The sequence below is a fragment of the Neorhizobium sp. PAMB6716 genome, assembly GCF_058242805.1.
Window position 1 is genome coordinate 2,816,116 of sequence record NZ_CM177835.1, and the last position, 450,601, is coordinate 3,266,716.

Sequence of the window (450,601 nt, forward strand, 5' to 3'; positions counted from 1 at the left end):
GACGGGCATCGGCCGCAGCCGCATGATCTTTTCCAGAAACTCCAGCCCGTTCATATTGGGCATCTCGATGTCGAGCGTCACCACGTCGGGGTTGAGCTGCTTGATGGCAGCCCGCGCCTCATGTGCATCGCCGGCCTGGCCGATGACATTGACCTCCGGATCGGAGTTGAGGACAGCCGTGATGAGACCCCGCATGGTCGGCGAATCATCGACAACAAGAACGCGCGCCGGCATGCTCATGTGCTCCTCCCGGCGGTCTTGCCTGTGTAGCGGTAGGTGGTGATCCCGATATTGTCGAACAGGTTCTTGGCATCGCCCGTCACCCGCTCGGAATGGCCGATATAGAGATGGCCGCCGACCGGGAGCAGCGAGGAAAAGCGCGACCAGATTTTCGTCTGGGTCGGCTCGTCGAAATAGATGACGACGTTTCGGCAGAAGATCACGTCGAAATTGCCCTTGAACGGCCACTGCGCCATGAGGTTCAGCTCGTTATAGGTCACGAGCTTCTTGACCTTGTCATCGATCTGGAACTTGCGGCGCCCGTCGATCTGCACCTCTTTGAAATACTGCTTGCGCATCGCCGGCGACACGGTTTCCAGCGCGTTTTCGTCATAGGCACCGGCACGGGCAAGCGCCAGGATCTTCGGGTCGATGTCGGTTGCGAGGATACGGAAGTCATAGTCCACGGCGTTGGGCAGAAGCGACATGACGGTGAGCGCGATCGAATAGGGCTCCTGGCCGTCCGAGGAGGCAGCAGACCAGATGCGCACGCGTCCGCCGCTCTTGGCGCGCGCGATCAGCCCCGGCAGAACCTCGTCGCGCAGGTGTTCGAAATGGTGGTTTTCCCGGAAGAAGCGGGTGAAGTTCGTCGTCAGATGCGACAGCATCTCGCGACGGGGGGCGGCCCCTTCCGGCGACGAGACCAGCGCGCAATACTCGCGAAAGCCGCGAAGGCCCAGGTTGCGGATATGCTTGGACAGCCGCGAATAAACCAGCGAAGCCTTCGTATCGTTGAGATAGATGCCGGCGTCGCTGTAGATCATAGCGGCAATTTCGGTGAGGTCGCGGCGGGTCAGCGGATATTCCCCGCTGGCCAGGACCTCGTCCGGCGATTGCTTGCTATCGAGAATGCCGAGGGCCTTCATGCGACTTCGCTTTCGGTTTCTGGGAAGAGCGCATCCAGATCGATCAGGCAGATCATCCGCTTGTCGATGGACAGGATGCCTCTGGCATACTGTTTCTCAAGCTCGGATGAGACTTCCGGCACGGGCTGGATGTTCTCGTCAGTCACGGTCAGGATGTCGGACACGGCTTCAACCAGCAGCCCGACAACCCGTTTTTTGACCTGCGCCACGATAAAGACATGGCGCTGGGTCGGTTCTGCTTTGCGCATGCCAAGGCGTGCGGAAAGGTCGATGATGGGCAGAACGGCGCCGCGAAGGTTGATCACCCCCATGACGTAGGAGGGTGAGTGGGGAAGTGCCGTGGCTTTGGTCCAGCCGCGAATTTCCCGCACCGACATGATGTTGACGCAAAATTCCTGATCGCCGATGCGGAAAGCGATCAGCTCCCGGCTTCCTTGCGCAAGATTTTTCACGGCGTACGACATGCTTCAGAACCCGTCCGTTAACCCGTTGCCGCCAGAGACATGTCGGACTTCATGCCGCTGTCCTGGCGCAGCGACTGACCGCGCGAGGCGGCCACCACCGCGTCCACATCCAGGATGAGCGCGACACGCCCGTCGCCCAGAATGGTGGCGGCGGCAATGCCGGGAACATGGGTGTAATTGGCTTCGAGCGACTTGATGACGACCTGGCGCTGGCCCTGGATGGCATCCACCATCAGCGCGCGCTGGCCACCACCTTCCGATTCCACCAGAAGTGCCACACCTTCGACCGGATTGGCCTGCGTGCCGCGGAAATTGAGGATACGGCCGACATCGACAAGCGGGCAGAAGGAATTGCGGATCGAGATCAGCCGCTGGTTGGCACCGAAGGAATGGATGGCCGAGGCTTCCGGCTGCAGCGTCTCGACGATGGCGGTCAACGGCACGACAAGCGTCTGGCCGGCAACCGTCACCACCATGCCGTCGAGAACGGCAAGCGTCAGCGGTAGGCTCATGGTGAAGGTTGAGCCATGGCCCGGTCGCGAAGAGATCGAGATACGACCGCCGAGTGCCTGGATCGACCGCTTGACCACGTCCATGCCGACGCCGCGGCCGGAAATGTCGGAAATCTTGTCGGCGGTGGAGAAGCCCGGCATGAAGATGAGGTTGTCGATTTCCTCGTCCGTCAGGTTGGAATCGGCCGCGATCAGGTCGTTGTCGATGGCCTTCTGGCGCACACGTTCGCGGTTGATGCCGGCGCCGTCATCGGCAAGCTCGATGACGATACGGCCCGAACGATGTTTTGCGGTGAGCTTGACGGTGCCTTCCGGGTTCTTGCCGGACGCCTCGCGCTTTTCGGGGCTTTCGATGCCGTGGTCGACGGCATTACGGATCATGTGGGTCAGCGGCTCGGCCAGCTTGTCGATGACCGTCTTGTCCACTTCGGTGTTTTCACCTTCGGTGACGAGGCGGATCGACTTGCCAACCATGTCGGCCACTTCGCGAACGATACGCGACATGCGCTGGAAGACCGGCTTCACCGGCTGCGCGCGGATGGCCATGACCGAGTCCTGGATCTCGCGGGTGAGCTGTTGCAGCTCTTCCAGGCCCATGTTGATGGCCGACGTGCCGGTCGTGTCGTTTTCGATGACGCTCTGCGACAGCATGGCCTGGTTGATGACCAGCTCGCCGACAAGGTTGATCAGGCGGTCGACGCGGTCGAGATCGACGCGGATGGTCTGGCCGGCGCTGTTGGCAGCGTTTGCCGCATTGGCCGCGGCAGCAGCGGCGGCGGCCGACTGGCTTTCCTTCTTTTCGACGCGGGCAGCAGCCGCTGCAAGCTTCGTGACGTTGCTGGCAGTTTCAGCGGCGTGAACGGCATCGGCTGCGGCATGATCGTCGCCATTGTCCTGATCGTCATCGCCGGCATCATCGTCCAGCGCCGACAGGTCGAACGGCACCGGCACCATCGGCAGCTCTTCCGTCGCAACCTGGGCCACCTTGACGTCGAGGTCGCAATCCCATTCGGCAAATTCGAACACCGAGCGGACATCCTGCTCGTTCTTGTCCGTCTTTACGGAAATGGTCCAGGAGAAATAGGCCTCTTCCGGATCGAGTTTTTCGAACGCAGGCAGGGTAGACGTATCGCAGTTGATGCTCATTTCACCGACGCGCGACAGGTCGCGCAGCAGCAGGGCTGCTTCATTGCCCTTGGCGTAAAGCTCGCGGCGCGGCTTGAACTGCACCTCGAACGTGGTGGGCTCCATCAGCGTTTCTTCTTCGCCGCCGAACCCGTCGAAGGTAAACGGGATGGGCTGGAAGCCGCTGTCATCCGTGGGGGCGGCAGCGGGCGCCGGTGCGGCCTTGGCCGCGGCCGGTTTGGCGGTCGGCTTTGCCGGTTCGGCAGAGCTGCCACCGGAGGGCATCTCGCCACGGGCGAGCGCCTCCAGTTCCTTGACGAGGCCACGGCTTCTGCCCTCGTCGACACTGCCACCGTCACGCGATGCCGTCACGAGGTCGGCGAGCACGTCGGCCGACTTCAGCATCACCTTCAGGACATCCTGGTTGGGCTCCAGTTTGTTGGAGCGCACGCAATCGAGCGTTGTCTCGAAGACGTGGGCGAACGAAACCAGGTCATCAAGTCCGAATGCGCCTGCGCCCCCCTTGATCGAGTGGACCGCACGGAAAACGGCATTTACCGTTTCCGGGTCACGGTCGCCATCATTCAGCTTGAGAAGACCAGATTCCAGTTCAGCGAGTTGCTCTTCGCACTCCTGGAAGAAGATCTCTTTGATTTCGTTCATATCCATCGGAGAAATTCCCGGTTGGTTCAGGCGGTTACACGCTCGATCGCATCAATCAGCTTGACCGGATCGAAAGGCTTGACGATCCAGCCGGTCGCCCCGGCCTGGCGGGCGCGGTTCTTCTTTTCCGCGTCGCTTTCGGTGGTCAGCACGAGGATCGGAACGGCGCGGTAACGTTCGTTGCGGCGCACGCCTTCGATAAAGCCGAAGCCATCGAGACGCGGCATGTTGATATCGGTGACGATGACATCGGGATTGCAATCCTCGAGAACTTCGAGGCCTTCAACACCGTCTTCTGCCTGGATCGTTTCGAAGCCGGCATTGTTCAAGGTCACCAGAAGCATGTTCCGGATCGTCCTTGAATCATCCACTGTAAGTACTTTCTTCTTCACTGCCTGATCTCCTTCGCGAGCAGATTTTCTATATTGATGCCGATGAGCTGCATGGTCTTGCGGAACGCATCGGAAACTTTTTCGAAGACGAACGTCTTCTTGTCTTCCTCCCACGCGGCTGCGGCAGCCATCAGAACCTGCACGCACTGCACGCCCATCCGCTCGACGCCCGATGCATCAATCTGAACGTCGCTGCCGCGCATGTTGGTCAGTTGGCCATGCAGAACCGATGCCTCGTTGAGGTCCAGCACTGAAACCAGCTTCAGACTGCCCTTCACTGCCTTCTTGCCTGCCATTCCTTTGTTCCTCATCGTTGCCAGTCACACGCGCGTGGCTTCTGCCATCGCTTGGTAGTCAAGGTCCGGCCGGAGCCGGTTGGTCGTTACCGGCCAAAGCCGGCCATCTGCGCCGGCAGAAAAAGGGCGGCGGAGTGCATCATGTCGTCACCCCTGCCTTCCTCTTTGCCGTCGGTTTCATTGCCCGCGTCCTGCGGTCTTTCCGACCAGACCCTCTGGCCGGTTCTCACCTCGCGCTCGATGCGGAATTCCCGCACCGTGCGGCCAAGCTCCAGAATGACGGTCTGCAGGGCGTCGGCGCCCTCGCCGATCCGGGCTGCAAACTCAGCACCCGCGGCCACCCGCCCATCGAGCGCCAAAATTTCTCCGGCCACCCGCTGAAGGCCATCGGCCTGTTCGCCGGTTGCCCGCGCAATGCCGGCGATCGCCGCATTGATATCGGTGACCTGATGCACGATGCCGCCGATGGCATCCTGCGTACGGGACACCATCTTCACGCCCGCATCGACCTGCGATTTCGTGCCGGTCACCAGCTGCTTGATTTCGCGCGCCGCGTCCGCCGAACGCTGGGCAAGTGCGCGCACTTCCTGGGCAACGACCGCAAATCCGCGCCCCGAATCCCCGGCGCGCGCCGCCTCGATGCCGGCATTCAGAGCCAGAAGATTGGTCTGAAAGGCGATCTCGTCGATGACACCGATGATCTGGCCAATCTTTTCGGCGGACTGCTCGATATCGGACATGGCGGCAATCGCCCGGCCAACGACCGCGCCGCTTTCTTCTGCCGAACGGCGCGTTTCCGCCACGGCCTTTTCGGCTGCGGCCGTCTCGCCGGCGCTCAACCGCACCTGTTCGGCAAGACCCGCCACGTCGCGTGCAGCCGTGCCCAGATCCTCGCAGGTCTGGCGGGCGGCCGAGGCTGCCTGCTGGCCTTGCTCGGCAACCAATGTGGCAAGCGCTTCAGCCGTCCGAAGCTTTTCCGAAATGGTTGCGAAAGAGGCGGAGATGGCCTCCATTGCCTGGTCGAGCAGCGCCGACAGTTCGCCGTAGACGTCCGGCCGCTCGGCTGCCACCCGCACCGTCAGATCACGGTCTGCAAGGTGTGTGGCAAAGGGTCCGAACAGATTGTTGGCTTCCGCCTGATCCTTTTCGCGCTGCGCAACAAGCGCCCGCTGATGCTTGAGGCGCAGTTCGTTGATCCGCAGCGACACGGCGATCTCGACATCGACCATGACAAGACGGATCACAGCCTTGATGGCATCGGAAGCATCGCGTTCGCGCTTGCGGCCTGCCGGCAGCAGCGATTTCGAGGTCAGCTCTCCAATAAGACAGCCGACGAGATTTTCCAGCATTACCGCGTGACCGGCAATATGCCAGCGCGGATCAAGGCCCATACGGCCCTCCGCATCGGACAGAACCTTCACCCGTTCGGCGTAGAGCGCGTCAAACCGTGCATCCGTCAGCACACTCCAGTGCGAGGATTGCAGGTCGTGCAGGCGGCCCAGCTGCTGGTCGTTTTCAAAATGGCGCATGGCCTCCGGCGAGGATTGCAGGCGGTGGAAGAAGTCGCGCAATCCGTCCTTCAGGCAGGTTTCCAGCGTCGGACGAAACCGGCGCAGCAGGTCACAGGCATCTGCATCGAGGCCGGCGAATGAAAGCCGCTCGCGCAGGCCGCCGGCCTGTGCTTTTCGTGCTTGATCCGATGGCGTTTCGTGAGCCAAGGCCCGTCCCCATATGCGACCAGCCCCCTGAGTGGGACCGGCGTTAAACCCCTCGATCACGGCCGCAGGGGTTTCCCCTTGTCGGTCGCGCATGCCATTTCCGGTCGCGTGGACAGCGTATCCGGGTAAACACCCGTTCGCCGTGCCAGAGGCCGTCTGAACCCGCCCGGTTGACGATGACCGCAACGGCGCAAACCGGCGCAAGGACGCGCAATGGCTGCGGGAGCGGACAGGTCAAAGCCATGCGGCTTCCTGAAATTTTGTGGAGAGATACCGGGTTAAAACCGGTACGGCGTGGCGGCATCATGCCTGGAAGGGATCTACCGAAGTCATCCCATTGCGCCGTGTAGGACCATTTGTATGGTTAATTCCTTGCGCGAAAGTTAATGTCGGCCAACAAGCGTGAGGAATTCCTCATCTACGTGTTTTATTCGTCAACAGATGTCAAGTCGCAAGCCACGGGCAAGTCTAGCGGTAGACAATCGGTGTCACCTTGAACATGAAGTCTTATGAGGCGAGCAATGATTGTTCTACACTTGGGGGCCGCGTTGATTGCAGGCCTGATTTTCTTGAGCATGCTGATGACGGCGACAAGCGACCCTCACCGGTCAGCGACAGCCCTGCGCGTTCTCTGACAGCCGACAGGTCGACGACAGCCCGCGCGGCCAGGCTTGGCTCCAAAACGCCGAATACGCCCTCTCCGTGCCAGATCGGAGCATTGCCGGTGGAAGGATCGCAGCTCACCGGAAGGGCACGAACGGCCAACGCGTGGCAAACCGATGCTGCATCGGGCATTTCGACATTCCAGGTGTCCACATCTTCCTGTCGACAGGCTTATCATTCTGTTTTCGCCGCCGCGTTCCGAAAGGAAAAAAGCAAGGAAACTAGCGCCAGACAGAGATTTGCCACATCTTCCCTGCACAGGAAGCCGGCAAAGGCCCTATTTTTGTCCAAGTCGGAGCGAGAGGACTAGCGCGCCGTCGCATTGACGAATAACCGTCATGCACAACGGCTAGAAGCCTAGCCACCGCATCAGGTGCCCGATGACAAGTCCACATTCCCAGACCATTCAGACGGACAAGCCCCGTCACCCGATCATCATGCTGATCGCCCGTTTCCGCCTCTACCTCACCTCCGCAGCGATGCTGGCGGTCTGTTTCATGATGGCTGTCGCCGTCTACCGGCTGACCAATGAAGTGCGCTACGACGAAGTCGTGGCAGCCCTTCAGGATACCAGCTGGCAGGCGATCGGGCTTGCCATGGTCTTTACGGCGCTGAGTTTTGCTGCGTTGATCTACTACGATCTTAATGCACTCGACTATATCGGGCGCAAGCTGCCGGTGCTGCCGGTCGCGGTCACCGCCTTCAGCGCCTATGCCATCGGCAACACCGCAGGTTTTGGCGCGCTGAGCGGCGGCGCCATCCGCTTTCGTGCCTATACGCGCCTTGGCCTGTCGCCGGAAGACGTGGCCCGCGTCATCGCCTTCGTCACGTTCGCCTTCGGGCTTGGCCTTCTCGCCGTCAGCGCCATTGCAGCGCTTGTCACCGCGCCCCGGCTTGCCGACATCACCGGTATCGACCCGCTTTATCTGCGCACTGGCGCCGTGGTGGTGCTTGTCGTGCTGGCCGCTCTCCTGTTTGCCGGGCGCAACGGCCGCAAGATCGAGGTGATGCGCATTCGCCTGCGCCTGCCCGACACGCTGACCTCGTCGCGCCAGTTCCTCATCACCGCCTTCGATCTGGCCGTCTCGGCGTCGGCGCTTTACGTACTTTTGCCGGAAACGCATATCGGCTGGCCATCCTTCTTCGCCGTCTATGCCACAGCCGTCGGTCTCGGCGTGCTGAGCCACGTGCCGGCAGGCCTTGGCGTGTTCGAAGCCGTCATCCTCGGCGCGCTCGGCGGCACGGTCAGCCTCGACCAGCTACTCGGCAGCATCGTGCTTTACCGCATGGTCTACCACGTGCTGCCGCTCACAATCGCCATCATCAGCATCGTGGTGTCGGAAGCACGCGCGCTGGCCAAGCATCCGCTGGCGGGCGATATCGGCAATGTTGCCGTGCGTATCTCGCCACCGCTTCTGTCGGCCTTTGCCCTGATGCTCGGCGCCATGCTGATCTTTTCGAGCGTGACGCCGACGCCGGAAGGCGATCTGGATATCGTCTCCAGCTTCCTGCCGCTCTCGGTCGTGGAAAGCGCGCATTTTCTCTCAAGCCTTCTCGGCCTGGCGCTCGTTATCTCCTCGCGCGGCCTTGCCCAGCGGCTGGACGGTGCCTGGTGGGTGGCGCTCGTTTCGGCGAGCCTTGCCTTTGCCTTTGCCTTCATGCGGGCGCTGGCCCTTGGCGAAGCAACCTTCCTCGGCATCTTCGTCATCGCTCTTCTTTTGAACGCCGGCCGCTTCCGCCGCCCGGCCTCGTTGTTTGGCCAGGTGCTGAGCCTTCCCTGGGTGATGGCGATGCTGGTGATCCTTGCCGGTGCGACCACCATTCTTCTGTTCGTCTACCGCGATGTGGAATACAGCCGCCAGCTCTGGTGGCAGTTCGAATTTTCCGGCGAGGCACCGCGCGGCCTGCGCGCGCTTCTCGGCGTCAGCATCCTCTCCTTTGCCATCGCCGCCTTCAGCCTGCTGCGCCCGGCCTTCCACCACCCCGATCCGCTGACACCGGAGGAGCTGGAAAAGGCCGTTGGCATTCTGGAGGGCCAGGACAATGCCGATGCCAATCTGGTGCGCATGGGCGACAAGCGGGTGATGTTTTCCGATAGCGGCCGCAGTTTCCTGATGTACGGCATCCAGGGCCGCTCGTGGATTTCGCTTGCCGACCCCGTGGGAGACCCGGAGGAACGTGCCGAGATGATCTGGCGCTTTGTCGAACGGGCGCGCGGCGCCGGCGGTCGCGCAGTGCTTTACCAGGTTTCGCCCGATCTTCTGTCATTCTGCGCCGATGCCGGGCTTCGCGCCTTCAAGCTTGGCGAGATGGCGCTGGTCGATCTGGAAAATTTCGATCTCAAGGGAGGCAAGCTTGCCGGCCTTCGCCAGGCGCTGAACAAGGGCCGGCGCGACGGCATGGAATTTTCCGTGCTGGAGACGCATGAGGTGCCCGCCGCCATGGCAGAGCTGAAGGCGGTGTCGGATGGCTGGCTTGCCCACCATGAAACCCGCGAAAAAGGCTTTTCGCTCGGCGCTTTCGAGGAAAACTATGTCGCCTCTCTGCCCGTGGCCGTGCTGCGCAAGGACGGACATATCGTTGCCTTTGCAACGGTGTTCGTCACCGCAAACCGCAGCGAAGGCAGCGTCGATATCATGCGCTTTTCCCCGGATGCCCCAAGAGGCGCGATGGACTTCCTGTTCGTCAGCCTGATGGAGCACCTGAAAAATGCCGGATATACCAGCTTCAATCTTGGCATGGCGCCGCTTTCGGGCATGTCGAAGCGGGAAATGGCGCCGGTCTGGGATCGCATCGGAGGCACCTTGTACGAACACGGCGAACGGTTTTACAATTTCAAAGGCCTGCGCGCCTTCAAATCCAAATTCCACCCGCAATGGCAATCCCGTTACATGGCAGTGGCCGGCGGCACCGGCGTCGTGCTGGCCTTGATGGATGTGACGCTTCTGATCAGCGGCGGCATGCGCGGGGTGGTTGGCAAATGAGACATCTTCTTTTTTCCCTGTCGCTTGCGGCCATGCTTGCGGCAAGCCTACCGGCCGGAGCCCAGGCACAAGGTGCCGCCACCGGCACGCCAAGCTTCGATACGGGCATGATCCCATCGCCGCACATCATCAAGCCTGAGGGCGATGTGAAGGCCAATATCTTCCTGCTTTCCGATGCCGATGGCTGGAACGCCTCGGAGGAAACGCAGGCAAAGGCCCTTGCCGCCAAGGGCGCGCTGGTGGTCGGCATCGACCTGCCATCCTATCTTGCGTCGCTTGGCAAGGATGAAGACGACTGCATCTACATGATTTCCGACGTGGAATCGCTTGCCCAGCAGGTACAGCGCTCGTTTGGAAAGGGCGGCTACCGTTCGCCGATCATTGCCGGCATCGGTGCCGGCGGTGCTGTCGTTCTGGGCATGGTGGCCCAAAGCCCGCCCGCCACCATCGGCCAGGCGATTGCCGTGGACCCCGAGGCCGGCATTGCGCTACCGAAAGTGCTCTGCACGCCCGCCGACAAACGCACCGAAGGCGACCGCACCATCTATGGCCTGACCGATGGCGCACTGCCCTCCCCCGTCAGCATCTATCTCTCCAAGGCGGCAGACGCTGCCGGTCGCGCCCATGCCAAGGAATTGCAGGACGCCCATGACGACATCGACCTTGAAGGCACAGACGATGCGGCTGCCGACGCGCTGATGCAGGCGCTGTCTGACAGCATCGACGCGGCCGGCACCGACGACGAGCCGCTCGGCCTGCCGCTCACCATTCTCGACGCCAAGCCGAAACTCGACACGATGGCGATCATCTATTCGGGCGATGGCGGCTGGCGCGATATCGACAGCGATGTCGGGGCCGTGCTGCAGCAGGATGGCATTCCCGTGGTCGGCGTCGATGCGCTGCGTTATTTCTGGGCGGAAAAGACGCCGGAACAGACGGGCGCTGATCTCAGCCGCATCATCCGCGCCTATCGCAAGCAATGGAATGTCAGCCATGTGCTGCTGATCGGTTATTCCTTCGGCGCCGATATTTTGCCTGCCACCTTCAACAAACTGCCGGAAAACGACCGCGCCAAGGTGACCCAGATGAGCCTGCTGGCGCTGTCGCATGCGGCAAATTTCGAAATTTCCGTCTCCGGCTGGCTGGGCGGACAGGGCACAGGGGCCGGTGGCGATCCGACCAAACAGCTCGAGACCATCGACCCGAAGATTGTCCAGTGCATCTACGGCACCGAGGACGAGGACGATGCCTGCAAGAGCCTTGTCCCGCGCGGTGTCGAAACGCTCGGCATCGACGGAGGGCATCATTTTGACGAGGACTACGAAAAGCTGGCCAAGTACATTCTGGATGCCCTGAAGAAGCGGCTCGGCAAATAAGCCGCGTCTCGCCTCCTTGAAACCCATGCCCATGGCGGCCTTGCCAGGGTAGGCAATCATTGGCCCAACAGCGCTCTGCCGGGCTGAAAAGCGCGGGAGATGGCGTGGCGCGACAATTTCCGCTTGCCATCCCGTTCAAAATATCCTGTAGCCAATCACGTGGACGTGACCGTTCGGGAGCCGGCAGAATATGGCCCTGGCGCGAGCGCTGGACAGCGCCATCAGGCAAAAAGGATAGGTTCATTATGGAAATACTGACTGCTGCGGGCCTTGCCGCACTTTTTCAGGTCATTGCAATCGATCTGGTGCTGGCCGGTGACAATGCCATCGTCATCGGGCTTGCAGCGGCTGGCCTTCCCGTACACCAGCGCCAGAAGGCCATTCTCGTCGGCATCATCGCGGCCACCGTGCTGCGCATCGGCTTTGCCACGATCACCGCCTATCTGCTCGGCATTGTCGGCCTGCAATTGATCGGCGGCCTGCTGCTCGGCTGGGTCTGCTGGAAGATGTGGACCGAACTGCGCGCCGCCGATCACGAAGCGCAGAACGCCATGAGCGATGCCGACGCGGAAATGACGAAGGTGGACAAGACCTTCCTGCAGGCCGCAATACAGATCGTCATCGCCGACGTCTCGATGTCGCTCGACAACGTTCTGGCGGTTGCCGGCGCCGCACAGGACCACACGACGGTGCTGATCATCGGCCTCGTAATCTCCATTGCGCTGATGGGCCTTGCCGCAAACCTCGTCGCCCGCCTGCTGCACCGCTTCCGCTGGATCGCCTATCTGGGCCTTGCCGTCATCGTCTACGTCACCTTCAACATGGTCTATCACGGCCTTGTCGAAGTGCTTCCCTACGTGCAGCAGTGGCTCGCCTGAGCCGCTTTATCCAGAGACCCACGCTCTTTTCCTTAAAGGGCGTGGCATCCGTTCTTGCGCCACAGGGCAGCAAGCAGGCTCGGCATCATGATGCCGACAGGCAGGCCGGGATGGATACGGCATGACACAGAAAAGCATCGCGATCATCGGCGGCGGCCCGGCGGGGCTGATGGCGGCGGAAGTTCTTGCCGCCCGTGGCCATTCCGTTACCGTCTACGACGCGATGCCAAGTTTTGGGCGCAAGTTCCTGCTGGCCGGCAAATCCGGCCTCAACATCACCCATTCGGAAGAGTTTTCAAGCTTTGCCACCCGCTTCGGGGCCGCCAATGCCCGGCTGGCGCGTTCTCTTGAAGCCTTCACGCCCGACGACGTCAGGGCCTGGGCGGCGGGACTTGGCACCGAAACCTTCGTCGGCTCCTCCGGCCGCGTTTTTCCAACCGTCATGAAGGCCTCGCCGCTGTTGCGCGCCTGGCTGAGGCGGCTTGCCGAATCGGGAGTAAAACTCAACCCACGCCACCGCTTCCTGCGCTTTGAAGGCAGAGACCCGGTCTTTTCGACGCCGGACGGAGAACGTGTCATCACCGCCGACGCAACCCTTCTGGCGCTTGGCGGCGCAAGCTGGCCGCGTCTCGGTTCGAATGCCGGCTGGGTCGGGATGCTGCGCGAAAAAGGCGTCGAGATCGCCGACTTCCGCCCCGCCAACTGCGGTTTCGACGTGGCCTGGAGCGAGATCTTTTCCAGCCGCTTTGCCGGAGAGCCGGTGAAATCTGTCACCATGTCCTCGGATGCCGGCACGTTGCAGGGTGAATTCGTGGTGAGCCGGACGGGCGTCGAGGGCAGCCTCGTCTACGCCCATGCCAGCGCGCTGCGCGACAGCCTGGACCAGACGGGCGCTGCCTGCCTGACGCTGGACCTGACCCCCGGTCGCAGCCTTGAAAAACTGACCGCAGCCCTTGCCCGCCTGCCCGCCGGCACAAGCCTTTCCAACCGCCTGCGCAAGGCAGCAGGCCTTGACGGGGTTAAAGCAGCACTGCTGCGCGAATGCGCCCCTGCGCAGGATCTTGCCGATCCGCAAACCTGCGCCAAAACCATAAAAGCTCTGCCCGTGCCCCTCCTGCGCCCCCGCCCGATCGAGGAAGCCATCTCGTCTGCCGGCGGCATCACCTTCGAGGCGCTCGACGACAATTTCATGCTGACCGCCGTCCCCGGCGTCTTTGCCGCCGGAGAAATGCTCGACTGGGAAGCCCCCACCGGCGGTTACCTGCTCACCGCCTGCTTTGCGACCGGCCGCACGGCAGCCAACGGCATGGATGCCTGGCTGCGACGGTAAAGACGACATCGATTTGCAGGAAACATCGGCAGCTGGCTTCAGGCCGGAGACATGACCGAACCCGACCGCAAAGCTAAAACACCGACCAAAATTACATCGCCAAACGGGCTCCATCCAGACAGGACAACACCAACCTGTCCCATTGTGCGGAACACGTTGGTAACCAGATTTTTGAATGATTTTTATCTACAACTTTTATAATGGATTAGATTTGCCTCTCCGTATTACAGTTGAACGTAATGTATTCCTGTTGTGATCGGTACTTTCAAATTGCGTGAAAATTCTGGACTGAATGTCGATATGAATAGTCACGCGAATTACCTCGGTGTTCTCAGGCGTGTTTCGATATCCCAAGGCGAATATCTGGTGCTAGACGACCCCAATGCGGTGATCACCACCGTGCTCGGCTCTTGTGTTGCGGCCTGCATTCGCGATCCTAAACTGGGCATTGGCGGGATGAACCATTTTGTTCTGCCGGAACCCAATACGAAAAGTGGCGCGCCGGTGGGCGGTGATCGGGCGCGCTATGGGCTTCATCTCATGAAGGCGCTGATTGATGCTTTGCTTGAGAGAGGTGCGCATGCTCGTCGATTGGAAGCCAAAGTTTTTGGCGGTGCCAGTCCGTGTAATTCCTATTACAACGTCGGTGAGCGAAACTCTAACTTTGCGATGGCTTTCCTTGCTGAGAGGGGAATTCCAGTCTCTGAAGCACGCTTTGGAGGGCGTTCTGGCTGTAAGCTTGACTTTCACCCCGTGTCAGGACAGGCGAAATATACGCCCTTGAATTCTGCAAAAGCAGAAAGCCCAAAGATCATCGAACTTAAAAGAGTTGTGCCATTTTAAGGGTGCGTTCTTAAGACCCTCGCCCAATCAGGATCGTGTCCCGCTGGCATCGTAACGTTAAAGGGCTACGGCCAAAGCTGGCGCGCGCCGCTTCCTCTCACGCAGGCCCTTTAACGTTACGATGCCAGCCTCCAAGCGAAGCGGGGAAGCCCTCACGCCATCTCTGGGAGCGAGGATTCCATTCCTTGCGCGATCGGCGGCGCGGGAGACTTCGAGTGCGGGTGGGAAGCATTCAGTCGCCGCGCCACGATATCGTGGTTGAGCCACAGGACGGGACCGGAGGGTTCTGAAGATTCTCCAAAAATCAGCTGCCCCGTTGCCTTCACAACGAGACCGCTCAGGAGGTCGCTGATCATCACCTTGCTATTGCGATGCATCTGAGTGATCTCGTTGGACGTGCCGATGGTCAAATCGGCCTGTGCCTGGCTGTTTGCCATGGGCCATGCCGAAAAGTCATAGAACGGACGCATGACCTCGCTGGCCTGCATGTCTGTGATCTTCTGGAACACATCCTCCATGGTGAAGCCATCTGACAGAAGCTGCTGGCAGGCCTGCCACTGCTCGTCTGCCCATGGGCCACCATTTTCTTTCTTCAACGCAAGCAGCAGCGGTATCAGGGGCAGCTCGATACCCGTGAACACATCGGACGAATTGGTCCGGATTTCGGGGCAGTTATAGACAGTTGCCTTGATCCCTGTCGCCCAGGCGTCCTCAGCAATGCCTTCGAGCCGCATCTTCGCATAACCCTGGGTGTAGTTGGTGTAGGTCTGCCAACGATAGCGACCGTCAATGAGGACCGCCGATCCGTGGTAACCATAGGCCGTATATCGCACTTGACCGCCCGAAGCTTCGACGCGCTCGCGGATCGCCGCGCTGAAATCAATGAGATGGCGAAAGGTATTTGCGGAGACGTCGTCAAAATTCTGCAGGATGAGTTTGCCCAAGTCACTGTCGATCAAGGTCTGCGACGACATGTGGCGGGGTCCGGTCCCCTTGTAGATTCGATTGGCGACGACCAGGAATACCTTCGCCTTCGGGATGCCCCCGGCCATGGTGTGGGCAAAGAAGACATTGCGGCCAGCGGCAATCATTCCGTCAAGAACGGTCATGACTTCTGAAAGCGATTCCGTAAAACGCGCCGTGGCGATGTCGCGGCATTGCGCGACATAGTCCCAGTCGAGCTTGTCGTGTTCCCAGCTCTCAAGCGTCATCTTTGCCAGGAGGTCGGTCGGAGTTGGGCCGCCTTCGGGCGCATCGAGATCGAAACCCGCCATAAGAGGAATGTTGATGATCCTGCCGCCCAGCTGGGCCTCCGCCGAAGACAGTTCCTCTGCGTCGAGCGGCCGCAGCGCGTTGTTCTCGTCGCGCCGCCCGACAGTGATCCCCACAATCTCCATTCCTGCCCGCCTGGCTTCCTCGAGCAAGCCGGTGGCGTATCCGCGGCCGAACAATTCGCCGAAGAGTACGAACACATCGCCTTTACGGAACACTGTGTTTTCGGAGAGACGATTCAGTGCAACCGGATTTTCCATGCTGACAGCTCTTTGATTCGTGTGTCGTCGAGCAATGGCCCATACGAGCTTTCAAAGAGACATGACCGCACTGGCACAGAATGGGAACTCATTTTCCGTGACCATTCATTTTAAAGCGTGATGTCGGCCTCTGCTGTTCCTCCAATGCGGCGAAATCCCGAGGAAGTTGGAGATCGGCGCGCCGATACCGAAACACGGTCGCTGGAAACGCTCGTCCCGCGGATGCTTGCGAGGTTATTGGCGCTGTCTGAGGCTCAATATTGGCGCGTTGTTGCCGAAGCCACCTATTCGGCCGCGTTCCGGGCGTGACTGCTCGGACAGCAGACCGACAGTTTCCAGGAACGAACGCGGGGGGCAAGAGCGACCGGCTTGAAGGCGCAAAGCGGAAACGATTTCTGCAACAGGGCGGGCATACGCTTTTGCCCCGTCCGTTCGAGCACGGCCTTTTCCGTCTGGACACCCATATGACACCCGCAGGACGCAACCCCGCGTTATCATCTCTGATGTGCGGCCTCGCACTGTGACCCGCATGACGCCTGGTTGCCATGATCGCGGATCGGGAAGAGACGCGGCTACGTCATCAAGATACGGTCACGGGCTTAGACCTCAGCATGCTGGCCGTTGCAGGATCAGCGCGCCGGCAGAGGCGTGGCGGCAGGCCCTTCATGATGAGTTCGGCATCGGCGACGGCCATCGAGCCCAAGGCATAGAAGGCATCCCGCGTGCCACCTGTCCTGTGCGCCGAGAGCAGAATGCCGGAGGCTTTGCGGACGGGATCATCGGCAGCGACGGGTTCGTCCGGAAACACATCGGTTGCCACCTTGATGTGGCCGGAACCGGCAGCTTCGATCATCGCCGGGAAGTCGACGACGGCGGCGCGGCTCATCAGCAGGAAGGCCGCCCCCGGCTTCATCATGGCAAATTCGCGTCTCCCGATGAACCCCTGGTTCTCGCTGGTGACACTCGCAAAAACGAAGACCACCTGGCTTTCACGCAAGAGGTCCTCCAGCGTCGAGGGCTGGCAATCCAGGCGTTCGACAATCTCATCGGGAAGCCAGGGATCGAACACGCGGACCTTGTTCTTGAACGGGCGAATGAGTTCGCGAAACTCACGGCCGAGGTCGCCGAAGCCGATGATCCCGACCGGGGCCCCGGCAAAACGGAAGGTGTTTGCATTGCCTTCGAGGCCATACCGCTCGACGCCCTGGCGAAAGTCGCGATCCGCCGCGGTGATCCCCCGGGCAAGGTCCAGCGCCATGGCCAGAGACGCCTCCGCGACAGGGGAAGCGAAGGCCGACGCCGGCGTGATCACCCATATCCCGCGCTCGACGCAGGCCTGATAGTCGATGTTAGGCAGGAAATTCGATTCGACGTTGATGATGGCTTTTAGTCTCGGCGCCCTGTCCAGACGCACCCTCGGCATGTCCGTCTGGCCGAAAATGAGCACCGTCTCGGGAAGATACCGCTCGACCTCTTCTGCGGGCATCGGACGATCTTCCGACACGATCACCTCCCCCAGCGCCTCGAGCCGCGCCCTCACCGCCGGTTCCATGATCAGATCGAGTGTTCTGGGCAGTGGATCGACCAGAATGATGTTGCGGCTCATTGTTTCCTCCCTCGAGAATCGTAGCTTGGCAGAAGCTTAACGCGAAAAGCGTATCGCCGGGCAGGCTTCAGCTTCCTGGGCAGTGACGGTCATAAAAAGCCCTCGCCGCCCGCCGGGACTGAAGCCGGCTTGCCGTCCGCACCTTCCAGGCCGCCACCATTTTCAGGGTCTCGACGAGGCTAACGGCATACGCGCTCGCCTCATCCTGAGGGAACGCCCCCGCAGTGACCAGAAAACTGCCCTTCTTGAAGGTCAGAAACGCCCAATCGTCAGGGGATGATAGCGTAGCCGAACCGGCTGCCCTTGCCCGGCCTCTTGGGGCGGAGCAAGGACAGCGCGGGTCGAATGCTGTGAGAGCAGATCAGGCGGCCTTCGTCAGGTCTCCATGGGGATCCAGCACGTATTTGACCGCTGCCCCCTGGTCAAAGCTTTCATAGCCCTCAGCGGCGTCATCAAGTGAAATGATCTTTGCGTTGACGATGTCGGCGATCGGCAGCCGGTCGTGAAGGATGGCTTGCATGAGCTGACGATTGTATTTCAGCACGGGCGTCTGGCCGGTGTGGAAGGACTGGGCCTTCGCCCAGCCGAGACCCAGTCGAAGGGACAGACTGCCAACTTTGGCGGCGTCATCGACCGCACCGGGATCTTCCGTGACATAGAGGCCCGGAATACCGATCGAGCCCGCCGCACGGGTGATCTCCATCATCTGGTTCAGAACAATGGCCGGCTGCTCGCCACCCGAATGTCCGCGCGCTTCGAAACCGACGGCATCGATGGCGCTATCGACCTCATCGGTCCCGATGACCTCAGCGATCATGTCGCCCAGCCGGTCGCTCTTCGACAGATCGATCGGCTCAAAGCCGACCCTGGCGGCATGGGCAAGGCGATCCTTGTTGAAATCACCGATCATCACGACTGCCGCACCAAGAATGCGGGCTGACGCGGCGGCTGCGAGACCGACCGGACCGGCGCCTGCGACATAGACCGTCGATCCGACACCGACCCCCGCCTTCACCGCCCCGTGAAAACCCGTCGGCAGGATGTCGGACAACATCGTCAGATCGCGGATCTTCGAGAGCGCCCTGTCACGATCCGGAAATTTTAGCAGATTGAAATCGGCGTAGGGAACAGTGACGTAACGGGCCTGCCCGCCGATCCAGCCGCCCATGTCGACATAGCCGTAGGCACCGCCCGCGCGTGACGGATTGACGGTCAGGCAGACACCCGTATCCTGCGACTTGCAGCAGCGGCAGCGGCCACAGGCGACGTTGAACGGCACGGAGACGATGTCGCCGATCTCCAGCATTTCGACGTCGATACCTTTTTCGATGACCTCGCCGGTAATTTCATGGCCCAGCACGAGACCTGGCAAGGCTGTCGTGCGACCACGCACCATATGCTGGTCGGAGCCGCAAATATTGGTGGAAATGACCTTCAGGATCACGCCATGCTCGATGCGGCGACCGTTGGGTGCCTCAAGCTTGGGGTCGTCGATGTCTCTCACCTCGACCTTGCCCGGCCGCAAATACACTACACCTCTGTTCCTGCTCATTCCCATTCCTCCTCTGGGTTTTGATGAGAAGCTGCAACTTCTCGCCTGACGGCTCTTTGAACTCGGCAGTTCTTCCGTGTTCAAAATCTTTCCCTCCTCGGAAAGATCATGCCGAACAGACAATGCATCTTGGCCCCATCAGCAGATCATCAACATCACTGTTCGACTGCCGCGACTACGACATGCAGAGACGAAATGGCGACGAACGGCTATTTGCGAAGGGGCCGAACCGGTGCCTCGGCTGTCGCGACCACGCCTCCCATCAACTTTGTGGTACTCGCGGTTCGGGTTCATCCATGCCAGCGCACCGCAGCATGACAGCGTCCCGGCACCTTCCGGCTGCCGCCATCGCACGCTCCAACCGATGTTGAGGCCACGCGCAGGATGACCCCGGAGAGCTACCAGGGATTGTCCTGGCACTGGACGCTCGACGGTGTCGCTGATCCAACGCATGGCAAGAACCGACAGTGTCGGCTTAAACCTCTACAGTCTCACGGACATCGTCCAGGAGAAAATGCACAATCACATAACGCGTCGTATAGGGTCGACCGCTATCGGAGATGCTCTCGACGCTGCCACCGTCTGAGGGATGCCAATTCTGATAGTGGGGGTTGTTGGTAACCAGCGTGATGGCTTTGCCCGAAAACCGCCCATCAAGCTGATAGCGAGCCTCGGCAAGAGGCCAGATTTTCTCGAAATCCTGCTGGCTGATGCGCGCTTTCAAAGCCTTCCTGGATATCGCCTTTCCGGTTGACCCATTCTCGTCAACCATCGGCGGAATCTGAAGGTGAACCTCTTCTGCCTCATCCAACAGAAATGCATATTCGTCTGGCCACATGCGTCTCACGTATCGCTCCTCCCAAAGCTATCCGTCCTTCAACGCAGCGATTGTATCGCTTCTGCTGTAAGAGGCAATGCAGATACGAAACGAGCCATAAAACACCCCGCAGTTCTCCAAACCATCAACGAACCGGGCTGGCATTTCGAGAAAACTGGAAATCAATAGCCTCGTGGCACGGGCTGTCTCATAGCGAGAGTTTGGCGGGCTGCAAACTTTGAATCCGCCACCGGCAGTGTGGCCGAGGCGTGCCCCGAATGCTCGCTGTCACTTCATCAAACCACGTCTGTGAACAAACCATCGACATATCGGTCCGATGGAATGCAAGGGCTTCAACGATATCAATGTGATGGAATGGTGCTGCTAGAGAGATTTGAACTCTCGGCCTCTCCCTTACCAAGGGAGTGCTCTACCCCTGAGCTATAGCAGCATCTGCACCGTCAGTCGTGTCATCGGTGCGGTGAGCGGGCTATTGCCATAGCTTTGCGGGGAGTGCAAGCCGCAAATTCCACTTCGGCGACAAAAGCATTGAATTGCCTGTGGCTCTTTGGGTTTTTCAAGGTTTCGGTTATGGAGAGACCATGACCGCATCAGACGAATCGGAAAGACAGGATCTGCCGGCACGCCAGCCGAGCGAGGCGGAGCGGCGCAAGGCGCGCGCGGCGTTGAAGCTGCGTGAGAACCTTGCGCGGCGCAAGCAGCAGGCGCGGGCGCGCCGGGCCGGCGAAGAGGACGTGACGGAAGGCCTTCCGGCGGCAGGCGCGCATAAGACCGAGGATTGACCGGCGGCCAATCGCACGCCTGGCGTGTGCAATCGTTTCATTGAAGACCGCGCGGATTTCGTCTAAGGACGCAATCTTTCGCGCCACTATCAGGCTTTCGCGCCACTATCAGGAAAGGCGGGCTGAAACGCCCGTTGTCAGTCATATGGATCGCATCAGAATCACCGGTGGCAATGCGCTGCGTGGCATCATCCCCATCTCCGGCGCCAAAAATGCCGCCCTGCCCCTGATGATCGCGTCGCTTCTGACAAGCGATACGCTGACGCTGGAAAACGTGCCGCATCTCGCAGACGTCGAAAACCTGATGCGGATCCTCGGCAATCATGGCGTCGACATTGCCGTCAACGGCCGCCGCGAGCGCCAGGAAAACGATTACTCGCGCACGATCCATTTCACCTGCCGCACCATTGCCGAAACCACCGCCCCTTATGAGCTGGTGTCGAAGATGCGCGCCAGCTTCTGGGTCATCGGCCCGCTTCTGGCGCGCGAAGGCCGCGCTCGTGTGTCGCTGCCCGGCGGCTGCGCCATCGGCACGCGACCGGTCGACCTGTTTCTCGAAGCGCTCGCAGCCCTTGGTGCCGAAATCGAGATCGATGGTGGTTATGTCAACGCCACCGCCCCCAAGGGCGGCCTTGTCGGCGCGCGTTACCGCTTTCCAAAGGTGTCCGTCGGCGCAACCCACGTGATGCTGATGGCCGCAACGCTTGCCAATGGCACGACGGTGATCGAAAACGCCGCGCGCGAACCGGAAGTGGTGGATCTCGCCAATTGCCTGAACGCCATGGGCGCCAGAATTTCCGGCGCCGGCACAAAAACCATCACCATCGAGGGTGTCACCTCGCTCTCCGGCGCCCGCCACCGGGTTCTGCCGGACCGGATCGAAACCGGCACCTATGCCATGGCCGTTGCCATGACCGGCGGCGACGTGACGCTGGAAGGCACCGACGCCTCGCTTCTGGAAACGGCACTCGACACGCTGCGCCAGACCGGCGCCGAAATCACGGTGACGGAGACCGGCCTGCGCATCGTGCGCAATGGCGATCGCATCCTGCCCGTCGATGTGGTGACAGAACCTTTCCCGGGTTTTCCGACAGACCTGCAGGCGCAGTTCATGGCGCTGATGACGCGTTCCTCCGGCGTTTCCCACATCACCGAGACGATTTTCGAAAACCGCTTCATGCATGTGCAGGAACTCGCCCGCCTTGGCGCGCGCATCTCGCTGTCAGGCCAGATGGCCCGCGTTGAGGGCGTTTCGCGCCTCACCGGTGCGCCTGTCATGGCAACGGATCTGCGCGCCTCGGTATCGCTGGTGATTGCCGGCCTTGCCGCCGAAGGCGAGACCGTGGTCAACCGCGTCTACCATCTGGATCGCGGTTTCGAGCGGCTGGAAGAAAAGCTCACCCGCTGCGGCGCCATCGTAGAGCGCGTCAGCGAGTAACTGTCGCCTCTGCCTGTTGCTTATCGGCCCCTGCCATCCTATCTCCAGAACCTGACAGACAAGGCCGCAGCGCGTGCTGCGCGGCCAGGGAGATGGGATGGCAAAGATGACAGAGCTGAAGCTGCTGGCGCTGGATGACGAGGACCTGAAGATCGTGTCCGCCCATATGCAGGACAGCGTTTTCAAGGCAAGCGACATCGAGTGGAGCCAGAAGCGCGGACATTTTTCACTGGTGGTGAACCGGTTCGTCTGGGAAGTGGCCGCCCGCGGCGCAAAAGGTTTTGAACGGCGCCGGGCCGCCGTCACGTTCAAGCGGGTTTTGGCCGTGCGCGCTCTCGGCGTTGACCGGCATCATGAAGATCAGGTCTATTCGCTTCTGGCCCTGCGTTTCGACCAGAAGGGCGACGGGCCGGATGGCACGATCGAGCTGACGCTGGCCGGCGGCGCTGCCATCAGCCTTGATGTGGAATGCATCGAAGCGCAGCTGGCCGATACCGGCGGCGCCTGGGGAACCGAAAACCTGCCGAAGCACGATTGACGCGGACGCAGTCTTTCGGAACAGATGCCAAAGCGGATGCGGGGACGAGACGCGGGCGGCAAGGTAATAGTGAAGACGGGCTGCGGGCTTTTCCGCTGCCTGTCTGCAGTGTGAGGGGTTAAGTGGACGTGGCAATCTGGCTTGAGCAGGCATCTGCCGATTTCGAAGCGCGGTTTTCCGCCTTCCTGACGACGAAGCGCGAAGTCTCGGAAGATGTAAATGCCGTGGTGCGTGCAATCATCGAGGATGTGCGGGCGCATGGCGACGCAGCGCTGATCGATTATTCGAAGCGTTTTGACCGGGTCGATCTGGCAGAGGTTGGCCTGCGGGTGACGGACGCCGAAATCGAGGCAGCCCATGCCAAGGTGGATCCGGATGTGATCGCCGCTCTTCAGCTTGCCGCCGAACGCATCGAACGCCACCATGCCCGCCAGATGCCGAAGGACGACATCTACGAGGATGCCCTCGGCGTCGGCCTCGGCTCACGCTGGACGGCCATTGAGGCGGTTGGCCTTTACGTGCCGGGCGGCACGGCGAGCTATCCAAGTTCGGTGCTGATGAATGCCGTGCCGGCGCGCGTCGCCGGCGTCGAGCGTGTGGTGATGGTCTGCCCGGCCTCCGGCGGCGAGATCAACCCGGCCGTGCTGGTGGCCGCAAAAATCGCCGGCGTTTCGGAAATCTACCGCATCGGCGGCGCGCAGGCCGTGGCAGCGCTGGCCTGTGGAACCGAGACCATTGCCCCGGTCTACAAGATCGTCGGCCCCGGCAATGCCTATGTGGCCGCCGCCAAGCGTCATGTGTTCGGCACCGTCGGCATCGACATGATTGCCGGGCCTTCCGAAGTGCTTGTCATTGCCGATGGCGAAAACGATCCGGATTGGCTGGCCGCCGACCTTCTGGCGCAGGCCGAACATGATGCCGGCGCCCAGTCCATCCTCATCACCACCGACGCCTCATTGGCCAAGGCCGTGGAGATGGCCGTCGAGCGCCAGCTGAAAACCCTGTCGCGCGCAGAGACGGCCGCTGCCAGCTGGCGGGATTTTGGCGCCATCATTATGGTCAAGACCTTGGGCGACGCGCTGCCGCTGGCCAACCGCATTGCCGCCGAACATCTGGAACTGGCCGTGGCCGATCCGGATGCGCTTTTGCCCGGCATCCGCAATGCCGGCGCCATCTTCATCGGCCGCCATACGCCCGAAGTGATCGGCGATTATGTCGGCGGCTCCAACCATGTGCTGCCGACGGCGCGGTCTGCCCGTTTTTCCTCCGGCCTTTCGGTGCTGGATTTTGTCAAGCGCACCTCGATCCTGAGGCTCGGGCCTGATCAGTTGCGGGCACTCGGGCCGGCTGCCATCACCCTTGCCCATTCCGAAGGGCTCGATGCCCATGCCCGATCGGTCGCCATCCGGCTTAATCGAGAGGGATGAGCCATGGCCGAGCCCGATTTCCGGCTGTTCGACGTGGTGCTGGACGACAGCATCGGCCGGTCGACACCGGATGTCGAGCATGAGCGGGCGGTTGCGATCTTCGACCTGATCGAGGAAAACCGGTTTGAGCCGGTCGGCCACGCGGGCGGGCCCTACCGGCTCAACATTTCGCTGGTGGAACAGAAGCTCGTCTTCACCATCACCACGAAAAGCGATGAGGCGGTGGCGACCCACATCCTCTCGCTCACGCCCTTTCGTCGGATCATCAAGGATTACTTCATGATCTGCGAAAGCTATTACGAGGCGATCCGCACCTCCACACCCTCGCAGATCGAAGCCATCGACATGGGCCGGCGCGGCCTGCACAATGATGGTTCCGATACGCTGCGGGACCGCCTGAAGGGCAAGATTGACCTCGATTTCGATACCGCCCGCCGGCTGTTCACCCTTGTCTGCGTGCTCTACTGGCGGGGATGACATGGCTGAGCCCCCGGTCTTTGACACGCGGATTGCAAAGCCGGGCGCCGTCCTCTTCATGTGCGGCATGAACGCTATCCGCTCGCCGATGGCCGAGGTGATTGCAAAACGGCTGCTGCCACCCGATATCTATGTGCAATCGGCAGGTGTCAGGGCCGGCGAGCCGGATCCTTTCGTTGATGTGGTCCTGCGCGAAGTGGGCCTTTCTCTGCCGCGCCACCAGCCACGCCGGCTGGAGGAACTGGAAGACGATTTTTTCGATGTGATCGTGACGCTCTCTCCCGAAGCCCATCACCGGGCGCTGGAACAGACACGCGCGCAATCGGTGGAAGTGGTCTACTGGCCGACATTCGACCCGACTGTGGAAACCGGAACGCGCGACCAGGTGCTGGATGCCTATCGCGATGTGCGCGACGGCCTGTGGCGCCGCATCGAGGAGCGCTTCGTGCGTCCCAACGTGCAAGGGCTGCAAACCTTGTAAAGCGGGTGGTGTAAAACCGGCGGCCTGACACGTCCGGACAGCCAGAAGGCCTGCTGTTTCCATCCCGCAGCCGAAGTGCTAAAGCGGCGCCCAAGCAATGGCGAAACCTCACGCGGGCGCGCAACGACGGCTCACGACACCGCGCCGGAGATAAGCGCAGATGCTAGGTTCACAAACGGGCGGGGAACGTGTAGTTTCCGCGCAATTTTCAAGCTGCGGCCATTTTCCGGCCACATGCATCCCAAAAACAGGAAGACAAGCTCTAGATGGCTAAAGAAGAAGTCCTCGAATTCCCGGGCATCGTAACGGAACTGCTGCCCAATGCAACATTCCGCGTGAAGCTCGAAAACGAACACGAAATCATCGCCCACACCGCAGGCCGCATGCGCAAGAACCGTATCCGCGTTCTCGCCGGCGACAAGGTGCTTGTGGAAATGACCCCTTACGACCTGACCAAGGGCCGTATCACCTACCGCTTCAAATAAGCGTTTCGCCCGCACGGCGCGCCTTCGCAGGAAACCCCATGGTTCTGGACCAAAAGCTCATCCTGGCCTCCGGCTCGCCGCGACGCCTTGATCTTCTCAACCAGGTGGGGATCAAGCCGGCGCGCCTGATGCCGATGGATATCGACGAGACGCCGAAGAAATCCGAACATCCCCGGTCGCTGGCCCGCCGCCTGTCCACGGAAAAGGCGGAGGCCTCGCTTTCGGCGATCCGCGGCGACGTGGCCTGGAACCACAGCTATATTCTCTCTGCCGATACGGTTGTTGCCGTCGGGCGGCGCATCCTGCCGAAGACCGAATATATGGACGAGGCATCGTCTGCGCTCAACCTGCTCTCGGGCCGGGGGCACCATGTCTATACGGGCATTTGCCTCGTCACCCCCGGCGGCCAGTTCCGCCAGAAGGTGGTGGAAACGAAAGTGCGCTTCAAGCGGCTTTCAATGCGCGAGATCGAGGCCTATCTCGCCTCGGACCAGTGGCGTGGCAAGGCTGGCGCCTACGCCATCCAGGGCATTGCGGCAAGTTTTGTGCAAAAGCTTGTCGGTTCCTACACCAATGTCGTCGGGCTACCGCTCTACGAGACGACCCTGCTGCTGAACGGCGAAGGTTTCGACGTCGCAACGCATTGGGCAGAAGGCTAGAAAACAGACATGACATCCGAACCTATCCCCCCGGGCGCCAAGGTTGCGCCCTTGCGCAAGGCACGGCCGTGCCCGGAATGCGGCAAACAAAGCCACCGCGAGCACTACCCGTTCTGCTCGGATCGCTGCCGCACACTTGACCTTTCGCGCTGGCTGAACGGCTCTTACGCCATCCCTGTCAGCGAGGACGAAACCAAGGCCGAGCCTTTCGACGACTGACCGAAAAACCGCTGGCCAGCCTCTTTTCAGCCCCTGGGCCGCCCCTTGGCCGCCGGCTTTTTGCGAACCTTTACAGACACTTCGCAAAGTTTTTCACACAGCCGTCAAAAAAGTTCGAAACCGCGCTTGCCATGCCCGAACAAGATGTTATAACCCCGCTCGCTCCCGGGGAAATGCCCCGGCGGTTTCGAGAGAAACCGGCAGGCTTTCACAAAAAGCCGAGATGCCCGGATAGCTCAGTTGGTAGAGCAGCGGATTGAAAATCCGCGTGTCGGTGGTTCAAATCCGCCTCCGGGCACCACTTCTTCTTCACACCCTAAGTGTTTCGTTTTAAACGATTTTGCGGAAGCCGCAGGCACGATGTTCACACATCTGTCGCACAAATCGGCGAGTGTCTGGCGTTATCCTCAGTCCCTCCGGCCGCCGTTCCGGCGCTCGCTCATGCAAAGACATGCCATGTTTTCCCCCGACATTTCCCCTCGCCTTCCCGACAATGCCTCCGCACGCCTGACGCGTCTGGCCGAAGCGGCCCTTGAAGCGGGTGATCTTGCCCGCCGCTCCCTGAAACGGCGTTATGCCGATGAAATGGTGGCGAAAGCTGCGCGCGATTACCAGACCGAGATCGATGTGGCCGTTGAGGAACTCATCGTCAAGCGCATGCGTGAACACTTTCCTGATCATGCCATTACCGGCGAAGAGGCGGTGGGCAATCATGAGGCCGGCGAAGGCGCTCCGCGCATCTATATCGATCCCATCGATGGCACCACCAATTATGCCTGGGGCATTCCGCATTTCGGCATGACGATTGCCATTGTCGAGGACGGCATCCTCACCTGTGGCGTGGTGCTGGACACGATGCAGAACGAGTTGTTCTGTGCCGAACGCGGCATGGGCGCTTATCTCAACGGCGAACGGCTGTCGTGCCGTCCTGTGGCCGTGCCCGAGGATGCGCTGATTGGCGCCGGCCTGCCGATCCCCGGCCAGGTGAAGAGCACGGATGAAGAAACCTATCACGCGGCGCTGAGGCGCCTGATGGCAGAGACTTCGGGCGTGCGCCGTCTGGGCTCTGCCTCGCTGTCGCTGGCCTATGTCGCCTGCGGCCGGCTGGACGGCTTTTTCGAGGACGGCCTCTCGCTGCACGATTACGGCGCCTCCAAGCTTCTGATCGAGGAGGCCGGCGGGCGTGTGACAGGTTTTACCGGTGCTCCCATCGGCCCCCATGGCGATATCCTGGCCTCCAACGGCGCGCTGCATGCGTGGCTGATGGAAGGCTTTGCCGGGTAAATTGCGGCGATCCTGCAAAACGTTCAGCGCCCGCGCACCTCTGGAAAACGATGCGCGGGCGCTGTCATATCTCAAAGGTCATGACTGACGAGAAAGCGGGAAGCGGCCGGCCGCTCCCGTCGCGATACGATCAGACCGTTTCCACCGCACGGTCCGCTCGGCATGCAACCGGCGAGGCGGTCAAGCGGCCAGACGCGATCAGGCGATTGTCGCGGTAGACGCCATAAAGGGTCGGGGCAAGCCGTGCGCGCGAGCCCTTCTCGAAGCGCGACGCCGGGCTGGTCATTGCCTTCACGCGCACGCCACCTTCGCTTTCCAGGTCCACCATGATGTGGCTGCCGAAATCGGTGGAGCGCAGAACGGTCGCGCCCGCCTCGCCCTCTGCCTGCGCGAGGCCCAGATCTTCCGGGCGGATGGCAAGCACCGCCGGGCCATCGGCGACATCGAGCGCGATGGAGAGATCGCCGTGTCGGAACCGGCCGCCTTCCACGTTGGCGCGCAAAAAGTTCATGGAGCCGATGAAGCCTGCCACGAATTCCGTCTGCGGCTGGCGGTAGACGACATCAGGCGCATCCACCTGCTCGCACTGGCCGTTGCGCAGCACCACGATACGGTCTGCCATGGCCAGCGCCTCGTCCTGCCCGTGGGTGACGAACAGCGTTGTGATGCCAAGCCGTTGCTGGATCTCGCGCACCTCTTCGCGCAAGCGTTCGCGCAGGTGCTGGTCAAGGCTTGCAAAGGGCTCGTCGAGCAGCAGGATCTTTGGCTCCAGCACCAGCGAACGGGCAAGCGCCACACGCTGCTGCTGGCCGCCGGAGAGTTGAAAGGTCTGGCGGTTGCCATAACCGGCAAGACCGACCAGTTCCAGCGCCTCCTCCACCTTGCGGCGGATTTCAGCCCGCGGCAGGCGGCGTAGCTTGAGCCCGAAAGCGATGTTGTTGAAAACATTCATGTGGCTCCACAGCGCATGGCTCTGGAACATCATGCCGGTCGGGCGCCGCTCTGGCGGCAGCCGTGTCACGTCCTGTCCGTCGATGCGAAGTGTGCCTGAGGTCGGCTGTTCGAAGCCGCCGATCATGCGCAGGATGGTGGATTTCCCAGACCCCGACGGCCCGAGCAGGCAGACGAGTTCGCCGTCTTCTACATCCAGCGAAAAATCATCGACGGCGGCGGTCATGCCAAAGCTCTTGCGCAGGTGTTCGATGGTCAGTTTGGCCATTGTCGTTTCACTTTCCGTCTCGAAGGCGCGCTCAGGCGCCAAAACCCTTGGCGAAACCGCCATTGCTGACCACCCGGCGGGCAAACATCAGGGCGATGAAGGAGGGCACCCAGAGGATGACCGACAACACCGCGCCATACTGCACGACGATCTGGTTGTTGATGTAGCTGATCATCAGCACCGGCATGGTGCGGATCTGCGGCGCGCCGATCAGCCAGGCGCCCTCGGTTTCGTAAAACGTGGCGACGAAGGTCAAAAGCACGGCGGCAAAGATGGTGGGCCCCGCCTGCGGCAGGGTGATCGACCAGAACACGCGAAGCGGACTTGCCCCCACATCGCGTGCGGCCTCTTCCATGCGCCGGTCCACCGCCTGGAACGCCGCGACCGGGATCCAGATCATCAGCATCAGCGTGCTGACAAGCTGGATCAGCACCACACCCCAGAAGGTAGCGATGAGATCGAGCTTCAGGAAGATCGCGGCAATCGCCACCAGAAGGCCGAATTTCGGAAAGGCATGCGAGGCCAGAAACGACAGGAAAAAGATGTCGCGGCCCGGAAATTTCATCCGCGCAAAGGCATAGGCCGCCGGCAGGCAGATGATCGCCGAGAGCAGCGTGACCGTCGCCGACAGCCGGATGCTGATCCAAAGCGCATCCCAGACATCGGCGCGCACCAGGGTCTGCTGCCAGTAGCGCAGGCCGAACTGCTGGGGAATGACCGAAGGATAACGCCAGACCTCGGTAAAGGCCCAGGTGACAACGACCAGAAGCGGCACCGCAATGACGATGGTGAGGACAATGGCAAAAAACAGCCCGGTCCAGTCAAAACGGCTGGACCGGATGGCAAAGGCAGCGGAACGGCTGGTCATCGGCTGCGGCTCCCCTGGTTACGGGCGATCGACCAGACATAAAAGAGGCCGAAGAACAGGCAGATGCCGAAGGAGACGACGGCTTGCGTCTTGGCGTTCAGCGGGTCGGCGAGATCGTTGAAGGTGCGCATCATGAACGGACCCATCATTTCCGGCGACGCGGGGCCGAGCACATAAGGCAGCGTGAACGAGGAAAAGATGCCGAGCACGGTAAACGAGATGGTGACCAGCATGGAATTGCCCATGCGCGGCAGGATGATATGGACAAAAACGCGGATCGGCCCGGCCCCGACATCGCGGGCGGCCTCCACGGCGCTGGTCGAGATAGCGCCGAGACCAGCCGTCAACATCAGCACGGTCAGCGGAAGATTATCCCACACAAGCCCGATCACCGGTCCCCAGGGCGTGAGGTAGGGGCTCGGCAGTTTTGGCAGGCCGGCGGCGTTCAGCAGAAGGTCGACCGTTCCGTTCGGCCCGATGGTGCGGATCAGCGCATAAGAAAGGATGATCGAGGGCACGAACATCGGAAAGATCGCGAGCCCCTGCACATAGGCTGCAAAACGGCTGGTGGAAAAGCGCAGGTAGAGTGCTACCGGCAGGCCGCATACCAGAAGCAGCACGGCGCAGACGGCCGTGGTCCAGAGCGTCAGCGAAAGATTGGCAAGGCTGTAGCCATCGGAAAAGAAGAACCGGTAGGACGCGGTACTGAATGTTGCCCCCTCGGGTGTTTCGACAAGCAATGTCGAGACGATGGCGGCAAGGATCGGGTAGATGATCAGCCAACCGACGAGCAGGACAGGAATGGCAACGAGGAGAAGGCCGAAAAGCCCCCTCCCCCGTGCCGGCTGCGTTCCGCCATGGGCGGAGATCTGTGCCGTATCCGCCATGATCAGCCGCGGACGAGGCCCGTTGCGACATTGCGGTACCAGCCGTCATTGACCGCCGTGTTCCAGTCGCCGCCCGGGAAGGTCGGGATGGAATTGGGCACGACGTCCTTGTATTTTTCGCGAAGGTCGGCGGAGATATTGTCCCAAGTTACGCCCGGGAAGCCGCCGATTTCGGTGATGACCGCCGACTGCATTTCGCCAGACAGCAGGAAGTTTGCAAGCTTCAGGCCGGCATCCTTGTTGGCGCCGTTGGAAAAGATGGTCATGCGCGAAAAGTCGCCGCAGAGCGCCAGATCCGTCAGCTGCACGAGACCGGTGGTTTCCGGCAGCACGCCCTGCGAAATCGCCTGCAGAACCTGGTCGGACCAGACTGGAACCAGCGTGACGACACCCTGCGACAGAAGCTGGATGGACTGCGTGTTGCCAGAGGTATAGGCGCCCTTTTCGTAGAGCGACGGCGCCAGATCCTTGAGCAGCGCCCAGGCCGGCGTCAGCGATTTTTCGGCATAATCGGCGGAAAAATTGGCAAGGGTGAATTTCGACGGATCGCGGCCGTTCACTTCATGAATGGCACGGCGCACGAAATTGCCGCCGGAACCACCCTTGTCGGGACGGTTGTAGATGAACTGGCCGGGGTTCTTCTTGATCCAGGCAACCAGCTGTTCGAAGGTTTTCGGCGCATCCTTCGGGTCGAGCTTGGTCTTGTCGTAGGCGAGAAGAACCTGAGAGCCGCGATAGGGCAGACGCTGCGGGATATCCAGGGCGCGCGGATTGATCTTACCGAAATTCGGCACGTTTTCCGCCGAGAAGGTCACCCAGAGACCGGCATCGATGCCGCCGACGGGCAGACGTGCGTCAAAGCTTTCAAACACATCCGCCTGCGGGTCCGACTTCGACTTCAGGGCGGCCAGCGCGCGGTCAGCGATGGCGCGAAGGCCATTGTCGTCGCCGGCATCGATCACCTTCAGCTTGAGGCCCGGATTGGCCTTCTCGAAGGCCGGACGCACGGTGTTGTTCCAGAAATCGATGATATTGTTGTCGGAACCGCTGAACACATTGATCGTCGTGTCTGCGGCAAAAGCAATGGAATTGAGCGCAGGCAGAGCGGCAACGGCCGAGCCGGCCGCCAGGAAATCGCGTCTTTTCATGGGTCTGTCTCCGAAATGGGCGGCACGGCCCCCGCTGGGCCGGCGTCAAAGTCACGGGCGACACTAAGAATTGCAGATGACAGCTGGATGATCGTTCCATGACAGTTCGTTGTCATTGCACAGCTGTGCGAGCTTTTTTCGACCGGGGACGGCGTAACGCCACCTCGGCGTGTGCGCAGAAATTGTCTGCGGTCCTAAGATTTAATTAGTAAACAAGAATTATCCTCAAGGAATCGAGTGGCATCGATGGCATGGCATCAGAATGGCGGCGACATGATAGCGCGGCCTTTAGAGATTTGATCCCGAAGAGCCTGGAACGAGACACGCGGCATATGTTCGCACATCTCCAGTTCGGCGCATGGTCTAGCCCTTATTCTGTCAGGCAATCGATCGACGCTCCGCAACCACAGCTGGGAGACCTATCTCAATGAACGTGCAACAGACGACCAGTGACGAACTTCTCGAGATCATTGCCTTCCGGTTGCATGCGCAGGAATTTTGCGTGCGCACGACCTCGATCCGGGAAATCCGTGGCTGGGCTCCGGTCACGCCGCTGCCGCACGCACCTTACGAAGTCATCGGCGTGATGAACCTGCGCGGCACCGTGATCCCGATCGTCGATCTCGCCGTCAAGCTCGGCATGCAGAACACCGAAGTCAACGAGCGCAGCGCCATTGTTGTCACCGACATCAAGGGCATGACCGTCGGCATGCTGGTCGATCGCGTGTCCGACATCATGACCGTGCCGGCAAGCCGCCTGCAGCCGGTGCCGATGGCCGCCGGTTCCAGCGCCGCTTTTTCCGATGGCATCATCGCTCATGACAGCGGCATGATCTGCTTCCTCAACCTGGAACGCATGTTTGCCACTGATGACGCTGAAGACTGGGGCATGGTGGCGTAAGGCCTTTCAGGCTGGCACTCCCCCCGATCCTCCTCACCGTCGATCATACCAAAGGCGCCGGATTTCTCCGGCGCCTTTGTCGTTTGGTGAAAGCCTGCCTCAGAAACTTGCCGCAAGACGCCGCCGGATAACCTGCACGCCAGCTTTTCCGGGCGCGTCGAGCCCGCGTTCCCAGGCTATTGCTGTGGCAATGATGTGGTCGAGATCATCATGGACGGGTGTCCAGCCAAGGATTTCACGGGCAAGCGTGGAATCGGCAATAACAGCGCCCGCATCGCCGGGACGCCGCGGGCCGCAGTTGACCGCAAAATCGCAATCCTCCGCCCGCTTCACCGCAGACAGCACCTCCAGCACAGAATAACCCCGGCCATAACCGCAATTGGCCGTCAGCGACGTGCCGCCGGTGCGCAGATAGGCAAGCGCCTTCAGGTGCGCGGCCACGAGGTCGCTCACATGAATATAGTCTCGGATACCGGTTCCATCCGGCGTCGGGTAATCCGTACCGTAGACATCGACGGAGGCACGCCGGCCAAGCGCTGCCTCGCAGGCGATCTTGATCAGGTGCGTCGCGCCCTCGGTGGAAAGGCCGGTACGCCCCAGCGGATCGGCACCTGCGACGTTGAAGTAGCGCAGCGCCACGTAGCGGAACGGGTGGGCGGCGGCGGCATCGCGCAGCATCATCTCCGCCATCAGCTTCGACTGCCCATAGGGATTTTTCGGCTGCGTCGGGGCACTTTCCTTCACCGGCGCATCATCCGGCTGGTCGCCGTAAACGGCTGCCGTCGAGGAGAACACAAAATGCTCGATGCCGGCGGCAATGGCGGCAGCGGCAAGCTGGCCGGTCTTTGACGTGTTGTTGTCATAATATTCCAGCGGATGCTTGACCGATTGCGGCACGACGATGGAGCCGGCAAAATGCAGGATCGCATCGATGCGGTTTTCAGAAAAGATCCGCTCCAGCATGCCACGATCACCGACATCGCCGAGATAAAACCGCGCTTTATCCGGCACCGCCCAGCGAAAACCGGTGGAGAGACGGTCGAGAACGACCACTTCCTCCCCGGCATCCAGAAGGGCCAGCACCATATGGCTGCCGATATAACCCGCGCCGCCTGTCACGAGAACTGTCATGGTTCGATGCTCCTGCTTACACAACAGCGCGCATCGAACCATGACTGGGTTCAGCAAAACTTACCGAACATACGCCCAGGAAATCATTGTTTTCAATAGGGAAAACAGCGTGTTTTCGAAACCTCTAAAGTTTTAGCAATCGGCGGAGAGCCGTCACCTCAAAGCTTCAGGATGTAATCCGCCAGTCGGCCGGCGGCCTCTTCGACCTGTTTCGGATCCCGCAGGAAACAGGCGCGCAGAAAGGCGCCGCCACCCGGACCGAATGCTGTTCCCGGTGCCAGCCCCACCAGCGTCTTGTCGACGATATCGAAGGCGGCAGCACGCGGATCCTCGATGCCATCCACCTTCAGGAACGCATAGAGCGCGCCATCCGGCTTCAGCGTCTGCACGCGGTTGGTGGCAATCAGCGTATCGCAAAGGATATCGCGTGAGGTGCGCGCCCGCTCGATATTGGAGCGCAGGAAATCGTCGCCCTGATCGAGCGCTGCAATCGCGCCGCGCTGCATGAAGGGGGTAAGCCCCGAGCTGGAATACTGGATGAGGTTTTCCAGCACCTGGCCAATCGCCGGCGGTGCGACGATCCAGCCGACGCGCCAGCCGGTCATCGACCAGTTCTTGGAGAAGGAATTGGCGTAGATGATGAGGTCGTCAGGCGTCTGCACGTCCATGAAGGAAGGCGCACGCGCACCATTATAATAATAGAGCGCGTAGATCTCGTCGGCGATGATCCACAGGCCATGGCGGCGCGCCAGCGTAAGGACAGCCTTAAGATCTTCTTCGGTCGCGGTCCAGCCGGTGGGGTTCGACGGCGTGTTGATGAACAGCGCGCGTGTGCGCGGGGTAATCGCCGCCTCAAGCTTTGCGATATCCAGCGACCAGCCGCCACCGACGAAATCCACGGGCACGCTGACCGGCTTTGCGCCGGCAATGCCAACGGCTGCCACGATATTGGGCCAGCTGGGGGTGAGGTAGATGATTTCATCGCCCGGCGCCGTCAGCGCCTGCACACAGAGGTTGATCGCATGCATGCCGGAGCTTGTGGCAAAAAAATGCTCCATCGGCAGCGAGATGGAGAAATGCCGCTCATAATAGCGCGATAGCGCTTGGCGCAATTCCGGAAGGCCGCGCTGCCAGGTGTAGAAGGTTTCGCCGGCATCCAGCGCGTCTTTCGTCGCCTGATTGATGAAATCCGGGCTCGGAAGATCTCCCTCGCCGGCCCAAAGCGGAATGAGGCCCTTGCGACCACGGGCATAGTTAACCAGTTCGACAATGCCGCTCTGGGGGGCAGCAAGCGCACGGGCGCTCAAGGTTTCCATAGCTGTCATGCACAACGTCTCCATCTTTCAAAACGTCATAGCGCAGGCTCTTACCGAAATCCCATGAGTTTCGGTGAGAGCCTGATCGAATTTGGTGATGGATGACGCGTGCTTACCGCGGCGCCTTCAGGAGATCGCGGATTTCCGTCAGCAGCTGCACATCTGCCGGCGGCGGTGCAGGCGCTGCTTCCGGCGGCTTTTTCTCGTCATGGATGCGGATGCGGTTCACCGCCTTCACCATCATGAAGATGATCCAGGCGAGGATGAGGAAATTGAGCAGCACGGTGAGGAAGTTGCCATAGGCAAAGACGGCGCCCTGCTGCTTTGCCGCAGCCAGCGTATCGGCGGTGATCGCCGAATTGAGCGGAATGAAATAGTTGGAAAAATCGATGCCGCCGACGACGACGCTGACAATGGGCATCACCACGTCGTTCACCAGCGATGTGACGATGCCGGTAAAGGCGCCGCCGATAATGATGCCGACCGCAAGATCGATGACATTGCCCTTGGCTATGAAGGAACGGAATTCGGAAATCATCGACATGGCTGTCCTCTCGGTGATGCTTGCAAAGATTAAGGCAATATATCGCGCATCCGCCGGCTGGAAAGATGCAAAGGTGCGCCTGCCATCGCGATATCCCGTCTCTGGCCCTTATTGTACTTTTTGCCAACAGCCAGCTTCATTTCCAAGCCGCATGCTTTGGCGTAGATTGCAGGCGCCGGTAAAACCTGCCGGCACGCGTGGAGGGGTGCGGAGGGTTCATGCTGCCTGGCTGGGTGATATTGCTGTCGGCCTGCGCCTACATTCTGCTGCTGTTTGCCGTGGCAAGTTACGGAGACCGCAGGAGCCGGCGGCTTGGCGTGCCCAAACGCGGCCGCCCTGTCGTTTATGCCCTCAGCCTTGCCGTCTATTGCACCTCCTGGACCTATTTCGGCGGCGTCGGCCTTGCCTCGGAGCGCGGGCTGGAATTCACCGGCATCTATATCGGCCCCATCCTCGCCTTCACGCTCGGCATGCCGCTCATCCGGCGCATCGTGGAACTGGCGAAAGCCGAAAAACTAACCTCGGTTGCTGATTTTATCGCCGCCCGCTACGGCAAGAATTCCACCGTTGCCCTCATCGTCGCGATCATCTCGCTGGTCGGGGCCATTCCCTATATCGCGCTGCAACTGAAGGCGGTGTCGGACTCTGTCGCCACCATCGTTGATCCCGGCCAGTACGGCATCGGCAGCGGAAATCTCTATTTCCTCGATCTGGCGCTGATCGTCACCCTGCTGATGGCATGTTTTGCCGTGATGTTCGGCACGCGCCACACCGATGCGACAGAACATCAGGATGGATTGATCTTGGCGGTCGCCATGGAATCGGTGGTGAAGCTGGTTGCCTTCTGCACCATCGGGCTTTCGGTGATCTTCCTGATTTTCGACGGCCCGGCCGATCTCTGGGCGAAGGCGGCAGACAACGCGCTGGTCAATGCGGCGCTGACCTACCAGACGCCGCTGCCGCGCTGGCTGATGCTGATCGGCCTTTCCGGCTTCGCCATCCTGATGCTGCCGCGCCAGTTTCATGTGACGGTGGTGGAAAACCGCACGGCTGCCGAGCTGAAAATGGCCGGCTGGCTGCTACCGCTTTATCTCATCGCCATCAATATCTTCGTGCTGCCGGTCGCCGTCGGCGGGCTCATCGAGTTCGGCGGCGCTGGCAATGCCGATCTGTACGTGCTGCAACTGCCACTTTCCAAGGAAATGGCGTTTGTCACGCTGATCACATTCATCGGCGGTTTTTCGGCAGCCACCGCCATGGTCATCGTCGCCTCGGTGGCGCTGTCGATCATGATCTCGAACGACATCGTCATGCCGATCTTCCTGCGCCGCAAGCTGATGACCTCGGGCGGCCACCGGGCGGATTTTGCAAAACACCTGCTGCGCATTCGCCGCACCGCCATTTTCGGGGTGCTCATGCTGGGTTACGGTTATTACCGGACCGCCGATTCCGGTACCGGTCTCGCCTCGATCGGCCTTCTGGCCTTTGCCGCCATCGCGCAGATGGCGCCGGCGCTGTTTGGAGGTCTCTTCTGGCGGCGGGCCAATGCGCGCGGCGCCATCGTCGGCATGTGCCTTGGCTTCCTCGCCTGGGCCTATCTTCTGTTCGTGCCAAGCCTTGGCGGGCCGGACAATTCGGCGCTGGCGGCAACCGTGCTGGATTTTATCGTACCCGGCACGACGCTGTTTTCCGGGCCGGATGCCGATCCGCTGGTCAACGCCGTCCTGCTCAGCCTCATCCTCAACAGCGTCGCTTTTGTCATCGGCTCGCTGTCACGCAATCCGCGCCCGATGGAGCGCATCCAGGCCGGCATTTTCGTGAAGCGCCACCTGCGCTCGCAATTTGCCACGCGCGGCTGGAAAACCCGCGTCAGCGTCGGCGATCTGAAGGCCGCCATCGCGCGGTATCTCGGCGAGGAACGCATGCTGCGCTCCTTTGCCCATTATGAGCGCACCGCCGGCCGTCGCATTGCCGACAAGGAGGCCGCAGACATGGCCTTCATCCATTTTTCCGAACAGTTGCTCGGCAGCGCCATCGGCTCCTCCTCGGCCCGCCTCGTGCTGTCGCTGATCCTGCAGAAGGCGGAGGATACAAGCTCCGATACCGCCTGGCTGCTCGATCAGGCCAGCGAGGCGCTGCAATACAATCAGGACATGCTGCAGACGGCGCTCTCCCAGATGGACCAGGGCGTGGCGGTGTTCGACAGTTCCGACCGGCTGGCGATCTGGAACCGCCGCTTCCGCACGCTGCTCGATCTTCCCGAACAGGTGGGACAGGTCGGTTATCCGCTGAGCGACATCGTCGGCATCCTCACCGACCGCGCCGATATCTCGGCCGAGCACGGGGCAACGGTGATGGGGCGCATCAAGGCGCTGGATACGCCGTTCTCGCTGGTGCTGCGTGGCGGCGAACGCATTATCGAAGTGCGCTCCAACGCCATGCCGGATGATGGTATCGTCGCCACCTTCACCGACATGACCGACCGCGTGGCGGCAGCACAAGCATTGCGGCAGGCCAACGAAACGCTGGAACAGCGGGTGGAGGAACGCACCGCCGAACTGACACGCGTCAACCGGGAACTGGCGGAAGCGCGTGCATCCGCCGAGGAGGCAAACCTTGGCAAGACGCGGTTTTTTGCCGCTGCAGGCCACGACATTTTGCAGCCGCTGAATGCCGCACGCCTTTATTCCTCCTCGCTGGTCGAGCGGCTTGGTCAGTCGGAAAACAGCGCCATGGTGCGCAACATCGATTCGGCGCTGGAATCGGTGGAGAGCATTCTCGGTGCCGTCCTAGATATTTCGAGGCTCGATACGGGCGCCATGAAACCGCGCGTCACCTCCGTCTCGCTGGATGATCTGCTGCGGCGCATCGAGACTGACTTTGCGCCGATTGCCCGTGAAAAACGCCTGAAGTTCCGCGTCATGCGGACATCCCTCAACGTGCGCACAGACCCCAACCTGCTGCGCCGGCTGGTGCAGAACCTTGTCTCCAACGCCATCAAATATACGATCAGCGGCAAGGTGCTGGTGGGGGCACGCCGGCGCGGACGCGACGTGGTGATCGAAGTGGTGGATTCCGGCATCGGCATCCCCTCCTCCAAGTTCAAGACGGTGTTCAAGGAGTTTGCCCGGCTGGACGAGGGCGCGCGCACCGCAGCCGGCCTCGGCCTTGGCCTCTCCATTGTTGACCGCATTTCGCGCGTGCTCTCCCATCCGGTCGAGCTTGCTTCGACACCGGGGCGCGGCACGATTTTTAGGGTCAAGGTTCCCCGCGATCTTGCACGCCCGCGAGGCCTTGGCGTGAACGCAGGCGCCCAGCCGCTGCCGCAACCGCTCTCTGGCCTGAAGGTGCTGTGCATCGACAACGAGCCGAAAATCCTTGAAGGTATGGCGCTGCTGCTGTCTGGCTGGGGATGCACAGTCACGAGCGCCGGTTCGCTTGATGCCATCGACCACCTGCTGGAGAACCCGGGGGCAAGCCCGGACGTGGTGATTGCCGATTATCATCTGGATGACGGCACCGGGATCGAGGCGATCCTGAAGCTCAGAACGCGGATCGGCGGCGCTGTGCCCGGCCTGCTGCTGACTGCCGACCGCAGCCAGGATGTGCGGGCGGAGGCGGAAAAATACGGGCTCAGCCTGCAGCACAAACCGGTGAAGCCGGCGGCGCTGCGCGCCTATGTCACGCAGGCGGCGGCCATTCGCCGGGCCGCTGCCGAATAGGCATCCGCCGCAAGCTTGCCCCTCGCCTTACCATTCATTTCTGGTTAATGCCGTATTTGTGACAATCGCTTCGTTACAAGAAGTGTTGCGCTGCGGGAACCGCCCCGCTTAAACCGCGTTAAATGGCCAAACTTCCTGCCCGTAGAGGCATCACGGACCGACCGGCGCGAGCCTTCGGACGCTACGAGACGGAGACGCGACCGATGAAACGTTATGACCTCATTGACGGTATGCGGGGATATTTCCTCGTTTTCATGTTGATCAACCACCTGATCTTTGCAGGCGGCTACTGGCTGGTGAACATCAATCACAACCAGCTCGCCTTTGTGGAAGATGCGCAAGGTTTCGTTTTCCTGTCGGGCCTGCTGATTGGCATGGTCTATGTGCGCAAGATGGCGAAAAACGGCTATGCCGCGGGTCGCCAGGCGATCTATTCGCGCGCTTTCGAGCTGTATCGCTATGCCATGGGCATCGTGATCTGCGTGCTGGCAGCCCAGATGGTGCTGCCGGGCGCCTATTACATCTGGTACAACTGGCTGGGCTACACGACGTTTGATGATCCGTGGCGTCTGGCGGCCATTGCGAGTTTCGTCTTCCAGCCGACCTTCATGGATATCCTGCCGCAATACATCATCTACATGCTGTTTGCGCCGATCCTCGTGAAGCTCGTCATCGACGGCAAGTGGGCGCATGTCATGGCAGGCTCCCTGATCCTCTGGATGGCGGGACAGCTTGGCCTGCAGAAGATCGTTACTGATCCGATCAACAGCTTTTTCATGCGGCCGGACGACCAGGGTATTCGCGCTTCGTTCAACCTGCTCGGTTGGCAGATCGTGTTTTATTCCGGCCTGGTGCTGGGGGCGCTGACGTCGCTCAACCGCATCAACTGGGGTAAGATCTTTTCGCCTGAGAATACGTTCATTCCGACGATCTGCGTGCTCATCTGCGGTTTCTTCCTGCCGCTGCGCATCATGACCGCTCATGGCATGATGCCGGCTGAACTGGCGGGCAAGTTCGCCACGATGGAAATCCGCGCCGATTTTGGCCCGGTTTACCTCATCAACTTCGTCGCGGCCGCAACGCTTCTGACCTGGATGGTGATTGCCGGACCGAAACACAAGGCGCAATGGGTGCAGCGCATTGCAAACGGCATCATCTGGGTGCTCTCGCTCAAATTCCTGCAGCTGCTCGGTCGCCATTCGCTTTATGTCTATGTCTGGCATGTCGGCATCGTCTACGCGGTCTATTATTTCGATGGCCGCACGCCGGAGCTTTCGGAAGTGACGAAAACGATGATCGCCTTCAGCTGCATCGGCCTTCTCGCGATCCCTGCCCTGTGGCGCGAACGCGACAAGTGGCTGACGCTGGACGCCGGCGGTGCTTCCCCCCAGACGGCCAAGGCGAATACATCAAAGGTCGGACTTTCCCCCAAACCGGTCCTCGCCTCCAAAACGGCGCCCAAGACCGCCTGAGCAAAGAGGCCAGACACGTGATCAAGCGGCGGCACCGGCAACGGTGGCGCCGTTTTACTCTTGCGGGCAGTGGATAACCGAAGCGCGTTTGGCGGCGCCTATGACGATCAGGCCTGAACGTTCTGCGCGCGCATCTCGAAATGCACGACGAGCCCTGTCGGCTCATAGGACAGACGGCATTCGCCGCCGAGGCTTGCCGACATGCGGCGCACGAGATCGGTGCCAAATCCCTGGCTTGTCGGAAGGGCAACCGGCGGACCGTTCTGTTCGCGCCAGACGAGATCGATGAGGTCGCCAGCTTCAGCAGGATCCTGCCCCTCTGCCGAACGGCGGTGCCAAGACACGACGATCTGCCCGACATCCTGCGACAGTGCACCGTATTTCAACGCATTGGTGCCAAGCTCGTGGATGATGAGGCTGAGCGAGATGATGGTGGCGCCGTTGAGGTTGAGTCTTGACCCCTCGAATGCCAGCCTCTCACCTTCCGACAGACCGAGCGGTTCCAGCGCGGCAAGGATCGCCTCGCGGATATCGGCACTGCCGCCATGCAGCGAGCCGCGCAGCAGCGTGATGGAATGGCCCATGGCCTGCACCCGCTGGCGCAACTGGCTGCCCAGTTGCTGCGGGGTCGTGGCATGGCGCTGCGACAGGGCGATCAGGCCACTGGTGGTGGCCAGCAGGTTCTTCAGCCGGTGATCCACCTCTTCCGAGACAAGCTGCTGCAGCTGCAGGTTATAAGCGAGATCATCACGCACCCGCACCTGCGATCCGTAGGCGGCCAGCAGCAATTGCAGGAGGCCGAGATCGATGGCGATGACGAAGAAATAAAACGCCAGTGCCGTAATCGCCGGAACCGTCAGGGCAAAGGAGGCCACCGGCGGAATGAACCAGTACCAGGCGACGAGCCCGCAGATCATCGTGTTCATGAGGGCCGGATAGATGCCAAAGCAGAAACCGGTGAGGATCACGGCCGGGAAAAACGTCAGGTAAGGAAAACCGGGCGGCAGGTAATCATCCACGAGGAAACGTAAGGCAACGGCAATGACTGCGATAACCAGCGAGATCAGGTAGGCATAAACCTTCTCCCGCACAGTCGATTGCTGTGTGGTGGAGCGGAAGGCAGGCAGGCGCGACAGCAAGCTCACGACGCGATTGTCTCGCGCGGCAAGCCGGCTGAAAGCCAAGGCCGCCCGCGAGGGTGCCTCGCCCTTGCTTCCCATGAACATCCATCCCCCTTGCGGCCTTGCGCTTTGGCAATTCCGACTGTGTGCCCCACGCCGTATGCGACTGTTTCTTATGTAGAAATGCGACAGATACCACTATCGCAGGCGCCACCGAAACCGCAACAGGAAAACGTGAGCCTTCACGATGCATTTCCGCCTCTTCTCATAAGTGTGGCAGGATCGCTGCCCTCCCACCGGGGGATGCGTGACGTATTCCCGCAACCGGGCTAGTCTCGCGCCATTCACACCCCGTCGGAGACCATCATGTTACGCGGCATCGCGGCTCTTCTTCTTTTCCAGCTCCTTGGCGAAAGCCTTGTTTTCCTGACCAAACTGCCGGTTCCCGGACCTGTTGTCGGGCTGGTTCTGCTGTTTCTCGCCCTCCAGCTCGGCCGGCGCACGGGACGTGCGCCTTTTCCCCAGGTGGAAGGGGCAGCCGGTGCACTTCTGTCCAATCTGGGCCTGCTGTTCGTTCCGGCCGGTGTCGGCATCGTATCGCTCTGGGGCGTCCTGCAAGCGCAGCTTGGCCCAATTGCGGTGGTTCTGATCGCCTCGGCCGCCTTCACCCTTGCCGTCACCGTCTGGACCTTCATCGCCGCACGCCGGTTCTTCGATGGAAAGTGGGGAGCCTGATGCGCAGTCCCGTCGATCTCTGGGTCTACCTTTCCACCTCGCCGCTGATCTGGCTGACACTGACCGTCTGCACCTGGATTGCCGCCTCCGAACTGTCGGTGCGCCTGAAGCGCAATCCGCTGGTCAACCCGGTTCTCACCTCGGTCATCTTCCTGTCGGCGGTGATGACAGTGTTTCACATCCCTTACGAAAAATTCTTTGCCGGCGCGCAGTTCGTACATTTCCTGCTCGGACCCGCAACGGTTGCCATTGCCGTTCCGCTTTACCTGCAATGGGATGAGGTGAAGCGCGTTCTGGCACCGATCGGGGTGGCGCTTGCCGTGGGGTCCGTTGCCGCCGTGCTTTCCGTCGTGGTGCTTGGAACGCTGGTTGGCCTGCCGCGCGAGATGATGATTTCCTTCCTGCCGAAATCGGCAACGGCGGGCGTTGCCATGGCGATCTCCTCGTCGCTCGGCGGCAATCCTTCGCTGACGGCGGTGCTGGTGATCCTCACCGGCATTATCGGCGCCCTCATCGTCACGCCGCTGATGAACCGTATGGGCATCCGCGATTATGCCGCGCGCGGCTTTGCCGTCGGCCTCACATCGCACGGCATCGGCACGGCCCGCGCCTATGAAGTGGACCCTACAGCCGGCCTTTTTGCCGGTATCGCCATGGCACTCAATGCCATTGCCACCTCTCTGATCGTGCCCATCGCCGCGCGGCTGCTGCTGGGGGCATGAATTGTCCCGGCGGCGCACCGCAAATGGGTGCGCCGCCGGGCACCAAGCTTGTGTTCGAGGCGCCCCGGAACGATCCGCAGAACGCGGTTTCAGGGAGCCGGCTTCAGCGAGGAGATGATCGCCAGCAATTCGTCACCGTGCTTCTCCTGCTCGCCCTTGGTGCCCCAATAGGTGATCAGCAGCAGCTTGCCGGGCTTGGGCGACAGAACCGACAGACCAACATTCACCGGCCCATCCCTGTCAGTGCCCGTCCAGTCGAAATTGGACATGCTCATGCCGTTGATCATCTCCTCCGACTGCTTCTGCGACGACCCATCTATGGTGACACCGGCCTCCTTCAGAAAAGCCAGGGCATCATCGATCACCTTGTCGCTGGTCTTTTCATCGGCGATATCGATGGCGAGATAGATCGCGCTGTCATCCGAGGTTGCCTGGATGCCGCTTTCGGTTTCTTCCGGACCCCAGCTTTTGGGGATCGAGATGCTGGCAATAGGAGCATCGCTCGGAAATACCAGGGTTTTCATGGCAGCGAAGGACGCAGATGGAAACAGCATGGCTGCGAAAGCGGCAGCGACAATGATTTTCTTCACGGAACGTGATCCTTGTGAGAAGAGAGGCTGAGTGGAAAGAGAGGCCGGCGTGTCGGCACAGTCTGAAGCGCACCGGTTGCCCGCTGTACTACACGAAATTGCTCAGCCAGCCGTGAACAGGCTTGGTAACCGGAAGGACAATTTGGGGCGGCCAAGGAAAGGTGTGCCTGAAACGGCAAACAGGCCCCTTTCGGAGCCTGTCCACTAATCCAATAAAGTCCGATGCGGATCACGCCGCCTTCTGCGCCGCGCCATAGGGATCGAACCGCGTGTAGAACGTGTCGCCCTTGGCAGCCATGTCGAGAAGCAGCGGCGTCGGCTTGAAATGCTCGCCGTATTGCCCGGCCAGCGTTTCGCAGAGCGCCACAAACGTCTTCACGCCCATGCCATCGATGTAGGACAGCGTGCCACCGGTATAGGGCGCAAAGCCGAAGCCAAGGATGGAGCCGACATCGGCCTCACGCGGGTCCGTCACGATGCCCTCTTCCATGGTGCGGGCCGCTTCCAGCGCGATGGTGACGAGAAGGCGCTGTTTCAGCACATTCACATCGACCTCGGAGGCGGGCTTCTGGGGATAGAGATCCTTGAGGCCCGGCCAAAGAGACTTTTTCGCGGGCTTTGCCGGATAATCGTAGAAACCGCGTGTGTTCTTGCGGCCGCGACGATCGAGATCGTTCACGAGCTTATCGACCAGCGCCATATGCGCGGGCTTGACCGAGGCTTCACCGAGATCGGCAATCGAGGCCTTCATGATCTTCTGGGAGAGATCAACGGCCACCTCGTCATTGAGCGACAGAGGCCCGACCGGCATGCCCGCCATCTTGGCGGCATTTTCGATCATGGTGGCCGGCACGCCTTCGATCAGCATGTCATAGGCTTCGTTGATATAGCGGAAGACGCAGCGGTTGACGTAGAAGCCGCGGGTATCGTTGACAACGATGGGGGTCTTCTTGATCTGGGCGACGTAATCCAGCGCCACGGCCAGAGCCTCATCCCCGGTTTCCTCGCCCAGGATGACTTCCGTCAGCATCATCTTTTCGACCGGCGAGAAGAAATGCACGCCGATGAACTGTTTTGGACGTTTTGAATTCTTCGCAAGGCCGGTGATCGGAAGCGTCGAGGTGTTGGAGGCAAAGATCGCGCCTTCCGGCAGCACGGCCTCGACCTTTTCGATGACATCCTTCTTGACCTGACGGTCCTCAAAGACGGCTTCCACGACGAGCGAAACATCCGACAGGGTGGAATAATCGGCGGTGGGGGTGATGAGGGAGAGCAGCTTTTCGCCGTCTTCCTTGGTCATGCGGCCCTTACCGATCTGGTCTGCCACCAGCTTTTCCGAATGCGCCTTGCCCTTGGCGGCGGCCTCTTCATCCCGGTCGATCAACGAGACGGCAATGCCGGCGGCGGCCGTCACATAAGCGATGGAAGCGCCCATGAAGCCTGCGCCGACGACGCCGATTTTCGAAAGCTTCTTTTTCTCGATGCCGGCGGGGCGGCGAGCACCCTTGCCCAGTTCCTGCATGGAAATGAACAGCGAGCGGATCATCGAAAACGCTTCTGTCGTGCGCAGGATTTGTGTGAAATAACGCTGCTCGACCTTCAGTGCCGTATCGAAGGGCAGTTGCAGGCCTTCATAGACGCATTTGAGGATGGCAAGCGCGCCTGGATAATTGCCTGCGGTTTCGCGGCGGAGGATGGCGGGAGCGGCCGGCCAGAGCTGGGCAGCGGCCGGTGTCCAGATGCCACCGCCGGGGACTTTGAAACCTTTTTCGTCCCAAGGGGCGACGGGCTTCAGGCCGTCCTTGATCATCTGTTTGGCGGCAGCAACAAGTTGGTCGGGCTCGACCACCTGATGCACGAGGTTCATCGCCTTGGCGCGGGCGGGCGTCAGGGTCTGGCCCGTCGTCATCATCTGCAGGGCATCCTGCGTGTTGGCAAGGCGCGACACACGCTGCGTGCCGCCGGCGCCCGGAAAGATGCCGACCTTGACTTCCGGCAGCGCGAGCTTGACGGACTTGGCATTCGAGACCACACGGCCATGGCACGACAGCGACAGTTCCAGCGCGCCGCCCATGCACACGCCATTGATGGCGGCCACCCACGGCTTGCCATTCGTCTCGATCTTGCGCCACAGCCAGGTCATGCGACCGGCCTCCTCGAACAGCTTTTGCATGGCCGTATCGGGGTTTTTCGTCTGCTCTTCCTGAAGAAGCGTGAACATGCCGCGGATCATGGTGAGATCCGCACCGCCGGAAAAGGCGGACTTGCCCGAGGTGAAGACGACGCCCTTGACGGCCTCGTCCTTGACGGTGGCATCGACGATGGCATCGATTTCCTGCATCACCTCGACGGTGAAGACGTTCATCGACTTGTCCGGCATGTCCCAGGTGACGAGGGCAATGCCGTCTGCGTCGGTCTCAATGGTGAAATTCTTGTAGGTGCTCATGATGGGGTACCTCTTCCCTTAAAATTGTGCCGATGGGCGTATCGCCCCCTCACCCCGCCTCCGCTTCGCTCGGCGACCCTCTCCCCGAGGGGAGAGGCGATCCGCAAGCGCTGCGGCTCCTGCCCCCTTCTCCCCAGCGGGGAGAAGGTGCCGGCAGGCGGATGAGGGGGCCTCGCCATCAAACGCGTTCGATGACGGTGGCCGTGCCCATGCCCGCGCCGATGCAAAGGGTGACGAGCGCGGTATTGAGATCGCGGCGCTCCAGTTCGTCGAGCACGGTACCCAAAATCATCGCGCCGGTGGCACCGAGCGGATGGCCCATGGCAATCGCGCCGCCATTGACGTTCATCTTGTCGTGGGAGATGTCGAAGGCTTGGCAGTAGCGCAGGACGACGGCGGCAAAGGCCTCGTTGAGTTCGAAGAGGTCGATATCGGAGATCGACATGCCCGTGCGCTTCAACAGCTTTTCCGTGACATCGACCGGGCCGGTCAGCATCAGCGCCGGATCAGAGCCGATATTGGTGAAGGAGCGGATGCGGGCGCGCGGCTTCAGGCCCATGGACTGACCACCGGCTTTCGAGCCGACGAGAACGGCGGCGGCGCCATCGACGATACCAGAGGAATTGCCGGCATGGTGGACATAGGTGATGCGCTCGACTTCCGGATGCGCCTGCAGGCCGACGGCTTCGAAACCGCCCATTTCGCCCGGCATCTGGAAGGACGGATTGAGCGCTGCCAGCGACTGCATGTTCGTTTCGGGCCGCATATGCTCGTCGCGGTCGAGGATGGTCAGGCCGTTCTGGTCTTTGACGGGAATGACCGATTTGGAGAAATAACCGTTTGACCAGGCGTGTGCGGCGCGCTTCTGGCTTTCAACCGCATAGGCATCCACGTCATCGCGGGAGAAGCCATACTTTGTGGCGATGAGATCGGCGGAAACCCCCTGCGGCATGAAATAGCCGGGGAAATTCACCGAAGGGTCCATGTACCAGGAGCCGCCGGACATGCCCATGCCGACACGCGACATCGATTCCACACCGCCGGCGATGACGATATCATCCGAGCCCGCCATGACCTTGCCGGCGGCGAAATTGACGGCATCGAGACCCGACGCGCAGAAACGAGAAATCTGCATGCCCGGAGCCTTCACCGAATAGCCGGCCTCGAAGGCGGCAGCCTTGGGGATGACGGCGCCGGCATCCATGACCGGATCGACGCAGCCCATGATGATGTCATCGACGGTTGCCGTGTCGAGCCCGTTGCGGTCGCGGATGGCTTCCAGCGTTTTCGCAGCGAGACGGACGGAGGGCACCTCGTGCAGGGATCCATCCTTCTTGCCACGGCCGCGCGGCGTGCGCACGTGGTCGTAGATATAGACTTCGGTCATTGTGTCTCTCCCTTGGGCGCGCGGGGCGCCTGAAATTTTCCATCTCTCCCTTCTCCCCAGCGGGGAGAAGTGCCGAGCGCATGCGAGGCGATGAGGGGGCCATTGGCGCTTTCGCCTGCCGCCCCCTCATCCGGCCTTCGGCCACCTTCTCCCCGAGGGGAGAATGGACCATCAAAACGCTTCGGCGGCCAGTTCCATCAACGTGTCGCAGCCGGCTTCGATGCGGACCTTGCGAAGCGCCGTTTCCGGCATGATCTTGTCCATGTAGAAGCGTGCCGTGACAAGCTTCGTCTTGAGGAAATCATCCCGCTCGTCGCCTTCGGCCAGAAGATCCTGCGCGGATTTCGCCATCTTCGCCCACATGTAGCCGAGCATGACGAGGCCGAAGAGGTGCATGTAATCGGTAGAGCCGGCACCGGCATTGTCGGGCTTTGCCATGGCGTTCTGCATGAACCACATGGTGGAGGCCTGCAGGTCGTTGAGCCCCTTCTTCAGCGCCTTGGTATAGGGCGCCATGGCTTCGTTTTCGCGGTTTTCCTCGCAGAAATCGCCGATTTCCTTGAAGGCGGCCATGACGGCGCGGCCGCCGTTCAGCGCGAGCTTGCGGCCAACCAGATCGAGCGCCTGGATGCCGTTGGCGCCCTCATAGATCATGGCAATACGGGCATCACGGACATACTGGCTCATGCCCCATTCTTCGATATAGCCATGGCCGCCATAGACCTGCTGGGCCATCACCGCATGGTCAAACCCCTTGTCGGTCATCACGCCCTTCAGGATCGGGGTGGCAAGGCCGAGCAGATCATCGGCGGCCTGGCGTTCTGCGGCATCGGAGGAGCGGTGGGCGATATCGGATTTCAGCGCCGTCCACAACATGAAGGCGCGGCCGGCCTCGTTGAAGGATTTGATGGTCATCAGCGTGCGGCGGATATCCGGATGCACGATGATCGGATCGGCCGATTTTTCCGGCGCCTTGGGGCCTGACAGCGAGCGACCCTGAAGACGATCCTTGGCATAGGCGACGGCGTTCTGGTAGGCGATTTCGGAGATCGCAAGCCCCTGCAGGCCGACGCCGAGGCGGGCCTCGTTCATCATGACGAACATGGCGTTCAGACCCTTGTTCTCCGCGCCGATCAGGTAGCCGGTGGCGTCGTCATAGTTCATCACGCAGGTGGCATTGCCGTGAATGCCCATCTTGTGCTCGATGGCACCGCAGGCAACGCCGTTGCGCGCCCCGACCGAGCCGTCCTCATTGACCAGAAACTTCGGCACGATGAACAGCGAAATGCCCTTGGTGCCCGCCGGCGCACCCTCGATGCGGGCGAGAACCAGATGGACGATATTGTCCGTCATGTCGTGTTCGCCGGCGGAGATAAAAATCTTCTGGCCGGACAGCTTATAGGAGCCATCGCCCTGCGGCACCGCCTTGGTGCGCAAGAGGCCAAGATCCGTGCCGCAATGTGGTTCGGTGAGGTTCATGGTGCCCGACCACGTGCCCTCGATCATTTTCGGCAGATAGGTCTTTTTCTGCTCATCGCTGCCGTGGACGAGAATGGCGGCAATGGCGCCCTGCGTCAGGCCCGGATACATCATCAGCGACATGTTGGCGGCAGACGTATATTCGCCGACGGCGGCATGCAGCGTGTAGGGAAGGCCCTGCCCGCCAAACTCCTCCGGCACGGCAAGGCCGATCCAGCCGCCTTCGCAATAAGCATCATAAGCCTGCTTGAAACCTTTTGGCGTGGTCACCGAACCATCGTCGGCGCGCACGCAGCCTTCCTGATCGCCGGAGTAATTGAGCGGAAACAGCACCTCTTCGGACAGGCGTCCGGCTTCGGAGGTGATGGCCTCGATCATATCAGGCGTTGCATCGGCAAAGCCCGGCAGGTTGTTGTAACGCTCGATGCCGAGCACGTCTTTCAGGATAAACAGCGTATCGGTGACCGGGGCCTTGTAGACGGGCATTTTCGCGAACTCCTCCAAATCGGCGGCCGGATCAACCGGCATTCATGACCGTATAAAATATTGACGTGCGCGTAAACGTCAATGGAATAAATTGTCGCTCTGCGTCGATGAAATTGCCGTCATTGAAGCCGCAAATTGCGGCGTTTCCGGCACGCTGTGCAAACTTCGTTAAAACTTTGCTCTCTCTTAACACGGTATTAACTACGTTTCGCGAAATGATGGGGAACGCCGTGGCAGCAGTGCTTCGGTCATTGGGCAGGGACGGTGCCAGACGCGGAAAAGTTCAGCCATGGGACCACGTCCATGGTGCAACCGGCTGAAAGAGGCGCCGTCAGGCATGCCTTGACCAGTGGCTGGACGGATCCATCCGATGCAACGCGACGTGCGCAGCAAAACGAGTAGAAGATGAACGGATCACGCCTCAACACCAACGCCCGCGGAGAACGCTCTTCTCTCGATGCGCTGAACCGTACCATCGAGGGACTGGAAGCGCGCATCGAAGGCCTGCTGAAGGCATCGACCCCGCGCGAGGCGCAAAAGGCGGCACCTCTGCCATCTGAGCCGACCCCGCGAATGCCTGTGAGCGAACCGCCCGCCCGCCCGCACTCCGATGCGCTGGCCGAAATACGCGAGCGCCAGCGTATGCTGGATGCCGCCCGCGAACGCCGCACCGCCAGCGCCGATTTTGCGCCCCGTCTGCCCGCCCAGCCGGTCCGGGAAAGCGAAGGCCGTGACGAGGGGAGACCCGTCGAACCGCGCCGCCCAGCCCATGCCCCGAGCCCTGCTTCGGCCCTTGCCCGCGCCTTGGACACCCGCCCAAGCCCGCGCCCGGCCGCAGAAAGCAACAATACCGGCACCATTGCCCAGGCGCTGCATGATTTGCGGCGCGAGTTGCGCCAGGATATTTCCGAAAACATTGCCCGCGAAATGCAGGCGCTGCGCGATGACGTGCAGTCCATGCGCGGTTTTGCCGATGGCCGCGATCTCGGCGCGGACCTGCGCGACGAACTGGCGCGGCTGGCCGATGGCATCGACATGCTGTCCAGCCGCACGCCGTCTGCCGCCTCCGACCTGCGCGGCGAACTGGATGACCTTCGCGCGCTGATCGATGGCCTTGCCCGCCAGGACAGCCTGCACAGCATGGAAAACCGCTGGAGCGCCGTGGAAGAACGGCTGGAGGAATTTGACGCGAGCGGCATCCAGAAGGAACTGATCGCGCTCGCCTACCGCATCGATGGCGTGAAGGCCGAGCTTGGCACCATGGCCGACAGCCCGGCGATCCGCACGCTCGAAGACAAGGTGCTGATGCTGGCCGCCGTGGTGGAAGACCTTGCCCAGCGCCCGCTGGAGAGCGAACATGTGTCCGGCCAGTTTTCCCATATCGACTACCGGCTGGACGAGCTGAGCCGCGCCGTTGCCGCCAACAACACCCGCCCGCGCAACGAAGCGGCCGAACACGAGGCGCTGCGTCGCCTGGAGGAACGGCTGATCGGTCTTCACGACAAGATCGAAAGCCTTGCCCATGTGCAGGATGCCTACCGGCTGGAAGAACGGCTGGAGGAACTGGCCGAGTTCTTTGCCCGCGGGCCGCAGCAGAACATTGCCGGCTCGCTGGCCGATCTCACCGCCCGGATCGAGGCGCTGGCAAGCGAACACACAAGCGACGGCCTTGGCCGCCGGCTGGAGGATCTGACCCATCGGATCGACACTCTCGCCACCGCGCCGGTTGTCTCCGATATCGGGCTTGGGCGGCTGGAAATCCGGCTGGACGAGATTGCAGCCCGCCTGGAAGAGGCAAGTGCCGCGCCGCAGGGCGACAGCCTTTCGCTTCTTGGCCTCGAAAAACAGATCGCCCATCTTTCCAGCCTGATGAGCGAGCCGAGGCGCGAGGCAAGCCTTCCCGACGACTTTGACCAGCGCATGGCCGCCATCGAAGGTTATATGGCGACCAGCGACGAATATGTGCTGGAGGCCGCCCGACAGGCCGCCGAAACCGTGATCGAGGCCTATTCCCGCAACGGGCGCGGCACCGGCAGCGATGCGACACCCGATACCGCAACGCTTCTGGCGCTGGCCGAAGACCTGCGCCATCTTGAAGAACTCGCACGCGGCTCGGAAGAGCGCACGCAGCAGACATTCACTGGCCTGCACCGCACGCTGAACGAGATTGCTGAGCGGCTGGACAGCATGGAAGGCCGGATGGAAGGCCGGATGGGCGAGCGGCAGACGGCGCTGTTTGGCGGGGCGCCGCTTGCGCCCCCCCGGACGGACACCCAGACCGCCGTGCGCCCGCCGATGGCGCAGCAAAAAACAGGTCCTGCCCCGACGACACCCGAAGCGGGCGAGCCGCGCGGCATGCTGGCGCGTGCCAACGAGCAGTTGATGGCGCAAACGGCCGGCAGCCCTGCCGTGATGGAACCCGACGCCGACGAGAGCGACGCCACAAACGGGAAAGACACTGCCCGTGGCGGCCTTCTTTCCGGCCTTTCCAGGCGCTTTCGCAGATCCGGGCGCGCATCGGCCCAGAAGAACAAGCGCACGCGGGTAGACCCCACCCCTTCGCTCGATCCCGGCACAGCAGTTGCTTCCGACGAGGCCGACGAGAGCGGCGACAACGCCCTTCTGGAGCCGGGCTCGGGTACGCCTGATGTGCGCAAGATCCTTGAGCGGGTGCGCGCCACGCAAGCGGCTGCCGACGCTGCCCTGGCAGCTGAAGCCAGACAGGGCGAAAGCGCGCCTGATGGCACCGAAGGCGAGCGGATGGATTATATCGCCGCTGCCCGCCGGGCCGCAAAGGCTGCGGCGCTGGAAATGGGGCAGGCCCCTGCGGACACCGTTTCGAAGGGGAACGCAAACGGGATCACCGCGCCTTCCGGGGTTCGCGCCACCTTTGCGCGCCACCGCCGCCCCATCCTGATGGCGGTTGGCGCCGTGCTTCTGGCACTGATGGCCATGCCGCTGTTCAACACGCTGACACGCAGCGAAAAGGCGCCCGCCGCATCCATCACCACCGGCGAGGCAACCCGCCCAGCAGCGACGTCGGATGTCGCAGCCGTCGCTCCCCAGAAGCTTGTGGCGCCGGCTGTCTCCGAAACTGGAACGGCCGCAATACCCGCTGCGGCGCAGGTTGCCGCCCCGGCACCGCAAACATACGCAATACCAGGCGCTGGCCTTCAGGCGCCGGCCGAAGCATCCGCGAATGCCACGACACCGGCCGAGGTTGCCGCAGTGCAGCCGGCACCGCAGCCGGATGTGGTGAGGCAGTCCCTGCCCGTAGAAGCCGCAGCCCCGATGGACAGCACCGGTGCTGCCGAGATCGTCGTTCCCGCAGGTCTTGGCCCGCAGCCGCTGGCCGATGCCGCAGCAGAGGGCAATCCGCAGGCGCTGTTTGAGATCGGCGCACGCTTTACCGAGGGACAGGGCGTCGCAGCCGATCCGGCAGAGGCTGCCCGCTGGTATCGCCTTGCCGCCGACCGCGGTTCTGCGCCGGCGCAATACCGCCTTGGCAGCCTTTACGAGAAGGGAACCGGGGTCACCAAGGACCTTACCCGCGCCGTCAGCCTCTACGAACAGGCGGCGAATGCCGGCAATGCCGGCGCCATGCACAATCTGGCCGTGCTCTACGCCTCCGGCGCCACGGGAGGCGCCGATTACCGGGCGGCTGTCGAATGGTTCGGCCGCGCCGCCGATCTTGGCATTACCGACAGCCAGTTCAACCTCGCGATCCTGTTTGCACGCGGCAATGGCGCGGAACAGAACCTGGAAGAATCCTACAAGTGGTTTGCCATTGCCGCCAATGGCGGCGACCGCGATGCCGCCGCCAAACGCGATGAAGTGGCCAATGCGCTGAAGCCGGCGCAGCTGGAAAGCGCCAAGGCACGGCTTGCCAACTGGAAACAGCAGCCGCTGGACGCCAGGGCAAACGGCACCAACATTCCCGCCGACTGGTCAACCAGGGCAGATGCTGCCGCCGGCATCGACATGGGCAAGGCGATCCGCAACATTCAGGCGATCCTCAACCGCAACGGTTATGACGCCGGCCAGCCGGATGGGTTGATGGGCAAAAAGACGGTCACGGCCATTCGCGCCTTCCAGCGCAGCAACGGGCTTGCCGAAGACGGCAATATTTCCGAAGCGCTGGTGCGCAAGCTTCTGGAAAAGAACAAGGTGCAGGGAGCCTGAGACAAGGCCGAAACCGATCCGCCACAGCGGGCCGAAATCCTTGTTTTCCGCGGCTTTTCAATTGACTCGAAAAACGCGGCAGCGCATGACGGAAGCCTAGCACCGGTGCGTGACAGCGTCCGGTTAGACCGTCGATTTCATGCGCCGCACGGGTGGTCCCTCGCGAAGCCGCCCGCGACGGCGGAGCCATTTCTGCTTAAGGAACGCCCGTGACTGTGTATCTGCCCATCGCAGAGCTGTCGGTGAACATCTTCATCATTCTCGGCATGGGCGCAGCCGTCGGTTTTCTGTCCGGCATGTTCGGCGTCGGCGGCGGGTTTCTGATCACGCCGCTTCTGATTTTCTACAACATTCCCCCGGTGGTTGCCGTGGCAACCGGCGCAAACCAGGTCGTCGCCTCCTCCGTCTCCGGTGCCATCAGCCATTTCCGCCGCGGCACGCTGGATGTGAAACTCGGGAGCGTGCTGCTGATCGGGGGTCTGGCGGGAGCCACCGTCGGTGTGTGGATCTTTTCCTGGCTGCGGCGGCTCGGCCAGCTCGACCTGATCATTTCACTGCTCTACGTCGTGTTCCTCGGCACGATCGGCAGCCTGATGCTGGCGGAAAGCCTGCGCGCCATGCGCCGGGCCGCCCGCAACGAGGCGCTGCCGCTCAAACGTCCGGGCCATCACAACTGGGTCCATCGGCTGCCGCTCAAGATGCGCTTCAAGAAATCGAAGCTTTATCTCTCGGCCATTCCCGTTGTGGCGCTGGGCTTCGGCATCGGCATCCTCACCTCCGTCATGGGCGTCGGCGGCGGTTTCATCATGGTGCCGGCGATGATCTATCTCCTGCGCATCCCGACAAATGTCGTTGTGGGCACATCGCTGTTCCAGATCATTTTCGTCACCGCCTACACCACCATCGTGCAGGCCGCGACGAACTATTCCGTCGATATCGTGCTCGCTACGATCCTGATGGTGGCGGGCGTCATCGGCGCGCAGTACGGCGTGCGTGTCGGCCAGAAGCTGCGCGGCGAACAGCTGCGCGCGCTTCTCGGCCTGCTGGTGCTGGCCGTTGGCCTGCGGCTGGCGATCGATCTCGTGGTGACGCCGGCCGATATCTATTCGATCGCCGTCGGAGGCTTTGGCAACCGATGATCCGCGCGCTCCTGCTGCTGCTTCCCTTCCTTCTGCTTGCCGAGACGGCAAAGGCCCAGGTGCCGCTTGGCCAGGGGCCATCAGCCGTGCGCGAGGGGCTGGAAATCGGCACCTCCACAAGCGAAATCGCCATCACCTCGGATTTTCGCGGCGCAGATCTCACCGTGTTCGGGGCGCTCAACAATGCCGACGAACTGTTTCTCGCTATCGGCCAATATGATGTGGTGGTGACGCTGGAAGGCCCGGTGGATTATGCGACCGTGCGGCGCAAGCAGCGTGTGTTCGGCATATGGATGAACACCGATTCCATGACCTTCGAGCAGGTGCCGGAATCCTATTCCATCGCCAGCACGCGCCAGCTTGAGGATATCCAGACCGCGCCCTCGCTCAACCGCCTCGGCGTCGGCATCGATCACCTGACACTCTCGCCCACCGGCTTTGTGGGCAATGGCACCGAGATTACCGAGTTTCGCGAGGCCTACCGTCGCCTGAAGCTCTCAAACGGCCTTTACCAGCGCGATACGAGCGGCGTGCGTTTCGTCAGCCCCAGCCTGTTTCGCGCCACACTGCGGCTGCCGGCCAATGTGCCGGATGGCGTGCATGTGGTGCATGCCTATCTGTTCAAGAGCGGCGAGTTGATCCAGAGCCGCGACCTGCCCCTGCGGGTGGTGAAGACCGGTCTTGAGCAGACCATTACCGATGCGGCACACCAGCAGCCGCTGGCCTATGGCCTGTTCAGCGTCTTTGTGGCGCTCATCACCGGCTGGGGCGCCAGCATCATGTTCCGCAAGGATTGAGTGCGGAAACGCCGGGTGCCTGGCACCCGGCGTCCTGTTTTCGAGATAAAGACGCCAGCTTACATCGCCGGCAGCACGGCAATGTCGCGCACGGAGCGGTTTGCGCCGGTGATTTCGCCGGACTTGGTCGCCTTGCCGGTTTTAAGATCGACGGTGTGGACGACATTATCAGCCACAAGCCATGCGGTATTGGTCCCGTCAGCCGTCGTCTGGATATCGAAGGCATAGGTGGACGGCGTGGCGGCAAGGCCAAGCTTGCCGACGGCCTTCAGCGTGCCATCGTTCGGCTTGGTCTGCTGGATCAGCCCGCCGATAGTGGCATCGATATTGTACATGGCCGTCTTTTCCGGCTTGCCATGCGAATTGGTATAGGCGGCGGCAACGATGGCCGGCGTCTCGCCCTTGTGCATGTCGCCCTCCTCGAAGGCGAGGCTGCCATCGACGGTGACGGCACCGGTATCGGGGTGGACGCGGTGATTGGTCGTGCCGGTCATGAAACGCAGGCGGTCGGCAGCCGGGTTGAAATCGACGATGACAGGCGTTTCACCGATGGCAAGCGGCTTGTCCATGCGCGCAAGTTCCGTCGTGCGGCCGGTTTCGAGATCGATGGTGACGATGACGCCTTCCGGGGTGACACCAACCAGCGTGCCGTTGGAGGGGCGCAGATCAATGCCGACAAGGCTCTGGACGCCCTCGACTTCGAGCGTTTCGGTTACCTTGGGCGTCTGCGTATCAAACATCACCAGCGTCTTTTCACCGACGAGCCCGACGGCAGGCGCTGCGAAGACAGAGCCGGCGGAAGCGGCAAGCACGGTGGATGCGACAAGCAGGGTCTTGGTCAGTTTCATCATCGGTCTCCCGTTGTTAAATGGATGGTAGAGCACGCCCTGGCGGGGTTTTCCTGAACGCACTCTCCAACCCCTAGACACACGGGGACCGGCCCATGGATGCAGCGGCCAAAAATATTTTTTCAGTTTTTTCGCAGCGCTTGCATCCCGACAGGGCTTTCGTGCGTATTGGGAAGAGACAGCAAGAGATGGAGGACCAGGCCTTGGCGGCAGCGGAAATGGCAGCGGACGGGCTGGACCGGGAGCTTTTTGCTTGTGCGCGCGGCGATGCGCTGGCGCTGAAGCGCATTTTCGACCGCGAGGCCGGGCGCCTGACTGCCATTGCAGAGCGGATCGTCCGGCGACGGGACCTCGCCGAAGAGGTGGTGCAGGAGGCCTTCATCAACATCTGGACCAAGGCCCACCAGTATAGCCCCGACCGCGGTTCGGCGCGCGGCTGGATCCACGCCATCGTGCGCAACCGCGCGCTCAACCTGCTCCGCGACGGCAGCCGCGAGGATCTGGTCGATGCCGAGCGGCTGGATGCGATGCGGGAAGCCGACCAGATGGACGATGTGCTTTCCGCCTTTGCGGCGCTTGACCGCGACAGCCGGCTGCGCGCCTGCCTCGACACGCTGGAGGAGACCCGCCGCCGGGGCATTCTGATGGCCTATGTCGGCGGCTACAGCCATGGCGAGATTGCCGGACGCCTGCGCCTGCCGCTCGGCACCGCAAAAAGCTGGATCCGCCGCGGCCTTGCCGCCCTTCGGGAGTGCATGGCATGACCTTTGAAGATGTCCACGCCATCGCCGACGATTACATGCTGGGGCTGCTGGAACGGTCCGATGAACTGGCCGTGGAGGCCGAGATGGCGCGCAACGACGACCTCGCACGCGCCGTGGCCGCCGCCCGCGATCGTTTTCTGCCGCTCGACATGACGGCCACGCCCGTGCCCGTCAGCAGCACGCTCTGGCAGCGGATCGAAACCCGTCTGCAGGAGACGCCGGCAGGCGATACGTACAGCCGGATGAACCCGGATAGCCCGCCGCAAGCCTCACCTCTCGCGGCAAACGACAATGCCGCCACCCGCGCCGCCAGCCGTTGGCGCCGTGCAGCCTTTGGCGGGCTGGCCGCCAGCCTCCTCATGGCGGCGGGCCTTGCCTTCAGCCTCACCCGCACCGTGGAGCCTCTGGTGGTGGCTGTACTCGTCAACGAGGCCGGCGCCGTGCAGGCGGTGGTTGAGGATTTCGGCTCCGACCGCGCCGTGGTGCGACTGCTCGAGGATCTCAAGGTTCCGGCAGACCGCACGATGCAGGTCTGGACGCTTCCCTCGCGCGAGATGGGGCCGGTCTCGCTCGGCCTGCTTGATGATGGCCGCTCGACGCGACTTGCGCCGCCACCCCTGCCACGCCCGCAGGATGCGCAGCTGTATGAGATCACGCTGGAACCTGCCGGCGGCTCGCCGACCGGGCGTCCCACAGGGCCGATCCTTGCCAAGGGTTTTGCCAAGCTGCCACGCTGAGTCCGCACGAAAGCCGCTTCGCAACCGGCGCGTTCGCCGCATGCGTTACCATAAAGAGATGGCCACAGAGGAAGAGAGCGGACGGGCGCATTTCGGCCACAAATTTGTCGCGGCACGTTCATGTAACCTTATTACAGCGAACGCCGGGAGGACGCCGGATGGCGCCTCCCCTGCGCGACGCGGCCCGCCGCCAATCTTCCTCCCGGAGCCTCCATGGTCTGGAAATCTGCTCTTCGCCTTGCCCTTAGCTTTCCGCTTTGCCTTCCGCTTGCCCTGCCCGCTGCCGCCGCCGGCACGCAAGGGGCAGCGCTGACGCCGGACAAGTATATCGCCATCATGCGCCACGGCGTGCGCCCGCAAACCAGCAGCAAGGAATTGTTGCACTATTCCGCGAAAGCCTGGCCGGTCTGGGATGTGGCGGATGGCATGCTGACGGCGCATGGCGCAAAGGCTGCCGAAAAGCTGGCGGGCTGGGAAATGTCCATGCTGCGCGACAAGGGGCTTGTGGCGCAGAGCGGCTGCCCGGCACCCGGTGACGTGTTCGGCTGGGCAAATGGCTCGGTCCAACGCACCATCGATACGGGCAATGTGATCCTCTCCACCATGTTCCCCGGCTGCGGCCTTGCCGTGGGTTTCAACAAGACCGGTGACGTGGACGTGCTCTATGCCGCTTCCGATGCTAGCCTCGGCGCGATCGATCCCGAACAGGCAAAGACCGCCATTCTGGACGCGGCCGGCGGCAATTTCGATGCGATGAAGGCGAAGGCCGCACCGCTGATGAAGGAGCTTGATGGCATTCTCGGCTGCGAAACGAGTGCCTGCTCGATGGCGGATCGCCCCTGGACGATCGACATGAAGGAGGCCAAGGGCGAGAAACCCGCCAGCGTCTCCGTCAAGGGACCTCTTGCCGAAGCCGGCACGCTGGTTCAGGTGTTTCTGCTGCAATATGCCAACGGCTTTCCGGCAGATCAGGTGGCCTTCGGCAAGGCTTCGACATCCGCCGACATCATCCGCCTGTCAGAGCTTCGCCAGTGGAAATATGACGTGGGCAACCGAGTGCCCTATCTGGCGCGCCGCGATGCCTCCAATTTTCTGAACCAGATCCTGCTCGCAACGGCGGCCGGCACGACTGAGGCGACAGGCACCGAGGGCCCTCCGGACGCAAAGTTCCTGCTGTTCATGGGAAGCGACACGCAGCAGGCGGAAGTGGCGACCCTTCTCGGGCTGCACTGGCATATCCCACCCTATGTGGACGATGAAACACCGCCAACGGGCGCGCTGACTTTTGAGCGGCTGCATGATGCGACGGGCAAGGCCTATGTGCGCCTTGGTTTTGTTGCCCCGACACTCGACCAGATCCGCGAGGCTTCGACGCTTGACGCGAAAACGCCGCCGCTGCAGGCCATGGTCACGCTTCCCGGTTGCGAGAGCGAGCTGGTGGAAGGCGCCTGCCCGCTGGAGAGCTTTTTGAAGATCGCGCGTGCCACGCTCGACATGAGCGCGGTGGCAAATCAGGCCTACCAGTAGGGGTCAGCCGATCAGGCTGTCGAAACGGACCGAATAGATCCGGTCCCGGCCGAGAAGATGGGCAATGAGGGCGGCACGGTCGAACAGGCCGTGCATGGCCTTGTGCTTGAGGTCGATCCCGCCGGTGAGCACCCCGAAGGCGGGCATGACGAGGCGGTTGCCATCCGTGGCAAAACAGGGCCGGCGCACATATTTGCCGCGCCGGCCAACGGTTGCCGACGGATGCAGGTGGCCGGCGACCTCGCCCTTGCCGGCGACAAGGCTCGGTTCGTGGCGGAAGACGAGACCACCATAGACGAATTCGTCGGCACACTGGCCCGGCAGGTCGACCGTGCCATCCGGATCATGGTTGCCGTTGATCCAGATCCAGTCGCGCCCGCGCGCAAGGCCATTGATCGTGTCGCGAAACGGCTGCGGCATCAACTGCGAGCCCCGCCGATCATGAAAATTGTCGCCGAGTGAAATCACGATCTTCGGATCGTAGCGGGCGATGACGGCCGACAGGATGTTGAGCGTCGCCAGCGTATCGTAGGGCGGCAGCATCATGCCGCGCCGGGCAAAGGCTGCGCCTTTTTCCAGATGCAGATCAGAGACGACGAGCACGCCATGATCCGGCAGGTAAAGCCCGCCAAGGGGATCGCAGACGGCCACGACGCCATTGACGAGGATCTCGGCACCGGCTGCAAGGCTCGTGATGTCTGCGGCGGCAACCGCCAGTCTCTGGTTCATCATCGTCGTCTTCTGTGGCGAGCCCCGGTCCCGCCGTTCCCCGTCTCTGTTGACCCCGCCTAGCCCATGGCCTCGGCAATCAGATCCTCGGCAGCCTCTGCCAGCACCGCATCCTGCGCTTCGCCGGCGACCGGCTCGCGGCCTATTTCCAGCATGACTGGCACGGCAAGCGGCGACACCCGATCAAGCGGACGATGCACCACATGGTCCTTGATTCGCGCCAGCATAGCGCCAAGCCGTGCCAAATCCAAAAGCCCTGATGCCGCATCCCGCCGTGTGGCCTCCAGAAGCACATGGTCCGGCTCGTGGCTGCGCAGCACGTCATAGATGAGATCGGTGGAGACGGTGACCTGCCGGCCGGTCTTTTCCTTGCCGGGATGCCGCCGCTCGATGAGGCCGGAAATCACCGCGCAGTTTCGAAACGTGCGTTTCAGCAGAAAACTTTCATCCAGCCAGGCCTCCAGATCGTCGCCCAGCATGTCCTCGTCAAACAGGTCGGCAAGGCTCAAACGCCCCCGCGCAATCATCTCGCCGATGTCGTTGAGGCCCCAGATGGCGAGCGAATAATCGGTGGCAACGAAACCCAGCGGGCGGGCACCGGCGCGTTCCAGCCGGCGCGTCAACAGCATGCCGAGCGTCTGGTGCGCCAGCCGGCCTTCGAAGCAGTAGGCGATGAGAAAGAAGCGCTGGCCACGGGGAAAGGTTTCGACCAGCAGTTCGTCGCGCGCCGGCAGCATGGATTTTTCCCGCTGCAAGGCCAGCCAGTCGCGCACCTGATCGGGCAGCACATGCCAGCGGGCGGGATCGGCAAGCATGGCCCGCACCTGATCGGCCAAGTAAGTGGAGAGCGGAAACCGGCCGCCGGCGTAAGCGGGGATCTTTGGATCGAGCGAAAAGGCGTTGGAGACGAGGCATTCGTTTTCGCGGATCCCCTCAAACCGCAGCACCTTGCCGGAAAACAAGAACGTGTCGCCCTGCACCAGCTGCTCGAGGAAATATTCCTCGACCTTGCCGAGCGACATGCCACCGCGCCCGATCGCCCCTGCTTTCGCGCCGCGCTTGACGAGCCGCACATTGAGTTCCGCCGCTTCCACGATCGTGCCGAGGTTCATGCGGTATTGCTGGGCGATCTGCGGATTGGAGACGCGCCACCGCCCCTCCTTCGTCCTGCGGATCTTGGCATACCGTTCATAGGTGCGCAGCGCATAACCGCCGGTCGCGACGAAATCGACGATGCGCTCGAACATTTCCCAGGAGAGTTCGGCATAGGGCGAGGCGCTGGTGATCTCGCCGAAAAGCTCCAGCGGCTCAAAAGGTTCGGCGCTGGCCATGCCGAGCACATGCTGGGCCAGCACATCCAGCGCGCCCTCACCGACCGGGGGCGTATCCTGCGCGCCGAGATAATTGGCATCGAGCGCTGCCTGGCACTCCATCACCTCGAAACGGTTGGCGGGCACGAGGATCGCCTTCGACGGCTCGTCCATGCGGTGGTTGGAGCGGCCTATGCGCTGCGCAAGCCGCGAGGCGCCCTTGGGGGCACCGACATGGACGACCAGATCGACATCACCCCAATCGAGGCCCATGTCGAGCGTCGAGGTGGCAACGACGGCGCGCAGGCGGTTGGCGCTCATGGCGGCTTCCACCTTGCGCCGCTGCCCGGCATCGAGCGAGCCGTGATGGAGGGCGATCGGAAGGTTGTCCTCGTTGATCGTCCAGAGTTCCTGAAAGATCAGCTCGGCCTGAAAGCGCGTGTTGACGAAAATCAACGTCGTCTTGTGGCGGCGGATTTCCTCGTAGACCTCGGGGATGGCATAGGTCGCGACATGGCCGGACCAGGGGATGCGCTTTTCGCTTGAGAGGATCTTGATATCGGGTGCTGCACCGCCCGTGACATGCACGAGGCCGGCCGGCGGCGCTGGCGCATCGTTTGACCCGCCGTTTTGCGGCACCAGCCAGCGCTGCAGGTCCATGGGATCGGCAACGGTTGCCGACAGGCCGATGGTGGTGAGGCCGGGGGCAAGACGGCGCAGGCGCGCAAGGCCGAGCGACAGAAGATGGCCGCGCTTGGAGGTGACGAGCGAATGCAACTCGTCCAGCACAACATATTTCAAATCCTTGAAGAAACGTCCGGCATCCTTGTTGGCGATCAGCAGCGCCACCTGCTCCGGCGTTGTCAGGAGAATATCCGGCGGGTTGAGCTTTTGGCGCTGACGCTTGGATTGCGGCGTATCGCCGGTGCGGTTTTCCACCGAAACCGGCAGCCGCATCTCCTCGACCGGCTTCATCAGGTTGCGCTCGATATCGACGGCGAGCGCCTTCAAGGGCGAGATGTAGAGCGTGTGGACGCCGGTAAAGGCCGCACCCGGCGCAAGCTTGCCCCGCCGGGTGAGATCGGTGAGCGAGGGCAGGAAACCGGCGAGCGTCTTGCCCGCCCCGGTCGGCGCAATCAGCAGCATGTTCTCGCCGCCGCTTGCGCGCGCGAGAAGCTCCATCTGGTGGGCGCGCGGGCTCCAGCCCTTCAGCGCAAACCAGTCCGTGAACGGGCGCGGCAGGAGATCGACGGTCTGGCTCAAGGGTTCGGCAGGGCTGTTATCCACGAGGCCTAAGGTAATGTGTCGCGCGGGAATGAGAAGGGGCGTCCCAGCCTATCCCTCAATTCCCTCGGACGGGCTGCAAATGGCAATTTCTGTGCTTCCGGTGTCACGTGCCAAATGTGCGCTCCGCTCCGGTTCTCGAAATCACCATTTTCGCCGCGCCCGAGAGAATTCCGGAACAGGCTGTCACCGCACGATATAGCGATCCGTGCGGTGGTTGATCGCAAGCGTGAGGTTGAGTGTCAGCGCCGCAAGGATGGACAAAATAATCACCATCGGCGTGGCAACGAAAAAGGAGAGCGCCAGCACGACGCCATCGAGCCCCAGTTGCACGAAGCCGGCGCGCCAGCCGAAGCGGTCCTGCAGATAAAGCGCCAGGATGCCGAAGCCGCCGAGGCTTGCGCGGTGGCGAAAGAGGGCGAGCATGCCGGTGCCGATCAAAAGCCCGCCAAAGAGAGCGGCCACAAGCGGATGGATGTCCTCGATGTGGATCAGGCCGGGCAACACTTCTGTCAGCACCGAGGTGAGCGCCACGGCGGAAAAGGTTTTGAGCGTGAAGGCAAGACCAAGGCGCCGATAGGCGATCCAGTAGAACGGCAGGTTGATGAGGAAAAACACCACCCCGAAACTCAGCCCGCTGGAATAGCGCAACAGGAAGCCAAGGCCGGCCGTGCCGCCGATCAGCAGGTGCGCGGAGGAGAGCAGCGTGACGCCGAGCGCTGCCAGCATTGAACCGGCGGCGATGCCCTGAAAATCCTCGATGAGCGAATGGCGATCGGGGCTGGAGGCCCAGAGGCCGATCGGGGTCTTTTCGCTGCCTGTTTTTGCCATCAGCGCACCACGATATAACGATCAGAGCGATGGTTGATGGCGAGAAACAGGTTGAGGATGACGGCGCCGAGAATGGACCACATCACCACCTGCGGCTCCAGCACCAGAAAGGCTGCCGCCATGACGCCCGTATCGAAGGCAAGCTGGATGAGGCCGGCCTGGATGCCGAAACGCTCCTGGATATAGATGGCGAGAATGCCGACGCCGCCAAGACTTGCCCGGTGCCGATAAAGCGCCAGAAGCCCGTATCCCAGCAGCAGCCCGCCCATCAGCGCGCCCCAGAACGGGTGCAGGTAATCGATGACGAGGAAACGCCCCTCGATTTCGGTGATGACGGAGACAAGGCCGATGGCCAGAAAGGTCTTTGCCGAAAAGGCAAGGCCGAGACGGCGGAAGGAGAGGTAATAGAACGGCAGGTTGACGATGAAAAACAGCAGGCCGAAAGAGATGTGGAAGGCATAATGGATGAGGAAGGCGACACCTGCCGTGCCGCCGGTCAAAAGCCCGACGCGGTTCAGCAGGTAGAAGCCAAGGCCGGAGACCAGCGCGCCGGTGAGCAGACCCTGGCTATCCTCCAGCAGCGTATGCTGGGAGGGATCGGCGCTGTAGAAGCCGAGCGTTTTCTTCTGCGAAAGAACCGTTGCCTTCTTTTCCGACAAGACTGCTTTTCCCCTTTTTGATGGGGGCAATTGTGCACCGCAAAACCCGCCCCTTCAAGATGGTGCGGAGGGTCCCTGTCAAAAGGAAAGAAAGCGCGTGCTCAGGCGCAAAGCCGGGCAAGAAACAGAATGCCGAACACGGTTTTTCCGGCATCCATGCGAATGTCGGTCTTCATCAGGTCGAGAACCTCGAACCCCGTCTCGGCAAGACTGTCCCGCACATAGGCCTCATGATGGGCGTAGCGCAGCGATGGCTGCAGGCAAAAGCCCGGTTCGGCATCGCCGCCATCTTCGATGGTTTCAGCATCTTCGACGGAAAAGGCAAACAGCCCGTCCGGCTTCAAGAGGTCACGCGCAAGGGAGAACGGCGTGTCGAGGCTGCCGAGATACATCATGACATCGGCGGCCGAGACCAGATCGGCGCGGTGTGCTGGCAGATCGGCGGAGAACAGACCGGAGCTTTCCGCGGGTTCGGACAGATCAGCCTGACCAAGATGCTGGTACAGCCCCTTCTCTCCGGCTTTTGCCAGCATGTTGGCGGAGAGATCAAAACCTTCCAGACGGTCGCTTGCCGGCGCCACCTCAAGCCCGAACAGGCCGGTGCCGCAGCCGAGATCGACGGTCAGCGCAAAGGGTGCGTGCGGGCGCACGAGACGAAAAAGCTTTTGCGGCACGCTGTAGTTCAGTTTTTCGATCAGCGAGGCTTCGAACCGGTCGGCATAATCGTCAAACAGGCCTTCGACATAGGCCGAAGGCGGGCTCTCGGGCGTGGGAGCTGCGCCCAGCAGTGCAAGTTTCAGCGGCGCGCCAAAAATGCCGGGTTCGTCGAGGTCGGCGGCGCGGCGATAGGCATTAACCGCCTCAGACGTCAAACCCGCCTTCTCGAAGAATTCTCCCAGCTGAAACCAGCCGGCGGCCCAGACGGGGGCAAGCTCCAGCGCCTGCGCCATCAGGTCGGCGGCAGCACCGGCATCGCCAGAGTCCAGCAACATGCGGGCATAATCGGCGCGGCGATCGGCGATCACGTCGCCGGACGAGAATTGGATGGGGGTCATTGGTTTCGATGCGCAAGAGGATGCGCGCTTCTGGCTGAAGCCACAAAAAAATACAAGTTCTATCGCAGGACGAGACCGGGCTGCTTGCGACAGCCGGGCGGCGGACCTATGTCTCTCACCACGTAACCACAAAGGAAAAACGGCATGGCCGACCAGATGAGCAGGGTTCTCGGAGACAGTCCGGGCCGCACCATCGTCAAACTGATCGTCGTGTCGCTGATCGTCGGCTTTGTCATGGCCGTGTTCGACGTGCGCCCTTGGGATGTCTTTTACGGCATCCGCGATTTCGTCATCGATCTCTGGCATCGCGGTTTCAGTGCGCTGGGCGCCGTGGGTGATTACCTGATCCTCGGCGCCACCATCGTCATTCCCGCCTTCATCATCCTTCGTCTTTTAAGCTACAGGCGCTAATGTCCCGTTCGATAGACCTTCTGGCCCGCCGCGGGTTTCTGCTTGTCTCGGGCGGCGCTCTTGTGACGCTTGCCGGCTGCACGCTGACCCGCCCCGCCATTTCGATTGCCGGCGCCACCGATGATACGCGCGCAGCGCTGCCGCTCGTCAATGCGCTGCGCCAGAAACACGGCCTGTCCTCCCTCTCCGCCAGCAGGCCGACGGGGCAGGCTGCGGCCGAACAGGCAGTGCGCATGGCAAAGGCCGGCGAGATGAAGCACCTGATCGGTTTTGGTGACGATTTCGGCGACCGCATGAAACGCAACGGCGTGCCGCTGCCGGCGGCTGAAAACATCGCCAGCGGCCAGTCGAACGTCACCGATGCGGTGCAGGCCTGGATCGATTCCCCCAAACATCTCGTCAACATGCTCGGCAATTACCGCGCGGTCGGCGTAGCCGTTGCCCGCGCACCTGCGACATCGCGCACCTATTGGGCCATGGTGCTGTCGGCCTGACGCGGCTTGGTTCCAGGATTTTCGCAAGGACAGGATGACGTCAACGCAACCTTACCGCGTCATCTCGGGGGAGGTGGCGGAGGCGTGCCGATGCTGATGTCACGTGGTTTAGAAACGCGTTGCCTCGGCCACGGGATCGATCCACATCAGCAACCGGACCAGCAGCACGGCCAGAAGAAGGTCAACGATCACGGTGATCGGCCGGCTATTCTTCAAGATCATCAGGCACCTTGCGACAAACAGCGGAAGCGCCAGGCGCAACCGAAGATACACGAGAGATGCAACAATAACCCTAGCGTGCCACTTTACAAGGGGTAAGCGTTCCACTTTTCCAGATGGCGTGACTTCTCCTCGAAAATCGAGGTTGCGCCTATGCGTTGCATCTCCGCAGACAGTCCGCGCACGATCTCGGCGGCAAGACCGGGACCGCGATAGACCATGCAGGAATAGACCTGCACCAGATCCGCCCCGGCGCGGATCTTTTCGAGCGCCGTCTCTGCCGAGGACACGCCGCCAACGCCGATGATCGGCAGGTCGGGGCCGATGCGTTTGCGCATGCGGGCGAGCACCGCCGTGGAGCGGGCAAACAGCGGTTTTCCGGAAAGCCCTCCCGCCTCGCCGGCCTGGCGGACATCCTTCAATCCATCACGGGCAAGCGTGGTGTTGGACACGATCAACCCATCGAGCGCATGGGAGAGAACCTCGGCGGCGATATCGTCCATGCCCTCTTCGGTGAGATCCGGCGCGATCTTCAGGAAGACCGGAACCCGGCGCCCGGTGCGTACCGCCTCCTCATCGCGTGCCAGAAGCACCGCCGACAGCAGCGCCGACAGGCTTTCCCGCGCCTGCAGGTCGCGCAGGCCGGGCGTGTTGGGCGAGGAAATGTTGACGGTGAAATAGGAGGCGAGCGCGGCAAACCGGTGAATGCCGGCGACATAATCGGCGATGCGATCGACGCTATCCTTGTTGGCGCCGATATTAACGCCGACGATGCCGCGTGTCTTCAGGGCCGACAGCCGTGCATGGGCGGCCGCATGGCCTTCATTGTTGAAACCCAGCCGGTTGATGACGCCTTCATCCTCGACAAGGCGGAAAATGCGCGGGCGCGGATTGCCCTGTTGCGGCTTCGGCGTCAGCGTGCCGACCTCCGTGAAGCCAAAGCCGAGCCGCAGGATCGCCTCCGGCACTTCGGCATTTTTGTCGTAACCGGCTGCAAGCCCCACCGGATTTTGAAATTGCAGCCCGGCAACCGTCACCTTCAGGCGCTCGTCCGGCACGATCCGGCACGATGGCACAAGACCGGACTTCAGCGCGGCGATGGAAACGCCATGCGCGGTTTCCGGATCGAGCGTGAACAGCGCGTTGCGGGCAAGGTTAAAAAGCGACATCAGACAATCTCCGGGAACTGATGGGTACCATCGGCAAGAAGCGGCAGCGGCGTCTCAAAAAGCACGGCCGAGAGCGGCAGAGGGGCGTAAAGATGCGGAAACAGCGCACCGCCGCGCGAGGTTTCATAAACGAGGTCTGCGCCGAGACGCGCGCCATCCACCGCCACCAGAAGCAGGCCCTGCTGGCCGGCAAAATGGCGGGCTGCGGTCTCCTGAAGCTGTGATGCGGTGGAGAAATGAATGAAGCCATCGGCGAGATCGACGGCTGCCCCTTTGAAAACACCAGTTTCCCGTGCCGCCTGCCATAAAACATCCGGCACGATCTTATATATGATACCGCTCATCCTCGGCCCCTCTGCCAGTGGAGACGAGGCAGGCTTTGCCGCAAACCGCAACCATTGTCCATGCCGGCGAAGCGAGGGCGACGAGATCACGCCCGAGACGGGCCAGAAAAAGGCCGGCACGCGGACCAGGGAAACGGGAGCATGATATGCGGATAGGATTATTTACCTTGGCAACCCTCATCACGTTTGGCGCGGGTCCGGCACTCGCACAGGACGCCCAGGCGTCGCTGGCGGATACGGCGCGCTACCGGCTGGAAAAGACCGAAACCGGCTTCATCCGGCTTGACCAGAAGACGGGGGCCATCACATTCTGCCGCGAGACGGCGTCTGAATTGACCTGCCGCATGGCCGCCGACGAACGGGCCGCCTATGATCAGGAACTCGACATGCTCGCCAAACGGGTAACCGCCCTGGAAGCAAGATTGGACCGCCTCGCCTCGTCCGGCCCCCCTGCAAGCGAGGCGGAAATCGAACATTCGCTGTCGATCATGGAGCGCTTCATGCGGCGTTTCATGGGCCTGGTCGAAGAATTCCGCCATGACGGCGCACCCCAGCCTGACCGCAGCTGATGCCGGCGCCATCCCGGATCACAATGGTCCGGGTGCGATGGCAGCAGCGCGTAAATGTACCCGCTGAAACTTAGACTTGTTTCACCATGGCATGCGGTTTAAGAATGGCTCGGGACGGACGCAGACTATGCTCTTGGGAGGGGGCGTGGACATGCAACAGCTTAAAATCATCATTGCAGACGATCATCCACTGTTTCGCGGCGCTTTGCGCCAGGCGTTGCACGACATCGCCGACGGCTCCTCGATCACCGGTGCCCCGTCAATCATTGAGGCCGGCACGTTCGAGGCGGCGCGCGAGGCAACACAGGCCCATCCGGACGCCGACCTTCTGCTTCTCGATCTTTCCATGCCCGGTGTCAGCGGCTTTTCCGGCCTGATGTCACTGCGCAGCGACATGTGCAGCCTGCCGATCATCATCGTCTCAGCCAGCGACGACACCGCAACCATCCGGCGCGCGCTGGAGCTTGGCGCCTCCGGCTTCATCTCGAAATCCTCCGGTCTCGACGACATCCGCACCGCCATCCGCACCGTGCTGGACGGCGGCATCTGGGCCCCGGACGAGATGGCTGGACGCTGCGACCAGGACCCTGCCCTGGCCGAACTGGTGGAACGGCTGAGAACGCTGACACCGCAGCAGAACCGCGTTCTGTCCATGCTGGCCGAGGGGCTGTTGAACAAGCAGATCGCCTATGAGCTTGGCGTGTCCGAAGCCACGATCAAGGCCCATGTTTCCGCCATTCTCCTGAAGCTTAATGTCGACAGCCGCACGCAGGCGGTGATCAAGCTTGGCAAGGTCAACATGGCGATGGTGGCCTAAGAGGCTTCCGCTTCCTTCCTTCAAGCGGACGGTGGCGGCGCGACCAGGGCGCCGTGAGGATTTTATTCCTTTTCTTCTTTACTCGGGCACAGGCATTCATTAGAGATAGGCAGACAGGCGGCGTGAGTTTCACGCGGCTTCGACTGTTGTTTTGGATGCAGGCGTCGTTTCATTGCGCGAGCGGATCAGGTCCGGTGACTGCGCCGGCAGGTTTGACCTTGCGACGCTTGCCGCAGGAGGCGCCTGTTGAAGGCGCGGAGCAAGAACGGTGATGTTGTCGCACGATACGATCTGGAAGGCGATCGATACGCTGGCCGAGCGTCACCGGATGACCGCATCCGGCCTTGCCCGCCGCGCCGGCCTTGATCCGACCTCGTTTAACAAATCCAAGCGCCTTGGCCCCGATGGGCGGCTGCGCTGGCCCTCGACGGAATCGATTGCAAAGGTTCTCGAGGCAACCGGGGCTTCGATCGACCAGTTTTTAAGCTACCTGCCGGCGGAGATGGAGCATGGAAGCCTGCCGGAAGGCGCGTTCCCTCCCCAGCGCGGCGCCATTCCGCTTCTGGGCTTTGCCCAGGCCGGCGCCGGTGGCTTTTTCGATGATGGCGGTTTTCCAGCCGGCCAGGGCTGGGATGTGGTGGATTTTCCAACCGACCCGACACACAAGGCCGGCGTTTACGCGCTGGAGGTTCAGGGCGATTCCATGCTGCCGCTTTACCGCGATGGCGACCGGCTGATCGTCGAGCCCGGCGCACAGATCCGCCGCGGCGACAGGATCGTGCTGAAAACCCGCGAGGGTGAAGTGATGGCCAAGGTGCTGCTGCGCCAGAGCGCCCGCACCATCGAAATCAGTTCGCTGAACCCTGCCCATCCCAACCGCGTATTCGACATGGCCGAGGTGGAGTGGATTGCCCGCATCATCTGGGCAAGCCAGTGACGGGCGCCGGTCCGTATAAAGTCAATAAAACCCGTTGGGGAAATACCGCAGGTAAATCTCCTGCAGCCGTCCCTTGCGGGAAAGCTCAGCCAGCGCATAATCGAAAGCGGCCACCACCTGCGGCGTGTTGGGGCGTGCCATCAACATCAAACCCTCGCCGAGAAAGCGCTCGGACAGATAGGCGCCGCCAAACAGCGTGCAGCAGTTTTGCGAGGCCGGACTTCCCACCCAGAAGGGAAGCCGCAGCGCATCGGAAAACACCGCATCGAGTTTTGCCGTCTTCAACGCCTCCAGCATGGCCTCCTGGCTGTCGAAGGAAACGGCGCGGATTTTCGGGAAAAAGGCCTTCAACATTTTCTGATGGACCGTGCCCTCGACCACGCCGACCGGATGGTCACCCAGCGCTGCGGCATCCTCTCCGGTGAGCGCCACCGACCGGTTTTTCGCAAAACGCGCGGGTATCGTGATGTAGGGACGCGAGAAGGCAAATTTTTCCCGCAAGGCCGGCGTCACGGCGATGCCGGCAGCCACCGCCTCCCCATCTCCCGCCAGCAGCGCCGCCTCCAGATCGTCAAACGGCATGGCCTGGATCTGGCATTTCGCCTCTATGGCGAGTTCCGCACAAATTTCCCGGATGAGATCGACATGAAAACCGGAGAGCTTTCCCGTCTGGTCGACAAAACTGAAGGGCGGGAAGTCCACCGTCATCAGCACCCGCAGACGCGGCAGGGTTGAAAGATCCGGTTTCGCCAGCCGCTCGTTCGCATCAAACAGCACTGGCATGTCCGACGTCTGCGCCGATGCCCAAACGGGGACAAATACCGACAATAACATCAAAATCCGGAGAAACAGGCTCTTCTTTCCAAGAGACCCCTGAGATTTGATAGGTGAAACCATGGCGTGTGTGTCTATGATCCAAGTGGGGAAAAGTCGGCGAAGAACTCAGTCAACGGTGTATCAGCTTGACGGACATGGGGGAATATCCGCCCACGATGGCGGATCTACGGAATGTTGTCCTCACACATGGACAATGGCCGGCAATCTTTCGGGCGAAAACCGAGGTGGACATTCTGTCGGCGCTCGGTTTTGCGACATCGACCATTGCGCGGCTGGCCGAGAGGGCCAAGCACAACGGCACGACCGTCGAAAACGAGATGCTGTATGATGGCACGGTGGAGGAAAACACCTATTACCGCACGATTGCGGACTACTTCCACCTCGCTTTTCTCGACACCATCGATCCGGCCCACCTTGTCGACATGGCGAGCATGGACACGCAGCTGGTCTTTCCCTACCAGGTGCGACTGACCTATCCCAATCGCATGCCGCAGATCGCCATGGTGCCACGAGCGGAAAAACTGCCGGAGTTTGCAAGCCTTCTGACACGCCTGCCGGAACTTGCCAGCACTCTGGTGGTCACCACGCCGAGCGCGCTGCGCCGTGCCGTCTGGGAGGCAGGCTCGGCCCGGCGGGTGCGCAAGGCAGCCAGTGAGCTTTTCGAACTGCAGCCGGATCATTCGGCGCGCATCGTGGCGACGGGTCGCCAGGGACTGGTTGTCGGCACGTCCGTTACAGCCACCGTCTGCGCCTGCATCATGCAGCCACAACTCCTGCTGCCACTCGTGCATGCCACCGTGTCGCTTGCCTATCTTGCTTCGCTTTCGCTGCGCTTCGTTGCCCTGTTTCAACAGAAATACCGCAAACGACCGCCAAAACCCGCAGCCGTTCCCACAGGCCCGCCGCCGGACTATACGGTGATGGTGGCAATCTACCGCGAGGCCGGCATGGTGGGTCAGCTGGTTTCCAGCCTGGAGCGGCTGGAATGGCCCCGGTCGCGTCTTGATATCAAGCTGGTCTGCGAGGAAGACGACACAGACACCCTGGCAGCGCTTGCCGCCCTCCACCTGCCGGTTTATTTCGAGGTGGTCACCGTTCCCCCCTATCATCCGCGCACGAAACCGAAGGCGCTCGCCTATGCGCTTCCGGCAGCCAGAGGCGAGTTTCTGGCCATCTTCGACGCGGAAGACAGGCCCCATCCGCATCAGCTCATCGAGGCCTATGAACGCTTCCGCGCCAGCGGCCCGGAGCTTGCCTGCCTGCAGGCGCCGCTGATCATCGCCAATGTCGATGAAAGTTATGTCAGCACGCTGTTTGCGGTGGAATATGCAGCCCTGTTTCGCGGTCTCCTGCCCATGTTGTCCCGTTACCGCATGCCGCTGCCGCTCGGCGGCACGTCCAACCATTTCCGCACCGCCGTGCTGCGCAAGGTCGGCGGCTGGGACCCGTTCAACGTGACGGAGGATGCCGATCTCGGTCTGCGGCTCTACCGGCTCGGCTACCGGTCCGAAACGCTGCGCTGCCAGACGCTGGAGGATGCGCCGGTGTCACTGCCGATCTGGACCGGCCAGCGCATCCGCTGGTTCAAGGGCTGGCTGCAGACCTGGCTGGTGCTGACCCGCAACCCGATCCTGACCGGCCGGCAGATGGGGCTCAAAGCCACCATCGTCTTTCACCTGATGATCGGCGGCATGCTGCTGTCTGCCCTCCTGCACCCGCTGATCCTGCTGTTCATGGTGAACGCCGGGCTGACGCTGATCCACACGCCGCTGTCAGACATCCCCGGCACCGATCTTGTCCTGATGCTGCTCGACACATCAAACGTGCTCTGCAGCTACGTCACGTTTCTCGGTCTTGGCGTCGGCTCGATGATCGGCATTGAAAAGCTGAAGGTCGGCCATCGCTGGCTCGCCGTTCCGCTGCACTGGATGATGACCTCCTATGCCGCCTGGCGGGCGCTGAACGAGTTGCGCACCAACCCCTTTTTCTGGAAAAAGACGCCCCATCGGCCAACCCGCAAGCGGTGAGCCGGCCGAACACTCAGCGGTGGCGCCATACCTTGCGCTTGGCATTGAGCTTGCTCAGCCACGAGCGCTGGCGCGGTTCGTTGCGGCGCACGAAGATCGCGGCATAACCATACCGCGTCCGGCGTCGCGCTGCCTCCATGTCCTGCCCGAGAATGAAATTGAGGAAGGCGGCAAGTTCGTCGCGGCGACGTGCCGGATCATTGCCATCGGCAAACACCGGTTCGTTCAGCATGGCGACCATCCGATCCGGATCCTCCGCCAGCGCCATGACATGGGCGATGCAGCTGTCATCGTCTTCGAAATCATGCCGGTTGATGAAGGCGCGCGGATTGAAATCGAGAGCCACCTTCGGATTGCCCCAGTAAATGGGAATGCAGCGGGCGGCAAAGGCGTGAAAAAGTTTTTCGGTGGTGTAACCGGGGGTGCTCGAATTTTCAAAGGCCATGGAAAAATTGAACCCGCTCATTACCGACACCTTGGCGCTGACCGGATCGAGCCCCTTCACGTGATCGAAGCGATCATCGTTGCGCAGGTGCCGCCCGAGCGAGGTGACCGGACGCTGCGCTGACAGGCGATGAAAAAACCCGTCTCGCACCGGATCGGCCCGTCCGTTCGAATAGATGAAGGTGCAGAAGCCGCGCGCCTCAAGCAGAGTGGCATCCACCGGCGCCCGCCGGTGCGCCGCCTCGGCACGCTCAGGATCGCAGAAATACAGCGGATAACGCAGATGCCGGTCTTCGAGCACCAGATAATCGAAACCGATGGCATAATCGCAGATGTTGAAATCCGGGCGCACATTCTCGCCGGTAAAAAACACCCGCAAGCAATCATAAGTGCGATGAACGGTTCCGAAGCACGAATAAAACACGATATCCGGATTTTTCTCATCGAGAACGACACGGATGTCAGGCGAGATCACATCCATCAGGAACAGGCTCTGCGGATCGAACTCGGGCCAGAAGTCGGTGTACCAGATTTTGACTGTCTTCATGACCGCTCCCGTTGCGACCCTCCATCCGGGATATCGCTCGCGCGCGGTGATAATGCCTTTGTACGCCAGATGACAAGAGCCTCGTAACGGTCTTGCAAGACGCTTGCTGCCCGCAGAACGGAAATGGTATGGCCGCTGTGGCGCGGCAGGCAATGGTTGCTGCCGATTCTGGTGGTTGTGCTGCAGGATATACGGAGGTTTGCGTGCTGATCGGTTTCAACGGCGGAGAGCTTTGCGAGCGCGGCACATCGGTTGCGCTCTTCGACTACGCCGAAGGCAACGAGACCATTCTCGGCAACAGGAGCCTGATCTTCTATGACCGGGACGCCAAGGCCAATGTTGCCGAAGCCATCCGGAAATTCGAGGCCCGCTTCGAGGTCATCGCCTATTCCTCCGTTTCAGACCTGCATGAACGGCTTCGGTCGCACCGGGTGGATGCGTTCTACACGATCAAGAGCGGCGCCCGCGACGCAGTCGATTTTCCAGACATTCCAACCATGGTGCATGCCGTTTTCCCGACAAAACCATCAGAAATCCACGGCCATGCCTATGCCTATGTGTCGCCGTGGCTTGCGCGGTTGTGCCGGCGGCAGAAGGGCGCCGCCGTTCCCCATATCGTTCACCCGGCACGGACAGCCGACGATCTGCGCGCGATGCTCGGCATACCCTCAGATGCCGCCGTGTTTGGCTGTTACGGGGGACGGCAAAGCTTTGACATCGATTTCGTCAAAGCCAAGGTCATCCCGCATGTTCTCGCCAAATCGAAGAACACGTTTTTCATCTTCATGAACATCGAGCCGTTCCTGTCGGACCCGCGCGTGCACTTTCTGCCCGGCACGACGGATACGGATACCAAGGCACGGTTCATCCAGACAGCAGACGCCATGCTGCATGCGCGCAAGCGCGGCGAAACCTTTGGTCTGGCTTGCGCCGAATTCCACGCCGCAGGGCGCAAAATCATCACCTGCGGCCGCAGCCGCGAGCGCGCCCATATCGAGCACGCAGGCACGGACGCCCTTGTCTATAAAAACCGCTTCGACCTGGCCCGCATCCTGCTGACCTTCGACCGGTCGCTGCGGGCAGAGCCTGCGCACTTCCTGCAACGCCACACGCCGGCAGCCGTGATGGAGGATTTCAAGGCGCAACTGCTGGACCCTGCCCTTTTGCGGCAGGAGGCTCCACGCCCGACAGGCATCGAGGCCAAGATCGCCGACAAGATTTTCTACCTGAGACGAAAACGCTTTTTGCCACAGACTTGAGCGGCTGGGACGCGACGGGAGCGGGAGGAGGTTGGAGCGGGTGAAGGGAATCGAACCCTCGTATTCAGCTTGGGAAGCTGCTGCTCTACCATTGAGCTACACCCGCTTGAGCGCAAAAGCTCTAACATCAAGCTGCTTTGCCGTTCAAGTGGAAACCACGCGAAAAGCGCCAGCTGTCAGCTGCGAAAATGTTTCGACAGCTTCAGGCCCTGCGCCTGGTAATTGGAGCCGAGGCCGGAGCCGTAAAGGCCTTGCGGGCGCTCCAGCATGTGTTCGTAGACGAGACGGCCGACGATCTGGCCGTGTTCGAGGATGAAAGGCACCTCGTGGCTGCGCACTTCCAGAACCGCGCGGCTGCCGGAGCCGCCGGCTGGTGCGTGGCCGAAACCCGGATCGAAGAAGCCGGCGTAATGGACGCGAAATTCACCCACCAGCGGATCATAGGGCGTCATTTCGGCGGCATAAAGCGGCGGCACGTGAACGGCCTCGCGCGAGACGAGGATGTAGAATTCGTCGGGATCGAGGATCAGGTCGTCGCGGCCGCGGCTGTAAAGCGGCTCCCAGAAATCGAGCACATCATGGGCGCCCTTCTGGTCGACATCGATGACGGAGGTGTGGTGCTTGCCGCGATAACCAATGAGCCCGTCCGGACCGGTACCCTTGAGGTCGATGGAGAGCGCGATGCCGCCGCCCGAAACGTTCGGGGTTTCACTCGCCACCAGCGTTTCCGCCTCGTGCAATGCCAGAACTTCCGGTTCAGTCAGAAGCGCATGGCCGGTGCGGAAACGGATCTGCGACAGCCGCGAGCCGCGTCGCACGATAACGGGGAAGGTGCGCGGCGAGATTTCGAGATAAAGCGGGCCTGTGTAGCCGGCCGGGATCTTGTCGAATTCCTGGGCGCGATCGACCATCACGCGGGTAAAGATGTCGAGGCGGCCGGTCGAGCTTTTCGGATTGGAGGAGGCCGAGAGGTCAGCTGGGAGATCAAGGCTTTCCATCAGCGGCACGATGTAGACGCAGCCGGTTTCCAGCACGGCTCCGTTTTCGAGATCGATCTCGTGCAGCGTCAGGCGCTGCAGCTTGTCGGCCACCGTGTGGTTGGGGCCGGGCATGAAGCTTGCGCGCACGCGCAGCGCCTTTGCACCGAGACGCAGGTCGAGACTTGCCGGCTGGATCTGGTCACCATCCAGCGGCGCCTGGCTTTTCAGCCGGCCCGCCTCGAAAAGGGCGCCGATGGCGCTATCCGCCAGAATGCCTGATGTGCGTGTCATAAACCCTATCCTTCAATCGCAGGACAAAAGCAAAACCGGGGAATTGACGCAAGCGCCAGACGGGCGTAAGGCAGGTTTATCCCGTGGTGATTTGGCCGGTCGGCTTGCAGCCACGTTAAACAAGTGGCTAAAAAGACCGGGTGCGAAACCGGTCTGCATATGCGACCGGTTTTTTTGTTACGAGATGGTGACACGCATGAGCAAGACCTGGCGCCCCGCAACCCAACTGGTTCACGAAGGCACGCTGCGCTCGCAGTATGGCGAAACCTCCGAAGCGATCTATCTGACGCAAGGGTTCGTCTATGAGAATTCCGCCGCCGCCGAAGCCCGCTTCAAGGGCGAGACGGACGGCTTCATCTACGCCCGTTACGGCAGCCCCACCAACGACATGTTCGAAAAGCGCATGATTGCGCTCGAAGGCGCTGAAGATGCGCGCGCCACCGCATCCGGCATGGCAGCCGTTGCCGCAGCCATCCTCTGCCAGGTGAAGGCCGGTGATCATATCGTCGCTGCCCGCGCTCTGTTCGGCTCCTGCCGTTATGTGGTGGAAACGCTTGCCCCGAAATATGGCGTCGAATGCACGCTGATCGACGGGCGGGATCTCGCCAACTGGGAAGCGGCGATCCGCCCCAACACCAAGGTGATGTTCCTCGAAAGCCCGACCAACCCGACGCTGGAAGTGGTCGATATCGCCGGCGTGGCAAAGCTTGCCAACCAGATCGGTGCCAAGGTCGTGGTGGACAACGTGTTTGCGACCCCCCTCTTCCAGAAGCCGCTGGAACTGGGCGCGCATGTCGTCGTCTATTCCGCGACCAAGCATATCGACGGCCAGGGCCGGTGCCTCGGTGGCGTCATCCTCTCCGACAAGCAGTGGATCGACGAAAACCTGCACGATTATTTCCGCCATACGGGCCCGGCCATGTCGCCGTTTAATGCGTGGACGCTGCTGAAGGGGCTTGAGACCCTGCCGCTGCGCGTGCGCCAGCAGACGGAAAGTGCGGCCCGTATCGCCGATTTCCTCGCCGGCGAGCAGAAGGTGGCCAAGGTCATCTATCCCGGCCGCAAGGACCATCCGCAGGCCGATATCATCGCCAAGCAGATGACCGGCGGCTCGACGCTGATCTGCATCGAACTGAAGGGCGGCAAGGATGCAGCTTTTGCCCTGCAGGATGCGCTGGAGATCATCAAGATTTCCAACAATCTCGGCGATGCAAAAAGCCTGATCACCCATCCGGCGACCACGACGCACAAGAACCTGACGGACGAGGCCCGCGCCGAACTGGGCATTTCCGGCGGCACGTTGCGCCTCTCCTGCGGCATTGAAGACACCGATGACCTGGTGGACGATCTGACACGGGCTCTTGCCGCCGTATCGGCGTAAAAATCACCGGGACGTTTCGGTCAGGCGCAGTGGAACAGGGTTAATCGCCAGTTCGTGACTGTAAGGATGGGTGCATTTCTTGACCTTGCGCCCATCCTGTACGATATCCCTCATTGTATAGAGTAAAGGTATCGCGCATGTACCGGGCCCGGACGAAGGATATCGAAGTCGAGGTGGAACCCTATTATCTGGAGGAGCAATCCGATCCGGATGACAGCCGCTATGTCTGGGGTTATCGCATCGTCATCTCCAACCACTCCAACCTGACCGTGCGCCTCATCCATCGCTACTGGAACATCACCGACCAGAACGGGCTGGTGGACGAGGTCGAGGGCCCCGGCGTGGTCGGCGAACAGCCGCGCCTGAAGCCGGGCGACACTTACGAATATTCCTCCGGCTGCCCGCTCGACACGCCCTCCGGCGTGATGTTCGGCCACTACCAGATGGAAACCGACGAGGGCGAGATTTTCAACGTCGATATTCCCGCATTTTCGCTGGATAGCCCGGGGTTGATGCGGGTGCTGAACTGAGGCCATGCGGCCTCGTTTGGTTATAGGTGGCGACCAAACCGCTATTTGTCGTTTTGATGAGACAGGCACAGATTTCTCCGGTCCAGTGGTCTTTGGGAGGAGAACTGATGCGACAGATGATACCGCTGCTATGCAGCGCCGCGATGATTTTGGCCACCGGCGGTGGCGCAAATGCCCAGAACGCCAGTAGCTTCAGAGACCAACCACCCGGCACCCCTTGGGCACCTGCTGCGGTTTCCCCTCAAATGGGATGCGAAGCGCTGAGCCGGGCAAGTTTCGGCGAGATTACCCAGTTGATTGCGCGCCACGTCGCAGAAAACGGCGACGTGCCCGGGCATTGCCATGTGACCGGCTTCATCCGGCCCCAGATCGCCTTTGAGGTGACGCTTCCGGACAATTGGAACAAGCGGCTCTACATGTTCGGCAATGGCGGATATGCCGGCGAAGATCTGGCCGCCCCCTCGCGCGTGGCCACCCGCAACGCGGCTTTGGCGCGTGGCTTCATGACAGTCCAGCAGAATACCGGCCATGATGCCCGCACCTACCAACTCGGCGATTTTGCCGATGGCAATATGGATCTGCTGATCGATTACGCCTCACGGGCCGTGCATGTGACTGTGGCCGCAGCCAAGGAGATGGCAAGCCGCTTTTATGACAAGACGGCCGCCTATTCCTATTGGGATGGTTGCTCGACCGGAGGACGCCAGGGATTGATCGCAGCGCAGCGTTATCCGGCCGATTTCGACGGCATTATCGCGGGTGCACCGGTTCTGAACTTCACCGACACGCAGGTGTGGGGCGTCTGGAACGCCCGCGCCCTTCAAAAAGCACCCATTTCCCCGACACAGCTGCCGGTTCTTGCCAAGGCGGTGATGAACCAGTGCGACGGGCTGGATGGCGCATCCGACGGGCTGATCACCGATCCCCGTCAATGCAAGTTCGACCCGCGCAAAGACCTGCCGATCTGCGCGGCAGGAGAAGGTGGCGACCAGTGCTTCACCGAAGCGCAGGCACAGGCATTGCAAACCATTGCCGATGGCGTTCAGATCGGCGGCAAGACGGTGTTTCCAGGCGTTCCCTGGGGTGTCGAGGGACTGGACCCAAAAGGGGAAAGCGGCTGGAACCTGTGGATCGTGTCGCAAGACGGCCCCAGCCGGCAATTGGCCTATGGCGAAACCTTCCTCAAGAACATGGCAATGCTGCCAGCGTCCGGCAAGGACATCGACTGGAAGACCTTCGACTTCGACGCGAAGTATCCGCAGATCAAGGCCATTCGACAGATCCTTGATGCCACCGATCCGGACCTTTCGGCCTTTGCGACGCGTGGCGGACGCATGATCACCTATTTCGGATGGGCAGACCCTGCCCTCAACCCGATGATGGGGGTGAATTATTATGAGGCCGTGCGCAAGACGATGGGCGAGGAGAAGACCGAAGACTTCTATCGGCTTTTCATGGTCCCTGGCATGAACCATTGCCGGATGGGCTACGGAACGGATACCTTCGACGCGCTGACACCGCTGATGAACTGGGTGGAGCGCGGCACGCCGCCGAAACAGATCCTGGCAAGCCAGATGGAAGGGTCGAAAATCGTCCGGGAGCGGCCTCTGTGCCCTTATCCGCAAGCCGCGAAATACAATGGCAGCGGCGACCTCAACCAGGCGGAAAGCTTTGAATGCTCAAGCCCCTGAACAAGGCCGCCTTGATCACTCCCGTTCACGGCATCATCGTGAACGGGAACGGCACATCACCGTCCCGATCAGGCCGGCGTGAGTTCTGATGGATCGTAGCGATAGGTGGTCGAGCAGAATTCGCAGGTGACGGAAACCTCGCCCTCTTCGACGCTTGCGGTGATTTCCTCGGCGGTGAAGCCGGAGAGCACGCCCTTGATCTTGTCACGCGAACAGCTGCAGCGATCGAGAACCGCCTGCGGTTCGAAGATCCGCACGCCGCGTTCGTGGAAGAGACGGAACAGCAGCCGCTCGATGCCGACCACCGGATCGGTCAACTCGTCGGTGTCCACGGTCTGCACCAGCATGCTGGCTTCGGCCCAGGCATCGTCGGAGGCAAGGTGGTCGGTGTCGCGCTCGTCGCCATCGCCGCCGTGCAGGTCCTGCTGGCGCATGCGCTCGGGCGCCTGCGGCAGAAACTGCGCCAGAACGCCGCCGGCCCGCCAGTTGTGGCGGGGTTTGCCCGCCTCATCACGGTCGATCAGTTCGGCCACGCCGAGGCGCACCTTGGTCGGGATCTGTTCCGACTGGCGGAAATAGACCCCGGCGATTTCCTCGAGCGACGAACCGTCCAGCGGCACGATGCCCTGATAGGGATGCATGCCCTGGCCCTGGTCGATGGTGAAGGCGAGAAATCCCTCTCCCAGCAGTTCTGGCGGCGAAATGCGCCCAGCCTTCACCGCAGCCTCCAGCGCTTCCTCGTCAAAACGGGCATAGGCGCGCAGGCTTTCAGGGCTCGAAAAATCGGCAACCAGCAGATCGACGGGACCATCCCCCTTCGTCTGCACGGTAAAACGGCCGTCGAATTTCAGCGATGTGCCGATCAGCGCCGTGAGGACGATGGCTTCGGCGAGCAGCCGGGCAACCGGTGCCGGATAATCGTGACGACCGAGAATGGTGTTCAGAAGCGGCCCGAGCTGTACGGCGCGGCCGCGCACATCCAGTCCCTCGACCTGGAACGGGATAACGCGGTCATCGCCCGCCAGATTAAGTTCACTCACGTCCACTACAGCTTCTGCCATGACTTACTCCTTCGCGCCGGAGCACCCATTTCGCACATAAGGCGGCCGAGCGGAACCGCTGACCGGGCAAAGAGGCCGACGATGTATCTTGAAACGCCCGAACCGGCAGGGGTGCGGGCGCGATTGGAAAGCCGACAGATGGGGTGGCCCGACCGTCAAATCAAGCCGCTCGCCCAAAAGCGTCAGACGGCGCCAAAACACCAGGCCAGGATCGACTTCTGCGCATGCAGGCGGTTTTCCGCCTCATCGAACACGACGGACTGCGGACCGTCGATCACCTCGTCGGTCACCTCTTCGCCGCGATGCGCCGGCAGGCAGTGCATGAACAGTGCATCGGCATTGGCGCGCTGCATCAGCTGGCTGTTGACCTGGTATGGCTGGAAGACATTGTGGCCGCGCGCCTTGTGTTCCTGGTTCATCGAGATCCAGGTATCGGTCACCACCATGTCGGCGCCATCGACGGCACGTTCGGCATCATGGAACAGCTTGACGTCGCCGCCATTGTTGCGCGCCCAGTTGAGATATTTGTCGGAGGGTTCAGAACCCAGCGGCACGGCCATGTTCATCTGGTAGCCGAAACGGGCAGCGCCTTCCACGAAGGAATGCAGCACGTTATTGCCATCGCCTGTCCAGGCGAAGGTCTTGCCCGCCACCGGCCCGCGATGTTCCTCGAAGGTCAGGAGGTCGGCCATGATCTGGCAGGGATGCGTTTCGTCGGTGAGACCGTTGATCACAGGCACTGTCGCGTGCTCTGCAAGCTCCAGCAGGCGCGTGTGGTCGGTCGTGCGGATCATGATGGCATCGACATAACGCGACAGAACCTTGGCGGTATCGCCAATGGTTTCGGCACGCCCGAGCTGCATTTCCGTGCCCGACAAAAACAGCGTTTCGCCGCCCAGCTGGCGCATGCCGACATCAAACGAGACGCGGGTGCGCGTAGACGGCTTTTCAAAAATCATCGCCAGCATCTTGCCGGCCAGCGGCTTGTCCGCCGTGCCGGCCTTGGTGGCCTGCTTGCGGGTGCGGGCGTCATCGAGAATGGTGCGCAGCTCCCCGGACGAAACGGCCGAGAGATCGAGAAAATGCTTAGGTGATGCCATGGTCCAATCCATCGGGGCGCCGTCCGGCGGCCCTTGCGTTACGAAAGAGCCCGTCAGGCCGTTTTCTTCAACTGTTCGCGGCTGAGCTTTTCGGCCGCACGCTCGATGCGCGCAATGCCCTCACGGGCCTCTTCCGCCGTCACCACCAGCGGCGGCAGCAGACGAATAACGTTATCGCCGGCGGGAACGCCCAACAGATGTTCCTCGCGCATGGCCAGCGCCAGTTCGCCGGCGGGCACGCGGGCTTTCACGCCCAGCATCAGGCCTTCACCGCGGATTTCCTCGATCACATCGGGGAAACGGTCCTTGAGCGAGGCAAGGCCCTGGCGGAAAACCAGCGCCACGTCGCGCACATTGTCGAGGAAGCCATCGGCCAGCACCACGTCGAGCACGGCATTGCCGACAGCCATGGCGAGCGGATTGCCGCCATAGGTCGTGCCGTGAACGCCGGGCTTCATGCCGGAGGCGGCCTCGGCGGTGGCAAGGCAGGCGCCGAAGGGAAAACCGCCGCCGATGCCCTTGGCCACGGCCATGATATCGGGGGTAATGCCGGTTGCCTCATAGGCAAAAAATTTGCCGGTACGACCAACGCCGGACTGCACCTCGTCAAACATCAAAAGGATGCCGTTGTCGTCGCAGATCTGGCGCAGTTCACGCAGGAATTCCTTCGAGACCACACGGATGCCGCCCTCGCCCTGGATTGGCTCGATCAGCAGCGCTGCGGTGTTTTCGGTGATGGCCGCCTTCAGCGCGTCCATGTCGTCAAACGGCACCTGGTCGAAACCGGGCGCCTTGGGCCCAAAACCTTCCATGTATTTTTCCTGGCCGCCGGCAGCGATCGTCGCAATCGTGCGGCCATGGAAGGCGCCTTCGAAGGTGATGATGTGGAATTTTTCCGGGTGGCCCTTGGAATAATGGTAACGACGCGCCGTCTTGATAGCGCATTCCAGCGCTTCCGCACCGGAATTGGTGAAGAACACCTTGTCGGCAAAGGTCGCCTCGGTCAGGCGGCGGGCAAGCCGTTCCTGCTCGGGAATTTCATAGAGATTGGACAGGTGCCAGACCTTGTCGGCCTGGTCCTTCAGCGCCGCGACCAGATGCGGATTGGAATGGCCGCAGGAGGTCACGGCAACGCCTGCGCCGAAATCGAGATATCGCTCGCCCGTTTCCGTCACGAGCCAGACGCCCTCGCCGCGCACGAAACGCAGCGGAGCCCGTGCAAAGGTGTCGAAAAGTGCGGCTTCAGCCATGGCGACATCACTCCTTGGGCAACGATAATCCCTTGTGGCGGCACGGCCGCCGGAATTCAAACCAGAAACTAAAAATGCCGCCTTAAGCGGCGGCTGGCGCACTATCGGCATTTCAGGATCAACTGTCAACAAATCGCTTGAATTTCAGGGGATTTCCGCTGCGTGAGGCTGGCTTGCGCGAAGCTTTTGCGCTGTGACAAAAAAGACTCGCCTTAAAAGCAAGTTGGGGAAAACCCTGAAATCGATTCGCCGCGATTCCGCCGACTCTTGTCAGCGAGTCCCGGGGTCGATAGGTTAAAGATCAATTACTAGACTGCATGCGGCGGAACTAGTCACCAAGCACATATATATGGTATGTCCGGCAGGAAATCTTCCCGCCGGCAGGTGAGCGATTCTGTCCGCACAGCCCCTACGGCGGAGAGATGGCATGAACTGGACGGACGAGCGCGTCGAGAGACTAAAGCGGCTTTGGGCCGAAGGCCTGAGCGCAAGCCAGATCGCAACACAGCTGGGCGGCGTCAGCCGCAACGCCGTGATCGGCAAGGTACACCGTCTCAACCTGCCAGGCCGCGTCAAGGCCGGCGGCACGCAGGCAACGGCGCGCACCGCGCCCAAGCGCACCACCTCTGCTCCGCGCGCGCCGAACTTTGCGGCCCGCACCACGACCAATCCTGCCCGTACCACGCCCCATGCGGTTGGTGTTGCCGTGGTAGCGCCGGAAGTCGAGGCCGTACAGCCGACGGAATTCCGCGCCCCGAGCAATGTCGTGGTGCCGATGTCGCGTAAGCTTTCGCTGACGGACCTGACGGAACGCACCTGCAAGTGGCCGATGGGCGATCCCCTGAAGGACGACTTCCACTTCTGTGGTTCGGATTCTGCCGATACCTCGCCCTACTGCAAATATCACGCTCGCCTCGCCTACCAGCCGGTCAACGAGCGCCGCAAAGCTGCCAACATCTCGGCTGCCGCCCGCGCCTGAAATCGTCTTCGAGCGCTTGCCGCTCAGCAATCTGAAAACGGGCCTCGCGCCCGTTTTTTTGTGCCTGGAGACACTTTGAAAAAAGCCGACAGAAAGAACGCCCGAAGCACAAGCCGCCGGGCGTCAAAACCGTGTCTCATCAGAAGTGACGAACGCGCGTTAAGCTTCCATCGAATATCCGGCGCCGCGCACGGTGCGGATCACATCCTGCATGTTGGAAAAGTTGAGTGCCTTGCGCAGGCGCCCGACATGCACGTCGACGGTGCGTTCATCCACGTAGATATCATGGCCCCAGACGCCATCGAGCAGTTGCGAGCGCGAATAGACGCGGCCCGGCGAGGCCATCAGAAATTCCAGGAGGCGGAATTCCGTTGGCCCAAGCCGCACTTCACGGCTTTTGCGGTGAACGCGGTGTGTCTCGCGGTCCAGCTCGATATCGCCGCAGCGCAGAACGCTGGAGAGAACCTCCGGGCGGGCACGCCGCAGCATGGCCTTCACCCGTGCCATCAGTTCCGGCGTCGAGAACGGCTTGACGACGTAATCGTCGGCACCGGTGGCAAGGCCGCGCACCCTCTCGCTTTCCTCACCGCGTGCCGTCAGCATGATGATCGGCAGCCGTTCGGTTTCTGGACGCATGCGTAAGCGCCGGCAAAGCTCGATGCCCGATACGCCCGGCAGCATCCAGTCGAGGATCAACAGATCCGGCAACCGCTCCTGGAGGCGGATTTCCGCCTCGTCTCCGCGCAGGATCGTCTCGACCTCGTAGCCTTCGGCCTCGAGATTATAGCGCAGGAGGACGCTGAGAGCTTCCTCGTCCTCCACAACCGCAATTTTGGGCAGCATGGTTCAGGCACTCCGTCAGTATGGCCTTACTCGGCCACAGCACCAAGCGTGTTGGACGTATCGTCCTTGGGGCGCTCGCCTTCAGGCTGGGCACCTGTTGCGATGTAATAGATGGTCTCGGCGATGTTGGTGGCATGGTCACCGATGCGCTCGATGTTCTTGGCGCAGAACAGAAGATGCGTGCAGCTGGTGATGTTGCGCGGATCTTCCATCATGTAGGTCAACAGCTCGCGAAACAGCGAGGTGTACATCGCGTCGATTTCCTCGTCGCGCTGGCGGATGGCTTCGGCCTTCTGCACGGAACGGCTGGAAAACACGTCCAGCACTTCCTTCAGCTGCACCAGCGCAAGCTCCGACAGGTGTTCCAGGCCACGGGCAAGCTTGCGCGGCACGCCGGTGCCCTGCACGGCGATGACGCGCTTGGCGGTGTTCTTGCCAAGGTCGCCGACGCGCTCCAGATCGGCAGCGATCCTGAGCGTGCCGATGATTTCGCGCAGGTCCGCAGCCATCGGCTGGCGCTTGGCGATGGTGATGATCGCCTTTTCCTGGATCTCGCGCTCGGCGTGATCGAGGATCACGTCGTCGGAGATGACCTTCTGGGCAAGCGCGCCATCGGAATTGACCAGGGCGCGCACGGCATCGCCGCACATCTGCTCGGCAAGGCCGCCCATTTCGGAAATCCGGCGGTTCAGATATTTCAGGTCTTCGTCATAGGCCGAAAGGATGTGCGAAGGCATATTTGGCGTCCTCGGATAGGGGTGTCAGCGCAAGGGCATGGGTGTAACGGCAATCAGCCGAAGCGGCCCATGATGTAGTCCTGCGTACGCTGATCATCCGGGTTGGTGAACATCTTGTCCGTATCGTTCTCCTCGACCAGCTGGCCGAGATGGAACATGGCGGTGCGCTGCGACACGCGGGCCGCCTGCTGCATCGAGTGGGTGACGATGACGATGGTGTAATTGCTGCGAAGTTCGTGGATCAGCTCTTCCACCTTGGCCGTTGCGATCGGATCGAGCGCCGAGCAGGGCTCGTCCATCAGGATGACCTCAGGCGAAACGGCAATGGCGCGGGCAATGCAGAGGCGCTGCTGCTGGCCACCGGAGAGGCCGGTGCCGGATTCCTGCAGGCGGTCCTTTGCCTCGTTCCAAAGGCCCGCACGCTGCAGGCTTGCCTCGACGATCTGGTCCATATCCGCCTTGTTGCGGGCAAGACCGTGGATGCGCGGGCCGTAGGCGATGTTTTCGTAGATCGACTTCGGGAATGGGTTCGGCTTCTGGAACACCATGCCGACGCGGGCGCGCAGTTCCACCACGTCGATCGACGGATCGTAGATATCGTCGGCATCGAGCGTGATACGCCCGGTGACGCGGCAGCTTTCGATCGTATCGTTCATGCGGTTGAGGCAACGCAGGAAGGTGGACTTGCCGCAGCCCGAAGGGCCGATCAACGCCGTCACCGTGTTCTCGCGGACATTGAGATTTACGTCGAAGAGGGCCCGCTTCTCGCCGTAATAGACAGAAACGTCCTTGCCCACCATCTTGTAGGAAACGTCATTCATTTTCTGATCCAGAGCCTTTTCAACTGCTGCTTCCGACATCATGTTCATGGTCCGGGTCCTTCTACCAACGCCGTTCGAAGCGACGACGCAAGAGGATTGCGCCAACATTCATTGCGATCAGGAACAGGAGCAGGATGATGATTGCTCCCGAGGTGCGCTCCACGAAGGCGCGTTCCGCCTCGTTAGCCCACATGTAGATCTGCACCGGCAAGGCCGTCGACGGATCGAGCGGCGTGGTCGGGTAGTTGGCGACGAAGGCGACCATGCCGATCAAAAGAAGCGGCGCGGTTTCACCGAGCGCGTGTGCCAGACCGATGATGGTGCCCGTCAGGATGCCCGGCATCGCAAGCGGCAGAACGTGGTGGAAGATCGTCTGCATCTTGGAGGCGCCAAGCCCGAGCGCTGCTGCCCGAATGGACGGCGGCACAGCCTTCAGCGCCGCACGCGTGGCGATGATGATCGTCGGCAGTGTCATCAGGGTCAGCACCAGGCCGCCGATCAGCGAGGCCGAACGCGGCAGGCCCATGAAGTTGATGAACACCGCAAGACCGAGAAGGCCGTAAACAATCGAGGGAACGGCCGCCAGATTGTTGATGTTGACTTCGATGAGGTCCGTGAAGCGGTTCTTCGGCGCAAACTCTTCAAGATAGATGGACGCGGCAACGCCGATGGGCAGCGCCAGTACCAGCACGATCAGCATCATGTAGAACGAGCCGATCAGGGCGACACCAACACCGGCTGCTTCCGGACGGCTGGAGGCGCCGTTCACAAAGATGCCCGTGTTGAAATGCTTGGCAAGCGTGCCGGCCTCGGCCATCTGCTTCATCCAGCCAACCTGCTGGTCGGAGATCTTGCGGTTGCTCTCGGTCACGTCGAGATCGATCTGCCCCTTGAAGGCGGAGTCGAGATCGCCGGCTGCCAGAAGACGCACACTCTGCGTCGTCCCGATAATCGAGGGATTGGCAACCACGAGGTCACGCAGCTGGGCACGCACGCTGTCTGACAGCATCTGGCCCACTTCGCGCATCTTGGTGCGGTCGTTTTCGGCAACACCAAGCACTTTGGCGAGCGCATTGCGGGCCAGCACCGGATAGTTCGCCGTGAGGAGTTTCTGCGGATTGGTTGCCCGCTCATTGTTGGGATCGATCACCTGCTCGGAAAACTCGATCGGCACCGTGATCATCGTCTGCTGGAAAGCTGTATAGCCCTTGGAGACGACCGAGGTCAGCAGCATGAACAGGAAGATGAGGCCGAAGAGAATGGCGGCGATACCATAGGCGCGGAAACGACGTTCGGCGGCGTAACGACGCTTGATGCCGATGTCGCGGCGCACGCGGGGGCGTGCGGCGGCCGGAGTGGCCGAAGGCGTGACAACCTGGCTCATTCGTACTGCTCCCGGTATTTGCGCACGATGTAGAGCGCGTAGATGTTCAGGCAAAGCGTGATGGCAAACAGCGTGATACCCAGCGCAAAGGCAACCAGCGTCTGCGGCGAGGTGAATTCCAGATCGCCCGTCAACTGGTTGACGATCTTCACCGTCACCGTTGTCATCGGCTCGAAGGGATTGAGCTGCATGCGGGCGGCAACACCGGCGGCAAGCACCACGATCATGGTTTCGCCGATGGCGCGCGAGGCGGTCATCAGGATGGCGCCAACGATGCCCGGAAGGGCGGCCGGCAGGATGACGCGCTTGACCGTTTCGGATCGTGTGGCACCAAGACCGAGCGAACCATCGCGCATGGCACGCGGCACGGCGGTGATGATGTCATCCGACAGCGAGGACACATACGGGATCAGCATGATGCCCATGACGAAGCCGGCGGTCAGCACGCTCTGCGCCTGGATAAAGCTGGTATAGTTTCCGGTGGTCAGGCCTGCGATCTGCGCGGAGATATCGCGCAGGAAAGGTCCAACCGTCGTCAGCGCGAAAAAGCCGTAGACGATGGTGGGAATACCGGCGAGGACTTCGAGAAGCGGCTTCACGATGGCGCGCAGGCGCGGCGAGGCATATTCAGCCATGTAGATGGCCGAGAACAGGCCGACCGGCACGGCAAACAGCATGGCCACAAAGCCGATATAAAGCGTGCCGAGCAAGAGCGGAATGAGGCCGAACTGGCCTTCCGAGCCACCGGAACCGGCCGCTGCAAAACGCGGATCCCACACCGTTCCGAAGAAGAATTCCCAGGCCGGCACGGCATGGAAGAACTGCGTCGCTTCGGTGAGCATCGAGGCCACGATGCCGACAGTGGTGAGGATGGCAATGGAGGAGGCAACGATAAGGCTGCCCAAAATGACATGTTCGACGCGGTTACGCGCCCGGAAGCGTGGCTTGATCATCCGATAGGACACGAACCCGCCGATGAGCGCGATGATCGTGACGATGAAGGCGGTTGCCCAGCCATTCAGTGCGCGCAGACGGTTCAGGTCGACTGCGGCCTTGACCATATAAGGTTGCGGCTCGCCGGCGATGGCCACGCCGCGGCTGCCCATCAGCGCGCGAAGTTCATCCGGATTGCGCTCAGCCTGCGCCGTTTCTTCGGCAGACAGCGCATTCAGACCGCGCGCGATGCCCTCGATCATGCCGAAGTTGAGGCTCTGCGTCGCAGCCGATTCCGCCAGCGCATCCGCCGGAAAATCGTTGCGCACGACGTTATTGATGACCGCTGGCGAGACAATAAGCCAGATGGCAAGCACGAGGAGAGCCGGAAGGCCCGCCCAGACGGCGACGAACGAGCCGTAATAGCCCGGTCTTGAATGCATGTTCGACGACCGGCCACCGGAGAGTGCAAGCGCACGCCGCGTGCCGGCAATATAGCCCAGAATGGCTATCACCGCCGTCGTCAGAAGGAGCATTGATGTACTCATTAAATCCCCCAGCCACCGCCTGTTCGGCAGCATGTGCCATGCGCCGTTCGCCTTCATTCATTGAAGCAGACTAAATTTTGGTAAAAACAGGTGTTAGCAAACAGTCAGGTTTTCATCCGGCCAATGCCGGACGGCGCCATCAGGCAATTGCCGGCGGAAGGATCTTCCGCCGGCAAGCTTGGCAATTACATGGTCTTGCCAGCAGCAAAGGCCTTGCGAACAGCTTCGCGCTCTGCGTCCGGCGCAGCAACCAGGCCGTATTCGGCCAGCGGCGAGTCAGGGCCGACCATGGCGTCGGAGATGAAGAACTCGACGTATTCCTTAAGGCCCGGGATAACGCCCAGGTGTGCCTTCTTGACGTAGAAGAACAGCGGACGCGAGACCGGATACTTGCCGGAAGAGATGGTTTCCGTCGACGGAACAACGTCCTTGACGGTTGCAACCTTCAGCTTGTCCATGTTGTTTTCGTAGAAGGCCAGGCCAAACACGCCAAGGCCGGTCTTGTTGGCCGAGATGCGAGCGAGCGTTTCGGTGTAGTCGCCGTCGATGTCAACAGCAGCACCGTCCTTGCGGATGGCGACGCACTTGGCAGCAGCCTGCTTGGCATCGGTGATGGCAGCCTTGATGACTTCAGCAGCGCCGGATTCCTTGCAGCCTTCCGTCATGATCTTCTCTTCGAAGACTTCGCGGGTGCCGTGCTTGGAGCCGGGAATATAGGCAGCGATCGGGCCCTTCGGCAGCGTTGCGTTAACGTCCGACCAGTTCTTGTAGGGGTTGGCAACGAGCTTGCCATCGACGACGACTTCAGCGGCCAGCGCCTTGTAGAGGTCCTTCGGCTCGATCTTCATGTCGCCATTGCTGGAAGCGGCGGCAAAAACGATGCCGTCGTAACCGATGCGAACTTCCTGAACGTCAGTCACGCCAGCAGCCTTGCAGGCTTCCAGTTCGGACTTGTTGATCGGGCGCGAGGCATTGGCGATGTCGATGGTGGCTTCGCCGACGCCCTTGCAGAATTCCTTGAGGCCGGCGCCGGAACCGCCCGATTCAACGACCGGGGTCTTGAAGTTCGGGAAGGTCTCGCCGAAAGTTTCAGCAACGATCTTGGCATAAGGCAGAACGGTGGACGAGCCGGCAACCTGGATCTGGTCGCGTGCGGCAGCGGCGCCTGCAAATGCGACAGATGCCACCAGGGCAGCTGCGGAAAGCTTCAGGATGTTCATTGTGATCTCCCGTCATGGGCTTGTGTGAATTCTGGCTGCAACCGGCTTTTTAAGCGTGCCGGCCATCAAGCAGCCTTGTCTTAGCCGCCCGAGCCTCACCTTTTATGTCATTTCGGTGAAACATTTGTGACAAGTCAAGCCATTGAAAATACGTCGTTATTTTTCAGCTTAACGCGTCTGAACCGTTCTTTGTGTCAAAATCTCACGGTAAAGTCCGTTCCCTTGCCCAGCTCGGATTTAACGATCAGGCGCGCGCGGTGCCGCGTGAGGATATGTTTGACGATGGCAAGGCCGAGGCCCGTGCCCTTTTTCGACCGGCTGTCAGCCACGCTGACGCGGTAAAACCTTTCCGTCAGGCGCGGAACATGCTCGGCGGGAATACCCGCTCCCCGGTCGATGACGCTGAATTCCACCGGCTGTTGTGGCTCGCGGCGCAGGTGAACGTCGACGATCTTGCCCTCCTGGCCATATTTGCAGGCGTTCTCGATGAGGTTTTCGATGACCTGCACCAATTCGTCGCGGTCACCGGTGACCTCCACCTTGCCATCAGGCAGATGCATGCGGATCTCGACACCCAGTTCGTGGGCAAGCGGCACGAGGGAATCGCGCACGCTGCCAACGAGCGGCACCAGATCCACCATCTGATTGGGCGCGATATGCGCCTTGGATTCCAGACGCGACAGCGACAGAAGGTCATCCACCAACCGGCTCATGCGGGTTGCCTGATCGAGCATGATGGCCAAAAACCGCTCATGGGCGGCGAGATCGGATTTCGCCGGCCCCTGCAGCGTCTCGATGAAGCCGCGCAGCGACGCAAGCGGCGTGCGCAACTCGTGGCTGGCATTGGCCACAAAATCGGAGCGCATGCGGTCAATGCTGCGAAGCTCGGAAATATCCCGGAAGGACAGCGCGAAATAACGCTTGGCGAAACCGCTGCCGCCATCCTCGATGGGCGCCACCCGCAGGATATAGACCCGCTCGGACGGATGGCGTTCGGAATGTTCGATCTGGTTCGGCTCGCCGGTGGCAATCGTTTCGCGCACCATATCGAGTATGCCGGGTGTGCGAAGTCGCGCCGACAGGTGGGCACCGGGCGTCATGGCACCAAATGCCTTCGTCGCGGCCGGGTTCTGAAAGAGGACGTTGGCATCGGCACCCAGCACGATCACCGGCATGTCGAGCGCGCCATAGGCATCGGCGACATCCTCCAGGGGATCGCGCCGCAGGGGCGCAGGGGCCGGCGCCGGCATCGACGGTTCCTCGGCAATCGGAAGCGAAGGGCCAAGCAGCAGCGACAGCACGATCAGCAGCCAGCCGGCCGCGACGAAGACCGGATTGATCTCGGCACCAAGCGCCAGGGCTGCCAGCAGGCTTGCCGCCGTCACGACCAGCCAGCCGCGACGCAACTGTTCGACACGCCCTGCCCTTACCCCATGCGTCATGCATGCCTCTCCCCGCCAAGTTTCTGGTGCAACACCAGCCTGACGGATGGTGATAGCCTTCTCGCATGACAGATATACATCGCCACGTCCCGGCGTTTGACAAAATTGGAGCCTGTTTTGTTTTCTCAACAGGCAAAGCGGATTTTCCGCTGCAAAGCCTTACATAGAAGAAAGACGCAAAGGACGAGGAGACACAGATGGACGAGCAGGATGGCCTGGGCAAAATCGGCAGCCGCATTGCCGAGATTGAAATTGACGGAAAGAACCGCCGCTTCGACATCGATGATCCGCATCTGCCAAAGTGGATTTCCGAAAATGCGCTCGGCTCCGACAATTACCCCTACGACAAGAAATTGGACGACGACCGCTACCACGAAGAACTGGAAACCTTGCAGATCGAGCTGGTCAAAGCGCAGATCTGGCTGCAGAAAACCGGAAAGCGGGTGATGGCGCTGTTCGAGGGCCGCGATGCCGCCGGCAAGGGCGGCTCCATCTTTGCCATCCATGCCTGCCTCAATCCGCGCTCGGCCCGCGTGGTGGCGCTGACCAAACCGACCGAGACGGAAGCGGGGCAATGGTATTTCCAGCGCTACGTGACGCATTTCCCGACCAAGGGCGAACTCGTGCTGTTTGACCGCTCCTGGTACAACCGGGCCGTCGTGGAGCCGGTCATGGGCTTTTGCACACCCGCACAACACAAGCATTTCCTGAAGGTCACACCGGCCTTCGAGCAGTTGATCGTCGACGAAGGCATTCACTTCTTCAAGTTCTGGCTGAACATCGGGCGCGAAATGCAGATGAAACGGTTTCACGACCGGCGCCATGATCCGCGCAAGATCTGGAAACTGTCACCGATGGATATCGCGGCCCTGTCGAAATGGGACGATTACAGCGAAAAACGCGACCTGATGCTGGACAAGACCCACACCCAGGATGCGCCCTGGATCATCATTCGCGCCAACGACAAGCGCCGCGCCCGGCTGAACATCATCCGGCAAATCCTGACCACTCTCGATTACGACGGCCGCAACGACGAGGCTATCGGCGATATCGATTACAAGATCCTCGGTTTCGGCCGCAAGGCCTTCGACTGACAGCCTGATCCGGGATGAACCTTTGGCCCGGCCTCACTGGCCGGGCAGAACCCGTACCGAATACAGGAAGATCGGGGAACGGCCGCCGAGAATGTCGCTGTTGATGTAGATGCGACCCGGCTGGGTGGGGGCAAGTGTGCGATCGAAGGTGACGCGAAACAGCGTATCGGCGCGCTCCTGCGAGGCCGCAACCCGGTGGCGAGAGCAATTACCAAGGCTTGCGAAGCCGCAACGCACCGCCACCTGCACCGATCTGTCCGCTGCCGATTGCAGGGTCAGCGCGATGGTCGAGGTCTTGCCGGACAGTTCACGCAGAATATCGACGGGGACTTCGATGGCAACGTCGCCGCTCTCGTCGGCGGAAGCCGACGTGATACGCAGAGCCGGACCATCCGCCATGGCAACGGTTTCCACCGTGGCCGACGCGCCGGCCGAAACCGCCGCCTTGCGATCGGGACCATACACTTCCAGCCAGTCCGCGGAAAAACCGTGCTGCGGGTCGAAGCCGGCGGGGGTGCCGGCAGGCGTTCCGGAAAAGTCTTCCTCGCTCACGGTCGCCGGCGGATTGGGAACGCTCGTATCGCGCTGGGCTGCCGTCAGAAACAGGCCGGACGTCCAGGCCCACCAGCCGCCCATCACGATAAAGGTCAGCATGATCAGCCAGATGAACAGGCGCGAGATCAAACCGCGCCGGCGGCGCTTGCGCTTTTCGCCGGGGATACCGGGCGCGGCATCGCCGTTAGACAAACCGGATGCGGCATCCATATTGCCCTTCCGGCCGCGCGCCGGCTTCACCTTGGCCTGCCGGCCTTTACGCTCGGGCACGGGCGGCGGCGCAAGCCGATCATCACGGCGTTCGGCGCGCATGCCTCCGAGGTCGGCAAATCCGCTCTCTGACGAAGGTGCCGGCTCTGCTGCATGGCTCTCCGGTGCGCGCATGGCATTGTCCAGGCTCGGTTCGGATATCCGCGCATCCACAGTGGTGTCGCTTGCCGAGCGATCCTGCGGTGCCACAGTTGGCGCCATGACAGGATCGACGCGGCGGGGCCGCGAAGCGGCAGGCGCATCAGGCGAGACGGCGGAAATCTCCGGCGGGAACGATGGCTGGACAGGCGCACGAGACGCAGAGGCTGGGGACGCGGGCGATTGGGGAGTGGGCGCGGGCGAAACCGGCGGCTCCTGCGCGCGCGCATGCGGCGCCGACTGTGAAAGATCAGTTGCGCGCGCCCGCTCCTCGCCTTCGATTTCGCGGATTTTCAGTTCCAGACGCTGCCGTTCAGCCGCGATGACATCAGGATCAGTCACCGCCTGGCGCGTGAGGCCCGCTTCCAGAGCCTGCCGGGCCGTCTGATAAATACGGGCGCGAATGGTGGCGTCGCCGCGCTCGGAGCGCGACAGCGCGTTCCTGATTGCCGTTTCCAATCCACTCACTGCGTCGCCTTCACTTTCGCTGTCCGTCCTGCAGTCCGCCCGGTCGTGCCATGGGCTTAATCCATGCCCGGCAAACCGATGAGCGCCTGTGCTTTCGGTAAACGCTCAGAGGCAGAACTGCAAGTCCGGCGCTCTCGCCTTCCTTTGGCGCCAGAGAAGGCACTTCCAAGGCAGTTTGGCAAAAGAGATCCACAGGATGTGAAAATCCCCGCTTGAAATCTCTGCGCAATGCCTGTATCAGCCCCGTCACACCGCAAGCCCCACCGGGTTTTGCCGGCGCCGCTTTAGCTCAGGTGGTAGAGCACATCATTCGTAATGATGGGGTCGCAGGTTCGAGTCCTGCAAGCGGCACCATTTTTCTCTCCCTGCATGACACATTTGTTTTCGATTTGTTGAGGCTCGGCTATTGCCTGCCTTCTCGCTGCAGCCGTTCGTTTTTTCGGAAACAATTGCAGCGTCACGCGGTTGGAAATCCTGAAGGTCGGCAAAAACTGTCGGCCGAAGGAGGAAACATCATGATGAAAAGACTTTTGACCGTCGCCATCCTGTCTGTCGGCCTTGCAGGCTCAGCCTTTGCACAATCCGGCTCCGGTTCGGGCGGCTCCGGTTCTGGCGGCGCGGGTTCGGGCGGCGCGGGTGGGGCGGGCGCCTCGTCCGGGGCTGACGCAGGCAGCGGTTCTGGCGGCACGTCAGGCACGTCCGGTTCCACATCCGGCCAGACCGGCGGCAGCACGGATACCAATAATACGGCATCAGGTGCTGGCGGCACGGCGAGCCATAACTGCAGCCCGGACACGTCCACGCCCAATGCAAAGACGCAAGGGACGTCTGCCCAGACGGCACCCGTGCAGAATTGCTGATCAAGGCCGGCAGTGCCGATCGAGAACTGGCCCGGGAGCACGCTCCCGGGCATTGTTTTGTTCTGAAGATAGCCCATAAAAAAGCGGCCCCGCACTGAAATCCAGGGCGGGGCCGTTGTGTTATCGGTCATTCAGGGCACGATCTGCACCTTACATCCAGTAGGGCGGAACACCGTAATAGTCGTAGATCGTGCGGTCGTTCTCGCGGTAGAAGCGATCATCGTCGCGATCCTGATAACGCGGTGCGCCTGTGATCTGGTCCTTGGTCAAGTCGATACGATAGCCGTCAAGCTGCTCATCATACTGAAGCTTTTCCCAGGGGAGCGGGAAATAATCGTCGCCGATCCCGAGGAAGCCACCGAAGCTCAAAACGGCATAAGCAACCTTGCCGCCGCGCTTTTCGAGAAGCAGGCGCTCGACCGAGCCGATCCGCTTGCCATCCGCTCCATAAACACTTGTCCCTTCGACCTTGTCGCTCGCAATCAGCGCATAGCTGTCCTTCACGTAAGGATCCTGGCCGGCTCTCGGTTCTTGATGCAACATGGTTTGCCTCCTTGGTTGTTTCCTCTGAAAGACCAACGCCGGGCTGTATCGAATGTTCCGCTCCACAGGCGGTTTGCCATCGATACGTCCCGGCAAATGTCCTCAAAATGCGCAGCCGCAGTCCGTGCGGCATCAGGCCTGCTTTCTCTTTATCCGGCTCCACGGGATCAATTGACGTTTACGTCAAAGTTATTTAGCTTTGCCGCAAAGCCGGTGTAGGATGACCGGAAAAAGCATCAAGCGGTCACGCGGCTGGAGTGGAGGCCACGCGGGACTTGCCATTCGAGGAGGAACACACCGCCATGTCAGCCGTCACCCCCGCAGTTTCGGAGCCGAAAAAAATCTGGCTCGCATCCTATCCGCCCACTGTGCCAGCCGAACTTCCGCCACTTGCCCATCGCTCGCTGGGCCAGCTATTTGAGGAAAGCTGCACGCGGTATGCGGATCGCACCGCCTTTTCCAGCATGGGCAAGGCGATGACGTTTCGGACGCTCGAAGAGGAAAGCCGCAAGATCGGCATCTGGCTGCAGGGCCTTGGCCTCGTCAAGGGCGACCGCGTGGCGGTGATGATGCCGAACGTGCTGCAGAACCCGGTCGTGGTCTATGGCATTCTCAGGGCCGGCCTCGTGGTGGTCAACGTCAACCCGCTTTACACCCCGCGCGAGCTGGAGCATCAGCTGAACGATTCGGGCGCCCGCGCCATTTTTGTGCTCGAAAACTTTGCCCATACTGTGCAGCAGGTCGTGGCGAAGACCGATGTCAAACATGTGGTGGTGACGGCGCTTGGCGATATGCTCGGCCTCAAGGGCCATGTCGTCAATCTGGTCGTGCGGCGCGTCAAGAAGCTGGTGCCTGCCTGGTCCATGCCGATGGCAAAGAGTTTCCGGCAGGTTCTGTCAGCGGGTGCCCGAGGCACGCTGCGCCCCATCGAGGTGGCGCTGGATGACCTGGCTTTCCTGCAATATACCGGCGGCACGACGGGCGTTTCCAAGGGCGCGATGCTGACGCACCGCAACCTTCTCTCCAACAAGGACCAGATGGGATACTGGCTGGAAAGCGCCTTCCTGAAACGCCAGCGGCCGGACGTTCTGGTGTTTCTCTGCGCGCTGCCGCTTTACCATATCTTCGCGCTGACAGTGAATTCGCTGATGGGGATCGCGACCGGCAGCCATAATGTGCTGATCGCCAACCCGCGCGACCTGCCGGCGCTGGTGAAGGAAATCCAAAAACACAAGATCCACATCTTTCCCGGCCTCAACACGCTGTTCAACGCGCTTTTGAACAATGCCGACTTCCAGAAGCTCGATCATTCCGCGCTGACGCTGGTATTTGGCGGCGGCATGGCCGTTCAGCGCCCGGTTGCCGAGCGCTGGTTCGAAACGACGGGATGCCCGATCACGGAGGGGTACGGCCTTTCCGAAACAGCACCTGTTGCCACGGCAAACCGCGTCGATACGACCGAGTTTACCGGCACGATCGGCCTGCCCGTCTCCTCCACCGAGGTCAGCATCCGCGACGAGGACGGCCATTCTCTGACCCATGGCGAAGTCGGCGAGATCTGCATTCGCGGTCCGCAGGTGATGGCCGGTTACTGGAACCGGCCGGATGAAACCGCAAAGGCGATGACATCAGACGGCTATTTCCGCTCCGGCGACATGGGCTTCATGGACCAGCGCGGCTACGTCAAGATCGTCGATCGCAAGAAGGACATGATCCTTGTCTCCGGCTTCAATGTCTATCCCAACGAGGTGGAAGAGGTTGCCGCCATGCATCCGGGCGTTCTCGAATGCGCCGCCATTGGCATACCCGATGGCAATTCGGGCGAAGCGGTAAAGCTTTTTGTGGTGAAGAAGGATCTGTCACTCACGGAAGCGGCGCTCAAGGCGCATTGCGCCGAAAATCTCACCAATTACAAACGGCCGAGATCCATCGAGTTTCGCACCGAACTGCCGAAATCGCCGGTGGGCAAGATCCTGCGGCGCGAGCTGCGGCCGAAGTGACGCATTTTAAAAACCGTCACGAAAGAGCGCGTGCGGGATGGACGGCGAAGCAGCCGGCGTTTATGAGTAAGGCATGAACGCGGGCTATCCGGCCCGTCAGCCTCTGATTGACGGAACAGGATTTGACCAGGCTCCTCAACCTCACAGTCCGCACGCCTGTTTCGCCCCGCCTTAAGGGGGGCTCGCGGGCGATTGTCCTCCTTGCGCTTCTGTCGCTGGTGTCCGGCTGTGCCAGCCGCGCCGAGGGTGTTCTCGTCCCCACCACGCTTGAGGCCCGCGGCACGTCCAAGGTGGATGTGCTGGTTGCCACCACCCGCAAGGCATCCGATAATCCCGGCATCCTGTTTTCCGGCGAACGCGGCAAGGAACCCCAGGCCACGGAAATCGAGGTGTCGATCCCGCCGGAAAAAATGCGCAAGGTTGGCCAGGTGCAATGGCCAAAGCGCCTGCCGGCCGATCCGGCAAAGGAATTTGCAACGCTTGCCGTCAACGAGCTGACGATTCCGCAATCACGCCAATGGCTGAAGGCCCATATGCCGAAAAGTCGGCGTGTGCTGGTCTTCGTCCACGGTTTCAACAACCGCTATGAGGACGCCGTCTACCGTTTTGCCCAGATCGTGCATGACAGCGGCGCCGATGTGGCGCCCGTTCTTTTCACTTGGCCGTCGCGTGGCAGCATCTTTGCCTATAATTACGACAAGGAAAGCACCAATTATTCGCGCGATGCGCTGGAAACCATGCTGCGGCGGGTGTCCGAGGATCCGGGCGTTGGCGAAATTACGGTGATGGCCCATTCCATGGGTTCGTGGCTGACCATGGAGGCGCTGCGCCAGATGGCGATCCGCGACGGGCGGGTGTCACCAAAAATCCAGAATGTCATACTGGCCTCTCCTGATCTCGACGTCGACGTGTTCGGCCGCCAGTTGGACGAGATGGGCAAGAAACGGCCCAACATCACCTTGTTCGTGTCGCAGGACGACCGCGCGCTGCAACTGTCGCGGCGCATTTCCGGCAATGTCGATCGCCTCGGCCAGATCGACCCGCGCCAGGAACCCTATCGCTCGCAACTCGAAAAGGCCGGCATCACGGTGCTCGATCTGACGGCCCTCCAAGGCGGCGACCAGTTGAACCACGGAAAATTTGCCGAAAGTCCCTATGTGGTCAAACTTCTCGGCAACCGGCTGATCGCCGGCCAGACGGTCACCGATTCCTCCATCGGCCTTGGCGAAAGCATCGGGGCGCTTGCCGTCGGCACCGCGCAGACGGTGGGTGGCGCGGCAAGCGTTGCCGTCAGCGCCCCCATTGCCGTTTTCGATGCCCGCACGCGGCGCACCTATGTGGAACAGGTGGACCGTCTGGGCCAGACGATCGGCGGCACGGTGCAGACGGCTGTTGGTCAATAACAGCGATCTGCCGACATCCACCCCTCGCCAGCCTTGATTTGATCGGGAAACCAAATAGGTTCCGTCATCTATCATTGATGACCCAAGAGGAATGCCATGCAGGCGATCGTTGAACAGCTGAAGTCCACTGCCGCCGCCACGGAGGCGACGGATCTGCGTGCCGCATTTGCCGCCGACCCCTCCCGTTTCGACCGGTTCAGCGCACGCTTCGATGACCTGTTGATGGATTATTCGAAATGCGCCGTGAACGACAAGGTGATGGCGCTGCTCGAAACGCTGTTTGCCGAAGGCGGCGTGGCGGAAAAGCGCGCGGCCATGTTTGCCGGCGAAGCGATCAATTTTACTGAAAACCGTGCCGTACTGCACACCGCACTGCGCAACCGCTCCAACACACCGGTGCTGGTGGACGGCAAGGACGTGATGCCGGATGTGAACGCCGTGCTTGCCGCCATGGCCGCGTTCGCCTACGGCATCCGCTCCGGCGCGCTGAAGGGTGCCACCGGCAAGGCCATCACCGATGTGGTCAATATCGGCATCGGCGGCTCGGATCTCGGCCCGGTCATGGCAACGCTGGCGCTCGCTCCGTTCCATGACGGCCCGCGCGCGCATTTCGTCTCCAATGTCGACGGCGCCCATATTGCGGACACGCTGAAGCTGCTGGATGCCGAGACGAGCCTGTTCATCGTCGCCTCCAAGACCTTCACCACCATCGAGACCATGACCAACGCGGCGTCCGCGCGCGCCTTCATTGCCGATCAGCTGGGCGAAGAGGCCGTAAAACACCACTTCTGCGCCGTCTCCACCGCGCTCGACAAGGTGGCGGCCTTCGGCATCGACAGCGATCGCATTTTTGGCTTCTGGGATTGGGTTGGCGGACGTTATTCCATCTGGTCAGCCATCGGCCTGCCGCTGATGCTCGCCGTCGGCCCGGAGAATTTCGGAAAATTCCTCGATGGCGCCCATGCCATGGATACGCATTTCCGCGAGGCACCGGTGCGCGAAAACCTGCCGGCCCTGCTCGGGCTCATCGGTTATTACCATCGCAACGTGCTGGATTACCCCTCGCGCGCCATCCTGCCCTATGACCAGCGCTTGACGCGTTTCCCGGCCTATCTCCAGCAGCTCGACATGGAATCGAACGGCAAGGGCGTCACCATCGACGGCACCCCGGTCGAGGGCAATTCCGGCCCGGTCGTGTGGGGCGAACCCGGCACCAACGGACAGCATGCCTTCTACCAGCTGATCCATCAGGGCACGACCGTCATCCCGGCCGAGTTCATGATCGCCAAGACCGGCTTCGAGCCGAACCTTCGCCACCAGCACGAACTGCTGATCGCCAATTGCCTGGCCCAGTCGGCTGCCCTGATGAAGGGCCGCACGCTGGACGAGGCAAAGGCCCAGCTCGTAAAAGCCGGCATGGATGCCGCCAAGATCGATCACATCGCGCCGCACCGCGTCTTTACCGGCAACCGGCCCTCGATCACCTTCGTCTATGACCAGCTGACACCGTTTGCGCTGGGACGCCTGATTGCGCTTTACGAGCACCGGGTGTTTGTCGAAGGCGTGCTGTTCAAGATCAACTCGTTCGACCAGTGGGGTGTCGAGCTTGGCAAGGAACTGGCAACCGGCCTTCTGCCTGTTATCCAGGGCAAGGCCGCGGGCGAGGGACAGGACGGCTCGACCACCGGTCTGGTGAAGGCGCTGGTCGGCTGAGATTTTCAAGCGGGGCCAGCCCGGCTCCCGGAATGAAAAAGGGGTGGCAACGCGACGTTGCCACCCCTTTTTATGTCAGAGCCATTTTGCGTCAGAGCCCGAGGCTCGAACGGCTTTTAAAAAACGTCAGAGCCCGATTTCGTGGGCGTAGGGCGGGTTGGCGCCCGCGCGCGACACGGTGATGGCCGCGGCCCTGGCGCCCAGTGCCAGCGCATCCTTCACAGCCTGTTCGGAAAGGCTTGCGACCTTTTCCTTCGACAGCAGGTTCTGGCGTTTGAGCGAAGCAAGAATGCCGGCATCAAACGTGTCGCCGGCACCGACCGTATCCACGACCGTGACGCGCTCGGCTGGCACCACAACCTTGAAGCCGGCGGTATAGCCGATGGCGCCTTCAGCACCGCGGGTGATGACGACAAGCTTTGCGCCCTGCCCCAGCCAGTATTTGGCCAGCGTATCGTGATCGCCTTCCATGCCGAACCACTCAAGATCCTCATCGGAAAACTTGATGATGTCGGACATGGCGGCCATGCGGGCAACGCGGCCGTGATGTTTTTCGCGGTCCTTGATGAAGCCGGGGCGGATGTTGGGGTCAAACGAGATGACGCGTGTCTTGAATTCCCGCGCCATCAGCGTTTCGTAGGTTTCGCCGCAGGGTTCCGGAATGAGGCTGATCGCGCCGAAATGCATCGCCTCGATCTCGTCCCCAAGCTCCGGCAGGTCCTCGCGCGACAGCATCCGTCCGGCCGTGCCCTCATCGTAGAAGGCATAGGTGGCCTGGCCGTTCACCAGCTTGACGAAGGCAATGGTCGTCGGACGCGACGAGATGGCGCAGAAGCTTGCATCCACATGGCTTTTCTTCAGCGTCTCGCGCAGGATATCGCCCATCATGTCGTCGGACAGGCCGGTAAAGAAGCCGGTCGGCTGGCCGAGCCGGCCCAGAGCGATGGCGGTGTTGAAAATCGCGCCGCCTGCGTAAGGCGCAAAGCCGTTTTCGCCAAGCGTTGTTTCACGCGGCAACATGTCGATGAGAGCCTCACCGCAGCACAAGATCATTTGAATTCTCCTCGAAGGCGGACCGGGTCTTCAATCGATTAAATCAGGTTTGCGAAAAAGGCCAGCCTCACGCCTCGGGCAATTCGCTGACGCCACCATTGCGGGCCGACCAGGCAAGCGGCGCATCGAGGAAGCTTTCGACTTCCGACAGCGTCTCTGCATCGAACAGCTTTTGCGCCCGCGCCGCCGCCAGAACCTCGCGCCAGGTGGCGATGTGGTGCAGCGTGACGCGACCATTGGCGAAACGCGCCTCGGCCTGCGGGAAAAATCCGTAATAAAACAGCGCGATGGCATGATCGACGACACCGCCAGCCGCCCGCACCGCATCGATGAACTGGAACATGCTGCCGCCGACCGTCGTCAGGTCCTCGATCACGAGCACGCGGGCGCCTTCCGGCATATGACCCTCGATCTGGGCGGCGCGGCCATGGCCTTTCGGCTTCTTGCGCACGTAGATCATCGGCAGAGCCAGCCTGTCGGCGAGAAGAGCGGCAAAGGGAATACCTGCCGTCTCGCCACCGGCAATGCAATCGAACCGTTCAAAGCCCGCGTCGCGGGTCACGGTGGCGGCGGCAAAATCCATGATGGCGGAGCGGATGCGCGGATAAGACAGAAGCTTGCGGCAATCGATATAAACCGGGCTCGCCATGCCGGAGGCCAGCTTGTAGGGCTCCTGCGGGCGAAAATGCACCGCGCCGATTTCCCAGAGCATTTTCGCCATCAATTCGGCCATCACGCCGCGCTCGGGATACATCAAATGAACCATGCTCATCTCCACCGGTTTGCGTTGCGCGCAAATAGCAGCAACAGCGCCGACTGACCAGCGGGCGACACGGTTTATCCGGCGGCAGCGCGACAGAAAGATGCTTTTGCACCGGTAAGACGGCACCGGAAAAACCAGCGTCACGCGGTGGTCCGGGTCCCTTCATGGTCACGCTCGACGACCCGGTGCACGCGGTTGCGGCCATTGCGCTTGGCTTCGTAAAGGGCGGCGTCGGCGGCGTTCAGGATGCCGTCGAAATCCCGCCCTTCGGTGAAGCCATAGGCAATGCCGGCACTGACGGTGACGCGGAAGCGGGCATCTCCGGCGCTCAATTCGCGCTCGGCAAAATTGCGCCGGATGCGTTCGGCCAGCCATTCGGCATAACCGGGGGCGGCGCTACGAAGAACCGCGGCAAATTCCTCGCCGCCCAGCCTGGCCGCCGTGCTGAGACCCACGGCATCCTTCAGGTCTTCGGCAAGGCAACGGATCACCTCGTCCCCCACCGCATGGCCATACTGGTCGTTGACCGCCTTGAACCGGTCGATGTCGAAGACGATCACCGCCATCTCGTCGGTAAACAGGTCGCGCTGATGCAATTCAAACAGCGCGCGGCGGTTATAGAGCCCCGTCAGCGCATCGGTGATTGCCTCGCGACGGTGGCGGGCGGTGATGCGCGCCTGATGCACCATCAGCGACATGGCGCCGATACCGGTCATGCCGGCAATGCTGACGCCCGTATTGATCGCTTCGGAAAAATTGTCCGGCGCCTGCCCCATGACCCACTGGCCGTTTGCCGTAATCACCACGGCACACAAAACGAAGGACAGGCCCGTCAACGCATAGAGGACCGCCATGCCCACGAGCGCACCCGGCGCCTCCTGGCGTCCGCGCAGATATTCGAGGGCGGTGCCAAACAGCATGACCGCACAGGAGAGATTGAGCAGGACGAAACCGATGCCGTCATAACCGATGGCAATCGGCGACAGGGTGAGGACAAGCGAAAAGACGCTTGCAAAGACGGCACGCCGCACCGGTGATTGGTCCGTGCGGAACTGGAACGCTGCCGCATAGATAATGGCAAACCCCACCAGCATGGTGCCGAAGCTGATACCAAGAATAAAGTTTGACGGGTATTCGGTATAGTAGCTGTAGCAGAATATCGCGACGACCAGCCAGGCCAGCCCCACCACCCAGGTCAACAGAAAACCATCACCGCGCCGGCCAAACCATGTGGCAAACAAGGTGACCAGCAGGCAAAGCGTGGATACGCCCAACGAAATCAGTAACGTTCGGTAATCAAGCATCATGCCCGCCGGATTTCTAAGGCGAAGGTGTCTTAAAAGAAATTGACGCCGGTGGAGATTGTTCCGGCGGTAACTGCACTCAAACTACTAAAGCATGTATGTCGAAAGTGTTAAACGGTTTATGACCGGAAAATATAACCGGGCAACCAGCTGTCTCTGGCCTCGGGGACATGTCTTTATAAAAGCTGCAGCCCCAGTGTGGGGCGGCAGCCAGATCTTGGATCCAGATCCTGGATAGTGTCTCGGGACGGCCGAAACCTGGCCGGAACGCTAGACGACCTGCCAGTGCAGCGGGAACATCGGGTCGAACACCGTCACCGGTCCCGCCTCCGTATCGCGCTTTGCCGGATAGTCCACCGGCTCGTCCTGTTTTTCCAGCACCATGATCTCCTCGTTGGCGGCAAGGCCGTACCAGGCGGGGCCATTCAGCGAAGCGAAGGCCTCCAGCTTATCGAGCGCGTTTTCCTCTTCGAAGACATGGGCAAGGCAGCTCATGGTGTTGATCGAGGTGTAGATGCCGGCGCAGCCGCAGGCGCATTCCTTCAAGGGATCGACATGCGGGGCCGAATCCGTGCCGAGGAAAAAGCGGGCATCGCCCGAGGTTGCCGCCTTGCGCAGCGCCTGGCGATGATGTTCGCGCTTGGCAACCGGCAGGCAATAATAATGCGGGCGGATGCCGCCGACGAGCAGCGCATTGCGGTTGATGATCAGGTGATGGGTGGTGATCGAACCGGCCAGATTGCGGTCCGCGCCGAGAATGTAATCCACCCCGTCCTTCGTTGTCACATGTTCCATGGTGATGCGCAGGTCCGGCAGGCGGCGGCGGATCACATCCAGCTTCTCGTCGATGAACACCGCCTCGCGGTCAAAAATATCCACCTCCGGCGTTGTCACCTCGCCATGCACGCAGAGCGGCATGCCGATCTTGGCCATGCGCTCCAGTGTCGGCATCGCCTTGTCGAGGTCGCGAACGCCGCCGTGCGAATTGGTGGTGGCACCGGCCGGGTAAAGCTTGACGGCGGTGATGAGGCCGCTCTTCAACCCCTCCTCGACATCATCAGGGTCTGTGTGTTCCGTCAGATAGAGCGTCATCAGCGGCTGAAAACGATCCCCGGCCGGCAGTACATCCAGAATGCGTTGGCGATAGGCCTTGGCATCCGCGGTGGTCACGACGGGCGGCACCAGGTTCGGCATGATGATCGCGCGGGCAAAATGCCGGCTTGTGTCTCCGATCACGGCTGCCATCACCGCGCCGTCGCGCAGGTGAAGATGCCAGTCATCGGGGCGGCGAATGCGAATGCTGTTCATGGCGTGCTGTTCCGTGTGATCCGTCTTATCCCCGCCATAGCACCCGTTGGCAAAGGCCGACAACTGATCGGGCCTTGGTTTTTTTCATTGCTGACGCCGGAACGAAGGCCAGCGCTGATCATCAAGCCGTGATCGGCACAGATCGACGGAACCGGCTGTCAAGTCCTGCGTTCATTAATCAAATATAAAGTTTTGAACCGGAGAGAAGAATGAACGCCCGTTCTTCACAGATCAGGAATTTCGCAAGTGTGTGTGCCGGAACCGTCGTAGTTCTGGGAGCGCTGACTGTCGCGCCGAATGCCCGCGAGCCCGCACAGGTGGTTCTTGCCGCAGCCATGCAGGACCAGTGCGACCGCATGGCCGGAAGCCCCTACGACCAGAACCGCAACATGGCCTACGCTCCTGTCGGAATCGAAGAAATCGATACGCAGGCCGTGACTGCCTGCCGGATCGCCTTCGAATCCACCCATAATCCACGCTTCGCCTACCAACTCGGTCGCGCGCTGAACAAGACACAGGAAGCCGACCAGGCCATGACCGCCTATGAGACGGCAGTCAATGCGGACTATTCCGCCGCAAAGGTGAACTTCGGCATGCTGCTCGGCCGCCTTGGCGACACCACGCGCGAGTTCACGATGTATAGCGAGGCAGCGGCGGCCGGCAATGTGCTGGCCTCCTATAATCTCGGCGTTGCCTATCGTGACGGTCTCGGCACCGACAAGAACGGCACAGAAGCCCTCAACTGGTTCGAAAAGGCCGCTGCCGGCGGTGATGACACCGCAGCGTTCAACATCGGCGCGATGTATGACGAGGGCGATCTCGTGCCGGAAGACAACCAGCTGGCAATTGCCTGGTACGATATCGCCGCCAAGCGCGGCAATGCCGATGCCATGATCAATCTCGGCCTGATGTATCAGGTCGGCGAAGGCATTGCCGCCAATCCGCAGGCTGCCGCGGAAATGTATGCTGAGGCCGCCGCCACCGGCGATACGTTCGGTGCGCTGAAGCTGAAGGAAATGCAGGATGCGGGCGTCGTGCCGGCTCCGGCACCTAATGTTGCCTCCAATGACGCAGCGCCCAATAACGGCCTCGACATGCTGGTGCTGCAGGAAGGCGACGTGGAAATCCCCTCGTCGCTGCTGTCGATCTGAGGTTTAGCCGGGAATATCGCCGGCTGACGGCCCCCAGACATCGGTCATGGCAAAGCCCGATGCCAATGGATCGAATGGATCAAGCGCCACCGTCTGCTGACCGAAGGTAAATCCGCGCCCGCTGATGGTGGGGATAACCGCCGGGCGCCCTGCAATTTCAGTCACGCCCGACAAACCGACACGGAATTCCGAACCGATGATGGAGCGCGAGGTGAAAACCTCTCCTTCCTTCACCTTGCCGCGCGCATAAAGCGTTGCAAGGTTGGCCGAATTGCCGGTGCCGCAGGGCGAACGGTCGGCGCGTCCCGGCCACATGGTGGTGCAGGTGCGCACGGCTCCGTCAGGGTCGATATCGCGGAACATCACATAAGCGACGCCGGAAACGGCGGGGATTTCCGGGTGGACGACGGGGAATTTCTCGTTCACCGCAGCCTTCAACTCCATGCCGGCGGCAACCAGCGCTGCGGCATTGTGTTTTTCGATGGTAAGGCCGATCTGGCCCACATCCACCAGCGCATAAAACACGCCGCCATAGGCGAGATCGAGGCTGATTGCTCCCCATTTCGTCTCAAGCGACACATCCAGCGCGTGGACGAAGGACGGCACCATGGTGAGTTCGACGCGCTCGCAGCGACCATCGCGGCAGGTGGCGCGCGCCCGCACCAGACCAGCCGCGGTTTCCAGCACCACTGTCGTTTCCGGCTCGTGCATCTCCACCATGCCGCTTTCGAGAAGCGCCGTCGTCACGCAGATGGAGTTGGAGCCGGAACTGGCATGGGCCTGATCCGGCTGAAGAATGATGAAGGCCGCATCGGCTGAAGGGTCGCTGGGCGGCACCAGAAGGTTGACGGAGCCGATGGGGTTTCCGCGTGGCTCGAGACACAGGAAGCGCCGCAGCTCCTGCCCCTTCGGATCGCTGTTCAGCCAGGCAAGCTTGTCAGCCGTGGTCACACCGGGAATTTTCGGCACGCCGCCGATGGCCACCTTGCCGATTTCGCCTTCGGCATGGACATCCAGCAACTGCATCGTCCGTTTCCATCGCATGGTACTTGTCCTTCCTGCCTGACTGCTGCCGGCCTTCGTTTCGAAGCACGGCGGCGCGACCATAGGACCAGCCGGCCCGGCCCGGCAAGGCGGCGGATTTGCTTTTTCGCGCCCGATACCGCATCACCACACGAAGACCCATGCCATGGACATGCCAATGCTTGCTCTTTTCGAAAAGGCCGCCCTTGAGGCCGGCCGCGTCATTCTGGATATCTACGCGCGCGGCTGCGCGGTGGATACCAAGGCCGATGCGACCCCGGTGACGGAAGCCGATATCCGCGCCGAAGAGATCATCCTGTCGATCCTTGCCCCGGCGCTTCCCGATCTTCCGATCATTGCGGAAGAACAGGTGGCCGCCGGCATCGTGCCGGATATTTCAGGCGGCCGTTTCCTGCTGATCGATCCCTTGGATGGCACGCGCGAATTCATCAGCCGCAATGGCGAGTTCACCGTCAACATCGCGCTGATCGATAACGGCGTGCCGGTGGCAGGCATTGTTCATGCGCCAGTGCTCGGCACAGCCTATCTGGGCGGGCCGGATGGCGCTGTCAAACTGACGCTCGACGCCGACCAGCAGGTTATCTCGCGCCATGCCATCAGCGGGCGCGCGGTCGCCACGCCGCCGATTGCCATGGCCAGCCGGTCGCATCAGGATCCGGAAACCGCTGCCTGTCTGCAGCAGATGAATGTGTCGGAGTGTCGCCACATCGGCTCGTCGCTGAAATTCGGCCTGCTCGCCGAAGGACTTGCCGACGTCTATCCACGTTTTGGCCGCACCATGGAATGGGATACGGCTGCCGGCGATGCCGTGCTGCGGGCCGCCGGCGGCGCCACACTTCTCACCGACGGAACGCCGCTGCTCTATGGCAAGCGCCGGCGCCCAGACATGGCCGATTTCGCCAATCCCGCCTTTATTGCCTGGGGCAAACGCTGATCGTCAGACGGCCACCGAATGGCGCGCCTTGCCGGCGCCGAAATAACGGTCGAAGCGGGCCGCGATCGTGCGCACGAACAGCCGCCCTTGTGGCAGAACCTCGAAACGGTCGCCATCGAAACGGATGAAGCCGTCCGTGTCATCCGCCTCGATGCGTTCGGCATCTGCCCGAACGCTTTCGGCGGCGGCACCGTAACGCGCCCTGAGAGCAGAGACGGAAAACTCGTAAGCGCACATCAAGCCTTCGATGGCATCGCCGACCGCCCGGTCGATCGGGGAAAGCGCAAAGCCCTTGGCAATCGGCAGGCGCCCCTCGCGCACGGTGCGGATATAGTCGCCCGTCGCCACGATATTTTGCACATAACCGCCTTCGACCCGCCCGATGGAGGAGGCGCCAAAGCCGATCAGGCTCGGCGCGCGGTCGGTCGTATACCCTTGGAAATTGCGCTTCACCTCACCCCGGTCCAGCGCCTGCGCCAAGCTGTCGCCCGGTCGCGCAAAATGATCGATGCCGATGGCCAGATAACCGGCGGCACTCAACTGCTCGCCGATCAGCTGCAACATCTCCAGCCGCCCCTCGACACCGGCAAGCGCTGCCTCGTCGATCAGCGTCTGGTGTTTCTTCATCCACGGCACATGCGCATAACCAAAAATGGCAAAGCGGTCCGGCTGCATGGAGAGCGAGAGCGTCAGCGTTTCCTTGAGGCTCTCCTTGGTCTGGTGCGGCAGGCCGTAGACGACATCGAGATTGACGCCGCCAATGCCGAGTTCCCTCAGAAGGCTGACGACACGCTCCGTCTGGTGAAAGCTCTGCGGCCGGTTGATCGCTGCCTGCACCGCCGGATCGAAATCCTGCACGCCGACACTTGCCCGCGTCATGCCGAAATCCCGCCACGCGGCAAGCTTGACCGCATCCACGTAGCCCGGATCGATCTCGACGCTGATTTCTGCCGTCGGGTCGATGTCGAAATGTGCCTCCAGCACCTGGCGAAGCCGTGTCAAATCCGAGGGTGACAGGATGGTGGGCGAACCGCCGCCAAAGTGGATCGTGCCGACACTGCGCCGTTTCGGCAGGTGGGATGCAACAAGCGCGATTTCCGCCGCCAGCGCATCTACATAGGCGCCAACCGGATCATACCGCTTCACCTGTTTGGTGTGACAGCCGCAATACCAGCACAGCCGGTCGCAGAAGGGCACATGCAGGTAAAGCGACAGCGGCGCATCGCCGTCCTCTTTGCCAAGCCAGCGGGCATAGGCCTCGGACCCGACGCCCGGATGGAAATGCGGGGCGGTCGGATAGCTCGTGTAGCGCGGCACGGGGGCGGAATATCGGGCAAGAAGATCTGGCTGCATGGTCCCATCCTTTTGATCCTTTCCAGAATACAAAGGGAAAAAACGGGCCGCCTTGATCAAGGTCAAGCCGGATGGCGCAGCCGCGCCGGAGGAGTTATATCTGATAGGCCATGGACATAACCCGCCGCGATATCCACTCCCTCGACATCCCCGTGCTCTGCAAAAGCTGCGACGTGCGCCACAAGGGCATGTGCGGCGCGCTTGCCCCGGAAGAACTGCTGCAGCTTTCGCGCCAGACCCGGCAGATCGAACAGCCGGCCGGCACGGAACTTGTGGGCGAAAGCACCGATGTCGATGCCTATGACAATGTGATGAGCGGCGTGGTCAAACTGTCGAAAACGCTGGAGGATGGCCGCCAGCAGATCATCGGCCTGCAGTTTGCGCCGGATCTCGTTGGCCGCCTTTATGCCAGCGAAAGCCCGATGACGGCGGAGGCTGCCTCCGACATTACCATCTGCCGCGTTCCGAAGTTGACGCTGGAACGGCTGGTCGAGCGCAATCCGGTCTTGCGCAAACGATTGATGGACCAGGCCTTGCGCGAACTGGACGAGGCGCGTGACTGGATGGTGACGCTGGGGCGCAAGACGGCGGCAGAAAAGGTGGCAAGCCTTCTGCTTCTGATCGCAACCCATCTCGATCCGGATGCACGGGGAGAGACCCGCGTTTTCGACCTGCCGATGTCGCGCCTCGATATTGCCGATTACCTCGGCCTCACCATCGAAACCGTATCGCGGCAATTTTCGCGGCTGAAATCGGATGGCATCATCACCATCACCGCCAATCGTCATATCGAGATCGTCAATCTCGCCCGGCTGAAAAAACGCTGCGGCTGACGCGCTGTTTTCTGCATCTGGAAACGACGCCCGTTTCAGCGCCAGTATCTGACAAAGATCAAAAAACAGCCAAGCGCCTGCCTATTGGCCGGGCACGCCGCCGCATTTTTATTGATCGGACGGTAAATTTTTGACCATCTGATAAATTTTCTGGAGATCAAATTTCTAAGCCTTTGAATAAATAGAACATATTCATTCTGGCACGCGGATTGCTTTTCTGTTGTCATATCGAGGCCGGTCGTGCCTCGCGACAGAGGGAGCATGAACATGGAAATCGGTGTCTTCATTCCAATCGGCAATAACGGCTGGCTGCTGTCGGAAAACGCGCCGCAATACAAGCCGAGCTTCGAGTTGAACAAGGCGATCACGCTGAAGGCCGAAGAATACGGCTTCGACTTTGCGCTCTCGATGATCAAGCTGCGCGGCTTTGGCGGCAAGACGGAATTCTGGGACTATAATCTCGAAAGCTTCACGCTGATGGCGGGCCTTGCCGCCGTCACCTCCAAAATCAAGCTGTTCGGCACCGCCGCCACCCTCATCATGCCGCCGGCGATCGTGGCGCGCATGGCGACCACGATCGATTCCATCTCCGGCGGCCGTTTCGGCATCAACCTCGTCACCGGCTGGCAGCGCCCGGAATACAGCCAGATGGGCCTCTGGCCCGGCGACGACTATTTTTCCGACCGCTACGAATATTTGTCGGAATACGCGACCGTTCTGAAGGACCTTCTGACATCAGGCCAGTCGGACCTGAAGGGCAAGCATTTCCAGATGGACGATTGCCGCATGAAGCCGATCCCGGAAGGCGATGTGAAGCTGATCTGCGCCGGCTCGTCCAATGCCGGCATGGATTTTTCGGCGAAATATGCCGATTACAGCTTTTGCTTCGGTGTTGGCGTCAACACGCCAAAAGCCTTTGCGCCCACCAATGATCGCCTGCTGGCGGCAACCGCCAAGACCGGCCGCGAGGTGCGCTCCTTCGTGCTGACCATGGTTCTCGCCGAAGAAACCACGGAAGAGGCCTTTGCCAAGTGGGAACATTACAAGGCCGGCGCCGATGAGGAAGCCATCAAATGGCTGGGCTTGCAGAGTGCCGCCGACACCAAGTCCGGCTCCGACACCAATGTGCGCCACATGGCAAACCCCGTTTCTGCCGTCAACATCAACATGGGCACGCTGATCGGCTCCTATGCCGAAGTCGCCGCCATGCTGGACGAGATGAGCGAAGTGCCCGGCACCGGCGGCGTGATGCTGACGTTTGACGATTTTCTCGAAGGCATCGAAAAGTTTGGCAAATATGTGCAGCCGCTGATGAAAAGCCGTGCCCATGTGACCGAAATGCTGGAGGCCGCCGAATGAGCGACACAGTTGTTGCAGGTTATCAGCCGCGCCCGGAACGGACGAAAAGCGTCACGCTTCCCGCCCGCCCCGAGCCGATCACGCTGAAACCCTCGGAAACCGCCGTCGTCGTCGTTGACATGCAGAACGCCTATTCCACCGAAGGCGGTTATGTGGATCTCGCCGGTTTCGACATTGCCGGCGCCAAGGGCACTATCGCAAACATCAAGAAAACACTGGATGCGGCCCGCGAAGCGGGCGTGCTCGTCGTTTATTTCCAGAACGGCTGGGACAAGGATTATGTCGAGGCCGGTGGCCCGGGCTCGCCCAACTGGCACAAGTCGAATGCGTTGAAAACCATGCGCGCCCGGCCGGAACTGCAGGGCCAGCTTCTTGCCAAGGGCACCTGGGATTACGCGATCGTTGATGAGCTACAGCCGCAGCCGGGTGATATCCTGGTGCCGAAGACGCGGTATTCCGGCTTCTTCAACACCAATATGGACAGCGTGCTCAGAGCCCGCGGCATCCGCAATCTCGTCTTTGTCGGCATTGCCACGAATGTCTGCGTCGAAAGCTCGCTGCGCGATGCCTTCCACCTCGAATATTTCGGCGTGATGCTGGAGGATGCGACGCATCACCTCGGCCCTGAGTTCATCCAGCAGGCGACAGTCTACAATGTCGAAAAATTCTTCGGCTGGGTCTCAACCGTCAATGATTTCTGTGGCGCGATCGGTCAGGCAGCCCCTGCCGATGCCGCCGAATAATCCCTTTCATCACCTCAAGGAGTTCACGCATGCCGAAAACCATCGTCGTTCCCGAAGGCACATCCAAGCCGCTCGCCCCCTATTCGCCCGGCACGCTGGCCGATGGCATCCTCTACGTCTCGGGCACGCTGCCCTTCGACAAGAACAATGACGTCGTCCATGTCGGCGATGCAGCCGCCCAGACCCGCCACGTGCTGGAGACGATCAAATCCGTCATCGAAACCGCCGGCGGCACGATGCAGGACGTCACGATGAACCACATCTTCGTCACCGACTGGGCCAATTACCAGGCGGTGAACAAGGTTTATGCGGAATATTTTCCAAGCAACGAGCCGGCCCGCTACTGCGTGCAATGCGGCCTGGTGAAGCCGGATGCGCTGGTGGAAATCGCAACGGTGGCGCATATCGGGAAAAAGTGAGCGGGCGTTAAACCCTACCGCATCCGCCTGCCGGCACAGTCTCCCCGCAAACGGGAGGGCCATCGCATTTGAAATAAGACCCTCTCTGCCCTGCCGGGCATCTCCGCCCACAGGGGGAGATACTGCGCAGCAAGCGCCCGGTTCCTGCACCAGGCGGTGCGACCGGGTTAAGCACTCCCCCTCGTGGGGAGGGTTTGGGAGGGGACTTGTCTCATAGGCGATTGCCCTGCCGTACGCGGGCAGAGGGACAGAATGCAACCACTCCACACCCGAGGCTCTCCCCTCTCCCCGCGGGGAGAGGGCCAGGGTGAGGGGCAAGCCAGAGCAAAAAACACATGCATTACGACATCCACGGCAACACCGCTCCCGATGCCCCGACCATCCTCCTCTCCTCCGGGCTTGGCGGCTCCGGCGCCTATTGGGCACCGCAGATCGAGGCGCTGGGCGAACATTTTCGTCTCGTGACCTATGACCACCGCGGCTGCGGCCGCACCGGCGGCGAGGTGCCTGAGGAGGGCGGTATTTCCGCCATGGCTGACGACGTGCTGGAGATTGTCGATACGCTGAAGCTGACAAAATTCCACGTCATCGGCCATGCGCTGGGCGGCCTGATCGGCCTCGACATTGCGCTCCGCCGCCCCGAACTGATCGAAAAGCTCGTGCTGATCAATGCCTGGAGCAAGGCCGACCCGCATTCCGGCCGCTGCTTCGATATCCGCCTGGAACTGTTGGAAAAATCCGGCGTGGAAGCTTTTGTGAAGGCGCAACCGCTGTTTCTTTATCCCGCCTGGTGGATGAGCGCGAACGCGGCCCGTCTTGCCGACGACGACAAACACGGCGTGTCCCATTTCCAGGGCAGAACCAATGTTATCAGGCGAATTGCAGCGCTGCGCGCCTTCGACGTGGATGCGCGGCTTGGCGAAATCACCGCACCGACGCTGGTGATGGCGACGCGCGACGACCTTCTGGTGCCCTATACGCGTTCAGAGCGGCTGGCCGAAGGATTGCCAAACGCCACCCTGTCACTCAGCGACAGCGGCGCCCACGCCATGAACATCGTTTTCCCGGATGCGTTCAACCGCACGGTCATCGATTTCCTGAAGACAGACCATGTGGGCTCGACCGCCTAGCCCCCAGACAAGATTTTGTTGGCGGGCGGATGAACCCCTGCCCGAAAAACATCGTAGACTGCCACGCACACGCCCTCTGGAGATCCGCATGCCCCCTGCTCAAGCGCCGACCCTTGCCGCCCCCGAAGAGACCGCAGGCGAGGACCGTCGTCTCGCCTTCCGCAACGCCATGGCTCGCCTTGCCGCTGCCGTCACGATCGTGACGACCGATGGCCCCGGCGGCCGCGCCGGCTTTGCCGCCACGGCCGTCTGCAGCGTCTCCGACAACCCACCGACGCTGATCGTCTGCCTCAACCGCGGCTCGTCTGCCTATCCGGCCGTCTCGGCCAACCAGGTCGTCTGCGTCAACGTGCTGTCAGCCGATCACATCGAACTCAGCCGCCTCTTCGGCGGAAAGACGCCCGTCGACGAACGTTTTGCCGCAGCCAACTGGTCCACCAGCCCGACCGGTTGCCCGCGTCTGGAAGGCGCACTTGCCTCCTTTGACTGCCGCATCCGCTCGGTGGCCGACGGCAACACCCACGACGTGCTGTTCTGCGAGGTGGAAGACATCCATTCCCAGACAGAAGGCCAGGCGCTTGTCTATTTCGACCGGGGATACAAGATCGTCTGAACGGCTAAACGCCAGCTTGCACTTTTTCATTTTGCATCCAGACTATCGTCACATGCATACCAGATGTGACGATGGGAAGCTTTATGAACGCAGTCGATTTCTTTCAGGAAGTGTGCCGCCCCAATATCGCCCTCGCCATCAATGACGACGGCGACTACAGACACGCCGTTAATGCGATATTGGGCCTCGATGCTGCTGTTGGACTTCTATTTGTTCAACTTGAGGACGAAAAACACCCTTATCTGGATGAGGTAAAATGCGAGAACACCAGCCGCGGCGGCTTACAAGACAGCGATCTAAAGAATCACTTGGCCCAGATCTCACAAGAATTTCGCGTTGCACGAGACGCAGCATACGCCCTCAAGCATGGTCGCTTGACCTCAAGGGCACGTCTCGTCAGATCGGCTCGTGATGTTTCCCTTCATGAACTCGTTTGCGGCACCTTCAGTTGTGGTGACGCGCTTGGTAGCTCTGCTGTATTCATACAGATTAGCGGCGAGGAGTTGGAAAGGGCTTGGATCATTATTCGTCGGGCGGAGATGTTTATTGAAGCCTTGCTAGGCGAATTATGCTTGATGCCGTTGGCATGCGCCGTTCCGAGCTATCATGCGATCTTTACCGCGGAATCGTCTCAGCAGCTAAAAGCCGGCTGAACGGTGCCTTTCCGGCGCCGTTCCAACTTATCTCTTAAAGAAAGTCAACGGCGGCACGCCTCGCAAGCGGACACGCTTACATCGCCTTGCAGGCGAGCAGCGACTTGAATGGTATGATATTTTCCAGCTCGACCGCAATGCGCGCACCGAAACAGTAAAGCAATAGCCAGCGATGCATGTGCATTCAACTCTGACTGTTATTGCTGTCCATCTATTTTTTATATAGCGAAAAGAGTGGCGCACCCGAAGTGGGGGAGAGCGCCAAACCAAAACCCATTGACCCCAAAATTAGATCAACGCTTTCAGGGCGTTAGACATCCGATCCGATTAAACCTCAGAGGGCGCGTGGACCTCTTGTGGCCCTATTGTGGACCGCGCTGGTGAGCGTAAGCGGACGCATGACGCTTGGCAAGGTTCTGGCTATAGTCCAGCATCAACATCGTATTGATTGGGTGATGCGAGGGATAAAATCCATGCGCTTTGTGGCTAACTTTGAGGTCGCCTCGGACGTGTCGGTTGTGGCCGACGGTCAGGTGTTGAAAATCTCCGACCCACGCGAGGCGTTCAAAGCCCTGATCAGGAACATTCCTCGCTCGGAGTTCACCACGCCGTTCTTGCTTGCAGTTCATGTCTACTTCGATGCGGAGGCATTGGATGAGGCGACTGATACGGCAGACGACCACCTAGCGACCTGCCTAAACATGCTCGCATTCACGACAGGCTCTGCATTTCGAAAGCACCGGATCAGGCAGATCGTCAATGCAGAACCGTCGAAAGGCGGAATGAGAGATGTGCGCATGTGGGGCGATAGGATTGAATACGATGATCCGCAGCCGTTCCTGGATAATGATCACGCACATACGATAGAACGTCTGCTCGAATTTGACATTCCGCCCGCCATCAGGCGCGCCCTGCGATGGTATCGAAGAGGAATAGACGCCTCAGCGCCCGACGACCAATTCACCTACTTCTGGTTTGCGCTGGAGATCGTGGCTGAATTCCAGAAGCCCGCTGCGAAGGTAAATGACAAATGCCCGCACTGTCAGTCTGCCCTCTATTGCGAAAAGTGCGAAACCCATCCGCAGCATAGGCCCTACGCCAAACAAGCTATCCGCGCCTTGCTTATGGATGCGGATGAGGGGTGCGATGATGCAACGGTGGCGCTACTCGACAAAACCCGCAACAGCCTCATGCATGGAGCTACGCTGAAAGAAATAGAAGGTTCGCTACCTGATCCCCATGAAAGCGTGATCGACACTCTAGGGCGACTGCTGTGGAAGGCCCTAGCCAAACAGTTCCCCAGAGAAATGTTTGATGGTTCCTTGGTGATGGGGATGCCGTCTACGTATGTGCATTACAAGGCCACAGCCGTAGCCCACATCCAAACTGTTGTCCCGGTTGACGCCGACGGCCATTTCGACCTCAATTTCACAGGAATGGTTATGGCGATGAAGCCTTTTGGTCCCCCGCAAAGTGCTTTGCCATCTGCGGTGAGAATGACGAGTGAGCAACTGGACCAACTCACAAGTCTTAGCTACCAAAAGGGCGATCAACAGGAAATGCTGGAACGTGTTCGGCAAAATGTAAGGGAACAAGGTGGCCAAATCTACGCGCTGGTCATTTCCACTGACATGGCAACGATCCGCAAGGCCTTGGAGAGACGTGAGGTGGGCGAATGGCAGGATTTGTTCCGCCAGTTCATCGATACCGCGCAGGTTGTTTGCTGACCGTGTCAGGTAGCCTAGCGGCCCCGTAGTTTTGCGAGGTACGTTACGCACGGCCGTTTGCGGCTCTGACGCAGGGTTTCCTGCCCAGCCTCTTGACCCATTATCCGCCAATTGAGATCGGGGCAGAAAGCCAAATGCTACATGCTACAGAGGACGAGAAGGCTGATATCGTCCGTTACTTTCTTTCGCAATCGTCGGCAGATGCCCGTGTTGACTTCCTCCAGAAGGTCTATGCTGAAACGGTGATGGGCCATCGGCACGATGTCTGGGATTTGCACACAAGCGACGGTCGGTGGTGGGTCATCACCAATCCAACCAACCTCTACTCTCAAGACCAATTCCCGAACATGGACTTGGCCGTCACTTTCCACATGGGGTTGTGCCTCCGTATCCCACGTACGCAGCAACAGCGCATCGAAAGCCGCCGAGTGCTGCCCTTTGGGGAAGTGTTCAACAAGTTACGCGAGGCGAACGATGCGCTCCATCAGGCGCAGAATGTGTCGGACTATCAGGCCATCGGTGTGCGAAGCCGAGAAGCCCTTCTTGCTTACGTCGCCGCAGCACAAGACGCCTCAGAGTGGCCCATAGAGCAGCCGCCAAAGCGAGCAGACTTTCGGGGATGGAATGATGTGATCTGCGACACAATCCTCTCTGGAGGCTCCCAGAAGGACCGCAGACACCTATTCAAGTCTCTCCTCAGCGACGCATGGGTGTTCGCCAATTGGTTGACACACGCACACTCAGCGACATGGCACGACGCAGAAGCCGCTCTGTCGACCGTCGAGCATGGCCTTGGCTTAGCGACCTCTTTAGTCCTGCGACACATCCGTATGGTCCCCGAAGAATGCCCAGAATGTGGCTCGCCACACCTGTCTCCACAGGAAGGCTACAACGAGGAGCTTCCAGAGGTGGTTTGGGAGCGTCCCACCTGCGAGGACTGCGGGTGGACAGGCAAGCCCGTTCCAGTGGGTGAGCTTGATGCCGACGACGAGCTATTCCGCAGGGAGGGCGGGTCTGATAGCGACGAGTGCATTGTGATGGGGGTTCCCTTACGCGATCTCAAGAAGCCAAGCACCTAGCCCATGTTTAGTGCGGTACGGGTATCAGGATAAATTGAGCCACCTAAAAATTGCCGAAATTTCCGAGGCACCCAAACTAGACATTTCTGGAGGCGCTTGTCCCCCCATGCGGTCGCCGCCCTATTGCCTCACAGATGCGGTTCGCATTCCTGGCAAACGCTCTTCCCGCCAGAAGCGATGCCACCTCTCGTCTCAAAAACTATACATTGTGAGAATGTCTCTTGACGCGTCTCTTATCATGTCTCATATCTCAAGGATGGAAACGTCTTAGAGGATTTGAGACATGACACTCATCGCCTACATTCGCGTCTCGTCGGTAGGGCAGAGCCTTGAGGTCCAGCGCGACAAGATGTTAGCGGCTGGCATCACCCCCGACCATATCTTTGAGGAGAAGCGGTCTGGCGTAGACAGCAATCGTCCCGCCCTCAAGGAGGCTCTAAGGTTTGCCCGCAAGGGCGATACCTTCGTCATCACCAAAATTGACCGGCTGGCTCGTTCTGCCACCGACCTCCTGTCAATCGTGAAAGAGCTTGAGGGCAAGGGTGTGGGGCTGATGGTGCTGGATCAAAGCATCGATACAAGCAGTCCGGCTGGTAGGGCCATGCTCCAGATGCTTGCAGTCTTTGCTGAGTTCGAGACAGCCATTCGGTCGGAGCGTCAGATGGACGGCATCGCCAAGGCGAAGGACAACGGGACGAAGTTCGGCAGAAAGGCGCAAGCCACGCCTGACGTCATTTCAGACATTCGGCGGATGCGAGACGAGGGATTGCTGATCAGGGAAATCATGGCGAAGGTGGGCATGAGTAAGGCGAGTGTCTATCGGGCGCTCGGCACCACGACCGGCGAAGACGTAACTGAGGAGGTATAACGATGGACGCCATTGTTGTTGTCGGCAGTTGGCTGGTGATCGGCGCTTTGGCCGTGGGCGGCATCTGGTCTGTCCTGAATAGTCTGTTCGGCCGGTAGGGTGCGACAATTTGGCATGTCGTCGCCTTCGGGTGACTGCCTTGGCACAAAATGCGCATCCGGCTCCGACCCCATCTGCCCCCAATCGTCACCCCCGAGTGACCACCACGAACGGCCACCTTCGGGTGTCCTTATCCCTTGTTGTGCCGGTTGTTTTCCTGGCTATTAAGGGGGCCTCGTTTCTCAACAGGGGCTTCCAATGCAAACCAGCAGACAGCAGAAATCCGCCACCCCGCTCGACTACAGCATGTCGGACATGACCATCGCCGCAGAGTTCATCATGTCGGCCATGCGGGCGGCAGTGAATGGGCATCCGGTAGCGAGCGCCGACGTGGTGCGACCGCTGAAATGGGCACGGTCCAAGATCGATGAAGTCTTGGCACAAGCAGAAGCCGCAGCCTCAGCCGCCGCCGTCGTTCCTCTCGCCAGCCGGGAGGCGTAACATGGCACGGCAAAGAGGTAACAAGTGGCAAGCCGACGTCACCCTTGAGGACGGCAATCGCTTCCGGCCCACGTTCCCGACCGAGGAACATGCAGTCAAATGGGAGGTAGCGGCCCGTGACGCGATAGAAATGGGGAAACCTCTCCCGCCTGTCAGCATTCACATCAGCGGCTCCAAGACCCGCGATCTCTCCCTCCTCGGACCATGCTTCGACTTCGTGAAGCGCACCGTCTGGTCCTCTCAGGCCCGTGGAGGTGTCGCCCAAATCCGCAACGGGCAAACCGCCGTGGACCATTGGGGGCGCAATAAGCCCCTGAACGAGATCACTTCGGCGGATATCGCAGACTGGAAGTCGGACCTCGCTGACGAGGGGCTTTCACCTTCCTACGTGAACAAGAAGATCGCCGCCCTCTCCAAAATCCTCAAGACGGCGCACGACGCCGGGGCCATCGACAAGATGCCCTCGATCAAGTGGAACGCTGTCGAGAAGACCCGCTTCCGGTTCTTGGATGAGCAGGAGGAGCGCGTCTTGCTGGCCTACTGGTCGGCGCAGAACGATCAGGACAACTTTGACCTGACCATCGCCCTCATCGACACCGGGGCGCGTTGCTTCGCGGAAATGATGACGGTTGCATGGGAGGACTTCGGCCCTCAGTTCTCGACCGTGACCTTCTGGAAGACGAAGACCAAGAGGCCCCGCACGGTCCCCCTGACGAAGCGCGTGAGGGAGATGCTCACCCGCCGCCAAAGGCTGGAAGCTCGGGGCAACAAGGGACCGTTCACGAGCCAGAACGAACACAAAATGCGGTCATGATGGGACACAATGCGGGCGGTCTTGGACTTCCATGACGTCACCCCGCACGTCCTCCGGCATACCTGCTGCACCCGTCTGGTTCTGGCTGGTGTCGATATCAAGCGCGTCATGGAGTGGATGGGCCATTCGGCCATCGTCACCACCATGCGCTATATGCAGATGAAGCCTAGGGGGCTGGAGGATATCCTTCACGTTCTGGAGGGGACACCTCAGAAGCCCAAGCGGAAGCTTTCCTCGCGTTTGCGGGAGTAGCTTGTAGCCTCCAACAGGACCGCAGGGAGGGCCGTGAGGGGCTTCTGTCTGTCTGTGAGGGCGATCCCGAAGGTGTAGGTGTTCCTGGTGCCTGAGGCCCCCCTAGGTGCCGGAGCTGGAGGGTTGATTTACTTCGGACCTCCGTCCTCCGTCGTCGGTATTCCCTTCCGCCTAGCTGCCCCCTAAGGACGGCTCTGTGTCCTTCCCAATCAATTACCCCACACACTAGGATGCGCCCCCCTGTGCATATACCTATTAGTATAGGAAGGTTCATAGCGACCACCTACACGGTCCCTCCCGTCGCTGTATTGGTTCCCGCAATAGCGACGACGAAGGACGGAGGTCCGAAGGAACAGGAAGGCCATATGGCTATCTGTGTCCATCACCGGGGGCATCTGTTTCCACCCCGAACTCGCCACACCTGACCCCAGACAGCTTGCCGGAAAGCGCGCCGCAAATCGGGAGAAGTCGAAGAATGGCCGGTGTCCACGATCATTGAGTGCCCAAGTTCCAACAAACACCTGAAACCGCCCGCGACCAAAGCAGGGCAGACTGTTCCTTGAGAAGGGAGTGAACCGAGTTGAAAGAAGCAAGAGACAACGCGCCTTACGTCCGAGTTTGGCGTATCGAGGACAAGCACGGCAGGGGGGCGGGTGTGACTGGCTTTGCCAAGCTCCACTTCCTCGCACATGTTCGGGCTATTCAGAAGTTTGATGAGCCGGAACCGCGACCGGGAACCCCGCATGTCAGCCATGTCGCCGGGGCGGACGGTTTGAGCGACCACGTTGCGGAGCATGACAGGTTCGGCTGCACTGACCTGCAAACGCTACGCCGTTGGTTCCCGTCTACCGCAGGATGCCAAGCCATAGACAAGGCGGGGGGCTTGCTCGTCGCATATGAGGCCCCTGCGGATCGGGTTAAGGTGTCGGATGTTCGCGCATATTTCGACCACCGTCATGCGACGAAAGTGGAGGTGTTGCCGGTCACCACATTGAATGAGTTTTCGGTGTTAACGTGAGGGGCTGGCAAGCCGTTGCGCTTAGCGTCATCAGCAAGCTCGCCAATGCCCTACCCGCCTTCAAATCGCGCTACGCTTTCAGCGCCGCCTTCACTGCCTGTTCCGCCACCTCAAGTCTCGCGTCTGGGCCACCATACCGCTCGTTCATTGCGCCATCGGAATGGCCTAACACCAGATTGCGGACGAACTCGTCCACCCTAGCCCGAAGCATTCGGTCTTCCATCGTATGCCTAAGCGAGTGGACAACGAGTTTCGGCTCCTTAGTTACCTCACGCACATGCTTCATCAGCGCGTTTGACGCGAAAGTGGCGTCCTGCTTGCCCTTGCCCTTACCGCCCTTCGTTGTGATGACCCCGGCGTACTGGACGAATAAATAAGGATTACCCCCGGCGGCTTTCACGGCTTCTCGGGCGGCACTCAGAGCCTTCCCGATCAGAGGCACCCGGCGGATGGACCCTCTATTCTTGAGCCTCCTATGGGGATGGAAGATCAGGTTGAGATAGGGAATAGGCCCCCCTAGCTTCACGTCGTCGACCATCAGCCCAGTAACTTCCGACAATCGGCATCCGGTCCCCTCTATGATGGACCAAATGCGCGACAGATCGGCCCCAGCGTGACCGGCAATGCGGTCATTCAAGGCGTTGACCATGTCCTCTGGGAACGGCATTCGCTCATCTTGAGCCGCCTCCTCGATCTTGATCGCGAGCCCATTGAAGGGATTGACCGCCGCGCGCATATCATTCTCGCGGAGGCCGAGGTTTATCATCGATCTGATGTCCGCGATGTATCGCTTGACGGTATTCGGGGCCATGCGAAGATCCCGATGCATGTAGTCCCGGACTTCTCTGGCTTCCTTGCGAGTAAGGCGATCTAGCGGCCTTCCGGCATCAACCGAATGGCTGAGAAGCTCCATAGCCCGATCAAGGCGGAGAGTTCGCCGCCCTTCGTTTGTAGTGCCTTTGATCTTTTCCTTGAAGTAGAGCCGCTTCGCGTCCTCAACGGTCGGAGTAGGTCGGGAGAGCTTGCCGCCAGAAGCGAGGATACTCAGAGCCTGGCGCTCCACAACGTCAGTCGATCCAGACGCCTCAAAACCGTCCAACAGCAGATCAACGGCCTCTTCGTCAGCCCCCGTTAGTCTCCGTCCTCCGATGGAAGCGACCCACTCATTGGTAAGATCGGCGGCTTTCCGCTCGGCCAGTTCATGAGCCTCAAGAGCGGTAAGATTGGCCCTGTCGCGGGCGAGGTTCCTGAACTCCTCGATAAGTCGTTCATGAAAGGCATGGGTCTTGGGGTAAGTTCGCAGAGCTTCACGTTCGCTCTTGCCCAAGAACCTCTTGAACTCAATCTGTCCCGTTGAAGACGCCATGTCCTTGGGAACGCGCCTTCGATAGTGAAACGTACCCGCCTTGGTGACCTTAACGTACTTCAAGGTTAACCCCATAACTGACCTTCCGTGGACCCCGTGTGGACCCCGTTGTGGACCGGAATGATAGCCAAAGCCTTGAGGCCGTTGATAAATTTGGGATTATTAAGAAGGAATGGCGCACCCGAAGAGATTCGAACTCCTGACCCCCAGATTCGTAGTCTGGTGCTCTATCCAGCTGAGCTACGGGTGCTTGCCTCACCGACTGTCCGTCGGCGTTGGCGATCCTCTAAAGCGTCCTTGGGGGGATTGCAAGCGATTTTGCCGAGGCTGCTGTCATTTTGTTGAAACAACTTTTCAAGTCTTTGAAAAACATGGATAAATTTCATGCACGAACGCGGTAGGCGTCAAGAGCCACTGGGCGGTCGGGAATTTCGATGCGGAAAAGCGTGCCGGGGCCGGGCTTTTCCACGAGTGCAATCGTGCCGCCATGGGCGAGCACCAGTTCGCGGGCAATGGCAAGGCCAAGGCCGGTGCCGCCGGAACGGGCGGAGCCGCGGAAGGCCGCAAAGAGGTTTTCGCGCGCCTTGCGCGGCATGCCGGGGCCGTTGTCATCCACGGTGATGCTGACGACGCTGCCGACGCGCTGGGCGGTCAGCGACACCCGGTGCGGCTGGCCGTCCTCGGGGGGTGGTGCATGCATCAGCGCCTGTACGGCATTGCGGCAGAGATTGTGGATGACGCGAAACAGCTGCTCGCTGTCGGCGTCCACTTCCAGCATCTCATCGATCTGGTCGATGAACTCGATGCCGGCTTCCGGATCAAGCGCCAGGATCTCGCGCACGTCCTGGCAGAGCCCTGCCAAGCGCAGCAGCCGACGCCGTGGGGCGGCTTCCGAAGCCTGCCCATAGGCCAGCACTTCATTGGTATAGCCCACCGCCCGGTCGATGGTGCGCAGCAGCTTTGGCGCAAAGCTGCGCACCATCGGATCCTCGACATCCACCAGCCGGTCCGACATCAGCTGTGCCGAGGCCAGGATGTTGCGCATGTCGTGGTTGATCTTGGAGACGGCAAGGCCAAGGTCTGCGAGGTTCTTCTGCTGCTTCAGCGTGCGCTGCAACTGGCGCTGCATGGCCGCCAGATGGTGGCCGGCCACCTGCAGCTCTCCCTTGGCGCGCCCGGGCACGAACACCCGCTCGGGATCTTCCGGATGCTCGGAAAACACCTGCATGCCATGCGTGAGGCGCCGTATCGGGCCGATCATCATGCGGTTGATCGCGAGATAGATCAGAAACGCCGTCACCAGCGAAATCAGCAGCGAGATGACGAACATCAGCCGCGAGAAGCCGATCATCGCCTTGCGCAACGTGTCGTCGTTCATGACAAGTTCGATGATCATATCGGTATCGTTGATCGGACCGTAGACGCGCATGGCGCGCCCGCCACCGAAGATCAGCGTGTCGAGCGCGTTGGCCATGGCATGGAATGGCGTCTCATGGGCCAGATCCACCTGCACATCCACCTGCGGGGGAACATCGATGGCCGCGAGCAGGCGCGAAGTGCCGTCCTTGCGCAGCGCCAGAACTTTCGTGCCGGTCGCCAGCAGCGTATCGTCCTGCACTTCGCGCGGCAGCTCGGCCGGCTGCAACCCGTCGATGACAATGCCGGCGGCAGCGGCCGTATCCAGCCGGTCGCGCAGCCAGGTGGTGCGCATCACGGAAATCGAGGGGACAAAAATCAGCACTTCGGCAAACATGACGAAAATGACGGTCAGCCAGAGAAGACGTCCCGACAGGCCGCGAAAGCGCCGGGGCATCCGCTGAAGGGGTATGTCCGCACCCTCTGCCGGGGGCGATCCCAGTGGGGCGGAGCCCTCCGCCTCATTCGTCATGCGGATCTCCGTTCGTTCAAGCGGCTTTGCGACGCGCTCCCGCGCCGCTCGTCATGTGCCTTATCATAAAGATGCCCGAGGGTTTTTTCCAGCCCTCGGGCATTGGGGGCGGTTCAGGCCGTTGCACCGGGTGTCGAAAACCGGTGTCGCATCAGAACTCCTCCCAGTTTTCCCCGCGTGGCGCAGCTGCCGCCGCTGCCGGTGCCGCACCGATGGCGCGGGCAAGATTGCCCATCATCCGGCGCGCAGGCGATGCCTTGGGGGCGGCACGCTCGTCGGCCGCACGGATGGCCGCTGCACGGGCTGGCGCCGCGCGCACGGGAGCCGCCTCGGAGGCGCGGCGCGGTGCCTGCCCGCCGTCGCCGATGTTGAAATGCGACAGCAGCGAAAACAGGCCATCGGCTTGCTGAGACAGCCTGTGGGTCGCCGCAGAGGTTTCCTCCACCATGGCAGCGTTTCTCTGGGTCACCTGGTCCATCTGGTTGACGGCGGTGTTGACCTCGTGCAGGCCGGTTGCCTGCTCGCGGGCGGCCGTTGCGATCGAATGGATATGATCGTTGATGCCGAGAACCCGGCTTTCGATCTCATGCAGCGATTCGCCCGTCTTCTGGACAAGCTTGACGCCACCGGCCACTTCCTCGCCAGACTTGGTGATCAGCGCCTTGATGTCCTTGGCCGCATTGGCCGAGCGCTGGGCAAGCTCGCGCACTTCCTGGGCAACGACGGCAAAACCCTTGCCGGCCTCACCGGCGCGGGCCGCTTCCACACCGGCGTTGAGCGCCAGGAGGTTGGTCTGGAAGGCGATCTCGTCGATGACGTTGATGATCTGCGAAATCTCGCGCGAGGCCTGTTCGATACGGCCCATGGCGGCCACCGCATCGCGCACCACAATGGCAGATTGCGCAGCACTTTCCTTGGCTTCGCCCACCATGCTGCTGGCTTCCTGGGCACGTTCCGTGGAGGATTTGACGACTGCTGTGATCTCGTCGAGCGCTGCAGACGTTTCCTCGAGCGCTGCGGCCTGCTGTTCGGTGCGCTTCGACAGATCGTCAGCTGCGGTGCGTAGTTCGCCGGCATTGCCGTTGATGAGGCTTGCGGCCCCGCGGATTTCGCCCATCGTGTTGCGCAGATTGAGGATGGCTTCGTTGACATTGCGTTGCAGATCCGCAAATGCGCCGTGGAAGCTGCCATGCATGGTGTCGGTGAGATCGCCGGCGGCAAGCCGCTTGAGGATGTCGCCAGTCTGGGTCAGGCCGCCATCGACGGTCGCCAGCAGCTGGTCGACATTGTTGGCAAACCGGTCCAGTCCGGCATTGCCGAACTGCTTGTTGATGCGGGCCGTGAAATCGCCCTCGGCAGCGGCGGCAACCACGGCTGCCATGCGCGCCTGCAGATCGTCGGAACGGGCGCGCGACACGCCATCCTCGGCGTTCATGCGCTGCACCTCGACGCCGTTCTGCTTGAACACTTCGACGGTCGAGGCCATTTCGCCGATCTCGTCCTTCTGCCCGACACCCGGAACGGCGGTGGCATAATCGCCTGAGGCAATACGCTTCATCGCATCCGTCAACGCAAGGATGGGCGTGATCAGCGCGCGGCGGCTGATGAAAGCGGCAAGCCCGGTGCCGAGTGCCACGCCCGTCAGCGTCACGATGCTGATGAGCAGGAACAGGGTATCGCCAAACTGGTTGATGCCGGCGCTCACCTTGTCCAGTTCCGCGCGATCCTGGCCGACGATGGCGTCGATTTCCTGCTGAAAGGCCTTGCGGTTGTTGCGGTTGGCTTCGTTATTGCCTTGCTTGTTGGCAACCTCCGGCCCTTCCGTCTTGCCAAGCCGCACCGTCTCGGAGCGGAATGCCTTGAACTCTTCGGCTTTCTTTGCCATCGCTTCAAAGGCTGGCCGCTGCTCGGCCGATACCATCGGGCGCCATTTTTCGAGCAATGCGTCCATCTGGGTCAGGCTCTTCGTCAGGCCTTCGCCGAATTTGACCGTGTCTTCCGCCGTCTTGGCGGCATAGATCCCGCGCGCCTCCATCACCACGGCCGTCACCAGCCGGTTGAGGTTCTCGCCCTGATAGGCGCGGTCGGCGGCGGAATGGAAGGCATCGATGCGCCGACCATATTCCGAGATCGCAAACAGCGAAATGCCGCCGACGACCAAGGAGACCAGCGCCATCAACCCGACGAGCAGGTTAATCTTGCCTTTGATTTTCATGTCAAACCCTCGTGTACCAACACCAGATCTGCAAGGCTCCCCGCCCTTCTGGTATTCCAACATTCGCACAGGCGAATTAATGAATGCTTGAATTCGAGACCGTGAAATGACAGGCCCGGCGCGCAGGCAATGCGCGGGAAAAGCCCGGCGCCAATTGACTTTTGCGATGGCTTGCTCTTATAAGCCGCCCACGTCCGGCTTTCGCAGGCGCGCGTGAGCGTGTTCCTGTGCCGATACGTTATCCATCAACGCTCTTGTCCCCCAAGGGACAAACCCAAGAAGGGCCGCACACCGCGGTATTAAAAAATGAAGCGTACCTACCAACCGTCCAAGCTTGTTCGCAAGCGTCGTCACGGCTTTCGCGCCCGCATGGCAACCAAGGGCGGCCGCAAGGTTCTGTCCGCCCGTCGCGCACGCGGCCGTCAGAGCCTGTCGGCTTAAGGCCGGCATGCCCGGCGACTGTGCCGGAAATGACGATTGAAGACCAGAAGACGAAAACTGTCGGGCGGCTGAAAAGCCGGCCGCAGTTTCTTGCTGTCCGGGATGGCGAAAAACGCCGCGGGCGTCTCTTCCTCATGGAAGTGCTCGACCGCAAGGAACCGGACGCCGAGGCCCGTGTCGGTTTCACGGTGACCAAGAAACAGGGCAATGCCGTCGAACGCAATCGCATGCGACGCCGGCTGCGCGAAGCGGTCCGGTTGTCCGGCGGCTTTGCAATGAAAGACGGTCATGACTATGTCATTGTCGCCCGACGCGAGATGTTGAATGCATCCTTCGCCGATATCACGGCGGCGCTTTCCGAACGCCTGGGAAGCAGACCGAAACACAAGCGGTCCGAGGAGACCCGTTCCAGGAAAGCATGATGGAAAAGAACCGCAATTACTTCATCGCGATCGCGCTCTCGGTGCTGATCGTTCTTGCCTGGCAGTTCCTCTATATGAACCCGAGGATGCAAGCGCAGCAGCGCGCCGAAGAGGCGCGACGCGCGCAGGTTGAACAGCAGCAGGCTGCCAATCCGCAGGCAAATCCCACCGTTGGCGGCACGGCCACCGGCACGCTTCCCGGCTCCACCCAGGCGCCCGTCGGCGCGACGCGCGAACAGGCGCTTGCCCGTTCGCCGCGCGTGGCCATCGATACGCCCGCTCTTGCAGGCTCGATCAACCTTACCGGCGCCCGCTTCGATGACCTGAAGCTGCGCGAATACACCGAGACGGTTGATCCGGAGAGCCCGACCATCACGCTGCTCTCGCCGGCCGATACCAAGGACGGCTACTTCAACGAAATCGGCTATATCGCAGGCGACGCCTCCGGCACGGTGCCCGGCCCCAACACGGTCTGGACGCTGACCTCCGGCGACAAGCTGACGGTTGCGACCCCGGTGACGCTTTCCTTCACCAACGACAAGGGCGTGGTGTTCAACCGCACCATTTCCGTTGACGACCATTACATGCTGACGATCACCGACAGAATCGAAAACAAGACCGAGGCTGCCGTCAGCCTTGCAAGCTATGGCCGCGTGACGCGCTACAACAAGCCGGCAACACCCTCCGTCTACGTCATTCACGAAGGCTTCATCGGCGTTCTCGGTGCCGGCAATGGCGTGTCCGAACACAGCTACAGCAGCATCGAAAAGGAAGCCTCGGTCAATCCGAAGGCAGCCGGCGGCTGGCTTGGCATTACCGACAAATACTGGGCTTCGACCATCGTACCGCCCCAGCAAGTGCCGTATGAAGCGCGCTTCACGCACTTTACCGATGGCCAGCCACGTTACCAGGCCGACTACAAGACCGATGCGGTCACCATCCAGCCCGGCCAGTCGACGGAACTGAAGAACCTGATATTTGCCGGCGCCAAGGAAGTGCCGCTGGTCGATGGGTACGAGCAGAGCTATTCGATCCCGCGCTTCGACCTGCTGATCGACTGGGGATGGTTCTACTTCATCACCAAGCCGATGTTCAAACTGATGGACTTCTTCTTCCGCTATTTTGGCAATTTCGGCGTGGCAATTCTCTGCACCACGATCGTCGTGAAGGCACTGTTCTTCCCGCTCGCCAGCAAGCAATATGCCTCGATGGCCGCCATGAAGCGTGTCCAGCCGAAGATGGCCGAGCTGAAGGAAAAGCACGGCGACGACCGCATGGCGCTGCAGCAGTCGATGATGCAGCTCTACAAGGAAGAAAAGATCAACCCGATTGCCGGCTGCTGGCCGGTGGTTCTGCAGATCCCGATCTTCTTCTCGCTCTACAAGGTCATTTACGTCACCATCGAAATGCGCCACGCGCCGTTCTTCGGCTGGATCCAGGACCTTTCGGCTCCGGACCCGACGTCGCTGTTCAACCTCTTCGGCCTGTTGCCTTATGCCGTGCCGCACGCGCTGATGATTGGCGTCTGGCCGATTATCATGGGCATCACCATGTTCCTGCAGATGCGCATGAACCCGACGCCGCCGGACCCGACCCAGGCGATGATCTTCACCTGGATGCCGCTGGTGTTCACCTTCATGCTGTCGTCCTTCCCGGCCGGCCTTGTCATCTACTGGGCCTGGAACAACACGCTCTCGATCACCCAGCAGGCGCTGATCATGAAGCGTCACGGCGCCAAGGTCGAACTTGTCGACAACATCAGGGACCTGTTCAAGCGAAAACCGGCCGAAACAAAATAGCCGAAACCTTTCAAGACCCCGGCATTCCCGGGGTCTTGTCGTTTCGGGGCAGACGCCCTGACAACAGGGCCAATGCTTGACATTACCGGCCAAAAGCACGAAGCCGGACCCTCAAAACAGACAAATGGCGATAAACGACATGGCGACAGATCAGAAATTCGAGGAAAGGCCGCTTTTCGGCCACCCGTGGGTTTTCATCCGGGGCGTTCCGGCGATGAAATTCCTGCCGCCGGAAGGTCCGCTGGAAGTGGCCTTTGCCGGCCGCTCCAATGTCGGCAAATCCTCGCTGATCAATGCGCTCGTCGGCCAGAAGGGTCTGGCGCGCACGTCCAACACGCCAGGGCGCACGCAGGAGCTCAATTATTTCGTGCCCGACGGTTATTCCGGCGCCGGCAATGACCTGCCGCCGATGGCGCTGGTCGACATGCCCGGCTACGGTTATGCCAAGGCGCCGAAGGAAAACGTCGATGCCTGGACAAAGCTGGTCTTCGATTACCTGCGCGGTCGCGCGACGCTGAAGCGCGTTTATGTGCTGATCGACAGCCGCCATGGCATCAAGAAGAATGACGATGAAGTGCTCGACCTTCTCGACAAGGCCGCCGTTTCCTACCAGATCGTGCTGACCAAGACCGACAAGATCAAGCCGCCAGGTGTCATTAAGCTGCTTTCCGAAACACGCGAAAAGATCCGCAAGCACCCGGCAGCCTTTCCGGAAGTGCTGTCCACGTCGTCTGAAAAATTCGAGGGTCTGGATGAACTGCGCCAGGCCATCGGGCTGACGGTTGGAAAACCGGTCTGACGGGTTTCAGGGGACGACAAGGAACACCGCCAGACCGGCAGCGGCGCCGCGACCGTCAGTGATGACGGGGACTTCGGGCGCCGTTTGCCAGGGCCCTCACCCTGTGGTGAAGGCCAATCTTTTCATTACATCTTCGGCAGAAGCACGTGATCGACCACATGGATCACGCCGTTCGACTGCTTGACGTCGGCAATCGTCACATGGGCGACACCGCCGGCCTCGTCGGTGAGCGTGATCTTGCCCTTCGATTCCTTGGCCTTCAGCACGCAGCCACCGACCGTCTTCACGTCATGTTCGCCGCCATCGTCCTTGATCATCTTCTCGATGGTCTTCGACATGGCATCGGCGGCCACCACGTGGCAGGTGAGGATCTTGGTGAGCTGCGCCTTGTTTTCCGGCTTCAGCAGCGTATCGACCGTGCCCTTCGGCAGCTTTGCAAAGGCTTCGTTGGTGGGCGCAAACACCGTGAACGGCCCCTTGCCTTCCAGCGTCTCGACAAGGCCTGCTGCCTTCACGGCCGCCACAAGCGTCGTGTGGTCCTTCGAATTGACGGCATTTTCAACGATATTCTTGTTTTCATACATCGCGGCACCACCAACCTTGGGATTGGCGGCCTGGGTGGCGACGGCACTTGCGGACAGAAGGGCTAGGATTGCGACGCTGCGCATTGCGGTCTTCAACATGGGGTGATCCTCTTCCTGTACCTTGAGACGGCAGGGTGTTCACCCTTGGCCGCCGCTCCCAGTCATCGGGAACAAAGCCAAGGACGAGAGGCAAGACGAAAGAGTTTCAGGCGCGACGGAAAAAGATGACCTGCGCGGCGGACCATGCGTTCGGATTTCGCAACCGCCCGGCAAGACTTCCGTCCGGCCAGGCGGGCAAGGCCATCAGTGCATTTGTGCCCTGCCCTTCGCCAGCACCGGGCCGGTCGGCGCGCCGCTTGGCGAACCGCCATAAGGCTCAAGGCTGACGGCAAGTGTGACGCCGTCCTTCAGCTTCGGCCGAAGCGTTTCCGGGACGGACAGTTCACCCTCTCCCGATTGCGGCAGAATGCCGAGAGACACGGCCGGATCAGCACCATCGATCACCCAAAGCTCCAGTGAATGCTGATCTTCGGCGGCAGTGGCGACCGGCGTCAGCCGCAGGCGCCCGTTTGCGGCATCATAACGGGCCGCAAGGCTGACCGCATTGTTCTCACCGGAAAGCTCGGCAAGCGGACGAAGCGGCTGTGGCGTCACCGCCACCGGCTGGCGTGCGTTAAAGAACATCGTGCCGGCAAACAGGAAAAGCGAGGCAAGCGCCACAAACCGCCAGAGCGCCAGCGATCCCCAGAGTGCGGCAAGCATGCCACCCTGCTCCTGCCTGCGGCGGGCCGAAAGAACCCGGCGCTCCACCATCGGCAGGATGAAATCGGGCGGCGCAATCGCCTCGTATTCCTCGTTGAGCGGCGACAGGTTCTCCTCCCAGCGGGCAACGATGGCCGCAAAGGCACGGTCGCGGCGAATGCGTGCCTCAACGCGTGCGCGGTTTTCCGCAGACAGCACGCCCAGCACGTATTCTCCGGCAAGAACCTCATCGCGGGCGCGGTCGCCTTCGCTCTGGTCGGGATTGTTCATCGCTCCATGCACTCTCTCAACGACAATAGGCTTCGCCTGAGCCAGGTGCGCATGGTGTTCAGCGGAACCTCATGGCGCTTGGCCAATTCCTGGTAACTCAGGCCCTCGACATAGGCACTTTTCACGGCCTCGGCGCGATGAGGATCCAACTCTTGCATGCACCTGTCAATGCGCCTTCCTTCACCTTTCAGCACCGCGGAGGTTTCCGGGTCCGGGGCCCCATCGGGAAACTGCCGCTCCTCGTCATCAAGGCTGTCTGAGGGCGGGCGGCGGGCGCGCAGCACATCGATGGCGTGATTGCGCGCGATGGCACACAACCAGGGCATCGGTCCGACATTGGAGCCGGCAAATCGTGGGGCATTGCGCCAGATTTTCACATAAACCTCCTGCAGCGCATCCTGCGCATCTTCGCGATCTCTAAGGATACGAAGGCAGACGCCAAAAAGTTTTGGCGAGGTCTGATGATAAACCGCCCGGAAAGCGGCTCTATCCTGCAGCGCAATACGCGCCACCAGGTGAGAAAGCTCTTCGTCCTTGCTCTTCACGTGGTCGGTCTCCCCGTGCCGAAGCCTGTCTTTTTTGAGTTCATCGTGACAAGTACGCGGATTTGTTGGCGCCGGATTATTTCCTCTGTCAAAAACATGCGTTACAAGGCCGCACTGAGTTTCCCAGAGGTAATTCGATGTCCCCTTCCGAAAGTGAAATGCAGGCGCAGCTGCTCGCGCAGGCACTGCCCTTCATGCAGCGTTACGAGAACAAGACCATCGTCGTGAAATATGGCGGCCACGCCATGGGCGACGCGGCGCTTGGCAAGGCCTTTGCCGAGGATATCGCACTCCTGAAGCAGTCAGGCGTCAACCCGATCGTGGTCCATGGCGGCGGCCCGCAGATCGGCGCGATGCTGTCGAAGATGGGCATCGAATCGAAATTCGAAGGGGGCCTGCGCGTCACCGACGCCAAGACGGTCGAGATCGTCGAAATGGTGCTGGCCGGTTCCATCAACAAGGAAATCGTTGCCCTCATCAACCAGACCGGCGAATGGGCAATCGGCCTTTGCGGCAAGGACGGCAACATGGTGTTTGCCGAAAAGGCCCGTAAGACCGTCATCGATCCGGATTCCAACATCGAGCGCGTGCTGGATCTCGGCTTCGTCGGCGAAGTGGTGGAAGTCGATCGCACGCTGCTCGACCTCCTGGCGAAATCGGAAATGATCCCGGTCATCGCGCCCGTTGCCCCCGGCCGCGACGGCGCGACCTATAACATCAATGCCGATACCTTTGCCGGCGCGATCGCCGGTGCGCTGCGCGCCGACCGCCTGCTGTTCCTGACGGACGTTCCAGGCGTGCTCGACAAGGACAAGAACCTGATCAAGGAACTGTCGGTTGCACAGGCGCATGCGCTGATCAAGGACGGCACGATTTCCGGCGGCATGATCCCCAAGGTCGAGACCTGCATCGACGCGATCCGCGCCGGCGTGCAGGGCGTCGTTATCTTGAACGGCAAGACCTCCCATTCGGTGCTGCTCGAAATCTTCACCGAAGGTGGTGCCGGAACGCTGATCGTTCCCTGACCTCAGACGTCAGAAAAACAGAAGACCCAGGATGCCTGCAACGATGAGCAGGCATCCGAGAACCTCCAGGCGGTTGATCTTCTCGTGGAAGAGAAACACCGAGGCCATGAAGGTAAAGACCAGCTCGATCTGGCCAAGGGCGCGCACATAGGCCACCTGCTGCAGGGTCATGGCCGTGAACCAGCCGGCAGAGCCCACCACACCCGCAAGCCCCACCAGCGCCGACGTTCTCCACGAGCGGATGACCTTGCCGATTTCGCTTCGGTCGGTCGCCAGCATCCAGATGAGCATGAACAGCGTCTGGAACCCCGTGACGAAGGCCAGTGTGAAGCCCGCCTGCATCACCGCGTTCGGGCCATCGAGCGACAGCGACGCCGAGCGATAGGCAACCGCTGAAATCCCGAACACGCCGCCGGAGGCAATGCCGATCAGCGCCGTGCGGGTGGCAAGCGAGCGGAACAGTCCTGAAAAGGTGAGCGGCGAGCGCGCCACCGAAATCGTCATGACGCCGACAATGCCGATGAAGATCGCAACAACCGTGCCAAGGCTCAAGCGTTCGCCGAGAATAACGAGGCCGAAAAGGGCCGCCTGCATCGGTTCGGTTTTCGAATAGGCCGTGCCGACGGTGAAATTGCGCAGCGAAAACAGGTAGACCAGCATGATCGTCGCATAGATCTGCGCAAGTCCGCCGATGATCGCCCAGACGGCAAAACCAAGCGTTGGCTGCGGCAGGCGAAAGCCGCCGATGAAATGCAGCCCGACGACATAGAGCACCGCCACCGGAAAGCCGTAGCCGAAGCGCACGAAACTTGCGCCCCGCGTGCCGAGCGAGCCCTGCAGGTGTTTCTGCAAGGCCGAGCGCAGGTTCTGCAGGAAGGCGGCGGCAATGGTGATGGGGATCCAGAGTTCCATGATAACGGCGCTAGCACGCAGCTTCACCGTCGCCAAGGCCGGCAAAGGCTGCGGCGGTACGCCGTGCATTGCCGGCTTTCCTTTCGCCGCTGACAGGTGCATAAAGCCGCCATGCCACAGCTCAACGCCACGCCCGATCCCGCCGATTTCGCCCATGTCCGTGACTGGGTCTTTGATCTCGACAACACGCTTTATCCGCACCACGTCAATCTGTTTGCGCAGATCGACCGCAACATGACGGCCTTCGTGGCTGAACTGCTGCAGATGGAGCCGGAGGAGGCGCGGCGGCTCCAGAAGCAGTATTATCACGAGCATGGAACGACGCTGAAGGGCCTGATGACCCACCACGGCATCGACCCGAATGCGTTTCTGGAACGGGCGCACGCCATCGATTATTCGGCGCTGCTGCCGCATCCGGAACTGGGCGAAGCGATCAAGGCGCTGCCGGGGCGCAAGTTCATCTTCACCAATGGCACCGTTTCGCATGCGGAAGCGGCCGCCCGCGCGCTTGGCATCCTTGACCATTTCGACGACATATTCGACATCGTGGCGGCCGAATATGTGCCAAAGCCCGCCGGCGCCACCTATGACAAGTTCGCCAGCCTCAACCGGGTCGATACACGCCATGCGGCAATGTTCGAGGACCTGCCGCGCAATCTGGAAGCGCCCCGTGCGCTTGGCATGAAGACCGTGCTGATGGTGCCGCGCAATGTCGGCGATTTCATCATCGAGCGCTGGGAACAGGCCTCCGACGAGGACCCGAATGTCGATTACATGACCGACGATCTGGTCTCTTTCCTGGGCGCGATCCTCAACCGCTGATGCGGTAACATTACCAAAGCTTCATAGAGATTACCGATGTTTAAGTGGTGAAGGCCACCGCGCGTCCCTACCTTGGTGTCACGACAACAGGGAAAAGGAAGCACATCCATGACGGTCAAGAAATTCGCCCTCGCAGCCCTCGGCGCGACATTCATCGTCGGGGCGCTGGCGCCGGCAAGCTTTGCTGCTCCCGGCGGTCGCCCCGAGCATGGCCCCGGCCGCCCCGGCCCGCAGCGCGCCATGATGCAGGACATGATGTTCATCCGCCTGCTGAAGGATGCCGACACCAACAAGGACGGCAAGATCACCAAGGAAGAAGTCACCGCCTGGGGTGATGGCCTGTTTACGGCAGCCGACGCCAACAAGGATGGCGTGCTGACGCCGGGCGAAATGCGCAAGTTCCACGAGGCGCGCATGGAAGAGTGGCGTGAAAAGCGCCGCGCCGAGCGTGCCGCCAATCCCAAGGGCCCCGGCGCCGAGCCTGACGAAATGGCCGATGACGAAGGTGGCCCGCCGCCGCCGCCGGAAGCCGGTGGCCCCCGCGGTCCGGATGCCATGAAACATCACGGGGATATGGCCGCCAATGATGACGGCCCCCGTGGCGAAGGCCCTCGTGGCGAAGGTCCCCGTGGCCCGCACGGAAAACATCACGGCATGCGTGAAGGCATGGGCCCGCGCGGCATGATGCCGGGCATGGCTCTGATCCGCATGGCCGACACCGACGAAAACGGCCAGATCAGCAAGGCGGAAGCCACAGCTGCCATGGACAAGATGTTTACCCGCATGGACCGCAACAAGGATGGCGTGATCACCATCGACGACCTGCCGGATCGCCCGTTCTGATCACCGCGCATACGCTCTAAATGAAATGGCAAGCCCGCTCCTCACGCCTGAGGGGCGGGCTTTTCCATGTCGTAGAAATCGGCCATCACCTGAAACGCTTCGTCGGCGGTTTCCACGAAGTTCAGAAGCTCCATGTCTTCAGGCGCAATGGTGCCAAAATCGGCAAGCGCCTGGAAATCGATGATCTTGTGCCAGAACTTTTCCCCGAACAGGATGAGCGGAATGCGCGCCATGCGCCGCGTCTGGATCAGCGTGACCGCCTCAAACAGCTCGTCCAGCGTGCCGAAACCACCCGGAAACACCGCGATTGCCCGCGCCCGCATGAGAAAGTGCATCTTGCGGATGGCGAAATAGTGGAAGTTGAAGCTGAGCGCCGGCGTCACATAGGGGTTCGGCGCCTGCTCGTGCGGCAGAAGGATGTTGAGGCCGATGGTGGGTGCGCCGGCTTCCGCAGCACCGCGATTGCCCGCCTCCATCACACCCGGCCCGCCGCCGGTCACAACGACATATTCCTGGTGGTCATGGCGTGCCGATTCTGCGGCACAGAGGCCGGCAAACTTGCGCGCCTCCTCGTAATAGACGGAAGCCTCCGTGAGGTTCTTGCGCTGCACCTCGTTGCGGGCCGCCCAGGGCTCCGTGCCGGGGGCGGGAATGCGTGCGCCGCCAAACAGCACGACGGTGGACTTGATGCCCATTTCGGTCAGCGCCATTTCCGGCTTCAGCAGTTCCAGTTGCAGGCGCACCGGACGCAATTCGTCGCGGCAGAGAAAATCCTCGTCTACATAGGCCAGCCTGTAGGAAGGCGATACCGACTGGGGGGTTTTTGGGATGGCGCGGGCACGCAGCTTGTCGACGGAACTGTCCTTCAGCGGATCAAAGACACCGCCCTTGCGTCTCGTCGTGTCATTCTTTCCTGCGGCCATCTGTCGTGTCCTTCGCAATTGTCGTGTCTCTGCTCTTTTGTAATACGCAATGGATTGAGGAAGTGTGCGGTTCCCCATTCACATGCGGCGCATTGCCTCGCATCGCTGTGCGGGCCTACCCACCGGCACACCAAACCACATTGACGCTCGGGAGGCGGTCGCTTAGAGCAAAAGGCAGGAATTTGCCAGCCGGCAGCACGCCTGCCCTCATCACGATCCGTGTGACATCCAAGGACCCCCTCTATGACCAGCCCCGAGCCCAAGGACTTCTCCGCCCTCGCAGCGACCATCGAACAGGCCTTCGACAACCGCGACAGCGTCAACCTTGGCACCAAAGGCGAGATCCGCGATGCTGTCGAGGAGGCGCTGAACCTGCTCGACGCCGGAACCTTGCGGGTTGCCGCGCGCGGTGAAGACGGCCAGTGGACCGTTCACCAGTGGCTGAAGAAGGCGGTTCTCCTCTCCTTCCGCCTCAACGACATGGAAGTGGTGAAGGGCGGTCCCGGCACCTCCACCTGGTGGGACAAGGTGCCCTCAAAGTTCGAAGGCTGGGGCGAGAACCAGTTCCGCGCCGCCGGTTTTCGCGCTGTGCCGAATGCCGTCGTGCGCCGCTCGGCTTACGTCTCCAAGGGCGTCGTGCTGATGCCGTCCTTCGTCAATCTCGGCGCCTATGTCGGTGAAAACACCATGGTCGACACTTGGGCGACCGTCGGCTCCTGCGCCCAGATCGGTTCGAACGTTCACCTGTCCGGCGGCGTCGGCATCGGCGGCGTGCTGGAACCGCTGCAGGCCGGCCCGACCATCATTGAAGACAATTGCTTCATCGGCGCCCGTTCCGAAGTCGTTGAAGGCTGCATCATCCGCGAGGGCTCCGTGCTCGGCATGGGCGTCTATATCGGCAAGTCCACCAAGATCGTCGACCGCGCCACCGGCGAAGTCATGTATGGCGAAGTGCCGCCCTATTCGGTCGTCGTTGCCGGCTCCATGCCGTCTGCCAATGCCACCATGGGCAACGGCCTTCCCGCGCCGCATCTCTATTGCGCCGTCATCGTCAAGCGCGTCGATGAAAAGACCCGCTCCAAGACCGGCATCAACGAACTGCTGCGCGACTGACCGGAAGGCTTTAATCGATGTCTGCGACCGATCCCGTCGAAAATCTTGGCACCCTCATCCGCTGCCCTTCCGTGACACCTGCGGAAGGCGGCGCGCTGTCCGCACTGGACGCGATGCTGGCACCGCTCGGCTTTGCCGTCGAGCGGGTGACGGCAACGGAGGCGGGCACGCCCGACATCGAGAACCTTTACGCGCGCCTTGGAACATCGGGCCCGCACCTGATGTTTGCCGGCCATACCGACGTGGTGCCTGTTGGCGACGCGGCCGCCTGGAGCCATCCGCCCTTTGCTGCCGAGATCGAGGGCGGCGAACTGTTCGGCCGCGGTGCGGTGGACATGAAGGGCGGCATTGCCTGCTTCATTGCAGCCGTTGCCCGCCATGTGGAAAAGCATGGAGCCCCAAAAGGCTCGATCTCCTTCCTCATCACCGGCGACGAGGAAGGCCCGGCCATCAATGGCACGGTGAAACTTCTGGAATGGGCCGCCGAAAAGGGCGAGCGCTGGGATGCCTGCCTGGTGGGCGAACCGACCAATCCCGACAAGCTCGGCGACATGATCAAGATCGGCCGTCGCGGCTCTGTCTCCGGCTTTGTCACCGTGCATGGCGTGCAGGGTCATGTCGCCTATCCGCATCTCGCCGACAATCCGCTGCGCACCGCAACGGCCATGATGCAGGCGCTGATGAGCCCGCGCCTGGACGACGGCACCGAAAACTTCCCGCCGTCGAACCTCGAGGTCACCGGCATCGATACCGGCAATACGGCCACCAACGTCATTCCGGCAAAAGCAAAATTTGCCTTCAACGTACGTTTCAACGATCTCTGGAGCGCCGAAAGTCTGCAGGCGGAGCTGATCCGCCGGCTGGATGCGGCCGCCGCAGACGAAAACCTTCGGCCCGGCCGGGCACCGATGCGCTACGACATCACGTGGTCCGAGCGCCCGAGCCACGTCTTCCTGACGCGCAATGATGCACTCGTCTCCTCGCTCTCAGGCGCCGTCGAAAGCGTCACCGGCAGCACGCCAAAACTGTCGACGACAGGCGGCACCTCGGATGCGCGTTTCATCAAGGATTATTGCCCGGTGGTGGAGTTCGGCCTCGTCGGCCAGACCATGCATATGGTGGATGAGCGCGTGGCGGTGGCGGATCTCGAAACGCTGACGGAGATCTACGGCGTCTTCATCGAGCGCTGGTTCGCGCATGCTGCTGCTTGACCAGCCACAACGCCATCTCGCGGGCCTTCTCCTGCTGGTGCGGGGCGATGCGCGTGGCCTGTCGCTGTTCGATATCTCCGATGACGGGCTCGCGCGCTCCTTCAGCGCCTATCTCTTTACGCTTCCGGCGATCGCACTTTATGGCCTTGCCCGCCGGCTGGTGGAACTGGGGATGGCGCCAGAAATCAGCGGCACCTTGTCCTTTTTCTTCAAATTTGCGCTCAACGAAGCAGCCGGCATTGTGTTGCCGATCTTGGCTCTGGCGCTCGCTTCACCGCTTCTCGGCTACCGGGTTCTGCTGCGCACGCTGATCGTTACGTGGAACTGGTCGGCGCTCGTTTATCTGCCGCTCGTCCACCTTGTCGCCGCACCCTTCTTTCTCCTGAACCTGCAAAGCTGGAGCCTCGGCGGCCTGACCTTCGTCACCTTTGCCCTGATCGGCGCCGGTGTTGCTCTGTTTGCGCTGCAATGGCGCATCCTGGCAATCGTGGTTGGCGGCAATAGCCAGATCCGGTTGCTGATCCTGCTGATCCTTTTGCTGTCACCTCTGGCCATGCTGCCGCTTCGCACCCATCTGTCATCCTGACACCCTCGCCTCCCCGTCTCAACCGATACGAGATCCCCTTGCCTCCCTTTTCCGAAATCAAGCTTTACCTTCTCGGTCTCTGGCTTCTGGTCAAAGGCAACCGCGCAGGTTTTCAGTATCTCGACCTGACGGACCGGGGCATGATGCGCTCGTTCTGGGCCATCGTCTGGTGCCTGCCGGCCATCGGCCTCTCCTGGTTCTGGTGGCGGCTCGCCTATCAGCAGGGCCTGCCGCCCAGCCAGTCCATCGGCGGCATCTTTTTCGTGCGCATGGCCATGCTGGAGATGGCCAACTGGCTGGTGCCGCTGGTTCTCGCCGGCGTGCTGGCGCTTCTGCTCGGTATCGGCAGGTATTTTCCGGCGATCGTTTTCGTCACCAACTGGTTGTCGGTGCCGTTTTCCTATCTTTACGGGCTGCTCAGCCTGCTGCTGATCGCCGTTCCTGGCCTCACCGGCCTGATCGCACTGGTTTGGCTCGGGGCCATCATGGCGCTCATTATTTCCCTGAGCCGCATCTTTCGCATGCTGCTGGGCGAACAGCGGCTGATGATTGCGACACTGACCATGGTGCTGATCGTGCCGTCACTCCTAATCTCCGATGTTCTCGAGCGGTTTCTCGACGTCTATCCGGGCTGAACTGGCACCGTCAGGATAATCCACCTGCATGAAATAAAGCCCGTCGGGCGGCGCAACCGGCCCGCAGGCGGAGCGGCTGCGGGCTTCAAGGGCGGCGCGCACATCGGCTGGCGTCATCTTGCCCTGGCCCGCCATCTTCAGCGTGCCGGCAAAGGAGCGGATCTGGTTGTGCAGGAAACTCTGCGCAGACGCGCGGATTTCGATGAGATCGCCGGATCGTGTCACGTCCAGCCGGTCGAGCGTGCGCACCGGGCTAAACGCCTGGCAATGGACCGAGCGGAAGGTGGTAAAGTCATGACGGCCGACCAGCATCTGCGCAGCCTCATGCATCACCTCGTGATCGAGATCCTTCGACACCCACCAGGCCCGTTTCGCCTCGACGGCCAGCGGCGCAGGGCGACAGATGATGCGGTAGAGATAATGCCGGCGCGACGCCGAAAAACGCGCATCAAAGCCATCTTCCACGCGCTCGGCGTCGATCACCGCCACCTTTTCGCCTGCCGTCATCAGATGGGCGTTCAGCGCATTGCGCAGCTTGTGGGGCTCCCAGTCGCGCGTAAGATCCGTGTGGACCACCTGCCCCAGCGCATGCACGCCGGAATCGGTGCGGCCAGCGCCACGCACGACGACCGTCTCCCGCGTCAACGATAACACGGCTTTTTCCAGCGCCGCCTGCACCGAATGGCCGTTTTCCTGCCGCTGCCAGCCGACATAGGGCGTGCCGTCATATTCCACGGTCATCTTGAATCGGGGCATCAGCCGATCCTTGAACCGGCGGCCAAGGGCATGCCGCGCAGGAAATCAACAGCCGCAAGCGGCTTGCCGCCCGCCTTCTGCAGCCGTGTCAGGCTCACGGCACCCTCCCCGCAGGCGACCGTCAGCGCGTCATCCAGCAGCGTGCCGGCAATACCGTCCCCTTCTGCCATCTCGCTTCCCAGCACCTTCACCCGCTCCATCCGGCCATGAATGTCCACCTCGAACCAGGCGCCGGGAAAGGGCGACAGGCCGCGGATATGGTTATGGACCTCGCGGGCGCTCTTCGAAAAATCGATCCGCGTCTCGCCCTTGTCGATCTTTGCGGCGTAGAGCACGCCGTCCTCCGGCTGCGGCACCAGCGGCAGGTCACCGGCCTCAAGGCGCGCCATGGCCTCCACCATCGCCTCGGCGCCGACCTGCATCAACGCGTCGTGCAATTCGCCTGCCGTGGTGTTTTCGCCAATCTCCACCTCGCGCGTCAGGGCGACGGGGCCGGTATCCAGCCCCTTTTCCATCTGCATCACCATCATGCCGGTTTTTTCGTCGCCGGCCATGATCGCCCGCTGGATGGGGGCAGCACCGCGCCAGCGCGGCAGAAGCGAGGCATGGCCATTGTAGCAGCCGAGCCGCGTGCCCTGAAGCACCGCCACCGGCAACAGCAACCCATAAGCAACGACCACGGCCACATCCGCGCCAAAACCGGCAAAGCGAGCGCGCTCCTCCTCATTCTTGAAATTGAGCGGTGTCAGCACCGGAATGTCCAGCCCTTCGGCCGCCTGATGCACCGGCGATTTCTGCAGATCGAGCCCGCGCCGGCCGCCCGGCCGCGGCGGCTGCGTATAGACAGCGACGATCTCGTGCCCGGCCTTTGCCAGCGCCTGCAGCGTTGCCACGGAAAATTCGGGCGTACCCATGAAGATGATGCGGAGTGCCATGTCACCGGTCCTGTTCGTCAGGCGTCTTCAAACGGGTTCACGAGGCGAAGATCAAGCCCTTCGAAGTCTTTTGTGTTGCGCGTGGCAAGCGTTGCCCCATGCATGAGGCAGATGGCGGCGATCATGGCGTCCTGCACGCTGATGGGGCGGCCCATGGCGTCGCGTCTTGCGCGCACCTCGCCCACACGCAGACAGGCGTCGATCGTCAGCGTGAGGATCTTGCCCTCAAAGAGCTTCAGGCTCTCGACAAGGCGATCATGATACCGCCGCGAGCCGGTTCTGCGAAAGAAACTCTCGGCACCATAAGCCTGCTCCATCACCACGATGTCGCACAAAAAAAGGTCTGCCGGTTCAACAGCCTCCATCCACGCATGAACATGGGGGTCGATCTGGATCTTGCTCAGTTCAGACAGGATGTTCGTGTCGAGAACGATCATTCCGCGTCATCGAATGGTCGGCCGAAATCGGATTTTCGCCTGGCCTCGACGCCATCCATGATCTCGCCGTAGAGATCCGCTTCGGTCTGGCTATCGGCCTTCAGGATTTCACGAAGAGATGACAGGCGCGAACGCTCCGCTGCGTCCAGCTGTGGCGGGAAACTGCCCAGTTCTTCACTGAGAATTGCGGTTACTTCTTCCGACACACTGCGCCCCGAGCGCTCGGCTCGCTCGGCAAGACTTTGCCGGATGGCATCAGGGATATTTCGGATCAGCAGGTCACCCATCGGCCATCCTCCTTGATATCGATGATATCATAGGCTCCGAAAGGTCCTGCTTCAAGCGCCCGTCAAACAGCCTTGCCCTTGGCGGCCTTGGTGAATTTCTTGATCACCATCTCGCGCTTCAGCCGGGAAATATGGTCGATGAACAGCACGCCGTTCAGGTGGTCGATCTCGTGCTGCAGGCAGGTGGCGAGCAGACCGTCGGCTTCAAGCAGATGTTCCTTGCCGTCACGTCCGACATGGTTGACGGTAACCGCGGCCGGGCGCTCCACTTCCGCATAATAATCCGGAATCGACAGGCAGCCTTCCTCATAAACCGACACATCATCCGAGGATTTGACGATCTCCGGGTTGATGATGACGAGCGGGGTCTTCTCTTCGCCCTCGCGCGAAAGATCGATCACCAGAATGCGGCGGGCCACGCCGATCTGGATGCCGGCAAGACCGATGCCGGGCGCTTCGTACATGGTCTCCAGCATGTCGTCGGCAAGCTTCAGCACGGCGGCGTCCACACGCTCGATCGGCTGCGAAACCTGACGCAGGAGAGGGTCGGGAAGGATGATGAGGGGCTTGATCGTCATGAAATCCCCATAACCCATCTTTTGGAACGATGAAACAGGCCAAACCACCGGAATCCGCAGGGAAATGCAGGATGTTCATGTTTTGATCTTCCGGAAAGCGTGGTTGTCCGCTAGTCTCGCGCCATGCAGAACCAGAATTTCGCGCTTTTTGATCAGATCCTCCTCTTAGCTCAGGGAACGGGCGGCCTTGTCGTTGTCGCAGGTCTTGTCCTTTCGCTCCTGCTGGTGCTCGTTTTGCGCCGCACATCCCGGCGCGGCGAAGAACAGGCCGAGGAGCGGTTTGCCGATCTGATGCGGGCGCAGATGGAAATGCAGGGGCGCGTTTCGGCGATGGCCGAGGCGCTGGCGAGCCGGCAGGCGGAGTTGAACCGCGGCATCAACCAGCGGCTGGACGGCATGACGCACCGGCTGGGCTCGACGATTGCCGAACAGACGAAATCCACCCATGACAATCTGCGCAAGCTGCAGGAACGGCTGGCGGTAATCGATGCGGCGCAGAACAATATCCAGACGCTGGCCAAGGACGTCGTCGGGCTTCAGGCAATCTTGTCCAACAAGCAGACGCGCGGTGCCTTCGGGCAGGGTCGCATGGAGGCGATCGTTGCCGATGCCCTGCCGCCCGGCGCCTTCACCTTCCAGCCGACGCTTTCCAACGGCATGCGCCCGGATTGCACCATTGCCATGCCGAACGGCGCAGCGCCGCTCGTCATTGACGCAAAATTTCCGCTGGAAGCCTGGCACGCCTTTCGCGATGCCACCCAGCCGGAGGCACGCAAGCAGGCCGGCGCGCAGTTTCGCCGCGATCTCGAAACCCATATCCGGGATATCTCGGAAAAATACCTGATTGCGGGTGAAACGCAGGATACAGCCTTCCTCTTCGTACCCTCCGAATCGATCTTTGCCGAAATCCACGAGCATTTCGAAGCGGTGGTGCAGAAGGCGCAGCGTGCCCGCCTCGTCATTGTTTCCCCATCGCTGCTGATGTTGTCCATCCAGGTCATCCAGGCGGTGCTGAAAGATCAGCGCATGCGCGAACAGGCGCATCTCATCCAGGGCGAAGTGGCGCTTCTGATGGAAGACCTTTTGCGGCTGGATGAGCGAACGCGAAAGCTGCAGGGACATTTTTTCGCCGCCCAGAAGGATGTCGAGCAGATCCTCACCTCTTCCGAAAAGTTGACGCGGCGCGGAGTGCGGATCAGTTCGCTCGATCTGGAACCGCCGCCCGGTGCCACTACCCCGACATCAGAAATACCGGCAAAAGAGCGCGGCGTCGAAAGCCGCACCGGTCTGTTGAAGCTGAGGGTGGTTGACGAGGATTGATCTCGTCGGGCAGTGTCCGGCGCACATCTTTTGCGCAACATCAAACAGCAGGCCGCCTTTCATGATCACCGTCTTCGGCTCCGTCAACATGGACCTCATCGCCACCACGGCGCGTCTTCCCGCGCCGGGGGAAACGGTTGCCGGCACCAGCTTTGCAACGGCCGCCGGCGGCAAGGGCGCCAATCAGGCACTGGCCGCCGCGCGCGCCGGAAGTGCCGTGCGGATGGTGGCAGCTGTGGGTCAGGACGAGTTTGCAACCCCCGCTCTTGCCCTCCTGAAGGAGGCCGGCACCGACCTCTCCACCGTGCAACACGTGGCAGGCCCAACCGGCACGGCGCTCATTCTCGTCGGCGGCGATGGGGAAAACATGATTGCCGTTGTGCCCGGCGCCAATGGCACGCTCCAAGCTGAGGATGGCACGGCCGCCGTTGCCGGCATGGGCGAAAATGACATCCTGATGCTGCAGATGGAAATTCCGGCCGACGCGGTGGAAAAAGCCATGATGGACGCAAAAGAGCGCGCCATCCGCACCCTCTTCAACACCGCGCCACTGACGCCTGACGCCATCCGGCTGGCGCGCCTTGCCACCATCGTCGTTGCCAACGAAACCGAGTTCGAACTGCTGATCGGGAAAAACTATCTCGATGACGAAAGCCGGCTTGCCGAAATGCGGTCGCTGCACGCCGAAACGGCGCAGACGCTGGTGGTGACACTGGGCGGCGATGGCGTGGTAGCCCTGCATGAGGGCGCGGTCTTGCGGGCCAAGGGCCTCGTCATCGAGCCGGTCGATACGGTGGGCGCCGGTGATACATTCTGCGGTTATCTAGCCGCCAGCCTCGACCAGGGACTTGGTTTCGAGGTGGCGCTGCGCCGTGCCGCCGTTGCCGGTTCGCTCGCCTGCCTGAAACCCGGCGCGCAGCCGGCTATTCCCCTTTTCGGCGAGGTGGATGCCAAGGTCTGAAGAAGACATCGCCGCGCCGCCCACAAGGGCCGGCGCGGCTTGCGCTTGCCCTCGGCACTTCCCATATTGGGCTCTGAAAAACGCATGCCTTTGCGGGTGCGAAAAAGTCGCTTGATCTCAAGGACTGGACAATGAGCCGAATGACGCCGTTCACCAGCCCGCTTCTGCTGGGCTTCGATACCATGGAAAAGACCCTGGAGCGCCTTGCCAAGGCGAATGACGGTTATCCTCCCTATAACATCGAGCGCATGGCGCCCGACGGGGCCGGAGAACCGGAGCGGCTGCGCATCACGCTGGCCGTCGCAGGCTTTTCGCAGGACGATCTGGATGTCAGCGTCGAGGAAAACCAGTTGCTGATTCGCGGGCGTCAAAGCGAAACGGGCGAGCGCGACTATCTTTATCGCGGTATTGCGGCGCGCCAGTTCCAGCGCATGTTCGTGCTCGCCGATGGCATGCAGGTGTCGGGCGCACGCCTCACCAACGGTCTGCTCAGTGTCGATCTCATTCGTCCCGAGCCGGAACGCATGGTGCGAAAAATTAACATTTCCGTCTCAAAGTAGCGTCGTGGCAGAAATGCCAGACATTTCGAGACGGAGGCTCAAATGCTCCTCAAACACGCAACCGCCCGCCTGACGGAATCCGAGCTTGCCCATCTTGGCTCCGGTGAAGTCGGCTATATCCGCAAGATCCGCTCCGAAGACGTTTCCCGTTGTTTTCCCGAGGCGCCACAGATCGATCCGACATTGGATCTCTGGGCCCTGTTTGGTGCCGATGGCACGCCGATCCTGCTCACCGACAACCGCTCCAGCACCTTCTTCAAGGCTGCCGAAGACGATTTGAAGACCGTCAGTCTGCACTGACGGTTCTTTTGCGCCGATTGCGGGCGCAAACGCAGGCGGCGCCCTGACAAAGGGCGACCAGCGCGCGAAAAGACAAAAAAACGATCAGATACGGTGGAATGTCAGATAGGCGGATGACCGGCCTTCGCGGCGGGCCTTTGCCTCATAACGCGTGCTCGGCCAGTTGGCATAAGGCGTCAGCCAGTCCGCAGGTTCCTCGGCTGTCCATTCAAAGCCGCCATGGGCGGCACAATGGCCAAGCGTCCAGTTGACATAGGTGTCGATGTCGGAGGCAAAGCAGAACACGCCGCCGGGCTTCAGCACGCGGTGGAAGCGGGCGAGATTGACGGCGGATACGAAGCGCCGCTTCCAGTGTTTTTTCTTCGGCCATGGATCGGGATAAAGCAGGTCGATATGATCGATCGAGGCTTCCGGCAGCCAGTCCAGCAGCGCCGTTGCATCATCCTCATAGACCCGGATATTTTTCAGGCCCAGTTCTTCGACGCGCGCCAGAAGCTTTGCCATAGAATTGACGAAGGGCTCGACGCCGATAAACCCGACATCGGGGTTTTCCACGGCGCGATGGACGAGATGCTCGCCGCCGCCAAAACCGATTTCAAGACGGATGGATTTGACCGGCAGGGGAAACAGCGCGGAGATGAGATCTGGCGCGGGTTGCGCCAGATCCACTTTCAATTCGGGCAGGAACGAGGCCATCATGTCGGCCTGGCGTTCCCGCAATGGCTTTCCCTTGCGCCGCCCGAAAAAGGCCTCGGTGGCTGGCGAACGGCGCTCGGATTCCATCAGTCTGACGTCCTTAGTTCTTCAAGGCTTCCTTCAGCGGCTTGACGAGATCGAGCTTCTCCCAGGAGAAGGACCCGTCGCGACCGGCCTTGCGGCCGAAGTGACCGTAGGAAGAGGTCTTGGCATAAATCGGCTTGTTGAGATCGAGATGACGGCGGATGCCGGAGGGTGACAGGTCCATCACCTTGCGGATTGCCGCCTCGACCTGATCTTCGGTTACCTTGCCGGTGCCATGCAGGTCAACATAGATCGACAGCGGCTGTGCAATGCCGATGGCATAGGAGATCTGGATCGTGCATTTTTCGGCCAAACCAGCGGCCACGACGTTCTTGGCGAGGTAACGCGCGGCATAGGCAGCCGAACGGTCGACCTTCGTCGTGTCCTTGCCGGAAAACGCACCGCCGCCATGGGGGGCAGCCCCGCCATAGGTATCCACGATGATCTTGCGGCCGGTGAGGCCCGCATCGCCATCCGGGCCGCCAATCACGAACTTGCCGGTCGGGTTGATGTACCAGGCGCAATCCTCGGCAATCTTCAGGTCGCCCAGCGCTTCGCGGATGTAAGGCTCCACAACCTCACGAACCTTCTTGCTGTCCCAGCTTTCATCGAGATGCTGGGTGGACAGAACGATGGAGGCGGCCTCGTAGGGCTTGCCATCGACATAACGCACCGTCACCTGGCTCTTGGCGTCGGGGCCAAGCTTGCCGACATCGCCCTCGCCCGTCTTGCGGGCAGTGGACAAGAGCTGGAGAATGCGGTGCGAATAATAGATCGGCGCCGGCATCAGGTCCGGCGTTTCGTTGCAGGCGTAACCGAACATGATGCCCTGGTCGCCGGCGCCTTCATTGCCCTGCTGGTCGGCGGCGTTATCGACGCCCTGCGCGATATGGGCGGACTGCGAATGCAGGAGCACATCGATCTTGGCGGTCTTCCAGTGGAAGCCGTCCTGCTCATAGCCGATATCCTTGATGGCGCGGCGTGCCGCCGTCTTGAACTTGGCGGGGTTGATCACCTCGTTACCGTTCTTGTCGGTCTTCATGAGGCTCGGCGGCAGACGAACTTCGCCGGCAATCACCACGCGATTGGTGGTGGCAAGCGTTTCGCAGGCGATGCGAACCGTCCAGGGATCGACACCGGTCTTGGCGGCTTCCCGATAGACCAGATCGACGATTTCATCGGAAATGCGATCGCATACCTTGTCGGGATGACCTTCGGCAACGGATTCGCTGGTGAACAGATAATTGGCGCGCATGCTGGGATTCCCCTCAAGAACAAACCGCTGAATGTCGTAGTCAGTTCGCCATTCAAAAACAAGGACAGAACCACATAAATATATCTTTATACGACAACGAAAGGTTTATGCCGGCGGCCTTCCTCGTGATTTTCATAAAAAAAGCGGCCAATGCGGCCGCTTTTCGGGGGATATGCGGTTTCAACCGTTATTCGACGTCCGCCTCGGCCGCCAAGGCCTTGACCAGATCAACCAGCTTGCGGCGCACCTTGGGGTCGGAAATCTTCACGAAAGCGCGGTTGAGCTGCAGCCCTTCGGAGGAGGACAGGAAGTCAACGACGTAATTGGAGCTGGATGCCTCGGCCATGCCGGATGGGCCGGTCGCATGGTCGCCGGGAGCATCTTCGAAGAAAAACGAGACCGGAACATTCAGAATGCTGGAAATGTTCTGCAGCCGGCTGGCGCCGACGCGGTTGGTGCCCTTCTCGTACTTCTGGATCTGCTGGAACGTGATGCCGAGGCTTTCGCCGAGCTTTTCCTGGCTCATGCCCAACATGGTGCGGCGAAGCCGGATGCGGCTCCCGACGTGGATGTCGATCGGGTTCGGCTTCTTTTTGTTTTCAATCATCGTGAATGTCCTAGGTTGCTCTTCAGTCCCCATAACTCGCATTACGTGCAAACATATGCTTTCGCTCATACAATCGCTGCCCAGGCGATACACGGAAACATACGATTCAACGAAAGGCCGCAGCACTATGCAATTTTAGGGGTTTCTGGTCAATTGAGGCCATTTTTTAAACCCATGCGCGAAACTACCGCAATCAGCGCCATAACTGCGATCAACAACCAGAAGTGCGTTTCTCGCGTATAGTTGTTCCAGGTCGGGACGATAACGCTACCCAAAGTGGAGTCGATCACACCCTTTTGATCGAAGTCAAGTGCATTTTCGACGACGCCTTTCGCATTTATGATTGCGGAAATGCCGGTATTTGCTCCGCGAATCAGTGGCAGACCCGATTCGACCGCCCGTAACCTCGCCTGCAGGAAGTGCTGGTAGGGGCCCGGCGTATTGCCGAACCAGGCATCGTTGGTGATGTTCAAAAGGGCGGATGCGCGGCTGACGTCTGCGCCGATTTCTGCGGGGAAGATCGCCTCATAGCAGATCAGCGGATAAAAGGACCGGCCACTCGGCAGCGTGATCAACGACCGGCTGGCACCGGCGGTAAAACCCCCCGGCATTTCCACAATATTGCCCACGCCGAGCAGGTCCCAAAAGCTCTGAAACGGCAGGTACTCACCGAACGGCGTCAGATGCACCTTGTCTGAGGCAGCGATGATCTGCCCCTGGCTGTCGATGGCGTAGATGGAATTGTAATAGCGCGTCGTATCGCCAGGCGAGGCTTCTTCAGCCCGCACCACCCCTGTTATCAGCACCTGTCCATCTTGCAGCGTCTCGGCAATGCGGGTGAGCGCACCGGGGTTCTCTGTCAGGATGAACGGCACGGAGGTTTCCGGCCAGACGATGATATCCGGCCGCCTTGCGCCATCCTTCGGCGGCAGTGCCGAGAGTGCCAGGTGCTCCTCGAACACCGCCCGACGGTCGGCATTGTCCATCTTGCGCGCCTGATCGATCACCGGCTGGACGATGCGCACCGAAACGGGCGGGTCGTTCGATGGGGTCGCGGCAACGAAGTGCATCCGGTAGGCGCCGTAGCCGAAATGGGCGGCGATCAGCACCGCGGCAATGCCAAGCCCGCCTGCCGCCCCCTTGCGCGTGCCAAACAGGGCAGGCGCCCCCACCACGAAGACAGCGAGCAGCGTCACGCCAAAGATCCCGATCGCCTGTGCCGACTGCATCATGATCGGCACCGGCATCACGCCATAACCGATCGCGTTCCACGGAAAGCCGGTGAACAGGAAGCTGCGCAACCATTCGGCCAGCGCAAAGCCGACGGCAAGGGCTGCCAGTCGCCCGAACCCGTCCGACCAGAGAAGGCTGGCGATCAGCGTTGCAAGCCCGTAAAATACGGCGAGCACGGCCGGCAGACCGAAAATGGCCAGCGGCAGCGCCCAGGCAAATTCATCCGCATCGACCAGCAGCGCGTTGCCGAGCCACCAGAGGCCAGCGACGAAATAGCCAAATCCGAACAGCCAGCCGAGGGAAAAGGCGGCACGAAAACGGCCGAGACGCCCGGCCTCCGGGGCAGTTGCCGTGCCATCCATCAGCCAGACAAGAAGCGTGAAGGACACAAACAGCGAGGCGACAAACGAAACGGGGGGCATGGAAAGGGCTGCAATTGCGCCAGCGGCCACGGCAAGCCCCGCGCGACGCCAACCCCACAGAAGCATGACCTTGCCGGCGAGACGCTCCATGGACATCCTTTCCGATCTCTCGGGCAGCAAGGGAAACCGCATGCCGGCGCCCGACGCTACATTTCATCCCGCGTAAAATGCGTTTTACTCATGAACACGCCTACAGCATCGGCCCGCAAACCGGAATCGATTTCCGGAAGACGCAAGCGTCAATTGTCAATGAGACCCTTCCGCACGGGATTGGTGCCAAAACCGCGCGGCCGATCCGCAAAATTCCGGCCGCCGGCGCAGGCCGTTTGGCGTGATGCACCCCAGTCGCTGCCGGAAATCAGATCTCACGCCGTCCGTCTTCATCCTGCTGCGGGTCCGGCGCCTGCGATGTCTGGGCCATCTCCACCGCCACTTCGGTGGATGCGGGCGCAGCCTCATGTGCGGGACCATCGCCCTTCAACTGGCGCCGGCGCGTGACCACATGGCGCTTGCGCATGATGCGCACCCGCTTGATGCGGCGCGGGTCGGCGTCCAGGATCTGGAACTCGAAGCCCGGCACCGCCTGCACCAGCTCGCCGCGCACGGGAATGCGCCCGAGCGCCGAAAAGATCAGGCCGCCCAGCGTATCCACGTCTTCCAGCTGGTCGCGCACGTCGAAATCGGGACCGATCGCCTCGGCAATGTCTTCCAGTTCGACACGGGCATCGGCAATGAACACGTCCTCGCTGGTGCGCGAGAACATGGCCTCGTCATCGTCGTGTTCGTCCTCGACATCGCCGATGACCATTTCCACGATGTCCTCGTGGCTGACGAGACCGTCCGTGCCGCCATATTCATCTATGACGAGCGCCATCTGCGTGCGCGCAGCCTGCATGCTCTGCAACAGGTCAGAGGCCAGCATCGAAGGTGGAACGAAGAGAATCTGGCGGATGAGGCCCGCTTCAGACACGGTCTTCATCAGATCGACGCGACCGAGATCGAAGGCGGGGCGCGGCGTGCGCACGGTCTTTTCCTTCAGCACGGCGCCGGAGGCTGCATCCATCTGCACCGCCTTTTGCGGCGCGCTGCGGCGCTTGTTGCGCGCCTGCTTGGCAAGATAGGACAGAAGGTCGCGAATGTGGACGAAGCCGCGCGGATCATCCAGCGTGTCGCAATAGATGGGCATGCGCGAGCGACCGGTTTCCTCGAAATGGATCATCAGGTCGCCGAGCGTCATGGTCATGTCGACGGCTTCGATATCGGCACGCGGCACCATGATATCCTCGACGCGCACCTCGCGGAAACGCAGGATATTGTGCAGCATCGCCCGCTCTTCCGGCGAAAAGGCGCTGCTGACGGAGGTGTCGGTCATCAGGGCGTCGGCGAGATCCTCGCGAAGGCGCTCCCCTTGCGAAGGCCGGAGCAGCCGGATCGCCCGTGCCCAGAAAGTGCTGTGCGAGCGGCCGTGGTGTTCGCGTCGTAACGGACTGCCACCCTCTTCGGAGGAGGACTGCTCGGATTCGGTGCCGCCGCGCGCGGCCTGAGTCGAAATCTCGTTCATGGTTCCAGTGTTATACCAGCGGATCCTGTCCCGCATAGGGATCAGATAGGCCAAGGGTGGCCAAAATACGAGTCTCCAGCGCTTCCATTTTTTCCGCCTCGTCCACGTCCATGTGGTCATAGCCGAAAAGATGCAGGAAACCGTGGACCATCAGATGCGTCAGATGATCGTCGAAAGACTTTTCCAGATCAACCGCCTCGCGCTCCAAAGTCTCGCGCGCAATGACGATATCGCCGAGCATTGGCCCCGGCATTTTCCCGGGCGTCACCGGAAAGGCAGGGAAGGACAGCACGTTCGTCGGCTTGTCCTGGTCGCGCCACTCGGCATTGATCTCGCGGATCGCCGCGTCGTCGGTAAACACCAGCGACAGTTCTGCCGGATGCGGTTGGAACGGCTGCTTTTCGTGGACCGCCAGATAATCGGCGGCCGCATGGATCACCCGTTCGGCCATCGTGGCCAGCGTGTCTTCGTCGGCCCAGCGTTCGTCCTCGACGCTGATCTGTATGTCTAGCTCTGGCATGGGATTAAAGGCCGCCTTAGCGGCTCTCGTGCTCGCTTTCCTCATGAACCGCATATTGCGCGTCATAGGCCTGAACGATACGGCCAACCAGCGGATGGCGCACGATGTCGGTATCCTTGAAGCGCACGACGGAAATGCCCTCGACGGCGCTCAGCAGCTGAAGCGCTTCCACCAGCCCGGATTTCACCCCGCGCGGCAAATCCACCTGGCTCGGGTCGCCGGTGACGATCATGCGGGCGTTTTCGCCAAGGCGCGTCAGGAACATCTTCATCTGCATGGATGTGGTGTTCTGCGCCTCGTCGAGGATAACGGCGGCATTGGCCAGGGTTCGCCCGCGCATGAAGGCAAGCGGCGCGATTTCGATGACACCGGCTGTGATCGCCCGCTCCACCTTATCGCCAGGGATCATGTCGTAGAGCGCGTCATAAAGCGGGCGCAGATACGGATCGACCTTTTCCTTCATGTCGCCGGGCAGGAAGCCGAGGCGTTCGCCAGCTTCGACAGCCGGGCGCGACAGGATGATCTTGTCGACGGCACCGCGTTCCAACAGCTGGGCGGCATGGGCAACGGCCAGATACGTCTTGCCAGTACCGGCAGGGCCGACGCCAAACACCAGTTCGGAGCGTTCCAGCGCTCGCATATAGGCATCCTGCGTCGGGGTGCGGGCCGCCACCGTCTTCTTGCGGGTGGAGATCTGCGCCATCGACAGCTTTGCCTTGCGCTCGAGCGTCGGCAGGATCAACTGGTCGTCTGCGGCAACTGCCATGCGGATTGCACCTTCCACGTCCGAGGTTTCGACAGAGGCGCCCTTCTGCAGGCGTTCATAAAGGAAATCGAGAGCGCGCCGCGCCTGATTGGTGGCGGAAAGTTCACCGGAAATGCTGACCGAATTGCCGCGCGCCCGCGCGTCGATGTTCAGACGCGCCTCGAGGAGCTTCAGGTTCTGGTCAAATTGTCCGAAAAGTTCGCTGGCCAGCCTGTTGTTCTCGAACGTCAAGACGAAGTGATTGGCATCGATCGCGGCGGTGCGGGTGTTGCGCGAGGGTGAAGAAACCAATTCCTGTCTGTTCAAGTAGCAAGGCTCCTATATCTGGCTTTGAACCATTTAACGCTCGATCCTCTCGGCAAACAAGCTGTTTGGTCCCGTGCCTGTGATTCGTACCTGGATAATGTCACCGATTTGCGATGTTTTTGCATCAACATTCACAGACTGCAGCCACGGCGAGCGACCGATCAGCTGGTCGGGCATCCGGCCCGGCTTTTCAAGCAGCAGATCAATCGTCTTGCCGACGCAGGTTTCAGCGAACGCATGCTGCTGTTTCAGGAGAAGCGCCTGCAGCCGTTCCAGCCGCTCAGCCTTGACAGCATCATCGACCTGAGAACCGAGATCTGCGCCCGGAGTTCCCGGCCGCGTCGAATATTTGAACGAGAAGGCCTGGGCGTATTCGACGGTTTCCACAAGGCGCAGCGTATCTTCAAAGTCCGCGTCCGTTTCGCCGGGAAAGCCGACGATAAAATCACCTGACAGCGCGATATCGGGGCGGGCGGTGCGGATGCGCTCGATGAGGCGCAGATAATCGGCCGCCGTATGGCGCCGGTTCATCGCCTTCAGGATCCGGTCGGAGCCCGCCTGCACCGGCAGATGCAGATAGGGCATCAGGGTGCGCAGGTTGCGATGCGCGTCGATCAGCCGGTCATCCATGTCGCGCGGATGGCTCGTCGTATACCTAAGCCGCGCAAGGCCTGGAATTTCGGCCAGCCGATAGAGAAGATCGCCAAGGCTCCAGGCATCGCCGGAGGGACCGGCACCATGCCAGGCATTGACGTTCTGGCCAAGCAGCGTCACCTCGCGCACGCCCGCATCCACCAGGCGTTTTGCCTCGTCGAGGATCTGGGAAAGCGGCCGCGAGACTTCCGAGCCGCGCGTATAGGGCACAACGCAGAAGGTGCAGAACTTGTCGCAGCCTTCCTGCACCGTCAGGAAAGCTGTCACGCCGCGCGAGCGGATGGCGGAGCGTTCTGCGGCCGGCAGATGCTCGAACTTGTCTTCGACCGCATAATCGGTCTCGATCACCCGCTCGCCGGCACGCGCGCGTTTCAGCGCCTGCGGCAGCCGGTGATAGGTCTGCGGGCCGATCACCACATCGACGGCTGGCGCACGGCGCAGGATTTCCTCGCCTTCCGCCTGCGCGACGCAGCCGGCAACGCCGATCATCATCTCGCGGCCGTTGGCATTGCGCTCTTTTTTCATGTCGCGCAGCCGGCCAAGCGCCGAATAGACCTTGTCGGCGGCCTTTTCGCGAATGTGGCAGGTGTTCAAAAGAACGAGATCGGCATCCTCCACCGTCTCCGTCGTCACATAACCTTCGCTCGCCAGCGCATCGCCCATGCGCATGGAATCATAAACGTTCATCTGACACCCGTAGGTCTTGATGAACACTTTTCGCGCATTGCCCACAGGGCTTGCCTGCGGGATGGCGATGTCGCCGCCGGAGGGCGTGGCGGCTGAAAGGGTGGCTGTAAGGTCGGTCATGGCCGCCTCTTTACTGCAAGACGGCCTGAATTAGAAGGGCTTCGTGCTTAACGGCTGCGCGGATAAAGCCTGTCGCGCAGCATGGCGCGCAACCGGTCCACCACGGTTGCACCCGCCGCCTTGCGATTGGTCTCGGCGCGAAACTCCACCACCTCGCCGAAATCCACGTCCACTTCCATGGCTTCCGCCTTCAAGACGCCCATCAGATGCGGCACAAGTTCGACATCGCCGGGCCAAGCGGCAATCGGCCGGTGATAACGGCCCATCGGCATGCCATAGATGCCCGTATAGGCAATCGACACCGGCTGGACATAAACGACGCCATCGGGCGCGGAGGCGACGGCGGCGGAGGCTGCGCCGAACAACGATGATTTCACCTCCATCAACCGGTTGCCATCCGATGTCGTGCCTTCGGGAAACAGCACGATGATTTCCGATGCAGCAAGGCGAGCGGCAATCTCGTTCACCTGCTCGCCGGCTTTGCGCTTCTGCTCGCGCACCACGAAGACCGATTTCTGCAGCTTGGCAAGCCAGCCGAACACCGGCCAATCCGCCACCTCGGCCTTGGCGACAAAAACGACATCGGCAATCGCGCCGAGCACGAGAATATCCTTCCAGGAGGCATGGTTGGCGGCCAGCATCAACGGCCGGCGGCTTTCAAGCCGCCCATGCTGGCGAATGCGGATGCCGAGCAGATAACAGGCGCAACGGTGCCAGAAACGTGGCAGGCGGCGGCGCAGCGTCCAGTCGAATTTCAAAGACAGAAGCTGCACCGGCAAAAGCACAAGCGTCAGCACCGAGAGGAGCAGGAAGACCAGCCCGATCCGCAGCCAGTTGATCACGGATCGTCCTTGTCGAGCGGGATGCCGTACAGCTCCAGCCGGTGGCCGACGAGACGGAAGCCGTGCTCGCGGGCAATGCGCTCCTGCAGCGCCTCGATCTCGGCAGAGCGGAATTCCACCACTTCGCCGGTCTTCACATCGATCATGTGGTCGTGATGTTCTTCCGGTACGGTTTCATACCGCGAGCGCCCATCGCGAAAATCGTGCCTCTCGATGATCCCGGCATCCTCGAACAGTTTGACCGTGCGATAGACCGTGGAAATGGAGATACGCGAATCGACCTTGGTGGCGCGGCGGTAAAGCTCCTCCACATCGGGATGGTCGTCGCTGTCCTGCAGGATGCGCGCAATCACGCGGCGCTGATCGGTCATGCGCATGCCACGCTCGGCGCACAGCTCCTCCAGGGATTTGGAAAGGTCTGTCATGTCGTCAGGGGCCTTGCGTCGCAGAATTTTATCTTTACCGGACTAGCGAAGATCGCGCCGCATGACAAGCGCTGCGGTCCGCGTGCCATCCGTACCGGTGTAGTATGCCGGGCGTCGCGCCACCTGCAAAAAGCCCAGACGCTGGTAAAGCCCGACGGCCGCGACATTGTTTTCCGCGACCTCCAGAAACATGGTTTCGGCGCCGCGAACCTCCGCTTCCCGCAGTGCCGCCTGCATCAGACGCCAGCCAAGCCCGGTGCGGCCGAGTTTTTCACCGACGGCAATCGTCAGGATTTCCGCCTCGCCCGCCACCTCGCGCGACAACACGAAACCACCGAGCGGACGGCTGAAAAAAGCGTTGGATTGCAGGGCGGAGAAACCGAACACGCCGTCCTGAGCCAGCAGCGCCAACATTTCCTCCTCGCTCCACTGGCGCGAAAAACGCTGGCCATGCAGCTCGGAGGCAGGGCGGCAATCGCTGTCCTGCATCGGCACGATATCGAAAAAGGGCTTCCAGGTCAGGTAATCGTCAAACATTGGGAATCGTCAGGCGCGGGAAAGAGCAAATCCGTCCTGCGGTTTAGCATCCGGCCCGCGAAGGTAAAGCGGTTTCGGCCGCGCCGCATCCGCCTTTGCTTCCGCACCGATGCGGGCGACCATGGCAATATCGAAGCGATCCGGCTCACCGGCAGCAACGTCGCCCGCCAGAAGCGCTGCGGCAGTGCCGGTAACGGCTGCACCATGGATTTGCGCGAGATGGCGTAGATCCTCAAGCGAAATGGCGGCAGCCTCAGTCAGGGCAACACCGTCAGCGCCAAAAACCTGCGCATAGATCTCGTCGCGCTTGGCATCCATCGCGGCGATGACCGGACGGGTTGCATCCTGCGCCAGAGAGGCCCGTGCCATGACGGAGAGCGTGGTCACGCCCACGGCATCGGCTGACAGGGAGAGCGCAAAACCACGGGCGGCGGCCACGCCAACGCGAATGCCGGTAAACGAACCCGGCCCGATGGTGACGGCAATGCGGGTGATATCCGACAGCGCAACGCCGGCCGTCTCCAGCACATCATCAATGATCGCCATCAGCCGTTCCGCATGGCCCTTGCCGATGCGTTCCGTCACGGAGGACAGGATCTTATCCTGCGAAGCGTCATAGACCGCGGCGGAACAATCCACCCCGGCCGTATCGATGGCGAGCAGCATCATGAAGGATCAGAGCGCCTCGACCGACTGCACTTCCGGCACGAAATGCTTGAGCAGGTTCTGCACGCCATGCTTCAGCGTTGCCGTCGAAGACGGGCAGCCCGAGCAGGCACCCTTCATGTTGAGGTAAACCGTGCCATCGCGAAAACCCTTGAAGGTGATATCGCCGCCATCCTGGGCAACGGCCGGACGCACGCGGGTTTCAAGCAGCTCCTTGATGGTGGCAACGATCGTTTCGTCGCCGTCCTCGAAGAACTCACCTTCCTCGTCGGTTGCTTCCGCCATGCTGGCCGAACCGCCCATGACAGGCTGACCGGACATGAAATGTTCCATGATGGAGCCGAGAATGGCCGGCTTCAGGTGCTGCCATTCCTGGGATTCCTTGGTCACCGTGACGAAATCATAACCGAAATAGACGGCCGTAACGCCATTAATGGTAAACAGGCGGGCGGCCAGCGGCGAGGCCTCGGCTTCATCGGCATTGCGAAAATCCGCCGTGCCCTTTTCCATCACCACCTTGCCGGGCAGAAACTTCAAGGTTGCCGGGTTCGGCGTGGATTCTGTCTGGATGAACATCTGGGGATCTCCTTGGCAGCCGTGGCAGCGCCAGTTTAGAACTCTTCAAAAGAAGATAATCGGGTTCATGTTTTTATTCAAGTGCGTATTTGCACGGCTGCGATCAAGACCCCGTCAGCAGAGCGCATCGATCTCGTCATTGGTCAGCGTATCCGGGAGAACGGTGACCGGAATGGGAAATGCCGCGCCGCGCGCCGCAAGTGAGGTCACCAGCGGCCCCGGCCCTTCCTTGGAAGAGGAGCCTGCGGCCAGCACCAGAATGGCAATATCGCGGTCTTCTTCGATCACCGCGTTGATCTCGTCAGAGGCGCTTCCCTCGCGGATCACCACTTCCGGATCGATGCCGATGGTTTCACGCACGCGCTGGGCAGCCTTTGCCATCACGGCTTCGGCTTCCTCGCGCGCTTCGGCACGCATGATCTGTTCGACGCCCAGCCATTGCTGGAAATCACCCTCGGGAATGACGAACAGCAGGATCAGCCCGCCGTTGGAATTTTTGGCACGACGCCCGGCATAATGCACGGCACGTTCGCATTCCGGCGTACCGTCGATGACCGCCAGAAATTTGCGGCGATGCCCCTCGAGCCGTGAAAGACGCTTTGAAACCATGGACGCTCCCCCTCATCTCGACCGGATGTATCGCGTTTGAGAACTTATACCAATCGGCGAAAATGAAAACCCGCCGTCCCATGAGGGGCGGCGGGTCATCCAATCACGCGCCAAAAGCGATCAGCGCAGGAAGCCGACGATATCGAACACCTCGTTCATCACCTTTTCGGCGCGGGCGCCGGCGCGTTCGCCACCATCGCGCAGGATGGCGTCGATATGGCTGGTATCGTCCATCAAGCGGCGCATTTCGCCGGTGATCGGCGACAGAACATGCACGGCAAGATCCGCCAGCGCCGGCTTGAACACGGAAAACTGCTGACCGCCGAATTCGGAAATCACCTGTTCCTTGGTCTTGTCCGACAGCGCCGCATAGATGCCCACGAGGTTTTCCGCTTCCGGACGACCTTTCAGGCCCTCCAGTTCAGACGGCAGGCCTTCCGGATCGGTCTTTGCCTTGCGGATCTTCTTCAGGATCTCGTCGGCATCGTCCATCAGGTTGATGCGCGAAAGATCCGACGGATCGGATTTCGACATCTTCTTGGTGCCATCGCGCAAGGACATGACGCGCGGCGCCGGCCCATCGATCAACGGCTCGACCAGCGGGAAATAGCCGTGGATCGGCTCTTCACCGACGACCATGTCAACACCCGTGCCGGTGGCGCGGATTTTCTCCTGGAAGTCGATGTTGAATTTTTGCGCGATATCGCGGGCCAGTTCCAGATGCTGCTTCTGGTCGTCGCCGACAGGCACATGGGTGGCACGATAGACCAGAATGTCAGCCGCCATCAGGCTCGGATAGGCAAGCAAGCCGAGCGAGGCGTTTTCGCGGTCCTTGCCGGCCTTGTCCTTGAACTGCGTCATACGGTTCATCCAGCCGATGCGGGCAACGCAATTAAAGATCCAGGCAAGTTCCGCATGCTGCGGCACGGCCGACTGGTTAAAGACGATATGTTTTTTCGGGTCGATACCCGAGGCGATGAAGGCGGCGGCAATCGAGCGGATCTGGCCGCGCAGATCGTCATGGACAAGCTGGGCGGTGATCGCGTGCAGATCGACGACGCAATAGATGCAATCATTGTTTTCCTGCAGCGCGACAAACTTGCGGATCGCGCCGAGATAATTGCCGAGATGGAGATTGCCGGTCGGCTGGACGCCGGAGAAAACAAGCGGCTGGAAGGTATTCATATCGTCCTCATTCAGGCTGGTGGAGGGCCACAGGCTTTCGGGAAAACGCGTCATCGGAAAGGGTGAAGATCTTTCCGCCCGCGCCCCTGAGGGCCATGGTGCTAACGGCGCGCTTGAAGCACGGCTTGGGCCTTGCGATCAAGAGGCTCCGTCCGTGTTGTGCTGGATCAGATCCCAAAGATTGCCGTAGAGATCGGAAAACACCGCAACCGTGCCGTAAGGCTCATGCCGCGGCTCTTCGATGAACCGCACACCCTTCGACATGAAGGCTGAATGGTCACGGGCAAAATCATCCGTTGAGAGGAAGAAGCTTACGCGGCCAGCTGTCTGGTTTCCAATCGCTGCCTGTTCGACCTCGCCATCGGCGCGGGCCAAAAGCAGCGAGGCACCCTCGCCGCCCTTCGGCTTGATGACCACCCAGCGCTTGCCCTCTTCCGGCAGGGGCGTGTCGAACACGGGTTCGAAGCCGAGTACCCCACAATAGAAATCTTTCGCGCGGTCATAGTCATCGACAACAAGGGTCACGAGAAACAGGCTCGGCATGCATCTCTCCGTTAAAAAAGTTACGCCCGGCAGAACCGGGCGTATCATGACTTCGCTTAATGCGTGAAGGCGGCTGCAATCAGCGCCTTGGTATAATCCTCGGCGGGACTGTCGAAAATCTCTTCCGTCGGCCCCTCCTCCACGATGCGGCCGTTCTTCATGACAACCACATGGTCGGACATGGCGCGCACCACCGAAAGATCGTGGCTGATGAAGACATAGGAAAGATCATGCTTAGACTGCAGGTCGCGTAGCAGTTCGATCACCTGCCTTTGCACCGAACGGTCGAGCGCCGAGGTCGGCTCGTCCAGAATAACCACCTTGGGCTTGAGGATCATCGAACGGGCAATGGCGATACGCTGGCGCTGGCCGCCGGAAAACTCGTGCGGATAGCGGTTGCGGGCGGCCGGATCGAGCCCGACCTCCTTCAGCGCCTCGATGGCCCGCTTGTCCCGGTCGGCCTTGGAAAGCGCCGGCTCGTGGACATAAAGCCCTTCGGTGATGATCTCACCCACCGTCTGGCGCGGCGAGAGCGAGCCATAAGGGTCCTGGAACACCAGCTGCAGCTGGCGCCGGTAGGGCCGCATCTGTTTGCGATCGAGGCTCGAGACATCGGTCGTCTCGAAACGATAACGCCCGTCCGATTCCAGCAGACGCAGGAGCGCGCGGCCGAGCGTCGACTTGCCGGACCCGGATTCGCCGACGATGCCGATCGTCTGCCCCTGCCGCAGCCGCACCGTGACATTATCCACGGCGCGAAAGGTCTGGTTGCCCTTGAACAGGAACCCGCCGCCAATATCGAAATCAACGACGACATTGCGGCCTTCCAGAATGACGGGAGCCTCCGCAGGCGGCGCGGGCTTCACGCCGGCAGGCTCGGAGGCGAGCAGCATCTTGGTATAGTCATGCTGGGCATTGCCAAAAATCTCGTCGCGCGTGCCCTGTTCGACAATCTCGCCACGCCGCATCACGACAACGCGGTCGGCGACATGCTTCACCACACCCAGATCATGGGTAATCAGCACGATGGCCATGCCGAAGCGCTTTTGCAGGTCGGCGAGAAGATCCAGAATCTGCGCCTGGATCGTCACGTCGAGCGCTGTCGTCGGCTCGTCGGCAATCAAGAGGTCCGGCTCGTTCGCCAAGGCCATCGCGATCATCACGCGCTGGCGCTGACCGCCGGACATTTCATGCGGGTAGCTGTCGATGCGCCGCTCCGGGTCCGGGATGCCGACGAGTTTCAACAGTTCCAGCACGCGGGCGCGGGCCTCACGCTTACCCATGCCGCGATGGTGGATGAGCGGTTCGGCAATCTGTCGCCCGATCGTGTAGAGCGGATCGAGCGAGGTCATCGGTTCCTGGAAGATCATGGTGATCTTGGAGCCGCGCACGCTATTGAGCGTCGAAAGGCTGGCGCCGACCAGTTCCGTCTCGCCATACCGCGCCGAGCCGGACACACGGCCATTGCTGGCCAGAAGCCCCATGATCGCCATCATCGTCTGGCTCTTGCCGGAACCGGATTCGCCGACGATGGCGAGCGTTTCGCCCTTCTTCACCGAAAAGCCGGTGCCCTTCACCGCATTCACATCGCCATCAGGCGTGGTGAAATCCACCTTCAGGTTGGCAACCGTCAGCACGGTGTCGTTGGTCTCAGTGGTATCCATGCTCAACGGTCCTTCGGATCGAGCGCGTCGCGCAGGCCGTCGCCGACGAAATTCAGCGAAAACAGCGTGATGACGAAGAAGATCGACGGGAAGATCAAAAGCCAGGGTGCATTCTGCATGTTTTTTGCCCCTTCCGAGATCAACGTACCCCAGCTCGCCAGCGGCGCCTGAACGCCAAGGCCAAGGAAGGACAGGAAACTTTCCGTCAGGATCACCTGCGGCACCACCACAGTCACAAACACGATGACCGGCCCGATAGTATTGGGGATGATGTGGCGGCGGATGATCTGCCAATCAGACAGACCCAGAGCCTGCGCCGCACCGACGAATTCGCGGCGTTTCAGCGACAGTGTCTGGCCGCGCACGATACGGGCCATTTCCAGCCATTGCACCGCGCCGATGACGGCAAAGATCAGGATGACCGAGCGGCCGAAGAACACGACGAGCACCACGACGAGAAACACGAAGGGCAGCGAGTAGAGGATTTCCACAAATCGCATCATCACATTGTCGACGCGCCCACCGAGATAACCCGACGTTGCGCCGTAGACGACGCCGATGCCGAGCGAGACGAGCGAGGCCGCAAGCCCGACGGCAATGGAAATCTGCCCGCCGAGCATGACGCGCACCATCAGGTCACGGCCGTTGCTATCGGTGCCGAAGAAGAAATATTTCTGGTCCACCGTGCCTGACAGCACCATGGAGAGCTGGTCGGGGGCGGTTTCCTTGACCTCCGTCGACTTGAACTCGTTCACCCGGTCGAAATACCGCACCGAGCGCGGATCGATAGGGCTTGAGGAGGTGACTTTGGCTGTAAACACCCCCTTTTCGATCTCGAAGCTTTCGAGCGTCAGGCGGGCGCGCCTTGCAGCCGACGAGGCGACATCTTCCAGCGTCTTCGGGTCCGGCCGGGGCGAAAGGCTCGGCGGGATCGTGACATAGGAGGCAAACACCTGGTCATAGGCATGCGGCACGAAGAGCGGGCCGGCAAAGGAAAAAAGCCCGATCAGCAGCAGCACGAGGCAGGAGACCATGGCCGCCGTGTTGCGGCGAAAGCGCATCCAGGCCAGCTGGCCAAGGCTTCGGCCTTTCATCTCGGGTGCTGGTGCGGAAATAGTGGTCATGTCAGTCATGGCGAACCCTCGGGTCGAGCAGGCCATAGGCGATATCGACCAGGAGATTAAAGAGGATCACAAAGATCGCGACGAGGATGACGGTGCCCATCACCAGCGGATAATCGCGGTTCAGCGCCCCCAGCACGAAATAGCGACCGACGCCCGGAATGGTGAAAATGCTTTCCACCACGGCCGAACCGGTGAGAAGTGCTGCCGCACACGGCGCCAGATAGGACACGACCGGCAACATCGCCCCGCGCAGCGCATGGGTGACGACCACGACCCGGGACGGCAGGCCATAGGCGCGGGCCGTGCGGATATGGTCGGTATGCAGGGCCTCGATCATCGCGCCACGGGTGAGGCGCGCAAAGACGGCCAACTGCGGCAGCGCCAGCGCGATCATCGGCAGGATAAGATATTGCGCCGAGCCATCACCCCATCCGCCGGCCGGCAGCCAGGAGAGAAGGACGGCAAACACCAGCGTCAGCACCGGACCAACGACGAAATTGGGAACGGTGACGCCAACGGTTGCAAACGCCATCAGGCCGAAATCGAGCACGCTGTTCTGGCGAAGGGCGGCAATCGTGCCGAGCAACACGCCGCCGACCAGCGCAATCAGGATGGCCATGGAGCCCAGCTGCATCGAATAGGGCAGCGCCTTGCCGATCAGCTCGGCAACGGTATTGTCCTTGTAGATGAAGCTCGGGCCAAAATCGCCCGTCAGCGCATTGCCGATATAGGAGAGATATTGCCGCCAGATCGGCTGGTCCAGATGGTAGGTCGCCATCAGGTTGGCCATGGTCTGGGGCGGCAGCGGACGTTCCAGGTTAAACGGACCGCCAGGCGCAAAGCGCATCAGGAAAAACGAGATCGTCACGACGACGAACACCGTGGGAATGGCGCTCATCAGCCGGCGCAGGACAAAGCTGATCATGGGTCAAAAGCATGACGCGCGACGACCTTTCCAGGTTGCCGCGCGCCATTCTCCCTCAAGAGTTATTCGGAGACGCTCAAATACTTGGACAGATGCTCGTTGACGGCATTGTCGGTCCAGCCGGAAATGCGCGACGATACCAGCCAAAGGTCGGCTGAGTTCATGAACGGTGCAATCGGCTGGTCACGGCTGAGAATGGCTTCCGCCTTCTTCAGGATTTCCATGCGCTTTGCCACATCCCGCTCCTCGTTCGACTGCTGCATCAGCGCATCGAACTCGTCGTTCTTGTACTTGGCGTAGTTGAAGGTGACGTTGGAGCCGACATTTAGGGTCAGGAAGTTTTCCGGATCGGCATAATCGGCCGTCCAGCCGGCGCGCGCCACGTTGAACTTGCCGCCTTCCTGCAGGTAGGCATAATGCGAGGCGACATCGAGATTGATCAGCGAGACATTGGCACCAAACGTGTTCTTCCACATGTCGGCAACAGCCGTTGCAACGCGCTCGTGGTTGGCGTTGGTGTTGTAGCGGATCTCGATGTTGAGCGGCTTTTCGCCCTCACCGTATCCCGCTTCCTTCATCAGTTCGATGGCCTTGTCCTCGCGGTCGATCTGCGACAGCGACGCCCAGTCCGGCACGGCACCCTCGCCATACCCTTCCATACCCGGCGGCACGAGGTGATAGGCCGGCAACTGCGCGCCGGAATAGATCTCGTTTGCCAGGAAGTCGCGGTCGACGGCCATGGAGAGCGCATTGCGCACGCGCACGTCGCTATAGGGCGCCTCGCGCGTGTCGAACGTGTAGTAATAGGTGGCAAGCGTCGGGCTGACATGCACCTGATCGCCATAGCTTTCGCGCAGGCGCTTGATCTGGTCGGCGGAGAAATTATAGACGAGGTCCATTTCCTTCGCCTCGAAACGGCGCACGGATGCGGCATCGTCATCGATCGGGTAGAAGATCACCTTGTCGAGCTTGACGTTGGCGGCATCCCAATACTGGTCGTTCTTCACCACCGTCAGCGTGTCGTTCGGCACGTGGCTCTCAAGCTTGAAGGCGCCGTTGGAGACCATGTTGCCCGGCTTGACGAACTGATCGCCGAACTTTTCAAAATTGGCCTTGTTGATCGGCAGCGCCGTCTGGTGCGCCAGAAGCTGCAGGAAGAACGGCGTCGGGCGCTCGAGCGTGATTTCCACCGTCTTTACATCCACGGCCTTCACGCCGAGCTGATCCACGGGCACTTCGCCCTTGTTGACCTTCTGCGCATTCTTGATCGGGTAGAGAATGTTGGCATAACCGGCCGCCGTCTTCGGGTCTTCGACGCGGCGCATGGAGAACACGAAATCCTCTGCCGTCACGTCAGAGCCGTCAGACCATTTGGCATTGTCGCGCAGCTTGAACGTATAGACAGTGCCATCGTCGGACATGGTCCAGCTTTCAGCGGCACCCGGCACGATCTCGCCCTTGGCATCATAAATCGTCAGGCCTTCGAACAGGTCCTTGACCACGAAGCTTTCGATGTTGATGGAGATGTGGGCGTAATCGAGCGTCTGCGGCTCGCCGCTGTTGCCGCGATGAAGAACCGCCTCGGCCAGCGCATTGCTCGCGCCGAACAGAAGCGATCCGACGAGAATTGTGGTCGCCAACCTGGATTTCATGAATGCCATTTTTCTTTTCCTTCCCCCCAATTTCCTGGGTACAGGGCACCGTACAAATGCGAATCTTGATCGCAAAACAAGTGGAGCGTCAGCACATTCGACAATATGCAGGCATTTTTGCGACATTAATGCGTCATCCACAACCTACGATCTCCCACATGATGCGTCATCAGACGCTGACGTTTTCAAAGCGGCATCGATGAGCCGAAAAAAGCGATGGTCTGCGAAGTGGTTAACGGAAATTAGGATCAAAGGCAGACATATCTAGAATTTGAGCATTTTTGTCCTTACTGACGTCACTTTATGAAACGAAATGCTCCGCCAGTTGAAATTCAGCTCATCCTCATGGGCATCGAACTGACGGAGACATCATGCGCACATTGTTCTGCGTCGCGCTGGCCAGCATAATGACCATTTCGTCCGCCATGGCTGCGGACACCGAAACTGTGAAAAAACGCCGCGCCAACCTGTTCAAGCACGATTATAGCGCCGCCTATACGGTGCAGCGGGTGAGCGTCAAAACCGAATGTTTCCCGGAAAAGCTGGAAGCCATCCTTGCCCATATCGCGGTGGAGACGGGACACAAGCCGGTGGTTACCTCCGGCCACCGCCCGCGTTCCGGCAAGTCGCAGCACAGCCATTGTCTGGCCGCCGATATCCGCGTGCCGGGTGTGTCCGATCGCACTGTCATTGCCGCTGCGGCGACGGCACCGGGCATCGGCGGCATCGGGCGTTATTGCAACGGCATCATCCATGTCGATGTGGGGCCAAAACGCCGCTGGGTCTATTGCTGAGGCAAGAAGCTCATCAGCCGGGCTGCTTCGGCTTGCGCTTGAGGTTGCGGCGGATCATACCGAGATCGGCACCACCGACGGCAAAGGCCGCGGCAAAGTAGACCAGCATTGCCACGCCGATCAGCGCAAACAGGGCAAGGACCTTCTCGATCAGCCGGGTGCCCGGTGCAAGCCAGGGAGCCGCATGGCCAAGCGCATAGCTGAGGGCCGCACACATGATGCCGGTTGCCACGAGCAGCAGGAGGGTGCGCCGGGCAAGCCCCCACTCCCAGACCAGATGGCCGCGCCGCAACAGCATGGTAAACAGCAGCGCCGTGTTGATCCAGCCGGCGGCGGCTTCTGCCGTTGCAATGCCGCGTTCGGCAATCAACGGGAAAAGCGTGATGGCAAGACCTGAATTGACGACTACCGACAGCATGGTGAAACGCATCGGCGTCTTGGTGTCCTCGCGGGCATAAAAGCCCGGCTGCAAAGCCTTGATCAGCACGAAGCCCGGCAGGCCGAGCCCGTAGATGGCGAGGATGGAGGCAACCACCGTGGTGTTTTCGGCGGAAAACGCGCCGCGCTCGTAGAGAACGCGGATAATCGCATCCGACAGCATCCAGAGCCCACCGGCGGCCGGCAGCGTCAGGAACAACACGAATTCCAGCGACCGGTTCTGGATATTGCCGGCCTCCTTCATGTGGCCGGATTTGAGCGCCCTCGACAGTTCCGGCAAAAGCACGACGCCAACGGCCACGCCGACGACGCCGAGCGGCAGCTGGTAGATACGGTCGGCATATTGAAGCGCTGCAATCGCGCCTTCCTTGCTCGACGCAATTGCCTGGCCGATGATCTGGTTGATCTGCGTCACGCCACCGGTAACGGCTGCCGGCACGGCCAGCACCAGCAACCGCTTCACATTCGGGGTGATGCGCGGCATGCGAAAGCCGATGCTGATGCCGGCATGGCGCACGCCGATATAAACCACGGCCAGCTGCAAGAGCCCGGCAACCAGCACGCTCCAGGACAGATACCATGCCGTCGACAGCGGATCGGCACCGCTCCACAGCGCATAAAACAGCGCGCCGATCATCACCACGTTCAAAAAGACGGGCGCAATGGCGGCGGCAAAAAAGTGATGCAGCGAGTTCAGCATGCCGCTCATCATTGCCGTCAGTGACATGCACATCAGATACGGAAACATCACCGCGGCAAGGCGGATGGTGATCGACATCTTGTCCGCATCATCGGCAAAACCGGGCGCGATCACGAAGCGCACCAGAAGCGGCATGGAAAGCTCCATGACGATGGTGATCAGCAGGAGAACGGAAAAGAGAACGCCAAAAACTTCCTCGGAAAAGCGCTTGGCGCCATCGATGCCGTTCGCTTCGATTTCCTTGGAAAACAACGGCACGAAGGCGGCGTTGAAGGCGCCTTCGGCAAACAGCCGGCGAAAGAGGTTCGGGAACCGGAAGGCGGCGTAGAATACGTCGGCCATCGGGCCGGTGCCGAGCGCTGCCGCCATCAGGGTTTCGCGGGCGAACCCGAACACGCGGCTGCCGAGCGTGGCGCCGCCAACGGTTGCAAACTTCTTGACGAGGCTCATGCTTGTGTCCGTGACTTGGCCAGAGCGGTGTTGGACACGGCGGCCGGATCCGGCGCGATGATGCCCGACGGCATGCCGCGCCGCAACTCGTCCTCCTGCTCGGAAATAACAGTCTTGAGCCGCGTGACGATGGTGCCCTGACGGTTCTCGTTGGTGACTTTCTGCCCGACGAGATCCGTCACGTAGAAGGTATCGATGACCTTTTCACCAAACGTGGTGATGCGTGCCGAGTGAATGTCGAGCGACAGGTCCGCCAAAACAACCGTCATGTCTGCCAGGAGACCGGTGCGGTCGAGCCCTTCCACCTCGATGACGGTGAACTTGTTCGACAGCGTGTTGGAGAGCGTCACCGAAGGATGGACGGTAAACGTCTTGTTGCGCTTCTTGGAGCGGGCGCGGGTGGCGATCACCTCCGGCAGGCGTTTCTTGCCCGACAGCACGTCCTCGATCATGCGGCCAATCGTGGCGGCGCGACGCAACTCGTCCTCATCGTTCTGGAACTCGCGGCTGATGAGAATGGTGTCGAGCGCGCGCCCGTCGGTGGTCGTATAGATCTGCGCATCGGCAATGTTGGCGCCGGCTGCCGCGCAGGCGCCGGCAATGATCGACAACAGGCGCGGATGGTCGGGTGCCAGCACCGTGATTTCGGTAATGGCGCGAAAACTGTCGGTGCGCACCATGGTGGCAAGCGCATGGCCGGCCTTGTCCGTCTCACGGATGAAGCCGACATGGCGCACCTGATCTTCCAGCGGAACCGACAGAAGGTAAGGCTGGTAATGCAGCTTCGAATAGGTCTTGCGTTCCTTCTGGCTCCAGTCGGAGAGCGCCTTGGCCAGCGCCTCCTCGGAAGCTTTCGCCCGCTCCTTGCGCGATACTTCCGAAAAGCCACCCGACAGCAGCAGCTCGGTCTCGTAATAGAGCGTGCGCAAAAGCTGGCCCTTCCAGCCGTTCCACACGCCGGGGCCGACGGCACGGATATCGCATATCGTCAGGATCAGCAGCATCTTCAGCCGGTCGAGCGACTGCACCTTGTCGGCAAAATCGGTGATCGTCTTGCGGTCGTGCAGGTCGCGGGTCTGCGCCACCATCGACATCAGCAGGTGCTGGTCGATCAGCCAGGCGACGAGTTCCGTCTGTTTCGGTTTCAGCCCGAAGCGCGGGCACAGCTTGCGCGCCACACGGGCGCCGGCAATCGAGTGATCCTCCTGGCGGCCCTTTGCGACATCGTGCAGCAGAACGGCGACATAAAGCGCCTGACGCTCCTCGATATGCGGCATCAGCTTGTTGGCGAGCGGATGCTCGTCGGCAAAACGGCCCTTGTCGATGTTGGAGAGGCCCTCGACGGCGCGGATCAGGTGCTCGTCCACCGTATAATGGTGGTACATGCTGAACTGCATCATCGCGACGATCTTGCCGAATTCGGGAATGAACCGGCCGAGCACACCGGCCTCGTTCATGCGCCGCAGCGTCAGCGCAGGCTCCAGCCGCGAGGTAAGGATGGAGAGAAACAGCCGGTTTGCCTCGGTATTTTCACGCAACTCGTCATTGATGAGATGCAGGCCGCGCGTAATCGCCTTCAGCGCATCCGGGTGGTATTCCAGCCCGTGCAGGTCAGCCACATGGAACAGCCTGATAATGCTGACCGGATCCCGCTTGAAGACATCGGGAGCGGCGAGCGCAATGCGGCCCTGATCCTCGACAAATTCGGCGCTGCCGGGGATCTTGCGGGTGCGCTTGCGAAAACGCGAGATGACGCCAGTAATGCCGGGCGCCGGCTTTGCCTGTTCTTCCTCAAGCGCTGCGCACAGAATGCGGGTGAGATCGCCGACATCCTTGGTGACGAGGAAATAGTGCTTCATGAAACGTTCGACGGCCGAGAGGTTCGGCCGGTTGTGATACCCCAGGCTTTCGGCAATCTCGCGCTGGATATCGAAGGACAGGCGCTCTTCGGCCTTGCCGGTCAGAAAATGCATCTGGCAGCGCACGGCCCAGAGAAAATCCTCGGCCTTCTGGAACAGCCGCCACTCCTGGCGCGACAAGACACCGAGCTTCACCAATTCGGCGGGATCACGCACCCGGTAATGATACTTGGTGATCCAGAACAGCGTCTGGATATCGCGCAGGCCGCCCTTGCCTTCCTTGACGTTCGGCTCGACCAGATAACGGGTATCACCGGCTTTCTGATGGCGCTGGTCGCGTTCGGCCAGTTTTGCGACGATAAAATCCGGGCCGCTGTGGCTGACGATTTCTGCTGCGAAGCGTTCCTGCAACTCGTCTGCCAGCGCCTCTTTTCCGCAGAGCAACCGCATTTCTAGGATCGTCGTGCGGATCGTCATGTCCTGTTTGGAGAGCGCAATGCACTCTTCCACCGTGCGGGTGGCATGGCCCACCTTGAAGCCGAGATCCCACAGCACATAGAGCAGGAATTCCACGGCCTTGCGCACTTCTTCCGAATTTTTGACCGGAAGCAGGAACAGAAGGTCGATGTCCGATCCCGGCGCAAGCGTGCCGCGCCCGTAGCCGCCAACAGCCGTGACAGCCATGCGCGAGCCCGATTTCGGATAGACATGACGGGAGACAAGCGCGTGGATGATCGAGATCAGCTGGTCCTGAACCCAGGATATGCGCTCGGCGCAATTCAGCCCGCTGCCATCCTCGGAGAGTTTCATCCGTGCCTTGTCGCGCGCCTCGCTGTTGGCGCGGCGCAGGAGAGGAAGAAGCGCTGCCCGGATTTCCAGCATATTGCCGTCACCGGCGTTGGCGATCGCCTCGCATTCGTCTCTGAGGCGGTCCACATCCAGAAGTTCTGAAAAATCAATCTCGTGTCTTGCCATCTTGCCCTGCCGGTGCCGCTCCCGCAAAGCGCTATAGCTTTTCCGGGCCGGTTTCACAATGAAATCGGCGTCAAACCAAGCGCAACGGCACAATGAACCGCAGACCTTGCCAAGGCGTTTCGCAGCACAGGCTTTTGCCTGTCAGCGGATGCCGGGAGGCTATTTTGCGTCGATCTGCTTTTTCAGCGCATAAAGCGCATCCAGCGCCTCGCGCGGCGTCATATCGTCGGGGTTGATCGCCTTCAGCGCGTCTTCCACCTTGGAGGGTCCGCGCCGTTCCTGCTCCTTGCGCACCGCCACCTGGAAGAGCGGCAGATCGTCGATCAACTGGCTTGCCGGGTTCTTGCGGTCGGCATCCTCAAGCTTGTTCAAGACGTCGCGGGCGCGCGAAACGACCGCCTCCGGCAGGCCGGCAAGTTTGGCCACCTGAATGCCGTAGGAGCGGTCCGCTGCCCCCGGCCCCACCTCGTGCAGGAAGATGACGTCGCCATCCCATTCCTTCACCCGCATCGTGGCATTGGAGAGCCGCCCGAGCTTTTCCGACAGCGCCGTCAGCTCGTGAAAATGCGTGGCAAACAGGCCCCGGCAACGGTTGGCCTCATGCAGGTGTTCCACGGCTGCCCAGGCAATCGACAAGCCGTCGAAGGTCGCAGTACCCCGGCCGATCTCGTCGAGGATGACGAGGGAACGGTCGGTCGCCTGGTTGAGGATGGCCGCGGTCTCCACCATTTCCACCATGAAGGTGGAGCGCCCACGCGCCAGATCGTCGGATGCACCGACGCGGGAAAACAGCCGGTCGACGACACCGATCTGCGCGGCGGCTGCCGGAACGAAGGAGCCCATCTGCGCGAGAATGGCAATCAGCGCGTTCTGGCGCAGGAAAGTGGATTTACCGCCCATGTTGGGACCGGTGAGCAGCCAGAGCGCGCCGAACCCGCCATCGCTTTTCGGCGAGAGATCGCAATCATTGGCGATGAACGCACTGGACGACTGACGCCGCAGCGCCTGCTCCACCACCGGATGGCGCCCGCCCTCAATGTTGAACTGGCGCGAGCCATCCACCTGCGGGCGGCAATAATTCCATTCATCGGCCAGAAGCGACAGCCCGGCGGCGACATCAATGACGGCAAGCGCACGGGCACCGGCCTTGATTGCCTCGGCACTGGCCAGCACCGCCTTCGTCATCGTCTCGAAAGCGGCAAGCTCGATGGTCAGCGCCTGGTTTGCGGCATTTGCGATGCGGCTTTCGAGATCGGCAAGTTCCGTCGTGGTAAAGCGCATGGCGTTTGCCATGCTCTGGCGGTGAATGAAGCGGGCCTTTGCCTCTGGCGTATCGATCATCGGCCCGGCATTGCCGGCGGTCACCTCGATGAAATAACCGAGCACATTGTTATGCTTGATCTTGAGCGACTTGATGCCGGTTTCCTCGGCATATTGCAGCTGCAGGCCGGCTATCACCCGGCGCGACTGGTCGCGCAGCGCCCGCACCTCGTCCAGATCCGCATCTGCGCCATCGCGGACGAAACCACCGTCGCGCTTCAGGAGCGGCAGATCCTCGGCCAGCGTCTCGCCCAGCTGCTGTTCGAGCGCGAAGGGCAGCGCCTGCAGGTCCGTCAGCGCCGCCGACAGTTCCTCCGGCAACAGCGCGCCGGAAAGGTGCTCGGCCACCTGGCGGGCAGCGGACAGCCCCTGGCGGATGCCACCGAGATCGCGCGGGCCGCCGCGATCAAGAGCCAGCCGCGACAGCGCGCGTGGCATGTCAGGCACATGCTTCAAGGCCGCCCGCAGGTCGGAACACAGCGACGGCTCGTCGATGAGGAAGGCGACGCTATCCAGCCGGCCATTGATGATGGCGGGGTCGGTGAGCGGCGACATCAGCCGCTCGGCAAGCAACCGCGCGCCGCTGCCGGTGACGGTGCGGTCAATGGCCTTCAGCAGCGAGCCGTCGCGATCTCCCGACAGCGTGCGCGTCAGCTCCAGATTGCCGCGCGTTGCCGGATCGATGAACAGCGTCGAGGCGCCGTTTTCACGCTCGGGCGTGCTGAGCGGCGGGCGCTCGGCGATCTGGGTTTTTTCCACATAAGCGACGGCCGCAGAGGCGGCGGCGAGTTCACTGCGCGAAAACGTGCCGAACCCATCCAGCGTGCCGACGCCGAAATAACGGGTGATGCGCCCTTCCGCAGTCGCGCTATCAAACAGCACACCCGGCTGCGGCACGGCCACGCGGCCGAGAATATCGAAGGTGGCCTTCAGGTCGGGGTCGTGGAAGACGGTATCCGGCACGATCAGTTCGCGCGGCTCGATACGCAGGATATCGGCGAGCAGTCGCAGCGGTGTGGTTTCCGCCACGCGAAAGACGCCCGTGGAAATATCGATCCAGGCGAGCGCCATCTGCGTGTCGGTGCCACCGCGAATACGGGCCAGCGCCATCAGATAGTTGGATTCCGATGGCGACAGCAGCTTTTCTTCCGTCAGCGTGCCCGGCGTCACCAGCCGCACCACATCGCGCTTGACGACGGATTTGGAGCCCCGCTTGCGGGCTTCCGCCGGATCTTCCACCTGCTCGCAGACGGCGACGCGATACCCGAGTGAAATCAGCTTCTGCAGATAGTCGTCAGCCGCATGGATCGGCACGCCGCACATCTGGATATCCTGGCCCATGTGCTGGCCGCGCCGGGTGAGCGTGATGCCGAGCGCCCGCGAGGCCTCCACGGCATCTTCGAAGAACAGCTCGTAGAAATCGCCCATGCGATAGAACAGCAGCGAATCCGGGTTGTTCGCCTTGATCTCGATAAACTGCTCCATCATCGGCGTCGCAGAAGCCCGGCTTTCCGCGGTGATGAGTTCGGCTGTATTCCAGACGTCTGATGTAAGGCGTTCCAAGGCGTTTCCGGCCGTTTTCTGTTGCGTGGCGTGACCTGCGACTCTATCGGTTATGCCCCTGACAATACAACAGAGCACGCCCGAAACTTGGGCGATGCCCACAACATGCTGGAGGAGACATGTCTGCCAAGGAGACCCACCCGGCCTCGGGTGCGAACCACAAGCGCGCTTCGGTAACGGAGCAGGAAGCGCTCGATTTTCACAGCAGCGGCCGCCCCGGCAAGCTGGAGATCACACCCACCAAGCCGATGGCGACCCAGCGCGACCTGTCGCTGGCCTATTCGCCCGGCGTTGCTGTGCCGGTCAAGGCCATCGCCGCCAACCCCGATAGCGCCTACGACTATACCACGCGCGGCAACATGGTGGCTGTCATCTCCAACGGCACCGCGATCCTCGGCCTTGGCAATCTCGGCGCGCTCGCCTCCAAGCCGGTCATGGAAGGCAAGTCCGTCCTCTTCAAGCGTTTTGCCGATGTCGATTCCATCGACCTTGAGGTCGACACGGAAAATGTCGACGAATTCGTCAACTGCGTGCGTTATCTCGGCCCCTCTTTCGGCGGCATCAACCTTGAGGATATCAAGGCGCCGGAATGTTTCATCATCGAGAGCCGGTTGCGCGAACTGATGGACATCCCGGTGTTCCATGACGACCAGCATGGCACGGCCATCATCGCCGCCGCCGGTCTCATCAACGCGCTGGAACTGACCGGTCGCGACCTGAAGACCACAAGGCTCGTCTGCAACGGCGCCGGCGCTGCCGCCATCGCCTGCATCGAACTCATCAAGGCCATGGGCTTTGCGCCCGAAAACATCATCCTCTGCGACACCAAGGGCGTCATCTACCAGGGTCGCACCGAGGGCATGAACCAGTGGAAGAGCGCGCATGCGGTGAAAACCGACCGGCGCACTCTGGAAGAGGCGATGAACGGCGCAGACGTCGTGCTCGGCCTGTCGCAGAAGGGCGCCTTCAGCGAAGAGATGATCCGCTCCATGGCGGACAAGCCGATCATCTTTGCCATGGCCAATCCCGATCCGGAAATCACCCCGGAGGAAGTCTCGCGCATCCGCGACGATGCGATCATGGCGACCGGGCGCTCGGATTATCCGAACCAGGTGAACAACGTTCTCTGCTTCCCCTACATGTTCCGCGGCGCGCTCGATGTGCGTGCCCGCCAGATCAATGACGCCATGAAGATTGCCGCCGCCAATGCGCTGGCCGACCTGGCTCGCCAGGACGTGCCGGATGATGTGGCCGCCGCCTATCAGGGCGTGCGTCCCCGTTTCGGGCCGCAATACATCATTCCGGTGCCGTTCGATCCGCGTCTCATCTCGGCCATTCCGGTGGCCGTTGCCAAGGCTGCCATCGAAAGCGGCGTGGCCCGCAAGGTGATCGAGGATCTCGACGCCTACGGCCGCGATCTCTCGGCAAGGCGGGATCCGATTGCCGCGACCACGCAAGGCATCTACCAGCAGGTGCGCCGCAGCCCCAAGCGGGTGGTGTTTGCCGAGGCGGAAGAAGAGCAGGTCATGCGCGCTGCCGTCTCCTTCATCGCACAAGGGCTCGGCACAGCCATTCTGCTTGGCCGCGACGACGTAATCCGCTCTACGGCAGAACGGGCCGGCATCGAGCTAGATCGCCCGGGCATCGAGATCGTCAACGCACGCCTCTCCACCCGCGTCGAAACCTATATCGATTATCTCTATGCAAGGCTTCAGCGCGAGGGTTACCTGCTGCGTGACGTGCAGCGCCTCATCCACAACGACCGCAACCACTTTGCCGCCTGCATGGTGGCGCTGGGTGATGCGGATGCGATGGTGACGGGCACGACGCGTAATTATGCAACGGCGCTCTCCGACGTGCGCCGCTGCATCGATGCAAAACCCGGCCACAAGGTCATCGGTGTCTCGCTCGTCGTGTCACGCGGCCGAACCGTCTTCGTGACGGATACCGCCGTCCACGACATGCCCTCCGCCGAGGATCTGGCTGATATCGCCGTGGAAGCCGCCCGCATGGCGCGCCGTATGGGATATGAGCCGCGCGTCGCGCTGCTTGCATATTCCACCTTCGGCCAGCCGCGCGGCGAACGCTCGGAACGGGTGCGCGAGGCGGTGAAAATCCTAGACCAGCGCCGTCTCGATTTCGAATATGACGGCGAGATGGGGGCCGATATTGCGCTCAATGCTACCCGCATGGAGCAATATCCGTTCACGCGTCTCTCCGGCACCGCCAACGTGCTCGTCATGCCCGCCATCCACTCGGCGGCCATTTCCACGCGCATGCTGGAGGAGCTTGGCGGCTCGACGCTGATCGGCCCGCTTCTGGTCGGCCTCGACAAGTCGGTTCAGATCACCTCGATGGGCGCCAAGGACAGCGATATCGTCAACATGGCCGCCATTGCCGCCTATAACGCCGGGTCCTGAACTCCCGTCACACCAAATAAAAAGCCGGCGGACTGAAAAGTCCGCCGGCTTCTAATCGGAACAGGCGGCCAGGGCTCAGCTGGCAAAACGCCCGGCATCGGCCCCGTAATAATTGATATAGCGGCCTGAAATCGCTTCGATCGGCAGGATGACCAGCACATCGGTGGTGTTGAACGCCTGATCGACGACGGCGCCGCGGCCGACCATGGCACCCAGCCGCAGATAACCCTTGACCAGCGGCGGCATCGACATCAGCGCCCGCTTGGGATTGATCGCTTCGGCCGGCATCAGGTCCATTTCGCAAAACAGATCGGACTTGGCAGAGGCTGCCCAGTCGCCCTTGGCGCAGACCGTCTGATGCAGGAAGGACAGCGCCAGCGCATGCTCCTCCGGCCGCACGCCCGGAAACGAGGCGCAACCGAACATGGCATGGATATTGTGCTTCAGCGCATAGGCCCAGTTGCCCTGCCACAGCAGTTCCACCGTGCGTTTGGTGCGATAGTTGGGCAGCACGCAGGAACGGCCAAGCTCCATGAAGCGTTTGTCGGGATGGCGCGCCAGAAGCGGATCGATATCGAATTCGCAGGCGGAATAGAAACCGCCATGGTTGACCGCCACGTCCTGGCGCAGGAGACGGTAGGTGCCGACGATCTGGTCTTCCGGATCGCCATAAAGCGCCGTATCGACCACCAGAAGATGGTCGCAGATATCATCGAAGCTATCGATGTCGCGACCGCGGCGCATGGCCTCGGGCGGCAGCTGGGCATGCATTTCCTCGACGAACACCCGGTAACGCAGCGCCTGGGCTGCATCCACTTCGCGGGGGTTGCGGGCAAGCCGGGTTTCCAGGCTGCCGATCCGGCCCAGAACATCGGTGCGGGCCTGCGGGCGCGACGGGCTCTGCTCGGCACCAAACGCGATGTCGCGATCAAGCAATTCGATAGTCATGACGTTTCGTCCGTCTCTGATGATTGTCTTCATAGAACATCAAAGTGCAACAACAACGTGACAAACCGAATTCCGGCAAAAGAAAGGCTGAAACGCATTTTATGACAGCTGTCAGGCGGAGGCCGCCATGACCAGTTCCACCTCACGCAGAAGGACCTGCGGATCGATGGGCTTTTGCAGGACCCGGCGCGCGCCTTGCGCCAGCATCTTGTCCTGGAGAACGGCATCCATTTCGCCGCTGAGCACAAGAACCGGGGCGATCATACGGCGAGCGCCATTGTGGCCATTGGCCAGCAGCGGCAGCACTTGCGCCAGGTCGCCACCGGGCATGTGAATATCGGAAATGATGAGGTCTGGATGCCTCTCACCCAGGGCCGCCTCCTGCAGTGCGGCAAGATCAGACACATGATGAACGACACATCCGGCCTTCTGGAGGATCGAGCCGACCATCATGGCGCTCACCGGATCGTCTTCGGCAAGCAGCACGGAAAGCTGCCGGCGCGTCAGGATCGGGGCCTGTGGCCGCGCCTGCGTGCGCATGTCGGAGGGCGAACGCCCTTCGCCGCCGCCAAGCCTGCCGCGCAGCACGTCGACCAGCGACTGTTCGCGCAGCGGCCGGATCAACCAGGCGTCATAACTGTCCCAGGGTTGGGCTGCACGCTCCTCGGGGCTCACCAGAAGGATGCGGCGCATGCCGTGCGCTTGCGTCAGCAACGCAACGGAGCCCTCCGTGCGATGATCGACGATCATATCGGTAAAGGCCATGCCCTGCCGGGCCAGCTGGCCAATGGTCTGCTCCGCTTCGGCGGGCGTGCGCGCATGGCGACAACGGCCGCCCAGTGTTTCGATGGTGGCGATGGTGGCCGCCGCCGCCGGCCCCGTCGGCGCAATCAGAAGCACGCGCGACGAGCGCAGCAGCAACATGCGGTCATTGCCTTCATTGCCAGCCTTGACGAAAACGGCCGGGAACCGGATGGTGAAGGTGGTGCCCCTGCCCTTTTCGCTGTCGACAGACAGTGATCCGCCGAATTCGTTGAGGATTCGGGTGGCAATCGAAAGGCCAAGGCCGGTGCCGCCGCTGCGGTCCATGGCCTCTCCGGCCTGTTCGAATTCGGCAAAGATGTGCCGCTGCGCTTCCGCCGTCATGCCCGGTCCCGTATCGGCAACGGTAATCACCACATGGCCGCCATCCATGCCGACACGGGTCAGTACACCCCCCTCATGGGTGAACTTGACGGCATTGCCGATGACGTTGAACAGCACCTGTCGCAGGCGTGCCGGATCAAAATCCATCAGCGTCGGCACATCGAAGGCAACAGTCGAGCCGATCTCGATCGATTTTTCATGGGCGCGCGGGGCGAGCATTTCCACGACGCTTTCCAGCAACTGGCGCAGGTTTTCCGCGCGGCTGTTCAGGCGGAAACGGCCGGCCTGCAGGGTGGCGAAGTCGAGAAGATCATCGACAAGCTGCGCCATCGCAAGGCCCGCCTGGTGGACGCCGCCGATATAGTTCTTCTGCTCAAGCGTCAGGCTGGTCTGTTCCAGCAGATGGCTCATGCCGAGAATGCCGGTCAGCGGCGTGCGCAGTTCATGCACAACGGTTGCCATCTGCCGGGTTTTCGAGGCGCTTTCCTCCTCCGCATGCAGGCGCGCTTCTTCGCGCTGATGGGCAATATCCCGCTCGGCTGTCACATCCCGCCCCGTGCCAAGCACGAGGATTGCCTGCGAGATCGGATCCTGCAGGACAACATCCTGCCAGGAAAAGATGCGCATGCCTTCAACTGTGGGGACCTCGATATCCTTCGGCTGAAGCAGCGGTTCCGGCGCAAGCGCGATCCCCAGTTCGTCGGGCAGACGGCCCTCCGGGGCGGCACAGCCGGTCAGCAGGCGGAACGTCAGGTTGGATCCCTTGACCACCCCGTTTTCAGCGCGCACCAGAGCGGGATGGGAAAACAGATCCTGACTGGCAAGAAAGGCAAGCGGCGTCATGGCGGCGTGAACATCCGGCACGTTTGCCGATCCGTGTTCAAGATAAACCCCGCCATCTGTCAGGAATCGGCTCATCGCGTTCGTTCACTCCGCAGGACCTGCTTCACGACCCCTCCTGCCCATCTGGTCGTCGCAAGAAAGCGATTCGAGGCCAGCAGTGACGATCGGTGAATACGCGCATGACGCATAATTAGCACAAGTTCCTTCTCAAAGCTTATCACTTCAAGCGTAAAGATTATGCGCGCTTGCGTCTAGATCCTAGCAGTTCATCAAGAATGACGCATCCGGCACCTATTGTTATAAAGCTGTCTGCCAGATTGAATACAGCAAAAGACCATGTTTGGGTATGAAAGAGAATATAATCTACAACATGCCCATAAAACAGGCGGTCAAGAATATTACCGATTGCTCCCGAAATGATCAGCGCAAAACCGAGATGCGCAAACATCCGGTCTTTTGGCGTGCGGTGCCAGAGCCACAGCACAAAGACGACGATGACGAGGCGCATCGACACGATGAACCAGCCTTCCATGTCCGACAGCATGGAAAAGGCAACGCCGAGATTATAGGTGCGGTAGAGCGCCAGAACCGGCAGAAGCGGAACAGCCTCCTGTAATGGCAGGAAAGCCTCCACCGCCACCTTGATCAACTGGTCAAGGAGGACGGCAACGACAATGAAGATGGCAATCGGCACGGGCCGCGACAGAAGCGTCCGGGTTGTAACAGGCTCTGTCATCGGGCCTCCAGGCTGAGCAGGTGCCGGCGCGCCTCAAACAGCATGACGGCGGTGGCAACGGCAAGGTTGAGCGAATCGGCAAGCCCCTGCTGGGGAATGCGCGCCAGCCGGTCGGCCGCCTTCGCCAGCTCATCCGGCAGGCCGGATTGTTCGTTGCCCATCAAAAGGATGGTCGGTTTCGGCTTATAATCGATCGTGCGGTAATCGACGGCGCCAGCCAGATGCGTGGCCACCACCTGCGCACCGGATTTTCTGGCAAAACCGATGAACTCACCGACAGACGCCCGGTAGAGCGGCATGGCAAAGATCGAGCCCATCGTGGCCCGCACCGTCTCCAGCGAAAACGGATCGGTGCATTCGCCAACGAGGATGACGCCAGATGCGCCGGCGGCATCGGCCGTGCGGATGATCGTGCCGAGATTGCCGGGATCGCGCACCCGGTCGAGCGCCACGAAGGTTTGCCCCAGTTCCGGCCGCAGATCGGACAGACGTTTCCACTGCTGCTCGAAAATGCCGACGACCATCTGCGGATTGTCGCGCCGCGTCACCGAAGACAGCACCTTTTCGCTGACTTCCAGCACAAGCCCGCCGCGCGCCACGGTTTTTACCGCGACCTGCTCGACCAGCGGCTTGCCCTTGGCGGCTTTCGCATAAACCAGCGTGCGGATTTCAAAGCCCAGTTCCAGCGCGTCAATGACGAGTTTTAAGCCCTCCGCCATGAAGGTGCCGGTTTCCTCGCGGTCCTTCTTGTTGGAGAGCGCCTTGATGTCCTTGATGATCGGGTTGGAAAGGCTGGTGACTTCCTTCACCTGCCCTACCCGGCCGGTACCGGTCCGGCGGTCTTCGTTTGTCATGTGCGCACCCAGCGGCTGAAGAGAGAGGTGGAAAGCGTGCGCCCGGGCGTGTGGCCGTCAAGGCCTGCCTCGCGGATCACAAGCTCACCGGATTCGACGGCGCCGCCCGCGCCGCGCATGGTCTCGCGCATCAGCTCGTGGATCGAATAGAAGCTGGCGCGGATCGAATAGGCCGTCAGCACCAGGCCGATGGCGTTCGGCGACAGGATCTCGCGGCACACATCGAGCATCAGCGGCAATTGTTCGAAGAGATGAAACACTTCGCCGTTCGGGCCGCGACCGAATTTCGGCGGATCGGCGAGAATGATGTCATAGCGGTTGCCGCGACGCTCCTCGCGCAGGATGAACTTCATGGCATCCTCGCAGATCCAGCGGATCGGCGCCTTGTCGAGCCGCGACAAAGCCTGGTTTTCGCGCGCCCAGCCGATCGCCTTCTTGGAGGCATCCACATGGGTGACTTCGGCGCCAGCTGAAGCTGCCACCAGCGAAGCGACGCCCGTATAACCAAAGAGGTTCAAAACCTTGATCGGCCGGCCGGCCTTTTCGGCCTGTTCCTTGACGAAGGCCCAGTGGACGAGTTGCTCGGGAAACACGCCGACATGGCGAAAGGCGGTGAAACGACCGAGAAAATCGACGCCGAGCAGCGCCATCGGCCAGGTTTCGCCAAGCGCTTCCCTTGGAAACCGCCAGCGGCCCATGCCGTCTTCGTCGGTGTCGCCGGTAAAGATCGCATCGGCGTTTTCCCAGACATGGGGGCCAAGCGTCGGTTGCCACAGCGCCTGCGCTTCCGGGCGCACGATGCGATACGGTCCGTATTGCTCCAGCTTCAGTCCGGCACCGCTGTCGATCAGGTGGAAATCGCCGGCGGCCTCAGACGAAAGAATGACCGGCACGCGCTCGGCCGGCAGATCACCGCTGCGCTTGAGAAGCGGGCGTACCTCCACGGGCTGCAGCGCCGCTGGTTCAGGCCGTGCAGGCTTGCTCTCCGAGCTTGCCGGCGATTTTGCCGATGTCTTTGCCGGCGCACGGCTTTCTGCCCGCACGCGGTTTTGCGGGTCGCCGGCATTTTTGGATAGGGATCTCGGCTCGCGCCGTTCAAATTTCTTCTTCAACGCGTCTCGTCCGCTGATGTCTGGTCTGACGGCAGCAAATAGCATTGGCCAGCCCCTTGGCAAAGCGCTTTCCGGTCTGCGATACAGGAAGGTGAACGGTCGTTAGAGGAGCACGGCCGGCACGATCGGCAATATGGAGCGCCCCAAGTGCGCCCACAGGGACGCACGGCGCTTTGGGAGGAGAGCCATGGACATTGTTGGAGAAGAACGCATTGCGGCAACGCGTCCGGTGGTCTGGGCCGCTCTGAACGATCCGGAGATTTTAAAACAGTGCATTCCGGGCTGTCAGACGCTGGAGCAGGCCTCGCCGACGGAACTTGCGGCCACCGTCAAGATCAAGATCGGCCCTGTCTCGGCCAGTTTCAGCGGCGAAGTCACCCTCACCGACATCAATGCGCCCGAGAGTTATCGCATTTCCGGTGAAGGCAAGGGCGGCATTGCAGGCTTTGCCAAGGGATTTGCCGATGTGGTGCTGCGCGAAGACGGCAATGACACGATCCTCACCTACAAGGCGGAGGCGCAGGTGGGCGGCAAGCTCGCCCAGCTCGGCTCACGTCTGATCGGTTCCACCTCGCAAAAGCTGGCGCAGCAGTTTTTCGCCAATTTCAACGCAGCGGTGGGAGAACGCGTCAGCGACCTCTAAAAACCTTCTCGACTGGCGTTTCAGCCCTTCGCGGGCGGAAGCGTCAGCGCCGGAGATGCCGAGTTTCTCGCCGGTGTGGTGGCATTGCTCGCCGGCAAGCCCTGGTGGCGTTTCAGCGCCTCGCGCGCTTCAATGCGGGCCTGGCGACGGTATTTGCCCTGGGCGATCCAGGTGGCGACAGAGCCCAGCAGCATGCCGAAGATCACCGCCAGAAACAGGAAAACGAAGAACGGGCCGCTCAGCGCAAGCACGGTATCCTGAGGTTCGAACGGGTTCAACGCCAGCGTCACCACCTGCCGGTTGGCCACGCACAGCACGATCAGCACGATCGCAAGCGGCACGAAAACCACCAGACTGACGATTTTCTTGACCCGGTTCATCGATAGCTCCTGGCGAATCTGAACGGCGAAGCGCCGCCGGTTGCGGTGCTTTCAAGTGTAACGAGGATAGCGTCCGAACCGGCGCTTTCAAGGCAGGCTCAACGCCGGAGCGCTGCAAAGACGCAATCAATCGGCGTCTTCGTCTTCCTCGTCGGCCAGATCGGGGTTCAGCCGCTCGCGCAACTCCTTGCCGGTCTTGAAGAAGGGCACCCATTTTTCCTCGACGAACACCGTTTCACCGGTGCGCGGGTTGCGGCCGGAGCGTGACGGCCGGTTTTTCACGGAAAATGCGCCAAAGCCACGCAATTCGACCCGATTGCCCCCCGCCAGCGCATCGGTGATCTCGTCCAGAACCGCATTCACGATGTTCTCGACGTCGCGGTGATAGAGGTGCGGATTTCGTGCCGCGACGATCTGCACCAGTTCTGACTTGATCACGATTTCCCCCTGAAAGGATTAGACTTTCACTGCCGCCCAACCTGCCAAACCGAGACCAGACCGTCAAGGAACAAGTTTCCCGCACCCCATCCGCGCATGGCATTGGATAGGCTGCTTACGTCAAGACCCATCAGTCCGGCAATGCCTGCTGCAGAGGCAAGCGACAGGAAGGAGGATTGCTCGGCCTTCTTCCACTCGACGATCGGCAGCTTGTCGTCCACGCCGCGCGAGGCCAGATACTTGCGGATCTCCGGCGTTCCGCCCAATTGATCGACCAGTTTCACCTTCAGCGCCTGGCGGCCGGTAAAGATGGTGCCGTCGGCAAGTTTCAGCACCTCGTCGCGCGTCATGCCGCGCCGGTCGGCCACCAGATCGACGAACCAGTCAAAACTGTCCATCACCATGGCGCGGATCATCGCCTTGGCGTCGTCGCTGGCCGGATGGAAGGGCGAAGGCTCGGCCTTCAGCGGCGCCGACTTGATCTCATCGAGCGATACGCCAAGCTTTTCAAGCAGCGGCTGCACCTGCGGATACTGGAAGATGACGCCGATCGAGCCGGTGATCGAGCTTTCACCGGCGACGATATTGTCGCCGGCAGAGGCGATCATGTAGCCGGCGGAGGCGGCAAGGGTGCGAATGTCGGACACAACAGGCTTTTCGGCCGCCACCGCGCGCAGCGCCTTGAAAATACGCTCGCCGCCATAGGTCGTGCCGCCCGGCGACGAAATGGAAACAACGAGCGCCTTGGCCTGGCTGTTCTTGGCGATCGCCTCCAGCCGCTCGACCAGTTCGTCGTCATCGGTGATCATGCCGGAAATTTCAACGCGGGCCACGTGCGGCGCAACGGTTCCGCCGCCGCCTGCGGCATACCGGTAGACGGAAAAACCGATGGCAACGAGGAGCAGGGCTGCTGCCACGCGCCAGAAGGTAAGCTTGCGACGCAGCATCCGCCGATCGGCAATGGCCAGTTGGTCCATGGATTCCTCGCTTGTTTCACTCTGTCGGGCCTGCCGTTCTGAAAAAAGGCTGCCCGGGTCGATCCCGACCACGTGCCTTGCGTCATAACACGGCAGGTCGGTCGCATAAATCCTTGTCGCGCAGAGCACGCCAACCGTGTCCTTCGCGCCGCACACAGGCAAGAATGGCGACCGGGCAGGCCTGCATTACACGAAATTGTGTCGGCCTTTATTGTTTCTTGATGGATAAAAGCCATATTGGAGTTGGAGGAAGCCCATCCTGTTCCGCCTCCGCCTGGCGCAGACATTCTGCACTGGGAGGCCCCTAAAGGTTTCAATGCTGCAGAAAACAACAACACAGCACGGATCGACGCTCATGGACGCGCGCACCAATGCCTATATGGCGGCGATGGCGCATTCCAGACGCGTGCGCAGACTGCGCGTGCTGCTGCCAGTGGCAGCGACGATCATTTCGGCGATCTTCATCGCTGTCTCCGTCGTGCGCACCTACCTGCCCGAAAATCTCACCATCCAGAGCGCCACCATTGAAGATGGCAAGATCGTCATGGAAAGTCCGGCCATTGCCGGGCGCAACGAAAAGGGCATCAGCTACTCGCTGACGGCCACGCGCGCCCTGCAGGATCTGACCGACCAGAACATGATCACGCTCGAAAACGTCAAGGCAGCCATGCCGATGAATGAAGACGTGATTGCCCGTGTGACGGCACAAGGCGGCATCTTCGATCGGTCCAAGGACCGGCTCAACATGACGAAGCCCTTCCAGGTGAACCTCAGCAACGGCATTACCGCCGATTTCCAGACCGCCTTCCTCGATGTGCCACAAAGCACGATGGAAACGACCGACCCCGTGAAGATCACCACGGACAAGGCCTCCATTGTTGCACAGACGATGAAGATGTCGGATAAGGGACGTACCATCACCTTCGCGGGTCAGGTCCAGGTCAATCTGGCAGGCGCCGCTCTCACCAACCAAGGCAACCAGAGCCCGGCCCCATGACCCTTTGCCGCCCCTTCGCACACCCCTTCGCCGCCCGGCTCATCACCGGCCTGGCGCTCGCCTGTCTTGCCACAACGGCATCGGCGCAGACGACGACGAAAAAGATGGACGGCATGAAGCTGTCCAAGGATCAGCCGATCCAGATCCAGAGCGACCAGCTCGAGATCAAGGATGAGGAAAAGAAGGCCTATTTCACCGGCAATGTGCAGGTGGTCCAGGGCGCCACAACCATGCATTCCGGCACGATGGTTGTGCTGTACAAGGGTGAAGGCAGCACTGTGTCTTCCGGCCAGACCGATATCGACAAGATCTTCATCGACAACAAGGTTCTGCTCACGTCGGGCACGCAGCAGGCAACCGCCGATAGCGGCGTCTTCGACATGGCCTCGCAGACCTTCGTTCTCACCGGCAAGCAGGTTGTGCTGTCGGATGGTCCCAATGTTTTCAAGGGCTGCAAGCTGACCGTGCTGATGAACACCGGTGAAGCCAAGCTCGACAGCTGCGGCGGCCGTGTCGAGATCATGCTCGACCCGAAGTCCCGCCCGCAGCAGCAGCCGAAGCCTTAGAGAAACCGAACATCACGATGTCCCTGTTTTCAAGGCGCCCCAAGGCGGGCGCGACCGAAGCTTTCGACCCGCGTGACAAGGCGCGGTACGAAGGCACGTTGATTGCGCACAGCCTGTCGAAGACCTATGACACGCGCCGTGTGGTAAACGGCGTATCGATGATCGTGCGCCGCGGCGAAGCCGTGGGTCTGCTGGGTCCGAACGGCGCCGGCAAGACCACCTGTTTCTACATGATCACCGGTCTTGTCGGTGTCGACGAGGGCATGATTGCCATCAACGGCAATGACGTCACGCATATGCCGATGTACCGGCGGGCTCGCCTTGGCGTCGGTTACCTGCCGCAGGAAGCCTCGATCTTCCGAGGCCTCACCGTCGAGGAAAACATCCGCGCCGTGCTGGAAGTGCATGAGCGCGACCGCCAGAAGCGCGAGCGCAAGCTCGACGAGCTGCTGGAAGAATTCCACATCGAGCGCCTGCGCAAGTCGCCGGCCGTCGCCCTTTCGGGCGGTGAACGGCGTCGCCTGGAAATTGCCCGCGCGCTTGCCACCGACCCCGCCTTCATGCTGCTCGACGAACCCTTTGCGGGCGTCGACCCGATCTCCGTTTCCGATATTCAGAATCTCGTGCGTCACTTGACGGCGCGCGGTATTGGCGTTCTGATAACGGACCATAATGTGCGCGAGACGCTGGGACTGATCGATCGCGCCTACATCATCCATGCCGGTGAAGTGCTCACGCATGGTCGCGCCGAAGATATCGTCAACAATGCCGATGTCCGTCGTCTCTATCTGGGCGACAAATTCAGTCTCTGACACAAACCTGACAAGAAATTTACTTTCGCGTCACCTCTGTGCTTGACCAAATCTATTAAAAAAGCAATTTTTGGGCCAAGTGCTCTGCGTGATCCTGTGTGTCGGTGACAAAGGGTGCGAAAGGGGGATTTGTACGGGAGTTCAGCGTCCGCCATGGCATTATCCGCCAGCCTTTTCCTGCGTCAGAGCCAATCGCTCATCATGACGCCGCAGCTGATGCAGTCCATCCAGCTGCTGCAGATGACCCATATCGAGCTTAATCACTTCATCGCGCAGGAAGTGGAAAAGAACCCTCTGCTGGAAATTGCGCCAAATGAGAGCGAAACAGGCAGTGATTATGCCGATTCTGCCGAATCCTATGGCGACGGCGCCGCATCCGTGGGCGACGGGCATGGCGAGGCATCCGATGGCGGCAGCGATGCCGACTGGTTCGACAACGGATCTGCCCGCCACGAACAGCTGAGCGAACGTCTGGACGCAAATTTCGAAAACGTCTTTCAGGACGATGTCGCCCCGCGTGGCGCCGATGCGCCCGAACTGATCAGCCAGTGGAAATCCATGCCCGGCGCAGATGCCGGCGAAAGCTACGACCTTGACGATTTCGTCGCCGGTGTCGTGACGCTGAAGGACCACCTGACGCAGCAGGCCCCGTTCCTGCTGTCAAAGCCCTCCGACATGCTGATTGTCCAGCACCTCATCGACCAGCTCGACGAAAACGGCTATTTCCACGGCGATATCAACGATATGGCCGTGCGGCTCGGCACCTCTGAAAGTTCCATCGAATCTGTGCTGACCGCTGCCCAGACCCTTGATCCACCGGGCGTGTTTGCCCGCTCGCTCAGCGAATGCCTGGCCATCCAGCTGCGCCAGAACGACCGGTTCGACCCGGCCATGCAGGCGCTGATCGCCCATCTCGACCTGCTTGCCAAACGCGATTTTGCCAGCCTGCGCAAGATCTGCGGCGTCGACGACGAAGACCTGATGGACATGCTTGCCGAAATCCGCGGCCTCAATCCGCGCCCCGGCGCCAGTTTCCAGACGGGGATTTCCGAGGCGATCATGCCCGATATCGTCGTGCGCGCCGGTTCCGACGGCGCCTGGCTGGTGGAGCTGAACCCAGACACGCTGCCGAAGGTGCTGGTCAACCAGGCCTATTTCCAGACGGTCTCGAAAAAGGCGACGCGTCAGGGCGAGGACCAGAACTTCCTCTCCGAATGCATGCAGACGGCCAACTGGCTGACCCGCAGCCTCGACCAGCGCGCCAGGACGATCATGAAGGTGGCAACCGAGATCGTGCGCCAGCAGGATGCCTTCCTGCTCCACGGCGTCGATCACCTGCGGCCACTGAACCTGAAGACGGTCGCCGACGCCATCAAGATGCACGAATCGACCGTCAGCCGCGTCACCTCGAACAAATACATGCTGACGCCGCGCGGCCTGTTCGAGCTGAAATATTTCTTCACGGTGTCGATCAACTCGGCCGAAGGCGGCGACAGCCACTCGGCAGAAGCGGTGCGCCACCGCATCCGGCTCCTCATTGAAAAGGAGAGCCCGGATGCCGTCTTGTCCGACGATGACATCGTCATCAGCCTCAAAAACGGTGGCGTGGAGCTTGCCCGGCGTACGGTCGCCAAGTACCGGGAAGCCATGAACATTCCCTCCTCCGTGCAGCGACGGCGCGAAAAACGTGCCCGCGCCAAGCTTGCCGCCTGCTGATCACGGCTCTTCACGATTTGACCGCCCGATAAGGCAGGGGCGTGCGCGCCATGCGCCGGCATTGCCCCTGCCGGCCATCTCCCGCTGCCGGACCAGTCGAGCCAAAGCGTTGACTTTCAGGGCGTGCGCCGCTAGAAGCGCGCCGCACCGGCAATTCAGGTCAGGGTCGCCCCGAAGGTAACGCTTGATAAAGGGCAATCGAGATTGAAATCGGCTTAGCCATGCGAGAGACGCTTGGATGAGTGGACCGCTTGACGTAGACTGGCAACGCAAGTCACGACAAGAAGGAAAGAATTCCATGAGTGTGCGTGTATCCGGAAAGCATATGGAAATCGGCGAGACGTTCAGAAAACGGATCGAGGACCATATCGGGGAGGCGGTTACAAAGTACTATGACGGAGGCTATTCGGGGCAGGTGATCGTTGAGAAATCCGGCTCCCGTTTTGCAACGGACTGCAAGCTGCACCTCGATACCGGGGTCGTGCTGCATGCCGCAGGCGAGGCCAATGATCCGCAGATAAGCTTCGACGCAGCGGCCGTGCGCATTGAAAAGCGCATCCGCCGCTACAAGCGCAAGCTGCGCGATCACCATGCTGGCGAAAGCCAGAACGGTTACGCGGAAATCTCCTACACGGTGATGGACAGCGTGCCGGATGAGGCAGACGAAGTGCCTGAGGATTTTGCGCCAACCATCGTGGCGGAAAGCTCCAAGCCTCTGAGGACCATGACCGTCGCAAGCGCTGTCATGGCGCTCGACATGACTGACGAACCGGTGCTGTTTTTCCAGAACCCGGGCAAGCAGTTGAACATTGTTTACCGCCGCAACGACGGCAATATTGGTTGGATCGACGCCGCCAGTATCAAGGGATAGCCTGACGGGAGTGCCTTCGGGCACTCCCAATCCCCTTCGGGGGCAGAAGGATGAAAAGAATGGCGTTGGCAGACCTGTTGCAACAAGATGCGATCCTCCCGGCCCTGAAGGTGAATTCCAAGAAGCAATTGCTGCAGGAACTGGCGCTCAGGGCCTCCAAGCTGACCGGCGTGCCGGAGCGGGAAATCTTCGACGTCATCTTGCAGCGCGAGCGGCTGGGCTCTACCGGCGTTGGACACGGCATTGCCATTCCGCACGGCAAGCTCGGTACGATCGGCTCCATAAAGGGCCTGTTTGCCCGTCTGGAAACGCCTGTCGATTTCGAGGCACTGGACGATGAACCGGTCGATCTGGTGTTCCTGTTGCTCGCCCCTGAAGGCGCTGGCGCCGATCACCTGAAGGCATTGTCCCGCATTGCCCGCGTGCTGCGCGACCAGGAACTGGTCGCCAAACTGCGCGCCACCGATTCGGCCTCCGCGATCTACGCCTTCCTCAACGAAGAACAGGCCTCGAACGCCGCCTGATTTTTGTCGCCCTGCCTGCGGCCGCTGGCCGCACCGTGCGACCCCCAAGCTTCCCTCACGTCACAAAAAAGGCCCGCCTCCTTATCGGAAACGGGCCTCTTGTTATTGCAAGATGACAGCGATCAGTTGGTTTCGCCAGCAGCTGCCGCGGTGTCACCGGTTTCCACCGCCTTCGGGCCGCCCTTGGACACGCCGACCATCGCCGGGCGCAGCACGCGCTCACCGATGACGTAACCGGCCTGCACCACCTGCATCACCGTGTTGTTGGCAACGGTCGTGTTGGGGATCTCGAACATCGCCTGATGGAAGTTCGGGTCGAACTTCTGGCCTTCCGGCTCGATCTTTTTCACGCCGTGGCGCTCCAGCGCCGAAAGCATGGCGCGCTCGGTCATGTCGACGCCTTCGATCAGCGCCTTCAGGCCCGCATCGCCGGTGTCCTTCGTTTCGTCCGGAATGGAATCGAGCGCCCGGCGCAGGTTGTCGGACACGGCCAGCATGTCGCGGGCAAAGGCCGTCACGGCATAGGACTTGGCGTCCTTGATTTCGCGGTCGGTGCGCCGGCGCAGGTTGTCCATCTCGGCTGCAAGCCGCAGGAAGCGGTCGCGCAGTTCGGCATTCTCAGCCTTCAGGGTTTCGATCGGATCGGGCGCCTGCGCTTCGGTGTTCTCCGTCGCGCTCTCGTCCAGCGCCGCAGCCACGGCTTCGGCCGTGTTCTCGTTCGCTGTTGCGTCAGGTCCGTTTTTGGTCGTCTCGTCGGTCATGACGTTCTCCGGTAGAGGGTTGGGATTTGTGCCCGATATCGAGGTTTGCGCCTCAAAAATCAAGACGCAAGGCCGATTAAGCGCAAGGAGAGCGACATGGGCGTGAAGGCGGTCAGAGCGGCTTGCGCGTCAACCGGGCCAGAAGCTGGGCGGTATAGTCCACCATGGGGACAATACGGGAATAATTCAGCCGCGTCGGGCCGATGACGCCGACGGCCCCGACGATACGGTCTTCCTCGTCGCGGTAGGGGGCGACGATCAGCGACGAGCCCGACAGCGAAAAAAGCTTGTTCTCAGAGCCGATGAAGATGCGCACGCCCGGCCCGCTCTCGGCCAGTTCGAGGATTTCGATCAGGCTGTCCTTCTTTTCGAGGTCATCGAACAAAAGCCGCAACCGGTCGAGGTCTTCGGCACCACCAAGGCCTTCGAGCAGGTTTGCCCTGCCGCGCACGATGAGGCGGGTGGGTTTTCCCTCCTCATTGTCTCCAGACCAGATGGCAAGGCCGCGCTGGACGAGATCCTGCGACAGGGCATCCAGTTCCGTCAGCACCTCGTCCTTCAGGCTTTTGAGCTGCGTGCGCAGTTCCGGCAACGTCTGGCCGGCCAGATGCGCATTCAGAAAATTGGCCGCTTCCGTCAGCTGCGAGGAGGTCACGCCGGCGGGAAGCTCGATGATGCGGTTTTCCACCTGGTTATGTTCGCCAACCAGGATCGCCAGCGCCTTCGTTGGCTCAAGCCGGATGAACTCGACATGTTTGAGCACAGAATCGCTTTTGGCGGTGATGACGATGCCCGCCCCGCGCGAGACGCCCGAGAGCATGCGGGTTGCCTCGGTCATCAGGCTTTCCATCGGCTGCGCCCGGTCGACGGCGCGGATCTGCCGCTCGATATCGGCCTGTTCCTCGATGGAGAGATCGCCCACCTGCATGAAGGCATCGACGAAGAAACGCAGGCCCGTCTGTGTCGGCAGCCGGCCGGCGCTGACATGCGGCGCATAGATGAGGCCAAGCTCTTCCAGATCGCTCATGACATTGCGCACGGAGGCGGGAGACAGAGACATCGGCAACAGCCGCGACAGGCTGCGTGAGCCAAGCGGTTCGCCGGTATCGAGATAACTTTCCACGATGCGGCGGAAGATCTCGCGCGAGCGGTCGTCCAGCAAAGCTGTGCTGCCCTGCCCTGAACCCGGTGTATGAACGCCCATCTGCCGCATGTCTTCCGATCAATGACTTTTCCATGACAAATATAATGTCTCTATGGCCTTTGGCAAAACGGAATCCGCTTAGGTTGCCGCAAACAACCCTTTCGATACCGGGTTTTTCTTTGCAAAAGCGCGGGCAGCGCCTTAAGACGCCTGCACAGACCCTTCAGGAGAACCCCATGCGACCCTCAGGCAGAAAAACCGACCAGATGCGCAAAGTCAGTTTCGAGCGCAACGTTTCGAAACACGCGGAAGGCTCCTGCCTGGTGAAATTCGGCGATACGCATGTTCTGTGCACCGCAAGCCTTGAAGAAAAGACGCCGCCATGGCTGCGCAATTCCGGCAAGGGCTGGGTCACAGCCGAATATGGCATGCTGCCGCGCGCCACCGGCGACCGCATGAAGCGCGAAGCCGCAACCGGCAAGCAGGGCGGCCGCACGCAGGAAATCCAGCGCCTGATCGGCCGTTCGCTTCGCGCGGTGATCGATCTGGAAGCGCTTGGCGAAAAGCAGATCACGGTGGATTGCGACGTCATCCAGGCCGATGGCGGCACCCGCACTGCTGCCATCACCGGCGGCTTCATTGCGCTGCATGATTGTCTGAAGTGGATGGAAACGCGCCAGATGATCAAGCTCGAGCGCGTGCTGAAGGATCATGTGGCCGCCATTTCCTGCGGCATCTTTGCCGGCCAGCCGGTGATCGATCTCGATTACCTCGAAGATTCCGCCGCTGAAACCGATGCCAATTTCGTCATGACCGGCTCCGGCGGCATTGTCGAAGTGCAGGGCACGGCGGAAGGCAAGCCGTTTTCCCGCGAGGAACTGCTGAAGCTCCTCGATCTCGCCGCCGCCGGCACTGCCGAACTGGTGGCCCTGCAGAAGCAGGCAATTGGCTGAACCGGAGGGCGCTGCAATGATCGAGGGCATTCTGGAAACGGCACTTTACGTGGACGATCTCGACGCGGCCGAGGCCTTTTATGGCGGCGTGCTCGGGCTCGAAAAGATCACGCGGGCCGATAACAGACATGTGTTTTATCGCTGCGGCCCCGGTGTTCTCCTTGTATTCAACCGGGCAGAAACGGTGAAACCGCCGCCGGAAGGCGCCCTGCCGGTTCCCCCGCATGGCACGACCGGTGCGGGACACGCCTGTTTTCGCGTCGAGGACCGGGCGCTCGATCATGTGGTGGAAAACCTGATTGCATCAGGTGTCGCCATCGAATCCGATTTTCACTGGCCGGGCGGCGCCCGCTCGATCTATTTTCGGGATCCCGCCGGCAACAGCCTGGAATGCGCAAGCCCTTCGCTCTGGAACATTCTATAGGACATCTGCGATGCGCAAGCTTGAGACCCGCACCATCGTCGTTGCCAGCCACAATGCCGGCAAGATCCGCGAAATCGCCGACCTGATCGGCCCCTTCGGCTTTTCGGCAAAATCCGCCGCCGAACTGAACTTCGTCGAGCCGGACGAGACAGGCACGACATTTGAGGAAAACGCCGCGATCAAGGCGCTAGCTTCGGCCAAGGCCTCCGGCCTGCCTGCCCTCTCCGACGATAGCGGCCTCGTCATCGATGCGCTGGATGGCGCCCCCGGCGTCTACACCGCCAACTGGGCGGAAACCGCCGATGGCACCCGCGATTTCCAGATGGCCATGCAGAAGGTGGAAACGGCCTTGGCAGACAAGGGCGCTGTCGCCCCCGAGCAGCGCACCGCCCGTTTCGTCAGCGTGCTCTGCTTGGCTTGGCCGGATGGCCATACCGAAATGTTCCGCGGCGAGGTGGAAGGCACAATCGCCTGGCCGCCGCGCGGTAAGGCCGGTTTTGGCTACGATCCCCTCTTTCAACCGCAAGGTTTCGACACCACATTCGGTGAAATGAGCGCCGACGAAAAACATGGCTGGAAGCCGGGCGACGAACACGCCCTCTCCCACCGCGCCCGCGCCTTCAAGATTTTTGTCGAAACCTGCCTGGAAGGCTGACACGCCCGTGCTGACCGACGCCCCTCTGCTGCCCGATACCGGCGAACCGGGCTTTGGTCTTTACGTCCACTGGCCGTTCTGCGCGGCCAAGTGTCCGTATTGCGATTTCAACAGCCATGTCCGCCACCAGCCGGTGGACCAGCCGCGTTTTGCCGCTGCCTTCCTCAAGGAAATGGACACGATGCGGGCCCTGTCAGGCCCGAAAACCGTGACCAGCATTTTCATGGGCGGCGGCACGCCTTCGCTGATGGACCCGCGGACGGTGGAAACCATTCTGGACGGCATCGCCGCGCGCTGGCATGTGCCCGCCGGCATCGAAGTCACCATGGAAGCCAATCCCTCCAGCGTCGAGGCGGATCGGTTTCGCGGCTATCGGGCCGCCGGTGTCAACCGCGTGTCGCTTGGCGTGCAGGCCCTGAACGACCGCGACCTAAAATTTCTGGGCCGGCTGCATGATGTCGCCGATGCGCTGAAAGCCATCCGCCTGGCGCGCGAAATTTTTCCGCGCATGAGTTTCGACCTCATCTATGCCCGCCCCGGCCAGACGGTGGAGGAATGGGAGCGCGAGCTGAACGAGGCGGTCTCTTATGCCGTCGATCACCTGTCGCTCTATCAGCTGACGATCGAGGAAGGCACGCCGTTTTACGGGCTGCACAAGGCCGGTAAACTCGTGGTGCCCGATGGCGACCAGTCGGCTGAGCTTTACGAGGCAACACAACAGATCACCGAAGGGTTCGGCATGCCGGCCTATGAAGTGTCGAACCATGCAAAACCCGGCGCCGAAAGCCGCCACAACCTCACCTACTGGCGTTACGGCGATTATGCCGGCATCGGCCCCGGTGCCCATGGCCGCCTGACGACGAGCGGCTCAAAGCTTGCAACCGCCACCGAACGCAGGCCGGAAGCCTGGCTGGACCGGGTGGAAGCCGAAGGCCACGGCATGGTGGACGAGGAAATGCTCGACCTCGAAGCGCAATCGGACGAGTTGCTGCTGATGGGCCTTCGCCTGCGCGAGGGCATCGATCTCGTGCGCTGGCGTTCTCTGTCTGGCCGCGACCTTGATCCGGCGCGGGAAGAGTTTTTACTGGGACACGGGTTTCTTGAACGGCTCGGCAATTCCCGCATCCGCTGCACGCCATCGGGCATGCTGATCCTCGATTCCGTCGTCGCCGATCTCGCCAGCTGACGAGCAGGAGGCTGGCTGCCGATCAGGCAGCCCGCTGCCGTTTCCCGACAAGACGGCGCCAGAGCCTGCCGTCAATGGCCGCAAGGCCGATCCCGATCAGAACGAGACCGACAAGATGGCGCAGCGCCAGCTGCTCGCCAAGCACCAGCGCGCTCAGGAGAATAGCGCTCGGCGGAATGAGGATGGTCACCAGCATCAGATTGGTGGCACCGGCGGTGGCAAGAATGCGGAAGAACAGCAGATAGGCAACAGCCGTGGAGAGCAGCGCAAGACCGAAAAGGGCTGCCCATGTTTCCATCCCGGCGGGCGGCAGGGTCCAGGGCTTTTCGAAAAAGAGCGCCAAGGGCAGGAGCAGGATGGCAGACGTCGTCACCTGCCCTGCCGCCGGCATGATCGGCGCAAGCCCCATGCGCTTGAAGCGACGGCCGAAGAGACCCGCAAAAGCATAGGAGACAGCGGCCGCCAGCACCGCAAGTTCGCCGCCAAGATCGCCGCCGACATGGCCGAGCACGGAAGGCCCGATCATGGCGACGACCCCGGTGATGCCGATCACCACACCGGCGATGCGGTTGGTCGTCAGCTTTTCATCCGCCGTCAGCCAATGGGCAATCAGAACGCCAAACAGCGGTGTCGTGGCGTTCAGGATCGCGGCGAGACCGCTTGCAATCTGCGTCTGGCCCCAGACGATCAGCGTGAACGGAATGGCATTGTTCAAAAGTCCCATGCCGAAGAAGGACAGCCACACGGTGCGCCCGCGCGGCACGGCAAGTCCAGAGAGTTTCACCACCAGCCAGAGCGCGACGGCGGCCAGCATCACGCGCGCCGTCACGATCGTCAGTGGCGGCCAGGCCTTCACCAGAATGCCATTGAACAGGAAGGATCCGCCCCAGAGCAGCGACAGGGCACCCAGCATCAGCCATTCCAGCCCGTTCATCTGTCTCTGCATGGTGTTTTCCTGTCCCTGTTGATGGCGGCCTGCCAAGATCTATAGGCCAGCCAGGGCACAGCGCCACCCGTTTTCCACCGGTTCACCCTTAGAGGGTGCGCCTTGGCGAAAATATTCTGCAGCGAAAGGATTGCGGGCGCCCTGGCCTTACGCCGCGCGGCGCGCCGTCACATGCAGCCAGCGGGTCGGTATGCGGTCATATCCCGAACCGTCGGTGGCCTCGATGGTGATCGATGACCACCCCTCGCCATAGGCTTTGCGCAATCCGTCCTCATCCAGGTAATTGTAATAGCGGCCCAGCGCATCAAAACCTTCCGCCTCGCCGGCCTTATAGCTGGCGTAAAAGAGGCCATCCGGCCGCACTGCCCGGCAAACGGCCTGGAGCACGCCCGGCAAATCTGCGCGCGGCACATGCAGAAGGCAGGCATTGGCCCAGACCGCATCATAGGCGTTGATCGCCGCAATCTCGGAAAACGGCAGGATGGAGACCGGGATGCCGAGCCGCCGCGCAGCTTCCGCCGCCATTTCGGGCGTGCCGTCTGTCGGGGTGACGGCAAAACCTTGCGAAAGAAGAATGGCACTGTCGCGGCCGCTGCCGCAGCCAAGCTCCAGCACCAGAGCGCCGGCAGACAGTGCCGCCATGAAGGCGGTCAACTGCTGCGATAGCGCACTGTCGTCCGTGTCGGCGGCATAACGCGCCGAATGCTCGGCATAAAAGGTGCGGGTGGCCCCCGGGTCTTCACGCATCGTCCACCCCTTACCAGATCAGGCGTTGTTTTCGTTGATCAGGCGCTTCAGAAGCTCAACCTCGTGGGAAAGCTTCGTATCGCCGGTGATCAGGTCCTCGATCTTGCGCACGGCGTGCAGAACCGTGGTGTGATCGCGCCCGCCAAAACGACGGCCGATTTCCGGGAAGGAACGCGGCGTCAGCGTCTTGGCCAGATACATGGCGATCTGGCGCGGCTTGACGATGACGCGGGTGCGCCGGTTGGACACCAGTTCCTGGCGCGACACGTTGTAATGACGCGCCACGATGCGCTGGATGTCCTCGATGCGCACACGCTTGGCTTCACCTGCCCCCACGAGATGGGCAAGCAGTTCGTCGACCCGCTCCAGCGACAGTTCCGGCTCGAAGGAGCGGCGGAAGATCAGCTGGTTGAAGGCGCCTTCCAGATCGCGGCCGCTATTGGCGACGTTGCGCGCAACGTGGGCAAGGATGGCATCCGGAATATCGAGCGCCGGATCATCGCTGCGGGCGATTTCCAGGCGACGCTTCAGCATTTCGAAGCGCATCTCGTAATCGGGGATCTCCATCTCGATGGCAACGCCGCCCTGAAGGCGCGACCGCACCCGCGGGTCAAGCGATTCCAGCTCCCACGGCGCGCGGTCGGCGGCAACCACGACCTGCTTTGCGCTGTCGAGCAACATGTTGAGAAGATGGCAGAATTCGTTCTGGATCATCTTGCCCTGCAGGAACTGCATGTCGTCGATGATCAGAAGATCGATATTGCGCAGGGTTTCTTTCAGCGTCAGCGCGTCATTGTCGCGGATGGCGGTGGCAAAGCGCCACATGAAATATTCCGCCGTCAGATAGACCACGCGCGGCATGCGCGGCGAACCGACGGCCGCATTGGCGATGGCCTGCAGAAGATGCGTCTTGCCAAGGCCGACGCCCGAATGGATGAACAGCGGGTTGAAGCGCACGGCGCTCGCGCCGGCTTCGGCAATGGTCTTTGCGGCAGCAAGCGCCACCCGGTTTGCCGGGCCTTCGACATAGGTATCGAACGTATAACGGCCATCGAGCGGCGAGCCGAAAAACGGGCCGGCAGCCGAAGTCGGACGGGATGTCGCCTGGGAAGACTGCTGCGGGCCGGGAAAGGCGGCAATCTGGCCGATCTCGCGCGGGGCGCTCATGCGGCGGGGGGCTGGCGCCGGGGCGGTCTCGCTTGCAGGCACCATGCGCTGCTCTTCGGTGACCGGACGGGCCGCGCGGCTTGCCGTGCGCACCAGGATTTCAACCTTCAGGATTTCACTGTCTTCCGCCTGGAAGATGGTGGTGATCAGATCGAGGTAACGGTTGTTGATCCACGATTTCAGAAAGGTCGTCGGCACCGTCAGGCGCACGACACTCTTGGAAACCGAATGGAGCTTCAGACGACCAAACCAGCTTGCGTATACTTCAGGGCCAACCTGCGCCTTGAGACGTGCGCTGAACCGCTCGAAGAGCGCATCTGGCTTCATTTCGGATTTTTCCCCCGCCGTCTTGGCGCAAACTGAATCGAAAGCCTCAGACACCTGGTTCCCACTCTCCAGCGTCCGGGCTGTAACCGTATTCATCTGCATTCTGTGCCGCCTTCTCATGTTTCATCCGTCGGTCGGCGCATGCCGACCGTCAGGTCATTTTTTTCTATTATCGTCGTTGAAGCCGGTTCTCCTCGTCAGAACCCGCTGCAGCCGCCTTTGTTCATTTTCCCGCAGAACTGCAGGACCGACGTTCCGCAAAAACGGATCGCCGGGTCGGCGCTCCCCTTGCGCCATCGTCAGGTTCGACACCCTCGCAAGGTCGAACCTGAAGCACTCCTTCTTCCTCATGTCCGTGCAACGCCAATGCACGGGCACAAAGAGACTGGCCCGGAATCTTGTCAGATTACCGGCACACAACCTCAAGTTACGTGAAAGAACGGGAAGTCTCCTTAACCCGTCGCAAGAGCCGAAAGACGACGAACCGGTGATCCGGCCCCATCAGATGCTTTCTGGAGAGTTCTCCGCGCCTCTTGCTGGAGTGTATTAAGGCAGGATCGGGGGGGGAGATCAACGATGAATTTTACGCAAAATTAATGGCGCGGCGTTGACTCTGGAGGCCCGATTTGACTCGGAATGGGCCATTCCAAAAGAATCTCAATCGAATCAAAGAGATTCAAAAATGTCACAGTCGAGAAGGGTGCGTGAACGGCCCAAATAAAATTTCGCTTGACTCGCAAGCCGGATGAACGGGTCCGTCACAAACGTCGAGGCCAATGAGCCTCCTCCCGCAAGCCATTGAAAATAAATAGTAATTTCTGTCACGACAATGTCATTGGCCTGCCGGAGGGCCAGACAACAAGTTCTTGCGGGTAAGAATCACAAAAAGCCCGGTCAGGGACCGGGCTCGATTTGTGACAGTCGTTTTGGACGAAATTAAGCCGTCAGGGACTTAACGCGCTGGGCCAGACGCGACACTTTGCGCGATGCCGTGTTGCGATGCATGACACCCTTGGTGGCTGCGCGCTGGATCTCCGGCTGAGCGGCCTTCAGGGCCTCAGCAGCGATCGCGATATCGCCCGTTGCGATTGCTTCTTCGACCTTGCGGATGAAGCCGCGAACGCGCGAACGGCGTGCCTTGTTGACTGCAGTGCGGCGTGCGATCTTGCGGGTCGCCTTTTTCGCCGAAGTTGTATTGGCCATTTCTGCCTCTCTTCGAATTCGAACAAAAACTCCGCCGTCGCCGCGCCTGGTCCTGCGACCTGTCTTCCAGCAATTCGGGAGCAATGGAGGAAGCCGTCAATGGCTTTCCCAACTGTGGGCGGCGATATAACTGGAATATGAAGGCCCGTCAACGCGCAATTTGCGCCCGCGACATGAACCTTTGCCCGTAAGCTGCTGATCGCCGATTCATTTCTGGCAAAGGGCACAGAAGAACGACGACCGCCCGGACTGCACGATGCGCGAGATGGTGCCGCAGCACCCGTCACGCCGGCAGGCCTCGCCCTCCCGATCATAGACTGAAAAGCTGTGCTGGAAATAACCGAGCGAACCATCCGTCTGGATATGGTCGCGCAACGAGGAGCCGCCAGCCGCAATCGCATCGACAATCACGGCGCGGATGGAATCCGTCAGCAAAATCAGCGATGCCGATGGCTTGCCCGCCTTCGTCACCAGCGTTCCAGCCTTGCGCTGAGGCGAAAGCCCTGCCCGCCACAGCGCCTCACAGACATAGATGTTGCCAAGCCCTGCAATCACCGTCTGGTCGAGCAGAACCGCCTTTAACGGGGCTGCGCGTCCTTCAAAACGAGCAGCAAGGGAGGCGGCCTCCAGCGTATTGCCGGTGGGCTCCGGTCCAAGCCCGGCAAAGGCCGGATAAAGATCGAGATCGGCCCGCGGCCACAGGTGCATGAAGCCGAATCGGCGCGGGTCGTTATAGATGACGCGGACGCCGAGGCCGTCACGCTCCAGATGGAAAAGCACGTGGTCGTGTTTTTCGTCTTTCGAGCGGGCATGGTGAAATTGTCCCGGCATCTCCTCAAGCCGCCGCTCCTCGATGCGAAAGGAGCCGGACATGCCCAGATGCGCGATGATCGTCATGCCGTCATCGAGATCGATCAGCAGATATTTGGCCCGCCGGCCAAGGCCCGCGATGCGCCGGCCCGCCACCCGCTCGGCAAACGCCTCCGGAAAGGGAAAGCGCAGATCGGCGCGGCGCGTCTCCAGCCGGCCGATCACGGCACCCTCCATGCTGGGGGCAAGGCCGCGTCTGACAGTTTCCACCTCTGGCAATTCAGGCATGGGCTCCCTAACTTCCTGTTTCCAACAGTGTGCTGCGTGCTCTATAGACCAGCGCCACAGTGTCGCAAGCACGCCAAGAGATAGTATCGCCCCGCCGACTTCGCTATGGTCGGCGAAAATCGACAGGATGGAGCATTCCCATGGCCGAAAGCCGAACCTCTGCCAATGGCGGCATGGAAACGTCCTATGGCTTCCGCGACGTAGGCGAAGGCGAAAAGCAGGCCCTCGTCAACGATGTCTTCCACAAGGTGGCAAAACGCTACGACATCATGAACGATGTGATGTCGGCGGGCCTGCACCGGGTGTGGAAGGATGCGCTGATCGCCGCCCTCAACCCGCGCAAGGACCCGTCCTATAGCGTGCTGGATGTCGCCGGCGGCACCGGCGACATTGCCTTTCGCATCGTGGAGGCATCGGGCCGACAGGCGCAGGCGACCGTGCTCGACATCAACGGATCGATGCTGGCCGTCGGCGCCGAACGGGCCGCCAAGCGCAAGCTTTCCGACAATCTCACCTTCGTGGAAGCCAATGCCGAGGAACTGCCCTTCGAGACCGGCACGTTCGACGCCTATACGATCGCCTTCGGCATCCGCAACGTGCCGCGCATCGATGTGGCGCTGTCGGAAGCTTTTCGCGTGCTGAAGCGTGGCGGGCGGCTGCTGGTACTGGAATTTTCCGAGGTGGACATGCCGCTTCTCGACCGGATCTATGACGAATGGTCGTTCAAGGCCATTCCGCGCTTCGGCAAGATGATCACCGGCGATGCCGAACCCTACCAGTATCTGGTCGAATCCATCCGCAAATTCCCCAACCAGGAGGATTTTGCCAAGATGATCCGTACCGCGGGTTTTTCGCGCGTCACCTACACCAATTACACCGGCGGCATCGCGGCCCTTCATTCTGGCTGGAAGCTTTGAGCGGTATGACACAGATCTGGCAGAACGCTGAGGCCAAGGCATGAGCACGCTTGGCGCCTATTTTCGCCTGACCCGCGTCGGCTGGGTTCTGGTGCGCGAAGGCGTGGTGGCAGCGCTTCCGACGGAAGGCCTGCCGCCCATCGTCGGGCTTGCCAAATCCGTCGCACAGCTTTTCACCCGCCCCACCTCCATCCAGGAAAGCCGCAGCGTGCGGCTGACGCGCGCCGTCGACCGGCTGGGGCCGTCCTATGTGAAGATCGGCCAGTTTCTGGCGACACGGCCGGATGTGGTCGGCGTCGATTGGGCGCTCGATCTCTCCATGCTGCAGGACCGCATGGCCTTTTTCCCGACGGAAAAGGCAAAGGCCGCCATCGAGACCTCACTTGGCCGCACGATGGACGATCTTTACGTCCGCTTCGATGAGCCGCTGGCGGCCGCTTCCATCGCGCAGGTTCACCAAGCCCGCGTGCGTTATCCCGACGGCGAGCGCAATGTGGCGGTCAAAGTGGTGCGCCCCGGCGTTCGCCAGCGTTTTGCCCACGATATCGAAAGCATGTACCTCATCGCGCGCATGCAGGAGCGCCTGATGGCGTCGTCGCGGCGCCTGCGCCCCGTCGAGGTGACGCGCACGCTGGAACAGACCACCAAGCTTGAAATGGATCTGCGCCTTGAGGCTGCAGCCCTGTCGGAAATCGGTGAAAACACCAAGGACGACCCCGGCTTTCGCGTGCCAAAGGTCGATTGGGAACGCACCGGTCGCGACGTCATCACCATGGAGTGGATCGACGGCGTCAAGATGTCCGATATCGAGGGGCTGCGCGCTGCCGGACACGATCTCGAAAAACTTGCGGAAACGCTCATCCAGTCCTTCCTGCGCCACACGCTGCGCGACGGCTTTTTCCACGCCGACATGCATCCGGGCAATCTGTTTGTTGATCCGGACGGCATGATCGTTGCCGTCGACATGGGCATTGTCGGGCGGCTTGGCAAAAAGGAACGCCGGTTCCTGGCCGAAATCCTCTACGGCTTCATCACGCGGGATTACCTGCGTGTCGCGGAAGTGCATTTCGAGGCGGGCTACGTTCCGTCGCACCACGACGTGGCGAGCTTTGCCCAGGCCATCCGCGCCATCGGCGAGCCGATCCATGGCCAACCGGCCGAAACCATTTCCATGGCCCGCCTGCTCGCTTTGCTGTTTGAAGTGACCGATCTCTTCGAGATGCAGACCCGGCCGGAACTCATCATGCTGCAAAAAACCATGGTGGTGGTGGAAGGCGTGTCGCGCATGCTCGATCCGCGCTTCAACATGTGGAAGGCGGCAGAACCTGTCGTCGGCAGCTGGATCCGCGATAATCTCGGCCCGAAACGCATCGCAACCGACCTGCGCGACGGGCTGAAGGCCGCGATGAAACTGGCCGAAGCCGCGCCTGAAATCGCCGCCAAGACAGAAAAATTCCACCAGCAACTTTTGCACATGACCGAACACGGTGTGCGTTTCGACGACGCCACGGCGGAAGCCATCGGCAAATCGGAAGCCAAACACAACCGCGGCGGCCGTGCTGCCCTTTGGGTGATTGCGGCAACGCTCGTTTATATTGCTATTCAGCTGAGTTGAGCGGGACCACGCGCAAAACGCGAACCGGGCCTTCATTTTGCCCGCTTCTTCATGGTTTGTTAAGAAAACATTCCTCGGAGAAAATCATCCATGGCGCTTGGCGCTTCGCACCGGCTGCATGACGGGGTTGCCGCCGTCGAAACCATGACGCGATTTGCGCTGGCCGTGCTGGCGCTCGCCTCCGGCGTCTATACCTATCTCGGCGTGCGCAGCATTCTCGATGGTTCGCCGACCGCCGTGTTTTTTGCCGCCATCATCTATTCCGGCTCTGTCTCGGTCGCTATCTATGCCTTCTGGTCCTATATGGCGCGGTTTTTCCCGCATGTGACGGGTCCGGCCGCGCGCGGCGCCATGCTTGGCGTCATGGCGCTCGGTTGTGCCATGATCATTGCCATGTCGAGCTGGCTGAACGCGGCAGCGCTTGCAGGTTCCGCAGCCCTTGAACAGCATCTGGCCGAAACCGTCGAAGGTTATACGGGCGATCTCGACCGCGCGCACCAGAATGCGCTCGCCGCCCAGAGCCTGCTGCCCGATATCCAGCGCGCCGCAGAACGTTTTGCGCAGTTGGCGGACGCCGAGCGCCAGTCCGGCGCGCTCACAGGCACGACAGGGGCCGGCAGCGTCGTGCAGCTGCTGTCGCAGATGTCGGCGCAATTGAAGGAGCTGGGAACCGGCATCGTCGCCTCGCGCGAGCAGGTGGCAAACCTCTTCGAACAAGGCCAGACGCGGCTGGAAACCATGCGCACGCTGGTCTCCGCCCCCGGTGCCGTCGCCCCGCGCGCCGACCAGTTTTCGTCCGAAGTGGTGGCGCTGACGGGCGTTATCACCTCGCTCAACCAGACCTCGATTGCACCTTCCATCCGCCGCGCCGCCGATGACCTGTCGCTCGGCTTCATCGCCCCTGTTGCCGATGGGCAGGCAGCCGATCTCGCCAGCCGCCAGGACCAGGTGATGGAAACCATCCGCGCCTCGGTTACCGCACAGTCAAAAGTCCTGTCTCAGGCCGCCGACGAAATTCTGGCCCGCCCGCCGGTAGCCGAGCGGCGTTTCGTGCCGCTGTCCTCGGCCGAGGCCGTGCTGCGGTATGCATCCGATTTCATTCCCGCCTGGGCGGGCGCCATCTCGATCGATCTCCTGCCGGCCGTCCTCGTCTTCATTCTGGCAACCGTGCATGGCGCGATCCGCCGGCAGGAGGAAAAGCTGCCCTTCTCCCATCGCATCACGGCGGCCGAGCTTCTGGAGGCGCTTCAGGTGCAAAGGGCGCTGGCCGCCCATGGCATCGACGTGGAGGAAGCTGTTGCGAGCGCCGACCGGCGCGACGCGGCACGCTTCAAGGCAAGGGACGATGTGCCGCCGACCGAGACGACCGATCCCCTCCCGCCTGATGTGGCGGCGGCAGACAGCACCCTGACGGCGGATGACAACGTCACCAGCCTCGAGCGCAGCAAGCTGCCGCGCAAAGGCCCGCCCGCATGAGGCCGGGACAGGCCTTTTCCGGTGCATGGCGCGCCCTTGCCCGCGCCGATGACGGCGTGTTGATGCGGGGTGCCTTCTACGGCCTGCTGGCAACTGCCGCCATCTTCCTTTTCGTCGATATCCGCGAGTTTGCCAAGGAAACAGCCGCAGCGGGAGAGGAATACGGCCCCGGCTACGATCCGACGACCGATCAACCGGTTCTGCCGCCGGCACTGACCGATGGCAAGCCGCAGGACGCCCCGGTGGCGCCGAAAACCGACGCGGCGGCGCTGCGCCAGCCGATCCGCTTCGAACTGACCGGAGGCGGCGTCCTGAAGGCGGAAGGCGCCATCGACCCGGGAGCGGCCGGGCGTTTCAAGGCCGAGATTGAGGCGCGCGGCGAATATGTGAAGATCGTATCGCTGAATTCGCCGGGCGGCGCGGTGGATGATGCGCTCGCCATGTCCTCCCTCATCCGCGAAAAGAAGCTCACCACGCGCGTCGCAACAGGCGCGCTCTGCGCCTCCTCCTGTCCGCTTATCATGGCTGGCGGCACGGTGCGCGAGGCGGAAAAGGACGCCGTGATCGGCGTCCATCAGGTGTTTAATGGCGGCACCACACGCCCAACCGCCGAAGAGGCCATGGCCGGCGCGCAGGCCACCACGGCCCGCGTTGCCCGCCATCTGGATGCCATGGGCATCGGCGCGGGCCTCTGGTTCCACGCACTGGAAACCCCACCAGACCGGCTCTATTACCTCTCGCCGGCGGAGTTGAAGGAGTTCAAGCTGGTGACGGAGCCCCCGCCGGCCGTGGCGCGCAAGAAATGATCGTCAGCTTTTGACCGCGCGATCGGAGAAGATGATCCGGTTGCTGAACGGGTCTGTCACCATCATGTCGAGCCCCCATTGCATCTGCTCCAGGCTTGGACGCGTGAAACGGCACCCCTTTTCCGTCAGCTCGCGGTGAAAGGCGTCCACGCCCGAGACCGGCACATAAACCTTGGCACCCGGCGAGGCATCGCCGGCATGTTCGCTGAGGTGCAGGATGAGCGCGCCACGCGACACCTGCATATAGACCGGGAAACCGGGACCATGGCGATACTCCCAATCCAGCCAGAAGCCGAGAAAGTCGCGATAAAATTCCAGCGCCATGTCGACGGCAAAGATCCGGATCACCGGAATGCCCGGCTGAAGCAGCACCGGCTCCGGTTTTGCCTCGCCCGCCTCGGCGATCCTGGCGGCCAGAATGTTCCAATCATCATAGCCGAACTGGCTGGCAACCAGTTCCAGCGCCCTCGAATGGCTGATGGAAATATTTTGTTCTTCAAGTCCTGCCCGAAGGGCCTTGGCCATGGCCTTTGCATCGCGAAAATCGCGCATGTCGTCATCTCCGTTGACGAACGGCACTATCAGGGCCCGCATTGCTGATCCGTTCGTCGCTGAAAATGAACGCATGTTCGATGCGCGGGGCGACACAGTTTCAAGACGCGTTCACCGGGCGCTTTTTGACAGCGCTGCGGGCGGCAGGCCGCGTCCGGGCCTTCTGTTCTTCTAGCGCGACATCGGGGCTGTTGCAACGCGCTTGCGCCGCAACCTTCTGAAGCGGCAGGGCGAAACAGCGCTTGCAGTTTCCCGTCTTTTCGGTTCAACTGCGCGGCATCGCCAAAGAATTTGAGGCTTCAACAAAGAAGCCCGGGAACAGCTGAAACCAACCGGAGCCCGTGAAGATCATGCGCCTTGCCCGCTACGTCCTGCCCTTGGCCCTTGCCGCCTCTGCCGCCCTCCTGTCTGCCACTGCATCCATGGCAGAGACGCTCAACATGGCCAACTGGCTGCCGCCCACACATCCGCTCGTAACCGATGTCATGAAGCCCTATGCGGACGCCGTGAAGAAGGCGACCGAAGGCCGCGTGACGGTCAACATCATGCAGGCGCCGCTCGGGCCGCCGGCCGCCCATTTCGATTTCGCCGTCAATGGCGTCGCCGATATCACCTACGGCGTTCAGGGTTATAATCCCGGCCGCTTCAAGACCACGAACATCGCCGAAATCCCCTTCCTCGGCGATACCGCCGAATCCATTTCCGTTGGCTACTGGCGCGTCTTCGACAAGACGCTGCGCAAGGCCGGCGAATATGACAAGGTTCATGTGCTCGGCGTCTTCACCCACGGCCCAGGCCAGATCTTTCTGAAGGGCCGTGACGTTTCCGGGCCGGAGCCGCTGAAGGGCGCCAAGATGCGCGTCGGCGGCGGCATTGTCGCCGATCTCGTCAAGGCGCTCGGCGGCGTGCCGGTCGAGGGCCCCTCCTCCAAGACCTATGAGATCATGTCCAGCGGCGTGGCCGACGGCATTACCTTTCCGTTTGAATCGGTTGCCTTCTTCAAGCTGATCCCGATGCTGGATACAGCGCTTGTCGTGCCCGGCGGCCTTTACAATACCTCCTTCTACGTGGCGATGAACAAGGCCAAGTGGGACGCGCTCTCGGATGCCGACAAGAAAGCGATCGACAGCGTGTCGGGTGAAGCGCTGGCGCGTCTGGCCGGCAAGGCCTGGGATGCCGCCGATACCGCCGGCAAGGCTGCCATGGACGGCAAGATCAAGTTCGTTCCCGCAACGCCGGAACAGGTGAAGGCGATCGAGACGAGCCTGAAGCCCATCGTTGATGCCAAGCTTGCAGAAACCGCCTCCACCGGCATCGATGCGGCAGCCGCCGTCTCCGCCATGAGGGAAGAGATCGCCAAGGCGGCCAAGGGTCAATGAGCGGCGCGGCAGAGCCTGCGGTCGCAGGCAGCCGGCAGCTGACGCGAACGCATCTGGCCCTCTCGGTGATCTGTGGCCTAATGCTGCTGGCGATGATGTTCGTGACGCTGATCGATGTCGTCGGGCGTTACCTGTTCAACTGCCCCTTGCAAGGGGCAACCGAACTGACGGCGCTGCTTCTGGTCTCGACCATCTTCATCGGCCTGCCGGCCGTTTGCCTGGACGAGGAAAACGTCACCGTCGACCTCGTCACCGACCACCTGCCCGCCTTCATCCACCCGGCGCGCCGGTTCGTCGTGCGGCTGCTGTCGGCGGTGGTGCTGATGCTGGCCGCCTGGCGCATTTTTGCCTACGGGCAGGCGCTCTCCTCCTATGGCGAAACCACCGTCAGCCTGCATCTGCCGGTGGCGCCCTTTGCCTATCTCTGTGCGGCCGCGACAGCTGTTGCGGCGCTCATAACGCTGCGGCACGCCGTTTCCCGTTCCTGACCTGAAAGAAACGCCATGAGCTGGCCGATCGGATGCCTTCTCTTCCTGGTGCTGATGTTTGCCGGCGTGCCCATTGCCTTTGCCATGGCGCTCGTCGGCTTTGTCGGCACGCTATCGATCATCGGCATGGCACCGGCACTGTCCCTGCTCGGCCAGACCTTTTTCGACAATGGCCGCGAATATTCGCTCTCGGTCCTGCCGCTCTTCCTGATGATGGGCAATTTCGTTGTCCAGTCGGGCGTGGCGGATGATCTCTACAAGGCAGCCCATGCCTGGCTGCGGCACCGCAAGGGCGGCCTTGCCATCGCCACCATTCTCGCCTGCGGCGGCTTTTCCTCGGTCTGCGGCTCCTCGCTTGCCACGGCCGCAACCATGGCCAAGATCGCGCTGCCCTCCATGCGCCGCTACAATTACCCCGATAGCCTGTCGACAGCCTCGATTGCCGCCGGCGGCACGCTCGGCATTCTCATCCCGCCCTCGGTGATCTTCGTTTTCTACGGCATCATTGCCCAGCAGGATATCGGCAAGCTGTTTCTTGCCGGCATCATTCCCGGCATCATCGGCATGGTCGGTTATACGATAGCCGTGATGATTTCGGTGCGCGCCCGTGGCCTTGACCTGCCGACCGAGGAAAAGCTGCCGCTGCGCGACCGTCTTTTCGCCACGCGCGGCGTCTCCGGCGCCCTCCTGCTCTTTGCCTTCGTCATGGGCGGCATCTATCTCGGCGTCTTTACCGCCACCGAATCGGCCGGCATGGGGGCTGCCGGCGCCCTGTTGCTCACCATCCTCAAGGGCCGCTTTCAGCTTCAGGACACGTTCCGCACGCTTTATGACACGGCCAAGAACACCGCCATGATGTTCTTCATCCTGTTCGGTGCGCTGACCTTCACCAATTACGTCAACCTGTCGGGCATGACGGGAGACCTGCAGGCAGCCCTGTCCGGCTTTCAGAACCCCTGGGCGATCATCTTCATCATCCTTGCCATCTATCTCGTGCTCGGCTGCCTCCTGGAAAGCCTCTCGATGATCACGCTGACCGTGCCGATCTTCTATCCGGTGGTGGCGGCTGCCGGTTTCGATCTCATCTGGTTCGGTGTCTTCGTGGTGGTGGTGACGGAGATCAGCTACATCACGCCGCCGGTCGGCATGAATGCCTTCGTGCTGCGCTCGGTGGTGAAGGACGTGCAGCTCTCGACCATCTTCCGGGGCCTCGTGCCCTTCGTCGCCCTGGATTTCGTGCGCATCCTGCTCCTGATCTTCATCCCCGCCATGGCCCTCTTCATCCCGTCGCAGATGTGAACGCGGCGGACGCGATTGCATGTTTGCCGTCAACCGCTTAGGGTCCGGGGCAAAGAGATGGCCGGTCATTCGGTGAAGCTTGCCGCCCCCTCATCCGCCTGCCGGCACCTTCTCCCCGAGGGGAGAAGGGAGCAAGAGCCGCAACGGCTGCGGTTCCCCTCTCCCCTCGGGGAGAGGTCCGCCGAGCAAAGCGGAGGCGGGGTGAGGGGGCGCCACGGCATGACCAGCCCTCATACACCCGGGAGAGGCCCATGGAGCTTCAAGACAAACGCATCCTGCTGATCATTTCCGGCGGGATTGCCGCCTATAAGAGCCTCGACCTGATCCGCCGGCTGCGCGAACGCGGGGCAGCCGTGCGCCCCGTCATGACGCGTGCGGCGCAGGAATTCATCACGCCGCTTGCCGTTGGCGCGCTTTCTGCCTCCCATGTCTACACCGATCTTTTTTCCCGCGAGGATGAGCAGGACGTGGGCCATATCCGGCTGGCGCGCGAATGTGACCTCGTTCTCGTGGCGCCGGCAACCGCCAGCCGCATGGCGAAGATGGCGCATGGCCTTGCCGATGATCTGGCCGGCGCCGTACTTCTCGCCACAGACCGTCCGGTGCTGATGGCGCCCGCCATGAACCCGAAAATGTGGGATGCGCCCGCCACCCGCCGCAACCTTCAGACCCTGCAGAGCGACGGCATCCACCTCGTTGGCCCAAAGAGCGGCGAAATGGCCGAAAGCGGCGAGGCCGGCACAGGGCGCATGGCCGAACCGCTGGAGATTGTCGCCGCTGTCGCGGCACTTCTGACGCCCGGCGAAAAGCCGCTGGCCGGCAAGACGGCCATCGTCACGTCAGGGCCAACGCATGAACCCATTGACCCCGTGCGCTACATCGCCAACCGCTCCTCCGGCAAGCAGGGCCATGCGATTGCCGCTGCCCTTGCAAAACTTGGCGCCGAGGTGACGCTCGTCTCCGGCCCGGTGACGATCCCCGATCCGGCAGGCGTCAGGACCGTGCATGTGGAAACGGCGAAGGACATGCTCTTGGCCGTCACCTCTCACCTCCCCGCCGATATTGCCGTGATGGTCGCAGCCGTTGCCGATTGGCGTGTGGCGTCCTCCTCCGGCCAGAAGATCAAGAAACAGCCGGGCGAAGCGCCGCCGCCGCTGCAGCTTGCGGAAAACCCGGACATCCTCAAAACCGTCGGCCACCATGAAAACCGCCCGCGTTTCGTTGTCGGTTTTGCCGCTGAAACGCAGAATGTCGAGGAAAACGGCCGCCGCAAGCTTGCCGCCAAGGGCGCCGACCTCATCGTCGCCAATGATGTCTCGCCGCAGACCGGCGTCATGGGTGGCGACCGCAACCGCGTCATGCTGATTGCGCAAGGCCGCATCGAGACCTGGCCGGACCTCGACAAGACCGACGTGGCGCAAAGGCTGGCGGCAACGATTGCAGAGCGGCTGAACGCTCTCTGAGCCTCATCAGAACCCGCCAAATGCCAGCCCCGCCGCCGCGCCAAGCCCCAGCACCGCCAGCGGGTGCGCGCGGGTGAAGGCCGAAAGGCCGGCGGTGACGCCGGTAATGGCGGCAAGCAGCCACGAATGCACCGAGGCCACGGTAATGACGGCGGCACTGGCCGCCACCAGCCCTGCCGTGACCGGCACCAGCCCCGCCTGCACGACGGCTCGCCACGGCCGGTCGCGAAAGCGGTCCCACAGCGTCACGGCAAAGCAGGCAATCAGCGAGGACGGCAGGAATTTTGCCACCGAACTGACGAGAAGGCCGGAAAAGCCCGCCACATGCCAGCCGATCAGCGGCACGATCATCATGTTCGGGCCGGGTGCCGCCTGCGCCAGCGCAAAGAGCGCGCTGAATTCATCGGCGGTGACCCAATGCTGCACCTCCACCACGCGCCTTTGCATTTCCGGCAGCACGGAATTGCCGCCGCCAAAGGCAATCAGCGACAGTTCGGTAAAGATGACGGCAAGCGCAATCAGGGTCGCACTCATCGCGAAAGCCTCCACGACAGGAGAATGGAAACGGGCGCCATCACCAGCATGGTGGCCAGCAGCGGCAGGCGCAGCACGGCGATGGCAAGAAAGAGCGCCGCCACGATGACAAGGGCCGCCGGCTTCTTGAGAAGCGGTTTCATCACCTTCCAGGCAAGCGCCACCAGCAGGCCGGCAGCGGCCGCCGCAAGCCCGGCAAACAGATGTTCCACATGCGGATCCTGCCGATAGCGGTCGTAGATCGCACCAAGACAGATAACGATGGCCGTGGGTGCCGCAATGATGCCGAAGATGGAGGCAAGCGCACCGCGCCAGCCCTGAAATTTCATGCCCACCGCCACCGACATGTTGATGATATTGCCACCCGGCAGGAACTGGCAAAGGCCGAGCAGATCGGTAAATTCCGCCGCCGTCAGCCAGCGCCGGTCATCCACCATCATCCGCCGCGCCATCGGCAGCACCCCGCCAAATCCCATCAGTCCGAGCCCGAGAAACCCTGTGAACAGCGCGCCGATGCCCGGCCTCTGCGTCCTGTCTTCGTCTGTGTCGATCATCGTCATGCGCATGCCTCTGCCTGATGAGAGCCCAAGAGGTATCGTGCGTCTGGCACGATGTCCAATATATGGATATGATGTTTGCCATATGCTGGAGATATGATGATGCTGGAGATCCGCCATCTGCGTTATGCCATTGCGGTGGCCGAGGAAGGCCATATGACGCGGGCGGCCGAACGGCTTGGGCTCCAGCAGCCGCCGCTCAGCCAGCAGATCAAGGCGCTAGAGGCTCTGGTCGGGTCTCCTCTTTTTCGCCGCCTGCCGCGCGGCATGGAGATGACCGATGCCGGCCGCGCCTTCGTGGACCGGGCCCGCCAGGTGCTGGCCGATCTCGATGCCACGGTCGATGCGGCCCGCCGCGCCGCACGCGGCGAAACCGGAGCGCTCGCGGTTGGCTTTACCAGTTCGGCAGCGTTTCATCCGCTCGTCTCCTCCGTCTTTCGCGGGCTGCGGCAGGCCCTGCCGGACCTTGCGCTGCGGCTGGAGGAAGGTGCGACAGACGAACTGACCGGCGATCTTCTGGCCGGCCGGCTGGATGCGGCCTTCATCCGCTCGGCCAGCGACACCCAGTCATCGCTGGTGATAAACCATGTCGACACGGAGGAAATGCTGCTCGCCATTCCCGACGTCCACCCCCTGGCGCACTCATCGCAGAAGAAGCGCCGGATCGAGCTTACCGATCTCTGCGAAGATGTCTTCATCCTCTACCGGCGCCCAAGCGGCCAGGGGCTCTACGATCGCATCATTGCCGCCTGCCAGAGGGCAGGGTTCAGCCCGCGCGTTGCCCAGGAAGCGCCGAAAATGGTGTCCACCTTAAGCCTTGTGGCCGCCGGCCTTGGCGCCTCGATCATTCCGGAATCCATGGCGCGGCTGGAAACATCAGGCGTTGTCTATCGCCGGTTCACGCAAAGCTCGGGCCTTGTCGCGCCGCTGTATCTCGCCTTGCGGCGGGATGGACAGGCGGGCGCCCTTGCCCGTTTTGTCGAGGAAGTCAGCCGCAACGTCAAAAACCCCGGCAGCGCCCGCCAAGGTCCCGCATCAGGTTAGGCCGTCAGGCCGCTTCCAGCACGGTGTGCGGCTCAAAGGCAACGCGCGAAAAACCCGTCTGCGACACGATGACCGCGCTGCCGTCAGGAATTTCCTCCCAGGCGTCCACATCGTCGTTCAGCGGTTCGGAGACAAGACAGTGGCCGGCAGTGCCGCCCATCGGGGCGGCATAGAGGGTCGGCGGGCGGTGATCGGTGGCATAACGCACCGCATAAAGGCTTGCGCCATCGGAGAAGGCCGCCGTGAAGCGCACCAGCGGACTGACCTCATGGGCGCGCGACAGATCTTCGACCGTCGCAATGGCGCGCGCCATGGCGCCGAGCGGGTCCTCTGCCATGCCCATTTCGAGCGCCAGCAGGAACAGAAGTTCGGAATCCGTCGTGCCGGAGCGCGCCTCGAACAGCTCGTCCGACAAAAGCGCCTCCATGCGCCGGCGGATGCGGTCGAAACCGGCGATCTGGCCATTGTGCATGAACGACCAGTTGCGGTGAACGAAGGGGTGGCAATTGTCGCGCCGCGTTCCGCCATGGGTTGCGGCGCGCACATGCGCCAGAAACAGCGGCGAGCGGATCTGCCGCGACAGGCTTCGCAGGTTGCAGTCCGACCAGGCCGGCAGGATATCCCGGTAACGGCCGGGTTCCGGGTGATCGCCATACCAGGCAATGCCGAACCCATCGCCATTCGTCGCGGTCTTGGCGCGGCTGGCGCAATGGCTCTGCTCAATGAGCGAGTGCGCGGGCGAGGAGACAAGCTCCTCCAGATATAAGGGATTGCCGCGATAGGCAGCCCAACGGCACATGATCTCGTCCTGTTGCCAAACGTGCCACCGGAACGGCGGCTCTCACTGTTAAAAAGATCGACCTAAAAACTTAAGCGAGGGTTACCATGAACACGCCCTCTTTCAAGGGCGTTCAGCCAGCATGATGTCGAATTCATGACAGCCCTCTGCGAAGGGCGGGCGCCAGAGGCGGTGCTGCGACCCTTGCCTTTCGGGACGTGCCGCCTAGATAGGTCCTCATGTTACCGACCGAAACATCACGTGAAGACGAGGCTGCCGCTTCGCAACCGGATGGACAGGCACTCGGCGTGCTTCGAACCGAGCCTCATGCCTGGGCGGTTTTCCTCGATATCGACGGCACACTGATCGATCTGGCGGATACGCCGCAGGGGATCGTCGTACCGCCGGATCTTGGCGCCCATCTTGAGGCTCTGTCGAAACGGCTGGATGGCGCGCTGGCGCTGGTCACCGGCCGCGCACTCACCTATGCCGACCGTCTTTTCACCCCCCTGACACTGCCGATTGCCGGCCTGCACGGCGCCGAACGGCGCCGCGTCGATGGCACAATTGACGCTGTCGAGGACAATCCCGCCTTCAACACCCTCAAACGCTCGCTGGAACGCGTCACCGCCGATTGGCCGGGCGTCATCATCGAGGACAAGGGGGCAGCGGTTGCCGGCCATTACCGGCAGGCGCCGGACAGGCAGGAGGCCCTCCTCTCCGTCATGACATCGGCGCTGGAAGAGGCCGGACCGGACTATGCCCTGCAGCGCGGCAAGATGGTGATCGAGATCCGCCCTGCCCGCGCCAGCAAGGGCGCAGCCGTGCGCGCGTTCCTTTCCGAACCCGCCTTTGCCGGACGGAAGCCCATCACCATCGGGGACGACCTGACCGACGAGGCCATGTTTAAAGTGGCAAACGAACTGGGTGGCCTTTCCATCCGCATCGGTGAGGCCGGTGAAACCGCAGCCCTTCACAGCCTTCCCTCAGCCGAAGCCTTGCGACAGATCCTGAAGCAACTGGCATCCGCCTGACAACACCAGCGTCCAAAGCCTGAACAGGAGTATTTACCTTGAGCCGTCTCGTCGTCATTTCCAACCGCGTTCCCATGCCGGAAAAAAACGGCAATGCGCCCGCCGGCGGCCTTGCCGTGGCGCTGCAGGCCGCACTGGAAGAGCGCGGCGGCGTATGGATGGGCTGGTCCGGCAAATCCAGCGGCGGGCGCGAGCCTGCCCCGCTGAAGCTGACCGAGCGCGGCAACATCACCTATGCGCTGACCGACCTCACCCAGACGGATGTGGACGAATATTACCACGGCTTTGCCAACCGTGTTCTGTGGCCCATCTGCCATTACCGGCTGGATCTCGCCGAATACGCCCGCAAGGAAATGGCCGGTTATTTCCGCGTCAACCGCTTCTTTGCCCATCGCGTTGCGCCGCTGATCCAGCCCGACGACGTGCTGTGGGTGCATGATTACCACCTGATCCCGCTTGCCGCCGAACTGCGCCAAATGGGCTTCAAGAACAAGATCGGCTTTTTCCTGCACATCCCCTGGCCGCCGGCCGATGTGCTGTTTGCCATGCCGGTGCATGAGGAAATCATGCGCGGCCTCTCCCATTACGATCTCGTCGGCTTCCAGACCGATCATGATCTGGAAAACTTCCGCGGCTGTCTCGTGCGCGAAGGGTTCGGCAATGCCATCGGCGATGGCCTGTTCACCTCCAACGGGCGCACCTTCAAGGGCGATTTTTATTCGATCGGCATCGAAACGGCAGCCTTTGCCGAATATGCCCGCAAGGCCGCCAACAGCGTCATGGTGCGCAAGGCCCGCCAGAGCATGGAAAACCGCGACCTGATCATCGGTGTCGACCGTCTGGATTATTCCAAGGGCATCACCCAGCGCATCGATGCGTTCGAATCCTTTGTGCTGCGCAACCCCGCCCATCAGGGAAAGGTCACCTATCTGCAGATCACGCCGAAATCCCGCTCGGAAGTGCCGGAATACGAACAGATGCAGCGCACGGTGGCCGAGCAGGCGGGCCGGGTCAACGGCGCGCTCGGTGCCGTCGACTGGGTGCCGATCCGCTATATCAACCGCTCGATCGGTCGCCCGGTTCTCGCCGGCCTTTACCGGCTGGCAAAAGTCGGCCTCGTCACGCCCCTGCGCGACGGCATGAACCTCGTCGCCAAGGAATTTGTCGCAGCGCAGGACCCGGATGACCCCGGCGTTCTCGTCCTGTCGCGCTTTGCCGGCGCCGCCCGCGAGCTGAAAGGCGGCCTTCTGGTCAACCCTTACGACATCGAAGGTACCGGCAATGCGATCGCGCGCGCCCTCAACATGGGGCTGGAGGAGCGCCAGCAGCGCTGGCGCGGCATGATGGATCATCTGCTCGAAAACGACGTGAAACACTGGTGCGACACGTTTCTCGATGACCTCGTCAGCGATCATCCGACGGAAGCGGCGGAAAATCCAGAAACGAGCCAGGCGCAGAGTTGATCGGTTTCCGGTGTCGCCTCCTCCGGCGGCAAAATCCAGTATCCCCGTTCCGGCACCTCAAGCACCGGCCCCGTCTGAATAAGGTGGCCCGCCTCCAGCAGGCCATCGACGAGGCCAAGCCAGCCAAGCGCCAGCCCTTCCCCGGCAAGGGCCGCCTGCACCACCAGAGCATAAGTGTTGAAGCACAGTTCTCCCCGACCGGGAGCAAGGGCGTGGCTGGTGCCGAGATCGTGCAGATAGGCCGGCCAATCATACCAGGGGGAAGGCCCCTGCGTATCGAGATGCAGGAGCGTGGCGCGCCCGATCTCATCCGGGCTCCGAAGCGGCCCGTTCTCTTTCAGGAAGCCCGGCGCGCAGACAGGCACCACGCGCTCCGGCAACAGCAACGTGCCGGTGCGCCCCAGTTCCTCGCGCGTGCCGAACACCACCGCCACTTCGCTTTCGGCGGGCCGTGCACGCTCCTCCCGATGCGTTGCGACAAGCTGAATATCGACGTCGGGGTAAAGTGCGCGGTAGGCATGCATGCGCGGCATCAGCCAGAGCGCGGAAAAGGCGTAATCCGTAGAAAGCCTGAGCGCTGGCCGCAGCGGCCGGCGCCGAAAACTCTCAACCACGCCATCCACATCCTCCACGGCGCGCCGAACCACCTCGAACAGCCGCCTCCCCTCCGGCGTCAGCACCACGCCGCGATGGCGCCGCTCAAGGAGAGCGACCTGCAACTGCTCCTCAATGCGGCGGATCTGGTAACTCACCGCCGGCTGGCTGAGCCCCAGCCTTGCGGCGGCCGCCGTGAAATTACCGGCACGGCCCACCTCGAAGAAAATCCGCATCCAGCCAAGGTCGAGCGGGCGCACTGGCATAAACAATCCTTTTGGCAACCATCGAAAAACGCCCTCTTCACAAGCGAACGGGGCTTCGTGATCAATAAACTGCTCGAATAGAAGGGGAACCGCAATGAAAACCGTTTCGTGCATCCGCCGGCTGATCGCCGGCCTGACGATTTCCGCCTGTGCAGCCGGCAGTGCCATCGCCGCCGACGATGCCGCCTGCAAGACCATCCGCCTGTCCGATCCCGGCTGGACGGACATCACCGCCACCAATGCGGTGGCCTCCGTCGTGCTTGATGGCCTCGGTTACACACCCGACGTGAAGACACTGTCCGTGCCGATCGGCTATCAGTCGATGAAGAACGGCGAGATCGACGTCTTCCTCGGCAACTGGATGCCGGCTCAAAAAGCCTTCATCGAAGACCTGACGAAAGCAAAAGCCATCGAGCAGATGGGCACCAATCTTGAGGGCGCGAAATTCACGCTCGCTGTACCAAGTTATGTCGCGGAAAAAGGCGTCAAGGATTTTGCCGACCTGCAGAAACAGGCCGATGGGTTTGGCAAGAAGATTTATGGCATCGAACCCGGCGCACCCGCCAATGCCAACATCCAGAAGATGATCGACGCCAATGATTTTGGCCTCAAAGGCTGGGAACTGGTGGAATCGGGTGAGCAGGCCATGTTGGCGCAGGTGGAACGCGCCGGCCGCGACAAGGGCAATATCGTTTTCCTCGCCTGGGCCCCGCACCCGATGAACACCAAGTTCAAGCTGACCTATCTCTCCGGCGGCGACGCCTATTTCGGCGCAAACTACGGCGGTGCCGAAGTTCACACGCTCGCACGCACCGGCTGGCCGGCCAAATGCCCGAATGCCGCAATGCTGTTTAAAAACATGCGCTTCGAGATCGGCATGGAAAACGAGCTGATGGGCGCAATCCTCGGCGGCGAGGAGCCGAAGGCTGCAGCAAAAACCTGGCTGAAGGCCAACCCGAAGACCATCGAACCCTGGCTTGCCGGCGTTTCGACGCTGGATGGCAAACCCGGCCTTGCAGCCGTCAACAAAAGCCTCGGCCTCTGATCCAAAACCTTAAGCAGCAGGATATCCGCATGACCCGGCCGAACATTCTCATTTTGATGGTGGACCAGCTGAATGGCACGCTGTTTCCGGACGGGCCGGCGGATTTCCTCCATGCGCCGCACCTGAAAGCCTTGGCGAAGCAGTCCGTCCGCTTCGCCAACACCTATACGGCAAGCCCCCTTTGTGCGCCGGCGCGGGCAAGTTTCATGTCCGGCCAGTTGCCCAGCCGCACGCGCGTTTATGACAACGCTGCCGAATTTGCCTCCGACATCCCGACCTATGCCCACCACCTGCGCGCCAGCGGCTACTACACGGCGCTCTCCGGAAAAATGCATTTCGTCGGCCCCGACCAGTTGCACGGTTTTGAAGAACGTCTGACGACCGACATCTACCCCGCCGATTTCGGCTGGACGCCTGACTATACCAAGCCCGGCGAGCGCATCGACTGGTGGTATCACAATCTCGGCTCCGTCACCGGCGCAGGCGTTGCCGAAATCACCAACCAGATGGAATATGACGACGAAGTGGCCTTTAACGCCACCGCGAAGCTCTACGACCTCTCCCGCCGCGCCGACGAGCGCCCGTGGTGCGTGACCGTCAGCTTCACCCATCCGCACGATCCTTACGTGGCGCGGAAAAAATACTGGGATCTCTACGAAAACTGCCAAGAGCTTGATCCGCCGGGCGATATTCCCGCCTTCGAGACGCTCGATCCGCACTCAAAACGCCTGCTGGAAGCCTGCGATTTCCGCGCCTTCGACATCACGAAAGATCAGGTGCGCCGCGCCCGCCAAGGTTATTTCGCCAATATTTCTTATGTCGATGACAAGATCGGCGAGCTTCTGGACGTGCTGGACCGCACGCGGATGGCCGACGATACCGTGATCCTTTTCGTCTCCGACCATGGCGACATGCTCGGTGAAAAGGGCCTGTGGTTCAAGATGTGCTTCTTCGAAGGCTCCGCCCGCGTGCCCTTGATGATCGCAGCGCCCGGCTGGCAACCGGCGCTGGTCGATCAACCCGTCTCGACGCTCGATGTGACGCCGACGCTTGCAAGCCTTGCCGGCATCGACATGGCCTCGCTGGCCCGCTGGACCGATGGCGAGGACCTTTCGGCACTGGCCAAGGGCAGTGGTTCACGCAATCCCGTGCCGATGGAATATGCCGCCGAGGGCTCGATCGCGCCGCTTGTTGGGCTTCGCGACGGCCGCTTCAAGCTGACGCTCTGCGAGGCCGATCCACCGCTGCTGTTTGATCTGGAAGCCGATCCGCACGAGCGCGAAAACCTTGCCGGCAATCAGGACCATGCCGCAACGATGATCCGCATGACCGGCGCCATGCTTGCCCGCTGGGATCTCACCCGTTTTGACGAGGCCGTGCGCGAAAGCCAGGCGCGCCGCTGGGTGGTCTACCCGGCACTGCGCAACGGCGCTTATTTTCCCTGGGATTACCAGCCGCTGCAAAAAGCATCCGAGCGCTACATGCGCAACCACATGGATTTGAACGTGCTGGAAGAGAACAAGCGCTTTCCGCGCGGCGAATAATTCTCAAGCGCCAAAATCAACGCGATATCATTCCGCCTTGGCGAGATGATATCCAGACCGCTGACGACCCCTCGTGCATCGCGATTTGAGTGGGCGGGTGGCCGTGGTTATCCTTCTCCCCGTCATGACGGTAGGGCTATCGCATTTGAATAGGGCCCTCTCTGCCCTGCCGGGCATCTCCCCCACAAGGGGGGAGAAACCACGCGGTAAGCGTCCCGTTCCTGCGCAAAAGCGCGCGGCCGGGTTAAGCCCTCCCCCTTGTGGGGAGGGTTTGGGAGGGGACTTCTCTCACAAGCGATTGTCCTGGTCATGACGGGGAGAGCGACTGTCTTGGCAGTCAAGCGTTTTGCCATGGTTTTTGGTCCCGGATGATGGCGTTGAGCATGGTGAGAAGTTTGCGCATTGTGGCGACGATGGCGACGATCTTGGGTTTGCCGGCTGCGACGAGACGGTCACGAAAGGCTTTGAGCACGGGGTTGTGCCGGCTGGCGACGAGGGCTGCCATGAACAGCACGGCCCGCACTTTGCCCCTGCCGCCGCCAATGAAGCTCTTGCCTTTCCACGTGCCCGATTGTCGGGTAAAGGGTGCCAGACCCGCAAGCCATGCGATCTGACGTCGATCGAGACTGCCCAGTTCCGGCATCTCGGCGAGCAGCGTGCGAGCGGTGGCGGGCCCCACCCCCGGCACCGATGTCAGCAGCTGCTCGCGCACCCGCCACAGCGGCGACTTGCGGATATGTTCATCGAGATCGGCGTCGAGACTTTCCAGCTCGCGCTTGAGGGCTTTCAACAACCGCGTAATGCTCTTCTGGGCCTCTTTCGCCAGAACCATGCGCGCCCGGTTTTCCTCGGCCACGATCATCTGGACGATCTGCCGCCTGCGGGCCACAAGTGCCGACAAAGCCTGGGTTTCCAAGTCTTTGAGCGGTCTCAGCTCTGGCTGGGTCGCAATCACGAAAGCGGCAATCACTGCCGCATCGATCGGATCTGTCTTGGCGCGACGGCCGATCGCATTGGCATAAGAACGCACCTGCGCCGGATTGACCACGAGGACGGCAAAGCCCGCCGAAGACAGCGCCGCCACCGCCAGCATCTCAAACCCGCCAGTTGCTTCCATGGCAACGGCATCGGCTTTGATCGATTGCAGTCGCGAGACCAGATCTTCGACGCCCGCATGCGTATTTTCCACCGCAAACGTCACACCGGATGGCGCCACGGCGATATCCAGACGATCCTTCGAAACATCGATCCCAACAACGATATCCATCTTTTCCCATCCTGCCTAAACGGACTTTGCCTGCGCAAGCGGTCCTGGCGACTGTTCGGGTTCGATGGAACGGCGGACGAAGACCCTTGCTCTCCCGCGGGCTTGGTGTCCCAAAGGTTTGTCGGTCTCCCATCCGCCACCGCATCGGGCAGTACACACCCAAATGCGGCTATTGGGAAGTTACAAAGGTCGCGGCAGCGGGATGAGGGGCAAACTGGCGCCCGACATCACGTAACCCCTCCCCCCGCACGCGGGAGGGGTAGAGGCATCACGAATGCTACGGCCGGAGCGTCGCTGGCGTTGCCCGCAATCCGATATCACGCCGCCTTGGCGACGTGATATTCCTTGATGGCAACCATCTTGATTGCCGGATAGCGCTCCGATTCATAGCGCAGAGAAAACTGGTCCTGCGCCAGAAACACCGGATCGCCATCGAGATCGCGGGCGATATCGCCGCGCTTGACGGTCAGGAACTTTTCCATTTCGGCAGGCTGATCCGACGAAATCCAGCGGCAGACGGAAAAGCGCGACATTTCAAACGACACCGGCAGCGTATATTCGCCTTGAAGCCGTTCCTTCAGCACGTCGAGCTGCAGCGCGCCGACGACGCCGACAATGGCGGGCGAACCGTCTTCGGGCGAAAACAGCTGCACGACGCCCTCTTCGGCCATCTGCTGCAGCGCTTCCTTCAGCTTCTTTGCCTTCATCGCATCTTCCAGCCGCACGCGGCGCAGGATTTCCGGCGAAAAGTTCGGCACGCCCTGGAACACCAGCGATTCGCCTTCCGTCAGCGTATCGCCGATGCGCAGCGTGCCGTGGTTTGGAATGCCCACCACATCGCCGGCGTAAGCCGTGTCGGCCAGCTGGCGCTGCGAGGCAAAGAAGAACTGCGGCGCCGTCAGCCCCATCAATTTGCCCGTGCGGGCAAGCTTTGCCTTCATGCCGCGCTCGAGCTTGCCCGAGCAGATGCGCGCAAAGGCGATGCGGTCGCGGTGATTGGGGTCCATGTTGGCCTGGATCTTGAAGACGAAGGCCGTCATCTTGTCTTCAGAGGCATGAACCTTGCGCACATCCGCCACCTGGTCACGCGGCGGCGGCGCAAATTCACCCAAGGCATTGATAAGATCGCGCACGCCAAAATTCCTGAGCGCCGAACCGAAGAAGACCGGCGTCAGATGCCCTTCCAGAAACGCCTGACGGTCGAACGGGCGGCAGGCCTCGCGGGCAAGCTCCAGTTCGTCGATAAACGCATCGCGTTCGTTTTCCGGCAGATGCTCGGCCACGCTCTGCGCACCATTCACCGGCAGGCCCTCGACCTGCGTATCAGAACCGCGATAGGTGTTTTGCGCCAGATTATAGGAGCCGCAGAAATTCTTCGAGCGGCCGACGGGCCAGGTGATCGGCGCGGTATCGAGCGCCAATTTTTCCTCGACCTCATCGAGGATCTCGAACGTGTCGCGCGCTTCACGGTCCATCTTGTTGACGAAGGTGATGATCGGGATGTCGCGCATCCGGCACACTTCAAACAGTTTTAGCGTGCGCGGTTCGATGCCTTTGGCTCCGTCGATCACCATGACGGCGGCATCCACCGCCGTCAGCGTGCGATAGGTATCGTCGGCAAAATCTTCGTGGCCGGGCGTATCGAGAATGTTGAAGACATTTCCGCCGAACTCGAAGGTCATGACCGAGGTCACGACCGAGATGCCGCGCTCGCGCTCGATCTTCATCCAGTCGGAGCGCGTCTGGATACGATCCTTCTTCGCCTTGACTTCACCGGCAAGCTGAATGGCACCGCCGAACAGCAGCAACTTTTCGGTGAGCGTCGTTTTGCCGGCGTCCGGGTGTGCGATGATCGCGAAGGTGCGGCGGCGGGAAACCGCCTCTGCAATGCTTTCGGCCATTGGTCAAAAATCCTTTGAGTTGCCGCGTATCTAGCGATTTAAGGCCGAGTATGCAATTGACCTCGACAACAGGAATGGCGCGAGGCGCCGCAGATGGAGAGCCCCCATGTCCGCCACGTCCGACACGAGCCTTGCCCAGCACGCGGATCTCGGGTCCGACATTGGCGGCCCGACCCTCAACCTGGTGCGCCTTGCCCATGGCGAGGGCCTGGATCTCCCCTCCTATGAAACGGCAGGCGCTGCCGGCATGGATATCCGCGCCGCCGTCACCGAACCCATGACCCTTGCGCCGGGCGCCCGCGCACTCGTGCCAACCGGCTTCATCTTCGAAATCCCGCAAGGCTTCGAGGTGCAGGTGCGCCCGCGCTCCGGCCTTGCCTTCAAGAATGGCGTGACCTGCCTCAACACGCCCGGCACCATCGACAGCGATTACCGCGGCGAGGTGAAGGTGCTGCTGATCAACCTCGGCGAGGCCGATTTCGTCATCGAACGCGGAATGCGCGTGGCCCAGTTGGTCGTTGCCCCCGTGGTTCAGGCCCGCGTCTCCGAGGCTGACACGACAAGCCAGACCGCCCGCGGCGCAGGCGGTTTCGGCTCGACGGGCGTCTAAGGTTGTCTGGCGCAATCGACAATTCCGGGCTGTCACTGCGGTCCGATTATTTTGGCGATCCCCTTGCCTGGCGTGCCTTCTGTGATCTGCTCATGGATATTTTCGGCATCGACGTGACGCCGCTGGAGATGCTCGGCGGTCCCGATCCGACCTGCATGCCCACGGGCTTTTTCGATGATGACGGCTGCTGCATCGCCAATCTCAGCGCCTTTTCCATGCCGCTGATGATCGACGGCGAAATCGTCCGTGCCGCCGGCTGGCAATCCGGCGCGGTGCGCCCCGCATGGCGTGGCCGCGGCCTCTTTCGGCAACTCATGGACATCACCTTCGAACGTTGCAGCGCCGCCGGCTACGACGCCATGGTGCTGACCACCCGACACCCCGGCCTCTATGAGCCCTATGGCTTCAGAACCCTGCCGCAGGCGCATTTTTCCGGTCCCGCTCCGGCTATCGCGGAAAAGGTGCCGCGCGCGCGCCGCCTCGACATCCGCAACCCGGCAGACCTTGAGCTGATCCGCAGCCGGCTTTTGCAGCGCGCACCGGTTTCCAGCCACTTCTCGGTTGTCAACCAGTCCCACATGTTCCTGCTGAACGCCTGGCTCTCAAACGCTTCGCTGCACTGGCTGGAGCCGTGCCACTGCATCACGGCAAGCAGGCCATCGGCCAGCGGAGGCCTGGCGCTGATCGACGTGGTCGGCAACATCATCCCGCCGCTTGCATCGATTCTGGCCGCCATTGCGCCTGCAGCCAAGCATGTCGCGGTGCATTTCCCGCCGGACCGGCTGGATTGGCAGGGACAGGCAGTGCCTGACGACAGCGGCATGGTGCTGATGATGTGGAGCCGTGACGGGAGGCGTCCGGGTGCGCCGGTGCAGCTCTCGCCCATGGCAGATTTCTGACCGGCTTCATCTTTGCCCCGACGCTTTTGCGGTGCTCCGGCCATGTCTTCCGGCATGGCGCGACATGGCTTGACCTGCCCGGCACCCTCGACGGCAACCAGTGCGGAAAGGAAAGATGCCGCCGGATCAATCCCGGCGAGGCCGGTTTGATCGTCTTTTCGGCTCCAGGCAGTGCGGCACCGGAACGGGTGATAACCCCTCGATGGAGCCAAACCTATTTCGCGGTGCTCTTGTCTGCCCAGGACGGTGGTGCGCCGACAGCGCTTGCTACGAACCCACCCACGCCCGGGGCGCGCCCGAAGGCATCGCAGGCGGCATATTTGGGGGCGCCGCCCATCTGCGACGTCAACCGCTGGCCCGACGGCAGGTTGAAACTCACGCCGGTCGGCTCTTTTCCCTTGACCATCATGCTGGAAAACGTGTTCGCAAACGTGCCAGCCAGGCCGTAGGCGTCACCGATTTCCGAGACCCGCGGACTGTTGGTGATGGAATTGGCACCGCGCGACCAGACGATGGCGGCACGCTGCACGCCTGACGCATCGAGAGCCTCGCCTTCGACAGCCAGCCCGCCAAGGCCGATCGGCAGGCGCGGAACGCCGACCGGCAGAACGGCAGAAGTGCCAAGTGTGGCAACCTTGGATATGCCCGCGGCAACCTTGCCGGTCGGGACGATGTCGGTAATCGTTGCACGCACGGTAAGATCCGCCCCCTGACCGGGCGGGACAACCCGGTACTTGTCGCTGAGCCCGATGCACAATGCCCGATCAAGCGCATTCGAAACCAGTTTTTCCTGAGCGGGATCGTTCACCCTGGCAGCGGCGGCCGGAGAAACCGTGGCGGGCAGGATGGCAACCGATGTTGCCGAAAGAAGCGCCGGCCCATCGGCAAAGCTGCGAGATTTCGCTATGCGCCCCTCCACCGGGCCAAGGCGGCTGTAGGACGATAACGAGCCCGCCTCTGTCAACGGCACAGAACTGCATCCGGCAATGGCGAAGCTGAGAACGGCAAGGGATAAAGCAACCGGCGAGTAATGGGGAAGCCCAAGTGGAAGCTTGGGGCGGCACGCGATTGCAGCGGAAACGGAGGCCATTAAAATTTACCTTGTTGAGGGCGTCTGAAGACAAGTTTGCGCATCGGAAACCAGCATGAGGTCCCGGCAGCCGCCTGCAAGGCCTCGCTTTTCCGGAGGTGGCCGATGCAAGTACTACTTAGTACCGCAATTTACTCGCTTCTACGTATCAACATTTGGCTTTTTTCGGGGCGGCATACGTGGGAAGTGCCGTGGCAGATGCGGCGTCATCCTTGACAGTTGCCCGCTGGTCGGTGATCAGGCATGAAACGGGTGGGAGGCCTTTCATGACACTGACGACCCTGCTGACTTATGCCGCTGCGCTCTTCGTCGCCGCTGCCATTCCCGGCCCGGGCATGACGGCAATCGTTGCCCGCGCGCTGGGATCCGGCTTTCGGCCGACCTTCTTCATGGGGCTCGGCCTCATTCTCGGCGATCTGGTCTATCTGACGGCGGTCATCCTTGGCCTTGCCATCGTTGCGCAGAATTTTACGACCCCGTTCCTGATCCTCAAATATGCCGGCGCGGTCTACCTGATCTATATCGCCTGGAAACTCTGGACTGCCGGCCTTCTGGCGCAGGATATTGTCGCCAAGTCGGCGCCCGGCCTTGGCCTTTCCTTCCTGTCCGGTCTGCTGGTGACGCTCGGAAACCCGAAAACCATGCTGTTCTACGTGGCGCTGGTGCCCACACTCATCCCCCTCACGCAGATTGGTGCGACCGACTACGCAGCCCTTGTCGCCCTCACCTTCGTCGTGCTGATGGCGGTTCTCATTCCCTATATCCTGCTGGCCTCCAAGGCCCGCATCCTCCTGAAGAAACCAACAGCGCTGATGCTTCTCAACCGCTCCGCCGCAAGCATCCTGGCTGGCACTGCCGCCTATATCGCCGCCCGCTGATCATAGAAATCCGCTCACCCCCTCGCCGGCATCCTCTCCGATACGGTGTGCCGTTGTCGCCTCAGGCCGCTGCCGTCAACCGTTCGCCGGCAATCCGGTAGGAAATGGCTTCGGCGAGATGAATGCGGCCCACCCGCTCCTGACCGTCGAGATCGGCAAGCGTGCGGGCAACCTTCAGCACCCGGTGATAACCGCGCGCTGAAAATTTGAGTTTTTCGGCCGCATCGCGCAAAAGCTGCAAGCCCCCGGCATCCGGTTCGGCAAACTGTTCGATGAGCGCCGTCGAGCAGCGGGCATTGGTGCCAATCAGGGGAAAGCCGGCTTCGGCAAACCGTTCGCGCTGGCGGTTTCGGGCCGCAGCAACACGCGCCGCAACCGTCGCGCTGCTTTCGGCAGGCCTCGGACGGATGAGATCGGCAGCCGACACCGAGGGCACGTCGATGCGGATATCGATGCGGTCCATCAGCGGCCCGGAGATGCGGTTCTGGTAATCGCTGACGCAGCGCGGTCCACGTGCGCAAGTGTGACCGGGCTCGCCCGCCATGCCGCAGCGGCACGGGTTCATTGCCGCCACCAGTTGGATGGCGGCGGGATAGGTCACGCGATGGTTGGCGCGCGCAATCACGCATTCGCCGGTTTCCAGCGGCTGGCGCAGCGCATCGAGCACCTGCGGCGAAAACTCGGGAAATTCGTCGAGGAAAAGTACGCCGTGATGCGACAGCGAGGCCTCGCCCGGTTTTGCCCGGAGCCCGCCGCCGACAAGCGCTGCCATGGTGGCCGAGTGATGCGGCGTGCGAAACGGCCGGCGGTCGGAGAGCTTGCCGCCGGAAAGCTGACCGGCGATCGAATGGATCATTGACACTTCGAGCAGTTCCACCGCCGAAAGCGGCGGCAGGATAGAGGGAAGCCGTGCCGCCAGCATCGATTTTCCCGAACCGGGCGGGCCGACCATCAAGAGGTTGTGGCCGCCGGCAGCTGCCACTTCCAACGCCCGCTTGGCGCTTTCCTGGCCCTTGATGTCGGCGAGATCCGGCAGGTTGGCGGGTGCGGCCCGCACCGCCGGCTGCGGTCGCGACAAAACCTGCGTGCCACGAAAATGGTTGGCGAGCGCAATCAGGCTGCGCGGCGCCAGAATATCGATACCGCTGCCAGCCCAGGCCGCTTCCGCGCCGCTGTCGAAGGGGCAGATCAGGCCCTTGTCCTGCGCATTGGCGCCAATGGCTGCCGGCAGCGCACCGGCAACGGCGGCCAGCGTTCCATCCAGGTTCAGCTCACCCAGCACGACGTAACCGGAAAGAGCCTCGGCTGGAATGGCGCCAAGCACCGCCATCAGCCCCAGCGCAATCGGCAAATCGAAATGCGAGCCTTCCTTAGGCAGGTCGGCGGGCGCCAGGTTGATGGTGATCTTCTTCGGCGGAAGTGCCAGACCGGACGCATGAAGCGCTGCCTGCACCCGCTCCCGGCTTTCGGCCACCGCCTTGTCCGGCAGGCCAACGATATGCATTCCAAGCTTGCCGGGGCCGACCATGACCTGCACATCCACAGGCACGCCCTCTATGCCCTGGAACGCCACCGTGCTGACGCGCGCCACCATGCCCCTGCCCCTTGTGCGCCTGTGTTCCACTCACTGAAGTTGTTGTGGCGCCTAAATACAATCAAACACAATCACGGGACTAAAACAAGAACATTCGCGGAACAATTTTATCCGGCTACTGTATTAGATTTTTCTGTATTTCAGGAATGGGAACAAAGGAGAACAGGCGCGTGGTCAGCCCCGCTTTTCTTCGATAGCGTCCCACAACAGAGCTGCAACATCGGCACCGCCGAATTTCTTCACCTCGCGGATGCCCGTCGGCGAGGTCACGTTGATCTCCGTCATGAAGTCGCCGATGACGTCGATGCCGACGAAGAGGAAGCCGCGCTCACGAAGGGCCGGGCCGATGCGGGCGCAGATTTCTTCTTCGCGCGCCGTCAATTCAGTCGCCTCGGCGCGCCCGCCCACATGCATGTTGGAGCGCGCGTCATGCTCGGCCGGCACCCGGTTGATGGCGCCGACGGGGTTGCCGTTTACCAGCAGAATGCGCTTGTCGCCCTTGCGCACGGCCGGCAAATAACCTTGCGCGATAAAGGGTTCGCCGCGATACATCTGGGAGAACATTTCCAGCAGCGAGGTGAAATTGCGGTCATCGCGGGTGGAATGAAACACGCCGGCGCCACCATTGCCATAAAGCGGTTTCAGGATGATATCGCCGATCTCGTCGCGGAAGCTTGTGATTTCGCCGACATCGCGCGAGATCAGCGTCGGCGGCATCAGGTCGGCAAATTCGGTGACAAAAATCTTTTCCGGCGAATTGCGCACCCAGGCCGGATCGTTCACCACCAGCGTCTTCGGATGCAGGCGCTCCAGCAGATGGGTCGAGGTGATATAGCCCATGTCGAAGGGCGGATCCTGGCGCAGATGGATGACATCCATCGTCGAGAGATCGACGCGTTCGCGTTCGCCGAGCGTAAAATGATTGCCCTTTTCGTCGCGCAGCGCCATCGGCTCGATCGCCGCGAAAATGCGGCCGTCGCGCATGGTCAGCCGATCGGGCGTATAGTGGTAAAGCTCATAACCGCGCGCCTGCGCTTCCAGCGCGATGGCGAAGGTGGAATCACCCGCGATGTTGATGCTGGACACATGGTCCATCTGGAACGCGACTTTGCGGATCTTGGCCATACCCTGCCCCTTGTCAAATTGCCCGCCTGATGTAGGACGGCGAACCTTCAATGGCAACGGGCTTGCGGTTTTCAAAACGCATCCGGGAAATGACGGGGGATCCGCCACGGCCTGACGGCAATGATGTCATACCGTTGCGACAGCTGGTGGGCATCGCTGCGGCGAGAGAGCCATAGGTCGCTTGCCGCCCTGATGCGCTGCTGCGAGAACCCGCCAACGGCATCAACGGCCGCCGTCTCAAGCCGTCTCGCCTTCACTTCGACAAAGGCGACAAGGTCGCCCCTGCGCGCCACGATGTCGATTTCGCCAACGGGCGTGCGCACCCGAAGGCCCAAGATGCGGTAGCCCTTGGCCAGCAGGAAGGCGGCGGCAACGTATTCCGACAGGCGCCCGCGGCGCTCGGCTTTTCGGCGCTGTCGGTTGCCAGCCTTAGCCGCCATCGCCGTCCTTCAGCTCGATGAGGCGCTGGTAGAGATCCTTGCGCGACAGGCCGGTGAGGCGCGCCGCCTCGGCTGCCGCCTTGGTCGCGGGCATGGAGAGCGCCAGTTCGCGCAGCATCACGTCCACATCGACGGCGGCTGGAATATCGTCAAAGGCGGGCGGGCCGATGACCAGCACGATTTCACCTTTGACCGTACGCTCCTCGTCATAATAGGCAGAGAGGTCGCCCAGCGTTCCCCGGCGAAATTCTTCGAACGTCTTGGTGAGTTCGCGGCACACGCAGGCCGCCCGCGTCGGCCCCAGCACGTCGGCGGCAATGGCCAGCGTATCGCCGATGCGGTGGGGGGATTCAAAGAAGATCAGCGTTGCCGGAATTTTGGACAATTCCGCCAGCCGGTCGCGCCGGCCCTTGTCCTTCACCGGCAGGAAACCGGCAAACAGGAAGGCATCAGAGGGAAGGCCGGAGCCAACGAGGGCGGCCAGCGGCGCTGAAGGCCCGGGGATCGGCACGACCCGGTGGCCGGCCTCGATGGCGAGCTGGCCGAGCCGGTAGCCGGGATCAGACACCAGCGGCGTGCCGGCATCCGAGACCAGCGCCACGGATTTACCCGCCGCAAGCGCCGCGATCAGGCGCGGGCCGGCCTCGTTGGCATTGTGTTCGTGATAGGCGTAAGGGCGGTTGACGATGCCGAACCGGTCGAGCAGCACGCGGGTGACCCGCGTATCCTCGCAGGCGAGAACATCTGCACCGGCGAGCGTCTCCAGCGCCCGCAGCGTGATGTCGCCGAGATTGCCGATGGGGGTCGCCACCAGATAGAGCGCCGGCTCCAGCGGGCGCGCCGGCACCGCCACATTGGCCACCCGATAGGTGCGGCCCGAGGTGTTTTCGTCTTCAGTCACGGTCTCATCAGGCCTTTCATTCATAGGAAGCCTTTATGCGGGAGCCGTCACCATTCAGCAAGCGCGGGTGGCGACGTGCGGAAAGCTGTGAGCCGAGCCGCTGCCAGCAGGAAATAAAGCCGCGCAGATCCGCCCACCCCTTGCCTTTTCGTTAAAAACTCTGCCATTTTGCCCGTCCACATCGTCCGACCAGACTGCGGACAGAAATAACATGCAAGGTCCCTCGCGGACCGGCACGGTCGAAAGCGGTAGCGTCCATGCGTATAACTCTTGAGCGGTCCAACCTCCTGAAGTCGCTGAACCACGTCCACAGGGTCGTGGAGCGGCGCAACACGATCCCGATCCTGTCGAACGTGCTGCTGAAGGCTTCCGGCAACGATCTGGCGCTGAAGGCGACGGACCTTGATCTGGAGATCACCGAGGAAGTGCCGGCCATGGTCGAACAGGCGGGCGCCACCACGGTGCCGGCGCATCTGCTTTATGAAATCGTGCGCAAACTGCCTGATGGTGCCGAAGTCCGGCTTGCCACCAATCCGGATGGCGCCGGCATGACGGTGCAGTCCGGCCGCTCGAAGTTTTCGCTGCAGTGCCTGCCGGAATCGGATTTTCCGGATCTGACCGCCGGCACGTTCAGCCACGGCTTCAAGATCAAGGCGACCGATCTGAAGATGCTGATCGACCGCACGCAGTTTGCCATCTCCACCGAAGAGACCCGGTATTACCTCAACGGCATCTTCTTCCACACGATCGAAGCCGGCGGCGAGCTGAAGCTGCGCGCGGTCGCAACCGATGGCCATCGCCTCGCCCGCGCCGATATCATCGCGCCCTCAGGCTCGGAAGGCATGCCAGGCATCATCATTCCGCGCAAGACTGTCGGCGAACTGCAGAAGCTCGTGGACAATCCGGAGACGATCGTTACCGTCGAGGTGTCGGACGCAAAAATCCGCCTCACCATCGGCCAGGTGGTGATGACCTCCAAGCTGATCGACGGCACCTTCCCGGATTACCAGCGCGTCATCCCCACCGGCAATGACAAGGAAATGCGCGTCGATTGCCAGAGCTTTACCCGCGCGGTTGATCGCGTTTCCACCATTTCGTCGGAACGTGGCCGCGCCGTGAAACTGGCGCTTAGCGAAGGCCAGCTGCTGCTCACCGTCAACAACCCGGATTCGGGCAGTGCGACGGAGGAAGTCGCCGTCGGTTACGACAACGACGCCATGGAAATCGGCTTCAACGCCAAGTACCTGCTCGATATCACCGCCCAACTTTCAGGCGAGGATGCCATCTTCATGCTGGCCGATGCGGGGTCCCCGACATTGGTCCGGGATACCGCCGGTGATGACGCACTTTATGTTTTGATGCCCATGCGGGTATGATTTTCAAAGGGATCGGTTCGCCGGTCCCTTTTTTTGCCGCATTTTGGATGCGACATTTTTTAGATCTTTTGCGTCATCAGGGCGCGATCATATCAGGCCATGAGCGCCGGGAGACCATGCATGGAGTTGCGTTTGAAAGAGCGGCTTGGCCGCAAATTCGATGAGGAAATCCGCTTCTTCAAGGGATGGATGGATGGGCCGAAAAGCGTCGGCGCCATTTTGCCCACTTCCGGCGTCACCGCCCGGCGCATGGCAAGCGTCATCACGCCGCAATCGGGCCTTCCGGTCCTCGAACTGGGTCCCGGCACCGGCATCATTACCAAGGCCATCCTGCAAAAGGGCATCACGCCGGAAAATCTCGTCTCGATCGAATTCTCGACGGATTTCTACCAGCACCTGGCCAAGACTTTCCCGCGCGTCAATTTCATCAACGGCGATGCCTTCGATCTGGAAAAGACGCTTGGGAACTTCCGCGATCGGCAGTTCGATTCCGTCATTTCCGCCATCCCGATGCTGAGTTTTCCAATGGAGCGGCGCATTGCGCTTCTGGAAGACCTGCTTGACCGCATGCCGCGCGGCCGCCCGGTCATGCAGATCACCTATGGCCCGGTCTCGCCCATCGTCGCACGTCCTGATCGTTACCAGATCAAGCATTATGATTTTGTCGTGCGCAATATTCCGCCGGCGCAGCTTTGGACCTATACACGGCCCTGACAGTTGCACGGGGTGCCCATATGTTTGCCGTCTACATCACCCACCCGCAGGTGAAAATCTCGGCCGACGTGCCGGTGCCGCAATGGGGCCTTTCCGATCTCGGGGTTGAACGGACCCGAAAGGCTGCGGCATTGCCCTGGGTCAAACATCTCGCCCGCATCATCAGCAGCGGCGAGACGAAGGCAATCGAGACGGCTGATATTCTTGGCGAGGCGGCATCGGTCACACCCGAGATCGATGAGACCATGCACGAAAACGACCGCTCGGCGACCGGTTTTCTGCCGCCGCCGGCTTTCGAAGCGGCCGCCGACTGGTTTTTTGCCCATCCGACCGAAAGTTTCAAAGGCTGGGAGCGGGCGGTGGATGCGCAGGCGCGCATCGTCTCCGCCGTCTCCCGCGTGCTTGCGGATCACGATCCGGCGCGTCCCATTGCCTTTATCGGCCATGGCGGCGTCGGCACGCTGCTCAAGTGCCATCTGGCGGGAAAGTCGATTGTCCGAGACGGCGACCAGCCGGGTGGCGGCGGCAATCTTTTTGCCTTCCGCCCGGCCCGCTCCCTTGTCGATTGCCGCCTCACATGCGACTGGACGCCGATGGAATTCTGGCAAGGAGACAAGTGATGACGCCACGCGACCGCCTGATCGTCGGGCTCGACGTTCCAACCGTTGCAGAGGCGGAAAGCCTTGTCACAACGCTCGGTTCGGACGTCTCCTTTTACAAGATCGGCTATCAGCTGGCCTTTGTTGGCGGTCTGGAACTGGCGCGTGACCTGGTGGCCGATGGCAAACAGGTCTTTCTCGACATGAAGCTGCTCGACATCGACAACACGGTGGCCAAGGGTGTCGAAAACATCATGAAGATGGGTGTCACGATGCTGACGCTGCATGCCTATCCAAAAGCCATGCGCGCGGCGGTGGAAGCCGCAAAGGGCTCGAACCTCTGCCTGCTCGGTGTCACCGTGCTCACCTCCATGGACGACGCGGATCTGCGCGAGGCCGGCTACGAATACGATCCGCACACGCTGGTGCTGACGCGGGCCGAACAGGCGCGCGCGGCCGGCATGGGTGGCATCGTCTGCTCGGCAGAGGAATCAGCTGCCGTGCGAAAGATCATCGGGCCGGATATGGCGCTCGTCACCCCCGGCATCCGCCCGAAGGGTGCCGACGCCGGCGACCAGAAGCGCGTCGTTACCCCGTTTGATGCGCTGAAGGCCGGCTCCAGCCATCTCGTCGTCGGACGCCCGATCGTGAAGGCTGACGATCCGCTGACGGCTGCCCGCGCCATCCTTGCCGAGATGGCAACGGCTCTTTAAGGCTTGCTTAGCACCAGAAAACACAAGGGAGACGGCAAAATGGCCAAGGGATACTGGATCGCCCGCATCGATATCAACGAGCCGGAGCGCTACAAGGATTATGTCGCGGCCGCAAAGCCGGCGTTTGAAAAATACGGCGCGGTGTTTCTCGCCCGCGGCGGCGAGGCCACCGAACTGGAAGGCACGGCGCGCGCCCGCAACGTCGTCATCGAGTTTCCCTCCGCGCAGGCCGCCATCGATTGTTTTCATTCGCCCGAATACCAGATCGCCGCAAAGATCCGCCAGGAAGTGGCAGATGGCGAACTGGTGGTCGTCGAAGGCGTCTGATGCCTCCCGGCGCCGGCCTTGCGGCCGGCGTCCCGCATTGCCTGCGGCTTTTTGGTGTCCCCGCGTCCGAGTGCCTTACAGGACACTTCACCTTGCCGGACGGATCGGCTAGAGACAGAGGAAGATATCTCTCTCCCAAGGCTTCCGGAGCACTGCCATGACCATGTCCAATCTTCCGCCGCTCGTCACCGTGTTCGGAGGCTCCGGTTTTGTTGGCCGGCATGTGGTGCGTGCCTTGGCCAAGCGTGGTTATCGCATTCGGGTTGCCGTGCGCCGTCCCGATCTTGCCGGTTTCCTGCGCCCGGCCGGTTATGCCGGACAGATCCAGCTGGTGCAGGCCAACCTGCGTTACCGCGCCTCCGTCGATCAGGCCGTCGCGGGCTCCACGCATGTCATTAACTGCGTCGGCATCCTGTTTGAAAGTGGCAAGAACTCGTTCGATGCCGTGCAGGAATTTGGCGCCAAGGCCGTGGCGGAAGCGGCCCGTGCCGCCGGCGCAACGCTCACCCATGTCTCGGCCATCGGCGCCGATGCGAAATCTGCCTCCTCCTATGGCCGCTCCAAGGGCCGCGCCGAGGATGCCATCCTGTCGATCCTGCCGGGCGCCGTCATCCTGCGCCCCTCGATCGTGTTTGGCCGCGAGGACGGTTTCTTCAACAAGTTCGCCGATATGGCGCGCTCCATGCCGTTCCTGCCGCTGATCGGCGGCGGCCATACAAAATTCCAGCCGGTGTTTGTGGAAGACGTCGCGGAAGCCGTGGCGCTCTCCGTCGATGGCAAGGCCAGACCCGGCACGATCTATGAGCTTGGCGGCGCAGAAGTGCTCACCTTCAAGCAGTGTCTTGAGGAAGTGCTGCGCGTCACCTATCGCAAGCGCCCGTTCGTGTCCCTGCCCTTCGGCATTGCCTCCTTCATCGGCAGCATCGCCTCCAAAATCCCCCTCATCACGCCGCCGCTCACCAGCGACCAGGTCACGCTCCTGAAGAACGACAATGTCGTTTCGGGCGCTGCCGAGCAGGAAGGCCGCACGCTGAAGGGCCTCGGCATTGCGCCGACGCTTATGTCCAGCATCCTGCCGAGCTATCTCGTGCAGTATCGCGTTCAGGGACAGTTTACCGGCAGCGGCAAGGCCGCCTGAGGCGCTTACCGGCCTAAAGTGATCCGGGATGCTACAGAAACAGGCAGGCCGATGGTCTGCCTGTTTTCATATCTCCTAATGTGACACAAAAGTCGCAGCCATCGACAGGCTTCCATTAACCGGCGGTTCATCAAAATGGCCTATTGATGTCTTGAGGCTCGGCCCGTAAACCGCAGCCTCTCGCAACGACGACTCGTATGGCCGTGACACAGATTTCATCCTCCGAAAGGCATTCTTCCATGGGCAAGTCCATCGCACTGTTTTTCGCGTGTGCGGCACTCGTCATTGTTGCCGGCTCCTTCCTGGCGCCGGGCACGGTTGCAGCAAACAAGGGCTCTTGCGCCCCGGCCTACGGCGTCGATCCGTGCAGCACCACGGGTTCGATCCATCGCTGATCATCCGGCTGTAAAGCGCCCGCCCGTCTCCCAAGGGGCATGAGGCGCACAGTTTGCAAACACAATCGATCCCATTGAAAAAGCCGGGCCGCTTCTGCGACCCGGCTTTTGTTTTGGCACCGCGGCATGTGTCTTTCAGGCGATCATGCCGAAGGAGGCAAGACCGAGCAGGAAAACGCCAAGAATGATGCGATAGACGGCAAACACGGTGAAGCGGTTGGTCTGGATATAGGAGAGCAGCCATTTGACAGCCACGAAGGCAACCACCGTCGAGGTGACGAAGGCAACACCGAGCGAGGTCCAGTCTTCACCCGCCAGGCCCTGGTCCTTCAGCGTTTTCAAAAGCTGATAGGCGCTGGCCGCATACATGGTGGGAATGCCGACGAGGAAGGCAAACTCGGTGGCGGCGGCGCGATTGCCGGTGCCGGCCAGCATGGCGACGAAGATCGTCGCCCCCGACCGCGACGTGCCCGGAAAGATCCCCGCCACCACCTGCGCAATGCCGACCAGAATGGCCGCAAGCCAGGTGATGCGCGTGCTCTGCGGGCGCTTTGCAGCCGCCCATTCGGCAAAGATCATCCAGAAACCGCCGATGATCAGCGCCCAGGCAATCGGGCTTGCATCCTCCGGCAGTTCGAAGCCAAGCTTCTTGACGAGGAGACCCAGCACGGCGGTGATCAGGAAGGCGACGATGAGCTTTAGCGCATAGTCGCGATTTTCCGGCTCACGCCAGCCGAGAAGGAGGCTCATAAGCCGGCGCCAGTAGATGATGGTGACGGCAAGGATCGCGCCGGCCTGGATCACGATGTTGAACGTGTCGGACCGGCTGCCCAGCCACTGCTCGGCAATAATGAGGTGGCCGGTGCTGGAAATCGGTAAAAATTCGGTGATCCCCTCGACCACCCCAAGAATGAACGCGCTAAGTATGCTCTGGTCCGCCATTCTTAATCCTTTATTGAGTAGATGACGACAGTTTGATGGAGTTGGGTCGGCATTGCTTGTGCTGGGCTTATCAAACCCATATAGCTGGCATACGTCAGGCCAGCGAAAGATGCGAGCCATCCTCCCTGTCGAATCAGCATAAAGTTCATGTGTCCATGCCCACCCTCTATCATCACCCGATGTCTTCAGCGTCGCGTTTCGTCCGTCTGATTTTGGCGGAATACGGCTTTCAGACGGATCTGGTCGAAGAGCAGCCCTGGGAGAAGCGGCGCGAGTTTTTAGCGCTCAATCCGGCAGCGACGCTTCCCGTCTATGTCGATGACAGCATGCGGGTTCTCTGCGGCCCGAACGTGCTTCTCGAATTCCTCGACGAGACCCATGGCGTCTTGAAGCGTGACCGCAGGCTTCTGGCGGAAGACCCCTTCCAGCGCGCCGAAATCCGCCGCCTCACCGAATGGTTTCTCTTGAAGATGGAGCAGGACGTGACGCGGCCTTTGACGCGTGAGCGCGTCTACAAGCTGCAGATGACGCAGGCCCAGGGCGGCGGCGCGCCGGATTCGAAAGTGCTGCGCACCGCGCGCGCCAACATTCGCCAGCACATGAAATATCTCGCCTGGCTTGCGGGCTCGCGCACCTGGCTTGCCGGCGGGCGCCTGAGTTATGCCGATCTTGCCGCTGCCGCCTCGATCTCCGTGCTCGATTATCTCGGCGAAATCGATTGGCAGGAGACACCGGTTGCCAAGGAATGGTATCAGAGGCTGAAATCGCGGCCTTCGTTCCGCCCCATGCTGGCGGAACGCATCCGCGGCATCACGCCGGTATCTCATTATGCGGATCTCGACTTCTGAGGCGAATAAGCCCGCCGACACCGACAAGCAGGCCCTGCGGCGGTGCAAGCTGACCGACTTCCTGCGCAAGGAGGCCGAGGCGCAAGGCTTCGATCTCTGTCGCATCACACTTCCCGATGCCATTCCGCAGGCCCCTGCCCGTCTTGCCACCTTCATCGAAGCCGGCCGCCACGGCACGATGGCGTGGATGGAGGAGACCTATGCCCGCCGCGCCGATCCGCGCACGCTGTGGAGCGAGGTGCGCTCCATCGTCATGTTCGGCCTCAACTATGGCCCGGACGAAGACCCGCGCAGCCTTCAGGCCAAGCCGGACCGCGCCGCCATTTCCGTCTACGCCCGCAACCGCGATTACCATGACGTCATCAAGGGACGTCTGAAGGAGATCGCCACCCGCTTTGCCGCCCGCGCCGGCGAGGATGTGAAAGTGTTCGTCGATACCGCCCCGGTGATGGAAAAACCGCTGGCGGAGGCGGCCGGTCTCGGCTGGCAGGGCAAGCATACCAATCTCGTCTCGCGCAGCCACGGCTCCTGGCTGTTTCTCGGCAGCCTGTTTACGACGGCAGACCTTGAAATCGACGAAGGCGAGCGCGACCATTGCGGCTCCTGCCGCGCCTGTCTCGACGCCTGCCCGACCAATGCCTTTCCGGCGCCCTACCAGATCGACGCGCGCCGCTGCATTTCCTATCTCACCATCGAGCACAAGGGGCCGATCGATGCGGAATTTCGCCCGCTCATCGGCAACCGCATCTATGGCTGCGACGATTGCTTGGCCGCCTGTCCATGGAACAAGTTTGCCGCCAGCACGTCTGAAATGAAGTTTTCCGCACGCGAGGACCTGAAGGAGCCGCGGATCGACTTTCTGCTCGGCCTTGACGACGGCGCTTTCCGAACCTTCTTTTCCGGCTCCCCGGTCAAGCGCATCGGGCGTGACCGCTTTGTGCGCAATGTACTGATTGCGGCCGGCAATTCGGGAGATCCGGCCCTTATCGAACCGTGTCTGGCCCTTCTGTCGGATGCAGCGCCGGTGGTACGCGCCATGGCAGTCTGGGCGCTGTCGCGCCTGATGCCGGCAAAGGCCTTTTCAGACCTTGCCGCCGGGCGCGGCCACGATGACGACCCTGAAGTGGAAGCGGAATGGCAGATGGCAGGAGCATGACGATGCAGATGATGATCTTTGGCGCCGGTTATTCCGGCCAGGCGATTGCCGCAGAGGCCCGCGCGGCAGGCGCCTCCGTCTCCGGCACCACCCGTAGCGCGGACCGGCTGGAAGCTTTGGCCGCGCAAGGCATTTCCCCCTTCCTGTTTGACGGCGAACACCTGTCGGAAGCCCTTCTCGCGGAAATGCAGAAAACAACACATCTGGTGCAATCGATCGCGCCGGGAAAAGCCGGCGATCCGCTGCTGATGCTGACCGGCGGCGATCTCAAACGCTTTTTTCCAAACCTCAGCTGGGCCGCCTATCTCTCCACCGTCGGCGTCTACGGCGATCACGCGGGCCAATGGGTGACGGAAGAAACGCCCTGCCGGCCCGTCTCGGTGCGCTCGGTGGAGCGGGTGGCAGCGGAAGAGGCCTGGATGGAAGCGGCCGACAAAGCCGGCACGCCGATCGCCGTGCTGCGCCTCTCCGGCATTTACGGTCCCGGCCGCAATGGTTTCGTCAATCTTTCGCAAGGCACGGCACGCCGGCTGGTAAAGCCCGGCCAGGTGTTTAACCGCATCCGTGTTGAGGACATCGCCTCAGCCACGCTGTTTCTCGCGAACAAAAATCTGGGTGGCATCTTCAACATCACCGATGACGAACCCGCCCCGCCGCAGGATGTGGTGAGCGAAGCCGCCCGCCTGATGGGCATTGCCCCGCCGCCCGAACAGGCCTTCGAGACGGCCGAACTCAGCCCCATGGCGCGCTCCTTCTACGGCGAGAACAAACGCGTCTCCAATGCGAAGATCTGCAATCTGGGGTTTCAGTTCAAATATCCGGAATATCGCGTTTCGCTGATGGACCTCTGGGCGTCCGACCGCTGGAAGCCCTGATTTCCGGGGCCGGGAGTCTCGTTTTGAAACACGCGATTTCGGATGAAAATTCCATCCTTACGGCTCTTTCTGGTCATTCTTTCTTAATCTAATGGGCAAGTTGCCATAAAATCTGTCCAAATATGGCGTTTCGGGCAGGCGGACGATAAAAAAATTTCGGCCGTTTTCGTGAAGCCGGGAATGGCCCGAATCCACCCGGTACAGTTTTCCAGTTTGTTACTGATTCGCTTAAATTTTTTCCAACTTAACTGGTCAAACTCGTTAGCCGGCTTTTCATCACAAATGTTACAGTCGTTAACATTGCGTGATGACAAACCCCACGTTTTCGCCTTTTTTGGCCGTCCCTAAGCCTTCCACACGCCAATTGCTGGCGCAGGTCTCAGGGGATAACCAAATTTGACGCTCGTAAAACGCACGACTTTCGCAACAGTTGCCATCGCCACCTTAAGCCTTCTCGGTCCCATCAACGCCCATGCAGCACCCGGTTGTGGTCACGCCTCCTGGTATGCACTGAATTCCAAGACAGCCTCCGGTGAACGCATGAACCCGTCCACCCTGACGGCCGCCCACAAGTCGCTCGGTTTCGGCACCAAGGTGAAGGTCACCAACAAGCGCAACGGCAAGACCGTTGTGGTGCGCATCAACGACCGTGGACCGTTCATCAAGGGTCGCGTCATCGATCTCTCCAAGGCCGCCGCCCAGAACATTGGCATGGTTGCCGCAGGCACCGCCCAGGTCTGTTACGAAGTTCTCGGCTGATCGGCAGCCTCTGCCGGCCTTGCCCCCGTCACGCCCTGCCCTTGCTCTTGCCATGGATCGCGGTTAAACGCGCTGATACACCGTAGGAGAGCAAAAGATGCGTTTGGGCGGACGAATGGCGGCAGCCATCGAGGTTTTGGCCGATATCGAGACGCGCAAGCGTCCTGTCGCCGATGCCCTCAAGGACTGGGGCCTTGCCCATCGTTTCGCCGGCTCCGGCGATCGCGCTGCCATCGGCAACATTGTCTATGACGCGCTGCGCATGCGCCTGTCGCATGCCTATCTCATGCAGGACGATGGCGAAGCCGCCCTCGTCTACGCGGTTCTGCTGCGCCAGTGGGGTTTTACCCCGGACACACTTGCCGCCGAACTGACGGACGACAAGTTTGCGCCCGAAGCACCGGATCTGACAGCTTTTCTGGCCCGCGACCTTTCCGAGGCACCGCTTCATGTGCAGGGCGACATTCCCGAATGGCTGGTTCCCTCCTTTGAAACCGCATTCGGCGCCGATTGGCTTGCCGAGGCGAAAGCCATGGCCGAACGCCCCTCGCTGGATCTTCGCGCCAACACGCTGAAATCCAACCGTGACAAGGTGGTGAAGGCGCTGGATCGTTCCGGCGCACAACCCACCCGCATTGCCCGCAACGGCATCCGCATCGACAGCGGCACCGGCGCCTCGCGCCTTCCCAATGTCACGGCGGAACTGTCCTTCCAGAAGGGCTGGTTCGAGGTGCAGGACGAGGGATCGCAGATCGTTGCCGATCTCGTCCAGCCCGCCGATGGCCAGCAGGTGCTGGATTATTGCGCCGGCGGCGGCGGAAAGACACTGGCGCTTTCGGCGGCCCTTCACAACAAGGGCCAGGTTCACGCCTATGACGCCGACCGCAAGCGTTTGGCGCCGATCATCGAGCGCCTGCGCCGCGCCGGCACCCGCAATGTGCAGGTGCATGATGACATCGCCCAGTTGAAGGCCTTCGAAGGTCGTCTCGACGTGGTTCTGGTCGATGCGCCCTGCACCGGCACCGGCACCTGGCGTCGTCGGCCCGATACGAAATGGAAGCTGACACAGAAAAATATCGACGAGCGGCTGGACCAGCAGCGTGATGCGCTGACCTCCGCCTCCGCCTATGTCAAACCGGGCGGCGCGCTGATCTATGTCACCTGTTCTGTTCTGCCGGAAGAAAACGCCCGTCAGGTCGAGCGGTTCTGCACGGAAAACCCGCAGTTCCAGCCGGTGGCAAGCCTGCCGGCCTACGAAAAGCTGTTCGGGGCAGATGCTGCAAAACCCTATTCCACCGATGGCGCGGGCCTGACGCTGACGCCGGCCAGCACGGGCACCGACGGCTTCTTCTTCTGCCGGTTGCAGCGCAACGTATAGCCTCAGTTGAGGCCGGGCTCTGCGCTTGATCAAAACACGCGCAGAGCCCGGCCAACACTTCAAACCGTTCTAATCTAGATTGTTTGACACTGGTTTTTGTTTGCGCCATGACACGGGGATCGCGATCCGCTGACGCAGGAGAAACCATGATCCGTAGAACGCTATTGAACGTGAGCCTTGGAGCGCTGGCCGCCTCCGCCGCTTTCATCGTGACACCGGCAAGCGCTGCCGAACCGGCAGCGGTTCTCACCCATTACGCCGATCTCGCGCATGCCAAATATGAGGATTCGCTGACGACGGCGAAGGCCCTCGACAGCGCTATCGACGCGCTCATCGCAAAACCTTCCGAGGCGACGCTGACGGCGGCGCGCAAGGCCTGGATTGCTGCCCGCGTTCCCTACCAGCAGTCGGAAGTCTATCGCTTCGGCAACCCCATCGTCGATGACTGGGAAGGCAAGGTCAACGCCTGGCCGCTGGACGAAGGCCTGATCGATTACGTCGATGCCTCCTATGGCACCGAAAGCGATGCGAACGCCTTCTACACCGCCAACATCATCGCCAATCCCAAGCTGAAGGTGAACGGCGAGGAAATCGATGCCTCCAAGATCACGCCGGAGCTGATCCGCAGCCTGCATGAGGCGGGCGAAGTGGAAGCCAATGTCACCACCGGCTATCACGCCATCGAATTCCTGCTCTGGGGCCAGGATCTGCATGGCACCGGCCCGGGTGCCGGCGAGCGGCCCTATACCGATTACGACAAGGCCAATTGCACACACGACAATTGCGACCGCCGCGCCGATTACCTGAAATCCGCCTCCACCGCGCTGGTCGAAGACCTCCAGGAAATGGTCACCGCCTGGGCACCGGATGGTGAAGCCGCAAAGGCCGTCGAGGCCGATCCGAAGGCTGGCATCACCGCCATCCTCACCGGCATGGGCTCGCTGTCTTACGGCGAACTTGCCGGCGAGCGCATGAAGCTCGGCCTTCTCCTGCACGATCCGGAAGAGGAGCATGATTGCTTCTCCGACAACACGTTCAACTCGCATCTGAACGACGCCATCGGCATCGCGTCCGCCTATAACGGCACCTACACGCGCATCGATGGAACGAAGATGGCGGGACCGTCGCTGTCGGAAATCGTCAACGCCAAGGACCCGGCGCTCGACAAGGAAATGACCGCCAAGCTCGACAAGACGCTGGATGCCATGCACGCCATGGCCAAGCGCGGCGAAACCGTCGAGGCCTATGACCAGATGATCGGCGAAGGCAATAAAGAAGGCAATGCCGTGGTGCAGGCTGCCATCGACGGGCTGATCGACCAGACCAAGACTGTCGAGCGTGTCGTCACCGCGCTTGATCTCGGCACCGTCAAGCTCGAAGGCTCCGACAGCCTCGACAATCCCAACGCCGTCTTTAAATAACCAGATCGGAGCGGGCCGGATATTGTGCGCAATGTCCGGCCCGAACCCCAGATGATCCTGCGCCCCGCAGCCCTCACCCTTTTATCCGCCGTCTTCGGCGCGGTGTGCCTTGCTCCCGCGGTCATGGCTGGCGATGGGCGCCGCGCAGATCTGTCGGCAAAAGACCGTCTTCGCGTCGAGGCCGTCACGGCCGCCGCCACCGACTTTTCAAAACCCGAACCCTTCGAGGCCATGGCCGGCGGCGGCGCTACATCTACGGCACCCGTCGATGCCAACGCCCTTTCGGACTTTTCCGCCAATCTGGATTTTGCCGCGCGCGAAGAATTTTCGCTCGGCAATGCGCTGTTTTCCAAACTCTGGGTCGCCGCCCCCTCTTCCACGCAGGCCTCCGATGGGCTGGGGCCGCTCTACAATGCCCGCGCCTGCCTCAGCTGCCATGTGCGCGATGGCCGCGGCCATCCGCCGGAGGGATCTGCCGACGCCACATCCATGCTGCTGCGGCTGGCGCGTCCCGCCCGAACGCCTGCCGAACAGGCGATGATCGACCGTCATGATGTGCTCAATTTCCCCGATCCGACCTATGGCGAACAGCTGCAGGATCTGGCCGTGCCCGGCCTTGCCGCCGAAGGCGAGATAAACATCCGCTACGAAGACCTGTCCGTGACACTCGGCGATGGCACGGTGGTCATGCTGCGCAAGCCGCATTACACCGTGGCAGACCTTGCCTACGGCCCGCTAGATCCCAAAACCACGCTTTCCCCCCGCATCGCCCCGCCGATGCCCGGCATGGGCCTGATCGAGGCCATCGCCGAGGCTGATATTCTTGGCCGAGCCGACCCTGATGACCGTGACCATGACGGCATTTCCGGCAAGGCGGCGCTGGTGAAGGATCACCGGACCGGCCGCCTGACGCTTGGCCGCTTCGGCTGGAAGGCGCAGAATGCCACGGTGCGCGATCAGGTGGCCGCCGCCTTTTCCGGGGACATGGGGATTTCCACGCCTGATCGGCTCGATGCCTATGGCGACTGCACAAAAGCTGAAACCGCCTGCCATGCGCTTGCAAACGGCGTTCAGCCGCGCCTTGGCGACAGCGAGGCGCCCGATCCGGTGATGGATCTCGTCACCTTCTATTCCAAAAACCTCGCCGTCCCCATGCGCCGGGATGTCGATGCGCCGGATGTTCTTGCCGGAAAATCACTCTTTTACGCCTCGGGCTGCGCGTCATGCCACACGCCAAAATATGTGACGCGGCGCGATACGGACGACAAGGCGCTCGCCTTCCAGCTGATCTGGCCCTATTCCGATTTCCTGCTGCATGACATGGGCGAAGGGCTCGCCGACGGCCAGCCGGTTGGCCTTGCCGATGGCCGGGAATGGCGCACCCCGCCGCTCTGGGGCATCGGCCTCACAAAAACCGTGAACGGCCATAGTTTTTTCCTGCATGACGGACGCGCCCGCAACCTCACCGAAGCCATTCTATGGCATGGTGGAGAAGCGGAACGGGCGCGTACCGCATTTTCTGCCCTTGCCCGGCACGACCGGGACCTGCTTTTGAAATTTCTGGAGACACTCTGATGTCGAGATGGTTGTCCGCTCTCGCTCTCACCCTCATTTCGGCCACCACGGCCCTTGCGCAGGAGGCCGACACGGCCCCGCCCAAGACCTTGAGCGAGGAAGCGACGAGGCACGTGATGGTCAAGGTGGTGGATGATTTCATCCGCCCCGGCTATCGCCAGTTTTCCGGCCAGAGTGCCGTGCTGACCAATGCCATGGCAGATCTTTGCGCCACCCCCTCCGACAAAACCTATGCGGCGGCGCAAACGGCCTTTGCCGATGCCGCCACAAGCTGGGCGCAGATCGAGATCGTGCGCGTCGGCCCGGTGCTCGATGCCTACCGCTTCGAGCGCATCCTGTTTTACCCGGACCGCAAGGGCACTGGCCTTCGCCAGGTGCAGGCGGTGCTGGCAGGCGCCGATGAAGGGGCAACCACGCCGGCCGGCCTTGCGCAGAAAAGCGTTGCCGTGCAGGGGCTCGGCGCGCTGGAATTTGTGCTTTACGGCACCGGAAAAGAGCGTCTCCTCAGCGAGAAGAACAGCTTTCGCTGCCGTTACGGCCTCTCCATCGCCGGCAATGTGCAGCGCATCGCCACCGAACTGACGCAAGCCTGGGACGAACCTGACGGCATCCAGCAGGACTGGAAAAACCCCGGCAAGGACAGCGCCGTCTTCCGCGACGGCCATGAGGGCGTTACCGAAGCGCTCGGCATCCTCGTTCACTCGGCAGAGGCTGCGCGCGACCAGCGCATCGAAACCTTCTACAAGGGCGAAGCCAACAACACCTTTCCGCGTCAGGCGCTGTTCTGGCGCTCAAAACTCACCTTCCCCATGCTGGCAGGCAACCTTGAAGGCATCCACCGGCTCCTCGATGCCTCCGGCTTCCGCGACCTGCTCGCCCCCGACCAGCAGTCGATCATCGGCTCCATCGATTTTGTGCTGAAATCGCTGACAAAGGTGACAAACGACGTGAACCCGGATGTGGAAGTAGCCGTGGCAGACGAAAAGGAACGCCAGAAGCTGGATTTCCTGCTGATGAACAGCCGCGACCTCATCCTGCGCCTGAATGACGGGCTCGGCGGCGGCCTTGGCCTTGGCGCCGGCTTCTCCTTCTCGGATGGCGACTGACATGGTGCGCACCGGCGACATCGACCGGCGCCAGTTCATGCGCGCCGCCGGCATCGGCTTTCTCAGCACCCTTTCGCCTCAAAGCCTTTATGCGCTGGAGCGGGCGGAGGCCGTGTTTGCCGCAGGTTTTCGCAGCCCCGACGGGGCCTATGGCATCGCCACCACCACTGCCGATGGAAAGATCATCGACCGCATCGCCCTTCCCGCCCGTGCCCACGGCCTTGCCTATTGCCGCGCCACCGGCCGCGGCGTCGCCTTCGCCCGCCGCCCCGGCACATTTGCCATGATCTTTGATCCAAAAGGTCTCGAGCAGCCGGTGCTGATCCATGCGCCGGAGGGCCGCCATTATTACGGCCACGGATATTTTTCGCCGGATGGACGCCTTCTCTACGCCAGCGAAAACGACTTTGACGGCAATCGCGGCATGATCGGCCTTTACGACGCCACGAACGGCTTTGCCCGCATCGGCGAATTCGAGGCCGCTGGCATCGGCACCCATGACATGACCGTCTCCGATGACGGGCGCCACCTGATCGTCGCCAATGGCGGCATCGAGACCCACCCGGATTTCGGCCGCACCAAGCTCAATCTCGACCGCATGCAGCCGTCGCTTGCCATCCTGGATGCGCAAACCGGGCATGTGGTGGAGCGCCATGCGCTGCCGCCTGCCCTCAGCCAGCTCTCCACCCGGCATCTCGACGTGGATGAAGGCGGGCGCATCTGGTTTGCCTGCCAGTATGAGGGCGCCCGCAGCGATCTGCCGCCGCTTGCCGGTTCGTTTGCGCTCGGGCAAGACCTGCGCTTCGTGTCGCTTCCGGATGAAACCACGCAGCGGCTGGGCAATTACGTCGGCGCCATCGCCGTCAACCGCAAGGAGCGGCTGGTTGGCCTCACCTCGCCCAAACTCGGCGCCGCCGTCATTCTGGATGCGCGCACCGGCAAGGTTCTGGCCGAGCAGGCAGTGCCGGATGCGGCAGGCGTGGCAAGCGCGCCGGACGGACTTGCCGTCTCTTCCTATAGGGGCACGCTGGCCGGCACCCGCTCTCCCCTTGCCTGGGACCAGCATCTGGTGCATCTCGCCTGAAGCGCTCCCTCTGCCCCCTGTGGTTATCGGCAACAACCGCCCTAGTTAGGACGCCATGAAGAAACTTCTCGTCCATCTCCTGTTCATTCTCGTCGTCGTCGGCCTTGGCGCCCTGATCGGGGTCTCCAACATCCCCGGCCAATGGTACCAGTCGCTGGAAAAGCCGCCGTTCAACCCGCCGAACTGGATTTTCGGCCCGGTCTGGACCGCCCTTTACGTGCTGATCGGCATTGCCGGCGCCCGCGGCTGGCTGGAAGCGCCAGCCTCCAGCCGCACGCAGCTGTGGTTTGGCCAGATGGCGCTGAACTTCCTCTGGACACCGGCCTTCTTCGGCATGGAAAGCACCAGTCTCGGCCTGGTCGTCATCGTGCCGCTTCTCATCTCCATCCTCGTTTTCATCCGCATCAGCTGGCGGCCGGACCGCCTGAGCGCGATCCTCTTCCTGCCCTATGCCGCCTGGGTCGGTTTTGCGACGCTGCTCAACCTGTCGCTTTTCCTGCTGAATTAGCCATAGATGGCCCAATCGGCCTTAAGCCCCATCTCAATTTCAAGGCCGCGCCTGCAGATCCAGCGAACGGATGCCGGAGCCGCACCCTATGATCCATGCGGATCATCAGGTCCGATCATTCGAGGGCCGCCCTATCTCGCTGTCGAAAGGGCGCACGTGAGACCACGGCCGAAAGGCGGCTTCCGCTTTGCGCCAAAATCGGACATTGCGGCTGCCGCAAAACTCCCTGTTGTGCGACATCGCAAAAATCAGAAAAACAGGTGTCGCCTTAATTGGGATTTCCGCGACAAAATCACGATCCGCGGGTAGAGAGGAAATGCCGTCTCACAGGATTTGAGAGATATGTTTCTGAGATTTATGTCCGCACTGATCTTTCTTACCCTCTGCACATCCTATGTGAACGCAGAAGATATTGATGGCGTAGGTATCAAGAGGCTTGAAGTCCTCGACCCAATTGACCAGCTCCCAATGGACGCAGTGGCATTTTTTCCAAGTTTTGAACCGTCCGGTAGCACTAGAATTGGACCCTATGAGGTAGAAGCTTCAAAATTAGGGACCATCGGGAGCGGTTCCTATCCATTAATTCTATTATCACACGGCAACATGGGCAGCATGTGGGGGCATCACGACCTCGCTACGTCCCTCGCCCAGCAAGGACACATTGTCATCAGCATAACTCATCCTGGCGATAATTTTCAGGATACGAGCCGGATCGGCGCGGCGAGCAGCATTTACGGGCGGCCGTTGCAGATATCTGCCGCCTTGTCGGCAGCACTAAAAGACCCGATCCTTGCATCGCATATTAATGCGGATCGAATAGGGTTCGTCGGATTTTCAGCCGGTGGAACCGCAGGCTTGATCCTCGCGGGGGCCAAGCCGGTTCTCACCCGTCTTGAGGACTATTGCGCAAAGCGTCCCGACGACCGCCACGTTTGCGAAGCGCAAGGACGTATCAGAACCGATCGTCCCGAACTTAGACCGTCTCCCGACGCGCGCATTCGCTCGTTCGTTCTGCTCGCGCCCTTGAGCGTCGTATTCTCTCCTGAGGGATTGGAGCCTATCAAGGCACCGCTGCTGGTTTTCGTTGGTGAGAAGGACGAAGAATTGTCCCCTGACGATAACGCCATGTCACTAGCGCATGAAAGGCAGGGGGCCGCCGTATTACAGGTCATTCCCAATGCAGGCCACTTCACCTTTCTGGCCCCATGCTCACCAGATTTGAGCCGTGAGATGCCTGCCTTGTGTCTCGACGGCAAAGGTGTCGATCGTGTTGCGGTCCATAAAAGCATCAATTCCGAAATTGGAGCCTTCTTCAAAAATACGCTTGGCGCGGCGTCTCCATGAGCCTTTTGCGTCGCAAATATCCTAAGTTTTGCGATAATTGACCACCAGCCAAATCTTAAGGGAAATTCCGTCGCGAAAGCCAGGTGCAAAAGTTAGCCTTTGGCGACCGACATATGCGACACTTTTGGACTATTCGTCCAACGGTAGATGTCCGCTTCACGCCGACTGCGCACAATGATCTTGCATCGTCCCACCCAGGACACAGCACGAAGAGAGCTTGACCCCGCCCCGCCGAAGAGAGAAGCACCACCTCCGGCTTGCGGCATCTCCTCTGCCATGCCACTTTCGCAGCCGCGAAAGGATGGCAGGCATGGACGACATAGATCCCGGCGATTTCCGCGAGCGCGTTCGGCGCAGTTTCGGACGGCAGCAGGCGATGGTCACCATCGGCGCGCAACTGACGCGCGTCGAACAGGCCATGGTCGAGATCGAAATGCCGTTTGATGCAAAGCTCACCCAGCAGCACGGCTTTCTGCATGCGGGCGTCATTGCCGCCGGTCTCGATGCCGCCTGCGGTTATGCCGCCTATACGGTGATCGAGCCGGAAGCCTCCATTCTCACCATCGAATTCAAGGTCAACCTGATGTCGCCCGGGCGCGGTGAACGCTTTCTCTTTCGCGGCGAAATTACAAAACCCGGCTCCACCATCATCGTGGCCGACGGCCGCGCCTATGCACTCAGCGATGGCCCGGCCAAGCTGATCGCTTCGATGAGCGGCAGCATGATGGTGATCCGCGGCAGGCAGGATATTTCCGGATGAGTTTTGAGCTTTTAATCGTCGCCAATCGGTCAGTACTTTTCGTCATGGCCGTAGATGCGGAATACGGACCGCATCTGAAGGCGCGCATCCGCCCGCTGATGACGGGCGTCGGACCGGTCGAGGCGGCCATTGCCGTCACGCGAGCACTCGCCCAGCTGGAAGCGGAAGGCCGCCTGCCGCATCTTCTCGTCTGCCTCGGCTCGGCCGGCTCGCGAGAACTGGAACAGACCGCCGTCTACCAGGCCTCCTCGGTCGGCTACCGCGACATGGATGCCTCGCCGCTCGGGTTTGAAAAAGGCCGCACGCCCTTCCTCGATCTGCCGGCCGCAGTGCCCCTTCCCCATGCCATTCCCGGCATCCCATCTGCCCGCCTTTCCACCGGCGGCCATATCGTCTCAGGCTCTGCCTATGACGCGATCGAGGCCGAGATGGTCGACATGGAAACCTTTGCGGTGCTGCGCGCTGCGCAAGGGTTTGGCGTGCCGCTGATCGGCCTTCGCGGCATTTCCGATGGCAAGGAAGAGTTGCGCCATGTGGGAGATTGGACCGAGTATCTGCATGTGATCGACGAAAAACTGGCAGACGCCGTCGATCGTCTCGCACAGGCCCTGATTTCCGGCGATTTGGCGCTCTGACCCGGTTGCGAAAAGCGCAAGTTTTCATTAAAGGCTCGCCATGACCCAGATAGCGCATCCCGACAGCATCCTCATCATCGATTTCGGCAGCCAGGTGACGCAGCTGATCGCCCGTCGCATCCGCGAGGCCGGCGTCTATTGCGAAATCCACCCCTTCCAGAACGCGCGCGACGCCTTCCTGAAGCTTTCGCCGAAGGGCGTCATCTTCTCCGGCGGCCCGGCCTCCGTGACGGCCGAAGGCAGCCCGCGCGCGCCGCAGGAAGTGTTTGAGACGGGCGTGCCGATCCTTGGCATCTGCTATGGCCAGCAGACGCTGTGCACCCAGCTCGGCGGCACCGTCGAGGGCGGCCATGCCGCAGAATTCGGCCGCGCCGATGTGGAGATCAAGAAGGGCAGCCCGCTGTTTGACGGTTTCTGGACCGCCGGCGGCCGTTATCCGGTCTGGATGAGCCATGGCGACCGCGTGACCGAACTGCCCGACGGTTTCGAGGTTATTGCCACCTCCGAAAACGCCCCCTTCGCCATCGCAGCCGACGAGAAGCGCCGCTATTACACCACCATGTTCCACCCGGAAGTGGTGCACACACCTGACGGCGCAAAACTTCTCTCCAATTTCGTCCACAAGATCGTCGGCCTCAAATCCGACTGGACCATGGCCGCCTACCGCGCCGAAATGATCCGCAAGATCCGCGACCAGGTCGGCACCGGCCGCGTGCTCTGCGGGCTCTCCGGCGGTGTTGATTCGTCCGTTGCCGCCATCCTCATCCATGAGGCGATCGGCGACCAGCTCACCTGCGTCTATGTCGATCACGGCATGATGCGCATGGGCGAAAGCGAACAGGTGGTCGGCATGTTCCGCGACCACTACAACATTCCGCTCGTCCATGTGGACGCTTCCGACCTCTTCCTCAACGAGCTTGCCGGCGTCACCGACCCGGAAGTGAAGCGCAAGACGATCGGCCGCCTGTTCATCGAGGTGTTTGAATCCGAAGCCGCCAAGATCGCCGATGACGGCAAGGGCGCACCAAAGTTCCTCGCCCAGGGCACGCTTTATCCCGATGTCATCGAAAGCGTCTCCTTCTCCGGTGGCCCGTCCGTTACCATCAAGAGCCACCACAATGTCGGCGGCCTGCCCGAGCGCATGAACATGGCTCTGGTGGAACCCTTGCGCGAACTCTTCAAGGATGAAGTCCGCGCGCTTGGCCGCGAGCTTGGCCTGCCCGAAAGCTTCATCGGCCGCCACCCCTTCCCGGGCCCCGGCCTTGCCATCCGCTGCCCCGGCGCCGTCACGCGCGAAAAGCTCGACATCCTGCGCAAGGCCGATGCGATCTATCTCGATGAAATCCGCAAGGCCGGCCTTTACGACACGATCTGGCAGGCCTTTGCCGTGCTGCTTCCGGTCCAGACCGTCGGCGTCATGGGCGATTACCGCACCTATGATTTCGTCTGTGCCCTTCGCGCCGTCACCTCCGTCGATGGCATGACCGCGGATTTCTACCCCTACGACATGAACTTCCTCGGCCGCACCGCCACCCGCATCATCAACGAAGTCCGCGGCATCAACCGCGTCGTTTACGATGTGACGTCGAAGCCGCCGGGCACGATCGAGTGGGAATGATCCCACCTCGTTCACAGGCGCATTCGTCCCGATAAATTCACGCCCTGCTGATGGGCGGAAACAGCGGCTAACAGACGTTAGCCGCTGTCGTGCTCTTAAAGGCGCACGGCGTGCCGCGTGCGATGATCCGGCTGCAACGGCAAGACATTGTTATCGTATGCACCCCGCGCGCCGACAGTTGATGCGGCCCCACCGCGCCTACTGTGTCTCCATTCCCTGCACGCGCAGTTCAAGCGAACGCGCCTGCATCGAACGGGCGCATCGCAGCGCCTTTGCGAAAAACCTTTCGGCCTCTGCCGGCCGGCCGCGAGACGCCCGCAGCAGCCCGGCAAGCCGTAATATCTCCGGATGGCACCAGCGTTCCTGGCGCAGGCACCGGCTGGCGAGGGCCTGCTCAAGGCCATGCTCGGCTTTGTCCGTCTCGCCTGCCTGAAGCAGCGCTTGCGCCAGGATGCAGCGATAGAAGGCGACGCGCGTCAGCCAGCCGCCGCCGGCAAGCTCGTTTATGCCGTCCTGCATCATGGCAAGGCCTGCGTCATCGCCGCGGGCGGCTGCGATGGCGCCGGCGAAAAACTGGCTTGTTCCCGGCCACACGCTGATGTTTTCCTGGGTGCTGATCTCAGAAAGCTGGCCCTGCAGCCGGGATGCCGTCTCGAGGTTGCCGGTGAGATAGGCGATCGGCAGGGCGGCCAGCGAGATCGCGTTGCCCTGCGAAATCAGATGGCCGAGCCTGTTTGCTCGGGAAACCGCCGCCATTGCCATGCCGGAGGCACGGTCCGGCTCGCCCGTCAGCCAGAGCAGAAACGACCGCGACATTCCGATGGCGACGCCAAGGTCCATCTGGAACCGTGACAGGCCCGGACGATCCTCAAGCCCCTCCCAGGCCACGGCAAGCGCCTCCAGCCGGCGTGACGCTGACGACAGGCGGCCTGCATAGACTTCGATATGCGCAAGCAGCCGCTCCGCATCGGGCGCTGCTGACCACTCCAGACCGGACACGGTCCCAAAACGTTCGAGCCCCTGCAGCGCCTCTCGCGGCCGGCCCGTATAGGCAAGGTGAACCGCCTGGCCCCAGACGGCCCGCATCTGATAGTCCACGCTCCCCGCCTCGGCGGCATGCCGGATGCTGTCAGACCATGCCGCACCGGTTTCGGGCCTCAGCCGCAGTGCCAGGGTCAGCGCCCATGCCCGGGCAATCGTCAGCTTCACCGTTGCAAGTGCTGTTTCGGGGGAGGGATTGCGGCGCGCATTCAGCGCCAGATCCACGGCCGTCAGCATTTCCTTGAAGGCCGACAGTTCCTGCCACAAGGGCAGTGCGCTCACCACGAGATCGACGCCGATCTGCGCATCACCGTCAGGGCCGAATGCCCAACCAATCGCCGCCCTCACATCGTCGATCCGGCCCCGATATTTGCGCAACCATGGTTGAGAGCTGTCGGTGGACCAGGCCTGCTCCGCATGGCAAAGCCACTCCCGCATCCGGCCAGCAAAACGCCGCTTCGCCCTTTGCCTTTCGGGGGCTGCGGCCAACCGCTGTCTTGCATAGGAACGGGTGCTTTCCACCAGGCGATAGTGGAGGACGCCATCCTCGGGCTCGGCGGAGACCATCGACTTTGCCACCAGTTGCGCCAGCGCGTCGCGACCGGCCAGCGGATCGAGATAACCGGCGGAAAACAGCGCATCGGCATCGTCGGCGACAAACCGGCCGGCAAAGACCGACAAAAGACGCAGGAGAACAGCTTCGCTTTCCGGAAGCAGGCGGTAACTCCAGTCCAGCGCGGCCTCCAGGGTCTGGTGGCGAAGCGGCGCATGTCGAGGCCCGCGCCCCAGCGTGTGGAGCCCCTGCTGAAGCGCCGTGTCGAGAGCAGACGGCGTGAAGATCGCCGCATTGCCCGCCGCAAGCTCGATGGCAAGCGCCAGGCCCTCCACCCGCGTACAGATCGACACGATGCTCTCGACATTGTCGTCGGTCAGCTGGAATGTGCCGGCGCTCTTTGCTCTCGCGACGAAAAGCTGCACGGCTGGAAAGGTGTGGGCTTCGGTGGCGCGCAGGCGCCGTTGATCTTGCGGATAGGCGAGCCCGGCAAGAAAATGGACATGCTCGTGCCGGGTCCGCAGCGGCGCGCGGCTGGTCGCGATGATGGCGGCCGACGGGATGGCAGCCGCGATCCGGTCAATGGCGGCGGCGGCCATGGCGCTGACATGCTCGCAATTGTCCACGATCAGCAGCGTCCGGTTTTGTCGCAGCACCGCGATCACGCCGCGCAAAGGGTCTTCCAGGCCGAGCGACACGCCGACCGCCGTGGCAAGCGCCGGCACGACGAAGCGGGCATCGTCGATTGTCGACAGATCCACAAAGGCGATGCCGCCGGGAAACTCGCCGCGCATCCGCTCCGCAATCGCGATGGCAAGCGATGTCTTGCCCACGCCGCCAGGCCCTGCAATGGTCACGTAGCCGGGGTAGACCAGCTTTTGCGCAATGATGCCGGTGACCTCTTCGCGACCATAAAGCTGAGGCACATCAGGCGGTCCGGCAGGCTGCGGCCGATCGTTTCCAGGCGCGTCCCGCCCGTCGTCGCCTTCCACCCTTGCAATGAACTTGTATCCCCGCCCGGCAATGGTTGCGATATAGGCTGTATCGCGGTCCCGGTCGGCCAGTTGTCGCCGCAGTGTCGCAACATTCACCTTCAGATTGTCGTGATGGACAAAGCAGTCGGGCCAGGCATGCGCCACCAGTTCAGCCTTGCTGACAACATCGCCGGCCCGGCTCACCAGCAAGGTCAGCAGATCAAAGGCCCGGCCGCCCAGATGGACAGGCTCGTCTTGGTGGAGGAGAAGCTGACGTTCCGGCAACAGGTGAAAGGGGCCGAACCGGTAGCTGGAACGCAGTGGTGCCGGCCCGGAGCCAGCATCCTTTCCCCCGCCGTCGCGCGTCTCTTGCATCAGATATCCCCGCATGCGCCAGCGTTCGTCACAGTGTATCGCCTGCACCGGCTGCTGACAGACAAAAACTGATCGGTGTCACCAACTATCGGTAGCAGGATGTGCGCTCATCGTCATGCCCGGCCAGCAACGATCGATGTCTTGCAGCAGGCCGGAAAAACCCGGTCTTCCTCAACGCAACCGCCAATCCCTACCCCTCTTCTTTTTACCTCAATTAACTCGTGGTGCGAAGAACCCGATGCTACCTCAGGTAAGGAAGGGCGTCCATCAGGGACCGCCCGCATTGCCTGGCGAGGGGACAGATATGAAACACATCATGATGATGGCAGCGACGGCCCTGCTGATTGCGACACCTGCAGCAGCCGAGACCCGCTGCGAAACAGCGACCGCAAAAACGAATGCGGCCATGGTCCCCGTCACGCACTACAACACGCGCATGATCGACGGTGTGAAGATCTTCTATCGCGAGGCCGGGCCTGCCGATGCCCCTGTGCTTCTGCTCCTGCATGGCTTTCCGACATCGTCGCACATGTTCCGCAACCTCATCCCCTTGCTTGCCGATCGCTACCACGTGATCGCGCCGGATTTTCCCGGTTTCGGGCACAGCGATGCGCCGGATCATACCCGCTTCGACTACACTTTCGCACACCTGGCTGATGTGGTGGAGAAGCTGACGGTATCGCTGGGCGTCGATCGTTACAGCATGTATGTCATGGATTACGGTGCCCCGGTCGGATACCGGCTGGCGATCAAACATCCGGAGCGGGTGCAGACGCTGGTCGTGCAGAACGGCAACGCTTATGTGGAAGGCCTCGACAATGCCTTCTGGGCGCCGGTCAAGGTCTATTGGGCGGACCCGTCACAGGCGCGTCGGGAGACGCTGAACGGTCTGGTGACCCCTGAGATTACATATTTCCAGTACACCGATGGCGTCGGTGACCTCTCGCGCATCAGCCCGGACAACTGGACGATCGACCAGGCCCTGCTCGACCGTCCCGGCAATCGCGACATCCAGCTCGACCTCTTCCGTGACTATGGCGCCAATGTGCCGCTTTATCCGCAATTCCAGGCCTTCTTCCGCGATAAAAAGCCGCCGACGCTGATCGTCTGGGGCAAGAACGACAAGATCTTTCCCGAGGCCGGCGCGCATCCCTACATGCGCGACCTGCCCGACGCGGAAATGCACATCCTCGACACCGGCCATTTCGCCCTTGAGGAAAAGCTCGATGTCATGGCGCCGCTGATCCGGGATTTTCTCGATCGCAAGCTCTGCAAGTGACGAAAAGCTGAGGTTCAGCGAGAACGGCACCTTTGGAAGGACAGGAACCATGGTCGGCAATGATATTGCGTCCGCAGTCATTCCCAATGAAACAGGCACGTCCATCGTGCTGGTCCATGGGGCCTTTGTCGATGCCTCGGGTTGGCAGCCTGTCTTTGAGTTGCTGACCCGGCGGGGACATGAGGTGCTGGTGGTCCAGAACCAGACCCTGACGCTGGAAGGTGATGTCGAGGCAACGCGGCGGGCCATCACGGCTGCACGGCATCCTGTCGTTCTGGTTGGCCACAGCTATGGCGGGGCGGTCATCACCGAGGCTGGACATTCGCAGAAGATCAAGGCTCTCGCCTATATCGCAGCCTTCGTGCCGGATAGCGGGGAATCGGTTGCAGCGCTGAATGACACGCCTGCAGAAGCCATGGAGGCAAAGGCGCCGGTCATGCCGCCGCAGGACGGTTTTCTTCTGGTCGAGCCGGCAGGTTTTCCGCGCGCATTCGCAGCCGATGTCGATCCGGAAAAGGCCCGCTTCATGGCGGCCGCGCAAGTGCCCTGGGGTCTGCAAGCCGCCACGACCCCGATCAGCCGGGCGGCCTGGAGGGAGAAACCAAGCTTCTATCTCTTGGCCACCGCCGACCGGATGGTGCCCCCCAGCGCCCAGCGGCGCATGGCGCAGAGAGCCGGGGCGACCATATTCGAGATCGACAGCAGCCACGCGGTGATGCTGTCCCACCCGCTCGAAACCGCCAATTTCATCGCGACGGCAGCAGATATTCCAGCCTGAGGGGAGCCGCTGCCCTTGCGTGTCTGGCTGGCAACGTGATCCGATGGCAGACACCCGGTGCTCGCGCGGTTGGAGCCAGCGTGCAGGGTGGGGGATTTCAACGATCGTTTCGCTGCATGGCCGGTTTCAGGCGATGCAGCCAAGGAGGAGCACGCGATGACATATGGTTTCATGAGCATTGCTCTCACGCCCAGCGTGCGCGCCGCCCAGGCGGAGATGGGAGCCGAAGATCTCTGGGTCGATTTCAGGGGCGACCGCGCCTTTGACCGGTTCACCGCAAATGAAAAAGCCTTCATCGCGGAGCGTGACAGCTTCTATATGGCCTCGGTCTCCGAAAAGGGCTGGCCCTATGTCCAGCATCGCGGCGGGCCACCCGGTTTCCTGAAGGTGCTCGATGACCAGACGCTTGCCTTCCTCGACTATCGCGGCAACCGGCAATATATCAGCACAGGCAATTTCAAGGCAGACGACCGCGCCTGCCTCATCCTCGTCGATTATGGGCGGCGCGCGCGCCTGAAGATCTTCGTGCATGTCGAAACGCTGTCTCTCGAAGCCAATGGCGAACTGAAGGCTGAGCTGACCGACGCCCATTATCGCGCGGTGCCCGAGCGGATATTCCGGCTGCGGCTCGAAGCCTTCGACTGGAACTGCCCCCAGCACATCGCGCCGCGCTTTAGCGCCCGGGAGATTTCCACGGCCACACACCCCTTGCATGAGCGCATCGCCACGCTGGAAGAGGAAAACGCCGCATTGCGCCGCAAGCTCGACGCTCTGACGAACGGCGCAGTTTGAGCAGAAGAGACCACACGGCCCGAAAACTCCGGACTATTCTGTGGGCAATTCATCCCACGCGCATGAACCAGCACAAGGGCATGGACGGAACCATTCGGTGTGATACGCTCACCAACACTGAAAAGTTGCGCACCTCATGAAAACGCCCTTGTGAAGCGGAGTGGACATGGCAGCACACATGCTTGCAAAACTGCATGAAATGAGGCCGTTTCTGAAAAACGTGGCGGCCATGCGGCCTCGATCGCTGTTTCAGTGGATCGCAAAGGCGACGGCGCCATTGCCACAGGTTTCCGCATTCACCAATGCGTTTGGCTCGTTTACCGGCCTTCGCAACGACTATCTGTTCCAGTCGATCATGGCGAAGGGGATCAACGAAACTCACTTCGAGGATCTGGCCCGCCGCCTGCTGCAGCGCGACTGGAACGTCATCGATCTCGGTGCCAATCTTGGAAGCCATTCCGTCCTGATGTCGAGGCTCGTTCCGCAGGGACGGGTGTTTTCGTTCGAGCCGCAATCGCTGACGTTTTCACTGCTGCAGAACAACCTGCTTCTGAACGAATGCCACAATGTCCGCTCGTTCCGCTTCGCGATCTCGGACCGCGATCTGGACGTCCTTGCCATGGAACCCTTCAGTTACACGGGCGAGAAAATCAACAATGGCGCGCTGAGGGTGAGTGCCGGGCGTTCCACGGGCGATCTAACGATCAGCAAATGCCTGGACGATCTCCACCTGCCGCCGGTCGGCTTCATCAAGATGGATATCCAGGGATCAGAACTGAAGGCGCTGAAGGGCGCTGCCAAGACGATTGCCCGCGACCGGCCCCTGATGTTCATCGAGATCGAGGAGCAACACCTGCAATCGCTCGGGACCAGTTCGAAGGACCTCATCGAGCATCTGCTCGGTCTCGATTACATCCTTTTCCGCATCATGACGGATTATCCCTGCGATCATATCTGCGTGCCACGAGAAAACGCCGCTGCATTTTCCGCCGCGCTGGGCCAGGATTATCCCTATCCGCTGCAGCGCATCGAAGGACGGCGCGTCAAGCTTCTCTTCAATCGCCCAAGAGACCAGAACTACCAGAACATCGACGTGATCGGCTGACACAAAAGGACCGCCGAATGCTGATCCATCCGGCGGCCTTGCCCTGTTCGGGCCTGAACCCTGCCCTCTCCCGGACGGTCAGAAATTGGCCGAGACTGTGAACAGGAAACGCGGATTGGACACGTCGATATTGTCGTTCATATCAGGGTCCACCGGCCAGGCGACGGAGAGGTCGCCGTTGAGATGGCCGCCGATATCGAAATCATACCCCACGCCGAAATCAGCATAGAAACTGCTCGGTTCGCCGCGCAGGTAATCGTCAAACACCGCGCCGACATCGAAAAAGGCCCGCACACCGGAATTGAACGGCGTGCCAAGCGCCTTTCCGACCGCCTCGTTGATCGGCACGGAGCCGTAACGCACCTGGTTTGCCAGATAAAAACCGGTATCGCCCGATAGAGACGACAGTTCATAGGCCGGCAGCGAAGTTGAGCCGCCGAGATACCACAGCTCGCCGGACACATCCAACTGCAGGTTGGTCGTTCCCGGTTTTTCACCGGGTTTCAACCCTGCCGTCACACGGAAGTTACGGTTGGAATTGACCGACGACAGGCGACGCTCCAGAAGCTGGATGGTCGGGATGGATCCCGGCAGCACCTCGACACGATCGATCACGAAGGACGATTTGACGCGCTGGTTGCCGGAGATGATAACGTTGCCGATCTTGCCTTCGACAAGCTCGATGCGCGCCACGCCACCGGCGATCTGCTGCGACGTTCAACTGTCAGAAAATGGCGCCGTCGAGACATCGGCGGTATCAGTTGAAATATGGTCACCGCGAAAAGCGCTTCGGCCACCATTATCCCTCTTTCAGGCACTTGCACGAAAGCCGCACCGGTTGCGGTGTTGGCGATCATTGCCTCTGCCGGGCTGCGAAATGAAGCGGTGTGGTGCAGCCGCTCAGGCTTCCTGGGACAGTCGGGAGGCCGAGGCCAGCATCTCCCGCAGCCACTTGTGCGCCGGGGAATATTCGCAGCGTCCATCCCACAACTGATAAAAGTGCGCCCGCGGGTAGGGCACGGGACAGGGGAGCATGGCAAGCGGCAGTGTGCGGACAAAGTGCCGCGCAAAACCGCGCGTTACGGTTGCCACAAGATCGGTGCCGATCAGCAGATGGGGCACAACCAGGTGGTCGGATGCCACCACCTTGCGTTCCCGCGCGATCTGCAGCGATGCACCGCGCACCTCCAGCGCCTCTGCGCCATCCTCGGCGCATTCATGCACCACCACATGGCGGGCATCGGCATAATCGGCAAAGGTCGGTGCCGTGCGTGTAAAGGCATGGCCGCGATCAACGAGGCAGACGAACTCCTCCTCGAACAGCATGGACCGGTGCAGATAGGCTGGTGGATCGCTCCAGCAACCGATCGCCACATCAGCCACGCCGGAGGCAAGCAGGCCTGCGGCATCATTGCCGCTGCGAGCCGGGCGCATGACCAGCCGCACCGCCGGCGCAAGCCTTGTCACCTCGCCGACAAAAGCCGTCAGCAGGGCAGGCGACAAAGTCGCACAAAGCGCCAGCGTGAAGGTCTGGCGCAGGCTTTCAAGGTCCACGGCGCCGGGATGGGCGATCAGCGCATTCAGGTCGGCCAGCGCCCGTGCGGCGCCATGCTGCAGCATCAGCGCCCGCTCCGTGGGCACCATTCGTCCATCACTACGGATCAGCAGCGGATCACCGAAAATCTCTCGCAACTGCTTCAAGACGAGGCTTGTCGCCGGCTGTGACAGCTGCAGCTTGGCCGCCGCATTCGTCACATTCATCTCTTCCATCAAAGTACAGAAGACCCGCAAATTGAATGCAGTCAGCGGATTATCCAATACGCGCAATCCAGCCCCTCCAGTTCCGGCACCCGATCAACCTCCGCTGGATGACCGATAACCGCCATTGCGCTCCCCCAAGCATCGCCGGCAACCACCAAGCTCTTGAATATCAAGGCACAAATTAATTTTCACCACACCGCTCGTCAGTAATACGTCAACATAGGAAATAAAGTCGAGTTGTATTTTGCAAAAAACGGCGATTTAAAAAGCAGTACTTCTGTTTTTTATGATATAATTGGCAACAAATATGGGAAAAATCATACTATAAAATTATTGTTCACCGTATTTTTTGTCGATATCCCCGCCGAAACGAAAAAAGCCGGCATGACTGCCGGCCCTGGTATTTCAAATATAGAATTTTACGCCTGGCGAATATTCAGAGCGGCTCGTAGGCAAACATCGCAAAATCGGCCGGCATGGCACGTCCGGTAATGTCGAAGGCGAACATGCCGGTGAAGGCACCGGTGAAAGAGCCATGCTCCCCGCGTCCGCCCTCGTCGGAAATCACGCCGGCATCGAGCACCGGACCAAAAGGCTGCCAATTGCCGCCGGGAGACGAGCGCTGGAAGAACTGCAGGTCGTTGTCCTTCACCTCCAATGCCAGATGAACCGGCCCCTCCGCCACCGCCTCGCCGCTGCCGACGGGAAAAATCATCCGCGAATGCGGGTAATCGCCGGGGCAGGAGAACAGCGTGATCACCCGGCCAAGCTGCTCATGCAGGGTGACGGCGACCGCATGGAACTTGTGCCGGTTATAATAATGCGTAAGCCCCGCCGCCTGCTGGTAAGTGTCGGGTGAAAACTCCACCACCGTCTCGGCGCGAAAGGCATGGTGTTCCTGCCGGCGTGCCACCAGCGCCTGCTCGAACCACGAACCGATGCTTTCGCGGCCAAAAAGCCGCAGGAAGCCGGGGCGCTCGGCAAGGCTGAAGATCCGCTCCGGCTCCGGCGTGCGCAACCACTGGAAATCTGCGGGCAGGTCCGGGCCATCAAACGCGCTCTCGACGCGGGACGGTTTTGCACGGGTCTCGGCACCCTCCGGCGCCTCCACCTCGACGGCCGGCACCACGCCGCCGTGCGAAAGATACAGCCAGTCGTCGCGCCAGACGCATTTTTGCAGCGCCGTCTCACGCCCCAGCGTGCAGCGGCGCTTTGGCGCGAGCGGTCGCCCGCAGAGATGCGTGTGATAGGCCTCGCCGTCTGGCGTTTCCACATATTGCCCGTGGCCGGCCCGCTGAAGCGCCGCCTCCGGGTGATCCTTGGAGGTGATCAGATGCGTGTCGGGATGCATCTCATACGGACCGTCGATGGTTTTCGAGCGCGCCATGGTGACGGCATGATCGTAACCGGTTCCGCCTTCGGCTGTCGTCAGGTAATACCAGCCATTGCGTTTGAAGAGGTGCGGACCTTCCACCAGCCCCAGCGCACTGCCGGCAAAGATGTTCTTGACCGGCCCGATGAGCTTGCCCGTCGCTGCATCCCATTCCTGCAGCAAAATACCGTCGAAAGCCGGCGTCTTCGGCGCGCCGCCATAACTTTCCGTGCGGTGGTTCCACTGCATGTTGAGGAACCACTTTTTCCCGTCATCATCATGGAACAGCGACGGATCGAAGCCGGAGGAATTGACGTAGACCGGATCGGACCATTCGCCCTCGATAGTCTCAGCCGTCACGATGTAGTTGTGCGCGTCCTTGAAATTGCCGTCCAGCCGTTTCACGTCCGTATAAACGAGGTAAAACAGGCCGTCGGCGTAAGACAGGCACGGCGCCCAGATGCCGCAGCTATCGGGGTTGCCGCGCATGTCTAGCTGTCTCTTGCGGTCCAGCGGCCGGCGCACCAGCGTCCAGTTGGCGAGGTCCTTCGAATGGTGGATCTGTACACCCGGAAACCATTCGAACGTGGAGGTGGCGATATAATAATCCTCGCCCACCCGGCAGATCGAGGGATCGGGGTTGAAGCCCGGCAGAATGGGATTGCGGATCATGGTCGCTTTGTCTCCTGCACATCATCACTCGTGTTACGGCCGGCCGCGCCCCGTCCCGAAGGCGCGGCCGGCGTCCGCTGTCAGCGCAGCAGTGCCAGGGCCTCATCGATGCCCAGTGCTGCCGGCTGCGTGCAGGTCGTGCTCATGTCGATAAACCGCCCTTCCTCGCCGGATTTCAGAATACCCGTCATCACGTCGATACCGTGCAGCGTGCGTTCCAGCGAGCAACGCGGATCGCGCCCGTCAATCAGCGCCATCGCCATATCGGCAAGGCCGGCGGTGCGATAATTGGCGCGCGGGCCGTTCGGGCTTTCCTGGTTCGCCTTGCCGAACGGATGATCCCAGGCCTCCAGCGGCTGGATATCCTTGTTGCGGCCCGAGGCCTCCACCGTGCCGCCGAAGAAATTCGGGTCAGGCACGTAAAGCGAGCCTTCGGTGCCATAAAGCTCCATATTGGCATGGCGGTGCGACCAGACATCCCAGCTTGCCGAGAGCGTGATCGTCGCGCCGTTTTCAAACTCCAGCAGCGCATGGATATTGGTCGGCGTCTCCACCGGGATCTGCTGACCGGCCAGCGGCTGGCTGGAAATCGTGCGTGTCGGGTTTGCCATGGAGGTGAGCGCCCCCACCCGCTTCACCGGTCCAATGAGATTGATGAGGTTGGCGATATAATACGGCCCGAGATCGAGGATCGGCCCGCCGCCGGCGAGAAAAAAGAAACCGGGGTTCGGGTGCCACATTTCCATGCCGGGGCTCATCACATGGCAGGTGCCCGACGTGATGCGGCCGACGCCGCCCTCATCGATATATTGCCGCGCCTGCTGGTGCGAGCCGCCGAGAAACGTATCCGGCGCGCAGCCGATGGAAAGGTTTTTCGCCTTCGCCAGCGCCCGCAGCTCCTCGCCCTCTTCCAAGGACAGCACCAGCGGCTTTTCCGAATAGACGTGCTTGCCCGCCTGAAGAATAGCCTTCGACACGGCAAAATGCGTGGCGGGAATGGTGAGATTGACGATCACATCCAGCTCATCGTTTGCCAGAAGTTCATCGATCGACTGCGCCACGACGCCATATTCCTCGGCGCGCAGTTCGGCGGCGCTGCGATTGATGTCGGCGCAGGCGATAATCTTCAGGCCCTTGAACAGCGGGGCAAGCGAGAAATAGGTGGTGGAAATATTGCCGCATCCAATGATGCCGACACCGAGTTCCTTGGCCATGGGGCGCTCCGGATGAAGGTGAATTGCGTGTCTGGGGAACATCTGCGGACGGGATCCTGAAAATGTCCTGCCGGCAGATTTCGACGGGAGAGGTTCGGACCTGAAGGCCCGAACCCTTGAAAAATCGTCAGTAGCTGTCGAAGGCCGCAATCGAGCGCGTGATCAGCCGGTCGAGATTGTTCGGGTTGTCGTGCTCAACGACAAAATACTCGACGGGCGTCGATTTCAGCGCCGCCATCAGGTCCTTCCAGGCCACCGTGCCGTGGCCGACATCGGCCCAGCCATCCTCATCGGCATTTTCGCCGGCGGGTGCGATGTCCTTCACATGGACGGCGCTGATGCGCTTTCCGTAACTTTCGATCCAGGCGAAGGGATCGGCGCCACCGCGCACCACCCAGGCAATATCAGCCTCCCAGGAAAGCTCCGGTCCGCCCGCAAAGATCTGCTCCTGCGGCGTCGAACCGTCGGCAAGCGCCTTGAACTCGAAATCATGGTTGTGCCAGCCGAACACGTAACCCGCATCGCGAAACCGCTTTCCCGCTTCCTGCAGGCGCTGGCCGAAGGCAAACCAGCCGCTGGCATCGGTGGGACGCAGGTCCGGCAGCAGATAGGGGCAATAGATCGCCTTGATGCCGAGCGTATCGGCCACTTTCAGCGCCCGCTGCGGTTCCTTTTCCAGCATGTCCAAACCGAAATGGCCTGTGGGCATGGTGAGTCCCGCCGTATCGAGATCGGCGCGCAGCGCCTTCAGCGCCGCATCGTCCATCGTGGCATAGATGCCGCCATAACCTTCCACATGCGCGTAACCGGCGGCCGAAAGTTTGGACAGCGTTTCCACGAGCGGGGGAAAGTTGCGGGCGCTGTAGAGTTGGAAACCGAGCTTGGTCATGTCATCCTCCCGGGCCGGATGGCCCTTTTCTTGACGTGTGGTTCAGCCTGCAACCGAAGACGAGTGCAGGTCATAGATGCGAAAGTGTGGAGCCTCCGAAAGCGCCTCGGAAGCGGTGGGCGAAAAGGTGATCCGCCGGCTTTCGCCCGCCGCCAGATCAAACGCGTTGTCGGAGAAGCGGCCGGGCGTTTCGGTCTCGATCATCACGAAGAGCGCCAGGCCATCCGATTGCACCAGAAGATCAAAACCGCCCTCCGGCGCCGGCGAAACGCTGAGCGTCAGTTGTGCTGGCTGAAGATCGAGCCCCTTGTAGGTGCCGGGCACGAAATGCCCCTCGCCGCCCATGCCGTTGCCGGCCGAAAAGTGCCAGGCAAGCAGGCAATCGGCGGGAATATCTTGGGCGGGCACGGTGATCGCCGTCACCGCGGCATCCCGACCGACCACCGCATCCACCGACAGAAGGTCGCGCCGTTCGCCTGTAAGCGTCAGCAGCGACAGGGCAAGGCTCACCGTCACGTCGGCCAGCGTATCGTTCACCAGCGAAAGTCTGATCTCGGCGCCATCCTCGGACGGGATCGCCGCCACCGCCACCGGCTGAAAGAACCGCCGCGCCAGATAATGCAGCACTTTCCAGCTGCCGCCGTAATCAAGGCTTGCCCAGGAGGCGACCGGCCAGGTGTCGTTCAGCTGCCAGTAGAGCGTGCCCATGCAATGGGGTTTCAGCGAGCGCCAGTAATCCACCGCCGTCTGGATCGCGAGCGCCTGCTGCACCTGGGAGACATAGACGAAATTGGCAAAACCTTCCGGAAACCGGAAATAGCGGAACATTGTCGCTGCAATCCGCTCATTGCCGCCGACATTTTTCTGGTGCCACTCCATCACGGGCGAGGCGATGTTCATGTCGGTGTCGGCGGCATAGGTCTTGATGACAGGCAGCGACGTATAGGACTGGAAACCGAATTCCGAGCAGAAGCGCGGGCGAACCTTGCGGTATTCCGCAAACGGCTTGTTTTCGTGCCAGACGGACCAATAATGCATGTCGCCGGAACCATCCGCGTGCCAGGCATCGCCGTAATCGAGATAACCGGAGGCGGGGCTCGACGGCCACCAGATCGCATCGGGTGCGGCCTTTTCCAGACCCTGTTCGATCACCCGGTTCAGGCGGTCGTAGGAGACGAGATAACGGTCGCGGTTCTCGATGGATTGCTTGAACCAGGTCAGCGCGCCGACCAGTTCATTGTCGCCGCACCAGAGCACGATGGACGGATGCGAGGAGAGCCGGCGCACCTGATAGTCCACCTCGGCTGCAACATTCTGCAGAAAATCCGGCGTCGAGGGATAGAGGTTGCAGGAAAACTGAAAGTCCTGCCAGACCATCAGGCCGAGGGTGTCGCAGAGATCGTAAAACCAGTCGGCCTCATAAAACCCGCCGCCCCAGACGCGGATCATGTTCATGTTGGCGTCGACAGCCGATTGCAGCAGATCGCGCGTCTTCGCCTCAGATGTAAGCGAAAACAGCGCATCGGCGGGGATCCAGTTTGCCCCGCGGCAAAAAATCTCGCGGTTGTTGATTGCAAAGGCAAACCGGCTGCCGGCCTCGTCCTTGTCGGTCAGAAGCTCCACCGTGCGAAGGCCGATCTGGCGGGTGATTGTTTCGCTCGGGCTCTCCACCGTCAGCGTATAAAGCGCCTGTTCGCCGCTGCCAGCCGGCCACCACAGCCGCGGTTCGTCAATATGAAAGACGTAAGCGACCTGTGTCTCGCCGGGCTTTACCCCGCAATCGAGTTTGACCCGTTCCTCGCCCAATTCCAGCACAAGGGCAACATACCCTTGAGCTTGCGCAAAAAGCGTCACCGTCACCGTCACGTCGACACCGGTTTCGCCATGCACCTGATGGGTCACCACATGCTCGATGCGCGCCGTCTCCAGCTTTTTCAGCGCAATCGTGCCGTAGAGCCCAAGCGGCGCCAGCGCAATATTCCAATCCCAGCCGAAATGGCATTGCGGCTTGCGCAGCATGTTACCGTTGGGGATCGGCGAATTGGCGGTGGAATAGGGAATGTAGAAGGGCTGGCGTGCCTGCCGCTCGGCCCCTTCGCGGATGCTGGATGAAAACACGATACGGATGCGGTTGTCGCCCGCCTTCAGCGCCTGCGTCACATCCGGACGGTAACGGCGAAAGGCGTTATCGGCCTGAAGCACCACCTGCCCGTTGATCTCGATGGTCGCCACCGTATCGAGATCGGTCACATCGAGATACCAGTCGCCGCTTGCATCCGTGAGCTGGAAATCCTGCTCGATCTGCCAGTCGGTTTGCGCCACCCAGCCAAGATCCAGCTCGTTGCGCCCGACATAGGGATCGGCGATCAGCCCGGCATTCTTCAGTGCCGTATGCACGTCACCGGGAACCGGCATCAGGGCCGTGGTTTCCTCGTCCAGAGAAGACAGGCGCCAGGTGCCTGAGAGATCGATCATGGTCATGCGGTTCTTGCCTCCGCTGCACTTTCAGGAGGGAGATAAGGGCGCACCAAAGCCCCCTCTGCCCTGCCGGGCATCTCCCCCACAAGGGGGGAGACAGATTCCCGAAAGCGCCCCGTTTCCTCCGGTTCATGCCGGCAAAAGGTCATTGGAAGGATTGCTCGGCGGCCCCATCGGTTCTCCCCCCTTGCGGGGGAGAGGGTCGGCAGGCCAGAGAGGGCCTTCTGTCTGCACGGCACAGGCATCAGATGCGGTCTTCCGTCTCGGCGTCGAACAGCGAGGCCATGCTCATGTCGAAGGCCATGCGCACCTTGGAGCCCGGCGCGTACCGGCGCGCGCCGCCGATGCGCACGGACATCAGGTGGCCGGCATGTTTCAGCCAGAGCAGGTTGTCGGCGCCCATTGGCTCTTCGATATCGACGACGGCCTCATGCGCCTCGCCGCCCATGACATCGCTGTCAATGGCGATATGTTCCGGGCGCGCCCCGAGCACCACCTTGCGCCCGGCCGAGAGCGGTTCCGATGCCTGATAACCGGCAAGCGAGAAATTGACGCCGTGCGTGGAAAACACCGGCTGGCCGTTCACCTCGTTGATCTCCCCGCGCAAGAAGTTCATCGAAGGCGAGCCGATAAAACCTGCAACGAAGAGGTTTCTCGGGCGGTTATAGATGACGATCGGATCGTCCAGCTGCTGGATGACGCCGCTTTTCATGATGGCGATACGATCGGCCAGCGTCAGCGCCTCGATCTGGTCATGCGTCACGTAGATCATGGTGTTCTTCAGCTGCTGGTGCAGCCGCTTGATTTCCACGCGCAGTTCAGAACGCAGCTTGGCATCGAGGTTGGAGAGCGGCTCGTCGAAGAGAAAAACGTCGACATCGCGTACCAGTGCCCGGCCGATGGCGACGCGCTGACGCTGGCCGCCGGAGAGTTCGGCCGGCTTGCGCTTCAGGAGCGGCCCGATCTGCAAAATTTCGGAGGCGCGGGCGACGCGCTTGTCGATATCGGCCTTCGGCATCTTGGCCACCTGCAGGCCGAAGGAGAGGTTTTTCTCCACCGTCATCTGCGGATAAAGCGCATAGGACTGGAACACCATGCCGATGCCGCGATCCTTGGGTTCTTCCCAGGTCACGTTGCGGTCCTTGATGAAGATCTGCCCTTCCGTCGGCTCCAGCAGGCCGGCAATGCAGTTCAAAAGCGTAGACTTGCCGCAGCCGGAGGAGCCGAGCAGCACGAGAAACTCCCCGTCGTGGATATCGAGGTTCAAATCCTTCAGCACCGTCACGGCACCGAAGGAAAGCGAGAGATCGCGAATGGAAACGCTGGTGGCCATGGAGTTCAGCCCTTTACTGCGCCGGCGGCAATACCGCGGACGAACAATCTGCCGGAGACGAAATAGACGATCAGCGGCACCGCGCCGGTCAGAAGCGTGGCGGCCATGTTGACGTTGTATTCCTTCACTCCCTGCACGGAGTTGACGATATTGTTGAGCTGCACGGTCATCGGATAGCTGTCGGGCCGGGTGAACACGACGCCGAACAGAAAGTCGTTCCAGATGCCGGTCACCTGCAGGATCATTGCAACAACGAAGATCGGCAGCGACATGGGCAGCATGATGCGCAGGAAGATCTGCCAGAAACCGGCGCCATCAATGCGCGCTGCCTTGAACAGTTCTTCCGGCAGCGAGGTGAAATAGTTGCGGAAAAGCAGCGTCAGGATCGGCATGCCGAAGATGGTGTGGACGATGACGAGGCCGGTCAGCGTGCCGTAGATGCCAAGTTCCCTGAGAAGAATGACGATCGGATAGATCATCACCTGATAGGGAATGAAGGCGCCGACGATGAGGATCGAGAAGAACACGTCCGATCCCTTGAAGCGCCAGTTGGCGAGCGCATAACCGCTGACGGAGGCAACCGCGATGGAGACGACGACGGAGGGCACGAGGATGCGCACCGAATTCCAGAAACCGCGTGACAGGCCGTCGCAGTTCAATCCGGTGCAGGCGCTCGCCCAGGCTTTTGCCCAGGGCTCGAAGGTGATTTCCAGCGGCGGGGAAAAGATGTTGCCCATGCGGATCTCGGGCATGCCCTTCAGCGACGTCACGATCATCACATAGAGCGGCACGAGGTAATAGAGTGCCGCGACGCCCAAGAGGCCGTAAAGAATGATGTTGCGCTGCGAGATGACCTTGCGCGGCTTGCGGCCGCTTGGGCCGGAACCGACCCGGTCGGACACGGCATCGATGCCGGCGGCGGTGGTGTTGAGGGTGGAAATATTAGCCACGCTTCTTTCCTCCGAATTCCAGATAGGCCCAGGGGACGACGATGATGGCGACGGTCAGCAGCATCATGGTGGAGGCGGCAAAGCCCTGGCCGAGATTTTGTGCCTGAAACATGTAGTCGTAGACATATTTGGCCGGCACTTCGGACGCGATGCCGGGACCGCCGCTCGTCTGCGCCACCACCAGATCGTAGACCTTGACGATGCCGCTTGCGATGATGACGAGCGTGGTGATGAACACCGGCCGCATCATCGGGATGACGATGAAGAGATAGGTGCGCCACATCGGAATGCCGTCGACGCGCGAGGCCTTCCAGATATCCTCGTCGATGCCGCGAAGCCCCGCCAGCATCAGGCACATCACAAGGCCCGTTCCCTGCCAGAGACCGGCGATCAGCACGCCATAGATGACGATGCTCGCATCATAGAGCGGATCGAAGGTGAAATCCGCCCAGCCGAGGCTGCGCACGATGGACTGCACGCCATATTCCGGGTTGAGGATCCACTGCCAGACAAGGCCTGTGACGATGAAGGAGAGGGCAAAGGGATAAAGAAAGATCGTGCGAAACGTGTTTTCGAAACGGATCTTCTGGTCCATCAGGGCTGCCAGAAGAAAGCCGATGGCGAGGCTGAAAATCAGCGATAGAATGCCGTAGATGGCCAGATTCTGGATGGAAATCACCCAGCGCGGCGCATCCCACAGGCGGTAATACTGGTCGAGCCCGACAAAACTGAAGCGCGGCAGAAGCTTGGAATTGGTGAAGGAATACAGCACCGTCCACAGCGTACCGCCGAGAAACACGCAGACCGCGACAAGGATCATCGGGATCGAGGCGATCTTGGAATTCAGGTTTCGAAAAAGCTGGTTGGGCCGGCGGGCCACAGGCCTTGCAGGGGCCAGGCTTGCATGGTTCTGGCTTGCATGGGTCGGGCCGGGCGCCTCAGCGCGGGTGCTCATGGGGCATCCTCCTTCTCAATGGCTGCCGTCAGCGGCAAAGCGGTCGTCATCCGGTCAAGGCTTCGCCGTTGCGATGGCCCGTCCATGACGGGCACAGCCGTTGGTCAAACACGTCGATGTCACATACGTCGATGATTGTGATTGGCACCTGCGGGTGAAGCCGCACACAGTGCGAGGCCATTTGCGCAAGCGGGCCGTGCCGGCCCCCCTTAAGGAGGGCCGGCACGAACGGGATCAATCGGCGGCGGCAATGATCTCGGCAAACCGCTTCTGCGCGGCGTCCGGGGTCATCGAGGACTTGGCGAAGAATTCCGAGAAAAGATCCTCGAGCTGCTTCTGGCTGTCGGCCGACATCATCTGGTTGGTGGAGCGCACCACATTGCCCTTGGCAAGGATTTCCAGACCCTTCTTCATGCAGTCATTGGCGGCTGCAAGGTCGATATCGCCACGGATCGGCAGCGAACCCTTTTTCAGGTTGAACGCCACCTGCACGGCCGGGCTGACAATGGTAGAGGCCAGCACTTCCTGCGCCTTGGACTTGGCTTCGTCCTTCAGAAGCGGGAAGTAGAAGGCATCGCCATCGGTGGAGATGACTTCGTTGACGCCGAGACCCGGCAGGCAGGTATAATCGACGCCGGCTGTCTGGTTGGCGAGCGCGAACTCACCCTGCGCCCAGTCACCCATGATCTGGCCGCCAGCCTTGGCGGTGATGACCATGTTGGTGGCCTGGTTCCAGTCCTGAACATTGCTGCCCTTGGACATGCGGCGCGCATCGTCAGCAGCCTTGAACACCTTGGCGATTTCAGGCCCGGCCGCCACCTTGGCGTCCTTGTCGGCAAACACCTTCTGGAACACGTCCTTGCCGCTGATGGCGATCATCAGAACGTTAAAGGCGCCGGTCGATTGCCAGGGCTGGCCGCCGATGGCAAGCGGAATGATGCCGGCCTTTTCGAGCGCCGGAGAGGCTGCGACGAACTCGTCCCAGTTTTTCGGCACCGCGACACCGGCCTTTTTGAAGGCGGCGTTGGACAGCCACAGCCACTGCCAGGAGTGGATATTGACCGGCGCGCAATAGATCTTGCCATCAATCGTGCAGCTGTCGAGCAGGCTCGACGGCTTGATGATGTCCTTCCACTTTTCCTTTTCGGCAACCGCCGTCAGGTCACGCATCAGGCCGGATTGCGCCAGTTCCTCGGCCTGTCGGCCATGGTTGAACTGGGTGGCACCCATCGGGTCACCGCCGGTGATGCGCGAGATCATGATCGGGCGGGCGGTGCCGCCGGATCCGGCAATCGCGCCGTCGACCCATTTATTGCCGGTGGCGTCAAACGCCTTGGCCAGCTCCTTCACCGCCGCGGCCTCCCCTCCCGAGGTCCACCAATGGGTGACTTCCAGGTCCGCAGCCCCTGCATAGGTGGCGGGTACCATCGCGCTTGCCACGAGAATGGCCTTTAATGCACGCATACTCATGAGTCTCCTCCCTCACTGAAACGTTGCCGTAAAAAAACCTATGACAATATCAGAACGCTTGCAACCGGCATCGGCGGGATTTTTTCATCTATTCCGACGAAACAACCAATGGGTGTGCCTTAGATGGTATTGAGCAGGTGCGAAAAAGACTGATAAGGGCCGTTTATTGAAGGTATTTTGCGATCTTATCGGAAAAATGCGTTTCCTTCTTTTCGCAGATGCAAAATAAATACCGCGCCTGCGTTGTACAACCGTCGCGCAATCCGACAGCGTCCGGTGGTAAAAAAGGCCTCGACATTTTTCCTGTAACGTTACAGTTTCAGTCTCCGGAAAATCTCCGGCCAGGAGGAGGCATTCGTTTCCAGGGACTACGAAGACCGCTATAGTCGCGCGCCTGAACCGGATGGATGTGCATGAACGACAGTATTGTTACCAAGAATGCCGAGCGGAGTGCTGCCGGTGGCGGGCGCCCGACGCTGAAGACGATCGCCTATATGACCGGGCTCGGCATTACCACGGTTTCGCGGGCGCTGAAGGATGCACCCGATATCGGCGCCGACACGAAAGAGCGCGTGCGCCTTGTGGCCGCCCAGCTCGGTTACCAGCCGAACCGCGCCGGTGTGCGCCTCCGAACCGGCAAGACCAATGTCATCGCACTGGTGCTGAGCATCGAAGAGGAGCTGATGGGCTTCACCAGCCAGATGATGTTCGGCATTTCCGAGGTTCTGGCCGGCACGCAATATCATCTGGTGCTGACCCCGCATGCCCACCAGAAGGACCCGATGGCACCGGTGCGCTACATTCTCGACACCGGTTCGGCCGATGGCGTGATCATTTCGCGCACCGCCCCTGACGATCCGCGCGTGGCGCTGATGACGGAGCGCAATTTCCCCTTCGCCACCCATGGCCGAACGGATATGGGTATCTGCCATCCGTTTCATGATTTCGACAATGAAAGCTTTGCCTTTCAGGCGGTGGAAAAGCTCGCCTCCAAGGGCCGGCGCCGCATCGCGCTTCTAGCGCCCCCGGCAAAGCTTTCTTATTACCTGCACACCCGCATCGGTTTCGAGCGAGGCCTTGCGCAGTTCGGCGCGACGGAAGTGGCCATGGGTCGCCTCACCAGCGAGGCGCCTCTCGATACGATCCGCACCCATATGCAGGCGCTGATGGCCTCGAGCGAACCGCCGGATGGTATAGTGACAATCAGCGGCAGTTCCGCCATTGCACTTGTCGCGGGGCTTGAAGCCGCGGGCGCCAAGCTGGGTGAAAATGTCGATATGGTGTCAAAACAGTCGGCGGAATTTTTAAACTGGATCCGCCCGGAAATTTACACGATCAACGAAGATGTACGCCAGGCCGGACGGGAACTGGCCAAGGCGGTCATCGCCCGTATCGACGGCGTGGCGCCGGAGCTTCTGCAAAGCGTCAGCCGGCCGGTCTGGTCGGACATGGCGCCGAAGGATTAGGCGCCTTTATCCTATCGGGCAGTCCTTCATCACGGCGCGACGACGCCGCATAAGCCGGGGCGTGGGCCGACACTCAAGAGTGCCATGGCCCGCCCCCTCGGCATCAGGCCATGCGGTCGAACGCCTTCGGGTCGATGCCGAGCGTTACCAGATCGCGGGACTGAGGCTTGCGACCCCCTTCAACGGCGGCGGAAGCGGCTGCGGCTGCACCGAAAACAGCGATGGCACGACCAATGAAGCCACCGCGCATGCTGTTCAAATTCGTAGACATGTTCATCTCCTTTGTGATGACCCCAATATGGGAGCACCTCCCCTTCGCTGCAACGCACAAGAGAGGATGGGAGCCATGCAGCACTCGCATGCCGGATGAACAAGGCTTTACCATTTGGCATTTTTGTAGACATTTGCGCACCGAACGCAGCTGTCCAACCCGGAGAAAACGATGATCACCCTCTACGGCATCAAGGCCTGTGACACGATGAAGAAGGCCCGCGCCTGGCTGGACGCAAAAGGCGTCGCCTATCAGTTCCACGACTACAAGACGCAAGGTATCGATCGCGCGCATCTGGAGGGCTGGACGGAAAAGCTTGGCTTCGAGACCGTACTCAACCGCGCCGGCACGACGTTTCGCAAGCTCGATGAGGCCGACAAGGCCGATCTCACCCGTGAAAAGGCCATCGACCTCATGCTGACGCAGCCCTCGATGATCAAGCGGCCGGTGCTGCAGGGCGAAGGTGTCTTGACCGTCGGCTTCAAGCCTGAAACCTATGCAGCGCTCTTGTCAAAACCCTGATCCCGCCTTCAGAAAACCAGCGATCCTGCCATGTCCAAAACCACCCGCGCCACGCAGGCGCTTGCCAAAGCCGGCGTCTCTTTCACCGTCCACACATATGAGTACGATCCGAACGCCGAGCGCATCGGCCTTCAGGCGGCCGAAGCCATCGGCGAGGAACCGCATCGCGTCTTGAAAACGCTGATGGCGGAAGTGGATGGCAGAGCGGTGTGCGTCGTGGTGCCCTCGGATCGCGAAGTGTCGATGAAGAAGCTTGCGGCCACTTTTGGTGGAAAATCCGCTGCCATGATGAAGCCGGCAGCGGCCGAAAAGGCAACCGGTTACGTTGTCGGCGGCATCAGCCCGTTTGGCCAGAAAAAAACGGTGCCAACCGCCATCGAGGCCGCCGCCATGGAGGAACCGCTCGTCTACATGAACGGCGGTCAGCGCGGGCTGCAGGTGCGCCTTTCGCCGTCGGATGCGAAAGCGGTTCTGAACGCCATTATCGCCTCCGTCGTTGCCGAGGGATGAGCGACGCACCATCTCCGGCCTTATATCCTATTCCGTAAAACCCTGAGAACAGGCAGATCATGACCCAGAATTTCGATATCAACAGCGCCATCGACCCGGTCAAGCTGGAGAAGCTGGCAGAGGTCGCCGTCAAGGTCGGGCTGCAATTGCAGAAGAACCAGGATCTCATCATCACCGCGCCGATTGCCGCCCTGCCGCTGGTGCGCTTCATCACCAAACAGGCGTATATGGCCGGCGCCGGCCTCGTCACCACCTTTTATTCCGACGAGGAAACCACCCTTGCGCGGTATGCCCATGCGCCGGATACCAGTTTCGACAAGGCGTCGGGCTGGCTTTATGAGGGCATGGCGAAGGCCTATGACGGGGGTGCGGCGCGCCTTGCGATTTCCGGCGACAACCCGATGATGCTGGCCTCCCAAGATCCGGACAAGGTGTCGCGCGCCAACAAGGCCAATTCCATCGCCTACAAGCCGGCGCTCGAAAAGATCTCCAACTTCGACATCAACTGGCACATCTGCTCCTATCCGAACCCGGCCTGGGCACGTCAGGTCTTTCCGGATCTTCCCGAACAGGAGGCCGTGCGGGCGCTGGCCGAAGCGATCTTTTCCGCCTCGCGCATCAACACGCCGGACCCGATTGCCGCCTGGAGCGAACACAATGCAAACCTCAAGAAGCGTTCGAGCTTCCTCAATGGCGAGCGCTTTTCCGCCCTCCACTTCACCGGCCCTGGCACGGATCTGACGGTTGGCCTCGCCGACGGCCATGAATGGCATGGCGGCGCCTCCAAGGCGAAAAACGGCGTCACCTGCAACCCCAATATACCCACGGAAGAAGTGTTCACCACGCCGCATGCGCTGAAGGTGGAAGGCCATGTCTCCTCGACAAAACCGCTCTCCCATCAGGGCACGCTGATCGACAATATCCAGGTGCGTTTCGAGGCTGGCCGCATCGTTGAGGCGAAAGCGTCGAAGGGTGAGGACGTGCTGAACAAGGTTCTCGATACCGACGAAGGCGCCCGTCGCCTGGGTGAAGTGGCGCTGGTGCCGCATTCCTCGCCGATCTCGGCCTCCGGCGTGCTCTTCTACAACACGCTGTTTGACGAAAATGCCTCCTGCCACATCGCCCTTGGCCAGTGTTATTCCAAATGCTTCCTCGACGGAGCCTCGCTGACACCCGACCAGATCAAGGCACAGGGCGGAAATTCCTCGCTCATCCACATCGACTGGATGATCGGCTCCGACAAGGTGGACATCGACGGTCTTCGCGCCGACGGCACGAAGGTGCCAGTCATGCGCAAGGGCGAATGGGCGTAAGCCTTTTCAACATATAACGTCAGGTCGCCGGGCTCTTGCGCCCGGCGGCCGCAGCGATCCTCTGGCTTGCCCAGACGCTCAAGAGCACCACGACAACACCCACCACCTGCACCGCATCGAGCGCCTGCCCCAAAAGGCTCCAGCCGAGAAGCACGGCAACCAGCGGGCTCAGAAAACCAAGGGCCGAGGCCGCCTGCGGGCCAATACGGCCAAGGCCGCGGAACCAGAGAATATAGGTGAAGGCCGCCCCGATCAGGCCGAGATAGAGAAAGCCCGCGTAATTTTGCGCGGTCAGCGCCGGAAGGCCCGGCTCCAGCAGAAACGCTGCCGGCGCCAGCATCAAGCCACCCGCCGTCAACTGCCATGCGGTAAAGGTCAGCGGCGAAACATCCGGCTTCCAATGGCGGCTGAGCACCGTTCCAAAAGCCATCGACAGCGCCCCGCCAAGCCCTGCGGCAACGCCCAGCGGATCAAGCGCTGCCCCCGGCCGCAGCACCAGAAGCGCCACACCGCAAAGACCTGCAATGCCCGCAACAATCGCCAGCGGCCGTATCGGCGTTCCCATCACCAGTCGCGACAGACCGATGACGATCAGCGGCTGCACCGCGCCCACGGTTGCCGCAACGCCACCCGGTAATCGGTAAGCAGAGACGAACAGAAAAGCCCAAAACAGCGAGAAATTCAGCGCGCCGAGCACAAAACTTTTCCACCACCACGCGCCTGACGGAAGCTGACGCACCAGCAGGAGCAGTAAAAACCCCGCCGGCAGTGCCCGCAGCATGGCAACCGTCAGCGGCACGCCCGGCGGCAGAAGCTGGGTCGTCACGATATAGGTCGATCCCCAGATCGCGGGGGCAAGGGCGGTGAGGCCGACATCGCGCAAGCGGGACATGGCAAATCTCCATTTATCTTGACGTCAAGATAGATCTATAAATCTTGACGTCAAGATAAATCTATAAATCTTGACGTCAAGATAAATTCTGCCATAGTTGCCGCATGGATCACGTCGACAGAATTTTAGCTCAATGGCAGCGCGAGCGGCCGGACCTCGACACCGCCCCGATGGGCCTGCTCGGCCGGCTCGGGCGGCTTCACGCCCATCTCATACGGGAAACCGAAGCGATGCTCGCCGCCCATGGCCTGTCGCGCGCAAGTTTTGACGTGATGGCAACGCTGCGCCGCTCCGGAAAACCCTACCGCCTCTCCCCCGGCGATCTCCTCGCCGCCACCATGGTCACGTCAGGCACCATGACCAACCGCATCGACCAGCTGGAAAAGCAGGATCTGGTAGAACGCATCGCCAACCCGCAGGATGGCCGCAGCGTGCTGATCGGCCTCACCGACAAGGGCCTTTCGCTGATCGAGAATGTCGTCACGGCCCATGTTGAAAACCAGCACCGGCTGACGGCCATGCTGGATGAGGCGGAATTTCGCGCGTTGGATGCGCTTCTGGCGAAATATCTGGCGGCGTTCGAAGGGTAAGGATCGACAGGGGAGCCGTCAAGGCAACACGCACGCCGCGGCGGGCGCCCCGCCTCAAAGATCCAGATCGACCCAGACCGCCGCATGGTCGGACGCGGCGAACGCCTTGTTGGTCAGCGTCGGCAGCACATCCCACTTCTTCGGGCGCGTGCGCGGCCACATGCCAATCCGCTCGACGCCACCCTTCACGACCTTGTCGAACAGGGCGGGCGAAAGCAGCAGATAATCGATCTTGTTCGATGCGCTGCTGCTGCCGAAGGTGCCGGGAAACCCGCCATTGTCGAAGGACGGATGCTCGAAGGCATCGGTGAGCAACCCGTCTTTCGTCAGGGCCTCGAGGGTGCGGCTATCGGGCGTGTCGTTGAGATCGCCGATCACCGCAACAAGCGTGTCGCCCGCATTGATGAGGTCCTTGACGATCTTCCATACGGTCTGCGCCTGTAGCACCCGGCGCGCCTCTGACTGGCGCGGATCGCCATAGCCCTTGCTCTTGAAATGGTTGACGAGGACATGCAGCACGGCGCCGGATGCCGTTTCGATACGGAAGTCCGGGCAGTCGCGGGAAAAGATCAGCTGGCCGTTCGCCTCGTCGTCCACGTGGCTGCGCATCGAGGTGATGGGAAAGGCAGCGCGCGTCATGATGCCGACATCGATGCCGCGCGTGTCGTTGCCGTCGATCAGCATGACATGATCGAAGGGCACGCCGCCGACATGGGTGATGATCTGCCGGTTGAACTGCAGGAGCACCGGGCGGCTTTCCGCCTCCACCACACCCAGCACATCCGCCTTCAGCGCATCGATTACCCGGGCGGTATTGAGCATCGCTTCGTGGTCGACAGGGGCTTCCTTCAGTTCCAGCGATCCGACCCAGTCCGCCCTGCCGGAGGCGATGATCTCAAGGCCGCCGGTGCGCGGACGCTTCAAAAGCTCGCCCCGGTTGCGCCGCAGGATCGTGTAAGGGCCTTCGTCGGATTTTTCGAGACCCAGTTCAATCAGCAGTTCAGCCAGCTTGTCCTTGGCGGCGGCATCATAGTCCTGCCGGCCCAGAATTTCGTTCGCCTCGGCAAAGTCCTCCAGCACATCGCGGCCTTCGGACCAGTTGTCGAGTGTCATGACCTTGGCGCGGTCGAACAGGTTTTCCACGTTGTAGGAAGCAAGGCGCATGGCAGGATCCTCCATCGATGATGGCAGAGCATGCGCCCGGTTTGTGACAGGCATTCGGCGCGGGGGGCCGCATCACCTTAAAAGGCTTGCCATCAAAAAAGGCTGCCCTGCTCCGTTCCGTCAGGGGCGGGCTTTGGTGCCTTCTTCTTTGGCGCGGGCGAAGCGGCTTGTGGCTGCGCAGGTGGAACGGCAGCGGCCATCTCCCCCGTATCGCCGGCGGTTGCCGACACCGCACCATCGGCAAACTGGATGGCGAGCGCCTGACCGCTTGCCACCTCGGCAGCGCGCGTCAGAAGCCTGCCGTCAGCATCCTGGATGACGGCATAACCGCGCTTCAGTACATTCTTGTAGGAGAGCGATTGCAGCACGCGGTCCTGCGCCATGACGGCGGCCTTGCGCCGTCCCATGGCATTTTGAAGTGCGCTGTCGGCGTGGCGCATCAGCGAGGCAAGCTGCAGGCGCTCGCGGCCAATATGGGTGAGGAAACGACCCGGCAGCCCGGACAGAGACACCTGCGCCCGCTCGATGCGGCCACGCTCGCGCAAGACCTGCCGCTCCACGCAGCGGTCGGTGCGCAAAACCTGCTCCACCAGATGGCGCCGACGCTCCGTAAGCCGTGTCGTCAGGAGATCGAGCCTCAGGCCGGCGCTGGCCCTTTCCAGGCTGCGGCGCTTGGCAATCGCGGTCTTTTCAAGACCACGCCCGAGCCCGGTTGCCGCCTCATCGAACCGCCGGCGCGGCAATGCCAGCAGCTGGTCGAGCGAAGGCAGTGCCCGCACCAGCGCGCGCAGCCCCTGGCGGCGATTGTCCATCTGGCGCGACGTCGAGCCCTGCAGGCGGGCGCCGAGATTGGCAAGCTGCGCCTGCAACTCGGCCTTGACGGGCACCGCCATTTCGGCCGCCCCCGTCGGTGTCGGCGCCCGCACGTCTGCGGCGTAATCGATGAGCGTCCAGTCGGTCTCGTGGCCCACCGCCGAGATCAGCGGAATGTCGCTGGCTGCGGCCGCGCGCACCACCGCCTCATCGTTAAAGCTCCACAAATCCTCAAGACTACCGCCGCCGCGCGCCACGATCAGCACATCCGGCCGCCGGATCGGGCCTTCCAGAGAGAGTGCATTGAAGCCGCGGATGGCGTTTGCCACCTCGTCGCCCGAGCCCTCCCCTTGCACCTTCACCGGCCAGACGATGACATGCACCGGAAACCGGTCGGCGATGCGGTGGAGGATATCGCGAATGACCGCGCCTGTCGGCGAGGTCACCACGCCGATCACCTCAGGCAGGAAGGGCAGAAGCTGCTTTGCCGCCGGATCGAACAGACCTTCGGCGGCAAGCTTGCGCTTGCGCTCCTCGATCAGCGCCATCAGCGCACCGGCACCGGCCGGTTCAAGGTTCTCGATGACGATCTGGTATTTGGAAGACCCCGGAAAGGTGGTGATCTTGCCGGTGGCAATCACCTCCATGCCCTCTTCCGGCCGGAAGCGCAGCTTTGAAAACGAGCCCTTCCAGATGACGGCATCGATGCGCGCCTTGTCATCCTTCAGCGAAAAATAGGCATGGCCGGAGGAATGCGGCCCGCGATAACCGGAAATTTCGCCCCGCACCCGCACATGATCGAATGCGGTTTCCACCGTCCGCTTGATCGAGCCCGAAAGCTCCGAGACAGTTTGCTCTGCAAGATTGGTCTGGGGGTCGGAGGAGGACAGCCTGTTCATTCAGCGGTTTTAGCGCAGTTCTGGCGCGAATTCACCTGTCTGGCGGGCAAAATCAGCCATTCTCCCCCGATGCTACAAGAAACCAATGACGACAATTCGAACTATCCGCTTTAAGGCCCGTTAAAGCTAGGAACGATCTTTTAGGGCCTACCGGACATCGAACCGGACTCTGTTAGCGTTTTCCCGTCTAATCGTGGACGCAACGCACAGGGACAGAAAAGGAGACCGAGCGTGCTCTTACTGACGGCTACCTGCATCGGCTTTGCCACCGGCGCTTTGCGCTCTGCCTTTTCGCTCGCCATCGTTGCGACACTGATCGTGGTGGCGTTTGCCATTGCCTGGCTGGTTTCGCCCGCGCCCGTGTCCTTCCTCAACCTGCTGATTGCCATCGGCGGTTACAATCTTGGCATCGTCGGCCTGATGGGCGCCGTCTTCGTCACCGAAACCCGCAGCCAGACCGCCTAATATCGAAACAGTCAGCGGGGGCGAACGACGAACAGCTGCAAACCCCGCATGTTCGGCGCCACCGGGCGCAGATAATCCGGCAGATCCCCCCGCAGAAGATGGGCATAGAGACCATCCGGCTTCATCCGGATCAGCTCTTGCGTCTGCGGGTCCGACGGGCAAAATGCGATGATGGCAACATCGGCGCCATAAAGAAAAGCCTTCGCCTCCTCAGGTGCCGCAAGCCCGATATGCAGTTCCGTCAGCATGCCCGCCTGGTTGCGATGGTAAGGTGCCGAGAGCACCCGGTGATGCGTGTAGCGCAGGATTTCCGCGCCGCTGTCCGAGGGTGCTGCGACCGTGCGTGCCGGCACGCGGGCGAGAAGCGCCATATCGTCCTTGCCCTGGCACCCGTTCACCTCCTGCATCGGGGTAACGCTGCGCGTCAGCGTGCCCATGCTCAACGCTGCCTCCAGTCCGCGCGCGCCAACAATGCCGACGAAGAACCACACGACCGGCACCGAGACCAGAACGGTGATGATATAGGCAAAGCCGGCATTCATGTTTTCCGGCTCACCATGCGAGAGACGACGCAGGTCGTTGATCAGCAGCGATAGCGGCAGGATCGCCAGCGCATTGGAAAACAGGGCGCCGCGCACCTGAATAAGCGCAATGGCAAGGGCTGCTGCCACCAGCACGCCGAGCAGCAGGTGATGGCCTGCTCGCGCGCCATCTTCATGCCTGAAATCGAAGAACCGGAACAGGCAGACCGCCACCGCAAACAGGCCAACCGCATAAAACCCGCCCGCCGTTTCCGCCGCGATGCGGATCTGTGACAACACCGGCTGCGCCTCGCTCACCTTCTTCAGCCAGAGTTGCGATAACATCGGATCAAGGCTTGCAAGGGGGCTGCCAAGGCAATCGGGCGCAATCACCACGGCGGCCAGCAGAACGACTGCGGCCAGCAAACCGAGGAGGACAAAACGGTTCCGCATCCCCGCCTGGCCTCCAACCGTCGCCACCAGAAACAGGCCTGCCCCGCCGATCACCGACAGCGCGTAAAAGCCGAGCGAAAGGTTGTCGCAGGTCACCACGCCATAGGCAGAGGGCGGCACGGTGGCAAGGAAGAAGGCGCTGACCGACAGCGCCAGCGACAGCCCGAACAGCTGCGCCGAGCGCCGGAAGCGATGCCCCTCTACGGCCCATTGCACGGCAATCGAGGCCGATGCCACCGCCACCAGCGGCACGGTTTCGGCACCGATGGCAATGGCAAGCGCTGCCATCAGGCCAGCCCCGGCATGGGCAGAGCCGGAGCCTTGCGACCCCACCATCAGCGCAGCCATAAACATCATGACGACGAGCTGGACATTGTGGTGGTCAATGGCGCCGGGATGGAATTTGATGGATGTGAACACTGAAAGCGCTGCAAGCCCGAAAGCGATATGCATGGTGGCAACGCCGCCAAGCCGCCGTCCGCCAAGTCCCGCCGCGGCCATGAACAGCACGGCAAGCGACAGCGGCCAGATCGCAAGCGCCAGCGCCTCGGCCCTCTCCTGCCCTTCGCCCAGAAGCAGAAACAGCCGGATCAGGCCGGCAATCGGCAGGTCCACAAGCCGCGACCAGTGCATCAGCGTGCCGCCGGCAAGCCCCAGCCGGTATTGCGTCAGATCGAACCAGCCTTGCCCGGCGAGAAAATCGCGCACCTCGACGAGGCGCATCACGTCGTCATTGTCAGGCCCGACATAATCGCCGCCGCCCTTGATATGCAGCGCAAGAATGGCCGCGACAGTGACGATCGCATAGGCGCACAGCGAGGGAAAGAAGCGCGACCAGGCACTGACCGCCGCTATGCCTGAGGCGGGCTTCCGAGCGGCCGTCTTCGTGCTCAAACTCATGTCTCTTATCCCGCCTGAGCCGCCCGGGCGGGCCAATCCCGGACTTTGTGCCCCTCATGTCCGGCATCGAGCCGGGGAATCATCGCGCCGAAACCTAGCCTTAACCTTCTCAAGAAATAGTAAAGCCGGGGAGCGGGCGCCGTATCCCGGATTGATGTGTAGCCGAGTAGAGATCCATGGACAGCTTTGCCACCGGCCATCGCAGGCCCGCCTCCGGCTATCGAAGAATCGCCGTGCTTCTTCCCTGTTATAACGAAGCGCCGTCCATCTCAGCCGTGGTACGGGGGTTTCGCGCCTGCCTGCCTGAAGCGCGCATCTATGTCTATGACAACAATTCCACCGATGGCACTGCCCTTGCCGCCATGCTCGCCGGCGCAGACGTGCGCCGCGAACGCCGCCAGGGCAAGGGCCATGTGGTGCGCCGCATGTTTGCCGATATCGATGCCGATATCTACCTCATGGCCGATGGCGACGGCACCTATGGGCCAGACGATGCGGAGGATCTCATCCGCACCCTCATCACCGAACGCGCCGACATGGTCGTCGGCACCCGCCGTGGCCTTGCCGACACAGCCGGTCGTCACGGCCACGCGCTCGGCAACCGCCTGTTCAACCATCTCTACCGGCATCTGTTCGGGCCGGATTTTACCGACATCTTTTCCGGTTACCGCGCCTTTTCCCGCCGCTTCGTCAAAAGTTTTCCCGCCGTCTCCGACGGGTTCGAGGTGGAAACGGAAATGTCGGTGCATGCCTTTCGCCTGAAAATGCCGGTCTGCGAACTGGCGCTGGATTACGGGCAACGCATGGAAGGCTCGCATTCGAAGCTTTCGACGCTGGGCGATGGCGCCCGCATCCTTTTAATGTTTGCCATGCTGATGAAGGAAACCCGGCCCTTCGCGTTCTTCTGCGGCATTGCAGCGCTCCTGATGGCCGGCGGCCTTCTGGTCGCCGCCCCGGTTCTGGCCGAATATCTCGCCACCGGCCTTGTGCCGCGCCTGCCCACCTGGGTGCTGGCGCTGGCGCTGATCGGCCTCTCCTCCATGGCGCTGACGGCGGGCATGGTGCTCGACAGCGTGGCGCGCGGGCGCAACGAACTGCTGCGCCTGCATTACCTCAACCAGCCGGACCACAGCCACCTTGAAAGGGAGATGGCGGATCTCACCGATCCGCAGCCCGCTGTTGCGCCGTCTGCCCACCTCGGAAAGAACCGTGTCGCGTGAAGACGATCGTCGGGTTTCTGGTCGCCGGCGGCTTTGGTTTTGCCATCGATGCAGGGCTGACGCATGTGCTGATCACGGATGCGGGCTTTAGCCCCTTTGCGGCGCGCATGCCGGCCATTGCGGCGGCGCTGTCCTTCACCTGGGTGTTCAACCGCACCTTCACCTTTGGCCGCTCGCCGCATTCTCTCGCCCGCGAAGGCTTTCGCTACTGGGCCGTCGGTGCCACGTCTGCGGTTCTCAACTACGGGATCTATTCGGCGCTCATCCACCGCCTGCCGATGATCCAGCCCGTGGCGGCGGTTGTGCTGTCATCCGCCGCCGCCACGCTCTATTCTTTCTTCGGTTATTCCCGCTTCGTCTTTCGCCACCGCAACGGCCAGGCGAAAGACGATTGATCTTTTAAAGTCAGTTCAAGAATTCTCCTTGGCGCGGCGAAAATGGTGATTTCGAGAACCGGAGCGGAGCGTACGTTTGGTACGTGAGCACCGGATAAGCAGAAATTGCCATTTGCAGCCCGCCAGGGAGAATTATGGGACAGACTTTTGGTGATCAGACGGTTTCCCAGCCGTCCTTGGCGCTTGCCCGGTAAATGGCATCGATGAAGCGTTGGTTGGCGGCAGAACTTTCCAGCGAAACGACCTCGGCATCCCCGCCCATCGCCTTTTTCGCAAAGGCTTCCGCCTGTCTGCGGTACTGGCGGCTGTCGGGAAAACGGAAGATTTCCGAGCGGCCATGTTTCTGGTCGCTGAGTTCCACCTCCTCGGCCCCCCAGCGGTCGGCATTAAACGGCGATTTCACCTCGATGAACCCGTCGGTTCCGTGAAACACCATCAACTGGCGCGCCGCAAGCTGGGTGGAAATGTAGAAGGTCAGGTCGAAATCGCCGAAATCGGCCTTCACGGTCGAATAGATATCCGTGCCGAATTCCTTGTCGCGCTCCGTCGTCGCCTGCACCCGAAGCGGCTCGCGCCCCGTCGAGAAGCGCGTCGCAATCGTCGGATAGACGCCGATGTCAGGCAGGCCGCCGCCGCCAAGTTCTGGAATGTTGCGCATGTTGCCGGGATCGCGGTTGAAATAGGTGAACGATCCTTGCACGTGGCGCAGCGTGCCGATTACGCCGGAGGCCAAGAGTTCGCGCACCTTCAGCCACACCGGTGCATAGGTCACCATAAAGGCTTCGGCGATCAGCACGCCATGGCGGTCACGCGCCGCGATCAGCTGGTCGATCTCGTCTGCCTTCAGCGAAATCGGCTTTTCGCAGAGCACATGTTTGCCGGCAGCGGCCGCCTTCAGCGACCATTCCACATGCTGGCTGGTCGGCAACGGAATATAGACCGCATCGATCACGTCGGACGCCAGCATCTCCTCGTAGGAGCCAAAGGCATGCGGCACCGAAAACCGGTCGGCCATCGCCTGGGCGCGGGAAAGATCGCGGCTGGCAATGGCGCTCACCACGCAGTTTTCCGCATCCTGAATGGCCGGCACCACGGCATCGCGACCGATCTTGGCGGTGGAAAGAATACCAAAACGCAACATGAGTTCCTCCTGATCATTGTGCGGCGGCACCCTAGCGCATGTCACCCGCGTCTGGGCAGCCAATTTGTCGGACTTTTTGCGCACGCAGCGTTTTCAGCCTGCATGCACGCGCCTTCCCGGCGGCCGCCATCGCCGCAGCGCCCTATCCAGACTTCGGCGAAAATGGCCGAAAATGTCCGCACTTCGTCCGAAGGCTTGCTTTTGCCTTTTGAGCAGGCGGCTATTGTCATGTTATCCTTGCAATCTGGAGAACAGAAAATGTCCGACACGGCCCTTCTCGTCATCGATGTACAGCAGTCATTCCCGCATCGCCCCTATTGGGATGCGACGGACGTGCCCCGTTACCTCAAATGCCAGCAGGCGCTGATCGACGGTGCGACAGCGGCCGGCCTTCCGGTCATCCAGATCTTCCATGTCGAAGATGCCGGCGCCTTCTCCATGGAAAGCGGCAACATACGCACACTCGACGGCATCACCCTTCAGCCGACCCGCACGTTCAGGAAAAACCGCCACTCCGCCATGGTCGGCACCGGGCTGGATGTCTGGTTGACGGAAAACGGCATCCGCAACCTCATCGTCTCAGGCATCCGCACCGAACAATGCTGTGAAACCACCACGCGCCATGCCTCCGATCTTGGTTTTACCGTCACCTATGTGGCGGAGGCGACGCTGACCTTCCCGATGACCGATGCCGATGGCGTAACCCATTCGCCCGAAGACATCCGGCGCCACACGGCCATGGTGCTGAAGGATCGCTTTGCCCGCATCGCAAGCGTCGAGGAAGCCCTCTCCGCTGCCGGGGCCCGCTCATGAGCCTTGCCGGCACCGCCACGCCGCAGACTGTTCCGGTGGTGATCGTGGTGCCGCCGCAGGCGCTGCTTCTGGATATCGCAGGCCCCATGGAGGTCCTGCGTTATGCCAACCAGCATCAGGATGCGCTGCGGTTCGACTGCCGCTACGTCTCGGCCAACCCGCGCCAGACGACCTCGATCGGCCTCATGCTCGATGGTCTGGAACCGCTGCCGCAGACGCTGGCACAAGGCACGCTTCTGGTGGTCTCGGGCGCAACCGAAGGGGAGGAAAAGCAGGCGATGGCGGCGGAACGCGCAAGACTTGCGCGCTGGATGCGCGATGTCGTGCGCCCCGATACCCGCATTGCCAGCATCTGTTCCGGCGCGCTTCTGGTGGCGGAGGCGGGCCTGCTGGACGGCCGCCACTGCACCACCCATGCCGATTGCATTGCAGAACTTCGCCTGAAGGCACCGACCGCGCAGGTGCTGGAGAACCGGCTTTATGTCGAGGATGGCCGCTGCTTTTCCAGCGCCGGCATTGCAACCGGCATCGATCTGATGCTGCATATCGTGGCGAAGATGACGTCTGCCCCGGTGGCACTGGCGGCCGCCCGCAAGATGGTGATCTACCTCCGGCGAAACGGAAGCGATCCGCAGATCTCGCCCTTTCTGTCGGGCCGCAACCATATCCACCCGGCCATCCATCAGGTGCAGGATGCGATCATGGCCGATCCCGCCGCCGACTGGCCGGTTGCCCGTCTGACGGCTCTTGCGCATGTAAGCGAGCGGCACCTGTCGCGCCTGTTTCGTGAGCATGCCGGGCTGTCGCTGATCGATTACGTCAACCGGATGCGGGTGGCGCTGGCGCGCGATCTCATTTCCCAGACGCGGCTGGATCTCGAAAATGTTGCGCTCCGCTGCGGTTTTTCCTCGGCACGGCATCTGCGCCGTGTCTGGCGCCAGCACTATGAGGAACCGCCAAGCCTCCACCGTACGCCCGGCTGATCGATCCATCACGGAAATTGAGTGGCGCAACGCTTTCCCGCACCCTAGGTTAACCCCAGGTCACCCATTCCTTTACCCCACGAGGTCTCCCATGCATTTGCGCCCGCTCGGCCGAACCGGCCTTTCCATCGCCCCCGTCGTTTTCGGCGGCAATGTCTTTGGCTGGACGGCGGACGAAAAGACCTCGTTCGACCTGCTCGATGCGTTCTTCGACGCCGGCTACAACACGATCGACACGGCAGATGTCTATTCCGCCTGGGTCGATAGCCATGTCGGCGGCGAAAGCGAAGAGATCATCGGCAAATGGCTGAAGCGCGGCAGCGTCTCGCGTGACAAGGCGGTCATCGTCACCAAGGTCGGCTTCGACAACAAGGGCAAAAAGACCGGCCTGTCCAAGGGCTGGATCGCAGAGGCAGTCGAGGCCTCGCTGAAGCGTCTCGACACCGACTATATCGACCTTTACCTCGCCCACAAGCCGGACACGGAAACGCCTGTCGAGGAAACGCTGGAAGCCTTTTCCAAGCTGAAGGACGCCGGAAAAATCCGCGCCATCGGCTGCTCCAACTATGATGCGGGCGAGCTGAAGACCTCTCTCGATGCTGCCGAAAAATCCGGCCTGCCGCGGTTCGATGTGCTGCAGCCGGAATACAATGTCTACACACGGCAGAAATTCGAAGGCCCGATTGCCGATCTCTGCATTGCCGAAGAGATCGGCGTCATCAGCTATTATGCGCTGGCCGCCGGCTTCCTCACCGGCAAATATCGCAAGGTGGAAGATGCCGCCGGCAAGGCGCGCGGCGGCCGTGTCGGCGATTATCTCAATCCGCGCGGCGAAAGCGTTCTTTCGGCGCTCGACCAGGTGGCGCGCGAAACCGCAACCAGCATGGCAACCGTTGCCATCGCCTGGGTTGCCGCCCGCCCCGGCATCACCGCCCCCATTGCCTCGGCCACCAGCCTCGACCAGCTGCAGGCGATGACCGCCGCCGGCAAGCTCGAACTTTCGGATGCGCAGATGACCCTTCTCAACGAGGCTGGTCTCAACGAGGCCGGCGCATGAACACCGAGGTTCTGGTCCGCGATGTCACCCCGGATGACGAAGCCGCGTGGAGAAAACTCTGGGCGGATTATCTTGCCTTCTACAAGGTAACGCTTGGCCCTGACGTGACCGATTACACCTGGGCCCGCATTCTCGATCCCGCCTCGCGTGTTGCCATGCGCTTGGCGGAGGTGGAGGGGCAGCTTGCCGGCTTCGCCATCCACCACTTTCACGATTCCACCTGGGTGAAGACGCCGGACTGTTATCTGGAAGACCTGTTTCTCGATGAAACCTTTCGCGGCAAGGGCATCGGCCGCGCGCTGATGGAGGATCTGGTGGCAATCTGTGCAAAAAACGGCTGGGCGCGCCTCTACTGGCACACCGACGAGGGCAATGTCACGGCGCGCAAACTCTATGACAGCTTCGTCGCCTCCGATGGACACGTGCGTTACCGGATAAAGCTCTGAGCCTGACCATCACGCCCGAAAGCGGAAGAAATCGATGAAGGCGCGCAGCGACGGGCGCATCTGCCGGCGCGAGGGATAGTATATGTAGAACCCGTCGAAGGGCGGGCACCACGCTTCAAGCACCCGCACCAGCCGTCCCTCGGCAATATCGGTCTCGACGGCCGGATCAAACAGGAAAGCCAGCCCGACGCCGTCGCAGGCGGCGCGGCGCATCAACCGCTGGTCCGGCAGGATCAGCGGACCATCCACATTGACCACCACCGGCTTGCCATCCTTTTCCAGCTCCCAGCGATAGACGCGGCCGCTCGCAAACCGGCGCCGGATGCAGCGGTGGTCAACGAGATCGCGCGGATGCTGCGGCACCGGATGCTGTTCGAAATAACCCGGCGATCCGACGATGACGCCCTGCCAGGGGCCGCTTGCGCGCACGGCAATCATGTCTGCCTGCAGATGCTCGCCGAGCCGCAGGCCCGCATCGCATTCCTGCTGGACGATGTCCTCGAAACGGTCGTCGGTGCGGATCTCCAGCTCGATATCAGGATAAAGCGCCAGAAACGCGCCGATCCGCGGCGCCACGATCTCGTCAGCCGCCAGCATCGGCATGGTGATCTTCAGCGGGCCTGCCGGCCGTTCGCTGCGCTCAGACAGGGCCCGCATCGCCGCATCGATATCCGACAGCGCCGGCGAAAGGGCTGCGATCAGAAGCCGCCCTTCCTGGGTCGGCGCAACAGACCGCGTCGTGCGCTGCAACAGGCGCACGCCAAGGCTTTCTTCCAGCGCCGAGACCGCATGACTGACGGCCGAGGGCGCAATGCCAAGATCGGCCGCCGCCTTGCGAAAGCTCTGGGCTTCGGCAACGGCTGCGAAAACGGCCATCTGGGACAACTGGATACGGTTCATTGTTCTATCCCATAGAACAGCCCGCGCCCAATTGCAGCGGTTTTCACCGATGCCCGAACGCCCTAGATTGTTCTGGACGTTGGCGCCTTCGCCGCGCCGCGCCTATCTCGATGACCCCTTGAGGAGAACCCATGCACACCCGCACCCTTGGAACGCTCAATGTTTCCGCCCTTGGCCTTGGCTGCATGGGCATGACCCATGCCTATAGCCCGGTGGCCGATGAAACCGGCGCGCTCGCCACACTTGCCCGCGCTGTCGAACTGGGCGTCACGCTGTTTGATACGGCCGAAGTCTACGGCCCCTATACGAATGAAATCCTCGTCGGCAAGGGGCTGAAACCCTACCGCGACCAGGTGCAGATCGCCACCAAGTTCGGCTTCACCATCGGAGACGAGGCCAAGGCCGCCCGCCCCTCCGGCACCGACAGCCGGCCGGAAAATGTCCGCGCGGTGGCAGAAGCCTCGCTGAAACGCCTCGGCGTCGAGGTGATCGATCTTTTTTACCAGCACCGCGTCGATCCGGATGTTGCGATCGAGGAAACCGTCGGCGCCATGGCCGATCTCGTCAAGGAAGGCAAGGTGCGCGCACTCGGCCTTTCGGAAGCGAGCGCCGAAACGCTGCGCCGCGCCCATGCCACCCACCCGATTGCCGCCATCCAGAGCGAATATTCGCTGTGGACGCGCGATCCGGAAGAAAACGGCGTGCTGGCCACCTGCCGCGAGCTTGGCATCGGTTTCGTGCCCTTCTCGCCGCTCGGCCGCGGCGCACTGACCGGCGCGCTCAAAAACCTCGACGGCCTCTCCGACACGGATTTCCGCCGCGGCCTGCCGCGTTTTCAGGCGGAAAATTTTGATGCCAATCTGGCGCTCGTCTCGGCACTGGAACAGATGGCGGCGGACAAGAACACCACGGCGGGCCAGCTGGCGCTCGCCTGGGTGCTGGCGCAGGGCGATTTCATCGTGCCCATCCCCGGCACCACGAAGATCGCCAATCTCGAAAAAAACGTCGCCGCGGCCGATATCAAGCTCTCGGCAGACGAGGTGACGCAACTCGGCGCACTCCTCTCGCCGGACAAGGTGAAAGGTGCCCGTTATCCGGATTCCATGGCAAAGATGGCCAACCGGTAGGGTTCGGCAAGGCAATAGGCAATAGCCAGTAGAAACGCTGCGACACACCCCTTCTCCCCGCGCGCGGCAGGACAATCGCATATGGGAGAGATCCCCTCCCAAACCCTCCCCACAAGGGGGAGGGCTTAACCCGGCCGCGCGCTTTTGCGCAGGAACGGGACGCCTGCCGCGTGGTTTCTCCCCCCTTGTGGGGGAGATGCCCGGCAGGGCAGAGAGGGCCTCTCTCTTACAAATCCCCTCGCCAAAAACATTTCCCGCGTCAGCGCGCCGTTTCTGCGCTATGACACCCGCAAAGACCTGCGCTCGCGCCACGGAAAGCTTAAAAACCCATGCCCGCTTCTTTTTCGCCCCAAAACCTCCGGATGGCCCGCCTTTGACGGGGTTTTTCGAAACCGCAGCGCTTCAGCGGCTGGGCTGGACGGATTTCTTTGCCGATCAGGTCACGCCTGAAGAGACAAACCTTCTGGTGCGGCGCATATCGTCCGTCCACCGGGCGCGGCTTGATGCCATCGATGCCAGCGGCCCTGTCGCCCTCGAACTTGCGCCCAACGCCAATACTGCCGATTATGCGGTGGGAGACTGGGTTCTCGCAGATCCCCTGACCGGCCTTCTCACGCGACGCCTTGCCCGCCACACCGTTTTGCAGCGGCGCACCGAAGGCGCCATCGGCCAGCAGCTGGCGGCCGCCAATGTCGATACGCTGTTTATCGTCACCTCCTGCAATGCCGATTTCAACCCCTCGCGGCTGGAACGGTATCTCATCATGGCAAACGAGGCCGGCACGCGCCCGGTCATCGTGCTGACCAAGGCCGACATGGTGGAGGATGCCGAAACCTATGCGACACAGGCAGCATCCCTCCAGCGCGATCTGCCGGTCGTGGTCGTTAATGCCCGCGCAGCCGATGCCATCGATCCTCTAAAACCCTGGTGCGGACCGGGCCAGACGGTGGCGCTTGTCGGCTCGTCCGGCGTCGGCAAATCGACGCTGGTCAACACGCTGGCCGGCCCCTCTGCCGAAAGCCCGCAAAAGACCGGCGAAATTCGCGAGCATGACGCAAAAGGCCGCCACACCACCACGGCCCGTTCCCTGCATGAAATCGCCGGCGGCGGCTGGGTCATTGATACGCCCGGCATCCGCACGCTTTATGTGAGCGACGTCACCGGCGGCATCGATACGCTGTTTGCCGAAATCATCGAGCTTGCCCCCGATTGCCGGTTTCGCGATTGCACCCACGCGCATGAACCCGGCTGCGCCGTGCAGGCCGCCGTCAAGGCCGGCACGCTGTCAGCCGAGCGGCTGGAGCGCTGGCGCACGCTCACCACCGAAAACCGCGACCGCACCCCGGTCTACAGCGGCCCGAAGGGCAACAAGACGCTGCGCAAGAACAAATATTGAGCTTTTGCGCCGCAATCCCCATATAGAGGCCTCAAGGCTCAAACGGCCATTTTTCGCGCGCGACCTGCATCTTGACCGGGCGCGCCCAAAAAACTCCCTCGACACACATTCCGAGGTACGCACCCCGAGGCAAACCGGCACCCCGCCGGCGCCCTCACCATTGGAGACAGATCATGTCAGACCCGAAAGCCGCAGACGCGCAAAAAGCCTATGAACCCGTTGCCTTCGCCAAGAAGCACCGCATTTCCGTGGAAGATGCCAAGGCGATCCTCGAAAAGCACGGCAGCGACCGCAAGAACGCCGACAAGGAAGGCCGCCGCGTCAGCCTCTGACCGCAGCCACCAACCGCGTGCCCCCTTCTCCCCCACGGGGAGAAGGTGCCGGCAGGCGGGGGCGGCATCTTTGATACGTTGTACAACACAACGCCATGTTTGGGACTGAGACTGGAAATTCACACAATTCTAGGCCCGTGCCGCAAAATTAATTGCACGAGTTCTGCTGAATACTTCTTTTTAAGCCGTACGATGAATTCCGGCTCGGCATCAGCTGCAAATGCGAGCAACCCGGCCAGTTTCGCCCAATCCTCGGAAATCAGAGTGTTGAGTTCAGCTCGATGTACCATGGCGGTTATAAGTCGCTTACGTTCACGGCCCAAAGACACCTTGCTGTCCGGGGTGAGCACCAGACCAGTCACACGTCGGGAGTATTTTTTTGACAGCAAAATAGTCTTGCCGCGATTGACCGTTATCGACGTGTTACGCGCCTCCGATAGTGCATCTCTGACAGTTTTCAGGATTTCCTCATAGTCCAACCAGCCTTTAGAAGAAAAAGTTATGTCGTCGGCATATCTTGTGTATTTTATGTTCCGACTTTCAGCATATTTTGACAAAACTATATCTACTTCATACAACATTGCATTTGATAAAATTGGCGATGTTGGCGACCCGATGGCCAAACATTTTGGACTGTAAGTGCCCGCACCCCAAAAAAGTATGTGGCGGCTGAAGTCCAATTCTTCCTCTGACCAATCCGGAAAATGCTCTGAAGCAAAACGCGTCCAATTTCCGACTTTTAAACTATTGAAGAAATCAGCGAAATCGATTTTCATTATTACGCGCGAACCCTTATGGGCCTCCGCGTTCTTCTTTATTGACCCCCCTGCAACGTAAGCCATTGCCGCCGAATGGATTGGGAGATCCATCAGCACATCGTGCAGAAAATAATATTGAACATTTTTCAGCTCGCGCGCCGGATGACAAAGTGTCCGTTTCCCGCCTCCTGAGCGCTTGTCTACCTCCCAAACGAAATATCGTTTTGGAGCCGTCTTTGCGATCGTGGCCAGTTCGCCGACCGTAAGAGCAAGACTGTTTGCACAGTCCCGAATGAGCTTTGGGGGAGGGCTAATCATCACGATGCCCCTTAAACATTTCAATGCGAAATTTTTCCTCGGTATCCTTGGATATTTCCTCGACAATTCGAGTTATCCAACGCGAAGTACTTCGATCTCTAGCAGCTGTTCCGTCACGAAAAGCAATTTCAAGCGGTATTTTATCAACAAGAGCGACGTAATAATCGAGTTTTCCATGCCGAATGGACTTCAGAAGTTCACAAATCTGAAGAATATCCACACAATGCCTTAACTTTTTCTCTGAAATATCAATAGATGAAAATTCAAAACATCGCTTAATATCGATCTGCTTCGCGGCTCGGAGAAGATGACAAAAAGCAAGCGTGAGGTATATGAGGTGCCCATCTAAATCTGCTTTAAATAGCTCTGTAGCGTGTACAGTGTGGACGCGATCCATCGCCTCAGGCAATTGCTTCAACATTTCTTCAATAGCAAAGTCTGGTATATCGATAACACGTGTCTCTGGGTCAATTTTCCAATCGTACCCTTGAATTTGTGCGTCCTGCTGATTCTCCTCAAAATATTTGATTGCGCCAGTTGTGATGAATGAGGCTCGAGGCATATGGTCACTTTGCATAACCACAATAAGCTTCTCGCGAATCTCCGGCGCCATTACGAAAGCGCCGAGTTCACACATTGATCCCGGGCTCTCCACGATCAGAATAACTGCATGAACAGCAGCTGCAATAAATCTTTCCAAATCTAAAAGGTTGCTGAAACTACTTCTAGCTAGAAAATTTACAGCAGCCTCCGCTAGAATTACCTTTGACGGCCCTATGTAGCCAGAATTTCCTAAAGCTGCTTTTGCAAGCAGTATCTCCCGCATTGATGTAGGGGCGCTAGGGTTGTCACTCTTTTGTCCTCCACAGACAAATACGAGCCTCTGAGGCTGAACGATCTTCGATTTCTCGAAGTCAATCTTTCCCAGAAGCTCGCCTGTTAAGTCGAGGAAACTCACGCTTTACCTTTGAGAGTCTCGGATTGGACTCGGTTTTTCTTGAAGCGAACGAGTGAGCGGCCCAAAGGGTCAAGGAAAACCGAGTCCGATCCGAGACGCCATTATCGTTCAATAAGTACATGTCTGGCGAAGCGCCCGACAAGGCTTGTAAGCCTATCCGCGTAAAGCAATTTCAATATTCATGGTCAGCGTCGGAGTGTCAATAATCATTCACGTATTTGCATCATGAAGTCATGAATACGATGACGCGAATACTCTCCTCTCTCGCTGAGAACGGTGGCCCAAAGAGCCACGTCTCCAAAAATAGAATCCCCACCCCATCATGCCTCCCCACACTCTGCCCTACAATGCGCTGTCTCGCAGCGGATAAACCAGAATGCGTTCTGGCGATGCGGGATCTGGCCGGGCATGGGGCATATCGACGCAAAACCAAGTGTTCCCTATTCACAGCAATTGGTCTCCCCGCGACATGGGAAAGAGCAGACCACCGGAAGATCCCTATTGCCGAAACCGCCCTGCCCTCTGCCCCCTGATGGAACCAATCCCCCTCCGACCAGTTGCCTGACATAGACCCCAAAGCGCGCTCGGCACGGTTTACCCGGCGGCCAGATCGCATCATATCGCAGGAGACAACATGCTGAAGTTCATCGGTGGCACCGTCGGAGTGATTTTTCTCATTGGGCTAATCGTGGTCGTCCTGCTGCTGAAGCTGATTTTTTAACAGGCTGCATATCGCTCGTTTTCACGCGTGGCGAAGCCACGACCGGCTGACAAAAACCTGCCGGCACCGCGGCCCGAAAAATAAATCCCACCCCCATTATCCTCACCCCCCACACCCTCATCTACAATGCCCTCGTCTCGCAGCGGATACACCAGAAGGCGTTCTGGCGATGCGGGGCCGGCGCGGGGCATGAGGGGGTGACGCAAAACCTCATGCACCGGGTTCGCGGAAATTGGTCTCCCTCCGGCGACACGGGGGAAATGGCAGGCCCCGGACAGGCCTTGCCGTTTCATCTCCCAGCAAGCGCGCCGGGCGTGTCTGTGCGGCACACATGGGGCGGGAGGTTTTTGGGTTTCATCGCCCGCTGTTCGCTCCCGACTTATGGGAGTGCGGCGATGGCAAAAACCCCAAGAATCTCTCGTCAGGCAGAGGGACCCCACGCGCGAGCAAAAACCGCTGAACGGGGCGCTGAAAGGTGTCACTTATAATAAAATCATACGAGGCAGCTTTCAGCGCCCGGTCTGCATTCTCTTTGAACACGGGCTTTTTCCGCCGCGTGGCAGCAGTTGCATGGCCTTTTTTGCGCATCATCAATCCGCATGCCCGTTCTTTGGCAGAGCTTGAAACGAAAGGCCGCGCGCCGCAGCGCGCATAAAAACGCCCCTCTCTTCTTTCGAACAGAGGGGCGCACGATAGGCTTAAACGCCATCCGGGGATGGCGATGTCACCTGAGACAAAACCTCAGGCGCGCAAAATGCCGCCGGTCGATTTTTCAACGTTGGCGACGATCTTTTTCGTCAGCGCATCAAAATCCTCGTCCGTCAGCGTCTTGTCGACGGGCTGGATCAGCACCTCGATGGCGATCGATTTCTTGTTTTCGCCAAGCGATGCGCCTTCGAACACGTCGAACACCGAGACGCCTGATACCAGCTTGCGGTCTGCCGTGGTGGCGGCCTTGATGAGGGCGCCGGCGTCCACCGTGCGGTCCACCACGAAGGCGAAATCGCGCTTCACCATCTGGAAGGGCGACAGTTCGAGCGCCGGTTTTGTGCGGGTCGCCTTCTTCTTCGGCTCGGGCATGGCATCGAGATAGACCTCGAAACCGCAGAGCGCGCCGGAGACATCAAGGGCCGACAGCGTGTTCGGGTGGAACTCGCCAAAATGGCCAAGCACCACTTTCGGGCCCATCTTGATCGTGCCGGAACGGCCGGGGTGATACCAGGCGGGGCCGCCCTGCTCCACCTGCACATTGCCCATGGGAAGCCCGCAGGCCTCGATCACGGCCAGCGCATCGGCCTTGGCGTCATAGACATCGACGGGTTTTCCGCCGCCCTTGGCTGCGTTCGACCAGAATTTGCCAGCGCCGGCAAGCGAGGCCGTGCCGCGACGGATGCCGCCCGCCACGCGCCGCTGCGCCTCTGGTGTGTCGCCCTCATAGGTGCCGGACACCTCGAAGATCGCTACATCGCCAAAACCCTTGTCGGCATTGCGCTGGGCCGCCGTCAAGAGGCCCGGCAGAAGCGAGGGGCGCATGTCCGACATGTCGGCCGCAATCGGGTTTGCCAGTTTCAGCTGCGGTTTGCCGCCGCCAAACAGCTTTGCCTGATCTTCCGGAATGAACGACCAGGTGACGGCTTCCAGCATGCCGCGAGAGGCAAGTGCGCGTTTTGCCGTGCGGGTGCGGATCTGCAGCGTCGTCAGGATGCGGCCATTGACGGCACCCTGGCTTTCCAGCGGCTCGGGGCGGATCTGGTCCACACCGTGGATGCGCATGACCTCTTCCACGAGGTCGGCCTTGCCATCCACATCCGGGCGCCAGGAGGGCACGGCAACGGTTGCCCGCGCCTCATCGCCCGAAACGATCTCGAAGCCGAGGGCGGTGAGAATTTTCTGGCTCTCCTCGACGGAGACATTCAGCCCCGTCAGGCGCTTCACCTCGGAAAAGGGGAAATCGACCAGCCGGGCGTCATAACCCTTGTAGCCGGCAACTTTGGCTTTTGCCGCGGTGCCGCCGCAGAGATCCAGCACCAGCTGCGTCGTGCGCTCCAGCCCCGGCATCATGTAATTGGGGTCAACACCGCGCTCGAACCGGTACCGGGCATCGGTGATGATGCCGAGCGCGCGGCCGGATTTGGCGATGTTGATCGGGTCCCACAGGGCCGATTCGATCAGCACGTCCATGGTGTTTTCATCGCAGCCGGAATGCTCGCCGCCCATGATGCCGCCGATGGATTCGACGCCGTTATCATCGGCAATCACCACATTGGCGGGAGAAAGCGTGTAGGTGCGTGTATCGAGCGCCAAAATTTCCTCGCCCTCGTTTGCCCGGCGCACCGTGAGGTTGCCGGCAACCTTTGCCGCATCAAACACATGCATCGGCCGGCCCTGGTCGAAGGTCATGTAATTGGTGATATCGACCAGCGCATTGATCGGGCGAAGGCCGATGGCCTTCAGGCGCGTCTGCATCCAGGCCGGGCTCGGGCCGTTCTTCACACCACGAACGAGGCGCAGCGCAAAACCGGGGCACAGCTTTTCGTCGTCGAGATCGATCTTGACCTCGACCGGCGTTTCGCCGGACACGGCAAAATCCGGCGCCTTCGGCTGCTTCAGCGTGCCAAGGCCAGACGCCGCCAGATCCCGCGCGATGCCGAAAATGCTCGTGCAATCGGGACGGTTCGGCGTCAGGTTGATCTCGATGATCGGATCGTCAAGCCCGGCATAAGCGGCAAACGACGTTCCGACAGGCGCATCCTCGGCCAGGTCGATAATGCCGTCATGGGCCTCGGACATGTTCAGCTCCTTTTCGGAGCACATCATGCCGTGGCTTTCGACACCGCGAATATTGCCGACAGCAAGCGTCACATCGAGACCCGGCACATAGGTGCCCGGCCGCGCCAGCGCACCGACGAGACCGGCCCGCGCATTGGGCGCACCGCAGACAACCTGCACCGGTTTGTCGCCGCCGGCATCCACCATCAACACCTTCAGCCGGTCGGCGGACGGATGCTTTTCGGCCGAGAGAACTTTGGCGATGACAAACGGCTTATACGCCGCCTTGTCATCGACATCCTCGACCTCAAGGCCAATGGCCGTCAAGCGTTCGCAGATCGCATCGAGGGTCGCATCCGTTTCCAGATGATCCTTCAGCCAGGAGAGTGTGAATTTCATCGATCTATCTCCTCTTTACGCGCTCAGACCGCCGAACAGCGTCGGCATGTCGAGCGGGCGGAAACCGTAATGGCTCATCCAGCGCACGTCGGCGTTGAAGAAGTCGCGCAGGTCAGGCATGCCGTATTTCAGCATGGCGATGCGGTCGAGCCCCATGCCCCAGGCAAAACCCTGGTATTCGTCGGGATCGAGCCCGCCGGCGCGCAGCACGTTCGGATGCACCATGCCGCAGCCCAGAATTTCCATCCAGTCAGTGCCTTCGCCGAACTTGACGATCGGGCCGGACGAGCGGTCGCACTGGATGTCCACCTCAAAGCTCGGCTCGGTGAAGGGGAAGAAGGACGGGCGAAAACGCATGGTGACATTGTCCACCTCGAAGAAGGCCTTGCAGAACTCTTCGAGCACCCAGCGGATATTGCCGACATGGCTCTTCTTGTCGATGACGAGGCCTTCGACCTGATGGAACATCGGCGAATGGGTGGCGTCACTGTCCTGGCGATAGGTCTTGCCGGGAATGACGATGCGGATCGGCGGCTTCTGGGCTTCCATGGTGCGCACCTGCACCGGCGAGGTATGGGTGCGCAGAACCTTGCGCTCGCCATTCTCGTCCGGCTGGAAAAAGAAGGTGTCGTGCATCTCGCGGGCCGGATGGCCTTCCGGGAAATTCAGCGCCGTGAAGTTGTAATAGTCGGTCTCGATATCGGGGCCTTCCGCGATGGAAAAACCCATGTCGGCGAAGATGGCGGTGATCTCATCAACGATCTGGCTGATCGGATGGATGCGGCCGCGTTCAGCCGGCGAGGAGCGCACGGGCAGGGTCACGTCGAGCGTTTCGGCGGCAAGCCGTGCGTTGATCGCGGCCTCGCGCAAAACCGTCTTGCGGGCGGCAAGCGCCTCGGTCACTTCGGTCTTCAGCGCATTGATCGCGGCACCACGGCTCTGGCGTTCCTCCGGCGTCATCGAACCGAGTGTCTTCAGCAGCTCGGAAACGGAGCCCTTTTTGCCAAGGGCTGCCACACGCACTGCCTCGATGGCCGGTTCGTCGGCGGCAGCGGCGATTTCGGCAAGAAGCGAGGTCTTCAGGTTTTCCAGATCGGACATGATGGTTTCCGTGTGAAGATCGGGTGGGTTTGGCCAAGCCTGCCGGAAGCGCGACGGCGAATAAAACATGAAAAACCCGCGCCAGCCCAGACCAGCGCGGGTTTCCCAAATCAGTGAAGCAATAAGCTTGGGAAGCGCTGGTTACTTGACCGCGCTTTCAAACTCGTTGGTGGTGCCGGCATCCTTGAGGTACTCGAGAGCCTTCTTGGAGGCTTCGACCAGCGCGCCGAAAGCGGCCGGCTCATGGATGGCCATGTCGGAGAGAACCTTGCGGTCCACTTCGATGCCGGCCTTGTTCAGGCCGTCGATGAAGCGGCCGTAGGTCAGGCCGAATTCGCGAACGGCAGCGTTGATACGCTGGATCCAGAGAGCGCGGAAATTGCGCTTCTTGACCTTGCGGTCGCGGGTGGCAAACTGGCGCGAACGATCCACAGCCGCCTTAGCGGCGCGTATGGTGTTCTTGCGGCGTCCGTAGAAGCCCTTGGCTGCCTTGAGGGTCTTGGTGTGCTTGGCGCGGGAAGTTACGCCACGTTTTACGCGTGCCATGTCATGATCTCCTTAACTGATCCAAAAAGCGAAAGGGTCTCAGAGACCGTTCGGCAGGTAGTTCTTGATGACCTTCTTGCCATCCGGTTCGGCCAGAACCATCGTACCGCGAGCGTTACGAATGAACTTGTTGGACCGCTTGATCATGCCGTGGCGCTTGCCGGCGGCAGCCGCAACGACCTTGCCGGTCGCCGTGATCTTGAACCGCTTCTTGGCAGCCGATTTCGTCTTCATCTTGGGCATTTTGCTACTCCATATCTTGTATCGAAACCCGCTGACGAATGGCGGATTTCAAGCTATTCGAGAACGGCCACGGCATGCCCTGCCGGACCGTTCGGACGCGCGCTTATACCGACAGGCGGTTAAAAGCGCAATGGGGGAACACGGGGTTTTAAGGGGCACGGCAAACGGGGGGCTTGTGCGCCCCCACGAGCGGCTCTCAAAAAAGTGCCGGCCTCAGCGAGGGGCCAGCACCATCATCATCTGGCGGCCTTCGAGCTTGGGCTCCGCTTCCACCTTGGCAATCGTTGCCGTGTCTTCCTTGACCTGAAGCAGAAGCTTCATGCCCAGTTCCTGGTGGGCCATTTCACGACCGCGGAAGCGCAGCGTGACGCGAACCTTGTCGCCGTCTTCGAAGAAACGCAGGATCGCCTTCATCTTCACCTCATAATCATGGGTGTCGATGTTCGGGCGCATCTTGATTTCTTTGATTTCGACGATCTTCTGCTTCTTGCGCGCTTCGGCCGCCTTCTTCTGGTTGGCGTATTTCAGCTTGCCAAGATCGAGGATCTTGCACACCGGCGGATCATTGTTAGGCGAAATCTCGACCAGGTCGAGACCGGCCTCTTCCGCCATCTTGAGCGCCTGATCTGTCGGCACGGGGCCGAGGTTTTCGCCCTCTGCGTTGATCAGCTGAACGCGAGGTACGCGGATTTCCCGGTTGGAGCGCGGCCCGTCCTTGACTGGAGCGTCGGCTTTGAAAGGTCTGCGAATGGTCGTATTCTCCTCGAATTATTTCGAAATGCAGCGGCGTGCATCGGCGCCAGGCACGATTGCGGGTCAATGTCGTCAACGCTGCGGCGAAGTCAATAGCATAGTCTGCACAGGAAATCACCTGCTGTCGGCGTTTCGCGAATCTGTTTTATAGGCGCATCAATAGTATCGAGGAGAACGCCATGACAAACGACCTGCAGCCGGCCGAACTTTCGCACATCAAGGTAGGTCAGCCGGATGACGTGCGCTCGATTGCCATGCTTCACCGCAAGGCCGCAAACGGGAATGATGGCCCCATGCTCGTCTGGCTCGGCGGCTATCGCTCCGACATGACAGGCACCAAGGCGCTGGAGATGGACCGGCAGGCCGCAGAACTTGGCCTTGCGGCACTGCGGCTCGATTATTCCGGCCATGGCCAGTCCGGCGGCGAATTTCGACATGGGACGATCAGCCGATGGCTGGAGGAAAGCCTTGCCGCGATTGCTGCCTTTCCGGCCCGCCAGGTCATCCTCGTCGGCTCCTCCATGGGGGGATGGATTGCCCTGCGGGCCGTTCAGGAACTGAAGCGCCGCGCTGACGCGCCGAAGGTCAGCGGCATGGTTCTCATCGCCCCGGCACCGGATTTTACCAGCGCACTGATCGAACTGGCGCTTGGCGATGCTGAACGTCGTTCCCTGGAGGAACGCGGTTATTTCGAGGAACACTCCGAATACAGCCCCGAGCCGAACATTTTTACCCGCGCCCTCATCGAGGACGGCCGGGAAAACCGGGTGCTGACCGGTATTATCGAGACCGGCTGCCCGGTTCACATCCTGCAGGGCATGCAGGATGCCGATGTGCCATACAAACATGCGCTGACGCTGATCGAGCACCTGCCGGCAGACGACGTGGTGCTGACGCTGGTGCGCGACGGCGACCACCGCCTGTCACGGCCACAGGATATCGAGCGGATGCGCGCGGCCATCGCAGCCCTTGTCTGAGAAGGCGTTCAGGGAATGAGACCGGCGGCAGTTGAAACTGCCGCGCGGCCACTCGTCCATAAGCTGCGACTGAAAAGCCGCAATCTTAACCATAAATGCAGAGCGCCGCTGTTAAGACTCTGTTCATAATTGACACTCCCGCCTCTCGGGCCTTAACCTTTTGTTAGGATTTAGAGGGACGGATCCATGATAAATGCCCTGAAGGCGCGGCACGTTGCGTTGCTGCTCATTGCGATGTTTGCGCCGGCGACTGCTGCGGTTCCGGCCCCGCAACCGACCTCGCATATGGTGACGGGCAACATCACCTCCCAGCCCATCGGCCATTACGAATTCTGCCAGTTGCACAAGGATGAGTGCAACATTCGCTTTGCCTCCTCGCCCGCGCCAAAAGTGACCGAATACGGCTGGCAGGCCATCCACGAGATCAACAGCTCGGTGAATTCCCGCATCACCGCCCGCACCGACATGGAAGTTTATGGCCGCGAGGAAGTCTGGGCCTACCCCGTCGATGCCGGCGACTGCGAAGATTATGTGCTGCAGAAGCGCAAGGAGCTTTCCGAGCGCGGTTTTTCGCTGGCCGACCTGCTGATCACCGTGGTGCGCAAGCCCGATGGCGAAGGCCACGCGGTTCTGACGGTGCGGACCTCGGAAGGCGATTTCATTCTGGATAACCTCAACGACGACGTAAAACTCTGGACCCAGACGCCCTACACCTACCTGAAGCGTCAGGCCTCGTTCAACACAGGCCGCTGGGTGACCATCGAGGATGGCCGCGAAATCGTGGTTGGCGCCGTCCGCTGATTGTTCGAGCCTGATACGACATGGCCGGCGTGATGCCGGCCATTTTCGTTTGCGGTGTTTTTGTTTTGGAGGGGCAGCAGTCTTGGGGCTGGGCTGCGCCCGGCCCTTCGCTTTCGCTCAGCGCCGTCGCTCTTCACGCGTGCCCGATCAGAATGCCAGCGGCAAGCACCAGTGAGCCGCCGAACACGACCTGGAAAACGGCGCGTAAAAAGGGCGTTTCCATGAAGCGGTTCTGGATGAAGGCGATCGCCCACAATTCGAAAAAGACGACGATGGCGGCAACGATCGTGGCGGTCCAGAAATGCGGAATGAGGTAGGGCAGCGCGTGGCCGAGGCCGCCGACGGCGGTCATGATACCTGAGGCAAGACCGCGCTTCAGCGGCGATCCGCGGCCCGACAGCTTGCCGTCATCATGGGCCGCTTCCGTAAAGCCCATCGAAATACCGGCGCCGACGGAGGCCGACAGGCCGATGAGGAAGGTCGACCAGGTATCGCCGGTGGCAAAGGCTGCCGCAAAGATCGGTGCAAGTGTCGAGACGGATCCGTCCATCAGGCCGGCAAGCCCCGGCTGCACATAGGTGAGGATGAACTGGCGACGTTCGCCCGCCGTTTCTGCCTCGCGCACCTCTTCCGGCGTGTGCTTGTCGCCGAGCATTTGGGCGATTTCGCCGTGCCCCTGCTCGGCCAGCGCCAGATCCCCGAGCAACTGGCGGGTCGAGGCGTCGTTCACCCGCTTCATCGCTTGCGTATAGAAGCGAAACGCCTGTTCTTCCATGAGTTCGGCCTGGGCGCGAATGGTGTCCAGCGACAGGTTTGTCATCAACCAGTCGGGCCGGCGCTGGTAAAAACCGCGCACATGCTCGCGACGGATCAGCGGAATGTCCTCGCCGAAACGCCGGCGGAACTGGCCAATCAGCATATTGCGGTGCGACTGTTCAACTTCCGCCATATCGCGAAACACCTTGGCCGAATCCGGCGCACGCTCGGCAAGCGACGCCGCATAGGACTGGTAGATCCGCGCATCCTCTTCTTCGGAGGAAATGGCAAGCGCCAGGATTTCGGCCTCGCTCAACGTCTCGAAGGCACGGCGTCCGCTGGCGCGAAACATCTCGAACATAGTGGTGATCCTTTTTAGAATTATTCTAATCTAATTCGATGGCGGGTAAAATTCAACCCCGCAGGAGCCTTAAAATCGCTGTTCGCAGACAGCCCCACCGCGCGAAACGAACCGTCCGAACAGGGTTGTCACTGCGCAATCTTTTGCCATTTTTCCTTGCAGGAACTGCAACAAAATGGTTTAGGGGCGTCGAAAGCATGCCCGCATTGTCATGAAATCAAAGGCCGAATGCCATGAACCGCAGATCCTTCTTTCGCCAGGCCGGCGTTGCCGGTGTCGGCGCCGCAGCCCTTGCCGCCCCCGCCATCGCGCAGGAAAGCCCCGAGATCACCTGGCGTCTGACCTCTTCCTTCCCGAAGAGCCTCGACGTGCTGTTCAATTCTTCGACGGAGATTGCAAAAAGCGTCTCGGAAGCGACGGACGGAAAATTCCAGATCCAGACCTTTGCGGCCGGCGAAATCGTGCCGCCGCTGCAGGCTGCCGATGCGGTGGCCGCCGGTACTGTGGAAATGGCTCATACCTGCGCCTATTATTACGTCGGCAAGGATCCGACCTTTGCGCTCGGCACAGCCATTCCCTTCGGCCTCAATGCGCGCCTTTCCAATTCCTGGTTCTCGGTCGGCGGCGGCACGGCGCTGCTCAACGAGTTTTTGGCCGGCCATAACCTCTATGCGCTTCCCGCCGGCAATACCGGCGCGCAGATGGGTGGCTGGTTCCGCAAGGAAATCAAGACCGTTGACGACCTGAAGGGCCTGAAGATGCGCATTGCAGGCCTTGCCGGCCAGGTGATGAGCAAGGTTGGCGTGACCCCGCAGCAGATTGCCGGCGGCGATGTCTACGCAGCGCTTGAAAAGGGCACGATCGACGCGACCGAATTCGTCGGCCCCTATGACGACCACAAGCTCGGTTTCTACAAGGTTGCGAAGTATTACTATTACCCCGCCTGGTGGGAAGGTGGCCCGACGGTTCACGCCTTCTTCAACCTCGAAAAATTCAATGCCCTGCCGAAGCGTTACCAGCGCGTGCTGACGGATGCCTGCGCGCGCGCAAACGCCCTGATGCTGGAAAGCTATGATGCGCTGAACGCCAAGGCGCTGCGCCAGCTGGTGGCGGAAGGTGCCGTGCTGAAGCCGTTCAGCCAGGACATTCTCGACGTCTGCTACAAGGCAGCGCAGGAAACCTATGCCGAAATCTCTGCCAAAAACCCGGCCTTCAAGAAGATCTATGACAGCCAGCAGGCGTTCAAGAAGGACGGTTACCTCTGGCTGCAGGTGGCCGATTACAGCTTCGACACCTTCATGATGATCCAGCAGCGCAACGGCAATCTCTGAAAAAATTGAAGCACTTCAACAGCAGGCGGCGGTTCCCGGAAGGGGGCCGCCGTTTCCGTTTATGCCTGCAGCAGGCTCGGCCGGGGCAGTCTTTTTAACATTTGATATTGCGCCATGTGCCTCCTTGCCTATGCTGGAGGCTTGAAACGGAGAGAACCATGCCTCATCCGGACGTGCGGTTTTACCCGAACATTCTGGTTCCCAGCGATTTTGCGGTGATCGACACGGTCATCCGCTCCGTGCTGTTTTCCTGCGCCAGCAAAACGAGCCGGACGGAGACAGAAAAGGTCGCGCGCATCGTGCTGCGCCTTTACCGCATGGGGTTGACCGATCCGGACAAACTTTCGGTGCTTGCCGCACGGCTCGCGGAAAAAGCCAAGGTTGCCGGAAGTGCCGCCGACCGCTTTTCAAGCAGCAGAACACCAGGCAGCAGTGAGGCCCCACTCTGCGCAGGGCCTCGGCCGTAAAGATCGTCTTCAATTGTCGAAAGCGGCCGGAGGCAATCAGTTATTGCCGTTGTTTGGCCGCGCCTTGGAGCCCACCCTGTCATTGTCGCTGGTGGTCTTGCCGTCCGGCTCCTGCCCGTAATAGGTGCCGCCCAGATGGCCGCCGGAGCTGGTATTTTCCACCTGCGCCTTGGCACGTTCCTGCTGGGCCTTGATATCGGTCTTGGTCATGTTCGCCTCCATTGTTTTCGGGAGTTGAACAAGTCTAACCACGACAGGCCGACGAGGTTCCGCAATTTCTAGCCAATGCGCTTGTAAAACAGCGTGGTGCCGCAGAAGCCGCCTTGCGGCCAGAGTGCATAATCCGGGATGACACCGACGCGCTGCCAGCCGAAGCGCGGATAGATCGCCTCCGCGTCGCTGCCGGTTGCGGTGTCGAGCACAAGCAATGAGCGGCCACGCCGGGCGGCCTCCTCTTCCACCGCCTCCATAAGCTTGCGCGACAGGCCAAGGCCACGCGCATCGCGATGCACAAGCAGCTTCATCAGGTCGCCGCGATGGGGCTGGTTGGGTTTGGAGGCAAGACCCACCTGCACGGTGCCCACCACCCGGCCCTCCACCTCGCCGACGGCAAGGATCGTCTGGCCCAAGCGCACGGCGTCCACGACACCGCGCCAGTACTCGCGCCCGTCCTGCGGCTGGAACGGCAGCATGAAGCCGAGCGAAGCGCCGCCATTGATGCAATCGGACAAAACCTCGCAGAGGTCATCCAGCGCGTGCTCTGCGGTTTCGGCATCAACAATACGGATCGTGGTCATAGAAGAAATCTCTTTGTTGTGAAGGTTTTAGCGGTTGGAATTTGGGCCGCGATCAAGAATGACAGCGTAGCGGGCGGGTTCATCCGACGGGTTGAAGAAGGCAAAGGCATCGCCGATATCCATGAACAGGCAATCGCCCGGCTGAAGCCGATGCGTTTCATTTTCCAGCTCCATGTCGAGCACGCCGGCAAACAGCCAGACATGCTGCGTCATGAACCGGCTTTCCGGGCGCGGCGGAAAACTGACGCGAGCACCGGGCGGAAACTCCACCTCGACGATATCGACCCGTGACGGCGTTCCGGGCGGCGAGACCGAACGGCGCAGATAACCGGTTGTCGGATCGCGCCAGAGCCGTTGCGACGTTCGGCGGGAAAGCGGCGAGCGATCCGGCGCATCGGGCGCAAAAAAGGCCGACAGCGACAGGCCCAGCGCCTCGCAAAGCCGCGCCAGCAGCGCAGCTGTCGGGCTCGCCTCCCCCCGCTCGATCCGTGAAATCATCGCGCGGCTGACGCCGGCAGCACTTGCAAGCTGGTCCAACGTAAAGTTTTGGCCAAGCCGCAACGATTTCAGCCGCTCGCCGATGGCACCCTCGAATTCCTGATCAGTCTTTTCCATAGGCCGATCCTGCATTTCTCTTATAGTGGAGTCAATAGTCCTTATAGTGGATATCTGCTCTTGCCGGTGAAGAGCGGGCGGCCGACGTTTTCGCGATAGCCAGCACCCCGCTCCTCTCGCTAGACTAGGGCCAAGCTCCCGGATTTGTGCGCCCCGTCGTGCGGTCTCGTTGTGCGCCTGCTCATGGAGTTTTTATGCACGACAAGCCCGCCTCCGGCACAACATCACCGCTCTCGATTGCCAGCATCGTTCTGTCGATGACGACGGCGGCCGTCGGAAGCGGGCTGATGTTCGCCTATAGCCCCTTCATGCTGGCCCGTTCGGAAGCGGCAAGCTGGGCGCCGGGGGCTGCCGTCACCGCCGTTGCCTTCGGCGGACTTGTCGGCTGCGTGGTGACTGGACCGCTGATCCGCCGCGTCGGTCATGCGCGGCTCTTTGCCTGCTCTATGGCCTTTGTCATCATCGCCGCCGTCATCATCGCCTCAGGCTTGTCGGTCGGCTGGTGGATTCTGGCGCGCGGACTTTATGGCGCCGCTGCCAACTGCAATTTCATCATCGCCCAGAGCTGGCTGAACCATGCCGCCTCCAATGCCTGGCGCGGACGGGCGATGTCCTTCTTTTACATGGCCTATGTGCTGGGGCTTGGCTGCGGCGCCTGGCTGTTCGGCCAGATTTCCACCATCGGCAACCTGACACCACTGCTGACGGTGCTGTTTACCGCCCTTGCTATACTGCCGATCGGATTGACCCGCCTGCCCAACCCGCCGGCGCCGGCCCGGGTCAATGTCGATCTTCGCATGGCCTGGCGCATTTCGCCGGTCGGCCTCATCGGTGTGCTCGCTTCCGGGGGCCTCTCCATGGTGGTGCAGGGGTTCGTGCCGATCTATGCCGCCGTCAACGACGTGTCGCAGACGCAGGTGGCGCTGCTGATGTTCGTGATGCAGACCGGGCTTCTCTTCGTGCAATATCCGCTCGGCATTCTCTCCGACATCATCGACCGGCGCCGTGTGCTTCTGATCACCTGCGTCCTCATCGTCTGCGCTGCGTTCGCCGCCCTCTTTGCGTCCTTTACCCAGATGCTGGTGCTGATGATCGTGTTTCTGGTGTTCGGCGGCGCCATCGAGACGATCTATTCCATCGCCAATGCCCATTCCAACGACCGCGCCGACCCGGAGGATTACGTGCCGCTGTCAAGCACGTTGCTGGTTGCCTGGTCGGCGGCGGCAACCGTCGTGCCGCTTACCGTGACGGCGCTGACGCCGGCGCTTGGCCAAAAAACCTTCATTCTGGCCGCCATGCTGGTGGCGGCAGCCTATGGGGTCTTCGTGCTCTGGCGCCTCAACGAGCGCGACCCGGTGCCCTCCACCGAGCGCGAGAATTTCGAACTGCGCAGCGCGCAGGTGCCAAATGCTGCGACGATGACCGATCCGGATGCCGGTGTCACCGGACCATGAGCACCGCCGGCAGCTGACGCGCAGGGTGCATTTTCCCCTCGATACCGCCAGAATCTGCTGCTCAGCCGGTGTTTTCGCGCGCCATGGCTTATTTTCCCGCTAGGCGATGAAACGGGCCGCTGCTATATGCGCGACCATGAGCACCGATCGCACGCCCTTAAGCCATATCCGCAATTTCTCCATTGTCGCCCATATCGACCATGGCAAATCCACGCTGGCCGACCGCCTGATCCAATCGACCGGCGGTCTTGCCGAGCGCGACATGTCGGAACAGGTTCTCGATTCGATGGATATCGAGCGCGAGCGCGGCATCACCATCAAGGCCCAGACGGTGCGTCTGCACTACAAGGCCAACAATGGCGAGACCTATGTGCTGAACCTCATCGACACGCCCGGCCATGTCGACTTTGCCTATGAAGTCTCGCGGTCGCTGTCGGCCTGCGAAGGTTCACTTCTGGTGGTCGATGCCTCCCAGGGCGTGGAAGCCCAGACGCTGGCCAACGTCTATCAGGCGATCGACAACAATCACGAGATCGTCACGGTCCTGAACAAGGTGGACCTGCCGGCCGCAGAACCCGAGCGCATCAAGGAACAGATCGAGGAAGTCATCGGCATCGATGCGTCTGAGGCCGTTCTCATCTCGGCAAAGACCGGCCTTGGCATTCCCGATGTTCTCGAAGCCATCGTCCACAAGCTGCCGGCGCCGAAGAGCGAAGTCGGCGAAAAGGGCCCCCTGAAGGCGCTGCTGGTCGACAGCTGGTACGATACCTATCTTGGCGTCATGGTTCTGGTGCGCGTGCTCGACGGTGTGCTGACCAAGGGACAGGTGATCCGCATGATGGGCACCGACGCCAAATACAACGTGGAACGCGTTGGCGTTCTGACGCCGAAAATGCTCGCCGTGGACAGCCTCGGCCCTGGCGAAATCGGCTTCTTCACCGGTTCGATCAAGGAAGTGGCCGATACGCGCGTCGGCGATACCATTACCGAAGACAAGCGCCCGACCGCCAACATGCTGCCGGGCTTCAAGCCGGCGCAGCCGGTGGTGTTCTGCGGCCTTTTCCCCGTCGATGCGGCCGATTTCGAAGACCTGCGTTCGGCCATGGGCAAGCTGCGCCTGAACGACGCCTCCTTCTCCTTCGAAATGGAATCGTCTGCCGCACTCGGCTTCGGTTTCCGCTGCGGCTTCCTTGGGCTCCTCCATCTGGAAATCATCCAGGAACGCCTCGAGCGCGAATTCGATCTCGATCTCATCGCAACCGCCCCTTCGGTCGTCTACAAGCTTTTCATGACTGATGGCAGCGAGCGCGAGTTGCACAACCCGGCCGACATGCCGGATGTGGTGCGCATCTCGGAAATCCACGAGCCGTGGATCAAGGCGACGATCCTCACGCCGGACGACTATCTCGGCGGCATTTTGAAGCTTTGCCAGGATCGTCGCGGCATCCAGACCGAACTCACTTACGTCGGCAAGCGCGCCATGCTGACCTATCAGCTGCCGCTCAACGAAGTGGTGTTCGATTTCTACGACCGCCTGAAGTCGATCTCCAAGGGTTATGCCTCCTTCGACTACCATCTCGATGCCTACCGCGAGGGCAACCTCGTCAAGATGTCGATCATGGTGAATGGCGAGCCCGTCGATGCCCTCTCCATGCTGGTCCACCGGACGGCTGCGGAAAAGCGCGGCCGCGACATGTGCGAGAAGCTGAAGGACCTGATCCCGCGCCACATGTTCAAGATCCCGATCCAGGCTGCCATTGGCGGCAATGTGATCGCGCGCGAAACCATATCGGCCATGCGCAAGGACGTGACGGCAAAGTGCTACGGCGGCGATGCCAGCCGCAAGCGCAAGCTTCTCGACAAGCAGAAGGCCGGCAAGAAGCGCATGCGCCAGTTCGGCAAGGTGGAAATTCCGCAGGAAGCGTTTATCGCAGCGCTGAAGATGAGCGACGAATAGGCTTCTCAAGCCAAAATATCTGCCGCATAATCCAGCCTCTCACAGGGAGGCTGGAGCAGCCGTGGCACAGACATCGCGCAAGCAGAATGGCATTTCCAATGTCGTTGAAGTGGACGAGCGGCTTCTTCTGGAAGCGCGCGACCTGAAGCTTGATGTGTCGCAGGCCGCAGCCGACGGAATCGCGCGGGCCGTGAAGGCTGAAAAAGAGCGCCTGTGGAAGATCGAGAACGCCGAGGCGATCAAGGCGGCGAATGATTACGTGGAGAAGCACGGGCTGCCGCTCGCCAAATACCGGCAGTTCTGATGGCGCGTTTCAAGGTCTATCGCATGGATGACCAGGGGGCTTTGGCCATCGACCTCCAAAGTAACCTCTTCGATGGGTTACAGACCCGCGTCATGGCACCCCTCGTGCTCGCCGATGATGTCTCAACTCTCGTCGCCCGTCTCAATCCTCGCTTCGAGATTGACGGTATGCGCTACGTGATGATGACGGAGTTTTTGGCCTCAGTTCCCATGAGAGAATTGGGCATGGCCGTCGCCGATCTCTCTGCGCGGGCCGATGACATCACGGCAGCAACCGATTTCCTGTTCCAGGGGTTTTGACGCCCATACGGCAAAAACCCCGCAGGGCTGACCTGCGGGGCTTGAAAGGTGCGAGGAACGGCAGCGTCCCCCCTCCGACCCGGATGGCACGTTAACGGGCAGGCGTCATGCCTTCGAAGGCCGGTGCGTCCTGCAGCTGTTCGCGTGTCACGTTGAGCACGATGCGCTGCGGCAAACCATCGTCGCCGATCTGGGCGGCGTCGTTGTTGGCCGTTTGCGTGGTGTCGGTGTTATTCGACGTTGCAGCACCCGGAGCGGCCGTCTGGTTGCTTGCGGCGCCCATGCCGGTTCCGGCCGGATCCGTCGTGGTGCGTGCGGTGCCCGCAGCTGGCGGCGTGGCGCCGGGCGTTGTCGCAGCACCGGGCTGGGTAGCCGCCGTGGTTTCATTGGAGACGGCGTTCGACTGGGCAGCGGCCGCGTTTGCCTCGTCCTGTGACATGCCGGGGCCGAGCTGCAATGCGCTCATATCCACGGCGACATCCTTTTCACCGATGCCGAGGAAGCCGCCGACGCCGATGATGACGGCATTAACACTGCCGTTCTGGCTGACGAGCACATCGTTGATATCGCCGATGCTTTCGCCTTCGGCGCCATAGACGGCCTTGCCTTCCAGATCACTGAAGCGCCAGGCGCCCTGCCCCGGAACTGTGACGAACGGGCCAGCGGTGGTGGATTCGGTCATGCGGTCCGTGGTGGCCACGCCACCACGGGCGTTATTCTGGTTGGCTGACTGCGCGGGTGTCACAGGTGCCGTTGTGGTCTGCGCCATTGCGGCAAACGGCAGGACGGTCGAAAGAGCCAATGCGGCGATAAGCTTGCGTGTCATGAGTTTCCTCCATGTTTCATTTGCACTGGTTGGCTAACCCCTGCACGCCAGCGTTGTTCCGACATTTTTTGACTAAAGCGAAGGATCAGCTTTGGTCAGGCAGCGAACGGCGGCATCCATATCCGCCGTGTCTGGCGCCTCGAAGTCCAGAAAAAATCCGTTATCGCGAACTTTGCGCGTTGGCGTTATGTCTTGATGCATCCAGCCAGGCGGCGTGCAACAGATGAGCCCGTCGTCTGGAGCGGGGCAGCTGAGGTGAGAGAGCAAAAGGGGCAGGCATGACGCGTGAAACGATCGGCATTATCGGGCTCGGCCGCATGGGCAGCGCCATGGCCGGGCGGCTGGCGGCCGAGGGCTTTTCCGTGACCGGCTGGAGCCGGAGTGGCATCGATCCGGCCCGGGCAAAGGCGCTCGGTATTGCCCGCGCAGAGGATCTGCGGCAACTTGCGGCCTCCTCAACCATCCTGATCCTCTCCCTGATGGATGATGCTGCCGTGTCCTCCATCCTCTGCGCACTTGTCGACACCGGAGAGCTTGCCGGGCGGCTGATCGTCGAGACGAGCACCGTCAGCCCCAAGACACTGAGCCGCCATGTGGGCGCCCTTGAAGCAGCCGGCGCGCGCGCCATTGATGCACCGGTCTCCGGCGGGCCGGAGCAGGTCCTTCAAGGCCTCATCGGGCTTTATATCGGTGGAGCGGACGAGGATTTTCGTCGGTTTCAACCGGTGGCCGAGGCACTGTCGGACCGGATCCATCATATCGGGCCGCTCGGCCAGGGTGCTGCGGCAAAACTCGTCAACAACATGATGCTGCTCGGCCTCTGGCAGACGCTGAAGGAGGCGCTGCAGCTCGGCCAGGCCGCGGGCCTCAGCCGCGAGACCATGCTGCGCTTTCTGGAAAGCAGTCCGACCGAAAGCCCGGCGCTCAAATCCCGCCTGCCGGTGATCCGCGGGGACAGTGATGCGGTCGGCTTTTCGCTGTCTGGCGTGGTGAGGATGCCCGCGTTGTCGCAGGTCTTGCCGAGCAGTTGAATGTTTCCCTGCCGGCCATTCGGGCAGCACTGGAAAGTTTCGAGGAGGCGCAACGCGCAGGCCATGGCGAGGCGGACCTCGCCACCATGGTGCGTGCGGCGACAGATCTGCCAAAGGAGTGAGACGATGAGCGAAAAAGCCCGGATTACCATTCACTACTGCACCCAGTGCAACTGGCTGCTGCGCTCCGCCTGGATGGCGCAGGAACTGCTGCACACGTTTGGCGACAGCCTTGGCGAGGTGGCGCTGATCCCCGGAACCGGCGGCATTTTCGAAATCCGCATCAACGACGCACTCCTCTGGGAGCGGGTACGCGATGGCGGTTTTCCAGGCCCAAAGGACCTCAAGCAGCGGGTGCGTGACGTCATCGCGCCCGATCGCGATCTTGGACACCTTGACCGTTCTTCCAAGGAAAACAAGGGAGATAGCAGCGGAAGCGTTTAATCCCAAGGCTTGCGCGTTTCTGCTAATACACAAGGCCTTGAGAAAAATCGCAGCTGACACAGAAACTTCAAAAAGGCCGTTGACAGGCACCCCCCGGACCAGTACATCGCTCCTCGTCGCCCAGATGGCGGAATTGGTAGACGCGCCAGCTTCAGGTGCTGGTACTCGAAAGGGTGTGGAGGTTCGAGTCCTCTTCTGGGCACCAAATTCCAGTTTCAGACTGTGTCGCACAGTCCGGAAACACATAAAAAAGCTCGGTTCGCCGGGCTTTTTTTGTGCCCGGCGTTTCGAGCAGCAACTCGCTGCGGCCCGGCGTTTGAAGGCAGACCTTTCGGCCGAACTGGTGTAAGGGAGGCGGCATTCGGGCTTCGAAAAGAGAACGCCGTGCGGCGCCCGCCTTTCGGCTACCGCTTGCCGGAAACACCATAACGCGCGCGCGGCATGCAGCCCGCCATGTTGATCAATTGTCGTTCAATCGTTGCTCAGGAGACCACCCGTGCCGAAACCCGTCTTCATCGCCCTCGTCATCCTGCTTGTGCTGTCCATCGTGTTCAGCTTTGTCGGCGTGCTTTCGGTGTGGGGACCGTTTGCGCATCCGCAGGCGTAACAGGGGCAAGGCGGCGGCGACGGTTCAGTCGCGCGGCAGGTCGTAAGGGTTGAGGCCGGGCACCCAGGGGCGGTTGGGCATCTGGGTTCCGGAATAGGTAAAGCCACCCTGCTCGCAGCGGTAGACCTGAACCGGGAGGCTGTCTGACCCGAGAATGCTGTCGCTGCGCCAGCGGCGGTATTCGACGCCGGTGGTGCAGTCGGGGCTGTCGGCGGCCTCCTTGCGCACGCGTGCCTCTTCCGGCACGACGCCCGGCAGGTCCTTGAAGGCGGGGGCGGGATTGGTCCAGTTCGGTTGCGGCCTTGCATCGGATGCCTGCGCGGACACGGCCGGCATCAGGCCAAACGCCACAAGCCCGAAGGACATGAGCCCGACCGACATGAGCCCATGCGCGGCAAAGACACCCGAGAGCCTCACGTGTGATTTTCCAGCCATGTCCCTGCTCCGATCCTCGTCATGCCCCTTCATGTAGTTCGCCCGAGGGGTGATCGCCATCGGCGGATAATACATTTACGTGATCGCTGCGTCCTCAGACCCGCAGGCTTCAGGCAAGCGGTCGGCGAAAACCGGTCGGCTGCTGGTAGAGCCAGCCGATCCGCTCGATGGCGGCATCCAGATTTTCACGCGCTACCGTCATCGTGTGGCCGTTGGCATGCAGCATGGTCTTTTCATCTTCCATGATGCCGACATGGCCCTTCCAGAAAACGAGATCGCCACGCACAAGCTCCTCGCGGGCAATCGGCGTGCCGAACCCCGCCTGCATGTCGCTATCGCGCAGGATTTTTGTGCCCGCCATCATCATGGCGAGTTGTACAAGGCCCGAACAATCGATGCCGAAGCCGGACCGGCCGCCCCAGAGATAGGGCGTCTCCAGAAAGCTCTGGGCAATCGTGACGTAATCTTGCGAGAGAACAGCATCTTCGGGAATGCAGTGGCGGGCAATGACAGCACCGCCGGTCGAGAGAAGGAAATAGCGCGTACCGCGCGTTTCCGCCTCGCCCGTCACCGCGATGCGGCTTCCCATGGACAGCGCATGAAGCGGCACCTTGCGCAGTTCCGCCTCCGGATAAACGAAGGTGCGCGGCACGGCGATGCGGTGCGTCGGCACGGTTGCCGAGGTCAGCTGCGCCTCTGGCAGATAACCGACATAACCATCCTCCAGCGCCTGCACCCAGGCAAAACCCTCCCGCGCCTCGAAGACTTTGACCGGCTCGCCGAACAGCAATTGCGTATCGATGCCGCGCGAAAAGTCCGGGGCGGGCCGAAGATCGGCAACCGGCACGGCGATGGAGGCCATTTCGCCGCGCACGAAGGCGGTGGCATCCACCGTGCCGCGCAGGGTCTCGTCGGCAAGGTCGGGCCGGAAGGCGTTGAGGCGGCGGTCGAGCGCCGGGGTTGCGGTATCGGTCATGGCGGCCCCTCCTCAGGGCGTGGGTCGGCGGGCCTCGTTGCGCACGAGGTCGCCCAGTCTTTCGAGATAAAGCGCGCCGGCAACCGTGCGCTTGATGATGACATTGCGCCGGTCGCGCTCGTCGCGCGCCCGGTCCACCAATTGCAGGGTGCCCATCGTATCCAGCGCGCGGGTGATCACCGGCTTGGTGACCCCCAGCACAGCTGCAAGCCCGCGCACCGTATGAGGCGGCGGCACGAGATAGATGTGCAGGAGAATGGCCAGCTGGCGCAGGCTGAGGTCAGGCCCTTTCTGGCGCACCTGCTCCAGCGTCACGCGGTGGAAAAGGCCGAGCGCTTCGGTGGCGGAGAGGTCAGCTGGCATTCAAACTCCCCGGAATGGGCTTTTTCCTATCCTCAACCGAACGCTGGTCAGCCGCAAGCCCTCCGGCACGCTCAAACCTTCAGCACAGCGACGCAATGTGGCGATAGAGCGCGCGGATCGCCTGCGCCTCGCCGCCAACAGGCGCATGCGGCTTTTCGCCGGGCACCCAGGCAAAGATGTCGAAATGCACCCAGCTCTGGGTGTTTTCGACGAAGCGCTTTAAGAAAAGCGCCGCGGTGATAGCGCCCGCCATGCCGCCGGCCGGCGCATTGGTGAGATCCGCCACCTTGGCGCGCACATCCTTTTCATAACCCTTGTAGAGCGGCAGGCGCCAGATCGGGTCATCCTCGGCAAGGCTTGCGGAGGAAAGACTTGCCGCAAGCGCATCGTCGTCGGTGAAGAAGGGCGGCAGTTCCGGGCCGAGCGCGACGCGGGCAGCGCCCGTCAGCGTCGCCATGTCCACCATCACGTCCGGCGCTTCCTCATCGGCATAGGCGAGCGCATCGGCAAGGATCAGGCGACCCTCGGCATCGGTATTGTCGATCTGGACGGTCAGGCCCTTGCGGCTGCGATAGATATCGCCGGGACGGAAGGCATTGGCGGAAATCGAGTTTTCGACCGCCGGCACCAGCACGCGCAGATCGATGTCGAGGCCGGCATCCATGATCATCAGCGCGAGGCCGAGAACATTGGCCGCGCCGCCCATATCCTTTTTCATCAGCAGCATCGAAGCCGACGGCTTGATGTCGAGACCGCCCGTATCAAAGCAGACGCCCTTGCCGACGAGCGTCACCTTACGGGCGCCCCTGCGGCCCCAGCGCATCTCGAGAAGCCGCGGCGCCTCAGCACTGGCGCGCCCGACGGTGTGGATGAGCGGAAAATTGCGGGTGAGCAGATCCTCGCCGACGATGGACGAGGCCTCGGCGCCATAATGATTGGCAAGCGCGAAAAACACCCGCTCCAGCGCTTCCGGGCCGAAGTCGTTGGTCGGCGTGTTGACGAGATCGCGGGCCAGGAAGACGGCGGCAAGCCCGCGCTCCATCCGGTCTGCATTGAGCCCCTCCGGCAGGGCGAGAAACGCTTCCACGGGCTTTGCCGTGCGATAGGTGTCAAAGCTGTAACCGCCAAGGCCGAAGCCGAGTGCCAGGCGTTCAGGGGCAAGACTTGAGGTTTTGATCGTCCAGGTGCCGGCGGGCAGCAGGCGGGCAAGCTTGCCGGTGAGGAAGGGCTGGTCGGCAGGCGCCTTGCCGAGGCCAAACAGCGCGCCGGCAAGTGTTCCCGCCGGTCCCGGCAGCAGAAGCAGGCTGCCGGCATCGGCCACAAAACCTGCCGCCGTTGCAAAGGCCTTCACCTCTGCCGGAAGGTTAGCTGCCTGAAACTCGTTCGGCGTCAGCGCGTGAACGGTCAGCGCATCTGCATCATGAGGGCGAAACGGGGACGGTCTTTCGATGAACTGGTAGGGAACACGCTGTGCGGGGGCCATGGCTTAATGCTTTCAGAATCGGGCACTTAACGGGTTGTTAGGGTTAACAGACTATTGCTTGAGACAAGAGAGCGCCACCCATGATCTGCATGTCCCGCGTCAGAAAAATGGCCGGCAAGGATAGCTTGCGAGAGACCACGATGACGGCACACCCTTTTTTGCTCCAACCGCACCGGCGCCTGCGTCTGGCGGCGTGCTGCGCGCTCCTGTCGTTTGCCCTTGCCTCCTGCGCCACCGAACGACACGACCGGATGACGACGGGATCTATCCCCTCTGCCGGCTCTGCCCCTTCCCTGTCCAAGCCGCTCGACACGATGACCGGGCCTGAACTTGCGATGGCGGAACGCAGCATGGGAGCGGCCTATGAGCGCAGCCCAAGGGAACGCGCCACCGGGCTTGCCTATGCCAATATCCTGCGCATGAACGGCAAGAACACGCAGGCGCTGGCGGTGATGCAGCAGGTGGTGATCGCATACCCATCCGACCGCGCGGTGCTTGCCGCCTATGGCAAGGCGCAGGCCGGCGCAGGCCAGCTGGAACAGGCGCTTGCGACCATTACCCGTGCCCAGACACCGGATCGGCCCGACTGGCGGCTCTATTCGGCCGAAGGTGCCGTTCTCGATCAGCTTGGCCGTTCCGAGGAAGCACGGCGCAAATATCGCATGGCGCTGGAGAGCCAGCCGAACGAACCGAGCGTGCTGTCAAACCTTGGCATGTCCTATGTGCTGTCGGGCGACCTTAGCACCGCCGAAACCTATCTGCGCACGGCAAGCCAGCAACCGATGGCCGACAGCCGCGTGCGCCAGAACCTCGCGCTCGTCATCGGCCTGCAGGGGCGGTTTGCCGAAGCCGAGCAGATTGCAAACCGCGAGCTTTCACTGGCGCAGGCACAGGCCAACGTGACCTATCTGCGCGACATGCTGGCCCAGCAGAACGCCTGGGCAAAACTTGCCGACAAGGACGGCAAGCCGAAACAGGCGATCCGCTAAAAATCCCGGCGGCGGCTTCGGGAATTTCAGCAAAACTGCGATGCGGTTTTTCGCGCTTTAAATGCAGTAAAACAAAGAGATACAGCATCGAAGGCGACTCTGCTTTCGCCGGCAATGCTCTAGAAGCGGTCGGCGATCTGGATGCCGGCCGGGCCCAGAATGACGGCGATCAGCACCGGCAGGAAAAACAGGATCATTGGCACGGTCAGTTTCGGCGGCAGGGCGGCCGCCTTCTTTTCCGCATCGTTCATGCGCTCGTCGCGGCTTTCCTGCGCCAGAACCCGCAGAGCATGGGCGATCGGCGTGCCATAACGGTCGGCCTGGACAAGCGCTGAGGTCACGGCTTTCACCGTATCGAGCTGCGTGCGGGCGGCAAGATTGTCCAGCGCCATCCGCCGCTCCGGCAGGAAGGACAGTTCCGCCGTCGTCAGCACCATTTCCTCGGCAAGCGCCGGCGATTGCGACGCGATCTCATCGGCCACCCGGCGCATGGCCGCCTCCAGCGAAATCCCCGCCTCGACGCAGATCAGCATCAGATCGAGCGCATCCGGCCAGGCCCGCCGGATGGAGGCCTGCCGTTTGCCGACCCGATTGCTGATGTAGATATTGGGCGCGTAAAAGCCGATATAGGCGGCCACCACAGCTGCCAGCAACCGAATGCCGATTGGATGCCCGGCCAGATTGTTAAGCCCGAAAATCCAGATCAGTGCCAGCGCCAGACACACAAAGGGCAACACGAAACGGCAGACAAGAAAGATATTAAGGGCGTTTTGTGAACGAAGCCCCGCCGCCTTCAGCCGGTTGACGGTATTGTCATCCACCAGGGCCTTGCGCAGATTGAAACGCTCGACGATCTGGCGCACCGACTTGTTGTTCTGGGCACGAAGCGTTGCCTTGGAATGTTCAGCCGTCATGCGCGCCCGTTCGCGCGCCCGCATCTGCTCGCGTTCGGTGGACACCGCCTTCATGCGCTTCTTCAGGTCATCCCCTTCGAAAAACGGCAAAACGACCGTGTAGAGCGTGGCAAACACGGCAATGGCAACCAGAATGGCCACCAGCGTGGCCGGATCGGCAAGCGCGTTTATCAACTGCGTCGGCATGGCCCTTGCCCCTCAAATGTCGAATTTGATCATGGTGCGCATGACAAAAATGCCGAGCGACATCCAGACGGCGGAGAAGATCAGGATCATGTGGCCGCGCGGATCGGAAAACAGCACGTCCAGATACCGCGGCGAGGTCAGGTAGACGAGCACGGCCACAATGAAGGGAAGCGACCCGATAATGGCGCCCGAGGCCTTTGCCTCCATCGACAGCGCCTGCACCTTGGCTTTCATCTTGCGCCGCTCGCGCAGCACCTTGGCGAGATTGCCGAGCGCCTCCGACAGGTTGCCGCCCGCCTGCCCCTGGATGGCGATGACGATGGAAAAGAAGTTGACCTCCGGCAGCGGCATGGTGAGGACCATGCGCGCGCAGGCTTCGGACACGCTAAGCCCCACCTGCTGGCTTTCCACCACCCGGCGAAATTCACCCTTCACCGGCTCCTGCCCGTCGCTTGCAATCAGCCGCATGGCGTCATGCAGCGGCAGGCCGGAGCGGATGGAGCGCGTGATCACATCAAGCGCATTGGGAAACTCTTCCAGAAACCGGTTCTGACGCCGGCTGATCAGCGATGCGAGGACCCAGCGCGGCAGGCCGGCGCCTGCTGCAAAACCCGCGCCGAGGGCCGCCAGCAGCGGCAGGCCGGACAGGAGAAAAAGCAGCCCGACCAGCACGCCAAGCCCGAGAGTGAGCATATGGAAACGACGCGGCGACAACGACAGGCCGGCGCGCGACAGTTTTGCCTTGATGGTGCGGTCTCCAACCTTCCTCGATTGTTCCAGCTGTTTCTTTTCCAGTTCCTTCAACTGGTCCTGGACGGATTTGCGCCGCTTGGACATTTCCTGCACGCGATCCCTGGCCGCCTTCACTTGGCCCCGATCAGCTTCGTTGGCGGCCAGCCGTGTCACCCGGCTCGCAATCGTCCGGTCGGCTTCGAAACCCGGAAATAGAAGCACGTAGCCGAAGGCCACGACGGCAATGGCAACCAGAGCCGCAAGTGCCAGGACCGTCACATCCACTCCGAACATCGCTTCAATCCTAGTTGCTCAGTTTTTCCATCTGGTCGAGGGCAGCCGCCAGGCGCCGTTCCTCGTTGTAATAACGCGCCCGGTCCCAGAAATGCGGCTTGACGATGCCGGTGGAGACATGGCGGCCGATCAGACGGCCGGCCGCATCCTCGCCCTCGATCTCGTAGCGCATCAGGTCCTGTGTAATGATCACATCGCCTTCCATGCCGACCACCTCGGTCACATGGGTGATGCGGCGCGATCCATCGCGCAGGCGCGCCGCCTGAATGATCACATCGACGGAGCCGGACATGATTTCGCGCACCGTTTTTGCCGGCAGCGAAAAACCGCCCATGGCAATCATCGATTCCATGCGGCTCAGGCACTCGCGCGGCGTGTTGGCGTGGATTGTGCCCATGGAGCCGTCATGGCCGGTGTTCATCGCCTGCAGGAGGTCAAAAACTTCCGGCCCACGCACTTCGCCGACGATGATGCGTTCCGGGCGCATGCGCAGGCAGTTCTTGACGAGATCGCGCATGGTGATTTCACCCTCGCCCTCGATATTGGGCGGGCGGGTTTCAAGGCGCACCACATGCGGCTGCTGCAATTGCAGTTCGGCCGTATCCTCGCAGGTGATGACGCGCTCATCGAGATCGATATAACGGGTGAGGCAGTTCAGAAGCGTCGTCTTGCCCGAGCCCGTGCCGCCGGAAATGACGACATTGCAGCGCACCCGGCCGATGATCTGCAGGAGGATTGCGCCCTCCGGGCTGATCGCACCGAACTTCACCAGCTGCTCGAGCGTCAGCTTGTCCTTCTTGAACTTGCGGATGGTAAGTGCCGGGCCATCAAGCGCCAGCGGCGGGGCAATGACGTTGACGCGCGATCCATCCGGCAGGCGCGCATCGCAGATCGGGCTCGATTCATCGACGCGCCGTCCGACCTGGCTGACGATGCGCTGGCAGATGGAGAGAAGCTGGGCATTGTCGCGGAAGCGGATTTCCGATTCGATGGTCTTGCCGGCGACTTCGATAAAGGTCTGGCCGGCGCCGTTCACCATGATGTCGGCAATGTCGTCACGCGCCAGAAGCGGCTCCAGCGGTCCATAGCCGAGCACGTCGTTGCAGATATCCTCGAGCAATTCCTCCTGCTCGGAGATCGACATGACAACGTTCTTGATCGTGATGATATCGTTGACGATATCGCGGATTTCCTCGCGCGCGCTTTCGTTATCGAGACGGGAAAGCTGGGAAAGGTCGATCGTGTCGATCAGGGCGGAAAATATCTGGCCCTTGGTGTCGTAATAGCTTTGCGTGCGGGCCGGGCGGCGGCGGGCACCACCAACGGCCGGTGGCGTTGGCACCGGCGCCTGCTGGCGCGGCTGGCCGGTCCGCGGGCCGGTATCCATCAGCACATCCGGTGCCGAACGCGGTTCCGCAGACAGGGCCGGCGTCGGCACGGATGACGGCAATACCGCCGTTTCGAGCCTTGCAGACTGATCGTTGCCGCGTTTTCCAAACATCGTTTGTGTTTCCAGTCTCTTCAGACAGACATGATCATGCGCGCGACAGAAGGCCGAGCATCCGGCCGAGCCCGCCCTTCTTCTGTTTCTTGATCGAGACGCGGCCGGTCAGGATATGCGCCAGCTGCGAAAAGGTTTCCGCCGTCGGGCATCGCGCATCGATCTCGCAGATCATCCGGCCGCTGTTGGAGGCATTGCCGAACAGCTGCGCCTCGAAGGGAATGATCGCCGTCGGCTCGATTTCCAGCGGCTCGAAGAAATCCGCAACGGGAATTTCCGGGCGCCGCGGCATGCCCACCTGGTTCAGAACCAGATGCGGCGCCCGGTCGTTGGGGCGCAGCTTCTTCAGGGCATCGATGAGGTTCTTGGCGTTGCGCAGATTGGGCAGATCCGGCACGGCGGTAATCACCACTTCGTCCACATCCGACAGCACCGTGCGTGTCCAGTCGGACCAGGCATGCGGCACATCGAGGACGGCAACCGGCGCGCTGCGCTGAAGCACGTCGATCACCGGCTGGAAGGCGCGGGCCTCGAAGTCATAGGCGCGGTCGAGCAGCGAGGGGGCGGCCAGAAGCGACAGATGCTGCGAACATTTGGTCAGCAACCGGTCGAGAAACACCTCGTCCAGCCGCTCGGGCGCATAGACCGCCTCGGCAATGCCCTGGGCGGGGTCCTGATCGAAATCGATATTGGCCGTGCCATAGGCGAGATCGAGATCGGCAAGGATCGTTTCGGTCGAAAACAGCGAGGAAATGCCGAAGGCGCAATTGTGCGCGATGGTGGAGGAGCCGACGCCGCCCTTTGCTCCGATAAAGGCGATGGAGCGGCCGAGCGGTTCGGCATCCGGATCGATGAAGATGGTGGCGATGGCCGACATGAGGTCTGCCATCCGGACCGGACCGACCAGATATTCGGAAATGCCGTTGCGGATCAGTTCGCGGTAGAGGGTGATATCGTTGTGGCGGCCGATGAGGATGACGCGTGTCGTCGGATCGCAGACGGCGGCAAGCGGTGCCAGTTCGCCAAGCAGGGTATCCGGCGCCGCATCGGTTTCGAGAATGATCAGATTGGGCGTCGGGGCTGCGGCAAACATGTTGGCGGCCGCCGACGTGCTGCCGCTCGTGACGCGCAGGTTGACCTTGGCCATGCGCCGGTCCTGCCCCAGCCGCTCGATCACCGTGTGAAGGGCCTCGCTGTCGCAGAATGCATGCACGGAAATGCGCGGCAGCGGTCTCAGCGCATCCATGTCACCCGGCCGCAGCGTTTCCTCGTCGCCCGGTGGGCGATCGGCTGTGCGGATATCGTAATCGATGGCGCTCATCTTTCTGGTGTCCTGCAATGCCGCATTAGTCTGAAGACGGATCGCCGCCGGACCGGTAAAGCCCGATGACGGTGGAGCGGCGTGCCGCATCGATCGGGGTTACCCCGCGCGGTGCAATCAGGTCCGACGGATTGGCGATCTGGGCGGCGAGATTGTTCTGGCTGGCGCAGCCGAAATTATACCAGTTGCGATTGCCGGCCGTATCGTTGGACAAATCCTCCGGCCATTCGCCGCAAGGGGCGGTCACCGCACGGGTGGCGACGAAGGAAAGCCGGATCGGCGCCGCATCGCCCTCCGCCTGCGCGGCATAGCCGGTCAGCACGATCCGCTGGCTGCGAATGCCGGAGGCGGCAAGCGTGGCGCGGATATCCTGTCCGAGACGGGCTGCTGCGGCCGCGTTGGGCGAACCATGCGGCATCTGGATCTGCATCTGGCCGGCCGAGGAGGCGGCAAAGGTCTGGGCAAAACCCTTGATCGTATCCTTCATGCCGATGGTGAGCCGCGTATCGTTTGGCCCGACGGGAATGTCGAGCGCGTTCTGCGCCTCGGTCAATACGATCGGATGACGCTCGCGGTAATCCATCGGGATGGAGCCGGTGGTCATCTCCTTGTTGGCGCAGCCCGCCGTGAGGCCAACTGGCAGGGCAAGCGTTGCAAGGCAGGCGGCGCGAAATGCGATGCGGTTCATGTGCTTGCGCCTCTCATTTGTAGATGAAGCCGACGGCGCCGTGATAACGGCCGGCGACGGCCTGATCCTTGCGCCCGTAGAGCTTGTTGACCCGATTGAGGAAAAACATCGCGCCGTCCGCCTCCGGGTTAAAATTGTCGTCGGGCCGGGCCAGCTGGTTGCGCGCCACCGGCCGCACCAGATAGGGCGTGGCGATGATGACCAGTTCGGTTTCGTTGCGGATGAAATCCTTGCTGCGAAACAGCGTGCCGAACACCGGCACCTTGGAAATGCCGGGAAGCCCGGACATGGCTTGCCGCACATTGTCCTGCACGAGGCCGGCAATGACGATCGAGCCGCCGGAGGGAAGTTCGACGCTGGTGGACGCCTCGCGCTTGCGCAACGAAAGATATGTCGAGCCGGGGATAGAGTTCGACGTGCCGTTGCCCGTGGCGATGGAGCCCTCGTAGGTCGGCTCCGAGACATTGGTCTCGATCTTCAGGCTGATGCGGCCGGCCGACAGCACGACCGGGCGGAAATTCAGTTCGACGCCGTAATCGACGGTTTCCACCGTGCGGCTGACGGTCGCCTTGCTGTCATCGTCGATATCGACCTCCTGCTGGCCCGCGAGGCGATACTGGCCGCCGACATAAAATTTGGCCTGTTCGCCGGAAATCGCCGTGAGGCTGGGTTCGGCCAGCGTGCGCATGACGCCCGCCTGTTCCATGGCATTGACATAACTTGCAATGCTGGTGGTGCCGATCGATCCCACCACGCCGCCGATGCCGCCGGCATCGATGGCATTGCCAAGATTGGCCGGATTGGCAAAGGAAATGCCGCCGCTGGCGCGCCCGCTGGTGGAGACCGAGCCATTAAAGCCGAGCTGTTTCAGCACCTGACGGCTGACTTCGGCGACCGTGACCTTCAGCGTCACCTGGTCCTCGCCCTCGATGGTGAGAAGGTTGACGATCTGCGACACCTGGCGGTCCTCGGCAAAGATCGCCACATCGCCGTTTTCGGCCGAACTGCTGGCCGTCTGGTTGCGTGTCGTCGCCTCGCCGCCCTGCAGGAAGGCGCGGGCGAGCTTTTCTGCCTGCGCCGCATCCTGCGGTGTGCGCACCGTGCCGGTCAGCACGATGTTATCGGAGATGATTTCGACCTTGATATCGGATTCCGGCAGGAACCGGCGCAGGTTCTGCTGGAGACCGGTGATATCGCGCTCGATCTCCAGATCGAGACTGACGATCTCCTCGCCGCCCGGCCCGAAGATAAAAATGTTCGTCTGTCCCACCGACTTGCCAAACAGGTAGATGCGCCGCGACGTGCGGGTGACGGCGTCCGCCATAGTCGGGTCGGCGACAAGAATATCATGCGCGTCGCTCGGCAGGTCCACCACCAGCGCCTTGTTGAGCCCAAGATTGAGGCGCTTGCGCACCCCCCGTCCCGCTTCGGTGATGCGGATGACGCTCTGTTCGGCAGCAACGGCCGATATGGGAGCGCCGGAGAGGACTGCGACCGGAAGATCGGTGACAGCAAGGCTTGCTGCAAGCACGGAAACGGCAAGGCAACGGACGCGTCTGGTTTCAGGCTTCATGGCGATGTTTCCTGCCCCCGTCATCGCTGCACCGAAGCCGTTGCACCGGCCCTGACGATGGTGCCGGACTTGATCACCTGCACCTCGGCCTTGCCATCGCTTCCGGCAAGAAGGTAATCGGCCACTTTCGTATCGGTCTCCTGCGCATCGGCGACAGAGCGCAGAGCCAGCGTCAACCGCTCGGCCATCTGCTGGGCAACGGTGATGACGCGGGCCTGGTCCGGCGTCAGTTCCAGCGTTGCGGTCGTTCCGATCACCGAGCGGGTGCCATCATCCTTTTCCTCGACATTCTGGTCGATGGCGAGGATGCGGATATTGTTGAGCACGGTCTCCGTCAGATAACGGCCCTCGTCATTGCGCCTGACCATGATGACATCGACGCGGTCGTTCGGCAGCACGAAGCCACCGGCACCGGTGGCAACGGATATTTCGGTGGCAACGGCCCGTTTGCCCGAGGGCAGCAGCGACGACATGATGCGGTTGGAGGAATCGGCAACCTTTTCGGCGCGCACGGGTTCACTGGCAAACATCGGCAGGCGCACCACAAGCCCCACCAGCTCCTGAATGGCCTGCGGGCGCGCCGCATCCGTGATGAAGCCTTCCGCAATGCCGCCCTGGGGCCAGGCCATCCAGCGAATCGAATTTTCCGTGAGCCTGCTGCCGACCGCGAGGTTTTCGGCCGAGACCAGCACATTGACCGTCGGCTCCCGGCGGATGACATCCGCCACCTGCTGCGAAACGCCCTTGTCGCCCGCCAGCCGCATGGCGAGCACACCGGCAAGGCCGGCCGCAACGATAGCGACAATGAGGATGACGAGACGGGCGGGTTTCATGACATGACCTTGTACGGGGCAGAATTAACCCCCGCAGGATGGTCGTCATTGGTGGAAATATAGTTAATGCAGCCCTTAGGGAAATGGTTAATAACCGCTAACCATTGGCCGACACTCTTAACCTTTCGTTAGGATATCCGGCATTTCGCCCTCACAGCACGGCCCTCACGAGGGTTGCGATCGGTGTGCTGCCGAAGGTGAGAAAACCGCCGATGGCAATGGCGATGCCATAGGGGATCTTGCGCGCCGTCACCAGCGAGGCGGGTAGCCGAAGGCCGAGCGACTGGAGACGATGCGCCTGCGAACGGATGAGCAGGATGACCAGCGTCAGCGCACCGCCGACAAAGGCGACGGTCACAAGGTATTCGAAAAGCGACATAGTAAAACCGTACCAGAGCGCGACTGCCGTCAACAGTTTGGCATCGCCGCCGCCCATGGCATTGAGCGCAAAGAGCGCAAAACAGGCGCAAAAGACAGCCATGGCGGCAAGGCACGACCAGCCGATGGCAGAAAACCCGAGCCCGGCAAGGCCGGCAACGGGGAAGAACAGCAGCACCAGCATCAGCGGGATTGCGTTCGGGATCTTCATAGTCAGAAGATCGCTGACCGCCGCAAGAGCGAGGCCGAAAGGCAGGATGCCAAGGACAAGGCTTGCGATCATAGACCTATCCCATTGTTCAGGCGTGCGCATGGGCTGTCATGGCGGGCGGAAAAACACAAAAAAGCCGCCACGCGGCGGCTCCCCATCCTGCGGAAACGCGTGGACCGTCAGTGGGCGGCGTTTGCGGTGGACATCTTGGTGGAGATACCGTTGAACGTGTTGCTGAGGTTGTTGCCGAGCGTGCTGGCGCCAGCAATCAGGGCCACGGAAATCAGCGCTGCGATCAGGCCGTATTCAATCGCTGTCGCACCCGATTCATCCTTCAGGAAACGTGCGAAAATCTTGGACATCATTCTCTCCTAGTCAGGGTCTTATGCAGCAAGCAAAGCCGACAACTGTTGTCCGCTGTTCGGTGACCGACAAATTACGAGGAGTGCATTTCCATGAGCTTAAGATTTCTGGTTAGCAAAACTCTAACGGTGAAAGTGGGGCGTGCATGGTGAAGGACGACTGAAGCATTTTTTGACGGCAACCCGGCTGCATCGGCGCCAATGAGGCATTCCTGATACACCTTGCCGAGCAACGCATCCCGCCATCTGCTTGTCGGCAAAGCGCGACCGGTAAACGAAAACTTGCGCCAAGCCCCTGTCCCAGAATGAAAAAGCCGAGCGATAACCACGCCTTCACGCTTCATTCACCATTAACGCCCATGCTTTTGATGGACGTTATCCCCCACTGAAGGCTGCTTTTTCATGTCGCGCATGCCCCGCTTCCTCCTGGCTTGCCTGTCGTTGCTCTCCACGACCGGCTTTGTCCCTGCCGCGCATGCGCAGGGCGCAGATGGGCTCTTGCGCGTCTACATGAACCAGGCGCGGGTGCTGAAGCTCGACCGGCCGGTTGCCAAGGTGATCATCGGCAATGCCGAGGTGGCGGATGCGACGGTTGCGGACCCGACGACGATCGTGCTGACCGGTCGCTCCTTCGGCACGACCAATCTCGTTTTGCTGGATGCGGCCGGCGATGCCATTGCCGACGAACGCATTCTGGTCTCGATCGACGAAGGCAATACGGTGCGGGTCTATCGCCAGACGGAGCGCACCGTGCTGTCCTGCACGCCGGCCTGCGAGCAGAACGCCAGGACCGCCAGCAACTGATCCCCGAAGAAACTTGGGACACAACATCTGATCCTGTGTCGGATTGCTGCAAATCGCGGTCTCCGGGAAACGGAATCTCAAGACAATGTCCCTAGCCTTTGTGAGGCGGCATCGGTGCAAGGCAGCGTTCGCTTTGCCAAGCCGCACAACAGAGGCAGCACGCAGCATGGTACGTCACACGTGACGCTCCGCCTTCAGGATGACACGGGACCGGGAGAGGACGGATGGGCCAGACTGACGATCATCTTCCCGCCCGACCAGGCCCGTCCCGGCGGGTGTCGCGGCGTTTTAACGATCGCAGGCCAGGCTTCTGGCGCGCTGAGGATGGGGCGGCGGCCATCGAGTTTGCCATTCTCGCCATTCCCTATTTCCTGATCGTCTTTGCCATCATCGAGACGTTTGTGGCCTTCACCGCCGAACAGCTGGTGTCCAATGCGGTGGAGAACGTCTCGCGGGACTTGCGCACCGGGCGTATCACCTATGGCCTCAACCGCACGACAGACAAGGATGAAACCGCCTTTCGCACGCGCTTCTGCGACGAGATTTCCATTCTCATCCACTGCTCGCCGGCCGAGATTGCAACGCCGAGCGAGCTTTATCTCGATGTGCGCAGCTTTTCCTCCTTTGCCGCGATCCCGAAAACGATCCCGCGCGTCTCGGCCGATACCTATGCCGATCTCGATACCACGTCCTTTGCCTATCGGCCCGGCGGGGCCAAATCGATCAACATGGTGCGCGCCTATTATCGCTGGCAGGTGATCACCGACCTGGTGCGCCCCTATATCACCACGATCCGCCCGAGCGACGGCTCGCTGCCGCGCGACTTCCTTATCATCGCAACGTCCGCCTTCCAGAACGAGGATTACCCGTGATGGATGGCAGGCAGCGTCGCGGCATCCTCCTTGCGCTCAACCGGCTGATCAAATGCCGGCGCGGCGTCGGCAGCGTGGAATTTGCCATTCTGGCGCCGATCCTGATCTCGCTCTACATCTGCTGTTTCGAACTGACGATGGGGCTTTCCACCGCCAAGCGCGTGACCCGCTCGGCTGCGACCGTCGCCGATCTCGTGACCCAGCAAACCTCTGTCAACAAGACCTTCCTTGCCACCATGCTGGATGTGACGCAGGCGATTTTCGTGCCCTATGACGCACGCGGCATCAGCCTGAAGATTACCGGCATCACCATGGACCAGTCAGCGGCCCCGAAGGTTTTATGGTCGTGGCAACAGGATGGCAGCAGGCCCTATGCGGCCGGCACCGTGGTGAACGATGTGCCTGATGACCTGAAGAGCGCCAACAGCTTTCTGGTTCGCGCCGAGCTTTCCGTGCCGCACACGCTGCTGATGTTTTTGCCCGGGCTGCTTTCAGCAGAGACACGCAGCATCACCATCCGCCGGACCTATTTCTACCGGCAGCGTGTCGGCGACAGCATTGCATGCTCTGATTGCTGACGGCAGGCTTTGCCAACCGCACCGGTCCTCTGTATGAGAAGGTTTTGACACTGGCCCGGCTGACACCGCGTGCCGGACGCCCTTTGAGACCAGGTGAACGATGGCCCGTGCCTTTCTTTTTGTCCTCGATTCCTTCGGCATCGGTGGCGCGCCCGACGCAGAACATTACAACGACCTTGGCGCCAACACGCTGGGGCATATCGCCGAATTCTGCGCAGCAGGTGCTGCCGATCGTGCCGGGCTGCGCAAGGGGCCGCTGAGGCTGCCCAACATGTCGGCGCTTGGCCTTGTGCATGTGGCAAAACTTGCCAGCGGCGAGCTGCCGGCGGGAATGGCCGTGCCGGAGCGGGTGTTTGGCCTGCATGGCGCTGCCAGCGAAGTTTCGCGTGGCAAGGACACGCCATCGGGCCACTGGGAAATCGCTGGTACGCCGGTAATGTTCGACTGGGGGTATTTTCCCGCAGAAGGTGATGCCTTTTCGCCGGAGTTGGTGGAAGCCATCTGTCGTGAGGCCGACCTTCCCGGCATTCTGGGCAATTGCCACGCCTCGGGAACCGACATCATCGCGGCCCACGGCGAAGAACACATTCGCAGCGGAAAGCCGATCTTCTACACCTCGACCGATTCCGTTTTCCAGATCGCCGCGCACGAGACCCATTTCGGCCTGGATCGGCTGATTGCGCTTTGCCAGATCGTACGCCGGCTGATCGACCCGTTGAACATCGGCCGCGTCATTGCCCGGCCCTTCCTCGGCGAAACCGCAGAAACCTTCGAGCGTACAGGCAATCGGCGTGATTTTTCCGTGTTGCCACCGGAGCCGACATTGCTCGACCGGCTGGTGGAGGCCGGCCGCACGGTGCATGCGGTGGGCAAGATCGGCGATATCTTTGCCCATCAGGGTGTGTCGCACGTGATCAAGGCCAACGGCAACAAGGCGCTGATGGATGCCACGCTTGCCGCCATCGAGGAGGCTCAGGATGGCGATCTCGTCTTCACCAATTTCGTCGATTTCGACATGCTCTACGGCCACCGCCGCGATGTGCCCGGTTATGCGGCAGCGCTCGAAGCGTTTGATCGGCGGCTGGTCGACGTGCATCGGCGCATGAAACCGGGCGACCTGATGCTGCTGACGGCCGACCACGGCTGCGACCCCACCTGGCGCGGCACGGACCACACCCGCGAACGCGTGCCGATCCTGACCTACGGCCCCGGCATCGGCGCCGGCGCCATCGGCATCCGCGACACGTTCGCCGACATCGGCGAGACGGTGGCGGCCCATCTCGGCATCGCGCCCGGCCCCCATGGACGGAGTTTCCTGTGACGGATCATCTGCTGAAAGCTGAAATCCACTGCCACATCGAAGGGGCGGCCCCGCCCCATCTGGCCTTGCTTCAGGCGGAAAAATACGGCGTCGACCCACAAGGCTTCATGCACGGCGACACCTATGCCTGGACCGATTTTGCCGAATTCATCCTGGCCTATGACAAGGTGGCGGCGCTGTTTCGCACGGAGGAGGATTATGCCATCCTCACCGAAAGTTATCTGACCGAGCTTGCCGCCATCAACACGATCTACAGCGAGATCATCGTGTCGCCCGACCATGGCGACCGCATCGGCCTCGGTGCCGACGCCTATCTCGCCGGCATTACCGACGGAATTCTGGCGGCGAAGCAAAAGACCGGCATCGAAGCCCGCATCATCGTGACCGGCGAGCGGCATTTTGGCCCTGATCGCGTGATTGCCGCCGCCGACTATGCCGCACGCAGCAAAAACTCGCTGGTGACAGGCTTTAACATGGCCGGCGAAGAGCGCATGGGGCGGGTCGCCGATTATGCCCGCGCCTTCGACATTGCCCGCGATGCAGGCCTTGGCCTCACCATCCACGCCGGCGAAGTCTGCGGCGCCTTTTCCGTCACCGACGCGCTCGATCTCGTCAAACCCTCGCGCATCGGCCATGGCGTGCGCGCCATCGAGGACGACGCGCTGATTGCGCGGCTCTCCGAAACAGGCGTGGTGCTGGAGGTCTGCCCCGGCTCGAATGTCGCCCTGTCGGTTTATCCCGATTTCCAAAACCATCCGCTACGCCGGCTGTTTGATGCGGGCGTTCGCGTGTGCATCAATTCCGACGACCCGCCGTTTTTCCGCACCTCGCTGAAACGCGAATACGAGGTGGCCCACGCGGTGATGGGGTTCAGCGAGGCCGAGATCAACAAGATGACGCGCACGGCGCTGGAATGTGCCTTCGTGGATGAGGAAACAAGAGCGAAACTTCACGCGCGTTTCGATGCCGCTGGGGATGATGCGCCAAACAAGCCTTGAGCGCTTGCGGTCTTTCCGGTTTCCGTGGAAGAAAGAATGAAACGATCAAGAAGAAGAGCGAAGGCAGGTTCTCATGGACGGCGTTACAGTCATCAATCATCCGCTGGTGCAGCACAAGCTCACCATCATGCGTCGCAAGGAAACCTCGACCTCGAGTTTTCGTCGCCTGCTGCGCGAAATCTCGACTCTGCTTTGTTATGAGGTGACGCGCGATCTCGAGCTGACGATGGAAACCATCGAGACGCCGCTGACGGAAATGCAGTCGCCGATCCTCGAAGGCAAGAAGCTGGTCTTCGCCTCCATCCTGCGCGCCGGAAACGGCCTTCTGGAAGGCATGCTGGAACTGGTGCCGGCCGCTCGCGTCGCTCATGTCGGCGTCTACCGCGACCACGAGACGCTGCAGGCGGTCGAATATTACTTCAAGGCGCCGGACGCCCTGTCGGAACGCCTTGTCATCGTCGTCGATCCGATGCTGGCGACCGGCAATTCCTCGATTGCCGCGATTGAAAAGCTCAAGGAACGTGGTGCAAAAAACATCCGCTTCCTCTGCTTGCTGGCCGCCCCCGAAGGCATCAAGAACTTTCAGGCCGCGCATCCGGACGTGCCGATCTTCACGGCGTCCATCGACAGCCATCTCAACGAGAAGGGCTATATCATGCCCGGCCTCGGCGATGCCGGCGACCGCATGTACGGCACCAAGTAAGAATTTTTTCGATTTTTGTGAACTTTTCAAAGCCCGGGGCCATCGCCTCGGGCTTTTTGGTTCTGGCAGACTGTGAGACCTCAGCCGATCTTCTTCAGCACCACTGGCCGTGCGGGCGGGCGTTCATCGCCAATGGTATAAAGCGCGGTGACAGCGGCAACGGCGCGGGCGGCAGAGGGTTCATCTGCGGCATGAACGAGCGCAATCGGATCGCCCTTTTCGACCGCCGTGCCGAGCGGCAGCAGGCGCGAAAAGCCGACACGGTGATCAAGCGCATCCGATGGCGTCTTTCGTCCGCCGCCGAGTTCCACCACGGCAAGGCCTAGCCCGCGCGTATCGCAGGTTTCCAGATAGCCGGAGCGGCCCGCTGGAACCTGAACGATGACGGGGGCCTTGCCCAGATAGTTTTCCGAGCGTTCGACGAAATCAGCGGGGCCGCCAAGCCCATGCACCATGCGGCCAAACACGTCCAGCGCGCGGCCGGAGGACAGCGCGTCTCGTGCGGCCGACAGCCCTTCGCCCTCACTGGAGACGACGCCGGCCTGCAGCAGCATCTCGGCGGCAAAGGCAAGCGTGACGGCTTCCAGCCGCGTGCCGGCCTTTTGCCCTTTCAGGAAATCGAGGCAATTGACGATCTCGACGGCATTGCCGGCGGCATCCGCCAGCGGTTCGTTCATGTCGGTCAGCAGCGCCGCGGTTTTGACGCCGGCGCCATTGGCCACCTCGACCATGGCGCGCGCCAGTATCTCGGCATCCTCCACCTTCTGCATGAAGGCGCCATTGCCGAATTTCACATCCAGCACCAGCGTCTGAAGGCCGGCGGCGAGTTTTTTGGAGAGAATGGAGGCAGTAATCAGCGGAATGGAATCAACCGTCGCCGTGACGTCGCGCACGGCATAAAGCCGCTTGTCGGCGGGTGCGAGATCGCCAGTCTGGCCAACGATGGCGCAGCCGACAGTTTCGATGACACGGCGAAGAAGGCCTTCATCCGCCATCACCCGGTAGCCGGGAATGGCTTCCAGCTTATCGAGCGTGCCGCCGGTATGGCCAAGGCCACGACCGGAAATCATCGGCACGGCAAGGCCGCAGGCGGCAACGATGGGCGCAAGCATCAGCGAGACATTGTCGCCAACGCCGCCGGTCGAATGCTTGTCGGAAATTGGCTTTTCGATGCCGGCCCAGGAGAGCACATCACCGCTGTCGCGCATGGCAAGCGTCAGTGCCACGGTTTCATCCCGCGTCATGCCGCGAAAGAAGGTGGCCATGGCAAAGGCAGCCACCTGCCCCTCGGATATGGTCTCCGCGGTCAAAGCCTCGATGAAGGCGCGGATCTCGCTTTCGCTCAGCACCTCGCCGTCGCGCTTGCGCCGGATGACTTCCTGCGGGATCACGGCGATCAGTACCCGGTCGCCACGCGCGCCGAGGGAGCGCCGGCGATGACGCCTAAAATATCGTCCAGCAGGCTTGATGCGCCGAAGCGAAAGGTGGATGGCATCAGCCAGTTGGCGCCCATGATGGTTTCGGCCAGCCGCAGGTAAAGGTCGGCATCCGAAACGGTGGAAATGCCGCCGGCGGGCTTGAAGCCAACCTTGTTGCGGCTGTCGCGGATGGCCTGCAGCATGATGTCGGCCGCTTCCAGCGTCGCGTTAACGGCAACCTTGCCGGTGGAGGTCTTGATGAAATCGGCGCCGGCTGAAATGGCAAGCTCCGAGGCAAGCCGGATCTTGCCGCTGTCGCGGATCTCGCCGGTCTCGAGGATCACCTTCAGGCAGGCATGTGGGCAGGCCGCGCGCACGGCCGTGACCATCTCAGTCACGCAGGCTTCGTTTCCGGCAAGAAACGCCTTGTAGGGAATGACCAGATCGATTTCGTCGGCACCGTCGGCAATCGCCTGTTCGGTTTCGGCAACGACCTCTGCGACCGGCAGATCACCGGAGGGGAAATTGACCACCGTTGCGATGCGCACGGGATGGCCGGCACCCAGAATGCCACGCGCTTGCGCCACAAAACGCGGCCAGATGCAGATGGCAGCGGCATGGCCGTTCGGCGTCTGCGCGCGCTGGCACAGATGCTCGATGGCAGCGGAATCACAATCGTCGCGCAGGTTGGTCAAGTCGAGCAGAGACAGGGCGAAGGTCGCGATTTCGCGCGGGCTCAACAGTTCCATGGCTTTCCCTCCCGGCTGTGTCGGAATGTGCATAGTTAACCTTCAATCGATTAGACGCAAGCCGAGACAGCAGCATGACACCACGCCGCCGGCCAAGCTTCTCATTTCATTGGATGTTCAGCCGAGGCTTTCCTGGGCAAACAGGTCGCGCAGGATGGCTGCGAGCCTCAGCCCGCCCTTCGGCGCCATTTCCTTGGTTTCCGCATGGCTAAGCTCCGAGCCTGTCATGCCCGCCCCGTAATTGGTGATGACGGAGCAGGCGGCAACCTTCAAGCCCGCATAACGGGCGAGGATCACCTCGGGAACGGTGGACATGCCAACGGCATCCGCACCCAGAATGCGCGCCATGCGCACTTCCGCCGGAGTCTCGAAGCTCGGGCCGGAGAACCACATGTAGACGCCGCCATAAAGCGGGGTCGTGGTGCGGATGGCCGCATTGCGGATGGCAAGCGACAACTCGGCGTCATAGGCGGTGGTCATGCCGACAAAACGGCGATCACCGCTTTCGCCGATCAGCGGGTTCATGCCGGAATAATTGATATGATCGGTGATCTGCATCACCGAGCCCGGTGGCATATCTTCGCGCAGCGACCCCGCGGAATTGGTGAGAATCAGCGATTGCACGCCGATGCCCTGCAGCACCTCGATGGGAAAACGCATGGCGGCGGCATCGCCGTGTTCGTAATAATGGGCGCGGCCAGACAGCATGATAACCGGGTGACGGCCAAGCTTGCCGGCAACCAGTTCGCCCGCATGGCCGGTGACACCGCTTGCCGGAAAGCCCGGCAGGTCCGCGTAGGAAATGCGGACCGGATCCGTAACCTCGGCCACCAGCGAGCCGAGACCAGAGCCAAGGACGATGGCATGACGCGGCATCAGCCCGTCGAGGCGATCCACCAGATGATCGATGACCGACTTCATCCGAGTATATCAGTCTTGAACGAGAAGGGCAGAAGCTCCTCCATCGTCATGGTCTTCTGAACGCCCAAGTCGTCGCAGAGATAGATGCGGGTTTCAGGCCCGGCAAATTCGGCGATCTTCTGTCGGCAGCCGCCGCAGGGCGGGCAGCAGGCGAGCTTTTCGGCGATGACGGCCATCTCGACGATCTTTTTGGCCCCGCCCATCACCATGGCGCCGATGGCCGTGGGTTCCGCGCACCAGCCTTGCGGAAAGGACAGGTTTTCGATGTTGGCGCCGAGATAGATTTTTCCGTCATCGGCGCGGATGGCCGCACCGACGGGGAACTTGGAATAAGGCGCATAGGCGCGTGCCATGGCATCGCGGGCTGCTTCAAACAGGTCGTGCGACATGGTTTTAACGCTCCTTGGAATAGGGCACGCCACCGGCCTTCGGCGGGTGGGCGATGCCGATAAAGCCGGCCAGCAGAATGCAGGTCAGCACATAAGGCATGGCCTGGAAGATCTGCACCGGCACTTCGCCAATGCCGGGCACGGCCTTGCCCTGCATGAAATTGGCAAAGGCATCGAGGAAACCGAACAGAAGGCAGGCGAACATGACAGGCACCGGCTTCCACTTGGCAAAGATGAGGGCGGCAAGCGCGATATAGCCCTTGCCGGCCGACATATCCTTGATGAAGGCGGCCGACTGGGCAATCGACAGATAGGCGCCGGCAAAGCCACAGAGGAAACCGGCAACGATCACCGCGCGGTAACGTAGCCATGTCACGGAAATGCCGGCCGTATCGACAGCGCCGGGGTTTTCGCCAACGGCGCGCAGGCGAAGGCCAAAGCGCGTGCGAAACAGCACCCACCAGGACAAAGGCACGGCGGCAAAGGCGAGATAGGTCAGGATATTGTTGCCGGAGATCACATTGACATAAAGCGGACCAAGCACCGGCACGTCGCGCATCAGATCGACACCCGGCAGCGTGATCGGCGAAAACCGTGCTTCGCCGGCAAGCTGCGGCGTGCGGCCACCCTGGCTGAACCAGGCCTGCCCCAGCACGATGGTAAGGCCCGCGGCGACGAAATTCAGCGCCACGCCCGAGACGATCTGGTTGCCGCGATTGGTGATCGAGGCAAAACCGTGGATCAGCGAAAAGACGATGGAGACCGCGATGCCGCCTAAAAGGCCAAGCCACGGATTGCCGGTGAGATAGGCAACGCAGGCCGAGGCAAAGGCGGCCGCCAGCATCTTGCCTTCCAGCCCGATGTCGAAAATCCCGGCGCGCTCGGAAAACAGGCCGGCAAGGGCGGTAAACAGCAGCGGGATCGACAGGCGGATGGTCGAGCCCAGAATGCTGACGAGGATATCGAAATAATCCATGATCGTCTCCTCAAGCCCGCTTCAGGCGCTGGTACAGGTGAACCATGGCAGGCCGGAACATATATTCCAGCGCGCCGGCAAACAGGATCACCAGCCCCTGGATCACCACGATCATCTCGCGCGTGATATTGGGCATCTCAAAGGAAAGATCGGCACCGCCCTGATAGAGAATGCCGAACAAAAGAGCCGCGAGAATGATGCCGACCGGATGGCTGCGCCCCATCAGCGACACGGCGATACCAACGAAGCCGGCGCCACCGACAAATTCCACCTGCAGGCGGGCCGAGGAGCCCATGACCGGGTTCAGCGCCATCATGCCGGCAAGGCCGCCTGATATCAACATGGCGATGATGACCGTGCGCGAATAGGGAATGCCGGCATAAACGGCAGCGGACGGGCTGATGCCGAGCGTGCGCATTTCATAACCCAGCTTGGAGCGCCAGATCAGCAGCCAGACGAGGAAACACATCACCAACGCGATGAGGAAGGACACGTTGAACGGCGCCGGGCCAAGCTTCAGCCCGAACCAGGCCATCAGCCAATCGAGCTTCGGCAACTGCCCGCCGGGCAGGAAAGTGCGCGTTTCCGGCGCCATCTTGCCGGGCACGATGAACACGTTCACCAGAAGGTACACCATCAGCGCTGCGCCGATGAAATTGAACATGATCGTGGTGATGACGACGTGGCTGCCGCGTTTTGCCTGCAACCAGGCCGGAATGAAGGCCCAGGCCGCGCCAAAAATGGCAGCCCCGATCACGGCAAACGGCATCGTCACATACCACGGCACGTAATGGTCGAGCGACAGGGCAACAAGCGCTGCTCCAAGGCCCCCGATATAGGCCTGACCTTCCGCGCCGATGTTGAACAGGCCCGCATGGAAGGCAACCGCGACCGACAAGCCGGTGAAGATGAAGCTCGTCGTATAAAACAGCGTAAAACCGATTGCATCGCCGCGACCAAGCGCGCCTTCGATCAGAAGTTTCAGCGCCGCGACGGGATCTTCCCCGATCGACCAGACAACGAGGCCCGAAATCAGGAAAGCCATGAGAAGGTTCAGAAGCGGCATCAACCCGTAGGTGATCCAGTTGGGCAGGGGTACGGAAGCGGTACTCATGAACGGTGCGTCCTCATGCGGCGATGCCTGCCATCATCAGGCCGAGCGTCTGTTCGCCAGCCTCTGCGGTCTTCTCGCCGACAACCTTGCCGGCAAACATTACGAGGATACGGTCGGACAGCGAGCGGATCTCGTCGAGTTCGACGGAGACGAGCAGGATCGCCTTGCCGGCGTCGCGCATTTCGACGATCCGGCGGTGAATGAATTCAATGGCGCCGATATCGACGCCGCGTGTCGGCTGGCCGATGATGAGCGCTTTCGGATCGCGCTCGATCTCGCGGGCCACCACGATCTTCTGCTGGTTGCCGCCGGAGAAGTTGGCGGTTTTCAGCCGTGGGTTCGGCGGGCGGATATCGTATTTCTCGATCTTTTCGGCAGCTTCCGCGCGGATCGCCTTCAAGTCCAGCAGCGCGCCGCGGCCATAACGCGGGTCGCGGTGATAACCGAGGACAGCGTTTTCATATTCCTCGAACTTCAGCACGAGGCCCATGTGATGGCGGTCTTCGGGGATATGGGCAAGGCCCAGCGCGCGAAGCCGGGCCGGATCGGCCCCGGCAATCGGCTTGCCATCAAGCAGGATTTCGCCCGAGGCCGGCTTGCGAATGCCGGCGAGCGCCTCCAGAAGTTCTGACTGGCCGTTGCCCGCAACGCCTGCGATGCCGACGATCTCGCCCTCGCGCACCTCAAACGAGACGTCATCGACCATGGTGACGCCGCGGCTGTCCTTAACCGTCAGGTTCTTCACCGACATCAGCACCTTGCCGGGTTTTGCCTCGCCTTTTTCGACGCGCAGGAGAACGCGGCGGCCAACCATCAGCTCGGCCAGTTCCTCCACGGTCGTCTCCGCCGTCTTGCGGGTCGCCACCATCTCGCCGCGCCGCATGACGGAGACCTCATCGGTGATCGCCATGATCTCGCGCAGCTTGTGGGTGATGAGGATCACCGTTTTGCCCTGGTCACGCAGGACCTTCAGCACCTTGAACAGGTGATCGGCTTCGGCCGGCGTCAACACGCCTGTGGGCTCGTCGAGAATGAGAATATCGGCGCTGCGATAGAGCGCTTTCAGGATTTCCACCCGCTGCTGCTTGCCCACCGGCAGGTCTTCGATAATGGCATCGGGATCGACATCCAGGCCGTAATCGGTTTCCAGGCGCTTCAATTCCTTGCGCGCACCAGAAACGCCCTTGGCGAGCAACTGCCCGCCTTCGGCGCCGAGCATGATGTTTTCAAGCACGGTGAAGTTCTCCACCAGCATGAAATGCTGATGCACCATGCCGATGCCGGCGGAAATCGCCGCCTGGCTGTCGCGGATGGTGAGCGGCTTGCCATCGATGCGGATCTCGCCGCGATCGGCCTGGTAAAAGCCGTAGAGAATGGACATCAAGGTCGATTTTCCGGCACCGTTTTCCCCGATGATGCCGTGGATCGTTCCCTTTTCCACCTTCAGATTGATATTTTTGTTGGCATGAACGGTACCGAAACTCTTGTCGATACCCACCAGTTCGATGGCAGGATGCTGGCTCACACGCCTTCGCCTTTCCTTATTCCGGAAGCCGGACATGAAGAGGGCGTATGACGGATGCGCCATACGCCCTTCTGTCGCTCAATTACATCGGGCAGGTATTGTCCGACATGTAATCGTGAACCTTGACAGTGCCGGAAATGATGTCGGCCTTGGCCTTTTCGACGGCAGCCTTCATTTCAGGGGTCACCAGCTTGGCATTGTTGTCGTCGAGAGCATAGGCCACGCCGTCTTCCTTGACGCCATTCGACTGGATGCCGGCGGTGAACTTGTCAGCGGCCGTGTCCTTGTAGGCATTGTAGACGGCCAGATCGACGCGCTTGACCATCGAGGTCAGCACCGAGCCCGGATGCAGGTGGTTCTGGTTGCTATCGACGCCGATCGACAGCTTCTTGTTGTCGGCTGCCGTCTGCAGCACGCCGAGGCCCGTGGCACCGGCTGCCGCATACACAACGTCGGCACCCTGATCGATCTGGTTCTTCGTCAACTCGCCGCCGCGAACCGGGTCATTCCAGGCAGCGCCGGTGGTGCCGGTCATGTTCTGGAGAACGCTGATCTTGGCATTGGCAGCCTTGGCGCCCTGGGCGTAACCACAGGCAAACTTGCGGATCAGCGGAACATCCATGCCACCAACGAAGCCGACCTTGCCGGACTTGGAGGCCATGCCGGCCAGAAGGCCAACGAGGTAGGAGCCTTCCTCTTCCTTGAAAACGACCGAACGCACATTCGGCAGGTCAACAACCGAGTCCACAATCACGAACTTAGTGTCCGGGAATTCTTTGGCGACCTTTTCCATTGCCGACGTCCAAATAAAGGACACTCCCACGACCGGATTGAAACCCTTGGAGGCGAAGTTGCGGATCGCCTGCTCGCCCTGCGTATCGCTGGTCGGCTCGAAATCGCGGAAGTCCGTGCCGGTTTCCTTCTTGTACTGTTCGGCGCCGTGGAAAGCCGCTTCATTGAAGGATTTGTCGAACTTGCCGCCGGTGCCGTAAACCAGGGCCGGCTTGATATCCGCGGCGAGCGCCGTGGTGGAAAGCGCCGCCATGGCGATCAGAGTCAAAAGGGTTTTCTTCATCGTGCAGCCCTGTTTTTGATATTCATGATGGGTCCCCCCGCACGCCCCTTGAAGGGCATGTCTGCGGTTGCCAGTGTCGTTTCATTATGCCTGGCTGGCCCTTATCCTTGCATGGCTTGCAGCGAAATTCACCAGAAATTTTTCATTTGGTCAAAAACGAAAAAACTGCCGAAGACTTACACAACAACGCCGCGGATCTGCTCAGATCCGCGGCGCTTTGCCGTCTAAATGGTCATTTCAGCGTTCGATGGGGCAACTGACGCCCGTGCCGCGCAGGCCGCAATAGCCGCCGGGGTTCTTGGCCAGATACTGCTGATGATAATCCTCAGCGTAGAAAAACTCCTCCGCCGGGGCAATTTCGGTGGTGATCGCCGCCTTGTGCCCTGCCGCCGTCAGCGCCGCCTGGAAGGCATCCCGCGCCGATTTTGCCGTGGCCAGCTGTTCGGGCGTCGTCGTATAGATCGCCGAGCGGTAGGTGGTGCCGATATCATTGCCCTGGCGCATCCCCTGGGTCGGATCATGTTCCTCGAAGAAGGTCTTGAGCAGCGCCTCGAAGCTGACGACGGCCGGATCATACACCACCTTGACCATTTCCGCATGGCCGGTCAGGCCAGTCGTCGTTTCATGATAGGTCGGGTTGGGGGTCAGCCCGCCCTGATAACCCACGGCCGTGACCCAGACGCCAGGCATCTTCCAGAACAGCCGTTCGGCACCCCAGAAGCAGCCCATGCCGAGATAGGCGACATGCAGGTGATCGGGATATGGTCCTTTCAGCGACCGCCCGTTGACGAAATGATGGTCTGCGGTAGCAAGTGGCTGGTCACGCCCCGGCAGCGCCGCATCTGGCGCTGGCATGACCGTCTTCTTGTTGAACATATCGATCAGAAACATGCGTGCCTCCTCGAGCCCGGCCGGTTGAAGAGCATCAGGTCCGCCTCATGCGGACATGGCTCCAAGCGTCGCCCGCCGATAACAGATCATCCACAACAGCAGCGACAGCACGAGAAAAACCGCAAAGGCCGGCTGCTGGATGATGACGGCAAGGCCGCTCTGCCAAGCTTCGGCATGAATATAGTGCGTGACCCAGGCTTCCACCAGAGCAAGCGAGCTCGGATCGACCGCAACCCAATCCGCCTCCAGGCTGGTGAGCACCACCGACGAGGAGGAGACCGACAGAACGGCATCGATTGTCCCGGCCGCAATGGCGGCGACAAGTGCCAGGAAACTCAGAAAGCGGAAGAAGAAAGCCATGTGCGACCCGTTGTTTGGCAGAAGCCGGCTCCTGGTGTCACAACTTAAGGCGTGCGCTGCGGCTTTGCAATCAGGCGGAGAGCGGCAGTAGGCAGTAGGCAGTAGGCAGTAGGCAGTAGGCAGTAGGCAGTAGGCAGTAGGCAGTAGGCAGTAGGCAGTGAAAAATGCGCTCCGGCATGCCGCGCGGCGCAATCTTTTTTCTCAGCCTCTGCGCACGCCTTTCGGCGACAGGTCATAAATCTTTCAGATTCCGGTTGCCTCCCTGAAATTCATCGGTATATATCCGCCCCGACCGCTGCTTCGCCAATTGTGCGACGCAGCCCTTGGATCAAGGACAGGTGGCCGAGTGGTTGAAGGCGCACGCCTGGAAAGTGTGTATACGTGAGAGCGTATCGCGGGTTCGAATCCCGCTCTGTCCGCCATCTGCCTTTTCCCGATTGTCATTTTCAGTCTCGGCCCGTAGGCCATCCGCTTGCGGGCGGGCGATACAGCGCAAATTTTTGCGCCGTATCCTGATGCCTTGTGACATAGGCGGGCCTCAGCTGCCCAGCGTGCGCTCCAGAACCGATAGCCAGTTGCGGTGAGCCACAGACGCAATCGCGTCGGCGTCAAAGCCGCGGGCTTGAAGGGCCGCGATGAGACGTGGCAGGCCGCTTGCGTCCTTCAGGTCGTCAGGCACGGTCGTTCCGTCGAAATCCGAGCCAAGGCCGATATGCTCGATGCCGATGCGATCGGCGATGTAGACGACATGATCGACGATACGCTCGATCGGGGTCTGCGGGTTCTTCACCCCGTCCTCGCGCAGGAACAGCACGCCGAAATTGATGCCGACGAGGCCACCGGTGTCGCGGATGGCGTCGAGCTGGCGGTCGGTGAGGTTGCGGCTGTGCGGGCAAAGCGTATGCGCATTGGAATGCGAGGCAACAAGCGGTGCATCGGAAAGTGCTGCAATATCCCAAAAACCCTTCTCGTTCATGTGCGACAGGTCGATCAGGATTTTCAGCCCGTTGCAGGCGCGGATGAGGTCCTTGCCGGCCTCCGTCAGGCCCGGCCCGATATCGGGCGAGGAGGGAAAGCGGAACGGCACGCCATGGGCAAAGATGTTCGGCCGGCTCCAGACAGGTCCAAGGCTGCGCAGGCCCGCCTGATGGAGCACGTACAGCGCATCCAGATCCGCCCTGACAGCCTCTATGCCTTCGATGTGCAGGACGGCGGCAAAGGCACCCGCGTCCATCGACCGGCGGATATCGCCAGCCGAACGGCAGACGTTCACGGCGCCCTTCGAGCGCGTCTCGAGATCAAACAGCAGCCGCGCCATCGCCATCGTATCGTTCAGCGCATCCTTCTGGGCGGGCGCGACGAAATCGCCGTTTTCATCCGGGCGCATGGTGGGCGAGGAGACGTAGATGGCGCAGAGGCCACCGGCAAGCCCGCCCGCCCGGGCCCGCGGCAGGTCGATATGGCCACCGTCCTCGCCTGCCAGGAACCCACCGACCGCATCCGCCTGGCCGGGACGATACATTCGCGCCAGCACGTCGTTGTGGCCGTCAAACACGGGGATGGAAGAAACTGGCATCATGATGATCTTTCGAAGTTGAACTGACGACAGAGGTAGGCACGGCCGGCGCGTGGAGCAATCCTTAACTGCACGATGCGCTGGCGGCAGGCCGGTTATCCGTAGATTGCCTTGGCGCAAAAGCGGCGAAGGCTGACATTGCGCCAAGCCTTGGCGGTCCCGGCACTTTCCACCCTGCAAAGCCGGGCAATCTTCGCGTGCCGGATCGGAATTGCCCATTATTTCAGCGTAGGGCCTTGCATTCGGAGAAGAAAGGCAATTGGCTAGGTGAACGGTAACAATTGTGCGCTATGGGCCTGGACACCGGAGAAGTGTCATATGCAAAATGAACAATGATGTGTTTCAAATAAAGTTCTGGGGGACGCGGGGCAGCATCCCCGTCTCAGGCAAGGAGTTTGACAAGTACGGCGGCAATACTCCGTGCATCGAACTACGCTGTGGGATGCACAGACTGATCTTCGATGCCGGATCCGGCATTCGCGAGGCCGGCCTGGAAATGCTCGGTGACGGCACCGACCATGTCGATCTGTTCTTTTCGCATTGCCATTACGATCACATCATCGGGCTGCCCTTCTTCAAGCCGATCTACAATCCCGCCATCGTCGTCAATATCTGGTCCGGCCACATGGCGGGCCGGATGACGACAGCCGAAATGATCCGGCAATTCGTCAGTCCGCCCTATTTTCCGGTCGATCTCGACATCTGCAAGGCACGGCTGAATTTCTTCGATTTCCACGCCGGCGATATCCTGACCCCGCGTCCGGGTATTTCGATCCGCACCTTCTCGCTCAACCATCCGGGCGGCTGCATCGGTTACCGTATCGAATGGGCTGGCCGGTCGCTGGCGCTGGTTTTTGACATCGAACACCAGCCGGGCGTTCTTGACGAGACGGCGCTGGAACTGATGGCGGGCGCCGATATTGCCGTCTACGACAGCGCCTTTACCGAATCCGAAATGGACCGTTACCGCGGCTTTGGCCACTCCACCTGGGAACAGGGCGTGAAGCTTGCAAAGGCTGCCGGCATCGGAAAGCTCATACTGTTTCATCACGCGCCCTCGCGCACGGATGGCGAAATGGCGCTGATCGAGCGACTAGCACAGGAAGAATTCCCCGCCTGCTTTGCCGCCCGCGACGGTATGGTGCTCGACATCTGATCCAGATCTGCTTCAGCAAGGCGGAACGGCAAATGCCAGGTTGAGCCGGAAAACCCCTGCGCGCAAAAAGATCTGCAGTGATCACGGCGATTTACAGATTGGCCTAAAGCTGCGATTCATCCTGATTGAAGAGCTGATCAAAGCATTGGACCCCATGGCTTCGGACGTGAAAGAACGCCTGTTTTCGCAGCGCCGGATCCGTATGGCGCGCCTTGCCTCGGGGCTGGTGATCTTCCTGTTCATGATCATGCATCTGAGCAATCACACGGTTGGCCTGATCTCGGTCAACGCCGCCGACGATGCCCGGCGCATCTTTCTCTTTGTCTGGCGCAATCCCCTGGGAACGCTGCTGCTCTACGGCTCATTTCTCGTTCATATCGCGCTGGTGCTGCACGCCATCTATCGGCGGCGCAGTTTTGTCATGCCGAAATCGGAAGCGGCACAGATCATCTTCGGCCTGATGATCCCGCTTCTGATTATCGACCACATCATCGGCACGCGCATTGCGTCCAGCCTGTTTCACCTGCGCGACAGCTATGAAACGCTGGTCCATATCATGTGGACGAAATCGCCCTTCGACGGATTGCGCCAGTCGATCGCCATCGTCGTAGTCTGGGTGCATGGCTGCATCGGCATCCATTTCTGGCTGCGTTATCGCCCCTGGTATCAGAACGCCACACCGTTTCTCATGACACTCGCCATCCTGCTGCCGACACTCTCCTTGCTCGGCTTTGCCCAGATGGGGCGCAATATCGCCAGCCCGGCCTTTATGCTGAGCGGTTATCCCGGCGGTTATTATGATCCGACGGTCTTGTCCACGTCGGCGCAGGAGACGCTGAACGCCATCAAGATCGCGCTTTATGCCGGCTTCGGGCTTTCGCTTGCCGCAGCGCTTGGGCTTCGCGGCGTGCGCTGGCTGCGCGAGCGCGCCCATCTCGTCACCATCCGGTATCCGAACGGCCAGACCATCAGCGTGCCGCGCGGCTTTACCGTGCTGGAAGCAAGCCGTATGGCCGGAAAACCGCATTATTCCGCCTGTGGCGGCAAGGGCCGCTGTTCCACCTGTCGCGTGCAGGTGATCGAGGGGGAGGAGACGCTTCCACTGGCCGAACCGCTGGAACAGCGCACGCTGATCCGCATCAAGGCCGGCCCCGGCGTCAGGCTTGCCTGCCAGTTGCGCCCGAAAACCGATGTCACGCTGGCGCCGATCCTGATGGCGCTTCCGGAGACGGACGAGGTGGGCAACAATTACGAGGCCATGCCCGGACGGGAGCAGGAAATCTGCGTCCTTTTCTGCGACATCCGCAATTTTACAGCCCGCACCGAAACACGGCTGCCGTTCGACATCGTCTTCCTGCTGAACCGCTATTTTGCCGTGGTCGGCCGTGCCGTCGAGGAGGCGGGCGGACGCATGGACAAATTTATCGGCGATGGCGCGATGGCCCTCTTTGGCGTGAGCGCGGATCCGGAACTTGCCGGACGCCAGGCACTCGAGGCGGCAACGAAGATCATGGTGGGCATCGAGGAGCTGAACCGCAAGCTTGCCGACGAACTGACCACACCGCTCAGGATCGCCATCGGCATCCACACAGGACCGGCCGTGGTCGGCACGCTCGGCTATGGCACCGTGCGCAACCTGACAGCCATCGGCGATACCGTGAATGTCGCAAGCCGGCTCGAAAGCGTTGCCAAGGAATTCGACGCACCGCTGGTGATCTCCGAGCCGCTGGCACGGCTTGCAGGCCTTGACCTGTCGCGGCACACCGCGCGCGAAGTGCCGATCCGCGGCCGCACGCTTCCCTTGCGCGTCTTTGTACTCGACGAGCGTGTGGGCGACGATCTGAAAAAAGCCCCGGTCCCTGCCCTGGCCCCGACCCCGAACGACATGCGCGACTGACGCAAAAAGCCTTGATGCGCCCGCCTTCGGCCCATGCTACCTTGATGGCATGAACGCCATGACGGACGCTTTTTATCAGTCTCTGCCGATCTTCACCCGGTTTGAAGGGGTGGCGGATGCGCGCAACTATCGCCCCCTGCCGCAAGACTGGGTGCTGGCGGTGGCTGATATTGTCGGCTCCACCAAGGCCATTGCCGACGGGCGCTACAAGCAGGTCAACATGGCCGGTGCCAGCGTGATCTCCGCCGTCCTCAATGCGCTGGGCCATGAGGACCATCCGTTCAGCTTTGGCGGCGATGGGGCGATGATCGCACTTCCCGGACGCCATGCCGATGTGGCCCGGGCAGCCCTTGCCTCCGTTCGGACCTGGGTCGCACGCGAGCTTGGACTTAACATGCGGGTGGCGTTGGTTCCGGTCGGCGATATTCGCGCACAGGGCCTTGATGTGGGCGTCTCCCGTTTTGCCGCAAGCCCGCTCGTTTCCTATGCGATGTTCACCGGCGGCGGCGCAAGCTGGGCCGAACGGCAGATGAAGGCAGGCCGCTACGCCATTGAGGAGCACACCGAGGCGCCACCGGATCTCGACGGCCTTTCCTGCCGCTGGAGCCCGATCCAGGCCCATAACGGCGAAATCGTCTCCATCATCGCGCAGCCGACATCACCAGCCACCATGGTGGAATTCGAGGCTTTGGTATCGGCCATCGTCTCGGTGACGGCCGAGCAGAACCGCAATGGCCACCCTGTTCCCGAAGAGGGACCGCAGCTTGCCTTTTCCTCGGGCGGGATCAGGGCCGAGGCCTCCACCGTTGCACCCGGGCAGCGCCTGTCGAGGACCTTGCGTATTGCCGGCCTGGTGGGGCTCACAACCCTTCTCCACCGGCTGAACATTCCGTTCGGCCGGTTCAATGCGCGCCAGTATACGCGCGACGTTGCTGCCAATTCCGATTTTCGCAAGTTCGATGACGGGTTGAAGATGACGGTGGACGTGGACGAACCGCATCGCCTGCGCATCGAAAAACTCCTGGCCGAAGCCGAGGAAAAGGGCGTCTGCCGCTACGGCATTCACCGGCAGGACAGCGCGCTGATGACCTGTTTCGTGCTGAGCCCGATGACGCGCAATCACATGCATTTCGTCGATGGTGCCGGTGGCGGTTATGCGCTTGCCGCAAGCCGGCTTTCCGCAAAGGCGACCGATACGGCACCGGGATATGCAAGCCCGCCTTTGCTCTGACGCTTTTGCAGCGCAAAACAAAATCCGCAGGCACCCTTGCAAGAACGCCTTTCCGCACCGATTTCTAAAGCTGTATCTTTTCACCCGAGGATGGCATCAAAAGCGCGCGCGCCTAGAAGCATGACGGGAAAAATCCCGATCACGGCCTGCGCGATCGGCTTTCACAGACGGCATCCCCGCCCCCCCCCCGGGACCCTTGCGCTCGTGCATCGCCCGACAGCGGGCCTGTCACGGGAGAGCGGCATGCCCCATACGAGCACGAACCGGCGCCTTTCGGCCGCCATCCACACGAGAGGCCTTTCATGACAACCGCAACGGGACAGGTGTCCTCCATTCTTATGGAGAAGGTCGCGGACTGGCTGACGCAGGCAGCCCTTTCCGGCAGCACGCTCGAAGATATCGTGCGGGGGCTCTGCGACCGGATGGCGGCGGCAGGCCTGCCGATTGCCCGCGTCCACCTGTCCTTTGCCATGCTGCATCCGCTTTATGACGCGCTGGGCTTTACCTGGCGTCCGGCAAGCGGGCTGACCGTGGAAGGTTATCGCCACGATGTCGGCAATCCCGATGTGTTTATGCGCAGTCCCTATTACCAGCTTCTCGCCCGAAACCTCGACCACATGCGCCGGCGCATTCCCCGCGAAGGCCCGGTGGAGTTTCCGGTCTTCGAGGACCTGCAGAAGGAGAAGATCACCGATTACATCGCCTTCATGCAGCCGTTCGGCGATCACACCGTGCAGGGCATGATGGGCTCCTGGTCGACCGATGCGACCCATGGCTTTACCGACGACATGATCGCCGCCCTGCTGCGCATCCAGAATTATCTGGCGGTGGCGGCCAAGATGGCCGTGCTCGACAAGCTTGCCAACAATATGCTGACCACCTATCTCGGCGGCGATGCGGGAAAGCGTGTGCTGAACGGACAGGTCCGTCGCGGCGACGGCGAAACGATCCGCGCCGCACTTGTGGTCGGCGACATGCGCCAGTCCACCATCCTTGCCGAAAAGGAAGGTCGACAGGCCTATATCGACACGCTGAATGAATTCTTCGACGCGATCGCTGCCCCGTTCAACCGCAATGGCGGGCAGATCCTGAGTTTTCTCGGCGATGGCTTTCTGGCTGTCTACCCCTGCGACCGTCACCGTGATCCCTCGCGCGAGGCCTGCCAGTCCGCGATGGCTGCCGTTCGCCATGCGCAGGCGCGGCTGTCCGGCCTCAATGCGCGCCGCGCGGCAAAAAGCCTGCCGACCATCGGTTACGGCATCGGGCTGCATGTCGGCAATGTGATGTTCGGCAATGTCGGCCTGCAGGAGCGGCTGACGTTTTCCGCTTTCGGCTCGGCCGTCAACGAAGTGGTGCGCCTGCAATCGCTGACCAAAAAATACGGCTGTAATGTCGTGGCAAGCCAGGCCTTTGCCGGCTATGACGGTGGCGAATGGGACAGGCTTGGCGAGGAAAAGCTGCGCGGCGTGCGCCAGCGGGTCACGCTTCTGCAGCCGAAAACGCGCCCCGACGAGACCCTGGTGGAGGAAACGCTTGCCGATATCGAACGCAAGGCCCTTTCGGAGGCCGAACGTCTGATCCTCCTCCACCGCGACGCAACCGAAATTGCCGTCAAGCGGCGCACGGCGCCGTTTCTCGACAAGCTGTTGCAGTAGAAACAAAAAACTCTAACATTCGCCAGGAAGAGTATTGGTGGCACCGGTCATTGCAGCTACCGTCCGAAGCGGCGGTTCATGAACCGTTGGTAAAGGAGCGGGCGGTTTGACGCGCACCGGCTGCCAAAAGAGGCCGAGGAGCGGCAGGTTTCGCGGGGGATGATGGAAAAAAGTCTGGCGCGGTACATCTGGTCCAACACCTATAAGCAGCAGGTGTGGATCCTCCTGGTGGTTGCGGCCTCGATGGTCCCTTACTTTCTCGCTTTCGACCTGCCCAAACGCATCGTCAACGGCCCCATTCAGGGCCAGGGTTTTGAAGAACCGGATACCACGCAGCGGTTCATGGCGATTGCCTTCGACCTGCCATGGCTCGGCCATGTCGAACTTTTCGAAGGTTTTCCACTCGGCCGCGTCGGCACGCTGATGGCGCTCAGCACCGTTTTCCTCGGGCTGGTGGTGCTGAACGGCCTGTTCAAATTCTACATCAACACCTACAAGGGCCGGCTTGGCGAGCGCATGCTGCGGCGTATCCGTTTCAGCCTCGTCGACCGGGTGCTGCGCTTTCCACCCATCCATTTCAAGCGGGTGAAATCGGCCGAAATCGCCACGATGATCAAGGACGAGGTGGAGCCGCTCGGCGGTTTCACCGGCGACGCCTTTGTGCAGCCAGCACTTCTGGGCGGCCAGGCGCTGACAGCGCTCGGCTTTATCATCCTGCAGAATTTCTGGCTGGGCATGATTGCCGCGTCCATCGTTGCCCTGCAGGCGCTGATCATCCCGCGCATGCGCAAGCGGCTGCTGGAGCTTGGCCGCCAGCGGCAGCTGACCGCACGACAGCTGTCCGGCCGCGTCAGCGAGATCGTCGACGGCATCCACACCATCCGGGGCCACGATGCCTCCAATCTCGAGCGCGCCGACATCGCCGACCGCCTCGCGACGATCTTCTTCATCCGTTACGACCTTTACCAGTGGAAGTTCATGGTAAAGTTCATCAACAATTTCCTCGCCCAGGTGACGCCCTTCCTGTTTTACGCGATCGGCGGATATCTGGCGCTTCAGGGCCGCCTCGACATCGGCCAGCTGATTGCCGTCATCAGCGCCTACAAAGACCTGCCGGGACCGCTGAAGGAACTGATCGACTGGGATCAGGCGCGCCAGGACGTGCAGGTGAAATATGCCCAGGTGGTCGAGCAGTTCGACGTGGACACGCTGGTTGGCCCGCATATCCAGACGCTGGTGACGACGCCTGTCGAAAAGCTGTCCGATGCGCTGGTGGTGAGCAACCTCGTGCTGACCGATGACAGCGGCGCACCCTTGCTCAACCGTCTTTCGCTGGAGATCGCACCGGACGCGACGGTGGCAATCGTCGGGCGCAGCAATAGCGGGGCCGAAGCGCTTGCCGAGGCTTTCGGGCGCATTCTCTGGCCGACCTCCGGGCACATCACCATCGGTGGCACCGACATTCTCGAACTGCCCGAAAGCGTCACCGGGCGGCGCATTTCCTTCGTTTCCTCGGAAACCTATTTTTTCCACGCCACGTTGCGCGACAACCTGCTCTACGGGCTGAAGCATGCCCCGTTGAAAACGATCGAATACGGCGGCCAGAGCCAGCGCAAATACAAGCGCAATCTCATGGAAGCCCAGCGATCCGGCAATCCGGCGCTCGACCTCAACAGCGACTGGATCGACTATTCGTCTGCCGGTGCAAGCGGTCCCGACGATCTCCTGAAGGTCATCCGCCCCGTTCTCGATGCGGTGATGATCTCACAGGATATTTTCGACCTTGCCCTGCGCTCGCAGGTGGATGTCACCGCCCATCACGCGCTGACCGACCGCATCGTCGAGATCCGCCAGGCCATGCGCCGCCGGCTGCAGGACGCCGATCTCGAGGAGATCGTCGCACCGTTCGAAGCGCATGCCTACAATCTGCAGGCAACCGTCGGCGAAAACCTGCTGTTCGGCACCATGCGGCAGGGCATGACGGGTCAGGCGCTGGCCGCCCACCGCTATTTCCGCAAGGTCATGGGAGAGAGCGGCGTCTCGGCGCAACTTTACGCCATGGGTCTGGCGATTGCTGAAAACGCGGTCGAGCTTTTCCGCGACCTGCCGCCGGACCACCCGTTCTTCCGGCAGCTGACCTTCATGAGCGCCGATGACATCCCGGCCTATGAAGCCCTGCTGCAGAAACTGCAGAACACGCCCTTCGAAGAAGCCTCCGCGACAGACCGCACGAGCATCATTCGCCTGAGCTTCTCCTATGTCGAGCCGCGCCATCGCTTCGGCCTGCTGACGCAGGAACTGATGGCGCAGATCGTTAAGGCGCGCGAGGCATTTTATGCCGACATTCCGGCCGACCTTGCCGAGCGTATCGAACGCCACGACGCCGAACAGTTCACCGCCTCGGTCTCGCTGATGGACAATGTGCTGTTCGGCCGGCTGTCGTTCCAGGAAGTCGATACGACCGAGCGCATCCGCCAGACGATCCGCGACCTGTTCGAGGAACTGGGCCTTGCCGATCACGTCCTGTCCATCGGGCTCGATTTCGATGTCGGCTCGCAGGGCCGGCGGCTGAACACGGTACAGCGGCAAAAGCTCAACCTTGCGCGCGCGCTGCTCAAGCGCTCGGACTATTTCATCTTCAACCGGCCGCTTTCGGCGCTCGACCAGAGGGCGCAGGACAGGATCGTCACCAACATCCTCAAGGACCTGCATGAAGAAGGCCACCGCCCTTCCATCGTCTGGGTGCTGCCGAACGCGCAAATCAGTGAACTTTTTGACCGCATTCTGGTTTTTGAGAATGGAAATCTGGCTGAAAGCGGATCTTTTGAAGAACTTTCAGGCAAAAATGGGATGTTCAATCAACTGCTCTCATAATATCGTATGGGTGTGAGACGGAAGGTGAAACACCGATGCTACTCAAGGACGAGGTTGACATGTTGCGGCGCGTGCCGCTGTTCTCCCAGATCGCGCCGGCAAAGCTGAAGCTTCTGGCGTTCGCCTCCGAGCGCATGACCTGTCGCGAAGGGCAGAACCTGTTTCGCCAGGGTGACATCGGCGATGCGGCCTATGTGATCCTGTCCGGTACGGCCGACGTGCTGGTGCAATCGGAGGCGGGAGAGATCCGGGTTGCCGAAGTCGACAAGAATTCGATTGTCGGCGAGATCGCCATCCTCTGCGATACGGCGCGAACGGCAACGGTGCGTGCCTCCTCGCGGCTTGAAGTGCTGAAGATCAGCAAGGAAAACTTTCTGGAGCTGATGAGCGATTTTCCCGACATGGCGGTGGAAATCATGCGCGTTCTGGCAAACCGTCTCAACCACACGACGAACGAGCTGACCGAAGCCCGCAGCCATCAGCAGCGCGTGCCGACCTGAATTTCAAGACAGCGGGTGGCACCCGAATTGGCCTGAGGAATGGCATGGCGGATGCCGTTTAATCCCGTGACGGTTCAGCGGAGATATAACGGCGCGCCACAAGCCAGCAGCCCACCGCCCAGCTTGCGCCGGCGCACCAGCCGCCGAGCACATCGGTCGGATAATGCACGCCGAGATAAATGCGGCTGAGGCCGATGATCAGCGTCAGGAACAGCGCTGCACCCATCATGAACAGGCGCGTTGTCCGCGTCGGCTGGGTGCGCGACAGCAGTGCGCCAAGCGTGAGATAGGTCACCGCCGACAGCATGGCGTGGCCGCTGGGAAAGCTCAGGTCCTGCACATTGACCAGATGCGGCACGATTTCCGGCCGCGGCCTTGCGATGAGGATCTTCAGGACTGTGCTCGTCGCCCAGCCGCCCACGACCGAAAACAGCATAAAGGCGGCAATCTTCCTGCGGCGTGCGAGGACGAGATAGAGCGTTGCCAGGGCCGTCATGATGGAAAGTACGGTTATGCCGCCAAGGCTGGTGATATCGTCCATGGCATGTGACAGCCAGTAAGGGCCTATGGGGGTGGACAGGTCCCCTGTCTGGCGCAGCGAAAGCAGGACCGCCTCATCCAGCGCATGCGTGTCTCCCTCCAGCACCTCGCCTGTCAATTGCGCGAAGAGAAACAGGCCGCCGGCGAAGATGGCAAAAAACAGGAGCGTCACCATTTCCATCGTCTTGACCCGGTCGATGACGTGGCTTGCAATCCGGCGCGGCTGCATGGCGGCCCTTTCAAGACGAGGAAATGTTCAGGTGCGACAGGAAACCCGGATCAAGCCTGGCTTGATGTCAGGGGCTTGCCCGGCGGCATTCAGACCGGGATGGCGCGGCGCGCCTCAGCAAGGCTTGGTGGATTGACCCTGCGGTAACGCGCTTCGATGAAGCCATAAATGCCGAAGCACAGCAAGCCAAGCCCCATGGCAAGATAGAGCGTCGCCCCGAACGGCAACTGTCTGATCCAGGCCAGCGCATCGGCCATGCTGCCGGCTTCATCCGGATTTACCGCATAGGCAGCATAAAGAAAGAAGCAGCCGATGATGAGGAAAACGATGCCCTTGGCGACGAGACCCGCCACGCAAAACAGATCGAGTGAGCCGTGGCGCCTCGCATCGAAGGACAGGTAACGGTGATAGCGCCGACCGACGCCCTTGATGATCAGGGCGGTTCCCGCCCCCAGGATACACAGCGCCACGCAACCGACCAGATAAGGGCCGAAAGGCTGTTGCATCAGCCAGGCAGTCCAGCTTTTCGATCCGCCGCCGCCAGATCCCTCTGCCATCTGCAGCGCATGGCTTGCGGCATAAAAGGCAAGACCGGTGTAGGTTGCAGCGCTGACCAGCATGCCGGCACGCACCACATAACCCTTCAACGTTTGAGGATGACCATCGGCATTGGCGACTGCCTGGCAGATGCGCCAGGCAACAAACCCCATCAGCGCCACTGCGACTATGCCGAGCCAGACGCGGCCGAGCGGCTGGCCAAGCACCAGTTGCAGTGCCGACTTGGAATCCGGACGGCCACCGCCGAGGCTGCCGAGCAGGACAAGGCCCGCAACCAGCACGTAAACAAGGCCGCGCGCCACGTAACCTGCCCGCGCAAGCCATTCGAGTTTACGTATCGTATCCATGAAAAGTCCTCGTGGTGATCTGTCAGACAAAAGAGACGGTCAGCGACGAGGAAACCGCAGGAGCGGGCAAAAGGTTCAATCTCTTTGCGACCGTTCTCCTCAAAAAGTGCAAGCAACCGGCAAAGCTTACAAAAAAGCCCGCCGGAGATCCGACGGGCCTTGTGTTGAAATGCGCACGGGATCAGTGCGGGCGGGTCGCCGGATCACCGTCACGATAGGTGCGGGTCTCCTCGACGATGCGCTCGCGGGCAGTGTCATGAAGATCTGCTGCGACCTCTGCAGCCTTGCGTGACACGTCGGCGGCCACATGTTCGGCCCGGTCCATCGTTTCCGAAGCACGGGTTGCGACCTGCTCCTTCAGATTGTCCGAGAGGTCGCCGACCATTTCGTCTTCCCGGTCGGTGCGCGGCAGGGCTGCACCGATGGCGGCCCCCACGGCAAAGGCAAGCGCGCCCCCGATCAGCGGCTGATCCTTGAACTGGCGCAGGATCGTCTCGTTGATCTGGGCCGACTGCTCCTTCAGCGACGCCCCCATATCCATGGAACTGCGACCGGCCGAGCGACCGGCTTCAGACACGGTGCGTGCCATCTTGCTGGCGCCATGGCCGAGACTGGCCCGGGTGTCGGACAGCCAGCCGGACGCTTCATCGAACATCTTGCCGGTTTCATCGCGCACATCCTGTACGCGGCGACCTGTGCTGTCGGCAAAGCCACGATAGGTCTTGCCGGTCTGATCGACAAAATGGCCGGCGCGCCGTCCCGATGCATCGGTCAGCGCCTTGAAGCGACTTCCGGTGTCATCAGCGAAATGGCTGTAACGGCCGGATGCATGGTCTTCCACCGGCCCGACACGGCGAAGCGGTCCGGACACGGTTGCAAGCGGATAATCCTGCTCGTCATCCGCGACGCGGGTGGTCTGCTGCGATGGCTTGTTCTGGCTTGCCATCAGCCAAGCCAGACTGACGCCCATCAGCGCCATCGGCACCGGATTGGTTTTGACGGAGCCGGCGAGATTGGAGAAAAATTCCCCGCCGCCGCTTGACTCTGCATAGGCGAGCGCCTCATCCACCAGCTGACCTGGCGACATGCGGTTCTGGATTTCATCCAGCTTCGCGCCGATCCGCACGCGATCCTTTTCGATTTCGCGCTCGATATCTTCCGGGCGCGCATTATCGGTAGCATAAGCCATCACGTTCTCTCCTTGAGGACCTGCGCATCACGGCGAAGCGAGTTGGTGGTGCGATCGAGATTGAGGTTATTGCCGCGAAGCGCCGAAAGGCCCTTGGAAATCATGCCCCAGGCAATAAGGGCAACGATGACGCCCACCACGACCGAGGAAATGGCATCGGCATTGTGTTCGGCAAAGCCGCGCGCAACGAGGAAGGCGGTGAGGCCGTTGACGACAGCTGCCAGCAGAACGCCGACGGCTGCGATGGCAAACACCAGGCCGGCGGCAAGCGTTTCGACGCCGGTCAGTGCATGCGAAACCTTTTCCGAGGCTTCGGCCTTGGCAAGATTGATTTCCTTGCGAAACAGGCCGGAGATATCACCGACGAGGCCGGTGACCAGTTCGGAAAGCGGACGGTTTTCAGGTGTATTAGACATTGGAGCCTCCCGTGACTGGTGACGTGCTGGCCATGGTGGGAGACGCGGCCGGCTGGACGGCAGCAGGCGCCGGACGCCCACCCTCTCCACGCCCCGCGCGTGACGTCATCGCGGGCTGGCGGCTGGCCGAGGCGCCAATGAAACGGCTGGCGGCAAGGCCCGCAATGGCGGCAATGCCGAGGAAGGCGAGCGGCTGGCGGCGGCCAAAATCTTCCGCCATGCCGGCAATTTCGCCAAGGTCACGGCCCTTGATGTCTTCGGCAAAGCGTTGCACGCTTTCGCCCATCTGGCGTGTCATGCGGCCAAGCTCGGGCTGTTCGCCTTCAAGCTCGGAGCCGACCTTTTCGATGGCGGTTGCAACGCCAGCCACGCGGTCTGCCGCATAGGTTTTCTGCTCGTCGGCTGCTTTGTTTGCCGCAGCTGACGCCTTGGACATGCCGTCTTCAGCGACATGGCGAACGGAGGCAAGATCGTCCTTGGCCATCTGGCGCAGGTCGCTGCCCGAGGCGGCTCGCGTGCCTGTCTTGTCGTCCTGCGGGCCATCGCCTGGGCGATTGTCTGAGCCGGCCTCGCTGCTGCGGCGGCTGTCGGCCTCATAGAGGCTTGCGCCAGGCTCTGTCGAAGATGCGGCTGCCGGTCGGGCCGATTGTTCTCGAATGGATGAATAGGTGGAGCCGGTCTTGCCGCTCCCGATATCGTTTTCTGCCATGGAACTCTCCCTTCAATGACGGGTGATCGGCTTTTGCGAAGAGTTCGCTGCGATCAGGGAGACAACCGGAGGCACGCGGGATTGTTCCCGCCTGATCACACAACCAGACGGAACTTACGGCGTAAAAAGCTGAAAAGCGGCCGTAAAAAGGGTGCTAGCCGATGAATTTCCGGGTGACCCACAAGCCCACGGCAGCAGAGGTGCCGGTCAGCAGCGTGCCCCAGGCAAGATCCACCAGCGTCATGGCAAGGGGCCAGTTCTTCAGGGTGGCGAGATTTGTCATGTCATAGGTGCCGTAGGCGATGAGGCCAAGGATGGCACCGGACAGAAGCGCCTGCGCCCAGGTGCCCCCCTGCAGATGTGGATGCACGGCGAAATAAACGATGCCGGCGATATAGACGAGATAGAAGGCGCCGGCCGCGGCAAAATCCGGCCGCTCGCGCATCATGTCGCCCAGCTGGCTACGGTAGAAGCTGGTTGCAACCTTGCCAAGCCAGAGCAAATCAAGACCGAAGAACACCACGGCCGTCGACAGGTAAGCCACCACATAGACGACCATCGATCTTCTCCGTTTTTATCCTCAGATCTTGAGGATGGGCTGGATCATCCGCACGATCCAGCTGCTGAATTTCAGCGGCGCTTCGGTAACGGCAAGGCAGATGCAGTCCTCGCCTTCGGTTGCCGTCGGCGTATGCAGCAGGCTGCCATCGGCCTCTTCCAGATCACCGCGGGCAAACACGTCGTCGCCATCGCGGAAGCTGCCGGCAAGAACCAGCGTCAGCTCGCGCCCCTCATGGGTATGTTCCGGCACCGGTTTTCCGGCGGGAATTTTAAGGAGGCGCACCTGCGTGGCCCGATCCGCCGTTGGAATGCGGATCTGATAGGCGCCACGCCCGAGAGCCTGCCACTTCAGCGTCTCGACATCGCCGCCGAGATAGGATCGCAGCGGTTCCGGGATGACGCTTGCCACACCCTGGCCGGCAGAGGATGCCGGTTTGGCTTTCACGGACGAAGGCGCGGTCATGGTGGCAGGTGCCTCGCCGGTGATACGGGCACGCAGTGTATCCCAATCGGATGTCGTGACAGGATGGTCGCTCACCACCTTGTCCAAGAGCGCGCCGGCGGCCCCTTCCATGGCCTCCAGCGTGCGACGACAGGACGGGCAAAGCGCCAGATGTGTGGCAACGGCAATGCTCCATCCTTCCGACAGATTGCCGGAGGCATAATCGAGCAGCAGTTCATCGCTGATATGATGCTTGACGTTCATCGCCGGCCCTCCAGCGTGGTGCGTAACTTGTCGAAAGCCAGCCGGATGCGTGATTTCACGGTACCCAAGGGAATTCCCATGTCTTCTGCTATGGTTGAATGAGAGGCTTCATCGAAGAAGGCGCGCCTGAGAACATCGAGCTGTTCGGGCGGCAATGTCTCCATTGCCTGACGCAGGAGTTCGGCATCCTGGCGCCCTTCCAGTTCCACATCGGCGAGCGGCGCGTTGTCGGCCACGAAAACCGGATCGTTTTCATCAAACACCGGGCGCTTCCGGCGAAAGGCATCGATGCGCTGGTTGCGCGCGATCGTGAAGATCCAGGAGGAGACGTTGCCCCGGCTCGGATCGAATTGAACGGCCTTGTTCCACACGGCCGTCATGGTTTCCTGCATCAGCTCTTCGGCCAGCTGCATGTCACGCGTCTTCATGGCCATGAAGGACCGCACGCGCGGCCCGTAATAGCGAAAGATCGTCTCGAACGCGGTAACGCTGCGCTCTGCGCCGACGGCTGCAAGCAGGCTGCAAAGCTCTTCCTGAGAAAGATCCGGTTCCGGTAGGTTCCTGTCAGTCCGTTTCATCTTAAGGCCATGCTTCACGCGGGAAAGCGGGAAGACACCCGCTTTTTTCTCGTTGTGGCACGTCCTTGCCGATATGGAAATACTGAAGCTCATGCGGCCAATTACGCCACCCTCTTGCGGCCGGATCACCGACAAAAAGAAATTTCAGACGAAACCATTTGCCCCCAGCCTTCGTAGAGGCCAATCGTAGGCTAACAAGAAACATGGGGAATTGTTTCAGTGAAAACAGAACATCGTCGCATTGCCGTCGTCGGCTCCGGTATCAGCGGTCTTTCCGCAGCCTGGCTGGCCTCCCGGGAAAATGACGTGGTGCTCTATGAAGCAGCAGACCGGCTCGGCGGCCATTCCAACACCGTTCTGGTTCAGACGCCAGATGGGGAACTTCCCGTCGATACCGGCTTCATCGTTTTCAATGACAAGAATTATCCCAATCTCGTGGCCCTCTTTGATCATCTTGGCGTGGCAACGGATGCCTCCGACATGTCCTTTGCCGCCTCCATCGAGGATGGTGCGTTTGAATATTCCGGCACCGGCTTGAAGGGTATTCTCGGCCAGCGCCGCAATGCCGCACGCCCGCGCTTCTGGCGCATGCTGTCGGATGTGCTTCGGTTCTATCGCGAAGCCGAAAGCCTGATGGGACGCCCCGACCTGCAGGCGATGACGCTTGGCGACTATCTCGACCGCGAGAACTATTCCAAAACCTTCATCGACGACCACCTTCTGCCGATGGGCGCTGCTATCTGGTCGATGACGACGACGGATATGCGCGCCTATCCGCTGCAGGCCTTCATCCGCTTTTTCGTGCATCACGGCCTGATCCTTCTGTCGGGTCGGCCGCTCTGGCGCACCGTGTCAGGCGGAAGCCGCCAGTATGTGCGCCGCATTGCCGAGGATTTCAAAGGCGAGATCCGCCTCAACTGCGGCGTTGCCCGCATCGAGAGACTTGCCGCCGGTGGCGTGTCGATCACCGACAACAAAGGTGACGTGGATCGTTTCGATACCGTGATCGTTGCAACCCACGCCAATGATGCGCTGGGCATGCTTGGCGATGCCGACGAGATGGAAACGCGGATCCTTGGCGGCTTCCGCTATACCGACAATGTCGCCGTGCTGCATTCCGACGCGCAGCTGATGCCGAAGCGAAAGGCCGTCTGGTCGAGCTGGAACTACATTGGCGGCAAGCGCGAGAACGACAGCGCTCCGCTTTGCGTCACCTACTGGATGAACCGGCTACAGAACCTGCCGGAGCGTCATCCGCTGTTCGTGACGCTGAATGCGTGTCGCGACATCCGCGAGGAGAGCGTGATCGGCACCTATCACTACACCCACCCGCTGTTCGATCTTGCCTCCATGGCAGCGCAGCGCGAAGTCTGGGCCCTGCAGGGGCGGCGTGACACGTTTTTCTGCGGCGCCCATTTCGGCAGCGGTTTTCACGAGGATGGCCTGCAGGCCGGCCTTGCAGCGGCAGAAGCGGCAACGGGCCTCAAGCGGCCGTGGCAGGTGAAGGACCAGTCCGGTCGCATCTTTGCCGATCCCCTGCTGGCGGCGGCAGAATGACGGAGGGATCCGCCCTCTATTTCGGCACGGTGGTGCATGCCCGCCACCGTCCGAAAAAACACAATCTCACCTACCGCGTGTTTTCCCTGCTGATCGATCTTGACGAACTGGAGGCGCTGGACCGCCGGCTGAAGCTGTTCGGTTACAACCGCGCCGCCATCTACAGTTTTCACGACAAGGACCACGGAACGGGCGAGCGCGGGGGCTTGCGGAAATGGGTGGAAGGTCATCTGGCTGAGGCCGGCATCGATCACCGCGACGTCACCATCCGCGTTCTCTGTTATCCGCGCATCCTGGGTTATGTCTTCAATCCGCTCACCGTTTATTTCTGCACGGATGCAAACGGAAATCTGCTGGCCTTGCTTTATGAGGTCTGCAATACATTCCATGAACGGCATACGTATATCATACCCGCGAAAGCAGCCCATCCGGACCGTGTGCGCCACACCTGCGCCAAGGCCATGTATGTCTCTCCTTTCGTTCCCATGGATTGCCTCTACGACTTCGACATCACCCCGCCGGGAGAGCGCGTGAAAATCGCGATCAGCGAGCGGGACGCCGAAGGTGACCTTCTTTTCGCAAGCTTTGCCGGCCGCAGGAGCGCGCTCAGCGACCGCACGCTGGGGCGAGCACTGTTTTCATACCCGCTGATGACCATGAAGATCATGGCGGGCATCCATTTCGAGGCGGTGCGCCTCTTCCTGAAGGGCGTGCCGCTCCATCGGCATCGTCCTGCAGCAAGCCGCATCGCAAGCTCGGTGGAACCGGTCGTTGTGAGTGGAGGAACTGAAACATGAGCCATGCCGGAGAGCGGGAAACCAGCCTCACTGCTGACCGCGCGCCGTTTTGGCAGCGCATCCTCGTGCGCATGCTCTCGGGCACGCGACACGGACGCCTGACCGTCGTGTTCCCCGGAGGGCGCGAGCACCATTTCGGTGACGGGGCGAACGGCCCCTGCGCCACCATCCGCATCCACCGGTCGCGCATTCTGCGCCGGGTGATGACGGGCGGCGGGCTGGGCTTTGCCCGCGCCTATATGGATGGCGACTGGGAGACGCCTGATCTCGGCCAGGTGCTGGATCTGGCGCTGGCCAACGAACATGGCTGGGAGAAGCTTGACCGGCCGATGGCGCTGATGGCGCGGATCGCGCATCTGCGCCACCGTCTGCGGCGCAATTCCAAGGCCGGCAGCCGGCGCAACATCGCCTTCCATTACGATCTCGGCAACACATTCTACGAGGTCTGGCTGGACCGCTCGATGACCTATTCCTCGGCCATCTATGCGACGCCCGAGATGAGCCTGGAGGCTGCACAGCACGAAAAATACGCCCGCATCATCCGCGAACTCGGCATTACCCATAACGATCACGTGCTGGAAATCGGCTGCGGCTGGGGCGGCTTCATGGAGCAGGCCATCCGGGAAACGGGCTGCCGGGTGACAGGGCTGACGCTTTCGCGCGAGCAGGCAGCCTTTGCGACGGAACGGCTGGCAGAAGCCGGCCTTTCCGCAAACGGCGAAATCCGCCTGCAGGATTACCGAGATTGCACCGGCCAGTTTTCGAAGATCGTTTCCATCGAGATGTTCGAAGCGGTTGGCGAGGAACACTGGCCGATCTATTTCGAGCAGGTGCGCGACCTCCTGGTGCCCGGCGGCGAAGCGATGATCCAGGTCATCACCATCGATGAAAGCCGCTTCGAGCAATACCGCCGCCATGCCGATTTTATCCAGACCTATGTGTTTCCCGGCGGCATGCTGCCGACGATCAGCGGATTTGGCGCGATCGCATCCAAAGCCCGCCTGACGGTGAAGGATTGCTTCCGCTTCGGCCGCGACTACGAGCGCACGCTGCTCGCCTGGGACCGCACCTTCAATGCCATGTGGCCGAAGATCGCGCCGCTCGGTTTCGACGAGCGGTTCTTCCGCACCTGGCACTATTACCTGCATTACTGCGCCGCAGGATTTCGCAGCGGCCGCATCGACGTGGCGCAGTTCCGGCTGGAAAATCCGGCGCGCTGAAGGCCTGTTTCCTGGTGAATGGAAGGTTCGGGGCGCACGTCCCCGAACCTTTTCAGCGCTGTTATTTGCGCAGCATCCTGCGAGTGATCTTGAACAGAAGCGCCTTCGGCAAGGCCGCCAGCAGTTTGATCGACAGCGCCATCTTCCACGGAAAGATGATTTCGTAGCGGTTCGTCTTCAGCCCGTCGACAATCGCATCGGCGGCCTCTTCGGCGGAAATCAGGAACGGCATCGGAAAATCGTTCTTTTCCGTCAGCGGCGTATCGACGAAACCCGGATTGATGATGCGAAGCCGCACCCCTTCCCGCTCCAGCTCCGGGCGAAGCGCCTGGCAGAGATTGTTGAGCGCTGCCTTGCTTGCCCCGTAAAAACCACCGCCCGGAAGCCCGACCAGACCGGCAACGGAAGCGACAACGGCAATCTCGCCCTGTCGTCGCGCAATCATCTGCGGGATCACGGCTTCCAGCGTGTGGCCGGTGCCGATGACATTGAGGTTGAAGGTTTCTGCCAGATTGCCGCTATCGAAATGGCGCACACTGTCACGTTTGTAGGTGCCGGCGGAAAAGATCGCGAGATCGATGGCCCCGAGTGCTGCACGCACCGCATCCGCCACACCGTTTGCGGCCACGCGGTCGGTGATATCGAGCGGAAACGCAAAGATCCGCCCCGGATGGAGGGCGGCCAGTTCATCCAGCTTGTCGGCACTTCTGGCGCTGACCGCAACCCGCCAGCCATCGCGTGCCAGACGTTGCGCCACCGCCCGCCCGATGCCGGAACTGGCGCCGGTGATCCAGGCGAGCCTGCCATGGTCGATCGTTCCGGTTCTGTCGATATCGCTCATAATAACCTCCGTTTATCTCTCACTACGTGCAGCCGCCCGTTTGGTTCTGTGGCGCCTGGTCGTCTGTGAGATTGCAGCGACTTGCCCGGACCGGCGCGACGTGGCAAATCCTTGAGCCATCACGAATGCCCTAAAAATTTCCCAGCAGTCGGAAAAGAGATGCCATGCCCCAGAAGATCATTATCGATACGGACCCCGGACAGGACGATGCGCTGGCCATTCTTCTGGCTCTGGCAAGCCCGGAACTGGAGGTTCTGGGGATTACGGCTGCGGCGGGCAATGTGCCGGTAACGCTCACCTCGAAAAACATCCGCAAGGTGTGCGAACTTGCCGGCCGTCGCGATATTCACGTTTTTGCCGGCTGCGAAGGCCCCATGCAGGGCAGCCTGTTCACCGCCGAATATGTGCATGGCGCAACCGGCATGGACGGCGCGGACCTGCCCGAACCCACCATGCCGCTCGAGGCCCAGCACGGCGTCGACTTCATTATCGAAACGCTGATGGCGCATGAACCGGGCACCATCACTGTCTGCACGCTTGGGCCCATGACCAACCTTGCCACCGCCCTTTCGCGGGAGCCTGCACTCGCTGCGCGCATCAAAAGCGTGGTACTGATGGGCGGTGGCCTGTTCGAAGGCGGCAATGTAACGCCAGCTGCCGAATTCAACATCTTTGTCGACCCAGAAGCGGCCCGCATCGTGCTGTCGTCAGGCGCGCCCATCGTGATGATGCCGCTCGATGTAACCCATCAGGTGCTGACCACGGCCAAGCGTGTCGCCGCCATCAAGGCACTCGGCACGCCGCTTGCCGATGCCGTCACCGGCTGGCTGGAATTCTTCGAGCGCTTCGACGAGGCAAAATACGGCACTGACGGCGGCCCGCTGCACGACCCGAACGTGATCGCCTACCTGCTGAAGCCCGAGCTTTATTCCGGCCGCCTCTGCAATGTGGAGATCGAGACAGCATCGGAACTCACCAAGGGCATGACGGTTGCCGACTGGTGGGGCGTGACGCAGCGCCCGAAAAACGCATTTTTTGTGCGCGACGTGGATGCAGACGGGTTTTACGCGTTGCTGACGGAGCGCCTGGCCCGGCTGCCGGCCACGGCATAAACTTTTGTTCGGCAGACGGCGGACAAAGGCCGCCGTCTGCATTTTTGCTTCTTAGTGCCCGGCCTTCTTCAGCGCCGCATAGGCAACCGCCATGCGGGCGGCCAGCGCTGCGTTGTTCTTGACCAGTGCGATATTGGCCTTCAGGCTCTCGCCCTTGGACAATTCGTTGATGCGGCCGAGCAGGAAAGGCGTCAGGTCCTTGCGGCCGATGCCGCGTTCTTCGGCTTCGCGCACGGCGTCGGCAATCGTGCCATCGATGAAATCGGGCGAGAGGGCTGCCGTTTCCGGGATCGGGTTGGCGATCAAGAGGCCCGTACCGGTGCCGAGGCGGTGGTGCAGGTGCATCGCCTCAGCAATCTCTTCGGCCGTATCGAGGCGATGGTCGGCCTTGTAGCCGCTTTCGCGGGTGAAGAAGGCCGGAAACGCATCCGTGCCATAGGCAATAACAGGCACGCGCTGGGTTTCCAGATATTCGAGCGTTTTTGCGATATCGAGGATGGACTTGACGCCGGCGCAGACGACGGCGGTTTTCGTGCGGCCAAGCTCGGTCAAGTCAGCGGAAATATCAAACGTCTGCTCGGCGCCGCGATGCACGCCGCCGACGCCGCCGGTCGCAAAGATGTCGATGCCCGCGAGATCGGCGAGCAGCATGGTCGCAGACACCGTGGTGCCGGCAGACGCCTTGCGCAACATGGCAACGGCAAGATCCCGGCCGGAGGCTTTAACCACGCCTTGCGCCTTGGCCAGCGCTTCGAGTTCGGCATGTTCGAGACCGGCGCGCAACTCCCCGTCGATGACGGCGATGGTGGCGGGCACGGCGCCGTTTTCGCGCACCACGGCTTCCACGGCAAGCGCGGTCTCAAGGTTTGCCGGATACGGCATGCCGTGGGTGATGATGGTGGATTCGAGCGCCACGACCGGGCCACCGGCGCGGATGGCTTCGGCAACCTCGCGGCTGAGTTTCGGCTGAAGAAGGGTCATGAGATTATCCTTTGTGCTCGGCAAGCCGGTGCATGTTTGCTTCAAGGAAGCGCGGTGAAAGGTCTGGGTGAACGCTTGCGGCGCTTTCGGTGGTGAGCGCGCCCAAGAGAGCGCCGATGCGGGCGGCGGCAAAACTGTCCTCACCGGCCATCAGGCCATGCAGGGTGCCGGCAATCATTGCATCGCCGGCGCCGGTCATGTCGCGCGGATTTGCCGGCACGGCGGTTGCAGTGCGAACCCCATCGGGGCCTGCAACCGCAATGCCGCGCGCGCCCATGGTGACGACCACCTCGCCGGCGCCAGCCTGCCGCAGCAGACGGGCTGCCTCGGCCGCATCCTGCAGATCTTCTGCGCCATGGCGAAACAGGCGTGCATTCGCCTCATCGATATTCATGAACAACAGGTCGATGCCCGACAGGTCCTGCGGCAGGCGCATGACCTTGTGGGTGGAGACCGCATCGATTGCCAGCCGAAAACGGGCGCTACGGCGGCGCTGAATGAGGTGGTGCAGCGTCTCTGCCGGCAGGTTGCAATCGGCAAAGACTAGGCTTGCGGAGGCCAGATGCGACCAGGCGCGATCGATATGGCCGGGCTGCAAGAGATCGAAAATCCCCATATCGGCCAAGCCCACGACCAGATCGCCGGCCGGATCGAGAATGGCAGCATATTCGGCCGTCGGTTTTTCGTCCGTCACCACCACCTGGCTGACATCGATGCCGCGGTCGCGCAGATGCGCGAGAAGCGCGGCTCCCGTCTCGTCATTGCCGATGATGGACATGAAGCTGGTGGGCGTTTCGAGGAGCGACAGGTTTTCCGCCACATTGCGCGCGACACCGCCAAAGCTGCGCATGCCATCAACGGGATTGGAGGTTTCCAGAACAATAGCCTGGCGCGCCCGATATTTGCGATCAAACACGGCGCCCCCGACCAGCACCGCCCGGCGCGGCTCCGGCAGCATATAGCCGCGCCCGAGCAAATAACCCTTCTGAACCAGTTGCGCGATATGCGCGGCCACCGTGGAGCGGGCAAGCCCGAGGGCGTCTGCAATTTCCTGCTGGCCGACAAAGGGATTGTCCTTGATGAGGGCAAGCACGGCGGCTTCCTGCACTCCCAGTTCGTCCATGTCGCTTTCCCCTGCTGGCTTTCCTCTTCATTTAAAACATTTGACTACCCTGTCAACAGGTGTTTTGGTTTGGAGGGCTTGGGTGCGGTCCAGCGCCATGAAACCTCACGGCATGTGACAAACCTTTTCCGGGGGTGAACGCTAAAAGCGGAACGTTTTCAAGGCTCGTGAATTGACGCCCCAGCAACATCACAGGAAGAGGAAACAACTATGCGCAAGTTCATTATCGCCTCCGCCACGCTTCTGGCGGTCGGTCTTGCCACCACAGCTTCTGCCCAGGACGGCACGACGACGGGTGCCGCCGGCGGTGCCATTACCGGCGCCATTGTCGGTGGCCCGATCGGCGCTGCCGTGGGTGGTATTGCGGGCGCTGCCCTTGGCACCGCCATCGATCCGCCGCCGGCCGAAGTCGTGACTTATGTGCGCCAGCAGCCGGCCCCGGCGCCTGTTGTGGTCGAGCGCCAGATCGTTGTGGGGGAACCCATTCCGGAAACGGTCGTGCTGACGCCGGTTCCCGAGCATCGCCAGTATTCCTACGCTGTCGTCAACGAGCAGCGCGTTATCGTTGATCCGAAGACGCACACCGTCGTCCAGATCATCGAGTGACCTTGGCGAAAGCCAGACAACAATACAGGCTCGCCGAAAGGCGGGCCTGTCAGACTGCTGACAAAGGGCGTTCAGCTTTTTTCCGTCATGCTCGGGCCTGTCCCGAGCATCTACAAACGTTTGATTTTATTGGATCTTAGTAGATCCTCGGCACAAGGCCGAGGATGACGTCGTGGTGGGAGACAGGTTTGTCAACAAACTGACACGCTCGCCGAAAGGCGGACCTGTTTTATGGTGAGCAAGAGAAGGGATATCCGGTAACGGAAGCCCGTCGGATCAGACGAGGACAGCCTGTTCCACGCGGTCCTGCTGGCCGAAGAAGCGCAGGTAACGCTGCACTTCATCCGGCTCGCCGGTCGCCTTCTGCGGATTGTCAGAGAGCTTGACCGCCGGGCGGCCATTGGCTTCACTCACCTTGCACACCACGGAAATCGGCTTCAACCCGTCGATTTCGCTTGGCGCGCAGCCGGCGAAATCATTGGTGAGGTTAGTTCCCCAACCGAAGCTCATGCGCACGCGGCCTTCGAAATGCCGATGGGTGTCAATGATGGCATCGACATCGAGGCCATCGGAAAAGATCAGCAGTTTCTGCTTGGGATCGCGCCCCATTTTCTCCCACCAGGCAATGATCTTTTCGCCACCTTCGATGGGCGGCGCACTGTCTGGGCGAAAACCGGTCCAGTCTGCCACCCATTCCGGCGCATCGCGCAGGAAGGATGCAGTTCCGAAGGCATCGGGCAGCACGATCAAAAGGTTGCCGCCGTAAAGCCGGTTCCAGTCTTTAAGCACCTGATAGGGAGCGGCACGCAGTTCCGCGTCGGTATTGGCAAGCGCTGCCAGAACCATCGGCAGTTCATGGGCATTGGTGCCGACGGCTTCCAGATCGGAATCCATGGCCAGAAGCACATTGCTGGTTCCGGTAAAACCGGAGCCAACGCCTTCCTTCAACGCCTCCACGCACCAGCGCTGCCACAAAAAGCTGTGGCGACGGCGGGTGCCGAAATCGGAGATGCGAAGACCCGGCAGCGTCTGCAGGCGCTCCACCTTTTCCCACATCTTGGCCTTGGCGCGGGCATAAAGCACATCGAGCGTGAAGGGCCCAAGCGAGCGCATGGCAGCGCGCGAACGAAGCTCGTTGATGATGGCAAGGGCTGGAATTTCCCAGAGCGTCGTATCCATCCAGCGACCGTGAAAGGTCAGCTCATACTGGCCGTCGCGCTTGGAAAGCTCGTATTCCGGCAGCCGGTAATTGGCGAGCCAGGCCAAAAATTCCGGCTCGAAGATCTGCGCCTTGCCGTAAAAGCTATTGCCGGCAAGCCAGATCATTTCCTTCTTGGAAAGCTTAACTTCACGGGCATGATCCAGCTGCTCGCGCAGTTCCATCTCATCGATTTCATCGGCAAGACGCACCCGTTTGGTGCGATTGATGACGGAAAAGGTCACATCCGTGGTCGGATAGAGTTTCCAGATCATCTGCAACATCAACAGCTTGTAAAAATCCGTATCGATGAGGCTGCGGATGATCGGGTCGAGCTTCCACGTGTGGTTATAGACACGCTTGGCGATATCGGTCTTCGTTGTCATGGCTGCCTCTGCCCAGCGCTCCTCCCGGGGAGCGGGCCCTGCATTGCGTCGAAGGGTGAAGGCATCCGTTGAAAACCTCCGGCGACGTTATCGAAAAAACGCAAGGCAAAGTCCACTGCCTAATGCGCAAACGCCGCCGCAGGGACGGAGAAAAGGCAGACAGGGCAATGCAAGCTTCCAGAGCTTGCGCATCGGGGCCAGAGGCAAGAGGCATCGGTGCCGCAGCTTTCACCGCGGCACCCGGCTGAAGCCTTACGGCGTGGAAGGAGGCTGCGTTGCGGGATTGGCCGGCGTCGTATCCCCAGCCGGCGGCGTTGCCGTCTGCTCGGCCGGCGGTTCGGTCGATTGGCCCCACCATTCCGATCCGCCCCAGGCGAGCATGGCCAGCACGAGGCCCGCGATCAGAACCATCAGAACCGGGCGACCGGTGCTTCCCTGGCGCGCCTCTGTCGGGCTCATCGGTTGTTCAACGGGGGACTGCTCCACCGGGCGCGTTGCACTTCGAGTAAAATTCGGGTCCTGCAGATGCGCCGGCGGAGCGTCGGTCAGCGGATCGGAGCGAGTATCGTTGGGATCGATGCGGTTGTTCATGCGCGTGGTCCTTTTCAGGTTCCGCAGGGTGAAGGCACCCGGTGGTTGTTGTGAAAAGGCAACGAGTCGTCGGCAGCTTTGTTCCAAGCTCTGGCTGTAACGCCTGAGAACCCGGCGTTATTGCTGGAGGTGTGCTGCTTCCACCGCCTTCAGATTGAAGGCCGCCGCCAGAAGTGCCCGGGTATAATCGTTGCGAGGTGCCTCGAAAATCTGCCGCGACGGCCCCTCCTCCATCACCTTGCCGGCGCGCATGACGATGACGTGGTTGGCAAGCGCCTTTACCACCTTCAGGTCGTGACTGATGAAGAGATAGGCGAGATCGTGTTTCTTCTGCAGATCGCGCAACAGATCCACCACCTGCGCCTGCACGGTCATGTCGAGCGCAGACGTCGGCTCGTCCAGCATCACGAAGCGCGGCTTCAGCACCATGGCGCGAGCGATGGCGATGCGCTGCCGCTGGCCACCGGAAAATTCATGCGGGTAACGCCAGCGCGTGGCCGGATCGAGCCCCACCTCTTCCAGCGACCAGGCCACCTGCCGGTCCCGCTCATCCGCCGTCATTTTCGGCTGGTGAACCGTCAGCCCCTCGGCGATGATATCGCCCACCGACATCCGCGGCGACAGTGACCCGTAGGGATCCTGAAACACCACCTGCAGCTTGTCGCGCAGGGGGCGCATTTCACGGAAGGAATAGGCGCCGATATCGCTGCCGACGAAGCTGATCTTGCCGCTGGACGAGATGAGGCGGGCAAGCGCCAGCCCGAGTGTCGTCTTGCCGGAGCCGGATTCGCCGACAATGCCGACGGTTTCGCCGGCCCGCAGCGTCACATCGATGCCATCGACGGCCTTCACATGATCCACCACGCGGCGCAGGAAACCCGCCTTGATGGGAAACCACACCTTTACATCTCGCCCTTCCATCACGACGGGGCGGGTGGGATCGGCAAGCGGCGGTTCGCCGCGCGGCTCGGAGGCCAGAAGATGGCGCGTATAGGCATGCTGCGGGCGCTCGAACACCTCTTCCACCGTGCCGCGCTCAACGATTTCGCCCTTCGTCATCACGCAGACCCGATCTGCAAAGCGCCGGACGATGCCGAGATCATGGGTGATGAACAGGATGGACATGCCATATTCCACCTGCAGCCGCTTCAGAAGCTCCAGAATCTGCGCCTGCACCGTCACATCGAGCGCGGTCGTCGGCTCGTCAGCGATCAGCAGTTTGGGACGGTTGGCAAGCGCCATGGCAATCATCACGCGCTGGCGCTGGCCACCGGAGAGTTCGTGCGGATAGGCTTTCAGCCGTTTTTCCGGCTCGCGGATGCCCACCTGGTTCAACAGCTCCAGCACACGCGTCCGCGCCGCCGCCCCCGTCAGCGCCTGGTGCAGCTCAAGGATTTCCGATACCTGCTTTTCGATCGTGTGCAGCGGGTTGAGCGAGGTCATCGGCTCCTGGAAGATCATGGTGATATCGTTGCCGCGCACCGCCCGCAATTGCTGTTCGGACGCCTTCAGGAGATCGCGCCCCTCAAAGAAGATTTCGCCGGACGGATGGCTGGCCGACGGATAAGGCAGAAGCTTCAGCACCGAGCTTGCCGTGACCGATTTGCCGGACCCGGATTCACCCACCAGCGCCATCACCTCGCCCGGCGCGATATCGAACGAGACGCGATCGACGGCCAGCGACTGCGCGCCGCCCTGATGGAAGGCGACCGAGAGGTCACGCACGGAAAGAAGCGGCTTTGTCATGCGGATATGCTTTCAAGAAGGACGGATAGAGAGGATTCGTCGGGGCGCAGGATGGTGAGCGGTTCCATGTCGACAGGCCCGAGAAACGGGTGTTCGAGCGATGGGATATCCAGCAGTGCCAGATCCGCCGTCAGCAACCGTTCGCAGCGGCAGACAAGGGCCGATGCGAGATGAATGGCATCCGGCAATTTGAGGCGCGGTCTTTGCGCCCTGAGCAGCGGCGCCAGTTCAAGAACCGGCCCATCGACCTCGCAAACCGAAAGCCATGCACTGGACATGGCCCAGGATGCATAGATGGACGCCATCATGCGGTCCTTGTCGCGTAGCGGCTTCACCATCAGTTCAGCAAATGTCAGCCGGCTGGTCAGAAACAGCGGCGCCTGCGCACCATTCTGCAGAGCAATGATGCGGGGCAGGAGACGCCCGACCGCGCTGCCCGCATCCCCGAGACTGATCAGCACATTGGTGTCGAGGTAGATGGGAGCGGTGCTCCTCATTCATCCGTCCATTCGTCACGAAGTTCCCGGATACGGGCGACTGCCTCTTCCTGCGAGACCGGCGGATAACCGGCGGTTCTCAAGAGCCGAAGCTGTTCCAGCAGGCCATCGGGAGAGACCGGCACGCGCTCCTCGGGCTTCTGCGCCCAGAAGTCTCCAGACCATGCCTCAAGCTTTGTTCTGGCGGAAGCCGCACTCTCTTCCTCCACCTCCAGCACCACGCGCACGGTAGCCCCCGCCTGAAGCCCCTCGCGCAGGTCTTCCGGCAGGTTCTCCACGGGGTAATGCTCACGCACGATCTTGTTCATGGCGTCCCTCTTCCAAGGCTTGTCCAGCGATCATGCCATAAAGGACCGGCAAAGACGATGCGCCTCACCGGAAGGTCTTTCGCGGATCGAACGCATCGCGCACGGCCTCGCCGATGAAGATCAGCAGCGACAGCATGATCGACATGGTGAAGAAGGCGGTGAGCCCGAGCCAGGGTGCCTGCAGGTTGTTCTTGCCCTGCGCGATCATTTCCCCAAGTGAGGGCGAGCCGGGCGGCATGCCAAACCCTAAGAAATCGAGCGAGGTCAGCGTTGCAATCGAGCCCGACAGGATGAAGGGCATGAAGGTGAGCGTTGCCACCATCGCGTTGGGCAAGAGGTGGCGGAACATGATTGTCCAGTCGCCGACGCCAAGCGCCCGGGCGGCGCGCACATATTCGAAATTGCGGGCTCTTAAAAATTCAGCGCGCACCACGCCGACAAAACCCACCCACTGGAACAGCAGCATGATGCCAAGCAGCACGAAGAAGCCGGGCGGCAGGATGGCGGCGATGATCAGCAGGATGTAGAGCACCGGCATCGAGGACCAGATCTCGATGAAGCGCTGCAGCAGAAGATCTGTCCAGCCGCCGAAAAAGCCCTGGATGGCGCCGGCCGTCACGCCGATGAGGGCCGAGAGCAACGTGAGCGCCAGGCCAAACAGCACGGAGATGCGGAAACCGTAGATCAGCCGCGCGGTCACATCACGCGCCTGGTCATCGGTGCCGAGCCAGTTGAGATTGCCGAGCGTGCAATTGGGATCGGCTGACCCTTGCGGATAGGCGCTGCAGCGTTCTTCGGCACTCATCAGCCAGAAAGGTGCGGTGGGCGCCGAATGGGGAATTTCGGAATTCACCGTCTGGTAGGAATAGCGGATCGGTGGCCAGATCATCCAGCCATTGGCGTTGATCTCGTCCTGGATATAGGCGGAGCGGTAATCGGTGGTGGCCAGAAACCCGCCGAACTTTTCTTCCGGATAATTGACGACCACCGGAAACAGCATCTCGCCCTTGTAGGAAACGAGGATCGGCCGGTCATTGGCGACAAATTCGGCTGCAAGCGACAGGCCGAACAGCACCATGAAGATCCAGAACGACCAGTAACCGCGGCGATTGGCACGAAAATTCTGCAGGCGCCGCCGGTTGGTGGGCGTCAAAAATGCCTTGCGCGGCGGCTTGTCCGTGGCAGGCGCCAGCGATGATGTGGTGGCGGGAGCGTTCATCACACTTCCCTCTTTTCAAAGTCGATGCGCGGATCGATCCAGGTGTAGATGAGATCGGACACCAGCCCGACGACAAGGCCGAGCAGCGAGAAGATGTAGAGCGTGCCGAAGACGATTGGATAATCGCGGTTGACGATGGCGAGATAACCGAGACGACCGAGGCCATCGAGCGAAAAAATGTTCTCGATCAGAAGCGAACCGGTGAAGAAGGCCGAAATGAACGAGGCGGGAAAACCGGCAATCACGATCAGCATGGCATTGCGGAACACATGGCCGTAAAGCACCCGCCGCTCCGGCAGGCCTTTCGCACGGGCCGTCACCACATACTGCTTCTTGATCTCGTCGATGAACGAATTCTTCGTCAGCAACGTCGTTGTGGCAAAGGCCGAAAGCGACAGCGCGATGAGCGGCAGCGTCAGGTGCCAGAAATAGTCGATGATCTTCTGCCACCAGGACAGGTCGGCAAAATTATCCGACACGAGGCCGCGCAGCGGAAACCAGTCGAAGAAGGAACCGCCGGCAAACACCACGATCAGCAGGATGCCGAAGAGAAAGCTCGGCACCGCATAACCGACGATGATGATGCCGGAGGTCCAGACGTCGAAGGCGGACCCGTCCTTCACCGCCTTGCGGATGCCAAGCGGGATCGACACTACATAGGAGGCCAGCAGGATCCAGACGCCAAGCGAGATCGACACCGGCAGCTTGTCGATGATGAGATCGATGACAGGCGTGTTGCGAAAGAAGCTCTCGCCGAAATCGAAGCGGATGTAATTCCACATCATCTCGAGGAAACGTGTGAGCGGCGGCTTGTCAAAGCCGAACTGCTTTTCGAGCTTTGCAATCAGATCCGGATCGAGCCCCTGGGCCCCGCGATAACGCGATTCCTCACCGCCGCCGCTTTGGGTGAAATCGCCACCGCCAGACAGCCGGTCGCCGGAATCGGTGCCCTGGATCTGGGCAATCACCTGTTCCACGGGGCCGCCGGGCGCAAATTGCACGACCAGAAAGGAAATGCCCATGATCCCGACAATGGTCGGGATCATCAGGAGAAGACGGCGTAGGATATAGGCGCCCATCAGGCGTTTCCGCTTCGGCCGGCAAGGCGGCCTCTGGTGTCGATCAGCATCAAGGCGTTTGCATCCTTTGCATCTTCGAGATCATGAGAATCACTGCATAAAAGCGCATTTGGACCCGGTGCATGCCCCGGCGCAAGGTTTTTACGGGGAAGCCTTGGACCACCAGATCGTCGGGAAGCCGATGCCATATTCCGGCAGCTTGTCCGGATGCGTGATCCGGTTCCAGTAGGCGATCTTCGCCTCGCCCGAATAAAACAGCGGCATGACGAAATGATTGGCGAGCAGCACCCGGTCGAGTGCATGAACCGCCGCCACCTGTTCGGCGCGATTGGGCGCGGTATTGATCATGCGGATCAGCTGGTCGATGGCGGGATCGGCGATGCCGGCATAATTGCGCGAGCCCGGCTGGTTGGCGGAGGTGGAGCCCCAATAATTGGCCTGTTCGTTGCCGGGGTTCATCGTCTGCGCCCAGACCGCCCAGATCACGTCGTAATCGAAGCTTCTGATGCGATTGACATATTGCGAGGAATCGACCGTGCGGATGCTCGCTTCCACGCCGATCTTTTTGAGGCTCGCCACATAAGGCAGCACCGAGCGCTCCTGCGAGGCGCTGCTGAGCAGGATCTCGAAGGCCATCGGCTGGCCGGTCTTCGCGTTCACCATCCGGTTGCCCTTCAGCTCCCAGCCGGCGTCTTTGAAGAGGCTGATCGCCTTGCGGAAATTGTCGCGCACCTTCTGCGGATCGCCGCCGACAGGGTTGGTGAAGGGCGTGGTGAAGACGGAAGCCGGCACCTTGTCCTTCAATCCATTCAGGATTTCCAACTCACGCCCCTCGGGCAGGCCGGAAGAGGCAAGCTCGGTGCCCCAGAAATAGCTGTCGACGCGCTTCAGCCCGCCATAGGCGAGGTTCTTGTTCAGGTCCTCGAAATCAAACGCATAGTTCAGCGCCTCGCGCACCCGCGCATCCTTGAACTGGTCGCGGCGCATATTGGGCACCATGGCCTGCATGATGCCGGTGGCGCGGAAGGGGTTGCTCAGTGCCTCGCGGATCACCCGGCCATCCTTGACGGCGGCAAAATCATAACGGGTTGCCCAACGGCTGGAGCTGTTTTCCTGCTGGTAATCGATGGTGCCGGCGCGAAAGGCTTCGAACTCCACGTCGCGGTCGGCAAAATAGGTATAACTGATCGCCTTGAAATTGTTCTGGCCGACATTGATCGGCAGGTCCTTGGCCCAATAATCATCGCGCCGTTCGTAGCGAATGGTCGAGCCCGGCTGCACGGCGGCGATCTTGTAAGGGCCAGACCCCATCAGCGGTTCGAGCGTGGTGCGGGAAATGTCGCGCGGCTTGCCGGCGCCATCCTTGCCCTCCCACCAGTGTTTTGGCAGCACCGGGAAATCGCCGACGATGGAGGGCAATTCCTTGTTGTTCTTCTCGTCGAAGCGGAAGGTCACCTCGCGCTCGCCGGTCTTTTCGGCGGCCACCACATGCCGGTAGTAACTGCCGAACAGCGTGCTGTTTTCCTTGGCAGAATTGAAGCTGAAGATCACGTCGTCAGGCGTCACCGGCTCGCCATCCGCCCATTTCGCTTGAGGCCGCAGCCGGAAGGTGACGGAGGACATGTCGTCGGGATAGGACAGCGCTTCGGCAAGCAGGCCGTAGCTCACCGATACCTCGTCTTCCGACTGCTTCATCAGTGTATCGAAGACGATGCCGACGCCGACAGCCGGATTGCCCCGGTCGACCAGCGGGTTGAGACTGTCGAACGTGCCTTCTTCGGAAAGACGCAGTTCGCCGGTTTTGGGCGCATCCGCATTGACATAAGGCAGCTGCTTGAAATCCGGGGCAAGTTTTGGTGCCTCCAGAACGGAGACGGCATGGCGCCAGACCGGTTCCTGCGCCAGCCCCGGCTGGCCGGCCAGGACCGTTGAGGCAAGGATGAAAATGCCGGCTTTCAGGCGTGCCAACGTCATGCGGTGATCCCTTTGTCGCTTGTTCTTGTTTGGCAATGATAGGCAAAACCCGGCCAAAATACAGCCTGCCCTGCTCACAAGCTTTTTATCGTGGCGCCATGCTTGCGCCCTCATCGTGATGCGACGGATTAACGGCTGGCGCAAATCAGTCTAGACTTACGCCAAAGCCCCCATCTCCCAGGTGTTTGAACATTGATGCTGACTGCCGATTTTGCCCGCTGGCGGGCCGCTCTCATGACAGGCCTTGCAACGCTTGGCCTCATCACCTCCGGGATCGATGCCGCCGCGCTGGCCGATCAGCCGGCAAAACAGGCCTTTGGTGGTGTGACGTTGCCAAGTGCTGGCCCTCCTTATCCGATCGGCTCCTATGCCAAGGGCTGTATTTCCGGCGCCATTCCGCTTGCCGATGACGGGCCGCACTGGCAGGCAATGCGCCTATCGCGCAACCGCCACTGGGGTATGCCCCAGACGATCTCGATGCTGGAGCGCCTGTCGAACGATGCCGCCCGTATCGGCTGGGGCAACGGCATCCTCGTCGGCGACATGTCGCAGCCACGCGGCGGGCCGATGGCATCAGGCCATGCCTCCCATCAGGTCGGGCTTGATGTCGATGTCTGGTTCACGCCCATGCCGGCCAGACGGCTGACGCCGCAACAGCGCGAAACCATTCCCTTCACCTCCATGCTGGACAAAACCCGGTTCCTCACCGTGAACGAGCGCCGCTTCACGCCAACGGCGGCCCGCCTCGTGATGATCGCGGCAAGTTATCCGCAGGTGGAACGCATCTTCGTCAATCCGGCCATCAAGAGGAAGCTCTGCGAAGCCTGGACGGGCGACCGCTCGGCGCTGGGCAAGGTGCGCCCGATGTACGGCCATGACGAACATTTCCACATCCGGCTTGCCTGCCCGCCGGGCATTGCCAGCTGCAAACCGCAGGCGCCCGTGGCCGACGGCGACGGTTGCGACAAGTCGCTGGCCTGGTGGTTTACGCCCGAACCCTGGGCAAAACCGAAGCCTGACCCGAACCGCAAGCCGCCACCGCCTCCCCGGCCGGTCATGGTGTCTGACCTGCCAAGAGCCTGTGCTGCACTTCTGGGGGCACCGGCGTCTTCGGCTGCTGCCGCCTACCGGGCCGCACCGGCGGACGCTATCCCCTTCGATGCGCCTGCCGAGCCCTCTGAGATGGACGGGGTGCCTGATGATATGCAGACCGTTCCGATGCCGCGTCCCCGCCCCTGACGGCGGGATGAGATGCGCCTTTGCAACGATATAAACGGTTTAATCCCTTCCCTTCCGGCCCGTCTTCGGTATAGAAATCGCGGCCCGCTAAGCAAATCCGAGGAACATGTGCGTGCCGGACAAACCCTGTATTGCCCTGATCGCACATGATCAGAAAAAGGATGAGATGGCGCAGTTTGCCAAGCGCCATGAAGCGGCGCTGTCGAACTTTCGCATCGTCGCCACCGGCACAACCGGTGGGCGTGTGCTGGAGGCGGCGCCCAGCCTTGACGTGACGCGGCTGAAAAGCGGTCCGCTCGGCGGCGACCAGCAGATCGGAGCCCTGATTGCGACCGGCGAGGTTTCCATGCTGATCTTCTTCACCGACCCGCTGACGCCGCTGCCGCATGACGTGGACGTAAAAGCGCTGACACGCCTTGCCACGGTCTATGACATTCCGATGGCGCTCAACCGGGCGACCGCCGAAAAGCTGATCGATTTCCAGTAAGACCCGCCCACCCGGATGACGGAGCCCTTTGATGGCAAGACCTCAGGACAGTGACAAGCCCGCCTTCCCGATCCTGATCGGCGATATCGGCGGCACCAATGCGCGCTTCTGGATCCTGACGGATGTATTTGCCGAACCGCAGCAGTTTCCCAATATCCATACCGCCGATTACGAAACGATCGATGCGGCGATCCAGGCCGAAGTGCTGGACAAGACGGCGCAGCAGCCGAAATCGGCCATCCTCGCCATCGCCGGTCCCATCGAAGGTGATGAAATTCCGCTGACCAATTGCGACTGGGTGGTGCGCCCGAAGCAGTTGATCGACGAGCTGGGCTTTTCCGATGTGCTCGTCATCAACGATTTCGAGGCGCAGGCGCTGGCTGTCGCGTCGCTTTCGGAAGAATACCGCGATCCGATTGGTCCGGCTTCTTCGGCCCCGGTTGCCTCGCGTGTGGTGCTGGGCCCTGGCACCGGGCTTGGCGTTGCCGGCCTCATCCATGCGCAGGAAACCTGGTTTCCGGTGCCCGGCGAAGGTGGCCATGTGGATATCGGCCCGCGCAGCGACCGCGATTACCAGGTCTTTCCGCATATCGAGCGCATCGAGGGGCGTGTTGCGGGCGAGCAGATCCTGTGCGGCCGCGGCCTCGTCAATCTCTACCGCGCTATATGTGTGGCCGACGGCGTCGAGCCCGTATTGTCCATTCCAGCCGATGTGACGGCGCATGGCCTTTCCGGCAGCAATGTGCAGGCCGCCGAAACGCTGGTGCTGTTCGTGACCTATCTCGGACGACTGGCTGGCGACATGGCGCTGGTGATGATGGCAAAGGGCGGCGTTTATCTGGCCGGTGGCATTTCCCAAAAGATCCTGCCGGCCCTGAAGCGACCGGAATTTCGCGCCGCCTTTGAAGACAAGGCGCCCCATAAGGCGATGATGAAACATATCCCGACCTTCGTCGTCACTCACCCGCAGGCAGCCCTTGCCGGCCTTGCCTCGTTTGCCCGCACGCCCCAGCATTTCGGTATTGCCACTGATGGGCGCCGCTGGCGGCGCTGACACGCCAGCGTCGCCCCAAGGCTGGAATGCAACAGACGGCGGGAATCTTGCCCAGCCGCTAGCCAACCATGCGCCGAGTGGTTAAGACCGCGAATGGTTTTGACCGCGACGGGGCATGAAGGCCGCGTCTCTCTAAATGGGAACGTCTTGTTGGAAGCAGTTGATACAGCCACGGAACGCAAGCCCCACGTCGATTCCGGCACCGTGACGAGCGTGCTGAAGCGCATCATCTCGGAAAATGGTCGTGAACATGTGCGCGGTTATGTGTTTGCGATCTTGTGCCTCGTCGTCGTTGCGCTTTCCACGGCTTTTACCGCCTGGATCATGGAATCCGTGGTCAACGAGGCTTTTGCCAACAAACGCGCCGATCTCGTCTGGCTCATCTGTGGCGCCATTTTCCTTGCCTTCGTGCTGCGCGGCCTTGCGACCTACGGGCAGGCGGTCACGCTCTCGAAGATCGGCAACAACATCGTCGCCGAATACCAGAAGCGCCTCTTCACGCATCTGATGAAACTGTCTGTGGGCTTCTACAGCGAATCACGCTCGGCACATCTGGCCGCCCAGATCAGCCAGAACGTCAACGGCATCCGCGACGTCCTGAACCTGACGGTCACCTCGACCGCCCGCGACCTGCTGACGCTGGTGGCGTTGATCGGCGTCATGGTCAGCAAGGATCCGCTTCTGTCGCTGATCGTGTTCGGCGTTGCACCGCCGCTGCTCTATGCTTTGCGTTATGTGTCGAAGCGCCTGCGCAGCGCCACCCGCGAATCGGTGGAACTGAACAGCCATGTGGTCGGCGCCATGCAGGAAACCATCCAGGGTATTTCCATCGTCAAGGCGTTTACGATGGAAGAACAGCTGAGCACCAAGGTCAACGGCATCATCGGTTCTGCCGAAAACCGGGCAAACCGCATCGCAAGGCTTTCCGAGCGGACGTCGCCGCTCACCGAAACCTTTGCCGGCCTCTCCATTTCCAGCGTTCTGGCCTATGCGGCCTTCCGTTCGATCTATGACGGCGTGCCGCCGGGCGCCTTCTTCGCCTTCGTGGCTGCCCTGCTGATGGCCTATGATCCGGCCCGGCGCCTTGCCAAGCTGCAGGTGCAGATGGAACGTGCCGTCGTCAATGCCCGGATGATCTACGACATTCTCGACCTGCAGCCGCAGCAGCGCGAGCGGCCGGACGCCAAGGATCTCGTCGTCACCGAGGCAAAGATCGAGCTGCGGGGCGTCAGCTTCCGTTATGGCAATGGCGAAAAGATCCTGAAGAACGTCGATATCGTCGCCGAAGGCGGCAAGACCACGGCACTTGTCGGCCCATCGGGCGCCGGCAAATCGACGATCATTTCGCTTATCCCGCGTTTCTACGATCCGGCCGAAGGCGCCATCCTCATCGACGGACAGGACATTTCGCACGTGACGAAGTCGTCGCTGCGCCATCACCTCGCCTATGTCTCGCAGCAGCCTTATCTCTTTGAGGGCACCATCCGCGACAACATCCGCTATGGCCGCCCGGAAGCGACGGACGCCGATGTGGAACAGGCCGCCCGGCTCGCTTACGCGCATGACTTCATCATGGCCCAGCCGGAAGGTTATGATACGCCGGTTGGCGAAAACGGCGTGACGCTGTCCGGCGGCCAGCGCCAGCGGCTGTCCATTGCCCGCGCGCTGGTGCGCAATGCGCCGATCCTGTTGCTCGATGAGGCAACGTCTGCGCTCGACAACGAATCGGAAGCCGCCGTCCAGAGGGCGCTCGATACTGCCATGAACGGCCGCACCGTCGTCGTCGTCGCCCACCGCCTCTCCACCGTCGTCAAGGCCGACAAGATCGTCGTGATGGCGGAGGGACGGGTGGTCGAAGAGGGCGATCACGAAAGCCTTGCGCGACGTCCGGACGGGCTTTACGCTCGCCTCAACAATCTCCATACGCCCATCTGACGGCGTCCCCCTTCTGAAACGGAGCCGAATTTCCGCATGAGCGAGCATGACATGAAACTGGTGGTCGTGGGCGCTGCCGGACGTATGGGCCAGACCATCATCCGCGTCATCCAGGAAACGCCGGGCGTGAAACTGCATGCCGCCATTGGACGCGAAGGCTCGCCTTTTATCGGCAAGGATGCGGGGGAGATTGCCGGCACCGGATATCTCGGCGTTCCCGTAACGTCTGATCCGCTGGAAGCGCTGCTTCATGCCGAAGGCGTCATCGATTTCACGACGCCGACCTTAAGCGTTGAACTGGCAGGCCTTGCGGCGCAGGCCCGCATCGTCCACGTCATCGGCACGACTGGCTGCACCGAAGCCGACGAGGAAAAGTTTGCAGCCGCCGCCCGTCATGCCCGTGTCGTCAAATCCGGCAATATGAGCCTTGGCGTCAATCTGCTGGGGGTTCTGGTCGAACAGGCGGCAAAGGCCCTGCCGGCCGCCGGCTGGGATATCGAAGTGCTTGAAATGCACCACAAGCATAAGGTGGATGCGCCCTCCGGCACAGCTCTTCTTCTCGGGCAAGCGGCGGCCAAGGGGCGCGATATCGATCTGAAGACACAGTCGGTCCGGGTTCGTGATGGCCATACCGGCGCACGCGAAGCTGGCACGATCGGTTTTGCGACGCTGCGCGGCGGTTCGGTGATCGGCGAACATTCGGTCATTCTTGCCGGCGAAGGTGAGCTGGTAACACTCTCCCATTCGGCGCTCGACCGTTCCATCTTTGCCCGCGGCGCCGTGGCTGCAGCGATCTGGGCGCGGACTGAAAAGCCCGGTTTCTATTCCATGCTCGACGTGCTCGGGCTCTCACACTGATCTCTTACCCGTTTTCGGAGGAATACATGAGCGGAACTCTCGTCCTTGTTCGCCACGGTCAGAGCGACTGGAACCTCAAGAACCTGTTCACCGGCTGGAAAGACCCTGAACTGACCGAGCTTGGCGTGGAAGAAGCCACGACCGGTGGCAAGGCACTGGCCGACACCGGCATCAAGTTCGACATCGCCTTCACCTCGGTTCTGAAGCGTGCGCAGGAAACCTGCCGCATCGTTCTCGACAAGGTCGGCCAGCCGGATCTCGAAACCATTCGCGACCAGGCGCTGAACGAGCGCGATTACGGTGACCTCTCCGGTCTCAACAAGGATGATGCCCGCGCCAAATGGGGTGAGGAACAGGTGCATATCTGGCGCCGTTCCTACGATATCCCGCCTCCGGGCGGCGAAAGCCTGCGCGATACTGGGGCCCGCGTCTGGCCTTATTATCTGACCGAAATCCTGCCTCGCGTTCTCCGGGGAGAGACTGTCCTCGTGGCAGCCCACGGCAATTCGCTGCGCTCGCTGGTGATGGTTCTCGATCGCCTTTCCAAGGAGGAGATCCTGAAGCTCAACCTCGCGACCGGCGTGCCCATGGTCTACAAGCTGAACGCGGATTCAACCGTCGCATCCAAGGTGGTGCTGGGTGATATGTCCGGCGCCCACTAAGCGCCCGAATTCTTTGAGGCTGATCGAAGCGCTGCCGGCATCCGGTGGCGCTTTTTTTTTCGAATGATGCGTGCGTTCTTAACGGCTGTACCAGTAGGCGCTCAGCAGTCCGCTTGCGGTAAACACCGAGAGGAAGGTGGCGATCAGAATGCTCGTTTCCATTGTCCTGTCTCCTGTTCTGCCCGGTTAACGCGCGAAAACCGCAATAGGTTGCGAAAGGGCTTAAACTGGCCGCGGCTGTTTGACGATTGACATGCTTGCGTCACAGCTTTCCGCTAGCAGCAGGCACTTGATCCGCTAGACTTGCCAAAGCAACAGAAGTGATTCCCCTCCGTGCGTTACGCCGTCTATTTTGCCCCGCCCCAAGATGATCCGCTGACCCGTGCTGCCGTCGACTGGCTGGGCCGCGATGCCTTTGCCGGACCTCTGATGACGCCCCCCGCCGATGCCGGCATGGCGCTCTCCGAGTGGGAGGTGCTGACGGCAGATCCGCGCCGTTACGGGTTTCATGCGACGCTGAAAGCGCCCTTCACGCTTGCAGACGGGGTGTCGCTGCCGGCACTGGAGGCGGGCTTTGACCGGTTCTGCCTGATAACGGCACCGGTTGTCATACCCCGGCTAACGCTTGCGCAACTCGGACCGTTCTTTGCGCTGGTGCCGGATGGCGATTCGCAAGGCGTGGATGGACTGTGCGCCGCCGTGGTCGAAGCCTTCGAGCCGTTTCGCGCAGCACTCTCGCCGGACGATGTTGCCCGTCGCAAGCCGGAGCGCCTCACGGAGCGCCAGCGCGCCTATCTCGACACGTGGGGATATCCTTACGTCTTTGACGAATTCCGCTTTCACATGACGTTGACCGGGCCCGTCGCGGCCGACGATCAGCCGCGCATGCGCGATCTTCTAACGGAACGCTTTTCAGCCTTTACCAACCGCCCCCTGCCTGTTGCCCATCTCGGCCTTTCCGTCGAGTTGCAGCGTGGTGCGCCTTTCATGATCGCGCAGCACGCCGCCTTGCGCGGTGCCGCAGAAACCGGAGAGACCATCGCATGAGCCACGAACTGATCCTGACCAATGCCCGCGTGGTGCTTGAAGACCGGATGTTTGACGGCACCGTTCAGGTCAAGAACGGGCTGATTGCCGATATCAGCGAAGGTCGCACGTCAACGGGCGAGGATTTCGACGGCGATTACCTGATCCCCGGCCTCGTTGAACTGCACACCGACCATCTGGAAACGCATTATTCGCCGCGCCCCGGCGTGCGCTGGGATACGACATCCGCCATCCAGTCACACGACGCGCAGATCGCCACATCAGGCATCACCACCGTCTTTGATTGCCTGCGTCTTGGCTCCGACGAGGATAGCGGCTTTGCCCGCGGCGACATGCGTGCGCTCGCCGATGCCATCGAGGCTGCCGAAAATGCCGGGCGTTTGCGCGCCGAGCACCTGATCCACCTGCGCTGCGAGGTGCCCTGCGCCGACGTGCTGGAGCAGTTTTCCGACTTCGAAGGTGACCCGCGCGTGCGCCTTGCCTCGCTGATGGATCACGCGCCGGGCCAGCGGCAGTTCCAGTCGCTCGAGCAATATATCTTCTTCTACAAAAAGAAGCGCGGCATGAGTGACGAGGCCTTTGAAGCCTTCATCGAAAAGCGCATGGCAGCGTCCGCGCAATATTCCGCAGCCCACCGCGATGCGCTGGCAGAGCGGTGCGCCGCCCTTGGCATCACCGTTGCAAGCCATGACGATGCAACGCTTGCACATGTGGCAGAAGCTGAAGGACACGGCGTGCGGCTTGCGGAATTTCCGACCAGCAGAGAGGCGGCGAAAGCCTCGCATGCGGCCGGCATGAGTGTGCTGATGGGAGCGCCGAACGTGGTGCGCGGCCAGTCGCATTCCGGCAATATCGCCGCGCGCGATCTGGCAGAACTGGGCGTGCTCGACGTTCTCTCCTCCGATTACGTGCCGTTCAGCCTGTTGCATGCGCCCTTTATCCTCGCCGATACGATCGAGACGCTGGACCTGCCGCAGGCCATCGCCATGGTCAGCGCCACCCCGGCAAGAACGGTCAACCTTGATGATCGCGGCCGCATTGCGCCTGGCCTTCGGGCAGACCTTGTGCGGGTGCATCGCAGCCATGGCGTGCCGATCACCCGCGCCGTCTGGCGCAGCGGTCGGCGGGTTGCCTGATGGAACAGCGATCAGACGATGAGGCGGCGACAGGTCGCGGCACGATGGCTGTGGTCGTCGGCCCAAGCGGTGCAGGCAAGGATACGCTGATCGGCTTTGCCGCCTCGCATTTCCACGCCGAGCCGCGCATCCGGTTCGTGCGTCGCTGCATCACCCGCGATGCGGCAGCCGGCGGTGAAGACCATGAGGGCATGACGCCCGAGGCTTTCGAGGCCCTGGAGCAGGCCGGTGGCTTTGCCGTGTCCTGGAGCGCGCACGGCCTGAACTACGGCATTCCGCACCGCACGAAGGAAGAGATTGCGGCGGGCCTGCTGCTGGTGGCCAATGGCTCGCGCTCGGCACTGCCGCTGTTCAAGGCGGCCTATGACAATCTCCTGGTGATCAACATCACCGCGCGCGCGGAAATCCTTGCAGAACGGTTGATGGCGCGCGGGCGTGAAACCCGCGACGACATCCTGGCGCGCCTGCAGCGGGCACAGCTTTTGGTGACCGGCGACTACCGTGTCGCCACCATCGACAACAGCGATAGTGTCGACAAAGCCGGAGCGGAACTGGTGAAAATTCTCTACGAAAACCTGATAGCCCCTCGAATCGACTAGTGGCAGCGTCTCCGAACTCGCGTTAAGGTGTGCAAGATCAATTGATGCGCCCACTGGTGTATACGCGAAAGGGAACGACATGACCTATCTGAGAGCTGTCGACGGCCCCTCCCACGACCCTGTTGCGGCGCTGGAAGCACGCATGGTGGTGCTTGAGATCGTGACCATGTCGGCGCTTGCGATGGCGCTCGATACGTCCGATCGGACGCAGGCAACCGGCATTGCCGGACTGATTCTGGAAACGGTGGACCAACGGTGTGGCGAACTGCGCCTGTCGCAGGAGTGCCGCAGCGCGGCAGCAAGTTATGCCCAGACCCTGCTTGGTACGGCGCTGATGTCGCTTTATCCGTCCCACGCGCATTAAGCAGGAACGGTTGTGAAGCCATCAAACGATGGCTTCACGCCAACTCAGTGCGCCTCGTCCCAGTTCAGCGCCGCGCGGGCATCCACCTTCAGCGGCACGCGCATGTCGAGCGCCGGAAGCGCTGCGTGCTCCATGGTGCGCACGATGAGCGGCATGGCATGATCGATCGCGTCATCTTCCACCTCGAAGATGAGTTCGTCATGCACCTGCAGCAGCATGCGCACTTTCTCGCCAAGGCCGGCCTTCTGCAGCACGGGCTCGACCTGGATCATCGCCCGGCGGATCACATCGGCGGCCGATCCCTGGATCGGCGCGTTGATGGCCGCACGCTCGTTGAAGGCACGCACCGACGGGTTGGAGGACTTGATCTCGGGATAATGCGCCCGGCGGCCAAAGATGGTTTCGACATAACCATGCTCGCGGGCAAAGGCCTTTGTCTCGTCCATGTAATCGCGGATGCCGGGGAAACGCTCGAAATACTTCTTGATGTATTCGCCCGCTTCCGATCGCTCGATGGAAAGCTGGTTGGCAAGACCGAAGGCGGAAATGCCATAGATAATGCCGAAATTGATCGCCTTTGCCCGGCGACGCACTTCCGACGGCATGCCCTCCACCGGCACGCCGAACATTTCAGATGCCGTCATGGCGTGGATGTCGATACCATCGGCAAAGGCCTGGCGAAGCTGCGGGATATCGGCGACGTGGGCGAGCACGCGCAGTTCGATCTGGCTGTAATCGGCCGAGAGCAGCTTGTGACCGGGCGTCGAGATGAAGGCGGTGCGGATCTTGCGGCCTTCGGCGGTGCGCACCGGAATGTTCTGCAGGTTCGGTTCCGACGAAGACAGCCGGCCCGTAGACGTGGCTGCCATCGAATACCCGGTATGGACCCGCTTCGTCTGCGGATGCACGTAACCGGGCAGGGCATCCGTATAGGTGCTCTTCAGCTTGGTCAGCTGGCGCCAGTCGACGATTCTGCGGGGCAGGTCAAGGCCTTGCGCTGCCAGATCTTCCAGCACCTGCGCCGAGGTGGACCATTGGCCGGTCTTGGTCTTGGCGCCACCCGGCAGGCTCATCTTGCCAAACAGGATATCGCCGAGCTGCTTGGGCGAGCCAATGTTGAAACGCTCACCGGCCAGTTCATAAATCTCGTCCTCAAAGGCGGCCGCCTTCTGGGCAAGCTCGCCGGACAGTCGAGACAGGATCTGCCGGTCGATGGTGATGCCACGCTCTTCCATCTGGGCAAGCACCGGCACCAGAGGCCGTTCCAGCCGCTCATAAACGCGTGTCAGGCCATCGGCAGCAAGGCGAGGCTTCAGGACAAGCCAGAGCCGCAGCGTCACATCGGCATCTTCGGCAGCATAGGCGGTTGCCTTGTCGATCTCCACCCGGTCGAAGGTGACGGAGGATTTGCCCGAGCCTGCAACGTCCTTGTAAGGTATGGGCGTATGGCCGAGCCAGCGCTCCGACAGGCTATCCATGCCGTGATTGCCCTGGCCGGCTTCCAGCACATAGGAAATCAGCATCGTATCGTCGAAACCGGCAAGGGTGATGCCGTGCCGCTTCATGACGAGGTAATCGTATTTGAGGTTCTGCGCGACCTTCAGCACCGAGGGGTCCTCGAGCAGGTCCTTCAGAAGCGCCAGCGCCTCGCCCATCGGGATCTGGCCATCGACGAGCTTCAAGCCCTCGCTGAACAGATCCTCGCCGCCGCTTCGATGCGCAAGCGGCACATAAGCGGCGCGGATGGTGGCGGCGGCCGGCGAGGTGCGATTGTCCTGCACGGCCAGCGAGACACCGACGAGTTCGGCCTGCATCGGATCAAGCGAGGTGGTTTCCGTATCGAAGGCAACCACGCCGGTTTCGCGGGCGCTCGCGATCCACGCCTTCAGCGTTTCCACGTCACGGATCGCAACATAGCTGGAATGATCGATCTTTGCGGCCGAAAATGCCTCGTGCCGGGAGGCAGCGATCTCGGCTGCTCGCGAATTGCCCTTTGCCGTGTCACTTGAGGCAGGCTGCGAGGCCGATGTCGCAGCGCTTCCATTGGCAAGAAGGTCCTGCGAATGTTCGGCGCCCGGATCAAGATCCGGCCCATGGGCCGCCGGTCCCCATTCCACCTGAATTTCGGAGGGTTCGATGGCGCTGGCATCACAATCGCAAGCATCTGCCACGCGCCGCGTCAGCGTGCCGAATTCCATCGCCTTCAGGAAGCCGACGAGCTTTGGCCCGTCCTGCTTTTCCAGAACCAGCGCATCAAGCGGCATATCGAGCGGCACATCGGTGCGCAGTTCCACCAGCCGGCGCGACAGGCGGGCAAGATCCGCGTTGGCGACGATGTTTTCGCGCCGCTTGACCTGCTTGATTTCGGAGGCGCGCGCCAGAAGCGTTTCCAGATCGCCGAATTCTTCCAGAAGCTGGGCTGCCGTCTTGGGGCCGATGCCGGGAATGCCGGGCACATTATCGACGGAATCGCCGACCAACGCCTGCAGGTCGATCATTTTTTCCGGCGCCACGCCCCATTTCTCGATGACATCGGGAATGCCGATCTGCTTGTCCTTCATGCTGTCGTACATGTGGACATTCGGCGTCACCAGCTGCATCAGGTCCTTGTCGGAGGAGATGATGGTGACATCGGCGCCGATGGCTTCGGCGGCCCGCGCATAGGTGGCGATGATGTCGTCGGCCTCGAAACCATCCGTTTCGATGCAGGGCAGGTTGAAGGCGCGCGTCGCCTGACGGATCAGCCCGAACTGCGGCACCAGTTCTTCCGGCGGCGCCGAGCGGTTGGCCTTGTAGTCCGGATACAGTTCCTTGCGGAAGGTCTTGGACGAATAGTCGAAGATCACGGCGAAATGCGTCGGCGTCACACCGACATTGGTGTCACGCGCATTGGTCAGAAGCTTCCACAGCATATTGCAGAAACCGGAAACGGCACCGATGGGCAAGCCGTCGGTCTTGCGCGTCAGCGGCGGCAAAGCATGGAAGGCCCGGAAGATGAAGCCGGAGCCGTCGACAAGGAAAAGATGATCGCCTTTTTTCATGGCCGATGGATAGCGCGATGTGGCGCAAAGGTCCATTGCGGGCAGGCCGTGGCCTCTATAAAAGTAGCCATCCACTTGCCGGAACACAGCCTCATGACATCACGCGATATCGTTTCCGCCTACGCGGCTCCCGCGGGCCTTGCCGTCCTTGTCGGCCTGCTGTGCCGTCTGGAGGGAGACCCGCCGGCCATGACGTTCCACAAGATCCTGATCGCGCTCGTCTTCCCCATCGCCTGGCGCGGCCTGCGCAGCTTTTTCCCGCCCGACACGGATGGATCCCGCAGCTGGCCGGCAGAGGTGGAGTTCCAGATCCTCTCGGCTTGCGTCACGGCCGCCTTCTTCGTTCTCGTGGCGACACCGGAGATGGCGCATGACGTCACGCGCCAGATCCTGATGTTCCTGCTGTTCATCGGTCTTGCCGCACCGTTGCAGGTTTTTTTCGCCTGGCGCAGACGCCGTTCCTGAACACGAAATCCTCACCGGAACGTGACTGCAAGCGGCCAGCCACCTGCCTTGAAAAGGCGCAGATGCGGCGCCATTTCAAGGTCACCGGCATTGATCACGCCGCAACCTGACAGCCGGCTTGTCCCCTGCCGCGTCAGGTCGGGCAAAGGCCTTATCCCCCTCTCCGGGCCTTTGTCCCTTTATCTGACCGCCACGGCTGCCCCTCCCGGCCGTGGCGGTTTTACTTTGCTGATCTCTGCCGTTGCTGTTGCAAGACAATCCATCGAAGGATATCGTGCTATTGATCATGCCGTTGCACTCATTCGGCATCCTGTTCATTCGCACAGACTGTCGTTATCGATAGAGCGCAGAGGGTCCTCATCCGATATGAGCTTCGAGCGCACGAATTCCGCTCTCTACCTTTCCAGCCAGCTGGCCAAGGGTCTCGGGCGCGCCCTGCACAGGCGTGCCTCGGCACTGGGTTTTTCCCCTGGCCAGTTCCCGGTTCTGCTGGTTCTCTGGCACGAGGACGGGTTGACCCAGCGCCAGTTGCTCGATCGCATGGAGGTGGAACAGGCAACGCTTGCCAATACGCTGGCGCGCATGGAGCGCGACGGCCTTATCCTGCGCGCACCACATCCGTGCGACCGGCGCGCCCAGATCGTGACGCTGACGCCGCGCGGACGTGAACTGGAAACGCTGGCAACAGAAGCGGCAGCCCTTGCCGAAAACGAGATCTTTGCCGGCTTTCGCAACTTCGAACGCGAGCTGCTGATGGAATACATGCGCATGGCGCTTGCCAATGCCCGCAGCCTGCAGCGCGACTGATCCGCCCACTCTGCCCTTGCGCCTCCAAGAGCCGGCGCTCTCCACATTCCTTTGGCCCGGCCGGTTCCCTCCCGCGCCGTTAGGGTCTAACGTGGCCGTCTTCCATCCGATGACCCCGCAAGGCTCTCCCCATGACAGAACTTTCCCCGATCCTCGCCCAGGCCGACAGCAATCTTTCCTCAAGCCTCGAGCGGCTGTTTGACCTGGTGCGTATCCCCTCGATTTCCACCGATCCCGCCTACAAGTCCGATTGCCGAAAGGCGGCAGAATGGTTGGTCGGCGCGCTGACGGAGCTTGGATTTGACGCTTCGTTGCGTGACACGCCCGGCCATCCGATGGTTGTTGCCCACCATGCCGCCGACAGTTCCGACGCACCGCATGTGCTGTTTTACGGCCATTATGACGTACAGCCTGTCGATCCGCTCGACCTCTGGGAAAGCGATCCCTTCGACCCCAAGGTGAAGGAACTGGCCAATGGCCGCAAGGTTCTGACCGGGCGCGGTACCTCCGATGACAAGGGACAGCTTCTCACCTTCGTTGAGGCCTGCCGCGCATACAAGGAAACCGTGGGCTCGCTTCCGGTGAAGATCACCATCCTGTTCGAGGGCGAGGAGGAATCCGGTTCGCCGTCGCTGAAACCCTTCCTTGAGGCCAATGCGGACGAGTTGAAGGCTGAATATGCACTGGTCTGCGACACCAGCATGTGGGACGGCGAAACGCCGGCGATTGCCGCCACGCTTCGCGGTCTCGTCGGCGAGGAACTGACGATCACGGCTGCCGACCGCGACCTGCATTCGGGTCTCTTCGGCGGGGCCGCCGCCAACCCCATCCACATCCTGGCAAGCGTGCTGGCCGGCCTGCGCGACGAAACGGGCCGCGTGACGCTTGCGGGCTTTTATGACGGGGTGGAAGAAACGCCTGAGAACATCAAGGCAAGCTGGCAAACGCTTGGCCGCGACGCCAAAAGCTTCCTCGGCGAAGTGGGGCTTTCAGAACCATCAGGCGAAAAGGGCCGCTCGGTACTGGAACTGACCTGGGCGCGCCCGACCTGCGAGGTCAACGGCATCTGGGGCGGCTATACCGGCGAAGGCTTCAAGACCGTCATCGCCGCCAAGGCCTCGGCAAAGGTATCGTTCCGCCTCGTCGGCGAACAGGACCCGCAAAAGATCCGCGACAGTTTTCGCGCCTATGTGCGCCAAAACATCCCGGCCGATTGCAGCGTGGAATTCCACGAGCATGGCGGCTCGCCGGCCATTCAGCTGTCCTATGATTCCCCGGTTCTGACCAAGGCAAAGACGGCGCTGTCGGATGAATGGCCAAAGCCGGCGGTCGTCGTCGGCATGGGTGGCTCGATCCCCATCGTCGGAGATTTCCAGACCTATCTGGGCATGGATTCGCTGCTGGTCGGCTACGGCCTGATCGACGACCGGATCCATTCGCCCAACGAGAAATATGACCTCATCTCGTTCCACAAGGGCATCCGCTCCTGGATCCGCATTCTCGCGGCCCTCTGATAGACCTATGCCTTGCGCCCTGCTCGCTTGGGCGGGTCGCAAGGTGTTGCGGCGAAAAAACTCCAGAAAGCAAAAAGGCCGGGACAAGCCCGACCTTTCATTCCCGTCTCAATGCCTGCCAGTACATCCGTGGTCAAACACGAAACGGGTTTGGCATTTCGATAGCGTCGGCTCTTCACCGCCGCCTGTGCCTTCATCATCTGTCACGAAGGTTAATATCCGGTTAAGATATTCGCACTTCCTGATAAACGGCGCGATCATCATTGACCGCAGGCACAATCGTCATGCCGCTTGATCCTGAAATGGGAATGGCGCCCCGCAATTGCAAGGGCGCCATTCAATCTGTGTCTGATTTTAACGTCAGAAGCCTTTAAAGATCAGGCTGCGCGCAGGTTGTCTGCGGACATGCGGCCCGAACGCTTGTCGGAAACCAGGTCGTAGGAAACCTTCTGGCCGTCGTTGAGGCTGGAAAGACCAGCGCGCTCAACAGCAGAGATGTGTACGAACACGTCCTGTGCGCCGTCATCCGGCTGGATGAAACCAAAACCCTTGGTGGCGTTGAACCATTTTACAGTACCGGTAGCCATTACGATTCCTTTCGTTCGCAACGTTGACTCTGTTCCTCGCCGCGGGCGGCGGGGAACGCGGATTTCGTATTTGAAGAAAGGTCGTCGTCAGCGCTTTTGGCGCTGTAGTGCCACTTGTCAAACAAATATCGATGCGCTGAGGTACCCCCGCAAGGGGTCTCCTGTCAAGGCTGAGATGACAGTGCCACTGAATGCAACCTGGCGGACAAGCCGAGCGATCGCAAAAGAAGCTTTTTCAAAACAATGATTTGGGATTTTAAAATCAAAGAAGCCCGGCGCGGGAGGAGGTGCACCGGGCTTCTGAAACTGACCAGCAACCGGGAGGAGGAGGTGTTGCCAGTCCCATCGTTCGGCGCTGGGAGGAGGAGTGCGCCGTGCGATGATTTAAATATACATTCGGCTCGCTCAAAAAACAGTCAGTTTTTCGCAGTGCAGCAATGCAAGAATTGCATATCTCTCAGGCGTCTTGCCCTGACGCGAGCGCTTGGCTAGGCTGACGACATGAGCCTTTCATCCGTCAAAACCTTTTTCGCCACCCACGCCCCGGATATTTCCGTGATCGAGACCGAGGCAAGTTCTGCCACGGTGACCCTGGCTGCCGAAGCCCATGGCGTCGATCCCGACCAGATCGCCAAGACCATCTGCCTGCGCGCCGGTGACCGGGTCATCCTTGTTGTCGCATCGGGGACAAGCCGGCTCGACAATCGAAAATTCCGCGACCGGTTTGCGGCAAAACCGCGTATGCTCGGCGCCGAAGAGGTGGCGGAACAGACCAGCCACCCCGTCGGCGGCGTTTGCCCCTTCGGCTTACCGTATCCGCTTGCCATCTATCTGGACGTGTCGTTGAAACGGTATGCGCAGGTGGTGCCGGCGGCGGGCGCGATCAATGCAGCCGTCCGGATTTCACCGGACCGCATGGCAGAGCTTGTTTCAGGCGAATGGGTGGATGTCTGCCAGGCCCCGGCGACTGAGACAGAAAACGCGACAGCCTGAGGCTTCCGTCGGCCAAAAAAATACCCTGCAAGCCGCCGTTACGCCTTGAACAGCGAACGGCGCTTGCGGGCATGACTTGAGCCTGCGGCGGACGGTCGAGGCCCGCCCTGCCGCCAGCTGTCAGGAATAATAGCGACGATACCAGGCCTGCTTCTGCTCGAAGGAGGTCGAGGCGACGAGATAACCGATGGCAAAGCCGATGCCGCCGACAAGCGTCATCAGCGTCGTGGCCGTTGCCGGATGCTGGCGAATGGCGCCTGCGACCGAGCTTGCCTCATCCTGCACATAGGCGGCGGCGGTTCCGGCGCTGCGGGCAACATTGTCATAGGCCTCGCCGCTGTATTCCGTCAGCTTTTCGCGGATGCTGGCGATTTCAGCGCGCAGGGCGGAAATCTCTGAGCGCACGGCAGCACCTGCATCGTCGCCGGCTCTCTGCGGGTTGAAGCCCATGCCTGTCTCGGAATTTTCCATGCGGATCTCCTTGCTGGCGGCCCGTCAGTCAGGCCGATGATGTTCAGGAGCCGGGTCAACTTGCGAAGGGCCGATAGGTTCCAGCCGTTTTCGCGCAGCGGGAAACAAACGCCGGGATGGATGGAAACTGGGGGTGGTGACGGATTTTCAGCGGTTCCGGTAGTCGATGCGCCCGGTCAACGCATCTGGTCAGCGCGCGTGGTCAACGTGACTGGGCGAGCGCCTCGGCCAGCGAAGCCAGTGCTTCCTTCTCGCTCATTCCCTTTTGCAGGGAATTGACGAGGATCAGGGCCAGCGCCTCGCCGTCCGGGCTCGCCTTGCTGATCTGATGCTGCGCACACGCCGCATCGAACACCTGCTGAAGCAAGCTCAGCTGGTCCGGATGGACGGGACGTCTAACAACCGGTGCGCGCATCAAAACCTCCTGTTATGGCAGCCTGCCTGCCGCCGCGCCTCTATTTCGCATCCATTCCTTGAGTGTGGCCACCAATGACGCAGGTAAACGCCCCTCAGACGGTTGCCTCTCAGAAATCCGGCTCCTCACATCGCCGGAACTCCAAAGGTCCTGCCGGTCAACTCTCCATTATACACGCCGGCGAATGTCCGTTTTGACAAGTTGTATGTCACTCTTCCAAAATGGCAACTCTCATTATTGGTAGGTAACTTAGTATATCTTCATCTTGGCATCTTTTGGACCATATGGCACTGCACCGCGTATTATTTATCTGCACAACATGGCGGGGATGCGGCCTTGCGAAAGAGGCGGACGCAGCCCCTTAACCTCCCCTTAAATCGCCGCATTTAAGGTGCAGCGAACGTCTGGATACCGGCTACCCTTGCCGGGGCAGCCGCCATGATCCACTCTCCGCCTTCCATGGAGACCGCGTTGCCCTGACGGGAAGGGCCGGGATCGTACGCAAAGAGACGGGGAGCACAGCCGCAGTTCATGGCATCGTGGAAAAAATCGCGCCACCGCGTCGATCCTTCGTTTGACGAAGACGAGGTCGAGGATGACGTGCACATCGATGCCGACGACCGGATCATAGGCCATGGAACGCGCAAGACCGCGCGGAAATCCGCCCGCGCCGCAGCAGCAAAGCCGGAACGAGGCAATGGCAGGGGGCGCCGGGAGCCACAGGGCCGCGGCTTTTTCGGCACCATCCGCGCCTTCATCTACTGGTGCATCGTCATCGGCATCTGGGGGGCAATCGGGGTCGGCGGGCTGGTGGTCTATTATGCAGCCCAGATGCCGAGTGCCGGCTCGTGGTCCATTCCAGACCGTCCGCCCAACGTCAAGATCACAGCACTCGATGGCACGCTGATTGCCAACCGCGGCGTGACCGGCGGCGAGGCGCTGGCGCTTGAGGAAATGTCACCCTTCATTCCCCAGGCGGTGATGGCGATCGAGGACCGGCGCTTTTATTCGCATTTCGGCGTCGACCCGCTGGGGCTTGCGCGCGCCTTCGTCAACAACATGACCGGGCAGAGCATCCAGGGCGGCTCGACGCTGACTCAGCAGCTGGCCAAGAACCTGTTCCTCTCGCCCGACCGCACCTTTGAGCGCAAGATCCAGGAAGTGATGCTGGCCTTCTGGCTGGAGCACAAGTTCACCAAGGACCAGATCCTTGCGATGTATCTCAACCGCATGTTCTTCGGCTCCAACGCCTATGGTGTGGAAGCGGCCTCGCGGCGTTATTTCAACAAGTCGGCGCGCGATGTGAACCTTGGAGAGGCCGCGCTTTTGGCTGGCCTCCTGAAGGCTCCGACGCGACTTTCCCCGGCGCGTGACCCGCAGGCCGCCGAGGCGCGGGCGCAAGTGGTGCTCGGCGCCATGCGCGAAGAGGGTTATATCACCGAGGAAGAAGCAAAAACGGCCATGTCGCAGCCGCCGACCAAGGCCCGCAGCTACTGGTCCGGCGCCGAGCATTATGCCGCCGATACCGTGATGGACGAGGTGAAATCGCTGATCGGCGAGGTGAAGACCGATATCACGGTGGAAACCACACTCGACATGCGTCTGGAAAAGGATGCCGAAAAGGCGCTGGACGACATCCTGACGAGCGAGGGCGGCAAGCTTAACGCCTCGCAGGCAGCACTTGTTTCGGTGGATGCGACCGGGGCCGTTCGGGCGCTGGTCGGCGGGCGGGATTACGCCGCAAGCCAGTTCAACCGCGCTGTGCGTGCCAAGCGCCAGCCGGGTTCGGCCTTCAAGCCCTTCGTTTATGCCGCAGCGCTGGAAGCAGGCTTCACCCCCGATACGGTGATGACCGACGGGCCGGTCAAGATCGGCAACTGGACGCCGGAAAACTACGACCAGAAATATCGTGGCAATGTGACGCTCGCAACAGCGCTTGCCAATTCGCTGAACACGATTGCTGCCCAGCTCGTCATGCAGGTGGGGCCGGACAAGGTGATCAGCATGGCGCATCGGCTGGGCATCGAATCGGAACTTCAGCCAAATGCCTCGATCGCGCTTGGCACGTCGGAAGTCTCGCTGATGGAGCTGACGTCTGCCTATGCGCCCTTCATGAACGGCGGCTTCAAGGCAACGCCGCACACGGTGACCCGCATTCTCGATCCCGATGGCAAAGTGCTTTATGAAGCCGACTTTTCCAATCCGCCCAAGGTGTTAAACGACGGCGTGGTGGCCACCATGAATGGCATGCTGAACCGCGTGATGGTGGAAGGCACCGGCAAGGCGGCCCGTCTGTCCAACTGGGAAGCCGCCGGAAAATCCGGAACGACGCAATCGTTTCGCGATGCACTGTTCGTCGGTTATACCAGCACGCTCACGACAGGTGTCTGGTTCGGCAATGACGATGGCTCCTCGATGAAGAAGGTGACCGGCGGCGGGCTTCCCGCAAAAGCCTGGAAAAACTACATGACGGCAGCACTGAAAGGCTACCGCCCCACACCGCTTTATGGCGTCGGCATACAGCCGGCCCTGCCCCAGGCGCCGGATTCCGGTTCGATGTCGATCGGCGACATTATTTCGGGCGTTCTTCCCGGCCATCGCAGCGAAGAGGCCTACCCGCCGGCGCCGACGGCACCGGCCGCGCAAAACCGCCCCTTGCCACCATCAAATCGCCGCGACGGGCAAGGTCAGGCTGCACCCTCCGACCAGCCGGTGCGCGACTACCGCGAATACCGTGGCCCCTATGATCAACCGGTACCGCCGGGAGATGTGGGCGACGGGATGGTGCCACCTGCAGACGTCGGCGGCGGTCGTTACGAGCCCGCGCCGCGTCAGACGACGCTTTTCGACCTCATCATGGGCCAGTGACCCGCGTTTACTCCCGGCGCAAAAGGCTTGCTTTTTGCTGATCGGCACGCTCTTTCCCGCCTTGCAGTCGGAAAAACCGGTCCTTATATACGCCGCATGACAGCAGCCCACTGCTGAAAAATTATCCCAGTCGAGGAACTGTCTGCGGAATGCCTTTGAGGGGGTTCCGACAGTTCGCTTAAAGGAGAGAGAAAAAATGGCAAAAGTAATTGGCATCGACCTTGGCACAACCAATTCCTGCGTGGCCGTCATGGACGGCAAGGACGCAAAGGTGATCGAGAACGCCGAAGGCGCGCGCACGACGCCTTCCATGGTTGCTTTCTCGGACGATGGCGAACGTCTGGTCGGCCAGCCGGCCAAGCGCCAGGCTGTGACCAACCCGACCAACACGCTGTTTGCAGTCAAGCGCCTGATCGGCCGCCGTTATGAAGATCCGACCGTCGAAAAGGACAAGGGCCTCGTTCCCTTCGAAATTTCGCGCGGTGACAATGGCGATGCCTGGGTGACCGCCAACGGTAAGGGTTATTCCCCCTCGCAGATCTCGGCCATGATCCTTCAGAAGATGAAGGAAACGGCGGAAGCCTATCTCGGCGAAAAGGTCGAAAAGGCCGTTATCACCGTTCCCGCATACTTCAACGACGCCCAGCGCCAGGCCACCAAGGATGCCGGCCGCATTGCAGGCCTTGAAGTGCTGCGCATCATCAACGAGCCGACGGCGGCTGCCCTTGCCTATGGCCTCGACAAGACCGAAGGCAAGACCATTGCCGTCTACGACCTGGGTGGCGGCACGTTCGACATCTCGGTGCTCGAAATCGGCGACGGTGTCTTCGAAGTGAAGTCCACGAACGGCGACACCTTCCTCGGCGGCGAAGATTTTGACATGCGCCTCGTCGAATATCTGGCCGGCGAATTCAAAAAGGATCAGGGCATCGACCTGAAGGGCGACAAGCTTGCTCTGCAGCGCCTGAAGGAAGCTGCCGAAAAGGCAAAGATCGAGCTGTCCTCGTCGCAGCAGACCGAAATCAACCTGCCCTTCATCACGGCAGATGCATCTGGTCCGAAGCACCTGACGATGAAGCTGACCCGCGCCAAGTTCGAAAGCCTGGTCGACGATCTCGTCCAGCGCACGATCGCACCGTGCAAGGCAGCGCTCAAGGATGCGGGCGTAACGCCTGCCGAAATCGACGAAGTCGTGCTCGTCGGCGGCATGAGCCGCATGCCGAAGGTGCAGGAAGTCGTCAAGCAGCTGTTCGGCAAGGAGCCGCACAAGGGCGTCAACCCGGATGAAGTCGTGGCTCTCGGTGCCGCCATCCAGGCCGGCGTTCTGCAGGGCGACGTCAAGGACGTTCTGCTGCTCGACGTGACCCCGCTGTCGCTCGGCATCGAAACGCTCGGTGGCGTATTCACCCGCCTGATCGATCGCAACACGACGATCCCGACGAAGAAGAGCCAGACCTTCTCGACCGCTGACGACAATCAGCAGGCCGTGACCATCCGCGTCTCCCAGGGTGAGCGCGAAATGGCCGCAGACAACAAGCTGCTCGGCCAGTTCGACCTCGTTGGCCTTCCGCCGGCACCGCGCGGCATGCCGCAGATCGAAGTCACCTTCGACATCGACGCCAACGGCATCGTGCAGGTTTCGGCAAAGGACAAGGGCACCGGCAAGGAACAGCAGATTCGCATCCAGGCCTCTGGTGGTCTTTCCGACGCCGACATCGAGAAGATGGTGAAGGACGCCGAAGCCAACGCCGAAACCGACAAGAAGCGTCGTGCCGTGGTGGAAGCCAAGAACCAGGCCGAAAGCCTCGTTCACTCGACTGAGAAGTCGCTGCATGAATACGGTGACAAGGTTTCCGAGGCGGACCGCAAGGCCATCGAGGATGCCATCACTGCCCTGAAGGCTTCGACCGAAGTATCCGAGCCGGATGCAGAAGACATCACTGCCAAGACGCAGACGCTGATGGAAACCTCCATGAAGCTCGGCCAGGCGATCTACGAAGCCCAGCAGCAGGCGGAAGCCGGTGCTGAGGGTGGCAAAAACGAAGACGGCGTCGTTGATGCCGACTACGAGGAAATCAAGGACGACAAGAAGTCGGCCTGAGGTTCGCCCTGTAACCCTGTAATCGCGTAGACATCCGGCTGCCCCAGTGCAGCCGGACCCCTTTCGGGAGCCGTTACCTCCATGGCAAAAGCTGACTTTTACGAAACGCTGGGTGTCGGCCGCACCGCTGACGAGAAGGAGCTGAAAAGCGCCTTTCGCAAGCTTGCGATGAAATATCATCCCGACAAGAACCCCGGCGACGCTGAATCCGAGAAGAAGTTCAAGGAACTCAACGAAGCCTACGAGACCCTGAAGGACCCGCAGAAGCGGGCAGCCTACGACCGGTTCGGCCATGCAGCCTTCGAACAGGGCGGCATGGGTGGCGGCGGTGGCGGCGGCTTTGCCGGCGGCGGCGGTTTCTCCGACATCTTCGAAGACATTTTTGGCGAAATGATGGGTGGCGGACGTGCGCGCCGTTCCTCCGGTGGACGCGAACGCGGCGCCGACCTTCGCTACAACATGGAAATTTCGCTGGAAGAGGCCTATTCCGGCAAGACCGCGCAGATCCGCGTGCCGACAGCCGTGACCTGCGACGTCTGCTCCGGTTCCGGCGCCAAGCCCGGCACGCAGCCAAAAACCTGCGGCACCTGCCAGGGTTCCGGCCGCGTGCGCGCAAGCCAGGGCTTCTTCTCGGTCGAGCGCACCTGTCCGACCTGCCACGGCCGCGGCCAGATCATTCCGGACCCTTGCGTCAAGTGCAACGGCCAAGGCCGCATCACTGAAGAACGGGCGCTTTCGGTCAACATCCCCTCGGGCATCGAGGACGGCACACGCATTCGCCTGCAGGGCGAAGGCGAAGCGGGCGCACGCGGTGGCCCGGCCGGCGATCTCTACATCTTCCTGTCGGTCAAGCCGCATGAGTTTTTCCAACGCGACGGAGCAGACCTTTATTGCGCCGTGCCGATTTCGATGACCACGGCAGCGCTTGGCGGCACGTTTGATGTCACCACGCTCGACGGCACGAAATCGCGCGTCTCGGTGCCGGAAGGCACCCAGCCGGGCAAGCAGTTCCGCCTGAAGGGCAAGGGCATGCCGGTTCTGCGCTCGTCGCAGACGGGGGATCTTTATATCCAGATCCAGATCGAAACCCCGCAGAAGCTGACAAAACGCCAGCGCGAACTGCTGCAGGAATTCGAGGAAATCTCGTCCAAGGAAAACAACCCGGAATCATCAGGCTTCTTCGCCCGCATGAAGGAATTTTTTGAGGGGTGAGCTGCGACCGGGCGCATAGCGCCCGGTAAAATCGATCCAGTGGATCGATTTTAGCAGCGAACGCCCTGAGCCTAAAGCGAAGGGCCGGGACACGCCAGCGCCGATCCGCAGCCCCTCCTCAACCCATCAATCCCAACGCCGCCGCATCACACCGGCGGCGTTTTTCGTTGGTTTTTTCTCAATAATGCGGCGGCTTGGTAATCGCCGGCGCATCCAGCGAGCTTTCCTCGAGCGACAGGAATCGCTCCGTCAACCGGTCGAGCTTGGCGCGGGTCTGCTCCAGCACCTTCCATTGATCGGCCAGCTGCTCGGATAGCTCGTCGATGGTCTTCGTCTGATAGGCGACGATTTCCTCGAGCTTGAAGAGACGCTCGGCTTCGGGTGGGACGTTTTCAGTCGGGATGATATCGGACATGGTGCCTCCTCTACTGCAGGTGCGGTGGAATGGAAAGCGTCGTTCCGGTCTTCAAGAGGCTGTCAGACCTGCCTCTTGGCCTTGTAGGGCATCAGCATGACGGCTGATGCGGTGACGGCGCCGCTGAAGGTAAAGGCCATCGGCACCGACAGGATGAAAATCACCATAAGCGGTGTCTGCGAGCGGGCAACCCGCGTGCCGAGACCGCCAAGATCGAACCAGAGCAGGCAGAGCGCAACGCCAAGCCCCACCAGAAAACCGAAAGAAGCATTGATGGCGAGGAAACGCAGCATGCTGACATGGTCTGCCCGCGCCTCCTCAGCCGACATCGGTGACGGACTGCTCTCAGATTGATGAATGCGCTCGCTTTTCATGGCCCGCTCTCCCCACGGACTGGTGAATTTGAGAAAATCCTAACATGATTTTCCGCAACCGGTTCCATATTTTTCGTGCAGGCGTGAGCCTGCGGGAGGACCCCTGTTTTAAGGGCGGCAGAGCTGCAAAAATCCGGCGCAAGCTTGCCTTCGTCAGACTGAAGGATTAGCTCCTAGTCACGATCAATGCAAAACATCATGGCGCAGAAAACCTCCCTTTCGACACTGAAGCTTTCCGACTTCCGCAATTATGCGGCGGCCTCGCTGTCGTTCGACGCGCGCCACGTGGTGCTGACGGGCGACAATGGTTCGGGCAAGACGAACCTTCTGGAAGCCATCTCCTTCCTGTCGCCCGGGCGGGGGCTTCGCCGCGCCGTGCTTTCGGAGGTGACGCGGGTCGGCGCAAGCGGCGGTTTTTCCGTGTTTGCCGATGTGGATGGGCGCGAGGGCGAGGTTGCGATCGGCACCGGCATCGATGGCGGCGAGGAGGCTGTGAGCCGGCGCCTGCGGTTGAACGGCACGCCGGTCAAATCCGTTGAGGAACTGACCGACCATCTGAACGTGCTATGGCTGACACCGGCGATGGACGGGCTGTTTACCGGCGGTTCTTCCGATCGAAGGCGTTTTCTCGATCGGCTCGTGCTCTCGCTCGACCCCGCCCATGGCAGACGGGCTGCCGATTATGAGCGCGCCATGCGCAGCCGCAACAGGCTGCTCTCCGAAGGGCGGTTCGATCCGGCGTGGCTGACCGGAATTGAGGTGCAGATGGCCGAGCTTGGCATGGCGATGGCGGCCGCGCGCTCGGAAATGCTGGATCTTTTGTCCGCCCTCATTGCCCGCGCCGCCTCGCCTTTTCCAACGCCGAGCCTCACGCTCTGCGGTTTCAACGATGAGGCTGCGGGGCGTCCGTTTGCCGAGCTGGAAGAGGAATACCTCGCGACCCTTCGCGATGGCCGCTACCGTGATGCGGCCGCGGGGCGCACGCTCATTGGCCCGCACCGCGCCGATCTTCTGGTGCGCCACCGCGAAAAGGACATGGATGCCGGGCGATGCTCCACCGGCGAACAGAAGGCGCTGCTGGTTGGCCTCGTGCTTGCCCATGCGCGGCTGACGGCTGACATGACCGGCCATGCGCCGGTGCTGCTGCTGGACGAAATTGCCGCCCATCTGGACGAGGGTCGCCGCGCCGCCCTGTTTGACCTTGTCGATGATCTTGGTGGCCAATCCTTCATGACCGGCACCGACCGCGCGATGTTTTCAGCCCTTGGCGCACGGGCACAATTTTTGACCGTCGCACAGGGTGCCGTCCATGCCTGATGTTGCAAACGCCTTGGCCATGTTAGGTTGCCCCCCATGGATGTACTGACCCCTGATGAAATCGAACGTTACAAACGCCATATCCTGCTGCCGGAAGTGGGCGGCGAGGGCCAGCGCAAGCTGAAGGCGGCCCGCGTGCTGGTGATCGGCGCTGGCGGCCTTGGCGCGCCGGTGCTGCATTATCTGGCGGCCGCCGGTGTCGGCACGCTCGGCATTGTCGATGATGACCGGGTGTCGCTCTCCAACCTGCAAAGGCAGGTCATCCACGACAGCGGCACGCTTGGCGGCATGAAGACGCAGAGCGCGGCAGACGCCATTGCGCGGCTCAACCCGCATGTGCGCACCCTGCGTTTCGAAGAGCGGTTTGGGCCGGAATTTGCGGCCATGCATCTGGCGCGCTTTCATCTTGTCATCGACGGATCGGACAATTTCGACACCCGATATGCGGCAGCCGACGCCACGCAGGCTGCGAAAATTCCGCTGGTCACCGGCGCCGTCGGCCGTTTCGATGGCACGCTGACGGTGCTGAAACCCTATGAGACCGATGCGGAAGGCCGTCAGAACCCCAGATATCGCGACCTCTTCCCAGAGGCACCCCCCGAGGGCATGATCCCCGCCTGCGCCGAAGCCGGCGTGATTGGCGCACTCACCGGCGTCATCGGCACGCTGATGGCGATGGAGGCGATCAAGCTGATTGCCGGCATCGGCGAACCGCTGGTCGGCCGGCTTTTGATCTACGATGCCCTTTCCGCCAGTTTCAACACCATCCGCTACAAACGCCGCACAAAGACCTGACAGCAATGATCACGATCAACCCTATCCGCCCGGACTTTGCCGATTGGCAGGGCCTGCTCGCGCTTATCATGGACTCCTTCGCTTATATGGATGGCGTCATCGATCCGCCCTCCTCCGCCCATCGGCTGACGCCGGAGACGCTGGCGCAAAAGGCGCGCGACGAGATTGCCTTTCTGGCACACGACGGCGAAAAGCTCGTCGGCTGCATGTTCCTGAAGCCGGAGCCGCCCGCCTGCCTTTATGTCGGAAAACTTGCCGTCTCGCCGCAAGCGCAGGGGCGCGGTATCGGGAGAAAGCTGCTTCAGGTGGCGCAGGCTGAGGCCGCCCGCCTTGGCCTTCCTGCGCTCCGGCTCGAAACACGCATCGAGCTTGTCGGCAATCACGCGACGTTTTCAGCCTGGGGTTTTGAAAAGACCGCTGAAAAAGCCCATCCGGGTTTTCAGCGGCCTACCTTCATCGAGATGCGCAAGGGGCTTGTGCCCTCGGCCTGATCTGACTTACCGGCTGAAGACCACGCGGGTTTTGGCAACCGGAAACAGGTATTTCGTCACCCAGGCGGTGTTGATGACCCTGCCGTCCGGCTGAAGCACCATCGTATCATGGAAGCGCACCGTGTTCGGTTTGGCCGCAGTGCCGAGATTGACGAGATAGGTGAAGCGGGCGGTTTTTCCGTCGATCACCACGTCGGTCGTTCCGATCACATCCTCGCGGGTGCCCGTATAACGGCCCTCTCCGGTCTTGGTGAAACGCCAGGTCTTGGTGTCCTTTTCGCCGTCGGAAAACACGAAATCTTCCCGCAGCACCAGCGTCTTGCCGTTCCAGCGTCCGGTGAGATCGACGTTAAAGTCGCGCTTCACCCCGTTGATGGCGCTGAACGAGCCCGTCGCCGTGGTTTTTCCCGCAAAATATCGTTCGAACACCAGGTCGGTTGCCTGTGCCGTCCCCGTCAGTGTCAACATCGAAAGCCCCATCGTGAGCGAGAGCAAAGCCTTTTTCATGACTGCCTCCTTTCATCTCTGATGAGGGTTTACGGCGCGTGTTCCCGGCTGGATCGATGGAGCCCCCAAGAAATACGGTCAAGTTTTCGCGAGGCCCGCAGATCAAACGCTAGCCGTGGCGATTTTTACCGTGGGAGCACAGAAACGATGTTCAGAGACGGCTTGGCAGAACGCGGTTTGGCGGGCGATGACCGTCGAAGAAGGTGCGGATATTGATGATCACCTTGTCGCCCATGTCGATGCGACCTTCGATCGTTGCCGAGCCCATATGCGGCAGAAGCACCGCCTTGCCTTCATGCGCAAGCTTCAGCAGCTTGGGGTTGACCAGCGGCTCGTTGGAGAACACGTCGAGGCCGGCACCGGCAATCTTTCCCTCGCGCAGCAGCTGGATCAGCGCTGCCTCGTCGATAATGTCGCCGCGCGCGGTGTTGACGATGATGCTCGATGGCTGCATCAGCGCCAGCCGCCGGGCCGACAGCAAATGGAAGGTGGCGGGCGTGGACGGGCAGTTGACCGAGACGATATCGACGCGGGCCAGCATCTGGTCAAGACTGTCCCAGTAGGTCGCCTCCAGCTCCTCCTCGGTTGCCGGGTTGACGCGCGAGCGGTTGTGATAATGGATCGACAGGCCAAACGCCTTGGCGCGGCGGGCAACGGCCGTGCCGATCCGCCCCATGCCGACAATGCCGATGCGCTTGCCGCCGATGCGCCGGCCAAGCATCCAGGTGGGCGACCATCCGGGCCAGCTTCCCGGCGATTCGGTCAGGACCCGCGAGCCCTCGATCAGCCGGCGCAGCACCGCAAAGATCAGCACCATGGTCATGTCGGCAGTGTCTTCGGTCAGCACATTCGGCGTGTTGGTGACGGTAATGCCCTTTTTCGCCGCGGCATCCACATCGATGTGATCGACGCCGTTGGAAAAGCTGGCGATCAGCTTCAGCTGCGGCCCGGCCGCCTCGATCATCGCCGAATCGATACGATCCGTCACGGTGGGCACCAGCACGTCCGCCGTTTTCATCGCCTGCATCAGCTGTTCGGGCGTTCGCACGATGTCATCGATGTTCAACTGCGCATCGAACAATTCGCGCATACGCGTCTCTACCGCATCCGGCAGCTTGCGGGTGATGTAAACCTTGGGCTTTTTCCTGGCGGTCATGGGCGTCCTGCAAGAAGCTCGTTCAGAAGTCGTTAACCAAGATAGGCGACATTCGACGGATCAGGCGTTTTCTACCAGACCCACCGGCGAAGACAAATAAAACCTCACTGAGGACCGGCAGCCGATTCGCCCGACCGGCTTGGGTCTGCCAGCGCCTGAAGACCACACAGAGAAGAAATATGAACCGCTCCATCCGTATCGCCTGTCTTGCAGTCCTGTCCATGGTGGCCGCAGCCGGCTCGCTTCCGTGGACGGCACCGGCCTTTGCCCAGGGTGCCTCGAAAGGCGCAAGCGGCCTGCCCCTGCCGCGTTTCGTCAGCCTGAAGTCGCGCCGCGTCAACATCCGCATCGGCCCCAGCACCGATTACGCCGTGTCATGGATGTACATGAAAGAGGGGCTGCCGATGGAAATCATCCAGGAATACGAAAACTGGCGCCGTGTGCGCGATGCCGATGGCACGGAAGGCTGGGTCAATCAGGCGCTGCTGTCGGGCGAACGCAGCGCGATTGCAGCGCCCTGGATGCGCAGCAAGGGCCAGGATGTGTTCGTCAACATGCGCCGCGATCCGCAAAGCTCCGCCCAGGTTCTGGCAAAGCTCGAACCCGGCGTCATCATGCGCCTGAAGCAGTGTAACGGCACATGGTGTCAGGCCATTGCCGGTTCCATGGAAGGCTGGGTCTCGCAGGCCGAGATCTGGGGCGCCTATCCTGAAGAGGCCTTCAAGTAGACCTTATCAGGTCTAAAGAAGGCCGGCCTCTTCGCCAGCTTCCTTCAGCGACACCATCGGGCGTGGCCCGAAATGCTGGATGACGATGCCGGCGGCAAGGCATCCCAACTTGCCACACACATCGAGCGGGCGGCCGGCCGTGTAACCGGCAAGGAATCCGGCGGCAAACAGGTCGCCAGCGCCGGTCGTGTCCAGCACCTTGTCAATCTTCAGCGCCTCGATCTTGAAGCGCTCGGTGCCGCGCACGACAATCGCACCCTCTTCGCTCAATGTGACGCAGGCAAGCTTGCAATCGGCCGCGATGTTTTTCAGCGCCAGTTCCAGATCCTCGGTCTCGTAGAGCGACAGTGCCTCCTGCCGGTTGGCAAAGACGATATCGACGGTGCCGGAGCGCATCAGATCGAGAAACTCGTCGCGGTAACGGCCGACGCAGAACGGGTCCGACAGTGTCATCGACACTTCCCGGCCGTTTTCGTGGGCAATGCGGGCGCATTCGCGGATGGCTTCCTTGGCGCGCGGCGGATCCCAGAGATAACCCTCGAAATAGGTGACCTTCGACTGGGCCACCACGTCCGGCTCGACATGTTCGGGGCCGAGATCGACGCAGGCGCCGAGAAAGGTGTTCATCGAGCGTTCGCCATCCGGCGTCACAAAAATCATCGAGCGGGCGGTTGGCGGAAACGTGCCGTCGGGCTTGGTCTCGTAATGCACGCCCTGGGCGCGAATATCATGGGCAAAGATCTTGCCCAGTTCGTCTTCCGCCACCTTGCCAAAATAGGCCGCGCGCGCGCCAAAACTGGCCACGCCTGCCGCCGTGTTGCCGGCGCTTCCGCCGGAGGCTTCATGGGCCGGGCCCATCAGCGAATAGAGAAGTTCCGCCCGTTCCGCATCGATGAGGTTCATCGCGGCCTTGATTATGCCGTTCTCCTCAAGAAACCGGTCATCGCACCGCGAAATGATATCCACGATGGCATTGCCGATGGTCAGAACGTCGAACTTGCTCATGAAGCCTTCAATCTCCGCGGTTGGCGTCAGTCTCCTCATATAGCTTTCAGAGTTGAAGAAAAGGAAAAAACCGCTGCAGAATGCGGCATGCCCCGTCATCCTCCCGTCACGAAACCCCGCTATATCCGTAGTCATCGAATTGCTTCCCGGACCACGGATGAACTGGCAGGGAGCGATATCGAGACCCGGTTTCGGGTGACAAGCGGGCTTGATGCCCGCTTTCTTTTTTTGGGCGATACGGCAGACGCGAGGGTTTGTCCCGCGGATGCGAATGGGCTAAACGAGGTATCTCCTCTTTGAAAGCCCTCCCCCAGTGTCAGCTGTCTTCATTAATGTCGCGCCCGTTTTCCTGTTGATCCTCATCGGTTTTCTGGTGGCGCGCACCGGTCTGATGCGCGAAGAAACCGGCGATGCGCTGGCCGAATTCGTCTTCAAGATCGCGCTTCCGACGCTCATTTTCCGCACGCTGGCGGAGGCGCATTTCGAAGGGGCATCGCCGTTTCGTCTGTGGATCGCCTATTTCGGCGGTGTCGCCGTCACCTGGACGGTCGGGCACCTCATCGCAAAACACCTGTTCAAGCGTGACGAAAAGATCGGCGTGATCGCCGGCATGTCGTCGGCCTTTGCCAACAATGTCTTCATCGGCCTGCCGCTCGTCGGCCGTTCTGTCGGCGATGACGGGCTTGTCGCCATCTCTATCCTGCTTGCCATCCATCTGCCGCTGATGATGGTGGCCGGCACGATCCTGATGGAACATGCCAGCGCCAAGGTGGACGGCGGCGGACGGCGCAGCATTGCAACGGTTGTCAAACAGGTGGGCGCCAATCTGGTGCGAAACCCGCTGGTGATTGCGCTGACGCTGGGCATTGCCTTTAATCTCTCAGGCCTCGGCGCTTTGCCGGTCGTGCTGAAGAGCGTGGTGGATCAGATCGCCGCCGTTACGGCCGCCTCGGCGCTGATCTCGCTTGGCATGACGCTGAAGAAATACCCGGTGCGCGGCAACCTCTCGCTTGCCGCCATGATGGCAGTTCTGAAGCTGCTGCTGCTGCCGGCGGCCGTCTTTGGCCTTGCCCATCTGCTCGGCCTGTCAAAACCCTGGACGGCGGCCATGGTGCTGACATCTTCGGTGCCGACAGGCATCAATGCCTGGATCATTGCCACCCGTTTCCGCTCCGGCCAGAGCCTGGCCGCCTCGGTGATCAGCATCACCACCATCTTTGGCGTTGTCTCCGTCAGCTTCTGGGCCTGGCTGCTCAGCTGAACCCCCAACGCGAAAAGGCCCGGACAAGCCGGGCCTTTACTGGAAATTCGTTCGAAACGATCAGTTGGTCGCTATCAGTTGGTCGCAGGCGGTGCCGCGGCCGGATCCGGCAGCGGTGCCGGGCTGTCGGACAGCGAACGCAGATAAGCGATGACGTTTGCCCGCTCCTGATCGTTCTTCAGGCCGGCAAAGCCCATGGCCGTGCCCTTGATGTAAGCCTTGGGTGCTGCCAGGAAGTGGTTGAGATGTTCGTAATCCCACTTTTCCGCGCCACCCTTGGAAAAGTCCTTGATGGCTGCCGAATAGCTGAAGGCTTCATGTGCTGCGATCGGCCGATTGACGACGCCCCAGAGGCCGGGTCCGACCTTGTTGGGGCTGCTCGGTTCGGCCGAATGACAGCTCGCACATTTCTTGAACGAGGTTGCACCGGCTGTCGGATCGGCACTGGCCAGAAGCTGAGCGATCGGCACGGCAGCAGGCGCTGCGGCCGCGGAACCACCGTCAGCAGGCGCTTCTTCGGCAACGATTGCGAACCCCGGCTTCTCGGGCGCTTCCGCATGGAAGAGGCCTTCGGAGGCGATCGAGACCGACATCATCACGAAAACAGTGCTGAGCAAGGCCCCCGCGGCCATGTTCGTATAGGAATTCATCCGAGAAAAGCTCCTTCCCGCCCGCCGGCCCACCCGCCGGAATCACAGGCGTCCCACCTTGAAATCCATTGAAAGCTATGTCTTTTGCAGGATCGGTGCAACCTGAATCACATTGCCGCCCCTGAGACCTTTTGCCATCCCATCGGCAATGCCAGAAGAGAAACCAATGCACAATACGGCTTTTGACAAGACGCTCGTTCTCATTCCGGCCCGCATGGCCTCCACACGCCTGCCGGGAAAGCCGCTTGCCGACATCAACGGCGCCCCGATGATCGTGCAGGTGGCGCGCCGCGCACGGGAAGCCAATGTCGGCCGCGTCATGGTGGCTGTCGACGATCAGGACGTCTTCAACGCGGTGAAGGCTGCCGGATTTGAGGTTGTGATGACCCGCGCCGACCATCAGTCCGGATCAGACCGCATCCACGAAGCCATGGTTGCCGCAGACCCCGATGGAAAAGTCGAATATATCGTCAATATCCAGGGCGATCTTCCCACCATCGAGGCGTCAGCCGTGCATGCCTCGCTGCGCCCGATGGAAGATCCGGCCGTGGATATCGCCACGTTGACCGTCGAGATCGACAACGAGGAGGACAAGGTTCTGCCGCACATCGTGAAAGTGGTGGGTTCGCCTCTCTCCGCAAACCGGCTGCGCGCCCTCTATTTCACCCGTGCCACCGCGCCTTACGGCGAAGGCCCGCTTTACCACCACATCGGCCTCTACACCTATCGGCGTGCAGCGCTCGAACGTTTCGTCTCGCTCGGTCCCTCCGTTCTGGAGCAGCGCGAAAAGCTTGAGCAGCTGCGCGCGCTGGAAGCCGGCATGCGCATCGATGTGGAGATCGTTGACTCGGTGCCGCTCGGCGTCGATACTCCCGCCGACCTTGCAAAGGCGCGCGCGATCCTCGCCAGCCGCTCCCTCTGACCGGACATCCAAACATGGTTTCGACGACCAATCGCATCGCCTTCCAGGGCGATTTCGGCGCCAACTCCGACATGGCCTGCCGGGACATGTTCCCGACCATGGAACCGCTGCCCTGCCCCACATTCGAGGATGCCTTTACGGCGCTTGAAAGCGGCGAAGCGGATCTGGCGATGATCCCGATCGAGAACACGCTGGCCGGGCGCGTCGCCGATATCCACCACCTGCTGCCGGAATCGCGCCTGCACATCGTCGGCGAATATTTCATGCCGATCCGCTTCCAACTGATGGTGTTGCCGGGGGTGAAGCATGACGAGATCCGCACCGTTCACAGCCACATCCACGCGCTTGGCCAGTGCCGCAAGATCATCCGCGGAAACGGCTGGAAGGCCGTGGTCGCCGGCGATACCGCCGGCGCTGCAAAGCTTGTGGCCGAACGCGGCGACCGCTCGATGGCAGCCCTTGCGCCGCGTCTGGCCGCCGGCCTTTACGGGCTTGAAATCCTGCAGGAAAATGTCGAGGATTCCGAGCACAACGTCACCCGTTTTGTCGTTCTCTCGCGCGATGAAAAATGGGTCAAGCGCAACAGCCCGGACGAACTCATCGTCACCACCTTCGTCTTTAATGTGCGCAACATTCCAGCCGCCCTCTACAAGGCGATGGGCGGTTTTGCCACAAACGGCATCAACATGACGAAGCTCGAAAGCTACCAGATCGGCGGCAAGTTCGTGGCAACGCAGTTTTATGCCGATATCGAGGGACATCCGGAAGATGCGCCGGTGCGCCGGGCGCTTGAGGAATTGCGCTTCTTTTCCGAAAAGGTCTGCATTCTCGGCAGCTATCTCGGCCATCCCATGCGCCGGTCGCTGAACGGCGGCTGATTTCACTCCCTTCCCGGCGGGATCATCGGTCCCGCCCTTTCTTTTCACGCGTCAGCCGTCGTGCCAGCATCGTCTTGGACTGCGGCAAAGGAGATCGCATGCTGCTTGGAATCCTCGCCGGCCTGCTGACGGGCGCGCTCTGGGGCCTCACCTTCGTTGCCGCGCGCCTTGTGCATCCTTTTTCCGTCTGGGACATCACGATCGGCCGCTATTTCGTCTTCGGCATCACCTGCCTTGTCACCATGCTGCATCCGCGCTTTCGTTTGCAGGGCGTGGGGGTGAAACGCGCGCTGATCGGCATGGCGCTCGGCGTCATCGGTTATGTCGGCTATTTTCTGCTCGCCTCGCAGGCCGTGCTTCTGGCCGGTCCCGTCATTCCGCCGTTGATCATCGGCGTGACGCCCGTGGTTCTTCCGGCAATTGCCAACCTGATGGAGCGCACCATCGCCTGGCGCCGGCTTGCAGCCCCTCTGGTGATGATTGCCGCCGGCATTCTGGTGGTCAATCTCGAGCTGGTGGCAAAGCTTGACGTTGCCGGACAGCGCATGATGCTGGCCGGTGCCGGATGCGCGGTGGCAGCGCTCCTCGTCTGGGTGATCTACGGCATCGTCAATTCCCGCCTGATGCGGGCAGAAAACCCGCCAAGCGCCATGGACTGGACGACCCTTCACGGTCTTGGCGCACTGATCGGCTCGATTTTCCTTCTGCCCATGGCGTCTGATGCCTATCAGACAGTCTCTTCCGATGTGCTGATGCGCTTCATCGTCTGGGCGCTAGTGCTGGGCATGGCCGCCTCCTGGCTTGCCACCTGGTGCTGGAGCTTTGCCTCCAACCGGCTGCCGCTGGCGCTGACGGCGCAGCTGATCGTGGCGGAAACCGTGTTCGGCCTGATCTTCGGACTTTCCATGGACCTGCGCTGGCCAACACCATCGGAAGGGTTTGGCTGCCTCCTGCAGGTCATCGGCGTCTCGCTTGCCGTGCGCGAATTCACCCGCCGCGCAAAACCCGCCTGATCAGCGGCTCCATTCCACCCAGTCACGCAGCAGGCGGTGGGCAATGGCACCGCGCAGCGGTGCAGACGGCCCCTCGCCTGCAGGATCTGCCGCAAGCATGGCGACAACCTCGGCACGCGAAAACCAGCGGCAATCCTCCAGTTCCTGGGTGTCGATACCGATATCCTCGCTCAGCGCCTCGGCATAACAGCCGATCATCAGCGAATGCGGCATCGGCCAGGGTTGTGATGCATGGTAGCGGACCCGGCCCGTGACGATGCCCGATTCCTCGCGCGTCTCCCGGCGCACGGCATCCTCGATGGTTTCGGCCGGCTCAACAAACCCGGCAAGCGCCGAATACATGCCCGGCGTAAAGTGATGGCCGCGGCCGAGCAGCACGCGATCACGCGCCTCGTCCACCGTCAGCATGATGACGACGGGATCGGTGCGCGGAAACATCATATGCGCGCAGGCCGGGCAGATGCGCTTGTAGCCGGCAAGGCGACTTTCGGTCCTGGTGCCGCATTTGCCGCAGAAACGGTTGGCGTCGTTCCAGTGAAGAAGGCTGACGGCCTGCGCCACCTCGCCCAGCACCTCCTCCGCGACCAGACCATCACGCAAGGCAGAACGCGCATCCGTCAGCCGGAATGACAGCGAAAGTTCCTCGGCCGGGCGCTGGACCGGAACGGCAAGGCGCGGCGAACCATCCTGGCGCATCCCCAGCAGAATGGCGCCGGCCAAATCCGGCAAAAGAGGCTCAAGCTCCGCACGGTCAAACAGCGGATCAAGCGTGCCCTCGGTCTCCTTCAGCAGGAGCCGGTTGCCGGAAAATGCAAGGATCGTCGCGCCGCCAAGCGCCAGCGCCTGACCGAGACTGTCTTCCGTGCGGTGTTCGGCATCGCGGTCCAGCCGGTTGCCGGTAAATGCCGTCAGCCGGCTTGGCTCGCCGTGCGGCGCATCGGTATCGAAAAGGGAATGGGTCATGGGGTCAGATCTTGGAGGGTCAGAGGGCTTGGTCGAGGGCGGCAAGGAAGGTGCGTTTCTTGTCTTCATCGTAAGGTACGGCAGAACCATGGCCCCAGATCGGCCCCGGCCAATTGGCATCGCCTTCGTTGCGCGCCACCACATGGACATGAAGCTGCGACACAACATTACCGAGCGCCCCGACATTGATTTTTTTTGCGCCGGTGACCCGCTTCAGCGCCTCCGCCACCAGATTCGTCTCGAAGGTCAGCATGGTCTGGTCGAGCGGCGTAAGCTCGAAGATTTCACTCATTCCGGGCCGCTGCGGCACCAGCATCAACCAGGGCCAGCGGCTGTCGTTCAAGATGCGCAGCTGGCAGAGGCCCAGCACCGTCACCAGATCAGAATCGCGCGCCAGCCGGGCATCCAGTTCGAATGGGCTCAAGGTTTCCTCCTGCTTTTTCCTCTTGCTAGCAGTTTTTTGGAAGGTTGGCTTGCATTTGGTTCCGTTATTGCCGATATGTCGCCTCGGGAGGTTGGTGGTGGACGAGCCACTCGCCAACCGGGTCAGGTCCGGAAGGAAGCAGCCCTAACGAGCCAGGCACGGGTCGCCGTGCCAGCCTCCCACCTCATTCCCTATATGGCCAGCGTCCGGTCGGTCCGCATTCCGGCAGAGGCCGGGGCGGCCTTGAAGAAGGCTGGCGGAACCTCATGAGCGACATAGAGCCGCCGGAACACAGGCCGACAGTTTCGGGCACCACCACGCAGCCGAATGCCGGCTACCGGGTCCTGGCGCGAAAATACCGCCCGAAGGATTTCTCCGACCTGATGGTCGGCCAGGAACCGATGGTGCGCACCCTCACCAACGCGTTTGAGACAGGCCGCATTGCCCAGGCCTATATGCTGACCGGCGTGCGCGGCGTGGGGAAAACCACGACCGCCCGTATTCTGGCCCGCGCGCTGAATTACAAGACGCCTGAAATCGACAAGCCCACAATCGACCTCCGTATTCCCGGCGAACACTGCCAGGCGATCATGGAAGGCCGCCATGTCGACGTGATCGAGATGGACGCCGCCTCCCATACCGGCATCGACGACATCAGAGAGATCATCGAGCAGGTGCGCTACCGCCCGGTTTCGGCACGCTACAAGGTCTACATTATCGACGAAGTGCACATGCTCTCGACGCAGGCCTTCAACGGGTTGTTGAAGACGTTGGAAGAGCCGCCGGAACATGTGAAATTCATCTTCGCCACCACCGAAATCCGCAAGGTTCCGATCACGGTCCTGTCGCGCTGCCAGCGGTTTGACCTGCGCCGCATCAGTGCCGCCGATCTGGTCGGACTGTTTTCCACCATTCTCGGCAAGGAAGGCGTGCCCTTCGAGCCGGAGGCGCTGGCGATGGTGGCGCGTGCGGCGGAAGGTTCTGCGCGTGACGGCCTGTCGCTGCTCGACCAGGCGATTGCCCATGGCGGCGGCAGCGTTCAGGTGGACACCGTGCGCGGCATGCTGGGCCTTGCCGACCGCGCCCGCATCGTCGATCTGTTCGAGCATGTGGTGAAGGGCGATGTGACGGCAGCCCTTTCGGAATTTACCGCGCAGTATGAAGCAGGCGCGAGCCCGGTTGTGGTGCTGACGGATCTTGCTGATTTCACCCATCTCGTCACCCGCGTCAAATATATCCCCGATGCCGCCGACGACCCGTCGCTCAGCGAAGTCGAGCGGGTGCGCGGCGCAGAATTTGCCGGCACGGTGGCCGTCAGCACGCTGTCACGCATCTGGCAGATGCTGCTGAAGGGCCTTCCCGAAGCGGAAAATTCTTCCAGGCCTGCCGGCGCTGCCGAGATGGTGCTGATCCGCCTGACCCATGCCGCCCATCTGCCCTCTCCGGAAGATGCCGCGCGCCGCATGGCCGACCTTCTGTCCAACGGCGGCGGGGATGCCGGTGCCTCCGCTTCGCCCGCCGGCAATGGCGGCGCGCGTGCGATGGCAGCACCGCAGGTAAACGCGATGGCGCGCGGGCCAGACAGTGCTCCCGCCGCCCGCATGCCCTCCGGCGGCGCGACCGCCATGCTGGCAGCCGTTCCCGCATCCTCCCAGCCGATGGCGATGGGGCAGACGGAAGCGCGGCCGGCAAGCAACCCGGCACCGCAGCAGAAACAGCAGCCTGAGCCGAAGGTGCCTATCACCTCGCTCTCGGATATTGCCGATCTCTGCACCAAAAACCGCGACCCGAAGCTGAAGGCGCTGTTGCGCGGTTTCGTGCGGCTGGTGAAGGTGGAGCCCGGCCGGCTGGAAATCAACCTGCCGACCGACGCGCCGAAAAGCATTGTCGGCGACCTGCAAAAGCGTCTCGAAGAGTGGACCGAAATCCGCTGGATGGTGATTTTGAGCCGCGAGGCGGGATCGCAGACCCTGTCGGAAGTGGAAACGGAAGCCCGCGAGGCCCGCCTCACCGATGCGCGATCTGACCCGGATGTCGCGGCCATTCTTTCGCAGTTTCCCGGCGCCCGTATTACCGATGTGCGCATCCGGATGGCGGAGTTGATCGACGATGCCGACGAGGCACCGCCGCCGGCCACCATCGAAAGTGCCGAGGGCGACATCCTGCCCGGCGACGACATGGAATTCTAACGACAAACGATAAGGAGCGACCCGATGCGCGACATCATGGGCATGATGGGCAAGGTCAAGGAAATGCAGGCCAAGATGGAAAAGGTGCAGGAGGAAATCGCTGCCCTTGAAATCGAAGGCCGGGCCGGTGGCGGGCTCGTCACCGTGATCCTCAACGGCAAGGGCGAAATGCGCGGCCTGAAGATCGATCCCGCGCTCTTCAAGGAAGACGAGGTGGAAATCCTCGAAGACCTGATCGTTGCCGCCCACAAGGACGCCAAGGACAAGGGCGAGGCGCAGGCCCAGGAAAAGATGGCGGCCCTGACCGCCGGCCTGCCTCTGCCGCCCGGCATGAAGCTGCCGTTCTAAGGCAGATACGGGGCCGTAGCACAATGCTGCGGTCCAGGCTGTTGCTACACAAGTCTTTGCCTGGGCGAAAGGATCGCCGGAATTCCTTCTCCGCGCCTGCGGTAAAGCTATCGCATTTGAAGTAAGCCCCTCTCTGCCCTGCCGGGCCGACCTGGGTCGAGCCACGGGTCTCGCCCCGTCCTTCGGACCCCCCACAAGGGGGGAGATATCATGCGGCAAGCGTCCCGTTCGCGCATCAGAGGGTGCGGCCGGGGTAAGCCCTCCCCCTTGTGGGGAGGGTTTGGGAGGGGACTTTCTTCATATGCGATAGCCCTGCCCACAAAGGGAAAAGGTGCCGGCAGCGGGATGATGGGCAGGCCCGCGCCTCAACTGCCCGTCTTTTCCAGATCCGCTCGCAGCTTCGTGTGGATCGGTGCTGCGAGATACCGCGCCCGGTCTTCCGGCGTCAGCCTTTTGCCAAAAGTGCGCATCATCTCCGGGATCGGCACTTTTTCTCCGGAAAATGCTTCGAACCTCACCGGCTCCTCAGGGCTTACGGTTCCCGGCACAAGAACACGGCAATAAATACCCGGCCTGCCCGCTGCCATATAACGCTTGGCGAACTTTGCATCTCCCATGCGGGCGGAAAACGTGTTGCAGGGGATGCGGGCAGACGTCGCCTCCAGCACCACCCCGCCTGAGAGGTAAAACCGGTCACCGGCGCAGACCTCGAGGTTGTCGAGGCTCTCAATGACAAGGTTTTCGCCGAACAGGCCCGGCGCCACCGGATGACCAAGCGCTTCGGCCCACCACTCCAGCGTCAGGCTGCCCTCCACATAGACCGCCTGATCCGGCCCGCCGTGATATTTGCGGTTGCAGATCGCATCGCCGATGAGGCCGTTTTCATCAACCAGCACGGCACCCGCAACGGAGTGTTTGTTGATGCCCGTCTTATAACTTTTTCCCGGCAGTTTTTCCGCCTGACCAAGACAGATGGCGCTGACTTTCATGGGGCAAGCCTCACTTTGCGAGTGCGTTTTGGCGATTCCGTTTTCCAGACATATGGTCTAAAAGCGGCGCATGGCAAAACGTGTGACCGGTCCCGAAATCGAAAAACTCATCCAGTTGCTGGCAAAGGTTCCGGGGCTTGGGCCCCGCTCCGCACGCCGCGCAGCCCTGCACCTCATCAAGAAACGCGAGCAGTTGATGGGACCGCTCTCGACCGCGATGGGCGAGGCCTATGACAAGGTGAAGGTCTGCTCCCGCTGCGGCAATGTCGATACGGTCGACCCGTGCACAGTCTGCACTGACGAGCGGCGCGATCAGGCCGTCATCATCGTGGTGGAGGACGTGTCCGACCTCTGGGCGCTGGAGCGGGCGGGCGCGATGAACACCGCCTATCATGTGCTCGGCGGCACGCTCTCGCCGCTCGATGGTGTCGGACCTGACGATTTGAACATCAAGGGCCTGATCGACCGGGTGAGCGAAGGCGGCATCCGCGAAATCATTCTGGCCGTCAACGCCACCGTCGAAGGGCAGGCAACGGCGCATTACATCACCGACCGGCTCGGCGATCTCGAGGTGCGCATCACGCGGCTGGCGCATGGCGTGCCTGTTGGCGGCGAGCTTGATTATCTCGACGAGGGAACACTGACGGCCGCACTTCGTGCCCGCACCGTGATCTGAGGAGGATGACGCTCATGGTCAAAACAACCGCCGCCAGACGGCACCTCTGCCGCGCCCTTGCACTTATTGCCCTGTCGCTGCTGCCGCTGCCGGCGCTTGCCGCCCCCTCGAAAGCTCAGGTGGAAGCACAGTTCCGCGCCTGGCTTGCGAAGGAGATTGCACCGGAGGCGCGAAAAGCCGGGGTTTCGGCCCGCACCGCCGACAGTGCGCTGAAAGGTGTCAAACTTTACTGGGATCTGCCGGATCTGGTGCCACCCGGCACCACGCCGCCGAAAGAGCGTGACCAGAGCCAGGCGGAATTTTCATCGCCCGGCGCCTATTTTTCCGAACAGCGCCTGCAGGGGCTTGCTGCGGCCGGCCGGTCTCTCGCCGCCACCCATGCGGCCACACTGCGCAAGGTGGAGCAGACCTACGGCGTACCGGGGTCCGTCGTGCTTGCCGTCTGGGGTCGCGAATCCGGTTATGGACGGGCAAAACTGCCTTATGCCGCGCTGGATGTGCTGGCCACAAAAGCCTTCATGTCCACCCGCAAGGACATGTTCCGCGCGGAACTGATCGACGCGCTGCGCATCATCGAGCATGGCGACATCACCGCAGACAAGATGATGGGCTCCTGGGCGGGCGCCCTTGGCCAGCCGCAGTTCATGCCATCGAGTTATGCGCGTTATGCGGTGGATTTCGATGGCGATGGACGTGCCGATATCTGGAATTCGGTGCCGGATACGCTGGGCTCGATTGCCCATTATCTGGCGCTGAAAGGCTGGCAACGCGGTCGCGACTGGGGTTTTGAAGTGTCCATTCCGCAAAACGTCTCCTGCGCGCAGGAGGGGCCGGATCTGGCAAAGCCGATTTCCGCCTGGGCCGGCATGGGCATCACCCGCATTTCGGCCAAGCCCTTTCCGGCAGCGGAGCTGAGGGTGGACGGCATGATGCTGGTTCCCGCCGGCCGCCACGGCCCGGAATTCGTCGTCACGCCGAATTTCTACGTGCTGAAGGAATATAATAATTCCGATCTCTATGCCCTCTTCATCGGCAATCTCGCCGACCGCATCGCCCATGGCGCCGGCGCCTTCGAAGGCCGCTGGGGCCCGGTCGGCAAAATGCTGCGCTCGGATGTTCTTGCCATGCAGAAAACCCTGCAGGCCAAGGGTTATGATGTTGGCAATGCCGATGGTCTCGCCGGCTTCAAGACCCGCCGATCGCTGGGCGACTGGCAGGCGAAGAACGGACTTTCTCCCACCTGCTTTCCCGATGAGAGCCTGAAGGCAAAGCTGCGCTGAGCGCACCTCAAGGGCTCACAGTCTGTTCCAGAATTCCCTCTGGCGCGGCGAAAATGGTGATTTCGAGAAGCCGAGCGGAGCGTACGTTTGGTACGTGAGCACCGGACAAGCAGAAATTGCCATTTACAGCCCGCCGGAGGGAATTTTGGAACAGACTGTCAGAGGGAAAGCTTGAACCCTTCGTGTGTCGGCTCGAAGCCGAGCGACCGGTAAAAGCGGATCGCATCGTCGCGTCGTTTGTCCGAGGTCAGCTGCACGAGTTTGCAGCCGCGCGCGCGGCATGTGTCGATGGCCCAGGCGAGCATCTGACGGCCGATGCCGCCTCCCCGCGCATCTGCTGCCACCCGAACACTTTCGATCTGACCGCGCCACAGGCCAAGGCGCGACAGGCCGGGAATGAAGCTCACCTGAAGACAGCCAAGCACCTGGCCCTCCGGCGAAACGGCAACCGCAAGCAGCTGGTTGTCATCCGCCTCGATGGCCTCGAAGGCTGCAACATAACGCCGGTCGACCGGATCCGACACCACTTCGCGGGCAAGCCCCAGCGCGTCATCGGCCAGCATGGCAACGATGGCGGACAGGTCGTCGCGGGTGGCCGTGCGGATCTTGAGCAATGCGTCTCTCCCAATTGCGGTCAGTGATGAAGGTCAAGCGCCGACTTGTGGAACACGTCGTCACGCGCATCGTGCGGGGGAATGGCCTGGCGCTCGATCATGCGGTGAACGCGCGGTCCTTCCGGCCCGGCGTGAAGGGCGCGGATGCGCGCCCAGACCTCCGCATCGGCCTGCGTGCGGCGCTGATTGTGGCGCACGTAATCGGCCCAGGTGGCGGTATGATAGGTTTCCGTCCAGACGTCAGGATTTTCCAGATCCCGGAGCAGCCCCCATTGGCGGGCACCATCGCGGATACGGATGCGCCGCCGCTCCGACATCAGCGTCAGGAATTCGGCCACGTTTTCCTCGCGGATCGTATAATCGATGAGAAGAACGATGGGTCCGCTGCGCGGTTGCAGATCAAGTCGCAGCGAGGGTTCGCGAAACGTGTTGACGGGATCGAGGTTCAGCGTTTCCAGCGAGGGCAGCCACAGCTTCCAGCCAATGGCGGCGCCAAACACCATGGAAAGGCTTGCCAGCATCAGGGCCGTGGAAACGCCATGCTCTTCGGCAAGCGAGCCCCACAGCCAGCTGCCGACCGCGATGCCGCCAAAAGCTGCCGTCTGGTAGAAGGACAGCGCACGCCCCACCACCCAGCGCGGCGTCGACAGTTGAACGGTGGTGTTAAACAGCGAGAGCGCCAGCACCCAGCAGGCGCCGGGGATCAGAAGCACAAGACAGGTGAGCCAGGTCGCGGTGGAAAGGGCAGCCACGACGGCGCTGAGAGCAAAGCCGGTAAACGAGATGCGCACGATCATCTCGCTCGAAAACATCTCACGCAGCCGCGCATTGAGCATGGCACCGCCAACGGCGCCGACGCCAAACGCCCCCAGCATGAAGCCATAGGTCAGCGGGCCGCCGGAGACGAGATCGCGTGCGACGAGAGGCAGGAGCGCAAGGATGGCACTGGCGGACAACCCGAACAGAGTGGACCGGAACAGCACATTGAGCAGTTTTGGCGACATCGCCACGTAACCGAAGCCGGCAGAGAGCGCCCGGCCCAGCGTTTCGCGTGGCAGCCGGCTTTCCGGCTCCTCCTGTTTCCAGCGCGAAAGCGCATAGATGAGCGCAAAATAGCTGGCGGCGTTGACGGCAAAGGCAGCCGCCGCGCCGAAAGCTGCAACGATGGCGCCGCCGATGGCAGGTCCCACGCTGCGGGTAATGTTGAAACCGACACTGTTCAGCGTCACGGCCGCCGGCAGCACCGGGCGCGGCACGAGATCCCCGACAGAGGCCTGCCAGGAGGGATTGTTGAGCGCCGTGCCGCAGCCGATGAGGAAGGTGAAACCAAGAAGCGCCCAGGGCGTCAACCAGCCGAAGAAGGCAAAAAGCGTCAGCAGAAGCGAGACGGCAAGCATAAAACCTTGCGCCGTCAGCATGATGCGGCGGCGGTTGTAATTGTCGGCAAGCGCGCCTGCCACCAGCGAAAACAGCATGATCGGCAGCGCTGTCGACGACTGGACAAGCGCCACCATGTTTTCCGACGAGGAAATCGCCGTCATCATCCAGGCGGCCCCGACAGCCTGGATCAGTCCGCCGAAATTGGAGGCGATGCTGGCAATCCAGATGGTGCGGAATGTCTGGTAACCGAAAGGCGCCAGGGGTGAGACCCGCTCGGGCACGGTGAACCTCTTCATGCTCTTGATGCTGCCGGCTAAACTAGTCGGGCGGGCGCCAACGGCAAGCGCAAAAGCGAAGCGGGCCATCCTCTTGTCGCGATCCCTTAGGATATCCCGCAGACCTTGCCAGACGCTCGCGCCGGCTTGACCGGCACAGGCGCAGGACGCATCTTTGCCCTCCAGCCCCCGCCTCTGCCGCAACGCTTGCAATTGCGGCTTTGAAAGCGTATATGGCTCTCATATTCTTGATCGTCAGATGAAGGGTGGGGCCGCAAGGACCCGCTCTTTTTTGTTAGGCGGTCAGGCTCGCAGCATCATCGCCGGGACGGCGACAGCGCCGAAAGACCAAATGCAGGACAACGCCAAGGAACCGCGTCTCCTCGTCGAGACAGGCCTCGACCTCCGGGTCGCTGAAATCATCGAGCCGACGCTCGAGGCAATGGATTTCCGTCTCGTCAGGGTTCGTCTGATGAACCAGAACGGCCTGACTTTGCAGATCATGTGTGAACGAGATGACGGAACCATGAATGTCGAGGGCTGCGAAGCCGTTTCGATGGCGGTTTCTCCGGTTCTCGATGTGGAAGATCCGATCGATAAGGCGTATCATCTGGAAGTGTCATCGCCCGGCATCGACCGCCCGATGGTGCGCAAATCCGATTTCGTCCGCTGGACCGGGCATCTCTTGAAGTGCGAAACCTCCGTCATGCTCGACGGCCGCAAGCGTTTTCGCGGCAAGATCGTCGAAACGGACGACAACGGCTTCACCCTTGAACGGGACCAGGTGGCCTATGGCGAAGAACCGCGTGTGACGGTTCCTTATTCGGCACTGGCTGAAGCCAAGCTGATCCTGACCGACGACCTGATCCGCGATGCGTTGAAGGCGGACAAGCTGGCCAAGGCCGAAGCCGCCAATCAGAACGACGAAGACCTGACCGAAGAAGATCAGGACTAACCGATAAACGTTCTTGCTTCCGCAAGGGCGAACCAATTCGATCTACGGAGACCGACGACAATGGCAGTGAGTGCGAACCGGCTAGAACTTCTGCAGATCGCAGATGCAGTGGCGCGCGAAAAGGTCATCGACCGCGAGATCGTGCTGGCCGCAATGGCCGACGCGATCCAGAAGGCCGCCCGCTCGCGTTACGGCACCGAAAGCAACATCCGCGCCGACATCAATTCCAAGACCGGCGAAATCCGCCTGCAGCGTCTTCTGGAAGTGGTCGACCATGCGGAAGACTATACAACGCAGATTCCGCTGGCGCTGGCCCGCGACCGCAATGTCGACGCCAAGATCGGCGACTTCATTGCCGATCCGCTGCCGCCGATGGACTTTGGCCGTATCGCTGCCCAGTCGGCCAAGCAGGTCATCGTGCAGAAGGTGCGCGAAGCCGAGCGTGACCGCCAGTTCGACGAGTTCAAGGACCGCGTCGGCGAAATCATCAACGGCACTGTCAAGCGCGTCGAATATGGCAACGTGATTGTCGATCTCGGCCGTGGCGAAGGCATCATTCGCCGTGATGAAATGATCCCGCGCGAAAACATGCGCTACGGCGACCGCGTTCGCGCTTACGTCTACGACGTGCGCCGCGAACAGCGCGGCCCGCAGATCTTCCTGTCGCGTACCCATCCGCAGTTCATGGTGAAGCTGTTCACCATGGAAGTGCCTGAAATCTACGACGGCATCATCCAGATCAAGTCGGTGGCCCGTGACCCGGGCTCGCGTGCCAAGATCGCCGTTATCTCGAACGATAGCTCGATCGATCCGGTCGGCGCCTGCGTCGGTATGCGCGGTTCGCGCGTTCAGGCCGTTGTCGGCGAGCTTCAGGGCGAAAAGATCGACATCATTCCGTGGAGCCAGGATCCGGCTTCCTTCATCGTCAACGCCCTGCAGCCGGCTGAAGTCGCCAAGGTCGTTCTGGATGAAGATGCCGAGCGCATCGAAGTGGTGGTGCCGGACGAACAACTGTCGCTCGCCATCGGCCGTCGCGGCCAGAACGTACGTCTGGCCTCGCAGCTGACCGGTTGGGATATCGACATCATGACGGAGGCCGAGGAATCGGAACGCCGTCAGAAGGAATTCAACGAACGCACCAACCTCTTCATGGATGCGCTCGACGTGGACGAAATGGTCGGCCAGGTTCTGGCATCGGAAGGTTTCGCGCAGGTCGAGGAACTGGCCTATGTCGAACTGGACGAAATCGCCTCGATCGACGGTTTCGACGAAGACACCGCCAGCGAAATCCAGATGCGCGCCAAGGAATACCTCGAGCGCCTGGAAGCCGAAATGGACGCCAAGCGCGTTGAACTCGGCGTTCTCGATGAGTTGAAGCAGATCGATGGCCTGACCGGCAAGATGCTGGTGGCGCTTGGCGAAGACGGCATCAAGTCGGTCGAGGACTTTGCCGGCTGTGCCGCCGACGATCTCATCGGCTGGTCGGAACGCAAGGACGGCGAAACGAAGAAGTTCGAAGGCCTGTTCTCCAAGTTCGACGTGTCGCGTGTCGAGGCTGAAAACATGATCGTGCAGGCCCGTCTGATGGCCGGCTGGATCACCGAGGAAGACCTCGCAAAACAGCAGGCTGAAGCGGAAACCGAAGAAGCCGACATGGCTGACGAGGAGGCGGACGCCGCAGTTCAGGAATGATTGCGGCAGCTGTTGCCGGTGACGGGAGCGCAGACGATGCGGAATTGGTTGTGAACGACCGGACCTGCATCGTGACGCGTGAAGCCGTTTCGCCGGAAGAGCTGATCCGCTTCGTCGCAGCACCGGATGGAACCGTTGTGCCGGACCTGAAGCGGCAATTGCCGGGTCGGGGATGCTGGGTCAAGGTGGATCGCGCCCTGGTGGAAACCGCCATCAAGCGCAAGATCTTTGCCCGCGCCCTGAAGGCGGACGTGAAGGCGGCCCCGGATCTTGGTGATCTGGTCGACAAACTGCTGGTGGCAGACCTGACGGGAATGATGGGCATGGCGCGCAAGGCGGGCCAGTTCATCTCAGGCGCCACCAAGGTGGATGCCGCGGTCCGCTCGGGCCAGACGCTGGGCGTCTTCCATGCATCGGACGCGGCAGCGGACGGTGTGCGAAAAATCGACCAGGCCCGCAAGGCCTGGCGGCTGGGGACAGAGAGCGAGGAGGAGATACCCTCCTTCATGCTCTTTACCGCGGCCGAAATGGACGAACTGATGGGCCAGAGTGCTTTTATCCATGCTGCGGCGCTTGCCGGACAGGCGGGTGAGGGTGTAGTGAAACGCGCAACCATGCTCGATACGTACCGCAATGGCGGTCACTCCAGAGCAAATGGCGGCGCTGGCCGGTCAGAGACATGACGTGGTCACCGGCATTCGCCGGCAGCCGCACTGGAAAAGTGTATTGAACGACAGGATCTGATGGTTTCCATCTCTGTTCCTGTCGGAAGGAACAGGAACGGATGACCGACAACAAAGACGACAAGACGCTCAGCGTTACGGCTAAGAAGACCCTCACCCTGAAGCCTTCGGGGATGAGCCAGGGTACCGTGCGCCAGGAAATGGGTCGCGGTCGCACCAAGGCGGTCGTGGTGGAAACGCGCAAGCGCCGCCCACTGCGTCCGGAAGATGAAAAGCCAATCACCCCCATCACGACGCCTGCGCCGGCAGCCCCTGCTGCACCGCGCGCAGAACAGCCGGCACCCCAGCCCGTGGCCGCAGCACCTGCGTCACCGCCGGTTGCACAGGCCCCGGCACCCGTCGCAGCGCCGCCGGTTGCAGCAGCACCGGCTCCGCGTCCGGCTGCCCCGCAGCCGCAGCGTCCGGCGCAGAATGCAGGCTACGGCGCCGGCCAGAACAACCAGCAGCGCCCGAACCAGCAGGGCAACCGCCCGCAGCATTCGCAGCAGCGCCCGTCCTCGCAGCAGCAGCCGCGCCCGTCGCAGCCGCAGCGCCAGCCTGATCGTCCGCGCGGTGGCACCGTACTGCACGACCTCTCGGCCAGCGAAATGGATGCCCGCCGCCGCGCGCTTGCCGAAGCGCAGGCCCGCGACATCATCGAGGCCAAGCAGCGTGTCGAGGACGAAGCCCGTCGCAAGATCGAGGACGAGCGCCGTGCCGCCGAACAGGCAATCGAAAACGAACGTCTGGCCGCGGAAGCCAAGCTTCGCGCCGAAGAGGCCGCAAAGGCTGGCGTGACTGCGCCTGCCCCGGTCGAAGCTCCGGCTGAACGTGCAGCCACAGCCCCAGCAGCAGCCCCCGCCGGTGCCCGCGCACCCGACGGCCGTCCGCAGGCGCCGCGGGCGCCGGTTGCAGCTCCAGGTCTTCCGGGTGCTGTGCGTAGCCGCAAGAGCGGTGAAGAAGACGATGATCGCGGCCCGCCGCGTGGTGCGCCGAACCGTGGCAAGATCACGGCACCGGTTCCGGCAAAGGTGCCTGCCCGTCCGAAGGTCGAGGAAGATCGTCGCCGTGGCAAGCTGACCGTCACCACCGTCAGCACGGATGATGACGGCAACGCCCGTGGCCGTTCGATGGCCGCGACCCGTCGCCGCCAGGAAAAGTTCCGCCGCAGCCAGATGCAGGAAACCCGCGAAAAGGTTATGCGCGAGGTCATCCTGCCGGAAACCATCACCATTCAGGAACTGTCGCAGCGCATGTCCGAACGCGCCGTTGACGTCATCAAGTACCTGATGAAGGAAGGCCAGATGATGAAGCCGGGCGACGTCATCGACGCCGATCTGGCTGAACTGATCGCCACCGAATTCGGCCATACCGTCAAGCGCGTGTCGGAATCCGACGTTGAAGAAGGTATCTTCAACGTGAAGGATGATGAAGTCGAGCTGGTATCGCGTCCGCCTGTTGTCACCATCATGGGTCACGTCGACCACGGCAAGACATCGCTGCTCGACGCCATCCGCAAGACCTCCGTCGTATCGGGCGAAGCCGGTGGCATTACCCAGCATATCGGTGCCTATCAGGTTGAGCAGAACGGCCAGAAGATCACCTTCATCGACACCCCCGGCCACGCCGCCTTTACCGCGATGCGTGCCCGTGGCGCCCAGGCAACCGACATTGCCATTCTGGTGGTTGCGGCCGACGACAGCGTGATGCCGCAGACGATTGAATCGATCAACCACGCCAAGGCGGCCGGTGTGCCGATCATCGTGGCGATCAACAAGATCGACAAGCATGAGGCAAACCCGGACAAGGTTCGCCAGCAGCTTCTGCAGCACGAAGTTTTCGTGGAATCGCTCGGCGGTGAAGTGCTCGACGTCGAAGTGTCGGCGAAGAACAAGCTCAACCTCGACAAGCTGCTCGAAGCCGTCCTGCTGCAGGCGGAAATCCTTGACCTCAAGGCCGACCCGACGCGGACTGCCGAAGGCACCGTCATCGAAGCGCAGCTCGACCGTGGTCGTGGTGCCGTGGCAACCGTGCTCGTCCAGAAGGGTACACTGAAGCCCGGCCAGATCATCGTGGCCGGCGACCAGTGGGGCCGTGTGCGTGCGCTGGTCAACGACCAGGGCATTCACGTCAAGGAAGCCGGACCTGCCATGCCGGTTGAAATTCTCGGCCTGTCCGGTACGCCGGCAGCCGGCGACAAGTTCGCCGTGGTCGAGAACGAGGCCCGCGCGCGCGAAATCTCCGAATATCGCCAGCGTCTGGCCCGCGACAAGGCCGCTGCCCGCCAGTCCGGCCAGCGCGGTTCGCTCGAACAGATGATGAGCAAGCTGCAGAACACCGGGTTCAAGGAGTTCCCGCTGGTCATCAAGGGCGACGTGCAGGGTTCGATCGAAGCCATTATCGGCGCGCTCGACAAGCTCGGCACCGACGAAGTTCGCGCCCGCATCGTACATTCGGGTGCCGGCGCCATCACGGAATCGGATATCGCACTGGCTGAGTCCTCGGACGCTGCCATCATCGGCTTTAACGTCCGTGCCAATGCACAGGCGCGCACGGCAGCCGAGCGCGGTGGCATCGAGATCCGCTACTACAACATCATCTACGATCTGGTGGATGACGTGAAGGCAGCGATGTCGGGCCTCTTGTCTCCGGAACGTCGCGAGACCTTCCTCGGCAATGCCGAAATCCTGGAGGTGTTCAACATCACCAAGACCGGCAAGGTCGCGGGTTGCCGCGTCGTCGAAGGCAAGGTCGAGCGTGGTGCGGGCGTTCGCCTGCTGCGCGACAACGTCGTCATCCACGAAGGCAAGCTCAAGACCCTCAAGCGCTTCAAGGACGAAGTGTCCGAAGTGCCGATGGGCCAGGAATGCGGCATGGCCTTCGAAAACTACGAAGACATCCGCGCCGGCGACACGATCGAGTGCTTCCGCGTGGAACATATCACGCGCACGCTCTGATCGCCGTCAGCCGTCAGACATGATCAACGCCGGGCCCTCAAGCCCGGCGTTTTTTTTGCGCCATGCCGGCGAATCTCTCTCCTGGAAACGGACTTCGGCAAAAGTTGACCACTTCAATCGGCTTTCACGGCACAATATAGTTGCCAAACATACTCAAGTTTATTATCGGGTAGGCAACTGGCGTGGCCGCGCAGGACGACTGTGTGCGGCACCGCTTTCGGCGCCCGCCTTCTGCAGCAACGACCAGACCGGCCGGGGGCCCTTGCCTGCGTAAGATCATCCGGAGTTTGCCTGATGCCGATCCCGTCCCTCCCGTCGACCGCTTTTTCCAGCCGCGTAAAGACCGGTGCAACCGGCGGCCTTGCCGCTGCGGCGATCGCGGTCTCGCTTTTGGCCACCCCCGCCATGAGCCAGACGCCGGCGCCGGCGCAGCAGACCCCCGCCGTGGAAGCGCCGGCCGTGGAACCATCTGCCACGCAGCCGCGCCTGGCCCAACCGGCAACGCCTGCTGCTCCGGGCGGAGAGGGCGCAGGCACGCAGACCACGCAACCAACAGTCCCCGCCCAAGCCCAGGCTCCCCAACCTGCAACGACTGCACCAACAGCCCCGGCTGCCGAACCGTCTGCGCAAGCACCCCAGGCGCCACAAGCGCCCCAGGCGCCGGCCGCCGATGCTGCAGCGCCCGATAATACGGCGCCGCAGGCTCCAGACGCTGCACCGGGCGAGGCGCCGGGTGGCATGCTGAACTCGCTTGTCGATCCGCAGGCACGCGGCGACATTCCCCACAATCTGTCGCCCATGGGCATGTTCCTGGCGGCTGACTGGGTGGTGAAGGGCGTGATGATCGGCCTTGCGATTGCCTCGCTGATCACCTGGACCGTCTGGCTTGCCAAATCGCTGGAACTGATCGCGGCCCGGCGGCGCGCCAAGGGGGTCATCAAGGCCATCGGCAGGGCACGGACCTTGTCGGATGCCTTGTCTGCCACCGAACGGCGCGGCGGACCTGCCGCCCTGATGCTGCGCGAGGCCGCAACCGAACTGACGCTCTCGGAAGGCGCGCTGGACCACGCGGAAAACAGCGGTGTGAAGGAGCGTGTCTCCTCGACGCTCGGCCGCATCGAGGCGGGCGCCGGGCGCCGCATGATGCGCGGCACCGGCGCACTTGCCACCATCGGCTCCGTCGGCCCGTTCGTTGGCCTGTTCGGCACCGTCTGGGGCATCATGAATTCGTTCATCGGCATTTCACAATCGCAGACCACCAACCTTGCGGTCGTGGCACCTGGCATTGCCGAGGCGCTGCTCGCCACCGCCATCGGCCTTGTCGCCGCCATTCCGGCGGTGGTGATCTACAATATCTTTGCCCGCTCGATCACCGGTTATCGCCAGCTTCTGGCCGATGCGGCAGCCGGCGTGGAACGGCTGGTGAGCCGCGACCTCGATTTCCGCAAGGTGCCGCCGGGCGCGCGCAAATCCTCCGTCTCGCTTGTTGCAGGAGAATGAGCCATGGCCGGAGGCATTCGCGAAAATAGCGGCGATGATCTGCCGGAGAACCATGAAATCAACGTCACGCCGTTCATCGACGTGATGCTGGTTCTGCTGATCATCTTCATGGTGGCCGCACCGCTTGCAACCGTTGACGTGAAGGTGGACCTGCCGGCATCGACCGCGAAACCTGCGCCGCGTACCGACGAGCCGCTTTATCTCACCGTCAAGCAGGATTTGACCCTCAGCCTCGGCAATGATGCGGTCAGCCGCGAACAGCTGCCGGCCATGCTTGCACAAGTGACCGGCGGCAACACGGATGCGCGAATTTTCCTGCGGGCCGACAAGTCGGTCGATTACGGGCAATTCATGGAGGTGATGAACCTCTTGCGCGACGCCGGCTACCTGAAGATCGCCCTTGTTGGGCTTGAGACGCTGCCTGCAGCGCCACAGGCGACACCGGCACCGGCGCCGGCCGAAGAGGGAGCAACCCCATGAGCCAGATGCTTCCCCGCAGCCGATGGAGCAAACTTGGCGAGGCAGCTCTCTGGTCCAGCGCCTGTACGGTGGTTCTTGCAGCACATCTGGCGGCTGCCGCCGTGATGCTGCGCGAGGATGAGGTCGCTTCGGCTGACGCTGCGCAGCCTGCCGCGATCATGATCGAGCTTGCCCCGGAGCCGGAGGCTGCGGAAACCGAGGAGACGATGGTGTCCGAGGAACAGCAGGATTCGCAGGAGGTGAAGAGCGAATCAACCGAGCCGGTGAAGGAGCCGCCGCCCGAACCGGTTGTCGAGCCAACACCGGAACCGCCGCCAGAGCCGCCGCAAGAGGTTGCCGAAACCCAGGAACCGCCGCCGCCGGAGCCCGTCATTGAGGAACCGGCGCCGGAAGAGCCGGTCAAGGAAATAACGCAGACCATTCCGGAAAAACCGCCGGAACCCATCGAGGAACCGGTGGACGAAATGGTCGAGCAGCAGCTTGCCCTCCTGCAGAATGTGGAAGTACCGCTTCCCGTGGTGCGCCCGCCAGAGGTTGAGGAGCCGAAGGAGGAGGCCGTGCAGGAAAAGCCGAAGCCGGTTGAAAAGAAGGTTGTTCGCGCTGAAAAGCCGAAACCGAAGCCGCAGGCTGCAAAGGCTACCCAGCAGGCCAAGGCCGACGTGCAGCAATCCAACCGCACGGCAGCGGCCGCTACCTCCACCAGCCTTGGTGGCAATTCGGTCGCGCCGGCGCGCTGGCAGGCAAAGCTTTATGCACATCTTAGCCGCAAGAGGGGCGGACGTTGCCCGGCGTCTGGGGGCGGCAGCACCGCCTATGTCACCTTCCTCATCGATGATGGCGGCAATCTTTCCGCCGTATCGCTGTCAAGATCGTCCGGTTATTCCGATTTCGACAGCTACATGGTCGATTTTGTCCGCCGTGCCTCACCCGTTCCGCCGCCGCCGGCTGGCGTCAGCAACAAAGTCACGGTTCCGCTCGCCTCTAAAAACTGCTAGTTCAGGCCTTCAGGGGTTTGCGCTGCTCGCAAGAAGGCGCGGCCCGCCCGCCTCAGGACATAAGCAGCATGCACCATACCCTTGCCGACCTTGAACGGCAGATCACCGCGGTTTTCGAGACAAGCGGCGTTCTGCCTGCGTCCTCACGCTCGGTTGCCCGGGCACTTATCGCGGCTGAAGCCGCCGGCCAGTCCGGCCATGGCCTTCGCCGCGTGCCAGCCTATGTGAAACAGGTGAGAGCCGGCAAAGTGGATGGCAGCGCGCAGGCAACCGCCGCGCACCCGCGCCCCGGCGTTCTGTCTATCGATGCCCGCCACGGCTTTGCCTATCCGGCGCTTGATCTGGCGGTGGCCGAGCTTGCGCCGCTTGCCCGCACCCAAGGCATAGCGTCTGCTGCCATCTTCCGCTCGCATCATGCCGGCGTGATGGCGCTGACCGTGGAGCGTTTTGCCGATGAGGGGCTGGTGGCCATGATGTTTGCCAATGCCCCGGCCGCCATGGCGCCCTGGGGCGGCCGGAAGCCACTCTTCGGCACCAATCCGATCGCCTTTGCCGTGCCCGTTGGAGAGCCGGCGGACGGCATCGATCCTATTGTCATTGATCTGGCACTTTCCAAGGTGGCGCGCGGCAAGGTGATGGAGGCCCAGCAAAAGGGCGTCGCCATTCCCGACGATTGGGCCCTTGACCCAGAGGGGCGCCCGACGACCGATCCCGACATTGCCATGCAGGGCACGATGGCGCCGGCCGGTGGTGCCAAGGGTGCCGCCCTTGCCATGATGGTGGAAGTTCTCGCAGCCGGCATCACCGGGGCGCATTTTTCGCACGAGGCGTCTTCGCTGTTCGACGACAAGGGACCGCCGCCGGAACTTGGCCATTTCATCATCGCCATCGACCCGCAGGCAACGGCAGGTGCCGGCTTTGGCGCGCGCATGACAGCACTTGCCACGCTCATGGCCAGCGAAGACGGCGTGCGCCTGCCCGGTCGCCGCGGCCGCTCGCTGCGTCGTGCAGCGCTCGAGACGGGCATTTCCATCGATGAGAGCGTGATGCAGGCGATCGCAGCACTTTAAGCGCGATCCGTGAGCATGTGGAAACGCCAGACGCCGCCGCGACACGATCTGCGGCGGCTTTGCCGGTGTCGCACCTCAATCGCCAGGATGGACGCCTTCAGGATGATGTAGGGGATAGCCCTAAACAGAAAAAGCCTGCCGCGGGAGGAGGTGCGGCAGGCTTTTAAACTTGATCGGCAATTGGGAGGAGGAGGAGATTGCCGATCTCAACGAAGCAGCACTGGGAGGAGGAGTGCGCCGCTTCGATGCTTGACATATAGGCCGGTCCTTCGATTCGAACAAGGCCACCGCTGCAACGCAGCAATGCACCTGACGCACAGCTACCTTCCCACTTGATGTCCGAAGGGGCAGATAAAGAGCATATTCAGAAACCATGGCTTGGTTTATAGCGGGAAGACGGAAACGCAAAGAGGCAGGCCATGAGCAAGATCCGGACGCACGAAGGCGATATTTCCGCAGAGGATGTAGCGCGTTACACCGACGCCATCGCCATCGACACGGAAACGCTGGGGCTTGTTCCACGCCGTGACCGGCTCTGCGTCGTGCAGCTATCGCCGGGCGACGGCACCGCCGACGTGATCCGCATTGCCGCGGGCCAGACGCAGGCGCCGAACCTTATGGCGATGTTGGCCGATGCGGGCCGCGAAAAAATCTTCCATTACGGCCGCTTCGACATTGCCGTGCTCTACCAGACCTTTGGCGTCACGACCGCCTCGGTGTTCTGCACCAAGATCGCCTCTCGCCTGACGCGTACCTATACCGACCGGCACGGGTTGAAGGACAACCTGAAGGAAATGCTTGACGTCGACGTGTCGAAAGCACAGCAGCAGACCGACTGGGCAGCCGAAACGCTCAGCCAAGCACAGCTCGACTATGCCGCCTCCGACGTGCTCCACCTGCATGCCCTGCGTGAAAAGCTGATGGCCCGGCTGGTGCGCGACAAGCGGCTGGAACTTGCACAGGCCTGCTTCGACTTCCTGCCGACCCGGGCCAAGCTTGATCTTCTCGGCTGGGAAGATACCGACATTTTTGCTCACAGCTGAAAGATGTCGCCCTCTACGGTTAAGGATCACTTAACCGCACATCCATAGATTTTTTTTGAGCTTCTACAGTCTATGGGCGAGATCATGTTACTTCCAAGCCTGCAATCTACCAGCATGATCGCGGTCGATACGATGCGCTCCATGCTGGACGGGATCGAGAAGCGCCGCAAGGAAGAACAGCAGGAAATCTCCGGGCAAAAGCCGGACCCGATCACGCAAGCAAAGATTTCGGCAAGTGAAGAGGCAAAACAGGCGCGCGAAAAGATAAGTGCCGCGCTGTTTTCTGCCAACAAGGTCGATCTGAACGCCTTGAAAGTCGAGCTTTTCGAGAAGCTCGGAAAGTCGCTCGGCATCGAGAGAACCGACAGCATGTCGTCCTACGCCTATGGACGCGCAATCGAGAAGGCGGTGGAGCAGTTGTCTCCGGCCGATCAGACGCGCCTGACGAAGGATCTCGGACTTGACGCGCTGGACGTGTCGCTGGCAACGGTGATCGAGGCGATCAAGAACCCGTATGCCGATGGCAGCGCCAAGCTCGACAAGGCACTCGAAAAACACCACGGCGACGGAAAAGCCACAAGCGCTGACACCCGCAAAGTGCTGCAGCGGCTGGAGGATGCGGCCGACCCCAAAACTCTTAGCGAGTTGAAGCTTGGCGATGTGACCTATGATCCGACTCGGGTGGTGGACGCAGAAACCCGCAAGGAGCGCGAACAGGATATCGCAGCACAGGAAGCCGCTGAAAAACTGGATGACGTGAAGGACATGCGCGACGCCGTGAGCGAGCGCAACGAGCCGGTCTTTCGCGGTGAAGCGGTTGCTCCGACCGATAAGGAGGGCGCAGCAGACCAGTTGCTCGCGGTGTTGGCTGGTGCTGCGGAGAGCATTGACGACGAGACGGCGGAACAGGAAGCAGATCCTTCCGATACAGCCGACACAGAAGGGGATGATAGCGCTGAAAGCCAAAAGGGCGTCGGCACCTCCCTCGACACAGTCGCAACCACCGACGACCTGCAGACGATGCAGGTGATGCGACAACTTGAAGAGGAGATCGGGTTCGATGCGACCGGCTCGTCTCAGGCACTCGCAATCACGGTGGACGATCTGGGCATCTACGCTCTGCTGCGGCCAAAACCCGGACAGAGCGCGGGCCAGGGCGGATCTCTGAAGGCTGCGGCCTGATCCGCGGGTTAATCAAATTTTAAGTAATTTCATTTCTAATTCTAACTTAATCGGCTTTAGATGACGCCATGAGGCGCCGCGGTTGCGGCCCGTTCGGTCGCAATAGACGCCCCGCCAGCCGGTCTGCCCTTCAACCGACACAAGCGTGGAGCAGACCCATGTTGACGCCTGTCGCCGCATCATCAGACACGTCCTTCAGCGCCTATGGCCAGCCCGGCATCGTTTTGTCCGCGCAGAGGGGCGATGTGCTTTTGTCCTCAACAAGCGTGGATCCGCGCATGCTGCGGGAACCGTCGGTCAGCAGCGGCAGCCGGCTCGATTTGTTGTCTTTGTCTGGCCAGCTGCAACTGGCGCAGGGGCTTTCGGTGGTCGAAACCATCGGCGCGCTCCTCTCCGTCAGCCGTAACCAGGGCGAACCGCTCACCGATTATGCCGATCGGATCGCAGAGGTAATTTCCAAGCTTTCACCCACGGAACGCCTCTCGTTGCAGCGTGCGCTCAACCAGCTGATGCAGGGGTTTACGCTGCGCCTGCTGACCGAAATCCTCAAAAACCCCGTCGGCCCCGACGCAACCCGGCTGGCGCTGAAGCTGGAGGCCGCCGCCTATCAGGAGCGAGACCCGGTGACGCGCCAGGTGGTAACCTCCTATCGGCAGAATGCCGGGGCCGAGGCACAACCGCCAGCCAGTGGCCGGCCGGTCCCGAGCAGCGCAATCGCTGGCTCAGCCGCCCGGCAGACCGCGTCGGCCGGCGGAAGCGCCACGGAAGCCTCTCCAACAGATACCCGCGATGATGCAAAGCAACCCGCGCTCCGGCAGAATTCCGACGAGACTGAACGCGAAGGCGAGGCGAGAACGAGCGCTCGCCCGGGCGCCCCTCTCACGCTTCTGAACAGTCGGACAAGCGCGCAGCCGGGCATTCCCGCGGCTCCCGCCCCGGCCAACATTCTTGCTGCCGGCGCCGATCTGCTCGGGCAGGCGGCAACCCTCTCCCTCACCGATCCCGAAGAGACAGGCCTGCCGCAGGCGGTTGCCACGACGCCCGAAACGAAAGCTCCGGCAGAACTCCGGCCGGACGCGCAAAATGCTGCGGACGCAGCATTGGATGACGTGACCTATGACGGCCCCGCCCTTGCGCGGCTGGTGCAGGCCGGTGGCGAGCCGCCGATTGCTTCCGCAGCGACACGGGCGGCAAGCGCCAGCCAACAACCAGTACTGCCGGCCTCTGCATCCATGCCGGCAGCCGTGCTGATGACCCTTCCAGAACCGGAATCGGTCCCCGTCGCCTGGATCTCCGGGCTTTACGCCGATGAAGGCGGCGCCTCCTGGCTGCTGGCCAATGCCGCACCGCAGGCCATGGCGGATGCGGCCGATCCCCTTGCCGCCCATGGCTTTGATGGCATGGCAGCGAGCGGGGACGAAGGTTTGCCCAATAGCCTTGGCGCCGGTCCCGGAACCGCTTCGACACCGCTCCCGGCAGCCGCTGCGCAGAACACCGGCACGCCGACATCCGCTGCCACGCTGAACCCGGCACAGCAGACCGCCGCCCTGCAGGCGCTCGCAGCCCAGGGAATGCTGGTCCGTGAGGGTGTGCTGCCCGCCTACGTTCCTTATCCCGCACCGGGCGGCATCGATGAAAAGCCAAAACCGCTTGTTCCGGCCGTCGAGCCCGATGACGAACACCGCGAGCGCGGTCGTCGCTCTGGGGGCGATCCCGGCACCGGCGAGGATGGGCAGGATGAGCGGAGGTCGGCCGAATCAGAAGCGACCATGGCAGGCGATGACGACGTGATGCAGGAACTTGCCCTTTTCGATGAGCGCGCGGCAGAACAGGACATCGTTCATCTGGCGACGGCACCCGCTACCGGCGACGATGCGCAGGCCTATTACCAGCGCATGGCCGGCTGGTAAAACGCCGGCGCGCCCACCCGCCCCTCGCCCGAAAACACGTCAAAAATCAGCCACGAAAAAACCCGCCGGATTTCGCATCCGGCGGGTTTCTTTATTCAGTCAGCGTCTAACCGAAAACGATTAGTCGTTGGTGCGGTTCTTCAGGGCTGCGCCCAGGATGTCGCCGAGCGAGGCGCCAGAGTCGGACGAACCGAACTGAGCCACGGCTTCCTTCTCTTCTGCGATCTCGAGAGCCTTGATCGACAGCATGACCTTGCGGTCCTTCTTGGAGAAGTTGACGACGCGGGCATCGAACACCTGGCCAACCGAGAAACGCTCCGGACGCTGATCGTCACGATCGCGTGCGAGGTCGCCACGGCGGATGAAGGACGTGATGTCTTCGTGGGCCACGAGCTTCACTTCAACACCACCGTCGTTAACGGCGATGACTTCGCACGAAACGACAGCGTTCTTGCGCAGTTCGCCAGACGTTGCAGCTTCACCAACCGCATCGCGGCCGAGCTGCTTGATGCCGAGCGAGATGCGCTCCTTGTCGACGTCCACATCCAGAACGACAGCCTTGACGACGTCGCCCTTGTTGAACTCTTCAATGACCTGTTCGCCCGGACGGTTCCAGTCGAGATCCGACAGGTGAACCATGCCGTCGACATCGCCGTCGAGACCGATGAAGAGACCGAATTCGGTCTTGTTCTTCACTTCGCCTTCGACTTCAGTGCCGGCCGGATGGCTGAAGGCAAATGCCTGCCACGGGTTTTCCAGCGTCTGCTTCAGGCCAAGCGAGATACGGCGCTTGGACGGATCGACTTCGAGAACGACAACGTCGACGTCCTGCGTGGTCGAAAGGATCTTGCCGGGATGAACGTTCTTCTTCGTCCAGGACATTTCGGAGATGTGGATGAGGCCTTCGATGCCCGGCTCCAGCTCAACGAATGCACCGTAGTCGGTGATGTTCGTGACGGTACCGGAAATCTTCTTGCCGACCGGGTACTTGGCCGAGATGCCATCCCACGGATCCGACTCGAGCTGCTTCATGCCGAGCGAGATGCGGTGGGTTTCCTGGTTGATGCGGATGATCTGAACCTTGACCGACTGGCCGATGTTCAGGATTTCCGACGGATGGTTCACACGGCGCCATGCCATGTCGGTGACGTGCAGCAGGCCGTCGATGCCGCCGAGGTCAACGAACGCACCGTAATCGGTGATGTTCTTGACGACGCCGTCAACAACCTGGCCTTCTTCGAGGTTCTGCACGATTTCCGAACGCTGTTCGGCACGCGATTCTTCCAGAACCGTACGACGCGAAACCACGATGTTGCCGCGACGCTTGTCCATCTTCAAGATTTCGAAGGGCTGCGGGTTGTGCATCAGCGGGGTAACGTCGCGGATCGGGCGGATGTCCACCTGGCTGCGCGGCAGGAAGGCAACGGCACCATCCAGATCGACGGTGAAACCACCCTTGACCTGGTTGAAGATGACGCCTTCGACGCGTTCGCCGGCTTCGAACTTGGCTTCGAGCTTGATCCAGCTTTCTTCGCGGCGAGCCTTTTCGCGCGACAGAACAGCTTCGCCCAGCGCGTTTTCGATGCGCTCGACATAAACTTCGACTTCGTCGCCGACTTTCAGCGTGCCGTCTTTGCCCTTGGCGCCGAATTCCTTCAGGGGAACGCGGCCTTCAACCTTGAGGCCGACGTCGATGACGGCGACGTCCTTTTCGATCCCGGTGACGATACCCTTGGCTACATAGCCTTCAGCAAGGTCGTTCGTGACGAAGGATTCTTCGAGGAGGGCTGCGAAATCCTCCCGCGTGGGGTTTGCTACTGACATGATATCTCCTGGTCGTGTCCCTTGTTCGGACACGGATGGCGCCGGGGGGTTTGTGTTAAACATACCCAAAGAACAAATCCGCCCGTCTTCGATGAGAGGGCAATCCGGCGCGGGGATCCGAGCTTTGGGTCAGGCACTGCAATTGCGCGCGCCGGAAACCCGGCAGGTCGTCAATCTTTTTTCAACGCGGCGCCGATGATGACCGATGCTGCCTCAAACGCGGCCTCTATACTCATTTCCGAGGTATCAAGCAAGTGCGCATCGGCGGCCGGTTTCAAGGGGCTGTCGGCGCGGCCCATGTCGCGCTCGTCCCGCAGCTTCACATCGGCAAAGATGGTGTCGAAATCCGCGTGCTTGCCGGAGGCGACGATCTCATCATAACGGCGGCGCGCACGCACTTCGGGTTTCGCCGTCACATAAAGCTTTACCGGAGCATCCGGGCAGACCACCGTGCCGATATCGCGCCCGTCGATCACCGTTCCCGGTTCGCGCTGCGCAAAGGCGCGTTGCGCCTCCACAAGCGCCCGCCGCACCGCCGGCATGACGGCAATCTTGGACGCCGCCTCGCCGATGGCATGGGCCGAGAGGACCGAGCGATCAAGACCGGCGAGATCCACCTTCCGCGCCATCGCTTCCGCCACCGCCTCGTCATCGAGCGGAAGACCGGCGTCGAGAAGCGCCTTGGCGGTGGCGCGATAGGTGAGGCCCGTATCGAGATGGTGGAAACCATAGGTTTGCGCAATATGGCGAGACAGCGTTCCCTTGCCGGCGGCTGCCGGTCCGTCGATGGCAATGGTAAAGGTCATCAAAAACTCCGGGGCGGATCTTTTTCCTGCAGCACTTCGCTTAGCGGAAAACACGCAGGCGTGCACGCCTTCTATACCGTTGGCGATCCCGCTTAAGGGATGATGCAAAGCCTGCCTTTGAGGCGCCTCCGGCATAAAGAAGAATGGCGGGCATCAATGGTTTTCCCGGAAATCCGGGCGTTTGGCAGGCAAAGTTTGCCTTTGACATGCTCTGGGACAAGCATTAAGGGGACCGGCTAGCATTTTAGCGCCGCCTTTGCGGCAACGCCGAATTGATCGGCCATTCTCACGGGGCATCGACAGTGGCAAAAGCGGAACTTGGTACCAAGCGCACCGACCCGGATACGGGCAAAAAATTCTACGACCTCAACCGCGACCCGGTTGTGTCGCCTTATTCCGGCAAGTCCTGGCCGCTCTCCTTCTTTGAAGAGACGACGGCCCAGATGAAGATGGAACAGGCTGAAGAAGAAGAAGTCGCCGAAGTCGATACGGAAAACACCGATGTCGAACTCGTCTCGCTCGAAGAGGGTGACGAAGCGGCAGCCGGCGACGACATTCCCGATATCGGCGACGACGACGTGGAAATCGACGGCGACGACGACGACACCTTCCTCGAAGCCGATGAAGATGATGATGACGACGACGTCTCCGGCATTATCGGTGTCGGCGGCGACGACGACGAGGTCTAAGACCTTGATTTTTGGGCCCGGACGAAAAAAACGTCCGGGCTTTTCATTTTTAGGCTTGCGCTCCGAAACCACCGGAAGTAATAAGCCGCCACCCCGACGAAAGCAGCGCTTTCAAGGGGTTCCCGGAACCGGTTAATTCCCGGTACCCTGATGGGGCTATAGCTCAGCTGGGAGAGCGCTTGCATGGCATGCAAGAGGTCAGCGGTTCGATCCCGCTTAGCTCCACCAAATCTTTTCCCGCCGAAATGCGAAACCACTACCAAACGGAACAACGCGATAGCATTGTGCGTGTAGACGCTTAACCGCGCTTGCGCTGCGCGGTACGCTTTCGGTTTGCCTGATTGCTATTGCTTGATTCGGCGCCCGCCTCAGCGCCGCGGTTCGCCGCCCGGCGCATACACGCTTTTGCGCGCGAACAGGAACTTGTGGCCGCATTGGCAGCGCAGCATGTATTTTTTGGGGTCGCGGGCGGCAAATTCGGTGGTGAAGCCCTTGGGCATCTCGTCGATGGCAAAGCCCGGGTCCTTGCGGCGCGGGTCGTCGTCTTCCGACACCTCGGCAAAGCCGGAGTGTCCGCATTGCGGGCATTCGAGTTTTCGGGAATATCGGTCGCGTGCAGCCATGCCGGGGTCATTAGACGCTCGCTCCTTGCCTGACAAGACCAGACGCCGGAGAGATCGGCCAGAAGCGGCTCCCGTTCGATGCGGGAAACCTTACGTATCGCGGCAACTCTTGCCCCGGCACTTGACGTGGGAAGCCTTGCATCCTGGATCAGGTCGGGCGAAAACGCCGGTCAGCGACCGGAGCATATCATCATGCAGCATCACGCTTTTTTTGACCGAAGCGCCGTCACCGTTGCGCAAGACCTGATAGGTGCAACGCTGACCGTAGACGGTGCAGGCGGCATGATTGTCGAAACCGAGGCTTATGAGCCGGATGAGCCGGCTTCCCATAGTTTTCGCGGGCCAACGCCGCGCAACCGCACCATGTTCGGTCCGGCGGGCCATGCCTATGTCTACCGGTCCTATGGCATTCACTGGTGCCTGAATTTCGTCTGTCGGCCGGGCAGCGCCGTCCTCATCCGGGCCCTTGCCCCCGTGACCGGGCTGGAGGAGATGGCAAGGCGGCGCGGGCGCAGCGACCCGTTAACGCTCTGTGCTGGCCCCGGACGGCTGGCGCAGGCGCTCGGTATCGACATCGCGCTGGATGGCGCGCCGCTGGATGAGCCGCCGTTTGTGTTGGACGCGGCCACCACCCCTCCCCTTGTCGTCAGCGGGCCGCGAATTGGCATTACCAAGGCAATCGACCTTCCGTGGCGTTTTGGCCTCAAGGGATCAGCGCATCTCAGCCGCCGTTTCCCGCCGGAGGGGCGGGCGCTGCCATCCGGTGCATAAATCGGACGATGAGACAGAATATCTAGTTTAAACTTAAAATGTTTTGGGTATCATGCTGGAAACGCCCGATGCGGCGGCAGAAAACAAGGGCATGAACATGGACCGGTCGGGGGCGGCAAAATCCTCCTGTGGGGCGACGAGAGAATGACGGATTTCGAAAAGACGCGCGCGCTGTTTCACATGCCGGACGGCGTGATTTATCTCGATGGCAATTCGCTTGGGCCGCTGCCCGTGGCCGCAACCGAACGCGTGCGCGCCCTGATGGTGGACCAGTGGGGCGAGATGCTGATTCGCGGCTGGAACCAGGGTGGCTGGATGGCGACGCCACGCCGGATCGGCGACCGGGTGGGCCGGCTCATCGGCGCGCCTGCCGGAACCGTCGTCATGGGCGATACGCTGTCCATCAAGGTGTACCAGGCGCTGGCGTCTGCCCTGCAACTGGCCGCAGAGCGCGATCCCGCCCGGCGCGTCATCCTCTCCGACAGCGGCAATTTTCCCTCCGATCTTTACATGGCCGAAGGGCTGATCAAATCGCTCGACCGCGGTTATGTGCTGAAAGTGGTCGATCCGCTGGCGGTGGAAGAGGCCATCGACGAGACGGTGGCGGTGACCATGCTGACCGAGGTCGATTACCGCACCGGACGCCTGCACGACATGAAGGCGCTGACGAAAAAGGCGCATGACGCCGGCGCGCTCACCGTCTGGGATCTCGCCCATTCCGCCGGCGCCATTCCCGTCGATCTCTTTGGTGCCGACGCCGATTTTGCCGTCGGCTGCACGTACAAATACCTGAATGGCGGGCCGGGCGCGCCGGCCTTTATCTATGTGGCCCCGCGTTTTGCCGATCAGGCACGCCCTGCCCTTTCCGGCTGGCTTGGCCATGAAAAACCATTCGCCTTCGATCTTTCCTATCGCCCGGGCGAAGGCATCGACCGCATGCGCGTCGGCACGCCGCCGATCCTGGCACTTGCCGCCCTCGACGCGGCGCTTGACGCCTGGGACGGCGTCGACATGGCTGATGTGCGCGAAAAATCCATCGCGCTCTGCGACCTGTTCATCGCTGAGGTGGAGGCACGCTGCCCGTCGCTGACGCTTGCCTCACCGCGCGACGGCAAGAGCCGCGGCAGCCAGGTCTCCTTCCTGCATGAAGAAGGTTATGCCATCATGCAGGCGCTGATCGGGCGTGGCGTGATCGGTGATTTTCGCGCACCGAACGCCATCCGCTTCGGCTTCACGCCGCTTTATATCGCCGAGCGGGACGTGGTGTCTGCCGTCGATGTTCTCGCAGATATCATGGACAACAAACTCTGGGACGCGCCCGAGTTCAAGCAGAGAGGCGTTGTGACGTGACGACAAAGCCCTACAATCCGGCTGAGGACGGCGCCGAAATGTCGTTCCGCGAAAAGATGTCCTACACCGACTACCTGCAGCTTGACCCGATCCTGTCGGCGCAGAAGCCGCTGTCTTCCGCGCATGACGAAATGCTGTTCATCATCCAGCACCAGACCTCGGAGCTTTGGATGAAGCTTGCGATCCACGAGATCCGCTCGGCGATTGCCGCGATCCGCCGGGACGAGCCGCAGCCGGCCTTCAAGATGCTGTCGCGGGTGGCGCGCATTTTTGAACAGCTGAACAATGCCTGGGACGTTCTGCGCACCATGACGCCGAGCGAATATACCGATTTTCGCGATGCACTCGGCCAGTCCTCCGGTTTCCAGTCGGCGCAGTACCGCGCCATTGAGTTCCTGGCCGGCAACCGCAACCTTGCCATGCTCGGTCCGCATAGCCACCGGCCGGATCTGCTGGCCCACCTGGAAGATATTCTGGCCCGCCCCAGCCTTTATGACGAAGCGATCCTGCTTCTTGGCCGCAACGGCTTTGACATCGGCGCCGATGGCGAGCGGACGAGTTTTCGCGAAAAGCGCACGGAAAGCGAAAAGGTGCTGGAAGCCTGGCGACAGGTCTATGCCGCGCCGTCGCGCTACTGGGATCTCTACGAGCTTGCCGAAAAGCTGGTGGATTTCGAGGATTATTTCCGCCGCTGGCGGTTCAACCATGTCACGACAGTGGAGCGGGTCATCGGCTTCAAGCGCGGCACCGGCGGCACATCCGGCACGCATTACCTGAAGAAGATGCTGGAAGTGGAACTGTTTCCAGAACTTTGGCGGGTGCGCACCGTTCTCTGACCGATCAACGCAACTTCTGGCGAGGCCATCTTTCATGCTCTTTCACCGGATCGACGACTGGGACGACGCCTATACCAATGGCGCCAATATTCCGCGTGGCGAGGAATGGCCGAACCACTGGGTGGCGCCGGCCCTCGCCTATCGTGAAGAACTGGCCGCCGAGGGCCGCGCGAAGCTCGACCTGTCCTATGGTGACAGGCCGCGCAACCGGTTCGATCTGTTTCTGCCGGAAGCCACGCCAAAGGGCTTGGTCGTCTTCGTCCATGGCGGCTACTGGCAGGCGCTCGACAAGAGCTACTGGTCGCATCTGGCCAAGGGCAGTGTCGACAGCGGTTTTGCCGTCGCCATGCCGTCCTATACACTCTGCCCCGAGGCGCGGGTCGGCGATATCGTTCAGGAAATCAGCGCGGCAATCTGTGATGCCGCAACGGAGATCGATGGTCCGATCCACCTCACCGGCCACTCCGCCGGCGGGCATCTGGTGACGCGGATGATGGCCAGGACCTCGCCGCTGCCGGGCGAGGTGCGGGCGCGGGTGAAAAATGTCGTGTCCATCTCCGGCGTGCATGATCTGCGCCCCCTCGTCCACACCGGCCTCAACACGAAGCTTCAGCTTTCTCCGGACGAGGCTGCGGCCGAAAGCCCAGTTCTCATGGAACCCGGCACTGGCGGGCGGTTGTTCTGCTGGGTGGGCGGCAACGAGCGGGCGGAATTCATCCGCCAGAATGCCCTGATGGCCAGCATGTGGCTGGGGCTTGGTGCGGAAACCGGCGCCTATATCGAACCCGACCGGCACCATTTCAATGTCATCGATGGTCTCGCCGACAGCCACCATCCGCTGACGCTCACGCTGCTGTCATGATGCGACGCAAACTGTGAGCCGGCGATATCGCCAGGACATTTCCTTTGGGCAGTTGGACCGGCTAGGCTCTCGCGAAACATCACCGGCCCGATGATTCGGGCTGCAGAGGGCGACATGACACGGGAAAGACGGCGCAGGATCATTCGTGTTCAACGAACGGGCATGGGGCTTGCGCTGGTGGCGGCGATTTCCTTCATCGCCGGCATGACCGATGCGATCGGCCTGCGCCTGTCCGGCGATTTCGTCTCCTTCATGACGGGCAATACCACGCGTGCCGCCATTGCGATTGCCGATGGCGATGTGCATCACGGGCTGGTGCTTCTGGGTGCCGTCTTTGTGTTCGTGCTGGGCAATGCCGCCGGCATCATCGTCGCGCATCTGGTCAGACGGCGCATGTTCGGCGTTCTCTCAGGCGTTGCAATGTTACTGTCGCTGGCCTCCATGCTGCAGGATCCGGCCCTGCATCTCCTGCGGTTCTACGTCGTGGTTCTTGCCATGGGCATGGTGAACGCCACCGTGGAGCACATCGAGGGCCTGCCGATCGGGCTGACCTATGTGACAGGCGCCCTGTCACGCTTCGGACGCGGCATCGGGCGTTACATCATGGGCGAACGCAAGATGGACTGGACCATTCAGGCGGTTCCGTGGCTTGGCATGATCAGCGGCGCGCTGTGCGGCGCCGTCCTCGGGATCGCCCTGCCGGATGATGCCCTGTTCATCGCCGCAGTGCTGACACTGTTGGTCGCTCTATCGACGCTTCTGATACGTCGCACGCTGCATCATCGCTACAACCAGCGTATTTCCCGTAGCCCCAGCGCCAAGTGAGTGAATGTTTTATCTGTCGAAAATCTTCTGGCTGCTGGTGCAGCCGTTGTCGCTCGCCTTCTTCCTGACCTCGCTCGGGGCTCTCGCTGCATTTTCCGGCATGCGGCGAACAGGTGGCACGATGGCCGCTGCTGCGGCCCTTGTCCTGGTTGTCACGCTCTACACCACGACCGGAAATCTTCTGCTGCAATCGCTGGAGAACAGGGTGGTGCGGCCACAGACGGATCCGGTGGACATATCCTGCATGATCGTGCTGGGCGGCGCGATTGAAAACGAGGTGATGAGCGGCCGTGGCGGCATCGAGCTGAACGCGGCAGCCGATCGTTATACGCAGGCGCTGCGGCTGGCGCTGATAAACCCCGCGGCAAAAATCCTGATTTCCGGCGGCGATGGTTCCTTCAGCGGCGCCTATGAGGGCGAGGCCGGTGCCGCCGAGCGTTTCTTTTCCGCCTATGGCATTTCGCCGGCGCGGCTGATCAAGGACAATACCTCGCGCAACACGTTTGAAAACATGTTGAACACGCGCGACCTTCTCGCCCGCGAAGGACTTGGCCCCTGCCTTTTGATCACCTCGGCCTTCCATATGCCGCGATCAATGGCGCTGTTTGACAAGGCGCGCCTGACGGTGACGCCGTTTCCGGTCGATTACCGTACGAGCGGTACGGTGACAGCCGGTTTCGATTTCACCCAGCCATCGCTCAACGCACAGAACATGTCGACGGCCGTGCGGGAGTGGCTGGGCCTTTTCGGTTATTACGCGGCGGGCCGTATCGACTGGCCATTCTGACACCTACTTGCGCGAAATCGTCGTCATCTTTGCGCCGCGAACGCGCACGGTCATCTGGCAGGGCACGTCATCGCTGCGGTCGCAGAATTTCGGGTTCATCTTGAAGACAAAAACCATGTTGCCGAAGCGTTTGACGAAATCGTAGCCAAAGATCTGCGCGGTCGCCATCATGAAATACCCGCCTTCCTTGACCTGAAGGTAGAAATTATGCGGGCAACCATCGGCGTCGCAGCCGACGCCTTTTTCTCCATTGCAGGTGATGGCACCATGATTGGCGATGGCATCGATGATGCCGTCATTGTTGATGTCCATGCGCGTGATGAAATCGTCATCGTAGGCAACGCTGTCGCATTGCGCCTTGAAATGATCCTTCTCGTAGATCTCGGGATCGCTGAGCAGGGATTGCTGGGCAACCGCTGCCGCAGGCAGAAACGCCAGCAGGATCGCCTGCAGAAGGATGATCAGTATTTTCGCCACGCCTTGGTCTTTCCCGCTTGTTTGTCTGTAGACAAGGGCCCGGCCGCGATGGCGGCAGGCCTGATGCGAGGATATGATGCAGCATGCCGCTTGCGCGACGCTGGCGTGCCGGGGGAGGCGAAAATTTCATGTCGCTGCTGATGATACTGGATTATGCGGGCGTTGGCCTGTTTGCCGCGACCGGCGCACTTGCCGCCTCGCGCAAGCAGCTCGATCTCATCGGTTTCCTGTTTTTTGCAGCCGCAACCGGCATTGGCGGCGGAACGCTGCGCGATCTGGTGCTTGGGCGCACGCCGGTGTTCTGGGTGATGGATCCGACCTATCTGGTGATCTGCGCCGGCGTCGGCATCTTCGTGTTCCTGACGGCCCACCGGGTGGAATGGCGCTATAAGCTGCTGATCTGGCTCGATGCAGTCGGGCTGTCCGCCTATAGCGTGATGGGTGCCGCCAAGGGCTTTGCCACCACGGGATCGCTCACCATCGCGATCGTTACCGGCACAATGACGGCAACTTTTGGCGGCATCCTGCGCGATCTCATCGCCAACGAACCGTCGATCCTCCTGCGTCCGGAAATCTACGTGACGGCAGCGCTTGCGGGGGCAACGGTGTTTACCGGCGCAAACCTCATCGGCCTGCCGCTGCCGGTCAGTTCCGCAGCAGGATTTGCTGTCGCTTTTGCCCTTCGCGGCGGGGCGCTGTATTATGGCTGGACCTTGCCACGTTACCGCGCACGGCCGGGACGGCCGCCGGACGAGGCGTTGAAAAAACGGAAGAAATAGAGGTTTTGCGCAGGCGAAACGCCTTAAACCTTCTTCTCGCGCAGCCGGATGATCACATCGACATGGGCGATTTCCATGCCGTCAGGCGCCTCCGGCAGATTGCCGATTTCGAGGTTGCTGACGGGAATATCGAGAACCTCGTTGCGGCCCTCGACGAAGAAATGGTGGTGATCCGACACGTTGGTGTCGAAATAGGTCCGCGCGCTTTCCACCGCGAGAACGCGGATCAGGCCTGCCTCGGTAAACTGGTGGAGCGTGTTGTAAACGGTCGCAAGCGAAACAGGCACGCCGGCGGTGCTCGCCTCCTCGTGCAGTTCCTCGACGGTGAGATGGCGATCGCCCTTGGCAAACAGAAGGTCGGCCAGCGCAACGCGCTGCCGCGTTGGCCGAAGCCCGCAGTGGCGCAATCTGGTTTCCACATCGGTGATGGCATCAGCCATGGGTGAGGCAAGCTCCTGTAAAGCCGGTATTCTCGAGTTTTGCATATAACTTTTAAACGCGGTGCTTTCAATAGCACGCAAGCTCCAGTCATGAAGCGGCTGCCGAGGAAAATGCGAAATTTTGCATCAGAAGCCTCTGGTTTGCCGGGTCTCGTTCCTATATGCCGACCTGAATCAATCTGGATCGGCCCCCTTGGTAAAGACCGGGGAGCGGATTCATGCGCTTCAATTTCCGCCGCTCTTGCTTTAAACAGGCGCAAGGACCGGCGAAGAGGGGGAACGGACAGGCCTCATGGACAGCAGACAATCGAGCTTCTCTTATGAAGAAATACTGACCTGCGCGCATGGAAACATGTTCGGACCAGGCAATGCACAGCTGCCCCTGCCGCCCATGCTGATGTTCCACCGCATTACCGAGATCTCGGAAACCGGTGGCCCGAACGACAAGGGCTTCATCCGGGCAGAATTCGATATCACGCCGGACCTCTGGTTCTTCCCGTGCCATTTCGAAGGCGATCCGGTGATGCCGGGCTGCCTTGGCCTTGATGCCATGTGGCAGCTCACCGGCTTTTACCTCGGCTGGCTTGGCGAACCCGGCAAGGGCCGCGCCCTCTCCACCGGCGAGGTCAAGTTCACCGGCATGGTGACGCCGAAGACCAAGCTTGTCGAATACGGCATCGACTTCAAGCGTGTCATGCGCGGCCGCCTCGTTCTCGGCATCGCTGACGGCTGGATGAAGGCCGATGGCGAAGTCATTTACCGCGCCACCGATCTGCGCGTCGGTCTCTTCCAGGAAAAGGCCGCCTGACGGCCAGCCGCCTGCTTAAAACGAACTGAAAAGGTCAATCTCATGCGACGGGTAGTTGTCACAGGTTTGGGTGTCGTTTCCTCCATCGGCAATGATGCCGCCGAGGTCACCGCTTCTCTGCGCGATGCGAAATCCGGCATCTCCTTCTCCAGCGATTTTGCCGAACATGGCTTCAAGTGCCAGGTCTGGGGCAAGCCGCAGCTCGATCCGACCGATCTGGTCGATCGCCGCGCCATGCGGTTCCTCAGCCAAGGCGGCGCCTGGAACCATGTGGCCATGAAGCAGGCGATTGCCGATTCAGGGCTTGAAGAAACCGATTACGCCCAGAACGAGCGCGTCGGCATCATCATGGGTTCGGGTGGTCCCTCCACCCGCACGCTGATCGAAGCGGCCGACATCACGATCAAGAACAACAGTCCGAAGCGCATCGGCCCGTTTGCCGTGCCGAAGGCCATGTCCTCGACGGCGTCTGCCACGCTTGCCACCTGGTTCAAGATCCACGGCGTCAACTATTCCATCTCGTCTGCCTGCTCGACGTCTGCGCATTGCATCGGCAATGCCGTGGAAATGATCCAGTGGGGCAAGCAGGACATGATGTTTGCCGGCGGCCACGAGGACCTCGACTGGACGATGTCGAACCTGTTCGACGCCATGGGTGCGATGTCTTCGAAATACAACGACACGCCCTCCACCGCTTCGCGCGCCTATGACGTCAGCCGCGACGGTTTCGTCATCGCCGGTGGCGCTGGCGTTCTGGTTCTGGAAGAGCTGGAGCATGCCAAGGCCCGCGGCGCCAAGATCTATGCGGAAGTGGTCGGCTACGGCGCCACCTCCGACGGTTATGACATGGTGGCCCCATCGGGCGAAGGCGCCATCCGCTGCATGCGCCAGGCGCTGGCAACGGTTGACGGCAAGGTTGACTACATCAACACGCACGGCACCTCGACGCCCGTGGGCGACGCCAAGGAAATGGGCGCCATCCGCGAAGTGTTCGGCGATGCGATGCCGCATATCCAGTCCACCAAGTCGCTGACGGGCCATTCGCTGGGTGCGGCCGGCGTGCAGGAATCGATCTATTCCCTGCTGATGATGCAGGCCGGGTTCATCGGTGAAAGCGCTCATATCACGGATCTCGATCCGGAATTTGAAGGCATGCCGGTGGTGCGCTCGCGCATCGACGACGCCAAGATCGACATTGCCCTTTCCAATTCCTTCGGGTTCGGCGGCACCAACGCCACGCTCGTCTTCCAGCGTTATAACGGATAAGACCATGAGCGGACTAATGCAGGGTAAGCGCGGCCTCATCATGGGGGTCGCGAACAATCATTCGATTGCCTGGGGTATTTCGAAGGCGCTGGCCGCCCAGGGTGCCGAGCTTGCCTTCACCTACCAGGGCGATGCGCTGGGACGTCGGGTCAAGCCGCTGGCCGCCGAAGTGGGCTCCGATGTCGTGCTTCCCTGCGACGTGGAGGATCTTGCCTCCGTGGATGCCACGTTTGACGCCATTAGGGAGCGCTGGGGCAAACTCGACTTCGTCGTGCATGCCATCGGCTTTTCCGACAAGAACGAGCTGAAGGGCCTCTACGCCGACACCACGCGGGAAAATTTCAGCCGCACCATGGTGATTTCCTGCTTCTCGTTCACCGAGATTGCCAAGCGGGCCGCCGAGCTGATGGGCGAAGACGGCTCCATGCTGACGCTGACCTATGGCGGCTCCATGCGGGTGATCCCGAACTACAATGTCATGGGCATCGCCAAGGCGGCACTGGAATCCTCCGTGCGGTATCTTGCCGCCGATTACGGCCCGAAGGGTATTCGCGTCAACGCGATCTCCGCCGGTCCCGTACGCACGCTGGCCGGCGCCGGCATTTCGGATGCGCGCGCCATCTATTCGTGGAACCAGAAAAATTCCCCGCTGCGCCGCACGGCGACCATCGAGGATATCGGCGGCTCCGCACTTTATTTGCTGTCGGACCTGTCGCGCGGCGTGACCGGCGAGATCCATTACGTGGATGCCGGCTACAACATCACGTCGCTGCCCTCGCTCGACCGGCTGCGCAACGCCGATTCGGAATGACCGCTTCGACATCGTTCATGAAAAAGGCCCCGGGATCATCGATCCCGGGGCCTTTTTCTATGGGTCTCGCGTCAGCGTGAAGCGTT

The 450,601-nt window shown here is 61.4% G+C and carries 433 protein-coding genes, 8 tRNA genes, 1 other RNA gene and 1 riboswitch (2 of these 443 running past the window's edge); of the genes, 229 read left to right on the forward strand and 213 right to left on the reverse strand.

Translation table 11 applies throughout. The features are described from left to right. From cheB to AC4CWH_RS13770, 7 genes are all read right to left on the reverse strand, one after another. Positions 1 to 240, reverse strand: partial view of a protein-glutamate O-methylesterase CheB gene (gene cheB / locus AC4CWH_RS13740; RefSeq protein ID WP_491282620.1) — the 5' portion only. 801 nt of this gene lie to the left of the window's left edge; 240 of the gene's 1,041 nt are visible here — the first part of the coding sequence; it begins with the start codon at positions 238 to 240; its stop codon lies off the left edge, out of view. Continuing rightward, complete coding sequence (gene cheR / locus AC4CWH_RS13745) at positions 237 to 1,145, reverse strand: protein-glutamate O-methyltransferase CheR (protein WP_491282621.1); 909 nt, start codon at positions 1,143 to 1,145, stop codon at positions 237 to 239. Before cheR ends, cheB begins: the two co-directional genes overlap by 4 nt. After that, positions 1,142 to 1,609, reverse strand: a complete 468-nt coding sequence (locus AC4CWH_RS13750) for a chemotaxis protein CheW (protein WP_491319168.1) — start codon at positions 1,607 to 1,609, stop codon at positions 1,142 to 1,144. Before AC4CWH_RS13750 ends, cheR begins: the two co-directional genes overlap by 4 nt. A 17-nt stretch (positions 1,610 to 1,626) precedes the next feature. Beyond that, the gene (locus AC4CWH_RS13755) at positions 1,627 to 3,915 is read right to left on the reverse strand and encodes a chemotaxis protein CheA (RefSeq protein WP_491319169.1); all 2,289 of its coding nucleotides are present in this window, start codon (positions 3,913 to 3,915) and stop codon (positions 1,627 to 1,629) included. Positions 3,916 to 3,935: 20 nt separating this feature from the next. Continuing rightward, complete coding sequence (gene cheY1, locus AC4CWH_RS13760) at positions 3,936 to 4,301, reverse strand: chemotaxis response regulator CheY1 (protein ID WP_210103599.1); 366 nt, start codon at positions 4,299 to 4,301, stop codon at positions 3,936 to 3,938. Then, positions 4,298 to 4,597 carry an STAS domain-containing protein gene (locus tag AC4CWH_RS13765; protein WP_491282624.1) on the reverse strand — a complete coding sequence of 100 codons (300 nt, stop codon included), beginning with the start codon at positions 4,595 to 4,597 and terminating at the stop codon, positions 4,298 to 4,300. The genes cheY1 and AC4CWH_RS13765 overlap by 4 nt, the downstream gene beginning before the upstream one ends. Positions 4,598 to 4,683: 86 nt before the next feature. Beyond that, entirely contained in the window at positions 4,684 to 6,315 is a 1,632-nt protein-coding gene (locus tag AC4CWH_RS13770; RefSeq protein ID WP_491319170.1) for a globin-coupled sensor protein, read from the reverse strand. 1,043 nt (positions 6,316 to 7,358) lie between these two features. Here AC4CWH_RS13770 and mprF point away from each other — a divergent pair. The 5 genes from mprF to AC4CWH_RS13795 all read left to right on the forward strand — a co-directional run bounded on the left by mprF (position 7,359) and on the right by AC4CWH_RS13795 (position 14,389). Next, positions 7,359 to 9,962 carry a bifunctional lysylphosphatidylglycerol flippase/synthetase MprF gene (mprF, locus tag AC4CWH_RS13775; RefSeq protein ID WP_491319171.1) on the forward strand — a complete coding sequence of 868 codons (2,604 nt, stop codon included), beginning with the start codon at positions 7,359 to 7,361 and terminating at the stop codon, positions 9,960 to 9,962. Continuing rightward, positions 9,959 to 11,338, forward strand: a complete 1,380-nt coding sequence (locus AC4CWH_RS13780; RefSeq protein ID WP_491319172.1) for a virulence factor family protein — start codon at positions 9,959 to 9,961, stop codon at positions 11,336 to 11,338. The genes mprF and AC4CWH_RS13780 overlap by 4 nt, the downstream gene beginning before the upstream one ends. Before the next feature lie 245 nt (positions 11,339 to 11,583). After that, a complete protein-coding gene (locus AC4CWH_RS13785) occupies positions 11,584 to 12,216 on the forward strand; it encodes a TerC family protein (protein ID WP_491282628.1) in 633 nt (210 codons plus the stop codon). 121 nt (positions 12,217 to 12,337) lie between these two features. Next, positions 12,338 to 13,546, forward strand: coding sequence for a TIGR03862 family flavoprotein (locus AC4CWH_RS13790; RefSeq protein ID WP_491319173.1), 1,209 nt, complete (start codon positions 12,338 to 12,340; stop codon positions 13,544 to 13,546). Positions 13,547 to 13,846: 300 nt separating this feature from the next. Then, the gene (locus tag AC4CWH_RS13795; protein ID WP_491321434.1) at positions 13,847 to 14,389 is read left to right on the forward strand and encodes a chemotaxis protein CheD; all 543 of its coding nucleotides are present in this window, start codon (positions 13,847 to 13,849) and stop codon (positions 14,387 to 14,389) included. Between the two features lie 152 nt (positions 14,390 to 14,541). Here the strand turns inward: AC4CWH_RS13795 and AC4CWH_RS13800 are convergent, their stop codons facing one another. The 5 genes from AC4CWH_RS13800 to AC4CWH_RS13820 form a co-directional block, all read right to left on the reverse strand. After that, complete coding sequence (locus AC4CWH_RS13800; RefSeq protein ID WP_491319174.1) at positions 14,542 to 15,921, reverse strand: enoyl ACP reductase FabMG family protein; 1,380 nt, start codon at positions 15,919 to 15,921, stop codon at positions 14,542 to 14,544. A gap of 580 nt (positions 15,922 to 16,501) precedes the next feature. Further along, entirely contained in the window at positions 16,502 to 17,527 is a 1,026-nt protein-coding gene (locus tag AC4CWH_RS13805) for a hydroxyacid dehydrogenase (RefSeq protein WP_491282632.1), read from the reverse strand. Positions 17,528 to 17,888: 361 nt separating this feature from the next. Further along, a complete protein-coding gene (fdhA, locus tag AC4CWH_RS13810; RefSeq protein ID WP_491319175.1) occupies positions 17,889 to 19,079 on the reverse strand; it encodes a formaldehyde dehydrogenase, glutathione-independent in 1,191 nt (396 codons plus the stop codon). 475 nt (positions 19,080 to 19,554) lie between these two features. Next, the gene (locus tag AC4CWH_RS13815; RefSeq protein WP_491321435.1) at positions 19,555 to 19,917 is read right to left on the reverse strand and encodes a hypothetical protein; all 363 of its coding nucleotides are present in this window, start codon (positions 19,915 to 19,917) and stop codon (positions 19,555 to 19,557) included. 355 nt (positions 19,918 to 20,272) lie between these two features. Continuing rightward, a tRNA-Thr gene (locus AC4CWH_RS13820) sits at positions 20,273 to 20,347 on the reverse strand. Between the two features lie 151 nt (positions 20,348 to 20,498). On the opposite strand from AC4CWH_RS13820, the gene AC4CWH_RS13825 reads away from it, so the two are divergent. The 11 genes from AC4CWH_RS13825 (at position 20,499) to AC4CWH_RS13875 (ending at position 27,707) form a co-directional block, all read left to right on the forward strand. Further along, positions 20,499 to 20,699: a hypothetical protein gene (locus AC4CWH_RS13825; protein ID WP_491319176.1), complete on the forward strand. Its 201-nt coding sequence runs from the start codon at positions 20,499 to 20,501 to the stop codon at positions 20,697 to 20,699. A gap of 145 nt (positions 20,700 to 20,844) precedes the next feature. Continuing rightward, a complete protein-coding gene (gene murA, locus AC4CWH_RS13830; RefSeq protein ID WP_491319177.1) occupies positions 20,845 to 22,137 on the forward strand; it encodes a UDP-N-acetylglucosamine 1-carboxyvinyltransferase in 1,293 nt (430 codons plus the stop codon). Positions 22,138 to 22,243: 106 nt separating this feature from the next. Further along, positions 22,244 to 22,675, forward strand: coding sequence for a DUF2948 family protein (locus AC4CWH_RS13835; RefSeq protein ID WP_491321436.1), 432 nt, complete (start codon positions 22,244 to 22,246; stop codon positions 22,673 to 22,675). A gap of 128 nt (positions 22,676 to 22,803) precedes the next feature. After that, a complete protein-coding gene (gene hisD, locus AC4CWH_RS13840; protein WP_491319178.1) occupies positions 22,804 to 24,102 on the forward strand; it encodes a histidinol dehydrogenase in 1,299 nt (432 codons plus the stop codon). A gap of 3 nt (positions 24,103 to 24,105) precedes the next feature. Next, positions 24,106 to 24,579 (forward strand): UPF0262 family protein, encoded by a 474-nt coding sequence (locus AC4CWH_RS13845; RefSeq protein WP_491319179.1) that lies wholly within the window; start codon positions 24,106 to 24,108, stop codon positions 24,577 to 24,579. 1 nt (position 24,580) lies between these two features. Continuing rightward, complete coding sequence (locus AC4CWH_RS13850; protein ID WP_491319180.1) at positions 24,581 to 25,060, forward strand: arsenate-mycothiol transferase ArsC; 480 nt, start codon at positions 24,581 to 24,583, stop codon at positions 25,058 to 25,060. A gap of 266 nt (positions 25,061 to 25,326) precedes the next feature. After that, positions 25,327 to 25,545 carry a translation initiation factor IF-1 gene (gene infA / locus AC4CWH_RS13855; RefSeq protein ID WP_007759621.1) on the forward strand — a complete coding sequence of 73 codons (219 nt, stop codon included), beginning with the start codon at positions 25,327 to 25,329 and terminating at the stop codon, positions 25,543 to 25,545. Positions 25,546 to 25,583: 38 nt separating this feature from the next. Continuing rightward, entirely contained in the window at positions 25,584 to 26,204 is a 621-nt protein-coding gene (locus tag AC4CWH_RS13860; RefSeq protein ID WP_491319181.1) for a Maf-like protein, read from the forward strand. Between the two features lie 9 nt (positions 26,205 to 26,213). Beyond that, complete coding sequence (gene yacG / locus AC4CWH_RS13865) at positions 26,214 to 26,423, forward strand: DNA gyrase inhibitor YacG (protein ID WP_491319182.1); 210 nt, start codon at positions 26,214 to 26,216, stop codon at positions 26,421 to 26,423. Between the two features lie 225 nt (positions 26,424 to 26,648). After that, positions 26,649 to 26,724, forward strand: a tRNA-Phe gene (locus AC4CWH_RS13870). 155 nt (positions 26,725 to 26,879) lie between these two features. Then, positions 26,880 to 27,707 (forward strand): inositol monophosphatase family protein, encoded by an 828-nt coding sequence (locus AC4CWH_RS13875; RefSeq protein WP_491319183.1) that lies wholly within the window; start codon positions 26,880 to 26,882, stop codon positions 27,705 to 27,707. Between the two features lie 130 nt (positions 27,708 to 27,837). Here the strand turns inward: AC4CWH_RS13875 and AC4CWH_RS13880 are convergent, their stop codons facing one another. The 4 genes from AC4CWH_RS13880 to AC4CWH_RS13895 are packed head-to-tail and all read right to left on the reverse strand — an operon-like array spanning position 27,838 to position 31,829. Beyond that, positions 27,838 to 28,926 (reverse strand): ABC transporter ATP-binding protein, encoded by a 1,089-nt coding sequence (locus AC4CWH_RS13880; RefSeq protein ID WP_491319184.1) that lies wholly within the window; start codon positions 28,924 to 28,926, stop codon positions 27,838 to 27,840. Positions 28,927 to 28,957: 31 nt separating this feature from the next. Continuing rightward, positions 28,958 to 29,794 (reverse strand): ABC transporter permease, encoded by an 837-nt coding sequence (locus tag AC4CWH_RS13885; RefSeq protein WP_491319185.1) that lies wholly within the window; start codon positions 29,792 to 29,794, stop codon positions 28,958 to 28,960. Further along, positions 29,791 to 30,684, reverse strand: coding sequence for an ABC transporter permease (locus tag AC4CWH_RS13890; protein WP_491321437.1), 894 nt, complete (start codon positions 30,682 to 30,684; stop codon positions 29,791 to 29,793). Before AC4CWH_RS13890 ends, AC4CWH_RS13885 begins: the two co-directional genes overlap by 4 nt. Beyond that, positions 30,684 to 31,829: an extracellular solute-binding protein gene (locus AC4CWH_RS13895; RefSeq protein WP_491319186.1), complete on the reverse strand. Its 1,146-nt coding sequence runs from the start codon at positions 31,827 to 31,829 to the stop codon at positions 30,684 to 30,686. The genes AC4CWH_RS13890 and AC4CWH_RS13895 overlap by 1 nt, the downstream gene beginning before the upstream one ends. A 427-nt stretch (positions 31,830 to 32,256) precedes the next feature. On the opposite strand from AC4CWH_RS13895, the gene AC4CWH_RS13900 reads away from it, so the two are divergent. Beyond that, the gene (locus AC4CWH_RS13900) at positions 32,257 to 32,730 is read left to right on the forward strand and encodes a chemotaxis protein CheW (protein ID WP_491282646.1); all 474 of its coding nucleotides are present in this window, start codon (positions 32,257 to 32,259) and stop codon (positions 32,728 to 32,730) included. A gap of 99 nt (positions 32,731 to 32,829) precedes the next feature. Here the strand turns inward: AC4CWH_RS13900 and galE are convergent, their stop codons facing one another. The 3 genes from galE to mscL all read right to left on the reverse strand — a co-directional run bounded on the left by galE (position 32,830) and on the right by mscL (position 35,715). Further along, positions 32,830 to 33,861 (reverse strand): UDP-glucose 4-epimerase GalE, encoded by a 1,032-nt coding sequence (gene galE / locus AC4CWH_RS13905; RefSeq protein ID WP_491319187.1) that lies wholly within the window; start codon positions 33,859 to 33,861, stop codon positions 32,830 to 32,832. A gap of 158 nt (positions 33,862 to 34,019) precedes the next feature. Next, positions 34,020 to 35,186 carry a pyridoxal phosphate-dependent aminotransferase gene (locus tag AC4CWH_RS13910; protein WP_491319188.1) on the reverse strand — a complete coding sequence of 389 codons (1,167 nt, stop codon included), beginning with the start codon at positions 35,184 to 35,186 and terminating at the stop codon, positions 34,020 to 34,022. 103 nt (positions 35,187 to 35,289) lie between these two features. Then, positions 35,290 to 35,715: a large conductance mechanosensitive channel protein MscL gene (mscL, locus tag AC4CWH_RS13915; protein ID WP_491285438.1), complete on the reverse strand. Its 426-nt coding sequence runs from the start codon at positions 35,713 to 35,715 to the stop codon at positions 35,290 to 35,292. 224 nt (positions 35,716 to 35,939) lie between these two features. On the opposite strand from mscL, the gene AC4CWH_RS13920 reads away from it, so the two are divergent. After that, on the forward strand, positions 35,940 to 39,443 hold the full coding sequence (locus tag AC4CWH_RS13920) for a PAS domain-containing hybrid sensor histidine kinase/response regulator (RefSeq protein ID WP_491319189.1): 3,504 nt from the start codon (positions 35,940 to 35,942) through the stop codon (positions 39,441 to 39,443). 203 nt (positions 39,444 to 39,646) lie between these two features. Next, positions 39,647 to 40,915 carry an OpgC family protein gene (locus AC4CWH_RS13925; RefSeq protein WP_491319190.1) on the forward strand — a complete coding sequence of 423 codons (1,269 nt, stop codon included), beginning with the start codon at positions 39,647 to 39,649 and terminating at the stop codon, positions 40,913 to 40,915. A gap of 107 nt (positions 40,916 to 41,022) precedes the next feature. Here the strand turns inward: AC4CWH_RS13925 and AC4CWH_RS13930 are convergent, their stop codons facing one another. Beyond that, a complete protein-coding gene (locus tag AC4CWH_RS13930) occupies positions 41,023 to 42,141 on the reverse strand; it encodes a sensor histidine kinase (RefSeq protein ID WP_491319191.1) in 1,119 nt (372 codons plus the stop codon). A gap of 261 nt (positions 42,142 to 42,402) precedes the next feature. Here AC4CWH_RS13930 and AC4CWH_RS13935 point away from each other — a divergent pair, with 261 nt between their 5' ends. Both AC4CWH_RS13935 and AC4CWH_RS13940 read left to right on the forward strand, forming a co-directional pair. Continuing rightward, positions 42,403 to 42,771: a CidA/LrgA family protein gene (locus tag AC4CWH_RS13935; protein ID WP_491319192.1), complete on the forward strand. Its 369-nt coding sequence runs from the start codon at positions 42,403 to 42,405 to the stop codon at positions 42,769 to 42,771. Beyond that, on the forward strand, positions 42,771 to 43,493 hold the full coding sequence (locus tag AC4CWH_RS13940; RefSeq protein ID WP_491319193.1) for an LrgB family protein: 723 nt from the start codon (positions 42,771 to 42,773) through the stop codon (positions 43,491 to 43,493). The genes AC4CWH_RS13935 and AC4CWH_RS13940 overlap by 1 nt, the downstream gene beginning before the upstream one ends. Before the next feature lie 89 nt (positions 43,494 to 43,582). On the opposite strand, the gene AC4CWH_RS13945 is transcribed toward AC4CWH_RS13940, so the two are convergent. From AC4CWH_RS13945 to AC4CWH_RS13960, 4 genes are all read right to left on the reverse strand, one after another. Then, entirely contained in the window at positions 43,583 to 44,083 is a 501-nt protein-coding gene (locus tag AC4CWH_RS13945) for a histidine kinase (protein ID WP_491319194.1), read from the reverse strand. Positions 44,084 to 44,312: 229 nt separating this feature from the next. Further along, positions 44,313 to 46,529, reverse strand: a complete 2,217-nt coding sequence (locus AC4CWH_RS13950) for a 3-hydroxyacyl-CoA dehydrogenase NAD-binding domain-containing protein (protein WP_491319195.1) — start codon at positions 46,527 to 46,529, stop codon at positions 44,313 to 44,315. Between the two features lie 178 nt (positions 46,530 to 46,707). Then, complete coding sequence (locus AC4CWH_RS13955) at positions 46,708 to 47,916, reverse strand: acetyl-CoA C-acetyltransferase (RefSeq protein WP_491319196.1); 1,209 nt, start codon at positions 47,914 to 47,916, stop codon at positions 46,708 to 46,710. A 171-nt stretch (positions 47,917 to 48,087) separates the two neighbouring features. Beyond that, the gene (locus tag AC4CWH_RS13960; RefSeq protein ID WP_491319197.1) at positions 48,088 to 49,881 is read right to left on the reverse strand and encodes an acyl-CoA dehydrogenase C-terminal domain-containing protein; all 1,794 of its coding nucleotides are present in this window, start codon (positions 49,879 to 49,881) and stop codon (positions 48,088 to 48,090) included. A 405-nt stretch (positions 49,882 to 50,286) separates the two neighbouring features. Between AC4CWH_RS13960 and AC4CWH_RS13965 the strand changes: the two genes are divergently transcribed. The 3 genes from AC4CWH_RS13965 (at position 50,287) to AC4CWH_RS13975 (ending at position 55,999) form a co-directional block, all read left to right on the forward strand. After that, positions 50,287 to 54,063: a peptidoglycan-binding protein gene (locus AC4CWH_RS13965; RefSeq protein WP_491319198.1), complete on the forward strand. Its 3,777-nt coding sequence runs from the start codon at positions 50,287 to 50,289 to the stop codon at positions 54,061 to 54,063. A 209-nt stretch (positions 54,064 to 54,272) separates the two neighbouring features. After that, the gene (locus AC4CWH_RS13970) at positions 54,273 to 55,202 is read left to right on the forward strand and encodes a sulfite exporter TauE/SafE family protein (RefSeq protein ID WP_491282660.1); all 930 of its coding nucleotides are present in this window, start codon (positions 54,273 to 54,275) and stop codon (positions 55,200 to 55,202) included. After that, on the forward strand, positions 55,199 to 55,999 hold the full coding sequence (locus AC4CWH_RS13975) for a TIGR02186 family protein (protein WP_491319199.1): 801 nt from the start codon (positions 55,199 to 55,201) through the stop codon (positions 55,997 to 55,999). The genes AC4CWH_RS13970 and AC4CWH_RS13975 overlap by 4 nt, the downstream gene beginning before the upstream one ends. A gap of 59 nt (positions 56,000 to 56,058) precedes the next feature. Here the strand turns inward: AC4CWH_RS13975 and AC4CWH_RS13980 are convergent, their stop codons facing one another. Next, positions 56,059 to 56,847, reverse strand: a complete 789-nt coding sequence (locus AC4CWH_RS13980) for a DUF4394 domain-containing protein (protein WP_491319200.1) — start codon at positions 56,845 to 56,847, stop codon at positions 56,059 to 56,061. Between the two features lie 188 nt (positions 56,848 to 57,035). Between AC4CWH_RS13980 and AC4CWH_RS13985 the strand changes: the two genes are divergently transcribed. The 3 genes from AC4CWH_RS13985 to AC4CWH_RS13995 all read left to right on the forward strand — a co-directional run bounded on the left by AC4CWH_RS13985 (position 57,036) and on the right by AC4CWH_RS13995 (position 59,875). Continuing rightward, on the forward strand, positions 57,036 to 57,611 hold the full coding sequence (locus AC4CWH_RS13985; protein ID WP_491319201.1) for a sigma-70 family RNA polymerase sigma factor: 576 nt from the start codon (positions 57,036 to 57,038) through the stop codon (positions 57,609 to 57,611). Then, positions 57,608 to 58,348: an anti-sigma factor gene (locus AC4CWH_RS13990; RefSeq protein WP_491319202.1), complete on the forward strand. Its 741-nt coding sequence runs from the start codon at positions 57,608 to 57,610 to the stop codon at positions 58,346 to 58,348. Before AC4CWH_RS13985 ends, AC4CWH_RS13990 begins: the two co-directional genes overlap by 4 nt. 213 nt (positions 58,349 to 58,561) lie before the next feature. After that, entirely contained in the window at positions 58,562 to 59,875 is a 1,314-nt protein-coding gene (locus tag AC4CWH_RS13995; protein ID WP_491319203.1) for a histidine-type phosphatase, read from the forward strand. A gap of 3 nt (positions 59,876 to 59,878) precedes the next feature. Here AC4CWH_RS13995 and pdeM read toward each other — a convergent pair whose 3' ends face one another. The 5 genes from pdeM to AC4CWH_RS14020 all read right to left on the reverse strand — a co-directional run bounded on the left by pdeM (position 59,879) and on the right by AC4CWH_RS14020 (position 65,743). Continuing rightward, positions 59,879 to 60,607, reverse strand: coding sequence for a ligase-associated DNA damage response endonuclease PdeM (pdeM, locus tag AC4CWH_RS14000; RefSeq protein ID WP_491319204.1), 729 nt, complete (start codon positions 60,605 to 60,607; stop codon positions 59,879 to 59,881). Between the two features lie 56 nt (positions 60,608 to 60,663). Beyond that, positions 60,664 to 63,177, reverse strand: a complete 2,514-nt coding sequence (locus AC4CWH_RS14005; protein ID WP_491319205.1) for a ligase-associated DNA damage response DEXH box helicase — start codon at positions 63,175 to 63,177, stop codon at positions 60,664 to 60,666. A gap of 207 nt (positions 63,178 to 63,384) precedes the next feature. Then, positions 63,385 to 64,029 (reverse strand): YitT family protein, encoded by a 645-nt coding sequence (locus AC4CWH_RS14010; RefSeq protein WP_491319206.1) that lies wholly within the window; start codon positions 64,027 to 64,029, stop codon positions 63,385 to 63,387. After that, positions 64,029 to 64,688 (reverse strand): YitT family protein, encoded by a 660-nt coding sequence (locus AC4CWH_RS14015; RefSeq protein ID WP_491319207.1) that lies wholly within the window; start codon positions 64,686 to 64,688, stop codon positions 64,029 to 64,031. The genes AC4CWH_RS14010 and AC4CWH_RS14015 overlap by 1 nt, the downstream gene beginning before the upstream one ends. Positions 64,689 to 64,789: 101 nt before the next feature. After that, complete coding sequence (locus AC4CWH_RS14020; protein WP_491319208.1) at positions 64,790 to 65,743, reverse strand: class I SAM-dependent DNA methyltransferase; 954 nt, start codon at positions 65,741 to 65,743, stop codon at positions 64,790 to 64,792. Positions 65,744 to 65,887: 144 nt separating this feature from the next. Here AC4CWH_RS14020 and AC4CWH_RS14025 point away from each other — a divergent pair, with 144 nt between their 5' ends. Both AC4CWH_RS14025 and AC4CWH_RS14030 read left to right on the forward strand, forming a co-directional pair. After that, on the forward strand, positions 65,888 to 66,154 hold the full coding sequence (locus AC4CWH_RS14025) for a DUF6460 domain-containing protein (RefSeq protein ID WP_491319209.1): 267 nt from the start codon (positions 65,888 to 65,890) through the stop codon (positions 66,152 to 66,154). Next, the gene (locus AC4CWH_RS14030; RefSeq protein ID WP_491319210.1) at positions 66,154 to 66,648 is read left to right on the forward strand and encodes a CAP domain-containing protein; all 495 of its coding nucleotides are present in this window, start codon (positions 66,154 to 66,156) and stop codon (positions 66,646 to 66,648) included. The genes AC4CWH_RS14025 and AC4CWH_RS14030 overlap by 1 nt, the downstream gene beginning before the upstream one ends. A 305-nt stretch (positions 66,649 to 66,953) precedes the next feature. Here AC4CWH_RS14030 and AC4CWH_RS14035 read toward each other — a convergent pair whose 3' ends face one another. Then, positions 66,954 to 68,036: a quinone-dependent dihydroorotate dehydrogenase gene (locus AC4CWH_RS14035; RefSeq protein WP_491319211.1), complete on the reverse strand. Its 1,083-nt coding sequence runs from the start codon at positions 68,034 to 68,036 to the stop codon at positions 66,954 to 66,956. Then, entirely contained in the window at positions 68,036 to 68,380 is a 345-nt protein-coding gene (locus tag AC4CWH_RS14040) for a DUF952 domain-containing protein (protein ID WP_491319212.1), read from the reverse strand. The genes AC4CWH_RS14035 and AC4CWH_RS14040 overlap by 1 nt, the downstream gene beginning before the upstream one ends. 167 nt (positions 68,381 to 68,547) lie before the next feature. Between AC4CWH_RS14040 and AC4CWH_RS14045 the strand changes: the two genes are divergently transcribed. The 3 genes from AC4CWH_RS14045 (at position 68,548) to AC4CWH_RS14055 (ending at position 70,703) form a co-directional block, all read left to right on the forward strand. Next, a complete protein-coding gene (locus AC4CWH_RS14045; RefSeq protein ID WP_491319213.1) occupies positions 68,548 to 68,949 on the forward strand; it encodes a hypothetical protein in 402 nt (133 codons plus the stop codon). Between the two features lie 151 nt (positions 68,950 to 69,100). Continuing rightward, complete coding sequence (locus tag AC4CWH_RS14050) at positions 69,101 to 69,766, forward strand: response regulator (protein WP_491319214.1); 666 nt, start codon at positions 69,101 to 69,103, stop codon at positions 69,764 to 69,766. Positions 69,767 to 70,037: 271 nt separating this feature from the next. After that, complete coding sequence (locus AC4CWH_RS14055) at positions 70,038 to 70,703, forward strand: S24 family peptidase (RefSeq protein WP_491285448.1); 666 nt, start codon at positions 70,038 to 70,040, stop codon at positions 70,701 to 70,703. Between the two features lie 21 nt (positions 70,704 to 70,724). Here AC4CWH_RS14055 and AC4CWH_RS14060 read toward each other — a convergent pair whose 3' ends face one another. Further along, a complete protein-coding gene (locus AC4CWH_RS14060) occupies positions 70,725 to 71,600 on the reverse strand; it encodes a transporter substrate-binding domain-containing protein (RefSeq protein ID WP_491319215.1) in 876 nt (291 codons plus the stop codon). 95 nt (positions 71,601 to 71,695) lie between these two features. Here AC4CWH_RS14060 and AC4CWH_RS14065 point away from each other — a divergent pair, with 95 nt between their 5' ends. Beyond that, positions 71,696 to 73,567 carry a glycosyltransferase family 2 protein gene (locus AC4CWH_RS14065; protein WP_491319216.1) on the forward strand — a complete coding sequence of 624 codons (1,872 nt, stop codon included), beginning with the start codon at positions 71,696 to 71,698 and terminating at the stop codon, positions 73,565 to 73,567. A 13-nt stretch (positions 73,568 to 73,580) separates the two neighbouring features. Here the strand turns inward: AC4CWH_RS14065 and AC4CWH_RS14070 are convergent, their stop codons facing one another. After that, complete coding sequence (locus AC4CWH_RS14070) at positions 73,581 to 74,558, reverse strand: glycosyltransferase family 10 domain-containing protein (protein WP_491319217.1); 978 nt, start codon at positions 74,556 to 74,558, stop codon at positions 73,581 to 73,583. Positions 74,559 to 74,761: 203 nt separating this feature from the next. On the opposite strand from AC4CWH_RS14070, the gene AC4CWH_RS14075 reads away from it, so the two are divergent. After that, on the forward strand, positions 74,762 to 75,817 hold the full coding sequence (locus AC4CWH_RS14075) for a glycosyltransferase family protein (protein ID WP_491319218.1): 1,056 nt from the start codon (positions 74,762 to 74,764) through the stop codon (positions 75,815 to 75,817). Positions 75,818 to 75,849: 32 nt separating this feature from the next. Here the strand turns inward: AC4CWH_RS14075 and AC4CWH_RS14080 are convergent. Beyond that, positions 75,850 to 75,923 (reverse strand) — tRNA-Gly (locus tag AC4CWH_RS14080). Positions 75,924 to 75,993: 70 nt separating this feature from the next. After that, on the reverse strand, positions 75,994 to 77,088 hold the full coding sequence (locus AC4CWH_RS14085) for a 2'-deoxycytidine 5'-triphosphate deaminase (RefSeq protein ID WP_491319219.1): 1,095 nt from the start codon (positions 77,086 to 77,088) through the stop codon (positions 75,994 to 75,996). A gap of 73 nt (positions 77,089 to 77,161) precedes the next feature. After that, positions 77,162 to 77,240: riboswitch (SAM riboswitch) on the forward strand. 44 nt (positions 77,241 to 77,284) lie between these two features. On the opposite strand from AC4CWH_RS14085, the gene AC4CWH_RS14090 reads away from it, so the two are divergent. The 3 genes from AC4CWH_RS14090 to AC4CWH_RS14100 all read left to right on the forward strand — a co-directional run bounded on the left by AC4CWH_RS14090 (position 77,285) and on the right by AC4CWH_RS14100 (position 80,690). After that, positions 77,285 to 78,469: an O-succinylhomoserine sulfhydrylase gene (locus tag AC4CWH_RS14090; RefSeq protein WP_491319220.1), complete on the forward strand. Its 1,185-nt coding sequence runs from the start codon at positions 77,285 to 77,287 to the stop codon at positions 78,467 to 78,469. A gap of 137 nt (positions 78,470 to 78,606) precedes the next feature. Further along, positions 78,607 to 78,999, forward strand: coding sequence for a Co2+/Mg2+ efflux protein ApaG (apaG, locus tag AC4CWH_RS14095; protein ID WP_491319221.1), 393 nt, complete (start codon positions 78,607 to 78,609; stop codon positions 78,997 to 78,999). A gap of 245 nt (positions 79,000 to 79,244) precedes the next feature. Beyond that, positions 79,245 to 80,690 carry a tannase/feruloyl esterase family alpha/beta hydrolase gene (locus AC4CWH_RS14100; RefSeq protein WP_491319222.1) on the forward strand — a complete coding sequence of 482 codons (1,446 nt, stop codon included), beginning with the start codon at positions 79,245 to 79,247 and terminating at the stop codon, positions 80,688 to 80,690. Positions 80,691 to 80,758: 68 nt separating this feature from the next. On the opposite strand, the gene AC4CWH_RS14105 is transcribed toward AC4CWH_RS14100, so the two are convergent. The 3 genes from AC4CWH_RS14105 to AC4CWH_RS14115 form a co-directional block, all read right to left on the reverse strand. Further along, positions 80,759 to 81,751, reverse strand: coding sequence for an Hsp33 family molecular chaperone (locus AC4CWH_RS14105; protein WP_491319223.1), 993 nt, complete (start codon positions 81,749 to 81,751; stop codon positions 80,759 to 80,761). 182 nt (positions 81,752 to 81,933) lie between these two features. Further along, positions 81,934 to 82,851, reverse strand: a complete 918-nt coding sequence (argF, locus tag AC4CWH_RS14110; RefSeq protein WP_491282684.1) for an ornithine carbamoyltransferase — start codon at positions 82,849 to 82,851, stop codon at positions 81,934 to 81,936. A gap of 53 nt (positions 82,852 to 82,904) precedes the next feature. Continuing rightward, positions 82,905 to 84,101, reverse strand: a complete 1,197-nt coding sequence (locus AC4CWH_RS14115) for an aspartate aminotransferase family protein (RefSeq protein ID WP_491282685.1) — start codon at positions 84,099 to 84,101, stop codon at positions 82,905 to 82,907. A gap of 427 nt (positions 84,102 to 84,528) precedes the next feature. On the opposite strand from AC4CWH_RS14115, the gene AC4CWH_RS14120 reads away from it, so the two are divergent. Further along, positions 84,529 to 85,080 (forward strand): GcrA family cell cycle regulator, encoded by a 552-nt coding sequence (locus tag AC4CWH_RS14120; RefSeq protein ID WP_491282686.1) that lies wholly within the window; start codon positions 84,529 to 84,531, stop codon positions 85,078 to 85,080. Positions 85,081 to 85,239: 159 nt separating this feature from the next. Here the strand turns inward: AC4CWH_RS14120 and phoB are convergent, their stop codons facing one another. The 7 genes from phoB to phoR form a co-directional block, all read right to left on the reverse strand. Then, entirely contained in the window at positions 85,240 to 85,923 is a 684-nt protein-coding gene (gene phoB / locus AC4CWH_RS14125; RefSeq protein ID WP_491282687.1) for a phosphate regulon transcriptional regulator PhoB, read from the reverse strand. Between the two features lie 26 nt (positions 85,924 to 85,949). Further along, positions 85,950 to 86,660 carry a phosphate signaling complex protein PhoU gene (gene phoU, locus AC4CWH_RS14130; protein ID WP_491282688.1) on the reverse strand — a complete coding sequence of 237 codons (711 nt, stop codon included), beginning with the start codon at positions 86,658 to 86,660 and terminating at the stop codon, positions 85,950 to 85,952. Between the two features lie 53 nt (positions 86,661 to 86,713). Beyond that, positions 86,714 to 87,529 carry a phosphate ABC transporter ATP-binding protein PstB gene (pstB, locus tag AC4CWH_RS14135; protein ID WP_491282689.1) on the reverse strand — a complete coding sequence of 272 codons (816 nt, stop codon included), beginning with the start codon at positions 87,527 to 87,529 and terminating at the stop codon, positions 86,714 to 86,716. Positions 87,530 to 87,542: 13 nt separating this feature from the next. After that, positions 87,543 to 88,865 carry a phosphate ABC transporter permease PstA gene (gene pstA / locus AC4CWH_RS14140; protein WP_491282690.1) on the reverse strand — a complete coding sequence of 441 codons (1,323 nt, stop codon included), beginning with the start codon at positions 88,863 to 88,865 and terminating at the stop codon, positions 87,543 to 87,545. Beyond that, on the reverse strand, positions 88,862 to 90,346 hold the full coding sequence (gene pstC / locus AC4CWH_RS14145) for a phosphate ABC transporter permease subunit PstC (RefSeq protein ID WP_491319224.1): 1,485 nt from the start codon (positions 90,344 to 90,346) through the stop codon (positions 88,862 to 88,864). The genes pstA and pstC overlap by 4 nt, the downstream gene beginning before the upstream one ends. A 185-nt stretch (positions 90,347 to 90,531) precedes the next feature. Continuing rightward, positions 90,532 to 91,566: a substrate-binding domain-containing protein gene (locus AC4CWH_RS14150; protein ID WP_491319225.1), complete on the reverse strand. Its 1,035-nt coding sequence runs from the start codon at positions 91,564 to 91,566 to the stop codon at positions 90,532 to 90,534. A 194-nt stretch (positions 91,567 to 91,760) separates the two neighbouring features. Next, positions 91,761 to 93,008 (reverse strand): phosphate regulon sensor histidine kinase PhoR, encoded by a 1,248-nt coding sequence (phoR, locus tag AC4CWH_RS14155; protein WP_491282693.1) that lies wholly within the window; start codon positions 93,006 to 93,008, stop codon positions 91,761 to 91,763. 197 nt (positions 93,009 to 93,205) lie between these two features. Here phoR and ppk2 point away from each other — a divergent pair, with 197 nt between their 5' ends. Continuing rightward, complete coding sequence (ppk2, locus tag AC4CWH_RS14160; protein ID WP_491319226.1) at positions 93,206 to 94,102, forward strand: polyphosphate kinase 2; 897 nt, start codon at positions 93,206 to 93,208, stop codon at positions 94,100 to 94,102. A gap of 33 nt (positions 94,103 to 94,135) precedes the next feature. On the opposite strand, the gene AC4CWH_RS14165 is transcribed toward ppk2, so the two are convergent. Further along, entirely contained in the window at positions 94,136 to 95,533 is a 1,398-nt protein-coding gene (locus AC4CWH_RS14165; protein ID WP_491319227.1) for a hypothetical protein, read from the reverse strand. Between the two features lie 278 nt (positions 95,534 to 95,811). On the opposite strand from AC4CWH_RS14165, the gene AC4CWH_RS14170 reads away from it, so the two are divergent. Continuing rightward, positions 95,812 to 95,887: transfer RNA gene (locus AC4CWH_RS14170), tRNA-Thr, on the forward strand. Between the two features lie 161 nt (positions 95,888 to 96,048). Next, the gene (locus AC4CWH_RS14175; protein WP_491319228.1) at positions 96,049 to 96,393 is read left to right on the forward strand and encodes a hypothetical protein; all 345 of its coding nucleotides are present in this window, start codon (positions 96,049 to 96,051) and stop codon (positions 96,391 to 96,393) included. Positions 96,394 to 96,543: 150 nt separating this feature from the next. On the opposite strand, the gene AC4CWH_RS14180 is transcribed toward AC4CWH_RS14175, so the two are convergent. After that, positions 96,544 to 96,936 (reverse strand): PRC-barrel domain-containing protein, encoded by a 393-nt coding sequence (locus AC4CWH_RS14180; RefSeq protein WP_491319229.1) that lies wholly within the window; start codon positions 96,934 to 96,936, stop codon positions 96,544 to 96,546. A gap of 302 nt (positions 96,937 to 97,238) precedes the next feature. Between AC4CWH_RS14180 and AC4CWH_RS14185 the strand changes: the two genes are divergently transcribed. The 3 genes from AC4CWH_RS14185 to pgi all read left to right on the forward strand — a co-directional run bounded on the left by AC4CWH_RS14185 (position 97,239) and on the right by pgi (position 102,052). Beyond that, on the forward strand, positions 97,239 to 98,936 hold the full coding sequence (locus AC4CWH_RS14185) for a long-chain fatty acid--CoA ligase (RefSeq protein ID WP_491319230.1): 1,698 nt from the start codon (positions 97,239 to 97,241) through the stop codon (positions 98,934 to 98,936). Positions 98,937 to 99,127: 191 nt separating this feature from the next. Further along, positions 99,128 to 100,339 (forward strand): alpha/beta hydrolase, encoded by a 1,212-nt coding sequence (locus AC4CWH_RS14190; RefSeq protein WP_491285450.1) that lies wholly within the window; start codon positions 99,128 to 99,130, stop codon positions 100,337 to 100,339. A gap of 96 nt (positions 100,340 to 100,435) precedes the next feature. Next, a complete protein-coding gene (gene pgi / locus AC4CWH_RS14195) occupies positions 100,436 to 102,052 on the forward strand; it encodes a glucose-6-phosphate isomerase (protein ID WP_491319231.1) in 1,617 nt (538 codons plus the stop codon). 126 nt (positions 102,053 to 102,178) lie between these two features. Here the strand turns inward: pgi and AC4CWH_RS14200 are convergent, their stop codons facing one another. The 4 genes from AC4CWH_RS14200 to pyrC form a co-directional block, all read right to left on the reverse strand. Beyond that, positions 102,179 to 103,105 carry a carbohydrate kinase family protein gene (locus AC4CWH_RS14200; RefSeq protein ID WP_491319232.1) on the reverse strand — a complete coding sequence of 309 codons (927 nt, stop codon included), beginning with the start codon at positions 103,103 to 103,105 and terminating at the stop codon, positions 102,179 to 102,181. Between the two features lie 67 nt (positions 103,106 to 103,172). Continuing rightward, entirely contained in the window at positions 103,173 to 103,871 is a 699-nt protein-coding gene (locus AC4CWH_RS14205; RefSeq protein WP_491282702.1) for an orotate phosphoribosyltransferase, read from the reverse strand. A gap of 137 nt (positions 103,872 to 104,008) precedes the next feature. Further along, positions 104,009 to 105,172, reverse strand: a complete 1,164-nt coding sequence (locus tag AC4CWH_RS14210; RefSeq protein WP_491319233.1) for a GGDEF domain-containing protein — start codon at positions 105,170 to 105,172, stop codon at positions 104,009 to 104,011. 270 nt (positions 105,173 to 105,442) lie between these two features. Then, the gene (gene pyrC, locus AC4CWH_RS14215; RefSeq protein ID WP_491319234.1) at positions 105,443 to 106,480 is read right to left on the reverse strand and encodes a dihydroorotase; all 1,038 of its coding nucleotides are present in this window, start codon (positions 106,478 to 106,480) and stop codon (positions 105,443 to 105,445) included. 209 nt (positions 106,481 to 106,689) lie between these two features. Between pyrC and AC4CWH_RS14220 the strand changes: the two genes are divergently transcribed. Next, a complete protein-coding gene (locus AC4CWH_RS14220; protein WP_491319235.1) occupies positions 106,690 to 107,631 on the forward strand; it encodes a tetratricopeptide repeat protein in 942 nt (313 codons plus the stop codon). 3 nt (positions 107,632 to 107,634) lie between these two features. On the opposite strand, the gene AC4CWH_RS14225 is transcribed toward AC4CWH_RS14220, so the two are convergent. Continuing rightward, entirely contained in the window at positions 107,635 to 108,675 is a 1,041-nt protein-coding gene (locus AC4CWH_RS14225; protein ID WP_491319236.1) for a proline racemase family protein, read from the reverse strand. Between the two features lie 145 nt (positions 108,676 to 108,820). Between AC4CWH_RS14225 and cysQ the strand changes: the two genes are divergently transcribed. After that, positions 108,821 to 109,609, forward strand: a complete 789-nt coding sequence (gene cysQ, locus AC4CWH_RS14230) for a 3'(2'),5'-bisphosphate nucleotidase CysQ (RefSeq protein WP_491319237.1) — start codon at positions 108,821 to 108,823, stop codon at positions 109,607 to 109,609. 3 nt (positions 109,610 to 109,612) lie between these two features. Here the strand turns inward: cysQ and hemN are convergent, their stop codons facing one another. Beyond that, positions 109,613 to 110,962, reverse strand: a complete 1,350-nt coding sequence (gene hemN / locus AC4CWH_RS14235; RefSeq protein WP_491319238.1) for an oxygen-independent coproporphyrinogen III oxidase — start codon at positions 110,960 to 110,962, stop codon at positions 109,613 to 109,615. A 110-nt stretch (positions 110,963 to 111,072) separates the two neighbouring features. On the opposite strand from hemN, the gene AC4CWH_RS14240 reads away from it, so the two are divergent. From AC4CWH_RS14240 to AC4CWH_RS14305, 14 genes are all read left to right on the forward strand, one after another. Beyond that, positions 111,073 to 111,795 carry a Crp/Fnr family transcriptional regulator gene (locus tag AC4CWH_RS14240; protein WP_491319239.1) on the forward strand — a complete coding sequence of 241 codons (723 nt, stop codon included), beginning with the start codon at positions 111,073 to 111,075 and terminating at the stop codon, positions 111,793 to 111,795. A 267-nt stretch (positions 111,796 to 112,062) separates the two neighbouring features. After that, the gene (gene rutA, locus AC4CWH_RS14245) at positions 112,063 to 113,154 is read left to right on the forward strand and encodes a pyrimidine utilization protein A (protein ID WP_491285454.1); all 1,092 of its coding nucleotides are present in this window, start codon (positions 112,063 to 112,065) and stop codon (positions 113,152 to 113,154) included. Then, positions 113,151 to 113,897 carry a pyrimidine utilization protein B gene (gene rutB / locus AC4CWH_RS14250; protein WP_491319240.1) on the forward strand — a complete coding sequence of 249 codons (747 nt, stop codon included), beginning with the start codon at positions 113,151 to 113,153 and terminating at the stop codon, positions 113,895 to 113,897. Before rutA ends, rutB begins: the two co-directional genes overlap by 4 nt. A gap of 29 nt (positions 113,898 to 113,926) precedes the next feature. Continuing rightward, positions 113,927 to 114,316 carry a pyrimidine utilization protein C gene (gene rutC / locus AC4CWH_RS14255; RefSeq protein ID WP_006728548.1) on the forward strand — a complete coding sequence of 130 codons (390 nt, stop codon included), beginning with the start codon at positions 113,927 to 113,929 and terminating at the stop codon, positions 114,314 to 114,316. A gap of 335 nt (positions 114,317 to 114,651) precedes the next feature. Further along, positions 114,652 to 115,446 (forward strand): pyrimidine utilization protein D, encoded by a 795-nt coding sequence (gene rutD, locus AC4CWH_RS14260; protein ID WP_491319241.1) that lies wholly within the window; start codon positions 114,652 to 114,654, stop codon positions 115,444 to 115,446. 88 nt (positions 115,447 to 115,534) lie between these two features. Continuing rightward, positions 115,535 to 116,059 carry a flavin reductase gene (locus tag AC4CWH_RS14265; RefSeq protein ID WP_491319242.1) on the forward strand — a complete coding sequence of 175 codons (525 nt, stop codon included), beginning with the start codon at positions 115,535 to 115,537 and terminating at the stop codon, positions 116,057 to 116,059. An 83-nt stretch (positions 116,060 to 116,142) separates the two neighbouring features. After that, positions 116,143 to 116,712: a hypothetical protein gene (locus AC4CWH_RS14270; protein WP_491319243.1), complete on the forward strand. Its 570-nt coding sequence runs from the start codon at positions 116,143 to 116,145 to the stop codon at positions 116,710 to 116,712. Positions 116,713 to 117,110: 398 nt separating this feature from the next. Next, complete coding sequence (gene mauJ / locus AC4CWH_RS14275; RefSeq protein WP_491319244.1) at positions 117,111 to 118,439, forward strand: methylamine utilization protein MauJ; 1,329 nt, start codon at positions 117,111 to 117,113, stop codon at positions 118,437 to 118,439. 134 nt (positions 118,440 to 118,573) lie between these two features. Then, the gene (locus AC4CWH_RS14280; RefSeq protein WP_491319245.1) at positions 118,574 to 119,518 is read left to right on the forward strand and encodes a hypothetical protein; all 945 of its coding nucleotides are present in this window, start codon (positions 118,574 to 118,576) and stop codon (positions 119,516 to 119,518) included. A gap of 283 nt (positions 119,519 to 119,801) precedes the next feature. Then, positions 119,802 to 120,386 (forward strand): recombinase family protein, encoded by a 585-nt coding sequence (locus AC4CWH_RS14285; protein ID WP_491319246.1) that lies wholly within the window; start codon positions 119,802 to 119,804, stop codon positions 120,384 to 120,386. A gap of 297 nt (positions 120,387 to 120,683) precedes the next feature. Next, positions 120,684 to 120,926: a hypothetical protein gene (locus tag AC4CWH_RS14290; protein ID WP_491319247.1), complete on the forward strand. Its 243-nt coding sequence runs from the start codon at positions 120,684 to 120,686 to the stop codon at positions 120,924 to 120,926. A gap of 1 nt (position 120,927) precedes the next feature. Continuing rightward, positions 120,928 to 121,740, forward strand: coding sequence for a tyrosine-type recombinase/integrase (locus tag AC4CWH_RS14295; protein ID WP_491319248.1), 813 nt, complete (start codon positions 120,928 to 120,930; stop codon positions 121,738 to 121,740). 9 nt (positions 121,741 to 121,749) lie between these two features. Continuing rightward, a complete protein-coding gene (locus AC4CWH_RS14300) occupies positions 121,750 to 121,992 on the forward strand; it encodes a tyrosine-type recombinase/integrase (protein WP_491319249.1) in 243 nt (80 codons plus the stop codon). Positions 121,993 to 122,572: 580 nt separating this feature from the next. Continuing rightward, positions 122,573 to 123,010, forward strand: a complete 438-nt coding sequence (locus tag AC4CWH_RS14305; protein ID WP_491319250.1) for a hypothetical protein — start codon at positions 122,573 to 122,575, stop codon at positions 123,008 to 123,010. 70 nt (positions 123,011 to 123,080) lie between these two features. On the opposite strand, the gene AC4CWH_RS14310 is transcribed toward AC4CWH_RS14305, so the two are convergent. The 4 genes from AC4CWH_RS14310 to AC4CWH_RS14325 all read right to left on the reverse strand — a co-directional run bounded on the left by AC4CWH_RS14310 (position 123,081) and on the right by AC4CWH_RS14325 (position 128,479). Next, a complete protein-coding gene (locus AC4CWH_RS14310) occupies positions 123,081 to 124,439 on the reverse strand; it encodes a tyrosine-type recombinase/integrase (protein WP_491319251.1) in 1,359 nt (452 codons plus the stop codon). Positions 124,440 to 124,549: 110 nt separating this feature from the next. After that, positions 124,550 to 124,626, reverse strand: a tRNA-Arg gene (locus tag AC4CWH_RS14315). A 132-nt stretch (positions 124,627 to 124,758) separates the two neighbouring features. Then, the gene (locus tag AC4CWH_RS14320) at positions 124,759 to 126,264 is read right to left on the reverse strand and encodes an ATP-binding protein (RefSeq protein WP_491319252.1); all 1,506 of its coding nucleotides are present in this window, start codon (positions 126,262 to 126,264) and stop codon (positions 124,759 to 124,761) included. 151 nt (positions 126,265 to 126,415) lie between these two features. Then, positions 126,416 to 128,479: a methyl-accepting chemotaxis protein gene (locus AC4CWH_RS14325; protein WP_491319253.1), complete on the reverse strand. Its 2,064-nt coding sequence runs from the start codon at positions 128,477 to 128,479 to the stop codon at positions 126,416 to 126,418. 306 nt (positions 128,480 to 128,785) lie between these two features. Here AC4CWH_RS14325 and rpmH point away from each other — a divergent pair, with 306 nt between their 5' ends. From rpmH to yihA, 4 genes are all read left to right on the forward strand, one after another. Then, a complete protein-coding gene (gene rpmH / locus AC4CWH_RS14330; protein WP_137129837.1) occupies positions 128,786 to 128,920 on the forward strand; it encodes a 50S ribosomal protein L34 in 135 nt (44 codons plus the stop codon). A gap of 29 nt (positions 128,921 to 128,949) precedes the next feature. After that, positions 128,950 to 129,342, forward strand: coding sequence for a ribonuclease P protein component (gene rnpA / locus AC4CWH_RS14335; protein WP_491319254.1), 393 nt, complete (start codon positions 128,950 to 128,952; stop codon positions 129,340 to 129,342). After that, positions 129,342 to 131,141: a membrane protein insertase YidC gene (gene yidC, locus AC4CWH_RS14340; RefSeq protein ID WP_491319255.1), complete on the forward strand. Its 1,800-nt coding sequence runs from the start codon at positions 129,342 to 129,344 to the stop codon at positions 131,139 to 131,141. The genes rnpA and yidC overlap by 1 nt, the downstream gene beginning before the upstream one ends. A gap of 139 nt (positions 131,142 to 131,280) precedes the next feature. After that, positions 131,281 to 131,940: a ribosome biogenesis GTP-binding protein YihA/YsxC gene (gene yihA, locus AC4CWH_RS14345; protein WP_491319256.1), complete on the forward strand. Its 660-nt coding sequence runs from the start codon at positions 131,281 to 131,283 to the stop codon at positions 131,938 to 131,940. A 125-nt stretch (positions 131,941 to 132,065) separates the two neighbouring features. On the opposite strand, the gene AC4CWH_RS14350 is transcribed toward yihA, so the two are convergent. From AC4CWH_RS14350 to AC4CWH_RS14360, 3 genes are all read right to left on the reverse strand, one after another. Next, on the reverse strand, positions 132,066 to 132,623 hold the full coding sequence (locus tag AC4CWH_RS14350) for a fasciclin domain-containing protein (RefSeq protein ID WP_491282717.1): 558 nt from the start codon (positions 132,621 to 132,623) through the stop codon (positions 132,066 to 132,068). Between the two features lie 204 nt (positions 132,624 to 132,827). Continuing rightward, positions 132,828 to 133,556 (reverse strand): anti-sigma factor, encoded by a 729-nt coding sequence (locus AC4CWH_RS14355; RefSeq protein WP_491319257.1) that lies wholly within the window; start codon positions 133,554 to 133,556, stop codon positions 132,828 to 132,830. After that, positions 133,553 to 134,101: a sigma-70 family RNA polymerase sigma factor gene (locus tag AC4CWH_RS14360; protein ID WP_491319258.1), complete on the reverse strand. Its 549-nt coding sequence runs from the start codon at positions 134,099 to 134,101 to the stop codon at positions 133,553 to 133,555. The genes AC4CWH_RS14355 and AC4CWH_RS14360 overlap by 4 nt, the downstream gene beginning before the upstream one ends. A 137-nt stretch (positions 134,102 to 134,238) precedes the next feature. Here AC4CWH_RS14360 and argB point away from each other — a divergent pair, with 137 nt between their 5' ends. Then, positions 134,239 to 135,126, forward strand: coding sequence for an acetylglutamate kinase (gene argB / locus AC4CWH_RS14365; protein ID WP_491282720.1), 888 nt, complete (start codon positions 134,239 to 134,241; stop codon positions 135,124 to 135,126). Between the two features lie 9 nt (positions 135,127 to 135,135). Here argB and AC4CWH_RS14370 read toward each other — a convergent pair whose 3' ends face one another. Beyond that, the gene (locus tag AC4CWH_RS14370) at positions 135,136 to 136,107 is read right to left on the reverse strand and encodes an EamA family transporter (protein ID WP_491319259.1); all 972 of its coding nucleotides are present in this window, start codon (positions 136,105 to 136,107) and stop codon (positions 135,136 to 135,138) included. A gap of 42 nt (positions 136,108 to 136,149) precedes the next feature. Between AC4CWH_RS14370 and AC4CWH_RS14375 the strand changes: the two genes are divergently transcribed. Together AC4CWH_RS14375 and AC4CWH_RS14380 are read left to right on the forward strand one after the other, a co-directional pair. Beyond that, complete coding sequence (locus AC4CWH_RS14375) at positions 136,150 to 136,860, forward strand: pyrimidine 5'-nucleotidase (protein WP_491282722.1); 711 nt, start codon at positions 136,150 to 136,152, stop codon at positions 136,858 to 136,860. A 108-nt stretch (positions 136,861 to 136,968) separates the two neighbouring features. Then, the gene (locus tag AC4CWH_RS14380; protein ID WP_491319260.1) at positions 136,969 to 137,703 is read left to right on the forward strand and encodes an EF-hand domain-containing protein; all 735 of its coding nucleotides are present in this window, start codon (positions 136,969 to 136,971) and stop codon (positions 137,701 to 137,703) included. A gap of 41 nt (positions 137,704 to 137,744) precedes the next feature. Here the strand turns inward: AC4CWH_RS14380 and AC4CWH_RS14385 are convergent, their stop codons facing one another. Further along, positions 137,745 to 138,626, reverse strand: a complete 882-nt coding sequence (locus AC4CWH_RS14385) for an LOG family protein (protein WP_491319261.1) — start codon at positions 138,624 to 138,626, stop codon at positions 137,745 to 137,747. A 243-nt stretch (positions 138,627 to 138,869) separates the two neighbouring features. Between AC4CWH_RS14385 and dapD the strand changes: the two genes are divergently transcribed. From dapD to AC4CWH_RS14405, 4 genes are read left to right on the forward strand one after another with little or no spacing between them, the layout of a single operon-like run. After that, on the forward strand, positions 138,870 to 139,739 hold the full coding sequence (dapD, locus tag AC4CWH_RS14390) for a 2,3,4,5-tetrahydropyridine-2,6-dicarboxylate N-succinyltransferase (protein WP_491319262.1): 870 nt from the start codon (positions 138,870 to 138,872) through the stop codon (positions 139,737 to 139,739). A gap of 17 nt (positions 139,740 to 139,756) precedes the next feature. After that, the gene (dapE, locus tag AC4CWH_RS14395; protein ID WP_491319263.1) at positions 139,757 to 140,950 is read left to right on the forward strand and encodes a succinyl-diaminopimelate desuccinylase; all 1,194 of its coding nucleotides are present in this window, start codon (positions 139,757 to 139,759) and stop codon (positions 140,948 to 140,950) included. After that, positions 140,937 to 141,536, forward strand: a complete 600-nt coding sequence (locus AC4CWH_RS14400; protein WP_491319264.1) for a hypothetical protein — start codon at positions 140,937 to 140,939, stop codon at positions 141,534 to 141,536. Before dapE ends, AC4CWH_RS14400 begins: the two co-directional genes overlap by 14 nt. A gap of 38 nt (positions 141,537 to 141,574) precedes the next feature. Then, positions 141,575 to 142,171, forward strand: a complete 597-nt coding sequence (locus tag AC4CWH_RS14405; protein WP_491282728.1) for a hypothetical protein — start codon at positions 141,575 to 141,577, stop codon at positions 142,169 to 142,171. Here AC4CWH_RS14405 and truA read toward each other — a convergent pair. The 5 genes from truA to def form a co-directional block, all read right to left on the reverse strand. Next, complete coding sequence (gene truA / locus AC4CWH_RS14410) at positions 142,124 to 142,927, reverse strand: tRNA pseudouridine(38-40) synthase TruA (protein WP_491319265.1); 804 nt, start codon at positions 142,925 to 142,927, stop codon at positions 142,124 to 142,126. The two genes, AC4CWH_RS14405 and truA, sit on opposite strands and share 48 nt — an antisense overlap. Then, a complete protein-coding gene (gene fmt, locus AC4CWH_RS14415) occupies positions 142,927 to 143,862 on the reverse strand; it encodes a methionyl-tRNA formyltransferase (protein WP_491319266.1) in 936 nt (311 codons plus the stop codon). Before fmt ends, truA begins: the two co-directional genes overlap by 1 nt. 17 nt (positions 143,863 to 143,879) lie before the next feature. Further along, positions 143,880 to 144,299 (reverse strand): type II toxin-antitoxin system VapC family toxin, encoded by a 420-nt coding sequence (locus AC4CWH_RS14420; protein ID WP_491319267.1) that lies wholly within the window; start codon positions 144,297 to 144,299, stop codon positions 143,880 to 143,882. Then, the gene (locus tag AC4CWH_RS14425; protein ID WP_491319268.1) at positions 144,296 to 144,586 is read right to left on the reverse strand and encodes a FitA-like ribbon-helix-helix domain-containing protein; all 291 of its coding nucleotides are present in this window, start codon (positions 144,584 to 144,586) and stop codon (positions 144,296 to 144,298) included. Before AC4CWH_RS14425 ends, AC4CWH_RS14420 begins: the two co-directional genes overlap by 4 nt. A gap of 62 nt (positions 144,587 to 144,648) precedes the next feature. Continuing rightward, positions 144,649 to 145,164 (reverse strand): peptide deformylase, encoded by a 516-nt coding sequence (def, locus tag AC4CWH_RS14430; protein WP_491319269.1) that lies wholly within the window; start codon positions 145,162 to 145,164, stop codon positions 144,649 to 144,651. Between the two features lie 123 nt (positions 145,165 to 145,287). Between def and AC4CWH_RS14435 the strand changes: the two genes are divergently transcribed. The 4 genes from AC4CWH_RS14435 (at position 145,288) to AC4CWH_RS14450 (ending at position 148,305) form a co-directional block, all read left to right on the forward strand. Next, the gene (locus tag AC4CWH_RS14435; protein ID WP_491319270.1) at positions 145,288 to 146,484 is read left to right on the forward strand and encodes a DNA recombination protein RmuC; all 1,197 of its coding nucleotides are present in this window, start codon (positions 145,288 to 145,290) and stop codon (positions 146,482 to 146,484) included. A 61-nt stretch (positions 146,485 to 146,545) separates the two neighbouring features. Further along, on the forward strand, positions 146,546 to 147,445 hold the full coding sequence (locus tag AC4CWH_RS14440) for a ribokinase (RefSeq protein ID WP_491319271.1): 900 nt from the start codon (positions 146,546 to 146,548) through the stop codon (positions 147,443 to 147,445). Positions 147,446 to 147,576: 131 nt separating this feature from the next. After that, the gene (locus tag AC4CWH_RS14445) at positions 147,577 to 148,005 is read left to right on the forward strand and encodes an Hsp20 family protein (RefSeq protein ID WP_491319272.1); all 429 of its coding nucleotides are present in this window, start codon (positions 147,577 to 147,579) and stop codon (positions 148,003 to 148,005) included. 42 nt (positions 148,006 to 148,047) lie between these two features. Further along, complete coding sequence (locus AC4CWH_RS14450; RefSeq protein WP_491282737.1) at positions 148,048 to 148,305, forward strand: BQ00720 family protein; 258 nt, start codon at positions 148,048 to 148,050, stop codon at positions 148,303 to 148,305. An 84-nt stretch (positions 148,306 to 148,389) separates the two neighbouring features. Here the strand turns inward: AC4CWH_RS14450 and trmB are convergent, their stop codons facing one another. The 20 genes from trmB to AC4CWH_RS14550 form a co-directional block, all read right to left on the reverse strand. Beyond that, positions 148,390 to 149,088: a tRNA (guanosine(46)-N7)-methyltransferase TrmB gene (trmB, locus tag AC4CWH_RS14455; protein WP_491319273.1), complete on the reverse strand. Its 699-nt coding sequence runs from the start codon at positions 149,086 to 149,088 to the stop codon at positions 148,390 to 148,392. A gap of 13 nt (positions 149,089 to 149,101) precedes the next feature. After that, positions 149,102 to 150,340: a methionine adenosyltransferase gene (gene metK, locus AC4CWH_RS14460; RefSeq protein ID WP_491282739.1), complete on the reverse strand. Its 1,239-nt coding sequence runs from the start codon at positions 150,338 to 150,340 to the stop codon at positions 149,102 to 149,104. Between the two features lie 187 nt (positions 150,341 to 150,527). Further along, a complete protein-coding gene (locus AC4CWH_RS14465; protein WP_210103717.1) occupies positions 150,528 to 150,947 on the reverse strand; it encodes a helix-turn-helix domain-containing protein in 420 nt (139 codons plus the stop codon). A 149-nt stretch (positions 150,948 to 151,096) separates the two neighbouring features. Then, a complete protein-coding gene (lnt, locus tag AC4CWH_RS14470; protein WP_491319274.1) occupies positions 151,097 to 152,692 on the reverse strand; it encodes an apolipoprotein N-acyltransferase in 1,596 nt (531 codons plus the stop codon). 268 nt (positions 152,693 to 152,960) lie between these two features. After that, complete coding sequence (locus AC4CWH_RS14475) at positions 152,961 to 154,163, reverse strand: hemolysin family protein (protein ID WP_491319275.1); 1,203 nt, start codon at positions 154,161 to 154,163, stop codon at positions 152,961 to 152,963. 10 nt (positions 154,164 to 154,173) lie between these two features. Continuing rightward, positions 154,174 to 154,683 (reverse strand): rRNA maturation RNase YbeY, encoded by a 510-nt coding sequence (gene ybeY / locus AC4CWH_RS14480; RefSeq protein ID WP_491319276.1) that lies wholly within the window; start codon positions 154,681 to 154,683, stop codon positions 154,174 to 154,176. A 16-nt stretch (positions 154,684 to 154,699) separates the two neighbouring features. After that, positions 154,700 to 155,755, reverse strand: a complete 1,056-nt coding sequence (locus AC4CWH_RS14485; RefSeq protein WP_491282743.1) for a PhoH family protein — start codon at positions 155,753 to 155,755, stop codon at positions 154,700 to 154,702. A 33-nt stretch (positions 155,756 to 155,788) separates the two neighbouring features. Beyond that, the gene (miaB, locus tag AC4CWH_RS14490; RefSeq protein ID WP_491319277.1) at positions 155,789 to 157,216 is read right to left on the reverse strand and encodes a tRNA (N6-isopentenyl adenosine(37)-C2)-methylthiotransferase MiaB; all 1,428 of its coding nucleotides are present in this window, start codon (positions 157,214 to 157,216) and stop codon (positions 155,789 to 155,791) included. A gap of 47 nt (positions 157,217 to 157,263) precedes the next feature. After that, positions 157,264 to 158,058: a lyso-ornithine lipid O-acyltransferase gene (gene olsA / locus AC4CWH_RS14495; protein ID WP_491319278.1), complete on the reverse strand. Its 795-nt coding sequence runs from the start codon at positions 158,056 to 158,058 to the stop codon at positions 157,264 to 157,266. After that, positions 158,055 to 158,483, reverse strand: a complete 429-nt coding sequence (locus tag AC4CWH_RS14500) for a Fur family transcriptional regulator (RefSeq protein ID WP_491319279.1) — start codon at positions 158,481 to 158,483, stop codon at positions 158,055 to 158,057. The genes olsA and AC4CWH_RS14500 overlap by 4 nt, the downstream gene beginning before the upstream one ends. Before the next feature lie 42 nt (positions 158,484 to 158,525). Beyond that, entirely contained in the window at positions 158,526 to 159,020 is a 495-nt protein-coding gene (locus tag AC4CWH_RS14505) for a GNAT family N-acetyltransferase (RefSeq protein ID WP_491319280.1), read from the reverse strand. Positions 159,021 to 159,029: 9 nt separating this feature from the next. Then, a complete protein-coding gene (tsaB, locus tag AC4CWH_RS14510; RefSeq protein ID WP_491319281.1) occupies positions 159,030 to 159,689 on the reverse strand; it encodes a tRNA (adenosine(37)-N6)-threonylcarbamoyltransferase complex dimerization subunit type 1 TsaB in 660 nt (219 codons plus the stop codon). Between the two features lie 6 nt (positions 159,690 to 159,695). Continuing rightward, positions 159,696 to 160,262 (reverse strand): NifU family protein, encoded by a 567-nt coding sequence (locus AC4CWH_RS14515; protein ID WP_491282748.1) that lies wholly within the window; start codon positions 160,260 to 160,262, stop codon positions 159,696 to 159,698. A 114-nt stretch (positions 160,263 to 160,376) separates the two neighbouring features. Then, a complete protein-coding gene (locus AC4CWH_RS14520) occupies positions 160,377 to 160,871 on the reverse strand; it encodes a universal stress protein (RefSeq protein ID WP_491282749.1) in 495 nt (164 codons plus the stop codon). Between the two features lie 120 nt (positions 160,872 to 160,991). Beyond that, a complete protein-coding gene (gene trpS / locus AC4CWH_RS14525; RefSeq protein WP_491319282.1) occupies positions 160,992 to 162,056 on the reverse strand; it encodes a tryptophan--tRNA ligase in 1,065 nt (354 codons plus the stop codon). Positions 162,057 to 162,194: 138 nt separating this feature from the next. Continuing rightward, positions 162,195 to 162,599, reverse strand: a complete 405-nt coding sequence (locus AC4CWH_RS14530; protein WP_491319283.1) for a VOC family protein — start codon at positions 162,597 to 162,599, stop codon at positions 162,195 to 162,197. A gap of 56 nt (positions 162,600 to 162,655) precedes the next feature. Beyond that, on the reverse strand, positions 162,656 to 164,263 hold the full coding sequence (locus AC4CWH_RS14535) for an ABC transporter ATP-binding protein (RefSeq protein WP_491319284.1): 1,608 nt from the start codon (positions 164,261 to 164,263) through the stop codon (positions 162,656 to 162,658). A 2-nt stretch (positions 164,264 to 164,265) separates the two neighbouring features. Beyond that, a complete protein-coding gene (locus AC4CWH_RS14540; protein ID WP_491319285.1) occupies positions 164,266 to 165,396 on the reverse strand; it encodes an ABC transporter permease in 1,131 nt (376 codons plus the stop codon). Further along, complete coding sequence (gene oppB, locus AC4CWH_RS14545) at positions 165,389 to 166,312, reverse strand: oligopeptide ABC transporter permease OppB (protein WP_491319286.1); 924 nt, start codon at positions 166,310 to 166,312, stop codon at positions 165,389 to 165,391. The genes AC4CWH_RS14540 and oppB overlap by 8 nt, the downstream gene beginning before the upstream one ends. A 62-nt stretch (positions 166,313 to 166,374) precedes the next feature. Then, positions 166,375 to 167,973, reverse strand: coding sequence for a peptide ABC transporter substrate-binding protein (locus AC4CWH_RS14550; RefSeq protein ID WP_491319287.1), 1,599 nt, complete (start codon positions 167,971 to 167,973; stop codon positions 166,375 to 166,377). A 362-nt stretch (positions 167,974 to 168,335) separates the two neighbouring features. On the opposite strand from AC4CWH_RS14550, the gene AC4CWH_RS14555 reads away from it, so the two are divergent. Next, on the forward strand, positions 168,336 to 168,758 hold the full coding sequence (locus AC4CWH_RS14555) for a YcbK family protein (RefSeq protein ID WP_491282756.1): 423 nt from the start codon (positions 168,336 to 168,338) through the stop codon (positions 168,756 to 168,758). Positions 168,759 to 168,771: 13 nt separating this feature from the next. Here AC4CWH_RS14555 and murJ read toward each other — a convergent pair whose 3' ends face one another. From murJ to mutS, 3 genes are all read right to left on the reverse strand, one after another. Beyond that, complete coding sequence (murJ, locus tag AC4CWH_RS14560) at positions 168,772 to 170,346, reverse strand: murein biosynthesis integral membrane protein MurJ (RefSeq protein ID WP_491319288.1); 1,575 nt, start codon at positions 170,344 to 170,346, stop codon at positions 168,772 to 168,774. Next, the gene (locus AC4CWH_RS14565) at positions 170,343 to 173,180 is read right to left on the reverse strand and encodes a [protein-PII] uridylyltransferase (RefSeq protein ID WP_491319289.1); all 2,838 of its coding nucleotides are present in this window, start codon (positions 173,178 to 173,180) and stop codon (positions 170,343 to 170,345) included. Before AC4CWH_RS14565 ends, murJ begins: the two co-directional genes overlap by 4 nt. Before the next feature lie 159 nt (positions 173,181 to 173,339). Beyond that, complete coding sequence (gene mutS / locus AC4CWH_RS14570) at positions 173,340 to 175,988, reverse strand: DNA mismatch repair protein MutS (protein ID WP_491321438.1); 2,649 nt, start codon at positions 175,986 to 175,988, stop codon at positions 173,340 to 173,342. A gap of 194 nt (positions 175,989 to 176,182) precedes the next feature. Between mutS and AC4CWH_RS14575 the strand changes: the two genes are divergently transcribed. Further along, a complete protein-coding gene (locus tag AC4CWH_RS14575) occupies positions 176,183 to 178,483 on the forward strand; it encodes an NADP-dependent malic enzyme (RefSeq protein ID WP_491319290.1) in 2,301 nt (766 codons plus the stop codon). Positions 178,484 to 178,558: 75 nt separating this feature from the next. Here the strand turns inward: AC4CWH_RS14575 and olsB are convergent, their stop codons facing one another. The 5 genes from olsB to AC4CWH_RS14600 form a co-directional block, all read right to left on the reverse strand. Continuing rightward, positions 178,559 to 179,431, reverse strand: a complete 873-nt coding sequence (gene olsB, locus AC4CWH_RS14580; protein WP_491319291.1) for a l-ornithine N(alpha)-acyltransferase — start codon at positions 179,429 to 179,431, stop codon at positions 178,559 to 178,561. Between the two features lie 111 nt (positions 179,432 to 179,542). Then, positions 179,543 to 181,495 (reverse strand): hybrid sensor histidine kinase/response regulator, encoded by a 1,953-nt coding sequence (locus AC4CWH_RS14585; RefSeq protein WP_491319292.1) that lies wholly within the window; start codon positions 181,493 to 181,495, stop codon positions 179,543 to 179,545. A gap of 160 nt (positions 181,496 to 181,655) precedes the next feature. Then, positions 181,656 to 182,156 carry a signal peptidase II gene (gene lspA / locus AC4CWH_RS14590; RefSeq protein ID WP_491282762.1) on the reverse strand — a complete coding sequence of 167 codons (501 nt, stop codon included), beginning with the start codon at positions 182,154 to 182,156 and terminating at the stop codon, positions 181,656 to 181,658. After that, the gene (locus AC4CWH_RS14595; protein ID WP_491319293.1) at positions 182,153 to 183,010 is read right to left on the reverse strand and encodes a TrmH family RNA methyltransferase; all 858 of its coding nucleotides are present in this window, start codon (positions 183,008 to 183,010) and stop codon (positions 182,153 to 182,155) included. Before AC4CWH_RS14595 ends, lspA begins: the two co-directional genes overlap by 4 nt. After that, entirely contained in the window at positions 183,007 to 184,167 is a 1,161-nt protein-coding gene (locus AC4CWH_RS14600) for a class I SAM-dependent methyltransferase (protein WP_491319294.1), read from the reverse strand. Before AC4CWH_RS14600 ends, AC4CWH_RS14595 begins: the two co-directional genes overlap by 4 nt. Positions 184,168 to 184,309: 142 nt before the next feature. Here AC4CWH_RS14600 and AC4CWH_RS14605 point away from each other — a divergent pair, with 142 nt between their 5' ends. Then, entirely contained in the window at positions 184,310 to 184,765 is a 456-nt protein-coding gene (locus tag AC4CWH_RS14605; protein WP_491319295.1) for an SRPBCC family protein, read from the forward strand. 20 nt (positions 184,766 to 184,785) lie between these two features. Here the strand turns inward: AC4CWH_RS14605 and AC4CWH_RS14610 are convergent, their stop codons facing one another. The 3 genes from AC4CWH_RS14610 to sppA form a co-directional block, all read right to left on the reverse strand. Continuing rightward, a complete protein-coding gene (locus AC4CWH_RS14610; RefSeq protein WP_491282766.1) occupies positions 184,786 to 185,145 on the reverse strand; it encodes a DUF1049 domain-containing protein in 360 nt (119 codons plus the stop codon). 126 nt (positions 185,146 to 185,271) lie between these two features. Next, positions 185,272 to 185,583 carry an integration host factor subunit beta gene (locus AC4CWH_RS14615; RefSeq protein WP_491282767.1) on the reverse strand — a complete coding sequence of 104 codons (312 nt, stop codon included), beginning with the start codon at positions 185,581 to 185,583 and terminating at the stop codon, positions 185,272 to 185,274. Positions 185,584 to 185,609: 26 nt separating this feature from the next. After that, positions 185,610 to 186,560: a signal peptide peptidase SppA gene (gene sppA / locus AC4CWH_RS14620; RefSeq protein WP_491319296.1), complete on the reverse strand. Its 951-nt coding sequence runs from the start codon at positions 186,558 to 186,560 to the stop codon at positions 185,610 to 185,612. A 316-nt stretch (positions 186,561 to 186,876) separates the two neighbouring features. Here sppA and lptC point away from each other — a divergent pair, with 316 nt between their 5' ends. The 6 genes from lptC (at position 186,877) to ptsN (ending at position 192,046) form a co-directional block, all read left to right on the forward strand. Beyond that, entirely contained in the window at positions 186,877 to 187,557 is a 681-nt protein-coding gene (lptC, locus tag AC4CWH_RS14625) for an LPS export ABC transporter periplasmic protein LptC (RefSeq protein ID WP_491282769.1), read from the forward strand. After that, the gene (locus AC4CWH_RS14630; RefSeq protein WP_491319297.1) at positions 187,554 to 188,123 is read left to right on the forward strand and encodes an LptA/OstA family protein; all 570 of its coding nucleotides are present in this window, start codon (positions 187,554 to 187,556) and stop codon (positions 188,121 to 188,123) included. Before lptC ends, AC4CWH_RS14630 begins: the two co-directional genes overlap by 4 nt. A gap of 17 nt (positions 188,124 to 188,140) precedes the next feature. Continuing rightward, positions 188,141 to 188,935, forward strand: coding sequence for an LPS export ABC transporter ATP-binding protein (gene lptB / locus AC4CWH_RS14635; protein WP_491282771.1), 795 nt, complete (start codon positions 188,141 to 188,143; stop codon positions 188,933 to 188,935). A 153-nt stretch (positions 188,936 to 189,088) separates the two neighbouring features. Next, positions 189,089 to 190,651 (forward strand): RNA polymerase factor sigma-54, encoded by a 1,563-nt coding sequence (gene rpoN / locus AC4CWH_RS14640; protein ID WP_491319298.1) that lies wholly within the window; start codon positions 189,089 to 189,091, stop codon positions 190,649 to 190,651. Positions 190,652 to 190,949: 298 nt separating this feature from the next. Then, complete coding sequence (gene hpf / locus AC4CWH_RS14645) at positions 190,950 to 191,522, forward strand: ribosome hibernation-promoting factor, HPF/YfiA family (protein ID WP_491319299.1); 573 nt, start codon at positions 190,950 to 190,952, stop codon at positions 191,520 to 191,522. A 59-nt stretch (positions 191,523 to 191,581) separates the two neighbouring features. After that, positions 191,582 to 192,046 (forward strand): PTS IIA-like nitrogen regulatory protein PtsN, encoded by a 465-nt coding sequence (ptsN, locus tag AC4CWH_RS14650; RefSeq protein WP_491282774.1) that lies wholly within the window; start codon positions 191,582 to 191,584, stop codon positions 192,044 to 192,046. Positions 192,047 to 192,168: 122 nt separating this feature from the next. Here ptsN and grpE read toward each other — a convergent pair whose 3' ends face one another. Together grpE and hrcA are read right to left on the reverse strand one after the other, a co-directional pair. Beyond that, complete coding sequence (gene grpE, locus AC4CWH_RS14655) at positions 192,169 to 192,807, reverse strand: nucleotide exchange factor GrpE (protein ID WP_491319300.1); 639 nt, start codon at positions 192,805 to 192,807, stop codon at positions 192,169 to 192,171. Between the two features lie 112 nt (positions 192,808 to 192,919). Then, positions 192,920 to 194,011, reverse strand: a complete 1,092-nt coding sequence (gene hrcA / locus AC4CWH_RS14660; RefSeq protein WP_491282776.1) for a heat-inducible transcriptional repressor HrcA — start codon at positions 194,009 to 194,011, stop codon at positions 192,920 to 192,922. 176 nt (positions 194,012 to 194,187) lie between these two features. On the opposite strand from hrcA, the gene rph reads away from it, so the two are divergent. Genes rph through hemW form a run of 4 tightly spaced genes read left to right on the forward strand, consistent with a single transcriptional unit; the run spans position 194,188 to position 197,169 of the window. Beyond that, positions 194,188 to 194,904, forward strand: a complete 717-nt coding sequence (gene rph / locus AC4CWH_RS14665) for a ribonuclease PH (protein ID WP_491319301.1) — start codon at positions 194,188 to 194,190, stop codon at positions 194,902 to 194,904. Positions 194,905 to 194,920: 16 nt separating this feature from the next. Next, the gene (locus tag AC4CWH_RS14670; protein WP_491321439.1) at positions 194,921 to 195,328 is read left to right on the forward strand and encodes a VOC family protein; all 408 of its coding nucleotides are present in this window, start codon (positions 194,921 to 194,923) and stop codon (positions 195,326 to 195,328) included. Between the two features lie 10 nt (positions 195,329 to 195,338). Next, positions 195,339 to 195,983, forward strand: coding sequence for an RdgB/HAM1 family non-canonical purine NTP pyrophosphatase (gene rdgB, locus AC4CWH_RS14675; protein ID WP_491319302.1), 645 nt, complete (start codon positions 195,339 to 195,341; stop codon positions 195,981 to 195,983). A gap of 7 nt (positions 195,984 to 195,990) precedes the next feature. Then, a complete protein-coding gene (gene hemW, locus AC4CWH_RS14680; protein ID WP_491319303.1) occupies positions 195,991 to 197,169 on the forward strand; it encodes a radical SAM family heme chaperone HemW in 1,179 nt (392 codons plus the stop codon). A 22-nt stretch (positions 197,170 to 197,191) separates the two neighbouring features. On the opposite strand, the gene AC4CWH_RS14685 is transcribed toward hemW, so the two are convergent. From AC4CWH_RS14685 to mutM, 5 genes are all read right to left on the reverse strand, one after another. Then, positions 197,192 to 198,115 (reverse strand): DMT family transporter, encoded by a 924-nt coding sequence (locus AC4CWH_RS14685; protein ID WP_491319304.1) that lies wholly within the window; start codon positions 198,113 to 198,115, stop codon positions 197,192 to 197,194. A gap of 147 nt (positions 198,116 to 198,262) precedes the next feature. Continuing rightward, complete coding sequence (locus AC4CWH_RS14690; protein ID WP_491319305.1) at positions 198,263 to 198,862, reverse strand: class I SAM-dependent methyltransferase; 600 nt, start codon at positions 198,860 to 198,862, stop codon at positions 198,263 to 198,265. Between the two features lie 18 nt (positions 198,863 to 198,880). After that, complete coding sequence (gene dnaA, locus AC4CWH_RS14695) at positions 198,881 to 200,458, reverse strand: chromosomal replication initiator protein DnaA (protein WP_491282783.1); 1,578 nt, start codon at positions 200,456 to 200,458, stop codon at positions 198,881 to 198,883. A gap of 834 nt (positions 200,459 to 201,292) precedes the next feature. Then, complete coding sequence (rpsT, locus tag AC4CWH_RS14700) at positions 201,293 to 201,559, reverse strand: 30S ribosomal protein S20 (RefSeq protein ID WP_491282784.1); 267 nt, start codon at positions 201,557 to 201,559, stop codon at positions 201,293 to 201,295. A gap of 207 nt (positions 201,560 to 201,766) precedes the next feature. Further along, positions 201,767 to 202,657, reverse strand: a complete 891-nt coding sequence (gene mutM / locus AC4CWH_RS14705; RefSeq protein WP_491319306.1) for a bifunctional DNA-formamidopyrimidine glycosylase/DNA-(apurinic or apyrimidinic site) lyase — start codon at positions 202,655 to 202,657, stop codon at positions 201,767 to 201,769. 140 nt (positions 202,658 to 202,797) lie between these two features. Here mutM and ubiE point away from each other — a divergent pair, with 140 nt between their 5' ends. The 4 genes from ubiE to AC4CWH_RS14725 all read left to right on the forward strand — a co-directional run bounded on the left by ubiE (position 202,798) and on the right by AC4CWH_RS14725 (position 207,471). Next, positions 202,798 to 203,574, forward strand: coding sequence for a bifunctional demethylmenaquinone methyltransferase/2-methoxy-6-polyprenyl-1,4-benzoquinol methylase UbiE (gene ubiE, locus AC4CWH_RS14710; protein ID WP_491319307.1), 777 nt, complete (start codon positions 202,798 to 202,800; stop codon positions 203,572 to 203,574). 40 nt (positions 203,575 to 203,614) lie between these two features. After that, positions 203,615 to 205,189, forward strand: coding sequence for a 2-polyprenylphenol 6-hydroxylase (gene ubiB, locus AC4CWH_RS14715; protein ID WP_491319308.1), 1,575 nt, complete (start codon positions 203,615 to 203,617; stop codon positions 205,187 to 205,189). 90 nt (positions 205,190 to 205,279) lie between these two features. Next, complete coding sequence (locus tag AC4CWH_RS14720) at positions 205,280 to 206,665, forward strand: hypothetical protein (protein ID WP_491319309.1); 1,386 nt, start codon at positions 205,280 to 205,282, stop codon at positions 206,663 to 206,665. After that, the gene (locus AC4CWH_RS14725; RefSeq protein ID WP_491319310.1) at positions 206,662 to 207,471 is read left to right on the forward strand and encodes a COG3904 family protein; all 810 of its coding nucleotides are present in this window, start codon (positions 206,662 to 206,664) and stop codon (positions 207,469 to 207,471) included. Before AC4CWH_RS14720 ends, AC4CWH_RS14725 begins: the two co-directional genes overlap by 4 nt. Positions 207,472 to 207,474: 3 nt before the next feature. Here the strand turns inward: AC4CWH_RS14725 and AC4CWH_RS14730 are convergent, their stop codons facing one another. Continuing rightward, entirely contained in the window at positions 207,475 to 208,023 is a 549-nt protein-coding gene (locus AC4CWH_RS14730) for a glyoxalase superfamily protein (RefSeq protein ID WP_491319311.1), read from the reverse strand. 350 nt (positions 208,024 to 208,373) lie between these two features. Here AC4CWH_RS14730 and AC4CWH_RS14735 point away from each other — a divergent pair, with 350 nt between their 5' ends. The 4 genes from AC4CWH_RS14735 to coaBC all read left to right on the forward strand — a co-directional run bounded on the left by AC4CWH_RS14735 (position 208,374) and on the right by coaBC (position 212,652). Then, positions 208,374 to 209,402, forward strand: coding sequence for a TRAP transporter substrate-binding protein (locus tag AC4CWH_RS14735; protein WP_491319312.1), 1,029 nt, complete (start codon positions 208,374 to 208,376; stop codon positions 209,400 to 209,402). Beyond that, positions 209,399 to 209,890, forward strand: coding sequence for a TRAP transporter small permease (locus tag AC4CWH_RS14740; RefSeq protein WP_491319313.1), 492 nt, complete (start codon positions 209,399 to 209,401; stop codon positions 209,888 to 209,890). Before AC4CWH_RS14735 ends, AC4CWH_RS14740 begins: the two co-directional genes overlap by 4 nt. A 15-nt stretch (positions 209,891 to 209,905) precedes the next feature. After that, complete coding sequence (locus tag AC4CWH_RS14745; protein WP_491319314.1) at positions 209,906 to 211,189, forward strand: TRAP transporter large permease; 1,284 nt, start codon at positions 209,906 to 209,908, stop codon at positions 211,187 to 211,189. Positions 211,190 to 211,440: 251 nt separating this feature from the next. Next, the gene (gene coaBC / locus AC4CWH_RS14750; RefSeq protein ID WP_491319315.1) at positions 211,441 to 212,652 is read left to right on the forward strand and encodes a bifunctional phosphopantothenoylcysteine decarboxylase/phosphopantothenate--cysteine ligase CoaBC; all 1,212 of its coding nucleotides are present in this window, start codon (positions 211,441 to 211,443) and stop codon (positions 212,650 to 212,652) included. 6 nt (positions 212,653 to 212,658) lie between these two features. On the opposite strand, the gene AC4CWH_RS14755 is transcribed toward coaBC, so the two are convergent. Beyond that, the gene (locus tag AC4CWH_RS14755; RefSeq protein ID WP_491319316.1) at positions 212,659 to 213,186 is read right to left on the reverse strand and encodes a chromate transporter; all 528 of its coding nucleotides are present in this window, start codon (positions 213,184 to 213,186) and stop codon (positions 212,659 to 212,661) included. After that, positions 213,183 to 213,746, reverse strand: coding sequence for a chromate transporter (locus AC4CWH_RS14760; RefSeq protein ID WP_491319317.1), 564 nt, complete (start codon positions 213,744 to 213,746; stop codon positions 213,183 to 213,185). The genes AC4CWH_RS14755 and AC4CWH_RS14760 overlap by 4 nt, the downstream gene beginning before the upstream one ends. 99 nt (positions 213,747 to 213,845) lie before the next feature. Here AC4CWH_RS14760 and AC4CWH_RS14765 point away from each other — a divergent pair, with 99 nt between their 5' ends. After that, entirely contained in the window at positions 213,846 to 214,787 is a 942-nt protein-coding gene (locus AC4CWH_RS14765) for a LysR family transcriptional regulator (protein ID WP_491319318.1), read from the forward strand. 4 nt (positions 214,788 to 214,791) lie between these two features. Here the strand turns inward: AC4CWH_RS14765 and AC4CWH_RS14770 are convergent, their stop codons facing one another. Continuing rightward, positions 214,792 to 215,586 carry a class II glutamine amidotransferase gene (locus tag AC4CWH_RS14770; RefSeq protein WP_491319319.1) on the reverse strand — a complete coding sequence of 265 codons (795 nt, stop codon included), beginning with the start codon at positions 215,584 to 215,586 and terminating at the stop codon, positions 214,792 to 214,794. 218 nt (positions 215,587 to 215,804) lie between these two features. Between AC4CWH_RS14770 and otsB the strand changes: the two genes are divergently transcribed. Together otsB and otsA are read left to right on the forward strand one after the other, a co-directional pair. Continuing rightward, positions 215,805 to 216,599, forward strand: coding sequence for a trehalose-phosphatase (otsB, locus tag AC4CWH_RS14775; RefSeq protein WP_491319320.1), 795 nt, complete (start codon positions 215,805 to 215,807; stop codon positions 216,597 to 216,599). 38 nt (positions 216,600 to 216,637) lie between these two features. Continuing rightward, positions 216,638 to 218,062, forward strand: a complete 1,425-nt coding sequence (gene otsA / locus AC4CWH_RS14780) for an alpha,alpha-trehalose-phosphate synthase (UDP-forming) (protein WP_491319321.1) — start codon at positions 216,638 to 216,640, stop codon at positions 218,060 to 218,062. Here the strand turns inward: otsA and AC4CWH_RS14785 are convergent. Beyond that, complete coding sequence (locus AC4CWH_RS14785) at positions 218,011 to 218,922, reverse strand: choline sulfate utilization transcriptional regulator (protein ID WP_491319322.1); 912 nt, start codon at positions 218,920 to 218,922, stop codon at positions 218,011 to 218,013. The genes otsA and AC4CWH_RS14785 overlap by 52 nt on opposite strands. Before the next feature lie 94 nt (positions 218,923 to 219,016). Between AC4CWH_RS14785 and AC4CWH_RS14790 the strand changes: the two genes are divergently transcribed. Beyond that, complete coding sequence (locus AC4CWH_RS14790; RefSeq protein ID WP_491319323.1) at positions 219,017 to 219,967, forward strand: choline ABC transporter substrate-binding protein; 951 nt, start codon at positions 219,017 to 219,019, stop codon at positions 219,965 to 219,967. Positions 219,968 to 219,996: 29 nt separating this feature from the next. Then, positions 219,997 to 221,511: a choline-sulfatase gene (gene betC, locus AC4CWH_RS14795; protein WP_491319324.1), complete on the forward strand. Its 1,515-nt coding sequence runs from the start codon at positions 219,997 to 219,999 to the stop codon at positions 221,509 to 221,511. A gap of 337 nt (positions 221,512 to 221,848) precedes the next feature. Here the strand turns inward: betC and AC4CWH_RS14800 are convergent, their stop codons facing one another. Then, entirely contained in the window at positions 221,849 to 222,778 is a 930-nt protein-coding gene (locus tag AC4CWH_RS14800) for an IS110 family RNA-guided transposase (protein ID WP_491318861.1), read from the reverse strand. A gap of 317 nt (positions 222,779 to 223,095) precedes the next feature. Next, complete coding sequence (locus AC4CWH_RS14805; RefSeq protein ID WP_491319325.1) at positions 223,096 to 224,679, reverse strand: peptide chain release factor 3; 1,584 nt, start codon at positions 224,677 to 224,679, stop codon at positions 223,096 to 223,098. A gap of 106 nt (positions 224,680 to 224,785) precedes the next feature. Here AC4CWH_RS14805 and dut point away from each other — a divergent pair, with 106 nt between their 5' ends. Both dut and AC4CWH_RS14815 read left to right on the forward strand, forming a co-directional pair. Next, positions 224,786 to 225,289, forward strand: a complete 504-nt coding sequence (gene dut, locus AC4CWH_RS14810) for a dUTP diphosphatase (protein ID WP_491319326.1) — start codon at positions 224,786 to 224,788, stop codon at positions 225,287 to 225,289. Positions 225,290 to 225,291: 2 nt separating this feature from the next. Continuing rightward, positions 225,292 to 226,188, forward strand: coding sequence for a GNAT family N-acetyltransferase (locus tag AC4CWH_RS14815; RefSeq protein ID WP_491319327.1), 897 nt, complete (start codon positions 225,292 to 225,294; stop codon positions 226,186 to 226,188). Between the two features lie 214 nt (positions 226,189 to 226,402). Here the strand turns inward: AC4CWH_RS14815 and AC4CWH_RS14820 are convergent, their stop codons facing one another. Next, positions 226,403 to 227,278 carry a DUF3313 domain-containing protein gene (locus AC4CWH_RS14820; protein ID WP_491319328.1) on the reverse strand — a complete coding sequence of 292 codons (876 nt, stop codon included), beginning with the start codon at positions 227,276 to 227,278 and terminating at the stop codon, positions 226,403 to 226,405. A 266-nt stretch (positions 227,279 to 227,544) separates the two neighbouring features. Between AC4CWH_RS14820 and AC4CWH_RS14825 the strand changes: the two genes are divergently transcribed. Beyond that, positions 227,545 to 228,156, forward strand: coding sequence for a LysE family translocator (locus AC4CWH_RS14825; protein WP_491319329.1), 612 nt, complete (start codon positions 227,545 to 227,547; stop codon positions 228,154 to 228,156). Positions 228,157 to 228,217: 61 nt separating this feature from the next. On the opposite strand, the gene AC4CWH_RS14830 is transcribed toward AC4CWH_RS14825, so the two are convergent. From AC4CWH_RS14830 to rsmI, 4 genes are all read right to left on the reverse strand, one after another. Further along, positions 228,218 to 229,750 (reverse strand): YifB family Mg chelatase-like AAA ATPase, encoded by a 1,533-nt coding sequence (locus tag AC4CWH_RS14830; protein WP_491319330.1) that lies wholly within the window; start codon positions 229,748 to 229,750, stop codon positions 228,218 to 228,220. 174 nt (positions 229,751 to 229,924) lie between these two features. Continuing rightward, the gene (gene gshB, locus AC4CWH_RS14835) at positions 229,925 to 230,875 is read right to left on the reverse strand and encodes a glutathione synthase (RefSeq protein WP_491319331.1); all 951 of its coding nucleotides are present in this window, start codon (positions 230,873 to 230,875) and stop codon (positions 229,925 to 229,927) included. Between the two features lie 71 nt (positions 230,876 to 230,946). After that, positions 230,947 to 231,315: a YraN family protein gene (locus tag AC4CWH_RS14840; protein WP_491319332.1), complete on the reverse strand. Its 369-nt coding sequence runs from the start codon at positions 231,313 to 231,315 to the stop codon at positions 230,947 to 230,949. Continuing rightward, positions 231,305 to 232,240, reverse strand: a complete 936-nt coding sequence (rsmI, locus tag AC4CWH_RS14845) for a 16S rRNA (cytidine(1402)-2'-O)-methyltransferase (RefSeq protein WP_491282812.1) — start codon at positions 232,238 to 232,240, stop codon at positions 231,305 to 231,307. Before rsmI ends, AC4CWH_RS14840 begins: the two co-directional genes overlap by 11 nt. A gap of 233 nt (positions 232,241 to 232,473) precedes the next feature. On the opposite strand from rsmI, the gene dnaN reads away from it, so the two are divergent. From dnaN to AC4CWH_RS14880, 7 genes are all read left to right on the forward strand, one after another. Further along, positions 232,474 to 233,592 carry a DNA polymerase III subunit beta gene (gene dnaN / locus AC4CWH_RS14850; RefSeq protein WP_491282813.1) on the forward strand — a complete coding sequence of 373 codons (1,119 nt, stop codon included), beginning with the start codon at positions 232,474 to 232,476 and terminating at the stop codon, positions 233,590 to 233,592. A 120-nt stretch (positions 233,593 to 233,712) separates the two neighbouring features. Next, complete coding sequence (pmtA, locus tag AC4CWH_RS14855) at positions 233,713 to 234,306, forward strand: phospholipid N-methyltransferase PmtA (protein WP_491319333.1); 594 nt, start codon at positions 233,713 to 233,715, stop codon at positions 234,304 to 234,306. A gap of 20 nt (positions 234,307 to 234,326) precedes the next feature. After that, positions 234,327 to 234,926 carry a histidine phosphatase family protein gene (locus AC4CWH_RS14860; protein ID WP_491319334.1) on the forward strand — a complete coding sequence of 200 codons (600 nt, stop codon included), beginning with the start codon at positions 234,327 to 234,329 and terminating at the stop codon, positions 234,924 to 234,926. Further along, positions 234,926 to 235,618 (forward strand): orotidine-5'-phosphate decarboxylase, encoded by a 693-nt coding sequence (pyrF, locus tag AC4CWH_RS14865; protein WP_491319335.1) that lies wholly within the window; start codon positions 234,926 to 234,928, stop codon positions 235,616 to 235,618. Before AC4CWH_RS14860 ends, pyrF begins: the two co-directional genes overlap by 1 nt. A 39-nt stretch (positions 235,619 to 235,657) precedes the next feature. After that, complete coding sequence (locus tag AC4CWH_RS14870; RefSeq protein WP_491282817.1) at positions 235,658 to 235,945, forward strand: DUF1330 domain-containing protein; 288 nt, start codon at positions 235,658 to 235,660, stop codon at positions 235,943 to 235,945. 157 nt (positions 235,946 to 236,102) lie between these two features. After that, positions 236,103 to 237,083, forward strand: a complete 981-nt coding sequence (locus AC4CWH_RS14875; RefSeq protein ID WP_491319336.1) for a complex I NDUFA9 subunit family protein — start codon at positions 236,103 to 236,105, stop codon at positions 237,081 to 237,083. A 239-nt stretch (positions 237,084 to 237,322) separates the two neighbouring features. After that, entirely contained in the window at positions 237,323 to 237,478 is a 156-nt protein-coding gene (locus AC4CWH_RS14880) for a hypothetical protein (RefSeq protein WP_491282820.1), read from the forward strand. A 135-nt stretch (positions 237,479 to 237,613) separates the two neighbouring features. On the opposite strand, the gene AC4CWH_RS14885 is transcribed toward AC4CWH_RS14880, so the two are convergent. Further along, positions 237,614 to 238,420 (reverse strand): undecaprenyl-diphosphate phosphatase, encoded by an 807-nt coding sequence (locus AC4CWH_RS14885; protein ID WP_491282821.1) that lies wholly within the window; start codon positions 238,418 to 238,420, stop codon positions 237,614 to 237,616. A 155-nt stretch (positions 238,421 to 238,575) separates the two neighbouring features. Between AC4CWH_RS14885 and AC4CWH_RS14890 the strand changes: the two genes are divergently transcribed. The 14 genes from AC4CWH_RS14890 (at position 238,576) to guaA (ending at position 253,487) form a co-directional block, all read left to right on the forward strand. Further along, the gene (locus AC4CWH_RS14890; RefSeq protein WP_491285464.1) at positions 238,576 to 239,268 is read left to right on the forward strand and encodes a glutathione S-transferase family protein; all 693 of its coding nucleotides are present in this window, start codon (positions 238,576 to 238,578) and stop codon (positions 239,266 to 239,268) included. Further along, positions 239,249 to 240,424 carry a tRNA epoxyqueuosine(34) reductase QueG gene (gene queG / locus AC4CWH_RS14895; protein WP_491319337.1) on the forward strand — a complete coding sequence of 392 codons (1,176 nt, stop codon included), beginning with the start codon at positions 239,249 to 239,251 and terminating at the stop codon, positions 240,422 to 240,424. The genes AC4CWH_RS14890 and queG overlap by 20 nt, the downstream gene beginning before the upstream one ends. A 2-nt stretch (positions 240,425 to 240,426) precedes the next feature. Continuing rightward, a complete protein-coding gene (locus AC4CWH_RS14900; protein ID WP_491319338.1) occupies positions 240,427 to 241,299 on the forward strand; it encodes an NAD-dependent epimerase/dehydratase family protein in 873 nt (290 codons plus the stop codon). A 435-nt stretch (positions 241,300 to 241,734) separates the two neighbouring features. Beyond that, positions 241,735 to 242,058: a septal ring lytic transglycosylase RlpA family protein gene (locus AC4CWH_RS14905; RefSeq protein WP_491285466.1), complete on the forward strand. Its 324-nt coding sequence runs from the start codon at positions 241,735 to 241,737 to the stop codon at positions 242,056 to 242,058. 97 nt (positions 242,059 to 242,155) lie between these two features. Further along, positions 242,156 to 243,436, forward strand: a complete 1,281-nt coding sequence (locus AC4CWH_RS14910; RefSeq protein WP_491319339.1) for an RsmB/NOP family class I SAM-dependent RNA methyltransferase — start codon at positions 242,156 to 242,158, stop codon at positions 243,434 to 243,436. 146 nt (positions 243,437 to 243,582) lie between these two features. Beyond that, entirely contained in the window at positions 243,583 to 244,857 is a 1,275-nt protein-coding gene (locus AC4CWH_RS14915) for an imelysin family protein (RefSeq protein ID WP_491319340.1), read from the forward strand. A gap of 51 nt (positions 244,858 to 244,908) precedes the next feature. Beyond that, the gene (locus AC4CWH_RS14920) at positions 244,909 to 246,432 is read left to right on the forward strand and encodes a di-heme oxidoreductase family protein (protein WP_491319341.1); all 1,524 of its coding nucleotides are present in this window, start codon (positions 244,909 to 244,911) and stop codon (positions 246,430 to 246,432) included. After that, the gene (locus AC4CWH_RS14925; RefSeq protein ID WP_491319342.1) at positions 246,432 to 247,538 is read left to right on the forward strand and encodes an imelysin family protein; all 1,107 of its coding nucleotides are present in this window, start codon (positions 246,432 to 246,434) and stop codon (positions 247,536 to 247,538) included. Before AC4CWH_RS14920 ends, AC4CWH_RS14925 begins: the two co-directional genes overlap by 1 nt. 1 nt (position 247,539) lies before the next feature. After that, entirely contained in the window at positions 247,540 to 248,622 is a 1,083-nt protein-coding gene (locus AC4CWH_RS14930; RefSeq protein ID WP_491319343.1) for a DUF1513 domain-containing protein, read from the forward strand. A 55-nt stretch (positions 248,623 to 248,677) separates the two neighbouring features. After that, entirely contained in the window at positions 248,678 to 249,130 is a 453-nt protein-coding gene (locus AC4CWH_RS14935; RefSeq protein ID WP_491319344.1) for a TspO/MBR family protein, read from the forward strand. Between the two features lie 342 nt (positions 249,131 to 249,472). Next, positions 249,473 to 250,474 carry an alpha/beta hydrolase family protein gene (locus AC4CWH_RS14940; RefSeq protein WP_491319345.1) on the forward strand — a complete coding sequence of 334 codons (1,002 nt, stop codon included), beginning with the start codon at positions 249,473 to 249,475 and terminating at the stop codon, positions 250,472 to 250,474. Between the two features lie 310 nt (positions 250,475 to 250,784). Then, a complete protein-coding gene (locus AC4CWH_RS14945; protein WP_491282832.1) occupies positions 250,785 to 251,234 on the forward strand; it encodes a PaaI family thioesterase in 450 nt (149 codons plus the stop codon). Next, entirely contained in the window at positions 251,231 to 251,869 is a 639-nt protein-coding gene (locus tag AC4CWH_RS14950; protein WP_491319346.1) for a 5'-methylthioadenosine/S-adenosylhomocysteine nucleosidase, read from the forward strand. The genes AC4CWH_RS14945 and AC4CWH_RS14950 overlap by 4 nt, the downstream gene beginning before the upstream one ends. 40 nt (positions 251,870 to 251,909) lie before the next feature. Then, positions 251,910 to 253,487 (forward strand): glutamine-hydrolyzing GMP synthase, encoded by a 1,578-nt coding sequence (gene guaA / locus AC4CWH_RS14955; protein ID WP_491319347.1) that lies wholly within the window; start codon positions 251,910 to 251,912, stop codon positions 253,485 to 253,487. Between the two features lie 198 nt (positions 253,488 to 253,685). Here guaA and AC4CWH_RS14960 read toward each other — a convergent pair whose 3' ends face one another. Further along, complete coding sequence (locus tag AC4CWH_RS14960) at positions 253,686 to 256,430, reverse strand: ATP-binding protein (RefSeq protein WP_491319348.1); 2,745 nt, start codon at positions 256,428 to 256,430, stop codon at positions 253,686 to 253,688. A gap of 304 nt (positions 256,431 to 256,734) precedes the next feature. Between AC4CWH_RS14960 and AC4CWH_RS14965 the strand changes: the two genes are divergently transcribed. The 4 genes from AC4CWH_RS14965 (at position 256,735) to AC4CWH_RS14980 (ending at position 260,384) form a co-directional block, all read left to right on the forward strand. Then, entirely contained in the window at positions 256,735 to 257,709 is a 975-nt protein-coding gene (locus AC4CWH_RS14965) for an alpha/beta fold hydrolase (protein ID WP_491319349.1), read from the forward strand. A 49-nt stretch (positions 257,710 to 257,758) separates the two neighbouring features. Then, positions 257,759 to 258,487 (forward strand): alpha/beta hydrolase, encoded by a 729-nt coding sequence (locus AC4CWH_RS14970; protein ID WP_491319350.1) that lies wholly within the window; start codon positions 257,759 to 257,761, stop codon positions 258,485 to 258,487. A 156-nt stretch (positions 258,488 to 258,643) separates the two neighbouring features. Then, positions 258,644 to 259,279: a pyridoxamine 5'-phosphate oxidase family protein gene (locus AC4CWH_RS14975; protein WP_491282840.1), complete on the forward strand. Its 636-nt coding sequence runs from the start codon at positions 258,644 to 258,646 to the stop codon at positions 259,277 to 259,279. Positions 259,280 to 259,445: 166 nt separating this feature from the next. Further along, positions 259,446 to 260,384: an FkbM family methyltransferase gene (locus tag AC4CWH_RS14980; RefSeq protein ID WP_491319351.1), complete on the forward strand. Its 939-nt coding sequence runs from the start codon at positions 259,446 to 259,448 to the stop codon at positions 260,382 to 260,384. A 78-nt stretch (positions 260,385 to 260,462) separates the two neighbouring features. Here the strand turns inward: AC4CWH_RS14980 and AC4CWH_RS14985 are convergent, their stop codons facing one another. The 10 genes from AC4CWH_RS14985 to AC4CWH_RS15030 form a co-directional block, all read right to left on the reverse strand. Further along, entirely contained in the window at positions 260,463 to 261,077 is a 615-nt protein-coding gene (locus tag AC4CWH_RS14985; protein WP_491319352.1) for a hypothetical protein, read from the reverse strand. 207 nt (positions 261,078 to 261,284) lie between these two features. Then, positions 261,285 to 262,211, reverse strand: a complete 927-nt coding sequence (locus AC4CWH_RS14990; RefSeq protein WP_491319353.1) for a LysR family transcriptional regulator — start codon at positions 262,209 to 262,211, stop codon at positions 261,285 to 261,287. A gap of 370 nt (positions 262,212 to 262,581) precedes the next feature. After that, entirely contained in the window at positions 262,582 to 264,189 is a 1,608-nt protein-coding gene (locus AC4CWH_RS14995; protein WP_491319354.1) for a glycoside hydrolase family 43 protein, read from the reverse strand. Between the two features lie 80 nt (positions 264,190 to 264,269). Continuing rightward, on the reverse strand, positions 264,270 to 265,403 hold the full coding sequence (locus AC4CWH_RS15000; RefSeq protein WP_491319355.1) for a Gfo/Idh/MocA family protein: 1,134 nt from the start codon (positions 265,401 to 265,403) through the stop codon (positions 264,270 to 264,272). A gap of 127 nt (positions 265,404 to 265,530) precedes the next feature. After that, complete coding sequence (locus AC4CWH_RS15005; protein WP_491319356.1) at positions 265,531 to 266,292, reverse strand: sugar phosphate isomerase/epimerase family protein; 762 nt, start codon at positions 266,290 to 266,292, stop codon at positions 265,531 to 265,533. Positions 266,293 to 266,334: 42 nt separating this feature from the next. Then, on the reverse strand, positions 266,335 to 268,773 hold the full coding sequence (locus tag AC4CWH_RS15010; protein WP_491319357.1) for a beta-mannosidase: 2,439 nt from the start codon (positions 268,771 to 268,773) through the stop codon (positions 266,335 to 266,337). 241 nt (positions 268,774 to 269,014) lie between these two features. Next, a complete protein-coding gene (locus tag AC4CWH_RS15015) occupies positions 269,015 to 270,103 on the reverse strand; it encodes an ABC transporter ATP-binding protein (protein ID WP_491319358.1) in 1,089 nt (362 codons plus the stop codon). Between the two features lie 5 nt (positions 270,104 to 270,108). Next, complete coding sequence (locus AC4CWH_RS15020) at positions 270,109 to 271,053, reverse strand: carbohydrate ABC transporter permease (RefSeq protein ID WP_491319359.1); 945 nt, start codon at positions 271,051 to 271,053, stop codon at positions 270,109 to 270,111. Then, positions 271,046 to 272,008, reverse strand: coding sequence for a carbohydrate ABC transporter permease (locus AC4CWH_RS15025; protein WP_491282851.1), 963 nt, complete (start codon positions 272,006 to 272,008; stop codon positions 271,046 to 271,048). Before AC4CWH_RS15025 ends, AC4CWH_RS15020 begins: the two co-directional genes overlap by 8 nt. 234 nt (positions 272,009 to 272,242) lie before the next feature. After that, positions 272,243 to 273,478: an ABC transporter substrate-binding protein gene (locus tag AC4CWH_RS15030; RefSeq protein WP_491319360.1), complete on the reverse strand. Its 1,236-nt coding sequence runs from the start codon at positions 273,476 to 273,478 to the stop codon at positions 272,243 to 272,245. Positions 273,479 to 273,891: 413 nt separating this feature from the next. Here AC4CWH_RS15030 and AC4CWH_RS15035 point away from each other — a divergent pair, with 413 nt between their 5' ends. Beyond that, the gene (locus AC4CWH_RS15035; RefSeq protein WP_491319361.1) at positions 273,892 to 274,944 is read left to right on the forward strand and encodes a LacI family transcriptional regulator; all 1,053 of its coding nucleotides are present in this window, start codon (positions 273,892 to 273,894) and stop codon (positions 274,942 to 274,944) included. Positions 274,945 to 275,047: 103 nt separating this feature from the next. Here AC4CWH_RS15035 and AC4CWH_RS15040 read toward each other — a convergent pair whose 3' ends face one another. Continuing rightward, complete coding sequence (locus AC4CWH_RS15040) at positions 275,048 to 275,215, reverse strand: hypothetical protein (RefSeq protein ID WP_491319362.1); 168 nt, start codon at positions 275,213 to 275,215, stop codon at positions 275,048 to 275,050. 171 nt (positions 275,216 to 275,386) lie between these two features. On the opposite strand from AC4CWH_RS15040, the gene AC4CWH_RS15045 reads away from it, so the two are divergent. The 3 genes from AC4CWH_RS15045 to AC4CWH_RS15055 are packed head-to-tail and all read left to right on the forward strand — an operon-like array spanning position 275,387 to position 277,560. Continuing rightward, positions 275,387 to 275,737: an ArsC family reductase gene (locus tag AC4CWH_RS15045; protein WP_491319363.1), complete on the forward strand. Its 351-nt coding sequence runs from the start codon at positions 275,387 to 275,389 to the stop codon at positions 275,735 to 275,737. A gap of 30 nt (positions 275,738 to 275,767) precedes the next feature. After that, on the forward strand, positions 275,768 to 276,247 hold the full coding sequence (gene ybaK, locus AC4CWH_RS15050) for a Cys-tRNA(Pro) deacylase (RefSeq protein WP_491319364.1): 480 nt from the start codon (positions 275,768 to 275,770) through the stop codon (positions 276,245 to 276,247). Positions 276,248 to 276,306: 59 nt separating this feature from the next. After that, positions 276,307 to 277,560, forward strand: coding sequence for an aminopeptidase (locus AC4CWH_RS15055; RefSeq protein WP_491319365.1), 1,254 nt, complete (start codon positions 276,307 to 276,309; stop codon positions 277,558 to 277,560). Between the two features lie 19 nt (positions 277,561 to 277,579). Here AC4CWH_RS15055 and AC4CWH_RS15060 read toward each other — a convergent pair whose 3' ends face one another. Next, positions 277,580 to 278,452, reverse strand: a complete 873-nt coding sequence (locus AC4CWH_RS15060) for an EamA family transporter (RefSeq protein ID WP_491319366.1) — start codon at positions 278,450 to 278,452, stop codon at positions 277,580 to 277,582. Positions 278,453 to 278,556: 104 nt separating this feature from the next. On the opposite strand from AC4CWH_RS15060, the gene AC4CWH_RS15065 reads away from it, so the two are divergent. Beyond that, the gene (locus AC4CWH_RS15065) at positions 278,557 to 279,042 is read left to right on the forward strand and encodes a MarR family winged helix-turn-helix transcriptional regulator (protein ID WP_491319367.1); all 486 of its coding nucleotides are present in this window, start codon (positions 278,557 to 278,559) and stop codon (positions 279,040 to 279,042) included. Between the two features lie 54 nt (positions 279,043 to 279,096). On the opposite strand, the gene AC4CWH_RS15070 is transcribed toward AC4CWH_RS15065, so the two are convergent. Then, positions 279,097 to 280,206 carry an endonuclease/exonuclease/phosphatase family protein gene (locus AC4CWH_RS15070; protein WP_491319368.1) on the reverse strand — a complete coding sequence of 370 codons (1,110 nt, stop codon included), beginning with the start codon at positions 280,204 to 280,206 and terminating at the stop codon, positions 279,097 to 279,099. A gap of 92 nt (positions 280,207 to 280,298) precedes the next feature. Then, on the reverse strand, positions 280,299 to 281,918 hold the full coding sequence (gene xseA / locus AC4CWH_RS15075) for an exodeoxyribonuclease VII large subunit (RefSeq protein ID WP_491319369.1): 1,620 nt from the start codon (positions 281,916 to 281,918) through the stop codon (positions 280,299 to 280,301). Positions 281,919 to 282,149: 231 nt separating this feature from the next. On the opposite strand from xseA, the gene AC4CWH_RS15080 reads away from it, so the two are divergent. After that, complete coding sequence (locus AC4CWH_RS15080; RefSeq protein WP_491282863.1) at positions 282,150 to 282,383, forward strand: hypothetical protein; 234 nt, start codon at positions 282,150 to 282,152, stop codon at positions 282,381 to 282,383. An 11-nt stretch (positions 282,384 to 282,394) separates the two neighbouring features. On the opposite strand, the gene AC4CWH_RS15085 is transcribed toward AC4CWH_RS15080, so the two are convergent. Then, positions 282,395 to 284,257 (reverse strand): hypothetical protein, encoded by a 1,863-nt coding sequence (locus AC4CWH_RS15085; protein WP_491319370.1) that lies wholly within the window; start codon positions 284,255 to 284,257, stop codon positions 282,395 to 282,397. Between the two features lie 176 nt (positions 284,258 to 284,433). Here AC4CWH_RS15085 and AC4CWH_RS15090 point away from each other — a divergent pair, with 176 nt between their 5' ends. Both AC4CWH_RS15090 and AC4CWH_RS15095 read left to right on the forward strand, forming a co-directional pair. Beyond that, a complete protein-coding gene (locus AC4CWH_RS15090) occupies positions 284,434 to 285,477 on the forward strand; it encodes a glycosyltransferase (protein ID WP_491319371.1) in 1,044 nt (347 codons plus the stop codon). After that, complete coding sequence (locus AC4CWH_RS15095; protein ID WP_491319372.1) at positions 285,474 to 285,872, forward strand: GtrA family protein; 399 nt, start codon at positions 285,474 to 285,476, stop codon at positions 285,870 to 285,872. Before AC4CWH_RS15090 ends, AC4CWH_RS15095 begins: the two co-directional genes overlap by 4 nt. Before the next feature lie 154 nt (positions 285,873 to 286,026). Here the strand turns inward: AC4CWH_RS15095 and AC4CWH_RS15100 are convergent, their stop codons facing one another. After that, positions 286,027 to 287,013: a Gfo/Idh/MocA family protein gene (locus AC4CWH_RS15100; protein ID WP_491319373.1), complete on the reverse strand. Its 987-nt coding sequence runs from the start codon at positions 287,011 to 287,013 to the stop codon at positions 286,027 to 286,029. Positions 287,014 to 287,271: 258 nt separating this feature from the next. Here AC4CWH_RS15100 and AC4CWH_RS15105 point away from each other — a divergent pair, with 258 nt between their 5' ends. From AC4CWH_RS15105 to AC4CWH_RS15120, 4 genes are all read left to right on the forward strand, one after another. Continuing rightward, a complete protein-coding gene (locus AC4CWH_RS15105; RefSeq protein WP_491319374.1) occupies positions 287,272 to 287,826 on the forward strand; it encodes an isochorismatase family protein in 555 nt (184 codons plus the stop codon). Continuing rightward, entirely contained in the window at positions 287,823 to 288,809 is a 987-nt protein-coding gene (locus AC4CWH_RS15110; protein ID WP_491319375.1) for a GlxA family transcriptional regulator, read from the forward strand. The genes AC4CWH_RS15105 and AC4CWH_RS15110 overlap by 4 nt, the downstream gene beginning before the upstream one ends. 91 nt (positions 288,810 to 288,900) lie before the next feature. Then, entirely contained in the window at positions 288,901 to 289,866 is a 966-nt protein-coding gene (locus AC4CWH_RS15115; RefSeq protein WP_491319376.1) for an aldo/keto reductase, read from the forward strand. Next, positions 289,863 to 290,312: a GNAT family N-acetyltransferase gene (locus AC4CWH_RS15120; RefSeq protein WP_491319377.1), complete on the forward strand. Its 450-nt coding sequence runs from the start codon at positions 289,863 to 289,865 to the stop codon at positions 290,310 to 290,312. Before AC4CWH_RS15115 ends, AC4CWH_RS15120 begins: the two co-directional genes overlap by 4 nt. Positions 290,313 to 290,321: 9 nt before the next feature. Here the strand turns inward: AC4CWH_RS15120 and AC4CWH_RS15125 are convergent, their stop codons facing one another. Next, a complete protein-coding gene (locus tag AC4CWH_RS15125) occupies positions 290,322 to 291,212 on the reverse strand; it encodes a LysR family transcriptional regulator (protein ID WP_491319378.1) in 891 nt (296 codons plus the stop codon). A 131-nt stretch (positions 291,213 to 291,343) separates the two neighbouring features. Between AC4CWH_RS15125 and AC4CWH_RS15130 the strand changes: the two genes are divergently transcribed. From AC4CWH_RS15130 to AC4CWH_RS15140, 3 genes are all read left to right on the forward strand, one after another. Beyond that, positions 291,344 to 292,339: an aldo/keto reductase gene (locus tag AC4CWH_RS15130; RefSeq protein WP_491319379.1), complete on the forward strand. Its 996-nt coding sequence runs from the start codon at positions 291,344 to 291,346 to the stop codon at positions 292,337 to 292,339. A gap of 373 nt (positions 292,340 to 292,712) precedes the next feature. Beyond that, entirely contained in the window at positions 292,713 to 293,735 is a 1,023-nt protein-coding gene (gene rsgA, locus AC4CWH_RS15135; RefSeq protein WP_491319380.1) for a ribosome small subunit-dependent GTPase A, read from the forward strand. 173 nt (positions 293,736 to 293,908) lie between these two features. Then, entirely contained in the window at positions 293,909 to 294,067 is a 159-nt protein-coding gene (locus AC4CWH_RS15140) for a hypothetical protein (RefSeq protein ID WP_491282875.1), read from the forward strand. A gap of 119 nt (positions 294,068 to 294,186) precedes the next feature. Here the strand turns inward: AC4CWH_RS15140 and AC4CWH_RS15145 are convergent, their stop codons facing one another. After that, entirely contained in the window at positions 294,187 to 295,143 is a 957-nt protein-coding gene (locus AC4CWH_RS15145; protein ID WP_491319381.1) for a retron St85 family RNA-directed DNA polymerase, read from the reverse strand. Further along, entirely contained in the window at positions 295,136 to 296,101 is a 966-nt protein-coding gene (locus tag AC4CWH_RS15150) for a retron St85 family effector protein (protein WP_491319382.1), read from the reverse strand. Before AC4CWH_RS15150 ends, AC4CWH_RS15145 begins: the two co-directional genes overlap by 8 nt. A gap of 634 nt (positions 296,102 to 296,735) precedes the next feature. Between AC4CWH_RS15150 and AC4CWH_RS15155 the strand changes: the two genes are divergently transcribed. Continuing rightward, a complete protein-coding gene (locus tag AC4CWH_RS15155; RefSeq protein ID WP_489667229.1) occupies positions 296,736 to 296,822 on the forward strand; it encodes a small membrane protein YohP in 87 nt (28 codons plus the stop codon). 741 nt (positions 296,823 to 297,563) lie between these two features. Here AC4CWH_RS15155 and pheT read toward each other — a convergent pair. The 5 genes from pheT to infC all read right to left on the reverse strand — a co-directional run bounded on the left by pheT (position 297,564) and on the right by infC (position 302,630). Further along, positions 297,564 to 299,990, reverse strand: a complete 2,427-nt coding sequence (pheT, locus tag AC4CWH_RS15160; RefSeq protein WP_491319383.1) for a phenylalanine--tRNA ligase subunit beta — start codon at positions 299,988 to 299,990, stop codon at positions 297,564 to 297,566. A 15-nt stretch (positions 299,991 to 300,005) separates the two neighbouring features. Further along, the gene (pheS, locus tag AC4CWH_RS15165) at positions 300,006 to 301,091 is read right to left on the reverse strand and encodes a phenylalanine--tRNA ligase subunit alpha (protein WP_491319384.1); all 1,086 of its coding nucleotides are present in this window, start codon (positions 301,089 to 301,091) and stop codon (positions 300,006 to 300,008) included. A 141-nt stretch (positions 301,092 to 301,232) separates the two neighbouring features. Further along, positions 301,233 to 301,637, reverse strand: a complete 405-nt coding sequence (rplT, locus tag AC4CWH_RS15170) for a 50S ribosomal protein L20 (protein WP_491282881.1) — start codon at positions 301,635 to 301,637, stop codon at positions 301,233 to 301,235. A 39-nt stretch (positions 301,638 to 301,676) separates the two neighbouring features. Beyond that, positions 301,677 to 301,880, reverse strand: coding sequence for a 50S ribosomal protein L35 (gene rpmI, locus AC4CWH_RS15175; RefSeq protein WP_491282882.1), 204 nt, complete (start codon positions 301,878 to 301,880; stop codon positions 301,677 to 301,679). Between the two features lie 213 nt (positions 301,881 to 302,093). Next, positions 302,094 to 302,630 (reverse strand): translation initiation factor IF-3, encoded by a 537-nt coding sequence (infC, locus tag AC4CWH_RS15180; RefSeq protein ID WP_491285469.1) that lies wholly within the window; start codon positions 302,628 to 302,630, stop codon positions 302,094 to 302,096. Positions 302,631 to 302,812: 182 nt separating this feature from the next. Here infC and AC4CWH_RS15185 point away from each other — a divergent pair, with 182 nt between their 5' ends. Both AC4CWH_RS15185 and AC4CWH_RS15190 read left to right on the forward strand, forming a co-directional pair. Beyond that, positions 302,813 to 303,610: an alpha/beta hydrolase gene (locus tag AC4CWH_RS15185; RefSeq protein ID WP_491319385.1), complete on the forward strand. Its 798-nt coding sequence runs from the start codon at positions 302,813 to 302,815 to the stop codon at positions 303,608 to 303,610. 234 nt (positions 303,611 to 303,844) lie between these two features. Further along, positions 303,845 to 304,411, forward strand: coding sequence for a transglutaminase-like cysteine peptidase (locus AC4CWH_RS15190; RefSeq protein ID WP_491285472.1), 567 nt, complete (start codon positions 303,845 to 303,847; stop codon positions 304,409 to 304,411). Positions 304,412 to 304,544: 133 nt separating this feature from the next. Here the strand turns inward: AC4CWH_RS15190 and mbfA are convergent, their stop codons facing one another. Then, entirely contained in the window at positions 304,545 to 305,528 is a 984-nt protein-coding gene (gene mbfA, locus AC4CWH_RS15195) for an iron exporter MbfA (RefSeq protein WP_491319386.1), read from the reverse strand. Between the two features lie 233 nt (positions 305,529 to 305,761). Between mbfA and AC4CWH_RS15200 the strand changes: the two genes are divergently transcribed. Together AC4CWH_RS15200 and AC4CWH_RS15205 are read left to right on the forward strand one after the other, a co-directional pair. Beyond that, the gene (locus tag AC4CWH_RS15200) at positions 305,762 to 306,859 is read left to right on the forward strand and encodes a TRAP transporter substrate-binding protein (protein WP_491282885.1); all 1,098 of its coding nucleotides are present in this window, start codon (positions 305,762 to 305,764) and stop codon (positions 306,857 to 306,859) included. Between the two features lie 158 nt (positions 306,860 to 307,017). Next, entirely contained in the window at positions 307,018 to 307,326 is a 309-nt protein-coding gene (locus tag AC4CWH_RS15205; RefSeq protein ID WP_491282886.1) for a hypothetical protein, read from the forward strand. A 36-nt stretch (positions 307,327 to 307,362) separates the two neighbouring features. On the opposite strand, the gene AC4CWH_RS15210 is transcribed toward AC4CWH_RS15205, so the two are convergent. The 3 genes from AC4CWH_RS15210 to AC4CWH_RS15220 all read right to left on the reverse strand — a co-directional run bounded on the left by AC4CWH_RS15210 (position 307,363) and on the right by AC4CWH_RS15220 (position 308,738). Next, positions 307,363 to 307,536: a hypothetical protein gene (locus AC4CWH_RS15210; protein ID WP_491282887.1), complete on the reverse strand. Its 174-nt coding sequence runs from the start codon at positions 307,534 to 307,536 to the stop codon at positions 307,363 to 307,365. Positions 307,537 to 307,604: 68 nt separating this feature from the next. Then, positions 307,605 to 308,123, reverse strand: a complete 519-nt coding sequence (locus AC4CWH_RS15215) for a GNAT family N-acetyltransferase (RefSeq protein WP_491319387.1) — start codon at positions 308,121 to 308,123, stop codon at positions 307,605 to 307,607. A 27-nt stretch (positions 308,124 to 308,150) separates the two neighbouring features. Next, positions 308,151 to 308,738 carry a helix-turn-helix domain-containing protein gene (locus tag AC4CWH_RS15220; protein ID WP_491319388.1) on the reverse strand — a complete coding sequence of 196 codons (588 nt, stop codon included), beginning with the start codon at positions 308,736 to 308,738 and terminating at the stop codon, positions 308,151 to 308,153. A gap of 194 nt (positions 308,739 to 308,932) precedes the next feature. Here AC4CWH_RS15220 and AC4CWH_RS15225 point away from each other — a divergent pair, with 194 nt between their 5' ends. From AC4CWH_RS15225 to AC4CWH_RS15240, 4 genes are all read left to right on the forward strand, one after another. Then, a complete protein-coding gene (locus tag AC4CWH_RS15225) occupies positions 308,933 to 310,192 on the forward strand; it encodes an MFS transporter (protein WP_491319389.1) in 1,260 nt (419 codons plus the stop codon). A 106-nt stretch (positions 310,193 to 310,298) separates the two neighbouring features. After that, positions 310,299 to 312,149, forward strand: a complete 1,851-nt coding sequence (gene lepA / locus AC4CWH_RS15230; RefSeq protein ID WP_491282890.1) for a translation elongation factor 4 — start codon at positions 310,299 to 310,301, stop codon at positions 312,147 to 312,149. A 61-nt stretch (positions 312,150 to 312,210) separates the two neighbouring features. Next, positions 312,211 to 312,453, forward strand: coding sequence for a type II toxin-antitoxin system CcdA family antitoxin (locus tag AC4CWH_RS15235; RefSeq protein WP_491319390.1), 243 nt, complete (start codon positions 312,211 to 312,213; stop codon positions 312,451 to 312,453). After that, the gene (locus tag AC4CWH_RS15240; protein WP_491319391.1) at positions 312,453 to 312,752 is read left to right on the forward strand and encodes a CcdB family protein; all 300 of its coding nucleotides are present in this window, start codon (positions 312,453 to 312,455) and stop codon (positions 312,750 to 312,752) included. Before AC4CWH_RS15235 ends, AC4CWH_RS15240 begins: the two co-directional genes overlap by 1 nt. A 91-nt stretch (positions 312,753 to 312,843) precedes the next feature. On the opposite strand, the gene AC4CWH_RS15245 is transcribed toward AC4CWH_RS15240, so the two are convergent. Next, positions 312,844 to 313,578 carry a PRC-barrel domain-containing protein gene (locus AC4CWH_RS15245; protein WP_491319392.1) on the reverse strand — a complete coding sequence of 245 codons (735 nt, stop codon included), beginning with the start codon at positions 313,576 to 313,578 and terminating at the stop codon, positions 312,844 to 312,846. Between the two features lie 278 nt (positions 313,579 to 313,856). On the opposite strand from AC4CWH_RS15245, the gene AC4CWH_RS15250 reads away from it, so the two are divergent. The 4 genes from AC4CWH_RS15250 (at position 313,857) to AC4CWH_RS15265 (ending at position 315,258) form a co-directional block, all read left to right on the forward strand. Further along, positions 313,857 to 314,609 carry an NAD(P)-dependent oxidoreductase gene (locus tag AC4CWH_RS15250; protein ID WP_491319393.1) on the forward strand — a complete coding sequence of 251 codons (753 nt, stop codon included), beginning with the start codon at positions 313,857 to 313,859 and terminating at the stop codon, positions 314,607 to 314,609. Continuing rightward, positions 314,606 to 314,731 carry a hypothetical protein gene (locus tag AC4CWH_RS15255; RefSeq protein ID WP_491319394.1) on the forward strand — a complete coding sequence of 42 codons (126 nt, stop codon included), beginning with the start codon at positions 314,606 to 314,608 and terminating at the stop codon, positions 314,729 to 314,731. The genes AC4CWH_RS15250 and AC4CWH_RS15255 overlap by 4 nt, the downstream gene beginning before the upstream one ends. A gap of 4 nt (positions 314,732 to 314,735) precedes the next feature. Beyond that, entirely contained in the window at positions 314,736 to 315,053 is a 318-nt protein-coding gene (locus AC4CWH_RS15260) for an Rdx family protein (protein ID WP_491282895.1), read from the forward strand. A gap of 118 nt (positions 315,054 to 315,171) precedes the next feature. Then, positions 315,172 to 315,258 (forward strand) — tRNA-Leu (locus AC4CWH_RS15265). Positions 315,259 to 315,684: 426 nt separating this feature from the next. On the opposite strand, the gene AC4CWH_RS15270 is transcribed toward AC4CWH_RS15265, so the two are convergent. From AC4CWH_RS15270 to AC4CWH_RS15285, 4 genes are all read right to left on the reverse strand, one after another. Next, positions 315,685 to 316,095, reverse strand: coding sequence for a hypothetical protein (locus tag AC4CWH_RS15270; protein ID WP_491319395.1), 411 nt, complete (start codon positions 316,093 to 316,095; stop codon positions 315,685 to 315,687). Positions 316,096 to 316,204: 109 nt separating this feature from the next. After that, a complete protein-coding gene (locus tag AC4CWH_RS15275) occupies positions 316,205 to 317,071 on the reverse strand; it encodes a C40 family peptidase (RefSeq protein WP_491319396.1) in 867 nt (288 codons plus the stop codon). A 12-nt stretch (positions 317,072 to 317,083) separates the two neighbouring features. Next, positions 317,084 to 317,434 (reverse strand): MarR family transcriptional regulator, encoded by a 351-nt coding sequence (locus AC4CWH_RS15280; protein WP_491282898.1) that lies wholly within the window; start codon positions 317,432 to 317,434, stop codon positions 317,084 to 317,086. A 79-nt stretch (positions 317,435 to 317,513) separates the two neighbouring features. Continuing rightward, on the reverse strand, positions 317,514 to 318,917 hold the full coding sequence (locus AC4CWH_RS15285; RefSeq protein WP_491319397.1) for a leucyl aminopeptidase family protein: 1,404 nt from the start codon (positions 318,915 to 318,917) through the stop codon (positions 317,514 to 317,516). A 140-nt stretch (positions 318,918 to 319,057) separates the two neighbouring features. Between AC4CWH_RS15285 and AC4CWH_RS15290 the strand changes: the two genes are divergently transcribed. Then, on the forward strand, positions 319,058 to 319,906 hold the full coding sequence (locus tag AC4CWH_RS15290; RefSeq protein ID WP_491319398.1) for a tetratricopeptide repeat protein: 849 nt from the start codon (positions 319,058 to 319,060) through the stop codon (positions 319,904 to 319,906). A 119-nt stretch (positions 319,907 to 320,025) separates the two neighbouring features. Here AC4CWH_RS15290 and AC4CWH_RS15295 read toward each other — a convergent pair whose 3' ends face one another. The 9 genes from AC4CWH_RS15295 to AC4CWH_RS15335 form a co-directional block, all read right to left on the reverse strand. After that, positions 320,026 to 321,006 carry a type II secretion system F family protein gene (locus AC4CWH_RS15295; protein ID WP_491319399.1) on the reverse strand — a complete coding sequence of 327 codons (981 nt, stop codon included), beginning with the start codon at positions 321,004 to 321,006 and terminating at the stop codon, positions 320,026 to 320,028. 12 nt (positions 321,007 to 321,018) lie between these two features. Next, the gene (locus AC4CWH_RS15300; RefSeq protein WP_491319400.1) at positions 321,019 to 322,032 is read right to left on the reverse strand and encodes a type II secretion system F family protein; all 1,014 of its coding nucleotides are present in this window, start codon (positions 322,030 to 322,032) and stop codon (positions 321,019 to 321,021) included. Between the two features lie 10 nt (positions 322,033 to 322,042). After that, on the reverse strand, positions 322,043 to 323,533 hold the full coding sequence (locus AC4CWH_RS15305; protein ID WP_491319401.1) for a TadA family conjugal transfer-associated ATPase: 1,491 nt from the start codon (positions 323,531 to 323,533) through the stop codon (positions 322,043 to 322,045). 34 nt (positions 323,534 to 323,567) lie between these two features. Further along, entirely contained in the window at positions 323,568 to 324,854 is a 1,287-nt protein-coding gene (locus AC4CWH_RS15310; RefSeq protein ID WP_491319402.1) for a CpaE/TadZ family protein, read from the reverse strand. 25 nt (positions 324,855 to 324,879) lie between these two features. Next, on the reverse strand, positions 324,880 to 325,542 hold the full coding sequence (locus AC4CWH_RS15315) for a CpaD family pilus assembly protein (RefSeq protein WP_491319403.1): 663 nt from the start codon (positions 325,540 to 325,542) through the stop codon (positions 324,880 to 324,882). 13 nt (positions 325,543 to 325,555) lie between these two features. Continuing rightward, positions 325,556 to 327,115 (reverse strand): type II and III secretion system protein family protein, encoded by a 1,560-nt coding sequence (locus tag AC4CWH_RS15320; RefSeq protein WP_491319404.1) that lies wholly within the window; start codon positions 327,113 to 327,115, stop codon positions 325,556 to 325,558. A 20-nt stretch (positions 327,116 to 327,135) separates the two neighbouring features. Further along, positions 327,136 to 327,948, reverse strand: coding sequence for a Flp pilus assembly protein CpaB (gene cpaB, locus AC4CWH_RS15325; RefSeq protein WP_491319405.1), 813 nt, complete (start codon positions 327,946 to 327,948; stop codon positions 327,136 to 327,138). Between the two features lie 151 nt (positions 327,949 to 328,099). Beyond that, positions 328,100 to 328,609 carry an A24 family peptidase gene (locus AC4CWH_RS15330; protein WP_491319406.1) on the reverse strand — a complete coding sequence of 170 codons (510 nt, stop codon included), beginning with the start codon at positions 328,607 to 328,609 and terminating at the stop codon, positions 328,100 to 328,102. Between the two features lie 107 nt (positions 328,610 to 328,716). Further along, complete coding sequence (locus tag AC4CWH_RS15335; RefSeq protein ID WP_210103870.1) at positions 328,717 to 328,899, reverse strand: Flp family type IVb pilin; 183 nt, start codon at positions 328,897 to 328,899, stop codon at positions 328,717 to 328,719. Positions 328,900 to 329,301: 402 nt separating this feature from the next. On the opposite strand from AC4CWH_RS15335, the gene AC4CWH_RS15340 reads away from it, so the two are divergent. From AC4CWH_RS15340 to upp, 6 genes are all read left to right on the forward strand, one after another. After that, entirely contained in the window at positions 329,302 to 329,703 is a 402-nt protein-coding gene (locus AC4CWH_RS15340) for a pilus assembly protein N-terminal domain-containing protein (protein ID WP_491319407.1), read from the forward strand. 224 nt (positions 329,704 to 329,927) lie between these two features. Next, positions 329,928 to 330,575, forward strand: coding sequence for a TadE/TadG family type IV pilus assembly protein (locus tag AC4CWH_RS15345; RefSeq protein ID WP_491319408.1), 648 nt, complete (start codon positions 329,928 to 329,930; stop codon positions 330,573 to 330,575). Then, a complete protein-coding gene (locus tag AC4CWH_RS15350) occupies positions 330,575 to 331,153 on the forward strand; it encodes a TadE/TadG family type IV pilus assembly protein (protein WP_491319409.1) in 579 nt (192 codons plus the stop codon). The genes AC4CWH_RS15345 and AC4CWH_RS15350 overlap by 1 nt, the downstream gene beginning before the upstream one ends. Before the next feature lie 100 nt (positions 331,154 to 331,253). Continuing rightward, positions 331,254 to 332,474 carry a phosphopentomutase gene (locus tag AC4CWH_RS15355; RefSeq protein ID WP_491319410.1) on the forward strand — a complete coding sequence of 407 codons (1,221 nt, stop codon included), beginning with the start codon at positions 331,254 to 331,256 and terminating at the stop codon, positions 332,472 to 332,474. Continuing rightward, positions 332,471 to 333,472 carry an adenosine deaminase gene (locus tag AC4CWH_RS15360; protein ID WP_491319411.1) on the forward strand — a complete coding sequence of 334 codons (1,002 nt, stop codon included), beginning with the start codon at positions 332,471 to 332,473 and terminating at the stop codon, positions 333,470 to 333,472. The genes AC4CWH_RS15355 and AC4CWH_RS15360 overlap by 4 nt, the downstream gene beginning before the upstream one ends. Positions 333,473 to 333,545: 73 nt before the next feature. Further along, a complete protein-coding gene (gene upp / locus AC4CWH_RS15365; protein WP_143126635.1) occupies positions 333,546 to 334,175 on the forward strand; it encodes a uracil phosphoribosyltransferase in 630 nt (209 codons plus the stop codon). A gap of 80 nt (positions 334,176 to 334,255) precedes the next feature. On the opposite strand, the gene deoA is transcribed toward upp, so the two are convergent. From deoA to AC4CWH_RS15415, 10 genes are all read right to left on the reverse strand, one after another. Continuing rightward, positions 334,256 to 335,566, reverse strand: coding sequence for a thymidine phosphorylase (deoA, locus tag AC4CWH_RS15370; RefSeq protein ID WP_491319412.1), 1,311 nt, complete (start codon positions 335,564 to 335,566; stop codon positions 334,256 to 334,258). A gap of 5 nt (positions 335,567 to 335,571) precedes the next feature. After that, positions 335,572 to 336,342, reverse strand: a complete 771-nt coding sequence (gene deoC, locus AC4CWH_RS15375; protein WP_491319413.1) for a deoxyribose-phosphate aldolase — start codon at positions 336,340 to 336,342, stop codon at positions 335,572 to 335,574. A 117-nt stretch (positions 336,343 to 336,459) separates the two neighbouring features. Continuing rightward, on the reverse strand, positions 336,460 to 337,263 hold the full coding sequence (locus AC4CWH_RS15380; protein WP_491319414.1) for a purine-nucleoside phosphorylase: 804 nt from the start codon (positions 337,261 to 337,263) through the stop codon (positions 336,460 to 336,462). Then, positions 337,260 to 337,652 carry a cytidine deaminase gene (locus AC4CWH_RS15385; protein ID WP_491319415.1) on the reverse strand — a complete coding sequence of 131 codons (393 nt, stop codon included), beginning with the start codon at positions 337,650 to 337,652 and terminating at the stop codon, positions 337,260 to 337,262. Before AC4CWH_RS15385 ends, AC4CWH_RS15380 begins: the two co-directional genes overlap by 4 nt. 4 nt (positions 337,653 to 337,656) lie before the next feature. Continuing rightward, positions 337,657 to 338,628, reverse strand: coding sequence for an ABC transporter permease (locus tag AC4CWH_RS15390; RefSeq protein ID WP_491319416.1), 972 nt, complete (start codon positions 338,626 to 338,628; stop codon positions 337,657 to 337,659). Between the two features lie 10 nt (positions 338,629 to 338,638). Next, positions 338,639 to 339,742: an ABC transporter permease gene (locus AC4CWH_RS15395; RefSeq protein ID WP_491282918.1), complete on the reverse strand. Its 1,104-nt coding sequence runs from the start codon at positions 339,740 to 339,742 to the stop codon at positions 338,639 to 338,641. Between the two features lie 13 nt (positions 339,743 to 339,755). Next, on the reverse strand, positions 339,756 to 341,267 hold the full coding sequence (locus AC4CWH_RS15400; RefSeq protein ID WP_491282919.1) for an ABC transporter ATP-binding protein: 1,512 nt from the start codon (positions 341,265 to 341,267) through the stop codon (positions 339,756 to 339,758). An 82-nt stretch (positions 341,268 to 341,349) separates the two neighbouring features. Continuing rightward, entirely contained in the window at positions 341,350 to 342,342 is a 993-nt protein-coding gene (locus AC4CWH_RS15405; RefSeq protein WP_491319417.1) for a BMP family lipoprotein, read from the reverse strand. Between the two features lie 237 nt (positions 342,343 to 342,579). After that, positions 342,580 to 343,233 (reverse strand): peptide-methionine (S)-S-oxide reductase MsrA, encoded by a 654-nt coding sequence (gene msrA / locus AC4CWH_RS15410; protein WP_491319418.1) that lies wholly within the window; start codon positions 343,231 to 343,233, stop codon positions 342,580 to 342,582. A 45-nt stretch (positions 343,234 to 343,278) separates the two neighbouring features. Beyond that, positions 343,279 to 343,593, reverse strand: a complete 315-nt coding sequence (locus tag AC4CWH_RS15415; RefSeq protein WP_491319419.1) for a hypothetical protein — start codon at positions 343,591 to 343,593, stop codon at positions 343,279 to 343,281. A gap of 332 nt (positions 343,594 to 343,925) precedes the next feature. Between AC4CWH_RS15415 and AC4CWH_RS15420 the strand changes: the two genes are divergently transcribed. After that, positions 343,926 to 344,015: transfer RNA gene (locus AC4CWH_RS15420), tRNA-Ser, on the forward strand. Between the two features lie 116 nt (positions 344,016 to 344,131). Here the strand turns inward: AC4CWH_RS15420 and AC4CWH_RS15425 are convergent. Next, positions 344,132 to 345,172 carry a dipeptidase gene (locus tag AC4CWH_RS15425; RefSeq protein ID WP_491319420.1) on the reverse strand — a complete coding sequence of 347 codons (1,041 nt, stop codon included), beginning with the start codon at positions 345,170 to 345,172 and terminating at the stop codon, positions 344,132 to 344,134. A gap of 322 nt (positions 345,173 to 345,494) precedes the next feature. Between AC4CWH_RS15425 and AC4CWH_RS15430 the strand changes: the two genes are divergently transcribed. The 6 genes from AC4CWH_RS15430 (at position 345,495) to AC4CWH_RS15455 (ending at position 354,482) form a co-directional block, all read left to right on the forward strand. After that, complete coding sequence (locus AC4CWH_RS15430) at positions 345,495 to 346,325, forward strand: MBL fold metallo-hydrolase (protein WP_491282924.1); 831 nt, start codon at positions 345,495 to 345,497, stop codon at positions 346,323 to 346,325. Positions 346,326 to 346,479: 154 nt separating this feature from the next. After that, positions 346,480 to 348,222 carry an adenylate/guanylate cyclase domain-containing protein gene (locus AC4CWH_RS15435; protein WP_491319421.1) on the forward strand — a complete coding sequence of 581 codons (1,743 nt, stop codon included), beginning with the start codon at positions 346,480 to 346,482 and terminating at the stop codon, positions 348,220 to 348,222. 49 nt (positions 348,223 to 348,271) lie between these two features. Then, complete coding sequence (locus AC4CWH_RS15440) at positions 348,272 to 349,453, forward strand: DUF3095 domain-containing protein (RefSeq protein WP_491319422.1); 1,182 nt, start codon at positions 348,272 to 348,274, stop codon at positions 349,451 to 349,453. A 302-nt stretch (positions 349,454 to 349,755) separates the two neighbouring features. Continuing rightward, on the forward strand, positions 349,756 to 351,108 hold the full coding sequence (locus AC4CWH_RS15445; protein WP_491282927.1) for an adenylate/guanylate cyclase domain-containing protein: 1,353 nt from the start codon (positions 349,756 to 349,758) through the stop codon (positions 351,106 to 351,108). A 162-nt stretch (positions 351,109 to 351,270) separates the two neighbouring features. Next, a complete protein-coding gene (locus AC4CWH_RS15450; RefSeq protein ID WP_491321440.1) occupies positions 351,271 to 353,982 on the forward strand; it encodes an ABC transporter transmembrane domain-containing protein in 2,712 nt (903 codons plus the stop codon). Between the two features lie 35 nt (positions 353,983 to 354,017). Further along, the gene (locus tag AC4CWH_RS15455) at positions 354,018 to 354,482 is read left to right on the forward strand and encodes a Crp/Fnr family transcriptional regulator (RefSeq protein ID WP_491282928.1); all 465 of its coding nucleotides are present in this window, start codon (positions 354,018 to 354,020) and stop codon (positions 354,480 to 354,482) included. Between the two features lie 58 nt (positions 354,483 to 354,540). On the opposite strand, the gene AC4CWH_RS15460 is transcribed toward AC4CWH_RS15455, so the two are convergent. The 8 genes from AC4CWH_RS15460 to AC4CWH_RS15495 all read right to left on the reverse strand — a co-directional run bounded on the left by AC4CWH_RS15460 (position 354,541) and on the right by AC4CWH_RS15495 (position 360,255). Next, positions 354,541 to 355,251 carry a phosphatase PAP2 family protein gene (locus AC4CWH_RS15460; RefSeq protein ID WP_491319423.1) on the reverse strand — a complete coding sequence of 237 codons (711 nt, stop codon included), beginning with the start codon at positions 355,249 to 355,251 and terminating at the stop codon, positions 354,541 to 354,543. 89 nt (positions 355,252 to 355,340) lie between these two features. After that, positions 355,341 to 356,156, reverse strand: a complete 816-nt coding sequence (locus AC4CWH_RS15465; RefSeq protein WP_491319424.1) for a DUF1206 domain-containing protein — start codon at positions 356,154 to 356,156, stop codon at positions 355,341 to 355,343. Positions 356,157 to 356,337: 181 nt separating this feature from the next. Continuing rightward, positions 356,338 to 357,345: a DUF3618 domain-containing protein gene (locus tag AC4CWH_RS15470; protein WP_491319425.1), complete on the reverse strand. Its 1,008-nt coding sequence runs from the start codon at positions 357,343 to 357,345 to the stop codon at positions 356,338 to 356,340. Further along, entirely contained in the window at positions 357,345 to 357,761 is a 417-nt protein-coding gene (locus AC4CWH_RS15475) for a phage holin family protein (protein ID WP_491282932.1), read from the reverse strand. The genes AC4CWH_RS15470 and AC4CWH_RS15475 overlap by 1 nt, the downstream gene beginning before the upstream one ends. Beyond that, positions 357,754 to 358,470, reverse strand: coding sequence for a nutrient deprivation-induced protein (locus AC4CWH_RS15480; protein ID WP_491319426.1), 717 nt, complete (start codon positions 358,468 to 358,470; stop codon positions 357,754 to 357,756). Before AC4CWH_RS15480 ends, AC4CWH_RS15475 begins: the two co-directional genes overlap by 8 nt. A gap of 154 nt (positions 358,471 to 358,624) precedes the next feature. Beyond that, entirely contained in the window at positions 358,625 to 359,029 is a 405-nt protein-coding gene (locus AC4CWH_RS15485) for a DUF2177 family protein (protein ID WP_491319427.1), read from the reverse strand. Between the two features lie 21 nt (positions 359,030 to 359,050). Further along, the gene (locus AC4CWH_RS15490; RefSeq protein ID WP_491319428.1) at positions 359,051 to 359,737 is read right to left on the reverse strand and encodes a ChrR family anti-sigma-E factor; all 687 of its coding nucleotides are present in this window, start codon (positions 359,735 to 359,737) and stop codon (positions 359,051 to 359,053) included. After that, complete coding sequence (locus AC4CWH_RS15495) at positions 359,734 to 360,255, reverse strand: sigma-70 family RNA polymerase sigma factor (RefSeq protein WP_491321441.1); 522 nt, start codon at positions 360,253 to 360,255, stop codon at positions 359,734 to 359,736. The genes AC4CWH_RS15490 and AC4CWH_RS15495 overlap by 4 nt, the downstream gene beginning before the upstream one ends. A 279-nt stretch (positions 360,256 to 360,534) precedes the next feature. On the opposite strand from AC4CWH_RS15495, the gene AC4CWH_RS15500 reads away from it, so the two are divergent. Genes AC4CWH_RS15500 through AC4CWH_RS15510 form a run of 3 tightly spaced genes read left to right on the forward strand, consistent with a single transcriptional unit; the run spans position 360,535 to position 363,889 of the window. Next, positions 360,535 to 361,872, forward strand: a complete 1,338-nt coding sequence (locus AC4CWH_RS15500) for an NAD(P)/FAD-dependent oxidoreductase (protein ID WP_491319429.1) — start codon at positions 360,535 to 360,537, stop codon at positions 361,870 to 361,872. After that, positions 361,869 to 362,669, forward strand: a complete 801-nt coding sequence (locus AC4CWH_RS15505; RefSeq protein WP_491319430.1) for a DUF1365 domain-containing protein — start codon at positions 361,869 to 361,871, stop codon at positions 362,667 to 362,669. The genes AC4CWH_RS15500 and AC4CWH_RS15505 overlap by 4 nt, the downstream gene beginning before the upstream one ends. Beyond that, positions 362,666 to 363,889, forward strand: a complete 1,224-nt coding sequence (locus AC4CWH_RS15510; protein WP_491319431.1) for a class I SAM-dependent methyltransferase — start codon at positions 362,666 to 362,668, stop codon at positions 363,887 to 363,889. The genes AC4CWH_RS15505 and AC4CWH_RS15510 overlap by 4 nt, the downstream gene beginning before the upstream one ends. Before the next feature lie 61 nt (positions 363,890 to 363,950). Here the strand turns inward: AC4CWH_RS15510 and AC4CWH_RS15515 are convergent, their stop codons facing one another. After that, positions 363,951 to 364,730 carry an SDR family NAD(P)-dependent oxidoreductase gene (locus tag AC4CWH_RS15515; protein WP_491319432.1) on the reverse strand — a complete coding sequence of 260 codons (780 nt, stop codon included), beginning with the start codon at positions 364,728 to 364,730 and terminating at the stop codon, positions 363,951 to 363,953. A 164-nt stretch (positions 364,731 to 364,894) separates the two neighbouring features. Here AC4CWH_RS15515 and AC4CWH_RS15520 point away from each other — a divergent pair, with 164 nt between their 5' ends. Beyond that, entirely contained in the window at positions 364,895 to 365,842 is a 948-nt protein-coding gene (locus tag AC4CWH_RS15520) for a nucleoside hydrolase (RefSeq protein ID WP_491319433.1), read from the forward strand. A gap of 51 nt (positions 365,843 to 365,893) precedes the next feature. Here the strand turns inward: AC4CWH_RS15520 and AC4CWH_RS15525 are convergent, their stop codons facing one another. Together AC4CWH_RS15525 and AC4CWH_RS15530 are read right to left on the reverse strand one after the other, a co-directional pair. After that, the gene (locus AC4CWH_RS15525) at positions 365,894 to 366,823 is read right to left on the reverse strand and encodes a pseudouridine-5'-phosphate glycosidase (protein ID WP_491319434.1); all 930 of its coding nucleotides are present in this window, start codon (positions 366,821 to 366,823) and stop codon (positions 365,894 to 365,896) included. Between the two features lie 4 nt (positions 366,824 to 366,827). Next, complete coding sequence (locus AC4CWH_RS15530) at positions 366,828 to 367,946, reverse strand: carbohydrate kinase (protein WP_491319435.1); 1,119 nt, start codon at positions 367,944 to 367,946, stop codon at positions 366,828 to 366,830. A gap of 210 nt (positions 367,947 to 368,156) precedes the next feature. Here AC4CWH_RS15530 and AC4CWH_RS15535 point away from each other — a divergent pair, with 210 nt between their 5' ends. Beyond that, a complete protein-coding gene (locus AC4CWH_RS15535) occupies positions 368,157 to 368,552 on the forward strand; it encodes a DUF1236 domain-containing protein (protein ID WP_491319436.1) in 396 nt (131 codons plus the stop codon). A gap of 276 nt (positions 368,553 to 368,828) precedes the next feature. Here the strand turns inward: AC4CWH_RS15535 and pncB are convergent, their stop codons facing one another. The 8 genes from pncB to AC4CWH_RS15575 all read right to left on the reverse strand — a co-directional run bounded on the left by pncB (position 368,829) and on the right by AC4CWH_RS15575 (position 377,550). Then, positions 368,829 to 370,136, reverse strand: coding sequence for a nicotinate phosphoribosyltransferase (gene pncB, locus AC4CWH_RS15540; RefSeq protein WP_491319437.1), 1,308 nt, complete (start codon positions 370,134 to 370,136; stop codon positions 368,829 to 368,831). 252 nt (positions 370,137 to 370,388) lie between these two features. Further along, positions 370,389 to 370,727, reverse strand: a complete 339-nt coding sequence (locus AC4CWH_RS15545; RefSeq protein WP_491282948.1) for a hypothetical protein — start codon at positions 370,725 to 370,727, stop codon at positions 370,389 to 370,391. A gap of 117 nt (positions 370,728 to 370,844) precedes the next feature. Next, complete coding sequence (locus AC4CWH_RS15550) at positions 370,845 to 372,473, reverse strand: ABC transporter ATP-binding protein (RefSeq protein ID WP_491319438.1); 1,629 nt, start codon at positions 372,471 to 372,473, stop codon at positions 370,845 to 370,847. Beyond that, positions 372,470 to 372,970, reverse strand: a complete 501-nt coding sequence (locus AC4CWH_RS15555) for a type II toxin-antitoxin system VapC family toxin (protein ID WP_491319439.1) — start codon at positions 372,968 to 372,970, stop codon at positions 372,470 to 372,472. Before AC4CWH_RS15555 ends, AC4CWH_RS15550 begins: the two co-directional genes overlap by 4 nt. Further along, complete coding sequence (locus AC4CWH_RS15560) at positions 372,967 to 373,278, reverse strand: hypothetical protein (protein WP_491319440.1); 312 nt, start codon at positions 373,276 to 373,278, stop codon at positions 372,967 to 372,969. Before AC4CWH_RS15560 ends, AC4CWH_RS15555 begins: the two co-directional genes overlap by 4 nt. Before the next feature lie 64 nt (positions 373,279 to 373,342). Next, positions 373,343 to 374,497, reverse strand: a complete 1,155-nt coding sequence (locus AC4CWH_RS15565; protein WP_491319441.1) for an ABC transporter permease — start codon at positions 374,495 to 374,497, stop codon at positions 373,343 to 373,345. After that, on the reverse strand, positions 374,497 to 375,576 hold the full coding sequence (locus AC4CWH_RS15570; protein WP_491319442.1) for a microcin C ABC transporter permease YejB: 1,080 nt from the start codon (positions 375,574 to 375,576) through the stop codon (positions 374,497 to 374,499). Before AC4CWH_RS15570 ends, AC4CWH_RS15565 begins: the two co-directional genes overlap by 1 nt. Before the next feature lie 141 nt (positions 375,577 to 375,717). Next, positions 375,718 to 377,550, reverse strand: a complete 1,833-nt coding sequence (locus AC4CWH_RS15575) for an extracellular solute-binding protein (protein WP_491319443.1) — start codon at positions 377,548 to 377,550, stop codon at positions 375,718 to 375,720. A gap of 195 nt (positions 377,551 to 377,745) precedes the next feature. On the opposite strand from AC4CWH_RS15575, the gene mepA reads away from it, so the two are divergent. From mepA to AC4CWH_RS15625, 10 genes are all read left to right on the forward strand, one after another. Further along, on the forward strand, positions 377,746 to 378,789 hold the full coding sequence (mepA, locus tag AC4CWH_RS15580) for a penicillin-insensitive murein endopeptidase (RefSeq protein ID WP_491319444.1): 1,044 nt from the start codon (positions 377,746 to 377,748) through the stop codon (positions 378,787 to 378,789). A 112-nt stretch (positions 378,790 to 378,901) separates the two neighbouring features. Beyond that, complete coding sequence (locus AC4CWH_RS15585; protein WP_491319445.1) at positions 378,902 to 379,276, forward strand: methylglyoxal synthase; 375 nt, start codon at positions 378,902 to 378,904, stop codon at positions 379,274 to 379,276. A 31-nt stretch (positions 379,277 to 379,307) separates the two neighbouring features. Next, positions 379,308 to 380,330, forward strand: coding sequence for a glucokinase (locus AC4CWH_RS15590; protein ID WP_491319446.1), 1,023 nt, complete (start codon positions 379,308 to 379,310; stop codon positions 380,328 to 380,330). Positions 380,331 to 380,423: 93 nt separating this feature from the next. Then, positions 380,424 to 382,265 carry an ABC transporter ATP-binding protein gene (locus tag AC4CWH_RS15595; RefSeq protein WP_491319447.1) on the forward strand — a complete coding sequence of 614 codons (1,842 nt, stop codon included), beginning with the start codon at positions 380,424 to 380,426 and terminating at the stop codon, positions 382,263 to 382,265. Between the two features lie 36 nt (positions 382,266 to 382,301). Continuing rightward, positions 382,302 to 383,123 (forward strand): 4-hydroxy-tetrahydrodipicolinate reductase, encoded by an 822-nt coding sequence (gene dapB / locus AC4CWH_RS15600; RefSeq protein ID WP_491319448.1) that lies wholly within the window; start codon positions 382,302 to 382,304, stop codon positions 383,121 to 383,123. 26 nt (positions 383,124 to 383,149) lie between these two features. Then, positions 383,150 to 383,785, forward strand: coding sequence for a 2,3-bisphosphoglycerate-dependent phosphoglycerate mutase (locus AC4CWH_RS15605; RefSeq protein ID WP_491282959.1), 636 nt, complete (start codon positions 383,150 to 383,152; stop codon positions 383,783 to 383,785). A gap of 333 nt (positions 383,786 to 384,118) precedes the next feature. After that, positions 384,119 to 384,832 (forward strand): DUF1045 domain-containing protein, encoded by a 714-nt coding sequence (locus tag AC4CWH_RS15610; RefSeq protein ID WP_491319449.1) that lies wholly within the window; start codon positions 384,119 to 384,121, stop codon positions 384,830 to 384,832. Next, a complete protein-coding gene (locus AC4CWH_RS15615) occupies positions 384,829 to 385,968 on the forward strand; it encodes an alpha-D-ribose 1-methylphosphonate 5-triphosphate diphosphatase (protein WP_491319450.1) in 1,140 nt (379 codons plus the stop codon). Before AC4CWH_RS15610 ends, AC4CWH_RS15615 begins: the two co-directional genes overlap by 4 nt. After that, positions 385,968 to 386,567, forward strand: coding sequence for a phosphonate metabolism protein/1,5-bisphosphokinase (PRPP-forming) PhnN (phnN, locus tag AC4CWH_RS15620; RefSeq protein WP_491319451.1), 600 nt, complete (start codon positions 385,968 to 385,970; stop codon positions 386,565 to 386,567). The genes AC4CWH_RS15615 and phnN overlap by 1 nt, the downstream gene beginning before the upstream one ends. A 79-nt stretch (positions 386,568 to 386,646) precedes the next feature. After that, positions 386,647 to 386,931 carry a hypothetical protein gene (locus AC4CWH_RS15625; RefSeq protein WP_491282963.1) on the forward strand — a complete coding sequence of 95 codons (285 nt, stop codon included), beginning with the start codon at positions 386,647 to 386,649 and terminating at the stop codon, positions 386,929 to 386,931. 44 nt (positions 386,932 to 386,975) lie between these two features. On the opposite strand, the gene polA is transcribed toward AC4CWH_RS15625, so the two are convergent. Beyond that, entirely contained in the window at positions 386,976 to 389,972 is a 2,997-nt protein-coding gene (gene polA / locus AC4CWH_RS15630) for a DNA polymerase I (protein WP_491319452.1), read from the reverse strand. Positions 389,973 to 390,065: 93 nt separating this feature from the next. Between polA and AC4CWH_RS15635 the strand changes: the two genes are divergently transcribed. The 3 genes from AC4CWH_RS15635 to AC4CWH_RS15645 all read left to right on the forward strand — a co-directional run bounded on the left by AC4CWH_RS15635 (position 390,066) and on the right by AC4CWH_RS15645 (position 392,758). Further along, positions 390,066 to 390,437: a hypothetical protein gene (locus tag AC4CWH_RS15635; protein WP_491319453.1), complete on the forward strand. Its 372-nt coding sequence runs from the start codon at positions 390,066 to 390,068 to the stop codon at positions 390,435 to 390,437. A 366-nt stretch (positions 390,438 to 390,803) separates the two neighbouring features. Then, positions 390,804 to 391,244: a MarR family winged helix-turn-helix transcriptional regulator gene (locus AC4CWH_RS15640; protein WP_491282966.1), complete on the forward strand. Its 441-nt coding sequence runs from the start codon at positions 390,804 to 390,806 to the stop codon at positions 391,242 to 391,244. Between the two features lie 131 nt (positions 391,245 to 391,375). Beyond that, positions 391,376 to 392,758, forward strand: a complete 1,383-nt coding sequence (locus AC4CWH_RS15645; RefSeq protein ID WP_491319454.1) for a dipeptidase — start codon at positions 391,376 to 391,378, stop codon at positions 392,756 to 392,758. A gap of 377 nt (positions 392,759 to 393,135) precedes the next feature. On the opposite strand, the gene AC4CWH_RS15650 is transcribed toward AC4CWH_RS15645, so the two are convergent. Then, positions 393,136 to 393,345 (reverse strand): cold-shock protein, encoded by a 210-nt coding sequence (locus AC4CWH_RS15650; protein WP_491282968.1) that lies wholly within the window; start codon positions 393,343 to 393,345, stop codon positions 393,136 to 393,138. Positions 393,346 to 393,846: 501 nt separating this feature from the next. Between AC4CWH_RS15650 and AC4CWH_RS15655 the strand changes: the two genes are divergently transcribed. Continuing rightward, positions 393,847 to 394,338 carry a YbaK/EbsC family protein gene (locus AC4CWH_RS15655; RefSeq protein ID WP_491319455.1) on the forward strand — a complete coding sequence of 164 codons (492 nt, stop codon included), beginning with the start codon at positions 393,847 to 393,849 and terminating at the stop codon, positions 394,336 to 394,338. Between the two features lie 120 nt (positions 394,339 to 394,458). Here the strand turns inward: AC4CWH_RS15655 and AC4CWH_RS15660 are convergent, their stop codons facing one another. Both AC4CWH_RS15660 and AC4CWH_RS15665 read right to left on the reverse strand, forming a co-directional pair. Further along, the gene (locus AC4CWH_RS15660; protein WP_491319456.1) at positions 394,459 to 394,809 is read right to left on the reverse strand and encodes a hypothetical protein; all 351 of its coding nucleotides are present in this window, start codon (positions 394,807 to 394,809) and stop codon (positions 394,459 to 394,461) included. Positions 394,810 to 395,011: 202 nt separating this feature from the next. Next, a complete protein-coding gene (locus AC4CWH_RS15665) occupies positions 395,012 to 395,224 on the reverse strand; it encodes a hypothetical protein (RefSeq protein ID WP_491282971.1) in 213 nt (70 codons plus the stop codon). 531 nt (positions 395,225 to 395,755) lie between these two features. Between AC4CWH_RS15665 and AC4CWH_RS15670 the strand changes: the two genes are divergently transcribed. The 3 genes from AC4CWH_RS15670 to dnaJ all read left to right on the forward strand — a co-directional run bounded on the left by AC4CWH_RS15670 (position 395,756) and on the right by dnaJ (position 401,405). Beyond that, positions 395,756 to 398,092: a transglycosylase domain-containing protein gene (locus AC4CWH_RS15670; RefSeq protein WP_491319457.1), complete on the forward strand. Its 2,337-nt coding sequence runs from the start codon at positions 395,756 to 395,758 to the stop codon at positions 398,090 to 398,092. Positions 398,093 to 398,288: 196 nt separating this feature from the next. After that, positions 398,289 to 400,193, forward strand: coding sequence for a molecular chaperone DnaK (dnaK, locus tag AC4CWH_RS15675; protein ID WP_491319458.1), 1,905 nt, complete (start codon positions 398,289 to 398,291; stop codon positions 400,191 to 400,193). 81 nt (positions 400,194 to 400,274) lie between these two features. Next, a complete protein-coding gene (gene dnaJ, locus AC4CWH_RS15680; protein WP_491282974.1) occupies positions 400,275 to 401,405 on the forward strand; it encodes a molecular chaperone DnaJ in 1,131 nt (376 codons plus the stop codon). A 178-nt stretch (positions 401,406 to 401,583) separates the two neighbouring features. On the opposite strand, the gene AC4CWH_RS15685 is transcribed toward dnaJ, so the two are convergent. Together AC4CWH_RS15685 and AC4CWH_RS15690 are read right to left on the reverse strand one after the other, a co-directional pair. Then, positions 401,584 to 401,820, reverse strand: a complete 237-nt coding sequence (locus AC4CWH_RS15685) for a SlyX family protein (RefSeq protein WP_491319459.1) — start codon at positions 401,818 to 401,820, stop codon at positions 401,584 to 401,586. A 62-nt stretch (positions 401,821 to 401,882) separates the two neighbouring features. Then, positions 401,883 to 402,194: a hypothetical protein gene (locus tag AC4CWH_RS15690; protein ID WP_491319460.1), complete on the reverse strand. Its 312-nt coding sequence runs from the start codon at positions 402,192 to 402,194 to the stop codon at positions 401,883 to 401,885. 198 nt (positions 402,195 to 402,392) lie between these two features. Here AC4CWH_RS15690 and recF point away from each other — a divergent pair, with 198 nt between their 5' ends. From recF to AC4CWH_RS15705, 3 genes are read left to right on the forward strand one after another with little or no spacing between them, the layout of a single operon-like run. After that, entirely contained in the window at positions 402,393 to 403,511 is a 1,119-nt protein-coding gene (gene recF, locus AC4CWH_RS15695) for a DNA replication/repair protein RecF (RefSeq protein ID WP_491319461.1), read from the forward strand. 36 nt (positions 403,512 to 403,547) lie between these two features. Further along, positions 403,548 to 404,306, forward strand: coding sequence for a molybdopterin-synthase adenylyltransferase MoeB (locus tag AC4CWH_RS15700; protein WP_491319462.1), 759 nt, complete (start codon positions 403,548 to 403,550; stop codon positions 404,304 to 404,306). Between the two features lie 5 nt (positions 404,307 to 404,311). Further along, the gene (locus tag AC4CWH_RS15705; protein WP_491319463.1) at positions 404,312 to 404,797 is read left to right on the forward strand and encodes a GNAT family N-acetyltransferase; all 486 of its coding nucleotides are present in this window, start codon (positions 404,312 to 404,314) and stop codon (positions 404,795 to 404,797) included. 6 nt (positions 404,798 to 404,803) lie between these two features. Here AC4CWH_RS15705 and AC4CWH_RS15710 read toward each other — a convergent pair whose 3' ends face one another. Continuing rightward, positions 404,804 to 405,304, reverse strand: coding sequence for a DUF3833 family protein (locus AC4CWH_RS15710; RefSeq protein WP_491319464.1), 501 nt, complete (start codon positions 405,302 to 405,304; stop codon positions 404,804 to 404,806). A 151-nt stretch (positions 405,305 to 405,455) separates the two neighbouring features. Beyond that, positions 405,456 to 406,460, reverse strand: a complete 1,005-nt coding sequence (locus tag AC4CWH_RS15715) for a 2-hydroxyacid dehydrogenase (protein ID WP_491319465.1) — start codon at positions 406,458 to 406,460, stop codon at positions 405,456 to 405,458. Between the two features lie 179 nt (positions 406,461 to 406,639). On the opposite strand from AC4CWH_RS15715, the gene AC4CWH_RS15720 reads away from it, so the two are divergent. Continuing rightward, positions 406,640 to 407,188 (forward strand): SH3 domain-containing protein, encoded by a 549-nt coding sequence (locus tag AC4CWH_RS15720; protein ID WP_491319466.1) that lies wholly within the window; start codon positions 406,640 to 406,642, stop codon positions 407,186 to 407,188. A 12-nt stretch (positions 407,189 to 407,200) separates the two neighbouring features. Here the strand turns inward: AC4CWH_RS15720 and AC4CWH_RS15725 are convergent, their stop codons facing one another. Continuing rightward, positions 407,201 to 408,193: an adenosine kinase gene (locus tag AC4CWH_RS15725; protein WP_491319467.1), complete on the reverse strand. Its 993-nt coding sequence runs from the start codon at positions 408,191 to 408,193 to the stop codon at positions 407,201 to 407,203. 313 nt (positions 408,194 to 408,506) lie between these two features. Between AC4CWH_RS15725 and AC4CWH_RS15730 the strand changes: the two genes are divergently transcribed. Further along, positions 408,507 to 409,454, forward strand: a complete 948-nt coding sequence (locus AC4CWH_RS15730) for an AEC family transporter (protein WP_491319468.1) — start codon at positions 408,507 to 408,509, stop codon at positions 409,452 to 409,454. 74 nt (positions 409,455 to 409,528) lie between these two features. Here AC4CWH_RS15730 and AC4CWH_RS15735 read toward each other — a convergent pair whose 3' ends face one another. Further along, on the reverse strand, positions 409,529 to 410,104 hold the full coding sequence (locus AC4CWH_RS15735; RefSeq protein WP_491319469.1) for a c-type cytochrome: 576 nt from the start codon (positions 410,102 to 410,104) through the stop codon (positions 409,529 to 409,531). Between the two features lie 166 nt (positions 410,105 to 410,270). Between AC4CWH_RS15735 and AC4CWH_RS15740 the strand changes: the two genes are divergently transcribed. The 3 genes from AC4CWH_RS15740 (at position 410,271) to AC4CWH_RS15750 (ending at position 412,917) form a co-directional block, all read left to right on the forward strand. After that, on the forward strand, positions 410,271 to 411,026 hold the full coding sequence (locus AC4CWH_RS15740; protein ID WP_491319470.1) for a 3-deoxy-manno-octulosonate cytidylyltransferase: 756 nt from the start codon (positions 410,271 to 410,273) through the stop codon (positions 411,024 to 411,026). A gap of 14 nt (positions 411,027 to 411,040) precedes the next feature. Next, positions 411,041 to 411,904 (forward strand): prephenate dehydratase, encoded by an 864-nt coding sequence (locus tag AC4CWH_RS15745; protein WP_491319471.1) that lies wholly within the window; start codon positions 411,041 to 411,043, stop codon positions 411,902 to 411,904. Positions 411,905 to 412,002: 98 nt separating this feature from the next. Further along, the gene (locus AC4CWH_RS15750; protein WP_491319472.1) at positions 412,003 to 412,917 is read left to right on the forward strand and encodes a DMT family transporter; all 915 of its coding nucleotides are present in this window, start codon (positions 412,003 to 412,005) and stop codon (positions 412,915 to 412,917) included. Here the strand turns inward: AC4CWH_RS15750 and nudC are convergent, their stop codons facing one another. After that, positions 412,918 to 413,880, reverse strand: a complete 963-nt coding sequence (gene nudC / locus AC4CWH_RS15755; RefSeq protein ID WP_491319473.1) for an NAD(+) diphosphatase — start codon at positions 413,878 to 413,880, stop codon at positions 412,918 to 412,920. A 19-nt stretch (positions 413,881 to 413,899) separates the two neighbouring features. Next, positions 413,900 to 414,304 (reverse strand): HIT family protein, encoded by a 405-nt coding sequence (locus AC4CWH_RS15760; RefSeq protein WP_491282989.1) that lies wholly within the window; start codon positions 414,302 to 414,304, stop codon positions 413,900 to 413,902. Between the two features lie 86 nt (positions 414,305 to 414,390). Between AC4CWH_RS15760 and ffs the strand changes: the two genes are divergently transcribed. The 3 genes from ffs to AC4CWH_RS15775 all read left to right on the forward strand — a co-directional run bounded on the left by ffs (position 414,391) and on the right by AC4CWH_RS15775 (position 416,841). Then, an RNA gene (gene ffs / locus AC4CWH_RS15765) (signal recognition particle sRNA small type) lies at positions 414,391 to 414,487 on the forward strand. An 83-nt stretch (positions 414,488 to 414,570) separates the two neighbouring features. Next, positions 414,571 to 416,493 carry a DNA polymerase III subunit gamma/tau gene (locus AC4CWH_RS15770; RefSeq protein WP_491319474.1) on the forward strand — a complete coding sequence of 641 codons (1,923 nt, stop codon included), beginning with the start codon at positions 414,571 to 414,573 and terminating at the stop codon, positions 416,491 to 416,493. A 24-nt stretch (positions 416,494 to 416,517) separates the two neighbouring features. Further along, positions 416,518 to 416,841 carry a YbaB/EbfC family nucleoid-associated protein gene (locus AC4CWH_RS15775; protein ID WP_491319475.1) on the forward strand — a complete coding sequence of 108 codons (324 nt, stop codon included), beginning with the start codon at positions 416,518 to 416,520 and terminating at the stop codon, positions 416,839 to 416,841. Between the two features lie 365 nt (positions 416,842 to 417,206). Here AC4CWH_RS15775 and AC4CWH_RS15780 read toward each other — a convergent pair whose 3' ends face one another. Beyond that, entirely contained in the window at positions 417,207 to 417,830 is a 624-nt protein-coding gene (locus tag AC4CWH_RS15780; protein WP_491319476.1) for an MOSC domain-containing protein, read from the reverse strand. Between the two features lie 70 nt (positions 417,831 to 417,900). Between AC4CWH_RS15780 and recR the strand changes: the two genes are divergently transcribed. Next, positions 417,901 to 418,506 carry a recombination mediator RecR gene (gene recR / locus AC4CWH_RS15785; protein WP_491282993.1) on the forward strand — a complete coding sequence of 202 codons (606 nt, stop codon included), beginning with the start codon at positions 417,901 to 417,903 and terminating at the stop codon, positions 418,504 to 418,506. A gap of 14 nt (positions 418,507 to 418,520) precedes the next feature. Further along, complete coding sequence (locus AC4CWH_RS15790) at positions 418,521 to 419,786, forward strand: lytic murein transglycosylase (RefSeq protein WP_491319477.1); 1,266 nt, start codon at positions 418,521 to 418,523, stop codon at positions 419,784 to 419,786. A 158-nt stretch (positions 419,787 to 419,944) separates the two neighbouring features. On the opposite strand, the gene AC4CWH_RS15795 is transcribed toward AC4CWH_RS15790, so the two are convergent. Together AC4CWH_RS15795 and AC4CWH_RS15800 are read right to left on the reverse strand one after the other, a co-directional pair. Beyond that, the gene (locus tag AC4CWH_RS15795) at positions 419,945 to 420,349 is read right to left on the reverse strand and encodes a GNAT family N-acetyltransferase (RefSeq protein ID WP_491321442.1); all 405 of its coding nucleotides are present in this window, start codon (positions 420,347 to 420,349) and stop codon (positions 419,945 to 419,947) included. A gap of 71 nt (positions 420,350 to 420,420) precedes the next feature. Beyond that, a complete protein-coding gene (locus tag AC4CWH_RS15800; protein WP_491319478.1) occupies positions 420,421 to 422,076 on the reverse strand; it encodes an MFS transporter in 1,656 nt (551 codons plus the stop codon). 331 nt (positions 422,077 to 422,407) lie between these two features. Here AC4CWH_RS15800 and rimP point away from each other — a divergent pair, with 331 nt between their 5' ends. The 11 genes from rimP to AC4CWH_RS15855 all read left to right on the forward strand — a co-directional run bounded on the left by rimP (position 422,408) and on the right by AC4CWH_RS15855 (position 436,561). Continuing rightward, the gene (gene rimP, locus AC4CWH_RS15805) at positions 422,408 to 423,010 is read left to right on the forward strand and encodes a ribosome maturation factor RimP (protein WP_491319479.1); all 603 of its coding nucleotides are present in this window, start codon (positions 422,408 to 422,410) and stop codon (positions 423,008 to 423,010) included. Positions 423,011 to 423,070: 60 nt separating this feature from the next. After that, the gene (gene nusA / locus AC4CWH_RS15810) at positions 423,071 to 424,702 is read left to right on the forward strand and encodes a transcription termination factor NusA (protein WP_491319480.1); all 1,632 of its coding nucleotides are present in this window, start codon (positions 423,071 to 423,073) and stop codon (positions 424,700 to 424,702) included. Beyond that, positions 424,699 to 425,385 (forward strand): RNA-binding protein, encoded by a 687-nt coding sequence (locus AC4CWH_RS15815; protein WP_491282998.1) that lies wholly within the window; start codon positions 424,699 to 424,701, stop codon positions 425,383 to 425,385. The genes nusA and AC4CWH_RS15815 overlap by 4 nt, the downstream gene beginning before the upstream one ends. A gap of 101 nt (positions 425,386 to 425,486) precedes the next feature. Continuing rightward, positions 425,487 to 428,381, forward strand: a complete 2,895-nt coding sequence (gene infB / locus AC4CWH_RS15820; RefSeq protein ID WP_491319481.1) for a translation initiation factor IF-2 — start codon at positions 425,487 to 425,489, stop codon at positions 428,379 to 428,381. Between the two features lie 300 nt (positions 428,382 to 428,681). Then, positions 428,682 to 429,881: a tonB-system energizer ExbB gene (gene exbB / locus AC4CWH_RS15825; RefSeq protein ID WP_491321443.1), complete on the forward strand. Its 1,200-nt coding sequence runs from the start codon at positions 428,682 to 428,684 to the stop codon at positions 429,879 to 429,881. Between the two features lie 3 nt (positions 429,882 to 429,884). Then, positions 429,885 to 430,361, forward strand: a complete 477-nt coding sequence (gene exbD, locus AC4CWH_RS15830; RefSeq protein ID WP_491319482.1) for a TonB system transport protein ExbD — start codon at positions 429,885 to 429,887, stop codon at positions 430,359 to 430,361. After that, positions 430,358 to 431,356: an energy transducer TonB family protein gene (locus tag AC4CWH_RS15835; protein ID WP_491319483.1), complete on the forward strand. Its 999-nt coding sequence runs from the start codon at positions 430,358 to 430,360 to the stop codon at positions 431,354 to 431,356. The genes exbD and AC4CWH_RS15835 overlap by 4 nt, the downstream gene beginning before the upstream one ends. A 68-nt stretch (positions 431,357 to 431,424) precedes the next feature. Further along, positions 431,425 to 432,426 (forward strand): Ldh family oxidoreductase, encoded by a 1,002-nt coding sequence (locus AC4CWH_RS15840; protein WP_491319484.1) that lies wholly within the window; start codon positions 431,425 to 431,427, stop codon positions 432,424 to 432,426. A 419-nt stretch (positions 432,427 to 432,845) separates the two neighbouring features. Continuing rightward, positions 432,846 to 433,469 carry a ribonuclease D gene (locus AC4CWH_RS15845; protein ID WP_491319485.1) on the forward strand — a complete coding sequence of 208 codons (624 nt, stop codon included), beginning with the start codon at positions 432,846 to 432,848 and terminating at the stop codon, positions 433,467 to 433,469. An 84-nt stretch (positions 433,470 to 433,553) separates the two neighbouring features. Beyond that, positions 433,554 to 434,651, forward strand: a complete 1,098-nt coding sequence (locus tag AC4CWH_RS15850) for a hypothetical protein (RefSeq protein WP_491319486.1) — start codon at positions 433,554 to 433,556, stop codon at positions 434,649 to 434,651. 158 nt (positions 434,652 to 434,809) lie between these two features. After that, positions 434,810 to 436,561: a hypothetical protein gene (locus tag AC4CWH_RS15855; protein WP_491319487.1), complete on the forward strand. Its 1,752-nt coding sequence runs from the start codon at positions 434,810 to 434,812 to the stop codon at positions 436,559 to 436,561. Positions 436,562 to 436,681: 120 nt separating this feature from the next. On the opposite strand, the gene rpsA is transcribed toward AC4CWH_RS15855, so the two are convergent. Both rpsA and cmk read right to left on the reverse strand, forming a co-directional pair. Beyond that, positions 436,682 to 438,385, reverse strand: a complete 1,704-nt coding sequence (gene rpsA, locus AC4CWH_RS15860; protein WP_210103971.1) for a 30S ribosomal protein S1 — start codon at positions 438,383 to 438,385, stop codon at positions 436,682 to 436,684. A 170-nt stretch (positions 438,386 to 438,555) separates the two neighbouring features. Further along, a complete protein-coding gene (cmk, locus tag AC4CWH_RS15865; RefSeq protein WP_491319488.1) occupies positions 438,556 to 439,191 on the reverse strand; it encodes a (d)CMP kinase in 636 nt (211 codons plus the stop codon). A gap of 302 nt (positions 439,192 to 439,493) precedes the next feature. On the opposite strand from cmk, the gene AC4CWH_RS15870 reads away from it, so the two are divergent. Continuing rightward, positions 439,494 to 439,880: a TIGR02300 family protein gene (locus tag AC4CWH_RS15870; protein ID WP_491283007.1), complete on the forward strand. Its 387-nt coding sequence runs from the start codon at positions 439,494 to 439,496 to the stop codon at positions 439,878 to 439,880. A gap of 152 nt (positions 439,881 to 440,032) precedes the next feature. After that, a tRNA-Ala gene (locus tag AC4CWH_RS15875) sits at positions 440,033 to 440,108 on the forward strand. 140 nt (positions 440,109 to 440,248) lie between these two features. On the opposite strand, the gene AC4CWH_RS15880 is transcribed toward AC4CWH_RS15875, so the two are convergent. Beyond that, positions 440,249 to 440,503 carry a hypothetical protein gene (locus tag AC4CWH_RS15880; protein WP_210103977.1) on the reverse strand — a complete coding sequence of 85 codons (255 nt, stop codon included), beginning with the start codon at positions 440,501 to 440,503 and terminating at the stop codon, positions 440,249 to 440,251. 192 nt (positions 440,504 to 440,695) lie between these two features. On the opposite strand from AC4CWH_RS15880, the gene AC4CWH_RS15885 reads away from it, so the two are divergent. From AC4CWH_RS15885 to AC4CWH_RS15910, 6 genes are all read left to right on the forward strand, one after another. Further along, positions 440,696 to 441,274 carry a DNA-3-methyladenine glycosylase gene (locus tag AC4CWH_RS15885; protein ID WP_491319489.1) on the forward strand — a complete coding sequence of 193 codons (579 nt, stop codon included), beginning with the start codon at positions 440,696 to 440,698 and terminating at the stop codon, positions 441,272 to 441,274. Positions 441,275 to 441,418: 144 nt separating this feature from the next. Beyond that, positions 441,419 to 442,624, forward strand: a complete 1,206-nt coding sequence (gene kynU, locus AC4CWH_RS15890; RefSeq protein ID WP_491319490.1) for a kynureninase — start codon at positions 441,419 to 441,421, stop codon at positions 442,622 to 442,624. A 38-nt stretch (positions 442,625 to 442,662) separates the two neighbouring features. Further along, a complete protein-coding gene (gene kynA / locus AC4CWH_RS15895; RefSeq protein WP_491321444.1) occupies positions 442,663 to 443,460 on the forward strand; it encodes a tryptophan 2,3-dioxygenase in 798 nt (265 codons plus the stop codon). A gap of 34 nt (positions 443,461 to 443,494) precedes the next feature. Further along, a complete protein-coding gene (locus AC4CWH_RS15900; RefSeq protein WP_491319491.1) occupies positions 443,495 to 444,322 on the forward strand; it encodes a hormone-sensitive lipase in 828 nt (275 codons plus the stop codon). Positions 444,323 to 444,436: 114 nt separating this feature from the next. Next, entirely contained in the window at positions 444,437 to 445,147 is a 711-nt protein-coding gene (locus tag AC4CWH_RS15905; RefSeq protein ID WP_491319492.1) for a YoaK family protein, read from the forward strand. Between the two features lie 4 nt (positions 445,148 to 445,151). Next, positions 445,152 to 445,934 carry a YdcF family protein gene (locus AC4CWH_RS15910; protein WP_491319493.1) on the forward strand — a complete coding sequence of 261 codons (783 nt, stop codon included), beginning with the start codon at positions 445,152 to 445,154 and terminating at the stop codon, positions 445,932 to 445,934. A gap of 3 nt (positions 445,935 to 445,937) precedes the next feature. Here AC4CWH_RS15910 and AC4CWH_RS15915 read toward each other — a convergent pair whose 3' ends face one another. Further along, a complete protein-coding gene (locus tag AC4CWH_RS15915) occupies positions 445,938 to 446,411 on the reverse strand; it encodes a hypothetical protein (RefSeq protein ID WP_491319494.1) in 474 nt (157 codons plus the stop codon). Between the two features lie 128 nt (positions 446,412 to 446,539). Between AC4CWH_RS15915 and AC4CWH_RS15920 the strand changes: the two genes are divergently transcribed. Further along, positions 446,540 to 447,190 (forward strand): trimeric intracellular cation channel family protein, encoded by a 651-nt coding sequence (locus tag AC4CWH_RS15920; RefSeq protein WP_491321445.1) that lies wholly within the window; start codon positions 446,540 to 446,542, stop codon positions 447,188 to 447,190. Positions 447,191 to 447,213: 23 nt separating this feature from the next. Here AC4CWH_RS15920 and irrA read toward each other — a convergent pair whose 3' ends face one another. Continuing rightward, positions 447,214 to 447,630 (reverse strand): iron response transcriptional regulator IrrA, encoded by a 417-nt coding sequence (gene irrA, locus AC4CWH_RS15925; protein WP_491319495.1) that lies wholly within the window; start codon positions 447,628 to 447,630, stop codon positions 447,214 to 447,216. Between the two features lie 292 nt (positions 447,631 to 447,922). On the opposite strand from irrA, the gene fabA reads away from it, so the two are divergent. The 3 genes from fabA to fabI are packed head-to-tail and all read left to right on the forward strand — an operon-like array spanning position 447,923 to position 450,515. Beyond that, positions 447,923 to 448,438, forward strand: coding sequence for a 3-hydroxyacyl-[acyl-carrier-protein] dehydratase FabA (gene fabA / locus AC4CWH_RS15930; RefSeq protein WP_491319496.1), 516 nt, complete (start codon positions 447,923 to 447,925; stop codon positions 448,436 to 448,438). Between the two features lie 42 nt (positions 448,439 to 448,480). Further along, positions 448,481 to 449,704, forward strand: a complete 1,224-nt coding sequence (gene fabB, locus AC4CWH_RS15935; RefSeq protein WP_491319497.1) for a beta-ketoacyl-ACP synthase I — start codon at positions 448,481 to 448,483, stop codon at positions 449,702 to 449,704. A 4-nt stretch (positions 449,705 to 449,708) separates the two neighbouring features. Further along, positions 449,709 to 450,515: an enoyl-ACP reductase FabI gene (gene fabI / locus AC4CWH_RS15940; RefSeq protein ID WP_491319498.1), complete on the forward strand. Its 807-nt coding sequence runs from the start codon at positions 449,709 to 449,711 to the stop codon at positions 450,513 to 450,515. Between the two features lie 84 nt (positions 450,516 to 450,599). Here the strand turns inward: fabI and AC4CWH_RS15945 are convergent, their stop codons facing one another. After that, positions 450,600 to 450,601, reverse strand: a 2-nt sliver of a protein-coding gene (locus tag AC4CWH_RS15945) for a class I SAM-dependent methyltransferase (protein WP_491319499.1). It continues 1,015 nt past the right edge of the window; a 2-nt sliver of its 1,017-nt coding sequence is all that appears in the window; the start codon falls outside the window, past its right edge; the stop codon is cut by the window's right edge — 2 of its three bases fall inside, at positions 450,600 to 450,601.

Excerpts from the sequence above, each read along its gene's own strand:
- AC4CWH_RS15100 (WP_491319373.1), bottom strand. The coding sequence starts at position 287,013 with ATGTTGCGTTTTGGTATTCTTTCCACCGCCAAGATCGGTCGCGATGCC.
- AC4CWH_RS15740 (WP_491319470.1), top strand. The coding sequence starts at position 410,271 with ATGCACAATACGGCTTTTGACAAGACGCTCGTTCTCATTCCGGCCCGC.
- AC4CWH_RS15090 (WP_491319371.1), top strand. The coding sequence starts at position 284,434 with ATGGACAGCTTTGCCACCGGCCATCGCAGGCCCGCCTCCGGCTATCGA.
- AC4CWH_RS13975 (WP_491319199.1), top strand. The coding sequence starts at position 55,199 with ATGATCCGCGCGCTCCTGCTGCTGCTTCCCTTCCTTCTGCTTGCCGAG.
- rpsT (WP_491282784.1), bottom strand. The coding sequence starts at position 201,559 with ATGGCCAATACAACTTCGGCGAAAAAGGCGACCCGCAAGATCGCACGC.
- AC4CWH_RS15885 (WP_491319489.1), top strand. The coding sequence starts at position 440,696 with ATGCAGCATCACGCTTTTTTTGACCGAAGCGCCGTCACCGTTGCGCAA.
- nudC (WP_491319473.1), bottom strand. The coding sequence starts at position 413,880 with ATGACCCATTCCCTTTTCGATACCGATGCGCCGCACGGCGAGCCAAGC.
- AC4CWH_RS13965 (WP_491319198.1), top strand. The coding sequence starts at position 50,287 with ATGAACGGATCACGCCTCAACACCAACGCCCGCGGAGAACGCTCTTCT.
- AC4CWH_RS14965 (WP_491319349.1), top strand. The coding sequence starts at position 256,735 with ATGAAACACATCATGATGATGGCAGCGACGGCCCTGCTGATTGCGACA.
- infB (WP_491319481.1), top strand. The coding sequence starts at position 425,487 with ATGACCGACAACAAAGACGACAAGACGCTCAGCGTTACGGCTAAGAAG.
- sppA (WP_491319296.1), bottom strand. The coding sequence starts at position 186,560 with ATGGACCAACTGGCCATTGCCGATCGGCGGATGCTGCGTCGCAAGCTT.
- AC4CWH_RS13980 (WP_491319200.1), bottom strand. The coding sequence starts at position 56,847 with ATGAAACTGACCAAGACCCTGCTTGTCGCATCCACCGTGCTTGCCGCT.
- AC4CWH_RS15645 (WP_491319454.1), top strand. The coding sequence starts at position 391,376 with ATGACAGAACTTTCCCCGATCCTCGCCCAGGCCGACAGCAATCTTTCC.
- AC4CWH_RS14400 (WP_491319264.1), top strand. The coding sequence starts at position 140,937 with ATGCTGCTGCTTGACCAGCCACAACGCCATCTCGCGGGCCTTCTCCTG.
- AC4CWH_RS15430 (WP_491282924.1), top strand. The coding sequence starts at position 345,495 with ATGAACAATGATGTGTTTCAAATAAAGTTCTGGGGGACGCGGGGCAGC.
- yihA (WP_491319256.1), top strand. The coding sequence starts at position 131,281 with ATGGCGACAGATCAGAAATTCGAGGAAAGGCCGCTTTTCGGCCACCCG.
- AC4CWH_RS15750 (WP_491319472.1), top strand. The coding sequence starts at position 412,003 with ATGCTGCTTGGAATCCTCGCCGGCCTGCTGACGGGCGCGCTCTGGGGC.
- otsB (WP_491319320.1), top strand. The coding sequence starts at position 215,805 with ATGTTACCGACCGAAACATCACGTGAAGACGAGGCTGCCGCTTCGCAA.
- pdeM (WP_491319204.1), bottom strand. The coding sequence starts at position 60,607 with ATGATGAACCAGAGACTGGCGGTTGCCGCCGCAGACATCACGAGCCTT.
- AC4CWH_RS15670 (WP_491319457.1), top strand. The coding sequence starts at position 395,756 with ATGGCATCGTGGAAAAAATCGCGCCACCGCGTCGATCCTTCGTTTGAC.
- AC4CWH_RS15440 (WP_491319422.1), top strand. The coding sequence starts at position 348,272 with ATGAACGCCATGACGGACGCTTTTTATCAGTCTCTGCCGATCTTCACC.
- AC4CWH_RS15525 (WP_491319434.1), bottom strand. The coding sequence starts at position 366,823 with ATGACCCTTCTTCAGCCGAAACTCAGCCGCGAGGTTGCCGAAGCCATC.
- AC4CWH_RS13825 (WP_491319176.1), top strand. The coding sequence starts at position 20,499 with ATGACCGCATCAGACGAATCGGAAAGACAGGATCTGCCGGCACGCCAG.
- pyrF (WP_491319335.1), top strand. The coding sequence starts at position 234,926 with ATGACGCCACGCGACCGCCTGATCGTCGGGCTCGACGTTCCAACCGTT.
- AC4CWH_RS15245 (WP_491319392.1), bottom strand. The coding sequence starts at position 313,578 with ATGACACGCAAGCTTATCGCCGCATTGGCTCTTTCGACCGTCCTGCCG.
- murA (WP_491319177.1), top strand. The coding sequence starts at position 20,845 with ATGGATCGCATCAGAATCACCGGTGGCAATGCGCTGCGTGGCATCATC.
- AC4CWH_RS14205 (WP_491282702.1), bottom strand. The coding sequence starts at position 103,871 with ATGGTTCATTTGATGTATCCCGAGCGCGGCGTGATGGCCGAATTGATG.
- AC4CWH_RS14935 (WP_491319344.1), top strand. The coding sequence starts at position 248,678 with ATGAAGAAACTTCTCGTCCATCTCCTGTTCATTCTCGTCGTCGTCGGC.
- AC4CWH_RS15405 (WP_491319417.1), bottom strand. The coding sequence starts at position 342,342 with ATGAAGAAAACCCTTTTGACTCTGATCGCCATGGCGGCGCTTTCCACC.
- AC4CWH_RS14120 (WP_491282686.1), top strand. The coding sequence starts at position 84,529 with ATGAACTGGACGGACGAGCGCGTCGAGAGACTAAAGCGGCTTTGGGCC.
- AC4CWH_RS14100 (WP_491319222.1), top strand. The coding sequence starts at position 79,245 with ATGGGATGCGAAGCGCTGAGCCGGGCAAGTTTCGGCGAGATTACCCAG.
- AC4CWH_RS14565 (WP_491319289.1), bottom strand. The coding sequence starts at position 173,180 with ATGGCAAGACACGAGATTGATTTTTCAGAACTTCTGGATGTGGACCGC.
- yidC (WP_491319255.1), top strand. The coding sequence starts at position 129,342 with ATGGAAAAGAACCGCAATTACTTCATCGCGATCGCGCTCTCGGTGCTG.
- rnpA (WP_491319254.1), top strand. The coding sequence starts at position 128,950 with ATGACGATTGAAGACCAGAAGACGAAAACTGTCGGGCGGCTGAAAAGC.
- AC4CWH_RS15340 (WP_491319407.1), top strand. The coding sequence starts at position 329,302 with ATGTCGCGCATGCCCCGCTTCCTCCTGGCTTGCCTGTCGTTGCTCTCC.
- argF (WP_491282684.1), bottom strand. The coding sequence starts at position 82,851 with ATGGCATCACCTAAGCATTTTCTCGATCTCTCGGCCGTTTCGTCCGGG.
- AC4CWH_RS15085 (WP_491319370.1), bottom strand. The coding sequence starts at position 284,257 with ATGAGTTTGAGCACGAAGACGGCCGCTCGGAAGCCCGCCTCAGGCATA.
- AC4CWH_RS15350 (WP_491319409.1), top strand. The coding sequence starts at position 330,575 with ATGGATGGCAGGCAGCGTCGCGGCATCCTCCTTGCGCTCAACCGGCTG.
- AC4CWH_RS15605 (WP_491282959.1), top strand. The coding sequence starts at position 383,150 with ATGAGCGGAACTCTCGTCCTTGTTCGCCACGGTCAGAGCGACTGGAAC.
- infA (WP_007759621.1), top strand. The coding sequence starts at position 25,327 with ATGGCTAAAGAAGAAGTCCTCGAATTCCCGGGCATCGTAACGGAACTG.
- pncB (WP_491319437.1), bottom strand. The coding sequence starts at position 370,136 with ATGACAACGAAGACCGATATCGCCAAGCGTGTCTATAACCACACGTGG.
- AC4CWH_RS15390 (WP_491319416.1), bottom strand. The coding sequence starts at position 338,628 with ATGGATTATTTCGATATCCTCGTCAGCATTCTGGGCTCGACCATCCGC.
- AC4CWH_RS13995 (WP_491319203.1), top strand. The coding sequence starts at position 58,562 with ATGGTCTGGAAATCTGCTCTTCGCCTTGCCCTTAGCTTTCCGCTTTGC.
- AC4CWH_RS14285 (WP_491319246.1), top strand. The coding sequence starts at position 119,802 with ATGACACTCATCGCCTACATTCGCGTCTCGTCGGTAGGGCAGAGCCTT.
- cmk (WP_491319488.1), bottom strand. The coding sequence starts at position 439,191 with ATGACCTTTACCATTGCCATCGACGGACCGGCAGCCGCCGGCAAGGGA.
- dnaN (WP_491282813.1), top strand. The coding sequence starts at position 232,474 with ATGCGTATAACTCTTGAGCGGTCCAACCTCCTGAAGTCGCTGAACCAC.
- pheS (WP_491319384.1), bottom strand. The coding sequence starts at position 301,091 with ATGTCCGATCTGGAAAACCTGAAGACCTCGCTTCTTGCCGAAATCGCC.
- AC4CWH_RS15215 (WP_491319387.1), bottom strand. The coding sequence starts at position 308,123 with ATGACCACGATCCGTATTGTTGATGCCGAAACCGCAGAGCACGCGCTG.
- AC4CWH_RS15005 (WP_491319356.1), bottom strand. The coding sequence starts at position 266,292 with ATGACCAAGCTCGGTTTCCAACTCTACAGCGCCCGCAACTTTCCCCCG.
- AC4CWH_RS15815 (WP_491282998.1), top strand. The coding sequence starts at position 424,699 with ATGATTGCGGCAGCTGTTGCCGGTGACGGGAGCGCAGACGATGCGGAA.
- cheR (WP_491282621.1), bottom strand. The coding sequence starts at position 1,145 with ATGAAGGCCCTCGGCATTCTCGATAGCAAGCAATCGCCGGACGAGGTC.
- AC4CWH_RS15635 (WP_491319453.1), top strand. The coding sequence starts at position 390,066 with ATGACATCACGCGATATCGTTTCCGCCTACGCGGCTCCCGCGGGCCTT.
- AC4CWH_RS13985 (WP_491319201.1), top strand. The coding sequence starts at position 57,036 with ATGGAGGACCAGGCCTTGGCGGCAGCGGAAATGGCAGCGGACGGGCTG.
- AC4CWH_RS15510 (WP_491319431.1), top strand. The coding sequence starts at position 362,666 with ATGAGCCATGCCGGAGAGCGGGAAACCAGCCTCACTGCTGACCGCGCG.
- AC4CWH_RS15535 (WP_491319436.1), top strand. The coding sequence starts at position 368,157 with ATGCGCAAGTTCATTATCGCCTCCGCCACGCTTCTGGCGGTCGGTCTT.
- msrA (WP_491319418.1), bottom strand. The coding sequence starts at position 343,233 with ATGTTTCTGATCGATATGTTCAACAAGAAGACGGTCATGCCAGCGCCA.
- AC4CWH_RS15140 (WP_491282875.1), top strand. The coding sequence starts at position 293,909 with ATGTCAGACCCGAAAGCCGCAGACGCGCAAAAAGCCTATGAACCCGTT.
- rutA (WP_491285454.1), top strand. The coding sequence starts at position 112,063 with ATGGAAATCGGTGTCTTCATTCCAATCGGCAATAACGGCTGGCTGCTG.
- AC4CWH_RS14020 (WP_491319208.1), bottom strand. The coding sequence starts at position 65,743 with ATGACCCCCATCCAATTCTCGTCCGGCGACGTGATCGCCGATCGCCGC.
- lnt (WP_491319274.1), bottom strand. The coding sequence starts at position 152,692 with ATGGAGCGTCTCGCCGGCAAGGTCATGCTTCTGTGGGGTTGGCGTCGC.
- AC4CWH_RS15520 (WP_491319433.1), top strand. The coding sequence starts at position 364,895 with ATGCCCCAGAAGATCATTATCGATACGGACCCCGGACAGGACGATGCG.
- AC4CWH_RS14945 (WP_491282832.1), top strand. The coding sequence starts at position 250,785 with ATGGACGACATAGATCCCGGCGATTTCCGCGAGCGCGTTCGGCGCAGT.
- dapB (WP_491319448.1), top strand. The coding sequence starts at position 382,302 with ATGAGCGAGCATGACATGAAACTGGTGGTCGTGGGCGCTGCCGGACGT.
- AC4CWH_RS15105 (WP_491319374.1), top strand. The coding sequence starts at position 287,272 with ATGTCCGACACGGCCCTTCTCGTCATCGATGTACAGCAGTCATTCCCG.
- AC4CWH_RS15465 (WP_491319424.1), bottom strand. The coding sequence starts at position 356,156 with ATGGATACGATACGTAAACTCGAATGGCTTGCGCGGGCAGGTTACGTG.
- AC4CWH_RS15300 (WP_491319400.1), bottom strand. The coding sequence starts at position 322,032 with ATGTTCGGAGTGGATGTGACGGTCCTGGCACTTGCGGCTCTGGTTGCC.
- kynU (WP_491319490.1), top strand. The coding sequence starts at position 441,419 with ATGACGGATTTCGAAAAGACGCGCGCGCTGTTTCACATGCCGGACGGC.
- AC4CWH_RS15660 (WP_491319456.1), bottom strand. The coding sequence starts at position 394,809 with ATGGAAAATTCCGAGACAGGCATGGGCTTCAACCCGCAGAGAGCCGGC.
- AC4CWH_RS14915 (WP_491319340.1), top strand. The coding sequence starts at position 243,583 with ATGATCCGTAGAACGCTATTGAACGTGAGCCTTGGAGCGCTGGCCGCC.
- AC4CWH_RS14210 (WP_491319233.1), bottom strand. The coding sequence starts at position 105,172 with ATGCTTGATTACCGAACGTTACTGATTTCGTTGGGCGTATCCACGCTT.
- AC4CWH_RS13990 (WP_491319202.1), top strand. The coding sequence starts at position 57,608 with ATGACCTTTGAAGATGTCCACGCCATCGCCGACGATTACATGCTGGGG.
- AC4CWH_RS15920 (WP_491321445.1), top strand. The coding sequence starts at position 446,540 with ATGTCGCTGCTGATGATACTGGATTATGCGGGCGTTGGCCTGTTTGCC.
- AC4CWH_RS15490 (WP_491319428.1), bottom strand. The coding sequence starts at position 359,737 with ATGAACGTCAAGCATCATATCAGCGATGAACTGCTGCTCGATTATGCC.
- AC4CWH_RS14440 (WP_491319271.1), top strand. The coding sequence starts at position 146,546 with ATGATCACCGTCTTCGGCTCCGTCAACATGGACCTCATCGCCACCACG.
- AC4CWH_RS14720 (WP_491319309.1), top strand. The coding sequence starts at position 205,280 with ATGGCGCTTGGCGCTTCGCACCGGCTGCATGACGGGGTTGCCGCCGTC.
- AC4CWH_RS15115 (WP_491319376.1), top strand. The coding sequence starts at position 288,901 with ATGCATTTGCGCCCGCTCGGCCGAACCGGCCTTTCCATCGCCCCCGTC.
- AC4CWH_RS15480 (WP_491319426.1), bottom strand. The coding sequence starts at position 358,470 with ATGGCAGAAAACGATATCGGGAGCGGCAAGACCGGCTCCACCTATTCA.
- AC4CWH_RS15780 (WP_491319476.1), bottom strand. The coding sequence starts at position 417,830 with ATGAAAGTCAGCGCCATCTGTCTTGGTCAGGCGGAAAAACTGCCGGGA.
- AC4CWH_RS14630 (WP_491319297.1), top strand. The coding sequence starts at position 187,554 with ATGACCCTTTGCCGCCCCTTCGCACACCCCTTCGCCGCCCGGCTCATC.
- AC4CWH_RS15250 (WP_491319393.1), top strand. The coding sequence starts at position 313,857 with ATGACGCGTGAAACGATCGGCATTATCGGGCTCGGCCGCATGGGCAGC.
- AC4CWH_RS15000 (WP_491319355.1), bottom strand. The coding sequence starts at position 265,403 with ATGGCCAAGGAACTCGGTGTCGGCATCATTGGATGCGGCAATATTTCC.
- AC4CWH_RS13880 (WP_491319184.1), bottom strand. The coding sequence starts at position 28,926 with ATGGCCAAACTGACCATCGAACACCTGCGCAAGAGCTTTGGCATGACC.
- xseA (WP_491319369.1), bottom strand. The coding sequence starts at position 281,918 with ATGAACAGGCTGTCCTCCTCCGACCCCCAGACCAATCTTGCAGAGCAA.
- AC4CWH_RS14995 (WP_491319354.1), bottom strand. The coding sequence starts at position 264,189 with ATGATCCGCAATCCCATTCTGCCGGGCTTCAACCCCGATCCCTCGATC.
- AC4CWH_RS13755 (WP_491319169.1), bottom strand. The coding sequence starts at position 3,915 with ATGGATATGAACGAAATCAAAGAGATCTTCTTCCAGGAGTGCGAAGAG.
- mauJ (WP_491319244.1), top strand. The coding sequence starts at position 117,111 with ATGACGCTTGGCAAGGTTCTGGCTATAGTCCAGCATCAACATCGTATT.
- AC4CWH_RS13800 (WP_491319174.1), bottom strand. The coding sequence starts at position 15,921 with ATGGAAAATCCGGTTGCACTGAATCGTCTCTCCGAAAACACAGTGTTC.
- AC4CWH_RS15905 (WP_491319492.1), top strand. The coding sequence starts at position 444,437 with ATGACACGGGAAAGACGGCGCAGGATCATTCGTGTTCAACGAACGGGC.
- yacG (WP_491319182.1), top strand. The coding sequence starts at position 26,214 with ATGACATCCGAACCTATCCCCCCGGGCGCCAAGGTTGCGCCCTTGCGC.
- AC4CWH_RS14530 (WP_491319283.1), bottom strand. The coding sequence starts at position 162,599 with ATGCCGAGCCTGTTTCTCGTGACCCTTGTTGTCGATGACTATGACCGC.
- AC4CWH_RS15220 (WP_491319388.1), bottom strand. The coding sequence starts at position 308,738 with ATGGAAAAGACTGATCAGGAATTCGAGGGTGCCATCGGCGAGCGGCTG.
- olsB (WP_491319291.1), bottom strand. The coding sequence starts at position 179,431 with ATGACTATCGAATTGCTTGATCGCGACATCGCGTTTGGTGCCGAGCAG.
- murJ (WP_491319288.1), bottom strand. The coding sequence starts at position 170,346 with ATGAGCCTCGTCAAGAAGTTTGCAACCGTTGGCGGCGCCACGCTCGGC.
- AC4CWH_RS14025 (WP_491319209.1), top strand. The coding sequence starts at position 65,888 with ATGGCCGACCAGATGAGCAGGGTTCTCGGAGACAGTCCGGGCCGCACC.
- AC4CWH_RS13805 (WP_491282632.1), bottom strand. The coding sequence starts at position 17,527 with ATGAGCCGCAACATCATTCTGGTCGATCCACTGCCCAGAACACTCGAT.
- AC4CWH_RS14970 (WP_491319350.1), top strand. The coding sequence starts at position 257,759 with ATGGTCGGCAATGATATTGCGTCCGCAGTCATTCCCAATGAAACAGGC.
- AC4CWH_RS15060 (WP_491319366.1), bottom strand. The coding sequence starts at position 278,452 with ATGTCCCGCTTGCGCGATGTCGGCCTCACCGCCCTTGCCCCCGCGATC.
- AC4CWH_RS14735 (WP_491319312.1), top strand. The coding sequence starts at position 208,374 with ATGCGCCTTGCCCGCTACGTCCTGCCCTTGGCCCTTGCCGCCTCTGCC.
- AC4CWH_RS15640 (WP_491282966.1), top strand. The coding sequence starts at position 390,804 with ATGAGCTTCGAGCGCACGAATTCCGCTCTCTACCTTTCCAGCCAGCTG.
- AC4CWH_RS14585 (WP_491319292.1), bottom strand. The coding sequence starts at position 181,495 with ATGAGCCGATTCCTGACAGATGGCGGGGTTTATCTTGAACACGGATCG.
- AC4CWH_RS15770 (WP_491319474.1), top strand. The coding sequence starts at position 414,571 with ATGAGCGACATAGAGCCGCCGGAACACAGGCCGACAGTTTCGGGCACC.
- AC4CWH_RS13860 (WP_491319181.1), top strand. The coding sequence starts at position 25,584 with ATGGTTCTGGACCAAAAGCTCATCCTGGCCTCCGGCTCGCCGCGACGC.
- AC4CWH_RS13750 (WP_491319168.1), bottom strand. The coding sequence starts at position 1,609 with ATGTCGTACGCCGTGAAAAATCTTGCGCAAGGAAGCCGGGAGCTGATC.
- AC4CWH_RS14730 (WP_491319311.1), bottom strand. The coding sequence starts at position 208,023 with ATGCGCGATTTTCGCGATGCAAAGGCCATGGCCAAGGCCCTTCGGGCA.
- AC4CWH_RS14765 (WP_491319318.1), top strand. The coding sequence starts at position 213,846 with ATGCTGGAGATCCGCCATCTGCGTTATGCCATTGCGGTGGCCGAGGAA.
- AC4CWH_RS14050 (WP_491319214.1), top strand. The coding sequence starts at position 69,101 with ATGCAACAGCTTAAAATCATCATTGCAGACGATCATCCACTGTTTCGC.
- AC4CWH_RS14540 (WP_491319285.1), bottom strand. The coding sequence starts at position 165,396 with ATGACTGACATGACCACTATTTCCGCACCAGCACCCGAGATGAAAGGC.
- AC4CWH_RS14180 (WP_491319229.1), bottom strand. The coding sequence starts at position 96,936 with ATGTTGCATCAAGAACCGAGAGCCGGCCAGGATCCTTACGTGAAGGAC.
- AC4CWH_RS15555 (WP_491319439.1), bottom strand. The coding sequence starts at position 372,970 with ATGAGGAGCACCGCTCCCATCTACCTCGACACCAATGTGCTGATCAGT.
- mscL (WP_491285438.1), bottom strand. The coding sequence starts at position 35,715 with ATGATTTCCGAATTCCGTTCCTTCATAGCCAAGGGCAATGTCATCGAT.
- AC4CWH_RS15065 (WP_491319367.1), top strand. The coding sequence starts at position 278,557 with ATGGATCACGTCGACAGAATTTTAGCTCAATGGCAGCGCGAGCGGCCG.
- ubiE (WP_491319307.1), top strand. The coding sequence starts at position 202,798 with ATGGCCGAAAGCCGAACCTCTGCCAATGGCGGCATGGAAACGTCCTAT.
- AC4CWH_RS14925 (WP_491319342.1), top strand. The coding sequence starts at position 246,432 with ATGTCGAGATGGTTGTCCGCTCTCGCTCTCACCCTCATTTCGGCCACC.
- AC4CWH_RS14320 (WP_491319252.1), bottom strand. The coding sequence starts at position 126,264 with ATGACGAATGAGGCGGAGGGCTCCGCCCCACTGGGATCGCCCCCGGCA.
- AC4CWH_RS14800 (WP_491318861.1), bottom strand. The coding sequence starts at position 222,778 with ATGGATATCGTTGTTGGGATCGATGTTTCGAAGGATCGTCTGGATATC.
- AC4CWH_RS13930 (WP_491319191.1), bottom strand. The coding sequence starts at position 42,141 with ATGTTCATGGGAAGCAAGGGCGAGGCACCCTCGCGGGCGGCCTTGGCT.
- AC4CWH_RS14445 (WP_491319272.1), top strand. The coding sequence starts at position 147,577 with ATGAGCCGAATGACGCCGTTCACCAGCCCGCTTCTGCTGGGCTTCGAT.
- hrcA (WP_491282776.1), bottom strand. The coding sequence starts at position 194,011 with ATGGGCGTTCATACACCGGGTTCAGGGCAGGGCAGCACAGCTTTGCTG.
- mbfA (WP_491319386.1), bottom strand. The coding sequence starts at position 305,528 with ATGTTCGAGATGTTTCGCGCCAGCGGACGCCGTGCCTTCGAGACGTTG.
- miaB (WP_491319277.1), bottom strand. The coding sequence starts at position 157,216 with ATGACCGACCTTACAGCCACCCTTTCAGCCGCCACGCCCTCCGGCGGC.
- rutC (WP_006728548.1), top strand. The coding sequence starts at position 113,927 with ATGCCGAAAACCATCGTCGTTCCCGAAGGCACATCCAAGCCGCTCGCC.
- pstA (WP_491282690.1), bottom strand. The coding sequence starts at position 88,865 with ATGAGCCAGGTTGTCACGCCTTCGGCCACTCCGGCCGCCGCACGCCCC.
- AC4CWH_RS14035 (WP_491319211.1), bottom strand. The coding sequence starts at position 68,036 with ATGTCGCTTTTTAACCTTGCCCGCAACGCGCTGTTCACGCTCGATCCG.
- pmtA (WP_491319333.1), top strand. The coding sequence starts at position 233,713 with ATGGAGTTGCGTTTGAAAGAGCGGCTTGGCCGCAAATTCGATGAGGAA.
- AC4CWH_RS14535 (WP_491319284.1), bottom strand. The coding sequence starts at position 164,263 with ATGGATACCACTGAGACCAACGACACCGTGCTGACGGTTGCCAACCTG.
- AC4CWH_RS14930 (WP_491319343.1), top strand. The coding sequence starts at position 247,540 with ATGGTGCGCACCGGCGACATCGACCGGCGCCAGTTCATGCGCGCCGCC.
- AC4CWH_RS13940 (WP_491319193.1), top strand. The coding sequence starts at position 42,771 with ATGCGCAGTCCCGTCGATCTCTGGGTCTACCTTTCCACCTCGCCGCTG.
- AC4CWH_RS15615 (WP_491319450.1), top strand. The coding sequence starts at position 384,829 with ATGAGCCACGAACTGATCCTGACCAATGCCCGCGTGGTGCTTGAAGAC.
- AC4CWH_RS14950 (WP_491319346.1), top strand. The coding sequence starts at position 251,231 with ATGAGTTTTGAGCTTTTAATCGTCGCCAATCGGTCAGTACTTTTCGTC.
- fabI (WP_491319498.1), top strand. The coding sequence starts at position 449,709 with ATGAGCGGACTAATGCAGGGTAAGCGCGGCCTCATCATGGGGGTCGCG.
- AC4CWH_RS14450 (WP_491282737.1), top strand. The coding sequence starts at position 148,048 with ATGCTCCTCAAACACGCAACCGCCCGCCTGACGGAATCCGAGCTTGCC.
- recR (WP_491282993.1), top strand. The coding sequence starts at position 417,901 with ATGGCAAAACGTGTGACCGGTCCCGAAATCGAAAAACTCATCCAGTTG.
- AC4CWH_RS14420 (WP_491319267.1), bottom strand. The coding sequence starts at position 144,299 with ATGATCGTTCTCGACACGAACATCCTGTCTGAACTGAGCAAGATCCAG.
- AC4CWH_RS15900 (WP_491319491.1), top strand. The coding sequence starts at position 443,495 with ATGCTCTTTCACCGGATCGACGACTGGGACGACGCCTATACCAATGGC.
- AC4CWH_RS15130 (WP_491319379.1), top strand. The coding sequence starts at position 291,344 with ATGCACACCCGCACCCTTGGAACGCTCAATGTTTCCGCCCTTGGCCTT.
- AC4CWH_RS14270 (WP_491319243.1), top strand. The coding sequence starts at position 116,143 with ATGAACGCAGTCGATTTCTTTCAGGAAGTGTGCCGCCCCAATATCGCC.
- AC4CWH_RS14610 (WP_491282766.1), bottom strand. The coding sequence starts at position 185,145 with ATGAACCGGGTCAAGAAAATCGTCAGTCTGGTGGTTTTCGTGCCGCTT.
- irrA (WP_491319495.1), bottom strand. The coding sequence starts at position 447,630 with ATGGCTGATGCCATCACCGATGTGGAAACCAGATTGCGCCACTGCGGG.
- AC4CWH_RS15200 (WP_491282885.1), top strand. The coding sequence starts at position 305,762 with ATGAACCGCAGATCCTTCTTTCGCCAGGCCGGCGTTGCCGGTGTCGGC.
- AC4CWH_RS15705 (WP_491319463.1), top strand. The coding sequence starts at position 404,312 with ATGATCACGATCAACCCTATCCGCCCGGACTTTGCCGATTGGCAGGGC.
- polA (WP_491319452.1), bottom strand. The coding sequence starts at position 389,972 with ATGAAAAAAGGCGATCATCTTTTCCTTGTCGACGGCTCCGGCTTCATC.
- AC4CWH_RS14500 (WP_491319279.1), bottom strand. The coding sequence starts at position 158,483 with ATGACAGACCTTTCCAAATCCCTGGAGGAGCTGTGCGCCGAGCGTGGC.
- AC4CWH_RS14065 (WP_491319216.1), top strand. The coding sequence starts at position 71,696 with ATGGCGGATCTACGGAATGTTGTCCTCACACATGGACAATGGCCGGCA.
- truA (WP_491319265.1), bottom strand. The coding sequence starts at position 142,927 with ATGCCCCGATTCAAGATGACCGTGGAATATGACGGCACGCCCTATGTC.
- AC4CWH_RS14825 (WP_491319329.1), top strand. The coding sequence starts at position 227,545 with ATGACACTGACGACCCTGCTGACTTATGCCGCTGCGCTCTTCGTCGCC.
- AC4CWH_RS14185 (WP_491319230.1), top strand. The coding sequence starts at position 97,239 with ATGTCAGCCGTCACCCCCGCAGTTTCGGAGCCGAAAAAAATCTGGCTC.
- AC4CWH_RS15290 (WP_491319398.1), top strand. The coding sequence starts at position 319,058 with ATGACGGCACACCCTTTTTTGCTCCAACCGCACCGGCGCCTGCGTCTG.
- AC4CWH_RS15650 (WP_491282968.1), bottom strand. The coding sequence starts at position 393,345 with ATGGCTACCGGTACTGTAAAATGGTTCAACGCCACCAAGGGTTTTGGT.
- AC4CWH_RS14600 (WP_491319294.1), bottom strand. The coding sequence starts at position 184,167 with ATGCTATTTGCTGCCGTCAGACCAGACATCAGCGGACGAGACGCGTTG.
- AC4CWH_RS15010 (WP_491319357.1), bottom strand. The coding sequence starts at position 268,773 with ATGACCATGATCGATCTCTCAGGCACCTGGCGCCTGTCTTCTCTGGAC.
- AC4CWH_RS15280 (WP_491282898.1), bottom strand. The coding sequence starts at position 317,434 with ATGCCAGCTGACCTCTCCGCCACCGAAGCGCTCGGCCTTTTCCACCGC.
- AC4CWH_RS15505 (WP_491319430.1), top strand. The coding sequence starts at position 361,869 with ATGACGGAGGGATCCGCCCTCTATTTCGGCACGGTGGTGCATGCCCGC.
- AC4CWH_RS13895 (WP_491319186.1), bottom strand. The coding sequence starts at position 31,829 with ATGAAAAGACGCGATTTCCTGGCGGCCGGCTCGGCCGTTGCCGCTCTG.
- AC4CWH_RS14090 (WP_491319220.1), top strand. The coding sequence starts at position 77,285 with ATGAGCAAGACCTGGCGCCCCGCAACCCAACTGGTTCACGAAGGCACG.
- AC4CWH_RS14515 (WP_491282748.1), bottom strand. The coding sequence starts at position 160,262 with ATGTTCATCCAGACAGAATCCACGCCGAACCCGGCAACCTTGAAGTTT.
- AC4CWH_RS15385 (WP_491319415.1), bottom strand. The coding sequence starts at position 337,652 with ATGTCGCACGACCTGTTTGAAGCAGCCCGCGATGCCATGGCACGCGCC.
- lepA (WP_491282890.1), top strand. The coding sequence starts at position 310,299 with ATGAAACGGGCCGCTGCTATATGCGCGACCATGAGCACCGATCGCACG.
- AC4CWH_RS14380 (WP_491319260.1), top strand. The coding sequence starts at position 136,969 with ATGACGGTCAAGAAATTCGCCCTCGCAGCCCTCGGCGCGACATTCATC.
- AC4CWH_RS15790 (WP_491319477.1), top strand. The coding sequence starts at position 418,521 with ATGGTCAAAACAACCGCCGCCAGACGGCACCTCTGCCGCGCCCTTGCA.
- AC4CWH_RS14150 (WP_491319225.1), bottom strand. The coding sequence starts at position 91,566 with ATGAACATCCTGAAGCTTTCCGCAGCTGCCCTGGTGGCATCTGTCGCA.
- AC4CWH_RS15845 (WP_491319485.1), top strand. The coding sequence starts at position 432,846 with ATGAGCAAGATCCGGACGCACGAAGGCGATATTTCCGCAGAGGATGTA.
- AC4CWH_RS14040 (WP_491319212.1), bottom strand. The coding sequence starts at position 68,380 with ATGAGCGGTATCATATATAAGATCGTGCCGGATGTTTTATGGCAGGCG.
- AC4CWH_RS15320 (WP_491319404.1), bottom strand. The coding sequence starts at position 327,115 with ATGAAGCCTGAAACCAGACGCGTCCGTTGCCTTGCCGTTTCCGTGCTT.
- trmB (WP_491319273.1), bottom strand. The coding sequence starts at position 149,088 with ATGGAATCCGAGCGCCGTTCGCCAGCCACCGAGGCCTTTTTCGGGCGG.
- AC4CWH_RS15445 (WP_491282927.1), top strand. The coding sequence starts at position 349,756 with ATGACAACCGCAACGGGACAGGTGTCCTCCATTCTTATGGAGAAGGTC.
- AC4CWH_RS15330 (WP_491319406.1), bottom strand. The coding sequence starts at position 328,609 with ATGATCGCAAGCCTTGTCCTTGGCATCCTGCCTTTCGGCCTCGCTCTT.
- AC4CWH_RS15225 (WP_491319389.1), top strand. The coding sequence starts at position 308,933 with ATGCACGACAAGCCCGCCTCCGGCACAACATCACCGCTCTCGATTGCC.
- AC4CWH_RS14670 (WP_491321439.1), top strand. The coding sequence starts at position 194,921 with ATGATCGAGGGCATTCTGGAAACGGCACTTTACGTGGACGATCTCGAC.
- AC4CWH_RS14875 (WP_491319336.1), top strand. The coding sequence starts at position 236,103 with ATGACCATGTCCAATCTTCCGCCGCTCGTCACCGTGTTCGGAGGCTCC.
- AC4CWH_RS15315 (WP_491319403.1), bottom strand. The coding sequence starts at position 325,542 with ATGAACCGCATCGCATTTCGCGCCGCCTGCCTTGCAACGCTTGCCCTG.
- AC4CWH_RS15700 (WP_491319462.1), top strand. The coding sequence starts at position 403,548 with ATGGATGTACTGACCCCTGATGAAATCGAACGTTACAAACGCCATATC.
- rpsA (WP_210103971.1), bottom strand. The coding sequence starts at position 438,385 with ATGTCAGTAGCAAACCCCACGCGGGAGGATTTCGCAGCCCTCCTCGAA.
- pgi (WP_491319231.1), top strand. The coding sequence starts at position 100,436 with ATGCAGGCGATCGTTGAACAGCTGAAGTCCACTGCCGCCGCCACGGAG.
- fdhA (WP_491319175.1), bottom strand. The coding sequence starts at position 19,079 with ATGAGCAGGAACAGAGGTGTAGTGTATTTGCGGCCGGGCAAGGTCGAG.
- AC4CWH_RS15305 (WP_491319401.1), bottom strand. The coding sequence starts at position 323,533 with ATGTTTGGAAAACGCGGCAACGATCAGTCTGCAAGGCTCGAAACGGCG.
- AC4CWH_RS13875 (WP_491319183.1), top strand. The coding sequence starts at position 26,880 with ATGTTTTCCCCCGACATTTCCCCTCGCCTTCCCGACAATGCCTCCGCA.
- AC4CWH_RS15470 (WP_491319425.1), bottom strand. The coding sequence starts at position 357,345 with ATGGCTTATGCTACCGATAATGCGCGCCCGGAAGATATCGAGCGCGAA.
- AC4CWH_RS15185 (WP_491319385.1), top strand. The coding sequence starts at position 302,813 with ATGACAAACGACCTGCAGCCGGCCGAACTTTCGCACATCAAGGTAGGT.
- AC4CWH_RS13780 (WP_491319172.1), top strand. The coding sequence starts at position 9,959 with ATGAGACATCTTCTTTTTTCCCTGTCGCTTGCGGCCATGCTTGCGGCA.
- AC4CWH_RS14920 (WP_491319341.1), top strand. The coding sequence starts at position 244,909 with ATGATCCTGCGCCCCGCAGCCCTCACCCTTTTATCCGCCGTCTTCGGC.
- AC4CWH_RS13815 (WP_491321435.1), bottom strand. The coding sequence starts at position 19,917 with ATGTGGCCAGACGAATATGCATTTCTGTTGGATGAGGCAGAAGAGGTT.
- AC4CWH_RS14790 (WP_491319323.1), top strand. The coding sequence starts at position 219,017 with ATGAAAACCGTTTCGTGCATCCGCCGGCTGATCGCCGGCCTGACGATT.
- AC4CWH_RS15015 (WP_491319358.1), bottom strand. The coding sequence starts at position 270,103 with ATGGCCACCAGCGTTTCCATTCGCGATCTCTCGCTTTCCTTCGGTGCC.
- AC4CWH_RS14295 (WP_491319248.1), top strand. The coding sequence starts at position 120,928 with ATGGCACGGCAAAGAGGTAACAAGTGGCAAGCCGACGTCACCCTTGAG.
- AC4CWH_RS15560 (WP_491319440.1), bottom strand. The coding sequence starts at position 373,278 with ATGAACAAGATCGTGCGTGAGCATTACCCCGTGGAGAACCTGCCGGAA.
- AC4CWH_RS14290 (WP_491319247.1), top strand. The coding sequence starts at position 120,684 with ATGCAAACCAGCAGACAGCAGAAATCCGCCACCCCGCTCGACTACAGC.
- recF (WP_491319461.1), top strand. The coding sequence starts at position 402,393 with ATGGCGCAGAAAACCTCCCTTTCGACACTGAAGCTTTCCGACTTCCGC.
- AC4CWH_RS13935 (WP_491319192.1), top strand. The coding sequence starts at position 42,403 with ATGTTACGCGGCATCGCGGCTCTTCTTCTTTTCCAGCTCCTTGGCGAA.
- coaBC (WP_491319315.1), top strand. The coding sequence starts at position 211,441 with ATGGAGCTTCAAGACAAACGCATCCTGCTGATCATTTCCGGCGGGATT.
- AC4CWH_RS14465 (WP_210103717.1), bottom strand. The coding sequence starts at position 150,947 with ATGATTGAAAACAAAAAGAAGCCGAACCCGATCGACATCCACGTCGGG.
- rutD (WP_491319241.1), top strand. The coding sequence starts at position 114,652 with ATGCATTACGACATCCACGGCAACACCGCTCCCGATGCCCCGACCATC.
- phoU (WP_491282688.1), bottom strand. The coding sequence starts at position 86,660 with ATGCCTTCGCACATCCTTTCGGCCTATGACGAAGACCTGAAATATCTG.
- AC4CWH_RS15125 (WP_491319378.1), bottom strand. The coding sequence starts at position 291,212 with ATGAACCGTATCCAGTTGTCCCAGATGGCCGTTTTCGCAGCCGTTGCC.
- trpS (WP_491319282.1), bottom strand. The coding sequence starts at position 162,056 with ATGAATACCTTCCAGCCGCTTGTTTTCTCCGGCGTCCAGCCGACCGGC.
- AC4CWH_RS14870 (WP_491282817.1), top strand. The coding sequence starts at position 235,658 with ATGGCCAAGGGATACTGGATCGCCCGCATCGATATCAACGAGCCGGAG.
- AC4CWH_RS13845 (WP_491319179.1), top strand. The coding sequence starts at position 24,106 with ATGGCCGAGCCCGATTTCCGGCTGTTCGACGTGGTGCTGGACGACAGC.
- AC4CWH_RS13900 (WP_491282646.1), top strand. The coding sequence starts at position 32,257 with ATGAACGTGCAACAGACGACCAGTGACGAACTTCTCGAGATCATTGCC.
- kynA (WP_491321444.1), top strand. The coding sequence starts at position 442,663 with ATGTCGTTCCGCGAAAAGATGTCCTACACCGACTACCTGCAGCTTGAC.
- AC4CWH_RS14840 (WP_491319332.1), bottom strand. The coding sequence starts at position 231,315 with ATGGCGGCTAAGGCTGGCAACCGACAGCGCCGAAAAGCCGAGCGCCGC.
- AC4CWH_RS15435 (WP_491319421.1), top strand. The coding sequence starts at position 346,480 with ATGGCTTCGGACGTGAAAGAACGCCTGTTTTCGCAGCGCCGGATCCGT.
- AC4CWH_RS15070 (WP_491319368.1), bottom strand. The coding sequence starts at position 280,206 with ATGCGCCTTGCTTCCTACAACGTGGAAAACCTGTTCGACCGCGCCAAG.
- ybaK (WP_491319364.1), top strand. The coding sequence starts at position 275,768 with ATGTCCAAAACCACCCGCGCCACGCAGGCGCTTGCCAAAGCCGGCGTC.
- hemN (WP_491319238.1), bottom strand. The coding sequence starts at position 110,962 with ATGCAGCCAGATCTTCTTGCCCGATATTCCGCCCCCGTGCCGCGCTAC.
- hpf (WP_491319299.1), top strand. The coding sequence starts at position 190,950 with ATGAGTGTGCGTGTATCCGGAAAGCATATGGAAATCGGCGAGACGTTC.
- AC4CWH_RS14520 (WP_491282749.1), bottom strand. The coding sequence starts at position 160,871 with ATGGTTTCAAAGCGTCTTTCACGGCTCGAGGGGCATCGCCGCAAATTT.
- rpoN (WP_491319298.1), top strand. The coding sequence starts at position 189,089 with ATGGCATTATCCGCCAGCCTTTTCCTGCGTCAGAGCCAATCGCTCATC.
- AC4CWH_RS14060 (WP_491319215.1), bottom strand. The coding sequence starts at position 71,600 with ATGGTTTCACCTATCAAATCTCAGGGGTCTCTTGGAAAGAAGAGCCTG.
- AC4CWH_RS14055 (WP_491285448.1), top strand. The coding sequence starts at position 70,038 with ATGTTGTCGCACGATACGATCTGGAAGGCGATCGATACGCTGGCCGAG.
- dut (WP_491319326.1), top strand. The coding sequence starts at position 224,786 with ATGTCCGCCACGTCCGACACGAGCCTTGCCCAGCACGCGGATCTCGGG.
- phnN (WP_491319451.1), top strand. The coding sequence starts at position 385,968 with ATGGAACAGCGATCAGACGATGAGGCGGCGACAGGTCGCGGCACGATG.
- AC4CWH_RS14370 (WP_491319259.1), bottom strand. The coding sequence starts at position 136,107 with ATGCACGGCGTACCGCCGCAGCCTTTGCCGGCCTTGGCGACGGTGAAG.
- AC4CWH_RS15570 (WP_491319442.1), bottom strand. The coding sequence starts at position 375,576 with ATGGGCGCCTATATCCTACGCCGTCTTCTCCTGATGATCCCGACCATT.
- AC4CWH_RS15795 (WP_491321442.1), bottom strand. The coding sequence starts at position 420,349 with ATGCTGGCCGATGACGCGCTGGGGCTTGCCCGCGAAGTGGTGTCGGAT.
- apaG (WP_491319221.1), top strand. The coding sequence starts at position 78,607 with ATGTACCGGGCCCGGACGAAGGATATCGAAGTCGAGGTGGAACCCTAT.
- fabB (WP_491319497.1), top strand. The coding sequence starts at position 448,481 with ATGCGACGGGTAGTTGTCACAGGTTTGGGTGTCGTTTCCTCCATCGGC.
- AC4CWH_RS13765 (WP_491282624.1), bottom strand. The coding sequence starts at position 4,597 with ATGGCAGGCAAGAAGGCAGTGAAGGGCAGTCTGAAGCTGGTTTCAGTG.
- AC4CWH_RS14605 (WP_491319295.1), top strand. The coding sequence starts at position 184,310 with ATGGACATTGTTGGAGAAGAACGCATTGCGGCAACGCGTCCGGTGGTC.
- AC4CWH_RS14880 (WP_491282820.1), top strand. The coding sequence starts at position 237,323 with ATGGGCAAGTCCATCGCACTGTTTTTCGCGTGTGCGGCACTCGTCATT.
- AC4CWH_RS14105 (WP_491319223.1), bottom strand. The coding sequence starts at position 81,751 with ATGGCAGAAGCTGTAGTGGACGTGAGTGAACTTAATCTGGCGGGCGAT.
- oppB (WP_491319286.1), bottom strand. The coding sequence starts at position 166,312 with ATGATCAGCTTTGTCCTGCGCCGGCTGATGAGCGCCATTCCCACGGTG.
- AC4CWH_RS14830 (WP_491319330.1), bottom strand. The coding sequence starts at position 229,750 with ATGGTGGCGCGCGTCAGCACGGTGGCGTTCCAGGGCATAGAGGGCGTG.
- AC4CWH_RS15710 (WP_491319464.1), bottom strand. The coding sequence starts at position 405,304 with ATGAAAAAGGCTTTGCTCTCGCTCACGATGGGGCTTTCGATGTTGACA.
- AC4CWH_RS15475 (WP_491282932.1), bottom strand. The coding sequence starts at position 357,761 with ATGTCTAATACACCTGAAAACCGTCCGCTTTCCGAACTGGTCACCGGC.
- exbD (WP_491319482.1), top strand. The coding sequence starts at position 429,885 with ATGGCCGGAGGCATTCGCGAAAATAGCGGCGATGATCTGCCGGAGAAC.
- AC4CWH_RS15850 (WP_491319486.1), top strand. The coding sequence starts at position 433,554 with ATGTTACTTCCAAGCCTGCAATCTACCAGCATGATCGCGGTCGATACG.
- AC4CWH_RS15055 (WP_491319365.1), top strand. The coding sequence starts at position 276,307 with ATGACCCAGAATTTCGATATCAACAGCGCCATCGACCCGGTCAAGCTG.
- AC4CWH_RS13795 (WP_491321434.1), top strand. The coding sequence starts at position 13,847 with ATGAATAGTCACGCGAATTACCTCGGTGTTCTCAGGCGTGTTTCGATA.
- AC4CWH_RS13850 (WP_491319180.1), top strand. The coding sequence starts at position 24,581 with ATGGCTGAGCCCCCGGTCTTTGACACGCGGATTGCAAAGCCGGGCGCC.
- ptsN (WP_491282774.1), top strand. The coding sequence starts at position 191,582 with ATGGCGTTGGCAGACCTGTTGCAACAAGATGCGATCCTCCCGGCCCTG.
- fmt (WP_491319266.1), bottom strand. The coding sequence starts at position 143,862 with ATGGCACTCCGCATCATCTTCATGGGTACGCCCGAATTTTCCGTGGCA.
- AC4CWH_RS14575 (WP_491319290.1), top strand. The coding sequence starts at position 176,183 with ATGTCTGCCAAGGAGACCCACCCGGCCTCGGGTGCGAACCACAAGCGC.
- rutB (WP_491319240.1), top strand. The coding sequence starts at position 113,151 with ATGAGCGACACAGTTGTTGCAGGTTATCAGCCGCGCCCGGAACGGACG.
- AC4CWH_RS15800 (WP_491319478.1), bottom strand. The coding sequence starts at position 422,076 with ATGAAGAGGTTCACCGTGCCCGAGCGGGTCTCACCCCTGGCGCCTTTC.
- upp (WP_143126635.1), top strand. The coding sequence starts at position 333,546 with ATGGACGGCGTTACAGTCATCAATCATCCGCTGGTGCAGCACAAGCTC.
- AC4CWH_RS14740 (WP_491319313.1), top strand. The coding sequence starts at position 209,399 with ATGAGCGGCGCGGCAGAGCCTGCGGTCGCAGGCAGCCGGCAGCTGACG.
- AC4CWH_RS14435 (WP_491319270.1), top strand. The coding sequence starts at position 145,288 with ATGCAGAACCAGAATTTCGCGCTTTTTGATCAGATCCTCCTCTTAGCT.
- AC4CWH_RS15040 (WP_491319362.1), bottom strand. The coding sequence starts at position 275,215 with ATGTCTACGAATTTGAACAGCATGCGCGGTGGCTTCATTGGTCGTGCC.
- gshB (WP_491319331.1), bottom strand. The coding sequence starts at position 230,875 with ATGGCCAAGATCCGCAAAGTCGCGTTCCAGATGGACCATGTGTCCAGC.
- tsaB (WP_491319281.1), bottom strand. The coding sequence starts at position 159,689 with ATGATGCTGCTCGCCATCGATACGGCCGGGGTGGATTGTTCCGCCGCG.
- AC4CWH_RS14960 (WP_491319348.1), bottom strand. The coding sequence starts at position 256,430 with ATGCAAGAGACGCGCGACGGCGGGGGAAAGGATGCTGGCTCCGGGCCG.
- AC4CWH_RS15575 (WP_491319443.1), bottom strand. The coding sequence starts at position 377,550 with ATGACGTTGGCACGCCTGAAAGCCGGCATTTTCATCCTTGCCTCAACG.
- AC4CWH_RS15425 (WP_491319420.1), bottom strand. The coding sequence starts at position 345,172 with ATGATGCCAGTTTCTTCCATCCCCGTGTTTGACGGCCACAACGACGTG.
- AC4CWH_RS14240 (WP_491319239.1), top strand. The coding sequence starts at position 111,073 with ATGGACATAACCCGCCGCGATATCCACTCCCTCGACATCCCCGTGCTC.
- AC4CWH_RS13955 (WP_491319196.1), bottom strand. The coding sequence starts at position 47,916 with ATGACCGAAGTCTATATCTACGACCACGTGCGCACGCCGCGCGGCCGT.
- AC4CWH_RS14785 (WP_491319322.1), bottom strand. The coding sequence starts at position 218,922 with ATGCCAGTGCGCCCGCTCGACCTTGGCTGGATGCGGATTTTCTTCGAG.
- phoB (WP_491282687.1), bottom strand. The coding sequence starts at position 85,923 with ATGCTGCCCAAAATTGCGGTTGTGGAGGACGAGGAAGCTCTCAGCGTC.
- phoR (WP_491282693.1), bottom strand. The coding sequence starts at position 93,008 with ATGACGCATGGGGTAAGGGCAGGGCGTGTCGAACAGTTGCGTCGCGGC.
- mepA (WP_491319444.1), top strand. The coding sequence starts at position 377,746 with ATGCTGACTGCCGATTTTGCCCGCTGGCGGGCCGCTCTCATGACAGGC.
- AC4CWH_RS15025 (WP_491282851.1), bottom strand. The coding sequence starts at position 272,008 with ATGAGCACCCGCGCTGAGGCGCCCGGCCCGACCCATGCAAGCCAGAAC.
- AC4CWH_RS15450 (WP_491321440.1), top strand. The coding sequence starts at position 351,271 with ATGGAAAAAAGTCTGGCGCGGTACATCTGGTCCAACACCTATAAGCAG.
- AC4CWH_RS15725 (WP_491319467.1), bottom strand. The coding sequence starts at position 408,193 with ATGAGCAAGTTCGACGTTCTGACCATCGGCAATGCCATCGTGGATATC.
- AC4CWH_RS14505 (WP_491319280.1), bottom strand. The coding sequence starts at position 159,020 with ATGTTTGACGATTACCTGACCTGGAAGCCCTTTTTCGATATCGTGCCG.
- pyrC (WP_491319234.1), bottom strand. The coding sequence starts at position 106,480 with ATGAACAGCATTCGCATTCGCCGCCCCGATGACTGGCATCTTCACCTG.
- AC4CWH_RS15775 (WP_491319475.1), top strand. The coding sequence starts at position 416,518 with ATGCGCGACATCATGGGCATGATGGGCAAGGTCAAGGAAATGCAGGCC.
- rpmI (WP_491282882.1), bottom strand. The coding sequence starts at position 301,880 with ATGCCCAAGATGAAGACGAAATCGGCTGCCAAGAAGCGGTTCAAGATC.
- lspA (WP_491282762.1), bottom strand. The coding sequence starts at position 182,156 with ATGACAGAGCCTGTTACAACCCGGACGCTTCTGTCGCGGCCCGTGCCG.
- AC4CWH_RS14690 (WP_491319305.1), bottom strand. The coding sequence starts at position 198,862 with ATGCGTGAAGACCCGGGGGCCACCCGCACCTTTTATGCCGAGCATTCG.
- deoC (WP_491319413.1), bottom strand. The coding sequence starts at position 336,342 with ATGGAACTGTTGAGCCCGCGCGAAATCGCGACCTTCGCCCTGTCTCTG.
- AC4CWH_RS14885 (WP_491282821.1), bottom strand. The coding sequence starts at position 238,420 with ATGGCGGACCAGAGCATACTTAGCGCGTTCATTCTTGGGGTGGTCGAG.
- queG (WP_491319337.1), top strand. The coding sequence starts at position 239,249 with ATGCGGATCTCGACTTCTGAGGCGAATAAGCCCGCCGACACCGACAAG.
- AC4CWH_RS13835 (WP_491321436.1), top strand. The coding sequence starts at position 22,244 with ATGACAGAGCTGAAGCTGCTGGCGCTGGATGACGAGGACCTGAAGATC.
- AC4CWH_RS14760 (WP_491319317.1), bottom strand. The coding sequence starts at position 213,746 with ATGACGATGATCGACACAGACGAAGACAGGACGCAGAGGCCGGGCATC.
- AC4CWH_RS15295 (WP_491319399.1), bottom strand. The coding sequence starts at position 321,006 with ATGCCGACGCAGTTGATAAACGCGCTTGCCGATCCGGCCACGCTGGTG.
- AC4CWH_RS14980 (WP_491319351.1), top strand. The coding sequence starts at position 259,446 with ATGGCAGCACACATGCTTGCAAAACTGCATGAAATGAGGCCGTTTCTG.
- AC4CWH_RS15550 (WP_491319438.1), bottom strand. The coding sequence starts at position 372,473 with ATGACAAAGCCGCTTCTTTCCGTGCGTGACCTCTCGGTCGCCTTCCAT.
- AC4CWH_RS14030 (WP_491319210.1), top strand. The coding sequence starts at position 66,154 with ATGTCCCGTTCGATAGACCTTCTGGCCCGCCGCGGGTTTCTGCTTGTC.
- guaA (WP_491319347.1), top strand. The coding sequence starts at position 251,910 with ATGACCCAGATAGCGCATCCCGACAGCATCCTCATCATCGATTTCGGC.
- galE (WP_491319187.1), bottom strand. The coding sequence starts at position 33,861 with ATGACAGTTCTCGTGACAGGCGGCGCGGGTTATATCGGCAGCCATATG.
- AC4CWH_RS14820 (WP_491319328.1), bottom strand. The coding sequence starts at position 227,278 with ATGGCCTCCGTTTCCGCTGCAATCGCGTGCCGCCCCAAGCTTCCACTT.
- AC4CWH_RS15735 (WP_491319469.1), bottom strand. The coding sequence starts at position 410,104 with ATGAATTCCTATACGAACATGGCCGCGGGGGCCTTGCTCAGCACTGTT.
- AC4CWH_RS15310 (WP_491319402.1), bottom strand. The coding sequence starts at position 324,854 with ATGAGCGCCATCGATTACGATATCCGCACAGCCGATCGCCCACCGGGC.
- AC4CWH_RS14595 (WP_491319293.1), bottom strand. The coding sequence starts at position 183,010 with ATGACAAACGAAGACCGCCGGACCGGTACCGGCCGGGTAGGGCAGGTG.
- mprF (WP_491319171.1), top strand. The coding sequence starts at position 7,359 with ATGACAAGTCCACATTCCCAGACCATTCAGACGGACAAGCCCCGTCAC.
- mutS (WP_491321438.1), bottom strand. The coding sequence starts at position 175,988 with ATGATGGAGCAGTTTATCGAGATCAAGGCGAACAACCCGGATTCGCTG.
- AC4CWH_RS15270 (WP_491319395.1), bottom strand. The coding sequence starts at position 316,095 with ATGGCTGGAAAATCACACGTGAGGCTCTCGGGTGTCTTTGCCGCGCAT.
- rph (WP_491319301.1), top strand. The coding sequence starts at position 194,188 with ATGCGACCCTCAGGCAGAAAAACCGACCAGATGCGCAAAGTCAGTTTC.
- AC4CWH_RS15395 (WP_491282918.1), bottom strand. The coding sequence starts at position 339,742 with ATGAGTACCGCTTCCGTACCCCTGCCCAACTGGATCACCTACGGGTTG.
- AC4CWH_RS14300 (WP_491319249.1), top strand. The coding sequence starts at position 121,750 with ATGCGGGCGGTCTTGGACTTCCATGACGTCACCCCGCACGTCCTCCGG.
- AC4CWH_RS14425 (WP_491319268.1), bottom strand. The coding sequence starts at position 144,586 with ATGGGTGACCTGCTGATCCGAAATATCCCTGATGCCATCCGGCAAAGT.
- AC4CWH_RS14975 (WP_491282840.1), top strand. The coding sequence starts at position 258,644 with ATGACATATGGTTTCATGAGCATTGCTCTCACGCCCAGCGTGCGCGCC.
- AC4CWH_RS15590 (WP_491319446.1), top strand. The coding sequence starts at position 379,308 with ATGGCAAGACCTCAGGACAGTGACAAGCCCGCCTTCCCGATCCTGATC.
- AC4CWH_RS15545 (WP_491282948.1), bottom strand. The coding sequence starts at position 370,727 with ATGAACAACCGCATCGATCCCAACGATACTCGCTCCGATCCGCTGACC.
- fabA (WP_491319496.1), top strand. The coding sequence starts at position 447,923 with ATGGACAGCAGACAATCGAGCTTCTCTTATGAAGAAATACTGACCTGC.
- dnaK (WP_491319458.1), top strand. The coding sequence starts at position 398,289 with ATGGCAAAAGTAATTGGCATCGACCTTGGCACAACCAATTCCTGCGTG.
- AC4CWH_RS14805 (WP_491319325.1), bottom strand. The coding sequence starts at position 224,679 with ATGGCCGAAAGCATTGCAGAGGCGGTTTCCCGCCGCCGCACCTTCGCG.
- AC4CWH_RS15190 (WP_491285472.1), top strand. The coding sequence starts at position 303,845 with ATGTTTGCGCCGGCGACTGCTGCGGTTCCGGCCCCGCAACCGACCTCG.
- rsmI (WP_491282812.1), bottom strand. The coding sequence starts at position 232,240 with ATGAATGAAAGGCCTGATGAGACCGTGACTGAAGACGAAAACACCTCG.
- AC4CWH_RS14550 (WP_491319287.1), bottom strand. The coding sequence starts at position 167,973 with ATGGCATTCATGAAATCCAGGTTGGCGACCACAATTCTCGTCGGATCG.
- AC4CWH_RS15110 (WP_491319375.1), top strand. The coding sequence starts at position 287,823 with ATGAGCCTTGCCGGCACCGCCACGCCGCAGACTGTTCCGGTGGTGATC.
- argB (WP_491282720.1), top strand. The coding sequence starts at position 134,239 with ATGTCCCCTTCCGAAAGTGAAATGCAGGCGCAGCTGCTCGCGCAGGCA.
- AC4CWH_RS15460 (WP_491319423.1), bottom strand. The coding sequence starts at position 355,251 with ATGCAGCCGCGCCGGATTGCAAGCCACGTCATCGACCGGGTCAAGACG.
- AC4CWH_RS14265 (WP_491319242.1), top strand. The coding sequence starts at position 115,535 with ATGCCCCCTGCTCAAGCGCCGACCCTTGCCGCCCCCGAAGAGACCGCA.
- rdgB (WP_491319302.1), top strand. The coding sequence starts at position 195,339 with ATGCGCAAGCTTGAGACCCGCACCATCGTCGTTGCCAGCCACAATGCC.
- AC4CWH_RS14010 (WP_491319206.1), bottom strand. The coding sequence starts at position 64,029 with ATGGCAAAAACAGGCAGCGAAAAGACCCCGATCGGCCTCTGGGCCTCC.
- pheT (WP_491319383.1), bottom strand. The coding sequence starts at position 299,990 with ATGAAATTCACACTCTCCTGGCTGAAGGATCATCTGGAAACGGATGCG.
- AC4CWH_RS14685 (WP_491319304.1), bottom strand. The coding sequence starts at position 198,115 with ATGCAGAGACAGATGAACGGGCTGGAATGGCTGATGCTGGGTGCCCTG.
- ybeY (WP_491319276.1), bottom strand. The coding sequence starts at position 154,683 with ATGCCAGAGCTAGACATACAGATCAGCGTCGAGGACGAACGCTGGGCC.
- AC4CWH_RS13785 (WP_491282628.1), top strand. The coding sequence starts at position 11,584 with ATGGAAATACTGACTGCTGCGGGCCTTGCCGCACTTTTTCAGGTCATT.
- AC4CWH_RS13910 (WP_491319188.1), bottom strand. The coding sequence starts at position 35,186 with ATGACAGCTATGGAAACCTTGAGCGCCCGTGCGCTTGCTGCCCCCCAG.
- AC4CWH_RS15210 (WP_491282887.1), bottom strand. The coding sequence starts at position 307,536 with ATGACCAAGACCGATATCAAGGCCCAGCAGGAACGTGCCAAGGCGCAG.
- grpE (WP_491319300.1), bottom strand. The coding sequence starts at position 192,807 with ATGACCGACGAGACGACCAAAAACGGACCTGACGCAACAGCGAACGAG.
- AC4CWH_RS15145 (WP_491319381.1), bottom strand. The coding sequence starts at position 295,143 with ATGATTAGCCCTCCCCCAAAGCTCATTCGGGACTGTGCAAACAGTCTT.
- AC4CWH_RS15275 (WP_491319396.1), bottom strand. The coding sequence starts at position 317,071 with ATGACCGATACCGCAACCCCGGCGCTCGACCGCCGCCTCAACGCCTTC.
- AC4CWH_RS14475 (WP_491319275.1), bottom strand. The coding sequence starts at position 154,163 with ATGAACGAGATTTCGACTCAGGCCGCGCGCGGCGGCACCGAATCCGAG.
- mutM (WP_491319306.1), bottom strand. The coding sequence starts at position 202,657 with ATGCCTGAATTGCCAGAGGTGGAAACTGTCAGACGCGGCCTTGCCCCC.
- AC4CWH_RS15840 (WP_491319484.1), top strand. The coding sequence starts at position 431,425 with ATGCACCATACCCTTGCCGACCTTGAACGGCAGATCACCGCGGTTTTC.
- AC4CWH_RS15835 (WP_491319483.1), top strand. The coding sequence starts at position 430,358 with ATGAGCCAGATGCTTCCCCGCAGCCGATGGAGCAAACTTGGCGAGGCA.
- metK (WP_491282739.1), bottom strand. The coding sequence starts at position 150,340 with ATGCGCGCCAATTATCTGTTCACCAGCGAATCCGTTGCCGAAGGTCAT.
- rimP (WP_491319479.1), top strand. The coding sequence starts at position 422,408 with ATGCAGGACAACGCCAAGGAACCGCGTCTCCTCGTCGAGACAGGCCTC.
- pstC (WP_491319224.1), bottom strand. The coding sequence starts at position 90,346 with ATGAGTACATCAATGCTCCTTCTGACGACGGCGGTGATAGCCATTCTG.
- AC4CWH_RS13960 (WP_491319197.1), bottom strand. The coding sequence starts at position 49,881 with ATGCCCGTCTACAAGGCCCCGGTCACCGATACGCTGTTTATCCTGAAA.
- AC4CWH_RS15855 (WP_491319487.1), top strand. The coding sequence starts at position 434,810 with ATGTTGACGCCTGTCGCCGCATCATCAGACACGTCCTTCAGCGCCTAT.
- AC4CWH_RS15910 (WP_491319493.1), top strand. The coding sequence starts at position 445,152 with ATGTTTTATCTGTCGAAAATCTTCTGGCTGCTGGTGCAGCCGTTGTCG.
- AC4CWH_RS15665 (WP_491282971.1), bottom strand. The coding sequence starts at position 395,224 with ATGCGCGCACCGGTTGTTAGACGTCCCGTCCATCCGGACCAGCTGAGC.
- AC4CWH_RS14225 (WP_491319236.1), bottom strand. The coding sequence starts at position 108,675 with ATGCGATGGAAACGGACGATGCAGTTGCTGGATGTCCATGCCGAAGGC.
- AC4CWH_RS15285 (WP_491319397.1), bottom strand. The coding sequence starts at position 318,917 with ATGGCCCCCGCACAGCGTGTTCCCTACCAGTTCATCGAAAGACCGTCC.
- AC4CWH_RS15485 (WP_491319427.1), bottom strand. The coding sequence starts at position 359,029 with ATGGTCGTCTATGTGGTGGCTTACCTGTCGACGGCCGTGGTGTTCTTC.
- AC4CWH_RS15355 (WP_491319410.1), top strand. The coding sequence starts at position 331,254 with ATGGCCCGTGCCTTTCTTTTTGTCCTCGATTCCTTCGGCATCGGTGGC.
- AC4CWH_RS14280 (WP_491319245.1), top strand. The coding sequence starts at position 118,574 with ATGCTACATGCTACAGAGGACGAGAAGGCTGATATCGTCCGTTACTTT.
- AC4CWH_RS15415 (WP_491319419.1), bottom strand. The coding sequence starts at position 343,593 with ATGGCTTTCTTCTTCCGCTTTCTGAGTTTCCTGGCACTTGTCGCCGCC.
- AC4CWH_RS14115 (WP_491282685.1), bottom strand. The coding sequence starts at position 84,101 with ATGGCTGAAGCCGCACTTTTCGACACCTTTGCACGGGCTCCGCTGCGT.
- AC4CWH_RS15625 (WP_491282963.1), top strand. The coding sequence starts at position 386,647 with ATGACCTATCTGAGAGCTGTCGACGGCCCCTCCCACGACCCTGTTGCG.
- AC4CWH_RS14755 (WP_491319316.1), bottom strand. The coding sequence starts at position 213,186 with ATGAGTGCGACCCTGATTGCGCTTGCCGTCATCTTTACCGAACTGTCG.
- AC4CWH_RS15565 (WP_491319441.1), bottom strand. The coding sequence starts at position 374,497 with ATGAACGCTCCCGCCACCACATCATCGCTGGCGCCTGCCACGGACAAG.
- betC (WP_491319324.1), top strand. The coding sequence starts at position 219,997 with ATGACCCGGCCGAACATTCTCATTTTGATGGTGGACCAGCTGAATGGC.
- AC4CWH_RS14385 (WP_491319261.1), bottom strand. The coding sequence starts at position 138,626 with ATGGCCGCAGGAAAGAATGACACGACGAGACGCAAGGGCGGTGTCTTT.
- ppk2 (WP_491319226.1), top strand. The coding sequence starts at position 93,206 with ATGGACGAGCAGGATGGCCTGGGCAAAATCGGCAGCCGCATTGCCGAG.
- dapD (WP_491319262.1), top strand. The coding sequence starts at position 138,870 with ATGACCAGCCCCGAGCCCAAGGACTTCTCCGCCCTCGCAGCGACCATC.
- AC4CWH_RS15715 (WP_491319465.1), bottom strand. The coding sequence starts at position 406,460 with ATGACCGCCAGGAAAAAGCCCAAGGTTTACATCACCCGCAAGCTGCCG.
- AC4CWH_RS15745 (WP_491319471.1), top strand. The coding sequence starts at position 411,041 with ATGGTTTCGACGACCAATCGCATCGCCTTCCAGGGCGATTTCGGCGCC.
- AC4CWH_RS14890 (WP_491285464.1), top strand. The coding sequence starts at position 238,576 with ATGCCCACCCTCTATCATCACCCGATGTCTTCAGCGTCGCGTTTCGTC.
- AC4CWH_RS15685 (WP_491319459.1), bottom strand. The coding sequence starts at position 401,820 with ATGTCCGATATCATCCCGACTGAAAACGTCCCACCCGAAGCCGAGCGT.
- nusA (WP_491319480.1), top strand. The coding sequence starts at position 423,071 with ATGGCAGTGAGTGCGAACCGGCTAGAACTTCTGCAGATCGCAGATGCA.
- lptB (WP_491282771.1), top strand. The coding sequence starts at position 188,141 with ATGTCCCTGTTTTCAAGGCGCCCCAAGGCGGGCGCGACCGAAGCTTTC.
- AC4CWH_RS15595 (WP_491319447.1), top strand. The coding sequence starts at position 380,424 with ATGGTTTTGACCGCGACGGGGCATGAAGGCCGCGTCTCTCTAAATGGG.
- lptC (WP_491282769.1), top strand. The coding sequence starts at position 186,877 with ATGCTGCAGAAAACAACAACACAGCACGGATCGACGCTCATGGACGCG.
- AC4CWH_RS15455 (WP_491282928.1), top strand. The coding sequence starts at position 354,018 with ATGCTACTCAAGGACGAGGTTGACATGTTGCGGCGCGTGCCGCTGTTC.
- AC4CWH_RS14220 (WP_491319235.1), top strand. The coding sequence starts at position 106,690 with ATGAACGCCCGTTCTTCACAGATCAGGAATTTCGCAAGTGTGTGTGCC.
- AC4CWH_RS15515 (WP_491319432.1), bottom strand. The coding sequence starts at position 364,730 with ATGAGCGATATCGACAGAACCGGAACGATCGACCATGGCAGGCTCGCC.
- AC4CWH_RS14200 (WP_491319232.1), bottom strand. The coding sequence starts at position 103,105 with ATGATCTTGTGCTGCGGTGAGGCTCTCATCGACATGTTGCCGCGTGAA.
- AC4CWH_RS14725 (WP_491319310.1), top strand. The coding sequence starts at position 206,662 with ATGAGGCCGGGACAGGCCTTTTCCGGTGCATGGCGCGCCCTTGCCCGC.
- AC4CWH_RS15380 (WP_491319414.1), bottom strand. The coding sequence starts at position 337,263 with ATGAAGTCGGTCATCGATCATCTGGTGGATCGCCTCGACGGGCTGATG.
- AC4CWH_RS14355 (WP_491319257.1), bottom strand. The coding sequence starts at position 133,556 with ATGAACAATCCCGACCAGAGCGAAGGCGACCGCGCCCGCGATGAGGTT.
- AC4CWH_RS14375 (WP_491282722.1), top strand. The coding sequence starts at position 136,150 with ATGCCACAGCTCAACGCCACGCCCGATCCCGCCGATTTCGCCCATGTC.
- AC4CWH_RS15155 (WP_489667229.1), top strand. The coding sequence starts at position 296,736 with ATGCTGAAGTTCATCGGTGGCACCGTCGGAGTGATTTTTCTCATTGGG.
- AC4CWH_RS14900 (WP_491319338.1), top strand. The coding sequence starts at position 240,427 with ATGCAGATGATGATCTTTGGCGCCGGTTATTCCGGCCAGGCGATTGCC.
- def (WP_491319269.1), bottom strand. The coding sequence starts at position 145,164 with ATGACGATCAAGCCCCTCATCATCCTTCCCGACCCTCTCCTGCGTCAG.
- AC4CWH_RS15205 (WP_491282886.1), top strand. The coding sequence starts at position 307,018 with ATGCCTCATCCGGACGTGCGGTTTTACCCGAACATTCTGGTTCCCAGC.
- AC4CWH_RS15690 (WP_491319460.1), bottom strand. The coding sequence starts at position 402,194 with ATGAAAAGCGAGCGCATTCATCAATCTGAGAGCAGTCCGTCACCGATG.
- AC4CWH_RS13925 (WP_491319190.1), top strand. The coding sequence starts at position 39,647 with ATGAAACGTTATGACCTCATTGACGGTATGCGGGGATATTTCCTCGTT.
- AC4CWH_RS13950 (WP_491319195.1), bottom strand. The coding sequence starts at position 46,529 with ATGAGCACCTACAAGAATTTCACCATTGAGACCGACGCAGACGGCATT.
- AC4CWH_RS14910 (WP_491319339.1), top strand. The coding sequence starts at position 242,156 with ATGCGTTTGGGCGGACGAATGGCGGCAGCCATCGAGGTTTTGGCCGAT.
- AC4CWH_RS15530 (WP_491319435.1), bottom strand. The coding sequence starts at position 367,946 with ATGGACGAACTGGGAGTGCAGGAAGCCGCCGTGCTTGCCCTCATCAAG.
- AC4CWH_RS14940 (WP_491319345.1), top strand. The coding sequence starts at position 249,473 with ATGTTTCTGAGATTTATGTCCGCACTGATCTTTCTTACCCTCTGCACA.
- AC4CWH_RS13885 (WP_491319185.1), bottom strand. The coding sequence starts at position 29,794 with ATGACCAGCCGTTCCGCTGCCTTTGCCATCCGGTCCAGCCGTTTTGAC.
- AC4CWH_RS15120 (WP_491319377.1), top strand. The coding sequence starts at position 289,863 with ATGAACACCGAGGTTCTGGTCCGCGATGTCACCCCGGATGACGAAGCC.
- AC4CWH_RS15045 (WP_491319363.1), top strand. The coding sequence starts at position 275,387 with ATGATCACCCTCTACGGCATCAAGGCCTGTGACACGATGAAGAAGGCC.
- pstB (WP_491282689.1), bottom strand. The coding sequence starts at position 87,529 with ATGAACATGATGTCGGAAGCAGCAGTTGAAAAGGCTCTGGATCAGAAA.
- AC4CWH_RS15720 (WP_491319466.1), top strand. The coding sequence starts at position 406,640 with ATGAACCGCTCCATCCGTATCGCCTGTCTTGCAGTCCTGTCCATGGTG.
- AC4CWH_RS15260 (WP_491282895.1), top strand. The coding sequence starts at position 314,736 with ATGAGCGAAAAAGCCCGGATTACCATTCACTACTGCACCCAGTGCAAC.
- AC4CWH_RS15335 (WP_210103870.1), bottom strand. The coding sequence starts at position 328,899 with ATGTCCAAGATTTTCGCACGTTTCCTGAAGGATGAATCGGGTGCGACA.
- AC4CWH_RS15345 (WP_491319408.1), top strand. The coding sequence starts at position 329,928 with ATGGGCCAGACTGACGATCATCTTCCCGCCCGACCAGGCCCGTCCCGG.
- cpaB (WP_491319405.1), bottom strand. The coding sequence starts at position 327,948 with ATGAAACCCGCCCGTCTCGTCATCCTCATTGTCGCTATCGTTGCGGCC.
- rpmH (WP_137129837.1), top strand. The coding sequence starts at position 128,786 with ATGAAGCGTACCTACCAACCGTCCAAGCTTGTTCGCAAGCGTCGTCAC.
- AC4CWH_RS15655 (WP_491319455.1), top strand. The coding sequence starts at position 393,847 with ATGAGCCTTTCATCCGTCAAAACCTTTTTCGCCACCCACGCCCCGGAT.
- AC4CWH_RS14325 (WP_491319253.1), bottom strand. The coding sequence starts at position 128,479 with ATGAAAATCAAAGGCAAGATTAACCTGCTCGTCGGGTTGATGGCGCTG.
- dapE (WP_491319263.1), top strand. The coding sequence starts at position 139,757 with ATGTCTGCGACCGATCCCGTCGAAAATCTTGGCACCCTCATCCGCTGC.
- AC4CWH_RS13790 (WP_491319173.1), top strand. The coding sequence starts at position 12,338 with ATGACACAGAAAAGCATCGCGATCATCGGCGGCGGCCCGGCGGGGCTG.
- AC4CWH_RS15030 (WP_491319360.1), bottom strand. The coding sequence starts at position 273,478 with ATGAGTATGCGTGCATTAAAGGCCATTCTCGTGGCAAGCGCGATGGTA.
- AC4CWH_RS15880 (WP_210103977.1), bottom strand. The coding sequence starts at position 440,503 with ATGGCTGCACGCGACCGATATTCCCGAAAACTCGAATGCCCGCAATGC.
- dnaJ (WP_491282974.1), top strand. The coding sequence starts at position 400,275 with ATGGCAAAAGCTGACTTTTACGAAACGCTGGGTGTCGGCCGCACCGCT.
- cysQ (WP_491319237.1), top strand. The coding sequence starts at position 108,821 with ATGGACATGCCAATGCTTGCTCTTTTCGAAAAGGCCGCCCTTGAGGCC.
- AC4CWH_RS14085 (WP_491319219.1), bottom strand. The coding sequence starts at position 77,088 with ATGACACGCACATCAGGCATTCTGGCGGATAGCGCCATCGGCGCCCTT.
- ubiB (WP_491319308.1), top strand. The coding sequence starts at position 203,615 with ATGAGCACGCTTGGCGCCTATTTTCGCCTGACCCGCGTCGGCTGGGTT.
- AC4CWH_RS14350 (WP_491282717.1), bottom strand. The coding sequence starts at position 132,623 with ATGTTGAAGACCGCAATGCGCAGCGTCGCAATCCTAGCCCTTCTGTCC.
- AC4CWH_RS14070 (WP_491319217.1), bottom strand. The coding sequence starts at position 74,558 with ATGAAGACAGTCAAAATCTGGTACACCGACTTCTGGCCCGAGTTCGAT.
- AC4CWH_RS14555 (WP_491282756.1), top strand. The coding sequence starts at position 168,336 with ATGCGCACATTGTTCTGCGTCGCGCTGGCCAGCATAATGACCATTTCG.
- AC4CWH_RS14770 (WP_491319319.1), bottom strand. The coding sequence starts at position 215,586 with ATGTGCCGTTGGGCTGCCTATCGCGGCAATCCCTTATATCTGGAGGAG.
- AC4CWH_RS15240 (WP_491319391.1), top strand. The coding sequence starts at position 312,453 with ATGGCGCGTTTCAAGGTCTATCGCATGGATGACCAGGGGGCTTTGGCC.
- AC4CWH_RS13920 (WP_491319189.1), top strand. The coding sequence starts at position 35,940 with ATGCTGCCTGGCTGGGTGATATTGCTGTCGGCCTGCGCCTACATTCTG.
- AC4CWH_RS14745 (WP_491319314.1), top strand. The coding sequence starts at position 209,906 with ATGAGCTGGCCGATCGGATGCCTTCTCTTCCTGGTGCTGATGTTTGCC.
- AC4CWH_RS14175 (WP_491319228.1), top strand. The coding sequence starts at position 96,049 with ATGATGAAAAGACTTTTGACCGTCGCCATCCTGTCTGTCGGCCTTGCA.
- rplT (WP_491282881.1), bottom strand. The coding sequence starts at position 301,637 with ATGGCACGCGTAAAACGTGGCGTAACTTCCCGCGCCAAGCACACCAAG.
- AC4CWH_RS15035 (WP_491319361.1), top strand. The coding sequence starts at position 273,892 with ATGAACGACAGTATTGTTACCAAGAATGCCGAGCGGAGTGCTGCCGGT.
- AC4CWH_RS14860 (WP_491319334.1), top strand. The coding sequence starts at position 234,327 with ATGTTTGCCGTCTACATCACCCACCCGCAGGTGAAAATCTCGGCCGAC.
- dnaA (WP_491282783.1), bottom strand. The coding sequence starts at position 200,458 with ATGCAGATGAATACGGTTACAGCCCGGACGCTGGAGAGTGGGAACCAG.